Origin of the sequence: Flavobacterium sp. NPDC079362, from assembly GCF_050267765.1 — a bacterium.
In the GTDB taxonomy this organism is placed as follows: Bacteria; Bacteroidota; Bacteroidia; order Flavobacteriales; family Flavobacteriaceae; genus Flavobacterium; species Flavobacterium azizsancarii.
In genome coordinates this window covers 1-461,373 of sequence record NZ_JBNNFM010000001.1, presented here as the reverse complement: position 1 = coordinate 461,373, position 461,373 = coordinate 1, and the positions used below count along the sequence as shown (strand labels likewise).

Sequence of the window (461,373 nt, the reverse complement as noted above, 5' to 3'; positions counted from 1 at the left end):
AAATCAATTTACCTTTAGTTCCTGAGCTGCAAACTGAAAAGTGGCAAGAAAGAACTAAATCCCCGATTGGAATAGATGAAAATGGCAAACTGTTTTTTGATGATTCTAAAATCAAAACCGAAGAAACAAAAAGAATAGAAATCGATATTACCAAGAAAACAATTGAGGTTAATAAAAAGCCCTGGTGGAAGATTTGGTAAAAAAAACTCGCTACTTCAAAACAACATTCAACAAATTCCCATTAATGAAACGAGCTTTATTACTATTTTTTTCAACAATAATAATTGCATGCTCTAAACCAAAGGCTTTTATTCTAAATGACACGAAAGAAAACAAATATTTCGTATTAGAATCAGTCAACAATGCCTTTGAAAAAAAACAAATTGACAAATCGCCTTTGATTGTAATAAATGGAATTCCTTTTAAATACGACAAAGAACAGGACACAATTATACTACCTCTAAAAAGAAGTGAAATACTGAGTTTAGATTTTTTAAACATAAACAGTAGCCGTATTGTATATAACGACAAAGAAAATGATGGCGCTATTATCATAACCACAAAATCCAAAACTAAAAGTCGATAAATCGTTTTCGTAACTATTTGTTATATAATTGTGAACCCGTACCCTATTAAAACTAATTTCAGTATTTTTGTTTTTTATAACCACATTCTCAATTAAACAAATAAAATGGCTTTAAACACAACAAACCCAACCGGGACTGAAGCGTGGAAAAATCTGCAAAACCACTATAACGCAATTCACGAAACTACAATACAAGAATTATTTCAACAAGATGATAGTCGCGTTGAAAAATTCAATTTACAATGGAATGACTTTTTAGTTGATTATTCTAAAAATAATATCAACCAGGAAACGATCTCTCTTTTATTAGAATTAGCCAACTCAATTGGATTAAAAGAAGCAATCGCTCAATACTTTGGTGGAGACATTATCAACCAGACAGAAAACAGAGCAGTTCTGCATACAGCATTACGCGCACCGGAATCTGCAGTTATAAAAGTTGATGGAGAAAATGTAATTCCTGAAGTTTATGAAGTAAAAAATAAAATCAAAAATTTCAGCCACGAAGTTATTTCTGGCGAAAGAAAAGGCTTTACAGGAAAAGCTTTTACTGACGTTGTAAATATTGGAATTGGCGGTTCTGACCTTGGACCAGTTATGGCAGTTGAAGCTTTGCAATTTTATAAAAATCACCTGAACCTTCATTTCGTATCGAATGTTGACGGCGATCACGTAAACGAAGTAATCAAAAAACTAAATCCTGAAACTACTTTATTTTTAATTGTTTCTAAAACTTTTACAACACAGGAAACATTATCAAACTCAGAAACTATTAAAGAATGGTTTTTGAAATCAGCTTCTCAGGAAGATATTGCCAAACATTTTGTGGCAGTTTCTACTAATATCCAGAAAGTAACTGAATTTGGAATCAATCCTGACAATGTTTTCCCAATGTGGGATTGGGTTGGAGGAAGATTTTCTTTATGGAGCGCTGTTGGATTAAGCATTAGTTTAGCCATTGGCTTTGATAATTATAACGATTTATTGAAAGGTGCTAATGAAATGGACGACCATTTTAAAACAGCAGAATTCGACGAAAATATTCCGGTAATCTTAGCTTTATTAAGTGTTTGGTACAATAATTTCTTTGGTGCCGAAAGTGAAGCTTTAATTCCTTACACGCAATATTTATCAAAATTAGCTCCTTATTTGCAACAGGCAACTATGGAAAGTAACGGAAAAAGTGTTGGCCGTGACGGAAAACCGGTAAACTATCAAACGGGAACTATTATTTGGGGAGAACCGGGAACAAATTCTCAACATGCCTTTTTTCAATTGATTCACCAGGGAACGAAATTAATTCCGACTGATTTTATTGGATTCGTAAAACCATTATACGGGAACGAAGATCATCACGATAAATTGATGTCTAACTTTTTTGCTCAGACTGAAGCTTTGCTAAACGGAAAAACGGCTGCACAAGTTCAGGCTGAATTTGATAAACAAGGACTTTCTGCAGAAAAAGCATCTTACTTATTGCCTTTTAAAGTTTTCACCGGAAATAAACCAACCAATACGATCTTAATTCAAAAATTAACGCCTAAAAGTTTAGGATCACTTATCGCTTTATATGAGCACAAAATTTTTGTTCAGGGTGTGATCTGGAACATTTTTAGTTTTGATCAATGGGGAGTTGAACTAGGAAAACAATTAGCTAACTCTATTTTACATGAAATTAACACTAAGACGGTGGAAAATCATGATAGCTCTACTTCATTTTTGCTAAATCACTTCCTAAAGAATAAATAAAACTTAAAAAAAGTTTTTCGCAACAAACTGAAACGCCTTGATTTAACAGAAATTAAGGCGTTTTTTCGTATAAATATACCCCGAAAAACCCGTAAAGTACTGATTATTGCAAGTTTAGCACTACACCACTGTGCAAATCATTACGATTTTAACAAAAAACGGCATATAAAATTCAAAAAAAAATTATTTTATGTAATAAAAAAAGAAAAAATCATTTTAATGCGCAACACATTAGATAAAACTTATTTTTCTTAACATTTTGATAACACTATCTGATTAAAATGTTATAATTTTGCCAAAAACAATAAACTAAATAACAAATGAAGACAATGAAAAATTGGTTACTCACTGGACTATTGTTCATGATTGTTTCAACCGCATTTTCTCAAGGAAAAATTACAGGTATGATTACCGACGGTAGTGGTTCATTACCGGGAGCAAACGTAGTGATCAAAGGATCTACAACTGCTACTTCTACAGATTTTGATGGTAAATTTACTCTCAGCACAACAACAAGTACAGGAGAAATCGTTATTTCTTTTTTAGGTTACGAAAACAAAACTTTAAAATTTTCAGTATCCGGTGGAACAACTAACTTAGGAACTATCGTTTTAACTTCAAATTCAAACGAATTAAGCGAAATTGTTGTAAAAAGTACAGTTGTCGATATTGCAAAGGACAGAAAAACTCCTGTAGCAGTTTCTACAATTAAAGCTGCTGAAATTCAGGAAAAATTAGGAACTCAGGAATTTCCGGAGATCTTAAGAAACACTCCTTCTGTGTATGTTACTAAATCAGGTGGTGGTTTTGGAGATTCAAGAATCAATATTCGTGGATTCAACCAAAATAACATCGCTGTTATGATCAACGGTATGCCGGTTAACGACATGGAAAATGGTTCTGTTTACTGGAGTAACTGGGCTGGATTAGCAGATGTTACTTCTGCAATGCAGGTACAAAGAGGTTTAGGAGCATCTAAACTAGCAACTCCATCAGTTGGGGGAACTATTAACATTGTAACTAAATCTTCTGATAAAAAAGAAGGTGGATCTTTCGCTTCTGGTTTTGGAAATGGAAGAAACTTTAAAATTCAGGGTTCATATAATACTGGAAAATTAGACAACGGACTTTCTGCTTCTATCTTGTTATCTCAAACAATGGGAGACGGTTATGTTGACGGAACTCAATTTGAAGGTTCTAACTATTATGTTGCTTTAGGATATGCTAACAAAAGTGGTAAACATGACTTTCAACTTACTGTAACAGGTGCTCCACAATGGCACAACCAAAGATCTACAATATCTACAATTGCTACTTACCAACAATATGGTAATAATGGTGATCCAAACATCAGATACAATGCTGATAACGGATATTTGAATGGATCTGAATATAACATCAAGAAAAATTACTACCATAAGCCTGTTGCTTCTTTCAACTGGGATTATAAAATCAACGAAACAACAAAACTTTCTTCTGTTCTTTATGCTTCTATGGGACGTGGTGCAGGAGCTAGTGCAACTGGAGGAATTAAAGGAAAAGGATATAATGATCTTGTAGCTTTCAGAACACCGGACGGTTTAATAGATTATGATAAAATCTATGCTTACAATTCTGGTCAGGCTGTTACTATTGGAGGAATGACAGGTCTTCAACAAAGACAACAAATTGGTGGAGTTTACCAAAACAGCTCTTACTTTAATGCAGGTTCAAATATAGGCGACTATAATCCACAAACAAATATTAATACTTCTGGTATTTCACAAACTTCATCTATCAACTCTCATGACTGGTTTGGTGCAGTAATCAACTTAAACAAAAAATTATCTAATACATTAACATTAGATTTTGGTTTTGACGGAAGAACTTACAAAGGGTACCATTATACAGTTCTAAATAACTTATTAGGCGGAGGTGAGTATTATGATAATTTTATTGCTGATCAAAGACCAGCTGGTAGACATTTGACTACAACTTATGATACAGATGTTCAATGGAATGTTTTTCAAAAGAAAGACTACGAGAAAATTTCATTCAACAGTACTGGTAATGTAAAATGGTACGGTGTATTTACTCAATTAGAATACTCTAAAGATAACCTAACAGCTTTCGTTCAGGGAGCTATATCACAACAAGGATACAAAAGAGAAGATAATTTTGTTTACAAATCAACTGATCCTTTAGCGTCTACTCCTTACAAAAACCTTACAGGTGGAAATATTAAAGGTGGAGCTAACTACAACATCAACGAGAAGAACAATGTTTACGTTAATGCTGGATTCTACTCAAGACAACCGTTCTTTAACTCCGTTTATCCTAACAACAAATCTACAGTAAACCCTAACCTTACTAATGAGGAAATCACTGGATTTGAAGCTGGTTATGGTTTCCGTTCTAGATTCTTTAATGCTACGGTAAATCTTTACAATACAACCTGGAATAACAGGTACTTAAAAGGTAATGCCCTTACTGCAACACCAACTATTCCTGCAAACTCAACTTATACAGAATTCGTAGGTCTTAACGAGGTTCACTCTGGAATTGAATTTGAAGGTAGTTCAAATATTACTCCACAATTTAAAGTTACAGGTATGTTCTCTTACGGAATCTGGGAATATAAAGGAAATGCGACTGTAAATGCTTACAACCAAGCAGATAATAGTCCAGTAGAAGGCTATACTGCTGCAACAGTATACATGGACAAAGTAAAAGTAGGTGATGCTGCTCAATTGACTGCTTCTTTAGGAGCTTCTTATGAAGTTGTTACAAGAGTAACGATTGATGCAAACTACAACTACAATGGTAATTTATATGCTGGATTAAACCCGGTAAACTTTACATCTGCAACAAACAAAGGAGCTTTAGAATTGCCTTCTTACGGATTGATGGATGCTGGTTTCTCTTACAAAATGTTAACTGGTAAAAACAAAGACAAATCGGTAAACTTCAGATTAAACGTAAACAACGTTCTTGACAAAATTTACATTGCTGAAGCAAGAACTAATATTTTTGCTGATGATAACGTAAGTTCATCAAATCCTGCTTTAGGAACTTATGCTTCTAATAACAGGCTTTACAATGGAGTTGCTAACGCAAATACTGTATTCTTTGGTTTTGGAAGAACATGGAACTTTACACTACGTTACGATTTCTAATATTTAGAATCTAAATAAATACCAAAAAACGGCATTGACTTTTAGTCAAATGCCGTTTTTTTTATGCCTTTTTTGCTATATTTGTTTTAACAAAAAAATTAATTTATGTACCATTTTCTACAAAAATTCCATTCTGGCTGGGCTTATTTAGCGCTTTTGCTTTTATTAGTTGCAGTTATAAATGCTATCATTGGCGTAACATCAAAAAAGGATTTTACCGCTAAAGACCGCAAAATTGCATTGTTTGCTTTAATAGGAACACATACCCAATTATTAGTTGGTTTGATTCTTTATTTTGTATCTCCATTAGGTAAAGCAGCCTTTGGACAAATGTCTAACGCAGAATTAAGACTTACTTCATTAGAACACCCATTAATCAATCTGATAGCAATCGCCCTGATTACTATTGGATGGTCTAAACATAAAAAATTAATTAATAGCGAAGCTAAATTCAAAACTTTTGCTATCTATTACGGATTAGGATTATTGCTTATATTGAGTAGAATCCCATGGAACTTATGGTTCTAAAAACCAATTAAAGCCCTAAAATTATAGGGCTTTTTTTATCTCGGCATATTATTTGTACAAACTCCCCCAAGTCTGAAAAAAAATAAAAAATGAGAAGTAAAAAACAAATTATACTTACTACACTAACAATAACTTTTTTAAGCTGTTTTACTTATGTCATAAGTCAAACAAAACCAACAGAACCTAAACCTAAAATCACCCAGGATACGGTAAAAATAGTAAGACCAGACATACTTGCCTTGCCAATTGATTCTGTATTTACAGATAAGGGTTTAAAACTAAAGCCTTATAAAAAGAATGCTCATGCGTCATACTACGCGGACAGATTTAACGGAAAGAAAACGGCTAGCGGAATTAAATTCAATAACAGTAAATATACCGCAGCGCACAAAAAACTGCCATTTGGAACCCGAATTAAAGTAACAAATGAAGCTAACGGAAAATTTGTCATAGTTAAAGTTACCGATCGTGGTCCGTTTGTAAAAACAAGAGAACTTGATTTATCGAAAAGAGCTTTTATGGAAATCGCTAAAAACAAAGGCGCCGGCGCCATGAAAGTGACAATTGAAACTATAGTAGAATAAAAATATCATATTCGATATTCAATCCCGACAGGTTTCAAAACCTGTCGGGTTTATCATTTGTAGAAATTGCGAACAGCTAAAAAATAAAGCAAAAGCTTAAACAAACTTTCTAATACTCATGACAATTCCCGTATGGATTCCTTCATGATAATTATTAAAGCTTAATGCGCCGTCTATATTTTTAAGAGTAAAACCCAAACTAGTGGTGTACTCATTGTAATCAACAAAGACTTTATTGTCGAAATCTTTTTCTGTTTGCTGCAAAGTTGTAGAAAGCAATGCTCGAATTTCATCAACCTCAGCTTGCGAAACATCTCCTTCCGGCTTTGTTCCTTTCCTGTATTTGGCGATAAGCTCATCTGAAACCATTGTTGGCAAACCGGATAACTTATAGATTAAAACCTGTTGTGACGATATACAATGACCAATATTCCAAATTAAATTATTGCTAAATCCGTCTGGAATTTTATTCAATTGCTCTAATGAATGATGGTCTAAAACCTTAAGAAGAATTTCTCTAATGGTCTTCTGTACTTCAAAAACTGAATTCATAATTTTATTTTTTTTTCTAAAATTAGGCATTTTTCAGTTTTAAATGAATTTTCTTTGCAGTCTCTTAAATTAAAAAATCATGAATAAAATATATTACTTAGCTTCTTGCGATACGTGCCGAAAAATTATTAAAAGCTTACCGAAAGACAATAATTTGGTTTTTCATGACATTAAACAAAATCCTATTACTGAAGCTGAATTGGAGGAAATGTACCAACTTGCCGGAAGTTACGAAGCCTTGTTTAGTAAAAAAGCACAATTATATAAATCTATGGATTTAAAGAATCAATCTTTGACTGAGGATGATTATAAGAAATATATCTTAGAACATTATACTTTTTTAAGCCGTCCGGTTTTTATTATTGATGGTAAAATTTATATTGGCAATACGCAACCTGTTACATTACAGGTAACGAAAGCTTTAGAAAAATAAAGTTCTAAAGTACACGGGTTTGCGTTAGGGATTACTTCACTATAATTTTATTCTATTTTAGTGTTCAATGAACTTCGTTTGAAGCGGAAATCCATTTTTTGAGCTTTTTCTGCTCAAAAAAAGATTGGGAGCGGATAGCCAGTCCGCCGCGGCGGGGAACGCCCAAATTAAAATTTTGGTTCTAAAAAAAAGATAACCACGATCCGAGCGATAGTGAACTGGCGAAGCAATTACATGAATTATTTGTTGAATTCAAAAAAGTTAACCGCAAATTGCACAAATTTTCACAAATTTTATTTTATGTTTTTTGCAATTTAAGTTCTGGAAAACTTTTAGAAGTTAGCTTGAAAATAATTCGTGGGAATTTGCGGAATTTGTGGTTAAAAAACTTTATACATAGCTTATTTAACAGATTAGCGATTTACAACCCAAGACTGCAAAGTTTTATTTATCTTTGCGCCTTTATACTCAATTATATGATACAATCTATGACAGGGTTTGGCAAAGCTTCTTTGCAATTGCCTACAAAAAAAATTACCGTTGAAGTAAAATCCTTAAATAGTAAAGGTTTAGATTTAAACGTAAGAATGCCGTCGCTTTATCGCGAAATGGAATTAGGTTTAAGGACTCAGATCTCTACGAAACTTGAGAGAGGAAAAATTGATTTCGGGATTTACATTGAAAGTACTTCTGAACAGACTTCGACTAAAGTAAATGTTCCTGTTGTAAAAAACTATATTGCTCAATTAAGAGAAGTATATCCCGCAGCTGATGAAACTGAATTAATGAAAATGGCGGTTCGTATGCCTGATACGCTAAAAACGGAACGTGAGGAAATCGATGAAAACGACTGGGAACAAATTCAGGTGATTATCGAGGAGGCGCTTCAAAATATCCTGACTTTTAGAAAAGATGAAGGTGAATCTCTGGAAAAAGAATTCAACCTGAGAATTGGAAATATCCGTCAATATATGAATGACGCTTTGGCACTTGATCCGGAACGTGTTCAGGCTATCAAAGATCGTTTGCAAACTGCAATAGCTGAATTGAAAGTGAATGTTGATGAAAATCGTTTCGAACAGGAATTGATTTACTACTTAGAGAAACTGGATATTACCGAGGAAAAAGTGCGTTTAACGAACCATTTAGATTATTTCTTAGAAACTATAAAAGGTACTGAAGCTAATGGTCGTAAACTAGGTTTTATTACTCAGGAAATGGGTCGTGAAATCAATACTATGGGTTCTAAATCGAATCACGCTCAAATGCAGAAATTGGTGGTGATGATGAAGGACGAATTAGAGAAGATTAAAGAACAGGTTTTGAATGTTTTGTAAACGCAATAAGCTTTAAGCTGTAGGCTATAAGCGAAATAACGATATCAAATTAAAGCTTACGGCTTACTGCCTAAAGCTTAAAGCATAATAAGCCTAAAGCATAAATTAATGAACAAAGGAAAATTAATTGTTTTTTCAGCACCTTCGGGATCGGGAAAAACAACTATAGTAAGACACTTACTTGGGAAAGAAGATTTAAACTTAGAATTTTCAATCTCAGCGGCTTCACGCGACCCACGCGGAGATGAAGAACACGGAAAAGATTATTATTTTATTTCGTTAGAAGAATTCAAAAAACACATTAAAGCAGAAGATTTCCTGGAATGGGAAGAGGTTTATCGTGATAATTTTTACGGTACCTTAAAATCGGAAATTGAACGTATCTGGGCTTTGGGTAAAAATGTAATTTTTGACATTGACGTTGCAGGCGGACTACGTATCAAACACAAATTCCCTGATCAAACATTAGCTGTTTTTGTAAAACCTCCAAGTGTAGATGAATTGAAACGCAGATTAAAAGAGCGTTCTACTGAAAGTGATGACAAAATCAATATGCGAATTGCAAAAGCTTCTGTAGAATTAGCAACTGCCCCACAATTTGATACCATTATAAAAAATTACGATTTAGATACAGCAAAAGAAGAAGCATATCAATTGGTAAAAGCTTTCGTAAATAAAGATTAAAGACCACATAGACAATACTTTTTTACAAAAACAACCGTTAGAATTGGATGTAAACAGCTTTTAATATCTATATTATGATTAATTTATTTGAAATAAAAAGAAACGAGAATTACCTGAATATTATTCTTCTTGTAATTAGAATATCAATTGCAACCTTAATGATTTCGCATGGCTTGTCTAAATTGAATATGCTTTTAGCAGGAGGCGAAATACAATTTCCTGACCCTCTTGGAGTAGGAAAAACAGCTTCTTTAACTCTTGCCGTTTTTGCAGAAGTAATCTGTTCGTTTTTTCTTTTTATTGGCCTGGCAACAAGATTGGCAACACTGCCATTGATAATTACAATGCTGGTTGCAGTATTTGTTATTCATGGTGCTGACCCAATCGACGTTAAAGAAATGGGAATACTATACTTGTTATTTTATTTAGTTCTTCTTGTAACCGGAAGCGGCAAATTCTCTATTGATTATTTGATTTCAAAAAAGAGTCGTTACTAAACTATTTTAATACCACAGCATAATTTAACTGTAACAATTACTTTTTTAAATTATGAAAAAACCTTTTTTATGAAGATAGGCCTTTATTTCGGAACGTATAATCCCATTCATGTTGGCCACTTAATCATTGCCAATCATATGGCTGAGTTTGCCGATTTAGATCAGATTTGGATGGTCGTTACGCCGCACAATCCGTTAAAAAAGAAAGCCACCCTATTAGACGATCATCAACGATTAGAAATGGTTTATCTTGCTACAGAAGATTATCCAAAAATTAATCCTTCTGATATTGAGTTCAAACTACCTCAGCCTAATTATACCGTAAATACTTTGGTTCATTTGCATGAGAAGTACCCAACCCATGACTTTTCATTGATTATGGGAGAAGACAATCTGAAAACACTGCATAAATGGAAAAATTACGAGGTTCTTTTAGACCACTACGACATTTATGTTTATCCAAGAATTTCTGAAGAAGAGGAAAATATTGAATTAAAATCGCATCCTAAGGTTCATATTATTGATGCCCCGATTGTTGAAATTTCTTCTACTTTTATTAGAAACAGCATTAAGGAAGGAAAAAACATTCAACCGCTTTTACCACCTAAAGTCTGGGATTATATTGATCACAATAATTTTTATAAAAAATAAAAAAAGCTGTCCGAAAAGTGTTTTGCACAGCTTTTTTCTTTAAATCTAATTTTCACACAAACTTATCATTTTCGAGGAACGAGAAATCACACACGTAATTCGACAAAGATTGACGATTTTGATTGCAGAGTTTCTGGTGCGATTTCTCGTTCCCAGAAATGACAAACTGCTGCGATAAAGATGCATTGCGAAGGACGGATTAAAATCCATCCCTACAATATCTATTTGTTTCGACGGAACGTTATTGAAGAACGATTTCAGAGAAATGATATATTTAACTGATTTTAATCCGTTGAAGGCAACGAATGATAAGAAACAAAAAAAAGCCTGAATTTTAAATTCAGGCTTTCGTTTTTTTATGCAATTATCACAATAAGCTCCATCGGAGCATAATATTTACAGCAAATATGTACACAAGATTAAAGCTCCAACGGAGCGATATTGCGCTTACATTTGATTGTCAAATATATCACCCCGATGGGGTTTTTCTTAGAACAATCTTTAAATTTCTATAAATATATCATCTCTCCGAGATTATTAATTCAAATAATAATCAAACTGCTTATTATGCTTCAACATTAATATCACTTTTAACTCTCGTTCTAATATCACTCAAAGACTGATCAACTAAAAGTTTTCCGTCTCTGAAAACTTCTTTCAATTCACCTTGTTTTTCTTCTTCCCATGAAACATTATCGGTTAAATGATATACACCATCAACTAAATCAATTTTCATTAATCCTTTGGCAGATTTTTTAGTTCCGTCATCCGTGATTGGATCTTTGAAAATTGCTCTTCCTTCTCCATCCACTTCTCCGTATGTTGCTTTCATCGCAAAACCAAAAGTATCCCTGGTATTGTATTGGTAAGTAAATGATCCAATTCCCAAAACAACATTAGTAGAAGCAAATCCTTTTTCTTTTAATCTTTCGCAAATTTGGATAGATCTTGCTACGGTAATACTATCACCGTAAATAGCGCCAATTTGAGGAATAAGCTCTTTATATCCTTTTGCATTCGTTGTGCCTCCAAAAACATCCCAAAGCAGCTCAATTACACCTTTTTTTTCTTCTTCGGTTTTTCCTTCCGGATTTCCGCAGATGATATCAACCGGATCACCACTATCAGGACGAATGACTACTTTACCTTCTCTGGCAATAATGTCTTCTTTTAAACGTGGTAAATAATCGGTTAAAACTTTCCATAAATCCCAGGTATCAGAAACGATAGACACAATTCCTTTAGGATAAACCTCTGTAACTAATCTTTTGAAAGTTTCGCATTCACCTTCGGTAGTTCCCATACACATTACAGAGTGTTCTGTTGCTGCAACTGAACCTGCGATTAATTCCTGATCAGAATTGGCGTTGTAATAATCTTCGAAGAAATCAATTACCGGAATTGTATCAGAACCTGTAAAACTCAACAAATGTCCGGCTGCAGAAGTTATTGCTGCTTCGATTCCACCCATTCCTCTCATAGAGAAATCGTGCGCCTGCCAATCTACAAATTCAGGAACTGATGAAGTTTCATCAGCGTATTTGCCCAGAACTTTTCTATATTCTCTGGCAATTGTAGCTGAATTACATGGCAACCAAACCACGGCAGAAAGCAACGTTTCGAAATAATTGGTCAACCAGAAAAATTTCGGAATCGTATTGTACATTGTAAACATTGGTACTCTCAAAGGTACGCTTGCTCCTTCCGGCAATGCCTTAAAAACCATTGGGATATATCCTAAATCGTGTAAATCTTCGATATGTTTTGTCCCAACCTGGTTTTCACCTAAATAATTATTGATTCTGCGGGCGTATTTTTTAACTACTTCTTCTTTTGGCTGTTTGAAAAAATCAGCATCAAAATCATGAATAATATATTTTTTAATAAAATATTGCAATCCAAAAAACACCACCTCATCAATTCCTTCGATTCTTGATTTTCTAGGTGTCCAGTTAGAATATACTAATGTTGTTTTATCGGGGTATTGTCTTCTGTGGTCAACTTTGTAACCGTCTGTTAATAATAGTGGGTTCATGGTATTTTTATTTAATATTTTTTGATAATCGTTCTGCTAAATCTTTTATATCATTGGCTCTTGCCAAACCTTCAATCCATTTTTGTGGAATATTTTCAATTCCGTAATAAATTCCTGCCAAACCTCCTGCAATTGCCGCTGTTGTATCTGTATCTCCGCCTAAATTAACCGCTTTTAAAACAGTTTCTTCATAAGAATCTGAGTGTAGGAAACACCACAAACTCGCTTCTAAACTATGCAATACGTAACCAGAGGACTCAATTTTATTTTCAGGATATTCGGAAATATTATTTTGTAAAATTCTATCAAATAACTGAATTTCCTTTGGATTATATTCCTTGTCTTTTAGAAATTTCGAAAGAATATTTTGCATTTCCTTATACGAATCAGCTTTGTTTTTCCCTTTTAAAATTTCGAGGCATACAACAACATAAATAAAACAAGCAAATACTGAACGAAAATGCGCATGAGTGATGGAGGATATTGCTTTTACGCTTTTATAAACAACTTCAATATCCTTTTCTTTTTGAAGATAAAATACTAATGGCAAAATTCTCATCAAAGAACCATTTCCGTTATCTTCCTCAAAAAAATTACCTGAATCCTTCGCCAAATCACCTCTGACAATTCGTGCTAAAGAATGCTTTGTCGTTCCGCCAATATCAAATACTTTATTATGCGCTCCCCAATATCCTTCCTGCATCCATTTTACAAAAGTTATTCCCATATCTTCAATGTCAAAACCTTTGCATAAACTCTCGGCAGTACAAAAAGCCAAAGAACTATCATCGCTAAATGTTCCAGGCGGCTGATGCCAGCACATAAAACCCATCATATCAATAACTGGATTTATTTTTAAATATTCTCTTGATTTAAATTCAACAGGAACACCTAAAGCATCACCAATTGCAACACCAAACAAACCAGATTCAATTTTATTTTCCATTATATCTTATTTCAATTCATCCCTAACTTCCATCAAAGCAAACCCCAAAAGATTTAAACCTCTCCATTTCGCAGGATTGAAAACATCTTTGTGATCACCAGCCATCCCGATTCCCCAAATGGCATCGACCGGACTTGCTTCTACTATAACCCTGTCTTTTGTATTGAGCAAAAAAGTTTTTAACTCCGGGTTTTGATTGAATTTATGATAATTTCCTTCCTTGACAATGTCAAATCTTGCGGCTAACCAAAGGTTTTCATTGTAATGTTTTACTTCCCTTCCAAACTTTTTGGCTTCGGCAGGAGATTTTGCCTGAAGGATTTTATCCAAAATTGTATCATCTTTAAACAATTCGGCTTTCTTGGCCATCATCCAGTGTTCTGCAGTTTGATAAGTCACATTATCGACTTCAAAAGAACTTAACCACCATTGACTAAAGCAAGTTTTAGAAATGCTTCCGTCATTATTGGGCTGGTGTCCCCAGAAAAATAAAAACTTACTTTCCGAGGTTATATTTTCTATAGTATATTTCATTTTTTCTCTTTATTGAAACAAAGAAGTTAGCTGTTTAAAATCTTTAGAATCGGGTGAAAATGATCCGTAGATTTCAGTAAATTCTGTAGTTAACTTTTCAAATTCATAATCCTTTTCAATCTGATCCATACAGGTTATCACCAGATTTCTTTTTGCGTTTGGACTATAAGCTGCATCTAACTTTAAACTATAATTTAAAAGATCATAATCTAAATCGCCAGTTCGCAATTCGCCTTGAAACTCATTATGAATACAGGTTTCTTCTTCGTTATTTTTTAATTTTAATTCTCTTTCATTACTCATCCATCCACTTCCGTGTCGGGTTGCATAACTTCTAGTCGCATAATAGATTTCTATATCTTCTATTTGCAGCTTTTTGCATATTTCATACGCATTTTTTGAAGTTGTATTGGCGTATGTTACATTCGGGAAAACACCGTGATCCATGTCGAGTAAAATACCCTGGCTTCCTTCGAAAATAAGATTTTGGTAGTTTTTTAAAAAGCTGTAATCGCTGATATTCCATTTTATTTCATCAATCACTTCAAGGAAATGACTGACTTCTTCGTCTATTTCACTTTCATTTAGAAAACCGTAGTAATAGGCTATCTTTTCCAGTTTTGCTAAAAGCATCTGTCGAGGCGCGATCAGATCTATGGCGAATAATTTGTATTGACCTTCATTACGCTTCATTGTCGCTCCAACTCCTTTTCCACAAGTTCCGTGATCGAGGTTTCTAACGTTAGTTCGGTTTTGCCAAACATCAAAAGGTGTTGTAATTTTGGCTAAAGGATGAATATGAAGTTCCGTATTTCCTTCTAATTCTTCGAGTTCTTTTCTTTCATTAAATAAAAAAACCGGATGAATCGTGCAATGTTCGCTATAATAAGAAGGTAAACCGCGAAGCGCACCACTGGCAAAACTCGAATGAACGTGCTTTTTATCGCCAATCATTACTGTATGCGCTGCTTGCTGACCTCCTGAAAACCGAATAACTATAGATTCAGGATTTTGCTTCGCCAGAAAATCTGTCGTGATTCCTTTTCCTTCATCACCAAATCCTAAACCTATAACTATTTGTGCTGTTTTCATTTTATAAAATATTATTTAAACACATAGAAATATTTAAAGCATTTCTATATTATCTAATCCGTCAAGCGGAATTGTTCCTAAGCCTAATCCTGAACTTTTATGTTTATCACAAATGATTTTCTTAATTACATTCGGGATTTCTTTATGATCTTCGATAGACAAACAGTTTTGTCCTAATAACTCTTTCCAGGCTACATTTGCTCTTATCGCCTGATCAGAATGCAATACACTAATATGATACACTTCATAACGTTTCTGCGCTTCTTTTAATAATTCAAGATGCGTATACGTTTGCTGTCCCTGGCCCATAATTTCTTTTATGGCAGATGCCGGAAGTGTTTCTAAATTAGGTTCATCACCTACGGTAAACAACAATCCTTTTTGACCTCTTTTTTCGAAAGCATCGGTTTTGGTATGAAAAGCGGCAAAATACCAGGCTAATAAATAACTTTCGCCTGCGTTTCCTCCTCCACCGCCTTCGATATAGGTTCTCGTCAGCCACATATCCAGTTCCTGATCGCCAGACTCAAATTGTCCAACCTGCAAAGGATATCTGTCGCATTCGTGATCGCCAATTCCTAAAAACAATAATGCCGGATCCGGAACACCGCCCTGAATGATTCCTCCCATTAATTTAGGAAGTCCATCTTTGATCAATTCATGCGGAATGTGTCCCATACTTCCCGTAACATCCAATCCCAAAATAATAGGAACTGTATTAGGATGCACTTCAGAATCTCTGGCTTCTCTAAAAGTAATTCCGTTTGGATTCATAGATTCATGCGCCATTCGTAAAGAATTTTGCGTAAAAATCTCACTTGCAGATTTTGATCCGTAACCTGCTGCTGCCGCTCTGCTTGAACGAGCACCTAAATCATATCTTGTACCTCCCATAACTAAAATGTTTTACCAAATAAATACTCGAATCTCTTTTTTGTCACTTCAAACTGAATGTTTAAATTTCTGATTGTTAATGATAATTCCATATCTTTTTGAACAAATGCTTCGGGTTGAAAATCAGCAAAAGTCAAACTGTTTTTATCCAGCGGACTAATATCTATAAGTCCTTCTTGCTCTCTTTCTAATCTTTTTATTTTCAATTCAACATCTTCAACTCGGCGTCTGTATATTAATTCAGAATCTTCACCAATTGTTTTGGCTCTGTCTTCTCTAATCTGATCATTGTTTCTTTTTAAAGATTCAATAAATCTTGGTTTTAAATCATCGCTCATAATTTCTAGTTGTTTGGTTATAGTTTTTTTTGTTTCAGGTTTCACGTTCTCACGAGACTTGAAACTTGAAACCTTTTTAAACAGTAATTTTAATAACTTCGACTTCTTCTCCTTCGAAATCTTTTACTGAATTGGTGGTAAATATTTTATCGAAGCAGTTTAAAACTTCAAATCCTTTATTGAAGATTCCGTGGCTTACGGCTAAATATAATTTTCCGGCATTTTTCTTTTTTAATTCTTCGGCTAAGCCAACGAAAGTTCCGCCGCCATCGCAAATATCATCAACAATCAAACAATCGATTCCGTTTAGATCGTCTTCGTAAACTTTGAATCCAGATAATCTTCCGGTTTTTACATCACGGCTTTTACTGCATTCTACTACATCAATTCCGCCTAAAAACTCAGAAACTTTGTAGATTTTTTTAAGGGCTCCACCATCTGGAGAAATCAATTTTACGTTTTTGCCAATTTCTTTCAAAACCGTTGCGATAAAAATATGATTCGGAATCACTTCGCAATTGTTTACCAATGCAGGAGTAACTTCAGAATGCGCATCAAAAACAAAAACTTTATTCAATTGAAGTCCGTTTATGATATCAGCATACACTTTTACAGAAAGAGATTCTCCTTTGATCATCACACGATCTTGTCTTGCTGCCGGAAAATACGGAATAAACAAATCGATTATTTTAACATCCATTCTACGCAAAGCATCTACTGTGATACACAATAAACCTAAATCGTTGAATGAATTTAATCGGTGTGTAATCGTTACTTTTTGAGTGGTATCAAAATTAGGATCAATTTTGATATGTGGTTCTCCGCCAGAAAATGTAAAACTTTGAAATTTAATTTCTTCCTGATTAAGGATCGGAGTGAATTTTGGGCCTAGGTTAAGTATCATAGCTTTTTAGTTTGCGTTAATTATACGCAAATGTAGATTATTATTTTAAATAAACAATTTATTTTGTGTAAAAATTACGCAAACTTTATTTCGAAGTGAAAACCTTTGTTAATTAAATCACTATATTTCAATTGATTAAACCGAAAAAGCTTTGCCGGTCTTCCGTTTTTTATGGGCGAAAAATGATCTGTCTGATCTAAAAAACCATAACTAAGGATTTTTTTTCTGAAGTTACGTCGGTCAATTTCTTTCTCTAAAATAGTACAATAGAGATTTTCTAAATCTGAGAACAAAAATTCCTCAGGCAATAAATCGAAACCAATTGGTTCGTAAGTTAGTTTTGCCTTTAGTCTCGCGATTGCTTTTTCGATAATTAAATTATGGTCAAAAGCCAAAGAAGGAATTTCATCTATTTTGCACCATTGTACCCTTTCAGCATCTGTATCTGCTTTGATTTCTAAATTCGAAGCTTCGACTAAAGCATAATAAGCAACTGAAATAACACGGTTTCTGGAATCTCTGTGAATATCATCTCCAAAAGTGTACAATTGCTCCATAAAAGTCAACTGAACATTGGTTTCTTCATGAAGTTCTCTAATTACGGCATTACTTAATGATTCGTCTTCTTTTACCAAACCACCGGGCAAAGCCCAATATTTATCAGCAGAACCAAACTTTTGCTCAATTAAAAGCACGTACAAATTGTTGTTTTTATAGCCAAAAACAATGGCATCAACAGCAACTCTAATATTTTGTAAATTTTCCATAACTTAAAAAAGGGTTTGCCACGAATCGCACTAATTTTCACGAATTAATATTCAATTGATCAGCAAAAAATTTGTGGCTAAAAAAATTATAATCTATTCCCTAAAAACAATTTTAACTCTTTTGTAATAGTATCAAAAAAAGAACTTAAGTTATTGTTTTTAGCGGTTAATAAATATACGTATTCCTCTGGAACGTGAAAACTATTCCAAAGCAATTGCAGCTTATTTTCTTTAATATGCTTTCTCGCATTACAATTCCAGGTTATGGCTACTCCTGAATTTTTTGACAGTATTTCGAGCATTTCAGATTCTGACGGAATAATATAATTAGGTACCATCGAGGGTCTTTTTTTATTGAAAGCGTGGAGCCAAAATATTTTTATATGCGAGATTCTGGCATCATGACAATACCATTTTTGTTCGTTCAGCCATTGTTCTGTTTCTGTAAAATTATCTGCTTTTAATTTCTGACGAAATTCTGTTGCTTCTAAATTCATAGATGCGACCATTACCAATTTAATTTTTCCAACGATCTCCTGAATCGTGTCAAATGTGTCAAATCTTTTGGTCATGATGGCGAAATCGAGTTTTTTAGCATCCACTAATGCAAAAAGGGCATCATTATCTGCGAAGGTAAAATCGATAAAATCAAAGCTGGTAATTAAAACGCTTCCCAAACTATCAAACAGATCTTTTGAAACGCCAACAGATATTAACCGATTAGAATCCTGCGCTTTAGCCCGAAAACCATTTTCGACATTTTCTAACCGATCGAGGGCATCGATAATTAAATTATTGAGTAACTTAGCATATTCGGTTGCTTCGACCCCTTTCGATTTTCTATTAAATAACTTATAACCAACATGAGCTTCAAGCATGGAGATTTGCTGACTTACCGCTGGCTGACTCATAAACAATTCCTTTGCAGCAACTGAAAAATTACCGTTTTTATAAACAGATTTAAAAGTTCTGTACCATTCAAGATTGACCATGATATAAATATTTTTATAACAAACATAGTTTATTTTATTTTTACAAATATCACTTAAGCTGTAAATTTGATAAAAATTTAAAACTATGAAAAGAATAGCATTACTCGCAATTATAGCATTCGGAGCTTCTAACATTTCAGTTATGGCCCAAAAATCAAATAAAAAAGGTATGAAAAAAGTATTATTTGTTGTAACCAGTAACGATAAACTGGGCAATACAGGGGAGAAAACAGGATTTTGGTCAGAAGAATTAGCTGCACCTTATTATGAATTATTAGATCAGGGAGTCGAAATTACAATAGCAACTCCGCTTGGAGGTCAGCCTCCAATTGACCCGAAAAGTGCTGACCCGGCATCTGCAACAGAAGATACGAAACGTTTTGATACTGATAAGGTATTACAGGAAAAATTAAAACACACGCACAAGCTTTCGACGATTAACCAAAAAGATTACGATGCTGTTTTCTATCCTGGAGGTCATGGACCACTTTGGGATTTAGTAGAGGATAAAAACTCAATCGCCTTAATCGAGTCTTTCTATAATCATAAAAAACCTGTAGCTTTTGTTTGTCACGCTCCGGCAGTTTTGAAAAACGTAAAAGTAAATGGCGAATTTTTAGTAAAAGGTAAAAACGTAACCGGTTTTACAAATGAAGAGGAAGAAGCAGTTGGCTTAACCAAAGTTGTTCCGTTTTTATTAGAAGATGCTTTGACTCAAAATGGAGCTAAATTTTCTAAAGGACCAAACTGGGCGCCTTATGCTGTAGAAGATGGTCTTTTGATTACAGGACAAAACCCGGCATCGTCTAAATTAGTAGCCGGTAAATTATTGAAAAAATTGAAGTAAAAAGGTTCTAAGATTTTGAAAAATAGCGCTTATAAATTAATTAAAAGATAATAACAAACAGATGCTCAGATTCTTAGATATTGAGTAAGCAAAAAACTTAGTCCCATAGAAACTTAGCATCTTAGAAACTTAAAAAAGGTGCTAAGGCATTAAGGTTCTAAGTTGCTAAGTTTTGAATCACTTAAAAAAAACTTAGAGACGTAAGATCTCATTGAATATTAATAAAAAAGATGTTGGGTTACTAAGATCAGAAAACTTAGCTAATCAGCACAGAAACTCTAAAAAAAAATGCTAAACTTTGAATTATACAATCCTACGAATTTAATCTTCGGAAAAGGACAAATAGAAAAACTTTCGACTTTAGTACCAAAAGATGCTAAAATCTTATTGGCTTATGGTGGCGGAAGTATCTTTAAAAACGGAATTCACGAACAGGTAATCAACAATCTAAAAGGTTTTGATATTGTAGAATTTGGCGGAATCGAACCCAACCCTCATTTTGAAACTTTAATGAAAGCTGTTGAAGTGATTAAAGCAGAAAAAATCGATTTTATCCTTGCTGTTGGTGGCGGATCTGTTATTGATGGCGTGAAATTTATTTCGGCTGCTGTGAACTTTGACGGAAATCCGATTGATATTTTGCAAAAACGTTTGCTGATTAAGGATAATGCAATGCCTTTTGGAACTGTTTTGACTTTGCCGGCAACGGGAAGCGAGATGAATTCAGGAGCCGTGGTTACGATCCAGTCAACTCAGGAAAAACTGGCTTTTGGCGGAAGCGCAATGTTCCCAAAATTCTCTATTTGCGATCCTACGGTTATTGCCTCTTTACCAAAAAGACAATTGCAAAATGGTGTTGTCGATGCTTATACACACGTAATGGAACAATACTTAACTTATCCGCACGAAGGTTATTTGCAGGACCGAATCGCTGAAGGAATTCTACAAACTTTGATTGAAGTTGGACCTAAAGTGGTAGAAAACCCAACTGATTATGCTTTGGCTTCTAACTTTATGTGGAGCTGTACGATGGCATTAAACGGATTGATCCAGAAAGGTGTTCCGTCTGACTGGGCAACTCACATGATTGGTCATGAATTAACGGCGCTATACGGTATCGATCACGCAAGAACTTTAGCTATCGTAGGTCCAAGTTTATACAACGTGATGTTTGATACTAAAAAAGAGAAACTGGCACAATACGGAAGAAGAATTTTCAACCTAACCGGTTCTGATGAAGAAGTAGCCAGAGAAGCAATCGATAAAACGGTTGAGTTTTTCCATACTATGGGCATGGATACCAAACTTTCTCAATATGTAGACGATTACAGCAAAACAGCCGATTTTATCGTAAATCGTTTTGATGAAAGAGGCTGGAAAGGCTTGGGAGAAAAACAATTGATTACTTTAGATAAGGTAAAATCGATTGTTGAGATGAGTTACTAATAAATAGTATTCAGTCGCAGAATTTAGTCTCAGTTCACACTGAAAACTGTGACCGTAAACCGTAAAATAAAAAAAGGCGTTCTTGAATTTTCAGGAGCGCCTTTTTACAATACTAAAACAAAACTAACTAACTCAATTTTTGCTAAACTCATTAAAATTCTAATTTATAATAAGTTACAACGTAAGAGTTTTGTTTTTATTGTGTTAGTGACAAAAAAAAATTTGAGATTCAAACAATAGCTTTCAGGAAAGCTCTTATTTAAAGCTTTCATTTAATTTTTTTTCAAGGACGGAATTCAATTTTTTTACTTCTTCCCTAATATTTTTTATATCAATATTCTTCTTTTCTTCCAAAACTTTTCCGTCGAAAAATGATTTTAGATTATAGGAAGTACTGTTGCTTTTGACTACCAGAATTCCCATTTCGGGCTTTTTTAATTCATTAAATCTTAATCCAGTTAGTACATCGGCATTATCGCCTTTACCAAACATGGCTTCTATATTTTTGCTTGTCGAAAAATCCTGTGCTATCGAATTGAAATTTTCCTCTGTTGTTTTAGAGCTATTAACCGTTGATGCAAATATTTCGTAAAACATCTCTGATTCTCGTCGGCCTTCATAATCTGTTTCTTTAGAGTCTATAACTTTAGCTTTGATTATTTGGTCTGATTCATAATACATAATACTGCCCATTTGTTCCGGCATTTCATTGTCCAGGTCGATTGACGAACTTGACATTACGACTTTATCCCCTATAATTAATTGGCTTGTATATTTATCACCGATTTTTTCTCTCGTAATTCTCCCTTTTTGTTTTTTCTTAAATTCTGTTATTTCAATACTGTTGTTTTTCAGTTCAAAATGAAAACGATTAAAGTAATGCATCGCAAAAAGATCTACATCATAACTTTGTAAAACTCCATTTTTCCAATATTTCGAAATAAACTGGCGGTCTAATTTTATGTATTCTACGCCATCAATTATTTTTCCTTCTTTATAAGTCGATTTAATATCATAATACGGATGTTGGTATTTCTCCAGATTCTCCAGATAGTTGTTAGAATACTGATACTTTTTTATACCATTTTCATAATAATCAACATAATTAAATTCACGCTGCTCTGTAGAAAAATATCCTGAATAAGGTTGTTCGTTTTTATAAATTCCCTCATAAGAATCCTGAACTTTATCTGCAATCGTAAAGGAGCTATTCACTATTTTAGTGAGTTTTCCGTTGGTAAAACTCTTAGACTTGAGAATATCATTTTCATCTGTTCTTTCATATTTATTTCTATAAAAGATTTCATCGGTAATTGCTCCTTGTTTGTAGACTGTCGCAGTTTCGCCTTCTACTAATTTTCCATTGTAAGGCAAACCGTTTTTATATTCGATCTTTCCGGTAATTTCGCCGTTGCTATAAAAAATAGTTTCACCATCTACAATATCATTTACACAAGTATACGTTTCAATAATATTATCAATATTATAATTAAAGATTTTTTGCAGACCATTTTTCTTAAAGTCTGTAACCTGAATTAACTCATGCGTATCTTCACCCGTTTTTACAATAAAGGTTCCTTTATAGGGTTTGTTGTTTTTATAAATCCCTTTAGTAACAATACTGTCTTCATCGGTTTTTACGATGGCTTCTCCTTCTTTTAAGCCTTTTACATAATTCGAATTAATGATCAGACTTCCGGAAAAATTTTCATTAAAGTTACCTTCAAATGGTTCTCCGTCTTTATAGGTTCGTTTTTGCATTACAGTACCATTTTTATCATAAACAATCTCATCGTCCACTATTTTACCATTTATATATTTAGTAAATTCCTGAATTTTACCGTTGGGATAATATTTAATTTTTTCTCCTGATTTCTCTCGTCCTTTATAAGCTGTTTTCGATTTGATGGCGACTGCAAATTGATTCTGAACATAATATTCATACGCAATACCATTTGAAATGTTCCCACTATATTCTTCAAAATCAGCTTGCCCGATTGTTTGCAGTATTTTTCCCGTGACATCATAATTTACCTGTTTAAAACGATGCATCCGGTCATACTCAATATCGTACCAGGTTTCCTGCGCCAATTGTTTAGAATTAATCCAGAAGATCTTGCTCTTAATTATTTTCGTTATAACCTTTTTTTTAGTTCCGGCAGAATACTCAACTACAGGTGTCGCTTCGGTTAAAAGTTCATTTTCCTCATTAGCTTCACTTTCTGACTTATTGCTTCTGTAATCCTCCCAGTTTCTAACTTCTTCAAAATCTCCTTCAACAGGTTTTCCTTTACTGTATTTTCCTTTTATTAAAATGGTTCCGTCCTGATGATAGACAATGTGCTCTCCGTCTTTTTTACCCTTTTTATACGGAATCGTTTTAAGCCTTTTTCCATCTGGATAATAATATGTCAAGACTGAAGCAGCTGAATTATTATAAAACTGGTAGACAGATAAGTCAAAACCGTTTCCATCATACCAGACAATATCTCCAACATAACTATTTTCGTCGTTTTGAAAAGAATATCCTTGAAATTGAGGAGTTTTATTAAGGTAGAAATCTTCGATTAAAACCAGATCATCTAATTTTTTTGATGGATTAATTCTATAAAAAGAAGCCTTTGCCTTAGAAGTTTCTTTCCAATTTTTATCAAAATAAATGGGTTCTGCGTTTTGCGAGAAAGAAAGTCCGGTAGTGAATACCAAAATAAGGCTGAAAATTTTACTAGTCATATTTGAAAGAAATTTCATCAAAAATAATAATTTTTCATTCATTTCTCCTTTTTTGTGCAAAAGATTGTCCTCATTTATTAAAAATTAGTTTTTCTGTTTTAATGGCAAAAAAAACTTAACGTCTGTTTTGGAATTTTCTTAAATCAGATTTTGTATTATTACTACATTATTAAGTACTTTTGTTTTAAATTATTAAAATAATGAGCGAAAATTTAAAATTTGCAGTAATTGGAGGAGGAAGCTGGGCAACAGCAATTGCAAAGATGTTATGCGTGAATCTTTCAGAAATTGCTTGGTACATGCGTAATGATGCTGCGATAGAGCATATCCAGAAATACAAACACAATCCAAATTATTTAAGTTCAGTTGAATTTGACACTAAAAAACTTAAATTAACTAACAATATAAATGAAGCAATTGAATATGCCGATTATGTAATTTTCGCTATTCCGTCTGCTTTCTTAGATGCTGAACTAAAAAACTTAACGGTTTCTTTGGCTGATAAAATCATCTTTTCGGCTATTAAAGGAATTGTTCCTGAAACGAGTTTAATTGTTGGGGAGCATTTTCATATTCAATACGACATTCCTTATTACAATATTGGTGTTATTACTGGTCCTTGCCATGCAGAAGAAGTTGCTTTAGAAAGACTTTCGTATCTGACAATTGCTTGCGGTGATCCTGACAAAGCCAGTATTGTTGCTAAATCATTGTCCGGAAACTATATCAAAGCAAAAATTTCTGATGACATTATTGGTACTGAATATGCTGCTATGCTTAAGAATATATATGCCATTGCAGCCGGAATTGCACATGGTTTAGGTTATGGTGATAACTTTCAATCGGTTATGATGAGTAACGGAATTCGTGAGATGAAAAAATTCATTAAAAAAGTGCACAAAATGAAACGTAACATTAATGATTCAGCTTATTTAGGCGATTTATTAGTTACGGGATATTCTGTATTCTCAAGAAACAGAATGTTCGGAAACATGATTGGAAAAGGATATACAGTAAAAAGCGCCATGATGGAGATGAGTATGGTTGCTGAAGGTTATTATGCTACTAAAAGTGCCTACAAACTAAATCAGGGATATGGAGCTCATACTCCAATTATCGATGCAGTTTATGCAGTTCTATATGAAGGAAAAGATGCTAAATCTGTCTTTAAAAAACTAACAGAATCTTTGGATTAAGATATAGACTACTTTAATTTTTATAAAAAGAGTCAGGAAAATTAATTTTCTTGACTCTTTTTTTGTTTACCTACTTCTTAAAACCACAGAGCAACAAGAGAAAAACCACAAGAATTAACAAGAAATACTTTCTCTTATAATACATCAAACCTACATCTTACTCCAAAAAAAAGATCTCCTTGCTCTTACAAAACCTCCAAAACAACATTTTCCTGTTTATCAACGAGATACATCCAATTTTCAAAAACTTACCCTCTATCTTTTTCTCACAAATCACAGGTTTCACAATTCTACAATCCCTTATTTTTAGTTGCTTCGCACAAAATTATTGATACATTTGCGTTATTATTTTTATTGATTCTAATTAAAAACAATGCGTTCTATTTTACTATTCTTTCTAATTTCTACTTCTGTTTTTTCTCAAAGAGTGATAACGGGTAAAGTTATAGACAAGGAAACTTCCACAACGTTGTCGGGCGTTTTTATTCGTGATATGAAATCTGACAACTGGAGTATTTCCGATAAAAACGGAAAATTTATAATTACAATTCCTTATTTTGAAGATATAGAGCTTAATTTTTCGTTGTTAGGAAAAATGGAGTCTAATATCGTTTTAAAAAACAATGAAAACAATATTACCGTTTCTTTAGAAGATAATACACTTCGCCTTAAAGAAGTTGTGGTTACGGCTAATAAGGAAAGAAAATATTCTGAGTTGACATTGGGCACAAATGCCATTAATAACGTTCAGGCTTTCTCGCTCGATGATGTTTTACAGCAGCTTCCCGGGCAAACTACTACGAAATTTAATCTGAATGAGTTTAAAAATATTGTTTTCCGAACCGCATCAGAAACTTCACTTTCTTATGCAGCGAAAGCTTTTGGGACTTCTTTTGTAATGGATGATATCCCAATTTCCAACAACGAGAATATGCAGGCTTTTAATCCAAATTCAGGTTTAGCAAATGATTTTGGCACAAAAATCAACACTTTTACCAACACAAATAAAGGAGTTGATTTAAGAGAGATATCAACTAATAATATTGAGGAAATAAAAGTCATTCAGGGAATTGCTTCCGCCAAATACGGTGATATGACTTCTGGACTTGTTTTAATAACTACAAAGGTTGGAAATAGTCCGTACCGTGTTTCTGCATCGATAAGAGATGCAACATCACAGCTTAATTTAACCAAAGGGGTAAAACTCAATTCTAACAACGCAATGAATTTTGGCATTAACTATCTGGATGCCAAAGCTGATCCCAGAGATAATATTTTAAATTTTCAAAGGGTAAACGGAAGCATATCCTGGCAGTATAAAAACAACGATGCTACTATAAAAAACACAGTAAACACTTCTTTTAGAATGAATCTGGATGATGCAAAAAGTGATCCTGATGATATTACGGCTGTTGTAGTAAAAAACGAAAAGCAAGGTTTTTCTCTATCGAATAATTTAATGTGGAAGCCTAAAAATTTATGGGTTGATGGAATTAACGTAAACGCGGGTTTGAGTTATGACCGACAGTTTAGCCGTAGAGAAAGATGGCTTAACACCTATACTTCTGCTGCAACTGATAGTCGTGAGGAAGGCATACATGAAGCTATCATTGTTCCTTCGCAGTACACGAGTATTAACACTGTAGAAGGCATTCCTATCTCGACATTTTTAACACTGGAAACGACAAAAACTTTGACCAACAAAAACAATTGGATCCATAGTCTTGTTTTTGGAATTTCGAACAGAATGAGTGCCAATAAAGGAGAAGGAAGAAAAAATGCTGCCACCGGATTAGTTAACTATTACACACTTGGAAAAGAGGGATCCGGCACTCTTGCCTATAGAGATTATGACTTTGGTCAAACAAAAACAGAATATCAGACATCTGCTTACCTGGAGGACAGAATATTTAAAAATTTTGAAAACGATCGACTTTTAAATATTGACTTCGGTTTACGCTTTGACAACCAGATGGGAAGTGTTTCTTTACAGCCCCGTTTAAATTCATCTTATACGCTCAACAAAATAGTCAGATTACGGGCCGGAGGAGGAATATCCTCAAAAGCACCCTCCTTAAACCAGTTGTACACAGGCGAACGCTATTTTGATAAATTGGTAGGAAGCGGCATTTATACTTATCCCGGAATTTATCAAAAGGCCTGGATACAAACTATTATCACTCCGGGAGATAATTTAAACTTAAAACCCAGTAAATCGTATCGAACAGAGCTTGGTTTAGATATTAAACTGCCTTTTGCTTCTGTTAATTTCACAGGGTACTACAACAAACTCTTTAATGGTTTTTCTGGTCAGCAGGTTCCGGTTTATAAAATAATTCCAAAAGCAGAGGTCATCGTTACAGGAACTGAGATTCCAACTTATAAAATTAATGGAACTGAGAAGTTTTACTACATGAGCAATGCAATAACAAACAACAGCAGCTCAGAGGATAAAGGTTTGGAAACGACCATCAATTTCAAAAAAATAAAGGCGCTTAATCTGGATATAAGTATGAATGCTTCTTATACCTCGACAAAAGATTTTTCAGACGCAAAAGAATATTACCCTTCCTCTAGTCTTCTTTCATCTGAACTATACGGCGTATATGATAAAAAAAACTATTGGATGGATAATTTTACAGCGAGTTTTAATTTTAATTATCATATTCCGGCTGTTGGTTTGCTTGTTTCTGTGAGAAGTGAACACGTTTTATTAAGAAATTCCAAATCACCTACCGGTAATTTTTTAAACGGTTATTTAGACACTGAACTTGTGTATCATGAAATTCCGCTCGAAGACAGAACAAATATTCAGCAATACGCACATCTTATAAGAGATCCCGGCCAAACGCAGAGCAAACTTCAAAACGTTCTTCATAATTTTCATTTGAGAGTTTCCAAGGATTTTTTAAATGGTTTTAGTGTTTCGCTTTATTCTACCAACTTTTTAAATCTCAAGCCCTATTATTATGACACAAGCGGCCTGAAGGTATTATCTAATATTGCCCCGCTCACATTTGGAGCAAGTCTTAATTATCAATTTTAAACTAAATATATACCATGAAAAAAACATTCCTTATTACTATAACTTTCATGTTAGGATTACTGATTCAGTCCTGCAGCAATAACGATGACGAGGCATTAAAACCTGTAAATCTTACCATAACAATTAAATACGATGAGACATTTAATAATCTTGCAGTAAAAAAATCAACTGTTCTTATCGTAAATAACGAAACAGGAAATAAATACACTGTAGAAAGCGACAATAATGGTACTGCACAATTCAATCAGATTTTGCCTGGTGTCTATTCTGTTTCTGCAACAAAAGTGATGCATACTGATGAGTTTACAGCAACTTTTGGCTATACGCCAACTGAAGCCGAAGTTAATTTTAATGGTGCCGCGGCAAGCTTAGTGGTAAACACAGAAACTGCTCCAATAAATATTACACTGAAAACGTCAAAAGTGGGTGACTTTGTGATTAAGCAAATTTACTATGGTGGTTCTGACACTAAAAAAGGGGCTGTTTTTAGAGATCAGTTTATTGAAATTTACAACAATTCAAACGCAGTACAATATGCTGACGGATTGTATATCGCACAATTATATGGTACGAATGTTACAACAGTATTTGCTTATACACTATCTACAGGTCAATTTGACTGGAGCAAATCTGAAGAAATGACAATGGGTGATCCTGCAAATAAAGATTATGTATATGCTTCTAATGTTGTGCAAATTCCAGGAAACGGAACACAATACCCGGTACAGCCAGGAAAAAGCATTGTAATTGCACAAAATGCTATTAACCACCAATCGAACTATATCGACAATACAGGAAAATCTGTAAGTATATTAAATCCTGAATTAACTGTCGATTTAAGCAATGCTGATTTTGAAGCCTTTTTAGGTACTTCTGTAGGTGATCTTTATCAATTTGACATTCAAAATCCGGCAGTGCCAGATTTAGGAATTGCGTATTGGGGAAATGGAAACAATGATTTAATTCTGGATCCAAGCGGAAGACAGGCTTTTGCCATTTTTAATATGAATGCTATTGAGTTTTCAAGTCTAAAGAAATACAAAAACCCTAAAGGTGAGAAGAATGCATATTTACAGATTCCAATTACAAAACTTACAGACGGTGTTGAGCTTACAAAAGATCTAGGATCTGGTCTAGTACCCAAAAAGATGCCTGCACACATAGATGGAGGAAATACTTATTTACCAAGCGGCTCTTATTCTTCAAAATCTGTAATGAGAAAGACAAAAACAACAATTGGAGGAAGAATTATTTTACAAGACACCAATAACTCAACTAACGATTTTGTTGAAACAAAAGCAAATCCAAGAGGATTCAACTAAAATTTTCATTAATGAAAATCATAACTCCTACACTCATTAATACCACAAGTAATGCCCTGAAATATTGGGCATTACTTCTTTTCGTTATTATTAGTCATTTTTCAGTACAAGCTCAGGACAGTATCATTGTGACCAATCATCTTATTGATGCCCAGCTTAAAAATCAAATTTTTAAATATCCTATCAATTATACCAGGCAGTATATCAAAGATTTCACTTTTACAGAAGTATCATACGAGTACCAAAAAAATGAATTTGCCAGAAAACAGATAGCAAATGAAATTAATTCTTATCAGTTTTTGGCTCAGGGATATTATACAACAAAATCTAAATGGAATTTGTTTGGTAATTTATCTCTTAAAAAAACAGATGAAAAAGATTTGGGATGGGTACTTTCTGATGATCGTTCTGAAGACCACGAGGTTATTCTTCCTCATTATTTTTACGTTCCAAGAAAAGCCAACTGGACCAATCAGGAATATAAAATTAGCGGGGGAATTTCTAAGGATATTACAAATAAGATATCTATTGCTGCAAAACTTAATTACAATACCGGAAAATACAGTCGAAATCTGGATCCGAGGCCTGAAATTATTTCACGAAAAATTGGGGGAGAATTACAGCTGGGATATCAGTTCAAAGAAAACCATAACGTTTTTGCTCTGGCAGATTACTCAAGATCTGATAAAGATTTTTCATATAAATACAAGGATACACATTCAAATGTCGAAGGTAATCCGGAGACATATTTACGATTCAATACAGGATATGGCAGAATTATCAATTATTTCAAATCTAATTATTACAACAGTACACGATTTCTTTATAAGGATATTCAAAACAAACTTGGTTTAGGGTATAACTTTAGCAATAAGAACACCCGGTTCACTGTTTTATATTACAATCAGAAATCAGATAATACTTTCTATACTGACGTTTTTGACAACGAAGACAGTCAAAGACTGACTATTAAAACAACTACTAATCATGCTGAGCTATTTGCTTTGCATCAATGGGATAAAAAAGAGATCAAATCAACATTAAAATTTGACAAAAGCAACGCTCAAAATTACGATTTGAAAAACAATGGTTATAATTACAAAAACAGTTTAAATGCAATTAGTTGGTTAAGCTCCGTTTCGCAAAAAACAGGCTCACATATTGATTATTTATTTGGTTTGGATATCCTTTACCAGCAAAATCAGTACAGTGATATCATGGCGACAAATGATATTGAAATAAACTCACTTAATACAGGAATATTTGCAAGCAAAGATTTTTCATTCGGAAAAAGTAAATTAAACTCCACCGTAAGTTTTAATATGTATTTCCCGCTTCCGTCAAAATTAGAATATTATGATACTTCCGGCGGTACAAATGCAGCTTTTCTAAACGAGGTCATTATTCATGATTACGTCGTGAGTACAACAAATTATTTTGCTCCGGCAATACGATTAGAATACAGCTATCCTGTAAAAAACAACAAAACAGTGGTTTTCTTTACCAATTTTAAAGAAAAAATAGCACTAAAAAAACAAAATGACTACAATGCCACTATCAATACCAATAGTACCTATTGGATTCAGTGTGGTGTACAATTAAATTATTAAAAATGAAAACAAAGTTTATTGCCATTGGGGTAATGGTACTATCACTTATTATCGTTTCTTATACTAAGATTAACCCAACGCTTTCTATTTCTGAATTAAAAAAACTATACAGCAGCGGGGATTATCAAAAATGGCCAAAACCAGAAGTAGATTCTCTTGTTTATGCGCAAGGTTTTGAAGACATCGGCGTTTTAGGCCAACCTGAATTTCCTCAGGACAATCAATATACTGAGGAAAAAGCAGCATTAGGTAAAATCCTCTTTTTTGATCCCAGATTATCGAAATCAGGGCAGATTTCGTGTGCCAATTGCCATGATCCTGAACTCAATTGGGGAGACGCCAGAAGAGTTTCTTATGGAGAAGGAAGATTGCAAGGCATTAGAAATTCTCCTAGTTTAATGAATATCGCCTACGCGAAAGTTTTCTTTTGGGACGGAAGAGCAACAACGCTCGAAGATCAGGCGAGCTTTCCTATAAAGGATACTAAAGAAATGAACTTTCATATCGATTTAGCAACAAAAAGACTCAATAAGATAAAAGGCTACAAACCTTATTTTCAAAAGGCGTTTGGAAAAGAAAAACTATCTCAAACCGAAATTCTAAAAGCCATTGCTACTTTCGAAAGAACCTTAATAAGCCCAAAAAGCCGATTTGATAAGTTTGTCGCGGGAGATTCTACACAATTAAACAATAAAGAAGTCGAAGGTTTGCATTTATTCCGTACCAAAGCACGTTGTATCAATTGCCACAATACCGCTAATTTCTCTGATAATAAATTCCATAATATAGGTTTGACTTATTACGGAAGAGAATATGAGGATTTAGGAAGATATAACGTAACCGGAAGAGCTGAAAATGTAGGCGAATTTAAAACCCAATCTCTAAGAGGTGCTGCTCAAAATGGGCCTTATATGCACAATGGTTTGTTCCCGAATTTACGTGGCGTCCTGAATATGTACAATGCCGGAATGCCACAACCCAAACGAAAAGAAAGCCAGGAGAATGATACTTTGTTCCCAACAACTTCGAGATTAATCCAAAAATTACAATTGAAACAATCAGAGGTTAATGCGCTTGAAGCTTTTATTACAAGCTTGTCAACCGGAGCTTATAAAATGAGACCACCTGAATTACCGAAGTAATTTTTAGTTTTCAGTTGCAGTAAACAGTTACCGTTTTCAGTGGCATTATTTAGATTTTAAACAATAAAAAAGAGTCCGAAAAATAAATTTTCCGGACTCTTTTTATTTAAATTATTCCAACTTTATAAGCTATGATAAAAATTGAGACTGAGACTGAGAACTAACCTACTTGACCATCACGCCTTCAACAAACAAAATTGGCACTTCTTCAGTATCATTTTCATTGATTAGGTTTGATTTGAAGATGAATTTCTTATCGAATAGTTTATTGTCGATAAAGAAAGTTACCATGAATTCGTTATTTAAAGCTAACAAACTCTTTTCGACCATTTCGATTTTTACTACAGAAACTGCCGGAACCTCTACAAAGGCATGACGAAGAACTGATGTTTTTTTCATTTCGCCATCGATAGTCCCAAATGCTTTAGAGACTACCATTACGCTGTCTAAATTAAAGTCGCTGTCGTTTACAAGATAGGCGTACCACACTTTCTCCATAAAATCGTCGCTCCATTCCTGAACAGCGGCAAGAAATACGTTTTCTACTTCGGGGATTGTTATATCTGCTTTCATATGTGTCAAAAATTTAAAAGTCAAAAGTCATAAAGTCGAAAGTCATAAAGCCAATACTATGAGACTTTCAACTTTCGACTTTATGACTTTCGACTTAAATTATATATTTGCTTTGAATTGCTCTAAGAAACGAACGTCGTTTTCGTAAAACATACGAATATCACCAATTTGGTATAATAACATTGCGATACGCTCTACTCCCATTCCGAAGGCAAAACCATTAAATTCGTCCGGATTGATATCGCAATTTTTAAGAACGTTTGGATCAACCATTCCGCAGCCTCCAATTTCTAACCAACCAGTTCCTTTTGTGATACGGTAATCGGTTTCGGTTTTTAAACCCCAATAAATATCAATTTCGGCACTTGGTTCTGTAAACGGGAAATATGACGGACGTAAACGAATCTTTGATTTTCCGAACATTTCTTTAGTAAAATAAAGCAATGTTTGTTTTAAATCAGCAAACGATACGTCTTTGTCAATATACAATCCTTCTACCTGATGGAAGATACAGTGCGAACGTGACGAAATTGCTTCGTTACGAAATACACGTCCCGGAGAAATAGTACGAATTGGTGGTTTGTGATTTTCCATATAACGCACCTGAACAGATGATGTATGCGTACGCAACAAAACGTCAGGATTGGTCTGAATGAAAAATGTATCCTGCATATCACGCGCCGGATGGTATTCCGGTAAGTTTAATGCGGTAAAATTATGCCAGTCGTCTTCGATTTCCGGACCTTCGGAAACGTTGAAGCCAATGTTGGCAAAAATATCTATAATCTGATTTTTAACGATCGAAATTGGGTGACGGGAACCAATAATTACCGGTTCAGCAGCACGTGTCAAATCGCCAAAAATTCCTTTTACTTCTTCTTTACTTTCCAGTTCTTCCTGAATAACTCTTACTTTTTCTTCAGCAACAGCTTTTAAAGTATTTATTACTTGTCCGAAGTCTTTTTTCTGGTCGTTTGGGATATTCTTGAACTCTGTAAAAAGTTCTTTCAACAATCCTTTACTGCCTAAATACTTAATACGGAATTGCTCTAAGGATTCTTTATTTTTATCATTAAAGGCTTTAGCTTCCTCTATATGTTGTTTTATCTTATCTATCATCGATCTTACTTTGAAGGTGCAAATTTAAGGATTTTAGTTGAAAGTCTTTAGTCTGAGTTGCAGTTTTCATTGCTAACTCAGGTAAATTCTGAAAACTGTGACTGGAACCTATTCTATAAGTTCTCTTTCTAAAAAATAATTTACAATCGCCTCTTTCATCAAAACCGATTGTTCTCCTGCTCTTAATGATGGCAATTCTTCTTTTACCTTGTAATGTGGCCATCCTTCTGCATCAAAAAAGTCGAATTCATAAAACCCATAAGGCTCTAATAATCGGCAAATAGCAATGTGCATCAGGTTTAATTTTTCGTCTTTTTTGAATTCACGGTGTATTTTTCCGAGTTCCTGAACTCCAATTAGGTAAATTATGGCATCTAGATCTAAATCTTCTCCTTGCGAAAACTGATTAGATAGTATATCGACGAGCTTTTCCCATCGTTCTTTTAGTTGTGTATCTCTGGACATTTTAATTGTGTTTGTGGATTTTAGTCCCGAAGTTATCGGGAGATTCTAGACTGAAGCATGATTTAAAGGTTATTTAAATCTGAGTTTATCAATCTTAACTTTAAAAATTATTATGGCAAAGATAGGAAGTTCAAGTACAAAGACCTAAAATTAAAGATTTCTCATACAGTTATTTGTAAATGGTTCACGGATTATACGGATTTAATATATTAACGCAGGTTATAATTCTGTTGACAAACCCGACAGGTTTTAAAAACCTGTCGGGTTTAGGAACCTAAAGCCTTAAGAAAAGCAGATAATTCTTTTATATTTGCGCTTTAATTAAACAAACAGAAAACATGAGTTTTTTTGATATTATTGTTGGTGCTCTTTTGGCTTTTAGTTTATACAAAGGAATCCAAAATGGTCTTTTTGTAGAAGTTGCTTCTTTTATTTCTTTATTATTGGGAATTTATATTGCGATTAAATTCTCTTCTTTTATGAAGGAAGTGATTATGAAACACGTTTCATGGAATCCAAATACGATACAAATCACCGCTTTTATCCTGACTTTTATTCTGGTGGTAATTGGCGTTTATTTCCTTGCCAAAATCCTTACCGGAATTGCTGATTTTGCTTTCCTTGGATGGGCAAATAAACTGGGAGGGGGGTTCTTTAGAATCTTAAAAACGGTCCTGATTCTAAGTATATTCATTGCCCTTTTTGAGAAAATGAACTTCAATGAAACTTTTGCCAAAAAAGAAACTTTCGATAAATATTTCTTTTATAATCCGATAAAAAAAGTAGCTGCTTTCGTTTATCCTTCTATCGAAAAATGGTATGATGTTTTTAAAGAAGAACATGCTAAAACTTCTGAAGAGAAGTCTAATGAAAATGCTGAGAATAAAAAAGAATAATTGAATTGTCAGGCGGAGTCGAAGCCCGTTCCTATAATCAAGCCTTCGACTTCGCTCAGGATGACATTCGTTTTTTAATGCAAAACCCGACAGGTTTTTCAACCTATCGGGTTTGACAAAGATTGAGTTTAGAACTATTTTACCAGTTAACTTCTAATTTTTCTCCTTTTTTCAACGTGATATTCTGTTTTTTATCTCCATTAATTAAAGTTGTTTTTCCTCCTCTTTTAGAAAAAATCGTAACTTTCTTCAGGGTCTTATTCTCCCAGTTCATTTCGATTTCAAATCCGCCGCGGGCGCAGATTCCTTTTACTGAACCAGTTTCCCAAGCGTCTGGTAAAGCGGGCAATAATCTGATTTCGTTTTCATCTGACTGAACGAGCATTTCTGCAACGGCTGCGGCTCCGCCAAAATTTCCGTCGATTTGAAAGGGCGGATGTGCGTCGAATAAATTCGGATACGTTCCTCCTCCTCTTCTTGGTTTCTCGGTTTTCTTTCCGTCCGGATCAACATATCTTAATAATTCGCGGAACATTTTATAGGCACGATTTCCGTCCCAAAGCCTTGCCCAAAGATTGATTCTCCAACCTTTTGACCAACCTGTCGTTTCATCACCTTTTATTTCTAATGTCTTTTTTGAAGCTTCGGCTAAATCTGGTGTTTTTTCCGGTGTAATATGATCGCCAGGAAAAAGTCCGAATAATTGTGATTGATGACGGTGTTTTGGATCTTCGTCATTCCAGTCAAAATACCATTCTTGCAGATTCCCTTTTTTACCAATTTGGTACGGATGGAATTTCGCAAGTGCCGTTTCCAGTTTCGATCTAAAATCAGCATCGGTATTTAATACTTTTGAAGCTTTTATTGTTTTATCAAAACATTCTCTAATCATGGCCAAATCTGCCGTTCCGCCATACATGGTTGCTCCAATAAATCCGTCTGGGGCAATGTATTTGTTTTCCGGAGAAGTGGATGGCGATGTAATTAGATTCCCATTTTTATCCGTAATCATCCAGCCTAAAAAGAATTGCGCCGCCCCTTTCATGATTGGATATCCTTCTTTTTTTAGATAATCTTTATCCTGAGTAAAAATATAATGTTCCCAAATATGTGTACTCAACCAGGCTCCGGATAATGGCCAACACGCCCAACTTGGATCTTCTTTTCCAAATTGTCCCACCGGATTTGTCATTGCCCAAATATCAGAATTGTGAGCAGCAGCCCAACCTTCGTTAACACCATAAAAAGTCTTTGCCGTTACTTTTCCGGTTACCGAAAGATTTTTGATGAAGCTTAAAAGTGGTAAATGCATCTCTGAAAGATTGGTGTTTTCAGCCAGCCAGTAATTTTCTTCGAGATTGATATTCATGGTATAATTACTGCTCCATGGCGGGTTTAAATGCGGATTCCAAATGCCTTGTAAATTCGCTGGAACGCCCAAAGTTCTCGAAGAGCTGATTAGTAAATAACGTCCAAAATTGAAATAAAGAATTTCAAGGTTTTTATCTTCTTTACCATCAGCGTAGCGCAGTAAACGTTCGTTTGTAGGCAGATCCGGAGCAGTTGTTTTTCCCAGATCTAAAGTTACACGATTGTAGAATTTTTGATAATCAGCAACATGAGCTTCTTTTAATTGATCGAATGATTTTAAGTATGATTTATTCAGGTTTTGCAATGCAATTGATACATCATCTAATCCTTCATTTGCGGGATTTTTATCAAAACCATTAAAACTTGTGGCAACAGAAACGTAAATAATGGCTTCCGTCGCATCTTTTAAAGTTAACGTTTCTCTGGAGCTTGTAATTTTCCCGTCTGTTTTTTTGATTTGAATTAACGTTGTAAATCTTGTTCCTCTTTCGTTTATTTTTTCATATTTTGGCAAAATCGTATATCCTGCATTTTCATGCATTGGAGCAAATCCTTTCATTACCAAAATATTATTTCTTACTTCGACATTTGATTTTAGCAGACTCTTTAAATTAATATCAAAATTCAAACCTCCTTTTGCACTGCTTGTCAATTTGATTACCATGATTTGGTCCGGTGCCGAAACAAAATATTCACGGGTAAATTTTATACCGTTCATTTCGTAACTCACCTTTGATAGTGCTTTCGAAATATCGAGTTCTCTATAATAATTAACCGCTTTTCCTTTCTCGGAATTATTGATTTCTAATGTTCCTAAAGGTGCAAATGATTCGGAATTTTTGCCTTCGATCTTTTTGTTTAATTCGTCGGCTAGTTTGTAGTTTTCGTTTTTGAGCGCTTCGCGAATAGCCGGAATATTTTTATATGCTTCCGGATTCATATTGGCATTTACGGGTTCGCCTGACCAAAGTGTGGCATCGTTCAGATATATTTTATCTGAATTTGCGCCGCCAAAAACGGTTGCGCCCATTTTTCCATTTCCTAAAACCAAACTTTCCTCAAAAAATTCTGCAGGTTGATTGTACCATAAAACATGACTGGATTGCGCTGACATGTTTAGGCAGAAAGAGGTGAATAATAAAATAAAAAATGTCTTAATGAGATTTGACTTCATGTATTCTTTTGTTTGTTTATGATATCCTAACAGGTTTTTTCAACCTGTTAGGTATTATTATTATTCGCTCCAATATTACATTATCATACCTAACAGGTTGAAAAAAACTGTTAAGATATCGGAAAATCAGCTTTATATATTCTGATTTTTGGCTTCTTTTAACAATTATACCTAACAGGTTTTGGAAACCTGTTAGGATACGCAACCCCAATATGCGCGCGTGAGGGAGAGGATCTGGCTACCGAAGTAGCGCGGATAGCCCGATCTGATTATTATTTTTATCGCTAATATAAACATTCTGGAATTACCTATAATATATCTAAAAGGTTCTGGAAACCTGTTAGGAAATCAAGATTATCTATTTAGTCACCTTATATATTGCGTTTGCTGTAATCATTTCCCAATTATCGGTTCTGAATGGCGATGCGGGAAATTTTTCTTTGTTGAAAAGATTGATTTCGGTATCATCATCTGCCCAACCGTAATGAACGGCTACGGGATTTTTTACGTTTTCGCTTGAAACGATGACTTTGTTGTTTTTTATTATCACTTTCGCGGAATGAAAAACTTTGTCGGTTCCGGCGATTTCGAATCCTTTTATGTTTTCTGAATTGTCAGAAGTTGATAATCCGCTTCCTAGATTGTCGAAAGTAAGGATTATTTCGTTTCCTTTTATTTCCTGAGACTTAAAAGTTGGTCCGCTGTAAACTTGCTTTTTGCCGTAAACATTATTCAAAGCAATTGCCGCCAAACGCAAACCAACGTCTTGCTTATTTGTAGGGTGAATGTCTTTTGCGTTACCAATATCTGTGGTTACAACCATTCCGGTGTTTTTTAATTTTAGGGTTTCGGCTTGTGCTTCGCGAAGTTCTGCCCAACGACTTCCGACTTTACTATTGCCTTTGAATTCATCAAAAGTGGATAATTGTACAAAATAGAAAGGGAAATCACCCTGATTCCATTTTGTGCGCCAATCGTTGATCATTAACGGAAATGATTTTTTGTATTGCTTTGCTCGCCAAACATTGGCTTCGCCCTGATACCATAAAACGCCCTGAAAAGCATACGGAATTAACGGATTTACCATCGCATTGTATAATAATGACGGATAACTGTTTGGTGAAACTGCGATTTTTACATCCACAACATTGAATTTCCAAAGTCCTTCAAGCGAGATATTAGTGTCTTTGAACTGAATTTTAAGATCGGCAGGATCGCCGTAGATTCCGCCGCCGCCAGAATAATCTGCGATTCTTACGGCAATTATGTTTTTACCTTCTTTTAAAGTTCCTGCCGGAATTTTATAAATTCTTAATGCTTCCCAGATTTTATTCGTCCCTACTTCAACACCGTTTACATAAGTAATATCTTCATCGTCGACTTTTGATAAATGTAAAATGGCTTCGGATTTGGCTTGTTCAGCGGATAAAATGATTGTTTTTCGCATCCAAACTACACCATCGACATTGCCTATTTGCTGGTTTTCCCATAACGATGGTACTTTTATTTCCGGCCAATTTTTATCATCGAAACTGAATTCTTTGAATTGATTTTCATTTTCCATGGAAACATCAAAACCCTGAACTTTTTTCACATTATCAAGAACCGATTTTTTATACACTTCAAAAACGGCATCCATATCTACTTGCGGAACATCGGCAATCATGGCTTGGAAATCATTACTTTTTTCGAAAGCTTCGTGACTTGTCCAGGTTTCGACATTCGTACCGCCCCAGGAAGTATTTATGATTCCGATTGGGATTTTTAGTTCTGCATATAATTTCTTGGCGAAGAAAAATCCTGCGGCTGTAAAATCACGGATATTGTCTTTGTTAGCGACCAGCCATTTTCCGGCTTTTAAATCTTCTTTTGGTGTTCCGCTTAAATCCTGAGCAACGCCAAAATGCCGAATCATAGGATAATTGGAATCTGCCATTTCTTTATCAGCGTTCATGGTTTTGTACATCTGAAATTCCATGTTAGATTGTCCGCTGCAAATCCAGACTTCACCGACTAAAACATCTTTGATTACGATTTTATTTTTTCCTGTAATGGATAACTCAAAAGGCCCACCCGCTTTTTCAGCAGAAAGTTTAATTATCCATTTACCGTTTTTATCGGCTTGGACAGTTTTGGTTTGTTTATTGAAATGCACTTCCACTTTTTCATTTGGTTCTGCCCAACCCCAAACCGGAATTTCTTTGTTGCGCTGCAAAACCATTCCGTCAGAAAATAATATAGGCATTCTAACATTGGCATTTACCAAGATATTGCACATTATAAAAAGAAAGATTATGCTTTTCTTCATTGTCTTTATTGTTTTAAATCATATAAGTGATATAAGATAATTTAAGTTTTACTCATAGGCTGAACTCATGTTTACTTATATCACTTATATGGTGAATTTCTATTTTATTGTAATCCTTCGATCATTGCATTCATTGCCTGAGTGTCCGAAACAGTATTATTAGATCGATTAATTATTCCGAAACTATTGTCGCCAAGACTTCCTTCATCCCAATAAAAAGGTAATAATCCATTTGCTTTGGCTGTTTTTACCACCGTTTTTAAATAATAAGCTCTTGAAGCCAAATGCAAAGTCAAAGCGTCCCCAGTTAAGGTTGTTCGACGAATGGCGCCAAATTCTCCTAACAAAACAGGAATACCTTTATCGACAAATTGGGTTTTCATTAATTTGAAATATTTCTCTAAATCTGCTTCTTCGCCCCAGCTTGCATTTCGATCTGTATCTGTTGCTGAGTGATAACCTGTTCCCCAATAATAGAACATTTTTCCCCAGGATTCATCTTTAGTTAATCCCGCAAAATTCCATGGTGTATAATAATGAACTTCGACCATCATGCGATTTGCTTGTGAATCAGTTGGCAAAGTCAGCATTAGTTTATTTGTTTTTTCGATATCTGTTGTTGGTCCCTGAACTACCAAAGTTCTGTATGCGTTTTTTCCTCCTGTTGAACGAACAGCATCAATAAAGGTTTGATGGTACGAAGTTAAAACGGCCATTTGTGCCGCATCTTCAACCGCTGGTTCATTTGCACTTGCAAAAAGTAAATGCTCGTCGAATCCGCGTAAATGTGTTGCGATTTGTTCCCAGAATGCTTTTTGTTTGGCGTTGTTTTCTTCTTTTTTAGCTTCGGTAATATTGTTTTCTAACCATCCACCATCCCAGTGAATGTTTACTACAACATACATATTATTATCAACGCAATATTGTACCACTTCTTTCACTCGGTCTAACCATTCGGTTCTGATTTGAGCTGTTGCTGTATTGGCCAGATATTGATTCCAAGAACATGGAATTCTAACGGCATTGAAACCACTTGCTTTAACTGCATCGATTAATGCTTTGGTTACTTTTGGATTTCCCCAAGCAGTTTCTCCGTTTGTCGCTTCTAAAGTGTTGCCAATATTCCAGCCTAATTTTATTTTTGCTGCCAATTGAACTGCGGTACTGCTCATTGCTGAAGCATCAGCCGCAAGAGGGTTTGTATTGTAACTTGGGTATAAACCTGTATTAACAGTTCCTCCTGCCTGTGAAATTGAAATTTGAACTGACGGCGCTTCAGATGAACTTAAAGTTAGAGTTGCTGTTCTTGCTTCGGCAGTTGTATTTTCTAAAGCCGTTATTTTAACGATAACCGTTCCTGTAACTCCTGATGTCTGGCTTAATTGTATCCAGTTGGTATTAGAACTGGCAATTGTCCATGTCTGTACATTCGTATTGATTTTTACAATCGCATCGTTTCCTTTGCCTAAAAAATCAATTTTATTGGTATCTGCTGTTAGTGTTTTTTCTGCTGGTGTTGGATTGGTTATGTCTTTATCTGAACTACATGCCCAGATCGTAAGAAAAGACAAACATAAAATGGCACTAAACAGGTAACTCTTAATTGTGTTTTTCATTTGGTTTGGTTTTGATAGTTAGTTCTAAGTTTTATTCACGCGACTTCATTTTTATTTATTAAAATAATGCTCTTTAATAAAAATCAAAGAGCATTAATGTTTCAAAGTATTATTTAATTGTTATAACAACTTCTTTCTTGATATCTCTTGAAGAGTTTCCTAATTTCAAAGTGTATTTTCCTGGTTCAACAGTCCATTTTTTAGTGGCAACATCGTAATAAGCCAATTCTTTTACGGGAACTTTTATGGCTACGGTGTTTGAACTTCCTGATTTTACCAATACTTTTTGGAAACCTTTTAATTCTTGTGCAGCACGTGTAATTTTCGAATCAGATTTTGAAGTATACAATTGCACTACTTCTTTACCGTCTACTTTTCCTGTGTTTTTTACGGCTACAGAAACAGTGATTGTTTCATTTTCTGCATAAGAAGTTTTGTCTGTTTTTGCATTATCGAAAGCAAAAGTGGTGTACGACAATCCAAATCCAAAAGGATATAATGGCGCGATGTTTTTAGTATCAAACCAACGGTATCCTACCAAAATTCCTTCCGCATAACTTACTGTTTTTCCTCCGGGGAAACTGTTTGTAGCATGCGCAGGAGAATCCATAATTTGTTTCGGCATTGTCCATGGTAATTTTCCTGACGGGTTTACTTTTCCTAAAATTACATCGGCTAAAGCGTTTCCTCCTTCAGAACCATTGAACCAACTCCACACCAGAGCTGAAGTTTTTTTGCTGACAGCATCAATATCAAAAGGCGCTCCGGCAACCATAACTACAATAGTTCTTGGGTTAACGGCCAATACTTTCTGTATTAATTCTTCTTGTCCGAATGGTAATTTTAAAGTTCTACGATCTGAAGCTTCTGTTTCGTAATCACGATTTGAACCTGCAAAAATAATTGCAACATCTGATTTTTTAGCTGTTTCTATGGCTTCTTGTAATTTAGCAGGATCTAAGTGATCAATTGTTACAGGACCATTTGAAGTAATATTTCCTAAATTTCCTTTGTTTTTTTCATCATAACGCTCTAAATATCCTTCGGCATAATTGATTGTAATTGAAGATGGCAATCTATTTTTTAAACCTTCAAGCGGTGTAACTTCTCTTTTGGTTTTTACTCCTGCACCAAATCCGCCCAGAGCGTTTTTCTTTGTTGCATTGTTTCCAATTACGGCAATAGATTTTACTCCATCTAGTTTTAATGGCAATGCGTTATTCTCATTTTTCAGTAAAACGATATCTTCTGCAGCGATTTTATAAGCATCCTGATAATGTGCTTCGGTTGCGATGCTACCTTTTGCACGGTCTTTTCCGCCCATTGCTTTTACCTGAAATAAAGTGCGCAGGATTCTTTTTACGTGAATGTCAATTTCTGCTTCTGAAATCTCTTTGTTTTTTGCGGCAGCGATTAATTTATCGGCAAGAAAAAATTCATTGAAAGGTTTTGGAGTTCCCATTTCAATATCTAATCCGCTTTTTAAAGATTTTACTGTAGAGTGAACCGCAGCCCAATCTGAAACTACAACGCCTTTAAATCCCCATTCGTCACGAAGGATTTTGTTCAGCATATAATCGTTTTCACATAAATATTCTCCTCTAAATTTGTTGTAAGCGCCCATTACACTATACGCATGAGCCTCTTTTATAGAAGCTTCGAATGCCGGAAGGTAAATTTCACGAAGCGTACGCTCGTCAATTTGTACGTCGACAAAATCACGATTGGTTTCCTGATTGTTTGCGGCAAAGTGTTTTACGCAAGCCATAACATCATTATCCTGTAAACCAACGATCAAAGGCACTGCAATTTTTTTGTTCAAAAACGGATCTTCAGACATATATTCGTAAGTTCTTCCTCCAAGCGGTGTTCTTACGATATTAATCGCCGGCGAAAGTAACATGTCTTTGTCTCTTGCACGCATTTCCTGTCCAAGGCTGTTTCCGAAAGTATACGCCATTTCAGCATTCCATGTTGCAGCTAGTCCTCCACCTGCCGGATAATACGTTGCAAAGTCATTTGTTAATCCTGCCGGAGCCCAGTTGTCACGAGAAATTTCTTCACGAACCCCTAAAGGTCCGTCGGCCATTTTAAGTTCGGGAATTCCCAAACGTTTTACACCGCCGGAAGTAAACATGCTGTTACCGTGCAGCATTCCGATTTTTTCCTCCAATGTCATTTGAGACACTAATTTATCTATTTCGGCATCGTGTTCTGATCCTATTTCTTTGCCTTTGTATTCTTTTGGTTCTCCTGAATCAGAACCTGATTCACTTTTTGCATCATTTTTACAAGAAGTAAATACTGCAAAAGCCAACGCCGCTGATAGGTATATGATTTTGTTTTTCATGCTTAGTACTTTTTTTTTAGTTTTTGATAGTTATTTTTTTGTTTAGAAGAATGGCATCTGAAGCACTTCCAACCTGAATTTCAATTACATTATTTTCTAATTCAAATTGTTGTTTTCCGGTATTCCAATATTCTAAATCTTTAGCTTTTAAAGTTAAAAAAACATTCTTAGTTTCTCCGGCTTTAAAGAAAACTCTCTGAAATGCTTTTAACTCTTTTTCAGGACGTTCTACTTTTGAATTTAATTGCTTTACGTATAGCTGAATTACTTCGTCTCCATCTTTATTTCCAGTATTAGTGATCGAAACAATTACTTTTACTTCACCATTTTTAGCAATAGTTTCTGAATTGGTTTCAATAGAATTGTATTTGAAAGTGGTATAACTCAATCCGTGACCGAAAGCATATAAAGGTTTTCCTTTGAAATACATATAGGTTCTGCCATTTCTGATATTATAATCTAATAATTCAGATAAATCTGTAATGGCTGCCACCCAAGTCTGTGTCAGTCGTCCGCCAGGATTATAATCTCCAAATAAAACATCGGCCAAAGCCGTTCCTGTTTCCTGACTGTTTTGCGTCATGTGCACAATTGCCGGAACGTGTTCTTGTGTCCAGTTTATCGCATACGGAAAACTGCTAATCAAGGCTACAACCGTTTTGGGATTCGCCTGATACACGAGTTTAATTAAATCTTCATGTTCTAATGTCAAGGATTGACGATCGACAGCTTCTTTGCCTTCACTCGGAACGGGACAATCTGCCCAACCTGCGTTACAAACCGGATGATTCCCAACAATCACAATGACAACATCTGCTTTTTTTGCTATTGAAACTGCTTTGCCATCAATATTGTTTTTAGCGTAAAGAATTTCAACATTGTTTCCCAGTTTATTTTTAATCCCCTGTAAAGGAGAAATGGTATAAGGTGGAGTTCCACTGTACCAATCCAACAATACTTCGTCTGCATGAAGTCCGATTACGGCAATGGTTTTTAATTTATCTTTTTGTAAAGGCAATAATTCTGAATCATTTTTAAGTAAAACGATTGATTTTTGGGTGGCTTCCAAAGCGATTTTTTTATGTGCTTCAGTTTTCCAGGGATCGATTGTATCTTTCTCTGTTCCAATTTTCGAATAAGGATTTTCATCTGAAACGTCTAACATTCCCAATTGAATCATTACGCGATAATCGCCACGAATAACGTCGTCAATATCTTTTTCTTTTAAATATCCATGCGAAAGTGCTCCGTAAATACCTTCTGTATAATCATCTAAAAATTGATTAATTCCCGCTTTTATGGCTGCCGCAGCGCCAAGATATTTGTCTGCGTAATATTTATGATCTGAAAGTAATAATTTGAATGCGCCTCCATCGGTACAAATGATTCCGTTTTGTCCCCATTCTTTTTGGGTAATATTTTTCAACATCGGATGTACCATTGCCGGGATTCCGTTTACTTTATTGTATGCCGCCATGTAAGCACGTGATCCTCCTTCGACAACGCCCATTTGAAAAGGCAACGCATAATATTCTCGCCAAAGTCTTTCATCAAAATCAGATGATGTATAGGTTCTGCCATCTTCGTTGCTGTTGGCCAAAAAGTGTTTCATTAATGAAGCCGTTTGCCAATATTTGGGATTATTTCCTTGTAATCCTTTTACAAAAGCAACGGTCATAGTTCCGTTAAAAAAAGCATCTTCTCCATAACTTTCTTCGGTACGTCCCCAACGCGGATCTCTTGCAATATCGGCATTTGGAGCACGAACGACTAAACCGCCGCGATGGTATTTTTGAAATGCATAACGGGTTTCGTAACCTTCAACATTCGCGACTTTTTGTAACAAATCAACATCCCAGGTTTCTCCCAAACCATAAGCCTGAGGAAAAGTGGTGGTGGTTACGGGTTGTTTGTTTTTTCCGCCCCATTCTCCCGGTCCGCCAAGTGCTAAACCGTGCAATCCTTCTACATGACCTGTACCTAAAACGCCTAATCTTTTTACCGACGGGTTCGTGCTTAATGCCTGAACTTTTTCATCAAGCGTCATCAACGATAACAAATTATCAATACGCTTTTCAGTATCTAATTTAGGATCCTGAAAAGGATATTGCTTTTGCTGTGAAGACACCAAATTGATAGCCAAAATAAAAACAATATGTAGTATGTCGTTTTTCATTTAAAAAAATTGTGGTTATTAAACCCTACGGGTTTTACATTTTTATAAATTATATTTTTTTGAAGCTAATCGTTGTGTTAAATATATACCTAACTGGTTTTAAAAACCTGTTAGGATATTTGAAACCTAATAAATTATATTTTTTTAAATCTAATCGTTACGTTAAATATATACCTAACAGGTTTTGGAAACCTGTTAGGATATTTAAATTCTAATCTTTACGTCAAGTAAACCCGACAGGTTTTGAAAACCTGTCGGGTTTGCCAATCTATATCTATAATTTTTTAAATCTAATTGCTGTTCCTCCTGCTCCGCCTAAATGCAATTTTAATGAATCTGATGCTTTTACTGTTTTCTTCGAAATTGCTATTGCTGATGGATTATGTGTTTCATCAGTTCCTTCGGCGTCAGCATAAATCTGAGCTTCATAAGTTGCGTTTGGATCTAAAAATGATAAAGAAACATTTACGTCTCTTGCATTTTCATTGGTAATTGTTCCTAAATACCAATCAGCACTGTGTCTGTCTTTACGGGCTGTTGTAATATATTCTCCAATTTTTCCCTCCAAAACTTTAGTATCTTCCCAATCTGTTGGAACATCTTTTAAGAATTGTAATGCTGGTTTTCCTTCATAATTTTCAGGAAGATCTGCCATCATCTGGATTGGCGCATAAATCGTTACATACAATGCCAATTGTTGTGCTGCGGTTCCGTGCACTCTTTTGCCTGGATATCCTTGTTTTACCTCAACATCAAAAATTCCCGGTGTATAATCCATTGGTCCTGAAAGCAATCTGGTGAACGGAAGAATTGTCAAATGATTTGGCGGATTTCCTTCGCTCCAAGCGTTGTATTCTTGTCCTCTTGCTGCTTCTCTCGAAACCATGTTTGGGAAAGTTCTTCGTTCTCCTGTATCTTTTATCGATTCATGGTACAATACGGCTAAATCATATTGCGCCGCTTTTTCTAATATATATCTGAAATAATTTACTCCAAATTGTCCAAAATGCATTTCTTTCATGTTCAGTTTTGAACCTACGTGTCCAATTTTAACCGAATGAATTCCCAGTTTTTTATATAAAGCAAAACCTGCATCAACTTCTTTTAAATAATTGATTAAGTTTGATCCTGTTTCGTGATAACCAATCAATTCTACCTCTTTTTTCTTTCCGTATTCTACTACTTTTTCTAAGTCGAAATTGTCTGCACTTTTTGTAAAACTGAACATGTGCATGTGGTTTTCATACCATTGTGGTGTCCAGCCTTTGTTCCAGCCTTCGATTAACAAATGATGAAATCCTTCTTTTGCTGTAAAATCAATATATTCTTCGGCGTGTTTCGTGGTTGCGCCTTGTTTGTCGCTTTCCCAAAAAGTATATTTCCCAATGTGCATTCCCCACCAAATTCCGAAGTATTTGTATGGTTTGAAATAACTTGTGATGTTTTTTAATTTATTTGGTTCATTCAGATTTAAAATCAAATAAGAAGTAATCAAATCTGATGGATTTTCTCCTATTTGAAGTGTTCTCCATGAAGATGTAAACGTATCTTTTACTCGAACTTTTACACCATCTGACCACGGCACCAAATCAGATTTAAGTTGCGTTCCGGTTGTGTTTACCAAAGTCATACTGGCAAAATCAACTAAATTTGCTTCGTGAAAACTCAATGCTAATCCGCTTTTGCTTTCGATCGTTAATGGTGTCAAAACCGTGTCCAGCTTACTTACCGCCGCATCGTTAAAAAGATATTCGTCACGGTTTTCTCTGTTTGCCGGAATCCACCATGCTTTTCCATCTTCTTTTAAGTTAAAAGTGGTTTTTTCATCCATAATGAAAATACTGTCTTTTACACTTTGTTTTGGATATACATATCTAAAAGCGATTCCGTCATCAAACGCACGAAACTGGATTTCAAGCTTACGTTTGTTTCCCGCTTTTTGCTGTAATTGAACAGAAAGCTGATTGTAGTGGTTTCTGATGTTCTTCTTTTCTCCCCAAACTTGTTCCCAGGTTTCATCGAAAGTCGAATTCTTTACACTTTTGATTTCGAAATCTGTGCTTAAGTTTTCATTTCCTTTTAGCAAAAATCCCATATCTGATGGTGTAATCACTTCGGTTTTCCCGTGTGAAACCGCATATTTTGGAGCGTTTTTTACTAACTCAAATTTGATTTTGTTTTGCCCGTTTGGCGAGGCCAATTCATAAGCATTTTTATTTTTCTGACTGTATCCAATCGAAACTGAAAGGATTAAAGCGGGAAGAATGAGGTAATTTTTCATGATATTTTTTTCTTAATTCATTTTTAATAAATCGGGTGTTGCTTGTGCTTTCACCCGATTTAGAAACTCAACAAAAACTTATTTTTATTCTGATTGGAAATATTTTTAACACATAGAAACATAGGATTTTGTAATCTTGTAATAGGCGTTTCACTTGCATTAACACATCCCGATAGCTATGGGGACTATGTGTGAAAAGCGTGCTTTTTTGTTTACTTATTTAAAGTTTGCAAAATCCTATGTTTCTATGTGTTTATTTTTTTTCACGCATATCTGGCAGATTTTTAATTCTCAATTTTTAATCTTTTTAATCTATGTCTATTTTTTGCCACGAATTGCACGAATTATTTTTTTTGCCACTAATTACACCGATTAAAATGATTTCTTTTTCTATGTGTTTCTTTTTTCACGCAGATCTGGCAGATTCAGCAGATTTTCATTTTTTTTATCCCGTAGGGATTTAATGTTGGTAGAAAAAAACAGAATACCCGTTTCAATGTCCCGTCAGGAATTATATATCTTATTTTGTGTATTCCCTAACGGGAAAAATGACTACAATGGTTGATGTTTCTACCGACATTAAATCCCTATGGGATAAAGCAACTGATTTATTTTATCCACTCCGTTTTTAGAGTCGTTTTTCCTTTTAATGGATTTGAAGTTACGTCAAAATTGTTTCCGTTTTTGGTTACTTTAATTTCTTGTACCGCATCGCCGTCAGGTAAAAATACTTTGGCTGTTGCCGAAGTTGTTTTATCGCTTGCGTATACTTTCAAGGTTAATTTGCTCCAATCCATGTCTTTTGTAGATTGTGCCAAAGCGATGTGAGGCAATGCAGTTCCGTCTTTTACTAAAACTACAATTGGCACTTCTCCGGCTTTAATTTTATGCCAGCCTGATTGGTATACTTTTTTAGTTTGGTAATCAATCCAAGTTCCTTCAGGAAGATAAACGTCTCTTTCTGTCACTTCTTCAAAAAGTGGTGCAACTAATATACTTGATCCAAATAAATATTCATTGTCAACTAACCATGCGCCCGGATCATTTGGATATTCTACAAATAAAGCGCGCATCATTGGTAATCCTTTTTGTGAACTTTCTTTTGCCTGGGCGTAGATATATGGCATTAATTCGTAACGCATATTATCTGCTTTTCTAAATCCTTCAAGGAAATCTTTGCTGTACAACCAAGGTTCGCGCGGAGGTTCTCCGTGGCTTCTTACGTGTGAGGTAAACATCCCGAAAGGCGCCCATCTTCTGTATAAATTCTCCGGTGATTTTGTTGCAAATCCTCCAACGTCATGACTCCAGAAACTAAATCCGCTTAATCCTAATGAAAGTCCGCCACGCAATTCTGCCGACATTGCTCCGTTTGTAGTTTCAGCATCTCCACCCCAATGCAATGGGTAACGCTGAGATCCTGCCCAAGTACTTCTTGCCCAGATTAAAGTATAACCTTTTTCTTTTTGGGTAATTTCGGCTACAGCCTTGTTGTATCTTAATGGATATAAATTGTGTTCGTAGAAACCGGTTCTTCCTGAATGGTAAATTCCGTCTGGCGGTGCTGCTTCTCCAAAATCAACTTTGAAAACTGAAACGCCCTGATCGAATAAATGTTTCAATTTTGCCTGATACCAGGTTACAGTTTCAGGGTTTGAGAAATCAAGAACAGCATCTTCGTAAGGAAGATTTCCTTTGCGATCTCTTACCGCTAAGTTTTTATCCATGATTTCGTTGAACAAGGTATTCTTTGGTGAGAAATACGGCAATTGCCATAAACATACATGAAAACCATCGTCTTTAAGATCTGACATCATTTTTTGAGCATCCGGAAAACGGTCTTTAGAAAACTCATAATTGTTTCTCCAGTCTACATCAAACCAACCGGTATCAAAGTGAATTACATCTGTTGGGATTTTGTATTTACGCAAATCTTTTGCTACTTGTCTTCCTTCTTTTTCAGAAAAATAAGTGATTCGGCTCATCCAGAAACCAAACGACCAAAGTGGTGGCATTGCTGCTTTTCCGGTCAAATCTGTGTATTGGTCTAAAACGTCTTTTGGTTCTCCGATGAAGAAAAATAAATCGGCTTCATCATCACCAATATACATTTCGTTGGCACTTGCGTAATATTTTCCAAAGTCAACCGTAATGGGTGTTGAATGGTGCATGAAAACTCCGTAACCACGACTACTCATATAAAACGGAACAGGTTTGTACATCGTTTCGTTCTGGATTCCGTTTGCATCATCTGTCCATAAAACTACTTTTTGTCCGCGTTTATTGAATTGTGTGAAAGATTCTCCGCAACCAAATATTTTTTCGTCCGGTTCTAGGCTGAAAGCAGCTCCCATACTTCTTGAATAGTCGCTGTTTCTGCGCACATACGAAAACGGAAGTGTTGGCGTATACGTATTTTGAAGATCTGAATCATGAAGTGTACTGGTCAATAATTTTCCTGTTTCGTCGTAAATCTTTACGTGCCATGGTTTTGTTAAAATTTCAACTGAACCATGTTTACTGGTGTATTTATGTCCGCCTTCGATTTTAGAATATTTCCATAATTCAGGATGATTTGGTGCAACACCATTTATCAACATCAAAGACTCTTTTTCAGGATGAAATTGCGGTCCTGAAGTGGTTTTGATTCTGATGGTTCTATCTGATACAAACTGAATCTGGAACGGCAATTCTGGTGAAGCCTGATATTCTGTCGTTGGAAATTCGTTTGCAGGAACTACCTCCGGTTTCATCATCATGTTGTTGAAAGCCTGACGCGTTTTGTAATTGTATCTCAGATATTTAATTGTTCCTTTTCCTGTTGCAGGATCAAAAGCAGTCAGTTCATCGGCAAAATAAAAGGTATTCATATAATTCTGAAAATCCTTGCTGATATCTATAGGAGCATTCAACACATCTGCGTTCTGAATTTGTGCAGACGCTTTTGGCGTTACCAAAAATCCAAACATGAAGATCGAAAACAATGCTTTTAGTTGTGCGTTTCTCATTGGTTTAATTTATTCTAAATGTTAATTCTCCTAACAGGTTTCCAAAACCTGTTAGGTATTTTATTTAATACTTTAATAAAAATCTATCCATACCTAACAGGTTTTGGAAACCTGTTAGGAGGGTAACTTATTATTCTGCTGTAATTACAATCGTTGCGGGTTTTAATCCATTTGCCTGAGCGGTTAATTCCAGTCTTCCTGTTTTTGTATCAGACTGGACAATGACTAAACATTTTCCGTTAAGAGCGGTATGTTTTGAACCTTTGTACGATTCATGACTTACCGGATCTCCGCTGCAAACCCCTACGATTTTTCCGTTTCCTTTTAACGAGAAATGGATTTCATTATTTGCATTTGGAGCCAAAGTTCCTTTTGCATCCAGAATATCAATTGTTACAAATGACAAATCATTTCCATCGGCTTTGATGTTGCTTCTATCTGCTGTCAGTTTTAAATTTTCAGGATTTCCGGCTGTTTTGATTTCGGTTTCTAAAACTGTTTTTCCGTTTTTACGAGAAATTGCTTTTAGCGTTCCGGGCTGGAAAGGAATTCTCCACATTACATGCAAATCGTCTCCTTTTTTACTTCGAATCCCAACTGATTTTCCGTTAAGGAACAATTCAACCTCATCGGCTTTATTGTAATATGCCCAAACATCTACAGTTTGTCCTGCTTTCCAGTTCCAATGTGGAAAAATGTGCAGCACAGTTTTATCTGTCCACTCGCTTTGGTACATATAATAAACATCTTTTGGGAAACCGGCTAAATCTACAATTCCGAAATAGGAACTGATTGATGGCCATTCGTACGGAGTTGGTTCTCCAATATAATCGAAACCTGTCCAAATGTACATTCCCGAAAGAAATTCGTATTTTTTAATTACTTTCCAGGTGGCTTCATGTGTCGAACCCCAAGGCGTTTGTACCTGATCGTAAGCCGAAACGGTGTTACCTGGATTTCCCTCTGTAAATTTAAGATCCCATCGTACCGGCCATTTTTTAATACTATCCGAAACGGTATCATAATAACCGCGGGTTTGTAAACCCGAAGTTGTTTCGGTTGCGATGAAAGGAACTCCCGGGAAATTCTTTTGATGATACTTATAGGTTTGATGCGCATAATTATAACCGATAATATCTAAAACACCGGATTTTGCTATGGCATTAAACTGGACATTCTTTTTTTCGAACTGTAACGTTACTTCGTCAATATTCATGTTCACTGGCGGATTCATCGCTGCGGTCAACGGACGTGTTTTATCGTACTGACGTGTAATGGCGGCTAATTCTTTTGCGATTGTAACACCGGTTTCATTCCATTGTTCCGGAATTTCATTTCCTATACTCCAGATAAAAATACTTGGATGGTTACGGTCGCGAAGCAATTGATCGATTAAATCTTTCTTATGCCATTTGTCCCAGTCGTTTCCATAATCATATTTGGTTTTGGTTTGTTTCCACATGTCAAAAGCCTCATCCATGACAATGAAACCCATTTTATCACATAAATCCAAAAGTTCCGGAGCCGGAGGATTATGAGAAGTCCTGATTCCGTTTACGCCCATTTCTTTCAAAATTTCCAACTGACGTTCGATGGCTCTTGTATTAATTGCGGAACCTAACGGACCTAAATCATGATGCATACAAACACCTTTGATTTTAACTTGTTTTCCGTTAAGAATAAAACCTTTATCTACATCAAACTTAAAATCTCTGATTCCTAAGTTGGTTTTGTACTGATCTACAATTTTATTATCTACTGAAATTTCTGTTACAACTGTATACAATTCCGGTTTTTCAACTGACCATAAAATTGGATTTCCAACTTCAGTTTCTTGCTTGATGGTTTGATTGGTATTCGCACCAATCGTTATATTTTGAGTAACCGATGTTACTTTTGTATCTTCTTTAAAAATAGTAGTGGTTACTGTTGCCTTTTTTGAAGCTGGGTTTTGATTCTGAATAGTAGTTTCAAAACTAACCGAAGCTTTTTCAGCCGTAACTTTTGGTGTTGTCACATAAGTTCCCCATTGTGCAACGTGCAATTTATCTGTGGTTTCGATCCAGACATTTCTAAAAATTCCGGAACCTGAATACCAACGTGAATTGGGTTGTTTTGAATTGTCAACCTTTACAATAATTTCATTGTTTTTGTCTCCGTAATTTAAGTATTTGGAGATTTCATATTGAAAACCAATGTATCCGTTTGGACGTTTCCCTAAATAATGTCCGTTTACCCATACTTCGCTGTTTCTGTAAACGCCGTCGAAAGTAATCGAAGTTACTTTTGTGCTGTCTTCAGCGGCAACTTTAAATGTTTTTTTGTACCAGCCTAAACCTCCGTTAAGGGCTCCGCCTCCATATCCGGCAGGACTTTTTTTGTCAAATTTTCCTTCGATACTCCAATCATGAGGAACGTTTAATGTTCTCCATTTGGTTGAAGCTCCAATAGTATCTTTGTCGATTATGCTGTCATTAAGATGAAAACTCCAATCTGAATTAAAAGAAACTTTTCTGTTTGCAAAAGCATCCTCTTTTTTGCTGCAAGAGCCCAATAAGATAATTCCGATTAGCATTAATAATGGTAGTCCATTATTTAAATATTTTCTTTTATTCTTCATTTTGAAAGGATTTTAATATTTAAAAACAAATATAAACATACCGATAGGTGACTTTGTAAATCCCCTACCGGTTGTTTTATACTTTAAATAATCAGGTTTCCGGTTTATGAAAACCCGTAATTATTTAAGGGATGATGTAATGGAAAACAAACCATTCATCTTTACCGGCATCATAAGATGTCCCTAACCAAATACCTTTTTGAAGATAATCTTTATTGTATGCTTTTACTACTTTGATAATATTCGCAGTTGGACTCATCCAGCTTTCTGAATTTTGAATCAATGTATCTGTTCCTAAATTAATTTCATTGGTTGCTGCATTTATGGTAAAAATTCCTGTAGTTACAACACCATTTTGGCTACGGGTATAATTTAATTTACCTCCCCACTGGTCAAAACGTACCCATGAATTACCGGCAACAGCTGTCCAACCAGCATTCCATCCCCAATCAGAAGAACTTCCAGCGTTAACTGTCCATCCTTTTCCTGCCGCAACCCAGTCAACAGGATTACCTGCTGCATCTAATTGCCAAACTCTTCCTGCTCCGGCTCCTCCGGTTAACATTGTCAACAATTCGCCAGAAGCAAAAGTTGGATTATAACCTTCGTCAAGAACAGGTTCTGTAATTGGAGGAACGTAGCTGTCTGCATAATCTTTAGCAACAAAATTCCAAATGTACCACCAAGGTCCTTCGCTATTGGTTCTCTTTACTGCAATTCTCAACTGATTATCAGTAAGTTTCAGTACTTTAATTTCATTGTTCCAGTTACTTGCATTTGCGATATAATTGTCTGGTCTTAGAATAGTTGCTCCTGTTGTTGTTAGGGTATGCGCATTAATATCCAAGAAGTAAGATCCGTTTTGAATCGTCGTTCCATCCTTTTCATTAACCGTCATAAAAGGTCCTCCCTCAAGGCTGAATGTCATGTATCTTCCCCAATGCATATCAGCATCTGTACTTGAATTAGCATTACCTTCAGGTTCCCAGTTTGGTGTAAAATTATTCCATTCTACCGGTTTTGTAGGATCATTAGGATCCGCAAAAGACATAGCACCCGGAGCTAAACCATATTTACCATTATCAGCTACCCATGATTTCTTTTTGCCAACTCCACCTGATAATGCTGTCCAAAGAGGATCATTAACATAATTTAAGTTGTCCTGACTTACAACAATTGTTACCGGATCTAACTCTACAAGACCACCGCCGGTTACAGCAGTAATTTTGATGGTATAACTTCCTTTAAAAGCATATTGTACAGTTTGCACAGCTTTACTCGACTTTCCTGTAACATAATCCCAGTTTAATACCACTCCCGGAGTTGTATTTTTCAGTATTACCGTGTTTCCTCCCGCATCTGTTACTAAATCCTGGGTAATCTCAAAATGTATATCCGATTTGCTCATCGGGCTGTCCAGAGAATAGGTTTCCGGTGAACAAGATGATACTAGCATTAATGCTACCATCAAAAATGATGTAATTAATAATTTAATATTTTTCATTTCTTTGCTTTTTAAGTTAAAATTACCAACCCGCATTTTGCTTCAATACTCCACCTGATAATGTGATCTGAGTATTCGGGATTTGCTGCAGTCCTTTTGTCGCCTGTATTTTAGCTGCTGAAATTGTTTTTGTTCCGGCAACTCCGCCACTTAGCAATGTTGTAGTTTCTGCAATAGCTGTAGAAGCTTTTCCGATACCCTGACGTAATAAATCCCAATATCTGACTCCTTCAAGAGCAAATTCTAAATGTCTTTCGTTCATGATATTATCATAATTCACCGGTAAAGAGGTAAAGTTGTCTTTATACGCTCTTCTTCTAACGTTGTCGAAATAAGTTTGCGCGCTTCCGCTTCCTAATTCTGCCGCCATTAGCAAAACATCTGAATATCTCAAGACAACATAATCCTGAAATTGACCAATATCCCAATACTGGCTACCCATAACAAGAGGAAGATCTTTTCCGTCTTTATCCACCATTGGTGAATATTTCTTATTATAATAACCTGTATATTCTCTCTGGCTGTTTATTTTATCAAATTTTATTTTTTCCTGATCGATTCCAATTACAGTTGCTACGCGTCTTGTGTCTCCGGCAGTATAAGCATTCCATAATTTCGAATTTACCGTAACTCCCCATCCGCGTCCGTAAGGATAAGACGAGAATTCTCTCATACCAAACATTACTAACCAATGGTTACCATCTGTGTTTCCGTTATAATCACTTGTGTAAGTATATTTTATAGAAAACACAATTTCTTTATTGCTTTCTCCGGCATATTTATCAACTGATGCTGCTGGCCATAAAGTAGAGAAATCATCTACTAAACCATGTCCGCTAGAAGCAATAACATCTTCTAAATGTCCTAAAGCCTGTGTTTTGGTAACTATACCTGCTAAATCTGTTTTGCCGTAATACCCTGTATAATACAAATAAACACGTCCTAATAAAGATTTAGCAGCCCATTTTGTAATACGTCCGCTAGTTGTTGCGGCATATCCTCCACCTGGTAAATTATTTGAAGCAAATACTAAATCTTCTGCAATTACTTTATAAATTTCCTCTGGAGCTGCTTGTGGGATATTTTCAGTAGAAGGTGCCGTTAACAATGGTACGCTTCCCCATAAACGCGCCATTTCAAAATAAAGGTAAGCTCTGATGAATTTAGTTTCTGACTCGTATGTATTCTTTAAAGTAGTGTTCTCTTTCCAGTCAATCTGATCGATTTTAGACAAAAAGATATTACAACGATAAATGGCTTTGTAATAGGCAATCCAGTTGTTATTAAGCAAATCAACATCTGAAGGAGAACGGCTAATATCAAACTCGTCGATGGCGGCATAACTGTATCCGTCAGAGTTACCCGTTCCTCCAAAACAATCATCAGACATTACTTCACTTATTACAGGAACTCCCAAGCCACTGGCTCCGGTTGCCACCTGTAGACCATCATAACATCCTACTAATGCTGCATAAGCATCATCTGTTGTTTTATAAAAATTCGTATCTGTTTGTTGTACCAATGGTTCTGTTTCTAAACTACAAGAACCCAGCGACAATAAACTCAAACAGAAAATATATAGATATGTATTTTTCATCTTTTTATTTATTAAAGTTTAATATTTAATCCCAACATGAATGTTCTTGGTCTTGGGTAGTATCCTACATCAACACCTGATGAAAACTTTTGGTCATCATTTGAAGAACCAAATCCAATTTCAGGATCCATACCGTTATATTTCGTGAAAGTATAAAGATTCAACACTGAAAAATAAACTCTGAACTGGCTTGCAAAAAATGGTTTAGATTGTCTCATTTTCGCTAAATCAAATCCTAATGTAACGGTACTGATTCTTAAGAAATCACCATCCTGAACATACAAATCTGAAAATTGCGTAAAGTTTCTATTGTCTTCTGTTACTCTTGGCATTGTGTTCGAAGAACCTTCTCCGTGCCAACGGTCTAATATTGCAGTAGTATAATTTCCGTAAGCACCCGCTTGATTTCTATACGATTGCACGATTTGATTTCCTGCTACACCATTTGCCATAACAGAGAAGTCAAAAGCTTTATAACTACCTGACAAAGAGAAACCGTAAGTAAAATCCGGATTTGGATTTCCGATATTGGTTTTGTCGCTTGCATCTATTTTATCATCACCATTCTTATTTACATAAATAAGATCTCCGGGAGCTGCATTAGGCTGTAGTACTACACCGTTTGCTGATTTATAATTATCAATTTGTGCCTGATTTTGAAAAACTCCTCCTGTTTTGTATCCCCAGAAATAACCTAATGGCTGTCCGTTTTCTGCTCTGTAAAATTCGCCGGCATTATCATAAAGTTCATTGTTTAATCCGTGAATAAGACCATCGATAGTGGGAATTTTACCTACTTCATTTTTATTATAAGCTCCATTTGCACTTATGCTATAATTAAAATCGCCTATTTTGTTTTGATAATTAAGGCTTAACTCAACTCCTTTGTTTACAACATCTCCACCGTTAATAAAGGGAGCATCTGCACCTGCAGTTGCCAAAATTGGCGCCAGGACTAACCAGTTTTTATTTGTTTTTTGGTACACATCAACCGTTACGTTCAAAGCATTGTTTAGAAATCTCGCATCTAAACCAAGGTCAATCTGCTCTGAAGTTTCCCATTTTATATTTGTATTTGATATGTTTTGCGGATATGCTCCCGGTGTCTGAACTCCTTCTTCATTACCAAAATTATAGTTCGTATTATTTGATTTAATTAATGTCAAATATTGAAATGATCTAATACTTTGATTACCAACCTGTCCCCAACTCGCTCTTAATTTAAGAAAGTTGAATACTTTTGAATCTTTCAAAAACTCTTCATTTGAAGCTACCCAACCTCCTGATAATGAAGGAAAATAACCCCATTGGTTTCCCGGAGCAAATTTTGATGAACCGTCTGCTCTAAGTGTTGCGTTGAATAAGTATGTTTCTTTATAGTTGTAATTTAATCTTCCAAAATAAGACATCAGCTTATTTTCTTCTTTTTTGCCCTTAATTGCAATTTTAGATCCGTCTTTGTTGGTCGTGTTATCGATCCAGGCATGCTCTAAATCATTAAAAACAGAATCTGCATTGTTAACTTCTATAGAAGTTGCATCGTAGTTAATAAATGATGTACCCAACATGGCTTCAAAATGATGATTATCAGCAGCATTAAACTTATAAGATACCAGGTTATCCCATGTAATACTTTTATTTTTGCTCATGTTTTGATTTACTTTATCAAAAGCAGTGTTGGCATAAATTGACAATCTATAGATCGGAGTGTAGGCATGTCCTTCGGATACATAATAATCAAGCCCCAAAGTAGTCTTAAAGGTTAAGTTTTTTATAGGCTCAATTTGTAAATAAACGTTCCCTAATAATTTTTGATTATTACTTTCATTTTGATTTGTATACTCCATTAAAGCATACGGATTTGCTGTACCTGATAACCAGGGTTCTGTGCTATTTGATGTATCAAAATAATTTCCGTTTGCATCATACATTGGTAATAATGGTGAAACCTGAAAAGCACTTCTTAAAGAGTTGCTGTACTGATTACCAACACCAATACCGTTTTTGTCTACATAAGCAAAACTTAAATTCTGACCTATTGTAACAACATCTTTATATAGTTTATGTTCTGAATTGAATCTAAAATTATAACGCTGATAATTTGAAAGATCTTTTCCTCCTACAACTCCTTCTTGTCCTAAGTAGGATAATGATGTAGAATAAACTGACGTATCTGAACCTCCCGAAGCTCCAAATGAGAAATTTTTTGTAGCGGCATTATCCGTTAGCATTTTATCCATCCAGTTTGTTCCTTTTCCTAAACCGGCAATTTGGCTATTCGTAAAATAAGGAGCTTTTCCAGAATTTACTGCAGCCTCATTTAATATTGTAGCATATTGCGTTGCATCTAATAAATCGACTTTTCTCGATACTGATTGTACACCGTAGTATTGGTCAAAAGTGATTTTTCCGGGTGCACCACGTTTTCCTTTTTTAGTAGTTACCAAAACAACTCCATTTGCAGCTTGCGAACCATAAATGGCAGCAGAAGCAGCATCTTTTAAAACCGAAATAGATTCAATATCCGAGTTGCTTAAATACGAAATATCACCAGTCAATATTCCATCTACCACATAAAGCGGGCTGCTTCCTGCTACAGATCCCACACCTCTAATCACAACTTTTAAAGCTTCTCCGGGCTGACCTGAAGTAGAGGTAATCTGAAGTCCAGCTGCCTGACCCTGAAGTGCTTGCAATGCATTTGTAGTATTGGTTTTGGCAAGGTTCTCACCACTTACCTGAGTAACAGCATTGGTAACAAGTGTTTTCTTTTGTGAACCATACCCAATAACGACAACTTCTTTAAGGTCCGCCGCCTCTGTTTGTAAAGTAACCGTAATTACTTTTTGAGTTCCAACGGTGATACGTTGCGCTTTAAATCCCATAAAACTGATCACAATCACGTTGCCTGTTTTTGCTTCCAGTTTAAAGTTTCCGTCAAAATCTGTCGATGTTGCTGTTTTAGTTCCTTCGATTGCAACTGTTGCACCCGGAACTCCCATACCATCATCTGCTGATTTTACATTTCCGGTGATAACTTGGGATTGCTCCTGTGCAAAACCAGACTGCATCATAAATACACTAAGCAACAGCGCCATACAAAACGAGAGCGGTGTTGTTTTAATACAATATTTGCTTTTCATAATAGTTAAGAATTGGTTTAAATTATAGTTAGTTATTTTTACCTGCTTAATATGCATTCGAAATGATCTGTTCGAATAATTCTTGTCTTCCACTTAATGGTTGAGGTTCTCCACTTGCACGGGCAATTTTGCTAAGATCTTCAAGAGATAATTCCCCATTTTCGAACTTTGCTCCGTTTCCACCGTCAAATGAACTGTAACGCTGAGTACGTAATTTTTTATAATCTGTATTTTGTAGTATCTGATCGGCACAAATTAATCCTCGTGCAAAAACATCCATTCCTGCAATGTGTGCAATGAATTTATCTTCTAAATCGATTGAATTTCTTCTCACTTTTGCATCAAAGTTTACACCACCGCCTTTAATTCCGCCACCTTCAAGAATCACTAACATCGCTTGGGTAACTTCCTGAAGATTGATTGGGAACTGATCTGTATCCCAGCCATTTTGGTAATCTCCACGATTGGCATCAATGCTTCCTAACATTCCTGCATCAACTGCAACTTGTAATTCGTGCTCAAAAGAATGTCCGGCAAGAGTGGCGTGGTTTACTTCAAGATTTAATTTGAAATCGTTTTGAAGTCCGTATTTATTAATAAATCCTAATGAAGTCGCTGCATCATAATCATATTGATGTTTTGTAGGTTCCATTGGTTTTGGTTCGATCAGGAAGTTTCCTTTAAAACCTTCTTTACGAGCATAATCTTTACATGTATTCAGGAATCTTCCTAAATGGTCTAATTCTCTTTTCATGTCTGTGTTTAACAAACTCATATATCCTTCACGACCTCCCCAGAAAACATAATTTTCTCCGCCTAATGCGATCGTTGCATCGATTGCGATTTTTGCCTGAGCTCCGGCGTACGCCAAAACATCGAAGTTTGGATTCGTTGCAGCACCATTCATGAATCGTGGATTGCTGAATAAGTTTGAAGTTCCCCACAACAATTTAATTCCTGATTCTTGTTGTTTTTGTTTCGCATACTCTACCATAGTCTGAATACGTGTTTCAAATTCAGCCAATGTTGGCGCATCATCAACAATATCAACATCATGAAAACAGTAGTATGGCAAACCTAATTTTGTCATGAATTCAAAAGCCGCATCCATTTTATCTTTGGCTCTTAAGATTACATTTTCATTTTTATCCCAGGAGAAAGTTTCAGTCGAAGCTCCAAACGGATCTCCTCCCGTATTACACAGCGTATGCCAGTATGCCATCGAAAAGCGTAAATGTTCTTTTAGTGTTTTTCCTGCAACGACACGATTTTCATCATACCATTTAAAAGCTAACGGGTTATCACTATCTCTTCCTTCGAATTTAATCGTGTCTATATTTTTAAAGTAAGTTGGGTTGGTTGTGCTCATTATTATTGTTCTATTTTAATTTGATTTTTCCATTCCTGATATAAATCCTGATATTGAGAAGTCAGGATTTTGTTGGGTTCAATTCTATCTAAACATTGCAATCCACGAAAGGCTTCTTCCAATGAATTGTAATATCCAAAACCGTAAGCGGCGCCTCTTGCAGCACCTTCTGCACCCGATGTATTGTACAATTCTAAAGTTGTTTGTGTAGTATTGGTGAAAATCTCCCTGAAAACCGGACTTAAAAACAGATTTGAATTTCCTGCTCTAACCACCGTTCCTGAAACACCAACTTCTTTCATCACATCAAAACCGTAATTCATAGCAAACACGATTCCTTCACAGGCTGCACGCACCAAATGTGACGGTTGATGTATGTTGAAATTTAAATTCTGAATTCCTGAAGTGGCATTTTTGTTAGTGAAAATACGCTCCACACCATTCCCGAAAGGATAAAAACGAAGTCCGTTGCTTCCTGCTTCGACTTTTGCAGCTTCGGCATTTAGTTTTTCGTAGGCAATTAATTCAGTTCTGTCAACAGACATGATTTTGCGCAGCCATTGGTATAAAATTCCTGAACCATTGATGCACAACATTACTCCGTTGCGTTTTTCAGCTTCGGTATTATTGACGTGTAAAAAAGTATTGATTCTGTTTTGTTTGTCGTAAGCTTCCTGATCGCTTACAGCATATACAACTGCCGAAGTTCCGGCTGTTGTAGCGATTTCGCCAGGTTTCAAAACATTCAATGACAATGCATTGTTAGGTTGATCTCCTGCGCGGTAGGTTATTTTAGCATCAGGATTTAATCCTAATTCTTGTGCAATGTCTGAGTGAATCGTTGCCTGAATTCCAAAATTTGAAACAATCTCCGGAACGATATCTGCTGATAATCCCATTTGAGAAAGGATTTCAGTTGCCAGTTTTCCTTCGGAAAAGTTCCATAAAGCAGCTTCTGATAATCCTGAAGTGCTTATTTGTGCTACTTTCGATAATTTGGCAGCAATAAAATCTCCCGGAAGCATCATGTATTTTGCTTTTGCAAAAATTTCAGGCTGATTGTCTTTTACCCATTTTAGTTTTGAAGCGGTAAAATTTCCGGGACTTCCTAAAATTTGTTTTTGACAATTATCTGCTCCAATCTGATTATAAATTTCGTCTCCAATACTAGCAGCACGACTGTCACACCAGATGATCGACGATCTAACAGGATTCAAATTTTCATCGGTTAAAACCAAACCGTGCATTTGATAGGCAATCCCTATTCCGGCAATTTTTTTTAAATCAACATTAGATTTTGAACCCAATTGTTTGATTCCGTCTTTAACATACAACCACCAGGATTCAGGATCTTGTTCTGCCCAGCCAAATTTTGGGGCAACAATTGGCATTTCAAAATCAGGAACACTCACTGCGCCAATAGTCGTTCCGTTCTCAGGATCGAAAACTGATAATTTTATCGAAGAGCTTCCTAAATCAATTCCTAAAAAAAACATTTGGTTGTATTTAAAGTTAGTTATAGATTTGTCCTTTTTAATCTTATAGTCAAACTGAACTTATCTTATGGTTATTTTGACTACAAGTGTAAAACATTTTTTCTATATTAACAAAATATTAGGGTTATTTTTTTCCGATTCTGATTATTAGAACCAAATTATTATCGATATAATAAAATTTTAGTTGAAACACAATAAAAAAATATCAAAAAAATAACGAATTACCAATTTGACAATCAAGCGTTTAAGAATAACTATTTTAAAACATCATTTTTAATCAAATTCCAAATCACTGATTATCAGAAAATTATTATGTTAAGAAAAATATAAAGCTTTTACGAAGGCAACTATTCATTTTATTTATTTAATTTGTCAAAATATAAAATAGCGCATGGTTAAAAATACAGAGGACGATTCAGCTTTAAAAAGCGAGCAGACCGCAATGAACGCGATCACTATTGACTGTGTGATATTTGGATTTGATAAGGGAAGTTTGGAAGTGCTTCTTGTACAACATGGTGAAGGAATCAGTAAAGGAAAATGGGGTCTTCCGGGAGGATGGATTTATAAAAAAGAAAGTACTGATGATGCTGCGCACCGTTTACTGAATGAACTTACGGGCCTTGACAATATTTATCTGGAACAATTGAAGGCATTTGGGGATCCGGACCGATTTCCGCTTCGACGCGTTATCACTATTGGATATTATGCGTTGGTAAAAAGAGAAGATTATAATATTAAAGCTGGTTTTACGGCCTCTGATGCAAAATGGTACAAGATCAATAGTATCCCGAATTTGATTTATGACCATAACGAAATTTTAGGATATAGTCTAAAACATCTTCAAAACAGAGTACGTCAGGCTCCAATTGGATTTAATCTCTTACCGGAAAAATTTACACTATTGCAATTAATGCATTTATACGAAGAAATTTTAGGAATTGAAATGGACAAATCTAATTTCAGACGAAAAATTCTTCACATGAAATTACTTGTGGCATTAGATGAGAAACAACAAGATGTCTCGCACAGAGCAGCTAAATTATTCAAATTTGATCCGGAAATTTATACTAAACTGACCGAAAAAGGATTCAACTTTGAATTTTAATACTTTTGACAATTATAACAAATGACTTTTCCCTCTTCTCAACATACGCCTCAATCTGATCACAAAATTACTACTCCGGGAATTGACGGAATCACGATTGACTGCGTTATTTTTGGTTTTAACAAAGCGAGTCTTGAGGTGCTTTTAGTACAGCATGCTGAAGGAGAAAGCATAGGAAAATGGGGTCTTCTTGGTGGATATATGAAAAGGGAGGAAAGTGCTGATGATGCCGCACATCGTATTGTGTATGAACTTACAAGTCTTGACAATATTTATTTAGAGCAGTTAAAGGCGTTTACGAATCCGGATCGTGTGCCGGAAAGAAGGGTTGTAACTATTGGTTATTATACTTTGGTGAATCGGGAAGATTATAATATTAAAGCCAGTTTGTCTGTAATCGAAGCAAAATGGTATAAAATTAATACGATTCCGGATTTAATTTTTGATCATAATGAGATTCTTAAATTTAGTTTGATGCAATTGCGTAATCGCGTTCGTCAGGCTCCGATTGGTTTTAATCTTTTGCCGGAAAAATTTACTTTATTGCAATTAATGCATTTGTATGAGGAAATTCTAGGAATTGAATTGGATAAATCTAATTTTCGCCGAAAAATTCTTCACATGAAGTTATTGATTGCTCTTGACGAAAAGCAACAGGACGTTTCGCACAGAGCTGCCAAATTATACAAATTTGATGCTGAAACTTACAAAAAACTGACTGAAAAAGGGTTAAATTTTGAGTTTTAACGGTTGTTTTAAAACTGAGATTCTAACTATCGGACAACTACATTCCAGAATCCAAAACTTTGCGCTATCTTTGCGCCTTAATAACACGCTCTACAGCAATTGCTACAGCGTAATTTATACCCTGAAAATTACTTAAAAACTCGTTTAGAGAATTGATATATTAAAATGAAAAAGATACGTAACTTTTGCATTATTGCACACATTGACCACGGTAAAAGTACATTGGCTGACCGATTATTAGGCGCTACACAAACCGTTACAGCTCGTGAAGAAAAAGCTCAATTGCTTGACAACATGGACCTGGAACGTGAACGTGGAATCACCATAAAAAGTCACGCCATTCAAATGGAATATACTTATAAAGGAGAGGAATATATTTTAAATCTTATTGACACTCCCGGTCACGTTGACTTTTCATACGAAGTTTCACGATCTATTGCTGCCTGCGAAGGGGCACTTTTGATTGTTGATGCTGCTCAAAGTATTCAGGCACAAACGATTTCAAATTTATACCTTGCTTTAGAAAATGACCTGGAAATTATTCCGGTATTGAATAAAGTAGATTTACCAAGTGCTAATCCTGAAGAGGTTAGCGATGACATTATCGATTTATTAGGATGTAAATTAGAAGATATTATTCATGCTTCAGGAAAAACAGGTTTTGGTGTTGAAAATATCTTAGCTGCCATTATCGAAAAAATCCCTCCTCCGTCAGGAAATGTTGATGAGCCGCTACAGGCTTTGATTTTCGATTCTCATTACAATCCGTTTCGTGGAATTGAAGTTATTTTCCGTGTAAAAAACGGGCAGATTAAAAAAGGGCAAAAAATTAAATTCATGGCTACCGGCAATGAATATTTTGCTGACGAAATTGGAACTTTAAAATTAAATCAGGTTCCTAAAAATGTGATTTCGGCTGGTGATGTTGGTTATTTGATTTCAGGAATTAAAGAAGCCAAAGATGTAAAAGTTGGAGATACTCTAACTGATGCTAAAACACCTACTACTAATATGATTACGGGTTTTGAGGATGTAAAGCCAATGGTTTTCGCCGGAATTTATCCTGTAGATACTGAAGATTATGAAGATTTGCGTTCTTCTATGGAGAAATTGCAATTGAATGATGCTTCGCTTGTTTTTACTCCTGAAAGTTCTGCGGCTTTAGGATTTGGTTTCCGTTGTGGATTCTTAGGAATGCTGCACATGGAAATTATCCAGGAACGTTTAGAGCGTGAGTTCGACATGACTGTAATTACTACAGTTCCTAACGTTTCGTATCTTGCCTATACTAAAAAAGAACCAGAAGTTCCATTTGTTGTTAATAATCCTTCTGACTTACCTGAACCATCTCGTTTAGACAGAGTTGAAGAACCATATATTAAAGCAACCATCATTACAAAAGCTGACTTTGTTGGAAACGTAATGAGTTTATGTATCGAAAAACGTGGTGTAATTACCAATCAAACGTATTTGACTACTGAACGTGTTGAATTGAATTTTGACATGCCTCTTGCAGAAATTGTATTCGATTTTTATGATCGTCTAAAAACAGTTTCTAAAGGTTATGCTTCTTTTGATTACTCTCCGATAGGAATGAGAACTTCGAAACTGGTAAAACTGGATGTTCTTTTGAATGCTCAAACAGTTGATGCGCTTTCTGCATTGATTCACGAAGACAACGCGTATAACATTGGTAAAAAAATGACCGAAAAATTACGCGAATTAATCCCAAGACAACAATTCGACATTCCGATTCAGGCTGCAATTGGGGCTAAGATTATTGCTCGTGAAACGATTAAAGCACTTCGTAAAGACGTTACCGCAAAATGTTATGGTGGTGATATTTCGCGTAAGCGTAAATTACTTGAAAAACAGAAGAAAGGTAAAAAACGTATGAGACAAGTAGGAAACGTTGAGATTCCTCAGGAAGCTTTTATGGCTGTTTTGAAACTTAACGATTAATTTTTTTAGAAGAAATAATAAAGAGAATAGAATATAGATTGAACCCGATGACTTGCGTTATCGGGTTTTTTATTTTAATGAAAACCCATTTTTCACTTCATTAAAAACCCATTTAACACACACAAAACGTTAATTAACCCATTAAAATAAACACGTAAATACCTACTAAAATGTAAGATTATTAACTCAATAACTTCATTTTTAATCCTATTGATTGCTTTCATCAAATTTTTAAGACTAAAAACATAATTTTAATCTTACAACATTTAAAAGCAATTATTATGAAAACTAAATTTTTTATTATTTTATCGATGCTAACTTTTTCATTTGCCAATGCGCAACAGGGTGAGGTCGACTCTGAAATGAATTCAGCAAAAGGTGTTACTTTCCAAAACGGCGATATGTTTCTTGAAGGTTCTATTAAAATTAGCACAGGTGGTGACACGGATTATTATGGGTTTAGTCCAAAATTTGGTTATCTATTGAGTGATAAATTTGCGGTTGGAGCAAAACTGAATTACTCCAGTGAAGAAGTAGAAGCCACAAGGGTTAAAACAAATGTATTTGGAGTTGGTGCTTTTGCTCGTTACTACTTTTTAGAATTAGATAAAAAACGTTTTAAAGCCTTTGCTGAAGCTGGTTTAGGTTACGGACGTAATAAAATCGAAACTCCTCCAAACAGCGACACAAGCAACAGCGTTACAGCAGACATTACTGTTGGTCTTAATTATTTTGTTACCAAAAATATTGCGGTAACTTTTACATTAGCAAATGTACTGGCATACAACAGCGTTGCACCAGAAAATGGAAAATCATCAGATACTTTTAATTTAAACATTAATTTATTTGAAAACATTTTCGACCAACCACAATTTGGACTTTTATACAGATTCTAGAAACTTAATTTTGTTTCAGGTTTAATGTTTCAAGTTATCATACTCTGAAATTTAACTGCAAAATTTACAAACTAATTTATAACCCGATGACTTTCGTTATCGGGTTTTGTTTTTGATAAATAGATTACCAAGATGCACAGCAGTGCGTCTATAGAAATGCAAACTGTGTATCATTCTTTAACCACAAAATCTGTCCTAATATGGAACAGCTTTTTTATTTCTTTAAACGCTGAACCTTTGTATCTTTGAACCTTTGTAACTTTTCAAAAAACCTCTGCACCTATAAAAATAAAATGGACGAAACCCCAAAACGATTTGATCGCATTATCGCTATTCTTATTCAGTTACAATCTAAAAAAATTGTAAAAGCTCAGGAATTAGCCAATCGTTTTGAAGTTAGTTTAAGGACTATTTACAGGGATATTCGAACTCTTGAAGCTTCTGGAGTTCCTATTTATAGCGAAGCCGGTGTTGGTTATGCTTTGATGGACGGTTATCGTTTACCTCCCGTTATGTTTACACGCGAAGAAGTAGGCAGTTTTATTGCTGCCGAAAAACTAATGCAAAAGTTTACGGATCCCTCTCTGGGATCTCATTACGCATCGGCAATGTATAAACTAAAATCAGTGCTAAAAACTACTGACAAAGATTGGGTATCTAATATTGAGTCCAGAATTTTGATGCAAACCCAAGAACCTTTATTTCATGACAGCTCACCTAATACGTTAGCTATTTTGTTTGACAGTATCGCAGAAAAGAAGCAAATCATTTTATGTTATAAAACTGCAGAAGCGGAACAAGCAACAAACAGAAACATTGAGCCTGTTGGGGTTTTTCATGATCATAATAATTGGTATTTTTTGGGATATTGCCATTTACGTCAAGATTACCGCCAGTTTAGAACAGACAGAATTCTGGGAATACAAAAAACGGAATGTAATTTTACGATAGAACACGATTCTCTGGAAACGTATTTAACTAAAATAGAAACAATTCCTACGACAAAAGTTAGGATTTTAATAGATAAAAAAATCATCAATTATATTCGATACGAGCAAAAATATCACGGTTACATTTCTGAAAAAGAAATTGGCAATCAAATCGAAATGACTTTTATGTCACGTGATATTCAGGAAAGTTTTCCGCGTTGGTTTCTGATGTTTGGAGATTATGCGACCATTGTGGAGCCCGAAAAACTAAAAATCAGAACACTGGAACTTGTTGAAAGTTATATAAAGAGATTATCATAAAAAAACTCCTAAAAGAAGAATTTCAAGTTCATCTCTCAGGAGTTTTTTTATTTAGCCAATCTTCAAGAATACTATCTTTCCCAGAAAAAAGGAGGTTCAATTCCTAAAGCTCTCAGATATACATATCCTTGTCCTCGATGGTGTACTTCATTATCAATAAAGTATAAAATATTCTGATATATCGGAAATTCATATTGACCAAAAAGATTAAAGTTTGCACTAAAATCTTCAATAGATAATTTCTCCCAGTATTGATTAATTTCCGCAGTCGCTTCATCCCATTTTTCAAGATATTGCGCTTTAAAAATCAGTTTTTCTGATCCTTCAGTAAAAGGTTTTACTTCTTTATTTACAATTCCTTTTAATCCGGGAACTGCAATCGCCAAAAGTTCATCAGCCATTTTAGAAAAAGTTCTCATTCCTCCTATCGAGAATTCAAAAAAATCTTTCTCCGGAAACGCCTCGATAACATTACGTGTAAGGGCGCGATGACCTTGCCAGTGTTTCAATAAATCTTCTGGAGTAATTACTTGTGCAGCTAATGTTTTCATAGTTTTAAAGTTTTATATTTTTAATACTTCAAAAGTATCGAGGGTCGGTGACAACAGTTTGTCAGCAGGAAAAAAAAAATAAATGTTTTTTTCCTGCTGACAAACGTAGAGACGCACAGCAGTGCGTCTCACACAACGTAACCCCATTTTATTGACACAACATAATCCCATTTATTTACATTAAATAAAGAGATAAATGATAATTAATAATGGAATAAATGGTGGTTACTGGACGGGAGACGCACTGCTGTGCGCCTCTACGATATAGATTATGAGGAATATTTGTTTGCAGAAATATTTTTTTTCGGTTATCGCACACGTAGCGCAATTCAAACCCGACAGGTTTTGAAAACCTGTCGGGTTTAGTACACGCATTAAGAAGCTACAAATCAGCACCTCTTTACACATAAATAATACGTTCAGATATAACATGTCATTAAGTTCGATAAAACCTTTGTACCTTTGCACCCTAATAAAATTGGAACTTAGAAAAAATGATCGAAGATAAAAATCCGCAACGTACCAGTATAGCCCAATTAGGTGAATTTGGCTTAATTGAACATCTAACAAAAAATTTTGATGTTACTCAGGAATCTACTTTAAAAAGTATTGGTGATGATGCTGCTGTTCTTGATTTTAAGGATAAAAAAGTAGTTGTTTCAACTGATTTATTGATAGAAGGAGTACATTTTGATTTGGCTTATATGCCATTAAAACATTTAGGATATAAAGCTGTTGTTGTAAATATATCTGATATCTGTGCAATGAATGCCAGACCAACGCAAATAACGGTTTCTGTAGCTGTTTCTAACCGTTTTCCGCTAGAAGCATTAGAAGAATTGTTTGAAGGGATTACACACGCTGCAAAAGAATATAAAGTGGATGTTATTGGTGGAGACACTACCTCATCGCAAAAAGGATTAATTATTAGCATTACTGCAATTGGTGAAGCTGATGAAGATGAACTTGTATATAGAAATGGTGCCAAACAAACAGATTTACTTGTTGTAACCGGAGATATTGGTGCTGCTTATATGGGATTACAAGTTTTAGAACGCGAAAAGCAGGTTTTTCAGGTAAACCCAAACAGTCAGCCTGATCTTGATATGTACAGTTATTTAATCGAACGTCAGTTAAAACCTGAAGCGCGAAAAGATGTTCGTACTTTATTGCATGCACTTGAAATTAAACCAACTTCGATGATCGATATATCAGACGGTTTATCCTCTGAAATTATCCATTTATGCAAACAATCAAAAGTAGGCTGTAATTTATACGAAGAGAAACTTCCGTTAGATCCTCAATTTATTTCAACTTGCGAAGAGTTTAATATTGACAGTACAACTGTGGCGATTAATGGTGGCGAAGATTATGAATTATTATTTACGATCGACATTAATGATTTTGACAAGATAAAAGGGAATCCAAATTTCTCTGTTATTGGCCATATGGCAGACGAAAGCGAAGGGATAAATTTAGTGACTCGTGCCAACACTCAAATTCCTTTAAAAGCGCGTGGCTGGGATGCTTTGACTGAATAGCAGATTTAAAATTTCAATAAAAAAAATTCCAAATCCCAATGATCTTGTATTATTGGAATTTGGAATTTTTTTATTTAGAGTTTCATTTTTAAAAAAGTCCTTTACTCTTGGCTTCTTTCAGCAATTCTTCATCAGAGCCAGATTTTACTTTGAGTAATTCCTTAAGGCTCACTTTACGTTTTTCAATCGCATTTAAAGAAATCGGAATGTATTGCGGCATGTCTTCAAGTGATGTTCCTTTTGACAAATGAAATAAAATTTGCTTATCAAACTCATCGATTTCAATTGAATTATGAGGCGATTGATTGAGTATCTTCTGAACTGACTGACTGTAATATTTATCATTTTTCATCACTTTGTCCAGTGCAAAAAGCAATTCATCAAAAGTAAGATCATTTTTTATGACTAAACCATTGGGCTGAATGGTTCTGATAATGGTTTTAATTTTTAGTAATTCGGTATACATTGTCAACAAAATCACTTTACAACTTGGCATTTTCTTTAAAATTAGTTTTGCCAAATCTTCGCCTGAAAAAATATCTTTCTCTTCATAGGATGGCATACTAATATCTAAAAAAGCGATATCGAAATTTGGGCTTTTTTCGTCTTCGATTAAATCATATCCTGATTTACAATCGTGAGCCTGCGAAATTATAAATTCGTATTGATCAGGATTATAACGTGTTATTGCATTTTTATATCCCTCAATAATAAAGGGATGATCGTCAACAATTAAAATATTCATTTTAATTAATTCAGGATCTGTGGCATTTTGGTCAACTATCATGTATTCTGTAGGTTTATTTTCTGATCTATAGGGATTTTAATTTCAAGAAGCGTTCCTTCTCCCTGGGTTGATTTTAAGGTCGCAGTACCTTTACATTCTGTCGCTCTGTATTGGATATTATGCAATCCTATACCATTTTTTATTCTTTTCACATTAAATCCAATTCCATCATCAGAAATAGACAATACCAAATGATCTATTTCACTTTTAAATTCAACAGTAATCGTGTTTGCATTTGCATACTTATTACAATTCTGAAGTGCTTCCTGCACGATTCTGTATAAATTAATCTTAACAGTATTACTTACCAGTTCCCATTTAATATTAGAGTCGAACGAGGTAATTAATTTTGAATCGTATGTGTTTTGCTGGTCTTCGAATAATTTTTTTAAAATCGCGATAAAATTATTAATTAATTCGGATTTCTCTCTATTTAAGTCATGCGAAATTTCACGTATATCTTCTTCAATATGTTTTAATTCCGTCAGATACTTTTTTCTTTTGGGAGCAGCTTCTACTTCATCAATTTTATCAAGACTGTCTAAACTTATCCTTACACCAAACATTCTCCCTAAAACTCCATCATGCAGATCCTGAGCCACTTTTTTCTTTTCTTTTATTCGGGTTTGCTCAATATCATTTTGTTGCGAAATCATAAGATTATAGATATCTTCGTTCGCTATTTGCTGCTGTTGTTTAAAAAGTAATTCTCTATTTTTGGCCTGTTGTGTTTTGTAAACATAAAAAAACAATCCTATTAATGTACAGATACTAAAAACGTAAATTAGGGTTTTGTTCTTTTCTTGCAGACTTGAGTTTTGATCTTTAATTTCGGAGGTTTCATAACCAATTCGAGAGAATTTCTCACCCATTTTGCGCTCAGCTTTTAGCATTTTATCATTCAGCTTAATATATTCCTGCGAATAATTTGAAGCATTTTTAGCATCAACAATCGCTAATTGTTTAAGCGCTTCTAATGTACTGACTAATTTAGCTGCACCCCGTGATGAATTAAGTGCTTGTTTTGCAAATTGAATCGCTCTGAGTGAATCATTTTTTGAAGCATAATATTCCGATAAATGAATTTTACTCGCAACTGTTGCGCCATCTAAACCTAAACTATCTCTAATTTTTAACGATTTGTAAAATAAGTCGGGTAACTGATCTGATTCATTTAACTTAAATTTAGAATATGCTAAATTGTCCATTAATATGGCATATAAAGTTGTCTTGTCAACAAACAGATTTTTTTCGTCCAGACCTTTTTTGAAATAAACCTTCGCTTGTTTATAATCATGTTTATTTAAATAAACATATCCAATATTGTTTAATGAAGTTGCTCTATACTGAAATTGTGACGGAATTGATTTATCATCTAAAACATTTAAAGCTTTATTTTGAAATTCCAGGGCTTTTGAATATTCCTCTCTTTCATTATAAAGGATTCCTAAAAGATTATAACTTTCATAAAAAAGATCATTTACCTTTTTTTGTTTCTTTAAGCTATTCAATGCTTTGAAAACAGTTATTTCGCTCTCAAAAAAATCACCTTCATTATACTGAAGGCTTGCCTTATTTAAAAAAGTTCTTGCAATATTGTATTGATCATTTAATCTCAAATAATACTTTTCGGCTTTAAAATAGCTCATAAAAGCACTATCAGCAATGGACTTAACGATATAATAATCTCCTAAATAAGAATACGCTTTGGCAATACTAACAGAATCATTTGATTTTTTTGACCTCTCTAGTATAAGTTTTGCTGTCTCCCGATAGGATTTCCAATCGTTCATATTATAATATCGATTGGCAACTTTAAAAAGATTTACCTTATTCATTGAATCATTTTTTTGATCCAGAATTATATCAAGTGCTTTTTGATTGTATTTTTTCTTAAATTCTAAAGGTAATTTATCGTCATTGGCTAAAGAAAGATAGCTGGGAAGACTGTCTACAGGAGAATGTAAACCATCTAACGAAGATGCTTTTTTGGTACAAGCCCCAAAAACAATGAATAAAAGGACAATTATTTGGTGGTGTTTTTTCAATTGCAGCCTGAATTTTACCAAAAATAGTAAAACTATAGATACAAAAAAAAGCTGCCATGAAATGGCAGCTTAAATATATTTTTTATTGTAAGGTTTTAGTCTAATTTCTTGTTTCCACCTACAGATTGATTGATTGTTCCAAGACTGGAATCATTACTTGTGTCAAAAGTAATTCTATTTGAATCTACTTTCTTTGTAGGTCCTCCTGTTGCACCAGTTCCGTCTGTTTCAAGAGTTGTGTTAATATCACCTTTATATACATCATTAATTTGTGGAGTTGCAAATGAAGTTGCTACCATTACTAAAGAAAATAATCCGAATGTTAAAGCTGCTTTTTTCATGATTTGAGGTATTTATTTGTTTGATTTATTGTTTTAGGAAATCATCGCTTTGTGCGAATCATGGTGTAAAACTAACTCCGGATTCAAAGAAAATATATACGAAAAAATAGGTTTATGGTAGAACATACCCAATTGATAGTCAATGGGCACCAAATAGATGTAAACGTCTAGTTTTTAGACTTCTAAGTAATTTCCTATAGAAAAATCAGCAATAATTAGATCTACATTTGGTTTGTAGGTTTTAGAAAAAGGAATCTTTTTTAGTGAGTTTTTTATGTAACAAACTGAGCTTCCGCTATGAATTCTCGAAATGTAATTTTTATTGATAATATAACTATTGTGAATTCGGATAAAAGGATGTGATAAAACACCCTCGAAATGCTTTAAAGTTTTAAAAGCAGTGATCATTTCTCCGGAGTTCAGATAAATATCCGTTGAATTATTATCTGCCTGAAAATAACAAATATCCTGGGCGCTGATATAGCGATAATCCCCATATGATTTAATACAGATAATAAGTGGCTTTTCGACAACTTCGGGTGTTTGGGCAAATGGAAGTATTGCCGAAGCTGTTTCGTTCCTTATTTCAGCTGAATTAGCTTCTAAAACACTTTTTTCAAGTTTTAAAAGCATCTTCAATAAATCTATTGACTGAACCGGTTTTAATATATAATCAAAAACGCTGTATTGAATGGCTTCAAATGCCAGCTTTCTTTTTGGTGTGGTAATAATGATCTTCGGAAGATGAGAAAAAAATCTGTAAAGCTCATTTATAAATGCCAGCGACAGATTACTGGATAAGTCCCGCGGATCAATTTCTAAAAAAATAATCGAAGGCCGGTGTTCTAAAACCAAATGCAAACCATCATGATAATTTGCAGCCGAAGCCAAAAAAGCTAACTCAGGGAAACCTTCTGCAACTGTTTTTGTTTTTAGAATACTTTCTGCATCATCGTCAATGATAATATACGAATACTTTTTCAATATTAGTTTTTGTTGAATTTTCATGGATCACAGACAACTATTCCTTTAGCCTCATCAATACTTTGAAAAAATTTGTTTTAGTGGTTCGCAATTAAAAATACAAATTTCAACTATTTTACTATTTCATTGTTAATACATTCCACACAAATGTTAACACATAAGGATGAAATGCAAAAAAATCCGACGAAATGCATTAATAAAACTAAAAAAATCCCAAATTCCGATATGGAATTTGGGATTTTTTATAAATATTGTTTTTAAAAAAAATTACATTTTCATTAACCAATTTTTCATTGAAACTTCGTTTTCTATTATATCCTTTAATTCAGATATTTTTACACGATCTTGTTTCATTGTATCTCTATGACGAATTGTTACTGTCTGATCTTCGATTGTCTGATGATCTACTGTTATACAAAACGGAGTTCCAAGAGCATCTTGTCTTCTGTAACGACGTCCTACAGCATCTTTTTCATCATACGCTACCGTGAAATCCCATTTTAAATCATCTATGATTTTTTTAGAAATTTCAGGTAATCCATCTCTTTTAATTAATGGCAGTACCGCAGCTTTTGTTGGCGCTAAAACTGATGGTAATTTTAGAACTGTTCTTGTCGAACCATCCTCAAGAGTTTCTTCCTGCAATGATGTTGCAAAAACAGCCAAAAACATACGATCTAAACCTACTGAAGTTTCTACTACGTATGGTACGTAGTTCTCATTTAGTTCAGGATCAAAATATTGTAATTTTCTACCAGAATATTGTTCGTGCGCTTTTAAATCAAAATCCGTACGAGAGTGAATTCCTTCTAATTCTTTGAAACCAAAAGGGAAATTAAACTCAATATCAGCAGCGGCATTTGCGTAATGTGCTAATTTTTCGTGATCATGAAAACGGTAATTCTCTTTTCCTAATCCTAAAGATAAGTGCCAGTTTAAACGTGTTTCTTTCCAATGGTGGTACCATTTCATTTCTTCACCCGGGCGAACGAAAAATTGCATTTCCATTTGTTCGAATTCACGCATACGGAAAATGAATTGTCTTGCAACAATTTCGTTTCTGAAAGCTTTACCCGTTTGAGCAATTCCAAAAGGAACCTTCATACGACCAGATTTCTGAACATTTAAAAAGTTCACAAAAATACCTTGCGCCGTTTCCGGACGTAAATATAAATCCATTGCAGAATCTGCAGAAGCTCCTAACTTAGTTCCAAACATTAAGTTGAATTGCTTTACGTCTGTCCAGTTTCTAGAACCGGTTTCAGGATCAGCAATTTCCAATTCTTCAATTAATGCTTTTACATCCTGAAGATCATCAGTCATTCCTTTTGCAAGCCTTGATAAAATTTCTTTGTATTTTGAAAGATATTCTACGACGCGGGCATTTGTTGCAACAAATTCTTCCTCATTAAATGCATCTCCAAAACGAGCTCTCGCTTTTTCAATTTCTTTTTGAGCTTTTTGATTAATCTTTTCAGCATGATCTTCAACTAAAACATCAGCTCTATATCTCTTTTTTGAATCTTTATTATCAATCAACGGATCGTTGAATGCATCAACGTGGCCTGAAGCTTTCCAGGTAGTTGGATGCATTAATATTGCGGCATCAAGGCCTACAATATTCTCATTCATCTGAACCATTGATTTCCACCAATATTCACGGATATTCTTTTTTAACTCGACACCATTTTGTGCATAATCATACACTGCACTCAATCCATCGTATACTTCGCTTGACGGAAAAATAAATCCGTACTCTTTTGCGTGCGAAACCACATTCTTAAATATATCTTCTTGTTTTGCCATAGTGATGCAAAAATATAAAAAGTACGTTGAAAAAAAAGAAAAATTATAAAGATTGAAGCATTCATTTCGTTATTTTTGTAACTAAATTCTTTCTATTTGTGTTTAATTACCTTATTAACCTGTTTTTCCCTAAAGTTTGTGCCGGATGTCATACTATTTTGATCACAAACGAAACCGTTTTATGTACCAGTTGTCGTCACGAAATGCCCCTGACGCAATATCATTTAGATCCTAAAAACGAAGCGGTCAAAAAATTCTATGGAAAGATTGCTATCGAACATGCATCGGCTCTTTTATATTTTAATAAAAAAGGAATTGTCCAGGAACTCATTCACAACCTAAAATACAAGGGTCATGAAGAAATTGGAACCGTTTTAGGAAATTGGTCTGTTGAAGATTTAAAGGAAATAGTTCTGGAAATTCCTTTTGACATCGTAATTCCTGTTCCTTTACATCCCAAAAAATTTCGGAAACGAGGCTATAATCAGGTTACTACTTTTGGAAAAGCACTCGCCAAAGGTTTAAATATTGATTATAATGCAGCTGTTTTATATCGAAAAAAATATTCTAAAACACAATCAAAAAAGAATCTCGCAGGAAGATCTGATAATATCGAAAATATTTTTGATGTTATTTCTACTGAAGAAAATCGAAACAAACATTTTCTAATTGTAGATGATGTTTTGACTACCGGCGCCACTCTTGAAGCATGTTCACGTGCTTTATTAAAAATTCCGGGAGCCAAAATCAGTATTGTCTGTATGGCAATTGCGAACTCGTAACCTTTTATAATAAAAATCCAAAAAATAAATTCCAAATTCCAATTGTTATGGAATTTTGTTTCTTTATTTATTTACGATTATTTTCTTAACCGTTCTTTTATTTCCTTCAAGAACTGTAACAAAATAAACTCCTGATGAGATATTTGATAATTGAATGTTTTGATTAAAATAAGCTGTTTTCTCAAAAAAATCATAATATACTTTTTTACCTAAAATATCATATATAAAAACCTGAATGGTATTTATAGCATCACTTTTGAACTGGATGGTAAAATTACCTTTATTAGGATTTGGATATAGTGTAAAATCAGCATTTTGAACATCAGGTGTTCCCGGGATAAACGTTTTATTACAGATATTTATCGATGCTGAATTTATTTTCCCCAAATTACCCGTAACTGCATCGCGAACTCTTAAAGTCCAGTTTCCTTTAGGGTCCTGACCATTAAAAGCACTTAACAAATCAACCGGAACCACAATCTGACTTGTTGTTTTAGAACAATCTAACGCAACTCCATCATCGTCATATTGAAGTGACAAAGTAGACTGTATTCCTCCACAGCTTTTATTATTGTAAAGATTTACAATTGTCCCTTGCGGACTTACCATTTGAATTTCGACATCAGAAAGTTTTTCATGTGTAAAATTCACCAGAACATTCACATCAGAAACCGTTCCTGTCGAAGCAGGTACATTTACCGTTCTGGTTGTAAAATTGGTTGCAAAAGGAATATCGAAAGCATTGCCAAAATTATACGAATCGCAAGTTGTTCTCGATGTATAACCAACCGCAAATGGTTTGCTGTTTATGGCATAATAAATATTAGCTGTAGGCTGGATCAAAATTCTGCAATTTGTCGAATTTTCTATACTTTCAGGAATTTGAATTACTTCTGTTCCATCATTTGGAGTATTTGACGCCAGAACTATTGGAAATGTAATGCCGCCATCTGTAGATAATTTAATATTTACAGTTGAAGAACCAGGCAATATACTGGTATTATTTATACTCCAGGTTATAGTCTGAAACGATCCTATCTGCCAACTCACATCATTAGTATTTTGAGACGTAACCGCAAATGGCCCTGCATTCGCCAGCACATTCACAATCATATCATCTGTACTTGTCTGCGCAGATCCCTGAGCTGCATTATCGCGCCCGGTTAAGGTAAAATGCAACGTTCTTGCAATAGACGAAACAGACTCCCATGTTGTGGTTAATTTATTTTGAAGAACGGTATTAAAATCCGGCATATATCGCACCGGAGAACTTTCCGGAACTACAGACCTGAACAATGGTCCGTCTGGTTTTGTTGAATATGCAATACTATTACTATTTGCCGTTGATGATGATAATGCACTATCATTTTGCTCCCAGGTATACGTAATAGTATCACCTTCAGGATCTGAACCGGTACCGGTTAAAACAAATGCTGTACTAATAGGGATCGAATAATCTAAACCTGCATCAATCATGGGAGGGTTGTTTATTATTGGCGCATCTGTCGGGCAACTTTTTGTAGCAAGATTATTTTGAATTTGCGCAATGCTGGCGTATGCAAAATAATCATCTGAATTATCCTGAACATCATATTTTGTTATTCCTGCATATCCCATTATCGTAGAACCACTTCCAGGTTCGACATTCACACCTGTTCTTTCGGCTCCATCAAAAGAAAAAGTATGATTTGCACCTAACTGATGTCCCATTTCGTGAGCCACAAAATCAATATCAAACGAATCTCCCTGAGGTTTTCCATTAGATGGCGAGGTATAACCACTACCTTTACCAATAACATTTGTAGCTGTTGGGCTATCACAAACACACCCTATACAGGCCGCATTACCTCCGCCTCCCGTAGCTCCAAATAAATGTCCAATATCATAATTTGCTTCACCAATGACAGTTGTTAATGTTTTTTGAACTTCTTTACTCCAATAATCATTACCATCTGACTTATCTTCTGACGTTCCTTTGCTCGCATCAGAATAAGGATCTGTCGCCGCATTTGTGTAAATAACAGCATCTGTATTTGCAATCAAGACTAATTTTACAGCAAGATCTTTATTAAAAATACCATTTACCCTGCTTAGAGAAGCATTCATACCAGCCAATGCGCCAGCTTTTGTACCGCCAAAATAAGCTGTATATTCTCCTGTACAGGAAAGCGCCAATCGCAAGGTTTTAAAAACTTTACTGCTGGCTGATTTAGATGTTAATGATGAATTATTGGTATTCAGGATTGCATTTGTAGTCTTACAATCTAATCTGCTTTTTGATGTTCCATTATTTTTAGTAAACAAAACATACTCAGACTTATCATCTTGATTTTGCTCCATAAATTCAGATGATTTATCAGCACGAAACACCATTGTCTGCACTCCTATCGGGGCAACACTAAAATGTATCTTAGCAGTCTTATCGTCTACGCCACTTCCTTCATAAGCTCTTATCTCAGGATATTTTGCCTGTAATTCCGGTTCGAAATTTGACGATTCCCAAACTGTAAATCTTTCTAAAACACCATTTGAATTTGGAATTGTAATTTGTATCGTATTTCTTTTTGACGTTTTATTTGTTACCCCTGAAAGTTTTGATTTCAAAAAATCGGTATTAAGCTTATAATATCTTCGTTGCGAATCAGATAAATTTACTCTTTTACCTGAGGTACCGGCGGTTACTTTTTGCCACAAATCATCACTTTGAGCGTAAATATTTGCGCAACAAAAAATAAAAAACAAGAAAAGTAGCTTTTTTTTCATACTCAGGTGGGAATTGAAAAATCAAAATTAAGCGAATTAAATTAAATTCTTACAGATATATTACAATTAATGCTTTTTAGCAGACGAGTTAGTTCATTTTTGAAAAAAGAAATAGATTGTCATCAAAAATCAATTGAGCTTAGCATAAAATTTAAAATAGATAGTATAAATTTGCAACATCTTAAATTATTTGTTTTGAAGCTCTTTCATTCTATAAACGATTTTCAGTCAACCAAGAAAACGATTTTAACTCTTGGTACCTTTGACGGCGTACATATTGGTCACAAAAAAATTCTGGAACGAATTACTCAAAATACTGAAAACGGAAAATACGAGAGTTTAGTTCTTACATTTTTTCCTCATCCGAGAATGGTTTTACAGGAAAAATCAGAGATAAAACTTTTGAATACAATCTCTGAAAAAACAAAACTTCTTGAAGCGACAGGAATTGAAAATCTTGTTATTCATCCGTTTAACGAAAGTTTCTCAAGATTGACTGCCGAAGAATTTGTACGTTCTATTTTAGTCGAGCAATTTCATATTCAAAAAATAATTATAGGTCACGATCACCGTTTTGGAAGAAACAGAACGGCTAATATTGATGATTTAATCGCTTTTGGAGCAGAATATGGATTTGAAGTTGAGCAAATTTCGGCGCAGGAAATTCAGGATGTATCTGTAAGCTCGACCAAGATCAGAAAAGCTTTAAACGAAGGAAATATGACTTTGGCCAATGATTATTTAGGCTACGCCTATTTTTTATCTGGCGAGGTTGTAAAAGGAAAACAATTAGGAAGAACAATTGGTTTTCCAACAGCAAATATCAAAATTGAAGAAGAATACAAGCTAATTCCAAAAATTGGTGTTTATGTAGTTAAAGCTTTAATTGCCGATCAGGAATTTTTTGGGATGATGAATATTGGTTTTAATCCTACTGTAAATGGGCAAAACCAAACTATCGAAGTAAATCTATTTGATTTTGATGCTACTATTTATGGTCAAAAAATCGAAGTTTCTTTACTACATTATCTTCGTGATGAGCAAAAATTTGGTTCATTAGACTGGCTTAAAGCTCAATTAAATCAGGACGAAAAAGATGCTTTGGCTTTTATTAGTAAGCTCTAAAAAGCAACTAAAATACTTTTTACCTTTTTTAAATCATCGTAGTTATTTTTTTAGTAAATTTGATATAGAACTCTGTTTATCAAATATTTACTATTAACTTATTTAAAAATAACCACTATGAAATTACCTAAAGAAATTACCAATGGTTTCTTGATTTTCCTTGGTATAGGAATTTATTTTCTATTGATGAACGTATTAGGTTTAGCTCATTTATTCTATTTACGGACGCTGAATGTATTTTTTATATTTTATGGCGTAAATAAAACGATGAAGATGAATCTTCAGGAAGGAGAAACCAATTTTGTATCGAATGCGGTTTCTGCTATGGCAACTTCTGTAGTTGGTGTAGCGATGAGTGTTTTTGGATTATTAGTATATAGTTATGCAAGAGGCGGAGATGCTTATGTAAAAACCTTATCAGAAGCTTTTATGTTTGGAGGAAATCCGTCCGTACCAACCTACTGTATTTGTTTGTTATTTGAAGGAGTCGCATCGTCAGTAATTGTCACTTTAATGATGATGCTATACTGGAACAATAAGTATGTCGCCGATTAACATTTCAAAATAAAACTATCATTTAAGCATTCTAAAATCATAAATTTTTACAATTATATGATTTTAGAATGCTTCTTTTTTGAAATTTCATGCAAAATATTCATTTAAAGCGATGAGCATCATTGATTAGAACAATTTAATTACTTTTGAAGCTCCAAAAACAATGAACTAATGAACACTACCAAACACAACTGGACAAAAGACGAGATAATCGCCATATACAATAAACCTATGATGGACTTGCTGTATGAAGCAGCAACAATACACAGGCAAAAACACGATCCGAACGTCGTACAGGTATCTACTTTATTATCTATCAAAACCGGAGGCTGTCCTGAAGATTGCGGTTATTGCCCGCAAGCTGCCCGCTATAACACAGGTGTTGAAGGAAATGATTTAATGAGCGTAAGTCAGGTAAAAGCCCAGGCTTTGCGTGCCAAATCCAGCGGATCATCTCGTGTCTGCATGGGAGCCGCCTGGAGAAACGTAAAAGATGGTGAAGAATTTGACCAGGTTTTAGAAATGGTACGTACCATCAATAAACTAGACATGGAGGTTTGTTGTACTTTGGGCATGATTACTGAAAACCAGGCGCAACGTTTGGCTGAAGCCGGTTTATATGCTTACAACCATAATTTAGATACTTCTGAAGAATATTATAAGGATGTGATTTCTACCCGTGGTTTCGAAGACCGTTTGCAAACGATCGAAAACGTCCGTAAAACGAATGTTACGGTTTGCAGCGGAGGAATTATCGGGATGGGAGAAAGCATCGAAGACAGAGCCGGAATGCTCGTGGCGCTTTCAACTTTGAACCCACAACCTGAATCTGTGCCTATCAATGCTTTGGTTGCTGTTGAAGGAACACCGATGGAAGAAGAAAAACCGGTTGAAATTTGGGAAATGATCCGTATGGTTGCAACAACCAGAATCATAATGCCGGATACTCAGGTACGTCTTTCTGCAGGAAGAACAAATATGAGCCGCGAAGGACAGGCAATGTGCTTTTTTGCCGGTGCAAATTCTATTTTTGCAGGTGATAAATTATTGACAACGCCAAATCCTGACGTACAGGAAGACATGAAAATGTTTGACTTACTGGGATTGATTCCGCAAAAACCATTTGTTAAGGTTTCTCAACCACAAACAGTAGAAGCAACTGATTCGCAGTTTACTACATTGGGCGAAAAACCTAAATGGTCAAGACCGGGGCATACGATTGAAAGAAACCTTGAAGCTTCGATCAAATCAAAAAATTAATTAAATGAGTTAATAAATCTCGCGAAATATTTTTAAATTGCTTATGACACAGAGTTATAAGCAATTTTTTTATTTAAGAGATGAAGTTAAAGCAAATCGAAAGGGTAAAAAAGATCTCAAAAGCTGATTTTATTTCCCAATATGTAAAATATCAAATTCCAGTTGTTATTGAAGAGCTAACTGAAGATTGGCCTGCTTATCAAAAATGGAAATTGTCCTATATCAAAGAAATCGCCGGCGAGACTATTGTCCCTTTATACGACAATAGGCCTGTAAATCATGAAGATGGCTTTAACGAAGCGCATACTAAAATGAAGATGAGCGATTATGTCGATCTATTAGAGTCAAAGCCTACTAATTATCGCATATTTCTTTACAATCTAATGAAAGAAGTCCCAATACTAAAAGAAGATTTTTTATGGCCAGATATTGGCTTAAAATTAGTCAAACAAATGCCAATGTTATTTTTTGGCGGAGAAAACTCAAAAGTTTTTATGCATTATGATATCGATTACTCGAATATCCTGCATTTTCATTTTCATGGCGAAAAACAATGTATGCTTTTTGCTCCGGATCAGTCTAAATACATGTACAAAGTACCTCATGCATTAATTTCAAGAGAGGACATTGATTTTGATAATCCCGATTACGAAAAATTCCCTGCCCTTAAAAATACAGAAGGCTATATTACTAATTTAAAACACGGCGAAGTTTTGTACATGCCTGAAGGTTATTGGCATTATATGAAATATCTGACTCCCGGTTTTTCTATGAGTTTACGCGCTTTTCCTAAAAGTATTACCAATTTATCAAAAGCAGTTTATAATATTTTCGTTATGCGCCATTTTGATATTTTGATGAGAAAATTTAAAGGTCAAAAATGGATTGATTATAAAAACGAGAAGGCGATTGAAAACACAAATCAGAACTTAAGAAAGAGTGCCTAAAATAAACCTGAATAAAAAAACAGCTGAAGTTTTATAGAACTTCAGCTGTTTTTTTATTTTACCTTCGTACTATTTATATTTAAATTTGCTTTTTGCATTAAACAAAACAAGGAAGTTCCGATTATAGCAATTAAGACCGTTAAAAATTCATTATAACAGTTACAATTCTAACTCAAAGCCGTGTTCAATACGCTAAATTAAAATGATTCTTTTTTTAGCAATAACCATTAAAAAACATGAATTCAATTTTCACAATAAAAGACGCAATTCTAAAATTAGAGCACTTTTGTGCCTATCAGGAACGCTGTCATAGTGAGGTAATTTCGAAATTATACAGTTTAAAAATGTTTCCTGATGAAATTGATGTTGTGGTTGTTCAGCTAATTGAAAACAATTTCTTAAATGAAACCCGTTTTGCGTGCAGTTTTGCCAGAGGCAAACATAGAATTAAGCATTGGGGCAGAATCAGGATTACGAATGAGCTTAAAATGAAACAGGTTTCATCGACTAATATTACGCTCGCCTTAAAAGAAATCACTGCCGAAGAATATGAAACCACGTTCGAACAACTTTCTGAAAGATGCTGGAATAATCTCAACGAAAAAAACACTCTGAAAAAACGAAAAAAATTCTGTGATTACATGTTGCGACGAGGATACGAAAGTTTTTTAGTTTATGACAAAGTAACCCAATTAGAAAAGAATTTAGAAAACTAAGTAACAAAGCATTATTTTTCTATAGAATCAGAATATTTACATACTTAAAATGAATTACGCTTTTTCTATTAAAATACTCACCGCATTACCACCAAAACCAACAGCATTGATTAAAACTCTTTTTATCGATTTTGTCTGGGTTTGTTTTGTCCCAAACGGAACTCCAATAAAAGTATCATGTTGAAACATTAAAAGTGCCAATTCCAGACTTAGTACGCCGGAAGCTCCAAATGTGTGACCAATCTTCCATTTATTAGTCGTTAACAGCGGCAATTGAGATCCGAAAACTTTTTCTATAGCTCGTAATTCCGTTATGTCACCTTTTATCGTTCCCGGAGCATGCATTACAATCGCATCAATGGTTTCTAAAGCAACATCTTTCAAAGCCATTTTCATTGATTTCTGAAAACAGGTTGCTTCGGCAGAAATAGAGATATTATGCTCTAAGATTTCCGTTGCATAACCTACACCAGTTACATATGCAATTGCATTTTGTTTCTCTCCGGCTTCCAAACAGCAAACTGCGGCTCCTTCGCCTAAAATCATAGTGTTCTGACTCTTGTCAAAATCAAAAGCTAAATTGGGCCAGGGATTTTCATCCTGACCGATTCGGGAATATATTTTAAGAGCGCGCATTTGAGCAATCGTGAAATCAGTTAAAGGAGCTTCACTTCCTCCAACCAAAAACTTATCTGCCATTCCTGATCTTAGCCATGCAACACCATTTAACAATGCATGAAGCGCTGTGGAACAGGTTATAGAATGCGAAATTTCAGGCCCCACACTTTGCAGATCATGTGCAATCCAGGACGATATATTTCCTAAAGTTGTTGTTGGCGAGGCCAAAGTCTGTGCCTTGCCCGTATCAAGATATTCTTTGTAATGTTTTTCGAATAAATCTGTCGCACCACGCGAAGATCCAATATTGATTCCAAAAACAGCATCAGAATTCCATCCTGCCAGTTCAACCGCTTTTCGGGAAGCTGCAATGGCAAATAAAACCGAATCATCTAAAAACTTATATTTAATATCTGATTCTCTTATTTCTGCAATTATTTGCTTTGATGCAGGATCAAGAGTAGCAACTGAAGTTTCTTGCTGATCTAAAAACTGTTTAGAAAAACAATGTTGATTCTCGAGATACTTCTCCCAAACTCCTGCAGAAGTATTTCCTAAAGGAGAAATGGATGAAAAAGATGTTATAGCTATTTTGGTATTCAATGGTGGTATTTTTTTATCGCAAAGTTCGCGAAGTTTTATTGAAAGATGGCACGCGGATCATACCGATTAAACAGATCGACACAGATTATTATATTTAAAACAGCGAAAAATCCGTTTAACCCGTTTAAATCTGTGGGCAAATTTATACCATTTCTATAGCTTCTTCAATAATAGAATACACTTTTTGAAGCTGGTCGTCTGTCATAATATACGGAGGAAGAATGTAAACAATATTCCCAACCGGACGTAAAATAGCCCCTTTTTCTATAAAGAAATTATAAAGTTTGTTTCGCATAGAACCGTAATAACTTTCTGCTGAATCGGATTTAATTTCGACCGCAAAAATAACGCCCAATGTCCTGGCTGTTATTACTTTTGAATGCTTTTCAATTTTCTTCTGAAATACTAAATGGCTTTTATTTATCCTTTGAATATTGGCTTGCATTTCATCAGTCTGCAATAAATCCATACTTGCCAGAGCTGCTGCACAACCTGTTGGATTCGCCGTAAAAGTATGTCCATGAAACAGTGCTTTATTAATATCATCATCATAAAAAGCATCAAAAACTTCTTGTGTAAAAGTCGTAATCGCCATTGGGATTGTTCCTCCGGTTAATGCTTTAGAAAGACAAATCATATCCGGCTCTTCAGAAACGTAATCCATTGCAAAGGTCTTTCCTGTTTTTCCAAAACCCGTCATTACTTCATCTGCAATCGTCAAAACTTTACTGGTTTTACAAATCTGAATTAATTTTGCTAATGCTTCAGGTTCATACATTACCATTCCGGCAGCTCCCTGTACTAATGGCTCAAAAATAAAACCGGCACAATTATGTTTTTCAATCACGTTTTTCAACGCGTCAAAACTTTCCTGTTCTTTTCCTTTTACCGGAACCGGAATTCTCACAACATCAATAAACATTCCCTGAAAGGCTTGTGTGTAAAAAGATATTCCACTTGCTGCCATTGCTGCAAAAGTATCTCCGTGAAAAGCATTTTCGAAAGCAATAATAGTAGTACGTTTTTCATTTTTATTAAAAAAATACTGCAATGCTACTTTTATCGCAACTTCAACGGCTGTTGACCCATTATCAGAAAAGAAGATTTTTTGTTGATTTTTTGGCAAGATCTCCATTAACCTTTCCGCTACTTTTATTGCTGGTTCGTGTGTAAAACCTCCAAATAAAACATGCTCCAAAGTCGTTAATTGCTTGTAAATCGCATCTGCAATAAATTTATTACTGTGCCCAAACGGGTTTACCCACCATGAAGCAATTGCATCAATATATTCCTTGCCGTTTTCATCCCAAAGCAAAACTCCTTCTCCTCTGGAAATTGCAATTGGAGTTTGTGCTGTTTTGTGTTGTGTATAAGGATGCCAAAGGTATTGGCTGTCTTTTTCTGTTAGAGTCATCTTATTTAGAATATAGAAAATAGAGTAAAAAACAAAGATTTAATATCTCTTAATAGAGGCAAAGATAGGAAAGTCTATTTTCTTTATTTTATATTCTTTTCTTTATAAACTAAGAAGGTTTTCCCGGAACAAATCAGCGTATTCACGAATTACATTTTGGTCAAAGTAAGGCTCTTCCTCAATTCTACCGATGCATTTTATTCCGGTTTTATTCAGGATTAGACTTTCGGTAGATTTGTTTTCGCTTCCGCTAAAGATAATTCCAGCAACTTCAAAACCACGATTTCTGATTGCTTCTATCGTTAATAAAGTATGATTGATGCTTCCTAAATAATGTCTTGAAACTACAATTATTTTATAATCAGGTTGTATTAAATCAATAATTGTGTCGCTTTCATTTAGTGGAACAAAAATCCCTCCGGCTCCTTCGATAACCAGATGGTTATCTGTAACTGGTTCTTTGATTTCTTCCAGATTAATTGTAATTCCGTCTATCTCAGCTGCCAAGTGCGGACTTGCAGGTGTGTTTAATTTGTAGGCATTTGGATAGAATTGAGATTTTGTACTTCGACTTCGCTCAGTATGACAACTCAATAGGCTTTTAACTTTATGACTATCCGAATTATCCAGATCTCCAGCCTGAACAGGCTTCCAATAATCCGCTTCTAAAGCTTCAACAACGATTGCAGCACTAATTGTTTTACCAACATCTGTAGAAATTCCTGTTATAAATATTTTCATAAGTTTTTTGTTTCGCAGAGATACAGAAAGAAAAAAAACAAAGATTCACTAAAATGACTTTTGCTTTGTGTCACTTTGTATTTTTTCTTTGTGTATCTCTGTGCAATAGCTTTCGCAAAAATACCACTAAAAACAAAACCCATCATTACGATAGGTTTATTGTTTTCGGCTACTCTTCTTTTAGTTCGTCGATAACTTTTCTTATTTCCCTGGCATATTTTCCATAAAAATAATGCACCCACCATTCTAAAAAGACCCCCATAACTAAGATAGAGAAAATAATCATTAAGAGAACACTAATCAGCTCAGAATCGCTGACATCAACTATCTGTATAGCAAGAGTTTTAGAAAACTTTGTATAGAAAAATCCAATTAAAAACAAAATTGAAAAAGGCGTTACAGCGAATCCAAAAGTCTTATATAACTCCATATTCAATCTCACATCAAAATACGTTTCGTACAAACTATCTTTTGTTTTTAATGTAATATTATTAAGTCGTTTATAAAACAAATACAGCTTTGCAAAATAATAAATACAAACGGCAATAAATATGCTAAAGAACAAATAGTAAATCTTTGCTATTTTTGGTTCGAAAGCGTAAATAAAAGGTATAAAAGCGAAAAAAATTATAAAGACCATTTGCCATAGAAATTCATGCCCGAGATTTCTTCTAATTTTATCCAACGGCATATTTGCTGATTGTATTTTTGCTAAATTATCCGGAAGCACAACATTCTCTGTCTTTTCATTATTCCATGCGTTTTGTATATCGTTAAAATCCATATCCTTGATTTTTTATTATTTCTTTTAATTTTTCTTTTGCCCTATTTAATTTCACGCGTGCATTTCCTTCTGAGATTCCCAGATTGTCTCCAATTTCTTTATGAGAGAAACCTTCTAACTGATAGAAAATAATCGCTTTATCAATTTTCTCCAGTTTCTGGACTGCTTTATAAAAATGATCGATTTGACTTTCTTTAATATGCGAATCGCCTTCATCATCTTTGATGTTTTCTGAAGCAATCTCATATTTATCTACTTTTCGTTTTTCTTTTTTTAAGAAAATAATAGCTGTATTTACTGCAACCCGATACATCCAGGTCGAAAACTGACTTTCGTTTCTAAAAGAATCATATGATTTCCAAAGCTGACAAACAATCTCCTGAAACAGATCTTGCTGATCATTATGATTGTCCATGTACATTTTAGAAACTTTATAGAGTATTCCTTTATGACTTTGAATCCGATCTAAAAATTCTTGTTCTTTCTCTTTCAAAACGATTTTATTTCGTTACCGGTTTTACCTTGTATCCTGCTTTTTTCAATAAATTAATCACGCCGTCTTTACCTGGCAAATGCCCTACTCCAACTGCCACAAACAAACTTTCCTCTTTCATCATCTCAGGCATTCTGTGTGCCCAATCTTTATTTCTGTCGTCAATTATCAATTTTCTAACTTTGTCACTCATTGCCTTTTCATTCTCCCCATGAAGATTCATCAGGTTTTCGGCTTTATAATCTTCAACCATTTTTTTGGTCTCGGTCTTACTAAAATCACCAACAGTTTCTATCAATTCTGAATCTGTGTAAGCATTTGACAATATGCTGCTTTGTCCTTTTACAGTTTCGAAACCTCCAATCGTTTTATTTTCTTTTTTAGCCAAATCTATAAAATCTGATTCATATGATTTTAATGTTTCACAATCAAATGTCTTTATAGAAATAAAACCCATAATTGCCGCTAAAGTAAAACCATCTAATTGTTTTACTTTCAAACCTGTATTTTTTTGTAAAATCGAATCTAATTTTGACAATTGTTCTTTTGTCAGCTTCTTACTTAACGGCTCTGACGAAATACTGCTTTTTTGGGCTTCTGCTATTTCATTAGGATCAGATAAATTAATCTCCAGAATTAGTTTATCTGATTTTTGAAATGCTTTTTTCGTTTTTTCTGCCATAAAATAATCATTCGGGCAAATACCATGAATGGTTCCGTAAACATATGATGGCTTTGAAAGTCCGTTTCCTGACACCTCCCATAAAAGAGAGTTTTCTAATTTTGGCGTTTTTGTTTGCGCCTGAACTGATACACTAAAAACTAAAGTGATTATAACGATTGCTGATGTAAATAAATTTTTCATTTTGATTGATTGTATTTGATTGATTGATTGATTGAAACTCCTTTTTAATATTTATTGTCCTTATTTCTATTCCACCAAGTAACGACTACTAAAACTATTGAGATCGTTAAAATGATGCTTAGGATTTTTATTAAAAAGTAGCTTACTAAGCCTACAAGGAATCCTATTGAAGCAAAAAGGATAACATTAAAAACACTTTGTTTTGAAGAATTTGATTTTGATTTCATAATGGTTTTGTTATTTTGATTACGACTCGTAAGTAATCAAATATTCAAAACGTTACAAAAGAAACTAAAACTTTTTTAAGAAGTGAGGAAAGACAAGGAATTGCAGAGATTTTTTACGGAGTAACATTCTATAATTGGCCCGCTGATTAAACGAATCAAACAGATTGTCACAGATTTTTTTTACTTTTAGAACTCAATAAAAAGGATAATCTCACAAGTCGCAGTGTCATCCTGAGCGGAGTCGAAGGCTTGCTTATTGGAATGGGCTTCGACTCCGCTCAGCCTGACAATACTAAATCTTAAAAAATAAAGTCTCTAACAATTTCAGAATTTGATTAATTTCTTCTTCAGAATTAAAACTATGAATGCAAAAGCGCAAACGTTCCTCTCCTTCAGGAACTGTTGGCGAAAGAATTGGTTTTACATCAAAACCTTTATCCTGCAATTGTTGCGCTAATCGTTTTACGTTTTCATTTCCGGGTACTATTGCGGATTGTATTGCTGATTTGCTTCGAACAAACATTGGCTTTAAACCCAACAGATTCTTCTGCTGATTGAATAACACAATATTGTGACGTAATTTTTCGATGTTTTGTTTTTCAATTTCTAATTGCTGGTATGCTACCAGAATTGTAGCAACAGAATGTGGAGATAATCCTGTTGTATAAATAAAACTTCTGGCAAAGTTTACCAGATATTCTTTAAGATCTTTGCTTCCAAGAATCACTGAGCCATGACAACCTAAACCTTTTCCGAAGGTCATGATTCTGGCAAAAATTCTGTGATGCAAATTAAGATACTGAATAAATCCTTCTCCTTTTTCGCCAAAGACACCTAAAGTATGTGCTTCGTCTATGACTAAATAACAATTGTATTTTTCAGATAAGCCTACTAATTCTTCTAAGTTTGGACTATCACCATCCATAGAGAAAACAGATTCAGTCACAATGTAAATATTTGTATCGGGAAATTTTTGAATAAGTCGTTCTAAATCCTCAAAATCATTGTGATTGAATTTGTACGATTTAGCATTCGACATAATAATTCCGTCCCGAATAGAAGCATGACTTAGTTCATCATACAAAATAACATCATTTCGTTGCGGTACAGCACTAAAAAAGCCAACATTGGCATCGTAACCCGAATTAAAGATTAAAGCCGATTGAGCGTCATGAAACTCTGCAATAAATGCTTCTGCGATTTGATACAACGAATGATTTCCGGAAATTAAGCGCGAACCTGTTGCACCATTTTCAAAAATTTCGTTTTCCAGCAAATAAGCATGAGTTGACTTAAATATCGATTCTGATTTTGCGAATCCAATATAGTCATTTGAAGAAAAATCGACTAGATTATTGAACACAGGCAGTTTTCTAAGCGAATTATTCTGCTTTCGATTTTCGAGCTTCTGAATTAGATTTTCCGGTAATTTCATAAAAGCAAAGTTATGAAATTGAAATTATATTAAATAAACAGCGGGCTTGACATGCCCGCTGTTTGTAACTTACTATTTAAATTGCACTTATAAAAGGCGATTGTCTGTTGAATTTGGATGCTGTCATTTCCTGAGTCATGAATTTTGCAATATCAATTGCACTAATCTTATCGCCCAGACAATCTTCTGTACTTATTGAAATCTCAGCACTTATATCATTAAATTCTATAAACGGAACCCGAACCTGGGTCCATTGTACATTACTTTCAACTAAAAATTCATAGGCCTTTTGCCTGTCTTCCTGAATTATTGGAAAATTGGTTTTCATCCATTCCGTGGCCATTTCTGTTTTAGCACTTTTTTTATCAAATGGAGTTTCTATATTCAATCCCGCCAATAACAAATAGCGATCTATTCCGTAATTATTCATTACTTTCAGAATATTCCTGATTGCTGCACTGGCAACAAGAGGCTCGTCTTTGCGTTGCCCAATTGTACTCACAACTGCCTGACAATCTTTTAGCAATAATTGTATGGATTCTAAATCAAGGGCATCCCCTTTAATTATTTCGATGTCTGGATTCTGAATGGTAAAATTTTCAGGATTTCGCAACAAAAGTTTTACGCTAAATCCTTTTTTCAATAACTGGTTTACAAGATAATTTCCAGTTCTTCCGCCACCGCCTAAAACAGCAACTTTATTTATATTTTTCATATATTCTTTATAAAATTTGACATAGTTATTTGGCTGCATCAAATTGATGAAGCTTAATTACAAAAGCTTACTGAGCTTTTATAAAACAATCAATATTTTATAAAGAGATTCTAATACTTCAAAAGTATATGATTTATGGCAATAAAAAAAGCCAAACATTTCTGTTTGGCTTTTTATTTATTCTAAAATTGCCTTAGTCAACTAAAACAATAATTTTATTGTCTTTCATTTCGATAGTACCTGACTCGATCTCTAATGTATAAGTCTGGTCATTTACTTTCGTGAATTTACTCGCTACATCTTTAGAAAAATTGAAACTTGACGCTGCAATTTTAATAGTTCCTTTCTCTAGAATAGAAACAATAGGAGCGTGATGGTTCAATATTTGAAAGCTTCCGTCAACTCCAGGTAATGTAACTGCTGTTACTTCTCCTGAAAATATTTTAGCTTCTGGTGATACTATTTCTAAAATCATCTTTTTTTAGTTTACAGCCTCAGTTAAAAGTCTCAGTACTGAATACTGCGACTGAATACTGAAAACTAGATTATGCTTCAGCTAACATTTTTTCTCCAGCTTCGATAGCATCCTGAATAGAACCTTTCAAGTTGAAAGCTGCTTCAGGAAGATGATCTAACTCACCGTCGATAATCATGTTGAATCCTTTGATAGTATCTTTAATATCAACCAAAACTCCAGGAATACCTGTAAATTGCTCCGCTACGTGGAATGGTTGAGATAAGAAACGTTGAACACGACGTGCTCTTGATACTGATAATTTATCTTCTTCAGATAATTCTTCCATACCTAAGATCGCAATAATATCTTGCAATTGTTTGTATTTTTGAAGAATTTCTTTTACTCTTTGTGCACAGTCATAATGCTCATTTCCTAAGATTTGAGGAGTCAAAATTCTTGAAGTAGAATCTAACGGGTCAACCGCTGGATAAATACCTAATTCAGCAATTTTACGAGACAATACAGTTGTAGCATCTAAGTGAGCAAACGTTGTTGCCGGCGCCGGGTCAGTTAAATCATCCGCAGGAACGTAAACCGCTTGTACAGATGTAATAGATCCTTTGTTTGTAGATGTAATACGCTCTTGCATCGCTCCCATCTCTGTTGCCAAAGTTGGTTGGTATCCTACTGCAGAAGGCATACGTCCTAAAAGTGCTGATACCTCAGAACCTGCTTGTGTAAAACGGAAGATGTTATCAACGAAAAACAATACATCTTTACCTTGATCAGTTCCTGCTCCATCACGGAAATACTCAGCGATAGATAATCCTGAAAGTGCTACACGCGCACGAGCTCCAGGAGGCTCATTCATTTGTCCGAAAACGAAAGTAGCTTTAGACTCTCTCATTCCTGGCATATCTACTTTTGATAAATCCCATCCTCCATTTTCCATAGAGTGCATGAAATCATCACCATATTTTATAATTCCTGACTCTAACATCTCACGAAGTAAGTCATTTCCTTCACGTGTTCTTTCTCCTACTCCTGCGAATACTGAAAGTCCACCGTGACCTTTTGCGATATTGTTGATCAACTCCTGAATCAATACTGTTTTACCAACTCCAGCACCACCAAACAATCCAATTTTCCCCCCTTTTGAGTAAGGCTCGATCAAATCGATTACTTTGATACCTGTAAATAAAACTTCTGATGAAGTAGACAGATCTTCAAATCTAGGAGCTTGTCTGTGAATAGACAAACCGTTTTCTCCTGTTTTTGGCAAGTTTCCTAAACCATCAATTGCATCTCCAATTACATTAAATAATCTTCCATATACATCTGGACCGATTGGCATTTGGATTGGATTTCCTGTTCCAACTACTTCATATCCTCTAGACAAACCGTCTGTAGAGTCCATAGAAATGGTACGAACTGTGTTTTCTCCAATGTGAGATTGTACTTCTAGAACTAATAATGTTCCGTCTTTTTTAGTGATTTCTAGTGAATCATAAATTTTTGGAAGTTCAACATCCTTACCGTTGAAAACTACGTCAACTACTGGTCCAATGATTTGAGCAACTTTTCCTATTACTTTTGACATTACTTATGTATTTATTAAATAGCTATTTAGGTTTATCGAAAATACCTCTTTTTTCAGAGCGCAAAGATAATTTTTTAAAATATAAAATCAATATTTTTTTTATAAAAAATACTACGATTTTGTTTGATTCCTAAAACTCAGGCTTCAAATACAGAAAATAGCATTTTTTAAGAAAAGAAAAAAAGCCACTACATTTTAGAAATGAGTGACTTTCGTACTAAAAAAATTGGCATTATTGAATTGTTGCGGGATATTGAATTGGATATATACCCAAATCGACATGACGTAACGTTGAACCATATTTTGCATTTATTGCATCTATAAAAATATTAGCGATCAAACCATACCCTCTTGCACTAGGATGTACACCATCTAAAGAAAAAGCTCCTCCGGTAACATAAGTCGACGACATGGTAAAATTCCCAAAACGAACTCCTCCGCTGGACAACTGCGTCATTACAGCGCCTGTATCTACAAAAGCCAAACCTTTTTCATCTGCAATTCTTTTTATTGTTACATTATAAGCATCTGTGGCTTTTTTTACTTCTGCAATTTCGTCTTTTGTCAACACCCAATTATCAGCCAATGGCACCGAAAGTCCGTTTACTTTTGCTGCATCTCCCCCAACTGTAGTACCAATAAATGTTCTGGCGGACAAAATTATCAAATCTTCTTTAGTTGCCTGTCTGTACGAAGGAAGTCCGTAAGCCATAAGATTCGTTAAATAACTATCCACAACCACCACCGCATTATTTCCCGCTATAAAATTGACTGTTCTTCTTGTTGCTTCTTCCTGGGTTAATAATTTATTGGCAACCATTTGTTTTAAACCTCCATTATAAACTGCATAACCTGCATTTAGTTGAGTTGCAAGAGCAGCTGTAAGCGGAGCCGGATTAAAAGGAACTGTAGTAAAATAAGGCAAAGTTGTGATGTAAGGCAAGTTAGCCACTACTCCTTTTGCTCCTTTTGCCGTCAAACTCGTAACCAAACCGGAGTAAACACTTGCAAAAACAGCTGGATCAGTAATATCATTACTTCCATAAGTAGCAGGATTCATATTTCCGGTCTGATCTTTTCCAATTCCTCCCGAAGTTGCATAAGCCAAAACATCATTTCCTCCTATAAACAAAGAGAAGAAAGTTGGATCCTGAACTACTGCATCTGCCAAAATCGTAGTTGAAGGCGAACTGGCAAAACGAGCAAAATATGGATTAGCAGCGCCACTTGCCACTCCTGCAACATTTCCATATCCAGATGCTATTAAATGAAAACTTTTGGCACCCGGAACTCCTAAGTTACCAAAAGTTCCCGTAAGATGTGTTGTAACTTCTGTCGTGGGTTTTCCGGCAACATTCACAGGAGCCTGTCCGTTAAAATACAAACGAGTAGCCGCCACAACATTCCCGCCTAATAATAACCCTCCCAGATTATCATTCATAAATGGTGTTGTAAAAGCACCTCCACCTGCCGCGACAAATTGCTGCGCCATTATGTTTGTATAAGACCCTTCCTGACCCTTTTTAAAAAGAGCATTATCGCTGTAACCTGCAGCAAAAGAATCTCCAAGCGCTATGTATTTAGTAAACACTGCAGACCCCGGAACAACCGGAACTTCTGCCGGATTATCGCTGCTATCATCATTATTACACGCCACAAAGGTTAATGAAACCAACAATAGCAATTTTATATTTTTTCTCATGTTATTTAAGTTTAAAATTATTACTTCTTTCTCATTTTTCATCTAAGAAAGAAACCCGCTTCATCTTACTACTGTTATAATTACGGATTAATTGTCCAGGAAACAAACCATTGCTGACCAATAGATCCGGCTCCAATTACCTGAATATAGTCTGAACCAAAAAGATTCGTTGCACCCACTTTAATAACTGATTTTAATTTTGTAAAAGCATAATTAATCTGAGCATCCAGAACTGTATTTTCCGGAACGATTCCGTCTCCAAAAGAAGATTGCCATAAATACTCAGTATTCCATCTTACATTCACATTAAACCCAAGGTTTTTAATCACTTTAGCATTACCAAGTGAAGCTTTAATTCTGTGCTTTGGAGTATTAAAACCTGCTATGAAGCTTGGATCATCTGCCTGGTTAAAATCAAACTGAGCATAGTTATAATTCACACCCAATTCAAAATCCTTATATACCTTTTTAGACAAACCAACTCCAAAACCTAATGAAGAAACCTGAGCCGTAGTATTGGTATAAACCTGATACACCCTTCTGTCACCAAATGCCAAAGCCTGATAACTTTGTTGCACTGCAGGATTTGAAGAATCTGTCCCTACCGTTCCATAATACGGAGATATTACTCTTGCAGTATTCATAAAATCATTATAAATATTATAATAAACATTTAAATCTACTGACAAATCATTCTGAACTACCGAACGATATCCAACCTCAAAAGCATGAACTTGTTCCGGTTTCACCAACCCGATGTTGGCTACCTGAAGATCTCCCGGATTTGCAGAAGCAGCAAACGCCTGAACCGAGGCTACTGTATAAGCATTGTGATAGGCATTTTGACCAGACATTCCTATTGTTGCCGGCTGACCCGCTATTGCTTGTCCTGCAGCACTCACATTTACAGTTTCCTGAAAACGATCTAAGTTATCAGCAGCAGATCCTATTAAAGCAAATGGCCCTAAATCTAAACCTATATACTGATCTTGCGTTGTTGGGTTACGAAAACCCGTTTGATAGGACAATCTGAAATTATGTCTTTTAGATTCTCCCGCAGAATACACAAACGAAACTCTTGGCGAAACATTTCCATCAAAATTCTGGCTTTTATCATAACGCAAAGATCCTGTGAACTTCAATCTGTCATCCATGAATTTTTTAGTCAACTGACCATAAGCACCATATTCTCTATAACTAATTGGACCATCATAATCAGTAAAAATAGTTCCTTCAGAATCCATAATATATTGCCTCCATGAACCACCTACCTGAATTTCTGCCCATTTTATCATATCCCTGAAATTATAATTCACATCTGAATGGTACAATTTTGAATGATCAATAAATTTAGCCCCTTGTGTCAAATCTGGATTTGAAGTAACTGTGGCAAGTGCATTATTAAACTGTACTGAACCCGGCTCAAATCTGGCTGAACCTTTTGGCGCAGGAATAAAAGAAATTGGCGCAGGTAGTATATTATAATCCGCAAAATTTCTTGCAATTGTTGCAGATTCATTTGCATTAGTTCCCATTACAGCACCTGATAATTGATAAGCTGTAGCATAATTGGTAAACCATTCCTGATCAGATTTTGCAGCCCTGTTTACATTCCAACCTGCAAATCTCATATCATATGAATTTCCGGCATCCTCATCAGTAGCATATACTCTGGCAAAAAAGTTCTTTCCTTTTACCTCAATTTTTCCTTGCTGCATCATGAAATCCTTCAAAGAATACCTATTAGCTCCCTGATAAATAGTACTACCTAAACCTATTTTATATTGCAGGATAACTTCTGTCTCATCTTTAAAAGGTTTAATATGAGCAGAAAAATCTGCTTTCACATTTTTAACTTTGTTATCTGTCAAATCCTGCTCACGATATCCCGTTCTGCTCACCTGACCAACATTTGGAATAAAAGTAGTTATCTCATCTCCATAAATATTCAAACCATCATAATTTTGATTATTCGCATGACCAACAGAACCTCCGGTCATACTTCTAGTATCGGCAGCAATCCATTCCGTTGCTTCCATATAAGTAAAGTTCGCTTTTAAGGCAAAACTTTTTGTAAAAGCTTTTGCAGCTCTTATTCCAAAATCATTATAATCATTAGTTCCAGCCGCTTTTTGAGTGGTTTGTCCGTATTTATAATAAACACTAATCCCTTCATCAACAAAAGGGCTTTTACTATTCATAAACAAGATACCATTAAAAGCATTTGCTCCATATAATGCAGATGATGCTCCCGGCAAAAGCTCTACACTAGCCACATCTAAATCTGAAATTCCAATTAAGTTCCCTAACACAAAGTTCAATGCCGGCGAAGAATTATCCATCCCGTCAACCAATTGCATAAAACGCGTATTGGCCACAGAAGCAAAACCACGAGTATTAATCGACTTGAACGAAATACTGCTGGTATTAAAATTCACCTCTTTTAAATTCTCTAAACCATCATAAAAAGTGGGTGCCGTGGTATTTTTAATTTCCTGAATTCCCATTCTTTCTATAGTAACAGGCGATTCAATTACTCTCTCCGGAGTTCTTGAAGCCGAAACAACGATTTCATTCAACTTGGTTTCTTCATCCTTTAATACCGCACTTACTTTTTGGCTGGCCGATGTGATATTAAAAGTCTTAGCTTCAAATCCCACTGCCGATACCTTAATTGTAAACGGTAATTTTACTGAAGTTGTCAATTTAAATGTACCATCGAAGTCGGTTGAAGTACCGCTTCGATCTCCTACAACACTAATGTTAGCACCAGGAATAGATTGTTTGTTACCATCAGTAACAGAACCAGTAATTGTATTCTGAGCGAAGGTTATTCCGCTGAAAAACAACATAATTAGTAGACATACTCTCATTTAGGTTTGTTTTTGGTTAGTTAATGTAGCCAAAATACAAATATTTTTGATATTAATAAAAAAATGTTAAAAAAAATAAATATTCTATATAAAATTCGTTACAATTTTAACTATTTGATAATTAGTTTTCTTAAATTAAAATCAAAGAACAAAGTCCCAGAAACAAAAATACTATGCATACATATATTTTTTTGCAAAAAAAATGAGGATTTAATAAAAATACAACAGGAAGAAAAAAAATTTGACAATAAAAAAAAGCGAGACCTAAATCTCGCTTTTTTAACATTTATATACTTTAATAAAATATTATTCTACAGTAACTGATTTTGCCAAGTTACGCGGTTGATCAACATTACAACCTCTCATTACAGCTATATAATAAGAAAGCAACTGTAAAGGTATTGTTGTAATTAACGGTGATAATGCATCTGAAGTTTCAGGAATCTCAATAACATAATCAGCCAACTCACGAACCTGAGTATCCCCTTTAGTTACTACAGCGATAATTTTACCGCTTCTTGATTTTATTTCCTGAATATTACTTACGATTTTATCATAATGACCTTGTTTAGGTGCAATTACGATAACAGGCATGTGCTCATCAATTAAAGCGATTGGTCCGTGTTTCATTTCTGCAGCAGGATAACCTTCAGCATGAATATAAGAGATCTCTTTAAGTTTTAAAGCTCCTTCAAGTGCTACAGGAAAATTATAACCACGACCTAAATACAAACAGTTTGGCGCATCTTTAAAAGCTGCAGCAATTTCTTTTGCTCTGTCGTTAGTTTCTAATGCCTCAGCTACTTTTTCCGGAATCAATTCTAATTCCTGTAAGTAAGCATGAAAATCAGGATTTGACAATGTACCTTTTGCTTTACCTAATCGCAATGCGATCATGGTCAAAACAGTAATTTGCGTTGTAAATGCTTTAGTCGAAGCTACTCCAATTTCCGGTCCTGCGTGTGTGTAAGCACCTGCATGACTTTCTCTTGAAATAGAAGAACCTACTACGTTACAAACTCCAAAAACAAAAGCTCCATTTTCTTTAGCCAATTTAATAGCCGCCATTGTATCTGCAGTTTCTCCTGATTGAGAAATTGCAATAACAACATCGTCTTTGTTTATAATTGGGTTTCTGTATCTAAATTCAGAAGCATATTCTACTTCAACCGGAATACGGGTAAATTCTTCAAAAATATACTCTGCTACTAAACCTGCATGCCATGATGTACCACAAGCAACGATCAAAATACGCTTTGCGTTTAAGAATTTTTCTAAATTATCCTCAACACCTGCCATTTGAACGATTCCTTCATTTGCGTGAAGTCTTCCTCTGTAAGTATCTTTTATAACATTTGGCTGCTCATAGATTTCTTTAAGCATGAAATGATCATAACCTCCTTTTTCGATTTGCTCCAAATTCATTTGAAGCTCCTGAATATAAGGATTCACTAAAGAGTCATCTTGAATTTTTCTAACTTTAAGAGGTTTGTGCAATCTAATATTTGCCATTTCACCATCTTCAAGATAAATTGCATTCGAAGTATATTCGATAAAAGGCGAAGCATCAGAAGCAATAAAATATTCTCCTTCTCCAACACCAATTGCTAATGGACTACCTAATCTTGCAGCCACGATTTCGTTTGGATTTTTTTTATCAAAAACAGCAATTGCATATGCACCCACTACTTGATTTAAAGCAATCTGAACCGCTTTACCTAATTTTATTCCTTCTTTCTTTTGAACTTCTTCAATAAGATTTACTAAAACCTCAGTATCTGTATCTGACTTAAAAGTATATCCTCTTTTGATTAATTCTTCTTTAAGCGGTGCATAATTCTCAATGATTCCATTATGAATAATTACCAACTCACCTGAATTAGAAAGATGCGGGTGTGAGTTTACATCATTTGGCACCCCGTGAGTCGCCCAACGTGTATGCCCAATTCCAATCTTTCCGCTTGTATTAAAAACATCTTTAACCTTAGCTTCAAGATCCAAAACTTTACCTTTTGTTTTACAAACCTTTACACCAGTTTCATCATCATATAACATGACTCCGGCACTATCATAACCTCTGTATTCGAGTCGTTTTAGCCCCTTGATAACAATAGGATAAGCCTCTCGATGGCCGATATATCCAACAATTCCACACATATATTATTTATTAATTTGGTTTCGTGTAGTAGACCTCAAGTTGTAGTTTTTTCCCGGCAGGAACATTAGAACTTGATGTTCCACCGTATAATATTGTTCCTAACGGACTCATAACCGAGGCTCTTGGCACATTTGAGAAAATGTCATTTTTAAGTTTCAACTGGCCAAAAGTTATTGTATTAATATCCCCCGTAACCACTAAACCTAATTTCACATTTTTTACAGTTGCATTTTTAATGATATTACGAATATGATTCGTTAACCTGATTTTGTACGTTGTCCCTCTTTTTGAAGTAGGATCAATATTTATAATACCACTGTAAATAATTTTACCAGGCGGATTAGCCGTGGCAGTAGTACCATCTAAACTATAATCTAATAATGCCAGACTATTATCTAAGTCATACAAATAAATACGTTTTGGCTCATAAGCCCCTGCCATTTTCTCAGCATCGATAGAAAACACCAAATTAGCTTCATTTACTAACCAGTTCCTCGTTCTGATTTCATCTAACTTAGCACCAAAACCATTAAGATCTACTACAGCAAGTGATCCCTGACCTCCTTTTAGGTAAAGCCTGTCATCTCCCGTCGTTTTGTTAGGATTTGTTACTGCATTATAATAGGTTGGATTCTTAACATCCTGATACAAACTAGCCTGAGCCCCTGATAAATTAATAACCAATGACTTTTCTTCCATTGTATCATCAGGATCAGTTGTTATAGCTGTTTTTGCCTTATACTTAATTGTGATTTTAGCATTCCCGGATTTTGCAAAATCTAATAACGCTAAATTCGAAGGATTTCCATCTGATTTTTCCACTTTAAAATACAATCCTCTGAAATATTCCTGAAAAATAGCTGCAGAAGAAAGTTTAGAAGCTGGCGCTTTTAGAATTTTATCTAAAAAGAATGCTTTGTTCAGATTCAAACGCATTTCCGGAGCTACATAAGTATATGTATATGTTTTTACAGCCGCATTAGCATCTACTACTGTTGAATCTTTTCTTTGTGCTGCACTAAAAAAGAATGCATCATTTTGTGCCGGATCCGGATCATCATTCAACCTTGCACCAATTTTACTTGTATCAAAATTTATAGGATCTGTACCTGAATCCTGATTTGTATAATACAATTGAGCAAATTGTGAACCACCATCAAAATAAGAAGAACGCATCTGAACTCCAGATTCGTAAACACTTAGTTTAATTTTTCCTTTAGGATCTCCATAAATAGAATCTAACGCATAAACATTTCCTCCCTTAGGATCCGCTTCAGTTACATGATACAAATAAGAAACACTTAAAACTACACTTTCTATTACCGGAGCTTCACCAATAGTTGGAGCATCTGTCACCATAGTAAGCTGACTTACAAAATTTGATGTATTTGTACCGAAAACAGAATTATCATAAATCCCTAATCCGTTAAGCGTTAATCCGTTTGACTGAACAGGAGTTACTTCCTGATTATAAGCTAAAACATCATATTTTTCAGATTCAAGGCCAAAATGATCGTCGCCGATCAAACTGCCACCAATTGAATTAAAATCTTTATCGCAAGAATAGAAAAGGACAACTGTTGCTATTAATAGAATTTTCTTAATAAAAGAAGTATTGTACATGTTTAATAATAAAGTTAAAATTTAAAGACCCATCGTTTTATAGAAATTTGTATACGCTTCAGCGAATGCATCTTTCGTGGCGAAAGGTAAAAAAGGTTTTCCTGAAGATTCTATAAATTTTGTTAAACTTGGGGATACGTTTTCAGAAGCGATAATCACAGCATCAGAGTGTAATATACTCGCCTTTAAGACATTTTCGTAATTAGGGATCTCCAAATCTGAAATCGCCTCGTGCGGCACACCATCAAATTTGACCTTATTTATCATTTCTAAATCTAAATTTTCATCAAAAGATTGCCCATAAACAGAGGTAACAATTTTTGTTTCAGAAAATAAAGCTTCATTTTTATAGTAGTGCTTCATATAAATTGGCAGCATTGCAGCCAACCAACCGTGAACATGAATGATATCCGGAACCCAGTTCAGTTTTTTTACCGTTTCAACAACTCCTTTAGCAAAAAATATTGCTCTTTCGTCATTATCAGGATATAGAACTCCTTCTTCGTCAGCAAAAGTTGCTTTACGTTTAAAATATTCATCATTATCAATAAAATAAACCTGAATTCTTTCTTTTGGAATCGAAGCTACTTTGATAATCAATGGCATATCTAAATCATTCACTACCAAATTCATTCCTGAAAGTCTAATAACTTCATGCAATTGGTGTCTTCTTTCGTTGATATTTCCATATCTTGGCATGAAAATTCTTATTTGTCCGCCCTGATCATTGATCATTTTTGGAACGTCATATGACATTAAAGAAACTTCATTTTCAGCCAAATAAGGCACGACTTCAGATGATACATATAATATCCTCTTATCTTTCATAATAGTATTTTACTTAATTTTTGGTAATAAAAACGTTGCAAAATTACAAAAATTTATGCAGTTTATAACTAATATATTATGTTTGCACTAAATTTTAATAATACTGCCATGCATATTTTCTACGGTAAAGTAGCTTTGATAGCCTATTTGAAAACTATCAAAACCGCAAATTCAACCATCGGATTTGTACCAACAATGGGCGCTTTACACCAAGGTCATCTGGCGTTAATGCAAAGATCAATTAAAGAAAACGACGATACCGTTGTAAGTATTTTTGTTAATCCTACACAATTTAACAACCCTGAAGATCTCGAAAAATACCCCAGAACTCTTGAAGAAGACGTAAAAAAAATGCGCAATTTAAGTGATAAAATGATTCTATACGCACCTTCTGTAGATGACATTTACGAAGGACATACTATTTCTCAGTCATTTGACTTTGATGGATTAGAGAATCAGATGGAAGGACAATTCAGACCCGGACATTTTAATGGCGTAGGAACGATTGTTAAACGTTTGTTCGAAATTGTTACACCTACAAATGCGTATTTTGGAGAGAAGGATTTCCAGCAATTGCAGATCGTAAAAAAAATGGTCGAAAAAACAAATTTACCGGTAAATGTGGTAGGCTGTCCAATCTTCAGAGAGGATAATCAGCTTGCGATGAGTTCCAGAAACGAGCGATTAACTCCCGAAGAACGAAAAGAAGCTGCTATCATTTATAAAACTTTGACAGAAGCTAAAGAAATATTTCAGACGGGAACTCCTGAAGACACTATAAAATTTGTAGAAGATACTTTTAAAGATAACGAGAAATTTGATCTCGAATATTTTGTAATTGCTGACGAATCTACATTATTACCGATTGACCATAAAAGTAAAGACAAAAACTATCGCGCTTTTATAGCGGTATTTGTTAATAATATAAGGTTGATCGACACCATTTCATTAAATTAATTTACCTTTGCAAAATGCAAATTCAAGTTATAAAATCAAAAATTCATCGTGTAAAAGTAACTGGAGCTGACCTAAATTATATTGGCAGTATTACTATTGACGAAACATTACTGGAAGCCTCAAATATTATTGAAGGTGAAAAGGTATCTATTGTAAACATCAATAATGGCGAACGTTTTGAAACTTACGCTATCAAAGGGCAAAAAAATTCAGGAGAAATTACCCTGAACGGACCTGCCGCAAGAAAAGTTCAAAAAGACGACATCATTATCATTATATCCTATGCAACCCTGGAGTTTGAAGAAGCAAAAACCTTCAAGCCATGGATCATTTTCCCTAATGAAAACGATAATTCGCTAACCTAAGCCTCCCTTTTACACCTTATATATTATTCTTGTTTGTCGAAATCTGTTTTTTTGACAAACAAGGTTTTTTATGCCTAAATCAAAAAATAGGTTTAATCGCATAATTTCATTGCTTTTTTAAATTCCTACCCAAGCAAAAAAGCAAATAAAGTATTATATTGCCATACTATTTCAATACTTTTCAACTCAATGAAATGCCCCAAATCATGAAGAAAGTTTACCTGCTGCTTGCATTAATTTCAATTTCTGTATTCTCACAGAAAAAATTCGACAATATTAAATCTGTCAAACTCGGAGAAGAAAGAAGAATAACTATTGGACTTCCTGCTTCTTATGAAGCTAATCCCGAAAAAAAATACCCTGTTTTATATTTATTAGATGGTGATTATTTATTTGATCCCTTTTCCGGAGCTATAAGTTATGGCGTTTATTGGGATGATTTGCCTGAAATGATTATCATTGGTGTGCATCAAAATAAAGACGGAGAACGTTATGACGATGCTACAATTGACCAGAATAACGGTTTACCGTTTGAAAAAGGCGCTCAGTTTTTTGAATTTATCGGAGCTGAATTGGTTCCCTATATTGAAAAAAAATACCGCACTACTCCTTTCAGAATTATTGCAGGTCATGACATTACAGCGAGTTTTATCAACTTTTATTTATACAAAGAAACGCCGCTTTTTAACGCTTATATTTGTTTAAGCCCTGAACTTGCACCAAAAATGGAAGTTCGTATTCCGGAAAAGTTCACAAAAATAAAAGAACCTTTCTTTTACTATCTTTCAGCAGCTGATGGCGATATTAAGAAAATCAAAGAGCCAATAGAAAAGCTGGACAGCAATATTAAAATCGCAAATAATCCGTTAGTAAACTATAAATATGATTTATTTAAAGGCACAACGCATTATACAGAAGTGCTGCATTCGATACCAAATGCATTATATCATATTTTTGAGGCTTACAAACCTATAAATTCCGCTGAGTACAATGACAAAATTGCTGTTCTTCAGACTGGATATGCAGATTATTTAGAAGCTAAATATGCGACTATGTCTAAAGTTATGGGAGTTCAGATTCCTGTGAGAATGAGCGACTTTAAAGTAATAGAAAACATCATTCTAAAAAACAAAGCCTACGACGAATTAGGCAAAATGGCCGAAATTGGAAATGTAAATTATCCTAAAGCCATGTTAGGCGAATACGAATTAGGCCTGATGTATGAGAAAATGGGCGACGCAAAAAGAGCGTCTAAAAAATATCAAAATGCTTCACAAATGGAACCAATTGGCGATTTGAATAAGGATATGATGTATGAAAAAATGGATCAAATGAACGCACTTGCAAAAACCGGTAAATAATGTCTAAAGTTAAAACTTCTTTTTTTTGTCAAAACTGCGGAACTCAATATGCCAAATGGCAAGGACAATGCAATGCCTGCAAGGAATGGAATACTATTGCGGAAGAGATCATTCAGAAGCAGGAAAAAGTAGCATGGAAAAGCGAACCAACTTCAAATGGTAAAGCTCCACGCCCATTAAAAATTAATGAGATCGACTCGACTCAGGAAATCCGCATGGATACGACTGACGGCGAATTGAATCGTGTTTTGGGTGGCGGAATTGTTCCGGGATCTTTGACTCTTTTGGGCGGTGAACCAGGAATTGGAAAAAGTACACTTTTACTTCAGATATCATTAAAATTACCCTATAAAACTTTGTATGTTTCCGGTGAGGAAAGTCAGAAGCAAATAAAGATGCGTGCTGAAAGAATTACACCGGACAGTGAAAACTGTTATATCCTGACGGAAACAAAAACACAGAATATCTTTAAACAAATTGAAGCTATTCAGCCTGAAATTGTCATTATCGATTCGATTCAGACTTTGCATACCGATTATATCGAATCAACTGCCGGAAGTATTTCTCAGATTAGAGAAACAACTGCTGAATTGATCAAGTTTGCCAAAGAGACCAATATTCCGGTTATTTTAATTGGGCATATTACCAAAGACGGAAACATTGCCGGACCAAAAATCCTGGAACATATGGTCGATACTGTTTTACAGTTTGAAGGCGATCGAAATCATGTTTACCGAATCTTACGTTCTCTAAAAAACCGTTTTGGCTCAACAGCCGAATTGGGGATTTATGAAATGTTGGGAAGCGGTTTACGAGAAGTCAGCAATCCGTCAGAAATATTAATTTCGCACAAAGACGAAGAATTATCAGGAACCGCAATTGCCTCTACACTTGAAGGAATGCGCCCGTTAATGATCGAAATACAATCGCTTGTAAGTACCGCAGTTTACGGAACTCCTCAACGAAGTACCACGGGTTACAATGCCAAAAGACTGAACATGATTTTGGCGGTTTTAGAAAAAAGAGCCGGATTTCATTTAGGAGCAAAAGATGTCTTTTTGAACGTAACCGGAGGAATTTCTGTAGATGACCCTGCAATAGATCTTGCTGTTGTTGCGGCGATTTTATCCTCAAATGAAGATATTCCGGTAACAAAAGGTTTTTGTTTTGCTGGTGAAGTTGGACTTTCAGGAGAAATTCGTCCGGTAAATCGGGTAGATCAACGTATTCAGGAAGCTGAGAAACTAGGATTCACCACTATCTTTGTATCTAAGTACAACAAAATTGCGTTAAAGAATACAGGAATCAAGATTGAGCTTGTCGCCAAAATTGAAGATGTAGCCGGTATTCTTTTTGGATAATATGTTTTTTTTACCACGAATTTCACAAATTAAACACGAATTTTTATTTAAATTTAATTCAAATTCATATACTCATGCTCATGCTACGTATAATTCGGGAAAATTAGTGAAATTCGTGGCAAAAACTAATGTTCGCAAAGCGAACATTCCCTAATTTTTTTATGAAATTAACTTTATGAAATTTCCAAAACAAAAAATATACAAAGCACTTCTAATACTTGCAATAGTATTGGTAGTGCTTTTTTTAGGCTTTTACTTTTTTCGTGATTCTTTATTAAAACAAGCTATTGCGAAGGTAAAAACCAAAATGGATACAGAATACAACAGTACTTTTTCTGTAAAATCAGCTTCGTTTGATGGCTTATCCGGCATTAAACTAACTGATATTATTCTGGTTCCGAGAAATGCTGATACGCTTTGCCACATTCAAAAAATAGAAACCAGTATTAGTTTGTCTCATTTATTAATTGGTGATGTTCAGGTTGGCACTTTAAAAGTCAATAATGGTTATATTCAATTAGTCAAAAAAGGAAATGTCCGTAATTTTGATGCTTTCCTGAAAAAAGACAAATCTGATTCTGATAAAAATGAAAAACGCAAATACGCTACTTTTGCGTATAGAATTATTTCAAAATTACTAAATCTGGTTCCGACGGACATGAAACTGGAAAACCTAAATTTCAGGATCGATGATAACGGCAAAAAGACTTCTATTGCTGTCAATAAACTCGTTTTAGACAACAAACAACTCGAAACCAATCTTCATGTACAAAGCAAAGATTTTGACCAGCGATGGAACATTAAAGGTTTTGCTGATCCCAGAAATAAAAAAGCTGATATCCGTTTCTTTAATTTAGATACCGGAGCCATTCGTGTTCCGTATTTAGACGAACGCTATAACTTAAAAGCAAGTTTTGATTCGATCCGATTAAATGTTCAAAATATAGAAAAAGACGGAAGCGAATTGCATATTGACGGTTACACTTCTATCACGAACTTAAAAATCAATCACCCTAAAATCGCCAGTAAAGATGTGGTCATTAAAAATGCACGCTTTGCCTATCGCTTTCTATTGGGAGATAATTTTATTTCGATCGACAGTACCTCAACCATGCAGTTGAATAAGATAAAAGTCAAGCCTTATATTTCTTACAGTACAGAAAAAGATACTATTTACACACTGAAAGTAGATATCCCGAAAATGAAGGCGCAAGACTTTATCGTTTCGTTGCCTGACGGATTGTTTACTCATTTTCAGGGAATGGAAGCAACAGGAAATTTCGATTATAAATTGGATTTCAAATTCAATAAAAACAACCCGAATACTTTAGTATTTGACAGCAAACTCAATAAAGAAGATTTAAAAATCACTAAATACGGTGAAGCAGATCTTAATAAATTAAACGGTGAATTTGTTTATCGCGCCATTATTCAGAATGTATTGCAAAGACCTATTTTAGTTGGAAATGCAAATCCTAATTACACGCCTTTGGACCAGATCTCACCTTATTTAAGAAAATCTGTTTTAACAACAGAAGATCCGTCTTTCTTTTCCCATCGTGGGTTTATTAATGAAGCGTTTAAGCAATCTATTTTAAAGAACATCAAAACCAAAAAATTCTCACGTGGTGCCAGCACCATTAGTATGCAATTAATAAAGAATGTCTTTTTGACAAGAGAAAAAACACTTTCGCGCAAACTTGAAGAAATTTTATTGGTTTATATTCTGGAGAACAATCGCGTAGTCAGCAAAGAAAGAATGCTCGAAGTATATTTCAACATTATAGAATGGGGACCAAATGTATACGGAATTGGAGAAGCAAGTCATTTCTATTTTCAAAAAAGTCCATCGGCCTTAAACGTAGATGAGTGTTTGTACCTGGCAACTATTATCCCTAAGCCAAGGAAATTCATGTACCAATTTAATGATCAGGGAAATTTGAGAGACTTTGCAGTGCAAAATCAGAAGTTTTTAAAGAATTTAATGTTCCGCCGTGGTCTTTTAGTCCCTGAAGACACAATAGGCCAACTCCCGGTTTACATTTCCGGTAATGCGCGCTCCTTTATTCGTATTAAAGCTCCGGATTCAACTGCGGTGCCGGCTGATTCTTTGTCAATTGGCGATGAATTTGATTTGTAAACTATTTTCCACTAAGGCACAAAGTTTTTATAGCCAATATTGTCATCCTGACGCAGGAAGGATCACAAAAGAGCTCCGCAACGAAAACACAATCTTTGTCGAGTTTCGCGTGTGATCCTTCCTGCGTCAGGATGACATAAAATGAGAAGAAAATCTTTGTGCCTTAGTGCCTTCGCGGCAAAAACCTCATTTAAAATTCTTTAAAAAATCTTCCTTATAAGTCGATGAAACTTCGATTTCGGCTCCGTCATTTAGGGTCACGATTCCGCCTTTATTATAGGATTTCACGCAATTCATATTGATAATATGCGACTTATGAACCCGTATAAATGGCAAAGGCAATATCTCTGAAAAATGTTTCAGGAACCTGCAGACCATTTTCTTGTTTCCGTTGTTTAGATATAAATCTGTAAAGTTTCCATTACCTTTCAATCGAACTATTTCTTCCATTTTAACCACTTCAAAACCTTCTAATGTTGGCAGGATTACCTGTTGTTTTTCAGGTTTGGTTTCGTGAAAGTTTTCGACGATTATCTTGTTTCTGTTAAAGATTTCATGGTTCATGACCTGATGATGCACTTTATTTACTGCAACAATCAACTCTTCGATACTAATGGGTTTCAGGAGATAATAAGCCGCACTTTGATTTAGCGCTTTTAATGAATACTCAGAAAAAGCAGTTACAAAAATCGTTTCAAAATGCAAATCCTTACAAGCTTCCAGTACATCAAAAGCATTCCCAAAAGGCATTTCTACATCCAGAAAAACCAATTGCGGCTGTAATTCATGCAATAATGGCACAGCTTCTTTTATATTTTGTGCTTCACCAATAACTTCGACCTGCGGACAATATTTACTCAAATAATTTTTGAGTACTTCGCGCGCCGCAAGTTCATCTTCGACAATTACACTTTTTATCTTTTGAAAAGTCATCATAATTTATCTATTAAAGGAAAATAATTCGAACAATTGTACCAGTTTCAGGCATTTCTTTTTCTGTAATTTCAAAAGAGATGTTCTTTTTATACAATTCATTCAGCAAACCAATTCGTTCCTTCGTATTACTTAATCCACGGGATTCATGTACTTTTTGATTACTTGTTTTTAGCTCACGGCTTTTGGTTAAGCCAATCCCGTTATCTTCTATAATCACAACAACTTTTCCTGCTGCAAACTGAAAATTAAGATGCAAAAATCCTTTTTTGTCGAGATAACGCAATCCGTGCCAAATAGCATTTTCGAGATGTGGCTGAATAATCATATTCGGGATCAAAACCGTTTCTGTATCCAGAGTTTCGTCAACACTAATTTTAAAATCAAATTTATCCTCAAAACGTAAATGTTCTAAATCCAAATACTTTTTCAGCTGTTCAACTTCCTTATCCAATGAGATGAAATCCTTATTAGAATTTTCCATCATATTGCGCATTAGATTCGAATAGGAAGTAAGGTATTTATTGGCTTCTAATTCTTTATTTTCCGAAATAAACTGATTCACACTATTCAGACTATTAAAAATAAAATGTGGATTCATTTCGCGTCGGAGCGATTGTAAAGCAATTTCCTTGTTCTTCGTTTTTATCGAATACAATGCTTTTACAATAAAGAAGAACAAAAGCAAAAGCAATAAAATTGACCCCAAAAGAAAATAGTTAAAGGTGTTTTTCTTTGTAATCAATTCATCTTTTAAGGTTTTTTCTTTTTCTAGCTGACGGATTTTATCTTCAGTAACCTGAAACGTTTTGGCATCGATTAAAGTAGTATCTGATTGAATCAATTTATCAAAGTTGTCAAAAAAATTTTCATATAAAGCAATACTTTCTTTATCGTCTCCTTTGGTTTTGTAATACTGAATTAAGGCTGATAAACTTTTCTTTGCCTCAGCAGAATACCCGTTTTTTGAGGCTAAATCATATGCTTCTTTCAGTGATACAACTGCTTTTTTAGGTTCTTCTTTTTTAAAATAAAGTTTTGCCAGCGATTGCAGCTGTTTTATTTGGGTATTAAAATCCTGATTTTTCACCGCTTCGGTCAACAATTTTTCATTGATTCCTATTGCTGCGTCAAACTGATTATCTGCTGCATATACTTTTGCTATTTCATTTTTGATTTTAATAACCTCTTCCGGTTTATCTTTGGCGTAAACCAGTGCTTTATTATAACTTTCAATCGCTACTGCTTTATCCATTTGCTGCAAAGAATTTTCTGCTTTCTGAACGTAGGCCGCTGCAACTTCATCGGTTTTATTATCTTTTTTAAGTAACTTAATATTCGAGTTTACATATCCTGCCTGTACAGCCGGACTTGCCTGCGTACGCAAGCGATTAGCATCATTAAGGTTTATTTTTTCATCGACCGCATCATTTGCTAATGAACCCGCTACTTCATAATTTTTAATCGCTGACTCAAAGTTTTTTTGATTTTCCTGTACTTTGGCAAGGCTCCTCGTTACACGGGTTTTATCGTCGACTAACTTTAATTTTGTGTAACTGGTAAGCGCTCTTTTATAATAATCTTCGGCTTTCGCATTATCACCTTTATTGACAAACTCATTGGCCAGACGTTCATAATTCTGGGCAATTTTTGCTTCGTCATTTGCATCTAATGAATTAGACAAATCTTCTGCGACTTTACTAATTTTAACTTGTTTGCTTTTTTCGCTTTTCTGTACAGGAGCTGACTGTGCTGTTATTGAATGTGGAATCAATAGCACTAAAAGCAGACTAAAACTAATTAATAAATGACGTTTCACAAATAAGTTATTTTGAGAATGTAAAGTAACCTAATTTCAAATTTCTATCCTATAAGTTTCACCAAGTCAAATGACCCGTTGACCCATTCTGTCAAAAATACGTTTTTTCCTTCAATACATTTGACCCTTAATTTAAAACTATAATTATGAAAAAACTATTATTCACTTCTATAACCCTATTATTTTCCTCCTTTATAATTTCTCAGGTTTCAGGAAATATTAATTATCAGCAACGGCAATCTTATAACAACAATACAATTGATATAAATTTTCCGGTAAATGCTGATATTATAGTAAGCATAAAAGGGCTTGCAAACGTAAAAGCAGATGCGTATACAGCAATTTTCAGCATAACCCAGACCGGTAAAACGGCCAAGGAAGTAAATGAATTAATTGACCAAAGAATTACGCAATCATTCAATGAAATCAAACTTAAAAAAGGTGCAGAAACTTTTGTCGATATGATTTCGTTTGTTCCCCTTTATGAATAAGAAGCAGAAAAAAAGATTTTTAATCGTAAAACCTATAACGAAGTCCCAGCGGGATTTGAGTTAAAGAAAAGCATTCATATAAAATACTCTGACCCTAATCAGCTTAATGAATTTATCTCGATTTTATCCAACAATGAAATATATGATCTGGTCAGGGTTGATTATTTCTCCTCTACATTGGAAACAATTAAGAAAGAAATGATGAACAAAGCAAAACTTATGATTCTGGAAAAAGTAAAAAATTATGAATTTTTGCTTGGAGAAACATTTACGAATGCTGAAAAAAGAATTGCAGATGATTATATCGTCAACTTACCTGTAGAAATGTACAAATCGTATGAAGCTTACAATAGTTCTTCCTTAAACTTAAAAAAAGCGGCCAACATTAATCAGCTTAATAAATCTGTTACCCTTTATTATCAGCCAGTCATGAATAAAGAATTTGATTTTGTAATCAATCCCATTGTATCAGAACCCGTTATTCAAATACAATACGAAGTCAAAATAGCGATTACCAGAGAAAAGAAGCAGACTTCGAAAACAGATAAAGAATTTATTCTGGTTACCCCAAATGGCGATTTAAAAACCCTGAATATGAATACGGTCAAACAAAACCATTAATCCTCAGGCGCATTTCACCAAGTCAAAATACGGTTTCACCATTTGTCTGAAAAAAGTGCTTTTTAAGTTTTTAAGTTTGGTCTGTAATCAACAATTAAAAACTCGAAATCATGAAAACTACTCTTCTTATCCCGGCGCTTTTGATAACGGTATTCTCTTTTGCAAACAGCCACAATACAAATTCAAATAAAAACACCAAAATTGAAAAACCAATAGCTGAAAAAACCAAAATACAGGTCGCATTATTACTAGATACTTCGAGTAGTATGGATGGACTTATCGATCAGGCAAAATCAAGACTTTGGAATATCGTAAATACGTTAACAACCTTAAAATACGATGGAAAATCACCTGATATCGAAATTGCCTTATATGAATATGGAAACGACGGATTGTCTAAACAATCTAATTATATCCGACAAATAGCACCTCTTTCGACAGATCTGGATTTGATTTCTGAGAAATTATTTTCCCTAAGCACCAATGGTGGTAACGAATATTGCGGAGCTGTGATTCAGGATGCAACCAAACAATTAAAATGGGCGAAAGACAACAATAATATGAAGCTAATTTATATTGCAGGAAACGAAGATTTTAATCAGGGCAATATCAATTACAAAGAGGCAATCAGCAATGCTTTAAAGAATGATATTTATGTAAATACGATTTATTGCGGAGATAAAACGCAGGGCATAAATGAACTCTGGAAAAACGGTGCCGATTACGGAAAAGGGAAATATTTTAATATTGATTCTAACGAAACTGTACGCTACATCGCGACTCCGTATGATGATGAAATTACAAAATGCAACGAAAAAATCAATAAGACCTATATCAGTTACGGCTCAAAAGGTTCTGCAAAAAAAATGAACCAGGAAACACAGGACAAAAATGCGCAGAAAGTTTCTGCATCCAATTATGCAGAACGCGCTGTAAGCAAATCAAAAGCAGTATATAAAAATGAAAGCTGGGATTTGGTTGATAAAGTCAAAGATGATAAAACTGCTATTTCAAAAATAAAAAAAGAGGAATTGCCTAAAGAACTTCAGAATAAGTCTGAAGCCGAAATAAAAACAATCGTAGCTCAAAAGACTAAAGAAAGGGAAAACATTCAGAAAGAGATTGGTGAACTGGGCAAAAAACGTCAGCAGTATATTGATATGGAAGCAAAAAAGACAAAAAAACAAGATGATATAGGCAACGCTATTAATACCTCCATCATTGGCTTTGCAAAAGTAAAAGGATATACGGTCGAGAAATAAAAAACCATTCTTAAACATGAAAAATAAAATTTTCTTTTTGCTTTCGTTCGCAATTTTTGGCGTGAGTTTTGCCTGTAGGAATGATGAAGAAAAGCCAGAAATTATTAAAATTTCAAAACCGGTTTATTCCTATGAAGAGAAACTAAAAATCGAGACAACTGAAATCAGGAGCTTTTTGGGGAAATCTCCTAAATACAATTCAGATATTGTTTTCTTTTTAGACATGAAGATTGAATCTGGAAAAAACCGGTTTTTTATTTACGACTTAAAGCAGAACAAAATACTTAGCGAAGGCTTGGTTGGTCATGGCTCCGGATCAGAAACCGGTATTCCCGGAAAATTAAAATTCAGCAATGTCAACAATTCCAATTGCAGTTCTTTGGGTAAATATGCTATTGGCAGCTCCTACTCCGGAAGATTTGGCAAAGCTTATAAATTATACGGTCTGGATGCAACTAACAGCAATGCCTTTGACCGAAATATCGTGCTTCATAAATATTCAGACATTCCGTTTGAAGAACAATTAAATCCTATTTGTAATAGCTTGGGATGTCCGATGGTGAATGAAAATTTTTTTACTGTGATTGAAAAAATAATTGACAATTCTAAAAAGAAAATCATTCTTGTCATGTACTATTAAAACCCATTTCAATTCCCGTTATTTGTAATCCATATCTCTCAAATAAATATAAATTATAACCTCATGATAAAAACAATAACAACAACTGTTTTATTCCTAATTGGTACAATTGCCTTTGCACAAAAACCAATTTTTACAACGGCTAAGGTAAAAGCTGCAACAGTATACTTTAATGCTGCCGAAATTTCTCAAACTGCAAATATTAATCTGCCATTAGGAACAAGCGAAATTGTAATAAAAAATGTAGCGGTGGACTTGAATGAGAACTCAATCCAGATAGGAACGCCATCTACAGTTACAGTTCTTTCGGTTCAGTTTACCAATAACTACATCTCAGAATATGAAGTCGATACTAAATCTCCTGCCTTAAAAAGAGTAAGAGACAGTATTGTTTTGGTTCAGAAAGAAATCCTGAAAGTCAATAACACGATAAATTCTGAAACAAAAACAATTCAGCTTTTAGATAAGAACCAACAAATTTCGGGCGTAAATTCAGGTTTAAACGTAACTGAATTAATGAAAATGGTTGACTATTACAAAACCAAACAACTGGAAATCGCCAATACGATTAATACACTTACAGAGAAACAACAAAAACTGAACGAAACGCTTCAAAAACTGAACAATAAACTTGAAGTTGATACGAGCAAAGAAGAAAAAACTTCCTCAGGAAAACTAATCGTTCAGGTTATGAATGAAGTTGCCGGAACTGTTCCTTTAGACATTTCATACTTAACAAATAATGCTACGTGGACTCCGTTTTACGACCTACGCGCCGAAAGTGTTACGTCCCCAATTAATATGATGTATAAAGCACAGGTTGTTCAGAATACAGGAATTGACTGGAAAAAAGTAAAACTGACTTTGTCAAGCGGTATTCCTAATCAAAACAATCAGGCACCAATATTGAGTTCATGGTTTCTGGCCAATCAGGTATATAATGATGAAGTTGTTGTTATGGGGTATGGAGCAACTAAAAAAAGAAATCAACTACAGGGAAGTGTTTACAAAATTTCAGCAGATAAAGCAGTTACCGAACTCAACCAGGCTCCTGCTCCTGTCATGGAAAGCTCATCGGTTTCTAATTATACGACTGTAGCAGAAAATCAACTCAATATTTCTTTTGATATTGATATTCCGTATGATATTTTATCAAATGGAAAAGTGCACAGTGTTTCATTAAAAGAGATAAAACTACCCGCTTCCTATAAATTTTATGCTGTTCCTAAAATTGAAAATGATGCTTTTCTCTTGGCAGAAATTGCAGATTACAGCAAATACAATTTATTGCGGGGAGAAGCCAATATTATTTTTGAAGGTATGTATGTTGGCAAGACTTTTATAGAACCCAACCAAACTGGCGACACTTTAAACTTAAGCATGGGACGCGACAAAAAAGTCTCTATAAAACGTGAAAAAGTAGCGGATAAATCTGGAACTAAATTTTTATCAACCAAAAAAGAACAGACTTTTACTTTTGACATTACAGTACGAAATAATAAAAAAGAGGCAGTCGAATTGTTACTGAAAGACCAATATCCGTTAAGTACCAATAAAGAAATCGAGGTTGAATTATTGCAAAGTGACGGTGCAAAAATAAATACAGAAATTGGAATTCTGACCTGGCAATTACAGCTAAAACCAAATGAAAACAAGAAATTCAGAATTAGTTATAAAGTGAGATATCCTAAAGATCAGATTTTGAATCTTTAAACATAAAATCCCGATACAATAAATTTTGTATCGGGATTTTTTTATTACTGGCTAAACTAGTTGAAGAAACCTAACAGGTTTTAAAAACCTGTTAGGTTTGACTATCTATAACTTATTAAGGTGCAGGATCAGGAATTATTGCCTGAACTGCTGCGATTTCTGTTAATATTTCTTTTGATAAAAAGACATCTATTGTATCGATATTTTCTTTTAACTGTTCCATTGTTGTTGCACCAATAATCGCACTGGTCAAAAATGGCTGCTGCAATACAAATCCCATTGCTAATTCAGTTAAAGTTAAACCGTGTTTGTGCGCAATTTCCTGATATAATCTTGTTGCTTGCGTACATTGATCACTATTGTAACGTGTGTATTGCGGAAAAAGCTTGATTCTCGCATTTGGATGTGCCTCTCCGGTTAAAAACTTCCCGGTTAAAACGCCAAACGCCAAAGGTGAATAAGCCAATAAACCAACATTTTCATATTTCGCAACTTCGGCAGAACCTACTTCAAAAAGGCGGTTTAGCAAATTATACGGGTTTTGAACAGTTTTGATCCTTGGCAGGTTTTGATATTTGCTTTCTTCCAGCAAACGCATCATTCCCCATGCATTTTCATTTGAAACACCAATGTGTTTTATTTTGCCTTCTTTGATTAATCCGTCGAATGTTTCCAGAACTTCTCTGAAATTATCTTCCCAGACATCATCATAATCTTTAAAACCGCGTTCTCCAAAATAATTGGTTTTACGTTCCGGCCAATGCATCTGATACAAATCGATATAATCTGTCTGAAGACGTTTTAAACTATTTTCTAAAGCATATTTGATACTTGCAGGGGAAAAATCTCCTTTTTCGCGCATGTAAGTAAAATTAGGGTTTGGACCTGCGATTTTAGAGGCTAAAACCACTTTGTCACGATTCCCTGATTTCTTAAACCAGGTTCCTATGATTTTCTCCGTACTTCCGTAAGTTTCTTCGCGGGCAGGAACGGAATACATTTCGGCAGTATCAAAAAAATTAACACCTCTTTCAAGTGCATAGTCCATTTGTTGATGCCCCTCGGCTTCTGTATTTTGTTGCCCGAAAGTCATCGTTCCGAGGTTTATCTTACTAACTTTTATGTCGGTATTGGGTAGTGTCGTGTATTTCATTTTTTTCTGAGGTTCTAAGATGCTGAGTGATTATCCCACATTTCGGGACTAAGTTTACAGCTTTTGAATTATAAGAACTCAAAGATACAAAGGGATTCATCAAATGAAAATATCACAAAAGTTAAAAAAAGGATAAGTTTTTTTCTAAAGTCACTGAGTTTTCATCTCGAGGCTTCGGGTATCGTAATTAACTTAAGAGATTTTTGAATGCGGATTAACTATTTTCCTATCAATAACTTTATCAGAATCCGCAATCTTGTGATCTCGACGAAGGAGAGATCACACAAGAAACTCGACAAATATTGGCGAATATCTGAACGGAAATACTAGTGTGATTTCTCCTTCGTCGAAAGGACAAGGTTATGTTTAGACTGTGCGAAGAATGGATTAAAATCCATCCCTACAATATATTTTGTTCTTCCGGAACTCTTTCTAAAACTCCAAAGGAATGCGTTATTTTGTAGCGCCGTCCCGAGTCTCGGGATTGAGAGAAAAATTATGATCAAAAAAGCTTAACTTAATGACATTATCAGCAAGGACTACACCTGTCCAATTATTTAAAAAAAGAACCCCTTAGAGATTAAATAATCAGTAAACAAATACCACTTTTTTTTGTCGCGTAGGAACTAACTTTATTTTATGATCTAAACAAAAAAAAGACCCAAAGTTAAAAACTCTGAACCTCTCTATTTTAAGCTTTTCAAGGGGTTTTGAAACGAATTAAAAACCCTAATTACAAAAATTGAATTTTCTTTAATTTGATATAATACTTTGTAATTTCTAATTACAATTCTTCGACAGTCAAATCTATATTCATCTAACTGAAATTGTTCGGCAAAAACTATACTATTTGTACAATTGAATAATTCATCTCTAATTTTAATTGACTTTTTCTTTAGAAATGACATTCTTCAATGAAATATAAATTTCTCTTAAGTCTTGTTATGCATTCTGAGTCCAAAAAACTAAAAGTTTTAGTATTACTCATTATCCCAACCCTGCATTTCTTTCGACAAATCTGCTTTTGAAATTATTCGATTATATTTTACATCATCCAAACCTTCTTCAACCTTATTATGATATTCTGACAAAGTCAAAAGATTCCCCTGAGCATCATATGAAACTACCTCATTTAAGTAAGTATCAAAAACAGAAGAAACAATTCGCAACACTCTTTCATCTGCCAAATCTAATTGATGGCGTATTTTGTCTTTTAATTCTGGAAGTCCCATAATTATAATTTTAGAAATTCAAGTTACGAAATAAATGGAGGATGAAAACTTCAATTTTTCAATTCCAAATTCGAACCGGAAAATCAACATATCTTGCTACATTTTTTATGATCTAAACAAAAAAAAGACCCAAAGTTAAAAACTCTGAGCCTTTTAATCTTTAAAAAACTTAGCAACTTAGTCCCTCAGAGACTTAGCAACTTAATTAATACTATTCAACATATCAGCGATTTCATCTAATCTTGGCGTTAAGATAATTTCGATTCTACGGTTTTTAGCTTTTCCTTCGGGCGTTGCATTGCTTGCAAGCGGAGAAAATTCGCTGCGACCTGCTGCTGTTAGTTTTTGTTTATTGATTTTAGTGTTTTCACTTAAAATATTGACAATTGCAGTAGCTCTTTTAGTCGACAAATCCCAGTTGTTGGCAATTGGTCCTGAACCCGCGTAAGGATCATCATCTGTATGACCTTCGATAAGAACTGAAAGATCCGGGTTATCTCCTAATACTTTTCCTAATTCTACAACTGCTTTTCTACCTTCGGTTCCAACAGCCCAGCTTCCTGAGTTAAAAAGTAATTTGTTTTCCATCGAAACATATACTTTTCCGTTTTTCTGTTCAACAGTCAAACCTTTACCTTCAAAACCATTTAAAGCTTTAGACAAAGTTTCTTTTAATTTTTTCATTGCTGCTTCTTTGGCTGCAATCATAGCTTCAAGTTCATTTAAGCGACTTGCTGTTTTATCAAGACTTGCTTGTTCTTCGGCTAATTTTTTAGATTTTGCTTCTAATTGCGCTAACAATTCACGGTTTTTAGCCATGTTTTTTTCCAATGCATCGTTGCTGTTTTTTTCAAGTGCATTGTATGAATCCTGCAAAACTTTGAACTTGTTTTGCGCAACGGCCAAATCAGCTTTTTGTTTTGCCAATTCGTCTTTTGTGCTATTTAAGTCTTTTGTTAAAGCATCGCGATCTAATTCTAACTGATTTTTTGATTTTTGCAAATCGGCATTTTGATCCGCAATTGAACGGTTTTCTTTTTTCAGATCTGAATATTTTGTTTCAAGATCGTTGTAAATTTTCTTGGACACACATGAAGTCATAGACATAGCTACAACTAGTAATCCGATGGAGGCCTTTTTAATCATTTTCCTTTTTTTTATTATGGGAGGCATTAATAATCCAACAATGTCAAAATTCAACATCAATAACAATATTAATTTTTGAATTTAAACTTGCTATTCCTTCAACAAGAACAATACCAAACTTTACTCGATTTCGACTAAAACCGGGCAATGATCAGAATGTATCGCATCCGGAAGAATCACGGCACGTTTTAATCGATGCTGCAAAGAATCGCTTACCAAATTATAATCGATACGCCATCCTTTGTTGTTTCCTCTGGCTCCTGCACGATAACTCCACCATGAATAATGATGCGGATCTTTGTTGAAATGACGGAAACTATCAATAAAACCGGATTTCATAAATCCGTCAAGCCAGGCACGTTCAGAAGGCAAAAATCCCGAAACAGTTTTATTACGAACCGGATCATGAATATCTATTGCTTCGTGACAAATGTTGTAATCCCCACAAATAATCAAATTCGGAATTGTTAGTTTTAGCTCGTTAATATACGTTTGAAAGTCATCCATAAACATAAATTTATGATCTAATCTCTCTATATTGGTTCCTGACGGAAGGTATAAACTCATTACAGAGCAATCGTCAAAATCAGCACGAAGGTTACGCCCTTCAAAATCCATGTGCTGAATTCCGGTTCCGTAAACCACATTATTAGGTTTTATTTTTGATAAGATAGCCACACCACTGTAGCCTTTTTTTGTTGCCGGATAATAATATTGATACGGATAACCCGCGGCAGTAATAGCGTCAACGGGAATTTGTTCTTCTGTAGCTTTTATTTCCTGAAGGCAAATAACATCAGGATTAGCGTGTTGCAGCCATTCGATAAAGCCTTTGGCAATTGCGGCTCTTATTCCGTTTACATTATAAGAAATAATTTTCATCAGTGTTTTTTTAAGGATTCCAAATGTAATAAAAAAGTGGAAAGTTTGTGTTTGAAACAGCGAAAAGTAGAGTTTTTTGTTATCTTTGTTCGCTGCTCTAATAAATTAAAAATAGTACATGGGTTTAGTTACCGCGAAAGAAGTTGCAAAGGCAATAAATGTTGATAAGTACGGAGTTCTTGGTACTTTTTCAGGCTGGATTCTTATGAAGGTCCTTAAGATTTCTACCCTTAATAAAATTTACGATCATAATAAACATTTAGAAGATCTTGCGTTTTTAAACGGAGTATTAGACGAATTGCAAATTAAGTTTGAAATTCCCGAAGAAGATTTAAAACGTTTGCCTAAAGATGGCGCTTATATCACGATTTCAAATCATCCGCTTGGAGGAATTGATGGCATTTTGCTTTTGAAATTAATGCTTGAAAGAGAACCTAATTTCAAAATTATTGCCAACTTTTTATTACACCGAATTGTTCCGCTTAAAAAATACATTATGCCGGTTAATCCTTTTGAGAATCATAAGGATGCAAAATCGAGCGTGGTGGGAATCAAAGAAACTTTACGTCATTTAAGTGACGGAAAACCATTGGGCATTTTCCCTGCCGGGGAAGTTTCGACTTACAGAGACGGAAAATTAGTTGTGGATAAACCTTGGGAAGAAGGCGCTCTAAAATTGATTAGAAAAGCAAAAGTTCCTGTTGTTCCAATTTATTTTCATGCTAAAAACAGTAAATTATTCTATTGGCTTTCTAAAATCGATGATACTTTGCGAACTGCAAAATTACCATCGGAATTGTTAACGCAAAAAGATCGTGTGATTAAAGTTCGTATCGGAAAACCGATTTCTGTAAACGAGCAAAACGAATTTGAAACGTTTGAGGATTATTCAGAATTCCTTAGAAAGAAAACTTATATGCTGGCAAATCCTTTTGAGAAGGATACCAAATTGTTAGACACAGCAAGTTTGAAAATCCCTAAAGCACCTAAAAAAATCGTGACACCTGCAAGTGAATCAAAAATGATTGACGAGGTGAATATGCTAAGAAATAGTGATTGCCGTTTATTGCAAAGTAAAAACTATGAGGTATTTTTTGCAAGAGCAAAATCTATTCCGAATATTTTGCATGAAATTGGTCGTTTGAGAGAAATCACTTTCCGTGAAGTAGGCGAAGGTACTAATGAATCTATAGATTTAGATCAGTTTGATCAATATTATCACCATATGTTTTTATGGGATGAAGACAGCAAAAAAATTGCCGGTGCCTACCGTATGGGTTTGGGTTCTGAGATTTATCCTAAATACGGAATTGAGGGCTTTTATTTGAATGACTTATTTAGATTCGAACCTGAACTGCACGACATGATGCATAAATCAATCGAAATGGGACGTGCTTTTATTATTAAGGAATATCAGCAAAAACCAATGCCTTTGTTTTTATTATGGAAAGGTATTATTCATACCACATTACGTTATCCAGAACATAAGTATTTATTGGGCGGTGTGAGCATCAGCAATCAATTCTCTGACTTTTCGAAATCATTGATGATTGAGTTCATGAAGTCGAATTATTATGATCCTTATATTGCACAATACATTCACCCTAAGAAAGCATACAAAGTAAAACTGAAAGATGCAGATAAGGATTTTATCTTTGATGAAGCCGAATCTGATCTTAACAAATTTGATAAGATTATTGACGAATTAGAACCGGGAAATTTACGTTTGCCTGTTTTAATTAAAAAGTATATCAAACAAAATGCACGTGTTGTAGCTTTTAACGTCGACCCCTTGTTTAATAATGCTGTTGACGGGTTAATGTACATTAGAATCGCAGATATCCCGGAAAGCACCATGAAACCGGTTATCGAAGAGTTTCAAATAGAATTGGAGCGTAAGTTATCTGAGAAGGAAGATTAAACCGTAAATCTGATATAAAATAATAAACCCCATTAGTAATAAATAACTAATGGGATTTTTTTATTCAATTAGAAACCCTTATCTTTTTAAATTTGATTTATTTCATCAAACTCACTTTCAGGATCTGCTCCATATTCATTTAATCCTTTATCACCTTTTGTACAAAACAAAACCAACCACCATATTATAACTGCTAATATAATTAGAGCCATCAAATAAAACCATATACTTCTATTTCCCATAAAGTAAAGCACCAAAAGAAAAAAAGATTGCACTCACTAATAAAACCTGCAATATCAAGAGCCACCATCCACTTTTACCTATATCATGTAACCGCCTAACTGAAACTGCTAAACCAGGTAAAAAAACTGCAAAATTATAAGCTAGACCAAACGCTCCAGTTTCAGCTTGTACAAGAGTTAAATCTAAGGTCCTATCAATTACCCCCAAGAAAAGAACTATAATTAAATTCACCAAACTAAAATACCATTATTCTTTTCTTCCTGCTCTTCCCGTAAAATTTATATAGTTTTCAAAAACTACCTTCTTGTACCATTTAATGATTACCATCCTTTAATCAATTTTAGCTTGTTATTTAAATTTTTCACAAAACCTTTTTAGAGTAAACAAGATTAAAGAGTTTAAAAGCTTAAGACTGACTTTAAAAGTTTTTTTTGTAACTAGAAAGGACATATTTTTAGAAAAAACAGAATCTGTAAGGATAAAGTAATTTTTCATAAAAAACCCCATTAGCAAGACTAACGGGGTTTTTATGTTTTAAAACCAGATCGACTGATGCAATATATCATCAAAAGAATTATTTCTGACAAAAAGAACCAAACGGATCACATGATAAAATGCTAAAAAGTAAGCCATATTATAAGCCAGTTTCCTATTATATAAAATACCGGTAAAATATTCTTTTTTGGTTATAATTTCTGTTGTGAGTATAATGATGGTCAACCAGCAAAATACAATAACAAAAGGCCCAAGAATATGATAACTAAGAGATTTATAGATGTCTCCCTGGTAAAAATAAACCAATGATTTTGTTATACCACAACCTGGACAAGGAAAACCTGTCACCATTTTGAAAGGACAAAACGACTGGTCTGTCTCTAAATGATCGTTATGATTATTGAGCATTAAAAAAAACGGAATTATCAGTGTAATTGCTGCACCGATAATTCCGTAAATTTTACGTTTTACCCTGTTATTATTTGTATAATCTGTTGATATCACCTTGTACAATCATTGCTGCTGCCATAGGAAAGAAAAGTCCTAAAACAATTAATAAAGTAGATTGATCTTTTTGAAGTTCACCTGTTTTTTCATAAACCTTTGGTAATGCATCTTTACCAGCAAGATAATAAAAGTAAATATTTACCGGCATACAACATCCTGCAAAAATGGCAATTGGCTGCGAAATAACTTCTCTTTTTGCTACAGCATTAAAAACCTCTGCAACTTTAATATTCCAATAAATTAAATACAATCCGCATGTTAAAAATCCAAAAAGCAATACCATTATAGGATCCACTTGAAATACCGGAATCGGTTCGTCAAAATTGTTTGGCGTTTCTTTAAAATTGTTCTCCATTTTTTATTAATTAATTTAAGTTAGTGTATTTCTAATTTTAAGCATTAGACAAGCTTCTTTTCAAAATTCCTTTAAAAGTTTGCAAAACTAATCCACTATAAATAAGCAGTGGTCTACAATACGTTATTATTGTATTAAAAAAAGCTTTTTTTCACAAGACAATTACAATGCTACATTAAATACCGTAACCTCTCATAATCAAATGATTTATCTAAAACTTGAGGCAATATTATTAAAAATTAACATTAAAAACTAATTATGTTTTAAAATCACACAAAAAAACGCGTTATGACATTCTAAAAAACAAACAATTCCTGTTTTTTGTATTTGCCCTAAACTTATTTCGAATACACAGCTTTAATTTTATCTACAATAACCTGTGCTAATCGTTCGTGACTTTCAAAAGTCCAGCCGGCAATATGCGGCGTTAAGAGAACATTTTTAGCTTCCATCAGATATTGAAAAGCTTCAGGAGTATTTTTATCCTGAAAAAGTGTTTCAAATGATAATTTCTCATACTCCAAAACATCCAAACCAGCTCCAAGAATCTTTTTAGTCTTCATCGCTTCAACTAAATCTGCTGTCACGATATTTTTACCACGCGAAGTATTTACAATCCAAAATGGCTTTGCAAATGCCGCAATAAAATTTGCATTGACCATTTTATCAGTTTCCGGAGTCCACGGGAGATGCAAACTAAGAACATCTGATTTTTGCTGTAATTCCTGCAGCGAAACCTGTCTTGCGTTTTCGTCACCTATATTTTCTAAGATATCATGAAAGATGACATCAACTTCAAAACCACGAAGTTTTTTAGCAAATGCTTTTCCCATGTTTCCATAACCAATAATCCCAACTGTTTTACCGTCTAACTCATGACCGCGATTACTTTCGCGGTTCCAGTGTCCCGCTTTTATTTCGGCATCAGCCTGATTCAAATTATTAAATAGGGATAAAATTACGCCCAATGAATGTTCTGCAACAGCGTTGCGATTACCTTCCGGAGCCGCAATCAAATGAATTCCTTTTGACGTTGCATATTCACAATCAATACTTTCTAAACCCGCACCAACTCTGGCAATAAACTTAAGATTGGTTGCTTTGTCTAAAAAAGTTTTATCAATTTTAAAACGGCTTCGAATAATGATTCCGTTATAATCCTGAATTTTTGCTTCGATTTCTTCTTTAGAAGATTTGAAATCAGCGTGATTTTCAAAACCGGCATCTTCTAATTGTTGCCAAAGAATTGGGTTATTGCTATCGATATGTAGAATTTTTATGCTCATTATATTATGTTTTATAAAGCAAAAATACAGCTTATTATAATGGTTTGATTTACAAAATGTGTTTGTTTTTCTTAGTATCGACTCAGCTATTTGGTTCTGGTTGAGAAAAACTAAAATATTAATAATAACAGGATTTCACAAAAAGGTGCAAAACTTTTATTTCAGGCTGATTTGAAAAAACCAAAGATTAAAAACTTCACTCCAATGCCTTTGCGATTATTCTAAAGAATATAATATCGAACGAAAAGTATGTGGATACTGCCATTCATTATTAACATAATTAGCATCATAAGAAACAAAAGCTGTAATTAATTTCCCTTCTGATTCTTTCATTTCAAAATCAGTTGTTTCAAAATAACCTGCCGTCTCGAATTGACGTTTTAAACGCCCTTCTTTATTAAACACAAAAATCGCAATACTTGATCTGTCTTGTTCGCCAGATGTATCGCGGATGTATAAATAAAAAACAAAATCCCCATTATCCCGCTTAAAGCCTTTGGTACTATTAGTAAACGGTACTTCATAATGTCCAGGAAACACAAGCTTAATCCTCCATAAAGCAGTGCTATCGATACTTCGGCTTTTTTCAAATACTACTTCACTGGAATTTATTGCTTTTTCCCTTAGGCTAAAATAAGTTTTATCTATTTTGTCAGTATAAAAAATGACGTTATTACCCTTTTCTACAGTCTGCTTAGTAGTTTCCTCTTTCGTGTTTTCTTCAGCAGCGTTTGTGGTTTCGTCTTCAGTCTCTTCTTCGGCCTCTGGTGCTGACGGACCGCGATAGAAAGAATAATACGGTTCTTTATCTGATGTATCAGAAAGCAACTTTAAATTAGAATTCAGTACAAATCTTTTATGTGTCGAATAATACGATCCGTCTGCAGCAGAATTTTCTTTTCCTTCTACATAAAAATTTCCATCGGCAGTCAAACTTATGGCGTTAATTTCTGTTTCCGGATATCCATCAAAAAAATTCAGATTTAGTAAATTCAGATTGTGATCTAAAATTGCAACAAAAGGAATTTCATCCTGATTAGGTTTTGAAGCTGTACCGCTCACCACTATTTTATCCTGTATATATTGCAGTAAAAAATCTCCTTTTGAAATATTTGAAAACCCCTTTTCCAACAAAGGTTTAAGAAAAATATCCGACATCGATTTACTTTCTGTTTTATACCCTGAATATTTGTTGTCGAATTTCATTTTATCGAGTTGAAATCTTATCAGGACAGCTTTCATTCTTGCTTCATCTGTATTGTCCTTTTCTGAATTACCATATGACTTACTCTCTTTTTTTGCATACAAGGTAAATCCGCCTTGATTGTCTGCCACTACTAATGTGTTGAACAAATTATATTTTGATTTCGAATCAATTAATTTCTGTTTTCCTACTTGACCGCCTTGTTTGTTTATAATCAGCAAGACAGGAGTATAGTTGTATTTTTCATCTCCTTCTTCCATTAAATACAATATGTTCCCATTCTTCAGTTCGTTAATAGATCTGAGACCTGCTTTTTTCATATCAAGATCAAACTGCCATATTGAACTCGAATTGTATTTTTTAGAAAACTTAATTACTGATTTTTCTTCAAGACTCTCGTTTCCGTCTTGCTTTTCATCTGTTTGATATGTTTTATCAATAAGAACCGGGACTGGTTCATCTATAATCGTTGCTGCAGTATTTTGAGCATTTTCTTTTTTACAAGATATTTGAATTAGAAAAAAAGAGAGTAGTAAAGGTCGAAACAAAATGGTCTTATAATTCATTGGTCTTTTTTTTGGTAACAGTTTTAAAGGTTGGTTAAATTACTACATTCATACTAAAGCTATATTACAACTCAAAAATGCTTTTAGCAAAAAAACATCAAATCGTTAAATAATAAAGATTAATAGGACAAATTAATGAAACAAAAATACAGTGAATTTTTTATTGATAAGATTTTTTTTAACTTTGAAAATCTAAGATTCATCGATTTTCTTTGAATTTCCTTCTTTCTAAATCAATAGAACCTCTCACAATGAAACTAACTAAGACATTCAAAGCCTTTTTCAACAACGAAAAATCAGGAGGATTACTCCTTTTATTCGTTACGATTATCTCATTATACTTAGCAAACTCTTCATTTCAAACTGAATATGTTGCTTTCTGGGAAAAAGATTTGGGCGGACATTCAATTACTCATTGGATTAATGATGGATTAATGACTATTTTCTTTTTATTAATTGGTCTGGAATTAGAGCGTGAAATTTATCACGGTGAACTATCGAATATCAAAAATGCATCTTTGCCAATTATGGCTGCTCTTGGCGGAATGTTGGTTCCTGCCGCCATTTTCCTGGCTTTAAATTTTGGAACTGATACTCAGAACGGAGCCGGAATCCCGATGGCGACTGATATTGCTTTTGCCATTGGTATTCTATCCCTTTTAGGAAAAAAAGTCCCATCATCGTTAAAAGTATTCCTGACTGCATTGGCAGTTATTGATGATTTAGGCGCGATCATTGTTATTGCCATTTTTTATACTACCTCTATATCTTTTGTAAATCTTGCAATCGCGTTAGGAATATGGGGATTCTTATTTATTTTGAACCGTATGAAAATTCACAACCTGATTCCCTATTTAATCGGAGGTATTATAATGTGGTATTTCATGCTCAACTCAGGTGTTCATGCTACTATCACCGGAGTGATTCTTGCTTTTGTAATTCCATTTGGCGATGGTGGAGAAAAATCTTCATCTTATAAATTGCAGCACTTTTTACACAAACCCGTTGCATTCGTAATTTTACCTTTGTTTGCTATTGCAAACACTTGTATTGCTATTCAATCAGACTGGCACGAAGGTTTAAGTCATTCCAATACAATCGGAATTATTCTGGGACTTGTTGTTGGTAAACCATTGGGTATTGTACTTTTTTCTTCTATTGGAGTCAGTGCAGGTTTATGCTCTTTACCTAAAAGCCTGAAATGGGCGCATATTCTGGGCGCCGGAATGTTAGGAGGAATTGGTTTTACGATGTCAATCTTTATAACAATTTTAGCTTTTAAAGATCCTGAAACTATTGTTTTTTCTAAAATTGCAATTTTAATCGCTTCTATACTTTCTGGTGTATTTGGATTAATTTATCTGAAATATACTTTGTCAAAGAAAAAAACCGTATAGATTTCAGCACTCAGATTTAGAAATTCAATCTATAAAAAAGTATCGTGAAAATTATGAAATCAGCCAACAAGCCTTTCTTTGCCCTTTTGATAATAGTATTGATTTTAGCCTGTAACAACAAGCCAAAACCTGTAGTTCCCGAAAAGAATCCTGAAACAATAGTTATTGATTCTATAAGTAAAAATGAAGAATCTATAGCAGGTTTTTACCAGACACAACCTGATCCAGATAATACGGGTGAATGTGGAATTTCTTTGGAAATAAAGAAAGAAAAAAGTGGTTATACTTATTTTCTAAAAACAAAACTTAAAAAATTAAAAGGTATCGCAACTTTTACTAAAAATGAATCAGGAGAAAAATACATTGTTTTAGAAGGCATAAAATGGGATGATTATGAAGGCGACATAAGCCGCGAAGATGAAAATGATTCTATTGCCGACTCTAAAACCGCATCTGCTGAACCGGAAATTCCTGTAGGAATTGATGCCAGTTATGTTAAAGATACGCTGACGATTCAGAATTATGGAAATTCGATGAATTCTTATACTAAGATTTCAGAGTGTGACAGGAAATATATACAGTTGATTAAAAAGTAAACTCCAATATTCCAATTAACTACTCTGATAAATGAAGAAAATTCGTTTGATCCTTTTGTTTTCAGTATCCTTTATTATGCTCCTGGCTGGATTTATACTTCATCAAATTAAGACAAATACCTCACCTACTTATTTAGTTTGTGCAATACCGGTTCCTATGTTTTGTGGAACTCCTAATTTAACAGAAAATCAAGAAAAAGGAAGAGAAATATTTAATTCAAATTGCGCGGCATGTCATAAAAAATATGCAAAATCTACAGGACCGGCTCTTCAAAACGTTGATTCCTTAGTCGTTGTAAAATGGTTAAGGAATAGAAAAAACAAGATTGACAGTACAAAAATTGAAGAATACGGAATCGATTATCATAGAATTACGTTTTCTAAAGTTCTAAATAAAAAAGAGATAATTGATTTAATAGAATATTGTAATAATTAACGAATTCGTCAAATTCCAATTATCGACAATATTGTCATTTCGACGCAGGAGAAATCACATCCTGAGAGCAAGTTGCTAAATTATTCTGAACGTTAGTTTTTGTGTGACTTCTCCTCTGTCGAAGTGACAAACATACCTAAAAGTAACATTCAAAAAAAAATCCAAACCCCAACAAAGTTGGAATTTGGAATTTTATCCCGAAACTACAGGATTGGAATTTAATATTATCTAACCTTTGATTTGCTTCAAAGAAGTCTTGATTCCTTTTATTAAAGACGAACTGAAACCATTGTGCTCCATTTCATTCAAGCCTACGATTGTACAACCCTGAGGCGTTGTTACACGGTCGATTAATTGTTCCGGATGCACTTTCTCCTCTAATAACATTTTTGCAGCTCCTTTTACGGTTTGTGCTGCAATTGCCAAAGCAGTTTGAGAATCAAAACCAATTTCGATTCCGGCTTGCATAGAAGCGCGAATGTATCTTAATGCATAAGCTGTTCCGCATGCACCAAGAACTGTAGCAGCATCCATTAATTTTTCATCGATTACCGGCGCAGTTCCTAGATCCTGGAACAAGTCAACAATTGGCAATGCTTTCTCTCTGTATTTTTCAGGAAAAGAAATACAAGTTGCAGATTCTCCAAATTGTGCCGCAATATTAGGCATAATTCGAATAACCGGATATTCATTATTTGTTTTCTCCTGAAGTATATCCAACGATAAACCACTAACCGCCGAAGCAATCGTTTTACCTTTAATTACCGGTAAAATTTCACCTAAAACTACATCAACCTGATAAGGCTTTATAGTCAAAATCACAACATCAGCTTCCTGAATATTATGTTTATTGTCTGATGAAACCGTGATTCCGTACTCTGATAAATATTGAATACTGGCTGTATTTCTTCTGGTAACTGTAACTTGATTATTTTTTGAGAACTTCGCAATTCCCAAGGCAATAGAAACTCCAAGGTTCCCTCCTCCTATGATGTGTACTTTCATTCCTGGTTGTTTTTGATTTATTTTTGGTTGGTTAATAGCGTATAATTTGAAAATAATGTGTCTTTATAACAACTTTCCTTTCAACAATAACGAAGCGATGGTAAAATAGATTACTAATCCTGTTACATCTACTAAAGTAGCCACAAACGGCGCTGATGAAGTTGCAGGATCGAGTTTAAGCCTTTTCAGTAAAAAGGGTATCATAGATCCTGAAAGTGTTCCCCACAAAACAATAAATACTAATGATAGCGAAACCGTCATACCTATCGCTACCCAATGTTCTCCATATTCATAAAGTCCTGTTTCCTGCCAAATAAGAATCCTGATAAATCCAACAATACCCAAAATAGCACCTAATAAAAATCCCGATGCAATTTCTTTTTTCATTACATACCACCAGTCTTTTAGCGTAAGCTCTTTCAATGCCATAGCACGAATTATAAGCGTTGCGGCTTGTGAACCGGAATTTCCACCACTCGAAATAATAAGCGGAACAAATAATGCCAAAACTACTGCTTTCTCAATCTCACCTTCAAAATATCCCATTGCCGAAGCCGTAAACATTTCTCCAATAAACAGCACAACTAACCATGTAGCTCTCTTTTTAACCATCTCGCCAAGACGCGTTTGAACGTAAGGCAATTCAAGAGCCTCTAAACCCCCAAATTTCTGAATATCTTCAGTATCTCTTTTTTCTATTTCGTCTTTGATGACATCAATAATATCATCAATAGTAATGCGACCTACTAAACGTCCCAATTCATCTACGACAGGAATGGCTTCCAGGTCGTACTTATCCATCATTCTCGCTACCTCAACATCAGGAGTTTCGACATTTACGTAATATAATTTTCGAATATAGATATCAGAAATCTGTGTTTTGGTCGATGTTGTCAACAAATCCTTAAGAGATAATCTGCCTTTAAGTCTGTTTTCATCATCTACAACATAGATAGAATGCACTCTTGAAACATTTTCGGCCTGAATACGCATTTCCTTTACACAAGTAAGTACGTTCCAGTTTTCGTTGACTTTTACCAACTCTTTGTGCATGATACCTCCGGCAGTATCTTCGCCGTAACGAAGTAAATCCACGATGCCTTTTGCATGTTCGACATCCTGAAGCTCAGAGATTACTTCGGCTTTTCTGTCTTTTGAAAGTTCACCAATAATATCCGCTGCATCATTCGTTTCAAGTTCATCAAGCTCTTCAGCGATTTCTTTAGGCGAAAGTCGGTTTAAGATTTGTTCACGTAAATCATCCTCTAATTCCAGAAGAATTTCGGCTGTTTTTTCGCTGTCTAAAACCTTAAATATATAAGTTGCTTCATCAATGTCAATTTCATCAAGGATTTCAGCGAAATCGGCATGGTGCATGTCATTTAATAAAACCTCAAGTTCTTTATTATTTTTAGCTTGAATGAGTTGAGCAATTTCCTTAATTAGCTCTTTGCTGATTTTAAACTCCATCGGCTTCTATTTTTTGAGTCAAAACAATAAATTCCTCCACGCTCAATTGCTCCGGACGCTTATCAAAGATAGTGTCTAATCGCAATTCATCTGATAAATTTAATGTTTTCAAACTGTTACGTAATGTTTTTCGTCTTTGCTGAAAAGCCGTTTTTACAACCGTAAAAAACAACTTTTCTCCACACGGAAGGCTATAATCTTCCTTTCGGGTCATTTTCATCACACCCGACTTGACCTTGGGCGGAGGAATAAAAACGTTTTCATCTACCGTAAACAGATACTCAGTAACATAGAAAGCCTGTGCTAATACGGATAAGATTCCGTAAGCTTTTGAGCCTTTTTTCTCGCATATCCTTTGAGCCACTTCTTTTTGAAACATCCCTGAAAATTCCGGAATCTGATGTTTGTATTCTAAAGTTCTAAAAACGATTTGCGTAGAAATGTTATAGGGAAAATTCCCAATAATAGCGAATTGTTTATTTTCGTAAACCTCGTTTATATTGTATTTCAGGAAATCCTGAGAGATAATTTTATCTTTTAATTTTGGATAATTTTCACCCAAATACACCACAGATTCCGTATCGATCTCGATCACGTGTGTATTAATTGGTTTGTCAAGCAAATATTTAGTCAACACACCCATCCCCGGTCCTATCTCTAAAACCTCATCGTATCCTTTTAAACTTAAAGTATCTGCAATTGCTTTGGCGATACTTTCGTCTTTCAGGAAGTGTTGTCCTAAATGTTTTTTGGCTTTTACTTTTTCCATTTTATTTTTTATTAGCCATTAAGGCACTAAGATGTTTTTACCACGAAGGGGCTAAGACACAAAGTTTATTTTTTATTTCTTTTTGCCAGATTTGTCACAAAGGCACGAAGGCACAAAGCTTATTTTTTATTCTCCAAATCAATTACAATCTGGAAATTGTCTTTATTTTTATCTACCTTATTTTTTCACAGGAAATTTACTTATTCTTTCACTTAAACGTAAAAAACTATAAAACCTTTCCGTTTTAGACAACTTCAAAAAATCCTCCTGTTGTTGTTTATTACTTTCTTTCTTAGTTTGAAATCGAATTTCCACAATAACTTTTATTTTGCCACGAAGGCTCAAAGACACAAAGCTTATTTTTATTATACTTAACGATTATTTTTCGCCACGAATTGCACAAATTTTCGCAAATTCAGAACATTATAAATCATCTGTGTAAATCTGTTTAACCCGTTAAAATCTGTGGGCTTTTTTTTATTAAGATTCAGCTAAAGCTTTCACATACTGAAAACTAAAAAACTAATGCTCCGAAATCACTTCCAGCTCTGTTCTGAAAGAAAGCATCTTGTCCGCAAATAAAGACAAGGCTTCCTGATGAAAAGCAGGCTCATCTTCTATATAATACTGATCTAAAGTTTCTTTGCTATCTGTAACATATTGTACAGAATACGTAATTCCGCCCATTTCTTCTTCGATCATAACCCTTACGATTCTTGCCGAAGAAAACTTTTGTGTCGCCAGAATTTCCGGTATGTGTTTTTCCTGCATCCATTTCAACCATTGGTCGTGAACGCTCTCGTGTATATTTGTGGTAACGTTGTAAATTATCATTTTTTACTGTTTAATCGTTTTTCGGTTAATCGGTTAAACAAATAACCAATTAAACCTAACTTATAAATTCTTATCTCCTCTTAACTCTCGGTATTTTTTTCTCGCATCAACAAAGTAAATACTATCCTGATGGTTAAAAATTACCTTCTCATACAAAGGTTTTGCCTTTTCTGTATCGTGCAACTCATCGTTGTAAATTTCTGCCGAAAAAAATAGCGCTTCATCTACATAAATTCCGTCACTATGATTGTCAATGATCTGCTGGTATTGGCTTAAAGCCGAATTAAAATCTTTTTGACTTTCATAAACTTTACCTAAACGCAACAATGTTACAGCTTCAATTTCCTGCCCTTTAAAGATTTTTAAAATACTCTGAAACTGAGCAATTGCCTCTGGTTTTTTATTCTGATAAATCAAAAAATCACCTCTCGCAAATTGCTTTAACGCTGTTTGTGTTGAATCAGCAACCGTATTGTCATTTATCAATAAAAAATATTCCAGCGCGTCATTGGCAATTAATTGCGTATTTGCTGCTTTCAGCTCTTTAAATTGTTTCAAAGCCCACTCAAAATCACCTTTGTAATAACTTGTCTTTGCTGCTTTTAAACTTGCTTCGTGCGCCATGACATCATTCTTTAGATCCAATTGAATCTGCGAATAATAAATCAGCGCCTGATTGAATTTTTCTTCTAAAAGCAAGATGTCAGCCAACTCCATCTTTGCATCTGCTCTTTGATAATCATTCAAATTTAAATCCAGTGCTTTCTTAATAATTGCCTTGGCTTCTTCAGTCTTTTTAAGATTGAAAGCCAGGAAATGTGCCTGAATTATTTGCAAAGATAAGGTAAAAGGAGTTATTTCATAGGTTGTAAGCAATTGTTGTAACTCAGTATTGATAACCGTATAGTCTTTTTCCTGCGCTTTGTCTATTTTAATTTGCATTAAGTAAGAATTGGTCTGTACCAGCAAATCTAAATCTTTAGTATTTAGAAGTATAAAATTAAGAATTTCTGAAGCTGTATCAGTATCATCCTCGTTCAAAGCAAACTGACTTAAATTAACGATACTTGAAAGCGATTCGGGTTCTCGCTTATAGATTGCTTTTTCCTGAATAAAGGCTTTTCCGAATTCTTTTTGCTGAACATAAAACCAACTTAAATAATGATTCCAAAAAACATCCTGATCTTTTTGAGTTCTTAAAATCAAAGATTTACGCATCGCATCTTTAAAAGCGGTATTATCAGTTTCACCATTCATGAAACGCGATAATTGAGTCTGGATTAAATTTGCATTTTGTGGATTATTGTATGATTCCGTCAGTAAAAGTTCGATCATCTGATCGGTTTTCCCTAACTGTCCGTACAACATTCCGATCTGAAAATTGAAATTGTAATTGGGCTGAATCTGCATCGCAGTTTGATAAGCCTTTAAGGCATATTCGAGCAATACTTTTTTCTCAAAAGAATTTCCAATTCCGTAAACATCATTTTGACTGGTCTTTATTTTTTCGATTGCCTGTTCGTAGTAATTTTTGGCTTTGGCATCGTTTTTTTGTAATTGATAATTATACCCTAATTCTACAAGAAAAACACCTTGTTTGTATCTGTTATAACGATCCTGAATTGTTTTTTCAGCCACGTCAAATTGCTGCAATTGTTGATAGCAATCGATCGTTCTTAAAAAATACTGAGTATTGGATGGCGAACCTTTTAAAAGTTCTTCATAACTGATTTTGGCTTTTTCGAAATCACCTTTATCATAGTAATATTGAGCCAGTTGCTCATTTTGTGCTAAAGCAAAAGTAGACCATAATAAAACGATATAAATAAAGATGTTTTTCATAATTCAGTCTTTTTCAGTTTTCAGTTTTCGGTCTCTCCCGATAGCTATCGGGATTAGTCGCAGTCTCAGTATTCAGTTATCAGTCTCGGCATTCAGCGCAATTCACTGTAAACTGCGACTGCGACTGTAAACTAAACTTCCAGACTGTAAACTAATTTACAACTCACTTCTTCGATTTCCAAATCATTAAAGCTATACCAATTAAAATAAAAGGAATACTTAATATTTGTCCCATATTAATAATCATATCATCCTCAAAGGTTTCTTGATTTTCTTTGAAAAATTCGATTATAAATCTTGCTACAAACATTAAAGTTAAGAAACATCCAAAGATAAATCCGTCCGATTTTTTGATTGTTTTTGATTTATACAAATAAAGAACTATTCCGAAAATCAGCAAATAAGCAAATGCTTCGTACAATTGTGTTGGATGCCTTGGGATCATATCATCTCTTTGAAAAACAACTCCCCAATTTCCGTTCGTCGGTTTTCCGTAGATTTCAGAATTCATGAAATTCCCAAATCTGATAAAAGCACCCGTAACAGGAACTCCAATCGCCATTTTATCTAAGATCCATAAGAACTTAACTTTGTATTTTCGGCAATATAATATCATGGCGATTAAAACACCAATCGATCCTCCATGACTGGCTAAACCCTGATAACCAACAAATTTATATACTCCGGCTACTTTCTGAATTGGTAAAAGAATTTCTATTGGATGTTGCAGAAAATAAGCTGGTTCATAAAAAAAACAATGTCCTAATCGCGCACCCAAAATGGTTCCAACAATTACATAAACCAATAAACTATCCAGATTATCGAGCGAAAGATGTTCTTTTTGGTAAATTCTTCTTACGATATAATACCCCAATAAAAGTCCGCAGGCAAAAAGAGCTCCATAATATTTTAAAGGAAAACTATCTGTTATCATCAAAATAACCGGATCTACATTCCAATTTAAAATTCCATTCATCATGCTCTGTTTTAATTTTAGTTCTTAGTAAAAATTAAGAAACCTAACAGGTTTTAAAAACCTGTTAGGTTGAATCCTAAGAACTCTAAAAGTTAATTTATAATATCAAATCCACAGTAAGGGCGTAAAACTTCTGGAATTACGATTCCTTCCGGAGTTTGGTAGTTTTCTAAAATTCCGGCCAAAACTCTTGGCAAAGCCAATGAACTTCCGTTTAATGTGTGCGCCAATTGATTTTTTCCGTCTTTGTCTTTGAAACGTAATTTCAAGCGATTTGCCTGAAAAGTTTCAAAATTAGAAACTGAACTGATCTCTAACCAGCGATCCTGCGCTGTAGAAAACACTTCAAAATCATACGTCAAAGCCGATGTGAAACCCATATCACCACCACATAAACGTAAAACGCGGTATGGCAATTTCAATTCTTTCAAAATATCTTTTACATGTTCTACCATTCCGTCAAGTGCTTCATAAGACTTATCAGGATGCTCAACGCGTACGATTTCTACCTTGTCGAACTGGTGCAAACGGTTTAATCCACGAACATGTGCTCCGTAAGAACCTGCTTCACGACGGAAACATGGCGTATATGCTGTATATAAAACTGGCAATTCAGTTTCGGTTAAAAGAACATCGCGGAATAAATTTGTAACCGGAACCTCAGCCGTTGGAATCAAATATAAATCATCAATTGTTGAGTGATACATTTGTCCTTCTTTGTCCGGCAATTGTCCTGTTCCGTAACCTGAAGCTTCGTTTACCAAATGTGGTACCTGAACTTCATTATATCCTGCAGCAGTATTTTTATCTAAAAAATAATTGATCAAGGCACGTTGTAAACGAGCTCCTTTTCCTTTGTAAACCGGAAATCCTGCACCTGTAATTTTCACACCCAATTCAAAATCGATTATATCGTATTTCTTTACCAATTCCCAATGTGGCTGTGCGCCTTCATGCAAAACCGGAATATCACCTTCCTGAAAAACATTCAAATTGTCGTCCGGAGTTTTTCCTTCCGGAACAATATCAGCCGGAAGATTGGGTAATGTGTATAATTTATTTGTTAATTCGGCTGCCAAAGCTTCTGCTTTTTCGCCTAATTCTTTACTTTTTTCTTTTAATGAAACCGTTTTTTCTTTTAAGATCGCTGCTTTAGCTTTCTCTCCCGCTTTCATTAATTCTCCAATATCTTTGGATAATTTATTAGATTCAGATAAAGTGTTGTCTAATTCAACTTGTGTTGCACGACGGTTTTCGTCTAATTGCACGACTTCTTCAACAACGCTTTTAGCATCGATATTTCGTTTTGCTAAGGCCTTGATTACTTTCTCCTGATTCTCTCTAATAAATGCGATCTGTAACATAGCTTGATTTTTATAACTATTGTATTTTTTAATAACGGAAGCAAATTTAAGGAAATGTTTTATAAGATCACGACAAAGTTGATTCTAAAGTTATTTCGGGGTTTTTCAACAGAGATACGCGAAGATGACACAGAGATTCTCCGATATATGTGATGGATTAAAATCCATCCCTACAATATAAACCGAGCCGAAGGCTCTTTCTTCAAGTTTCGAAGGAACGGAGCATTTTGTAGCAACGGATTTTAATCCGTTGAAAACAGGAATATTCCATGAAGCTTTGTGCAATCTTCGCGAAACTCTGTGAATCCCGATCGCTATCAGGATTGTGTATCTCCGAGAAATCCCCTCTTAGAAAATAAAAAATAAGTAAATTGCAATTAAAAAAAATCACAATGATTCCTATCGACCATTTTATAGAAGATTTTTCAAAGACTTTTAATGATTTAAACACATCAGAACCCTGGAATATTACGAATGACCTTAAAAATACAATCGAAAAGATGATTTTGAATCTGGGTGATGATTATGTTATTCAAGACAATATCGCCATTCATAAATCTGCAATTATCGAAAATAATGTTACCATAAAAAGTCCGGCAATTATTAACGAAAACTGCTATATTGGTGCAAATGCTTATTTTAGAGAAGGAGTTTATTTAGATAAATCGGTGAAAATTGGTCCAGGCTGCGAAATAAAAAACAGCATCATTTGCTCTAACACCGCCATTGCTCATTTTAATTATATCGGAAACAGCATTATTGGTAGAAATATCAATTTTGAAGCCGGTTCTATTGCAGCAAATCATTATAACGAAAGGATCAATAAGAAAATATCCGTGCTTTATGATTCGGAAATTATAGAAACAAACTCAGATAAATTTGGTTCTTTAGTTGGCGACAATTCCAGAATTGGAGCAAATGCCGTATTATCTCCGGGAACGATACTGCTTAAGAATTCTATTGTAAAAAGGCTGGAACTGATAGAACAAGTCAAATAAAGATTATTCTGCAGAGGCACACGAAGATTGCACGGAGATACGCAAAGATTTTTTATTATTTAAAGAACCGAATCCCAACGGGTAACATAATTTATAAATTGCAAATTCAATTGGATATAAAACCCTAACAGGGTGAAATCTTTGGCTCCTTTATATATCGCTCCAATGGAGCTTAAATACAAAATCAATATCATTTTATATAAATATGACGCTCCTCTGGAGCTTCTTGCCAGGATTAATTATTTATTACAAATGCTTATTCTTTTATAACCTTAAAAGTTTCTATACCATCTTGGGTCGCGATTTTCAAAACATAAAAACCTGACGTTAAACCTATAACATTTATCGTTCCGTCACTGGTTTTGCCTTTTAATGCACTTTTAGATTCAAAATCAAAAAACTCGAAATCAAAATTTTTAGTTTTTAAATTATCAACTGAAATAATTGTAACAGCGGGATTCGGAAAAACAAAAGGCTTTATGGTATTCGTAACTTCTGTTTGAACATTATTACAGGCACTTTCTAATAACGATGGCAAATCGATCTCATCATAAGCCAGCGTATAATTGAGTTCATTGGCTTTCTGGAACAGTTCGCAGGCTTTTTTGTATTTATGCTGATCGAGATAGATAATACCCAGATTTTTCATGGCGTATGAATTGTTTTTATCCATTTCTAAAGCCGCCTTTAAATCAGCAATTCCTTTATCTGATTTTCCTAATTTATGATAGATTAAACCTCTGGTCGTTCTTAAATCCCGACCTCCGTAAGCTGTGGTTCTTTCTATTATGGCACTTTCAGATTTAAAAGCTTCCGTGATATTTTCCATTGCTTTTTCATATTCCCCCATATCACTATACAATCTTGCCAGTGCCCATCTTGCATGCGCGTGATTAGGCTTTTCGGCGACAATTTTCTCTAAGTAATAACGCGCCAGATCATTCGATTTTCGTTGCTGCAATAAAGAGGCAAAGTTGTATAAAATACGTAAATCATCAGGAGCATTTTTTATTGCTTTGTGGTAATAATTAAAAGCAAAACCTTCCATTTCCAGTGATGCATAAATACTCGCCAATCGATCGTAAAGTTTACTTCTAAAAGCGGCTTTCTTTTTTTCTAAAGAATCGGCCAAAACCAGATCTTTGTTTTTAGGATCTTTATCCAGAGAATATTCTACTTTTTTTAAATCCTCCAGTGCCAATGTTGTGTTGCCAAGACTAATGCTCAGAACACCGCGATTATAAAGATCATTAACTCTTGTTGGATTATAATTTGTTTTGATGTTGATTTCTGTCATCAACTTCAACGCTTTTTTAACCGTTTCTTCCCTGTCTTTGTTAAAAGGCAATTTATGATCGGTTCTGTTTACTAATTTTCCGTGAGAGAATTTCCAGGTTACCAGTTTTTCACCTTGTTTGTTGTACTGAAAAGCATCTAAATCTTTAAACCCTTTATCATCATAATAAAAAATCTCATTTAGTTTTCCGTTCGAATAATAGGTTTTTGTGCTGTCCGGTTTATTGTCCGGTCCGTACCAAATTTCTATAGAAACCACATGATCATCATAAAAATAACGGGAAACATTTTCTGCAGGAGTATTGCTTTTTTCCTGACCAGATAGCAAAACAGGCAAAAACAATAAGGCAAACATTATTTTTTTATAAAACATAAATGGTTCTGTCAATTTTTTTTGGATTAAATGGAAATTCAAATTTCGACAAATTTAATTATGTTCCCGAAATAATTCATTTGTTTTTAAATCTGTGAAACTTTTCATAAAAATTAAAATGATCGATTAACAGAAACAAATTTGTTTTAATTTTGTAAGGCTACCTAACAAGTTTAACTTTATAAAAATGCAAACAAAAGAATTAGCGTCATCATTAAGAACGGTTATATCGCTTTTGCACAAAAGCTTGCGCAAGCAAATGTATTCTATCAATACGCTTTCGTTGACCGAAATGGAAACTGTGGGCCACTTGATTCGAAACACTCGTTTGCTTCCTTCTGAATTGGCAAATTTGACCCGGGTTAAAACACAATCGATGTCACAAATCATCAAAAAACTTGAAGGATTGGAGATTATCACCAGAACTCCTTCGACTGAAGATGGCCGAAAAGTCTACATTTCCTTAACCGAATACGGAAAACAAGCGGTTGAAAAAACAAGATTTGATCGTGATGAATGGCTCACCGAAGCCATAAGCCAAACTTTAACAAAAGAAGAAAAGGAATTACTGGAAAAGGCAATTCCTATTTTGAATAAAATTGTCCCTCTTAACTAAATACAAACGTTATGGAATGGTATCATTATTTTATGGGTTTCTGGTCTGGCATGTTTCTCGCCAATTTTGTTCCGCATTTTGTTAACGGAATTTCCGGCGATAAGTTCCCAACTCCTTTTGCCAATCCTCCGGGCAAAGGACTTTCGTCGCCCACTATAAATGTCCTTTGGTCTTTGTTCAATTTATTGGTAGGATATATACTTTTTGTAAAAGCCAAAATTTCAATTGACAATACTATTTCGGTATTGATTTTCTTTTTAGGAATTACCTGTATCAGTATTCCGTTAAGCAAAAGATTTTCTGGAAAAGAAAAACAATAACTCCATGTCAAAGATTTTAAACATCAGAACATTCAAAGCGTTTCAAAGCCGAAATTATGCTTTGTTTTTTGGCGGACAATTGATTTCGAGAATCGGAATGTGGATGCAGCGCACCGCTGTCGTCTGGATCGTTTATAGCATGACACATTCTACATTTATGTTGGGATTAACAGTTTTTGCAGAACAATTTCCATCTTTTTTATTCTCGCTTCTGGGCGGAGTTGTTGCAGACAGAAACAATCGTTATAAGGTTTTAATGATTACTCAAATTATATCTGCAATGCAAGCGGTGCTGCTGACGGTTTTAATCTTTATGGAGCATTATGTCATTTGGGAAATATTGAGTTTAAGCGTTCTTCTCGGGATTGTAAATGCTTTTGACATTCCGGCAAGACAACCATTAGTTCATGATATTATCAAGAAAAAAGAAGATTTACCAAATGCGATCGCCTTAAATTCAACCCTCAATAATCTTGCACGATTAATTGGTCCGTCACTATCCGGAATTGTACTCTTGAAATTTGGAGCTGGAAACTGTTTCTTATTGAATGCGATAAGTTTTATAGCCGTAATTATATCCTTATTATTAATGAAATTACCGCCTTATAAACCAAATCCAATCAAAAAGAAAATCTATACAGACCTGAAAGACGGTTTATTGTATCTTAAAAATACGCCAAAGATTAGCGTTATTCTTTTGATGTTATCACTTTTATGTTTACTTGTAATTCCCTACAATACGCTTTTGCCGGTTTATGCCAAAATCATCTTTAAAGGAAACGCAGCCACTTTTGGTTACATCAATAGTTTTATTGGTTTGGGAGCCGTTATTGCAGCAATCTATTTAGCGTCTTTAAAATCAAGCACGAATCTGAAAAGAGTTTTATTTGTAAACACGATAATTTTAGGCGTAAGCTTAATCATTTTTTCTCACTTAAATATTTTTCCAATCGCAATGGCCGTTGCTATTATTTGCGGATTTGGTACAATGTCACTAATCCCAATTTGCAATACCATTTTACAGCTAGAAGCTGACGAAGCGATGAGAGGAAGAGTAATTAGCTTTTTTGCCATGGCAGCTTTTGGAATGATCCCAATAGGAAGCCTTTTCATCGGGATGGTTTCTAAATACATTGGCGCGCCCAACAGCTTAATGATTCAGGGCGTTATAGCACTTATTATCGCGATTTCGTTTTATATGTTTTACAAAAGAAAGAAAAAAACTCAGGAAATCGTAATCCCGATTCAAACAGAAGAAACAGACAATATCAACAATCAAATCTAAAAAAAATGGAACAAAACACCGCTTTACTAGTCATGGACATGCAAGTTGGAATATTATCCAATTTTCCAAATCCGGAAAACATCATCAAAAACGTAGCTAATGCTATAGAAATTGCCAGAGCCAAAAACATTCCTGTAATATATGTAACGCTTGAATTTAAAAACGGGATTTCAGACATTAGTCCTAATAACAAACTTTTTGCACCGTATAGAGAACGTATTAAAGACATCAATTTAGATGAATTTTCTAAAGTTCATCCTGCATTAACGCCACAAGAAGGTGATATTCGTGTTATGAAACGTCGTATAAGTGCTTTTACAGGAAGCGGATTAGAAGTTGCTTTAAGATCAAACGGAATTCAGCATATTATACTTTCAGGCGTTGCAACTGGCGGAATCGTACTTTCGACCACGACTGAAGCGGCGGACAAAGATTATAAAATCAGTGTTTTGTCTGATGCATGCGCAGATCGTGATGAAGAAGTACATCGCGTGCTAACAACCAAAGTATTCATTCGTCATGCAAATGTATTGACTATTGAAGAATGGAAGAATTCTTAATATTGAAAATATTATTACGCAGAGATTCAAAAAGCACAAGGCCGAAATTCAAAATTTTGAACACGAATTTCACAAACTAAATAGCCAATTAAAATTCGTGAAATTCGTGTTTGTTTTGTACTTGTATTCACACTATTGGATTAATCCCCTAAAAATAGTCAATCCAAAAATTCAAGAATAAAATTTCCGAATCTCTGTGCTACCTTCATGAATCTCTGCGAAACTAAAACCCTATTTATATTCCACCAATAATTCTTTTAATTCATTGGTTTTTAAATAAGCAGCAAAACGTCCGGACAGCAATAACATTTCACGTTCTTCGGGAGTAATTCGCAGTTTTGTTTCGACATGCGAGGCATATTCATATAACATCAAAACTTGTCTGGCAGCTAAATTTTTGAATTTTTCTTTGTTTAAAGTGGCAACAATTATTTCACCTTCTTTATCTTTTTTAAAGGAATCTTCACCAAACCTCATGATTAGTTCCTGTTTGAAATTTGCATACAATTTTGCCCAACTACCCGATTCATCATTTGTGTTTTTTAATTCGAACACTAAATCTTCATAAGGGTAATCTTTTTCCATCTTTACCAAATAATCCCTAATGGTAGTAAAACCAATGATTTGATAATTAGAAATTGGTATTTTATAACGTTCAAAAGTACTTTCAACATCTTTATCAAAAGTCATGTAGCGTGTTTGAACGGTGTATAAAGAAGCGGTTTCAAACAACGAAATCAATCTTATTTTGGCATCAGTTATATATGGCGTTTTTTTTCCTTGTCCCAGACAATCAATAAAAAGGGCTTTCTTATTCTTCTCATTCACTTTGGTATCATTATGAAGCAATTCGACCAAAGTTTTATATCCCATATTATCTGAAGCACCGCCATCGACAATGCATAATATTTTATCCTGGTCTTTAACCCCAAATTTTACTTTTGGCAAAACACCGGGAAAAGCAGAACTCGCCGTTATAGCATAGGTTAAAGGAAAATTATAACCGTCATTAATATTATTTTCATTTAATGCAATCGTAGCTTTATTTGGAGCCAAAGAAGCATTAAGATTCAAACCGCGAATAATATGCGGCATAAACGGAATCCGTTCGCCATTATTAAAAGCGGTTCCGTTGGCAACAAACATGGGTAACAACGGAATTGTTTTACTATCCTTTGGAACAAAAAAATCCGACAATAACATTTGAGAATTAAACTTATTGATATTATCAGGATTCGTGGCGTCGTATTGCAAAATATCCGAATCTATACGCTGGGTCATTGATATTTTATCGCCTTTTTCGTTTCGGCTATTGTTTAATAAAGACAAAATATTGGCTGATTTATCGACATAATCTTTATAAGCATCGGCTTTAGAAAAGTAAAATTCGTTGAACGAACAATTGTCATGAAATAACTTATTCTTTAAGATCGTTAAATAATATCCTGCCGAAAAGCAACCACCGGAAACCGTAGAGAAATAATCTATTTCGTTTAAGAAATTACGTTGCGAATTATTTCCTTTAATTTCTTCTAATCCTAAAAGTACGCCCATACTAAAAAACTGGGCTCTCGAACCTCCTCCAGAAATCCCGATTCCTAAAGCAATATTAGGATTCTGAAACTTTTTATCACGATCCTGAACTGATTTATAATCGCTTAACGAAACCGAAGGAATTGAACTATAATTGATTTCTGAAAAAAGGTTTATTTTGTTTTGAGAAAATCCTGTTTGAAGAAAAAGCAACAGCAATATTAGGCAGTATCTATATCTCATTTTTTAACTTTTAAAATCGCTAAATCATCAAAGGCGAAGTTACGAGAATCTGTAGTAAGTTAGAAATCAAATAATAAAATCTTAACATACCGAAATTTGAAGCGATCTAAAAACAAAACCGTGTAATTAATAAAAGCTAAATTAAACACATAGAAACATAGATTTTATGTCTAGAAAGAATAAAAAAGAAATAGATTTCTTTGACGCGGCTAGCTTCGTGTGTTTTAAATAAGTAAAAACGTCTTTTTTGAGAATAAAGAATCTATGTTTCTATGTTTTAAGAATAATTACGCCCAACTGTAGAACCTAATTAATTATAATACTTCTTGTTGGTGATGCAGTACAAGCTGCTTTTCCGTCCTGAATCGTAATATCAGCTCTTACAGTATAAGTTCCGGCGGCAGTATAGATATGCGAAATTGTTGTGTTGGTTGTGGTTTCAGTTGTTCCGTCACCAAAAGTCCATTTAACAGATTTAAACTCATAATTTCCAGTATACTCCACAACAAAATCAACTTTTTTAGCATTTTCAGGATCAGTTTTATTCTTAAATTTCATAAAAAATGACTCGCCAAAACAATCAATTCCTTTATCCAGATCAGATTTGCTACAAGAATAACCTAACAACAATACTGCAACAATACATACAATTTTAAATCTGGTTTTCATGGTATTTAGATTTTTCAGTTACTATTTATATTGACATTTATGCAAATATAATTAATATCGTGCATTTGTTTTTTGACAATTATCATGAAAAAACGTTTTTTAATCAACATTAAATAATCTCAAAATAATGCATTATGAATATTAAGAAACAATAAAATATTCCACCCAATCCCCATAGCTATCGGGAGCAAAGATTCGCAAAGTTTTTCATAACAACTGTCAGAACGAAGTCGAAGCTTCGGAAAAAGCTCCACAAAGTTCTATTTTAACGCCAAAGATTAAAAGATTAAAATGATTTTTTTAAATCTGCCTAAATCTTTTAAAATCTGCGTGAAACAAAAAATTCGCTATCTATCACTATCTAAATTTCGAGAAATTTCGAATACATTCAAATAAAAACGCATTATAATCTTTGCGCAGATGGATTAAAATCCATCCTTATAATATAAATCGAGCCGAAGGCTCTTTCTAAAAACTTTGTGTGGCTTCGACTCCGCTCAGCCTGACAATCCTAAGAATAATCTTTACGCAGATGGATTAAAATCCGTCCCTACAATATAAATCGAGCCGAAGGCTCTCTATAAAAAATATTGAGCCTTCGCTCCTGATATCTATAGGGATTGTGTGCGGTTTTATAGACATTCAAACAAATAACTTTGCGTGCATTGCGAAACCTTAGCGTGCATTGTGGTTAAACAACAAAACCTAAGCTCTTTTTATCTCATGCCCAACATATTCCTCTAAAGCTGCAAACATATCATCTACCGAAAGCACTTCGAAATCAGGGTGATTTTTCAGGAAACCGGCATTCAAAGTAATTAAGTTTTCTTCTAGTTCGAAGAAAGTATCGTTGTTCAGCAAATCTCTTGTTGGGTTTACACCTTCCAGTTTTCCGCTAAGAAATTTATTCAGCTTTACGCTACTCATCAGTTTTACTTTTTTGCTTTGTTGTTGGAATAATTCCAAGTGTTTTTCGGCGCCAATCAAAGCCAGACCTTCTTCGATAAGTTCGTTCAGTTCCTTATTCCAACCTGATTTGTGTACAAACTGAGCAAAATTTCCTTCAGCATATTGCGAGTAGTAATAATCAAGATAATAACTCATCAAGGCATCTTCGTGAATAAACTCATCATCGACATCTTCCTCACGCATTAAATTGATTACCGAAATATTAGAGTGAATCACATCCTGAAGATTTTCACTATTCATTGCCGTTTCAGAAACTAGTATTCTACCGAATTCCTCCATTTTGTTTGTTTTTATATATTGATTTGCAAATTTCAGCTAAATTAAAACAGAAACGAAATACAATCTGATTTAAATAGCATCAGATTCATCACTATTCTTTTTCTGATTCATTTTTGTCACCAAAGCCTTCAAGCGCAAAGCATGCGCTTTTTTCTCCTCCTGAATTTTGGCTTTTTTCTTATTGAGTAGTTTAGTATGCAAAGCCTTGTTTTTCGTGTTTTTCTCGGGACCTTTTGCCATGATTTGCTCTTTTAATTTACGTTTACAAAGATAGGGAACTTGATATAAATATTTTTTTAGGCGTTTCAGCCGCCGCGAATCGGGCTATTGCTGCAAGTCCTCGCACTTCCTTCGTCAAGCTGTGGGCTTTTCGCTGCTATCCCTAACGCTGATATTTTTTTTATAAGAAAATTATTCCTTTTATTATATCAAGCTTCATTAAAATAGTATTTTAGCACTTTCACACAACTAAAGAAAACATCAACAATAGCAGTAAAGCAATGGGCAAAACCAAAGATTTTCTAGATACATTTTCAGATCACGAATTGGCTTTTTTTGCCAAATACAAACAGCATACTTACATGCGTGATACGCAAGAAGACATAAAAAATTACATACTAGAAAGAAACTTGACTCAAAAAGCTATTGATCAATTTATTGCCCAACCAACACAACTCTATTATGAAAATGCAGAATGCTGTCCTCGTTGTGGATCAGACAAGCTATTAATTAACAATGTACAATGGACTCAAACTCATCAAAAACATAATTACGGAAGTGACTTCATTTTTAAGGATAGTTTATATAATGGAGATGTAATCTATAAAGATGAGATCATCTGTAATGTTTGTGACTTTTGGCTAGAAGATCCAAACAATCAAAATCCGAACAAAAAGAGAAAGAAAACCTGGATAATTTGGGATTTGTTCATGTCTGCTTTTGATTAAATCTGTTAAATTTACAATCCGATAATACAGATTTAGAATCTGTGTTCGTAATGACAAAATCAATCAAAGCAAAATCACCATGACCCAAATCCACCACCTCAACTGCGTAAAAATTGTTTCACCCGTAAACGATAATGTTTGCGGACATTGCCTATTGATTCAGGAAAACGACAAACTCATTTTGATCGATACCGGTATTGGTCTTTTAGACATTCAAAACCCGGAAGAAAGAATCGGTCAGCAGCTTATAGACATGGTTGGTTATCATTTCGACGAAAATCAAACTGCAATAAAACAAATCGAAAAATTGGGACTAGATCCCGCAAAAGTTACTGATTGCATTATTTCGCATCTGGATAATGATCATATTGGCGGATTGGCAGATTTACCAAATGCAACCGTTCATGTAGGAATTGAAGAATACAAAAGTTTTCTTTCCGGAAATCCCAGATATCTCAAAACACCTTTATCTCATAACCCAACAATTAAAACTTATGAAAAATCAGATTTTGATTGGTTCGGGTTTGAAGCCAGAAAAGTCAGTATCGATACTGAAACAGAATTTTTTCTTATTCCGCTTTTCGGGCATACGTTAGGACATTGCGGTGTAGTTTTTAAAACAGAAAAAGGATGGTTATTTTATATTGCCGATGCTTATTATATGCGAATTGAACTTACTGACACTAATCATCCGGTAAATCAACTGGCGCAAATGAGAGCCGAAGACAATAATTTAAGATTAAATACATTAGACAAAATCAGAAATTTAATAAATGAACATCCGGAAATTGAAGTTTTTGGATATCACGATATCGAAGAATTTAATTTTCATCAGAACTGAACCACATTCCATTCAAAATAAAATTATAAAAATAGAATAAATTGAAAATTTTCAACTGGTTTAATACAAGAGCAAATAACTCAAAATTTGAGAAGACATTTTCATCTTTAAAAAGAATGGGAAACATAGTTCCAAGTGCAAAAACCACTTTTGAATTATTAAAAGAATTAAATCGGGAATCCACAGATCCGGAATCAGACATTTTAATTTCTGAATTCGATAAAATTCAATATGGATCTAACACCAATAGTTATTTTTACTTTTATTTGCCAATAGTGACTCATATTCTCTTTTATAAACCGCAATATGAAAAAGATATTTTAAGATATTTGATAGGTCCAAATTTTGCAAACGGAACATCAGAAACCAATGAAATGATTGCAATCATAAAAGGAGCAATGGATTTTAAACTTAAAGAAGATAAATTCTATTTAAGCAAAGAAAGTCAGTTTTAGGTTTTAAATGAACTTCCTAAACTAGAAAAAGAAGTTCAAAGAGAAATATATGTTTGCTGGAAGGAACTTGATGAATAAAAATTAAAACTTTACTATGAAAATACAAATCGTACTTATCTCGTTACTTTTATTGTTCATCTCTTGTTCTAAAAAAGAAGAATCAAATGTAACGTTTAAATATTTCGATTTTACTTTTAGCAACACTTTCGAAACTAGTTTTTCGGTAAAATTCACTCCAAACGATAGTGTTTATATTAGAGAACATTGGAGTGGCTACGATGCTTTTGACAGCACTAAGATTCCAAAAAGCAAAACAAATTATATCGCTTTAATAAGTAAAAAAGATAAAGCAAAACTGTTAGATTTAATTTCTAAAACGCAACTGAAAAAATACAACGAGAGTTATCAGGAAGATTATAGCGATGGGAGATATTACACCTTTTATATTGACAAAGATTCAATCAAAAAATCAATTGCAATACACAGCCACAAAGACGATGTTCCAAAAGATCTGGATTCTTTAGCAAAATGGATTTATACCTGGAAAAAGAAAGTAAGATTAATTGAAACCAATAAAAAGCTAACTTTTTTCAGCTCAAAATCTGTTTTACCTCCGCCGCCACCGCCACCGCTATTAAAAACGAAATAAAATGAACCCAACTTTCTTCGCAACCCAAAACGAATTCAGAGCATGGCTAGAAAAGCATCACCAAAAAGAAACCGAACTTTTAGTAGGTTTCTATAAAGTCAACAGCAAAAAACCGTCAATGTCGTGGTCACAATCTGTAGATCAGGCGCTTTGTTTTGGCTGGATCGATGGCGTTCGAAGATCAATTGATGACCAAAGTTATTTGATAAGGTTTACACCAAGAAAAAAATCCAGTATTTGGAGCGCGATCAACATCAAAAAAGTCGAAGATCTTATCAAAGTAGGATTAATGACGCGCGAAGGTGAGAAAGCTTTCGCACTAAGATCTGAAGAAAGATCCGGAATTTATTCGCACGAAAAGGAACCATCTATTCTTGATCCTGAGTTTGAAAAACAATTTAAAGCCAATACAATCGCCTGGAAATATTTTAATACACAAGCACCATCGTACAAAAAAGTTATGATTCACTGGATTATGACGGCAAAACAGGAAAAAACCAGAATTTCGAGACTTGAAAAAACAATAAATATTAGCGCAGAACAAAAACGAATGTTGTAAAAGAAAAACGATTCATTGTAACTTAGATCAAAGAACAAATAGTAACTTTATTCTATCGAATTAATTTCAACAAAAAGAAATCATAATGAAAGATAGAATAACATTAGAATACTACGTTTTAGATGTATTCTCTAACAAAAGTTACAAAGGAAATCCGTTGTCTGTTGTTTTTACTGATGGCGATTTAGCAATCGAAGCATATTCGAATATTGCAAAGGAATTTGGCTATTCTGAGACTTCATTTGTTTATTATTCGACAACACAAAAAGCTTTGAATGTTAGGTCTTTTACACCTTCAGGTTTTGAAGTTGATGGCGCCGGACACAATTTATTAGGTGCCGTTTGCGCTGCCTTACTCAAAAAAATCTCCATATTTGAGGAACAAAATGAAACCGATCATTTTGTAATCATGAAAGATAGTCCGATTCGATTAACCACAAGTTTTGATCCCCTTACAGCAGATCCAATTGTGCAAATGCATCAAAAACCAGCAACTATTGGTCAGGAAGTTCCGGCTTCGAGAATCGCAAAAGCACTTGGTTTAACTATTGACGATTTAACTGTAGACGATCTTTTGCCTACAATAGTTCAAACAGAAGTTGCGCATGTTATGGTTCCCATAAAAAACAGGAGATTTCTACACGATTGCATTCCGGACAACAAACGCTTAATCGAAATCTCTAAAGAATACGACTTTGAAGGTTTCTATTGCTTTACACTTTCTGACGAAGATCCAAATAATATAGCCGAAGCCCGATTTTTTAATCCCTTAATCGGAATCAATGAAGACGCTGCAACAGGAACAGCTGCGGGACCATTAATTGGATTTTTGACCCAACATAAATACACGCAACCCAATACCGAATATAAAATTCTGCAAGGCGTAAAATTGAGTCAGCCTTCGCTTATTGAAGTAATGGCAAGAGAAAATGATATTTTAGTAGGCGGTTCTGCGGTTATAACAATGCGTGGGGAACTTTATATATAAAAAAAGCTGCATGATGCAGCTTTTATAGTATAACCAGAAAATAAGATTTCTTAGTTTGTTTTCATTGGTGGTAAATCGAATGCGATAGAATCGTGTTCGAAATTATTACGGTGCCCTCCATCGCAAAAAGGTTTGTTTGCAGATAATCCGCAACGGCAAAGTCCTAATGCAGCTCTTCCTTGTAGTCCGTAAACAGTTCCTTCAGAATCCATGATTTCAAAATCACCTTCGATTTTAATAGATCCGTTTTTATTGATGATTAATTTTGTCTTGCTCATAAAATTGTCTTTGTTTTTTCAGGGCAAAGATTGCAAAATAAATTTTTAAGATTTTAATGCGGGTGCTAGTTTAAACTGGTTCTATTTTATGGTGTTATTTCACAGAGGTTAATATCAATTGGGTTGAAATAATCGCGCAAAGGTTTTATGTTTTGTCAGGCGAAGTCAAAGTCAATGGCACGCGGATGACACGGATCACTTCGTGAAAACGCTGATCAATACGGATTTTTTTCATGTTTCGGTTTTCTTTGTGAGACTGAGACGAAGCCTCGCAAAGATTGGCGTCTCTAAACACGGAGACTGGACTGAAGTCCAGCCCTACAAAATAAATCGTTCCTCTGGAACTTTTTTTGGAGAGAGCCTTTGGCTCGGGATGTATTGTAAGGCTGGACTCAGGAGAATGCACAGAAATCCAGCCCTATAAAAAAACGTTCCTCCGAAAATTTTAAGGAGAACCTTAGGTTCGGAATATATTGTAGGGCTGGACTTTAGTCCAGTCTAAACCAGAAAGGAAAATGTCAATCTTTGTCGAGTTTCTAGTGGGATTTCTGCCTTTGGTCGAAATGACAAATTGGAGCGAATTTCTTTGCACCTTTACTGAAATCCAGTCCTATAAACAAATCGTCCCTCCGGAACTTTTAAAGAGAACCTTAGGTTCGGATCATATTGTAGGGCTGGACTTCAGTTCAGTCTAAACCAGAAAGAAAAATGTCAATCTTTGTCGAGTTTCTAGTGGGATTTCTCCCTTTGGTCGAAATGACTAATTGGAGCGAATTTCTTTGCGCCTTTACTGAAATCCAGTACTAAAAAAATCGTTCCTCCGAAAATTTTAAAGAGAACCTTAGGTTCGGAACATATTGTAGGGCTGGACTTCAGTCCCGTTTAAACCAGAAAGAAAAATGTCAATCTTTGTCGAGTTTCTAGTGGGATTTCTCCCTTTGGTCGAAATGACAAATTGCAGCGAATTTCCTTGCGCCTTTACGACTTTGCAAGATTATTTTAAGCTATACAAATAAAAAACTTCGTGAATCTCAGTGAGAACCTTCAAGAATCTCAGTGGTTTTTCTTTGTGAAACTCCGCAGAATAACAAAATCTCAATTCTATTGCTTATTTTTGCACTCAATAAAATTGAGTTATGATACAAAATCCAAAGAGATATACTATTACGGCGGCATTGCCTTACACGAATGGACCTATACATATTGGGCATTTGGCGGGGGTTTACGTGCCTGCAGATATTTATTCGAGATATTTACGTTTGCAAGGAAAAGACGTTGCGTTTATTTGCGGAAGTGATGAACACGGGGTTGCAATTTCGATGAAAGCTAAAAAAGAAGGAATTACACCACAAGAAGTTATTGATAAATATGACGGAATTATCAGAAAATCATTCAATGATTTCGGAATTTCGTTTGATAATTATTCTCGTACTTCGGCTAAAATTCATCATGATACAGCTCAGGAATTTTTTAGAACATTGTATGATAATGGTGATTTTATTGAAGAGGTAACAGAGCAATTGTATGATGCAAAAGCGAATCAGTTTCTTGCAGACCGTTTTGTGGTTGGAACTTGCCCAAAATGTGGCAATGATGGAGCTTACGGAGATCAGTGCGAAAATTGCGGATCTACTCTAAATGCTACGGATTTAATTAACCCAAAATCGACGATTACCGGAGAAACTCCAATTTTGAAATCGACAAAACACTGGTTTTTACCTCTTGACAGATATTCTGATTTCTTAACTGAATGGATTTTGGTTGGACATAAAAACGACTGGAAACCTAATGTTTACGGACAAGTAAAATCATGGATCGATGGCGGTCTTGAACCTCGCGCAGTAACGCGTGACCTTGATTGGGGAATTGATGTTCCTGTTGAAGGTGCCGAAGGAAAAAAATTATACGTTTGGTTTGATGCACCAATAGGATATATTTCATCAACTAAAGAATGGGCTCTCCGCGAAGGAAAAGACTGGGAACCGTACTGGAAAGATGAAGACACGAAACTGGTTCATTTTATAGGGAAAGACAATATTGTTTTTCACTGCGTTATTTTCCCTGCGATGCTTAAAGCCGAAGGAAGCTATATTTTGCCGGATAATGTTCCTGCAAATGAGTTTTTGAATTTGGAAGGAAACAAACTTTCGACTTCTAAAAACTGGGCGGTTTGGCTGCACGAATACCTGGAAGAATTTCCGGAGAAACAAGACGTTTTGCGTTATGCATTAACCTCTAACGCTCCTGAAACTAAGGATAATGATTTTACCTGGAAAGATTTTCAGGCGAGAAATAACAACGAATTGGTTGCAATTCTCGGGAACTTCATTAATCGTGTTGTGGTTTTAACCAACAAATATTACGACGGATTTATACCTACGCCAAACGAATTATCTGAGGTTGACGAAAAGACTTTAGCAGAATTAAAAGCGTATCCAGCCGTGATTTCAAGTTCGGTTGAGCGTTACAGATTCCGTGAAGCTTTGGGCGAATTGATGAATGTTGCGCGTTTAGGAAATAAATATCTTGCCGATGAAGAGCCTTGGAAAGTAATGAAAGACAATCCGGAGCGTGTAAAAACTCAAATGTATGTTGCCTTGCAAATTGCTGCTGCGTTGAGTATTCTTGCTGAACCGTTCTTGCCTTTTACTGCTGCAAAGTTGTCAGGAATCCTGAAAAATGAAGGTAAATTGAAATGGAATGATGTTACTGAAAATTCAGAATTGATTCCGGAAGGTCACCAAATTGGTGAAGCCGAATTATTATTCGCAAAAATAGAAGACGAAGAAATACAAAAACAAATAGATAAATTGGAAGCTACAAAAACAGCTAATATTGCCGAAAACAAACAAGCAGAACCTCAAAAAGATTTAATTCAATATGAGGATTTCGCCAAAATGGATTTACGTGTAGGAACTATTATTGAAGCTGAAAAAATGCCAAAAGCCAACAAACTTTTGGTTCTTAAAATTGATACCGGAATTGATGTTCGTACAATTGTTTCGGGAATTGCCGAAAGCTTTTCGCCAGAAGAAATCATTGGTAAACGTGTTACGGTTTTAGCCAACTTAGCGCCAAGAGCTTTACGCGGAGTTGAAAGTCAAGGAATGATCCTGATGACAACAAATGCAGAAGGTAAATTGGTTTTTGTAAATCCTGATACGGATGCACCAAATGGTGAAACGATAAACTAACTTTTTTGTAAAAAGTTAGATGTGAATTGACAAATGTTAAAACATTAGAAATTTCTCATGTTTTTTCTTTTTACCTGAGTTTATAGTTGTAAGTTTTTCTCGACAAAATATCTTGAGACTTTAAATAGAAACTTATTCAAAGTTAACATAAGCGAACCCTCGCCAAGGTGCTGGAGCAGGAAACTGCCCTTAATCTATCCTCGGATATTTTGTCACACCTAAAGTGAGGGTTTCGTGCGTTTAATATTTTCGATATGACAAAAGAAAATCACAAACATCAGAAACGGCTGTAATGACAGCAATGGCAAAATTTCTTTCGGACATTTGGTTCGTAGATGAAATCAGGGATCAACCAGAACAGCTAGCCGAGATTTTCGACGCTATTCTGGTAACAGAAACAGGAGATTATCAAGATCTTCGCATTAAAATGATAAGCTGCATTAGAACCATCAAAACTTTGGTGCAAGCGCTTGAACCTTTTTCGGATACGGAAATTAAAAAAGCTTATCAAAAAATGATGAATGCCTAATACCACACAAAAACAAATTTAATCTTTACATTTTTTTGTGCTGTCAGGCACTAAATATCGGTAGAAATATTAGGTTTCAAATTCGTTGGCGTGCCGTAGGTACGCAACAAAGCGAAACTATTGCGTACCTACGGCACGCCAAATTTGATTCAATTCATGTTTTCTACCAACATTTAGTGCCAATGGACATTTTTATATTTATTAAAAAAGCGTGAATTTATTAATCATTTTAATAGATTCGCTCTTTTCGTTTTATAAAGAACCAATAAGTCATGACAAACCAAATAAAATTAACCCTTACGCTATTTCTCCTTTTAATTTTTACCTCTTCGAAAGCACAAAACATAGGTGCTTTTGCAATTATTAAAGACAAAAAAGATGGTTTTGTGAATGTACGGGATAATAATAATGCGAAATCAAAAATAGTAGGTAAAATTTCTGAAAATCAGGTTTTCGAAGATATGGATGCCATACAAGGCGAAAAAAATGAATGGGTTTACATTACTTACGGAGTTTCAAAACAGAAAACAGGCTTATCAAACAAACCTGAAGATCAGGAATTTGGTTATATTCATAAAAGTCGAATTCAATATTTAAGCAATCTGCCAAAATTACGAATGAAGATTATTTCTGAAAATAATGCCGAATTTAAAAATGACGATCTCACGATTACTATCCAAACCGGAAAGTTCATACCAAAAGAACATCAGATTAAAAAACAAGATGGCTTTATATCAAAAATAGATGACCAATATCCATGGGGAATTGACGGAATAAAACCTGAAAATCTTATCGAAATAAAAACTATAAAAATTACCACTAAAAATGAAGTTTATAATATCCCAATAAATAATCTAACCGGAATATATAGTCCTAATTTCAAAAACACGCAAATTTATATTGGTCCGGAGAAAACAATTTTTATAGGAATGTCTAACGGAGACGCTGCCGGAGCATATAATGTAGTCTGGACAATTAAAGACAATAACGCAAAAGATCAATTTGTTTTTAGGGATTTCTAAACAGATAATAATCATAGAAAAGCACGCGTATTTCAGTGATTTTGTAATTACTTTCTTATATAATTTTCATGCAAATTAGTTTTGTTAAATAAAAAACAAGATATTAGCGCCTAATCATTCAAAAAATACAAAATGATAGAACTGTTAGATAGTTTACCCACTTTACTCAAATCTTTTTGGTATATCGCTATCCCAACAAGTATCATTTTTATAATTCAAACCATTATCACCTTTTCGGGTTTGGATATTGGTGATGGTGTTGAGACTGATTTTCACGGCGACACACATGGCGGAGGTGATTTTCAGCTTTTTTCGTTACGAAATCTTATCAATTTTTTATTGGGATTTAGCTGGACAGGAATTTCTTTTTATACCACAATTGGCGATAAACCCATATTTCTGATTATTACTTCACTTGTTGTTGGGGTTTTGTTTGTCGTTTTGTTTTTTCTGGTGATCAGACAAGTACAAAAATTAGCCGAAGACAACTCATTTAAAATCACCAATACTTTAAACAAAACTGCCGAAGTTTATTTGACTATTCCCGAAAACAAAAAAGGCAAAGGCAAAATCATGATCAGCGTACACGGTGCATTTCACGAACTTGAAGCCATGACTGAGAATGAAAGAATTCAATCAGGCGCAATCGTTAAGGTCATAAAGATAGAAAACAACAATATTTTAATAGTAGAATCCATTTAACATAACCAAGCATGAATCCAATTATTTTAATTGCAGTTGCGGCAATAGTATTTTTCGTAACAATTTCGGCATTAATATCAAGGTACAAACGTTGTCCTTCTGATAAAATTTTAGTCATTTATGGTCGTACCGGCGGAACATCGGCAAAATGTGTTCACGGAGGTGGCGCCTTTATCTGGCCTGTAATTCAGGATTATGCATTTTTAGATTTAAAACCGCTTTCTATCGAGGCAAATTTAACTAATGCCCTGAGCAGACAAAACATTCGTGTAGATGTTCCGTGTAGATTTACAATCGCTATTTCTACAGAATCTGATAGTATGAATACGGCGGCAGAAAGACTTTTGGGTTTATCATCTGAGCAGATTCAGGAATTGGCAAAAGATATTTTATTTGGGCAATTGCGTTTGGTAATTGCAACAATGACAATTGAAGAAATCAACTCTGACCGTGATAAGTTTCTGGACAATATCTCGAAAAACGTTGATAGCGAATTAAAGAAAATTGGTTTAAAACTGATCAACGTAAACGTTACCGATATTAAAGACGAGTCTGGCTATATCGAAGCTTTAGGAAAAGAAGCTGCTGCAAAAGCAATCAACGAAGCAAAAATTAGTGTTGCTGAACAGGAAAAAATTGGAGAAACCGGTAAAGCTCTTGCAGATAGAGAAAAAGACACTCAAATCGCAGAAACTCACAGAGACAGGGACGTAAAAATTGCTATTACGCAAAAAGACAGAGAAATTAGTATTGCAACTGCCGCAAAAGATGAAACCATTGGAAAAGCAGAAGCCGCAAGAGACACAAGGGTAAAAACGTCTGAAGCAAATGCAATTGCGATTCAGGGAGAAAATGAAGCAAAAATTGCTATTGCAAATTCTGAAGCTTTGCGTAGAGAAAAAGAAGCAGAATCGTTGCGTATTGCCATAACTGCAGAGAAAGTACAGCAAGCAAGAGCATTAGAAGAATCGTATCTTGCAGAGCAAAAAGCCGAATTGGCCCGTTCTGAAAGAGAACGCTCTACGCAAATTGCCAATATTGTAATTCCTGCCGAAATAGCCAAACAAAGAGCTATTATCGAAGCGCAAGCTGCCGCAGAAACCATAAGAGAAAATGCAAAAGGTGAAGCTGACGCAATTTTTGCAAAAATGGAAGCAGAAGCGAAAGGTTTATTCGAAATTTTAACGAAACAAGCCGAAGGTTACAAACAAGTTGTTGCTGCTGCCGGCGGAGATCCAAGCAAAGCTTTCCAACTATTGTTACTGGAAAAACTTCCTGAATTAGTTAGAACTCAGGTTGAAGCGGTGAAAAATATAAAGATTGATAAAATTACCGTTTGGGATTCTGGCAATGGTTCTGGCGAAAATGGAAGTTCATCGACGGCAAACTTTGTGTCTGGAATGATGAAAACGGTTCCACCATTAAATGATTTATTTAATATGGCTGGCCTTAATTTGCCTTCTTACTTAAAAGGTGAAAACATTGCTGAAGTTCCACCAACAGTTGAAGTGGTACAAAAAGAAGAATAAGAATCAACTTATTATTGTATATTCTATAAATTGCGTGAACTTTGCTTCACGCAATTTTGTTTTAAAAAAGAATTTAAAAAACACTTACAAGAGTAATTCGGTAAGTTAGAAACGCATTACAATGAAAATTACCAAACCAAGATTAGCCTTAATCGGAGGAATACTATGTATTTCGATTTTCCCGATATTGGTTAAACTTAAATTAGCACCGGGATTAATCTCGGCTTTTTACCGCATGGCTTTTGCCATTCTATTATTATTGCCGTACGTACTTTTAAGCAAAAACTTTAAACTTCCACCATTAAAATTCACATTACTTGCAGCACTTTGCGGGGTTTTATTCGCCTCTGATGTTGCTGTCTGGAATATTGCCATTCAGGATTCAAGCGCAACTCAGGCTTCGCTACTAACAAATTTATCACCGCTTTGGGTTGGTATTGGTTCTTTTTTCTTTTTGAAAGTAAGACCTACAACTAATTTCTGGATAGGAACTGTAGTTTCCTTATTCGGCATGATTACCTTAGTTGGCTTTAGTTTTTTTCTGGAATTGAATTTTAATCAGGCATTCTTATTTGCCGTTTTATCCGGAATTTTATATTCTATTTATCTTTTAGTGAGTAAAAATGTTCTTTCGCAAGTCGATGTTTTATCGTTTATGACGATTAGTTTATTGGCTTCAACTGTATATTTAGGAATTATTTGTTATGCATTAAACGAACCTTTTACAGGATTTTCTAATGCTGGCTGGTTTCTGTTTGTGTTACAAGCCGTTATTTGCCAATTGTGCGCCTGGCTTTCTATTAGTTATGCCACACAACATATGCGCGCAACAAGAGTTTCTTTAAATTTATTGAGCCAGGCAGTAATTACAGCCGTATTAGCTTGGTTATTTTTAGAAGAACAAATAACTTTACAAATGGTTTTTGGCGGAATCATTTTGCTATTCGGAATCAGGATTACTTTTTACGATAAGACAATTTCTATTAAGAGGCTGTTTGCAAAGAATTAGGATTGAGAAATGGCACGCGGATGATACGGGTTTAAACGGATTTACGCGGATTTAATTTTAAATAGTTTGTGAATTTGTGGCGAAAAAATAGTTTCACGCAGATTTTGCAGATTTAAACAAATTAACGCAGATTCTTTTATTTAATCTTTTTTAATGATCTAATCTGTGGCAAAAAAAATTAGCGCTAACTCGTGGCTAAAAAACCTGAAACAAAGAAAACCTGAAACCTGAAACAAAACAACCTTGAAACAAAAACACCATGTTACATAGAAACAAAATACCAAACTTAAAAGTAATTGCATTCGATGCTGATGATACTTTGTTTGTAAACGAACCTTACTTTCAGGAAACAGAACATAAATTTTGCGCTTTGATGGAAGATTATCTTTCACATCAGGGTATTTCGCAGGAATTATTTAAGATCGAAATTCAGAATTTACCTTTATACGGTTACGGAATCAAAGGATATATTCTGTCGATGATTGAAGCTGCGATGAATATTTCGAATAATACAATCCCTATTGAAGCGATCGCAAAAATCATTCAATACGGAAAAGAATTACTCGAAAAACCTATCGAACTTCTGGACGGAGTCGAAGATACCTTGAAATCTCTACACGGAAAATACAAATTGGTTGTTGCTACAAAAGGCGATCTAAAAGACCAACACAGCAAATTACATCGTTCCGGTTTGGGTCATTATTTTCATCATATAGAAGTAATGTCAGACAAACAAGAAGTTGATTATGAAAAATTACTGGGTCGTTTAGACATTAAGGCCAATGAATTTTTGATGATTGGAAATTCATTGAAATCTGATGTTTTACCGGTTCTCGGAATTGGAGGTTACGCCGTTCATATTCCGTTTCATACCACTTGGGAACACGAAAAAATTAGTCACAAAGTCGAACACGAGCATTTTAGTTCCTTCGAAAAAATTACTGAAATACTTCAGAACTTATCATAATGAAAACACTTTTAGATTTAGAAAACTGGAACAGAAAAGAACATTTCTTATTTTTCAAACAATTAGAAGAACCTTTTTTTGGTGCAACCGTAGAAATTGATTGTACAAAAGCCTACCAAACTGCAAAAAGCATCAAGGCTTCTTTCTTCATATATTACTTGCACAAAACATTGGTTGCAGTAAATTCTATTGAGAATTTCAAGTATAGAATCGCTGATGACAAAATTTATATCAACGATCGTGTTGACGCATCGGCAACAATTGGGCGCGAAGACGGTACTTTTGGGTTTTCATTAATCGAATATAATCCTGATTTTAAAATATTTGAACAAAATGCTTTAGCAGAGATTAAGCGTATTCAAAGTACAACCGGACTTTTTACAAGATCATTTGACGATGATAACGTAGTTCATTTTTCGGCGATTCCGTGGTTAAATTTTACTTCGCTTTCGCATGCCAGAAGCTACACGTTTCCAGACAGTTGCCCTAAAATTTCTTTTGGAAAAATGATCACTTCCGAAACCGGAAAAAGAACAATTGCAATGTCTGTTCATGTTCATCATGGATTAATGGATGGTTTGCATATGGGACAATTTGTCGATTATTTTCAGGAGTTAATGAATGTTTAGAAAGCACATTTAACCCTATTCTGTTATATTTATGACTTTTATTGGATCATAATTCTTACAATAAATTGTTAGTTTGGGAAAAATTAAAAACTAAAATAACAATGAAAAAAATTGTAATGACTTTGGCGTTTGCTTTGACCGTAGCTTATGCAAATGCGCAAACAGAAAAAAGTTCGACAGCCTACAATAAATGGTCGGTAGAACTAGGTGGAGGTGTAAACAAACCTCAACGTCCAATGAGCTCAAATTATTTTACAAGCACACCAAGTCTATGGGTTGGTGATCTTGGAGTTAGATATATGTTTAATAACAAATTTGGTTTAAAAGCTGATTTTGGATACAACAGTTTTACAGGAAAAAACAATTCTATAGATTTTGACTCAAAATATTACAGAGCCGACTTGCAAGCTGTTGCTAACTTAGGCAGAATCATGAACTTTGAATCCTGGACTAAAACATTTGGTTTATTAGGTCACGCAGGTTTTGGTCTGGCACAGTTAGAGAACAAAGATTTACATGTTAAAGACAGAATGGGTAACTTCATCGCAGGTGTTACAGGTCAGGTTAGATTGTCTGACAGATTTGCTTTAACCGGTGATTTTACTACGATCCTGAATGCGTCGCAAGATGCTACTTTTGACGGAGCAACTACTGCAGATTCAAGAGGTTTTACAGGAATTTTATTTAACGGAACAGTTGGATTGCAGGTTTATTTAGGAAAAAATGCAAAACATGCTGACTGGACCTTAATCTCAGAATCTCAAGATCTTACTGAATTACAAAATAAATTAAACGAACTTGAAACTTTAGTAGCAAATAAACCTACTGAAGTAATTGTAGAAAAAATAGTAGCAGCTGTTCCTGTAGTAGCAGTACCTCAAAAAGATGTTGTAAAAGAAATGATTAACGATCAATATTACAGTGTTTATTTTGACTTTAATAAATCGACTCCAATCGAAAATTCTACTGCTGCCATAGATGTTGTTTTAACGTACTTAAGAAAAAACCCTTCGGCATCTCTTGACATTATTGGTCATGCTGATCAGGTTGGTAAGGCAGAATATAACAACAAATTATCAAACACCAGAGCTAAGAATGTTAAAACCATTTTAGAAAAAGCAGGTATCGAATCTTCAAGATTAAATACTGTTGCTGCCGGATCAGATAATTCTATCGACAAAGATCCAGCTGAAGCAAGAAGATTAGCAAGAAGAGTTACTTTTAATGTAAGATAATTCCACTTCAAAAAAGTAAGGGCCCAAAAAGAAATTCTTTTTGGGCTTTTTTTATTTTCCCCAATTCCAGTTGCCAGTTTACTTTAATCCATTAAATTTAATTAAATTTGGAATAATATTTGTGCAACGAAACTCATGAAAAAACTTCTTCTTTTTTTTCTTTTAGCCTCTCCATCAGTATTGTTAAGTCAAACAATCTTAAATTCTTTTCCGTTAGATCTAAAAAGAATTGACGAAAACAGTCAGATCTTAAGTGCCGAAGATGTAAAAAATCACGATGTCTATGTTTTTGCATCCGATTCTAAAAACATCAACATTCTAAAATACAGCAAATCTTTTTTCCTGAAAAATCAATTTACTGATTCTATAAAAGACGCAGAAGACAGATCTTTACTGGGCAGCAGCATAAGCGATGACGGAAATCCAACACTTTACTGGAGCTCCAGAAAATCACAAAACATAAAAATTATAAAATATTATCTGGACAATAATACTTCCCGGGCCCTAAATTTTAATATTCCTGAAAACAATGAATATATAATTACCACGTTTCAAAAAAACAATAATTTCTACATTCTCGGAAAGGAAAAAAACAGCCAACATCTTCTTCTTTATGAATTAAAAAATGGAAAATGTGAGATAAAAATGTTTGATTTTTCAGCTTTTCGTTTTCAAAATGAAAGAGGACAGAACCTCACTTTCAGTTCATTGATTCGATATTTTCCAATTCAAAAAATGGAGTCAGATGATTTCAATCCATTAGACAAAGCTGTTTCTATAAATAAACTTTACGTTCTGGAAGATCGAATTATTTTGACTTTTGATTATAACCAAAAAACGACACAAGTTTTCGATCTAAATATGGGAACTGCTGATATTACAGAGAAAAATTTCAATCAGCCGGATTCTAAAATTTTATCTAAAAGCTCAAATTCATTTTATAGCGAAAACAAACTCTTTCAAATCACAGCCAACAAACAGGAACTTTTGTTTGCTATAAAAGATTTTGATTCTGAAAAAACGATTAAAAGCATTTCGGTTTCAAAAAAAGATACTATTCGTTTCAAAAATTCGCCTTTATTCGCTCAGACAAACGATAATAAACCCCGCGAGATAAAAACAACCAATAAATTCCTGAGTCAATTATCGGATCTCAGTGTTGGGATTTCCGTTTTTAAAAACAATAAAAACAGCTATATAACATTTGGCGGATATCTGGAATATATCGTTTCTGATTTTAATTATGGACAAAACAATTCGTTTGAAAATTTTGAAAGACAAGTACAATATCGTCAAAGCAAAATGGTGTATTTTGATTCGATGTTAAACGCTGACTTAGATTTTGTACCCACTGAGAAATCTGCACCTTTAGCGATCGACAACATCTTTTATTACCTGAGTATGAATAAAAATGCCGCACTTAAGAATATAATTAAATTGAAAGATTATTATATTTTAAGCTATTATGACACAGCCTTAAAACAATATACTATTCGCAAGTTTACAGATGGTTTTATCAGGGAAGACAGCGGAAACCCGATTAGTAATAAAGCTATTTTTTCGAATTCTTTGCCTATTAAAAAACCTTAAATTTATTGAGAATTAATCCAAATGTCCTGTGATTTTGGATTTCAAAAAAGAGGAATGGATAATTTTTTCTAACTTTACAAAAAAGTCATTATTATGTTATCAAAAAATATTGAGTCAGCTTTAAATAAGCAAATTCGCATAGAGGCCGAATCTTCGCAAACCTACCTTTCTATGGCTTGTTGGGCTGAAGTACACGGATTAGAAGGAATCGCACAATTTATGTACACACAATCAGACGAAGAGCGCGCTCATATGCTTAAGTTAGTTAAGTATGTAAACGAACGCGGAGGTCACGCGCAGATTACAGATCTAAAAGCACCTAAAACATCTTATTCTACTTTTAAAGAAATGTTTGAAGCTCTTTATAACCATGAGATTTTTGTTTCAGAATCTATCAATGAGTTGGTACACATTACTTTCTTAGAAAAAGATTACGCAACTCATAATTTCTTACAATGGTACGTTGCAGAACAAATTGAGGAAGAAGCAACAGCAAAATCTATTCTTGATAAAATCAACTTAATTGGAGATGACAAAGGTGGATTATATTTGTTCGACCGTGATATTCAGCAATTAACGGTTACAAGTTCTATTGCAATTAACCCTAAATAAAAAATAGTTAAAGTTTATTTAGAATACTTAAAAATAACTATTTTCTTTTATATTTGCTTCTGTTTTTAAATACGGAGGAAAATTGAGCAAGAAAGTAAAAGATAAGGACAAGAAAAAGGATAAAAAGAAAAAGAAAAACGCAGCTATCCTTGACAAGATTAAAAAGTTGGAAAACTGCAAATCATCTTGCTGTGAGAAATACAAAAAAAGTGAAAAGAAACGCTGCTCACGTTGTCCTATGTTTGATTTATTCAAAAAAACTGCTTAACTACATATACACAAAACCCACCAACAAATTTGGTGGGTTTTTAGTTTAAATTAATCGCCTTCTGATTTTAAAAAGATTCTAAATTTAATTATGGAAAACATTATCATACCCAAATCCAGTCTTGATTTTTTGACTCAACTTAAAGAGAACAATAATAAACCTTGGTTTGATGCCAATAAACCTGCTTATTTAATAGAATTAAATCATATTGAAACTTTTGCAGGTGCTTTGCTTCATGAACTTTCAAAAACTGATGTTTTAGAAACTTCTTCGGGCAAAAAAAGTGTGTATAGAATTTATCGTGACATTCGTTTTTCTAAAGACAAAACTCCTTTTAAAACCTTTTGGGGCGGCAGTTTTACAAGAGCAACAAGTCAAAGGCGCGGCGGTTATTATTTTCATCTGGAAAAAGGAAACAGTTTTTTTGCCGGTGGTTTTTGGGGACCAAATGCCGGAGATCTAAAACGTGTAAGAAGTGAATTTGCCCATGATTCTGAACCGATGAAAAAAATATTGAGTTCAAAATCTTTTGTCAAAACTTTTGGAACTTTACAAGGCGAACAGCTTAAAACAACACCAAAAGGATTTGATATCACCCATGAAGCTATTGACTTACTTAGATACAAACAGTTTTTGATCATTAAACGTTTTACTGATGACGAAGTACTAAGTCCGCTTTTTCTGGAACAAGCCTTAGAAACCTGCAAAAACATGAGACCTTTTTTTGATTATATGAGCGAAGTACTCACTACTGATATTAACGGCGCATCTGTTTTATAAATACATTTCAACATAAATTTTAAACCCGACAGGTTTTAATCCAGAAGTCTCGGGATTAAAACCTGTCGGGTTTTTGAATATCAAGTTTAACGTAACGCTATTTACTTAACAGAAGAATTTCAGTGACAACAACTTCGATAATATATTTCTTTTCACCGTTTTTATCGTCATAACTTCTGTGGGTCAGCTTACCTTCAATGGCAACTTCTTTGCCTTTTAGTACATATTTTTCGATAATTTCTGCCGTTTTTCCCCAGGCAGTTACACGATGCCACTCTGTTTGCTCAACCTTTTCGCCCTTGTCATTGGTATATTTGTCGTTTGTGGCAATAGTCAAATGCGCTAATTTTCTTCCGTTATCCAATGTTCTAATTTCTGGGTCGTTACCTACGTTACCAACTAATTGTACTCTGTTTTTCATTGCATTCATGGCGTATAATATTTAAATGTTCATATATAAAGAATTCGATTATCAAATTCAACATTGCAAAGATGAGATGTAATGCAAAACTTATTCGGTTATCAACTAATTACTTTCGGTTGTAATTATTTGTAAACGTTTGTAAATGGATTTTTTTTCGTATTTTTAACACAAATCATACTACAATGCAAACAAAAATTAATAAAGTCGAGTTACGAAATCTAGAAATAGAAGATTATAAACAATTGAAAAATTCAATGATTGAGTCATATCCCGAAATGGCAAATTCATATTGGAAAGAAAAAGACATTGAAAAATTACTTTCTATATTTCCTGAAGGCCAATTGGTAATTTTAGTTGATGACAAAGTTGTAGGATCTGCTTTATCTCTTATTGTAGATGAAAAATTAGTCGATAAAAGACATAATTACAAACAAATTATTGGTGATTATACATTCTCAACACACAATCCTGACGGAGAAATATTATACGGAATCGATGTTTTTATTCACCCTAATTATCGAGGTTTACGTTTGGGCCGTCGTTTGTACGATGCCAGAAAAGAACTTTGCGAACAATTGAACTTAAAAGCTATTGTTTTCGCAGGAAGAATCCCTAATTATAACCAGCATTCTAAAAAGCTTACGCCAAAAAATTATATTGATAAAGTAAAACATAAAGAATTACATGATCCTGTACTTTCATTTCAGCTGAGTAATGATTTTCACGTTTTAAGGATTATCAAAAACTATCTGGAAGGCGATGAAGAATCTAAGGAATTTGCTGTTCTCTTAGAATGGAATAATGTTTATTATGATGAAAGTCCAAAACTTATTAATCTCGAAAAAAGCGTTATTCGTTTGGGGTTGGTTCAATGGCAAATGCGTCAACTAAATAATCTGGAAGAGTTTTTTGAGCAGGCAGAATTTTTTATCGATGTCGTTTCAGGTTATGGAAGTGATTTTGCTTTGTTTCCTGAGCTTTTTATCGCGCCTTTAATGGCTGATTACAATCATTTATCCGAAGCTGAAGCCATTCGCGAACTTGCGAGATATTCTGACCCCATTAGAAAACGTTTCCAGGAATTCGCCATCTCTTACAACATCAATATTATTACCGGAAGCATGCCTCTTTTAGACAATGGTAATTTATATAATGTTGGTTTTTTATGCAAAAGAGACGGAACTTCAGAAATGTATACCAAAATTCATGTTACACCAAACGAAGTGCAGCATTGGGGAATGAAAGGCGGATCTGAATTTAAGACGTTTGACACAGATTGCGGAAAAATTGGAATCTTAATTTGTTATGATGTCGAATTTCCTGAACTCTCGAGAATAATGTCTGACGAAGGAATGAATATTTTGTTTGTACCTTTTCTTACAGATACCCAAAACGCTTATACACGTGTCAAACACTGCTCGCAGGCGCGTGCAATCGAAAACGAATGTTATGTAGCCATAGCAGGTTGTGTTGGTAATTTACCAAAAGTGAACAATATGGATATTCAATATGCACAAGCATCTGTATTTACGCCGTCTGACTTTGCTTTTCCCAGTAATGGTATAAAAGCTGAGGCAACGCCAAATACAGAAATGACCCTGATTGTTGATGTTGATCTGAATCTCTTAAAACAGCTTCACGAACATGGAAGTGTTCGAATCTTAAAGGACAGGCGACATGACCTGTATGAAATCAAAAAGCTAGAACCATGAAAACATGCCTGGAATGCTCCGAAAAAATAGTAGGCAGAGAAGACAAAAAGTTTTGTTCAGACAGCTGTCGAAATGCCTACAATAACAAGATAAACAAGGACAGCACTAATTTCATGCGCAATGTAAACAACAAATTAAGAAAAAATTACCGTATTTTGTCTGAACTTAACATGGATGGAAAATCTAAAGCAACTCGGGAAAAAATGATAAACAAAGGCTTTGATTTCGACTTCTTTACCAATATCTTGCAGACCAAAACAGGAAATACCTACTATTTTCTGTATGATCAAGGATATCGCTCTTTGGACAATGATTATTTTATGCTTGTTAAAAAAGAAATATAGTACGTATTCATCATGAAAAAAAATCCCACCTCAATTCTGGCCATAGTCTGCATTCTAGCTATTCTTGGTATAATCTACGCCTCGATGATGCCTCAATGGATTTCGAAAGATGAAGAAGCACTTGCAGAATTCTCGACAGAGAGAGCACTAAATCAGGTCGAAATTATTGCGCAAAAACCTCACTATGTTGGCTCAACCAATCATGAACTTGTAGCCAATTATCTTAAACTGGAACTCAACCGAATTGGACTAGAGACTTCTATTCAGGAAGGATTTACCCTAAATGATAAAGGACTTTTAGTAAAATCTAAAAACATTCTGGCCCGTATAAAAGGGACCAATAATACAAAAGCACTATTACTATTATCACATTATGATAGTGCCCCACATTCGTTTTCTAAAGGCGCAAGCGATGACGCCTCAGGAGTAGCGACAATTCTGGAAGGAATTCGTGCTTTTTTATACGCCAAACAACCACACAAAAATGACATCATCATTCTTTTTTCTGATGCCGAAGAATTAGGATTAAATGGCGCAGCCCTTTTTGTCAACGAACATCCCTGGGCAAAAGACGTTGGTTTGGTCATTAACTTTGAAGCAAGAGGTTCATCAGGACCAAGTTATATGCTGATGGAAACCAACAAAGGAAATGAAGCTCTTGTAAAAGAATTTGCCAATGCAAAAACTAAATATCCGGTTTCGAATTCGTTGATGTACAGTATTTACAAAATGCTGCCAAACGATACTGATCTTACCGTTTTTAGAGAGCAGGGCAAGATTCAGGGATTCAATTTTGCGTTTATAGACGGACATTATAATTATCACACACAACAAGACGATGTTCAGCATTTAAGCAAAACGACATTGGCGCATCAGGGAACTTATTTGATGCCATTGTTAAAATATTTTTCGAATGTTGATTTAACAACAACAGATTCAACGGAAGACCATGTTTATTTCAGCATTCCGTTTTCATTCATTAGTTATCCTTTTTCATGGGTTATACCAATGACCATCGTGGCTTTAGGCTTATTAATTCTTTTTATTTTTATTGGAAAAGCGAAGCGTGTCATTACTTTTAGGGAAATTTTCAGAGGATTTGTTCCACTTTTGGGATCACTCGTTGTTTCAGGATTAGTTACCTTTTTAGGCTGGAAAATCCTGCTTCAGATCTATCCGCAATATTCAGATCTCCTTAACGGATTTACTTATAATGGTCATGCTTACATTGGTGCTTTTGTTGCACTAAGTATTGCAATTTCTTTTGCATTTTATCATCATTTTTCAGAAGCAAAGATCACAATGAACCACTTTGTAGCTCCATTGCTACTTTGGATTATCATTAACGCCTTTCTGGCAAATAGTTTAACCGGCGCCGGTTTCTTAATCATCCCGGTTTATTTTGGAGTAATCCTTTTCGGGATTTTTGTCATCACCCAACATTATAGCTTAGGCATAAACTTGTTATTCAGTATTCCTGCTTTAGCCATTATAGCACCATTTATTTTGATGTTCCCTATTGGACTGGGCTTAAAAATTCTCTTTGGAAGTGCGATTCTAACCGTTTTACTTTTTGGATTATTGCTTCCTATATTTGGAGATTTCTTTAAAAAAGGAATCTGGACAATGTTCTTTTTTGCGGTATCTATTGGATTTTTCATCTATGCAGGATATCACTCTGGTTATAAACACGGAGAAGCAAAATCAAACAGTTTATTATACGTTTATAATGCCAATACAAACTCAGCTGTCTGGACTACTTATGATGTAAACTTAGACGAATGGACTAAAAGTTACTTGGGAGAAAAAAATCAAAAAGCAGTTGGCTTAAATGCTCTTCCGTTAACGAGTAAATACAATTCCGGTTTTACATACAGCGCAATCGCACCGGTTGTTGAGCTTCAAAAACCAACGATTGCTTTCTTAAAAGACAGTACTGTAGGAAACAACAGGTATTTAAAAATTAAAATATCTCCAAACCGAAAGGTAAATCGTTATGATATTTATGCCAATCCTAAAATGACTTTCTTCAACTTTAAAGCTAATGGTGTTTCTACTTCAGATCAAAAAGGAAATCGTCTGGAGCGTGACGGATCAAAAATCCTATGTTATTATGTCGTAGCCAACGAACCCCTTATAATGGATTTCTACATCAATAAATCATCTATTTTTGATATGGATCTTATCGAAAGTTCTTTCGATTTAATGACAAATCCGTTACTAAAAATAAAACCAAGAAGCGACTGGATGATGCCAACTCCATTTGTTTTAAATGATGCCGTATTGATTCAACAAAAAATAAAAAAATATACAGCACCTGCAACTAGCCTGACACCTGCAACTGCAGTAAAAGACAGTACGGCTGTTGCAAAAGATAGTTTGAAACCAGTGGTCAGACCTGAGTAATCAACATTTCTGAATTAACCAAAGCTAACTAAACCAAAATGAAGAAAATTTTCCTGCTTTTTATTGCCACAAGTTTCCTGAATGCTAACAGTCAGACTTTAGAGGAAAAAATAGCAAAAAAAGCCTGCTCATGCTTACAGAAAAGCAAAGAGATAAACGAAGAAATTTACAGAAACTGTCTGACTAATTCAATGTCAGAAGTTGTTTTGAATGATAAAGATGCTAAAGTACGAGAAGGAATAAATACCGTAGAAGGAATCAAAAGCCTGCTGCAAAAATCTGATGCCACTATTGGTAAAACTTGCCCTGATTTAGTACCAAAAACCGCTGAAAGCAAATCTGATATTTATTATAGTGATTCCAAAAATAAAGAGGCACAAAACTCTTATCAGGTTGCAAAAGGCTTTATGCGCAACAAAAACTATAAATCAAGCATCGAAAATTTGCAAATCGCCTTGAAACAAGATCCTGATTTTGTTTTGGCACTCGACGACATTGCAGTTTGTTACAGGCAACTTGAGGATTATGATAATGCTATTAAATATTATAAAAAATCACTGGATATTTATCCTGAAGGCGAATATGCCTTAATGAACATTGGAGTGGCTTATACTTTAAAATCTGATTTTAAGAGCGCTATAGAGTATTATGAAAAACTAATACACTATCAGCCTGATAATGCCGAAGGATATTTTGGTGCAGGAAAAAGCTATTTTGCCATAAATAATGATGAAAAAGCGCTTACTGATATTTTCATTGCCCACAGAATTTATACTGCTGACAAATCAGACTATACAAAAGATACCGAAATGCTAATGGGAGTTATTTATCAAAAAATGGTAAAAGAAAATAAAGAAGCTATATTCAAGAAAATTGCAGCAGAAAACAATATTACAATCGAATAAATTCCAGTTTTAAAATATAAAGGGTAAACGTTCAATCGTAAAGTTTACCCTTTTTGTTTAACAGGCACATTCAATCTTCAGTCCAGATTTTACTCCATTTGTACCTTCTGTGGCATAACCATCGAACTTCCACCACTCGATTCCGCCAATTAATTCTTTTACTTTAAAGCCTAGTTTCGCCATATTCAATGCACCCTTTGTTGAGGCATTACAGCCAATTCCGTCGCAATATGTTACATACAAAACCTCTCTATCTAAATGTTTTGTACTTTCTAACGTCATTTCGCGATGCGGAATATTAATTGCTGATGGAATATGTTCTGCTTCAAAACCAAATGCTTTTCGGGCATCAACAGCAATTATTCTCTCTCCGTTATTCAAGGCGTCAAACAAATCAGACGAATCCATTTCAAAGGCAAGTTTGTTTTCATAATGTTTAATTTGTGCTTCCATTTCATTACCGCTTTATTGTTATGATTTTTCAAATGTAACTCAACTATATATCCCATAAAAACGAAAAGAATTGATCCACTTGATTACTTTTTTTCATAGAAAAACCATCCTAAAATTTTGTTCCTTTGCATTCTAATTCCCAAAGAATGGAAATCCGTCATTTAAGATTAATAAAAGCAATTGTTGAAGAAGGAAGCATCACCAAAGCAATTGACAAATTGCATTTGACGCAATCTGCGTTGAGCCACCAACTCAAAGAAGCTGAATACCAATTGGGAACTCCTGTTTTCCTGCGAACAAACAAAAAACTGGTTTTGACCAAAGCAGGCGAAAAAATCTATGAACTGGCGAATGAAATTCTCCATAAACTTTCGCAAACAGAATCTCAAATCAAGCAAATGGTGTATGGAGAATACGGCGAAATTAGAATTAGTACGGAATGTTTTTCGAGTTATCATTGGCTTCCGCCGGTTTTAAAGCAATTTCATCTTTTATATCCCAATGTAGATTTAAAGATCGTAACCGAAGCGACCCATATTCCATTACAAAAATTACTTGAAAACGTTATTGATATTGCGATCATCAGCGATCAGATCAAAGACAAAAACATCAAATATATTGAACTCTTTCAGGACGAAGTTGTGATGGCAGTTTCTGAAAATCATGCGTGGGCAAATAAAAAATATGTCGTTGCCGAAGATTTTGTCAACGAACATCTATTAATTCATTCACTTCCGATGGAAACCGTTACCATTCATCAATTTATTTTGGCTCCAGCCAAAGTTACTCCCAGAAAAGTCACTCCTTTGCCATTGACCGAAGCTTCTCTGGAAATGGTTAAAGCAGATATGGGCGTAATGTCGATGGCAAAATGGGCCTTGTTACCACATTTGAAAAACAATCCGATAAAAGCCATCAAAATTGGCAAAAACGGCTTAAAGCGAAAACACTTTATTGCTATTCGGGAAAACCAGGAATATCCGGACTATTTTCATCATTTCATCACTTTTCTACAAAACGAAATCAACCTACAATGGAATATACAATAAGAAATTGCGAAATAACCGATTTACCAAAACTTATTATTTTATGTCAAAAACATGCTGAATATGAAAAAGCCGATTATTCGCCGGAAGGAAAAGAAAAAAGTTTGAAAGAAGCATTTTTCTCTTTACAGCCAAAACAATTTTGTTTAGTTGTTGCTGCTCATCAAGATATTGTAGGATATCTTACTTATAATTTCACCTATTCAACCTGGTATGCCGGAGATATAATTTATATGGATTGTTTGTTTTTAGAAGAAGAAACGAGAAATTATGGTATTGGTGAAGTTTTAATCGATAAATTAAAAGAAATCGGAAAAGAGAAAAATTGCAATAATATACAGTGGAGAACGCCTCAATTTAACGAAAGAGCCATAAAATTTTACAACAGAATTGGTGCAAAAGGAAAAGAGAAAATTTGTTTTTTCCTCGATTTATAAAAAGCAATTTAAAAAAATCTCGCAAAGGCAAAGAGTCGCACAGAAAAGTTTTTTAAGTTTAACTTTTCCCTTTGAACCTCTGTACCTCTGAACCTCTGAATCTTCAAAAAAAATGACACAAATAAGCATATTAGGCTGCGGTTGGCTGGGTTTACCCTTAGCTAAAAAATTAATAGAGAAAGGACATTCGATAAACGGATCTACAACTTCTGAAAGTAAACTTTCGATTTTAGAAAATGCCGGAACAAATCCTTTTTTGGTGGAGCTTGAAAGCGAAAGTGTTTCAGAAAACATAAATGATTTTTTAGCGAATAGTGAGATCTTGATTATTGATATTCCTCCAAAATTGCGAGGAAACAATACTGATACATCCAATTCTTCGCGAAAGATTTTCGTAGAATAGATTCAGACTTTAATTCCGTTTATCGAAAAATCAACGGTAAAAAAAGTACTTTTTGTGAGTTCCACTTCTGTCTATGGAGATGAAAACGGAAATGTTACAGAAGAGACGATTCCGAATCCGCAAACTGAAAGCGGTAAACAATTACTTTTAACTGAAAGAATTTTACAAAAAAACCAAAACTTCGAAACTACTATTTTGCGATTTGGCGGATTAATTGGAGCAGATCGTCATCCCGTAAAATTTATGGCAGGGAAAGAAAACCTGGAAAACCCAGATGCTCCCGTAAACTTAATCCATCAAAATGATTGTATTTCAATCATCGAAGAAATCATCAACCAATCAAAATGGAATGAAGTTTTTAATGCTGTTGCTCCTTTTCATTCCACAAGAGAGGAATATTATACTCAAAAAGCAAAAAAACAAAATCTGGTTTTGCCAACATTCAGTATTGAAAAATCAAACATCAAAAAGGTTATTTCAAGCAAAAAAGTTGAAGATAGTTTAGGTTATCTGTTTAAGTTAGAAAATTATTAAAAGCTTTTGTATGTCTGGCTGAGTAATCCCAAAGCTTCGGGGAGAAAAGTCCATCCCGTTTTCATTAGTCTTCGACTCCGCTCAGGGTGACAATCGTTTCTTCGAGAAACATCCAAACTTAAATTTACTTATATAACTTAGATGGTTTAAAAAAAACTTTGCGAACTTTGCGTATCCCGATAGCTATCGGGATTGCCCTTCCCGGTTAAATCAAAATTTATGGAAACAGCTTACATCAATTCACCTTTAGGAATCACCAAAATTGTAGGAGATGAAGATGGTGTTGCTATAATTTCCGTTTCAGATGTTGATACAAACGAAGTTTCTATAGAAATTCCGGAGGTTTTAAAAAAAGCCGTTTTGCAACTAGAGGAATATTTCAATAAAAAAAGAACTGATTTCGACTTCAAACTAAATCCCAGCGGTACTGAATTTCAGCAAAAAGTATGGAAATTACTATTAGAAATTCCCTACGGCAAAACCATTAGTTATATGGATCAGACTAAAAAACTGGGCGATATAAAAGCAATTCGAGCCGTTGCATCTGCCAATGGCAAAAATCCGTTATGGATTGTCGTTCCATGTCATAGGGTAATTGGCACAAATGGATCTTTAACGGGGTATGCAGGAGGATTATCTCGCAAGAAATGGCTTTTAGAACATGAAAATCCAAGCGCGCAACAGAGCTTATTTTAAAACACAAATTTCACAGATTTACACGAATTAAAATTATAGCTTTATATTTACAAAACAGAAAGTCCGTGTAATTGTTTTGCTCAAACTAATCTGTGCCAATTCGTGTGATCCGTGTTAAACTAAAAACTATGATTGAAAAAATAAACCTCAATAATATTCTATTTCTTGATATCGAAACCGTTCCGGAAGAAGAAGACTTTAATTCGCTTGATGTAGAAATGCAATCACTTTGGGACCATAAAACGCAATACCAAAGAAAAGACGAGTTTACGCCGGAAGAATTTTACGATCGTGCAGGGATTTGGGCTGAATTCGGGAAGATCGTCTGCATTTCTGTTGGATATTTTACCATCAAAGGAGATATTCGAAATTTTCGTGTGACTTCGTTCTTCGGAGATGAAAAAAAGATTCTAAAAGACTTTAATAATTTATTAAACAATCATTTTAATCATCCGCAACATCTTTTGTGCGGACATAACGCAAAAGAATTTGACATTCCGTTTATTGCCCGACGCATGATTATCAATCAGATCGCAATTCCGGATAAATTGAACTTATTTGGGAAAAAGCCTTGGGAGATTCCGCATTTAGACACTTTAGAATTATGGAAATTTGGTGATTACAAACACTTTACCTCTCTAAAATTATTGACCAAAATTCTTGGTGTTCCCTCTCCAAAAGGAGATATTGACGGAAGTCAGGTGGGACATGTTTTTTATGTCGAGAAAGATATTGACCGAATTGTAACCTATTGTGAGAAAGATACGATTGCAGTAGCTCAGGTTTTCCTGCGTTTGCGACGTGAAGATTTATTAATTGATGATGAAATTATTCATGTATAGTTTTTTGGAGGTACAAAGATAAATAGCCACAAAGGTTCAAAGTTTAAAATTAATGCTTTAGATAATGACGCATAAGGAAATTTCACATCACCGTCTTGCTGCGCAAAAGCTTCTTGAAACGAACCCAAGTTCTCCTGTTGAAATAGTTCGTCATCTTGGCGCGATGCAGGCTCAGGATTATGCAATGGCAAAATGGGCGATTGGTTCCAGATGTGAGGCTACTGAAGCAGCAATTGAAGACGCTATAAACTCTGCAAAAATTATCAGGACTCACATTCTTAGACCAACATGGCATTTTGTTTCGACAGAAGATATTTACTGGATGCTGGATCTCTCAGCTCCGCAAGTCAAACGATTTACAAATTCAGCTGCCAAAAAATATGGTTATGATCTCAACAAACTAGATCAGATTAACCTGGCTATCGAAAAAATGTTAGCAGGAAATAATCATCTGACCCGTGATGAAATCATGCAGCAACTTAATATAAAAAAGACGTCAAGCGAACATTTTTTGAGTGCCGCTATTATGATGAATGCTGAATTGGACGGTTTGGTTTGTAACGGAAAAATGAAAGGAAAGCAAATAACGTATGCCTTACTTGAAGAAAGAGTTACGAGACCTTCGATAAAATTAACCAAAGAAGAAGCACTTTCTAAATTAGCCAAACGTTACTTCGAAAGCCACGGCCCTGCTACACTTCTTGACTTTTCTTGGTGGTCTGGTTTTCCACCAACTACCTGCAAAATGGCCATAAATGCAATTGAATTGCAATTGAATTCAGTCGAGATTGAAAATCAAGTTTACTGGTTTGGAAAAGATATTTCGTATGAAACCAACTTCCGCGAAAGCATCCATTTTCTTCCTGCTTTTGATGAAATTTTAATTTCATATAAAACCCGCGAAGCTTTAATTTTACTAGAACATCAGGCTAAAGCTTTTACCAATAACGGAATTTTTAAACCCATTATTCTCGAAAACGGAAAAGTAATTGGAACATGGAAAAGAACAATTAAAAAAGATCATGCAAAAATAGAAACGGAATTTTTTAATGTAACTGAAAAGGAAAAAAAGACTGCTCTTTTTGCAGGGATTCAATCTTTTGAAAACTATCTGGGAACAAAAATTGTTATTGAATAAATTTTTATTCTATAATTTCAAACTATTGCTCCTAAGGAGCTTTTAAAGCTAATATCAAAGATTTCAAGTATTACTCTTTAAATATACCGTTCTCCTGATCTTAAGTAAACTCCTTTAGGAGTGCTATATTTATAGAAACAGAATTGACAATTCGATTTCGAGCCCCATCGGGGCGAAATATTAATAACATGATTATTTACGATAAGATTTAAATTGATAGCTAAAAAAAATATACTCTCAATTGAATACTTCTGGTTTCACCAATAAAATCATTGTGCATTTTATTGCTAAATAATTACATTTACAAAAAAATAGCATTATGGTATTAAGTAGATTCTGGTTAGTCATTTTTATTTCTTCGATTGTTTTTATTGTTGTCAGTCTATTTACTGCCAATACTTATACTATTGATTCTGTAATAAATGGAAAAAAAGATGATCCTGTTTTAATCTCTGAAAAATACATTCATGAACTTCCTGCTTTTATCAAGGATAGTATTAAAAAGGCACCAAGTCAAACCATGATTATCAATCGTGACACACTTAATGCTGATACAACTTATGTTTATAAAAACAAAACGGTAAAAATTTTCAGCGGTCTTCAAAAATCTGATGGATTATTACCTACTTGTAAAAGTACTTTGGTCGATTTGATCTTACCACTTATTGCCTACCTGGCTTTTTTCTGTGGATTGATGGAACTTTTAATCATTTCTGGTGCATCAGGAAAATTAGCTAAAGTATTGAGTCCGGTATTTGTAAAAGTTTTTCCAAGTATTCCTAAAAATCATCCGTCTATATCCTACATGACCTTAAACTTTGCTGCTAATTTCCTGGGATTAGATTCGGCTGCAACTCCATTTGGACTGAAAGCCATGGAAAGTTTACAGGAAATAAATCCCGACAAAGACAAAGCGAGTGATGCACAAATTATGTTTATGTGTCTTCACGCTTCTGGCCTAACATTAATCGCGACTTCGATCATTGGATATCGCGCCGCTGCAAACGCCACTAATCCTGCTGATGTTATGCTTCCGTGTATCATTACCTCTTTCATTGGTACAATTGCAGCATTTTTGATTGTGGGAATTAAACAAAAAATCAATTTCAAAAGTGCTTCTCTTGTCATTGTATTAATGGGATTAATTGCCGCCATTGTTGGTTTACTGATGTATGTAAATCATTTGGATTTAATTGGAAAAAACTACTTTACCTCTAACCTTTCCGGGTTAATATTAATTGGTATTATTGGGTTTACATTGGTTTTCTCATTTAAACATGAAAAGAAATTTGCCGATGCCAATACTACTGTTTTTGAGACATTTGTAGTGGGTGCAAATAACGGAGTTAAAACCGGTGTTACTATTTTTCCTTACGTTTTAGGAATGTTAGTCGCTATTTCTCTATTTAGAAACAGCGGTTTATTCGAAATTATCAGTGATGCAATTGCGTTTGTTTTTTCGAATATGGGAGTGAGTAAGGAAATCACAAATGCATTACCGGTTGCAATGCTTCGTCCTTTTAGTTCTGCAGGATCCCGTGGATTCCTGATTGATTCAATGAATACGTTTGGAGCAGATTCTTTAACAGCACGACTAAGCAGTATTTTTCAGTGTAGCGCCGAAAGCACTTTTTATGTAATTGCTGTTTATTTTGGTTCTGTAAATATCAAAAATACGCGATACGCATTAGGCACAATGCTTTTGGTAGATCTTATTTGTGTTATTACGGCAATTTTTGTGGCGACTTGGTTTTTTTAATATAAATATACTCATTACGTAAAACTGGACTAAAGTCCAGCCCTATAATATGGGGCGAGCCGATGGCTCTTTTTTGGAGTTTTGGAGGAACGTTTTATATTGTGGGATCTAATTTTAATCTGATTTAAAATATACAAAACAAATATTTTTTGTAAGAATATTTTGTGTTGTTGTAATGAATTTAAAATCGTTGCAAATAAATATAAAATGTCAAATACTTACCATCAAGTATATATCCAGGCAGTTTTTGCCGTAAAATACAGAGAAGCAATTATTACTAATGAATGTAAGTCTAAAATATTAAGTGTAATTGGAAATTTAATAAATGAAACGGGTTGTAAAACAATAATTGTAAATGGCACAGAAGATCATGTCCATTGTCTTTTAAGTTTAAAACCTACCATTTCAATTTCGGAATTGATGAAAATTGTAAAAGGAAAATCTTCAAAATTTATTAATGATAACCAATTAACCCAATATAGATTTGAATGGCAGGAAGGTTATGGCGTTTTCTCTTACAGCCACTCTCACATTAATGCCGTTTATAAATATATTGCGAACCAGGAAGAACATCATAAAAAATAAACCTTTAAAGACGAATATTTATCATTTTTAGACAAATCCAATGTCAAATTTGATGAAAGATATATTTTTGAAAATTTAAAATAATTCAATAAAATTGTAATACATTTTAAACTGGACTAAAGTCCAGCCCTATAATATTGGTCGAGCCGATGGCTCTTTTTGGAGTTCGGGAGGAACGGATTATATTTATAGAGGCGGATTTTAATCCGGTCTAAAAATAGCAATCGAGCAAATAGCTTTTTTCAGAGTTCCGGAAGAACGGATTATATTGTAGAGCCGGATTTTAATCCGGTTAAAACACGAATGATCCGATACCTCTTTTTCAGAGTTCCGGAGGAACGGATTATATTGTAGAGCCGGATTTTAATCTGGTCAAAAATAGCAATCGAGCTAATAGCTATTTTTCAAAGTTCCGGAGGAACGGCTTGTATTATAGACCCAGATTTTAATCCGGTTAAAACACGAATGATCCGATAGCTCTTTTTTCAGAGTTCCAGAGGAACGACTTATATTGTAGGGCCGGATTTTAATCCGGTTAAAACACGAATGATCCGATAGCTTTTTTTTTCAAAGTTCCAGAGGAACGGCTTATATTGTAGGGCCGGATTTTAATCCGGTCTAAAATAGCAATCGAGCCCATAGTTCTTTTTTTAGAGTTCCGGAGGAACGGATTATATTGTAGAACCGGATTTTAATCCGGTTTACACAGTTTAAATTTCATTTTTTTAATCCCTGTTAAACAAACATCAAATAAATATTGCGAATTAATGAAACCACAATATCTTTCTATTTTATTGCTTTTAATTGGTTGCCAGAAACCGAAATCTGAATTACAAATAACAAATAAAAATCCTGGAGCTAAAACAGAAATGATTAGCACAAAAGATAACTTCTTAAAAACTGATACAATTTCTATTTCTGATTACGGAGAAACATCCAAAGACCATTATATTTTGGCACATCTTTTAGGTCAAAAAGCAGATAAAGACAGTATCGTAACTGCAAAGTACCAACTTGATTTCTATCAGAATCAAAGCAAAACTACTTCTTCAAATATTACCATTAAAGGAGTTGATAAAGAATCAGAATGGGGAGCAATATTCGGATTAGGAACAGAAAGCGCCAAAAACTCACCTTTTATCCAAATTACTTTTGGATATCCTGCTTGTGGCTACAATCAAAACCATTATTTGTATTATTTAAAAAACGATGATATCCAATTGGTTCATGAATGGTATACGATGTCTGACAGCGGTTGGGGAAGTTGGGTAGAATTTGAAAATCCTGGCGCAAAAACAAATCCTGAATCTTTTTATTGCAAAACAGTTTCGTTCGAACCTGACGATAATGATGAAAATATGGGAACAGTTTCGCACTCAGATTCAATTGTTTTTCGATTAAAAGGAAATAACTGGAAAAAACAATTACTCTCGAAAAAAGACAAGACTTACTTTCAGAAAAAAATGTCCTTTGATGACTTTCATTCTGTCAAATAAACTCCAAAAAACAGCCCTTATTCAAATTCTTTCTTAGGTAAATAATTTCTAACTTTGTAAAAAACAAAGCAATGATTGATTTTATATACCAAGACCCTTATCCAATTTTAAAGGATGATACACAGTACCGCAAAATTACTTCTGATTTTGTGAAAGTTGAACAATTTGGAGAACGTGAAGTTTTAACTGTTGACCCAAAAGGTTTAGAATTATTGGCTGAAGAAGCCCTTACAGATGTTTCGTTTATGCTTAGAACGACACATTTGCAAAAATTAAGAAAGATTCTTGACGATCCTGAAGCTACAGATAATGATCGTTTTGTGGCTTACAATTTATTGCAAAATGCGTCTGTTGCTGCCGAAGGTCAGTTACCAAGCTGCCAGGATACCGGAACAGCAATTGTAATGGCAAAAAAAGGTGAAAGCATCTATACAGGTGTTGATGATGCAGAATGGCTGAGCAGAGGAATTTTCAATACCTACCAAAAACGTAATTTACGTTATTCACAGATTGTTCCGATTTCGATGTTTGAAGAAAAAAATTCAGGATCAAATCTTCCGGCGCAAATTGATATCTATGCTAAAAAAGGAACTTCTTATGAGTTTTTATTTATGGCAAAAGGTGGTGGATCTGCTAATAAAACATACTTATATCAGCAAACAAAATCATTATTGAATGAAAAATCAATGGATGCTTTTGTTCGCGCAAAAATAAAAGATTTAGGAACTTCGGCTTGTCCTCCTTACCATTTGGCTTTGGTTATTGGCGGAACTTCTGCCGAAGCGAACTTAAGTGCTGTCAAAAAAGCATCAGCCGGATATTATGACCATTTGCCTACTTCAGGAAATATGGCCGGTCAGGCTTTCCGTGATATCGAATGGGAAGAAAAAGTTCAGAAAATCTGTCAGGAAAGTGCTATTGGCGCTCAATTTGGCGGAAAATATTTCACACATGATGTTCGCGTCATCCGTTTGCCTCGTCACGCAGCTTCTTGCCCGGTAGGATTAGGCGTTTCTTGTTCTGCTGATAGAAATATCAAAGGAAAAATTACAAAAGACGGAATCTTCGTAGAGCAATTAGAAGTTAATCCAAAGCAGTTCTTACCGGAAACAGCACCACATTTAGAAGCTCCTGTAGAAATTGATTTGAATATGCCAATGGCTGATATTTTGGCTAAATTGACTCAATACCCAATAAAAACACGTTTAAAACTAAACGGAACTGTAATTGTAGCCAGAGATATTGCGCATGCAAAAATTATGGAAATGTTGGAAGCTGGTAAACCAATGCCGGAATACTTTAAAAATCATCCTGTTTATTATGCAGGTCCTGCAAAAACTCCGGAAGGAATGGCGTCAGGAAGTTTTGGACCAACAACTGCAGGGCGTATGGACGTTTATGTAGATGAATTCCAAAAACATGGTGGAAGCATGATCATGCTGGCAAAAGGAAACCGTACCAAACAAGTAACTGATGCCTGTAATAAATATGGCGGTTTCTACTTAGGTTCTATTGGTGGTCCGGCGGCAATTTTAGCACAGGATAACATCCTGAAAGTTGAAGTTGTTGATTTTGAAGAATTAGGAATGGAAGCAGTTCGTAAAATTACCGTTAAAGATTTCCCAGCTTTTATCATTACTGATGATAAAGGAAATGATTTCTTTGAAAACTTATAAAAAGCTATAGCCAAAAGGCTCTAAGGCGCAAAGATATTTTTTCTTTGCGCCTTTTTTTATATAAGTAATATGAAAATAAAAACTTTGTGTCTTGGTAACTTCGTGGCAAAAAACATTCTTTGCGGTTAATACCTTAAGCAACTTCTTTCTCGAAAGCAATAAAATGTGTCAATTCTCCTTTTAAGTTAAAAACCGGAGCACCATTGATTTTACATTTATACGTTCTGCCATCTTTTTTGTAGTTTTCAATTGTTTTTTCAAAAGGAACCTGCAATTTTATTGCTTCTCTGATCTCTTTTAAAACAATTTTAGAAGTTTCTGGTCCCTGAAACATTTTTGGCGTTTTTCCCAATACTTCCAGTTCAGAATAACCCGTCATTTTTTTTATTCCGTTTGATGCGAAAACGATCTTTAGATCCGGATCTGTTACTAAAACTACTTCTTCCTTAATACGCGTTTCTATTTCGAGATTTTTTTCATTCCATGTAAACTGATTCGAGATCTTATTTACTTTCTTTAAATCAGCAAAAATAGCTTTGAGTTCATTTACATATTCATAATGAAAATCCCATGCTAAAATAGGAACCGAATTACGATGTGATACATCATCAAAATTAGCTTTTTTCATTTCGAATTATTTAATGATATAAAAATCTTTTCAACCAAAGATAGAACGAAAATTCATCACAAAACAAAAAAACTTTCTATTTAACGATTGTTTAATATTGGTTAAAAGGCAAATTTTAATTGTACAATAACTGCTTTTTTTTCTTCTGTATTCAGGTTATTAAGGGAAATACCCAGTAATCGAACTGAATCTTTCATTCGTTCCTGATATAATAATTCTTCTACTGTTTCTAAAATAAGGCTTTTATCCGAAATAAAATAGGGCAATGTTTTACTTCGTGTTTGTTGGGTAAAATCGCTGTATTTAATCTTTAACGTAACCGTTTTTCCCGAAATTTTATGTTTTTTCAATCGTCTTTCCAGTGAAGTTGCAATTGTATCGAGTTGTTCCAGCATGAAAATCTCGGAGGTTAAATTAACATCAAAAGTATTCTCTGCCGCAACTGATTTGGTAATACGATTCGATTTTACCTCGCTGTTATGAATTCCTCGTACTACATTGTAATAAAAAGCACCTGATTTCCCAAAATGTTTCTCTAAAAACTCTACAGATTTACTTTTCAGGTCAGTTCCGGTAAAAATTCCCAATTGATACATTTTTTCAGTCGTTACTTTTCCAACACCGTAAAACTTTCTGATTGGTAATTCTTCTAAAAAAGTTTCTACTTCATCAGGATTTACCGTTTTTTGGCCGTTTGGTTTATTGACATCGCTGGCTATTTTTGCTACAAATTTGTTAATCGAAATTCCTGCTGAAGCAGAGATTCCAACCTCATTTAAAATCCGCAATCTGATTTCCTGAGCCAGCAAACTCGCACTTGGATTTCCTTTTTTATTCTGCGTTACATCCAGATAAGCTTCATCCAGCGAAAGTGGCTCGACCATATCAGTATAATCATGAAAGATTTCATGAATTTTATTCGAAATTTCTTTGTAACGATCAAATCGCGGACGTACAAAAATAATTTCAGGACAATATTTTTTAGCCAAAACCCCGCTTATAGCACTTCGTACACCAAACTTACGGGCTTCATAACTTGCTGCAGAAACTACTCCTCTATTCTCTGAACCACCAACAGCAACAGGTTTTCCGCGTAAAGCAGGATTATCCATCTGCTCTACCGAGGCATAAAAAGCATCCATATCAATATGGATAATTTTTCGATATACAGGCGTTTCAGACATGTTACAAATTTAAGCAGGAAACCTTGAAAATGAGATGCAAAAAATCATAAAAAAAGCTGCAATTAAAAAATTGCAGCTTCTAAACTTATCAAATGATGTTAACTATTTAAAGTCTACACGAATTGCTATCGGTTCGCTTAAATATGCACCTGTTCTGACTTGAACCGTACCTTCAAAATAGGTACGGGGATAATCATTGCCATAGTAAAAATCCTCTTCACTAGTCTGTCCGTGAAATGGAAAATTAATTTCTGTACCTTCAGCATTCATATATTTAAAACTAGGATCTTTATCGTAAGTGCTTAATTCTATTTCTCCGGTTCCGTTATTATTGGTAAAAACCAAATAAGAACTTACTTGATACGTTCTAAATAGTGAACCTGGAAGTAAATCTAAATCCACTTTATATCTAAAATCATTTCCTTTCAGCGTCATTATTTCTTTTCCTTTAAAAGTATTTTTATTAATAGAAGCAACTTTTGGTAGTTTTTCCTCTTGCACTACTATATCCTTTTCGAAATAAGCACTAGTGAAGTTACTATATCTAACCGACAGATAATAGTTTCCTTCAGGAACTCCTACAGGAAGAGTAAATTCTATTTTTTTCGTCTCAGTGTTTACAGAATAGTCTATATTATACTCCTTAAATGTAGTTACATTTTCTAATTTAATTCCTGAAATACCAGTTGTCACAAGATCACTTTGAATAGTATTTTTTATCTTTTGAAAATAAATATAGTCCCATGTAGGTTCTGGTTCATTTGAACTCCATCCTCCTATTATGTTATAAGATGAAGCATATGAATATTGGATTTTATTAAAAGTTTTGCTTCTTACTATAAAATGATCCGTATAGAGTTGATCCGTAGTCTTATTTTTAATCACTAACGTATAAACACCTTCATTTTTAGGAGCAGCTGTAAATGCAATTCTTTGTATTTCGTTATCTACGTAACCATGTCCCGTCTTTTTTACACTACTAAGTATTACAGGTAAAACATTTCCGGCATCATCGGTAAGTTTAAGATCCCAGTTAGTCAGGTTCTCATCAAAATTTATCGCTAGGAAAGTAATATCACCACTATTAACAGAAGGCAGCACAACATCTTTCTCAAATTCTAAGAACTCGAATTGTTTAGATTTGGCGTCATCATCACCCGAACAGGATAATATAAATAAAGAAAGAATAAATAATAAAGTAATTTTTGATTTCATAAACTTATTTTTTAAGGCGTAATTTTTGGCAAATATAATTTTTTTTTAACTTGCATTTTAATAAAATTTTAAGCGAAAATTCTTTCAAATAAAATTTACTGCCTTTTTTCCTGATTAAAGATTCACAACTTAATGTTCACAAACAAATCATTTTCTTTATTTTTGTATTTCTACACGAAATAATAAAAAATGCGAACATTTGTTATAGGCGACATACACGGCGGACTACTCGCACTTGAACAAGTGATGAAAAAAGCCAAAGTTACAATTGATGATACTCTTATATTTTTAGGCGATTATGTTGATGGATGGAGCCAATCGCCACAAGTAATTGATTATTTGATAGACCTTAAAAGCAAGCAAAACTGCATTTGCATCAGAGGAAATCATGATGACTTATTATTGTCCTGGTTTAAAAATAATACCGAAGAGATTGACGAGACTTTGTGGTTTAAACACGGTGGAGAAGCAACGGTTTTGGCCTATAAAAAGGTAAGCGAAGAGAAAAAGCAGGTTCATATAGCTTTTTTAGAATCTTTAGAAGATTATCATCTGGACAATGAAAACCGACTGTTTGTTCATGCCGGTTTTACAAATCTAAATGGTGTGCAGTATGAGTTTTTCTCAAAATTATTTTACTGGGACAGAACTCTTTGGGAGATGGCACTTTCATTAGATCCTAATTTAAAAACAGACGACTTGTTTTACCCAAAACGTTTTACGGTGTACAAAGAAGTTTTTATCGGGCATACTCCGGTGACCCGAATTGGAAAAACTGTTCCGGTACAAAAAGCCTGCATTTGGAATGTAGATACGGGAGCTGCTTTTAAAGGTCCTCTGACGATTATGAACGTCGATACCAAGGAATTCTGGCAAAGCGATCCTTTGAATGAATTGTATTCTGCCGAAAAAGGTAGGAATTAGTTCATAAAAGGTTATTTTTGCACTTTAAAAATTAAATATTTAAGTTTATGAAAAAGGTAATTACACTTTTGTTTTTAGTATCATTTGGATTCACACAAGCTCAACAAGCTTTTAAAGGAAAAGGAGATGTTAAGGTTAACGTTGGTGCTAACATACAAGATGGTGGTTCAGGAATTCAGGGTTCTGTTGATTTTGGCTTAGGCGAAAACTTCTCTTTTGGTTTTGTTGCTAACTACTTATTAGGCGTAGATAATTTTAATGGTTTTTACCACGGTAATCCAACTCCTTATAATGATTACAAACCTGATTTTAGTGATCGTTTTGATGCTAAAGCCAGAATTAATGCTAATTTAAGCAGTGTTATTGGTATTAAGGAATTAGATGTTTATCCAGGTTTAAGCTTAGGATTACACAATTTTGGTGGTCATGTTGGTGGCCGTTATTTCTTTACTGAAGGATTTGGTGTTTTCACAGAAATTGGTTTCCCAATTGCAAAATATGGCAATAACAATGGTGTATTTGATCATTTGAACAATCAGACAACTTTTAGTTTAGGAGCTTCTTTTAATTTGTAAAAAGCCTTTTGCTACAAAGACACTAAGTCGCAAAGTTTATAAAATATGAAACCGCCTAATTGGGCGGTTTTTTTTAGGCCTTAATTATCGCAATGCCCACATAATATAATGTTTTCAAAGCTTTGTGTTCTCTGTGTTTTTATTAAACCTAATTGATAAAAATACTTTGTACACTCTGTGGTATTTATTTAAAAACAAAAACCGCCTGATCGGGCGGTTTTATCGTTTTAAGCTGTAATTGCTATTTATTTACTAACCAAAATACTCCAGTCAGCTCCACTATAGATTTTATGTTTTGCAGAGAAACTTCCTTGGTTTACTGCCAATGAAAAGTTTAAAAGACTATTGAAGTAACAAACATCAGTCCCAACAGGAACTTCTCCAAAAGTATGTACCAATTTTAATTTCCCTTCATATGCTTTTTTAGTTCCGTTGAAGATTTGAATTTTCACCATATCACCTGCTTTTAAATTTAAATTAGCAAATGTTTTTTTATCGATGTTAGTCCAAACATTTCCGTATTGAATATCTAAAATCGGGATTCCGCCTTTGATAATTCCTTTTTCGAAAACCGGTTTTTGGTACTCGATTTTTACTACTTCATTTGGCAATTTAGGCCCAACTTCTTCAAAAGTAATAGTTTTAGACGCTAAACGAGCTCCGGTAAAAGCATAAACATCACGACCGTGAAATGTATAAGATTCATTTGAGTTCTGACGACGGTTTTTTACTTCGTCGATTTCACGAATTTCCTGAATTCCTAATTGTTCCGCAACTAAAGTTAAAGTTCCGTTATCCGGAGTAACAAAGTAATGACCTGATTTAGTCAGTAAAACTACTGAATGTCTTGCTGTACCAACTCCGGGATCACAAACAGATACAAATACAGTTCCTGCAGGATAATATTGTGCCGTTTGAGACAAACGATAAGCCGCTTCCCAAATATTAAATGCCGGGATTTCGTGCGTTACATCAAATATTTTAATATCGGTAGAAACCCCCATTGCAACCCCTTTCATAGCAGATACTGCCCCATCTTTCAAACCAAAATCTGATTGAAAAACCAATACATTATTTTGTGCGAAACCATTAAATGTCAGAGCGCACAAAAAAAGTAATAAACGTACTTTCATTTTTTCTCTTTTTAAATTTTCAGCAAAGATATTTTATTAAGCCCAATTTTAAAGTCTTCTTTTTATAAAAAACAGTAATTCGTTAAACGATTTCGATTATTTACAATTACATTTGCATTTTATTCAATACTCTATATAAATAGTAGGCATTAGCTTTCAGCTTCTTCTATTCGAATAATTATTACATCATACTCAAAACCAAAACCATCAATGAGAAAAAAACTAAAAATTGTCATAACTGCAATTCTTACTTTATCAAGTACTTTGTTTTTTGCACAAAACCACGAGATAAAAGGAACGATCACAAATGAAAATGGAAACCCGATAGAATTTGCTACTATTCTAATCAAAGGAACTCAAAATACTACGACGAGTGATGCTTTAGGAAAATTTACAATCAACTCATCTGTAAATAACCCAACACTTATTGTTTCATTATTTGGTTATCAAAAGAAAGAAGTGGTTGCAAAAGATCACTTTCTGGACATTCAGCTTATTGCAGAAAGCAACAGTCTTGATGAAATTGTAGTTGTAGGAAGTAGAAATCCAAAGAAAAGCAAATTAGAAACTGCAGTTCCTGTTGACGTTGTAAATTTGGCAAAAATCCGTAATACAACTCCACAAACTACAACAAATGACATCCTTACTTATTTGATCCCATCGTTTAATTCAAACAGACAATCATCTGCTGACGGAACAGAACATATCGATCCGGCTTCTTTAAGAGGTTTAGGTCCTGATCAGGTTCTGGTTTTGATTAACGGAAAAAGAAGACATACCACATCATTGGTAAATTACCAAAACACAGTTGGAAACGGTTCTGTTGGAACAGATTTAAGCGCTATTCCAGCTTCGGCAATTAAACGAATTGAGGTTTTACGTGATGGTGCAGCAGCACAATATGGTTCTGATGCAATTGCAGGTGTGATCAATTTGGTTTTAAAAGACAATGCAGGTTTAGAAGTAAATGCTACTTATGGTTCGACATCTAGAAACGATGGTCAAACTACAAATGTGAACCTAAACTATGGAGCAAAAATTGGCAACAAAGGCGGTTTTATCAATTTAACAGCTGAATTCAACGATCGCCAAAAAACAAATCGTTCTCAAAACAACAACCTAATCATCTTTGATCAATCGGCTGAAGGTAACTTCTTTGCTTACGATTTTGCTGAAAATCCGGCACAATCACGCCAGATTGATAATAATTTATTAGCTCAAAATGGTTTGAAACGTGATGATTTTAATTTTCAGATTGGAGATGCAAAAATCCAGAATATTCAGGGATTTTTTAATGCATCTATTCCGTTAAACGATCAAATTGAGTTTTATGCTTCGGGCGGAGTAAGTCACAGAGAAGGAACTGGTTATGGTTTCAGACGTTTACCAAGTGAGACTGAGAATGTTGTTGCTTCTATTTTCCCTTTCGGATTTCAACCTGAATTAAACTCTGTTGTAACGGATCTTTCTTCTTCTGTTGGTTTCAAATTTAAATTTGGAGAATGGAAACTGGATGTAAGCAACACTATTGGAGAGAACAAATTTATTTATGATGTATCGAATACCAATAACGTTTCGTTAGGAGATAATGGCCAGACAAATTTTAAAGCCGGAAATCACTCTTTCTTGCAAAACACCGTTAATGCTGATGTTTCAAGATTATATAAAGATATTTTCAGCGGTTTGAGTGTTGCATTTGGAGGTGAATATCGTTTTGAAAAATACAAAATTGTTCCTGGCGAAGAAAACTCTTATATCGATGGAGGATCGCAATCATTTCCTGGTTTTTCTCCTTTGAATGCTGTAAACGAAAACAGAAACAGCGTTGGGGTTTATGCCGATGTTGAAGCTGATGTTACGGATAAATTATTGATTGGAATTGCCGGACGTTACGAGGATTTTACTGATTTTGGAAATACCATTAACGGAAAATTATCTGCCAGATATAAAATACTTGACAACCTTTTTGTTCGTGGAGCAATTAGTACAGGTTTTAGAGCGCCATCATTACATCAACAATATTTTAATAATATTGCAACAGATGCGGTTGACGGGCAAATTCTGAATTCGGGAATTTTTAGAAATGACAGTCAGGTAGCGAAAGAACTTGGAATCCCGAAACTGAAAGAGGAAACATCCAGAAATTACAGTTTTGGAATCGTTTTTTCTCCAACCAAAAAACTACACATTACTGCTGATTATTACCACATCAGAATTGATAACAGAATCATTCTTACAGGAAATTTAGGAAATGATGCTGCTGGAGAACCTGTTCCTGCACTACGTGATTTGTTTGCACAATACGGTGCTCAAACCGGACGTTTCTTTACTAATGCCATTAACACTACTACAAACGGAGTTGATGTGGTTATTGATTATGATATGAATGTTGGTCCCGGCAAAATGAATCTTTCGTTATTGTACAACTACAATGCTAATCAAGTAGATGATAAATTAAATAATATTCCGCTTTTATTTGTTGGTCAGGAAGATGTGTATTACGGACCTCAGGAAAGAAGTCTGATAGAAACAAATACACCTAAACACAAAGGTACTTTTGCAATCAATTACAGTTTGACAAAATGGAATTTCTTAGTGAGAAATACTTATTTTGGAGAAGTAATTCGTGATGGTTTTCCTTTTGGAGGAATCCAGAAACACAACGGAAAAGTGGTTACAGATATGACTGTAGCTTACAAAATAACTCCAAAAATTCAGGTTGCATTGGGAGCAAACAATTTATTTGATATTTTCCCGGACAGACAAATTTACGAGAACAGTTACTATGGAGTGTTTAAATATGCGCCGGTACAAATGGGTACAACGGGAGCATATTACTTTACCCGCATGAGTTTTACTTTGTAAATCTAATTTCAAAGCTTTTATATGAGCCATAAAATCGGAAAGAAACAATGTCTTATTTACAATAGAACCGCCTATATCGGCGGTTTTTGCTTTTATATTTAGATTGAATTATTAAATTTGATTTTTTTGACCTACTACTTTTTAATGAAACATATTACTTTTAGCGTAAAGTAAATCTTATAAAAACATCTTAAAGCATTTGTCAATTCGCTTTTCCCAAATTACATTTGTAAAAAAATTTAAAAATGAAAAAATTACCCCTCTTTTTTCTTTTGTTGATTGTCGCAAGTTGTAAAAAAGAAATTGACCCAAACATAAACAATGGCAGTAAAATAGAAACTGAGCTTCCTCAGGTAAAAGTCTTAAAAACAGACACGATTGCCATTTCAGGTTATGACACAAAAACCAATTATATAATAGCTTCATTATTAAAAAAGACAGTAACGAAAGAGGGCAACGAAAATGTTCAATACAGACTTGCTTTTTATACTAATAATAAACAAATTGCTTCTAAAGATCTTACTATTAATGATTGTTTTAAGGATTCTGAATGGAGTGCAAATTATGGTTTATCTCCAGATGATGATTCTTCAGTTTCTCCTTTCATTCAACTTGATTATGGTGTTCAGACTGATGGTTCTTTACAAAAACAATATTTATTTTATCTCGCCGATAAAAAATTACAATTAGTGCATGAATGGGAATCTTCAAGTGATAGCGGAGTAGGTTCCTGGACTGTATTTCTAAATGCGAATCCAAAAAATGAGAAACAAACATTTTATTCCAGAAGTGTTTCTTTTGATTATAAAGATGACAATAATGACACTATAGGAATAGCTACTTATTCAGATACTATAAAAATTTATTTTGAAAACGACCAATGGAAAAAGCAACTACTAACTCCAAAGGGTAAAATTTATAGAAAAAAAGAAGTTTCTATTGATAATTTTGACTTTAAAAAATAATTATAGAAAAGCCCGCAATTAAAACTGCTAGGCTATTTTAGTTACCAGAGTTGCTGTAGAAACTGCTTCGCATGAATCTGCAAAATCACCATGTTGGTTATAATCTATAAAGCAGCATATCTGTCACTGACTAAATTTTTAAAATAATCTATAAATAAAAGCCAGCCTTTTAAAAAGCTGGCCTTAATACATTTTTAAAATAAACTGAGAATTTATTTTATATCCATTTCCGGAATTTCTCCCTCAATAATCAAATCTGCTTCTGTCGAAGCGACGATATGTTGTACAGAAACACCTGGCGCACGTTCTAAGAGCTTAAATCCATTTTTTGTTACTTCGAGAACTGCTAATTCAGTTACAACCTTTTTAACGCATCCTACACCCGTTAATGGCAAAGTACATTTTTTCAAAATTTTAGATTCGCCTGCTTTATTAACATGCATCATGGCCACGATTATATTTTCGGCAGATGCTACCAAATCCATTGCGCCTCCCATTCCTTTTACCATTTTGCCGGGAATTTTCCAGTTGGCAATATCTCCGTTTTCTGAAACTTCCATCGCTCCTAAAATCGTCAAGTCTACTTTTTGACTGCGAATCATCCCGAAACTAAAAGCCGAATCAAAGAAACTCGCACCCGGAAGCGTGGTAATTGTTTGTTTTCCTGCATTGATAACATCCGCGTCTTCTTCTCCCGCAAAAGGAAATGGTCCCATACCCAAAACGCCGTTCTCACTTTGAAACTCAACCGCAATATCTTCTCTGACATAATTCGCAACCAAAGTTGGAATCCCAATACCAAGATTGACAAAATACCTGTCTTTTACTTCTTTTGCAATTCGTTTTGCAATATCTTCTTTTGTTAACATATTTTTGAATGTGTCAATTTTTAAATGTGTCAATGTGCAAATGAGTCAATTAGATAATGCTACATTTCGCACAATCTAATCAATTATCTAATTATCACATTTTCTAATTATCTAATTTTTAACCCTAACAGTTCGTTGTTCGATTCTTTTCTCAAACTTCTCACCCTGAAAAATGCGTTGCACCATAATTCCCGGAATATGAATTTGATTTGGATCTAAAGTTCCAACAGGAACCAATTCTTCAACTTCGGCAATTGTAATTTTTGCAGCTCCGGCCATACAAGCATTGAAGTTTCTTGCAGTTCCTTTAAAAATCAGATTTCCGGCTTCATCACCTTTCCATGCTTTTACAATCGCAAAATCAGCTTTAAATGCTTCTTCCATGATATGCATCTTTCCGTTGAATTCACGGACTTCTTTTCCCTCAGCAACTTCAGTTCCATAACCTGCAGGAGTAAAAAAAGCAGGAATTCCAGCTTGTGCAGCACGACAACGTTCAGCCAAAGTTCCTTGTGGAGTAAGTTCAACTTCTAATTCTCCTGAAAGCATCTGACGTTCGAACTCGGCATTTTCACCAACATAAGACGAAATCATTTTTTTGATTTGTTTTTTCTGCAAAAGCAATCCCAAACCAAAATCATCAACTCCGGCATTATTCGAAATACAGGTTAAATCTGAAATTGTTGTATTTACTAATGCCGCAATAGTATTTTCAGGAATTCCGCACAAACCAAAACCACCAAACATAATAGTCATTCCGCCTTCGATTCCTTCTGTAGCATCCTGAACGTTATTTACTTTTTTTGTAATCATAACAAACTGTCTTTATAACTGTATATTTTTGATAAAAATAAGATTTTTAGATCAAATTATAACGATTTCGTAAAAAATAAATCTACATTTTATTTCATTGTAATTTAACAGCCAACTGCAATTAACCGCAGAGTTCACAATAAAAAATGCAAAGTCCGCAAAGCGTAATTTATTAAATAGCTTTGCGAACTTTGTATAAATCTTAGCGCTCTTTGCGGTAAGATCTTATTCCAAAAAAAATCCTTTTGTTTTCTTCTAAATTACTGAAGATTACAAAAGGATTTTTTATTTTAAAGTGAATTTAAACTACAGTTCGAATTCGTCTGTATTTTGTTCTGTTGCAGTGGTATCTTTTACTTTTGGAGCACTGTAACAATCTACTTTTATCGAAAGATTTGCTGGTCGTTCAAACTCTGATTTCGAAACCTTAAGTCCGGCATCAGCATAACAAAGTTTCATGAAATAACCCCAAATTGGCAATGCTGCAGTTGCACCCTGTCCGTAAGTTAAACTTTTAAAACGTGCTGAACGATCTTCACAACCTACCCAAACTCCAGTTACCAGATTAGGCACCATACCCATAAACCAACCATCAGACTGGTTTTGAGTTGTTCCTGTTTTACCGGCAATAGGATTCCTGAACATATACGGATATCCTGTCCAACGCTTGTCTCCGCTTCCACCTCCTTGCGTACGTAAACGTGCACCAGAACCGGTTTCAGTAACACCTTCTAATAATTTGATTACTGCAAAAGCAATATCTTTATTTAAAACGTCGTGAGATTCAGGAATTGGTTCATAAATAACCTCTCCGCTTTTATTCTCAATACGGCTTAAAAATTGCGGTTTTACATATACTCCCTGATTTGCAAATGTGCTGTAAGCAGCAACCATGTCTTCAACCGTAATATCAACAGCACCAAGTGCAATGGATGGCTGTGCAGGAATTTCAGTTTTCACACCTAATTTATGCGTTAATTCGACAACAGCTTCCGGTCCTACGCGATCTATTAATTTTGCAGAAATGGTATTGATCGAATTTGCCAGACCTTGTTTCAATGTAACCATACCGCGGTATCTGTTATCAGAGTTTCTTGGCTCCCAATCCGCAGTAACATTATGACGCCCTTTATGAATCATAAATGGTCCGTCAAGAATAGAATCGCAAGGAGACATATTCAATTGTTCGATTGCAGTTGCATACACAAACGGTTTAAAAGTAGAACCTACTTGTCTCGCCCCTTGCCCAACGTGATCGTATTGGAAATATTTATAATTGATTCCGCCAACCCATGCCTTAATATTTCCGGTTTGCGGTTCCATAGCCATTAAACCAGATTGCAAAAAGTGTTTAAAATAACGAATAGAATCAAGCGGTGTCATTACTGTATCACGTTCACCTTTCCAGGTAAATACGCGCATTTTTGTTTTTACCTTGAAAGAAGCAATGATATCATCTTCACTTTTATCCATATCTTTCATAATGGCCCAACGCGTAGAATTTTTCATCGCCTGCATCATTACTCGATCCGTTTCTGCCTGAGAAATATTTACAAAAGGCGCATTTTTATTGGTTTTCTGTTCAATAAAAAACTGTTGTTGTAAATTTTTCATATGTTCAGAAACAGCTTCTTCAGCATATGACTGCATTCTTGAATCGATAGTAGTATAAATTTTCAGACCATCTTTGTAGATATCATAATCTGAACCATCAGGTTTTTTATTTTCAGACACCCATTTTTTCATATAATCACGAAGATATTCTCTAAAATACGTAGCTGTTCCTTCGCGGTGACTTTCTAATTTAAATTTTAAGGCAATCGGCAAAGCTTGTAATCTTAATTTCTCAGACTCTGTAATCATTTTGGCTTTTTCCATTTGAGAAAGCACAACGTTACGGCGATTTTTTACTCCTTCAGGATTACGAACCGGATTGTATAAACCTGAATTTTTGAACATACCAACTAACATAGCTGATTCATCCATCGTTAAATCTTTTGGATCTTTAGAGAAATAGGTTTGCGCAGCAGAACTTACTCCAACGGAATAATTTCCAAAATCATATACATTACAATACATCGCCAGAATCTCATTCTTGGTATATTGTCGTTCGAGACGAATGGCAATAATCCATTCTTTTATTTTTTGTACAATCCTGAACGGAAGAAACTTAGATCCTTCTCCGTGAAATAATTGTTTTGCAAGCTGTTGCGTTAATGTACTTGCTCCACCATTAGTTCCTAAACTGAAAACTGCTCTTAAAGTTCCACGTCCGTCAATACCCGAGTGATCATAAAAACGAGCATCTTCAGTAGCAACTAAAGCTTCTACCAAACTTTTTGGCAAATCTGAATACTTAAGTTGAGATCTGTTGGTTTTGAAATATTTACCAATTACTACTCCATCAGACGAAATGATTTCTGTAGCCAAATTAGAATCCGGATTTTCTAAATCTTCAAAAGAAGGCATCGATCCGAATAAACCCCACGAGGCAAATAAAAAGAAAGCTAAAATACCCAATAAGGTATAAGCAAAAATTCTCCAGAATTTCTTTTTATAGTAGTTAATATCCTTATTACTATTAGGTTGATTGTTTTTCTTGATGGCCATAACTATTTTTCTAATCTTTTTGTTCTATTCTAAAACCTACGTCTGTAATACCTTCTAAAGCCTGAACTCCGGGAATTTTTCCTGATTCCCGAACAGCTTGTTTGATATGTACTTTATATTTTCCTTTAAACTTTACATCTTCTTTGTAGTACAGCTTACTTTCTTTTATATCCGTAAAACCATTTCCTAATAAGGTTCCGTCAGGTTTTGCCATTTCATATTCTAAAGTATCTACTTTAGTGAAACCACTAGGTGTTTCAATAGCCACAATTAAAAACAAATTTTTGAACGGATAATTGTTATTATCTCTCAAATTTATAAATAAATTGTATTTTTTGGTGGAATCTAAAACCGGCAGGTCAAAAGTTACAATACTGTCTTTGTTCCAGGCACTTCCAACAGATTTGTACTCATCAAACACTCTTTTTTTATCACAAGAAAAAAGAAGTATTGCTACCAAAAGAAGAATCCCGCTATTTTTTATTCTCATTTTTAGTAATAATTATAGGTTTTCTAGGTTCAGCCGGTTTGTTATCATTCGAATTATTAGCTTTATTCGCTTGATTTGGCTTGTTATTATTCGGTTTGTTCCCTTTATTTGAATTTCCATTTCCTGCCGCAGGTTTATTTTGATTTGGAACTGCCGGCTTGTTTAGATTTGGAACTGCCTGAGGTTTGTTTGGAGTTGCCACAATCGCAGCTTCAGCATTTGGTTTGCGTTTGCGACTTGGTTTTTTCTTTCTTTTTGGCTGGTCAAAACGAGTTAAACTCTCTTGTCCCATTGCGTTATTAAAGTCTTTTTCAGGTTCTGAAACTACTTCAATAGCAAAATCTTCTAGTGAAGAAACTTTATTTTTCTGTTTGTTTTCGGCAATAATTTCTTTTACCTGATCAATTTTTAAAACATGCCAGTTTGCAAAATTATTCGTGTAGGCAAACCACATTAACCCTTTAAAAATATCTTGTTTCTGGCAGATTGCATCTCCTTTTTCGGTCACTAATTTAGTATCGTAATCCGGAAAATCTCTCAATGCATCCATATAAGTATCCAACTCATAATTCAGACAACACTTTAATTTTCCGCATTGTCCGGCTAATTTTTGAGGATTTAGCGAAAGCTGTTGGTAACGTGCTGCAGAAGTATTCACACTTCTAAAATCAGTTAGCCAGGTCGAGCAGCAAAGCTCTCTTCCACAAGAACCTATTCCTCCCAAACGAGCTGCTTCCTGACGGAAACCTACTTGTTTCATTTCGACTCTTGTACTGAATTCTTTTGCAAAATCTTTAATCAAAAGTCTAAAATCGACTCTGTCATTCGCAGTGTAGTAAAATGTAGCTTTAGATCCGTCTCCCTGAAATTCAATATCAGAAATTTTCATTTCAAGTTTATGCTGAATAGCCAATTCACGTGCACGAACTTTCATTGGTTCTTCACGATCACGCGCTACAGACCAGATATCAATATCTTTTTGGGATGCTTTTCTATAAATTTTTGGAATTTCGTTGCTTTCGTGATTTACACCTTTCTTTTTCATTTGAATTTTTACCAATTCACCTGTCAAAGTTACAATCCCTATATCATGTCCTGGCGATGCAACAGTTGCTACAATATCGCCAATACTTAAAGTTAGTTTCTCAGAATTTCTAAAAAATTCTTTACGTCCGTTTTTAAAACGAACCTCAACACAATCAAAAATTGCTTCTCCATTAGACGGACTCATGTTTGCGAGCCAGTCAAAGACCGTCAATTTATTGCAGCTATCGGTGCCGCAAGTCCCATTATTTTTACAACCTTTTGGTGCGCCACCATCTGAGGTTGAACAACTTGTACATGCCATAATTTTATATGTAGTGCTGCAAAAGCAGCTTAAGTTCATAAACGTTTGAATCCGTAAAGATAGTATTTTTTTTAGTTTGCTTTTTTATCGATTATTCTAAAGCTCTGTTAAATAGGTAAACTACTCATTTATAAGGCATAATATTTTTAAGACGTTGTTTAAAATGTCTTATTCTATTACTAATTTGTCGTATCACATTAAACTTCAAGAGCATATTATTAGAACTTTGCGGGTTGCAAAAAAACAATTGAACAGATGGAAAAATATTTTAATAAAGATTATGAAAAACTTCTCGTTCAATCTATTCGTCAACTTTTCAATACAATATACAATCTAGATGTTAAATAGAGTAATAAATGGCACTAAAGGCATTAAATAAAATCAATATATTGTAATAATACAGGAAGTTGCTGACAATCCACTAAACAGCAAATAAGTTTGTGATTTGGCAAATCATTTTTTAAGTAATCAATTTTAATTTGTCTTCTATCTCTCTCTGCGAAGCCTTTTGATTTCGTAGCGACAACGATAACTCGCAACAGGAAAATTGTTTCACAACAACAATAATTAAGCACTACGGCTTTATATTTTACGTTTTAATTTTTACAACTCTTTTTTTATTCCAAAAATTCACGTAAATAATAATTTTAAGTTTTATATTCATTTTCATAATTTTTTTAAACATGTCAACACAAAACAAAATAGGAGAATACATCTTTCAGGAGAACTTCGATGCTGCCAGAGCAGCGCTTAAAAACGGAGAATCGTTTAACGAGCAATATCTTAAAAACAATTTTTCGCAAATAATCACTAAAATTCTTAACGCAAAAGCTATTGATCTAATAGATGCTTTGATAAAAGCGGGTTTTATCGAAACAGATATTTATGAACTGGACAATTTTGACAAATCTATTTTTAGTACTGTTTCCCGGGATTTAAAAGGTGACGAAGAATCTGTTTCATTTTTTAAAGCTCTGATGTCAAAAATGGAAAATATTAATGATGAAGTCAGCGACCAGACTTTATTAGGATATTGCATCGAGAAAGGAGCTGCAGCACCCCTTATTAAAAGTCTAATTGAAGATTCTGGCTGTAATACTCAGTTTAAAAACAATGCGGGAGAAAATTTGATTTACCGTGTTATAAACATTTACGGTTTAGATCCAGAAAAAGGAGCAGCATACATTCGTTTATTAGTGGAAAACGGTCTCGATATTAATGAAAAAAATATCGTTGGTACAACAGCCTTACTTTGTGCGGTAAAAAAGGTCAAAAAAGAATACATTGCATTATTGCTTGATAATGGCGCAGATGCAAATGAAACAGACAACCTCGAGAACAATGCTTTTTATTATGCTGTAGCCGAGCAATCTTCTTATGAAATGTATGATCTTTTGGCTGCTGCTTGTACTGTAAATTTCAATATCATCAACAAAAACGAACGAACGTTATTAACAGAATATATCCGATCGATGTCAGATTCAGAAAGTAGTTTGAAATTTTTAGAACGATTATTATCAGATGGTGCTGATCTTAATTATTGTGCTCAATACTACGGAAAACCAAAATCAGCATTGGATTATATTGCAGAAAAAAACGCCACTATTCTAAAATCTGTATTGGATACTTCATCCATTGACCTCAACGAACAGGACAATGAGGGTAACACATTATTGCATAAAATTTGTGAATACAACGTAAATTATGATGCCGAAACTGCAAAAGAAACGTATAGAAAAGTAAAATTATTATTGGAAAACGGTGCTGATAAAAACATTACGAATGATAAAGACGAAACTGCCCTTATGATTGCTTCGGAAGACAACCTTAAAATAAAAACTGTCGAACTTTTAATGAAATCCTAAGAACAAAATTATATAAAAAAACAACAATATATGTCCATGTCATTTATACTTGCCTGCGAAAACGGCAACAGAAAAATAGCCGAATTACTGCTTCAAAATAAAGAAGTTGATGTAAAATATACCGATGAAAAAGGAAGAACAGCTTTGCATTATGCCGCCCACAGAGGATATCTGGATATCGTGAAACTATTATGCGAAGATGGTGCCGATATCAATTATGAAGATCACGAGGGAGAAACGCCTTTATTCTTCTCCTGTTTGCAAAAACAAAAACAAACTACACTTTATCTCCTGGAAAATGGTGCAAAAATTGAAATAAACGACAAAAGCGGTAACAGTCTTTTGCATTTAACAGTTCAGACTGCACAAGTTGAAATAGCTTCAAAATTATTAGACGCCGGAATAGATGTGGATCTTTTGAACAACAATGGCGAAACACCTCTGTTAATTGCTTCCAGAAAACAAAATCGCGAAATAATACAATTACTTTTAGATAAGGACGCTAATATTAATGCCACTGACAAACAAGGAAATACTCCTTTGATTTTCGCTTGTTACACAAAATCTTTACCAATGGTAACTTTGCTGCTGGACAATGGCGCCGACATTAACCACATGAATCACGCAGGTGAAAATGCACTGCTCAGTGCGTGTTACGAAACCAACAGAATGCTTGCCAAATTATTAGTTGAAAGAGGTGCTAATGTATTTACTTCAAACAGTAGTGGTCATTCACCTGTTTGGTACGCCTGCAGCAACAATCAAAAAGAAATCGTGGGCTTATTTTTAGACAATGGGGTTGATGTAAACTTTAGCAAACCAGTTGCCGAAGATACCTCATCGATGAATGATTACCTGGATTGGGTGATCAGCGCAACGAATATTGCGGTCGATTCTAGTTTTACACTCAACAGCAGTTACAGTTATGGTGGCGAAAGCCTGTTGCATATTGCCACAAAAAAAGGCAATCTGAGTATGGCCAAACTGCTGATCGACGCAGGCGCAAACATCAACATACAAGACGAATCCGGAAATACACCTTTGCATTACAGTGCGGCAAGCGGCAAAAAAGATGTAGTGAAGTATTTACTTGAAAACAACGCCGATGCCACAATCGTAAACGTGAAAGAACAAAAAGCTATTGATTACTCAAATGTAAAAGGATTTAATGAAATTACCGAAATGATTTTGAAAGTTGCGCCATCCGGAACAGTTGTTACTCCAATTAAAACAGTTGCAACAGAAGAAAACAATAGTACAGTAAGTTCTATGGAAGAAAAGAAAAAAGCTTTATTGGATCTTAAGGAACTTTTAGATGCCGGTATTTTAAATACTGAAGAATTTGAGACAGAGAAAAGTAAAATCCTAAAAGGATAAAATTCAGACCTGGCAGGTTTTTAAAATCTGTCAGGTCTAAAAACTTATAGCTTTTTTTTAAGCATATCTTTAAAAAATTTTACAACCTACATTGACAAAGGCGGACTTTCTAATCAAGAATTTATAGATTTTAATAATGATGGTTATTTCGACATCTTGTTTTCTCGTGGAGAACAGAGGGGTGACCATGAACTTTATCTGTATGATTCATTAAATAATACTTTTGTGAAATCTATAGGCTTTGAACGTATCCGTGAGCCTGTTCAACTAAAATCCAATCCTAATTATTGGTATAGCTATTGCCGGGCAGGTTGCGCCGATATCAATTGAACAAGCAAACTATTTACATTCAAAAATTTTGAAAAGGTTGAATTAGGCAATATCTATGGGAAAGGTTGTGATGAAGAAGCAAAATCCCAAAGTATTCAAGTTTATAAGGTGCTTAAAAATGATGAAAATAATTTAAAATTGATAAAAAAACTTCCATATTCAGTCTTACATTGTAATGCAGACAAATGGAATTTCATCGAAGAATATTGGAACAAAAACTATCAAAAATTCAAATAGTACTGAACACAAAATATACGCTGCCTAACATTCAGTTGGATTAGGTCGGGCTAGTTGCGAATTGCACGTTTGCACAGGCCTTCTCTTACTATTTTGAGCTGATAACGAGGTGATGGTACTTTTATAAATAGAGGGTTTTCATAAATGAACTATTTTTATAAAATATAAATTCCACTTAAAAAACATTAAACATTATCCTCATAATGAAACATTTTTTCTCACTTTTATTAGTTGTATTAGCCTTTTCTTACTCACAAGCACAAAATGATTCTATAAAAGTTCTTACTTTTAAAGTCAACTTTCCTGCCGATTCATCAAGCATAGATGATATTGATTTTACTAAAGAAAAACCTGAATGCGAATTTGAATTAAAAGGTGAAATTCCCTTAAAATATTCTTTCCGTTTACAAAATGACTCAATTGCGTCACTTTATCAATTAAAAAACAATGAATTTCAATTTCAGGAAAATATGAGTTATCAACCTTTTCCCTGGAACTTTGATAATGATTTGCTTATTTCAAATTTTAAAATTATCGACTTTGACAATGATGGAGACGAAGATCTACTGTGTTGGGTATTTTCTAATGTAAATACTAATGAATGGACCATTATATTTATTAATGATCAAACACAACAAAAACTCGTAAGGCTCTATAATACAGCTGACGATACTGATATCTGGAACAGACCTGAATTTGACAAAGAAACCAGCACTATAAATACCGAACTTTATGGAAGCGCTTATGGAAGATCTGAAGAAAGCAGTTATCTTTTAAAAACCGATCTTACTATTATACCCATAAAAAAACATTTTCAGCACCGAACAGGAAAACATATGATTGATTACGAATACATTGGAAAAAACGGGAAATGGAAATTAAAGTCTAAAAATAAAGTAAAAGCAGAGAAAGACTAACAGAAACATAACCATTAGACATTTATGAATAAATACTTAATATTTACAACAGCAATTTTAATATTATTAGGAAACGTTAATTGCAGTAAAACAAAAAAAGGACCAGCACAAATTCAGGAAGCCCTTAATGTGGTGGAAGAAGTTCCTGAAAATGAGATTTCAGAAATTGAAATAGGAAAAAATCCTGCAGATTTTGTTCCAAAAGGCTATGTAATCTTTGATACCATTTATGGTGATTTAAATAAAGATAAAATCGAAGACTGTGTTCTAATTATAAAAGGCACTAACAAAAGTGAGATCGTTAAAGACGAATACCGCGGTGAATTAGATCGTAATCGCAGGGGCATTATCGTTCTGTTAAACAAAAATAAAGGTTACGAACTGGCTGTTAAAAACTATGACTGTTTTTCTTCTGAAAATGAAGAAGGCGGTGTTTATTTTGCACCGGAACTAGGCGTTGAAATAACCAAAGGAAAACTTTTTGTACATTATGCCCACGGAAGATACGGCTATTGGAGATATATGTTTAGACTTCAAAATTCAGATCTTGAACTTATTGGCTACGATGCAAGTAGCAATCACGGACCTACAGTTCTTACTGAAACAAGTATAAATTTCTTAACCAGAAAAAAAATAGTAAACGAAAACGCAAACCCGAATATCGATGAACCTGAGATGTTTGAAAAGAAGGAAACAAAAATCAATAAAATAAAACTACTTAAATTATCTGAAATAGAAGATTTTGATAAGCTTGAAGTTTCAGAAGAGTAAAACAATACTTATTAATGAATATCATTTAAGTTGTATCAAAAATAGACTCTAATCTTTAAAGCATTTTCAAAATCAAATATGAAACTAAAAATTTATTTAATAATTTTTCTCTTAACAGCAGTATCTACTTTACACGCACAGAAAGCCTATTTTATTAATGATTTCATGAAAGGCTATACTTTGTACTTTGTGCGGGATACAACCAACTCAGAAATAAAAGAATATTATAAACTTACTGAAAATGAAAGTAAAAAAATAGCACTTGAATATGGTACAAAAGAACTTTCTACGCCACAAATCAACAAAACAGCGAAGACAACAACATTCAAAAGCATATCTAATAAAAATATCAGTGTACTGGGAGATGTGAATTTTGACGGAAGACCCGATATTATCATTTTTTATCCAGAACTTTTTGATGAAGGATGCTATTCACCACAGGCAACAGCAAGTATCTTTATTAATACGCCAGCAGGTTTTGTCCCTAGTCCAAATATAAGCAGTATTTATGATAATACTCATTGTGTGCGAGGCGGTTCATTTGAGATTAATCCTAAATACAAACGAATCATAACATCGAGTTCTGGCGGAGCTGCTCTTCATGGCATCGAACATTTCACCGTTACCGGTAAAGAAGCAAAAATGTTGTCCAGTTATGTAGAAGATGGTTTTGTAGAAGGTCCTTTTTCTCAAATAACAGGAAAGAGATGGGAAAACAACCAATATGTTCCTTTTACTTCTTTGTCGCTCTATGAATCCAGTTTAAATGAAAGAAAACTACTTGCTTTCGACACAAAAAACGGCAAAGGACGTGTGATCTTATTTAAAGCTGATAACATATTGTATTATGCTTTTCAGCAAAACGACGAATATAAATTTGTTTCTTTTGCACATCCGTCCAGTCCGGAAAAAGCCGGTAAAGCAATATTTAAATTCAGGAAACAAAATGCAGATTACGAATTGGAGTTTAATAGCGGCAACATAAAATACCTCATCTATGAAACACCTAACGCAGTTGGTATTAAAATTAATGTAAACGGAAAAATATCAGATTGGCAAGGTATGGATAAAGAAGGAACTTTGTCTTCTTTGACAAATGCTAAATTTGTAAATCTTGTTAAATAATAGTCAATCTAAAAAGATAAAAGAGCCACAAATTGTGGCTCTTTTTATTTATAATCAGGAAAATAATCTAAGTCTCCTTAACCGTAATAATCTTCACCGGACAAGCCTTCGCAGCCAATTCACAACTTTCGACAATTGTGTGATTGGGAGATTTTAAAGTAAAAAAGCCTTTCGCATCTTTCGAATGAATCAAAACCGATTTGCCGTCTTTTTTAGACATTTGAAAATGAACCGGATCCATTTCGACGCAATAATTACAGCCAATGCATTTGTCTCTTTGTAAAGTGATGATAACCATTACGCCTCCACTATTTTATATAATTTATCAGACATTCTTATTCTGAAAGGCAATTTAAAAGTACAATCGTCACCTTTTGTAGCCTTTTCAGAAACCAAATCATTTACCATCATTTCATCAATAATCATTTCCTGCGCTCCTGTACTTGGACCGGTAACTAAAATTCTATCTCCAATCTTAATATCGTAAGCTTCAATTTTGAATTGTCCAACTTCAGCTTTTGGGAAATAATGCGTTCCCTTGCCTACATAGACTTTCTTTTGCGTCGCCGCAGAACCTGGAATATCACTCCATTCTCCTAATTCCTGACCCAGATAATACCCTGACCAAAAACCACGATTATAAACTGTATTCAAAGCTTCCATCCAAACAAAAACCTTTTCTTTAGAGAACGTTTTTTCGTAATACGAATCTATAGCTTCACGATACGTTTTGATAACCGTTGCTACATATTCCGGCGCACGGCCACGGCCTTCGATTTTCAGCACCTGAATTCCAGAATCGATTACCTGATCTAAAAAATCAAGCGTACATAAATCTTTAGGCGACATCAGGTATTCATTATCAACTTCAATCTCAAAACCAGTTTCCTGATCGATAACGGTATATTTTTTTCGGCAGTTTTGCTTGCACGCTCCACGATTTGCAGATGAATTATGTGAATGTAAACTCAAATAACATTTACCTGAAACCGCCATACACAAGGCACCGTGACCAAAAATTTCGATTTCGACTAAATTGCCGTTTGGACCTTTTATCTCTTCTTTCTCTATTTGATCAGTAATACTTTTTACCTGACGCAAACTCAGTTCACGGCTTAAAACCATAGTATCAGCAAATAAACTGTAGAATTTTATGGTCTCAATGTTCGTTACATTCAATTGGGTCGAAATATGAACTTCCATTCCAATTGTTCTTGCCATTGCAATCACAGCTTGGTCAGAGGCAATTACAGCTGTAATATTCGCTTCTTTGGCTTTATTCAACAATGTCCTTACAACAGATAAGTCGTGATCGTAAATGATCGTATTTAAAGTCAGATAACTTCTAACTTTTTTGGCTTCACAACGATTGGCGATTTCCTGCAAATCATCCATAGTAAAATTTACTGTCGAACGCGCGCGCATATTAAGTTGTTCTACTCCAAAATAAATAGAATCAGCGCCATTATCGAGCGCTGCCTGAAGTGAATCAAAGCTCCCTGCGGGAGCCATCAATTCAATTTTGTTATTTGTTGTCATTTTTATTTGTATTGTTTCCAATAGTTAAAACTATTGGTTATTTTTTTCAATTATATAGTCCCTATTTTATGGTGTCCAAACGGTTGAAACATCGGTACGCATCATTGAGCATTTTATATCGCCTCCAAACGGTTGAAACCGTTCACTATGTTTCGAGATACATTTTCTAAATATTTTTAGACATAGCCCGAGGTTTTAACCTTGAGGACGCAAAGTAGAGCATCCCTTACCCCATCCAAACGGTTGAAACCGTTCGCTATGTTTTAAATACATTTCTTAACGTTTTGTCACATACCCCGGGGTTTTAACCTTGGGGACGCAACGTCAATCATTTTGTATTATTTCCCAGTTTATGCAATTTTACAAATTCATCAAATTCATCTTGTCCATTGATCTTAAGATGATGTTGTTTTTGATTTTTTATATAATTATACACAACCTCTCACTGAGATTCGCTGACTGAATAAGCCGCAAATCCCGTTTGCCAGGCAAATTTTTCAAGGATAAAATCCCCACTATTTATAAAATGCGAAGAACTTCCTTTTATTTGCTTTAAAAGGTCTGAGATAGTTTTTTGTGGATTTTGTAAAAATAAAACATGCACATGATCCGGCATTCCATTAATGATTCTAACGGGACATCCTTGTTCAATTAATTCCTCTCGGATATAATCATACAATTTTTCCTCAATTGAATAATCAATTAATTCCTGACGGTTTTTGGTTGCCCAAATTGCATGAATCCATAATTTGGTAAACGAATTCGACATGTAAATTAGCTTAAAATTTCAGCTAATTTACAATTTTATACAACTTATCTGACAAACGAATACGAAATGGAACTTCAAAAGTAACTCGATCTCCAATTTTAGCAGTAGTGGCATCTGCATCGTTGACAATCATTTTATCTAAAACCAATTCCTGATTACCTGTAGTAGGCCCGGAAATTAAGATTTTATCACCAGAATTTAATTCGTGGTTTTCTAAAGTAAAAAGACCAACTTGTGCTTTTACATAATAATGTTCCGCTTTACCAAGAAGTACTTTTTTGACTTTTATTTTTTGGCGAATATCGGCAGGCTTTTGCTTCGCCTGTTCGCTTAAGCTCGGGTCGACTGTAGCCAATGAATTATCTGATAATTCCCCTGAATGTTTGAATTTTAGATTTTCAGATTTTCCTTTTCTAAAAACTTTGTTTCCAACCTGTTTTCCGGTTCTTAAACGAACTTGGTCAACCAAAGGCATGTGTATAACATCAAGACATTCTGTAGAACAGCAGTTTTCCATTGCAGCTTTACATTCGTCACATTGAATAAATAACAAATGACAGCCGTCATTTTCGCAATTGGTGTGATTGTCACAAGGTTTTCCACATTGGTGGCATTGAGAGATAATATCTTCAGTAATTCTTTCGCCAAGACGATTATCAAATACAAAGTTTTTCCCAATAAATTTGCTTTCTAAACCTTCTGCCTCAATTTGTTTGGCGTAATTAATGATTCCGCCTTCTAATTGAAAAACATTTTTAAAGCCCTGGTGTTTAAAATAAGCACTCGCTTTTTCGCAACGAATTCCACCGGTGCAATACATCACCAGATTTTTATCATCTTTATGGTTCTGAAGCTGATCGTTGATTATAGGCAAACTCTCTCTAAACGTTTCAACGTCTGGAGTAATAGCGCCTTTAAAATGTCCTACTTCACTTTCGTAGTGATTTCTAAAATCTACTACAATCGTATTGGGATCATCAAGGATTTCATTAAATTCTTTGGCTTTCAAGTGAACGCCTATATCGGTTACATCAAAAGTTTCGTCGTTCAAACCGTCAGCGACGATTTTATCACGAACTTTAATAGTCAATTTTAAAAACGAATGATCATCGTGTTCTACCGCTTCATTCAATCGTATACCTTTCATGAAATCATAAACTTCAAGAGTAGTTCTAAAAGCCTCCAAATTTTCTTCCGGAATACTCATCTGAGCATTTATTCCTTCGTTGGCAACATAAATTCGGCCTAAAGCATCAAGCTTATTCCAGGCTACAAATAAATCATCGCGAAATTTTTTGGGATCTTGAATTTTGGCATACGCATAGAAAGACAACGTTAGTCGTTGTTTACCGGCATCATCGATCATGATGGCTCTTTCTTCTGCGCTTAAAGTGTTGTACAGTTGCATGCTATAAACAGTTTTTAAGTTTAGAAATTATTTTTTGAGGTGCAAAAGTACGGAAAAAGGTTCGAAGTTGCAAAGGTTCCTAGGCACAAAGGTCCTGAGACGCTAAGTTGCTTAAGGTTCTAAGTTGAAAAACTAAAATTCTTAGTATTTCTGATTTTTAGCCCAGATGGGAGTGGCATCCTTTTGGGCCGGTGTTCGGCACAAAAGATATAACGGACAGCTGGATTAGCTTCAAATAAAAAAGACTGCCTAAATAGACAGTCTTTAATATAACTTAGAACCTCAGCAACTTAATTAACAATACTCGTTAAACGCATCTTGCAAGTTCTCAGCGATTAATTCTGCTGGGCGACCTTCGATGTGGTGACGCTCTAACATGTGAACCAACTCTCCGTTTTTGAACAAAGCCATAGATGGCGATGATGGAGGAAAAGGGAACATATGTTGTCTTGCAGCATCAACAGCTTCTTTGTCAACACCTGCGAAAACCGTGATTAAGTGATCTGGTTTTTTAGCTCCTTCTAAACTCATTTTTGCTCCCGGACGTGCATTTCTTGCAGCACAACCACAAACAGAGTTTACAACAACTAAAGTGGTACCTTCGGCTTTGATAGCATTATCTACAGCGTCAGCACTATGTAAATCTTGAAAACCTGCAGTTGTCAATTCAGCTTGCATTGGTTTTACCATTTCTTCTGGATACATATCTCTTTATTTTTAAATTTTACTTTTGATCTGCAAAGTTACAAAGTTTACTCGCAACTAGTTAATTTCAGGTATAAAGTTTTGTTATAGTTGAATTGATATTTTATGGTATGAGAAATGGCCCGCAGATTTGGCGGATTTTGGCTGATAAATGCAGGTTATTTTAAATTTCTACAAATATTTTAGATAGAAAACACCTTAAATATTCTGCTAAATCTGCCTGAAACAAAAAAAGTATAACCTAGTTTTAATTTATAATTGATGTTATTTCGTAAATTTATTTTGGTAGGGATAGGTTTCGTAGATTGTATTGTCTTCATTGATAGAAAATCCCTTTGCAGCGTCTTCCCGCGCTATTCCTACCAAAGCAATTACTTCTTCTTTAGATTTCCCCTGTTTAAGCAAGCAAAAGGCTTTGTAATATTTAGCATCTGAGAATTCGGGATAAATTTTTATTGCTTTATCAAAAATAGCTATTGCTTCATCCCATTTTTTAAGTTCATATTTAGCAATTCCCTGATAAAAATAAGCAGTTGGATGTTCTAATTTTTGCCTGTTTTTATAAATATCATTTACATAATCATCAAAAAGTTTTTCTGCTTTTGTGTACTCATTCAATTGCAAATAACAAAGTCCCATATAAAAACCATAAGTATGATCCATCCTATAACCGTTTCCATAGAGTTTAATACATTCTTCTAAATCTTTGATAGCATCTTTATAGTTTCTTGAGAAAATACATTTCATAAAACCTCTGTAAGGCAACCATTCTTGTTTGTCGTACAAAACAGCCTTATCCAGATATTGCATTCCAACTTCGTATTTTTTGCATTTAAAATAAGGCATTGCTTTTTGCTGCCATAAATAAGCAACGGTACTGTCTTTTTTAAGACCCTGATCAAGACAATCCTGCCACGCGGTCATTTCAAAAACATAGTTATGTTTCTCTGCACAATTGGTTAGAAATTCTTCAACAATTGCATCGTGGTTTTTGTTTGTAGAAACTTGTCCAAAAGATAAAAGAGTAAAAAAGAGACTAAATCCTAAAGTAATATTTTTCAAAGGTTATTGCTTTTTGTTAAAATTATTTGAAAGAAAAATCACTCTAAATAACGCCTTTATAAATGGCATTTTAGGACACTTTAAAATAACTTTAACATCTTGAGGCAAAGAGGTTTCTTCATCCAGAAATTTAAAAATTAAAGCTGGGTTTCCTTTTTTGAACATGGATGAAAAAATAGCACTTCCTAACTCATTATGACGATACAGAATATCTAAAAGCAATAAATCATAAAACCAAAATTTGTTTTTCTTGTAAAACATTGTCATCGTGAGCGGAATCGAAGGACTTCTATCTATTAGAAAATCAACTAATTTTGAAGATTTTTTATCTGAATTTTTAAAAGTATAACCCGTACTTGCTTTTGTCCATCCGCCGGCAGTTCCTATATTCAGGACTCGTTTTGTATTCTTTTTCCAAAAAGGAAAACACGTCATTGGAATACTCCCTTGCTCCTTCTCAATAATTTGATATTGATCAGCTCCGAGATTTCGCAAGTAAATTTGAATCTCGTTTTCGTATTCTTCTTTTGGCAGAAGATCTTCAGAAAAGAGTGTATATTCTATTAAAGCTTCGGTTTTAGAAATAGGCAAAACATACATAAAACGTGTGTTCCCCCTTTGTTCAACCGAAAAATCCATGAAAGTCGCTTGTTCCGAATTGAAAATTTCCTCTTCGGTTTTTACAAACCAACCTATAAAATGTTGTTGCAAAACCGGATATTTGGTTTGACTTAAAGCAAAAGCTTTGGTGTAAATACTATTGAATAAATAATCGCAGGTATATCTGTTTTCATCTGTACCCACAAAAACATGGGTTTCGAGTTCATTGATATCGGTTACTTTTTCGTTTAAAAAAGTAATGTTTTGATGTTTTGAAATCGCTGTAAAAACAAAATTATAGAAATCTAATCCTCGTATTTGATTGTATTGATAAGGTTTCAACGCTAAATCACGTTTGAAATCTTCATTGGCAAAAAGAGCCAAATCCCATTTTTTAAAGATGATAGAATTCCAAAGCGTTTCATCTTTTGCCCAAAAACACCATGTTCTGTCATTGGTTTTCTTCGAATCTTCGTCTAACAATAAAATTAATTTATCACTGAATTTTCCAGACATTACCATTTTATAAACGGTCATCAAAGCAGATAAACCTGATCCTGTAAAAATGTAGTCGAAGTGTTTGATTTGTGAAGATTGCATTCTCAAAAATAACAAATTTTATTCTTCCAATTTTTCTAAAAGTAGTTTAAAATCCTTTGAATTAAGATAGTTGTTGTATTGTAGGAGAATCTCCTTCTTTTCATTCAAAACACATAAAACCGGATATACGATTTGATTCTTGATCGTTCCTAATTGCAAGGCCAATTCATGAACACCAACATTGTTCCCCGAAGGTTTGTATTTAAAAATCTGATTATTAAAATTAATATCTCGTTTTTCCTCTGCATTCAAATCCACAAAATAAAAATCCGAATTCAGTTTATCAATGATTTCCTGATTTTTGAAAGTCGTTTGTTTCATTCGTTGGCAAAAGTGACACCAATTGGTATGAATAAAAACGATTATTTTCTTCTTTTGAATCTGCTGCAAACTATCCACTTCCTCAAAAGAATGTTGCTTTAACTGGCAAAATCCTGTTGAAGTTATAGCTAAGAAGATTATAAGTAATAGCTTTTTCATTTGTTTTGTTTGTTTTGCCACAGATTGGAAAGATTAAAAATGATTTTATTTTTAATACTGGAAAAAAGTTTGCCACGAATCACACTAATTTACACTAATTAAATTCGTGATAATTCGTGCAATTCGTGGCAAAAAAAACTTCCTTCATTTTAAATGATACAAACTCGACTGTCATCCTGAGCGGAGTCGAAGGCTTGTAAGTTGGAGCGGGCTTCGACTCCGCTCAGCCTGACAGATGTTTATCAACAATTTTAAAAATATGAATCAGCGAAAACCTGTTTAATCCGTCTAATCTGTGTGCCATCATTAATAACTTATCTCAAAGTATATCGCAACCCAAAAAAACCACGAATCTTTTGGTTTTGCCCGTAGACATAAGTTGTATCAAAAGTCAAACCGTACGGATTGTCAGGCGTTACCAAAACTTTTCCGGCTGCATCATATTGTACATTTTTATCGAAAGGATCATTGGTTCTCGAAATCAAAAACGGATTATTTCGTTTTGGCGTGAAGTTCAATAGATTCTTTACTCCGCCATACAATTCAAAATTCTTCCAGCCAAAATATGTAAACTGAATATTCTGAATACTATACCACGGCGAGTTTGGATCTCTTGGATCTAAATCGCTCAATAAAGGCAATTTCATTGGGCTGTATACATTCCCGGTATAATCCAATGATAAATTCCACGGTTCTATCTTATAAGAAATACTCCAGGTTCCCGTGAATTTTTCAGTTAGAAAAGGTCTTTCTGAAATTCCGTCCAGAACATTTTTATTATCTAAAACTGTGGCTCCAAGAATAAATTTTAATCCGTTTGTGAGGTTCAAATCAACGTTAGTACTAATTCCCTGGCTAATGGCATAACCATTGATGTTATCGTAAATGATTTTATTGGGATCCGTTTCATAATCGGATATAATTTTATTGCTGAAGCGTGTATAAAAAACCGTTGTTTCTATTCCTATAAAAGTTCCGTTTGTAAAGTTTATTTTCTGAATGTAATTCAGGTTTGCATTTACAGATCGTTCCGGTTTCAGATCGCTTTTAATCACCACATCCCTGGAACCTGTAAGCGCCGCGTGATCTTCGGTAAATAAATTGACAACACGAAATCCGGTTCCCGCATTCAAACGAAAAATAGTATTGTCATTCGCTTTCCATCGATATGCAACTCTAGGCGTATAAATCGAACCGTGAATCGAATTATAATCATAACGCATTCCTAACAAAACCTGACTTTTTGGAGACAGCGTAATTTCGTCCTGAACAAAAATTCCCGGCAACCACGTACTTTCCGGTTCTTTTGTGGCAGTTGTATTATCGTCGTAATACGAATATCGAGTGGCAATTCCTGCAAGAAAATCATTTCGACCAATTTTTTTATCCCAGGTCAATTGCAGGAAACCTATTTTTTGATTGGCGATATACGATGTTGTTCCGTAACGACTGTCCTGATAATGCACATTTCCGGAGAACGAAAGCATTAGTTTTTCTTCGAATGGCAATTGATAACTTCCTATTAACTCTCCTCTTTTGGTATAAATACTTTCGCCATAAATTTCATCGCCACCTCGGTATTTTTTCTCCCAACGCACGTCGCCTCCCCAACGGTCTTCATACATTCCGCGTGCTGCGATGCTAAACAAACGGTTATTTTCTCTTTGAAAATTCCATTTATTAAAAACCGAAATTCTTTGCGAAAGTGTAACATCAGTAAAACCATCCCTGTCTTTATCGACAACCTGATTGTAATCGAAATAATTGATTCCCAAAAGTGTTGTTGATTTTTTAGTCGGGCTGAATTTCATTCCCAAATCGACATTGGTTTCCAGATACGAAGTCGTAAAAACATCCGCAGAAAACAAAGGCGCGTTGGTTGGGTTCTTGGTAATAATGTTGATCAAACCTCCAACCGCTTCACTTCCATAAAGAGACGATGCCGGGCCTTTTACAATTTCGATTCTTTCGACCAAAGAATTAGGGATTCCGGATAATCCATAAACGGTTGAAAGGCTACTCACGATTGGCATTCCGTCTATCAAAACCAAAGTATACGGACCTTCTAAACCGTTGATATGAATATCTCCCGTGTTGCAAACGCCACAATTGAGCTGTGGCCGAACGCCATTGATGTTTTGAAGTGCTTCATAAATACTTGGCGTTGGATTCTTCTTGAAGAAAACCGGCGAATAAACCTCAACCGGAACAGCACTTTCTAATCTTCTTACCGCTTTTAAAGTCCCCGAAACTACCACTTCGTTCAGTTGATTTTCGTTATCCGTTAATTCAAAGTCATAGGACTGAATAGAATCTTCAATAACTTCTATTTTCTTCCTTATTGTCTGGAAACCTATTTGAGAAACTTGTAACGTATAACTGCCAACTGCAACATTTTCTAATTTATAAAACCCTAAACTATCGGTAACCGTTTTATGTTTTGTTCCTGTTAACTGAACATTTACCAACTGTAATTTATGCCGCTCGCCTGAGATAAATCCTGAAATATTAGAAGTTTCCTGAGCGAACGAAATTTGCAAACCAAATAAAAGCAATATCAAAAATAGTTTTTTCATTCTTATAAAATTAAATTTAGACAAAACTAAAAATTAAATTTGACAAATAATGTTTCTAAAGTAAAAAACTTTTAAATGTGTTTTAATTCAATACTTTGGAGTTATTTTTAACATATAAAAACATAGGTTTTATAGTTTCTTTTTCAAGCAGTAAAAGAAAGCTCGCTTTCTTCGCATAGTCTATGTGAATTAATGCAAAGTTGAAATGCCTTTTTAAGCGGTTGCAATAGCTATGTTATCAAAGGTTTAATGTGCCGTTAGGCACTAAATATTGGTAGTCATTAATTCACAATTAGTTTAGCGTGCCGTAGGTACGCAACAGCTATCGTTTTGTTGCGTACCTACGGCACGCTTCAATTATATTTCAATTCCTGTTTTCTACCGGTATTTAGTGCCTAACGGCACAAAAAAAAGAAATTTCAAACATTGATTTATATAGTTTCTTTATGTTTTAAAAACCGAACGTTCTTTGCATAGCCCCTAGCTCCAGCTAGGGGAACAAGATTGAATAAAAAAAGACTTTAGCCAAATTTTAGAGGCTTAGCTAGAGCTTTTTTTGTTTTCGTTTACATTCAATCAGGTTTAAGTTAAATAAATTCTTCGTCAATAATTTCTCTATTGATCATCGCTCCTGCAAAAGATCCTGAAGAAACCGCCATTGCAACAGACCGTGCCTGAATGTGACAATCTCCACTCGCAAAAACTCCTGCAATTGTCGTTTTCTGAAAAGGATCTACTTTCAATAAACCTTGTTCTGTCAATTCACAGCCTAAAGATTCCGGTAAAGAACAATGCTGCTCAAAAGGTGCTCTGAAATAAATCGCTTTTACGGATACTTTTGATTGATTTTTAAAGACAATATGCTGAACATTTCCGTTTTCGTGTTCCAAAGCCTCGATTTCATGTTCGATAATTTCAACTTTATGTTTCTTCAGCATTTGAGTTTGCTCTAAAGTCAATTTCGATTTCCCATTGGTAATCAATCTTAAATCTTTTGTCCAGTTCGAAATCATTTTAGCATAATCAAAAGCCATATCACCATTGGCTACGATGGCAGTTTTTTCTTTTTTTACTTCATAACCGTGACAATACGGACAATGCAAAACCGAAATTCCCCAACATTCTGCAAAACCAGGAATTTGTGGCAGTAAATCTTTTACGCCTGTTGCAAACAATACTTTTTTAGATGTAAAAATCTTTCCCGACTGAGTTTCTATTTCAAAACCAGATTCTGTTTTAATGGCGCTAATGGCAAGTCCGTTATAAAATTGAACCGTTTCATAAAAGTCTACCTGGGTTTTGGCTTTCGCCGAAATTATAGCTGGTTTCTCTCCATCGTGCGTGATAAAATTATGCGAATGTGGTGTTTGTCTGTTGCAAGGCAAACCACTATCGATCACTAAAACGTGTCGTAAAGAACGCCCCAAGCTCATTGCCGCCGAAAGTCCGCTATAGCTACCTCCGATAATTATAACGTCGTATTTATTATTGTATATCATAGTTTTAAGTTTTTTACTAATTTCTCGGAATTGGAAAAGGATCTTTTGTAGAGAAGAAACCGTCATGATAATCTACAATTTCATCTTCGGTGCAAAGACAGTTATTAAGTTCTTTGATAATTTCAGTTTCATTGATCTTTTGGCCAATAAAAACAATTTCGTTGAGTCTGTCCCCAAATTTAGAAGTCCAGCGTTCTTCTATAATATCCTGAAATTCAACAAAATTGTTAAAAGTCATTCTTTCGCTGAGCGGCATACTTGCCCACCAAACTCCGGCACCTTCGGCTTTCATAGATCCGCCCGCCTGACTCCAGTTAATGGCCTGCTCCGGTCTTGATGCCATCCATAATAATCCTTTGCTTCGAATAATGTTGGACGGAAAATGAAAAGTAATGAAATTCCATAATCGATTGGGATGAAAAGGTTTTGAATCCCGAAACACAAAAGAATTGATTCCGTATTCTTCGGTTTCGGGCGTATGAATTCCTTCTAATTCTCTAATCCAACCTGCGGAATTTTCAGCATCTTCATAATTGAATAATCCAGTATTTATAATTTCATTTGGATTCACTTTCCCTAAAACCGAAGTAATTATTCTCGCCACTGGATTGAGTTTTTGAATCGAAGCTTTCAGTATTTCCAATGATTCAGAACTGATTAGATCTGTTTTATTCAAAATAATCACGTTAGCAAACTCTACCTGATCGACCAAAAGATTCACAATTGTTCGATTATCATTTTCAATATCAGATAAATTTTGCTCCTGTAATGTTTTGGCAGAACCAAAATCTTTAAAGAAATTAAAACTATCCACCACCGTAACCATCGTATCGATATAACTAAATCTCGATAAATCGATATTCTCATCTTCATTCACAAAAGAAAAAGTCTGTGCAACGGGAATAGGCTCGCTAATTCCAGTACTTTCTATAAGCAAATAATCAAATCTGTTTTCTTTGGCTAATTTTTCGACTTCAATCATTAAATCTTCCCGTAAGGTGCAGCAAATACAGCCATTGGTCATTTCTACTAATTTCTCTTCGGTCCTTGATAAAGTATGTTCATTTTTCACGAGCCGCACATCAATATTTACTTCGCTCATATCATTGACAATGACAGCAACTTTTAATCCGTCTTTGTTATGAAGAATATGATTGAGGAGCGTTGTTTTTCCGGCACCCAGAAATCCGCTTAGTACCGTTACGGGTAATTTTTTCATTGTTACGATTGTTTATGATTTTTATAATTTAAAAAATGCCCGATGATCATTCCGATACCTCCAATAAAGATCAGATCAAGATGAATCTCCAGAAAAAGTTCGCTTAAAACGCTAATCCAGATCAATGCCATAGAAATAACAAGGATTGTAGATATTAAAAGACTGGATTTATTTATAATTTTGAAAATGGCAAAAAGTCCCATCACCGCAAATATCAAATCGATAAAAGGATTGTGGCTTAAACCTATTGGCAAAATTGTTAAAAGCGGAAAAACCAGACAATGAACCAAACAAATGGTTGCACTTGAGATTCCTAAAATATCGTAAAAAGGTGTGGTAAATTTCTTCATTTTCAGTACATTTGCTTAATGCAATTTTGTTGCAAATATATCAATTATTTTTAATTGCAACATTGTTGCGATAATATTTTTAATTCCATAAAAATGAAAACAACAAGAAATACAGTAGCAAAGACGGCCGTTTTAGAGATATTTGGTAAATCTAAAACCGCGCTCTCGCACGCCGAAATTCAGAAACAAACGGGAGATTTATGCGATCGTGTTACCATTTACAGAATCTTAGAACGATTAGTAAATGACGATATCGTTCATAAAATCGTGAATCTTGACGGAACGGTTAAGTATGCAAAATGCCATCATCATGCACAACGTGTGCACATTCATAATCATGCTCATTTTAGTTGTGAGAAGTGTTTGGAAATAACTTGCCTTGAAAATGTAAAGCCGAGTTATATTATTCCGCACAATTACAAAGTCAATGATATAAACTTTACGTTGTCAGGATTATGCCCAAATTGTTTGAATTCTAACATTTAAGTTTTAGACTTGTCTAAAAATATTGTTGAGCGAATATAATTTTTCTATATATTTGTTCAAACAACATTTTTACAATGGGTAAATCTTTAGAAGAAGTTCACCAATCGGTCGCAACACAAAATAAAAAAACAGGTTTCAGAAAAATATTAGCCTTTTTAGGCCCGGCATATTTAGTAAGTGTTGGATATATGGACCCGGGAAACTGGGCAACAGATATTGCCGGTGGTAGCCAGTTTGGGTATTCTTTGCTTTGGGTTTTGTTAATGAGCAACTTAATGGCTTTGTTGCTTCAAAGCTTAAGCGCACGTTTAGGAATTGTGACACAACGTGACTTAGCGCAGGCATCAAGAGAAACCTATTCGAAATTCATCAACTATATTTTATACTTTCTGGCTGAAATTGCCATTGCGGCTTGTGATCTTGCTGAAGTTTTAGGAATGGCAATCGGGATCAATCTCCTTTTTGATATTCCGTTGATCGAAGGCGTTTTAATTACCGTTTTAGATACCTTCTTATTATTGTTCTTAATCAATAAAGGGATCCGTAAAATGGAGGCTTTTATTATTGTATTAGTCGCCATTATTGGTTTCTCGTTCATTTTCGAAATGATTTTTGCAGAACCTGAATTAGATAAAGTACTCTACGGACTTATTCCTTCAATGCCCAATTCTGCCGCTTTATACATTGCTATCGGGATTATTGGAGCAACCGTCATGCCTCACAACTTATACCTGCATTCCTCTTTAGTTCAAACCCGAAAATTCGACAGAACTCCGGCGGGAATAAAACAAGCGTTGAAATATAATCTTATTGATTCAACCATTGCCCTTAACCTGGCCTTTTTTGTAAATGCTGCCATTTTAATTTTAGCCGCAGCTACATTTTATAAAAATGGAATGTTTGAAGTTGCCGAAATTCAGGATGCACACCAATTTCTCGAACCTTTATTAGGAACCAAATGGGCGCCCATTTTATTTGCCGTTGCTTTGATTGCTGCAGGACAAAGCTCGACCGTTACGGGAACTTTAGCAGGTCAGATCGTAATGGAAGGTTATTTGAATTTAAGAATTCAGCCTTGGGTTCGACGCATTATAACCCGTTTGATTGCGATTGTTCCGGCTGTTGTCGTGATCTTAATTTATGGAGATAGCGTAACGGGAAAACTATTGATTCTGAGCCAGGTAATTTTGAGTTTGCAATTAGGTTTTGCAATTATTCCCTTGATTCATTTTGTGAGTGATAAATCTAAAATGAAGGGTTTTCACATTTCACGAACTACACAAATAGCTGCCTGGATTATTGCTTTGATTATTGTTTCGCTGAATGCAAAATTGGTTTACGACGAAATTAGTTCATGGATTGAAGCTGCAAGTCATCCAATAATTCTTTGGTTAACGGTTGTTCCGCTTGCTTTTGGATTTTTAGGCTTATTACTTTATATTGTTTTCAAACCTTTTATAGCAAGAGCAAAATCAAATATTGATAATCATTCACCTCATCATTTAAAATTAGTGTATGCGCCTAAAGAAATTTATAGCAAGAAAAACATAGCGATTTCTGTAGACTTTTCTAAAGCAGATGAAGCTGCACTAAATAATGCCTTCGAATTGGGCGGAATCGACGCGCAATACACCTTAATTCACATTGTAGAAACCGTTGGTGCATTAATGTATGGGCAACATGTTGACGATCACGAGACGACTATCGACGAAAAATTATTATTAGAATATAAAGAAATGCTTTCGCAGAAGGGATTCAGGATCGAAACTGAACTTGGTTTTGGAAAACCTAACACGGTGATTCCGAAGATTATTAATACCGGAAATTTTGACATTCTAGTTATGGGAACCCACGGCCACACTGGATTAAAAGATATTTTATTTGGCACAACGGTAGACAAATTGAGACATAAAATTTCAATACCTTTGTTGATTGTTAAAAAATAGTGCCTAAGGTTCTGAGTTGCTAAGTTTCTGAGGTTTTTCCTTTGAGGCTTTTAACTTAGAACCTTAGCAACTCAGAACCTTAGAACCTTGCAAAAAATGACTTTTTCAGAAGAAAATTATCTAAAATCGATTTATCATCTTACAACTTCTAATGATTCAGAAGTAAGTACGAACGCTATTGCTGAAATGATGGAGACTAAAGCTTCATCGGTTACGGATATGCTCAAAAAGCTGGCGGATAAAGATTTGGTGAATTATAAAAAGTACCAGGGCGTTTCTTTGACCGAAAACGGAAAGTTAGCAGCCAAAATGATTGTTCGAAAACATCGTTTGTGGGAAGTTTTTTTAGTGGATAAATTAAATTTCTCTTGGGACGAAGTTCATGATATTGCTGAGCAACTGGAACACATCAAATCCGAACAATTGATTAATCGTCTGGATGATTTTCTGGGAAATCCTACCGAAGATCCGCATGGTGATCCGATTCCCGACGCTCATGGAAGAATTGTTAAGATCGAGAAATACTTACTTTCTGAATTAACAGACAATCAAACCGGAGTTTGTGTGGGGGTTAAAGATACTTCATCTGAATTTTTGAAATATCTGGACAAACAAGAAATTGCTCTCGGTTCGCAAATTCAACTTTTGTCTAAAGAATCGTTCGACTTATCTGTTAAGATTAAAATTGATGGTCGTGAATTGTCTATTTCGAATAAAATAGCTTCGAATTTGTTTGTGAAGCTGGTTTAGGGTTATTTCACAGAGATTCACGGAGAATTGCACGAAGGTTCACGAAGATTTTTTATAAAGTTCCGGAGGAACGAACTATTTTGTAGCAACGGATTTTAATCCGTTGATGATGACGAATTCAGGAAACGAGGGCTTCTTCCGAAACTTCGGGATCGTTCAGCCTGACACACACCGAATGTCCTAGCCCCGATAGAAGTGAAAATCCTTTTGTGCCGGGGTTCGGCACAAAAGATTATAACGGATAGCGGGATTAGCTCCTAGAAATCCTAAAAGCCATTATTAAACAATTCCTTTCTCGATCATTTCTAACATTACCGGCGACGCATTTTTAAATGTTGGTTCTTGCTCAATAATACTTCCTGCATTTTTCTTATTCACTTTGAAAGTTATATCATTATCTGTAGTAAATAACAAAGCAGTTAAAAACGGATTTTTGATGTAAGTTCCCAACATCAATAAAGCTTCGTCTAAAGCATGAATACTTTCGATTTCTTCGGTTTTGTAGCGCGTTGTTAATGCGATTGAATAGGTGTTATCTTCGTTTATCGCTAAACGGAAATAGATGTTTTTGATTTCGGTATCACCGATGGTTTTTGCCAGAGTTAGTTTGGCAAAAGTACCGGCTTGAATGCTTTCTTTGACGCGTTCGCAAAAAAGAGCAAATATTGATTCGTAGGACATATTGTTTGTGTTATTATTTAACCGCAAAGTTCGCAAAGATTTACGCAATGTTCGCTAAGTTTTTTAATTTCCTTGTGTCCTTTGCGTAAATCTTTGCGAACTTTGCGGTTAAGAAAATTATTTCCCTGTAAATTCAGCTTTACGTTTTTCTAAGAATGCTGTTGTTCCCTCTTTAAAATCCTGAGTTCCGAAACATTTTCCGAATGATTTTATTTCGGTATCGAAACCATCTTTACCGTCTTTATAATTGGCATTGATCGCTTTTATCGCTTTAGTAATTGCAAAAGGAGCATTTTTAATGATTTTTTGTGCAATTCCAGTAGTAAAATCTAAAAGTTCCGCCTGAGGTACAACGTGATTTACTAAGCCGTATTGTTTGGCTTCTTCGGCCGAAATCATTGCTGCAGTCATGATCATTTCCATCGCACGTCCTTTACCTACTAATTGTGGTAAACGCTGTGTTCCTCCGTAACCCGGAATTAATCCTAAACTAACTTCCGGCAATCCCATTTTTGCATTCTCTGAAGCGACTCTAAAATGACATGCCATAGACAATTCTAAACCACCGCCAAGAGCAAAACCATTTACTGCAGCAATTACGGGTTTCTTTAAATTTTCGATAAAATCAAACAACTTTTCTTGTCCTTCGGCTGCTAATTGTGCGCCTTCGACAATCGTATAATTGGCAAATTCTGAAATATCGGCTCCGGCAACAAATGCTTTTTCGCCACTTCCGGTAATTATGATTACCCGAACATCATCATTTTTGCCTAATAATTTTATTGCTTTACCTAGATCGCTAATCGTAGCTTTGTTTAAAGCGTTTAGTTTTGTAGGTCTGTTAATGGTTACGGTCGCAATTTTTTCTTCAATCGAGATTAAAAGATTTTCGTAGTTCATGACGCTGATTTTATGAGTTTGTGATAGGTAAAGAAACGGTAAATGTAGTTCCTTTTCCGTATGTTGATTCAAAGGTAATTGTTCCTTTGTAATTTTCGATAATGTTTTTTATAATTCCGAGTCCTAGTCCCATTCCGCTGGTTTTGGTGGTAAATTTTGGCTCGAAGATTCTACTGGTATCTTGTTTCTGGATTCCGATTCCGTTGTCTTTTACGGCAATTTCAACATTATTGTCTCTACGCTTTACAGTAACTACAATAGATTTATGAAACTGACTTTCGGGAATCGCCTGCGTTGCATTTTTAACGAGATTCGTAATGACACGGATCAATTGCGTACGATCCATTTTTGAGATAATCTCTTCTTCTTCGCTTTCGAAAACAATATAATCTTCGTTGAAAATATCTAATGAAAGCTCTACAACCTCGACCACATTTAAGGTTTCGTTTTGTTGCGCCGGCATCGAAGCAAAATTCGAAAATGCCGAAGCTACCGCCGTCATCGTATCTATTTGTTGGATTAAAGTTTCAGAATAATCGTTTAATTTCTGTTTTACATCCGGAGCTGTTGGATCAAACTTACGTTGAAAACTCTGAACGGTCAAACGCATCGGCGTAAGCGGGTTTTTAATTTCGTGCGCTACTTGCTTTGCCATCTCACGCCACGCTTCTTCACGCTCGCTTTGGGCAAGTTTTATGGCACTGGTTTCGAGTTTTTCAACCATTCCGTTATAAGCCTTTATCAAGAAGTTAACTTCTTTGCTATTGGCTTCTAACACAATTTTCTCATTTTTCTGATCCAGATTGGTTTCTTCTAAACGATCTGAAATCGTTTTCAGCGATTTCGTGATATAAGTCGAAAGGAAATAGGCCAATGCAAAAGCGACAACCAACATAAACGAATACACTTGACTTAAACGAATCAAAAAAGTATTCAACTCGTTATCATAATAACCGTCGTCTTCTAAATAAGGAAGATTTAAAATACCTAGCGGTTTAAATTTTTCGTCTTTGATCAAACTATATGATGAACGATTTTTGACTCCGTCGATGGTTTTAATGTCTACAAAACGCTTTTCGATGGATGAACGTACTAATTTCAGGATATAATCCGGAACAGGAGGCGCTACTTTATCAACCGCAAATGATTCTTTTGATGATTTTAGTAGTTTTCCGTCAAGGCTGTAAATATTGATTTCGATTTTGTGAATCTGGGCCAGTTCGTGGATTTTATCTTTAAAAATAAGATCCAGATTTCCTGTTTTTAAAGGATAGGTCGTCGTAGAAAGCACATAATTGATGTGTTCTTTTACGGCATTTTCTTTGCGCTCGAGACGTTCCTGATGGTATTCTTTGGCTTCATTCTTAAACTGAATAATCGAAATAGAAGCCAATAAAAAAGATGCGACAACAATCAATACAATCATCGAAAGGAAAATCCTGACACGAAGAGAAAGCATCGACATTTTGAAGTTGTTCAGCATATTTTTTTAATTGTTAATTATAAATTATTAATTATGAACTATTAGTGCGTTTAAAATTCACCATTAACAATTTATAATTAACAATTTAAACTATTTTTTCTCTCTTATTCTTTTGTAAAATCGGAAACCAAGCATTATGATAATTGAGAATAAAAAGATTCCAATTACGCCGAAAATCCAGTTGATGGCACTTTTTACAATTATTAAAAAAACTACTGCAAATAGTATAATTGTTGCACCTTCATTCCATAAACGCATAAAATTGTTGGAATATTTTACCTCATCATTTTGTAATTGCTTAAAAATCTGATGGCATTTTGCATGATATAAATACAATGCAAAAACGAAACCAAATTTAACCTGCATATAATCCAAATATATTAATCCTGGATTGAGATACAATAAACTAAACGCAAAAAGACTCGCCAGAACTGCTGAAGGCCACGTAATAATGTACCACAAACGGTAGGTCATTATTTTGTATTGCGCTTGTAAAATTTCCTTTTCAGGCGATGGTTTTTCATTCGCTTCTATTTGATACACAAACAAACGCACAATATAAAACAAACCTGCAAACCAGGTTATTACAAAAATAAGATGTAATGATTTTAAGTAGTTATAGTATTCCATTATTATTTGTTTCAAGTTTCAAGTTTAAGGTTTTTTTAAAGTTGATCATAACTTGAAACCTTAAACTTGAAGCAAATATTATTTAGCCCACTCGTTAATCCAATTCCCAACAGTTTCACACCATTCGTCATCGTCATTCAAACATGGGATCGCTAAGAAATTTCCACCTCCGTTTTTCTCGAAGTCTTCTTTGGCACGCATTGCAATTTCTTCTAATGTTTCTAAACAGTCTGAAACGAAAGCTGGTGTTACAACTGCAAGATTTTTGATTCCTTTTCCTGGCATTTTATCGATTTCAACATCTGTGTAAGGTTCTAACCATTTGTCACCTGCTAAACGTGACTGAAAAGTCAGGCTGTATTTATCTGCCGGAAGTCCTAATAATTTCACGACTTGTCTGGTAGTTTCATAACATTGATGGCGGTAACAGAAATCGTGTGCCGGCGAAGGCGTATTACAACAAGAACCATCGATTTTACAATGCGATTTTGTCACATCGGTTTTACGAATGTGACGTTCCGGGATTCCGTGGTACGAGAATAATAGATGATCGTAATCAAAACCAACTAAATGTTTCTGAATCGAATCGGCTAAATTCTTGATGTAATCTGGTTTATTATAAAACGCAGGAACATCGGTAAATGTCATTTGCGGAAATTTCTTTTTACGGATTTCTTCGGCTTTCACTAAAATCGTCAAAGTCGAAGCCATGGCATATTGCGGATATAAAGGGAAAAGCAATACTTCTGTAACTCCTTTATCATGCAATTCCTGAAGTCCTTTTTCGATGGTCATACTTCCGTAACGCATAGAAAGCGCTACCGGTACATTCACTAAAGGCTGTACTTTTTTCTGCATTCTTTCTGAAAGCACAACTAAAGGAGAGCCTTCATCCCACCAGATTTTTTTGTAAGCATGAGCTGATTCTTCGGGTCTTTTTCTTAAAATAATTCCACGAACTAATAAAGCTCTTAATAAATACGGAACATCGATCACGTATTTATCCATTAAAAATTCATCTAAATACGGTTTTACATCTTTTGGTTCCGGACTTTCCGGAGATCCTAAGTTTACTAATAATACGCCTTTCATTTATTCTTTGCTTTACGCTTTAAGCTTTAGGCTTTAAGCATTTGTTTAAATTTTCGTCAAAAGTAGAACTTGCCACTTCTTAGAAATATGATAATTATTCTTTTTTATTTATGTACTGATATATAAAATTGATGCTTTTAAACATTTTAGTTTTTATATTTTTGAAATAGCTTTTCCAATGATTTATATTCTTCCTCTGTTCCAAAGTTTTCCATCTGAATTTCCCTTTTAGAACTAACTATATAAAACTGTCGACAGGAAAGGCATATTTTCGCTATCCCTGAGATTTCTTTATTCTTTTTAAAAACCAAAACATCTCTATATTGAGGTGCGCAGGCATATGCATTTTCAAACATATTTAAAGAGGATTTCTCTAAAAAAATATCATCTCTTAAATACTGAATGTCTTTTTTGGATAACTCAAATTTAGAAAACCCATTAGAATTAATTGTTTTGTAAAAAATAGCATTATTTACTTTCTCAGGATAATTTTCAAAAAAGATTTTATCAAAAATACCATTATCAATGCTATTACTATTGTTCTCTCCCATTTCCTCTTCTTTACTTTTATTCAATGAATAATATTCAACACTGTCAAAATCAAAAAACATTTTTTCTTCTTTTGATTTGCAAGAGATAATTAAGAAAACCAATAAAATTATTGAATACCTTCTTACCATTCTAAACATTCGTATTAATCGACATCAAATATTTCTTAGGCGTTGTGGCAAACTTTTTCTTGAAAGCCGCTATAAAGTGACTTCCGGTGCTGTAGCCAATTTTCAATCCTACTTCGTTTACATTATAAGAACCGCTGTCGAGTAGTTTTCGGGCGAAATCCATTTTATAATCGAATAGAAATCCGTAAACCGTATCGCCATAAATTTGCTTGAAACCCATTTTAAGTTTCTTCAAATTCAAACCAATTTCATCTGCCAACTCCTGTAATCCAGGTGGTTCAGCCATATTGGCGATGATGATTTCTTTGGCTTTTCGGATTTTCAAAACATTATCTTCATCAATCAAGAACGGACATTGTTCTGCGTTTGGATCTTCAGTTCTATTAAAGTATAAACTCAGCAATTCGTATCCTTTTCCTTTATAATAAAGGTTTTTTATTGATGGATGTAGGTTATAATGAAACAGCTGACTCAACACAATAGCCATAGAAGGACTAATATTTCCTTCGTTATAATACTTTTTGTCCTTATTATCAGGACTTAAAAAAGTAATATAATCTGCTTCTGCAGAAAACAACGCGTGAAATTTCTTAATTGAGACAATTACTGAGATTACCCAGGAATTTGGAGCTAACTCTAAATTGAGTGGTAGTTCTTTCTGCGGATTGTATAAAAGGAGCGATTTTTCTTCTTTTAGATCTAAAGCATAACTGCCTTGATTGAATAAGAATTTGGCATTCCCTTTTATCCCGAAATGAAACTGTATCAGGCCACTACCTACTTCATGTTGTCCGAAAAAGGGCTCTAAACTGTCGTTTTGAAAACGGATAAGCGTAAAGTCGTCTTCAATTTTAATAATTTCCTGAGAACTCATAGCGATGTTTTTTTAAAATAAAAATCAAGATAATCACCTGAGCTTATTTAGAATCACTCTAAACAAAACGTTTCTAACCAATTGATTTTGCTACAAAAATACTTCTTTTTGCATAAAAACAGCTCTTTAGAAACAAAAAAACATGTAGCGATACAAAAAGTACTTTGAGCGTTACTTTTATAAACACTATAATCATAATTTTGTTGACACTTTTATGAAAGTGAATTTATGGAAAACAATAACGTACCGAAACATCTTTATTTTTACTCAGTTGGTCTGAGTTATAAAAAAGCCGATGCTGAGGTAAGAGGTAAATTTAGTTTGGATGCAATTGCAAAAACGCGTTTGCTGGAACAGGCTAAGGAAGAAGGAATAGAAAGTTTAATTGTGACTTCGACCTGCAACAGAACCGAGATTTATGGTTTTGCAGAACATCCTTTTCAATTAATAAAACTAATTTGTGATAACAGCAACGGTTCAGTCGATGCTTTTCAGAAAGTTGGTTTTGTCTACAAAAATCAAGAAGCTATAAGTCATATGTTTCGCGTAGGAACTGGTTTAGACAGTCAGATCTTAGGCGATTTTGAGATTATTTCACAAATAAAAACCAGTTTTGCCCATTCAAAGTCTATGGGATTAGCAAATGCTTTCCTAGAAAGATTGGTTAATGCGGTGATTCAGGCAAGCAAAAAGATCAAAAATGAAACTGAAATTAGCTCAGGCGCAACTTCGGTTTCTTTTGCATCCGTACGATACATTATCAAAAATGTAGAAGATATTGGCAATAAAAATATTTTACTTTTCGGAACAGGAAAAATCGGAAGAAATACTTGCGAGAATCTTGTCAAACATACCAAAAACGAACACATCACTTTAATCAACAGAACTAAGGACAAAGCGGAGAAATTGGCCGGAAAACTTAATTTGATTGTTAAAGATTATTCGGAGTTACACTTAGAACTTCAAAATGCTGATGTTGTTGTTGTCGCTACGGGCGCTCAAAACCCAACAGTTGACAAAGCAATTTTAAATCTAAAGAAACCTTTATTGATTTTAGATTTATCAATCCCGAAAAACGTTCATGAAAATGTGGAGGAATTAGAAGGTGTAACCTTGATTCACATGGATTATTTGTCGCAACTGACAGATGAGACTCTTGAGAACAGAAAATTACACATTCCGGCTGCCGAAGCTATTATCGAGGAAGTAAAAGAGGAATTTGTAACATGGACTAAAGGACGCAAGTTTGCTCCAACCATTAATGCTTTAAAAGAAAAACTGAATGCTATTAAAGTTTCAGAGTTAGATTTTCAAAGCCGAAAAATTGCAGATTTTAATGAAGCTCAAGCTGAAATCATCAGCAACAGAATCATCCAAAAAATCACTACACATTTCGCAAATCACTTAAAAGACGACGACACCATGGTTGATGAAAGTATCGAATGGATCGAAAAAGTCTTTAAAATAAAAGCATCTTAAATAAAATTTAAACCATATAAGTTAAATAAGTTCATTTAATAGCAAACAGTTAATTATTTTTCAACCCAACTGCTTAAATTATCTTACATAACTTATATGGTGAAATTCAACAAAATGGCTGAAAAAACAATCAGAATTGGAACTCGCGATAGCGAATTGGCACTTTGGCAAGCGCATACTGTCGAAAAAAGACTAAACGATCTAGGTTATAAAACTTCGATTGTTGCTGTAAAATCTACAGGCGATATTATTCTCGACAAACCTCTTTACGAACTTGGAATCACCGGAATCTTCACTAAAACTTTGGATATTGCTATGATCAACGGCGATATTGATATTGCTGTGCATTCTATGAAAGATGTGCCAACGGCTTTACCAAAAGGCATTGTTCAGGCGGCAGTTTTGGAGAGAGCGAATGTTTTGGACATTTTAATTCATAAAGGAAATCCTGATTTTGCCAATCCAAGTACTATTGCAACCGGAAGTTTACGACGCCAGGCACAATGGTTTAACAAATACCCTAATCATACTGTTGTTGATTTACGCGGAAACATAAACACGCGTATGCAAAAATTACAAGACAATAACTGGGACGGAGCTGTTTTTGCTGCTGCAGGTCTGGAGCGCATTAACCTGAAACCAGGAAATTTCATCAATCTAGATTGGATGGTTCCCGCACCTGCACAAGGCGCAATGCTTGTTGTGGCAATGGAAAACGACAATTACACACTTGATGCACTTTCGCAATTAAACCATATCGAAACTGAAATCTGTACCTATATCGAACGTCAGTTTCTAAGAACTCTTGAAGGTGGCTGTACCGCACCAATTGGAGCTTTAGTAAACTATAATGAAGAGGAAGATGCTTTGCATTTTCAAGGTGTTTTACTTTCTATTGACGGAAAACAAAAACTTGAAATTGACAAAACAGTAGATATCTCAGAATGGAAAAAACTGGGATTCTTCGCCGCACAGGAAATTTTAAACAATGGCGGAGCAGAATTGATGGCATCTATTAAAGAATCACTAAAAAAATAATGAGTAAATCAATTCAAATATTATCTACAAAAAAGCTATCGGGCGAACAGAAACAAGCATTGGTAAAAGCCAATATTGAAGTAATTGAATCTGATTTTATTCAAACACAAAACAAGCCTTTCGAGCTTAAAGACATTAACGAGAATCTGATTTTCACGAGTCAGAATGCGGTTCATAGTGTTTTAGCAGATCCAAAATCAGAAGAACTGAAAAGCAAGAATGTATTTTGTGTGGGCCTAAAAACTAAAATCCTTTTATCTGAAAGCGGATTTAATGTTGTGGCTTACACTGGATATGCTGCTGATTTAGCTGAAATTATCACTTTGATTTATCGCAATGAAAGTTATACTTTCTTTAGCGGAAATATTAGAAGAGAAACTTTACCACAAGCTCTAAAAGAAGCCGACGTGAAATTCAACGAAATTCAGGTTTATGATACGTCATTAACGCCACAGAAAGTAAAGAATACCGTTGATGGCATCTTATTTTTTAGTCCTTCCGGCGTTGAAAGTTATTTGAAAGACAATACTATTAAGAAAGAAAAGTGCTTCTGTATTGGAGAAACCACTGCGGAAGCTTTAGATAAAATAACAAAAAATATCGTCATTGCTGATCAGCCAACGGTTGAAGATGTGATCGAGGATGTAATTCTTGAATACAGCAATAAGCTTTAAGCCTTAGGCAATAAGCAAAAAAATTATAGTTAAACATAGCTTAAAGCCTAAAGCTTAAAGCCTAAAGCAATAAAAACAATGTTAAAAAACGACCTATTTTTAAAAGCATTAAAAGGAGAAACTGTTCAACGTCCGCCAGTATGGATGATGCGTCAAGCCGGAAGATATTTACCGGAATTTATCGCTTTGCGTGATAAATATGATTTCTTTACAAGATGTCAAACTCCTGAATTAGCTGCCGAAATTACTGTTCAGCCTATTCGCAGAATTGCACCTGATGCAGCGATTTTATTCTCGGATATTCTTGTAATTCCGCAAGCAATGGGAATCGAAGTTTTAATGAAAGAAAATTTTGGTCCGTTTTTACCAAACCCAATTCGTTCATTGGCTGATGTTCACCGCGTTTACGTTCCGGACATTCAGGAAAGTTTAGGTTATGTAATGGATGCGATCAAATTGACTAAAGAAATGCTGAACGACGAAGTGCCATTAATTGGTTTCGCTGGTTCTCCTTGGACAATCTTCTGTTATGCGGTTGAAGGAAAAGGTTCTAAGAGTTTTGATACCGCAAAAGGTTTCGCTTTCTCAAACCCTGCTGCAGCTCATACTTTATTACAAAAAATTACAGATACTACTATTTTATACTTAAAAGAAAAAGTAAAAGCGGGAGTTGATGCCGTTCAGATTTTTGATTCTTGGGGAGGAATGCTTTCTCCGGTTGATTATCAGGAGTTTTCATGGAAATACATCAACCAAATCGTTGAAGCTTTGGCAGATCATGCTCCGGTTATCGTTTTCGGAAAAGGATGTTGGTTTGCTCTTGGCGAAATGGGTAAAAGTAGAGCTTCGGCATTGGGTGTAGACTGGACATGTTCACCAAGAAATGCTCGTTATTTGTCTGGTGGAAATATTACTTTACAAGGAAATTTTGATCCTTCAAGATTGCTTTCTCCAATTCCAACAATCAAAAAAATGGTTCACGAAATGATCGACGAGTTCGGAAAAGATAAATATATTGTAAATTTAGGTCACGGAATTTTACCAAATATCCCCGTAGACCATGCTAAAGCGTTTATTGACGCGGTTAAGGAATACGGGAACTAACTAGTTTCCAGTCTCGGTTTTCATTCTCAGTTAAATCTGAAAAACTGAGACTGGAAGCTTAAAAAACCACCTGTTAGATGTTTGCAAACATAAACTTCACTAAAAACTCGCCATTTTCTTTTGTAGAATATGGATTTCAGGCGTATTATGCGACTATTTTTTTGATGGTTTGGATGCATCCGGAACAACATCCGGTAAGTCTTATAAATGATTTAGCTATTTTAATGGCTTTTGAATTTATTATGGTTCATTCCGGAGTTTTTATGGCGGTTATGCCTAAAAAATTATCTCTTTTTGTATTTTTTCCTATGTATGGATTATTTGCATTAGCTTTTAATCATTCTGTAATCAATACAAATATTTTATATATTTATTTGTTAACGGTTTTAAACCGAATGCGATTTGCTTTTTCAGATGTGAGTCTGGAAATCAGAGCGATGCAAATAGGTAAATCTGTTACAAAAGCAATATTTTATTTCTTTCTAATCTTTGCTGTATCATTTGGAAATGGGTTAATTCCAAAATTAGGATTAACAGATGATTTTTTAGAAAAATCTCATTATTTTGATACTATCAAAGCGGGGGGATTATTTACAGAGAAGCCTTATGTACCTATATGTATGGGCTTTATATATTATTCATTACCGGTTTTATATTTTGTTTATCGGATTATAAAAAAGATTGGCAATAGAAATAATGATCTTTTTCAGGATAGCAAATTAAGATTTAGCAGAACAACATACGATCAGAATTTTAAATCGGATAAAAAACAATAAATCATGCTCAACAAAGGTCTAAGAGATAAAGAAAGTATCAGAATAGAGAATACTCTACGAACTTTGCATGCTTTAATTTTTGTCCCTAAATTTTGGAATGCAGAAGATACAGCTCTTATAGATGAGCAATTAAAAAGCTTTGGTTTAAGTTTACAAAGAACAATCGAAATACCAGAAGAAGAACTGATAATTCTGTTACAGCAATGCCACTTAGATTGGAATCAGCAGGAAGAATTTGCGGATATATTAATTGGTCTATCCCAAGAAAAACAATTTGATTTTTCAGGTAAGGCACTTGCCATTTACCAATATATTCAAAAGGAAAGCAAGGTTTTTTCATTTGGTATAAATACCAAAATTACTTCAGTTAAAAACAAGTAAAGATGAGTTTTACCGATTGGAAAACAGAAACGATAAACGATATTCTTCCTGAGGAATTTTATAACCTCATCGAAAAGAATAGCAATCATATTGGAAAAACTTTTCCGGTGACTTTGGCCAATTCTGATTCATTAAAAAAAGCAGAAGATTTTCTTGCTGTAAGCCTTGAAAAAGAAAAAAATAACGAAGGTTTTTATTTTTACGCAAGAGACATTAAAACCAATGCTTTAATTGGTTATTTGTGTGTAAAAACAATTGATTACCGCATTTCAAAATGTGAATTAGGTTATTTTGTTGACGAAGATTATCAAGGAAAAGGGATTACATCAAATATGGTTTTGAAAGCACTTGAATTTTGTTTCAACGAATTGAAGATGAACAAGGTTTTTATCTGTACTTCAGAAATTAATTTAGCAAGCCAACGAATTGCATTAAAACATAATTTTAAACAAGAAGGCATTTTGCGCGAAGAATTTAAAAGCAGCGACGGAACATTAGAAGATGTCGTTTATTTTGGCCTTCTCAAATCAGAATATTATAGCAATGAAAGATAAACTAAAAAAAAATTAATGTCTTCTTTTGATAAATTTTTAACTGTTATCTTAGACTTTAACTTTGAAAGATTGAAACCAATATATCAAGGTTTTATTGTAATGCTCTTTTTTTCAATATTTTTTTGTACCTGTTCATATTTTTCAAACGATGCAAAAATTTGTAAAGACGCGTACAAAGATATGTTTGATGAAAAATTTTCAGGATTAATTATAAAAAAACACTTAAATAAAGATAATAGAATGTCTCCCACTTTTAAACTAAAAGACTTCAGCGAAGTATTTGGTTATTCAACACTTTGGGAAAAAGCTGAAGTAGGCGATTCATTAGCAAAAAAAGCAAGTTCAAGATTTGTAAAAATTTTAAAAAAAGACACTACAATAGTATTAGATATGAATGTTGCATTCAGATATCATGATACTTTCCCAGAAAATAAAGAATAAAAACATGAAAGATAAATTTTACGCATACATACAAAAATTACAAGACCAGATTTGTGCCGGATTAGAAGCTGTTGACGGAACTACAAAATTCCGTGAAGACCTTTGGAAACGCCCTGAAGGCGGTGGGGGAAGAACGCGCGTAATTGAAAACGGAAATGTTTTCGAAAAAGGCGGTGTAAACATTTCTGCCGTTCACGGAAAATTACCGGAAGCCATGCAAAAAATGTTTGGCGTTGGCGAAGCTGATTTTTTTGCATGCGGATTAAGTTTGGTTTTGCATCCTAAAAACCCAATGGCTCCTACAGTTCATGCCAATTGGAGATATTTCGAGATGTACGACGAATCCGGAAAAGTAATCGAACAATGGTTTGGCGGCGGACAGGATTTAACGCCTTATTATTTATTTGAAGAAGATGCAAAACACTTTCATCAAACGTGTAAAACGGCTTGCGACAAACACAATCCCGAGTTTTATCCAAAATATAAAAAACAATGTGATGCTTATTTCTGGAATGCTCATAGAAACGAAGCCCGCGGAATTGGCGGATTGTTCTTTGATTATTGCAAAGCAAATGAGCAAATGTCAATGGAAGATTGGTACAACTTTGTAACCGAAGTTGCTAATAGTTTCCTTGAAGCGTATGTGCCAATTGTTGAAAGAAGAAAAAATCTGGAATATTCTCCAGAAAACAGAACATGGCAGGAAATTCGTCGTGGTCGTTATGTTGAATTTAACTTAGTTCATGACAAAGGCACTTTATTCGGATTAAAGACGAATGGAAGAATCGAAAGTATTTTGATGAGTTTGCCGCCTCATGTACAATGGGTTTACGATCATCATGCAGAAACCGGAAGTATCGAAGAGAAATTAGTTAATGTATTAGAAAATCCTATAGACTGGATTTAATACAATTATCCCAAATTTTTATTTACTGCATAAGAACTTCATTTTAAAATCGTAATTTAGAGATGTTTTTTTAATTACAATTTCAAAATGAGGTTAAATCTGGTTTATATAGTATTTTTTGGAAGTGTTTTTGGGTGTTTTGCCCAAAAAGATACGCTACAGAATCCTTATTTTAAATCTTACGATGATAAGGTTACAGCTAGTATTTATTATCTTGATACCTCTAACAATTTTGAGATTGGTTTTAATTCCGAAGGCCAAAAGAAATACGTGGACCTTAATCCGAACCGACGCGAACAATTAGGCGTTGGTTTAAGTTACAAATTTATTGATATCAGTTTTGGTTTTGCGCCAAAATTCTTTAGCGAAAACAAAGACAACTCAGACTCTAAACTTTTTAGTTTCAACACCCGTTTTTACTATAAAAAATGGATGCAGTCTTTTACTTATATCCACCAAAAAGGATTTTATATCAGTGAAGGTGCGGTAAACGTTTTTTTACCTAAAATGCATACGACAAAAATTGGCGGAACAACTTCATACATTTTCAACGATAATTTCTCTTATAAAACGTTGGTCAGTCAAAACGAATGGCAAACGAAGAGTTCCGGAAGTTTTATTCCGAGTTTTTCTTTTTATTACACTAATATTAATTTAAACACTGAACCGGATTCTTCAAACGGTGATATTTATGTTTTTTCACTGGCTCCCTCCTATTTTTACAATTTTGTGATCAGTGACCGCGTTTTAATTGGCGCCGGAATTGCTGTTGGAGCAGGAATTAATGATGTCGACGGAGATGTTTCGGCATTGTACCAATTAGACTTCAATTTAAAGCTTGCTTACAATAGAGATCGTTTCTTTGCTTTTGCGAGTTTAAACACGCTTAATTTCCTTCAAAACGAATCGGCAGAAGCCCGACTGAATGACAATATATCAACCTTGAAATTTAATATTGGATATCGATTTGATCCTCCAAACAAAGTGAAAGAAGTTTATGAGAAGGTAAATCAAAAAACTGGCTTGTAAATATTTAATTAATCTAATGCCGATAGTTATCGGAACTAAAACATAAATAGTATGGAAAATAGAGAAAGATACATCGCACAATTACATCGTATGCACTCGGGGAAAGGTTTTATCGCTGCATTAGATCAAAGCGGCGGAAGTACTCCAAAAGCGTTAGCGCAATATGGCGTACAAGAAAGCAGTTATTCAAATGATGATGAAATGTACACTCTTGTGCATGAAATGAGAACCCGAATTATTAAAAGTCCTGCATTTGACCGTGAGTATATTTTGGGCGCTATTTTGTTTGAGAACACAATGGACCGCAAAATTGACGGAGAATGGACGGCTGATTATTTGTGGGAAAAGAAAAACATCGTTCCTTTTCTAAAAGTCGACAAAGGACTTGCCGATCTTGCAAATGGTGTTCAGTTGATGAAACCTATTGCTAATCTGGACGAATTGTTGACACGTGCTGTAGCAAGAAATGTTTTTGGTACCAAAATGCGTTCTGTTATCAAAGAAGCCAATGCAGCAGGAATTCGCGAAGTCGTTGAACAGCAATTTGCAGTAGGTTTGCAGGTTTTCGAAAAAGGACTTATTCCGATTATTGAACCTGAAGTGGATATTTATAGTGCTGATAAGGAAAAATCAGAAGAAATTCTAAGAGAAGAAATCATAAAACAACTTGCTTTGCTTGGTAAAGATGTAAAGGTGATGCTGAAATTGTCGATTCCAACTGTAAATGATTTTTACAAAGAACTCATGTCAGATCCTCATGTTGTACGTGTTGTGGCATTGTCTGGCGGATATGGCCAGGATGAAGCTAATTTTAAACTTTCGCAAAACCACGGATTAATTGCCAGTTTCTCCAGAGCATTGTCTGAAGGGCTTTTTGCTAATCAGTCTGATGATGAGTTTAACTCTAAACTGGATAAAACTATTAAAGAGATTTATACAGCTTCTATTACTTAAATTAATGATGAATCCCATAAAAAAATCCCCAAGATCTTCTCTTGGGGATTTTCGCTTTATACCTTTTTACAGATTATTTGCTTAATTCTTCAGCTAAATCCAAGGTTTGTAGAATAATATTTTTATCTGATTTTGCTGCGTTTAATTTAAACCCGAAAACCAATTTATTATCAATCAGCTTTTTAGGCGATTCAATTGTGATATCATTAAACTGCTGAGTTATTCTTTTTATTTTATTCAACTGAGTTTTTCTAGTTTCACCGGTACTGTTATAAACATTCGCTAATCCGGCAAGATTCAGTTTTCCGGAGATATAATTTTTCTTTAAGGCATTTTTTGCTTCTTTAGCAAAAGATCCTTTTCCTGTATTAAAATAATCAAGCGTATTCGCAACTACAACAACATCTTTGTCTTTTTTAATAAAAAGTGTGCCATATTCTTCAGTTCCGGCTATTTGATAATAGTCGCCTTTTTGAACTAATAATTTCTTGCGAACTCCCAACTGGATGAGTTTATCACCAAATGTAGGATGCGTAGACGTAAAAACGACTGAAAATAAAGGAATACTCTTTTTTATTTTTTGCTCGGTTACCGTTTCTTCATAATTTTCGTCATAGCCGTACGATTTTGTTGTAACCTCAACTTCTTTCATGTTATAGAAAAACATACTTAAATCCCCATCAAAAAGCGTTGCTGTGGCTTCTTCATCAATTATTGTCGAAATCAAATCAGTCACAAGGGTTATATCTTCTTTAAGGAGCTTTGGACTTTGAAATAATTCAGCCGTTAGTGACGGGAAATTTTCAATGACCGCTTTGCTATTGAGATGATATGACATATATCCCAATGGTTTTTCATCCGGAAAATAATTAAAGATGTTTTTATTTATTTTTCTATTCGTCATTTTTTCGACAATTGAAGCCATTGGTTGCGAATATTCAACTACTTCTTCGATACGTGCATTATCGTTGTCAAAATAAAAATCAAGGTTTATTCCTTTTACCAGCTTCCCAAAATTATTTTGCATGGGTAGAAATTTGTTATAACTGCTAAGCTGCGATAAAGCGCCATACGAAGAATTTAGAGTAGACATTGCCGAACTGTAATTTAACCATGACGAAATATCTGCCGCTGCATTTATTTTATCTGAATTTGGGGCAATAAAACCATTTTCGAATAATGATTTAATAAAAAGATGTTGTTGCTCTGCCTGCAAATAATCAAAATCTGCTTTGGCTTTCTCATAATCCGCATTAGACGTTCCGGTATACTCCTCTTCGTCTTCTTCTTCAGCATCATCGCTTTCTGTTACTTTTTTATCATTTGATTCTACTGATCCCACAGCAATTTCTTCATAAGGTTCGTCAACTGAGACAGAATCTACTGCAGTAGTATCCCATTTGTATCTGTCTGAGACATACTTTTTGGTAAATTCTACAATTACCAGATAATTATCGTTCCAGGCAAATGATATTTTTTGATCTTTTTTAGTATAAACAACATATTTACCGAAATCCTGAATTATGGGAGGTCCAACTGAATCTGTATGCTGATGAATAAAAAACTGTTTAACAGCTTCTTTATTTTTTATGGGAATAGTAACCTGATAATATGGGATACTATCTGTGAAGTTTCCGTGAATGGTTGACTTTTGATCTGTTTGAAAGAGGGATGCATATTGCGCCAAATCAAGATTGGATGGGCCGTCTTTGTATTTGCTTATAAGCGGATGATTCAGAATATCAGCAATATTTACTTTTTTAGAAAGCTGGTTTCCGTTAAACTGCACAAAATAATCGTATTGTTTTTGATTGGTTTGACCAAAAGTCAAATGCATGGCGAATAATAAAATGAAAGTATAAAACTTCTTCATAAATCAGGGTGTTAATTGGATTGTATTGTTCATTAATGCCGATTTTTTAAGCACACTGTACATGCTTTGCTTTAAAAATACGGTCTTTTTGTTTTGTGAAATTTTACTGTTCGGATTTTGCACGGACTGTACGTCTTTATCGAAAGTATAAATGGCAATAATATTAGCGGCTTCAAGATCTTGTTTTTTCTTAGGATCTTTTATCAGCTTTTCGGGAATTGGATACGAGGCAATTCTTTCGAAGTTTTTAGCAGTACTTGCAAAATGAATCTGATCGCTTTGATTGTTTATTGTATTGACAACGGCGTTGAGTGCTTTGATACTGGCATAATTGAGTTTGATGATGAAAACGTAATTTTCAAAATCAGTCTTTGTCGTCACGTTTGTAATACCGTCAATTTTTAAAGCTTTTACTTTGAAATCTTCGAGTTTTTTAGAAATTTCCTGTTCGTTCGGGATTTTTACACCATCGACTTCTTCAAGCCAAATCGCTGATTTTGTTTTGAACCACGATTTCGAAAAGTCAACCATCAGTGTATACTCGCCACTCTGATCATCGTGATGTTTGATTCGTTCTGTTATTTCGAAACAACTTGTCAAAAGTAAACAACAGCATAATGCGAGAATTTTCTTCATTGGGCAAATTTAATTTTATTTTTTAAAAACCATAGTAGAATCCACCTCAATTTAATTATTAAAAAATAAGATTTTTCCTGAATTTGCAAAGCTAGCGCGAAATTTAATATTTGCAAATTTTTAGATAATATTAACGGATTCTACTATTTGCTAATCGCCTTATTCTGTTGATTTTTCTTTAACTTTGCAACACTTATAAAAAAAGTAAAGAATCTTCAAAAAAAGAAAAAACAACAGCATTTTAGAAACAAAGATTAATCAATCTGTATTTAGGAAAAATCAGATTAATCTGAAGTCTAAAATCTAAAATCTAGAATTATGTTCCCATTACAAAGAAACCGCCGTTTAAGAACTAATGAATCTATTCGTTCTTTAGTTCGTGAAACAAGTTTGAGCCCACAAGATTTTATGCTTCCAATGTTTGTTGCCGAAGGAAAAGATGTAAAAGTCGCTATTCCGTCAATGCCGGGAATTTACAGACATTCCTTAGACAACACCATCAAAGAAGTAAAAGAAGCTTGGGATTTAGGAATCAAAGCGGTAAATATTTATGTAAAAGTAAGCGACAGTCTTAAAGATAATAAAGGTGTTGAAGCCTGGAATAAAGATGGTTTGATGCAACAGACTATTCGTGCTATTAAAGATGCTGTTCCGGAAATGATTGTTATGCCGGATGTAGCTTTAGATCCTTACTCGATTTATGGTCATGACGGAATTATCGAAAACGGTCAGTTAATTAATGATGCTACTGTTGATGCTTTGACCAGAATGAGTTTAAGTCATGCTGAAGCAGGAGCTGATTTTGTTGCGCCAAGTGATATGATGGACGGACGTGTTCTGGCGATCAGAAAAGCGCTGGAAGAAAACGGACATCACAATGTGGGAATCATGAGTTATAGCGCTAAATATGCTTCGGCATTTTATGGCCCTTTTCGTGATGCTTTGGATTCTGCTCCGGTAGATTCTCAAAATATCCCAAAAGATAAAAAGACATACCAAATGGATTATGCGAACCGAATTGAAGGAATTCGAGAAGCTTTATTGGATGTTGAAGAAGGTGCTGATATCGTTATGGTAAAACCGGGAATTGCTTATTTAGACATTGTTCGCGAGATAAAAGATACTGTTCATGTGCCTGTTGCAGTTTATCAGGTATCTGGTGAGTACGCTATGGTAAAGGCCGCAGCAGAAAGAGGATGGTTAGATCATGACAAAATTATGATAGAGCAACTTTATTGCATTAAGCGCGCAGGTGCCAGTATTATCTCTACTTATTTTGCTAAGGAAGCTGCTTTACTTTTAAATAAATAATCATGAAAAAAGTATTATTCTTATCCGCCGTTTTAGCTTTGGCTTCTTGTAAAAAAGAAGCAACAGAGCATCCTGTTGAAAATGGAACAGAAAATTATACCGAAGGACATTCGGCAGAAGCCAAAACTCCGGAAGCCTTAGGAAAACAAATTTTTGAAGGACAAGGAAATTGCGCTTCCTGTCATCAGGCTGATCAAAAAATAATTGGCCCAAGTATTAAGGAAATTGCTAAAATTTATAAAGACAAAAAAGGTGATATTGTAACTTTCCTGAAAGGAAATGCAGATCCAATCGTTGATCCGGATCAATTTGCAGTTATGAAAACTAATTTTCCGATCACGAAAGCCATGTCTGACGAAGAATTAAAAGCAATTGAATCGTATATCTACAGTCATTTAAACTAATTTTATAATTCCTGCTGACATACTGTTGTCATTGGATCATTTTAAATTTGCGGCTTAACCAAAATGAAGTAAAATGAAAATTCAAAAATTCAGTGTAATTGGTATTCCGGTAAGAACTACAAATGAAAACGGTAAATCAGCAGAAGATATTCCTGCGCTTTGGAACAAATTTATCTCTGAAGAAATTCAGTATAAAATTCCGGGTAAAATTTCAGAAGAGCTCTTTTGCATTTATACAGATTATGAAAAAGATCACACCCAGCCATACACCACTATTTTAGGATGTAAAGTTGAAAGTTTAGATTTCATACCTGAAAACATGATTGGCAAAATAATTGAGTCAGCAGAATATGAAGAACTTATTGCTAAAGGAAATTTGTCTGAAGGAGTTGTTTATAATAAATGGCTCGAAATCTGGAACTCAGATTTAGATCGCAGTTTTACAGCAGATTTTGAAGTTTACGGAGAGAAAACCCAAGACCCAAAAAATGCAGAAGTTGCTATTTATATCGCAATTCAATAACACATAAAAACAAAAACGGCGCTAAAATTAGCGCCGTTTTTTTATGGTTTGATATTACCAGATTTTAACTCTCTTATCAGGTTCAACATACATTGCATCTCCTTTTTTGATTCCAAAAGCTTGATAAAAAGCATCTACGTTCTGGATTGGCACAACTGCTCTGTACATTCCAGGTGAATGTGGATCCGTTTTAACCTGGCTTTTTATAGCCTCATCTCTCGATTTAGTTCTCCAGACAGTAGCCCATGAAATAAAGAAGCGTTGTTCCGGCGTAAATCCGTCGATTAATCCCGGATTACCATTTGCTTTCAAATACAACTGTAATCCATCGTAAGCAGCGTTAATTCCACCTAAATCACCAATGTTTTCACCCAAAGTAAATTTACCATCTACGTGTATTCCAGGCAAAGGCTCCAAAGCACTATATTGATCAGCAAGTTTAGTACCAAGCGCTGTAAACTGTTTCAAATCATCAGCAGTCCACCAGTCAACAAGATTTCCATCAGCATTGTAGCGTGCACCAGAATCATCAAATCCGTGAGAAATCTCATGTCCTATAACAGCTCCAATTCCACCATAATTAACCGCTTCATCAGCTTGATAATTGTAGAAAGGAGGTTGTAAAATTGCTGCCGGGAAAACAATCTCGTTATAAGACGGATTGAAATAAGCATTTACAGTTTGTGGAGACATTCCCCATTCTGTTTTATCAACCGGTTTGCCCAATTTAGCAAGATTTTCGGCATAAGCCCATTTTGAGATATTCTTAGAATTCTCAAAATAAGTTCCACCTTCGTTAACATTTTTAAGTTCTAGTTTAGAATAGTCTTTCCATTTATCAGGATATCCAATTTTAATGGTCAGTTTCTTCAATTTTTCAATTGCTTTTACTTTAGTCTCTGCAGACATCCAAGGCAATGCATTGATTCTATTTTCGTAAGCTAACATTACATTAGCGATCATATTCTTTGCTTTGTCTTTTGCTTCAGCAGGAAATAATTTCTCTACGTACAATTTTCCTAAAGCTTCTCCGGTTGGACCGTTGATTACCTGCAAGGCTACTTCTTCACGAGGACGTTGTTTTAACGCTCCTGTCAATGTTTTTCCGTAGAAATCGAAATTAGCATTTTCGATATCAGTAGTCAAAGTTGAAGCCGTTCTGTTCAATATAGACCATTTCAAATACTCTTTCCATGCTTGTACTTTCTTTTCAGAAAATGTTTTTTCTAAAGCAATCATATAACGTGGCTGCGCTACATTTACGGTATCTAATTTTGTCATTCCGATTCCGGCGAAATATTTATCCCATTGAATCGAAGGTGTATTCTTTTTTAAATCAGCAACAGCAGTTGGATTATATTGTTTTCTACGGTCTCTGCGTTCAACACGATCCAATCTTGGAGCAGACAATTCAACTTCAAGCGCTAAGATTTGTTTAGCACTTTCTTTTGCTTTTGCCGGAGATTCTCCAATAAACTGTAACATTCTTGCAACGTGTACTTCGTATTTTTCACGTTTTTCTTTTGAGTCTTTATCATCAGCGTTGTAATAATCTTTATCTGATAATCCTAAACCTCCAGGGGTTACATTTACAGAGTTTTTATTACTGTTTTTTGCATCAGCGCCAACATAAACACCAAAGAAACCAATACCGCCCTGAGGTTGCATTTCGACAAAGAAATTTTGAAGATCGGTAACATTTTTAATTGCATCAATTTTCTTCAAATACGGCTGAAGTTCTGTAATACCTCTTTTGTTACGCCCTACAGTATCCATAATCGTATTGAACAAAGCAATTGCTTTACCCTGGTCTGTATTCGACTTGTACTTAGGATCTTTTGATGCTTCTTTTAAGATGGCAAGTGCATCATTATCTGTCTTCTGACGTAGTTCATTAAAACTTCCCCAGGAATTTCTGTCACTTGGAATTTCGGTTTTGTCTAACCATGCTCCATTTACATAACGGAAAAAATCCTGTCCCGGACTTACTTTCGTATCCATATTAGCAAGATTAATACCCGGTTCTTTTGGTTTTGCATTTTGTGCTTCGATTGTTACGCAACAAAGCATTGCTGAAAATGCACAAAACATAGATTTGTTAAGCTGTTTTATCATTTTTATTTATAGTATTAGTATATATACAAACATATTGTTATTATTTTGAATTCTATGTTAAAATTCCTCACTAATTAATTTCGTGATTTCTGAGATAATCTTTAATTAAAAAAACAGTAAATCATCCTTCGGTTAGGTAAATAAAAAACGGCGCATCATCAGCGCCGTTTTCTTATTTGAACAGATTACCAGATTTTAACTCTTTTCTCTGGACTCACATACATTTTGTCTCCTTTTTTAATGCCAAAAGCATCGTAAAAAGCATCTACATTCTGAATTGGCACAACTGCTCTGTACATTCCAGGTGAATGCGGATCTGTTTTTACCTGATTCTTTAATGCTTCATCTCTGGTTTTAGTTCTCCATACGGTTGCCCATGAAATAAAGAAACGCTGTTCAGGCGTAAATCCGTCAATTAATCCAGGACTTCCATGTGCTTTTAAGTACAATTGCAAACCATCATAAGCTGCATTGATTCCGCCCAGATCGCCAATATTTTCACCTAAAGTAAATTTACCATCTACATGAATTCCCGGCAAAGGCTCTAAAGCACTATATTGATCTGCCAAAGCGGTACCAAGTACTGTAAATTGTTTTAAATCTTCCGGAGTCCACCAGTCTACTAAATTTCCTTCGGCATTGTAACGTGCTCCTGAATCATCAAAACCATGAGAAATTTCATGACCAATTACAGCTCCAATTCCGCCATAATTTACAGCTTCATCCGCCTGATAATTGTAAAACGGAGGTTGTAAAATTGCCGCTGGAAATACAATCTCATTATAAGATGGATTGTAATAAGCATTTACAGTTTGTGGTGACATTCCCCATTCTGTTTTATCAACTGGCTTGTGTAATTTTTCGATTCCCTTGTTAAATTCCCATTTGTCTAAATTGCGGGAATTTTCAAAATAAGTTCCTCCATCAGCAACACTTTTAATTTCAAGTGCTGAATAATCTTTCCATTTGTCCGGATAGCCAACTTTAATACTGATTTTCTTTAACTTATCAATCGCTTTTACTTTTGTAGCTGCAGACATCCAGGTCAAATTATTAATACGATTTTGGTACGCCAGAATGATATTATGAATCATATCGGTTGCTTTCGTTTTTGCTTCAGCAGGAAATACTTTTTCTACGTATAATTTTCCAAGTGCTTCACCAATACTTGTATTTACAACCCTCAATGCTTTTTCTTCGCGAGGCAATTGTTTTATAGCACCTTTTAATGTTTTACTGTAAAAATCAAAACTAACTGTTTCGATGTCTGTAGATAATTTTGTCGAAAATGAATTTAACAAATCCCATTTCAGATATTCTTTCCACTGTGCAACCTTATTTTCAGTAAAAACAGTTTGCAAAGCTTTCATATACTTTGGTTCCATAACCACTACTGTATCTAACTTTGCCAAACCAATACCGGTAAAATAAGCATCCCACTTAATAGCCGGCGTTAACTTTTGAAGTTGAGCTACCGTTATTGGGTTGTATTGCAAACGACTGTCTCTGCTTTCTACACGATCTAATCTTGGTTTTGATAATTGTGTTTCTAAGGCTAAAATACCTTCAGCACTTTGCTTTGCTTTGGCAGGAGATTCACCAATAAACTGCATCATTTTTGCCACATGTAGCACATATTTTGCACGTTTCTCTTTAGAATCCTTATCCTCAGATACATAATAATCCTTGTCCGGTAATCCCAATTGGCTTACTCCAAGGCTTACTGAATTTTTAGAACTGTTTTTTTCATCAGCTCCAATATATATTCCGAAAAAAAGAACATTCTTTTCTTTTTGCATTTCAGTCAGATACTTTTGAAGATCACTGATGTTCTTAATAGCATCGATCTTTTTAAAATAAGGCTGCAAAGGAGTTATTCCAACTTTATTTCTTCCTACTGTATCTAATATAGTTGAGAATAAATTAACTGCTTTTCCCTGATCTGTATCCGATTTGTATTTTGGATTTTGGGACGCTTCTTTCAAAACAGACATCGCATCTTTGTCTGTTTTCTTGATCAGCTCATTAAAACTTCCCCATGTTGTACGATCACTTGGAATTTGAGTCTGATCCAGCCAGGTTCCGTTTACATACTGGAAAAAATCCTGACCTGGGCTAATTTTTGTATTCATGTACGACACATTAATACCGGGTTCTTTTGGAGTTGCATTTTGAGCTTCAACAACTGTAAATGAAGCCATTGCAAAAAATGCGCAGAACAAAGGTCTGCTAAGATTTTTTTTCATTTAAATTTAAGTTTTTTGGTCTTTACTACAAACGTATTCCTAATATTCGAAATCCTATGTTAAAATTTTTGAAATAATCACATCAAAAACGAATTATCATAACATTTTAATGATTATGATCGAATATTTTCATGTATATAAAACCGGTTTTTAAATGAATATTAGAATAGTTTTTGGAATATTTGTTACAAAGAATTTAAATAAAAGTGAGAGCAAAAATACAAAGTGCCGTTTCAGGAAGAATAGATGCAATTGGATTACCAATATTGGCGCTATGTTGGGTGAGTTTCTTTTGGGGCACAACCTGGCTGGCTTCTAAAGAAGGGGTTAGATATATGCCGGCTTTGCAATTGGTAACCATTCGTCAATTTTTGGCCGGGATTTTATATGTAGGTTATTTTTTTATAAAAAAGGAACCGTGGCCAAAAGGAAAAGAATGGCGAACAATATTGGTTTTAGCAATTTTAAATTTTATGCTTAGTAATGGCTTAAGTACCTGGGGCGTTAAATATATGAGCAGTGGATTAGGCGCTATAATTACTGCGCTTTTTCCCATCTTTATCATTATTATTAATTTTTTTAACGGTTATAAAATTGCACGTGTGGCTTTGCTTGGAATTTTAGTTAGTTTTGGAGGTATTTGTATTCTCTTTATCGATTATATTGCTGATATATTAAAACCAGAATTTCAATTCGGGATTCTTTTAATGACTGTAGCTACTATCTCATGGGCTTTTGGAATTTTACAAACAAAGAAAAAAGCAGCAAGTTTTAACCCTTATTTTAGTTTAGGATTACAGATGCTGATCTCGAGTGTCTTTTTATTTGGAATTACTGAAGCAACAGGAAATAATATTCCACTTGCTGAAATCCCACTGCCTTCATGGTGGGCAATTGCTTATTTAGTTATTATTGGTTCGGTTTTAACTTTTATCGCTTTTATCTATTCATTAAAAAATCTTCCAACAGAAATTAGCAGTATTTATGTTTACATCAATCCAATTGTGGCTATGGTTTTAGGATCTTTTATTTTTGAAGAAATACTTACAAAGGCAGTTGCAATTGGCGCAGGTGTTACATTAACAGGTGTTTATTTGGTAAATAAATCTATTAGAAAAAATAAAGTTTAAAAGTTTTTGCCACGAATTTCACTAATTATCGCTAATTAATTCAAGTTGCTAGTTTTTAACAATTCAGTAAATGAGCTGGTTAAGATATGAAAGTATAATCCCTACGGGATATTTTTATCTGGTAACTGTCTGGTTATCAATATTTAAATCCTAACGGATTATATACGATCAATCCTGTTTACAAGATTCCTTTTTCATAGTAGATAAATACCGCAAAATTATATCTCGTAGAGATTACATATTGGTAACAAATAATTGGAAGAACAATATTGTCCCTTAGGGACTACACATGATTAAGTTGCAACTTGAATTAATTATTGTTTTGTCTTAAAATTTATATATCAGCATTTATAAACATCGTCTTAAGCCAATCTGATTCGTGACAATTCGTGAAATTCATGGCAAAAACTTTTTTCTCAATTTGTTATCCTGTTAAAAATAAGAGTTAGTTACCTTTTTAAAATGTGCTTTTTGTATTTTTGCGCCAAATTGTTTTTATGAAATCCTTTCTATATAAATACCGCAAATTTTTTATTGTTCTTATTGTATTTTCAGCTGTAACCATATCCTTATTTTATTCGGCTTTAAAGCCACAAAAAACATTGCCAATTTTCAATCCTGCTGATGTAAATCCTGAAATGGTCGACAGTACGGTGCAATACAAAAGTAAGTACCACACTATTGCTGACTTTAAGTTTGTCAACCAAAACGGAGATACGATTACCCAAAAGAATTATGAAGGTAAAATTTATGTAGCTGACTTTTTCTTTACGACTTGCGGCTCAATTTGTCCAAAAATGACAACAAATCTTGAAGAGGTTCAAAAAGCTATTTTGAACAATCCGAAGGTAATGTTACTTTCGCACACTGTTTTTCCTGAAGTAGACAGTATTCCGGTCCTTAAAGAATATGCCATAAAACATCATGTTGTTGACAGTAAATGGAACTTAGTTACGGGAGATAAAAAAGAAATTTATACAATGGCCAGAAAATCATATCTGGCGGTAAAACTAGGTCGCCCTGATCAATTGTATGATATGGTACATACAGAGAATTTTGTTTTGGTTGATCAAAAACGACGTGTTCGCGGTTTTTATGACGGAACGAATAAAGAAGAAATTAAACGTCTTTTAGAAGACATCGATTTCCTATGTAAAGAGTAAAATGCCTTATTTTTAGAAACATTTAGCATTTAGAAAAGTGTTAAATGCCTTTGAATAAAGAATAATTGCCTACTTTTGCAATCTAAATTCAATCTAAATAAGCTTTGCAAAATACTATCCACACTCTAAAAAAAGGCGAGAAAGCCATTATCAAAGATTTTGATATCGATCTTATTCCTCTAAAATTATTAGAAATGGGCTGCTTGCCGGGCAACTTAGTCGAATTGCTTCAAATTGCTCCTTTTGGAGATCCATTGTATTTGGATATTAATGGTTCACACGTGGCCATTCGTGTTGAAACTGCTCGTGAAATTGAAGTTGAACTTATCAAAAACAATTTGTAATGAGCATTCAAAATATCAATGTTGCCCTTATCGGGAATCCAAATACTGGAAAAACCTCTGTTTTTAATCAGCTTACAGGTCTAAACCAACAAGTAGGGAATTATCCCGGAATTACTGTCGAAAAGAAAATCGGATTCTGTAAATTACCTCACAACAGCAAAGCCAACATTCTGGATTTACCAGGAACTTATAGTCTGAACGCAAGTTCTATGGACGAGAGTGTGGTAATCGAACTTTTACTGAATAAAAACGACAAATTATATCCTGATGTAGCGGTAGTAGTAACAGATGTTGAAAATCTGAAAAGAAATCTACTGATTTACACTCAAATAAAAGATCTTGAAATCCCTACGATTCTTGTTATAAACATGTCAGACCGTATGGAAAGTAAAGGAATTACTTTGGATATTCCTTATTTAGAAGAAAAACTAAAAACTAAAATTGCTTTAGTAAGTTCCCGCAAAGGTCATGGGATCGAGGAGCTAAAAGAATTAATTGTTTCTTATAAAACGATTCCTCACGAACCTTGTTTGAATGCATCGGTTATCGATGAAGACTATTTTGTGAGTTTACAAAAAGCATTTCCAAATCAATTATTATATAAATTATGGTTGGTGATTACTCAGGATGTGAACTTTTTGAATTTAGACCGAAATGAAATCAGAAGTACTTTTACTAAATCGCATTCAGAATTAAAGCGTTTACAACAAAAGGAAACGATAAAACGTTATCAATTTATAAACGATATTTTGAAACAGGGTTTACAAGTTGATGCTTCGATGGCAAACGACATCAGGGCTAAACTTGATCGTGTTTTAACGCACAAAGTTTGGGGTTATGTTATTTTCTTAGCCATCTTGTTTTTGATTTTCCAGTCGATTTTCAGCTGGTCAACTATTCCAATGGATTTCATCGACAGCACTTTTGCTTCTTTAAGCAGTTGGGTTGCTCAGGAATTGCCAAGCGGAATTCTTACTGATTTACTTTCGCAAGGAATTGTACCGGGAATTGGCGGGGTTATTATATTCATACCACAAATTGCTTTTCTGTTTTTATTTATTTCCATTCTCGAAGAAAGTGGTTATATGAGCCGTGTTGTCTTTTTGATGGATAAAATAATGCGCAAGTTTGGGCTTTCCGGAAAAAGTGTCGTGCCTTTAATTTCAGGAACTGCCTGTGCCATTCCGGCAATTATGGCAACTAGAAATATCGAAAACTGGAAAGAGCGTCTGATTACTATTTTGGTAACTCCGTTTACTACTTGTTCTGCGAGATTACCTGTTTATACTATTATTATTTCATTGGTAATACCGGACGAACGTCTTTTTGGCTTTCTAAATGTGCAGGGTTTGGCTTTGATGTTGTTGTATTTACTAGGTTTTGGAACAGCGATTCTTTCTGCTTATATCTTAAATAAAATATTAAAAATAAGTGCTAAAACGTATTTCGTTGTTGAAATGCCAAGTTATAAATTACCTCTTTTCAAGAACGTTGCTATTAATGTTGTCGAGAAAACAAAAGCATTCGTTGTTGGTGCTGGTAAAATTATCTTAGCAATATCTGTTATTCTATGGTTTTTAGCGTCATACGGACCAGGAAAAAATTTTAACGAAGCTGAAGAAATCGTAAAAGAAAGATTTGTAAATACGCCGCTTGACGAAACTGAATTTGAAAATGAAGTAGCTTCTCAGAAATTAGAGAATTCCTATATCGGAATTATGGGTAAAGCAATTGAACCGGCTATTTCTCCTTTGGGTTATGACTGGAAGATAGGAATTGCCATCATCAGTTCGTTTGCTGCCCGTGAAGTTTTCGTGGGAACACTAGCCACTATTTACAGTGTTGGAGACAGTGAAAACGAAACAACAATTAAAACTAAAATGCAAAATGAAATAAATCCGGAAACGGGTCAGAAAATCTTCAATTTTGCTTCTGGAATTTCATTATTACTCTTTTACGCATTCGCTATGCAATGTGCAAGTACGCTTGCAATCACAAAAAAGGAGACAAACTCCTGGAAATGGCCTGCAATGCAGCTATTCTTAATGAGTGGTCTTGCTTATTTTGTTGCGCTTTTTGCGTATCAACTTTTAAAATAAACGATCATGGTACAAGAAATTATTGCCTTTGTCATACTATTTATCGCCGTTGGCTTTTTGATTAGAAAGTTCTTTTGGAAATCTAAAAAGAAAAAAGACTGTGGTGACGGGAACTGTGGATGTTCATAAAAGAAGGTTCAAAGTTACACAATCCCGATAGCTTTCGGGATCGCAAAGCTTTTTTGCAATATCTGCAAGTCCTGCTGCGCGAAAAGTTTACAAAGTTATATCTAGAAATAGAATTCAAAAACTAAATACATAATAAAAATGGCTTCATAATCTGAAGCCATTTTTTATTGCTAAAACTCTAACTAAAACTGACACCAACTCTATTATTTCAATCATTATTGATCCGTAAATTTAATAGTAAAAATATTTATAAAAAATGCTGGCGGAAGTTTAAAAGTTGCTACTTTCGATTCGTTTAATAAACCGAAACAAAGACTAACAATTAAAACTCGCTCAGATGGCAAAAAACTTTAGATCAAGATTTTTAAAATTAAGTAAATGGTCCGCCGGACTTTTTATTTTATTATTTGCATTCAGAATTCTGTATGGTTACGTAGCAGCTGATTCAACTTCACGCAATGATTACAGCGATAATTTTTTTGGAAGTATTGACAATCTCCGAAAAAATTACGCTTCAGAAAAAATTGCAATGAAGGGTGATAATATTCAGGCTCCATCGAATATGGCGTCGAGCCAAAAATTTGAAAAGACGGCTTCGATTAAAGCAAAAACATCTGAATTTGATAAAGATGAAAGTCTTATCAAGGCAAAAACAAAATCATACAATGCCATTATTCAATACGAACAAAACCTGGGACAAAAAGGCAACAGGCAAATTCACCTTCTTATTGGAATAAATCCGGCAAAATTCGAGGATTTTTATCTTGAACTTCAAAAAATCGGGGTGCTTAAAGACACTGAAATCACTAAAGTTGACAAAACAAATGAGTACCGCCAACTAAACGCTAAAAAGATTTCGATTGAAAAAATGCTTCAATCGCTGACTGAATTAAAATCTAAAGGCGGACAAATTGCAGATTTCATTTCCCTGAACGATAAAATTTTAGAAGTCGAAGAGCAATTGCAGGGATTGGGAGTTGAACTTGGAAATTTTAATACCGAAAATGAATTCTGTACTGTACGATTTTCGATGTACGAGGGAGCAACAGAAAAAAGTATCAGCTTTATGCACAGAACTAAAGTGGCTCTTGAATGGACAATAAAATATTTTGCAATAATTGCCATTACATCTCTTTTCATTCTAATAGCCATCTTTGTTTTACTTACCATAATTGATAAACTAAAAATTATAACTACTTTAAACAATAAGTTAAACGAATAATAATAAAAAATGGCTTCGTAATTTGAAGCCATTTTCCATTACTGAAAACTGAGACTGAGACTGAAAAACTTATTTAACCCCTTCCCACTCAGCATAAAACTGCGCCAGGAACAACTCCATGAAACGATGTCTTTCGGCAGCGATTTGTTTTCCGGTTTCGGTATTCATTTTATCTTTTAAGAGTAACAGCTTTTCGTAAAAATGATTTATTGTTGGCGCATTATTCTTTTTGTATTCTTCTTTTGTCATATTGGTGACTGGCGCAATTTCCGGATTATATAAGGTTCTGTTTTTAAATCCGCCATAATTGAACGCTCTTGCTACTCCAATCGCTCCTATTGCATCTAAACGGTCCGCATCCTGAACGATATCTAATTCTACAGAGGCAAACTTCTTTTCGAAATTTCCGCCCTTATATGAGATGTTTTCGATAATATTAACCACATGCTGAATAATGGCTGTCGAAACACTTTCAGATTCCAGAAACAAACGTGCCGTTTTTGGTCCAATAGTTTCATCTCCGTTATGAAATTTGCTATCTGCAATATCGTGGAGCAAAGCTCCTAACTGAACCACTAGTAAATCACAATCCGTATCTTTTGCGATTAAAAGTGCATTTTTATACACGCGCTCAATATGAAACCAATCGTGTCCGCCTTCGGCGTCATTTAGTTTTTCTTTTACGAAGGCAATTGTTTTGTTTATTAAATCAGAATTACTCATAATGTATGTATTTGTCTGCGTGATTAATAGCACACGGATCTTGCGGATTAAACGGATTTGCGCAGATTATTTTAATCTCTTCTTTCGGAAATCCTTATGGAATAAAAAATGTTGATTGTCAAAGTTTTTCAACCTCAACAATCAACAATATGTTTTTAAATGGTAATATCAAATATCAATTGCAAAAATCAATTTTAAATCTAAAATCAGAAATCTGTAATCTAAAATTTTTACAATCTCGCTGGTTCTACCCATTTAAAGATATGTGATTCTTGCGGAATTACTAATCTCTCCGAAATTCTTGCCATACGACCTGGTAATTTCATCAAATAATCACGTGCTTTTTCGGCATCGTCTGTTAGACCTGACATTTTATCAATTTCCCATTTATCCATTAATTTCTGCATAATATCTACATAATCGTTTGCAGTGTAAACTCCAATACGTTGTGCAGAATCAGAAAACTGTTCGAAAGCTGAACTTATCTTTTGCCCTGATTCTCTTAAAAAGTGAGCCGGCATAACGATTTTTTGTTTCATCATGTATTGAAACGCTAACATCATTTCGCTTGGATCAACCGCAAAAATACGGGTAACAAATTCGCTATACGCATGATGATGACGCATTTCGTCACCAGCAATCATTTTACACATTTTAGACAACTTGTTATCACCAAATTTCTTAGCCATTTGGGCTACTCTATTGTGCGAAACATAAGTTGCTAATTCCTGGAAACTAGTGTATACAAAGTTTTTGTATGGGTCAGATCCAGTTCCAATATCAAAACCGTCGTTGATCAGGTGCTGTGTTGTCATTTCGATTTCACGCATGTTCACACGACCGGACAAATACAGGTATTTATTCAATAAATCACCGTGGCGGTTTTCTTCACCTGTCCATTGTCTGATCCATTTAGACCATCCGTTTCCACCGTTTTCTATCTGATTTATTCCTTCCACATCCATTAACCACGACTCATAAGTTGGCAAAGCCTCTTCAGTGATTGTGTCACCTACAAGCGTTACCCAGAAATCATATGGCAATTCTTTGGCAATTTCACGTAACTCTTTTACCTCCTCAAAGAAATTTTCTCCTTCAGAATTAGGCAAAAAGTCTGACGGCTGCCAAATTTTTTCCACTGGAATTAAATACTGTTCAACGAAGCTATCCACGTTTTTTTCCAAAAACTGCATTACTTCTAATCTAATGTTTTTTATAGACATTACTTATTTTAGATTGGGATTTCTGTTTTAGTTAAATTTCTGAAACAAAAAATCTATTTATACTCGTTTACTCCTTCTACAACTGCCTTCTCTGTCATCGCCATTAAATCAGCAAAGTCATAGTCTTTTACGGCCAAAGCCTTATGCACGGTAAAGGTAAGATGATTTCCTAAACCTACAGGAAAAAGGCCAAATTTTACCATTTTCCATGAATTATTGATACTTACCGGTACTATATACGCAGAAGGCGCATATTTACACAGAATTTTTACACCATTTTGAGCGAACTCTTTAGGTTTTCCTGTTTTACTACGCGTTCCCTCAGGAAAAATAACGGCAGACCTTTTGTATTTTTCAATATATTCAGACAAACCTTTAATTGCCGGAATAGCTTGTTTTGGGTCTTTACGGTCGATTAGCACTGATCCTCCGTGACGCAAATTATAAGACACACTAGGAATTCCCTTACCTAACTCTTTCTTGCTTACAAATTTACAATGAAAACGTCTAAAATACCAAATCATTGCAATGATATCATACATACTTTGGTGATTGGAAACAAAAATAATAGGAACTCCTGTTGGAATTGTTTCTCTATTTTCGACCTTATAGGTTGTTCCTACCAGATTTGTACATCTTAAAAGGCAGAAATTTAAATAATCAACACTTTTTTTATGAGCCTGATAGCCAAAAACATTTAGGCAAATCCACTGTATTGGATGAAATACAAGCAAACACGAACTAAAAATTAGATAGTAGATTACAGATATTGGATAGGAAATTATTTTTTGCATGCTTAAAAAATTAATGCCCAAAAGTAATAAATATATTTTTAGCCGTATAAAAATCGAAAACAATAACCATTTTATTGTTTAATTGTACCTTTGCACTATAAAATTGCAAATTTTTTCTGAATTAAATGAACTTTACGTACCCAAAAAAAGAACGCTTAAAGAGCAAAACGACAATTGATTTACTGTTTTCTGATGGAAAATCAGTTTCTAAATATCCATTACGTTTGGTTTACCGTCAAGCGGAAGCTGATGCTGATGAAAAAATCAAAATGGGCGTATCGGTTTCTAAGAAATATTTTAAAAAAGCCGTTGATCGCAATTATTTCAAGCGTGTTTTAAGAGAAACGTACCGATTGAATAAACATTTACTCTTAGACAATATTCAGCAACCGTATTCTATAATGTTTTTTTATCAGACGAAAGAAAAATTATCGTACGAAGAAATCAATACCAAAACAATTCAGTTGTTTGAAAAATTCCTTCTGCAGGTAAACAAACCTGTTGATTCTGAAAATAAAAATGATTTGTAATCCTTCGGCCTCAACTTTCTTATCAAATTAGACTTAGGAATATAAAAAAATTGTAGTTTTAGATTTAATTTGAAATTGATATGAGATATATTTTCTTTTTCTTTTTTGTCCTTTTGACCCTTTCAGGTTGTAATAAACACGAAGAACCATCTTCTAATTTGATTGTTAGTTCATTTAAGCTTCCTCCAAAAAATGAATCTGCCGCCAGTTCAGATGCAAAAGATGAAATGGCTGCTCCCGCTTCTCCTGAAATTCCACAAAAAATTATTAAAGAGGCTTCTCTTCGATTTGAAACCGATAATTTAGAAGATACTTTCAATAGAATTCAAAGTGCTGTTACTTTAAATAAAGCAACGATTCAGAATGATTCTGAAGGTAAAGATTACAACAACATCTATAGAAATCTAACTATTCGTGTTCCAAGTCAAAACTTCGATGCTTTTATAAATGCTATTTCAAAAGGTGTTTCTTATTTTGAAAGAAAAGATATTTCTTCTCAAAATGTTACTGAACAATACATTGACCTTACTTCGAGATTAAATACGAAACGAAAACTTGAAGAACGCTATCTTCAGATTCTTCAAAAAGCAACCAAAATTAGTGAGATCTTAGAAATTGAAAAACAAATTTCGACAATCCGTGAAGAGATTGAGGCTAAACAAGGACAACTGAAATATCTGGAAAGCCGCGTTTCTGAAAGCACTGTTACCATCGAATTCTACAAAACTATTGCTCAAAAAGAAGGTGTTAAAACCTCGTACGGATCAAAAATCTGGGCGGCGATTCAATCCGGATTTTATAGTCTGTCAGAATTTTTAATATCGATCATTAGTGTTTGGCCATTTATTATAGTATTTTGCATATTCGCCTATTTTATTAGAAAGAGATTTAAAAGAAAAAAAAAATAATCATGTATCCTTATTTCAAAAAGAAATTCATCATACCAACTGTTGCGGCAGGGTTTTTATTTATTGGAACCAGTTTCAAAGACGACTTTTTTGAGATTGCGAAACAAATCGAAATCTTTACTACATTGTTCAAAGCGGTTAATACCAATTACGTCGACGAGACAAATCCCGGCGATTTGATGGATAAAGCCATAAAAAGCATGTTGGGAAGTTTAGATCCTTATACAGTTTATTTTAATGAACAGGATGTTGTTAATTTTAAGATTAATAATACGGGAGAATATACCGGAATTGGCGCTCTGATATCCAGAAAGAAAGATCGCTTAGTGGTTCGTGAACCTTATAAAAATTATCCTGCTGATAAAGCCGGACTTAAAGCGGGTGATGAAATTATTCAGATTGGTGATGTTTTAATCGCTGATTTTAAGGATGATGCTTCTCAATTGCTGAAAGGAACTAAAAACACTAAAATTCAGGTCAAATACCTTCGTCAGGGAAAACCTTTTACAACAACACTGATTTTGGATGAAGTTGATATAAAATCGGTTCCGTTCTTTGGAAAAATCGACGATAAAACAGGTTATATTGTTTTGGCACATTTTAGTCGAAAAGCTTCCAATGAAGTAAAAGACGCACTTGAAAAATTAAAAGCTGACGGCGCCACACAAATCGTGCTTGATTTAAGAGGAAACCCTGGTGGCTTACTTAATGAAGCCATTGATATTTGTAATTTATTTGTTCCGAAGAATGAGGTAATTGTAACTACAAAATCAAGAATTGAGAAACATAACAATACTTATAAGACGACTAAAGAACCTGTGGATACCCAAATTCCGCTGGCGATTTTAGTAAACGGAAGAAGCGCTTCTGCTTCTGAAATAGTTTCTGGAGCTTTGCAGGATTTAGATCGCGCGGTGGTTTTAGGAAGCCGCAGTTTTGGTAAAGGTTTGGTTCAACGTTCTGTTGATCTAACTTACGGAACGCAGCTAAAAGTTACTATTTCCCGTTATTATACTCCTTCAGGTCGTTGTATTCAGGCATTAGATTATGCACACAAAGATAAAAACGGTGTGGCTCAAAAAACGGATGCTAAAAACTTCAATGCTTTTAAGACCAGAAAAGGAAGAACGGTTTATGACGGCGGCGGTGTTTTGCCGGATATCGAATTAGACGAAGCGAAAACAAGTCCAATTACGACTGCGTTATTAAAAAATGACGGAATCTTTGATTACGCTACAACGTATTATTATAAAAACCAGAATCTGGGAGATAAGATCCCAACAGTCTCTGACGCTGATTATGCAAGTTTTAAGCAGTACTTAAAAACCAATAAAATAAGTTTTGATACGGAAACCGAAGTTGCCCTGAAAAACACTTTGGCTGCTGCTAAAAACGAAAAAATTGACGAAACTATCGCTCCGGAATATCAGCAATTATTAGCTGCTTTGGAAAAAAGTGAAACTACTTTACTGGATAAAAACCAAAAGGAAATTAGAAATCTGATTCAGGAAGAATTAATCAAGAGATACCAATATCAGGAAGGTTTATATCAATTTTACATTAAAAACAATTCGGAGATTAAGAAAGCCGTTAATGTTTTAAATAATCAGACGGAGTATAAGTCGATTTTGAAGATGTAAATTAAAAAACATAATAAACAAAAAAGCCTTTATTGACTAAACGTTAATATAGGCTTTTTTGTTTTTCAACCGCTTAGATTCAGGATCTATTAATCTAGCTAATAATAAATCATGCTCTTACCATCTCGATATGCGGAATATCGTCCTCCAGATACATTTCGCTGGTCTGAACAAATCCATGGCTTTCGTAGAATTTCTTTAAGTATAATTGAGCACCAATGGTAATTTTATCATTATTGAAGTTCGATTTTATGGCTGCTATGGCTTCGCGCATTAAATCGTGTCCCCATTTTCTATCGCGAAAATTGGCATCTACTACAACTCTGCCTATTGAAGCATTATCAAAACTAATTCCGGCATCGAATAAGCGCACATATGCGACTGTTTTACCATCATATTCGCCAATTAGGTGCAATGCTTTCTTATCCTTTCCATCAAGGTCTAAATAAACGCAATTTTGCTCGACTACAAAGATCTCACTTCTTAGTTGGAGTAAATTATATAACTCATGAACCGTTAAAGCCTCAAACGGCTTTATTTTCCATTTTAATTCCATTCTCTGTTTATTCCTTATTTTTTATTTCTATTCTCTATCTTCTATTTTCTATTCTCCATCTTCTTTTCTCTTTTCTCTATTCTCTTTTCTCCATTTCAAAATGATTTTAAGCCAATTAGAATTTTATCGTTTATCAATTTTGACTGATTTTATAATGGCTTCCAGATCGAACATTAAGTCTCTTTCCTGATTGGATGGGGAATAACAAAATCCTTCGATAACTAAAATTCGATTGTATTTTTCGTCTACAATTGCATAATTGATAAATGGGCCAGACATAAAATCATTTTTTAACTCCCAGTTTCCTCTGGTTTCATATGCTTTTTTTTCATCTAAAGTAATGGTCGAAAAATAAGGCGCATAAGCTTCACCGGTAATCATTTTTGTATTTGGTTCACGTCCTTTGATATAACTTCCCACAGAATCACGCATTTTGATAATATTACCAACAACATTTGAGCTCTTTTTAAAATTACGTAAGGGTATCTGGTAAATAAGCAAACTTGTATTGCCACTGATTATATCTTTTTTTAACCAGATGAAGTTCTTTTTATGCAACATGTATTCGTAACCTGTTGGAATCTGGATGTCGATATGGAATTTGTTTTTTATGATCGTAGGGTTTAATAGCGATTTGCTATTGTCTTCCTGGACTTTTTGAATCTCTGCGTCACGAATCATTTTGATTATTTGCGCAGAGTTTAGTTCGATGCTGCAAATAATATCATCGACAGATTTGCCGTAGATACGAAATGTATTGTGTGGTAATGATTTACTGTGGGTGATTTCGAATTTATCTGTATTGGCTTTTTTAACTACTATAATGCTTCGGCTATCGGTCACGAAACCTTCGAGTAAACGCGCCGGATATTGATTTATGGTAAATAATGGTTCTTCCTGGGTGAGTCCCAGAACTGGTGAAGCAAATTTATTTCGGATACTATCGCCTACTTCTCCATACCACAATTGATCGTCTATAATGATAGAGATCGAGTTGGTTTTGCCGGATACTGGCTGGGATTGCTTTTCGTTCCTGAAACACGAAATGACCATAAACGGAATTAACAGCAATAAAAAATGGGTTTTATTCATTTTCTTAATTTATGAAATAAAACCCAAATTTATGTAAGATTTTTTATTATCCGTTTATTTTAAGTTTCATTCCTGGTTTAATTTCTCCGTCTTTAATGTTATTCCATTTTTTAATATCTGAAATGGTAACTCCAGGATATTTTTTAGAAATACTATACAACGAATCTCCTTTTTTAACGTAATAATCTTCTGCAAGGTCTTTGGCTGAAGTCGCTTTTTTCCTGAATGAATCAATCGAAGAACTGGAAGCTATTGCAGTAGTTACTGCACTTTCTTCAATAATTTCAGGAACTGCTTTGGCAACTACCAATGTTTTACCTAAACCAATATTATTTGAAGTCAGACTATTTAGTTCTTTTAGATCAGCAATAGTCGTACCGAATTTTTTAGCAATGCTTCCTAAATTATCTCCGGCCGCAACAACATATTCTTGCGAGTGTGTATTGTTTTTGTCTTTGTCATCAACTGCAGCAATTGCTTCTTCTGATTTTTTCTCGATTGCAAGTGTTGCTTTTATCTCTTTTGGATTTTTAACAACTGCATCAATATCTGATTTAATCTTTAGGCTTCTTCCAAGTGCAACGGAATTTGTTTTAAGGTTATTCCATTTTTTCAAATCGATAATATTCACATTATACTTTGCTGCGATGGTACCTAAATTATCACCCTTTCTAACTTTGTACCATTTTAAATCTGTATCGATTGTTCTCTCTGGTCTTGCATGTGCTTTAGGGGCAACTTTTAAAGCCAATTGAGCCGGTAACGTTTTATTTTGTGATTGATAGGCTACGTAGTCGTAAATTTTATCCTCATTGGAAACAAACGTTGCAATTTTATCTTTGGGTAAACGCAAATAATGCGGTTCTCCCTGATAAAATGGTACTACATTTAATTTATATGAAGGATTTAAAAGTTGTATCTGAGATTGTGGCATGTCTAACAAATCTGCAATTTGTTTGAATGACATTTGATTTTTAATCTGAACTGTATCTGTTTCAAAGTTTTTAACTACGGCTCTCTGCGGATTGATTCCGTGTTCTTTATGGTATTCAAAAAGATACATTGTAGCTAGAAAAGCGGGAACATAACCTTGGGTTTCTTTTGGAAGATGGTTACGAATGTCCCAGTAACTTGTTTTTCCTCCGGAACGACGAATTGCTTTGGTAACATTTCCGGGTCCTGAATTGTATGAAGCGAGAACAAGCTCCCAATCTCCAAAAATGTTATACATTTTTGTCATGTATTCAGATGCTGCGGCTGTAGCTTTAAGAGGATCGCTGCGTTCATCAATGTACGAATCTATTTTCAGGGCATATTGTTTACCTGTTCCGTACATGAATTGCCAAATTCCGGTGGCGCCCATTTTAGAAACTGCTTTAGGATTTAAAGCAGATTCTACAACGGCTAAATATTTAATTTCTAAAGGTACGTTCTGTCTGGCAAAAGCATCTTCAAAAATTGGGAAATAATATTCTGATAAAGCCATTAATCGGGAAAACGATTTTTTACGATTCTTAAGAAATGACTTTATTATATTTTCTAAACCTTGATTGTATTCAATATTAAATGGTGATTTGCCATTCATTGCCTTCAAACGCTGTTTCAACAATTCTGTTGGCAATTCTTCATCAACTGTAACATCTGTGTTGATGGTTTGAATGTCTTTTGTTAAGTCATCATAAATATCTAAACTTACTAATTCATTCATCCAAAGACTGTCAACTCTGGTTGCCATTTCGTCTTTTTTGAATGAGTTCTTAACAGAATCTAAATAGGATATCTTTACAATTGGCTTAATTTCAACATCTGTTTTTGCAACATCCTGCGCAAAAATTGACATAGAAAAAAACACCGAAACTACTATTGATATTTTTTTTACAATCATATAACATTTTTTTAAAATTCTATAATTCAAAGCATTACAGAAACCTTACTTTTGCAAACTTAACCAGTTTATGCATGTAAACTATCTAAAAAAATGTTAATTGTGATAATTTAGTCCAAAATCGCAGCGATTCCAGGCAAAACTTTTCCTTCTAACATTTCAAGCATAGCCCCACCACCAGTGGATACATAACTCATTTTATCTTCGAATCCGAATTGTTTTACTGCAGCAACTGAATCTCCACCACCTACTAATGAAAAAGCTCCTTTTTCTGTAGCTTCAGCAATATAATCACCTAAAGCAATTGTTCCTTTAGAGAATGATTCCATTTCGAAAACTCCTAATGGACCGTTCCACAAAATAGTTTTTGACTCTAAAATTACTTTTTTGAAGTTCTCTAAAGATTTAGGACCTGCATCAAGACCTTGCCATCCATCAGGAATTTCTCTTACATCTACTACTTTTGTATTTGCTGTGTTTGAGAAATCATCTGCAGCAATAACATCAACAGGAATATGAATCTGAACTCCTTTTTCTTTAGCTAGTCTTAAAATTTCAAGTGCTAATTCTTGTTTGTCATCTTCACAAATAGAATCACCAATTTTACCACCTTGTGCTTTAATGAATGTAAAAGTCATTCCGCCGCCAATGATCATGTGATCTACTTTGTCTAAGATATTTTCGATAACGGTGATTTTAGAAGATACTTTAGATCCTCCAAGAACTGCTGTTACCGGTTTTTCGCTATTTTTAAGTACTTTGTTTAAACTTTCTATTTCTTTTGCTAACAATGTTCCAAAACATTTTTCTGTTGGAAAGAATTGAGCAATAATAGTTGTTGAAGCGTGCGCTCTGTGTGCAGTTCCAAAAGCATCATTTACATAAATGTCTCCTAGTGATGCCAATTCTTTTGCAAAAGCAACATCTCCAGCTTCTTCTTCTGCGTGAAAACGTAAATTTTCAAGCAATAAAACTTCTCCTGGTTTTAAATCTTTGGCTGCAGCCTGAGCTACTTCTCCAACACAGTTTTCGGCAAACTTAACCTCAACTCCTAAAATTTCAGAAGCTGTTTTCAAAATATGTTTCAAAGAATATTTTTCTTCAACACCTTTTGGTCTTCCTAAATGCGACATCAAAATTACACTTCCGCCTTGTGCTAAAATAGCATCAATAGTTGGTTTTGCAGCTTCGATACGTGTAGCATCAGTTACATTAAAATTTTCATCCAGTGGTACATTAAAGTCAACACGGATAATTGCTTTTTTATTTTTAAAATCGAAATTGTTTAAAGTTTTCATTAGATAATTTTTTAGTTTTTTTGAAAGAAAAACAAAGATATAACTTTTAAAGTACTAATAAATTTGATAAATAATAAAAATAACCTACCTATAACAACGAAAACGATGTAAATGATAAAAAAAAACAAATTATATATTAAATACGCTTAAAAAGCTTAATTAATCACGAATCGGACTTTGTGTACAAGGACAGTTACTAATTGCCTGTAAGAAATCGAAACCTATTGTTATGGAGTGTGTTCCTGTGTTATAGTTTCCGAGCTGGTTGAACATTACCTGATAAGAATATCCAAAATAAAATTTAGATTTCATGAAACCTACCATTGGCCCTACTGATAAAGGCTTTGGGAACTGATCGTTTAGGAAACGATATGAAACTCCTACCCAATAATAGTCTTCGTAACGGTTGTAACGTCTGTATTTGAAGTTGAAATCGGTTGTAGAACGTCCGTCACTTGCAAAATACTGGTAGTAAACTGATGGTTCGTATTCGATGCGGCTGTTTTCTCCGTCCTTAAAAACATAACCGGTATACACTTGATAGTTCGAAAGCAGATTAGGCTCAACTCCTCTGTATTTATCGGTATTTTTCTTTAGTATATTATTGACATTCAAACTGGCATAAAATCCTTTGTTACGATACAAAAGACTGACATCGAAGTTGTTGTTTGCATTATAACGATTATCTGTTACGGAAGGATCTATAACGGGATGTTCTATTGTGGTATCAAACTCATTCGTGTTAATTCGGAAAGTATTAAAGTTATACGAAATTCCGAATGATAAATATTGCTTTGAATAATAATCTAAAATAATATGATGCGCGAAAGAGACTTTTGCTCCTGTTTGGCGTGTATAACCATTTCTGTCATTATAAAGTGAGATACCTACTCCGGAACGATCCAGAACTCTAAAATCTGCATAAAGCGATTGGTTATCCGGTGCATCTTTAATACCCACCCATTGTGTAAGACCGTTGGCTCTAATTCTAAGGTTATCTCCAATACCGGCAAAAGCGGGCGAAATAACAAAAGGATTGTCTGCTAAATATTGCGTAAAAACTGGTAGGTTTAACTCTTGGCTGTAACTTGTTGTTACAGCCATGAGTACTAAAGATAAAATAAACTTTTTCATTGTAATTAATTTTTTAGATAACATCATCAGGGGCTCTTATTTTGTTATCTGTATAAAGTGAAATGTCCTACAAACTCTCTGTCATCTTTCGGGTCATTCAATTTAAGAACATACCAGTAATCTCCTGAAGGTAAATCAGCACCATTGTATCTACCATCCCATTTTTGACCGTAGTGGTACTTAACAATTACACGACCGTATCTGTCAAAGATTGAGAACTCAAGGTTGTTGTAAATATTCGTACAACCAGGACCCCATGTGGTATTAGTAACACCGGCTGGAGTAAAGTAATTATCAAGACATACATCTATATAAACTGCAGGTACTGTTATTGTTGCAGTACATCCGTTTTTGTCTCTTACTACAACCACATAATCTCCAGATTTGTAGATTTTGTATCTGTTTGAAGAGGTAAACGGTTCTCCGTTGAAGCTGTATTCGTAAGCAGGAGCTCCACCACCGGCAGTAACTGAAATGATATTCATTTCTGGTTTTCCTCCAGACACTGCAAGTGTCAACGGATCGTATGCTTTGATGTCAAAACTAGCCGTTGGTATCTCACATCCGTTTGTATGTCTTGCTGTTATAGTATGTCTACCCGGTGCTACATTTGTAAAAATGTTACCTGGCTGATATGTTCCAGTTGCATCAAGTGAATAATCAATTTGCGTAAGATCTGTATTGCTATTATCAACTGTAACAGTTACCATGTTTGTTTGTCCATTGTTTACACAATCGTAATTTACCTCTACAGTTGGATTAAGAATAACTGGTAATGGCATGTTGATTTCTACCTCAGTACTACATCCACTGGCATCAATGATGTAAACAATATGTTTACCTCCTGATAATCCAGTATAATCTGCCTCTCCATCGACAGGAAGGAAAGGTCCTTTGTCATTATCAAGACTTGCTGTATAAGGAGCTGTTCCTCCCGTAATCTGAATAGCAAATGCACCATTTTTATCTCCCACGCATACTTCCGGAATCATAGAATTTGGAATTTCAGATCCTAAAAGCGGAGCTGGTTCTTTTACTTCTATGTCTTTAAGGAATACATAACATTCGTTTTCGTCCTGAACTAATACATCATAGAAACCAGGTTTCAGGTTTTCGAATACGTTTTTATCAAAGAACTGTCTAAATTCAGGTTCAATCGCATATTTATATTTTCCTACTCCGCCATTTGCGTTTACAGTAATTGTACCGTTATTATAACCGTTACAAGTTAAAGGAGTTGCTATAGCATCAGCCATTAATGAAGTATCCGGTTCTGTTAACTGGAACAATGTTGACACTGTACTACAATCTAAGCTTGTAATTTTTACGATATAATTTCCAATTGGCAATTCTGTAAACATACCTGGAATACCCTGTGCCGGAGCCGGAGTAATATCAATTCCTGCAGCATTTTGTAAAGTATAGACATAGTTTCCTAATCCTCCTTTTGCTGACACGGTGATAGAGCCTGTAGCACCACCTTTACATTTAATATCAATTTCGCTTGAGCGTTCGAATTCTAATTCAGGAACTGGTGAGAACGCACTAAAGTTCGACACATAACTACGACAATTATTAGCATCTTTTACAAAGTATTTGTATTCAGTTTTTGTAGTTGTTACGGGTAACGTAATATCTACAAAAGAGCTAAATGGTCCTGTATAATTACTTCCATCGGCACTATAATAGTATTGACCCGTTCCTCCAGTAGCTGTTAACCTAACAACCGGTACTTGTGTACAACTTTCGGTTCTTTGTATTGTTAAACTTGCTTTTACAATTTCTGGTTGATTAATTGTCACTTTATTAGAATCATTTGTACAATTCCAGGTGTCATTTGCGGTAACATAATATGTTCCTGCTTTTAGACCTGTAAACTCTTTTGCTCCTTGTGATTGCTCAACTGTAACACTTCCGTCAGTCAATACTCCGTGCAGCGTATAAGTATAGTTTCCTGAACCTCCGGTAACTGTATTAATTGTTACTACTCCATCTTCATTGTCGAAACAAGTAAGCATTAATGTAGCGCTAATTGTTATAGCAATTGGCATAGGATTATTTAAAACTACGGGTACAAAATCTTCACAACCACCAAAATCTTTAACATAAACCTGATAAGTTCCATTTGTTAAGCCTGTGAAATCAGGAGAAAGACCATACGGTTTAATAATATCCGTACCAGATCTTAATTCGTATACATAATCACTTGGCCATCCGCCTGTTGCTGTTACCGAAATCTTACCATCACCTAATAAACAAGTGATTTCAGAATGCTTTTCAGTAATGTCTAATGCAGCTGTTGGCTGATCTATTTTAAAGTTTTTCGAAACACTACAAAATGGTGTTCCTGTTAACGTAGCAGTAATTTTGTAAGTACCTGCAGTCAAATTAGAAATCTTAACCGGTCCTGCAGTAGGAGAATTTCCTCTTTGTACTTCAATTCCTGCAGCATCAAACACTTTATAGTCAAATGGTCCGGCTTCATCAGGATTAAGTGGTGTTGTTGTAACTAATCTATCGACAATAGTAACATTGGCACTACCATTATTACCCGCAAAACAGGTTACATTAACAATTTTATCAATAGTAAGATCGAATGTATTTGGATCATTTACGTAATGATAGGTCTTCACACCACATTTTGTATCTAAATTCGTTACCGTTACTAAATAATTCGCTACCGGCAAATCAATAAATTTACCGTCTGTACTAATTTTTTTAGGATATAAAATTCCCGTTGTACCATCAGTAGCATTTACATCAACTAAAGTATATTCTAAATTAGTTGGTGCTGTTGCTCCGGTATGACTCACAGAAACCTGAATTTCCTGCAAATTATTACATGTTATTGCTTTGGTTACATCGACCGTTATAAGATCTAAACCAATAAATGGTTTAATTTCTACTGTAGCCGGTGCTGTACCAATACATCCCTTACTATCATAAACATTAATAGTATAACTACCTCCAGCTAAATCATACTCTGTGTAAAACGGATCAGATCCTTTGTATACAGGCGTTGGAGTTCCTACTTTAATAAATTCAAAAGTTTTGTAATCATTTGAACCTCCTGTAATACCAGCAACATTTACCGTAATGGTAGCAAAATTAGTATCATTAGTACCTGCAGTACAACCAAACGGAACTACTGTTGGCACTGGTACAGTTATAATAGCCGGTGTACCAACAATAGTATTAGCCAAATCAAAACAACCTCGACCAGAGGTAACTGTAATAGTATAAGGACCAGCTGCTAAATCTTTAAAGACATTAGATTCCTGAGATGTAAGTCCTCCGTCGATACTATACATGTATTTTGGGTTATCGTTTACACCTGCAGATGGCGCAGTCATAGTTGCCGTTATTGTTCCGTCAGTAGATCCAAAACAAGTTACTGGTGTTGGAGTTAACGCAAATCCAGTAATTGGAGTAGCATTTTCTATAATCTCCGTAATCATTTTTTTACATCCTGTAACTCTGTCTCTAACATAAAATTTATAAGTATTAGGCAGCAATAAAGTGAACGTTGGTGATGGTCCGTAAGTAACATCATCCTTGCTATATTCATAGTCAGTACTTCCGCCTTGGGCTTCTACAGTAATTTCTCCATCAGGATTGTTACAAGTTGACACTTTCTTAGCTTTCACTTTAAGTGATAACTCCTCTAAAATTGTTACTTTGAACGGAACGTCATTTGTACATCCGTTTTTATCTCTTACCGTAACAAAATATTCTCCTGCTGCATCTACTGTAAATGTACCAGTTGGTTGAAAACCATTCCCAATACTATATTCAGCACCACCTGCAGTTGTTGCAGTAACTATGAAAGTATATGTTCCTGTTGAACTCGGACATTGACTGAATGCATTTACGGCAAGATCATAAGGACTTAAATCCTCTGCAATTGTAACATCTAATTTGATGGCACAATCATTTTTATCTTTAACCCATACATCCCATTCTGTACTGGTTGCAGGATCGAGTATTGCAACACTATCCGGACCGTATTTACCTAATGGTGATTCATTATCCTTAACGAATGCGTAACTGTTTCCTCCACTTCCTCCGAAAATAGAATTTAAATCGATCGAAACTCTTGAACCTGCATTAAAACAATTTTTATTAACATTTGTTACTGTAAATCCGGTTAATGCATCTGGCTCTGTAATAGTTACAGGATCAGTTGTAAAATCGCAACCAGGATAAGCTGTTTCTTTTACAAAAACAGTATAGGTTCCTGCTGGTAATAAATCAGGAAGTACAAATGAACTTGTTGTTGCACTGGTTCCTACTCCTGAAACCGGTGGAGTTAAAGAAACTCCTCCTTTAAGAATCTCATATGTATAAGGTCCTGCGTAATCAACAACATTAATTTCTATTTGTCCTGTTGCGTTTGTATTACAATCTACCATTGCAAAGGCAGTAGCAGCTACATTTATTTTGTTGAATACCGGAACTTCATAAGAAGTTGACATTAAACTACATGTTGTGTTATTGTCAAAAACTTCGAATTTATAAGTAGCGCCTTCTTTTAATGCATTATAAATAAATGTATTACCTGTAACAGTAACCAATCCCCCAGTAGTAACACCATTTTCGTAGGCCTGATAAGTAAACTGAAGTGGCGTATTTGTTCCTCCAGTAATGGTAACTTTCATTTCCTGCTTATTGTTTACACAATCCATTAAGTCACCGTAATCTGCAATAACAGAAATTAATTTAGGGAACGGATCAATTGTGATCTGATCACTAACAATACATCCTTTCGCATCTTTTACATAGTATGTAAGCGTTTTTGCAAATCCGTTATCGATAACTGTAAATGTATTTTCATCCTGCCAGCTTGTACCGTCTGTACTGTACTTGTAATCTTTAATATCCATTGGTATAGCGCCAGCACCTCCGCCCGGAGTAACAGTAACTATTTTGTCATTAAAAGTTGTATCAGTACATTTAAAGTCATCTTGGCTTAATGTTATTGTAACAGGTGTTGGTGCCAAAATCTCCGTTCTTTTCGTAATAGGACAAGTTTTTGCAGATGTAACCGTTACTTCATAAACACCAGCTGTTAATTCCGTGAATAACTTACCATTTTGAGTTTTTGAAGTTCCTAGTGGAGTTGGCGAAATTTTATTCAATGTATAAGTATACGGTATATCAGTATTTGTTGCTCCCATTGTAACAGTAATCGTTCCGTTATCCAGGATTCCTTGAGAACCAGCACAATTTGGTGCAGTATTCGCTAAACTAAAATCAGGATCTAATGGAATTACCAAATCAATTGTTACATCTTTAGTACAACCTGTCTTAATATCTGTAACAGTAACAGTATAATTTCCTGCTGCCTGATCGATGAACTCAGGATTATTTGCTTGAGATGGACTTGTTACTCCTGTTGTATTATTTACTAATGTATATTCAAAATTAGTAGCTGGTTTTCTAAATCCTCCTTTTACATCAACAGTAATAATTCCGTCTGCATTTCTACAAGTTGGTGGAGTTGTAAATGAACCTTCAATTTCTAATGGAGCATAAATATTAATATCTATAACTGTATTACCACAACCATTAGCATCCTTAACGCTTACAGTGTGCTCTCCTGAAGATACATTAGGAATTGTAAATGTTTTTGCAGACTGAGGTTCAAATTCACCACCGTCTAAACTATAACTATGAGTTCCAATACCTGTAGTTGTTAAAGTCACTAAGATACCATATTTACCTTCTGCTGTATTACATTGATCAACTAGAACCGCTGTAATTACCGGTTCCGGATCTTTATCAACTGTAACTGGTTTAACAGCTATACATCCGTATGCATCACGTACGTATACTAAATAGTTTCCTGCTTCAACATTGAAAACACTTGGTTTATGAGAAGCAAGATCAAAAGATGCTGCCGTAGGACGCATATCTAATACATCCTCTCCTATTGCACCTTCATCAATTTTAATTTGATAAAGATAAGGAATGGCAGGTTTAGGATTTATTGGATCCGGATCTGCTTCTAATGTTGTTCCGCCTTGAGCAAATGCCTCTATTTTACCTGCTTTTGTGTTACAATAATTAGCATTATTAGGTGAATTTACATCTAAAGTTAATGGTGTAACCGAACCAGTAATGGTGAATGGAATAGAAGCAATACTACAGCCTTTTAAAACTGGAGTCGTAGTCCTATCTTTTATTTCAGTTATTACAATAATATATTTACCGAATGGAAGTGCTCCAAAATTAGTGATGTCTAAAGTTGAAACCGGTACTGTAGCAGCCGGCACAATACCCGGTTGAGCAGGTCCCATTGGTTGCAATGTTAGCTCATTAAAAATTTGATAATCTACATCTGTAGCTACTGTATATTCACTTGAAATTTTGAATGATACATTTCCATCCGCTGTAGGAGGTGTTGTAAAACAAGTAATATTGTGAGCTTCTACATCTCCTTCAACTTTAAGTTTAGAATTTGTCGGAATTTTGTCTTCTGAAGTTTCAAAATAGTAACAACCAGTACCTGTACCACCATGTGCAGGATCACTATCATAAACTATAAAAGTATATTTTACTCCTGGTGTCAAATTAGTAAATGTTGCTTTTTTATCTCCTGGTGCTCCTGCAATTCCTGGATTGTCTTCTGGCAACCATGCAAAAGAACCAACTGCATCAGGATAATTCGGAACACTTCCATCATAAATAGCGAAGTAAAATGGTCCATTTCCTACAATACGAGTAGGATTAAGAGGATCTGAACCAACAGCAACAACTGCCTTACCTCCTGTTGAACAATCTACTGATGGGTCTGATACTGTTATATCTAAATCATCCGGAGGAGAAGCAACTAAAATGTCTTTTATAATTTTAGAACACCCGTTTGCATCAGTAATTATAATTTCATAATAACCAAAATTAACTATTTCAAAAAATTGTGTTGAACCATCTTTATTATCAAACTTTTGATCATAATTGATTCCTTTTACATTATAAGTGTAATTTTTTGTTCCTCCGTCTACAGTGTTAATAATAATTCTTCCTAATGAAACACCGTTTGCAACACAAGTTATAGGTACTACTTTATAATCTACAACAATTGGATCTGGCTGTTTAATGATGATTTCCGTTTTCTCATCAAAACAACCTTTAGCATCTGTTACTCTAACAGTATAATTTCCTGCCGGTAGTCCAGTAGTCTGTGTCCCATAAGATGTTACAGGTGTAGTACTAGTATTAATAACACTAGTTACGTAAGGTCCTTCTCCAAAATCAGTATCAATTGTCACTGTTATAGAACCAGATGCCTGACCGTTACAGAAAATAGTTGAATTAGGCGTAGCTGTAAACTGAGGATTTGTTTTTGGCTGAACTGTTCTTGTAGCAGTAGTTGTACATCCTTTTGAATCTGTAAATGTAAATACATATACTGTAGCTGTAGTTTTTCCAGCTGGAATACCACTTCCGTCTGTGTAAGTAAATGTTCCATCTGCAGCAGTAATAGTATGTGTCGTTGCCGGAGACTCAGGAGTTCCGTCAATAGATACTGCATAAGTGTACCCTGGAGTTCCTCCAGAAACTTTACCAGTAATTACAACATCTAGTGTGTTACATTTAGGACCAGCAAATAAATTGGTATTTGCCGTTAATTCTGTAGTAACTGTTTGTTCTGCTAAATCTATATAACATCCTGTAGATGTGTCAGTAACTCTAATTTTATATTTACCCGGAGCTAATCCTGTAAATGTTCCATTATTTTGAGGTGTTAAACCATTTATACTGTATACATAATTATCATGTGTATCTGGAGTAACATAAATAGCAGCTTTAGCGGCATCTTTATAACATAAATTTGTTGAAGCAGTTATACTTGCAGTAATTGCAACGATTCCTCCAATTGTGAATGTTCCTGTTTCCTCACAACCTTTTAAATCTTTAACTGCATAATTGTAAAGACCATCTTCTAAATTAGCAAAATAGTTATCGTTTTCCTGAACAATTTTTGCACCTAAAGGTGTTGTTACTGTATATGTATAATTAGTATTCCAACCTCCGGTTACCTTAATAGTCGCTGTTCCTAATTCAGCACAAGTTTTTGGAGTAACTGTAGCAGGAGTCAAAACTAATGGATCTAATGGGCCAGCAACTAGCTGGTCTTTTGAAACTTTACAATTTGTAGTTCCATTTGTTACTTCAATCGAGTGGTTACCTGTATTTAAATTTGAAACAGTAATATCAAAAGTAGTTCCTGTTGGACCTGTTGTTCCAGTTAGAATATTTGTTGCGTCACCATCAATTATGTATGAATAAGGAGTCTCATTACCAAAACCTCCAATTGTAAATGTAACTTTACCGTCAGAATCTTCCTTACAGATTACAGTATTATCAACTGTACTATTAATAGAAATCTCCGGTAGTTTATCAATAGTATACTCTACTTTTTTCGTACAATTGTTTTCGTCTTTTACTTCAAAAGTATATGTACCCGGGGCAAGATCCGTAAATTTTGTTGATCCCGGATATAATGTTTGTGAGGCAGTTGGCAACACAATACGATATTGTAAAGCACCTTTCCCTCCAGTTACACTTTCAATCGTTACATCAACTTTATTTGATGGACATTTCAATGCCGTATTAGAAAAAATCATGGCGGTTGGAGGCGTTAAAGCCTCTATAATTCCTGCTGAAACTGTTAAAGGACATCCTTTACCATCTGTAATATCTACAGTATAAGTTCCCGGAACCGTTAAATCTATAAATTTACCATCAGTATTTGATGCTACTGTAGTTGTTCCTCTTTTTAATACATAAGTATATGAACCATTTCCATCAGTGGCAGTGGCAGTAATTACTGCTTTTGTATCGCAAGTATATTTTGGTGACATAACAGCAGAACCCGCTAAAGCAACTGGAGCTGCAATTGTTACGTCTAATTTACCGATACAGCCTTTGCTGTCTTTTACATAGAAAGTATGAAGCCCTTCAGCTAATCCAGAGAAAATACCTGTAGTGTTTGTAAATGTTGTACCATCATCACTGAATTTATATCCTCCTGAACCCTTTTCTCCTGTTAATACAACAGCTCCGTCAGTCTTACCTTTACAAGAAACATTGGTTTTACTTGTCTCTTTTAATGTAGGATCTGTAATAGGATCTATTTTGACTTTTAATGTTTTAGTACATCCTTGTTTATCTTTAATCTCAAATTCATAATCACCTGAAACACTAGTTGTGTAAGTAAATGATCTTCCTGTATCTGCCGGAGACGGGCCATCCAATGTTCCTCCAGCCGGGCCTGAAACTTTCGTAATTGTAAACGGAAGATATCCGCCTGTTATAGTACCTGTTATTATGGCATCTTTTGTTGTTGGTGAAGAACAGTCTAGTGCCTTAATAGAAGGTGTTACTTTTAATTCTGGTTCAATTGTAATAGAAATTTCAAGTGACGAACATCCATTATCATCTGTTACAATAATTTTATGAAGTCCTACCTCAACATTTTTGAAAATATTAGATTTCTGTCCTGTTCCTTTATCCAAACTATAACTGAATGTACCTGTTCCTCCACTTGCTTTTACTACTAATGTTGCTTTATCAACTGTGTCATAACAATAATCTGTAGCAATATCCAGTTCAGCAGTTAAATCCGGAGATTTATCTACTTTTATTTCCTCTCCGTCCGGGCTAACACAATCTTTATTGTCTTTTACAAATACAAAATAATCGCCTGGCGCAACATCTAAGAATTCTCCACTTTTCTGGAAAATTCTGTAAACACCTCCTGCAACATATCTTAATTCATATTCGTATGTACCTGATCCGCCTTTAGCGCTAGCTGTAATAGTAGCACCTACAGAACATTTTGCAGGAGTTGTTAAAACTGCTGCTGCAATTATTACTTCTGGTGCCTTAATATTTGGCGAAGATGTTTTAACACAAACTGATCCTTCAGCAGTATCATCATAACGCATTCTGACATCATATGTACCTGCACTAAATCCTTTTACTATTAATGGAGATATGGTTGTTTTTGTCCATTTTAAACCACCATCAGTAGAATACTCATAACCATTGGTAGTATTAAAATTTGAAGCTGTAATAGTAACTTCGCCATCAGCCGCTCCTGTAGCGCATGTTACATCCTTATTTGTTGCTGCAGATGCAGTAAAACCTTTTCCTGTGGGTACTGTAAAAGGAATATCTACGGTTGTTTTACAACTTTTTGGTAATTGATACACTCTAATATCATCAATTGCAACGTCGTTACCACTTGTTTCTTTTAAATTAGAACGAACAATAAATCGTAAAGTTGTATTATTTCCCGGATCAAGCGTGATTGCCGTTTTAGGGTATTTTTCCCATTTTTCAGATTTCGGAATTCTTCCTGAAGGAAAAGATGAAATTTCATTTCCGTTCATATCCATCAATCCAACTATTAAATCCGGATCTGCCTGACCGTTGTCCTTATTTAATAAATTAAATGCAAAATACTCGACATTGATAGGCTGATTCGGGATAATATCCTTTATTGTTTTCTCGTACAAAATAGCTGTTACTGGTATTTGGTCTCCAATATTCACTACTAAACATCTTCCCTTTTCTTTTGCAGGTACCGGAGGGGGAGTATGGTCACCAGGTTGCAACCAAGGCCCAAATGGCTGAACAATTCTTGCTGTAACAGAATAATCGCCATCGTTGATTTCTATACTTCCTCTACATTTCGTTGCATCAACCTGTCTTTCGAAGCAATAGTAATCTTTATTAATACCAGGAGATTCAACGTCACCACCATATCCAAAATCTTCCATCAGTAAATTACTGAAAGTAGGAACGGTAACTAATTTATATTCTACACGAACCGAATGATCTCCAGATGCTACATTTGGAAATACGTTTGGCGGATTATTAGTATTAGCAACTTTACTATTATCTAAATAATAATTATACTCAAAATTTCCATTTCCAGGATTCTTTACTGTAACAGTACTTGTAGCACTTCCGTCACAATTAAAATTAACAGGTGTTTTTACTTCAATCTCAGGTTTTACCGGTGGCAGTTCTATTGTAATACCAGACATTGAATATATACATCCATTATCATCTTTTATATATACAGTGTATGTTCCGGGATCTTTATAAGCGTCATTTGTTTTAACCCAGGTTTTCTGATCATCAAAACTATAAGTATACGGTTCTACCCCTCCTTGCGGATTTGTAATACGAATCTTTCCTTCGCCTGCTGCTCCACAACCTGCTAATTCAGAAACTCCGGCAGAAGCAGTTAATTCAGTTGTAGGTTCACTAATTGTAACTTTTACAGCTGGATCTACACATTCAACTTTATCATAAGTATATTTTACAATTACATTATAATCTCCGGCAGCTAAATTTGAAATTGGTGAAATAGTATTAAAGTTAGTACCATCAATACTATACGAAACATCATAGCCAGAATCTGCAGGGGTTACCTCAAATTCTAATTGACCCGTTTTATAACCATAACATTTAATATTAACCGGAGTAATTTTTACAACAGGTTTTGGGGCCATAATCATTGTTACCGGGAGCAACATAACTGAACATCCTTTAGCATCGACAACTTCAATATTGAAGATGCCATCCGCAGGTAATGTTTCTGGTGTAACCACTATTTTAGGATCTGTAACATAATTAGCATTACCATTTATGTAATACATATAATAAGCTGGTGGTCCCGGTCTCGGAGTTCCTCCTTTTACAGTCACTTGAATTTCTCCATTACCACATGCTGAAAGTGTTTTAGTCACTTTTGCTTCAGCTGTAAGACGATAATCAAGAACTTCTATTTCTTTAATTACATTACAGCCATTTTTGGCAGTAGACATAATTACCTCGTACATAAAACCTGGTTCAACACCTTTAAATGTGACAAAATTATCTGTTATAAATCCAGTATTTTGAATTTCAGCTGTCGTTCCTTTTTTTCTAAGAATAAATTTATAATTACCCGGAACATTCGCAATACTAGCAGTTATAGTTCCTAAATCTCCCGTACAAATTGGGTTAGTTTCTTTAAGGTCTGTCTTAAATTCAAGCTCTTCAACATTCACATCTACATAAAACGGACATTTTGAAATTTGACCGTCTATTAATACTGTCTGTCTAATTTGAACTTTATAACTTCCTTTAGGAACATCATTGAAGGTACTTTCGGGTTGATAATCAACTCCATTAAGACTATAAAGATATCCTGAATTTTGAGGCGGATTGGTTACTGTAATACTCCCTTTAGTACCACAAATTATATCTTGCTTTTCGGCTATAGGATCGAGGTTGTTTTGGTAAACATTAAAATAATGAGTAACAAAACAAGTGTTGCCATAATTTACAACCACTCTGAAAACACCCTCTCTGTCAGCAATAAATTTAGTATTATTTTCTACAACTGTGGTCCAATTTTTTGCTCCCTCAAAAGGACAGTTTTCTGGATTAGGCTCTTCTTTTGATGGCACATCTTTTGTTTCCTGCCATGTTACTTTTGTTGCTCCCGTAATTCCTGTATCAATTTCTCTCTTGTCATTAAGACCACATAAGAAGATTTTAGGAAACGGTTTTTTATCCCTGACACAAGCGAAAGCTTCTCCTGTCTCCGGATCAATATTGTCTCCTTTAATAGGATTTTTGATTGTTGCAGCAAGATAATCTGTTACATTAAATGTTTGTTGGATAGGCTCACAATTTTCTGCGCCACTATTGTTAACAGTATATTTTCCAGGTTTGGTAATTGTAACGATTCTATTGTTACCACCAAAAATAAGTCCGTTTGGATCTCTCCATACATAAGTATTATAACCCAAAGCAGCTGTTAAAGTTGTGGTTCCACAAAGAGAAACATCTCTACTGAACAAACATTTATCAATACCTACTAAAAAGTTTGTTGCTGTTGGTTCTCCAACATTACATGCTGAAATCGTAGAATAACTTCCTTCTCCAAATCCGTCTGTAGAGGTGTTTTTTACACCATAATATTTAGAATATGCTGTGTTTTCAATTTTGTTTGCACAGGCGTCAATCAATTCATTACAATCATCGACCACTTTTACTTTAAATTTAATAGTGTAAGGATCCAGAGGTCCATTTGTTACAACCAATGCATCAGGTATTGTAAACACAAGTTTTCTTGCAGCTTCGTCATAAGTTGCAGTAATTCTGGAATCCATCGTCATACTGCTAAGACCACCAAAAATTACATTTTTAGGAAGGATGTCTGTAATGGTAAAGTTTTTAGCACTATCATTTCCTTCGTTCTTAAACTTAATTTCGTATTGAAGCTCCTGACTTAAAGTTACTGGCTGTCCATTAATATTTTTGCCATCCTTGTCCAGTACATTTTTTCTCAGTACTATTTTTGGAGCAATAATTTCTACTGACAACGCATTAAAAAACATGTAATAAGAATCTGACGAAGTACTTATTCTAAGTGTAGCATTTGTCTCATCATTTTGTATAATCTTATTATCCTTGTTGTCTACCTTTACAACACCTGCATCATAACCCAGTGTGTTTATGCTGGAAGGAACCCGTCCGCCAAGAATAACATCTCCATCTGTGATACTACTATTAAAAAAATTAGGTATTGTTTTAGGGCGCTTGCCACCAGTAACCTCAATTGGTCGCGTTAGTGAAGATATTGCACCCCAATCAGAAGATTTTGCGCCTTTAATTTCAAGACCATCTCCTTTTAATCTATTATCTCCCTCCAACGCGCTAAATGCTAATTTTACATTTACATCTCCAAAAGGATTGGTTCTAAAACCAGAAATAGGAATATCTAATGGACCATCAGTAGCCCTAATAATACTAAAACCATCAAAACTGGTAATGTATTTGTTTGGAAGCAAGGGGTCTTTGTAAATAATAAAAATACTCCATCCTGCAGAGTTACCTCCTCTTCCATTATCTAACTTTCCTTCAGAGCATATTACGTCAGCTATAGTATAAACTCCTTGTTTAGCAGTCTTAACTTCGTCTGTAATTTCAACATAACAAGCATATGGTTTAGAAACATATGCATTATCTACACCGGCAGCACCTTCATCCCACATTAAATCACCGGTAAGCTCTTTATATTTTGCTCCTGCTTCTGGTGTTTTTAATTTAACCTTGTTGATGTTTTTTCTGTCAGTACCTTGATAAGTTCCTCCCCAATACAAAGCTGCATAAACAATCTCGTAACAAGTTTCACTCGCTTTTGGAATTGTTAATGTTGCTGAACTGGAATTTTTAGTTGTGTTATCAGTATCGATATCAATATATTTCATATTGAATTCATCGTTTACATAACTGTCATCCCCAATGTCATTATACGGATCTTTAGGAACTTTAGTTGAAGTTTCCCTATTTAGTATATTGTTACCAATAACCAGAATATCTCCATTTAAACTAGTTGCCTTTCTCGGAGTAAACCCCTTTCGTAACTGGGCATGAGAAGAAATACTAAGCAATATAAATACAGCTGCAATAAATACTTTAAAAATAGTAGGTTTTTTCATAATCTTTTTTGTTTACTTACATCTTATTTACTAAGGGGCGTTAGTGAATAAAACAATTAGTATTCTATAACATTTATTATAAGATCCTTCTTAAAAAAGAAAGATCGGCTTTACTCTTAATTTTTATTAATTCTCGACTTTTACGATCGCCATTTTCCCGTTGTATGGCTTGGTTCCTTTTGCTTCTAATGCCTTAGTTGCTTCTGGTAAACCTTCGAATTTCTCGTAATAGATGTAATACTTACTTGTTGTTACGTTGTAAAAGAAATTAACATCTGTTCGTCCTGCAGCAACTGCTTTAGTCAGGAACTGATCGCGTTTTTCGACACTGTTGTGAACAGCAATAATTAGATAATAACCATTATCAGAGTTTTTAATATTCTTGATAATCTGCATATTCGATTGGTCTTCACCAAAATCAAAATCGCTTGCTGTTAATGGTGTACTACTAATTTTAGTCGTTTCTTTTATACGTTTAAGAGCTGCAACGTCCTGCGCATATCTTCCCTGATCATTTTCATAAGCTGCACGTTTGATTCTACGTTTTTTCTCAATTTCAGTTTCTGCTTTAATTCGTTCTAAATTCGAAAGTAAAACAGCACTATCCTGCTCCATTTTTAATTGTGCCGCTTTTAATTGATTGATCTTATCCAGATATGCTTTATTTAAAGCGTCATTTTTATTCGGGAATTTCTTAAGTCTTTCGTTATATAAATTAGTCAACTTAGCGATTTCCTCTTTTTGCATTCTATTTGCATCAGCAAGTTGTGCTTTTAAAGCTTCTAGCTGACTATTTTCTGCTGCAACGCTTTTGAAAGGTTTAGGCTCTTTATAAATTCCTTTTTCACTTAAATCATTCTCTTCTCTTAAGTCATTCAAATCTCTTTGTTTATTGGCCACGGTTGTATTAAACTGTGATAATAAATCTTTTTGATTTTTAGTCGAACTTTCAATAGACAGTGTTAAATCTTCTATCGCTTTAGCAGTATCGTCTTTTGGTGATGAAGCTGCTTTTGCAAGTGCATCTGCGGCTAATTTAGCTTGTAGCGCTTCAGCATCGGCTTTAGCTTTGGCATCACCAAGCAGTTTCGCTTCACGTGCCTCTTCTGCTAATCGCAATTGTCTTATTTCTTCTTCAGCTTTTAGTTTTTCGGTAGCTTCTGCATCGGCTTTTGCTCTTTGGTCTGCCAGTAATTTGGACTGAGCTGCCTGCATATCTGCTTTGGCTTTTGCATCAGCATCTAATTTAGCTTGTGCTTCTGCATCTGCTTTCGCTTTTGCATCGGCAGCTAATTTTGTCTGAAGTGCCTGAGCATCGGCTTTGGCTTTTTTATCAGCATCTAATTTAGCTTGTGCTTCTGCATCGGCTTTCGCTTTTGCATCGGCAGCTAATTTTGCCTGAAGTGCCTGAGCATCGGCTTTTGCTTTTGCATCAACAGCTAATTTTGCTTGCAATGCTTCTGCATCAGCTTTTGCTTTCGCATCAGAAGCTAGTTTTGCTTGTAATACTTGAGCATCAGTTTTGGCTTTTGCATCTGCGGCTAATTTTGCTTGCAATGCTTCTGCATCCGCTTTTGCTTTTGCATCTGCAGCTAATTTTACTTGTAAAGCCTGAGCATCCGCTTTTGCTTTTGCATCTGCGGCTAATTTTGCTTGTAAAGCTTCAGCATCGGCTTTCGCTTTGTTATCAGCAGCTAGTTTAGCTAAACGTGCCTCCTCCGCTTCTTGCAATTGTTTCGCTTCAGCATCGGCCTTTGCTTTTGCAGTTGCTTCCGCATCTGCTTTAACCCTTGCGTCTGCAATTAGTTTTGCTTGTAGAGCTTCCATATCCGCTTTAGCTTTTGCGTCTGCGGCTAGTTTTGCCTGCAAGGCTTCTGCATCAGCTTTAGCTTTGGCGTCGGCAGCTAACCTTGCCTGCAATGCTTCAGCATCGACTTTCGCTTTTGCATCTGCAACGAGTTTTGCCTGTAAAGCTTCTGCATCTGCCTTCGCTTTTGCATCAGCAGCTAATTTTGCTCTAGCAGCAGCTTCAGCATCGGCTTTCGCTTTTGTATCCGCAGCTATTCTTGCTTCTCTTGCTTCAGCATCGGCCTTAGCTTTTGCATCTGCAGCTAATTTTTCTTTTAAGGCAGCATCTTCAGCAGCTTTTGCTTTGGCATCTGCAGCTAATTTTGCTTTTGCAGCAGCATCTATACTGGCTTTAGTTTTTGCAGCAGCAGCAGCAGCAGCTTTAGCTTCGGCAGCTAATCTCGCCTGATAAGCATCTGAATCTGCTTTGGCTTTTGCATCAGCGGCTAAAATCGATTGTAAATCTGCGGCTTCTGCTTTCGCTTTCGCATCTGCTTTACGTTTTGCTTCTGCAGCGTCGGCTTTGGCTTTAGCATCGGCAGCTAATTTTATTTTTAATGCTTCAGCATCAGCGTTCGCTTTATTATCTGCTTCTAATTTTGCTTTAGCAGCAGCTTCGGCATCGGCTTTGGCTTTGGCATCTGCGGCTAGCTTAATTTTCAATGCTTCGGCGTCAGCTTTCGCTTTGTCAGCTGCTAACTCAGCTTGTGTTTTTTGTGGTACTGCAACTGATGTAGTTTTAGCTTTTGCTGCTGCCGCGGCATCAGCTTTAGCTTTATCAGCGGCTAATTTAGTTCTCAATGCTTCAGCATCAGCTTTTGCCTTATCAGCCGCCAATTGTGCCTGAGTTTTTTGAGTTACAACGGCTGGTTTATTTGCAGCAGCGGCTTGCATTCTTGCAGCGGCTGCGGCATCTACTCTTGCTTTATTATCTGCAGCCAATTTTATTCTGCGTGCCTCTGCATCAGCTCTCGCTTTATCTGCAGTCAATTGCGCTTGTGTTTTTTGTTCTGTAGCAACTGCTCTGTTTGTCGTTGCTGTTTGTGCTCTCGTTGCATCAGCCTTGGCTTTTGCATCTGCAGCCAGTTTTATTTTTAAGGCTTCGGCATCTGCTTTGGCTTTATTATCTGCTAATAGTTTTGCTTTTGCAGCAGCTTCAGCATCAGCCTTCACTTTTTCTGCAGCGGCCAGTCTTATTTTAATTGCTTCGGCATCTGCTTTAGCTTTAGCTTCAGCAGCAAGTCTTGCAGTTTCTGTGCCGCTTACTCTTGTTACTGGTGCACTTTTTGGTTTAGCCATTACTGCTTTTGGCTTCGCTGGATCTATCAAAGAACCTTCTTCATCATCACCGTAATAATAATTTTTGCTTTTGAATCTATATGCAATTGTAAATTCGTGAGAACCTCCCATATTAGTAAAGTTGCCCATTCCTCTTTCATAGTTATATTCGATAGCTATACTTGGTGAGATATTAATACCTAAACCTGCAGAAACTCCATATAATGTATTATAACCTGCCTGTGCCCAAACTCCTTGCGGAATAGCAATCATGGCAAGTCCTGAAATAACGGTTTTGTCCTGTTTGATTTCTGTCTTTACAATTCCTGAAAATTTACTTCTGTCAAAAAAACCATAGCTATCAAGGTATCCTGTGTACATAGCATGCAATTCGATGGCTCTTTCAGGATCTTCTTTTACAATTCCGGATCCGAAATTGTAAAGAATTAAGTTGTTTACAGAAACTCCAAAATCAAGAAATGCTGTTCCGTAGTTAATACCAGGATTAACCGTTAATAAAGTGTGTGAAGGATAATCGCCATTTAATAGATTTGCATCATCAGATATAATTTTTCCTTTGTTTAAACCACTTTGGTAAATACCAACGTTCATACCAAAGGTCAAATTACTGTCTTGTTCTAAAACGATATTATGAGCAAAATTTCCTATTCCGCCAAAAACGGTCATTACACCATAATTCTGTTGAAACAGACCAAAGGCAAACGCTTCATTTTCTCTAAAACGACTTGAATAATTGGCTAAATAAGTATTGGGTGCATTCTCAAATTGTACCCATTGTCTTTTATTATAAAAGCTAGCGTAAGGATTTGTTTCGCGAACAAAACTAAACGTAGGATTAATTAAATATCTATTGAACTTTAAAGAATTTCTTATAGGTAATGAAAACGAAACAACTCCATCCTCAGCTGTCTGTGAATAGAGTGTATTTGAAAAACCGTAAAATAAAGTGATGAATAGTAAAATTTTCTTCATATTATCGTATCACAGTTATTGATCCTTTTTTCTCACCTGCGTCGCCTTTAATGACATAGTAATATACCGGATTTACATTTTTAAAATTTATTGAAGTTTGAGGCCAGTCTCCCTGATAATTATTAACATCAAGGACCATATCGCCATTCGAACTTATAATCATAACCTTGGTATTTGCATTTTTGTATTCATCCGGGATATTCCAATACGGACTGGCACCGCTCAGACTAATTATGTTTGGAATAACTGAAGACGGGCCTGCTTTTCCTTTAGCCTGAAAAATAAATTCTTTAGAAGAAATACAACCCGAAGATTGTGAAATTTTTACTTTATAAGTACCAATAGCTGCAACTAAATAAGAATCTGTTGTTGCGCCTGAAATAAGATTATTGTTTAAATACCACTCATAAGTTGGATTTGCAGCATCTGTTGTAACAGTAACGTTTAAAGTTTCTCCTTCATCAAGTTGAAACTCATCTGCTACATCTATACTAGCAGTAAAACCATTGCTTTTAAGATCAATTGATCCTGTTGCTTTACAACCGCCAAAATCGACATCAACGGAATACACTCCTGATTCGTTTGTAGAATAAGTACGATTAGTGGCACCTGTAATTACAGTTCCATCTTTCTTCCAAACGTAACTATTTCCAGAAGTTGCTGTCAAAACAGTACCATTGACACTTGAACAAAATGGATTTCCTAAACTTGAATTGATTGTCACTGCTGACCCGGAGGCTGCTGATGTCACAGTTACACGATTTGAATAGGACTCAGAAGTACAGGTACCGTAATTAGTTTCTACATAATAAATTCCTGGAGAAGTTACAGTATAACTTGGTCCTGAAGCTCCTGCAACAAGAGTGGGAAGTGTAGTTGTACCATTATCTCTGTACCAGTTATAGTTTAGAAATTTATATTTTAATGGTGAATCAGGATTTTTAATTTCATCATCTATAGTCAACACATAACTGCCACCTGTACAAAATGCGGCACTACCACTAAAATTATTTATAGTATATTGTCTGTCATGTGCTCTATAATAAATTGGAAAAGAATTCTTAAATCCAAAAGAAACAAACTTACTACTTGAAAAACCTGTAGTAGAAACTCTAAGACTATAAGTATCAGATCCCGGAAGATCAGTAGGAACTGAAAAAAGTATTCTCTTTTGGTTAGTTGCAGGATCTGCTACTGAAATTGTTTTTGCAGTAATTATATCTACAAAATTGTTAGTCGAAAGCTCAACCACAAAAACTGTTTCAACAGGAAATCCGGCGTAAGTAAATGTTGCATTATATTCGTTACCAGCAGGTCCTGCACAGATTCTGTCAAAATCCAAAACCTGTGGATTTATCGATTTGACCTGTGCATACGTACTTGATTTAGCAAAGAATAAAATGCTAAATAAAATAATAATAAATGTGGTATTTTTTGGGGTAATTTTTTGAATCATATAGTGCGTTTTCGGGCCAGATCTATATTCTCAAAAAACAAAATGTCGATAAACGTTTCAGAAAAATCATATCTATAGTTTTCAATTATATCTTTTGCAAGAAGTGAATATGAAGCCGCTATAGAATTATTTTCTTCACAGTTTGAAGTTACCCGATCATTCTCTCCAGTTGCAATAGGAAGGCTATCCTTGGGGTTGGACAGCCTTGCTAGAAACTGATTAGAATTCTCTAATTTGCTAATAATACTACTATTATCAGCTGTGCCATTCTTTTGGTTATTTGACGCCGTCATACCACAAATAGTGCTAATAGAAACTGTAGGCTTTTCTATTGAACTTTGTGCATATAGACTTAACGCAATAGGTGAAACCAAAAATATAATATTTAAAAAATATTTTTTCGTTGATTGAGCCATTATGTCTTGATCTTTATTTGGTCCGGTTTAAGACGAATACATAAATTGTGTCTGGGGACTTTATTAATAAAATTTACGTTTTGAAATAAAAATCTAAATCTATTATCTGTTTCCGCTTGAAGCAGTGATTTTTCCTAATTGTAGTCTGAAATCTGGTTTTTTTGCATTGAAGATATCAATGAATGTTTCTCTGTTACTGCTTTGAGAATAGACATTGAAGAAAACACTATTTCCATACCAGCTCTCTAAATCTTCGTTGTTAGAATTGTATTCCGTAAAGATATTTCCTTTACATAGGTTAAAATACATTTCTTCAAATTTGATTTTTTTAAGATTGGCATCGTTAATTTCTGTTTTACTGTCTAATAAAACTGCCGGATTAAATCCCGAAATTACACTTCTTTTCATTTCAAGAGAAGCATTTTCAGCAACATAAACTGCTTCTTTTACTAAACCTGCCTGAATATCAGCATTGATGTTTTCACTGTCATTAAGCATTGTAATATTAGTAGCAACAACTAATGTTTGTTTTTTAGTAAAATCAGTTTCGCTTTTCTTTTCGTATGATTTTACTTCCATACAACGAGATCCGTCTTTAGTACTTGAGAAGTAAGAAGATCTAACTGCAAGAGAATTGTAGAAACGACATTGAACTCCTTGCGAAAATTTAAAATCGTCGTTGATAGATTTATAAGAAACAAATTTTGTTGCATTTACATCTCCACCCAAGAAACCAAATGAATCACCACCAGCGTAGCTTACCATAATGTTTTCAAGTATTGTTTTGTTTCCAATACCTGCTAAAGTTAAAGCGTTGAAAGTATCTGATCCCTTAACTCTTTTACCTGCAAATTCGATTCTCACAAATCTTAAGATTCCTGAGTTTGCAGCAATATTATCACCTCCGTAAGTAGTAAGTGACGGGTCAAGATCTAAATTATAAGAACCAATATTTCCAAATTTATTAATTGGAGCATCACCAAGAATTACAACTCCACCCCAGTCTCCAGCTTTTTTCTGGCTGCGGTTTGAAGTAAATACAATAGGGTCAGTCTCTAAACCATCAGCAATAAGTTGTGCACCTTTTGTAACTACCAATGTTCCTTTAGTTTCGAAATCACCAATAATCAAAGTTCCTGGCTCAATTGTTAAAACAGCATTGTTGGTCACATAAACATTACCTTGCAAAACATAAATATTCCTCTTCAGCAATTTTGTATTAACAGAAATATTTCCTGCTAAGATTTGATTTGCTTCTCCATATTCAATTTTGTTAGGCTTAAATTCTGTCCAGTTATTCAACCAGTTGTTGTAGCCCATAATTCCTTTCTCTTGCTGAGCACTCATAGTAGTGACTGTCAAAAGAACGCAGATCATTTGAGTAATTTTTTTCATGATAAGGGGGTATTACGGTTAATAATAAATTTGGGTATGCGTAAAAAACTCATCTCGGGTTTTCTGATTTTGTCAGAACACATCGAGGACGAGTTGCTTTTGTCTCTTCTCAAAATGCCACGTAAAATCAATCCATTTACGTAAACACTTCAAAAAAGGTTTTATAAAATATATTTTTAATTACATTTCGTTCAATTCGTTGAACTCATGTAACGATTTTAATGTGCTTTCGTAAAATAAAATTGCTGCAATTAAGTTTCCTTTATCAGAATACGGCATCATTTTTCTTTGAAACTCTACTGTTGTATCCAAAAATGTATTTGTACCAACAGCCTGAGCATCTAATACTTTTTTGTGTTCGTTATCGTCCGGAATACCTAAGTCTGCCATCGTAACTCCTGGCTTAGTAACCAAAGCAATGTAAGGGAGGGTTTTTACTAAAACTTTAATACGCTCAATGTATAATTCTAAAAGTTCTCCTTTTTGCATACCACTCAATTCTTTTTGATCGTGATATTTACGAATAAGAGCCGTTGTACTAATTATACTTCTAGGAGCATTTTTAGCCTGAGCTGAGATTGCCCCGGTTGTCAATATAAAAAGTGCACTAAATAAAATAATTTTCCCTTTCATAGATTCTTATTAATAGGTTATTGATGAAAACAAAAATATATAAATTAACTCAAATTGCAACTTTATTGATTTCTTTTTTCAAAAAAAAACCTTAAAAAAACCTTAAAAACCAGCGCTATGTCGAGAAAATGTGCGTTTTAACGGCTTTTTTGTTAAAAATCTTAAAATAAAATCCATAAGTTATTACTTACTAAAGATCAAAATTATTATATATTAATAACCAAAATAACCTTACGTTTAGCGTTTTTCTGAAAAAACTATTAACAAAAAACTATTGATATCTACTCGATTTACTCTTGTTATTAACAAAAGTTCGTTGACAAACCACAAAAAATTAAGCAAAAAAACTGTATTCCAACATAAATAAATAGCAGCCAATAAACTTTTTCCCTAAAATTTTTGACTATATCATTTTCTTCTATCTTTGCTTCATGCAATTTTCTCAAATTTTAGGTCAGGATTACATCAAAAGTCACTTGATAAAAAGTGCATCTTCCGGGCGAATTCCACACGCACAATTATTCATTGGGCCGGAAGGAAGTGGCACATTATCAACGGCAATAGCTTATGCGCAATATATTTTGTGTAACAATACAGGAGATGAAAACTCAAACGGAAACGATTCCTGCAATTTGAAGTTTCAAAACCTCTCGCATCCCGATTTACATTTTATTTATCCAACAGTTACAACTGAAGATGTAAAAACAAAACCAAAAAGTTTAGACTTCATTCAGGACTGGCGCACATTTATTCAGGAAATGCCTTATGGAGGTTTATTTGACTGGTACAAAATTTTAGGCGTACAAAACAAACAAGGTGAAATTCGTGTCGAAGATGCAACAGAAGTTTTAAAATCCCTCTCGTTAAAATCATACGAAGGCGGTTATAAAATAATGATAATCTGGATGGCTGATAAAATGAATATCGCCGCCTCAAATAAGCTTTTAAAATTATTAGAAGAACCATCAGATAAAACAATATTTATACTGATTTCTGAAAATGAAGAAGACATAATACAAACGATACGTTCTCGTTGTCAGGTTATTCACTTTAACGGCTTACCCGAAAAAGTAATTGCTGAAGCATTAGTTTCCCAAGAAAATACAGATTCGAATTTAGCTAAAAAAATAGCACATCAGGCACAGGGAAATTTCAGTAAAGCATTACATCTTTTAAAAGAAGACGATTCTGAATATCCTTTTGAACAATGGTTTGTTAATTGGGTTCGTGCCGCTTTTAGAGCCAAAGGAAATGCAGCTGCTATTCAGGACTTAATATCCTGGAGTGAAGAAATTGCAGGTCTGGGCCGTGAAAGCCAGAAAAAATTCATACAATTTTGTATCGAAATGTTTCGCCAGGCACTTTTACTCAATTATGAGGCACCTGCTTTAGTTTATATAGAACCTAAAGTCGAAAAATTTAAACTGGAAAATTTTGCCCCTTTTGTAAACGGCAATAATATTCACGAAATTTTCAAGGAGCTTTCAGATGCCCTGTATCACATTGAAAGAAATGGAAATGCTAAAATAATTTTGACCGATTTATCTATAAAACTGACTCGTTTAATTCATAAAAAATAATTTTCAAATGAATACTAATGTTGCCTCCATTTTACTTTTAGCATTTTTAGCATTAACGTTCTTACAATCAGGATATGAAAAAATCTTTTATTGGAAAGATAATGTTGAATGGCTTAAAGGGCATTTTGCCAAAACGCCTTTAAAAAATCAAGTTCCACTTGCTTTGTTCCATCTTTTAGTTTTAGAATTAATTTCCGGAATTTTGTGCGTGGTTGGCGCAATACAATTATTAACCAACAGTGGCCGTGAATTTGGATTTTACGGAGCAGTTTTCTCTTGTATTTGTTTGTTAATGATGTTATTTGGACAAAGATTAGCTAAGGATTACGACGGCGCAAGAACAATTGTAATTTACTTTATCCCGGCCGTTATGGCGGTTTATTGGCTGAATTAAAAAAATAGGCATTGGCTTTTAATGATTTTTCTAATCAAAATCTTAAAAGCAGGCGAAAAAGAATTTGTTTGCTTTATGCGGACAACGAATTAAAATTTTACTGTGAAAAAAATGAACCCTAAACACCCTTCAGAATCCCTAACTATTTTAACCGATTTAGTTTTACCGAGCGAAACAAATCCTTTGAATAACCTTTTTGGAGGTGAATTATTGGCCCGTATGGATCGCGCAGCAAGTATTGCCGCCCGCAGACATTCACGCCGAATTGTAGTTACAGCATCTGTAAATCACGTTGCTTTTAACAGGGCTATTCCGCTTGGAGCCGTAGTTACGATAGAAGCAAAGGTTTCCAGATCTTTTAAAAGTTCTATGGAAGTTTTTATCGATGTTTGGGTAGAAGACCGTGAATCCGGAAGCAGAACCAAAGCCAACGAAGCCATTTATACTTTTGTTGCCGTTGATGATAGCGGAAGACCTGTTGAAGTTCCGCCAACTGCACCGGAAACTGAGTTGGAAATACAACGATTTGATGCTGCTTTACGTCGTAAACAATTAAGTTTATTACTCGCGGGCAAAATAAAACCATCAGAAGCAACAGAATTAAAGGCTTTGTTTCTATAGTACAATTTGTTACAATTTGAGACAATTAAACTTCAAAAAAAGAACTAATTTTACAAACTTACAAGCCTGATACAAATCTAAATCAGTAAGTTATCATTTCTGGTTTGTTTTTGAGAATAAATTATAAAAATTTACATGAAAGAAAAAGAAAAAAAAGAGATGAGTTCAGAGAAAGAAGCCAAATTAAAAGCGCTACAACTTACGCTTGACAAATTAGATAAGACTTACGGAAAAGGAACTGTAATGAAAATGGGCGACAAAGCCATCGTAGAAGTTGAAACAATTTCTTCAGGTTCTCTTGGTGTTGATTTAGCTCTTGGAGTTAATGGTTACCCAAGAGGAAGAATTATCGAAATATACGGTCCGGAATCTTCTGGAAAGACTACTTTGACATTACATGCAATTGCAGAAGCTCAAAAAGCGGGTGGTATTGCTGCTTTTATAGATGCTGAACATGCTTTTGATAGAAATTATGCCGAAAAATTAGGTGTAGATATCGAAAACTTAATCATATCTCAACCAGACAATGGAGAACAAGCTTTAGAAATTGCTGAGAATTTGATTCGTTCGGGAGCAATTGACATTGTTGTAATTGACTCTGTTGCTGCATTGACTCCAAAAAGTGAAATCGAAGGTGAAATGGGAGATTCAAAAATGGGTCTTCACGCACGTTTAATGTCACAGGCATTAAGAAAACTAACCGGAACTATCAGTAAAACAAATTGTACTGTTTTCTTCATCAACCAGTTGAGAGAGAAAATTGGTGTAATGTTTGGTAATCCTGAAACTACAACGGGTGGTAATGCATTGAAATTCTACGCATCTGTGCGTTTAGATATTCGTCGTTCTTCACAAATTAAAGACGGTGACAATGTTATTGGAAACAGAACTAAAGTAAAAGTGGTTAAAAATAAAGTGGCTCCGCCTTTTAAAACTGCCGAATTCGACATTATGTATGGAGAAGGAGTTTCTAAAACCGGAGAAATTCTTGATTTAGCGGTTGAATTTGAAATCGTTAAAAAAGCAGGATCATGGTTTAGCTACGGAGATACAAAATTAGGACAAGGTCGTGATGCTGTAAAATCTTTAATCAAAGATAATCCGGAATTAGCAGATGAATTAGAACTTAAAATCAAAGCGCATATCAAAGAATTAGCAAACGCTTAAAACTATAATAGCGAGTATTTTACTTGCTTATTGTTCATCAAACCCGATAGATTTTTAGATCTGTCGGGTTTTTTATTTCATAAATAATAATAAAAAAGACGCAACCATTTCAAACTAACTTCATCTACTAAACAGACATTAGATTTGGTATTAGCAATAATGCCATTCTGAAGTTTTTTTTAGGATAAATTTGGTTGTTTATTCACTAGAAATCCGTTAGTTTTTATACTAACGGATTTTTTATTTCATTTTCTTTAAAAAAAAACATTTTTCAGCGCAACCTTTTTGGTTTCTTACTCTCTATTATATTGTGACGTTAACTTGAGTTTTAACCAAACTCTTTATTATCAACCGTTAATATTTTTAACCATGAAAGAAAAAATAGAAGTGTTGTACAGTAAAAACCGTAGAAAAACCAAATTAAAATTTAAAAAAGTATTGCGATTTATTTCAGAAAAAATAATTCACAGATAGTATTTACTGAATAAAAATGGGGGATTTTAATTCAAAAGAAAACCCGACAATTTTTCAAAATTTGTCGGGTTTTTATCTTCTATATTCTTTCCTCTATATTCTTTCTTCAATATTCTTTCTTCTATATTCTTTCTTCTTCTTGAATTCTAATAGTCCTTTATAAATCAGTTGTCTAACTTCATCTCGAAGTGTTTTTCTGTTTTCACTTGTTAATCCGTTTGTTTCTACGAAAGGTAATATTTTCACGCGCATTTTTCCGGGGCTTCCACTCATGAAAGTATAAGAGAATCGTTCTTTATTATCGGCAAAAACAATGGGCACAATTGGAATTTGGTGTTCAATTGCTAATCGAAAAGCACCATCTTTAAATTCATCCAATAAAACAGTTTCGTCATCAGGAACACCTCCTTCTGGAAAAATACAAATACTAAGTCCCTGATTCAATCTGTCTTGTGCTCTTTTGAAAACTTCATTTTTACTTCTTGAAGAGTTTCTATCTACTAAAATACAGGTCCTTTTATAAAAAAATCCGAATAAGGGAATCTTCGAAAGTTCTTTTTTCCCAACAAATACGAAAGGATTTCGAACCACTGCCAACATCAGCATAATATCTGTCATTGAAGTGTGATTTGCCACTATCATATAACTTTTATTCTTGATCAGTTTCTGTTGACGTTCGACTTTATAATAGAAACCCATCCCGAAAAGGATAAATTTAGCCCAAATGCGGGCCATTCTAAAGAAATAGGGATAACCACTCTCTGAAATAATAGAAATCAGTAAAAACGGCAGCATAATCAATATCGGGATGGCCATTAAAACATAAAACCAAACACGCCATAAAACCCAAAAAATAATCTTTATTCCTTTCATGGTTTCAAATGTAAGAAAACAGAAATGAATTATACAAAAAGAATTTATGGTGTAAATAATACAGTACGCTTTTTTTACCGCAAAGTTCATAAAGTTTTTTCGCAAAGGAAAGAAGGAAATGTAAACTGCTAATTGCAAATAATGAGTTCACAAAGCTGTATGCAAATTTTGTTCTAATAAAAAATTTAGCAACTTTGCTTTTATAAAACAATAAAAAAAACAAGAAAATAATTATTAAATTTACTGTTTTTAAAATTTATGACAGAAAACGAAATATCAAATATTATAATTGGACTTGCGATTGAAATTCATAAAATTTTAGGACCCGGCTTACTGGAAAATGCCTATCAAGAATGTTTATTCTATAAAATTAAACAACGTGGGCTTCTAGTTGAAAAAGAAAAGACAATGCCATTAATTTTTGAAGAAGTTCAATTAGATTGTGGCTACAGGATTGATATTCTGGTAGAAAACAAATTTGTCATCGAAATTAAAAGCGTAGAATCTCTTACCGTAAATCACTTAGCACAAACTTTAACGTATTTAAAACTTGGCAATTACAAACTAGGTTTACTCATAAACTTCAACGAAACTCTCTTAAAAAACGGAATTAGAAGGGTTGTCAATAATTTATAAAATCCAGCTTAGTGAACTTCAAAAAACTTTCTCAAAAACTTTGTGAACTTTGCGAAAAAACTTTGTGAACTCTGCGGTAAAAAAACCGATTATTAAAAGAAAAACAATACTCATAATTTTTGAAGTTAAAAAAAATTACACAGTTTGCGGTAAAAAAACGAACTTTGCGTTTAGTAATAAGAAAAAACGAGAATGGCAAAAATACTTACTGGTGTTCAGAGTACTGGAACGCCACACTTAGGCAATTTATTGGGAGCAATTATACCTGCAATCGAATTATCGAATAATCCGGCAAACGAATCTTTTTTGTTTATTGCTGATTTACACTCGATTACACAAATTAAAGATGGTAAAACATTGCGCGAAAACACTTTTAGTGTAGCGGCAGCATGGCTTGCTTTTGGATTAGATATTGATCGCGTTACTTTTTACAGACAATCTGATGTTGTTCAGACAACTGAATTGACCTGGTATTTAAGTTGCTTTTTTCCGTTTCAACGTTTGACTTTGGCCCATTCTTTCAAAGACAAAGCAGATCGTTTAGATGATGTAAATGCTGGTTTGTTCTCTTATCCGATGTTAATGGCAGCGGATATTTTATTATATGATGCTGAATTTGTTCCGGTTGGTAAAGATCAATTGCAGCATCTGGAAATTACTCGCGATGTGGCTTCTCGTTTTAATCATCAAATGGGGGAAACTTTTGTAATACCTGAAGCTAAAATTCAGGAAGACAGCAAATTGATTCCCGGAACAAATGGTGGAAAAATGAGTAAATCAGCAAACAATATTATTAATATTTTCGTTGATGATAAAACGCTTCGTAAACAGGTTATGAGTATCGAAACGGACAGTACGCCGCTTGAAGATCCTAAAAATCCGGATACTTGTAATGCTTTTGCGATCTATTCCTTGTTAGGAAGTGAAACTCAAATTGTAGAAATGAGAGCCAATTATTTGGGTGGAAATTACGGTTACGGTCACGCCAAACAAGCTTTGTTTGAATTGATTACCGAAAAATTTAAAACAGAAAGAGAAAAATACACTTACTACATCAATAATCTTGACGAAGTGGATGCCTTGCTTAAAAAAGGTGCGGCAAAAGCTTCTGTGGTTGCTGACGGCGTTCTGGCAAAAGTTCGTGAAGTACTTGGATTTGGAAAATAATATTTTAAACGCAGTAGGTTTTATCCCAGGTCATCCGGATAAAACCTACTGCGTTTTTATTTAAAAATGAAGTCTTTTTGATTCATCGAAGTAGTGAGAAAAATATTTACAAAATACATGTTTGCTCTCCTAATAACCCTTTTTATGCTGGGCTTTTTATTAGGTTATCTATTTGGAGATGACAAATCGTACACAATAAATAAAACCGTAGGCTGGGCTTATAATTTTTCGAATCAGATAAAACTAACCGCTTTTTTTATACTCTCGCAAAGTGTTTTTATTATTGGCTATTTAGCAGTATTTCTTCTTCACCGAAAGACAAATTATTACATTTCTTTAGTCCATTTTGAGATTACTATAGTAACCATCTACATGATGTCTTTTGAAAAATTAATCGTCCCCTTAATTTTTTGCATCCTTTCTATGATCCTGTTTTGCATAAACGTTTACAAGTCAAATAAATAGAAAACATTAAATCTTTATATCGCTTAAAACAATTTCCCGGGCAATGGTCTTATCAAGCCTTTAAGCTCCATATTCAATAACAAGCCGAGATTCTATAAATAGGAAAATCACATTTTAACGCTATAGTACCGAGTAATTCTTTTCCGTTTTTTAGAAGAAAATCATATACTTTTTGTTCATCAGGTTCAAGCTCTACAAATAACTGTTTCTGGATAGGTTTTGTTTTATTTTCAATATCCCAATTCAATATATAAACCAAATCGGCAGCACTTGTCAGTACATTCGCTTTTTGAGTCTTAATCAGGTTATTACAGCCCTGACTGAACTTGTCTGTAACACGTCCCGGAACTGCAAAAACATCCCGATTATAATCATTGGCCAGGTTTGCGGTAATCAACGAACCACCTCTGTCTGCAGATTCAATTACAATAGTAGCCTCTGTCATGCCTGCAACAATGCGATTTCTACGCACAAAATTTTCCTTATCAGGATTTGATGAACTCCAAAACTCAGTAATAAATCCACCATTTTCTTCCATCTTGGCAACATATTTTTTATGTGTTTTAGGATAAATTTGATTTAAACCATGAGCCAGAACTCCAATGGTCTGCAAATTATAATCCATCGCTAACTGATGTGCCACAATATCTACTCCATAAGCAAAACCACTTACTATAACGGATTAAGCGGCGACAAATCTTCGATTAATTTCTTGCAGAACTCCATTCCGTAAGGTGTAATTTGGCGTGTTCCAACAATACCTATTATTTTTTTGTTTTTTAAATTTATATTTCCTGCAGAAAAAATTAAAACCGGAGAATCAATACAATGTTTCAGTCGTTCCGGGTAATTTTCGTCCTGAAAAAAGAAACTTTTATGTTATTCGATTTGATAAATTCAAGTTCCAGATTTGCTTTCTCAAAAATAGATTTATCCTTGAAATTTTTGAGCAATACAGCTCCAACCCCATCAATTGCAGCAATTTGATTCATTTTAGTTTTAAAAATGGTTTCGGCATTACCACAGTGTGTCAGCAATTTTTTGGCCATAATATCTCCAACACCTTCCACTTTTAATAAGGCTAATAAATAAAATAAATCTTGATCTGACATGGATTGTATACAATTAAATGGCGGCGAAAAATATCTTTATAAAACGAATTTTAATTCTAATTCTAAGAAAGGCAAAGATACAAATTAGAAGTAAATTCTTTCAAAAAATAAAAAATTAAAGATATTATACTACTTTAACCTAAAACAGTTTTTATGATAACTTACTGTTAAATAACGGTTTGTAAAAATACTCGAATTGTTAATAAAAATTGTGAATAAAATTTTGATAACTATATTCGTTGCATAACTTTGTTACTATGAAAATCGAAAACTATATAGCACAGTTATTGTATCGTTATCAGTGTGTAACGGTTCCAGGGTTTGGAGCATTTTTAACAGAAATTCACTCGGCTCAGCTGAATGAAAATACAAATTCGTTTTTTCCACCCAAAAAATCAATCTCTTTTAATAGCCATCTAAAAAATAATGATGGACTATTAGCAAATCATATCGCTAATGCAGAAAAAACATCTTATGGTTTTGCAGTAAGTGCTATTGCTTTTGAAGTGATAAGTTGGAAAAAAACGCTGGAAGAAAATGGCGTTATAAGTCTTAAAAATATTGGAGAAATGCGTCTTAACGCAGAGAAAAATATAATCTTCACTCCTAACGATCAAACAAATTATCTAGCGAGTTCTTTTGGTTTAAGCCCTTTTGTTTCACCAGTTGTGAAAAAAGAACTTTTCGAGAAAAAAATACAGGAAATCCAAGAGAGAGAACCTATCGCTTTATTTGAGGAAGAAGATGGAAAATCATCTAATTCATTCTTAAAATATGCTGCCATTTTCATTCTGGGACTAGGAATTACAGGAAGTATTGGATACCCTTTGTACCAAAATCAAATAGATGCCAAAACACTTATTGTAGAAAGTGCTGTACAGAAAAAAGTACAAAACAAGATACAGGAAGCTACATTTTTTATTCAAAGCCCATTACCGGCCGTAACGCTTTCAATTGATTCTGCAAAAGTAGAAAACGCAGAAGAAAAAGTAATGCCTTACCACATTATGGCAGGAGCTTATAGAAGTGAACAAAATGCAAGAAAAGCTTATAATCAACTTATTAAAGATGGTTTTAGTGCGAGAATGTTAAGCGAAAACAAACACGGCTTATTCCCGGTTCTATACGGAAGTTATGCTACGATGTCTGAGGCACAAAAAGCACAAAAAGATATACAAAAAGGTGAAAATCCAGAAGCCTGGATCCTAATCGAAAATTTATAATTATAAGAAATCCTATTCAAACCGAATAGGATTTTTTTTGTCCTATTTTATCTTTAAAAAAACCTTATCAGGCCAGACCTATACAATTGGCACTCTACTTTTGTTCTATAATTTATAACGAACAAAAAGTCATGAAATACGCCTTAAAATTATTCCTTATCCTATCATTTTTATTACAGTCTCAATTATTCTTTGCCCAAATAGCAAATACAGAAGAGTCTCCGGAAATCATACAGAAAAAAACTGATGATGAATCTCAGAGGGCAACAGATCAATATAGTAGAAAACTGGATAACGATCAATCTCAATTAAAAAAAGAACAAAAAAAAGTAGAAAGAAATCAAAGGGATCTTAAAAATTCACAGGATGATCTTGACTCTACAAACAAAAAAATTGACAAACTGGAAAGTGATAATCAAAAACTTTCATCAAAAATAAATTCAGGTTCCAATTCTCCTGAATACTTGCAAAAACAGCAAATAAAAATAAAAGAGAAAGATCTTGAAATTCAAAAACTTAAGCTCAAGAAAATAGAGCAACAGAAAAAACTTGATAACCTGCAATCTTAGATAAAACAAAAAATCCTATTTGCTTACGAATAGGATTTTTTGTTTAACGTGGAACAATTGTAGCCTCCTGAGAAAGAATAACCTTAGTAGCTTGATAAATTCTTAATCTCGCCGGAGGCGAATTTTCCTCGCCCAAAACTATAATGGCACATTCGTAAAGAAAATTATCTTTTTTGAATTCATACTGATGATTTCCACCTAATCCTTCTACAACTAATTCACCACCATTAATCACTAAATCAGGCTTTTCAGTCATTTCTTTTTGTATCGGCCACGAAGCATAACGATAATTATTATTTCCCAGATTATCGATTCTGATTTTGAATTTAGATGTTTCTAAAATACAAATGGGGCTTTGAAAAAAAGCAATACTTGGATCTAAACTTTTTTTCTGCGCTGCGATCAGTTTATTTTTAAGTTCTGTTTCATATTTTGATTGATAATTTATGGCGGTTAAACGTCCTTCGATATCCAGCCAGATACTGCCATGATTTAGCATTACACCACGCAAGCCCATTTCAATCCAGCTTTTTATGGGAGAAGATTTTATAATTTCATTCTTTAGTGCTGCATCAAAAATCTCAGAATATCGCTTTACAAAATCTGACTTATTTGCAATATCCGGTATTGGATATTCCCGCTTTAGCGGATAAACGACCAAATCGCTGATTGCTTCTTTGTTGTCGTTTTTTATATTTTCAATGAACTTTTTTATAAATTTCTGGTAATCAATTTTCAAATCCTGGGCGGCAACAACACTGCTGCAAAAAATCAATAGTACTAAAAATACATTTGCTCTTTTCATCCTAAAATATTTTTAATTAATTATTAATCTGACAATTACAATCAAATATAAATAATTTATACTCACGTGGAACAAGGTCAGAATGCTTATAAAGCAAAAATCCTATTCGCCGTAACGAATAGGATTTATGTTTAACGTGGAACAATTTTAGCATCCTGATTCAGAATTTCTTTTCCGTTTTGATAAATGGTTAAATTAGCTGGTGCCGAATCTTTTGTACCCAAAACAGTAATATAACACTGGTAAAGAAAATTTCCTTTTTTGAAATCATAATGATTATTTCCGCCAGTTCCGTCCTGAAACCATTTTCCGTTTGTAATGATTAAATCTGGCTTTTCACTCATTGATTGTCTTATAGACCAGGAAGCATATCTGTAATTATCATTTCCCAAATCATCAATTCTTACTCTGAATTTAGAGGTTTCTAAGATAATTTGGGGTTCTTTAAACTTCGCAATTGATGGATGAAGCTTGTTTTTTTCTGAAGCGATCAACTTGTTTTTGAGATCATTTTCGACTTTTGACTGATAATTAATAGAGAAAACCTTTCCGTCAGTATCCATCCACAAAGTACCATTATTAAGCATTATGCCTCTCCACCCTACTTCTGACCAGTCTTTTGCAGGATCCGATTTTGAAATTTCAGTTTTCAGGTTAAGATCAAAAATTTCAGCATATCTTTTTACAAATTCTGTTTTATTTTTAATATCCGGAATTGGATTTTCTCTTCTCAAAGGATATTTAATTGCTTCGGCTACAGCTTCTTTCCTATCGTTTTTGACATTATCAATAAAATTTTTAACGAACTTTTGATATTCAGGTTTCAAGTCCTGCCCTGCAGCATTTTGAATGGTAATACCTATGAACAGGATACATAATAGCTTTCTCATGTTTTCTATTTTACATAACGTAATTTATTCATAACTCAGATTAAATATCTAAATTCCAAAATCTAAACTTAATTGATACTGGCTTTGAACATTTTAAGCTCATCCCAGGTAAATTCTTCTCCGTGTTTTTCTTTTAAACCGTTCAGTGATTCTTCCTGATAAAATTCAAAAGCTTCACGAAGCGCCAGGATTTTATCGTACGGCAAAACATCTGAAATGTCTACTTTCTTAGCCTGAATCAATTTAACTAAATGCATTTCAATAGTTTGTGCCGTTAATTTTCTAATTCTGGCAATATCCTGAATCGAATTTTTCTCCAGCCATAAATCATGCGTTTCTTCTACGGTTGTTTTCTTGTCAGCCTTTGGTACATTTTTATCTAATTTTCGTGCAGTATAGCGCACTACAGGCTCATCAGATTTAAAAATATCAGTATTCGACATATTAAGTTCCTCCCGGATCTTAGCAATCTTATCTAATTTGTAGTTTTTAATCGCTGTAGACGTCAATTTCTCTTTGCAGATGGTTTCACCTGCCACGACAATTTCTATCAGTAATTTAGCCTTCATTAAACGCAAAACTGCTTTGGTTTGCAAATCATCCAAAAAAGCCAGTTCTTCATAGAACTCTTTTACTTTTTTAAATTTCTGAATTTCGGCCATTTTATTCAAAAGATCCGTCACCAGTTTGTCCATTGGCTTAAAAAAATAATCATAAGCCGCCACTACCCTTTCCTGTACAAAAAATAAATCAACAGTTTCTTTATTGAAAATTTTATTGAGCTGATGAACGAATTTTTGCGAAGGATCAATCAACGAATCTATAATTTCTAAACGCTTATGTGCCCATACGGAATGTTTTGATTTTTCTGATGCCACCGCATTTTCATTATAGCTAAAACGATGATTGCGCCATTCCTGAGCCAAATCGGCCCAATTAAAACTGTTAATCAAATAGTTATGAATGAAATTTTTCGTTTCGAAGTGTAACGAATGTTTTAAAACTTCTTCTGTCGCTTTGTTTAAAGCATAATCCATTACATCCTGATCGTTCGAGATACCATTCATTTGTAGCGGAGACAGCAAAATAAGCCCGTTTAAGGAAGTTAAACGCGATAATGCAACATATGCCTGCCCGGGCAAAAAAACTTGCGATACATCGAGCGCCGCTTTCTCAAAAGTTAATCCCTGACTTTTATGCACAGTAATTGCCCACGCCAATTTTAGAGGATAATGAGCAAATGTGCCTAAAACTTCTTCTTCGACTTCCTTCGTGAGATCGTTTACTTTATAACGGATATTTTTCCACTCATATTTCTCCACTTCAATGGTTTTGTTCTCTTCCGGGAAATGAATGAAAATTTCTTCTGGAGAAAGGGATTTTACTACCCCCATCTTTCCGTTGAAATAACGTTTTTCAAAAGATGCATCATTTTTAACGAACATGACCTGAGCACCAATTTTCAACTTTAAATTTTCCTCAACCGGAAATATTTTCTCCGGAAAATCACCCACAATAAACGGTTGATAAGAGAACTCATTTCCTGCTAAATCACCAATTGCCTGTTCATTAATCGAATCGGCTTTTGCATTATGCGTAGTTAATGTAATATAACCCGGATTATTTTTTAAGTCGAAATCAGGCTTAACATATTCGTTTAAAACCTGAATATCCTGGGGCGTGATCTGATTGTTTCGAAGATTATTTAAAACCGATATAAAAGTATCATCGCTTTGGCGATAAATCTTTGATAATTCGATATATAGCGGTGGATATTGTTGAATTACATGCGAATGAAAAAAGAATTTTCCTTTATAATAATTGCGCAAAGTTCGCCATTCTTCATCACGAATTACTGGCGGAAGCTGCAATAAATCACCAATAAAAAGCACCTGAACCCCTCCAAAAGGTTTAGAAATTCTTCGAACTGTCTGCATCATAAAATCGATAGCATCCAGTAAATCAGCGCGTAACATACTCACTTCATCAATAATCAAAAGTTCCATGTTCTTGATAACATTACGCTTGACATTATTCATTTTGAAGTGTCGTCGTAAAGTTTCCTTATTCTCAAATTTCACTGTTTCAGTAAATTGGGAAGCTTCTTCATAAGACGGAATAAAGGCAGAAAATGGCAATTGAAACATCGAGTGTATCGTAACTCCACCAGCATTTAGTGCCGCGATTCCTGTTGGTGCCACAACTACAGTGCTTTTATGCGTTGTAGCAATGATTTCACGCAAAAGCGTAGTTTTCCCGGTTCCTGCTTTACCAGTCAGGAAGATCGATTTTTGCGTTTGATTGATGAATTGTAAGGTGTAAGCAGCTGCTTCTGTAACGTTTTGCATTGGGCGTGTATTGAAAACCTAAAAGTATCGCATTTTTATAAAAGAAAAAACCTAAATCTATACAGATTTAGGTTTTTAAATTTAGTTAGTTAGTTTGGTATTATTTTTTTGCAGCTTCTTCTTTAGCCGGAGCTTTTTCTTCTGTTTTAGGAGCTGTTTTATACTTGTCATTCAAAGCTTTAACGATATCTTTTGTAATATCATATTTCTCTTCAGCGTATAAGATTGAGGCAGCATCACCAGTACCATAGATATAAGAATAACCGTTTTTCTTACCGTAATCTTTGATGAATTTTTTAACTCCACTTACTAGAGAATCCATTTCAACACCGCTTTCTTGTTGCAATTGCTGAGACAAAGCTTGTTGAGCATAACCCAATTGTTGTTCTCTTTTTTGCAACTCAGCTCCTCTTTGTTGAGCCCAAGCCTGACCGTTTGCTTGTGCCTGACTTTGAAAACTGGCAGCGTCTTGTTTAAAGCGTGCAATTTCAGCTTGTAGTTGTCTTCCTTTTTCTTCAGCTTGTCCTTTGTATTTTGCTTCAAGGTCTTTTGCTTCAGTGTACTCTTTCATTAAAACCGAAGTATCTACGTAAGCTGTTTTTACTTCCTTAACTTCTGCAGTTTTACTACATGAAACGGCGAAAATTGAAAGTGCGATAATTACTAATGCTTTTTTCATTTTTTGAATTTCTAATTTTTTAATGTATTGAAGACAAAAATATAAAAAAATAAATAGCATCAACATAAAGTTTAAAAAATGCTAGAATTTTATGATATTGTTTTTATTTATGGAAAGAAAAATGTCAATAATTCTACCCTATCAAAAGTGACTTTCATATCTTTTATTAGAAACATTATCTCAAAAAAGACATAATTACTCCTCACTTATACAAAGAAAACGCCAGAAACGCGCTTAAATTGCGTTTTACTTGTTTTTTAAGACATAAATGTGCGATGAATACTCTTTTGTACTGCTCGCTTTTAAATTTGATTTTAAACCAACAAAAAAAGCACTGATGTAATTCATTTTTCCGGTTTTGTATTTTTCAGATAATAAGCTCACATAAAAAGAATCAAATTTCATGGGAAGTACTTTTTCCAACTTCATATCTACTTTTTCAAAAAGCGATTGAATGGCTTTTTTAGAAAAATGCCAAAAATGAATTGGCACATCAAAAGCTGCCCAAAATTCATTATAATATTTTGCGTCGTAAGATTTGAAATTTGGAACCGCAACAATTAATGTTCCAGTTGGTTTTAATAAACGCTTCAATTCCTGAATTTGTAGTTCTAAATTTGGGACGTGTTCTAAAACATGCCACATTGTAATCACATCAAAAGAATTATTTTGAAGATCACCAATTTCGTTCACAAAAGAAATTCCTTTTTGTATTGCAATATTTTTTGCTCTTTCACTAGGTTCTACTCCAACAGTTTCCCAACCATCATTTTTTGCTGTTAACAAAAAATCTCCCGTTCCGGCACCAATGTCTAAAATTCTTCCTTTTTTAGATTGCTCGTCATTTATTAAATTCAGTTTATTTTTTAAAGCTATATTTTTCACAAAGTGATAAGCTTTTTCAAATAACGAACGTTTGTTATCCGTGTGCGAAATATAATCTTCGCTTTCGTAATATCTTCCCAAATTTTGCAAATCAGGTTGCGGAGATGTAATTAACATGTCTAAAGCTTCGTCATGATACAATTCGAAAATTTCTTTAGATACAGAATGGTCTTTTACAGTAAGAAAATGTTTTTTGTTTAAAACGTCCATTTTTTAATATAGGGGATTTTGGTTTAATTTCATAGCAAACCCTAAAAGCAGAATTTCTGTTTTTAGGGTCTCTTTTAATCTTTAATATTTATTTTTAACGCTTCCAATTTATTTTGACAGCAGATATTTTTTCGTTTTCAATTCTCGTTTCTTTACAAACTATAAAATCATTTTTCATATAAAACAATAACGGAGATTTATATGCCTCCTTATTTTGTTTGATGTCATTTTCGTGATCAACAACCCAACCGTTTAAATTGTCGTTATTCTTTTTTAATGCTTCGATCATCAACCGCCCCTTGCCTTTTCCGTGAAGTTGACTATCAATAATTATTGCAAACCAATTTTCATTATCTCTTAAAAAAGCAAATGCCCAACCTTTAATTTTATTTTGATCATCAATAAACAAATGATGTTTTGCATTCGATAATCCATCTAAATACAAATTAAAATCATTGACTGACTCATATTTCAATTTATCAGGATATTCATTATTCCAAAGTTGCATTAAGGAATTCTTTTGTTCTAATGATAAAACTTTTTCTTGAATAATTCTCATAATTATAAATTATAGCCTTTTGTTTATCTTTTGTCATTCCTAACCAAGAGGATGCGAACGTCATCGAACTACTGAAGCAATTTTCGCTGCAAGATCTACAAATATTAATTCTTTAGATTATGGAGTTACTCACGTAGACTCCTTGTACCTCGTAATTACAAACTATCTCAAAATCTTAATCTAACATATTAAAATTACTATTCTTTTTAAATTTTTCTCAAACTTGTTTCACGTGGAACAATTAAAAATAATCACCACATCTAATTTCAGATATATGAATTAAAAAATAGTTTCACGTGGAACATTTCAATAAACAGTCTCATTATTCAGTATCCAGCATTCACTGATAACTGAAAACTGAGACTGAAAACTTCTTACCTTCCCATATAAATCAATAAAACCGAAATATCACTTGGTGACACTCCGCTTATTCTTGAAGCTTGAGAAATTGTCACAGGACGAATCTTGCTTAATTTTTGTTTGGCTTCAATCGACATTGATTTAATTTTATTATAATCAAAACTTTCAGGAATTTTCACATCTTCTAAACGAGTTAGCTTATCTGCGTTATTTCTTTCCTTTTCGATATAACCAGAATATTTAACCTGGATTTCGGCTTGTTCCAAAATTTCCTGATCAACATCATTAGCTTCTATATATTCCTTTACTTTTTCAAACTTCATCATATCCTCTAAATATATTTGAGGACGTGAGAAAACTTTAAACATTTTATCACCTTGCGTAATCGGAGCAGTTTCTTTAGCTTCTAAAATTGGATTTGTTTCTGCAACCGAAACACTTGTCTCTTTAAAGAAAGCCACCATCTTTTCAGATTCGTTTAATTTCTTCTCCATTCTACGTAAACGAGCTTCAGAAGCCAAACCAATTTCATGTGACATTGGCGTTAATCTGAAATCGGCATTATCCTGACGCAACAATGTTCTATACTCTGCTCTTGATGTAAACATACGATACGGTTCTTCCGTTCCTTTCGTAATCAAGTCATCAATCAAAACTCCAATATAAGCTTCGTCACGTTTTAAAATCAACGGTGCTTTTTCATGTACTTTTAAATGTGCATTTATTCCGGCCATCAATCCTTGCGAAGCTGCTTCTTCATATCCTGTTGTTCCGTTGATTTGTCCGGCAAAATATAAACCTTCAACTAACTTCGTTTCCAAAGTATGCTTCAATTGTGTTGGCGGAAAATAATCATATTCTATTGCATATCCAGGACGGAAGAATTTCACTTTTTCAAATCCTACAACTGAACGCAACGCTTTGAACTGAATATCTTCCGGAAGCGAAGTTGAAAATCCGTTTACATAAACCTCACAAGTATTCCAACCCTCTGGTTCAACAAATAATTGGTGACGTTCTTTATCAGCAAAACGATTTATCTTATCTTCTATCGAAGGGCAATATCTCGGGCCAAGGCTTTTGATTCTTCCGTTGAACATTGGAGAACGATCAAAACCTTCTCTTAAAATATCATGAACATCCAATGAAGTGTAAGTCATGTGGCAAGATCTCTGATGCGTCAACGGAGACGTCAAATCCGAATAAGAAAACTTATCCGGTTTTGCATCTCCCTTTTCTTCGTTCATTTTAGAATAATCTAAAGAACGTCCATCAACTCGTGGTGGCGTTCCAGTTTTCATTCTTCCAGATTCAAATCCTACTTTTACTAAATCTTCAGTAATTCCGGTCGCGGCACTTTCACCAGCTCTTCCTCCTCCGAATTGTTTTTCTCCAATATGAATCAAACCATTCAAAAAAGTTCCATTTGTCAACACCACAGATTTAGATCTGATCTCCACTCCCAACGAAGTTTTGATTCCTTTTATCTTTCCGTCCTCGATAATCAAACCTTTTACCATCTCTTGGTAGAAATCCAAATTTGGAGTTCCCTCCAACATCATTCTCCATTCTTCGGCAAAACGCATTCGATCACTTTGAACTCTCGGAGACCACATTGCCGGCCCCTTTGATTTATTCAACATCTTAAATTGAATTGCAGTTCTATCAGAAACAATTCCTGAGTATCCTCCAAGCGCATCAATCTCGCGCACGATTTGTCCTTTTGCAATTCCACCCATCGCTGGATTACAAGACATCTGTGCAATGTTCTGCAAACTCATTGTAACCAATAAAGTTTTTGATCCTAAATTTGCGGCCGCTGCCGCGGCTTCAGATCCGGCATGACCTGCACCAACTACAATAACATCGTATTCTTCTAAAAACATTTTGCTTTATTATTCTCCGGAAACCGTTTAAGTCAGTTCTCAGAATTATCATTACATTCATTTTTGTTCCACGTGGAACGGTGCACTTGCACCAATAATCAGTTTTTCAAATTCCAAATTCCAATCTTAAAAACCGAAATCTCATATTAAAACACATATACTGTTCCACGTGGAACAGCATTCAATATCAAGTTCTAACTTCAAATCATTCACCAATCTGTTCCACGTGGAACAGATTAAATTAAGTACAACCTGAAATTTCAAACTAAAACTTTTTACGCATTTTTTTATGTTCCACGTGAAACATTCTTTACTTTTCGAATATCACTTCTAATATTTATGTTCCACGTGAAACAATACTAACATATAAGTTTAAATTCTTTAGTCAAAGTTTTTCGCTAAACGTTCCACGTGAAACATTCGTTTTTTAAAATACAGAGCCAAACTTATGTTTCACGTGAAACAATTGGAAATTGGAATTAGTAAATTTTAGCATTTAATACTTTACTATTCCACGTGAAACATAGCTATCTTTTCATCTTCTTTAGAACGCATAAGTTCAGCATCAGCATCACTCTTGTCTTTATATCCACAGTAATGTAATATACCATGAGCAAGAACACGCTTCAATTCTTCTTCAAAAGAAACATTAAAATCTTTTGCATTGTCTTCTACTCTTTCAACAGAAACAAATATATCTCCGTTCAGTTCATTACCAACTGTATAATCAAAGCTGATAATATCTGTTAGTGTATCGTGGTTTAGATATTCTACATTTATCTTGTGAAGATAATCATCATCACAAAAAACATAATTTATCTCTCCTTCGTTTTTACTTTCAGAAACTATTACAGCGCTTAACCAATCTGCAAAGGCTAGTTCGTTCTCTAAAGTAAATTCGGTTTCGTAATTAAAATTGATCATTTTGTATTAAAATATTCTTGAACCTTTTGATTAAAATTCGAGCGCAAAGGTAGTGATTGTCTGTTTAATATCTCTACACTGTTTAAATAATCCAATAACGAAGTTGGTAACGCATTCGTTCTATTAGAAAATTCCGCTTTACTAGTTTCCGATTGTCGTTTTGTATCTTGCCCTTGCTGCTGAACGGCATTGTTCAATTTTAATAATTCCTGTTGAATATTAAGTATACGTTGTAAGTTTTCATTCTTAAAACCTTTATTCAAAAGTTGCTTTTCCGAAGCTTTCATTTGATCAATTACAGATCTACCCTGAGAATCTAAACCTTGTTTTGCTAACTCCTTTTGTAACGCTTCACGAAGTTTGACTTGCTCTTTATATATTTCCATGATAGCTTCAGCATCTCCTTCTCCATCACTTCCGTCTTTTCCATCATTTCCTTTTTCACCGCTTTTACTTCCTTGACCATTTTTACCATCTCCGTTTTTTCCTTTGCCGTCTCTTCCCTGACCTTGCTTTCCTTCACCGGATTTTCCTTGTTGGCCTTCTCCGGGTTTATCGCCGGGTTTGTCTCCTTGTTTGTCCCCAGGCTTATCACCAGATTTCATTCCTTCTTTCATCTTGTCAGCCAAACCTTTTTGTTTTTGAATAATATCCGGCAATTGCATTCCTTGTCCATCTCCTGGTTTTGGTTTTCCTGCTCCTGGTTTAGACATTAACATTTGCATATTATTCAATAAATCACTTAAAAAATCAGCTAATTTATTGGCAGATGAAACCGCATACTGTTGATGCGAAACTCCTTTAGGAACCTGAACATCGCTTAAACTTTCAATCGCTTTATCTACATTATACTGTACATTTCCAATTTCCTTCGTTACATCTTCGGCCACTTTTGGGTTACGTAAAGACAATGCAAACAAACTATCATCGACATGTTTAAACTGTTGTTTCAAATTCTGCTGTACTTTTATGTTCTTAGTATAAGCTGAAGATCCCAACTTCATAGATTTAAATTGTTTCATTACATCTTCTTCCGATAAAGAAAATGCTAAAAGATTATCCAGAACCTGACGAAGCATTGCTACATCTTCTTCCAGTTGTTCTCGTTCTCCACCCTCCATACTTGAATCCATTTGCTCCGCCATACTCTTCATTTTTTTGGCTGCACTTTTCTGTTTTGGCTTAGCCGAAGAGGAATTCTTTTTACTCAACTCTTCAGAAGCTTTCTTCAAATCTTCCTTAACATCTTTCTCTTTTGAAGCATCAGAAGGAATATCTAAAGGAGCTTTTAATGTTTTGTTTTCCTCTTTCAGATCTTTTAAATCTTCCTGGATTTTATCAAAAGCTTTATTGATATCCTCTTGTTTCTCTTGCGTATTTTCTTTGTCTTTATTAGAAAGCTGTTCTTGTTGGTCTGCTAACTTTTTTAATTTATCAGCAACTTGTTCTGCTTTTTTAGAAACATAAAAACGTTTTGTTAATTCAACCAATTGCTCCAGATTACGGGATTGGTTCTTGCTGATCTGTTTGAACTTTTCCATCTTATCAAACAAATCTTCACTATTCAATTTATCGTTTAAGTTCTTCAATTCGTCCATTAACTTCTGATTCTTTTCTAAATCTTTCTCGGCATTGTCTAAACGTTTTTGCAAATCATCAGCAGTTTTGTCTTTCTTCTCAGACTGAAACTTGTCCAAATTCTTATTCATTTTCTCAGCAAATTGTTTCATCAATTCGTCTTGTTGTTTCTGACGTTTGATAAAATCATTTACTTTCTGCTGGTCTTTGAACTCTAAATTATCTTTCTCTTTTCCGGCTTTCTGAATTTTATCCATTTCAGAAAATTGCTTATTTTGATTCTTCAAAGATTTTTCTAAACTATTGATATTTTCATTTTGCTGTTGCAATTCCATATCATGAACTTCATCTGTTGTCGAAACACGATCAGAAAAAACAGAAGACTTTGTGCTCTTAAATCCATGAGGCGCATCGTTATCAAAAACTTCAAAATAGTACTCATAAGAAACTCCTTCCTGAACTGCAAGATTACTTGGAAAATTAAAAACAAACTGATCAAATACTCCAGACTTAACCGGTATTGTTCCACGCTTGGCAGTGCTTGGTTTATCGCGTTCGTAGTAAACCACCTGAAGTTTAGACAAACCATAGTCATCTCCTAACCTACCCAAAACATAATTTTTATCGAGCTTTAAACTGTCCGGTGCAGGACTAACTGTGATAGTTGGATGCTGATCTTTGATCACTGACAACTGATAATCTAGTTTTTCGTAGTTTTTGACCTTATTATTTGAGGTAAGAATTTGATATTCTGTATTTTGACTGATATTTTTAGCCAATTTAAATTCGTTTTCGGATTTATTAAACTTGAAAGTCGAATTATCATCTTTCCATACAATTTCCTGAGTCGATTGTGTATTCATTTTCCAGGTAACCAAAGTTCCTTCCGGTACAATTGCATTTCCTGTTCCCTGAATAATTTCAGATTTCTTTTTTAGATAAGATGGAAAATTCAATACCATTTCGAAGTTGGCAATTGATGGAACTGTAATTACTTTCAACTCATATTCTTCTGATAAAACTGAATTTCCCTCAAAAGAAAATTCAACATTCGATACTGGTTTTTCAATCTTGAATTCAAACTTTCCTGGTTGAGATGACTCCATAAAATAACTTTCGTTACCAATATGAATCATTACATTCTCTGGAACAACATTCCCAACAGATTCCATTTTGACAACAAAATCTTTGTTTTGTTCTGTTTGTAAATTTGAGTTTAGAACCACAAATTTAAAAGGAGCCGGTGGTAAAAAAGTAGCATTAAAATGTACTACTCTATTTAAACTTTGAGAAATAACATTGCTGTTTCCAGAAATATAAAACACGGCAAAAAGCAAAATTGGAATAATTGCCAAAGGTAAATACTTCTTATTGTTTTTAAAATTGATGGCATTCCCAAACGGAATTGGCTGCAATGAATTTGCTTTTTGCTCTATCGAAGCTAACATCAACTCTGAACTTTCTGTTGAATTCTCAGACTCTGACAATTGCAAAAAGTTAGTCAACTTATCACTTACTTCTGTAAAATGGTTTCCAATAATAGTGGAGGCCTGATTATAATCGATTCCTTTTTGAAGTTTGAATAACTTGAAAATTGGGAATAATATAAATCGAAACAAAAGGAAAACCTCTACTCCTATAAATATCCAAAACAACAATGTTCTTCCTAATGGTTTTAGCCAAAGGAAATACTCAATAAAAAGCGTGAATAGAAAATACAACAATCCGAAACCAATAAAAAGAAGTCCCCCTTTTATCAATTCATTAGTATAATATTTCTTTATAAATGCTTCTAGCTTTTGATATATCGCAGATGTTGTTTTCAAGTTGAATCTCTTTTATTTATAACCCATAAAAGTAGTAATTTTAATTAGATAATTATCAATGAGAAAATTAGTCAATTAAGCTATAAGCAAGGCATTATCTAATTAAAACTCATTTTCTAATTCTCTAATTAGAATCGTATCTTTGCATCAAAATTTAAACAAATGTCAAAGCAAGTTCGTGTGCGTTTTGCACCAAGTCCAACAGGACCTTTACATATTGGCGGAGTTCGTACTGCCCTATTTAATTATTTATTTGCCAAAAAAAACAATGGTGTTTTTTATTTAAGAATTGAGGATACCGATCAAACTCGTTTTGTTCCAGGTGCCGAAGCTTATATTATGGAAGCATTAGAATGGTTAGGAATTGCTCCTGATGAAACTGTTGGGAAAAATGAAAAATTTGGTCCGTACAGACAAAGTGATCGTAAGGAATTATACCAAACTTATGCTGATCAATTGATCAATTCAGGTTGGGCATATTATGCTTTTGATACTCCGGAAACTCTTGACGCTTTGAGAAAAGAACAAGAAGCTGAAGGAAAAACATTTATTTACAATCACACGATCCGTGAAAAGCTTGATACTTCTCTGGTAATTTCTGCTGAAGAAGTTGCTAAAAGAATTGCAAATGGAGAACATTATGTGATCCGTTTTAAAACTCCGGTAGATGAAACGTTACATTTAAAAGATATTATTCGTGGTGATGTAAAATTCGAAACCAGTTTACTTGATGATAAAGTATTGTTCAAAAGTGACGGAATGCCAACATACCATTTAGCCAATATTGTTGATGATCATTTGATGGAAACTTCACATGTAATTCGTGGTGAAGAATGGTTGCCATCGATGCCTCTTCACGTTTTACTATACAGAGCTTTTGGCTGGGATGCGCCGGAATTTGCACATTTGCCTTTGATTTTAAAACCCGTTGGAAATGGAAAATTATCTAAAAGAGATGGTGACAAATTAGGATTTCCTGTGTTTCCACTAGAATGGAAAACCGAAGAAGGTGTTTCATCAGGTTACAGAGAGAAAGGATTTTTCCCGGAAGCAGTTATAAACTTCCTTGCCTTGTTAGGTTGGAATGATGGAACGGATAAAGAATTATTTTCATTAGAAGAATTAGTTGAATCTTTTGACTTGAACAGAGTTCATAAATCCGGAGCTAAATTTGATCCTGAGAAAAATAAATGGTTCAATCATCAATATTTAATCAAAAAAAATGATGCTGATTTAGCGAAAGACTTCACTCCTATTTTAGTAGAAAAAGGTGTTGATATTTCTAAATTTGATGTTACAAGAATCGTTTCCTTAATTAAAGAAAGAGCTCATTTTGTTTCTGAATTTTGGGATTTAACAGATTTCTTTTTCCAGGCGCCAACATCTTATGATGAAAAAGCAAGCAAAAACTGGAAGGAAGAAACGCCGGCATTAATGCAGGAATTGATTTCGACTCTTGAATATATCGATGGTTTTGATTCAGCAAATATCGAAGCAATAGTAAAAGATTGGTTGACTAAAAATGAAATAGGAATGGGTAAAGTTATGCAGCCTTTTCGTTTGAGTTTGGTTGGAGCTCTTAAAGGTCCTCACCTATTTGACATTGTTGAAATTATCGGAAAAGAAGAAACTATTTCGAGAATACAGAAAGCAATTGCAACATTATAATTTATCACCATTAAGAGATTAAGAAAAATTAAGGCAAGCTTTATGAACTTAATCTCTTAATGGTAAAATAATTTCAGCGCTAAGAAACATTGATAATATGTTCTTAGCGTTTTTTTTACGCTTAAAAAATTGAATTTGGCAGATTATTCGTAATTTACCAGATCATAAAAACTAAATCAATATCATTATGAATCCAGTACTTATTATCTTTTTAGTTATTGCGCTCTTTATTTTCATGTCGTCATTCTTTACAGTAAAACAACAAAGTTCGGTTGTTATCGAAAGATTTGGAAAATTCCATAGCGTGAGAAATTCAGGTTTACAATTAAAAATTCCTGTAGTTGACAGATTGGCCGGACGTGTGAATCTTAAAATTCAACAGTTAGATGTTATCATCGAAACCAAAACCAAAGACAACGTTTTTATCAAAATGAAAGTTTCGGTACAGTTCAAAGTTATTCAGGAAAAAGTATACGATGCTTTTTATAAACTGGAATATCCACACGATCAGATTACCGCTTATGTTTTTGATGTTGTTCGTGCCGAAGTTCCTAAATTAAAATTGGATGATGTTTTTGAAAGAAAAGACGATATCGCAATTGCCGTAAAAAGAGAATTAAATGAAGCAATGACTACTTATGGTTATGATATTATCAACACTTTGGTAACCGATATTGATCCGGATATTCAGGTAAAAAATGCCATGAACAGAATCAACGCTGCTGACAGAGAAAAAACGGCTGCTGAATTTGAAGCTGAAAGTTCAAGAATCAGAATCGTTGCAAAAGCAAAAGCTGAAGCTGAAAGTAAACGTTTACAAGGTCAAGGTATTGCAGATCAACGTCGTGAAATTGCAAGAGGTTTAGTAGAAAGTGTTGAAGTTTTGAACAGTGTTGGAATCAATTCCCAAGAAGCTTCAGCATTAATTGTAGTTACACAACATTATGACACACTGCAGGCAATTGGTGCAGATGCAAATTCTAACCTAATCTTGTTACCAAACTCTCCTCAAGCCGGAAGTGATATGTTAAACAATATGGTTGCATCGTTCTCAGCATCAAACCAAGTTGGTGAAATGATGAAGAAAAACAATAAAAAATTAGCGAAACCAAAACCTATTGAACCACAACATGGTTATGAAGATGACATCGAACCAGAAACAAAATAAATTATAAAAACAAAAAAGAGGCTTATTTGCCTCTTTTTTTATTGATAAACCAATTGATTACAAAAGGTAAAATGGATTGTAAAATCTGTGGATAAGATTTTGTAAAGTATTCTTTATAAGAAGAAAAAACTCCACCAACAATACTTTGAGGTGTTATAGATTCTTTCGTTTTCTGAAAACTTAAAACTAGTTTTTGGTAATTAATATCTTTTTCGAGTTTCAAAATTTCCAAATCTCTTTCTATTGCCGCGTATGATGAGTATTTTTTAGTTTCCATAATTAATCATTAAAAAATATTTCTGAAAATTTTCCCAATATCGGACCTTCAACAAATTTATCTTTCAAGAAGAAAAGTAAAATTGTAAAGATTAAATAGATCCCTCCTACTGCTAAAAAGCCAAGTGCATTACTTTCGAATAAAGCTCCAAAAGCATATGCTGCAGCAAAAGATCCGAATATCATCACCATACTAAAGCACAATAAAATCAAAGTAAACTTTAAAATTAAAGTCGCTGATTTCATGGTCACTTTAAAAACCCAAAGTTTATAATAAGCCAAATGACTATCAAGATAAACTTTAGCCTGATCTTGAATTTTTTCAGTATTTTCTTTTAATTCTTCAAAAGCCATAATTGTAATTTTAATTAAAAAAAGAAGCACAAAACTCATGATCTAATAATTGCAATATCGATTATCTTTTAAAATAATCTAAACAATCATAAAACCATTTTAAGCTTTGTGCTTCCTGGATTATTATTTTTGAAGTTTAGCGTTTTGAGCTTTCAAATCAGCTAATTTAGTTTCTAAAAAGCTAATTACTTCTTCAGTTTTGTAACTCATATTCGAAAGTAGCTCACCATATGTTCCATCAAGATTTTCTTTTGCATGTGCGAACTTTTCACGCAATACTTCAGAACTTGCAGAAAGTGAATCTTTCAAATTATGTTTCGCATCATCTAAACCTTCCTTCAGCTTAGCGCGAGTTTTTGATCCTTTTTCCGGAGCAAATAAAATTCCGAACGCTGCTCCTACTGCAGCACCAGCTAAAATTGCCGCAACTGTATTTACATTTTTTGACATAACATTAAAATTTAAATGATTACTAAAGGTAGTCTTTTTTTGAATTACAAATTATTGGTTCATTGTAATTTAATAAAAATTAACACTAAATTTAATACACATAAGCTACAGCTTCATATTTACCATCACCTTTTTCAACAATACTAACAAACGGGTATCCGTTTGAAGCAGACTGTGTTTTGATTCTCATTGCAGTCTGGTTTTTATTAGCAATTGGCGGTTCTCCTTTTGTTTTTGTCGAAACCCCAGAAAAATTAGCTACTTGTTTTAAACCTATTGTCTTGTCCTGAGATAAAACTGTTACAAATTTATAATCAGATTTAGAATCTACTATAACTTTATCAGATACATTTTGAGTTTGATTCGATTTTTTATTTGTAATTTTTGAAACAGCATATTTGCTAATTTTATGTTCTTCAGCACTTCCATTCAAAGAATAATAAACCAGATCATTGTCAAGTTTTATAAAATTAACATCAAGTTGTTCACCATTATGTTTTGTAATTTGATGTGTTTGAGAAATTGCAATATTTGCAAATAAAATCGATAGCGTAAAAAATAGAATTTTCATAATATTAAAATTTAAGGATTAAAATTGTTAATGTCAAACAAAAGACAAAATTTCAAATAACCCATAAAATTAATTTCATGAAATTTTTAAATTATGAAATACATTCTGAAAAATACTTTTACGCTATAAGTATTATCAAAGTACAATCACAATTACAATTGACCATAAAATCAATCTTTAGAATTCAGATTTAGAATTGACTCTAAAACCAAAAATCATTCATTTTTGAATTTTAGAAAACTCAGATTCGATTCTCAAGTGAAATTCGAAATTTGACACTTTAGATTTGACCTTTGGATAAAAATAACAACTTTATAAACAATTGTATGTTAACAACCCGTTAAACTAAGAAAAATGAGGTTTAAAACTCAAATAAAGCTCGATTATCAACAATAAATCAAAAGAGGATTAATGACATGAAAGAAATAAAAAAAACACTTTAAAATCAATTTATAGAAGCCGATTTTAATTAATTAAATCTATTAAAATAATATTAATAATAGTTTTATCCAATAATAAACAAAAAGATAAAATATTAAATATCCAATCAATTAAATTGATAATTTAAAATAAGATAAATTTTAGAATATTAAAAGGCAAAAGTAAAAATCAAGAAATAAATTGAAAAATAATTTACATTCAACGTTATAAACAATTCTGTGTTAACAACCCAAAAAACTATACAAAACAGGACTTAAAACTAAAATAAGACCTCCAGTTTAATGATTTTTCATGAGAGGATTAACGAGGTCAAAGATTTTTAAAACTACCTTAAAATTAATTTATGAAGGTTACTTTTGATCTAAAAAATTTATATATTTTATATTTTCAATAGAAAAACCATATAATAAGAAAAGCGCTTATAAAAAGCGCTTTTCAATAGATTCTAGTGATGTTATTTTTTAACCATCTCGGCAAGAATTTCATTTTCTCGCTCCGAAGCATTTTTTGGTGGATTTGAATATAATTTCAAAATTTCGTCTTCAAACTGATTTCTTAAATTTAAATCTTCAATATCTCTTAAATTCAAAAGTGCTTTAGATCGAACATAAGTCGATTCACTTCTAAGTGACATGGTATATAATTTTTTAATATCGTCTTCTTCAAAATCTGTAGATTTCCAGTTAGAATATTTCAAAATAAATTGAGCAAATAACAATGAACCTTTATTATTGTTAATATTCTTCTTTAATGAATTTTGTAATAAAGAAAAACTAGAAACATTTTTGATACTCTCGCCTATTGCACTTTCAATTGCAATACGTTCCGGTTTAGTTTCAACTTTAAAATATTTATTAATGTCTTTTAAAGAATTATTAATGCTGTTTTCTTCTTTTTTACCTTTTTCTTCCCAGGCGTCTTTTAGTCCAACAGTTTTGTTAAATACTAATTTTGAAGCAGTTGAATCTTTATCAACAGTAAAATAACCCAAACGTTGAAACTGAAATTTATCTTCATTTTGAGCTGTTGCTAAACTTGGTTCGACAAATCCAGTAATTACTTCTAATGAATTTGGATTTACAAAATCTAAGAAATTTTTGTCTTTATAACTGTCCGGTGCTTCATCTGTAAACAAACGATCATACATACGAACTTCTGCTTCAATAGCATGAGAAATAGAAACCCAATGCAATGTTCCTGATACTTTTCTTTGGCTTGCTTCTGTCCCACTTCCACTCAAAGAATCAGTATCATAAGTTACGTGAATCTCTGTAATATTCCCTTCAGAATCTTTTATAACACTTTCTCCTTTAATGATATAAGCATTTTTAAGACGTACTTCTTTACCTAAAGTCAAACGGAAAAACTTAGCCGGAGCTTCTTCAAGAAAGTCTTCTCTTTCTATATATAATTCACGAGAAAAAGGTACTTTTCTGAAACCTGCATTTTCATCTTCCTGATTATTTTCGGCTTCTAACCACTCCTCTTTTCCTTCAGGATAATTTGTAATAACCAATTTTACAGGATCTAAAACTGCCATTACACGAGGTGCAATTTTGTTTAAATCTTCACGAATACAAAACTCTAAAACTGATACACTGATCAAATTATCTCGTTTTGCAATTCCGGTTGTATTGGCAAAATTACGCAATGAAGCAGCTGTATAACCACGTCTTCTTAATCCTGAAATTGTAGACATTCTAGGATCATCCCAACCGTTAACATGCTTTTCTTTAACTAGTTGCTGTAATTTTCTTTTACTAACAACGGTATGTGATAAGTTACGTCTTGCAAATTCTCTTTGCTTTGGACGTAGTTTATTTTCTTCTAAAATCTGGTCTAAAAACCAATCGTATAATTCGCGGTGTGGCAAAAATTCAAGTGTACAGAATGAATGTGAAATTCCTTCTAAATAATCACTTTGTCCATGTGCCCAATCATACATTGGATAAATTTTCCAACTATCTCCGGTTCTATGATGTTCTTTGTGTAAAATCCTGTACATGATAGGATCACGCATCAACATATTAGTCGATTTCATGTCTATTTTTGCACGAAGAATATGAGTTCCAGCTGCAAATTCACCGTTTTTCATTCTTTCGAATAAACCTAAATTCTCTTCAACAGAACGATTTCTATACGGACTATCTGTTCCAATTGTAGATGGAGTTCCTTTTTGAATGGCCATATCTTCAGAAGACTGACTATCAACATATGCTTTATCTTTTTTAATTAATAAAACTGCCCAATCATACAATTGTTGAAAATAATCTGAAGCATAACGTTCTTCTGACCAGGTATAACCTAACCATTCAACATCTTTTTTAATGGCGTCTACAAATTCCTGTTCTTCTTTTTCAGGGTTTGTATCATCAAAACGTAAATTCACAGGAGATTGATAATCAATTCCTAAACCAAAATTTAATGCAATAGAACTTGCATGACCAATATGTAAATAACCATTTGGTTCTGGTGGAAAACGAAAATGAAGCTTGCTTTGCGAAAGACCTGATTTAAGATCTTCTTCTATGATTTGTTCAATAAAATTGAGTGATTTTTCTTCTGATGCCATTATTTTATAGTAATTTTAGCAAAGATAAAAAAAAGGTTTCAGGTTTCAGGTTTAAAGTTACTTAACTGGCGTTAAACCTGAAACTTTAAACTTGAAACTAAATTTATTACTATTTTTGCATAAATATTGAAAGTTATGAGACAATTAACTGTTACAATTCCAGACGATTTCTACGAAACTTTTGTTAGTTTTTTTAAACATATTCCAGATGTTTCTATCGACGAAAATACTGCGAATGAAGTTCCGTTATGGCAGCAAGAAATGGTTTTAGAACGCATGAAAAATGCTAAACCAGAAGATTATATTGATGCTGATGTTGCTTTAGAAAATTTAAAAAATAAATATGGTTTTTAAAGTTTTAATAGTAAAAAGAGCCGATTTAGAAATTGAAGAGGCTCTTCAATACTATGAAAATATTAGAAAAGGTTTGGGAGAAAAATTTCTTTTAGATTACAAAGACCATTTGAAAACGCTTTACAAATTTCCTCTTTTTGAGGAAAAATACAATGTTGTTCGTACTTTACCCTTAAAGAAATTTCCTTACACTATTCACTTTACAGTTAATGAATTAGAAAAAATTGTTTCTATTCAAGCCGTAACTTGCAACTATCAAGATCCGAATATTACAAGAATAAAATTATAAAAATGGGAGTTATTAAACTAAAAAACATTCGTACTTTTTCCTACCACGGATGCATGATTGAAGAAGGAAAAATTGGATCTGACTATACAGTTGATCTGAAAATTAAAACCAATTTGCAAAAATCAGCTGACACAGATCATCTTACAGACACGGTTGATTATGTACATTTGAACAAAATTGTGACGGAAGAAATGGCAATTCGTTCGCATTTATTAGAGCATGTTGCCAAAAGAATCAATATTCGCGTACTTGCTGAAATAAAAACTGCAGAAAAAACTACCGTTTGGGTTTCTAAAATAAATCCTCCTATTGGTGGTGATGTTGAATCAGTTACTATAAAAATGACGGAAGTTAGAAAGTAATTCTTTCAAATAAAATATTTATTTTTTAAAATACTTCATTTTAAACTTTTGAAATTTAAAGATTTTAGTTACTTTTGCCATCCGTTCAACTACGGCGTCGTGGCCGAGCGGCTAGGCTGGGCTCTGCAAAAGCTCCTACTCCGGTTCGAATCCGGACGATGCCTCAAAAAGAGATACAGAAATGTATCTCTTTTTTTATGCTTAATTTTTAGAAAAAATTAGATTAAAGATTATGTTCGAATCCGGAAGATGCTCCAAAAACCTCAAAGAAATGTATCGCTTTTTTTATGCTTAATTTTTAGAAAAAATTAGATTAAAGGTTATGTTCGAATCCGAAAGATGCTCCAAAAACTTCAAAGAAATGTATCTCTTTTTTTTATGTTTAATTTTTAGAAAAAATTAGATTAAAGATTACGTTCGAATCCGGAAGATGCTCCAAAAACCTCAAAGAAATGTATCTCTTTTTTTTATGTTTAATTTTTAGAAAAAACTAAATTAAAGGTTATGTTTGAATCCGAAAGATGCTCCAAAAATCTTAAAGAAATGTATCTTTTTTACGTTCGAATTCAGGCTATACCTCAAAAACCTTCACAGACATCTCTTTGTGTCTAACTTTCCACAATCTTGTCATCTCGAGGAACGAGAGATCACACAAGTAACTCTACAAAGATTGGCGATTATGTTTGCGGAGCTTCTAATGCGATCCTTCCTTCGTCAGGATGACAAAAATGAGTACAATATTTGCGTGTAACTATTATACAAAGTGCCGGTGTTTTCATTCGAATACGAAAAACTAAACAAAAATATTGTTATGAAAATAAGTACCCTAGCCCTGATAGAAGTGGAAATCCTTTTGTGGCGGGGTTCGACACAAAAGATTGAAACGGATAGCGGGATTAGCTCTTAAAAAAAAGATTTGACTCTATCACAGAAATCAAAATGACAAAGTTCTACATGAACATTATGAACATAAAAAAACCTCTGAAATTCAGAGGTTTAATTTTATATTTTTGAGTTATTAACAACTACTTCTCGATCTTCTCAAAGGCATGTTTTACCATTTCTTTTTCTTTGGGAAACCAACCCTGAATCATTAGAACGAATCCAAAAACCATTAAAACAATGCTTATAATTTTTTTAATCTTAACAATATTGGTTGGCGTCATTTTAGATTTTAATTGTTTGGCTAATAGTATTTTAATACAATCTACTATTAAATACGTAATAATAACCGCAGTAAAAAAAGTAAACATTCTTGAATTTTGCATTTCTAATTTTGGTCCTACAGAAATAATCACGGCAAGCCAGAAACCTAATACACCAATGTTAATAACGTTCAGTATAAAGCCTTTTATAAACAGACTTCCGTAGTTTCTTTTTATGATATCACGATCTATTGCTTCATCATCAATCTTTTCTTCATTTTTTAATCTCACAAAAGAAATTATACCGTAAGCCAGCATAATAATTCCGCCAAAAATAAAAAGTGCCGGTTTATCCTTTAAACTCTGTATAAGTCTGTAACTTCCTAAATAAGCAATTGCTATAAAAAAAATATCACCTAATACTACACCAAGATCAAAAACTATTGCAGCTCTGAATCCTTTTGTAATACTGGTTTCCAGTAGTATAAAAAATACCGGACCTACCATAAAACTTAAAAAAAGTCCCCATGGCAGTCCAGCTAAAATATCATTTATCATTCAAATACGATTTCTTATTTTACTTCTTCAATTTTACCTCCAAAAACCGTTTTTTGATTAATTTGTTTCGGTTTTCCATAAATGTAAATAGAGCCTCCTGCGCTTACTTTTGCATCTACAAGGGTTGATGCATTCACATCTGCTTTTCCGCCCGCAGAAACGCTTACTTTAGTCTGAGACGTGCTTAATTTACTTGCCAGAAGATATCCTCCTGCTCCAAGACTTGCATCCTGATTAGCGGCTTTACCTGATAATGTAATTTCTCCTCCTGAAACTGAACTTACATTAAGCTTATCAACATCTAAAGGAACATTAATTTTAGCACCTTCCTGAGCACTTACTTTAAACGAAGTAGCTTTAATAGTTTCTTTACTGGTAACTTCTGCGCCTTCATTGGCATCTATAAGTTCTATGTGCTTGTAATAAAGGGTAATATCCAAATCATTACCTGATAATAATTTAGGAAAAGGCATTCTTAGTTTTAATATTCCTTTCTTGTTAACAACTTCAACTTCAGATTCACGCGCTCCTTTAATAACTACTTTATTTTCTGAAGACTGTACTAATTTTACACTTAACTTATCAAATACCTTAACGGTATCAAAATCACCTACTTCTTTGGTAACCTGACCAAAAGACATTTGAACAAATAAAATTGCAACTCCTATAACTAACTTTTTCATACTTTTATTTTTTAATTAAACTTCTATTCCGCTCTTCTTAAAAAATGAAAATCCAGTTGTTTTTTAACTAAATCGGCATTTTTTACTTTTACATAAATTTCATCTCCTAATTGTAAAACACTATTTGAAGTGGCTCCAACTAAAGCATATTGTTTTTCATCGAAAGTATAATAATCATCTTTTATATCTCTGATTCTTACCATTCCTTCGCATTTGTTAGAAACAATTTCAACATAAATTCCCCATTCAGTAACACCTGAAATAACACCCAAGAATTCTTCGTCCTGGTGATCCTGCATGTATTTAACCTGCATGTATTTAATACTATCTCGCTCAGCATTAGTAGCTAAACTTTCCATAGTCGAACAATGCAGACATTTTGCTTCATACACTTCTTCATTTACAGATGCACCGTTATCTAAATAATATTGCAGCAAACGATGTACCATAACATCAGGATAACGACGAATTGGCGAAGTAAAATGACTGTAATAATCAAAAGCTAAACCATAATGACCAATATTTTCTGTCGAATATTTGGCTTTACTCATACTTCTAATGGCAAGAGTATCAATTAAGTTTTGCTCTTTTTTACCATTTGCTTCTTCCATCAAAGCATTCAATGATTTCGAAATATCTCCTTTGTTACGGAAATCTATTTTATAACCAAATTTAGCAATTACGGTTTGCATCGCAATTAATTTGTCTTCGTTTGGTTCATCGTGAATCCTGTAAATAAAAGTTTTCTTTTGTTTACCAATGTATTCAGCCACTTTTCTGTTGGCCAAAAGCATGAATTCTTCAATCAGATGATTGGCATCTTTAGAAACTTTAAAATAAACTCCTTCTGGTTCTCCTTGTTCATCTAAGTTGAATTTTACTTCGACTTTATCAAAAGAAATAGCACCATTTGCCATTCTTTTCTTTCTTAGAATCTTAGCTAATTCATCTAGTTTTAAAGTTGCCTGTGTTATTTCATCAGAAACTACATAAGATTCTCCTGTGATCGAAATATCAAGCGGAATTGTACTATCTTTTGTTTCAATGATATATTGTGCTTCTTCATAAGCAAAACGCTGATCTGAATAAATTACAGTTCTACCAAACCATTGGTTGATAACTTGTGCATTTTCTGAAACTTCAAAAATTGCTGAGAATGTATATTTCTCTTCATTTGGTCGTAACGAACAGGCAAAATTAGATAAAACTTCCGGAAGCATTGGCACTACTCTATCAACTAAATAAACCGAGGTTGCTCGTTGATACGCTTCATCATCCAGAATTGTTCCTTCTTCAAGATAATAAGAAACATCGGCAATGTGAATTCCAATTTCGTAATTTCCGTTTTCTAATTTTTTGAAAGACAAGGCATCATCAAAATCTTTTGCATCTTTTGGATCTATCGTAAACGTAAGAGTATCACGCATATCACGACGTTTTGCAATCTCTGATTCCTGAATAGACGTATCTATTTTTTGTGCAAACACTTCTACTTCTACCGGAAAATCTGATGGTAAACCATATTCAGCAAGAATAGCATGAATCTCTGTATTATGTTCTCCTGGTTTTCCTAAAACCCTGAGCACAGATCCAAACGGACTATCGGCTCTTTTTGGCCAGTCTTCGATGTTAACTAAAACTACGTCACCATTTTCTGCTTCGCCAATTTTATCCTTTGGAATAAAAATATCCGTATACATCTTAGGATTTGCTGTAGATACAAAAGCAAAATTTGCCTGAATATCTATTACTCCTACAAATTCTGTCTTGTTTCTTTCTACAACTTCAATTACTTCACCTTCAGGTCTTTTACCTTTTCTTCGGTTATAAACATAAACTTTGACTTTGTCTTTGTCTAAGGCACGATTCAAATTATTGGTTGGGATAAAAACATCTTCACTAAAATCAGGACAAATAAAATATGCCGTTTTTCTACTGGTCATATCAATTGTTCCTTCATAGTAATCCTGACTTTCGGCTTTTACTAAATATTTACCTGGTTCAGATTCTATAATTTTCTTTGAAGCAGCCAGAATTTTTAAATCTTTTATAATCTGGTTTCTGCTTTTTGTATCATCAAGTTCAAGCTTTGCTCCTATCTGTTTGTAATTAAATGCTTTATTAGGACTTTGCGATAAAATTTTTATTATTTTACTAGAGAGATCTGTCTCCTTTTTTATCGGCTTTCTAATTTTCTTACTCATATATCTTTTCTTAAAAAGTTAAAATTACAAATAAGATATCAGATTATAGATTTTAACAAATAAATTATTAAAAATATAACTTTCAAAAGAAGTGATTTATTGATTTTTAAAAGGTCATTTATAATTTGCCTCTTTAAATTAATGCTGCCTGCAAATTTAAGTAATGCTCATTTCGTATATTTACAAAAAGACCTCATATGGAAAGCTTTAAAACCATTGCAATATTCAATTATCAGCACGAAACAGTCGTTCTGAAGCACTTATTAGAGCAAGAAGACATTCCGTATTATTTTGAGAACGAAATGACCTTATCTGTCGTCCCAATGTACACAACTGCTCTGGGTGGAATCAAACTCAAAGTTCATCCAAACGATTTCGATGAAGTTCAGCAAATTCTGGATAATCTTAATAACCCTTTGAAAATTGTTTAAACCAATCTGTTTTTTCAATTTCAAAAAATTAAATTTCCTTTTTAATTTTCAAAGTTGTCAACATATATTAAATACAACAAAAAGAAAAATTTAAATTAAATTAATTTTTGGTTGTTATTATAGCTTGTTAATATGTGCTATAAATTTATTTTTAAAAGTGTTGAAATGAAGTTTCTCTTAGTTATCGTGAGTTATCAACATACTTAAATTGAGTTAAAGGATTAATTTCTAAGCGTTTTTGTATTTTAATTAACAATGGTTAACAACCAAAAACAGATTCATTTTGTAGATAAGTTCATATGTTGAAATTTGTTGAAAATAGCATTTTTAGTATTGATAACTTTTCCAAAAATTCATCAAACTTTATTAGGTTATTTCATTGCGGTTTTGGATTAGGTTTTTTTTCGACACAACCAAAAAAAACTTCTAATTTTCTATCTCAACTTATTAACAAATAATGTTAACTTAAAGTTAACTGAATATCAATGAATTAGGTTTCGCTATTAACATTATAAAATTTTAACAAAATAACTGATTATTATTTATTGATTATGAGATACTTATAGAGTTATCAATAATGTTAATAAGTGTTAAGATTTTGATATAAAGAGAGTTGTGAAATAAACTTTTTTGCACGATAAATTTAGGAATGTATATCAATTCTTTTAATTGTTTACAACCATCTTTAATTGTTTACAAAAGGAAAAAATTAGTACTAATTAGTTAAATTCATGGCGAACTTTTCTTTTCAAATAGAATTACTTCAAAATTCTTTAAGTAAATTTGCATAACACAACTCAAATACCATTTATAATGAAAATTTCGATAGGGAATGACCACGCAGGACCAGATTATAAAAAAGCAATCGTTGCGATGCTTAAAGCAAAAGGATATGAAGTAACTAATTATGGTACAGATTCTGAAGATTCTGTTGATTATCCAGATTACGGTCATCCGGTTGCGAATGATGTATCTGAAGGAAAAGCTGATTTTGGAATTGTAATCTGCGGAAGCGGAAACGGAATTGCAATGACGGTTAACAAACATCCTAAAGTAAGAGCCGGTTTATGCTGGACTAAGGAAATTGCTTATTTAACCCGTTTACATAACGATGCAAACATTGTGAGCATTCCGGCACGTTTTACTTCTATCCCACAAGCGGTTGAAATTGTCGAAACGTTTTTAACAACTGCTTTTGAAGGTGGAAGACACCAAAATAGAGTAAATAAAATTGCTTGTCAATAAGTCAAAAAAAAATTGCAGTGCGAAGCACCAGTAAAAAATAAATAAACCGGACGGATTTTAATAATTCATCCGGTTTATTTATTTTAAGTGGTTTAAAAACAGTTTGTTATAATGTAATTTTGTAGTTATTAACATTGTTAATAACTGTATTTAACCAATCAATTCGTTAGTAAAAAAGCAATTGTAAAAATATTGACATTATAGATAAATAGAAGTATAGCAATTGCAATTTGAATAAAAACAATAGCCGAAAATTTTAAAATAAAAGAAGGCTTACTTGTTTTATGCCTGAAGAGTAGCATTGCTACTAATAAACCGATTGCTCCGCCAAAAAATGCAATTGTAAATAAGGTGTTTTCCGGAATTCTGCGTTTCTGTTTGATGGCCAAACGTTTATCGTATCCCGCCAGAAAAAATTCAATACTATTTATAACAAAAAACAAAACTAATAAAACTTCCATTGGCTAATAATTAAAAACAAAGATATTATTTTAACAACGTAATGCAGTAAATCTATTTATTTTGGAAAATAAGTTTATTTTTGTTAAAATTTAAACTCCCCAAAGATTATATCAAAAACCTAATGAAAAGAATATTTTATGTGGCACTTTTTTCGTGTCATTTTTTGTGCGCACAAGAAAAATCAAAAGTACTTTATCGTAATGAAATTGTTTCTATATCGAATAAAAGCAAATTAGAAATCGAATCTTTTATCGAAGAACAAAGAGAAATCGCCAAAAGTAAAAACGTAAATGAATACTCGATCAATATTCCGTACGATAATTTTAGTGAAATTTCGAGTATAAAAGGAGCGACGATAAATGCGAAAACAAATAAAAGGAATAAATTATCACAGTACGATATTAGTACAAACGAGTTAAAACAACGTGATATTTTTTACAGCGATAATAAATACAAACACTTTGATTTTAGTTATGTTGAGGACAAATCGAAAATTGAATTCTCTTATAAAATAAAGCAAAACGAACCTAGATTACTGTCGTATTTTGCTTTTCAGCATGAATTGTTGACTGTTGCTTCAAAATTTCAAATAAAATCAGATCCGTCAATAGAAATTGGTTATAAACTTTTTGGGGAGCATCAGGATAAAATTGTTTTCGAAAAAACAAAAGAAGGAAACTTAGATGTTTATACCTGGAAAGTGACAGACATTCCTGCTTTTAAGGAAGAAAACAGAGCACCTAATTTTACCTATTTTCTGCCACACGTTGTTTACTACATAAAAAGTTATACGAAAGATAATAAGAAAGAAGAGCTTTTTCCGGATGTTGAACATCTCTACAAATGGTATTATTCGTTAGTAAAAGATATTAACAAATTAGATCAGACAGCCCTGAAAAGTAAAACTTCAGAATTAATAAAAGACAAAACAAATCCTAAAGATAAGGCAAAAGCAATTTACAATTGGGTTCAGGAAAATATTCATTATGTGGCTTTTGAGTACGAAATGGGAGGTTTTATTCCTAGGGATGCAGCAGCTGTTTTTGATAAAAAATACGGAGATTGTAAAGATATTTCGAACTTATTAAATGAAATGTTCAAAACTGCCGGATTAGAGTCTAATTTGGTTTGGATTGGTACAAGGGACAAACCATATAGTTTTGCCGATGTTCCAACGCCTTTAGTAAGCAATCATATGATAGCAGCTGTAAAAATTGATAAGCAACGTTATTTTGTCGACGGGACTGATTCTTTTTGTCCGTTTACATTTCCATCTGCAATGATTCAGGGCAAGGAAGGACTTATAGGAATATCTGAAAGCGAATTTGTTATAGAAAAAGTTCCTGTAGTAGATAAAAAAGAAAACCGATTTAAAGTTGACCTGAAATTAAAAATCAATGACGGTGCAGTTTCAGGTACTGCCAAAATGCTGCTTTCAGGTTATCAGAAAAGTGATTTTCTAAATGTTTTAGGATCAAATAAACAAAAAGAAGAGGAGATCTTAAAAAGCGGTTTAGCGAGATACAATCAAAAAGTAGAAATAGAAACCGCAGAAGTCAAAAAGCACGAATATGAAAATAAAGATGCCGAGCTTGAATACAAGTTTAAACTTGATTCATGGGTAAAAAAAATAGGGGATAAGATTGTTGTAAAACCTATTTTATTAGCGCCTTTTAAAGAATATATAATCGACGTTAAAGAGAGAAAACTTTCGATTGAAAACGACAATGTGTTTACAAATGAATTTACTTATGTCTATGAAATCCCCGAAAATTATCAGCTTGATTTTATCCCGGAGAACAGTAAGAAGGAAAATGAGGTTTTAAGTTATGACATCTCTTATAAAAAAGATAAAAAAAACCTGATCGTATCTCAAAAAATAGCACTAAAAAAGTTAATTATCGAAACGACTGATTTTGAAAACTGGAACGCATTAGTAAACGAATTAAACAGCCAATACAACCAATCTATCATCCTAATAAAAAAATAATGAAAAAAATATTACTGATTCTACTATTTACTTTTATAATAAAAACACAAGCACAAGAAATTAAAAGCTACACCTGGGATGCAGTTCCTGCCTTTCAAGCCATTCCGGAAGAATATAAAAAACAACCCGCCGTAATTTTATTTGATAAAAGATGGATTCATACCAGAATTAATACCAATTTGTATGGTTTTGCAAAATTTAAAATGGAGCATTTTGCAGTAAAAATAAACGAGTCTTCAGAAATTAGTAAATACAATAAAGTTACTGCAGATGATAATACAACAATTCGTGATACAAAAGATTTTCACGCGAGAGTAATTAAACCTAACGGAGATATTAGGGTTTTATCTGAAAGTCAGATTGTAAACTCTGATTTAAAAAATGTAAAATCGATTGTTTTTGAAGGCGTAGAGAAAGGCGATATTTTAGAGTATTATTTTATTGTAAAAGAAAATCCAACGTCAAACGGAATCGAGATTTACCAGAAAGATGCGCCGGTACTGCATGCTGAGTTCACGCTAACAGAGTCCGGATCTGCTATGTCGAGAGTATATACTTCCGCGGATTTTCATTATAATAAAGTAAAAGGAAAGACTTTTTTTACTGCAGATAATATAGAACCTTTGGTAATCGAAAAAAGCTCGAAGAAATTTAGAAATCTGGTTAAGATACTGTATTTAATTGCGGGATCTCCAGCAGAAATGGAGAGTAAAAAATGGGAAACTTATTTTAAAGGGTTTTTAAGAAATAAGCCATACACTTTTTCTAACGGTGATGTTAAAAAACTTCTTCAAAAATTGGATTTAAAAGACAAAACTGATAATGAAAAAATAACCATTCTCGATGAATATATAAAAACTCACTTTGAAAATTATGAAGAAGGAGAAACAATAAACGTGAAAATTAATATAACAGAAGGAAATTCGAAATTAGCACGTAGAGACTTTATTTTGCTTTATAAATATGCTTTTGACATACTTAAAATTCCATACGAAATAATTGCTGTCGAAGATCGTTTTATAGGAGAGCTAGATGAGGATATTATGACATTTCATGAATTTACAGATATTAATTTTTATCTGAGAGATTTGTATAAATTTATCTCGCCAAGTGTGGGATATCTTCCTTACGGAAAAGCCGGCTACGAGTATCAGGGTACAAGAGCTAAAGGATATAATGTACAAAAGAAAGAGGAAAGTTATGTTTATCCATTGGTAGCTCCTTCAGATTTTACTAAAATAACAACAGAATCAGTCGTAACTCTAAACCCTGATTTAACAAAAGTAAGTATAGATAAAAAATTTTCAAGTACAGGTTACATTGGTCAAATGTTAAGATATAGCTATAATGATTTGTCTAAAAATGAAGAAAAAAAGGACCTTACAGATTTTGTAAAAGAAGTCTCTATTGATGAAGTCGACACTAAGCTTTTAGAGCATAATGTAGAAAATTTAGAATTTAAAAATAATTATACTAATACGCCGTTCGTTATTAATTCGAAGTTAGAGTCTGTTGAGTCATTTACTGAAAAAGCCGGAAATTTACTCTTGATTAATTTAGGAAAGGTAATTGGAAAACAGTCTAATCTTTATCAGGAAAATACCAGAAAAACAGATATTGATTTAAAATACACAAAAGAATACCATCATTCTATTGTCTTTAATATTCCAAAAGGATATCAGGTAGATCACTATAATGATTTAGTTATAGACAGAGAAATGAAATATGATGAAGATAAAAATTGTTGGTTTAAATCGACTGTAAAAGTAGAAGGAAACCAGGTTATCATTACCATTGATGAGAAATATAAAGCAATAACTTATCCAAAGGATATTTATCAGGAATATAGAAAAGTTTATAATGCATCTGCAGATTTTAGTAAAGCTAGTATTGTGTTAAAGCCAATTAAGAAGAAATAAAAATAGGACGGTTGAAAAATTAAAATATTAATTTTGATAATTGTAAAATAATAAAATAGTGAACCATTGCGAACTTTGCGAAACACTTTGCAACTTTTGCGGTTAAAATAATTAAGAATGACTAATATTCAATTCATTGCCAAGACCGTTCAAACAGCAGCGATCAACATTCAAAACACCGTAAAATTATTAGAAGAAGATTGTACGATTCCGTTTATATCCCGTTATAGAAAAGATACAACCGGAAACCTTGATGAAGTGCAGATCGAAAATATTGCAAAGCTTCAAAAAGAATATGAAACGATTGTAAAACGTAAAGAAGCTGTTCTAAAATCTATCGAAGAACAAAAAGCACTTACGCCGGAATTGAAGCAGAAAATTGAGCAAAGTTTTGATTTACAAGAAATAGAAGATTTCTATCTTCCGTATAAAAAGAAGAAAAAAACAAAGGCCGATGTTGCGCGAGAGTTTGGTTTAGAACCTTTGGCAAAAATTATTATGTCGCAGAATGATGTTGATGTCGATTTTATTTCGACGCAATATCTTAATGATAATGTAATTAATGAAGAAGCGGCAATTCAGGGTGCAAGAGATATTATTGCCGAATGGATCAATGAGAATATTTATGTTCGTAAACAATTGCGAAGACTATATCAGCGCAAAGCTACAATTGGAACCAAAGTCGTAAAAAAGAAAAGCGAAGAAGATGGAGCGCAAAAATTCAATCAGTATTTTGATTGGGAAGAACCGTTGACAAAAGCACCTTCGCATCGATTATTAGCGATGCTTCGTGCAGAAAATGAAGGTTTTGTAAAGATGAAAGTTGATGTTGATATCGATGAAGCATATGATATCATTGATGAATTAATTATCAAAAAACAAAATAGTACTACAGCACATTTGCAATTAGCGATTGAAGACAGTTATAAACGGTTGTTGAATCCGGCGATTGGAAATGAAACTTTACAAGAAGCAAAAGCAAAAGCCGATGCCAATTCAATTCAGGTTTTTGCAAATAATTTAGGTCAGTTATTATTAGCACCGCCTTTGGGTGAAAAACGAATTCTGGCAATAGATCCCGGATTTAGAAGTGGCTGTAAAGTAGTTTGCCTCGACGAGAAAGGAGATTTGTTATACAATGAAACCATTTATCCGCATGCACCTCAAAATGAGGAAACAATGGCAATCAAGAAAATCCGTTCGATGGTAAATGCGTATCAAATAGATGCAATTTCTATAGGAAACGGAACTGCTTCGAGAGAAACTGAATTTTTTATAAAAAAAATTGCGTTTGACAAAGCGCCACAAGTTTTTATTGTTTCAGAGGCTGGAGCTTCAGTTTATTCGGCGTCAAAAATTGCGAGAGAAGAATTTCCTAATTATGATGTTACAGTTCGTGGATCGGTTTCTATTGGCCGACGACTTTCAGATCCTTTGGCTGAGTTAGTAAAAATTGATCCAAAAGCAATTGGAGTAGGACAATATCAACATGATGTTGACCAAACCAAACTAAAAGATGAACTTGATGCTACTGTAATTCGTTGCGTGAACTCGGTTGGAATCAATATTAATACTGCAAGTAAACATTTACTAAGTTATGTGAGTGGAATAGGAGAGAAGCTAGCCGAAAATATTGTGCAATATCGCTCAGAAAATGGACCTTTTGAAGATAGAAAACAGCTAAAAAAAGTCCCTCGATTAGGGGAGAAAGCCTATCAGCAAGGTGCGGCTTTTATTAGGATTTCGAATGCTAAAAATCCATTGGATAACTCAGCAGTGCATCCTGAAGCTTATGCAGTTGTTGAAAAGATGGCAAAAGATTTAAAACTTTCAGTAAATGATCTAATTGCTAATAAAGAGAAAACAGCCCTAATTAAAGCTGAAAACTATATAACGCCTGAAATTGGTTTACTTACGCTAAAAGATATTATAAAAGAGCTCGAAAAACCAGGTTTAGACCCAAGAAAGTCAGCGAAGGTTTTTGAATTTGATGCTAACGTAAAATCAATCAAAGACCTAAAAACGGGAATGATTTTACCTGGAATTGTTAATAACATTACCAATTTTGGCTGCTTTGTTGATATCGGAATCAAAGAAAGCGGATTGGTTCACATTTCTCAGCTAAAAGCTGGTTTTGTGAGTGATGTAAACGAAGTAGTAAAATTGCATCAACATGTTGATGTTAAGGTTACTGAGGTTGATGAAGACAGAAAAAGAATTCAGTTAACAATGGTTTTATAAAATTTTTAATATTTGAAATTCCAAACATCGAAAAATAAGAACTCCCAAATTACAAATGTAGTTTGGGAGTTCTTTTTATGTATTAATTTTTTCTATAAAATAAAACCCCAAACTACATTTGTAATTTGGGGTTTATAATAAGGATCTAAATTCTTATTTAATTTCTTCTTCTTCTTTTTTAACAGAAGGTGCAGGTGGAGTCTGATCGTCTTTAGCAGCGTTCTTAAATTCCTTAATACCACTTCCTAAACCTTTCATTAATTCCGGAATTTTTTTACCTCCAAAAAGTAATATCACAATACCTACTATTACGAGGATTTCTGTAAGACCTAATCTTCCCATGATTGTATATTTAATGCCGAAGCAAATTGATTTTCTAAATAATACCGCAAAGGTATATAGAAATATACGAAGAAGAAGTGTTTTTGGATTAAAATATTCTTATCTAATAGCGTTAAATATTTTATAAAATGATGAAATAACGGGATTCCTTTATTTATATCAGGCGTTAACAAGATGATTAATTATTATATTTGCTTGTATAAATAACCTAATGGCTAAGAAAAAATTCAATTTCAGAAAAAAATTATTCATCAAAAACCGATTGGTGATTTTGAATGAAGACACTTTTGAGGAAATTTTTTCATTCAAACTTAACCTGATGAATGTGTTCGTAACGTTCACATTAGGAGGAATATTTCTAATTTTAATTACCACTTTCATCATTGCTTTTACACCTTTGCGTGAACTTATTCCGGGATATTCTTCTTCTGAATTGAAAAAGAATGCAACCGAATTAGCCATAAAATCTGATTCATTAGAGACTGCTTTAAAGAAAAACGAAGCGTATATAAAAGGAATTCAGAAGGTTTTAAGGGGTGAATTGGAATATGCAAAATTCAATAAAGATTCTATTATAGCAGATAATGAAGAACATTCTGATGTAAATATGAAACCTTCTGAAGAAGAAATTAAATTGAGAAATGAAGTGGCAAAAATGGAGAAGGAGTCGGGCGAAAAACCTCGAAGTAAAAACAAAAGTGACAAGAAATAATACCATAAAAAATGTCAATTAAATCAGTAGCAGCAAAATTATTTGCCACCAAAATATACTATAAAACAAAGGCTTGGGCCAATAAACCGGTTGAAACACAACAAGCAGTATTTAAAAGTTTAATAAATAGTGCCCAGGAAACTGAATTTGGTACAGATCATCATTTTGATAAAATAAAGTCAGTTCATGATTTCAGGAAACGTGTTCCGGTTCGTGATTATGAAGATTTAAAACCCTACATCGACAAAGTTCGAATGGGCGAAAAGAATATTCTCTGGAAAGGGAAACCATTGTATTTTGCCAAAACTTCAGGAACAACTTCCGGAGCAAAATATATTCCGTTGACCAAAGAATCAATGCCGTATCATATCGAAGCTTCAAGAAATGCGATCCTACATTATATATACGAAACAGGAAATGCAGATTTTGTAGACGGAAAAATGATTTTCCTGCAGGGAAGTCCAATTCTTGTTGAAAAATACGGAATCAAATTTGGAAGATTATCCGGAATTGGCGCGCATTTTGTGCCCAAATATCTTCAAAAAAACAGAATGCCTTCCTGGGAGACCAATTGTATTGAAGATTGGGATACTAAAGTAAATGCTATTGTAGAGGAAACCATTGATCAGAATATGACCATAATTTCCGGGATTCCGTCTTGGGTACAAATGTATTTTGAACGATTACAGGAAAAAAGCGGTGGAAAAAAGATTGGAGAATTGTTCAAGAACTTCAATTTGTTCATTTACGGAGGAGTCAATTATGAACCTTATCGTGCGAAATTTGAAAAAATGATTGGGCGAAAAGTAGACAGCATAGAGTTGTTTCCGGCTTCTGAAGGATTTTTTGCTTATCAGGATTCTCAAAAACAAAAAGGAATGCTTTTGTTACTAAATTCCGGAATCTTCTACGAGTTTATTAAAGCTGATGAATTTTTTACAGAAAATCCAAAAAGCTATACGATTGGAGAAGTCGAAGTAGGCGTTAATTATGCCTTGATCGTTTCTACAAACGCCGGACTCTGGAGATATAATATTGGCGACACGGTTCAGTTTACATCATTATTTCCGCATAGAGTTATCGTTTCAGGTCGAATCAAGCATTACATATCTGCTTTTGGAGAACATGTTATTGCAAAAGAAGTAGAAAGCGCCATGAAAGAAGCTACGGAAGGAACTAAAATTGTAATCAACGAATTTACCGTTGCGCCGCAAATAAATCCTTCAAGCGGTTTGCCGTATCATGAATGGTTGGTTGAATTTGAAAATGAACCTGAAAATTTAGAAGCATTCGCAGAAGCAATTGATGATGCAATGCGTAAACAAAACATTTATTATGATGATTTAATCACCGGAAATGTTTTGAGGAAAGTGGTTATAACCAAAGTTTCTAAAAATGGTTTTCAAGATTATATGAAATCACAAGGAAAATTAGGCGGACAAAATAAAATTCCGAGATTGTCGAATGACAGAAAGATTGCAGATAATTTGAAGTAATAAATTGTAATGGAATTAAATGAGTTTTGTAAAAAAGTAGAAGAAATCAAATTAAAAAATCCATTGTGGTTTGATTTAGAATCTGATTTAAAAGCTACCGACACAGAATTGTTTCATGTCGAGGAAAAACTTACTAATAAGCTTCCAAAAGAGTATAAAGATTTCGTGAAAATTTTTGGAGGAGGATATTTCGCATTTACAACAGTTTATTCTGTAAAGGAAAATAGTGATTGGAATATTTTATTAAATAATATAAATATTGGACTAATTAGTTCTCACGAGTTTCTCGCAATTTCTGATAATTATACAGGTGATTATTATGGATTTAAATTGAATAACGGAGAATACGAAAGTAAAATTTCTTTTTTTGATCATGAAACACAACAAGTAAAAGAAACAAAATATAAAGATATATATGAGTTTTTAACGGATGCAGGATTAAGATCATGAAGACAATTGAAACAATTTTTTTTAAAATTGAATAATTATATTTATAATACCCAAAGACAATCAGGAACGTATTAATACAATAAATTTCATTTTGTAACAAAATTAGAATTTCTAAAAAATAGAAGTTAATTTTGAGAATTATAAATAATAACAATATACAATAATGGTGTTTTTAAGAATATGAAAACTTTAATAAATTAATATTTCAATTTCATTTAATTAAAAAATACTAATTTCATCTTCTCTTAGGAGGAGATTTTTAAAATAAACAAGCATGAAAGAAACCAAACATATATCAAGATCAAGAGCGCAGGAATCATCTGCAGCGATAGAAAGAATGTACATAACAATGCGTCATTTATTCAACCGTGGTTTTTATAAGCCAATGGGAGTTTCGGGCGATGGCTTGCGTGAATCATTGTTAGCATTACGTCCGGAAATTTACGGAAACATAGGCGAAGAAAAAGTAGAGCTTAATGGGCTTTTGTACGTTATAGAGCGTTTACCAATAGGAATTGAACAATGTCGATTTATTAATTTAACTTCTGATGAAGGATATTCTAAATCACATTTCGAGGCAATTGTTCCTCCAAAAAGACGAAGAAATTGTTATAGGATTGATGAGGAACAAATGAATGTCGAAATCACCCGCGGGCGTTCAGACATTTATGACATCCTGACTCATTTGACTTTTATTTTCATCGAATCTCATAAAATTAAAAACAGGGTTTTATTAGACGATGGTGGCGAAGTTTCCCGCGATTGGTTGAAACTGGAGCAGGCTGTAATGCAAACTAAAAAATTGCCATTAATTGAGAAAGAAAAAGCAATTTCGCATGTTGCCAATATATTAGGAAGAACTTTTGAAGAGGTTCTGGACATTTACGAAGCATTTGGATCTGAAGAAACTCCGGACCGTTTCCTGCATGTTATTTATTGGTTAGGAAAATTGGCGATCGAAGAAGTAGTTGACAATAACAAACGAACTATAACTTTTAGTCCCGTTTTAAGAGAACGTTTAGGACATCATATTCACGGAGAAATCTGGGCCACAAACATCAAGGAGGTTTTAAAAACTAATAACTTGCTAAAACGTCCAATTCATGTAATAAGTGCGAATATGCACAGTGTTATGAATTCTATTTTTGCAACACCGTTGTTGAAAACAAAATTCAAGGACAAGTCTGATTTTTATATTTATGAAGAATTAAGTAAATCCGGAGCTAAAGATATTAGAAGTCAGGTTGAAGAATTAGCCTTAAAAAACGGAATGATTTCATTGCCGGACACTTCAGGGACTAATATCGACGTTCAGATTTTTGATACTGCAAAAATTGACTGGGGAAAAACAGGATTTCCAAAAGCTGCTCTTGATGAAACTAAACCCGTTATTATTGTAATGGATTATGCTTTTGGTGAGCAGGCTTATGAAACTATCGATGAGCTTTTAAAACCTTATAAAAAAGAAACTTTATTGAATGTAGCATCAGTTTCAATAATGGGTAAAGCTGGAATTCTTGAGGGTGGAAAAGGAGACATCATGATCCCGACCGCACATATAAACGAAGGAACTGCAGATAATTATTTCTTCGAAAATGAACTAAAAGGAGCAATGTTTGAAGGAAATGATATTGCAGTTTTTGAAGGTGCAATGGTAACCGTTTTAGGAACATCATTACAAAACAGAGATTTATTGAAATTCTTTCACGAATCGACCTGGGGAGTAATTGGTCTTGAAATGGAAGGATCTTATTATCAGAAAGCCATACAATCTGCATCAAAAATTAGAAAAAGTGTACCACACGATATCAAAGTTCGTTATGCTTATTATGCTTCAGATAATCCTCTGGAAACAGGAAGTACATTAGCTTCAGGCGGATTAGGAACAACAGGTGTAAAACCAACTTATTTGATTACTATTAAAATTTTGGAACAAATTTTCAACGTAAAATAAATCGATAAATAAATATCTCAAAATAGTTACTGCCAAATATATTAATTTGGTGATAGTAAAGAGGAGACAAAGAATTTATAAAACTGCCTAATTTTTTTAGGCAGTTTTTTTTAGAATAGTTTTTATAATTTTCAAATCAGTTACATTTGCGATGTATAAATAATTAATATGAAAAGAATACTTATTACCGGAGCAGCAGGATTTTTAGGATCGCATTTATGCGACCGATTCATTAAAGAAGGCTATTATGTTATTGGAATGGATAATCTGATTACGGGAGATCTTAAAAACATTGAACATTTATTCAAATTAGAAAATTTCGAATTTTATCACCACGACATCACAAAGTTTGTTCACATTCCGGGTGATTTAGATTATATTTTACATTTTGCTTCGCCCGCAAGTCCAATAGATTATTTAAAAATACCAATTCAGACTTTGAAAGTTGGATCTCTTGGAACTCACAATCTGTTAGGATTGGCACGAGTAAAAAAAGCAAGGATTTTGATTGCTTCAACATCTGAAGTTTATGGAGACCCATTGGTTCACCCACAAACGGAGGAATATTACGGAAACGTAAACACAATTGGTCCACGTGGAGTTTATGACGAAGCCAAACGTTTCCAGGAATCAATTACAATGGCGTACCACACATTTCATGGTGTCGAAACCAGAATAGTGCGTATTTTTAATACCTACGGACCAAGAATGCGTTTGAATGACGGACGTGTAATTCCGGCTTTTATTGGTCAGGCTTTGCGCGGGGAAGATTTAACTATTTTTGGAGACGGAATGCAAACCCGTTCTTTTTGTTATGTTGATGATCAGGTCGAAGGTATTTTTAGATTATTGCACTCAGATTATGTATATCCAGTAAATATTGGTAATCCGGACGAAATTACGATTAAGGATTTTGCAGAAGAGATCATTAAACTAACAGGAACAAATCAAAAGGTAGTCTATCATCCATTACCCATAAACGATCCATTACAACGCCAGCCAGATACTACAAAAGCAAAAGAATTATTAGGTTGGAAAGCAAAAGTAGATCGTGCTGAAGGAATGAAAATTACTTATGATTATTTCAGGTCACTTTCTAAAGAAGAACTTTCAAAAGAAGAACACAAAGATTTTTCAAGTTATATAAAATAAAAAAACGGGCAAATATTCAATAAATATTTGCCCGTTTTCGTTTATAATGAGTTACTCAAAGAGCGACTTATTTCTTGTATCCAATTTTCACCCGTTCACTTTCATTTTCTTTTTTCTCAGTCAATTCATCCAAATAAGAAAAAACCAATTCAATATTTTTATCGTCATTTTCTAATTTCTTTTGAATTTGAAGAATGTTAACTTTAATTTCTGTTGTATCCAAGAGCATTTGTCTCACTTTGGTGAAAATGCGCATGATTTGTATATTGGTTTGAATTGCTTTGTCGCTTTTTAAAACGTTGGAAAGCATCAAAACTCCGTGTTCTGTGAAAGCAAAAGGTAATGTTCTGCTTCCGCCCCAACTTGAAGTCGCAATTTGCGACTTCAAATTTTTAAACTCATTTTCAGTAAGTTGAAACATGAAATCTTCCGGGAACCGAGTTAAATTTCTCTTTACTTGCTCATTTATTCTCTTAGTTTCAACGCAATAAAGCATAGCTAAATCAAAAGCAAGCATCACTTTTTGGTTGCGTATATAATATATTTTATTAGAAATAGTTTCTTCAGAAAGTAAAGAATGATCCTCCATAAGTTTTTAATTTAAAAAGAAAATGTAAGATTTTATTTATATTTAAAAGCAGCATTTAAACTGTTTTAATTTACGGCTTATAAAAAATAGAAATCATTTGCGAACTAATTTTCATCAAAAAAAATAGTATCAAATTACTAACAGATAAGAATGAACAACTTTTTAAGATTTAATTATTTTTTACGTACAAAAGCAATTATTTTTGCACCACAACTAAATATAACTACACATGACAATTTTACTATTGGGATCAGGCGGAAGAGAACATGCTTTTGCGTGGAAAATGATTCAGAGTCCGCTTTGCGAAAAACTTTTTGTTGCACCAGGAAATGCGGGAACGGCTGCAATTGCTACAAATGTTGCAATGTCTCCAACTGATTTTGATGCTGTAAAAGCATTTGTAATTCAGGAAAATGTAAAAATGGTGGTCGTAGGGCCAGAAGATCCTTTGGTAAAAGGGATTTATGATTTTTTTAAAAATGACGAAAGTTTACAGCATATTCCGGTTATCGGACCATCAAAATTAGGCGCTCAACTTGAAGGAAGTAAAGAGTTTGCAAAGGAGTTTCTAATGAAACACAATATTCCAACAGCAGCTTATGACAGTTTTACCGCCGAAACAGTAGAAAAAGGATGTGAATTTCTTGAAACGTTACAACCTCCATATGTTTTAAAAGCAGACGGATTAGCGGCTGGAAAAGGAGTTTTGATTATTCAGGATCTTGAAGAGGCTAAAACGGAATTAAGAAACATGCTTGTTCATGAAAAATTTGGAGCAGCAAGTTCTAAAGTGGTAATCGAAGAATTTCTGGACGGAATCGAATTAAGCTGTTTTGTTTTGACTGACGGAAAAAGCTATAAAATTCTTCCAACGGCAAAAGATTACAAACGAATTGGCGAAGGTGATACAGGATTAAATACAGGCGGAATGGGAGCAGTTTCTCCAGTTCCTTATGTTGATGCTGTTTTGATGGAAAAAATCGAAACACGTATCGTAAAACCAACAATCGAAGGATTCCAGAAAGACGGAATCGAATATAAAGGTTTTGTGTTCATTGGTTTGATCAATGTGAAAAACGAACCAATTGTTATTGAATACAACGTAAGAATGGGTGATCCTGAAACTGAAGTTGTAGTACCAAGATTAAAATCTGATTTGGTTGAATTGTTTCAAGCTGTGGCAGATCAAAAGTTAGATACTTTCGAATTAGAAGTTGATCCAAGAAGTGCGACTACAATTATGGTGGTTTCCGGAGGATATCCTGAAGATTTTGAAAAAGGAAAAGTAATTACAGGTTTAGAAAATATTACAGATTCTATAGTTTTTCACGCAGGAACAAAATTAGATGGCAATAATGTCGTTAGTAATGGAGGACGTGTATTGACTGTAACATCTTATGGAGATGATTTTCAAGAGGCCATAAAAAAATCTTACCAAAATATAGATAAACTAAATTTTGATAAGATGTATTTTAGAAAAGATATTGGCTTCGACTTACTTTAAAAAAGAGTGAGCTGTAGTATCTTGATTTTCTGTTCCGGCGGCATCAAAAAGGCGTAATTGTTTAATCCAGTAAACAATTGCGCTTGCGCAGATGATCATAAAAATCCAGTTAATAGTATTAGCACCAAACCAAGTAACAAGTTCTAGGCGACGTAAAAAGTCAAGTGGAGCAAATAAAATGTTAACGAATAAGTATTGTATTCCTTCAAAAAAAGCTGTCATAATTTATAAAATTATATGTTATTTATTGTTTTTAACGCATTGAAGACAAAATTCAATAAAGAATCTTTTTTCAACTTGTTGGTTTTCCTTTTTAAACAAGTATTATATTTACAATCACAAAAGTATAAAATATCCTTATGATAACAAGTGTTTTTAAAAAATCTACGCCATTAAATTATTCATTGGTCGTAATTTTGATACTGGTTTTCTTTTTTATTTTTCAAATTAAAGATCCATCATGGGTGAGTTCTTATTTTTTGGCGTTCCAAAAAGTAAGTTTGTTACTCTTTATTTTGGCTTCATTTTTCCTGATTAATTTCATTGTAAAAAAAAACGGACTCAGTAAGGACAACGGTTACACGATATTTTTTTACTTATTGTTCATATTATTTTTCCCCACGATTTTTAATAATGCGAATGTAGTATATGCGAACTTTTTTGTGCTTTTGGCACTTCGAAGATTAATTTCGTTACAATCCCTAAAAGCTTCAAAAGAAAAAATATTCGATGCTTCTTTTTGGATTTTAATAGCTTCTTTATTTCAATTTTGGTGTATTCTTTTCTTAATATTGGTTTTTATATCGATTATTTTTCATGTTTCCAGAGATTATAGAAACTGGATTTTACCTTTTATAGCGCTAATGGCAGTGTCAATAATCTTTTTATTGATCTCTTTAATTTTCCATATTGATATAATTCAATTTTTCCAGAAAAATACTGTGATCGATTTTAATATTAATTATTTCAAGAATAATTATGAAAACGGAGCACTTTCAATATACGTTGCAGTGGCTTTGTTTTTTATAACTTCAATGCTTACAACGTTGTCAAATCGACCTCAAATAGTACATTCTTCATACAAAAAAATAGTAGCCTGTTTTTTTATTGCAGCTCTTGTTTTCATTGTTTCACCGGATAAAAGCAATGATTTGTTATTGTTTAGTATTGCGCCTTTGACCATTATGGCTTCAAGTCATGTAGAATATATGCAGCAAAAACTCAACAACGAAATTGTCTTTTATGTATTGATTTTGTGTAGTTTATTTACGTTTTTTTCTCAGCTATAATTTACTGCCGTAAGAAAGATCGCCAGCATCACCAAGACCTGGAACAATGTAATTTTTTTCATTTAAATTTTCGTCTAAAGAAGCGACCCATAAATGGCAGTTTTCAGGAAGGCTTTTTTCAAGAAAAGCAATTCCTTCAGGGGCAGCAATAACCACTACAATATGAATCTCTTTTGGGGTTGCATTCTGAATTAATTTTTCATGAACTGCAACGATAGACTGACCCGTTGCTAACATTGGATCAAGAAGCAAAACAGTTTTATCATTGATGTTTGAAACAGCTTGATATTCAACTCTAATCTCAAATTCAGCATCATTATTTGGATGATATCTGCAAGCCGAAACAAAACTATTTTCGGCGTGATCAAAATAGTTCAAAAAACCATTATGAAGCGGTAAACCAGCTCTTAAAATAGAACATAAAACCAGGTCACTTTCAATTTCGGTAGTTTGTTTAATACCAAGCGGAGTTTGAATTGCTACATTTTTATAAGCAAGATCCTTACTCAGTTCATAAGCCATAATTTCGCCAATTCGCTCTATATTTCTTCGAAAACGCATACTATCGTTCTGAACATTTATATTCCTTATTTGACCTAAAAAATGATTCAAGACGCTATTATTCTCAGATATATAATGGATTTTCATAGTAAAATTTTAGAATTATCAATGGTTACAGTACGATAACGAAAATTTCATCGTTTTATTCGCACGATAAAAGTATAAAAAGTATCTTTGTAACTCTAACAAATAAAGACATGTTTTCAAAATTAGCATATTCTGTTTTCGAACAAAGCATCAAAGATTATCATCAATTTGATAATGTTGATCAACCTATAAACAATCCTTATCCTAAGGATAAATTCGAGCATTTATTATATTTAAAAAACTGGATTGACACTGTTCAATGGCATTTTGAAGATATTATTCGTGATCCGCAAATTGATCCGGTAGCAGCTTTGACTTTAAAAAGAAGAATTGATGCATCTAATCAGGAACGTACTGATATGGTGGAATATATCGATAGCTATTTTTTACAAAAATACAGCGATGTAAAAGTAAAAGATGGTGCAAAAATCAATTCTGAAAGTCCTGCATGGGCTTTTGACAGATTGTCTATTTTGGCCCTAAAAATTTATCACATGAATGAAGAAGCTAATCGTGCAGAAGCTTCGCAAGAACATAGAGATAAATGCCAGGAAAAATTAAACATTCTTTTAGAACAAAGAACTGATTTATCAACAGCGATTGATGATTTATTGACTGACATCGAAAACGGAGATAAATTCATGAAAGTGTACAAACAAATGAAAATGTACAATGACGATGAATTAAATCCTGTTTTATATCAAAATAAGAAATAATTTCTGGAGGTATATTTCCAGCTTTTCATTTCATCCCGATAGCTAGCTATCGGGACACAAAAAAATAGAGTTTCTATTGTTCAAAAAAGAGCTTCCGCTGGTCGCTTTTTTTAAACAGGAAACTTTATTTTTTTGCTCCAGGATTTCCATTTCAATCTGGGCTAAAAAGCAAAATTAGAAAAGAATATAATTTTATAAAAGAATGTTTTTTAGTAAGTTAGAATAAGGAAGTTGTTCACAATTAATTTTTAAAAGTCAAAATTTGTCCAATAAAATTAAACATATAGCCGTCATGAGACTTTCCGCAATGGGAGATGTCGCCATGACGGTTCCTGTTTTACGCGCATTTGTAAAACAATATCCAGAGGTAAAAATCACCGTAATTTCACGTCCGTTTTTCAGGCCATTTTTTGACGGAATTCCCAATCTAGAGTTTTTTGCTTTTGATGAAAAAGAGCGTCATAAAGGTTTTTCAGGACTTTTGAGATTATTTAGAGATGTTAAAAAGTTTAAAATTGATGCTTTTGCCGATCTTCATAACGTTCTTAGATCTAAAATTGTGAGCTTACTTTTCGCTTTAAGCGGAAAAAAAAGAGCCACAGTCGACAAAGGAAGAGAAGGTAAAAAAGAACTAACAAGGGCGGAAAATAAGATTTTCAAGCAATTGCCAACAATGTTCGAAAGACATGCAAAAGTGTTCGAAGAACTTGGATTTCCTTTAGATTTATCGAATCCAACATTCCCTGAAAAGGCAAAATTGAGCGCAGATATCTTAGAAATTATCGGTGACAATAATCAAAAATTAATCGGAATTGCTCCTTTTGCACAATATGATTCTAAAGTTTACCCGCAGGATTTAATGCAGGAAGTAATTGCCAAATTAGCTGAGAATAAGTCGTATAAAATTTTACTTTTTGGAGGAGGAAAGAAAGAAATCGAAATTCTGGATTCACTTGCAAAACCATTTGAAAATGTAATCAATATGGCTGGAAAAATTAAATTTCAGCAAGAATTACAATTGATTAGTAATCTTGATGTTATGCTTTCTATGGATTCCGGAAACGCTCATATTGCGGCAATGTTAGGAATAAAAGTTGTTACACTTTGGGGAGCGACACATCCGTACGCAGGATTTTTGCCATTCAATCAAACTATGGAAAATGTTTTAACCTCAGACAGAAATCAATATCCAAAATTACCAACATCAGTTTACGGAAACAAAATTGTTGAAGGTTATGAAGATGCGATGAGAACGATTTCTCCAGAGAAAATAGTTTCCAGGATTCAGTCACAGTTATCATAGAAAATTCTAATTTTATTGCATTAGAAATACGTAGTAATCTTTGTCAAAGTTTTAAACTTTGACAAAGATTACTTCATTACTCATAAATCAAGAAAAAGATAACCCATTGCTTTCTTTTTGTTTGTATCAACTACGACTTTCACAAAATGATTTTCTTTTTCAGTAGCGAGTAAAATATGTTCAAAATTTTCGGTTGAATTTCTGTAAACTTTATGTACCAATTCAGATTCTTTAATTTTTCTTGATAAAATTTTGGCTGCTTTTAATTCACTTACATAAGGCCAAATATTAAAAAAAAGATCATTAGAGACTGATATTTCTGTCATTCCCTCGGCCATTGATAAATTATACTTTTCTTCTGAAAGTAGTTTAGGTACTTTTTTGTTTTTCCTTTTTTTTATTATAAAGTAGATAGAAATAAAAGCTGTTATTACAAAAAGTAATATAAAAGACAGACGAAGGTAGTGATGCATTGCCATGATATTTAAATTTTATGTTGACAATCAGAAATAGCTTTACAAATCTATTTTAAGAGATAGAAGAATGATCAGCTGTATTGAACTACTAATATAGTAAAATTTTGCCGCATTTTTTAGAAAATAACCAAAAACTTACATGCTTTTTTATTTATTGCTCAATAGTGTTTTTTTGATTATAGTTAGAAAAGGGAAAATAGAGAGTAAAATTTTGTCAGGTTTTAAGCTCTGATAAAGAAATAGTTCACCACATTTCATTGTATAGTTGGGATTTATGCCGAAGCTTGGAGATTGAAATTTATTACAACCTTATCTTCTCATCGCGACATCTGCTATAAATATAATTTTTAAGGTTCGAATTTGTAGCTTCATAACCAAATCTTTCATGCTCCATTTGTTCTTTTTCCATGGCATTACAACCTTTTATGACTTCTTTGAGCATATCCAGCATTGCGAGTTCTTTATTGTTCGTCTTCTGATATTTAAACTCGACAATTCTTGCAGTTCTTCGCAATATTCTACAAGTTTCTCAATTTCAGGTTCATCTAAAAGATATTCCTTGCCTTTAAAAATTTCTCGTACAGATCTCATAAAAATAAATTCAATTTCAAATTTGCAAAGATTGCTAATAATTATAAAACAAAAAAAATTCCAAACTCCAATTGTAAAGTTGGAATTTGGAATTTGGAATTTTTTATTGGAATTTATTACGCCATTGGAATTTTAAAATCTAAACATCATCATAATCTACATAAATAGACTCTGATGTTGGATGTGCCTGACAAGTTAAGATCAATCCTGAAGCAATTTCTTTGTCTGTCAAAATAGAGTTTTTAGTCATTTCGGCAGTTCCAGAAGTTACACGGGCAAGACAGCTGCTGCAAATTCCGCCTTGGCAAGAATATGGAGCGTCGATTCCTTGTTTTAGGGCCGCATCTAATATGGTTTGTTTTTGAGACATTTCGAACGAAACTTCGTCGTCATCTACTAAAACTGTGATTTTTGTATGTCCTTCTAATGAAGTATTGATTTGATTTTCTTGTGATGATGAGGTAAAAAGTTCAAATTTAATAGCTGATTCTTTTACATTTTTCTCTTTTAAAATAGCAGAAACAGTATCAATCATTTCTTCTGGTCCGCATAGGAAAAATTTATCAAATTGTAATTCTTTGTGTTTGTTGTTGAGAACAAAATTTACTGCTGATTTTTCGATTCTGCCAAACAAAGCATTTTCTGCCTTAGCCTGACTAAAAACATAATGCACGAAAAGGCGGCCTACATATTGCAATTGTAAATCGTGTAATTCCTGGTAAAAAATAGTTTCTTCAGGAGTTTTATTTCCGTAAACAATTATAAATGAGCTTTTTGGCTCGCTTTTCATGACTGATTTTATAATCGAAAGTACCGGAGTAATTCCGCTTCCGGCAACAAAAGCAGCATAGTTTTTTTGTCTTTCAGCATCAGGTTCAAAAGTAAATTTTCCTTCAGGATGACCAACTTCAAGAACATCACCGGCTTTAAGTCTGGTATTGGCAAACTGAGAGAACAAACCATTTTTTACAGCTTTTACAGCAATTCGCAATTCACCGCTTTCCGGTGCAGAACAAATAGAGTAAGCACGACGAATCTCCTGATTATCAAGAGTTAATTTTAGATTTATGTATTGTCCAGCTATAAATTTATAGTCTGGTTTTAGTTCTTCCGGAACATTAAAAAGTACAGAAACGGCGTCTGATGTTTCGCGTTTTACCTCTTTAATTATGAGTTTTAAAAATGAAGGCATGATTGTATATTTTATGCAAAAGTAGCAAACGGAGATTAAATGTCAGGTACGAAATAATTATTTTTAACTTTTTTTGTAACGTTTACTTACATTTGATCTCTTACTACAAAACTGAAAACCAAATAACCATGATTAAAAAGTTTATTTATCTAGAATGGAAAGCCTTTACCAGATCTGCCTCCTTTGGAGTAAATGTGGCAATGAAAATTTTAATTGGTTTTTTGATGATCTATTTTTCGATACTTTTTATAGGTATGGGAGTAGGAGCATTTTATGTATTGCGAAAAATGAACCTGGAACCATTAGTTACCATCAATCAATTTTTGATTTATTATTTTCTGTTTGACCTCGTAATTCGGTTGTTAATGCAGGCAATTCCGGTTTTGAACATAAAACCTTTATTGATTTTACCATTCAAAAAACCAACAATTGTTCATTTCTCTTTAGGCAAAACTGCATTGTCTTTTTTTAATTGGGTACACGCTCTTTTCTTCATTCCATTTTCGGTTGTGCTAGCTCTGGAAGGTTATGATATTGCAGGAGTTATTTTTTGGCTGTTAGCAGCTTTCTCATTAATATATATCAACAATTTTTTAAATATTATTTTAAGTAATATCGATAAATTGTTTGTTGTTTTTATAGGAGCAATTCTTTTACTGGCGGCGGCACAATATTATAAGGTATTTGATATTACGAGCTTTACAACTCCGGCGTTTCAGGGATTTTATGCTGTAAAAGGATTGTTTTTGATTCCCGTTTTAGTGTTAATTGCATTGTATGCATTTACTTTTAAGTACTTTAAAAATAATTTATTTTTAGATGCCGGACTTTCTAAAAAAGCGGATATTGCAGAAACTGAAAATCTTGCATGGCTGAATCAATTTGGGACTTTGGGAACTTTTCTTAAAAATGATATCAAACTAATTAAGAGAAATAAAAGATCTAAAACGACTATTGTCATGAGTGTTTTCTTTTTGTTTTACGGTTTCATCTTTTTTGGAAACACGCAACAGCCTGAAGTAATGCATATTTTTGCCGGAATATTTGTTTCAGGAGGATTTTTGTTTGTCTTTGGTCAGTTTGTACCAAGTTGGGATAGTTCGTATTATCAATTAATGATGACACAAAACATTCCGTATCGCGGTTACATCACTTCAAAATGGTGGCTGATTGTTATTGCTACTTTTATTTCGACAATAATTGCATCATTTTATCTTTTTTACGGATGGGAAATTTACCTGACAATTATTGTTGGTGCGATTTATAATATTGGAGTAAATTCACACTTAGTACTTTTAGGCGGGGCATTTACAAAAACACCAATTGATTTAAGTTCTGCCGGTGGAGCTTTTGGAGATAAAAAAGCTTTTAATGTAAGCGCAATGTTATTGACATTACCTAAAATATTATTGCCTTTGGGACTTTATGCCATTGGTCTTTATCTAGGAAATAAAACTCTTGGATTATCATTAGTTGCAGGAGCAGGGGCTTTAGGTTTTATCTTAAAAGACAAGGTTTTTTCACTGATCGAAAAAAGATATAAAATCGAGAAATACAGTACGATAAGTGCTTATAAACAAAAGAATTAGAATAATTAGAGAATGTGCTAATTTGATAATGAGATAATTTTTTTATCGGATTAAAACGAAACAAATTAACGATTAACCAAATCAACAATTAAACAAGATAGAAAATGATACAAGTAAATCAACTTTCAAAAATATATAACGGAATAAAAGTTTTAAACATTGATAATCTTGAAATTCCAAAAGGACAAAGTTTTGGATTAGTGGGAAATAACGGAGCAGGAAAAACAACTTTTTTCAGTTTATTATTAGATCTTATTCAGCCTTCGACAGGAAATATCACTAGCAATACTATTCAGGTGAATACGAGTGAAAACTGGAAATCATTTACAGGATCGTTTCTTGATGAAAGTTTTTTGATAGGATATTTAACTCCTGAGGAATATTTTTATTTTATTGGCGATTTGCGTCATCAAAACAAAGCCGATATTGATGCTTTGTTAGCCAGCCATGAAGAGTTTTTTAATGGAGAAATTCTAAATAATAAAAAATATTTAAGAGATTTATCCAAAGGAAATCAAAAGAAAGTGGGGATAATTGCCACGCTTATTGGTAATCCTGAAGTGGTTATTCTTGATGAGCCTTTTGCTAATTTAGATCCGACAACCGTAAGCAGATTAAAAAAAATAATAAAAGATCTGGCTGAAAATCCAAATGTTACCGTCTTGGTTTCCAGCCATGATTTACAGCATACAGTAGAGGTTTGCGATCGAATAGTAGCACTTAATAAAGGTGAGATTGTGAAAGATATTCAAACTTCAAAAGAAACCTTACAAGAATTAGAATCGTTTTTTGCGGTATAAGCTTCTATATTTCAAAAAGAAGCGTATTTTTACAAGTCATTATACTAAAAATTCATTTTAGAAGTTAATTGATTTAAACTCTTTCTATTGAAAAAGAATACCCTAAAATATAGTTTTTTTCTTGTCTTTTTGTTTCTTTTGATAGCTTGTTCTACCAAGAAAAATACTTTTTTAGCCAGGAATTCGCATGCCTTAAGTACAAAATATAACATTTTGTACAACGGTGGAATTGGCCTTGACAAAGGTTTAAAATCTATTCAGGCCAATAATCAGGATAATTTCTGGAGGACTCTGCCGATTGAGAAAATGCAAATCGATGAAAATTTTTCGGAAGAAGAAAAAGCAAAAAACGCAGATTTTGAAAAGGCAGAGACCAAAGCAACAAAAGCCATTCAAAAACACTCCATGAATATTGGAGGAAGAGAACGAAATTCACAAATTGATGAAGCATATTTAATGCTCGGGAAAGCCAGATATTATGATCAGCGCTTTATTCCGGCGCTTGAAGCATTCAATTATATCTTATATAAATATCCTAACAGCAGTAATATTTATACGGCAAAAATCTGGCGCGAAAAAACCAATATGCGTTTAGGAAATGATGCTATTGCCTTAAAAAACATTAAGTTATTATTAAAAAACACAGACCTTAATAAGCAAACCTTTTCAGATGCAAATGCTTTATTAGCAGAAGCATTTTTGAATATGGAAGAAAAAGACAGTGCTGTTGCCAAACTTAGAATTGCAGAAAAATTTACTAAAATAAATGAAGACAAAACGCGATATCGCTTTATTTTAGCTCAGATGTATCAGCAAGCCGGTAAAAAAGACAGTGCAAATTATTTTTACAACGGCGTAATTGACATGAATCGAAAAGCAGATCGAAAATATATGATGCATGCTTATGCTAATAAAGCAGAAATGTTTGATTATAAATATGATGATAAAAAAATGTTTCTCAAAGCCTATAATAAGCTAGTTACAGACCGTGAAAACAGACCCTATTATGATATCCTGTTTTATGAGATGGGAGTTTTTTATGATAACTATAAAGTACAGGACAGTGCTTTGATATTTTATAATAAATCATTGGATAGAAAATCTAAAGATTCTTATTTGATCGCTTCCACATATAGAAATATTGGGAATATGTATTTTAAAAACACCAATTATACATTGGCTGCCAAATATTATGACAGTACATTGGTAAAATTGGATCCTAAAACCAGAGAATTTGCTTTTATCCAAAAAAACAGAAAAAATTTAGATAACGTTATTAAATACGAAGGAATTGCAAAACGCAATGATAGTATCATTAATGTATATGGTCTTCCTGCTCCTGACAGAAAATTATATTTCGAAAATTATATTGCAGAACTTAAAAAGAAGGATGAAGCAAAACGCATTTTAGAAGAAAAGGAAAAGGAAAGATTAGCCAATATAGATCGTAATACAAACTCAGGCAATACACCAACGGCCGTAAATCCTAATGCAATAGGAAAAAGCGATCCAGGTATTGGAGCATTTAATCCTCCAGCTGGAAATGAAACAGCAAGCACTTTTTATTTTTATAATCCAACCACTGTTGCTTATGGAAAATTACAATTTAAGAAATTATGGGGTAACAGAACCGTAGACGGAAATTGGAGATTAGCCGCAATAAAATCAGCTAATAATGCCGCAATGAATGATACAATAAGCGACAATCAGGATTTAGCCAATAAATTAAAAGATTCTGTAGTTGTTGAAAAATACACCACTGATTTTTACGAAAAACAACTTCCAAAAACAAAGTCTGCTATAGATAGTATTGGTGTGGAACGTAATTTTGCATATTACCAGCTAGGACTTATTTATAAAGAGAAATTTAAGGAATATAATTTGGCCAGTGAAAAACTGGAGCAATTATTAAAAAATAATCCGGAGGAAAAATTGATTTTACCATCGATGTATAATTTGTACAAAATATATCAAATTACGAATCCGGCAAAAGCAGAATCTGTCAAATTTGATATTACGACGAAATATCCAAATTCGAGATATGCACAAATTATAAACAATGCAAATACAGATGATTTAGCATCTCCTGAAAAAGAATATCAAAAATGGTATAAATTATTTCAGGAAGAACAGTTTGATACCGTTTTGGATAATATCGATAATTTGATCAATCAATATTCCGGTGATGAAATTGTTTCTAAATACGAATTGCTGAAAGCAAATATTTTAGGAAAAGTAAATGGTTTGGCAGCCTACAAAAAAGGGTTAGAAAATGTTGCCGATAATTATCCAAATAGTGATGAAGGTAAAAATGCAAGAGAAATTTTAGAGAAGCAAATTCCTGGTTTAGAGAAACTTGATTTTTCATCAGTCGACACTAAAAATTGGAAAATTATTTATGCAATTCCAAAAGACGACACTAAAACAGCAAAACAAATTGAAGAAGCAATCAAGAAATTTTTAGCAGTTGAAAACTTCGAAAGATTGACCACTTCATTAGATAAATATAACAAAACAGAAAGTTTTGTGGTTATTCACGGAGTTAAATCTGAAGCGTATGCCAAAGATGTTTCAGGAGTTTTAAGAGACGATAAAAAATATAAAATCTCACATCCGGCAATTATTATGTCGAGTGAAAATTATAAAGTAATACAAATTAAGAAAAATCTTGAGGCTTATTTAGCCCCAAAAAACCCATAATCATGTTTGATAAAGTCAAAAAAAACGGCACTGACCTTTTAGGAAAAACCAATAGAATAGTAGAAGGAACCTCAATAATAGGAGATATTGTTTCTAAAGCTGATTTTAGATTAGATGGCGAATTAATTGGAAACTTTACCTCGCAGGGAAAATTGGTTATAGGAGCATCAGGTGTTGTAAAAGGGGAAATTATTTGCAATAATGCGGATATAGAAGGAGAGTTTCAGGGAAAAATTAAAGTACTGGAAATCTTTAATATAAAAGCATCTGCACAGATTCATGGAGAAGTTGCCGTGGGTAAACTTTCTATAGAACCGGGAGCTGATTTTACAGCTACTTGTACCATGCTAACAAATAATAAAGAAGTAACCTTAAAGGATGGAAAAGGAACCGAATAATAAATCAAATAATAAATGGCTGGCATTAATGAATATTCCAATTCAAATGGGAATTATTATATTTTTGTTTTCTTATTTAGGGGTCTGGTTAGATAAAAAATATTCAAACGGAGGTTCTTTATGGACTATAATTCTTTCGTTATTTTCTGTTTTCCTGGCACTTTACAATGTTATCAGACAAGTTAAAAATTTAAATAAATAATGAATAAAACGATCGATTTTCTTAAGTATTTTATCCCTTTTTCAGTTGCATTATTTGTTGCGCAATATTTTGCGATGCAATCATTATCAGAGAAATTAGTTTTTTTTTATTCCGCGTGGAGTATTTATTTGTTTAATATAATAGCTACATTTTTAGTCTATCTTTTTTTAATTTTTGTGCATAAAAATGCTCCTCAATACACAGGTTTTGCTTTTTTGGGAGCCAGTTTTTTTAGAATGATGGCAGCTATTGTATTTTTGATTCCATTAATAAAAGCACATGTTAAAGACCCAATATTTGACCTGAGTACTTTTTTTATACCTTATTTTTTATTTTTACTATTCGAAACCTATTTTACTATTCGGTTAATAAATAAAGGTTAATTGCTTTATTAACAGGAAGATTGGTCTTTAAAAATCTAAATATTAAAAATTACACCCATAAATTTTCAATTTTCAATTTTAAATGTACCTTTGCAAAAAATTTTTGGAACCTAAAATTAGATACAGATTTTATAATGATAATTTCAAATAAACCAGTCCAGTACTTATTAGTTACCTTATTAGCACTTAGTTCGTCGATTAATTTCGCTTCAACCCCTGTTGATAGTGTTTCTGTAAAACATGAAACTGTTGAGTCAACAGAAGCAAGTCATACAGAAGCAGCAGGTCACGGAGAATCTGTTGGTCACGAAATAGAAAAAGAATTTAATGCTAGTGAATTAATCAATTCACATATTGGGGATTCTCACGATTTTCATATTGCTGACTGGAATGGTCACCCTATTTCTTTTAGCCTTCCGGTTATTTTATGGACTAATAATGGATTGGAGATTTTTTCATCTGCAAAATTTCACCACGATAATTCAGGAGAACATGTTGTTGATATTAATGGTCAGAAATTAGTTCGCTATAAAGAAATAATTTTTTATGCTGACAAATTTGAGACAATGACAGCGGATCAGAAAAACACAGGTGCTTTTGCTTTTGATGCAAGACCTTTAGATTTTTCTATCACTAAAAATGTTTTCTCTATGTTGATGTCAGCAATTATTTTGTTTTTCTTATTTTTTGCTGTAGCAAGATCATATAAGAAAAATCCAAAAGCACCAACAGGATTAGCTGGATTTTTAGAGCCACTAGTTACTTATGTTAGAGACGAAATTGCTGTTCCAAATATTGGTGAAAAAAAGGCAGGTAAATATATGCCATACCTTTTGACTATCTTTTTCTTTATCTGGATCAATAACCTTATTGGATTAATTCCATTCTTCCCATTCAGTTCAAACTTAACAGGTAATATCTATTTTACATTTGTAATGGCTTTTATTACTTTTATCGTTACAACTTTAAGCGGAAACAAATCATACTGGGGACATATTTTCAACACACCTGGAGTTCCGGTTTGGTTGGCTCCAATTATGATTCCTGTAGAAATTATCGGAATGTTGACTAAACCATTTGCATTAATGATTCGTTTGTTCGCAAACATTACTGCTGGTCACATTATCATTTTGAGTTTAGTTTCTTTAATCTTCATTTTCAAAAGCATTGCAGTAGGGCCAGTTGCCGGAGCATTTGTTTTGTTCATGAGTGTATTAGAATTATTAGTTGCTGCTTTGCAAGCGTATGTATTTACTTTGCTTTCAGCATTATTTATTGGTCAGGCTGTTGAAGAGCATGATCATCATTAATCAGAGTTTTATTAATTATTAACTATATAAATTTATTATTATGGTATTAGCTGGAATCGGAGCTGGATTAGCTGTAATTGGTGCAGGTCTTGGTATTGGAAAAATTGGTGGTTCTGCAATGGACGCTATTGCTCGTCAACCAGAAGCTGCTGGAAAAATCCAGACTGCTATGATTATTGCTGCTGCACTTATTGAAGGTGTTGCACTTTTCGCAGTAGTTGTTGCGTTAATCACAAACGCATAATTAAAAAAAATTAAACTTCCTGTAGCGGTTGGCTTCAGGAAGTTTTTTCAAAAACGACAAACAATTTTTAAATATATAATGTTATGCAATTAACTTCACCAGAAAGTTTAATTTTTTGGACAACAATTATCTTTATTGTTTTCTTCTTTCTTTTAGCAAAATTTGCTTGGAAACCTATTTTAGGTGCTGTAAAAAGTCGTGAGGAATCTATCAATGAAGCTTTAGCATCAGCTGAAGCAGCTCGTTTAGAAATGCAGAATTTAACTGCTGATAATGAGCGTATCTTGAGAGAAGCTCGTGCAGAGCGTGATGCAATGTTAAAAGAAGCTCGTGAAATGAAAGAGCAAATGATAGCTGAATCTAAAAATGAAGCACAAGAGCAAGGTCAAAAATTAATAGCGCAAGCTAAATTGGCGATAGAAAATGAAAAAAATGCTGCTATGGCAGAATTGAAATTACAAGTTTCAACTTTATCATTAAGCATTGCTGAAAAATTATTGAAAGAGGAATTATCTAACAAAGAATCTCAAACTAAATTAGTAGAGAAGTTGTTAGGTGACGTAAAGTTAAACTAATATTATGGCAAGTACAAGAGCAGCAATTCGTTATGCAAAAGCAATTCTAGACTTAGCAAACTCTAAAGGTATTGCCGAAGCTGTAAATAACGACATGAAATCAATTGCTTCGACAATTGGCGGTAATGAAGAATTGAGTACTTTTATTCAAAGCCCAACTATAAAAGTTGAAGTTAAAGAAAGTGCACTTTTAGAAGTTTTTGCAAATATAAATGGTGTAACTAAAGGTTTATTTCATTTATTATTCGAAAACAAAAGATTCGAGATTCTAGAGGCAATTTCTTTAGAATACAGTAAGTTATTTGATGAAGGTAATGGTACAGAAGTAGCAAAAGTTACAACTGCCATTGCAATGGATGCAGATTTAGAAGCTAAAGTTTTAGCTAAAATCGCAACGTTGTCAGATAAAAAAATAACAATTGAAAATGTAGTAGATCCATCAATTATTGGAGGATTTATTTTAAGAATAGGTGATCAACAATACAATGCTTCTGTTGCAAACAGATTGCAGGTATTAAAAAGAGAGTTAAGTAATTAGTTTTATTACACATAAAAGTGTCTAAATTATAAATTTAAGATGGCGGAAATCAAACCTGCTGAAATTTCAGCAATATTAAGAAAGCAAGTAGAAGGTTTTGAATCTGGTGCTACACTAGAGGAAGTAGGAACTGTACTTCAAGTTGGAGACGGTATTGCTCGTATTTACGGGCTATCTAATGTACAATATGGTGAGTTAGTTGAATTTGATAACGGACTTGAAGCTATTGTATTGAACCTTGAAGAAGACAATGTTGGTGTGGTACTTTTAGGACCATCAACTGGAATTAAAGAAGGTTCAACAGCAAAAAGAACACAACGTATTGCTTCTCTTAAAGTAGGTGAGCAAATGGTAGGACGTGTAGTTAATACTCTTGGTTTTCCAATTGATGGAAAAGGACCAATTGGTGGAGACTTATACGAAATGCCTTTAGAAAGAAAAGCACCTGGTGTTATCTTCCGTCAGCCAGTTACTGAGCCATTGCAAACAGGTATTAAAGCTGTTGATGCTATGATCCCGGTTGGTCGTGGACAACGTGAGCTTGTTATTGGTGACCGTCAAACAGGTAAATCAACTGTTTGTATCGATACAATCTTAAATCAAAAAGAATTTTACGATGCAGGAAAACCTGTATTCTGTATATATGTTGCAATTGGGCAAAAAGCTTCAACTGTAGCAGGAATTGCTAAAATGTTAGAAGAAAAAGGTGCAATGGCTTATACAGTTATTGTTGCAGCTAATGCTTCTGATCCGGCTCCAATGCAAGTTTATGCTCCTTTCGCAGGTGCAGCAATTGGAGAATACTTTAGAGATTCAGGTCGTCCGGCACTTATTGTGTATGATGATTTATCTAAACAAGCTGTTGCTTACCGTGAGGTTTCTCTTTTATTAAGAAGACCACCGGGACGTGAAGCATATCCTGGAGACGTTTTCTACTTACACTCTCGTTTATTAGAGCGTGCTTGTAAAGTAATTGCAGATAATGGAATTGCTAAAAACATGAACGATTTACCAGATTCTCTTAAGTCTATCGTAAAAGGTGGTGGTTCATTAACTGCTTTACCAATTATCGAAACTCAGGCTGGTGACGTTTCTGCATATATCCCAACAAACGTAATTTCGATTACAGATGGTCAGATTTTCCTTGATGGAGATTTGTTCAACTCTGGAGTTCGTCCTGCTATTAACGTAGGTATCTCTGTATCTCGTGTTGGAGGTAATGCACAGATTAAATCAATGAAAAAAGTTTCAGGAACTTTAAAGTTAGACCAGGCTCAATTCCGTGAATTAGAAGCTTTCGCTAAATTTGGTTCTGATCTGGATTCAGTTACTTTAAACGTAATTGAAAAGGGAAAAAGAAACGTTGAGATCTTGAAACAAGGTTTAAATGATCCTTATACAGTAGAAAATCAAGTTGCTATTATTTACGCTGGTTCTAAAAACTTATTAAGAAACGTTCCTGTAAATAAAGTAAAAGAATTTGAAGCTGATTTCTTAGCTTACTTAAACAGTAAACATAAAGATACGCTTAACGCGTTGAAAGCTGGTAAATTAGATGACAACATTACTGACGTTATCGAAAAAGCAGCAAAAGAAATTTCAGCAAAATATATCTAATTAGATAATTGGTAAATTAGATAATTAGAAAATGTCTCAACAGACTTTCTAATTGTCTAATTTTCAAATTGTCACATTTTTTTAATCAACTAAATGGCAAATTTAAAGGAAATCCGTAATAGAATTACTTCCGTTTCATCGACGATGCAAATTACATCGGCTATGAAAATGGTTTCTGCTGCAAAGCTTAAGAAAGCACAAGATGCAATCACTGCAATGCGCCCTTATGCCGAGAAATTAACGGAGTTGTTGCAAAACCTTTCGGCTACACTTGATGGTGAAGTTGGAGGAGATTATACAACACAACGTGAAGTAAAAAAAGTATTGCTTGTTGCTATAACTTCAAATAGAGGTTTATGTGGTGCATTTAATACAAATGTAATTAAAGAGATAAAAAACCGTACTGTATTTTATGCAGGAAAACAAGTAGACGTTTTTGCTATTGGTAAAAAAGGAAATGATGTTTTAAGTAAAACGCACAAAGTACACGGTCATCATAATGCAATCTTTGATCATTTAACTTTTGATAATGTTGGTGGAATTGCTGATAATTTAACTGAGAAGTTTTTATCAGGTGAATATGACAGAATCGAATTGATCTACAATCAATTTAAAAATGCTGCGACACAAATCGTTCAGACAGAGCAGTTTTTGCCATTAGCACCAATTAAATCGGATGTTCCTGTTACTGCAGGAGATTATATTTTCGAGCCTTCAAAAGAGGAAATTATATTGACTTTGATTCCAAAATCATTAAAAACACAATTATACAAAGGTATTCGTGATTCATTTGCTTCAGAACACGGAGCGCGTATGACAGCTATGCACAAAGCAACTGACAACGCAACTGAATTAAGAAACCAATTGAAATTGACATACAATAAAGCACGTCAAGCTGCTATTACAAACGAAATCCTTGAGATCGTTGGTGGAGCAGAAGCTTTAAAAGGATAATTTATTCAAGACATACAAAAAGAGCCGATAAGTAATTATCGGCTCTTTTTATTTATATAGTAGTTTAGTTTTTTTGATTTAAAACTTATAAAATGGTGATCCTCAATTTATCCAAAAACTGAGAATCAGTACCATTTTATAAAATTATTTGACAGATTTATCACCTCTGTAGTGCTTTGTCTTTCATGGGAACAAACTAGCTTTATTAGTCCCAATGCTCTGTTTTTTTGAGGGTTACATTTCAGCAGAATCACTCCCTTTTGCTTTGTCTTTCATGGGAACAAACTAGCTTTATTAGTCCCAATGCTCTGTTTTTTTTGAGGGTTACATTTCAGCAGAATCAATCCCTTTGCTTTGTCTTTCGTGGGAACAAACTAGCTTTATTAGTCCCAATGCTTTGCTTTTTTTAGAAGGGTTGTATTTTAGCTTTACTCATTCCCTTTGATACAAAGTTAGTATAGAAGTGCTTGGAATAGTTTATACAATTTTTTTTCTTTATTATAGATTTCACACTTGTCCTTATGAAAGCATTATATCAGCGACAATGAAAAAAAAATGAGTATTTTTGACGTCTATTTTTTTATTACAATGAATCTACAAATAAAAGAGCTTACTACGATAGAAGCAATGCTGAGTGAAATTGAAACGATGCGATTTCTGTATCCTAATCTATCTGTTGCAAAATATCATGAATATCTTTCTGATATGGTTCCTCATAACTATATACAGATTGCAGTTTTTGATGAAGATGTTTGTATGGGAATTACGGGGTGTTGGTCTGCGACTAAATTATGGACTGGCAAATATCTTGAAATTGATAACTTTGTAGTAAATCCTAATTTTCGTTCTAAAGGAATTGGAAAACTCCTTACAGATTTTATCGAAAAAAAGGCTTTATATCTTGACTGCAGTTCTATAGTTTTAGATGCTTTTACCGGAAATTTTGCTGCTCATCGCTTTTATTACAATCAGGGTTATGAACCAAAGGGTTTTCATTTTGTTAAAATTCTGGACGAAAAAAAACTTACACAATAAAATAACAAGCCAATTTTTTTATTGAACCTACAAAATCAATAATAAACCAAAGAATTGGTTATTTTTGTTTTACAAACTTTATTATACAATTATTTTGGGATTATATAAAAATCTGTTCAAACAAACTGCTATTTACGGACTAGCGACGGTATTACCAAGAATGCTAAGTTTTTTATTGGTAAGATTGTATACTGGTATTTTACCAACTGCAGAATATGGCGAGGTTTCGATCGTTTTGTCATGGATGGTTTTCTTTAATGTGGTTCTTTCATACGGAATGGAAACAGCTTTTTTTAGATTCTACAGTGCCGAGGATGATAAGAAAAATGTAATCGCCACTTCGACGATATCAATCTTTTGGTCGTCAATTATTTTCTTATTTGTAGCCTTGATTTTCAGGAATACACTGGCAAATCTTGCGGAAGTTGATGTACAGTATATTACATACACCGTTTGGATCTTAGTTTTGGATGCTTTGGTTTTGATACCTTTTTCTAAACTTAGAGCCAATCAAAGGCCAATGATGTATGCAGCAATTAAAATAGGAAATGTAGTAATCAACTTATTACTGAATATATTTTTCTTAATTTATTTACCTAAACTTGCAGCTTCACATCCTAATTCGGTTTGGGATAATTTGTATGTTGAGAATTTCCAGATCGCTTATATTTTCATAGCCAATCTGTTGGCCAGTTTAGCTACTTTTATAGTGCTGTCACCAAATTATCTTTCACTTGGAAAAAAATTCGATCCCGTACTTTGGAAAAAAATGATGAAATACGGTTTGCCAATTTTGGTTGCAGGACTGGCGTTTGCTGTTAACGAGCATTTTGATAAAATTCTTCTGGGATATTTGTTACCACAAAATCTTGCAAAATCTGAAGTTGGGGCTTACTCTGCATGTTACAAATTAGGTTTGTTTATGGTTTTGTTTGCAACAGCCTTTAGATTAGGAATAGAACCTTTCTTTTTTAGTCATGCAAAAAATGCAAATGCACCACAAACATATGCTGTAATCACAAAATATTTCGTTATTCTGGGTTCCTTAATTTTATTAGGAGTTATTGTTTTTGCAGATGTTTTAAAATATCTTTTGCTTGACAATAAAGCCTATTGGGAAGCGATGAAAGTAGTACCGCTAATTATATTGGCGAACTTCTTTTTAGGAATTTACAACAACTTGTCGGTTTGGTATAAACTAACAGACAAAACAAAAATTGGAGCTTATATTTCTATTGTCGGAGCCGTTATAACATTGGTTTTAAATTATTTTTTAATTCCAAAATACAGCTACTACGGTTCAGCAATTGCAACGATCTCAGCTTACGGAAGTATGATGTTGATTTCTTATCTTTTAGGAAACAAATACTATCCAATACCCTATGATATGAACAAAATTGGAGCTTATTTGGGAATTTCAATCGTATTTTCGGCTATTTCTTTTTACGGATTTAGAGAGAATTATTTCGTTGGAGTTCCGTTATTATTAGGATTCATGTATTTTGTGTATCACAATGAAAAAGAGACTATCAAAGGAATTATGAATAGAAAGTAGTTTTACTTTTTAATCTTTTAAAATAAAAAATGAAAATACAAATTATCAACAAATCACAGCACGCTTTACCAAACTACGAAACAATTGCTTCGGCAGGAATGGATCTACGTGCCAATTTAACTGAATCAATTACGTTAAAACCATTAGAAAGAACTATTGTAAAAACAGGACTTTTTATTGAATTACCAATTGGTTACGAAGCACAAGTTAGACCAAGAAGTGGATTAGCGGCGAAAAAAGGAGTAACTGTTTTAAATTCTCCCGGAACTGTTGACGCTGATTATAGAGGTGAAATAGGTGTAATTTTAGTAAATTTATCAAATGAAGTTTTTGTAATCGAAAACGGAGAAAGAATTGCACAATTGATTATTGCCAAACACGAAAGAGCAGAATGGATTGAAGTAGAAGAACTTTCTGAAACTTCAAGAGGCGAAGGCGGTTTTGGAAGTACTGGAGTGAAGTAGTCTTCAGTCTCAGTCTCAGAAATCAGTTTTTGCACTTTGCGTTCTTAAAAATGAAATGAATAAACATAGCAAACTTTGCAAATCCCGATAGCTATCAGGATTGCGAACTTTGCGGTTAAATAAAAAAATACAAATGAAAATAATCGTTCCAATGGCGGGTCGAGGATCAAGACTTAGGCCACATACTTTAACTGTTCCAAAACCATTAATTCCTGTTGCGGGAAAATCTATTGTTCATCGTTTAGTCGAAGACATTGCTGAAATATTAAAAGAACCTATCGAAGAAGTTGCTTTTATTTTGGGAGATCCTGCTTTTTTTGGAGATGATCTTGTAACAAGTTTAGAAGAATTGGCAGGAAGCTTAGGAGCAAAAGCTTCGATCTATCGCCAGGATTTACCATTAGGAACGGGTCACGCTATTATGTGTGCAAAAGATTCTTTATCAGGACCGGCAGTTATTGCGTATGCAGATACTTTGATCAGAGCCGATTTTGAATTAGATCCTTCTGCTGATGCTGTAATTTGGGTAAAACAAGTAGAACAGCCGGAAGCATTTGGTGTAGTAAAATTAAACACTAATAATGAAATCGTAGAATTAGTCGAAAAACCAAAGGAATTCGTAAGTGATCTGGCAGTTATCGGAATCTATTATTTTAAAGAAGTTGGCGATTTGAAAAAAGAACTTCAGGGCGTTTTGGATAACAATATCCAGAATGGGGGAGAATATCAAATCAACGACGGAATCAAAGCGATGATGGCGAACGGTAAAGTTTTTAAAACCGGAAGCGTTGACGAATGGATGGATTGCGGAAACAAAGATGTAACCGTTGAAACGAATTCAAGAATGTTAGGGTTTTTACATAATGATGGAGAACATTTAGTAGATTATGATGTTACATTAGAAAACTCAACGATTATTCCTCCTTGTTATATTGGCGAAAATGTAGTGTTGAAAAATGCAACAGTTGGTCCTAATGTATCTATCGGGAAAGGATGTCATGTTATTGACAGTACTATCAAAAACAGTTTAGTACAAACTTATTCTCAAATAAAAAATGCAAATTTAGACAATGCAATGATAGGAAATCACGTTGTTTATGATGGTAAGTTTACCAGTATCAGTATTGGTGATTATTCAGTTTTAGAATAAATGCAAGTTTAAAGAGATTCGTTTTTGTTTAAAGATTAAATTGTAGAGATGATACAAAAAGGAGTTATAGTTATTTTATTTTTCGTTTTGCTTGGCAATCCAATTTCGGTTATGGCACAGACAGAACCGGAAGATATTGCTATGGCGACTGATGAATATCAAGATGCTTTTTATGAATCATTAAAACAAAAAGGAATTGAAAATTATGATAAAGCCATTACCTCATTAGAGAAATGTGTTAAACTAAAACCTAATGATGCCGTTGCTTATTTTGAATTAGGCAAAAATTATCTGTCCTTAAAAGATTATCGGGATGCACAGGACTCGTTTGAAAAAGCGACACAATTAGATCCAAAAAACAAATGGTATTGGTTAGGGATTTACGATGTAAGTTATGAAACCAAGAATTATCCTTTGGCAATTGAGACAATTCAAAAAATAATTGCTTTTGATGAAGAGTATAAAGACGATTTGATTTCGTTGTACATGATCACCAATCAATTTGATAAGGCGTTGGTGACTATCAATGAAATGAATGATAAATTCGGGAAATCAGAAGATCGCGATCGTTATAAATTGCAGATTTTATCTCAGGGAAAGTATCAGAATGCTGAAATAGCTAATTTGACTGATCAGATCAAGCAACATCCAAAAGAAGAATCGAATTATTTGAACCTGATTTTTTTATATTCGAAATCAGAGGAAACCGATAAGGCTTTAGAGGTAATGAAACAATTGGCAAAAGAAATTCCGAACTCTGAATGGGCTCAAGTCAGTATGTTTAAAGTATATCTTGATGCCAACCAGGCTGATAAAGCTATTAAGTCGATGAATATGATTTTGTCAAGCCCAAAAATTGATTTAAAAATAAAGCATCGTACATTGAATGAATTTTTGATTTATGTGAATAAAAATCCGCAATACGCTCCGGATCTAGAAAAAGCAATTGCTTATTTCGATAATGATAAAGAAGTAGATGTTGCAAAAGAAATAGGAAAATTTTATCATAGTAAAGGTCAGTATGAAAATGCAATCAAGTATTATGAGAAAGATTTAAAAGCAAATTCAGATACAGATCGTGAAACCAATTTGTTGTTACTTGAAGTCTATACATTGGCAAAACAATACGAGCCAATGACAAAAAGAGCAATGAATATGATCGAAGTATATCCAAGCCAGCCTCAGTTTTATTATTATGCCGGTTTAGGAAATAATCAGTTAAAACAATTTAAAAACGCAAAAACCGTTTTAGAAATGGGCCTGGATTATGTAGTGGATGATAATACGCTCGAAGCAAATTTTAATATTCAATTAGGAGAGGCTTATAATGGTTTGGGAGATGCTAAGAAAAAAGAGGAATACTTTTTGAAGGCAAATGAGTTATTAAAGAAAAAAAAGTAAATTCAGATGAAAAGATATATAGCATTAGTATTGGTAACTGCTTTTATGGTTTCTTGTAAATCAAAGGCTGTTGCGGTACAAAATAATAACGACACAAAGGAAGTTATTACAAAAGTAGACAGAAAAGCAATTGACAAACATTATGATAATAAGTTAGATTTTTCGACTTTATATATAAAAGCAAGTGCAAAATATGCTGATGAAAAACAAAGCCAAAATGTTACGGCAGATATTAGAATCGAAAAAGACAAACAAATTTTAGTGAGTGTTCGTTTTTTGGGAATTACAATGGCAAAGGCCTTGATAACACCAACATCTGTAAGTTATTATGAAAAAATAAACAGTACTTATTACGATGGTGATTTTAGCAGTTTAAGCAAATGGCTAGGTACTGAATTAGATTATAGTAAAGTTCAGAATTTATTAGTTGGAGAAGCGCTTGATGATTTAAGAAAGGGAAAATATGCGCAAACAATTGTTGAAAACCTTTTTAAACTGGAAGATGAAAAAGAGGCTAGTATAAAAAAATCCTTCTATTTAGATGCGGATAAATATTTAGTGCAAAAAGAAGAGATTTCTCAACCATCAGAAAACAGATTGTTGCAAATTTCATACGCTGACAGCAAAACTTATAATCAGGGAATACTTCCTACGAGTATTGAGATTAGTGCAATTCAGCCAAAAGGAAAAACGAATATTAATTTGAATTACAATACCATTTCGTTTAATGAAGAACTTTCTTTTCCTTATAGTGTGCCAAGTGGTTATAAAAAAGTTATAATTAAGTAAATTTGCAAAAAGAAAATATAAACATGCCAAAATTTCTCCTAAGTCTAATTTTTATATGTGCCACTACATTTATGTGGGCGCAAGATTCGCAACAAGAAAAACTTGAACAGCGTAAAGCTCAGATTCAACAGGAAATTAGAGATAATGAAAAAATGCTGCAGTCTGTAAAGACAAAAGAAAAATCAGCAGTAAATGTTTTTTTGATTCAGGCAAATAAAATTAAACTGAAAGAGAAACTGATTAATACTACAGCAAAACAAGAGAAACTTTTAAGTAATGATATGTATATTAATCAGGTTAAGGTTAATAAACTAAAAAAGGAACTGGAAGTACTAAAAGCAGATTATGCAAAAATGATTTTAAAATCTTATAAAAGCAGATCTGAACAAAGCAGGGCAATGTTTATTTTATCTTCAGAAAGTTTTTTGCAAGCGTATAAAAGAGCACAATATTTAAAACAATATACCAATTTTAGAAAAAATCAAGGTCTTGAAATTCAATCAAAAACAGCGCAATTAGTTGATTATAATTCCAAACTGGATGGACAAAGAAAGGTTAAGAAAAAAATTATTGTTGAAAATGAAAAGGAAAAACAAAGTTTAGAAGTAGAGAAACAAGAACAGCAAAAGATTGTTAACTCTCTTAAGAAAGATAAAAATAAAATTATTGCCGATACAAAATCGAAACAACAGGAATCGAGAAGAATCGATGCTAAAATTAAGGAGCTTATCCGTGAACAAATTAGATTAGCCAATCAAAGAGCCGAAGAAGAAAGACGTAGGAGAATTGCAGAAGGAAAAGCCAGTGAAGCAGAGAAAGCAGAGTCAGCAGCACCTAAAAGTTATTCATCAGATAGAATTACATTAACTCCGGAAGGTAAAATTTTAGCTGCAGATTTTAAAGCAAACAGAGGAAAACTGCCTTGGCCGGTAGAAAAAGGATTTATATCACTTGGTTATGGAGATCAGCCCCATCCGATATATCCAACACTTACTGTTCATAATTCAGGAGTAGAGATTACGACTGAACAAGGAGCAAGTGCACGTGCAGTATTTGAAGGAGTAGTATCAAAAGTTATCGCCTTGTCTCCTGTAAACAGAGCTGTTTTTATTCAGCATGGAGATTACTTTACAGTATATCAAAACCTAAGTCAGGTATCTGTTGAACAAGGTGATAAAGTAAAAGTGAAACAAGTTATTGGAAAAGTAAGAACTAGTGGAGATACAGGAAAAACAATTATTAAGTTTCTGATCCTTCAAAATACATCAAATAACAATCCGGAAGGATGGCTGCAAAACAGATAGTAGAGCATCTAAAAGGTTAAAATATACAATAAGCCAATTGATTTGAGCTTTAAAAAAATCCTTTTCACCAGCATCAAACTGGCGAAAAGGATTTTTTATTTTTTAATTGCTTACGTTATCTGGATTCTGAATTAATGCAGGATTAGAGTCAAGATCATATCGTGGGATCTTAAATAAGAAATTCTTAGAAGGAATAAATTGCAGCGGATTGTTCACATACATATTAATCTTATTGTCATTTCCCCACTTCACATGATTCGAAACATTTTTACCAATACGATTCGTTCTCAATTCATCAAAAAACAAAACACCTTCACCAACAAATTCCCATCCTCTCTCTATGTAAATAGCATCTGCAAAATCTTCTTTGCTTAAACCTGGTGTCAGATCAGGCAAATTTGCCCTGTTTCGTATTCTGTTGATATAAGTATAAGCAGCTGCCGGTCCGTTGATTTCATTCTCTGCTTCGGCATAATCTAACAATACATCAGCATATCGAATTGCATAAGAATTTGTCTGAGGTTTTTTTAATGAGGCAGAACTTTCTGTACGGTCATAAAATTTTAGATTTCCGGGTGAGGCAGTTTTCCATCCTTTAGATCCCGGAAAAAAACCTTTGTCTTCAGGTACAAATTCTATCGTTTGTATAATATGGCTCGAATTTCCTTTTTCAGTTACATTTACACGTGTTAAAAAGCTGCCCTCTTTTCGTGTGTCATCATTACTATAAGAAAGGTAATGTTGTATTGATGGACCAAATCTATGGTACATATAACAGCCAAGAGTAGTTTCGGTTATGTTTACACCAAACATTACATGATTGTTATTGAATTCATTTTCTACAGATCCATATTGGAGTTCAAATACAGATTCCATTCCGTTTTTGTTATTAGTATTCCACCAAAACCAAAGATCTTTAAAATTAGGCTGTAAGTTATATTGACTGGACTGAATTACTTTACCACAATAATCTTTAGATTTCTGGAAATACGATTTATCACCCGTCATGCCACCTCTAGTTAAATATAAATCACCAAGTAAGGCTTGTGCGGCTCCTTTTGATGCTCTCCAGATATTCCCATTTTTATAATCAGATTTCAGAGGTAAATTTTCTTCGGCATATTCCAGATCGGCGATGATATAAGCATACGTTTCATCCGTTGTTTTTCTTGCAATAGCGAGGTTTTTAAGCCCTTCTGTAAAAGTTTCAGGAATAGGGACACCACCATACATACGTACTAAATTATAATAGGTGGCAGCTCTCAGGAAACGGGCTTCTGCAAAATATTGCTTTTTTAAATTCTCGTCCATTTCAACATTTGCGCCTCTGCCAATAACCAGGTTCGCTCTGTTAATGATGTTGTAAGCATCATCCCAATTTGTAATCACCATTTTATCTGAATTATTCATATCAGACCACACATTCCAAAGTTGTGCATCGTCTTTTGCATAAGCCGGAGAACCAAATTCAGTTAATACCTCTAAATACATGATGTATTTATAATAACCATTAAATCCATTTTGATAACCATCATATACACCAACAAGTGCTGTATTTAGTTCTTCGGCATTTTTATAGTAATTGGCCGGAGATAAAAAAGTATACGGTTCTTCGTTTAGGTCTGTGCATTGCGAAAAAAACAATACCGCACAACCTGAAAAGATATATTTTAGAAATTTCATTTTTATATATTTTTAGAATTAAAACTTAGCAGTAAAACCAACAAGCATCGTTTTTACATACGGTGAATTTACACTGCCGCTCTCCGGATTGTATCCTCTGTGATTGGCAATATTGATGTAGTTTTGTGCATTTACATATACATTCAATTGTTTTATCCAGTCACTATGCTTGATTATACTGGACAGATTGTAAGCTAATTTGATGTTTTTAATTACAAAATAATTCCAGTCACCATTGGTACGATTTGAAAGATATACTTCCTGTGCACCAGCTTTTGGAAAATTTCCGTTCGGATTGGTAGGACTCCACATTCTGTCATAAGCATATTGGGTTGGAATGTAGTTTCTGTTCTGAATTTGATTTTCACCAAAAATCATGTAATTATTATCCTCATCAGAAGCAAGACCAGTTGCCCCTTGTCCGTAGATATCCAAAGTCATATTTTTATAACTTAGATTAGTAGAAATTCCATAGAAGAAATCCGGAGAAGTTGATCCGATATTCATATAATCATCATTGTTAATGATTTTATCTCCATTTTTATCAACATACATTTCTTCACCCAGTTTTGCTGTTGGACGAATTTGCTGATAAGCCGTAAGTTGTTCCTGTGTTTTGATAATACCGGCAGATTCACGTGCCCAAACACTATTTACAGGTTGACCTACAATTAGATATTTAGCAATTCCGGCTGATGAACTTCCAATATTAATGCGTTGTACATCCCCATATAAACTTACAATCTCGTTTTTGTTTTTAGAGAAATTGGTACTTACATCCCATTTAAAATCAGAATCGATTATTTGAACTTTCGCCGTAACTTCAAATCCAATATTTTTGACCTCACCAATATTTTGCAGCATACTTGAATAACCTGAAGTCGTAGGAATAGGGACATTATATAATAAATCAGAAGTTTGTCTTTGATAAAAATCTAAATTCAGATCAAACCTTTTCCATAAAGTCAGGTCTATTCCAACATTGTATTGAATATTGCGTTCCCATTTTAAATCCGGATTTCCAATCGTTTCTACAAATCCGAAAATAGGATTGTTTTCATAAACATAATTTGCTTTTACAAGTTTAGACAGTGATTGATAATTACCAATTTCCTGATTTCCGGTAACACCATAACTAGCCCTTAGTTTTAATGCAGTTATTGTAGCATTATCTTTTAAAAACTTTTCTTTGTCAATTCTCCAGCCTAGTCCCACAGAAGGAAAAAATCCCCATTTATTATTATCCCCAAAGCGAGAGGATCCATCATAGCGGCCAGTTAATGTGATGAGATATTTTTCATCATATGCATAAGATGTTCTGGCAGTCCAGGAAATTAGTTTGCTTGAATATTTGTTAGAAGAATTTGTAATACTTCCCCTGTCAGCATAAGTAATATCATTTGCTCCAGTAGCATCATTTTGAAAACCGGATCCCCTGACACCTAAATCTTCATATACATATTCCTGCCATGAATATACCCCGGTTGCCGTAAAACTGTGTTTGTCATTCCAGGTATTAGAATAGCTTAAAATATTATCTGTTAACTGAGAAGTTTGTCTTCTGTAATATTGAGATCCTGTCCCTGTACTGCCGGATCCTATTCCTGCGGTTGATTTTGAGGTATAATATTCGTATTGTTTTTCATTAGAAACATCAACGCCAAAATTGGTATTAAAAGTTACATTTTTGATAGGTTTAAAATGAGCATATACATCCCCCAAAACACGATCAGAAGATGTTTCATTCGTCATTTCTGCTGCTTCTGAAACAGGATTCCAGGTACCTTCAAAGTAAGAACTGATAGAAGGATCTTCTGTAGCATAATGCCAGCTTCCGTCAGGATTTTTAACCGGTATTGTTGGCCATCCGTATCGAAAGATGTCTCCGGTAGGATTATTACGAATGTCCCTTTGCGAACGTCCCACCTGCAAATGAGTTCCTACCGTAAGCCACGGTTTATATTCATGGTTCAGATTCGTCCTAAGAGTCATTTTTTTAAACCCGGAAGCCTCTACAATTCCGTCTTGCGAAAAAATGTTTCCGGAAAGCAAGTAAGTCGTATTGTCTTTACCTCCACTAAAAGACAGAGAATAATTTTGCATTTGAGCCATATTCCTGATGACTTCGTCCTGCCAGTTCACATTGATATTTGGGGCAGGATTGGTAGAAGAGTAAACAGGTTTACCTGTTGAGTTGGTATATGCCGTGTTGATGAAATTGATAAAATTATCCCTGTCCAATGTTTTAGGTAATCGTGTTGGTGTCGAAATACCGCTGGTACCAACAATCTCTAAATTGTTTTGTCCCTTTTTTCCTTTTTTGGTTGTAATAAGAATAACACCATTTGCACCTCTGGAACCATATATCGCTGCAGACGAGGCATCTTTAAGGATCTCCATTGATTCTATATCATTAGAACTAATATCGTTTAGGTTGCTGTTGACCAACGGAAATCCGTCAACAACAATCAAAGGATCATTGCCCGCACTAACAGAACCATTACCACGAATTCTTATTTTAGGAGAAGCGCCGGGAGAAGAATCATTATTAAGAACTGCAACACCAGCAGCGCGACCCTGAACAGCTTCAAGAGGATTTGAACTGGTAACAGTGTTGAGAACATCTCCCTTAATTTGAGTTATAGAACCTGTCAGGTCACTCTTTTTCATTGTTCCGTAGCCAACGACAACAACTTCTTTAAGTTCCGAAACTTCGTCAGCAAGGATAATATTAATAACAGAAGACTGGTCGACGGTTTTCTCGATCGTCATTGACCCTGTAGAACTAAAAATCAAGATACTTCCTGTATTTGCGCTGATAGAATAATTTCCGTCAAAATCAGAGATCGAACTGACCTGAAATCCCTTAATTATAATGTTTGCACCCGGAATTGGAACTCCGTTTGAATCGGTTATTGATCCGGTCACCATTTTGTTCTGCGCAAGACCTGTCCAGTGCATCAAAATGGAAAAGATCAAAATAATCAAATGATTAATTTTGGTTTTCATAAATATAAATTTGGTTAGTTATAGTTAACTAAACTTATTTATATCCTGATCTCTTTGTATCCTGTTCTATCCTGCTAGTTTTGAAGTGTATAAGTGTTTTTGACTACTCTTATGCCAGTAATTTTCCTTTGAGTGGTTGATTTACTGGTTCTTATGTTTGTTGAAATTAAAATATGTTTTTTGCGAAAAAGATGATTTATTTTTATAAAAATAGGTTTTTATTGTCAATAATAAATTTGTCTAATATTCATTTAAAGCTGTTTATTTTATAATTATGACATATAAAGTATTAATATTTTGATTTTAATAGATCAATAAATTAAAAAATAGCCACAAAAAAAGGAGCTTAATTAGCTCCCTTTTTGTAATGAATTATAATTTAATCGTATTGTTCCAGAAAATACTTTAAAACATCAGTTGTAGTTACAATACCTTTAAGTTCCCGTTATCAACTACAGGAAGAGCATGAAATTCTTCTTTTGCAAAAATTTCTGCCAAATCTCTTATAATAGTATCAGACGATACTGTTTTTGGCTTCGTAGTCATTACCTGAGCAATAGTCAGCATATCCAGGATTGCTTCATCAGCACCTTCTTGTCCTTCAAATAAAGCACCAAAAGTCAATCTGTTAATATCAGATCTGCTAATAATACCAATTACATCTTTGCCGCGAAGAATGGGAATGTGGCGAATAGTGTGTTTCTTTAATGTTTCTACTACTTTTCTCAGACCATCATTCTCGTTTACAGTCACAACACTTTTAGTCATTATATGACTTATTGGTTCTCTTTTTTTCATAATTGATACGTTTTAATGTTAAATCAAATATGTAGAATATTTCTCATAAAAAACATGATTTTTGTCATGTCTCCTATGTAATTGGTTTAAGTTTTAATAAGTTTCTTTTTTATGTTTTTATTTAAAAAAAGGATCAAAATTGTAACTTTATAAAAGATAAAACAGATAAGAGTATAAAAATCATCCTTATTGTTCATTTGAAATTGTATCCATTGAAATTTAAAATAGTATTTTTGCAACATGGAAACAAATAGACAGAAAAAAATAGGCGGTGTCATCCAAAAAGATTTGGTTGATATTCTGCAAGGTGAAGTGAGAAAAAACGGAATTAATAATTTGGTAATTTCGGTATCCAAAGTTAGTGTTACTTCAGATTTATCTGTGGCAACAGTTTATTTAAGCATTTTTCCACAAGAGAAAGCCAAGGAAACTTTAGAAGGTATAAAATCAAACAGTACTTTGATCAAACATGATTTATCGCAACGTGTACGTTTGCAATTACGTCGCGTACCAAACCTGGTATTCTTTATAGATGACTCATTAGATTATATTGAAAAAATTGATAACGCTTTATCAAATAGAGAAAACCCAATTGAAAATCGTGATCTTTTAGACAAAAGAAGAAAATTATAAATTGAATTTCCCCCTTTACATAGCCAAACGTTATATTTTTAGCAGAAGTAAAAACAATGCAATAAATATTATCAATCGCATTGCCAGCATGGGAATTATTGTTGGCACGATGGCTTTGTTTGTGGTTTTATCTGTTTTTAGCGGATTAAAGGTCTTTAGTCTTTCATTTACAAATGACATAGATCCTGACCTAAAAATTACCAGTACTTACGGAAAATCATTTTTAATCTCGCCGGAGCAGGAAAATCAGATTAAAAAAATTGATGGCGTTGTTTCGTACACTAAAATTATCGAAGAACGTGTTTTGTTTTTGTTTAAAGACAAACAACAAGTAACATACCTAAAAGGTGTTGACAAAAATTATCCGGTAGTAAACGATATTAAGAAAAAACTTTTTAACGGACAATGGCTAAAACCGGATACTTATCAGGTAGTTATTGGTTACGGAATTTCCAGAGAATTTTCTTTAGGAATACTTGATTTCGAAAATCCATTGCAAATATTTGCACCTAAACCAGGAAAAGGAGCAATCGAAAATCCTGAAGAGGCATTTAATAAAACGGATGTTTTACCGGTTGGAACCTATTCTGTAAGCGAAGATTTAGATTCAAAATATGTCTTTGCAGATTTGGGTTTAGCACAGGAATTATTGATGTACAAGCACAATCAAATCTCAGGAATTGAATTTAAGCTGAAAGATAATGCAGATGAAAATGCTGTTGGTGCTCAACTGAAAACAATTTTTCATAATAAGATCACATTAAAAAACAGAGCACAACTTAATGAGTCTTTGTATAAAATGCTGAACACCGAAAATATAGTGGTTTACCTGATTTTTACTTTGGTAATTATTGTAGCCCTTTTTAATTTAGTTGGAGCTTTGATTATGATGATTTTAGAAAAGAAGGGAAACCTGAAAACTCTTTTTAATCTTGGAACAGAAATCAATAGTCTTCGAAAAATATTCCTGCTTCAGGGAACGATATTAAGTGTTTTTGGAGGTATAACAGGTCTTGTTCTCGGGATTATTTTAGTTCTGTTGCAACAGCATTACGAACTTATTATGCTTACCCCAACTTTAGCTTACCCAGTGGTTTTTAATCTTGAAAACGTCCTTATTGTTATGGGAACCATTGTATCACTTGGTTTTATGGCTTCTTTAATTGCCAGCAGCCGCGTGAGTAAAAAGTTGCTGGATTAATATTTTCTCTTAAAAAATATTACTTATATTTATCCTCTCAAAAAACTACAGATTATGATTGTTTCTGCCTAATCCTATTTTATTTTTCGAATAATTAGGATACTTACGTTTATTTTTCTTCAGTTCAGATCATTGCATCTGGACTAATCTTATCATTTATCCTAATATATCATGACAGAAACTACAATAAAGAAAAGTTTATTTTCTAAAATTTTTACCACTTTAAAACAAGCCATCAAAGGAGATGAATCTTTTGATTATACTATAGGAAGCATCAAAAAAGCAGTTATTCTATTAGCCATTCCCATGGTTTTAGAAATGATGATGGAATCTGTTTTTGCTTTAGTCGATTTATACTTCGTAGGACATTTAGAACATAGCAGTTTTGCCATTCAAACTGTAGGCTTAACAGAGTCTGTGCTTACTATTATTTATTCAGTCGCCATTGGTATGAGTATGGCTGCAACTGCAGTTGTAGCACGACGCATTGGCGAAAAAGATCCTGTTGCTGCTGCAAAGGCAGGAATGCAGGCTATTATAGTTGCATTTTTGATTATTAGCGTAATCAGCATTTTGGGTGTTATTTATGCCAAAGAAATCCTGATTCTCATGGGTGCGTCTGAAGCTGCCGCAGAACATGGATATATGTTTACACAAATTATGATTGGGTCAAGCTTGTGTATCATGCTTTTATTTTTGATCAACGGAATATTTCGTGGAGCCGGAAATGCAGCCATTGCCATGAAAAGTCTATGGCTGGCGAATATTTGTAATATTATTTTATGTCCAATATTAATCAACGGATTTGGACCAATTCCTGCTTTTGGATTAACAGGTGCAGCGATCGCAACTACATTAGGAAGAAGCATTGGAGTATTGTATCAAGTGTATCATTTGTTTTTTGGAAATGGCGCTTTAAAAATTAAACTTTCCTATTTCATTCCCGATTTTGATCAGATAAAAGCATTAATAAAAATAGCAGCTCCGGGAGTTTTGCAGTTTGTAATTGCTTCTTGCAGTTGGATTTTTCTGGCGCAATTAGTAGCCACAACAGGTGGAGATCACGGTTCTGCAGGATATCAGACAGCACTTAGAATTATGATGTTTTTTATTCTTCCGGCTTGGGGATTAAGTAATGCCGCTGCAACATTAGTAGGGCAAAATCTGGGAGCCAAACAAATCGATCGTGCCGAAAAATCAGTTTACACAACAGCCAAATACAATGTCATTTTTATGGCAACGATCATGGTGATTACATTATGTTTTGGCCAGTATATTATTTCGTTTTTTACCAATGATGAATTGGTAAAAACAATCGCAGTCGAAGCGTTACAAATCATGAGTATCGGTTTTATCTTTTACGGAATAGGAATGGTTTTGATCAATACATTTAATGGGGCAGGAGATACCTGGACACCAACCGGAATTAATTTCTTTGGGTTTTGGCTGTTCCAAATTCCGTTAGCCTATGTATTGGCGAAGCATTTTAATATGGGACCAACAGGAGTTTTCATTGCAATTCCGGTTGCAGAAACTGCCATAACACTAGCGAGTATTTTCTTTTATAAAAGAGGAAAATGGAAACGAATTGAAGTCTAATAAAATGATACCGATACTGTAATAAAAAAAAAAATTAATGGAGAACATCGCTTAGTATATAAAGTTTCAGGAACTAAGGGCATAGATCAAAAATGTGTAATCTTATAATGTAGATTTCATTATGATGATTAATAAAATAGAAAAAGACCTTCAAATTTGAAGGTCTTTCTTGTATAAGCATCTTTGTCAAAGTTTTAAAAATTTGACAAAGATTATGATATTTTAAACAAACTCATATCCTGCATAAACCTGTTCAATTTCTTTCATGATATTGAATAGATTTTCTGGTTCATCAGTCGTTACTAATTTTTGTTTGTATTCTTTAAAAGAGTGAATTCCTTTGAAATAATTGGTATAATGACGACGCATTTCAACAATTCCTAAACGTTCCCCTTTCCATTCCATCGACCACATAAGATGGTTTCTGGCGGCTTCTACACGATCAGCCACTGTTGGAGCAGGTAAGTGCTCACCCGTTTTAAAATAATGCTTTATTTCGTCAAAAATCCACGGATAACCAATTGCGGCACGACCAATCATGATGCCGTCGATTCCGTATTCATTTTTATATTTTAATGCTTTTTCAGGACTGTCGATATCGCCATTTCCAAAAATAGGCATTGTAATTCTCGGGTTGTTTTTTACACGTGCAATATGCGACCAATCGGCGTGGCCTTTATACATTTGTGCGCGGGTTCTGGCGTGAATCGTCAAAGCCTGAACACCAATGTCCTGAAGTCTTTCAGCAACTTCATCAATGTTGATCGAGTTATCATCCCAACCCAAACGAGTTTTTACTGTTACAGGCAAATCAGTACTTCTGATAACTGCTTTTGTCAAACGAATCATCAAATCTACATCTTTCAAAACTCCTGCTCCAGCACCTTTACAAACTACTTTTTTTACCGGACATCCAAAGTTAATATCCACTAAGTCAGGTTTTACGGTAGAAACAATTTTAGACGAAAGTGCCATTGCTTCTTCATCTCCACCAAAAATCTGAATGCCAACCGGACGTTCGTAATCAAAAATATCCAGCTTCATTCTGCTTTTGATAGCATCACGAATCAATCCTTCAGACGAAATAAATTCAGAGTACATCATGTCTGCGCCATGCGTTTTGCATAATCTGCGAAACGGCGGATCGCTCACATCTTCCATCGGAGCAAGTAATAAAGGAAATTCGGGTAATTCTATGTTGCCAATCTTGACCATCTTCAATATTTTGTGCAAAATTACAACATTTAGTTTAATTTGTACCAAATTGAGGTTCAAAGGTTCAGAGTAACAAAGGTTCAAAGGTTTTTAAATCCTATAAGTTAGATAGTTCATTTAATAAAAAGGGTTGGTTTTCTTAACTTTTGCAGTGTTTTGTCATTTCGACCGAAGGGAGACCCGAGCGATAGCGAACAGACGAAGTAAATCACACTAGAAACTCCGCAATCAAGGTCGCTAATCTTTGTCGAATCCCGAGTGTGATTTCTCTTCAGTCGAAATGACACGTAGAAGACTTTTACCATATAGAGAGAAACCTTTGTCCCTCTGAACCTTTGTAACTTTGTCCCTTTTTCCTAAACTCTGTAATCAAAAAAGCGGATTGGTTTTCGACTCATTGGGTTAAAAACCAAAGGATTCAAGGTTTCTTTTGAGGCGAATTCAATCTTTGGAGTTACTCTAAGTTTAGCTCTGAAATGATCTTTTATCTCTTGCAAAAATTCAGAAGATTGGTTTTTTGCTGCAATTTTAATCACAATTTCATCCGTCCCCAGATCGTTGGTAGAGATTTCGATAATATGATTTTCGATATTGTCAAAGCCACTCAAAACATCGTTCATCGCTGGCGGATAAAGTGTTGTGCCTTTGTATTTGATCATTTGTTTTTTACGTCCCACTACCGGACCAACACGCAAAGTATTTCTTCCGCAGGCGCAGGGACTGTTGTGTAACTGTACAATATCACCTGTTTTAAAACGCAATAAAGGCATGGCTTCAATACCTAAAGTGGTAAAAGTCAATTCGCCAATTTCACCGTCTTTTACAGGAATATTATTTTCATCCAGCACTTCTACAATAATCAATTCCGGATGGTGATGTCCGCCAACTCCATGCTCGCATTCTGTAAAAGCAGTGCTCATTTCTGTAGAAGCATAAGTCGAAAACAACTTAATATTCCATTTTTCAGTGATTTTATTCGACAAAATATTCATCGAAAAATCCTGATTTCTTAGCGATTCTCCAATGCAAATTGCACCTTTTATGCTTGAATTATTATAATCGATTCCATGAGCTTCCGCATATTCAATTAGCTTCAATAAAAATGAAGGTACGGTAATTAAATACGAAGGTTTATATTTTAAAATAGAATCCCATTGCAATTCCGGAATTCCGGCTCCAACGCGAATTACACCTACTTTTAGTTTTCGCAATCCAAGAAAATAAGCCAAACCGGCCATAAATTTTCTATCAATTGTTGTCATCAACTGCACTACATCGCCTTCTGCAATTCCGGCACAAGCAAACGAAATAGCTTCATTATAAGCCAATCGGTCAAGGTCAGAATCAGTTAAGCCAAACGTTACAGGATCACCTAAAGTTCCGGAAGTAGAAGCGTAGTCGATGATTTTATTTTGTAGAACACATAAAAAATCATCATTATATTCCTGTAAATCCTCTTTTGTGGTTACCGGTAAATGCTGTAAATCTTCGAGAGTTTTAACCTTCGAAATGTCAATGTTTTGTCCCGCAAAAAGACGTTTGTAAAAAGGTGAATTTTGACTGATATACTGTAAAAGTTCCGCTAATTTCTGCTCTTGAAAATTTTTAATTTGTTCTAAAGAATCTTTTTCTATTAATGGAATCATTGTAATTTTCTTTTGATTTTTTTTAAATACTTTTCAATGCCTGCTTTATCAGGTACAGTAGTGATTTCTTTGGTTAAAGCTTTTTCAAAATTAGTCTGAGAAAGCTGGTATTGTTTTTTTTGATAAAAGTACAACCCTGCTTTGTAATACACAACCCAATAATCAGGGTTTAAGGATTGATATTGTTGAATAAATTCAGGACTAATAACTTCTTTGTTTTTTAGATACAGATCTATTTTATCGTCTTCAATTCTAAATTGCTGATAGTTTTTATATTGTATGGTTTTCAGAAAAGGGTCTTTGGCAATATTTAAATTTTTCTGTTGGAAAGAAACAATTGATTTCGCTTTTCTTTCTTTAAAAATAGAATCTAAATTATAGCAGACAAATTCGCCTAACTGATAAGGATTTGCAGATACCCAAACTAGTTTTTCTTTTGGTTTAAAAATAACTCCGTGATGCGCCATCAATTGGTTCAGTGCTTTTTCGTTACCGTAACCCAGCGCCGTATTTTTTAGCCCGTCTTTATTTCTTAGAATTTGTGAGGCAATTTCAGGATTGATTTTAGGATTTTCTGCAAAAAGTTCCTGCATTCTTCCAAAGCGATATTGAGAATGACTATTCGCAATTTGAGATTGATTTTGCTTTTCGTTTTTTAAATCTTCTCCCTGAAAATGATTCGAACAAAATAACTGATCACTGTTTGGCACTTCATAAATATCCATTTTATTAGGTGAAACTTCAATTAAAATAGCTTTGTTATCAAATGCACTTCCTACCATAATAGATTCTGAAACAAAGACTTTCCTCTTTTTAGCAATCGCAATGGATTCATTAATATTTTTGGCGTGTTGTAAAATTTCACGGGTCAAAATCGAAATTGGTGTTTTAGCAATTAATGGGATTTTAGATTTAGAAGCATTAATCGTAACCGTCAAACCTTCTTTATTCATACCGGAAACAGCACCAATCATTCCGGGCCAGGTAACCATCATAAATTGGTGACCTTCTTTCGGATTAATAAAGGCAACGATTTTGTTTTCCGCGAAAGCGTCATTCACATAAAAGTCAAAATTACGTCCCAGGATTAAATTTCCGTTTTCAGATTTTTGTCCCCAGGCAGCAAAAGAAGAACAGCCCACCAAAGCCAAATCTTGAAGGGCATGACCAATATCGTGTGCGGCATGCAAGTATAAACTGCGTTGATATTGCGGTGCAATGTTATCAAAATCATGTGAAGTGTATTGCGAAACTCCAAAAATCTCCGTTTGATACTCTTCAGGTACATTCAGGTATAATTTTCGATTGTACCATTTTAGAAAATTACGAAGTAGGTTCTGTTGAAATTCCGAAGGAACGATATCCTTTATTTTAGAAAAAAAGATATGTTCCTGATTTTTTAAAAGAGAATCTGATAAAGCGCCAGTATTAAGACCAATTTCAAGAGGATCACCTTCAACGTATAATTCCCAAAGACCTTGTTTGTTTTTTAAAAGTGAATTTTTTCCTGAAACAAATACGCTGTCAGATTGTTTTCTTACAATTGGTTTCGCTGTATTATATTGAGAAATTTCAGGTTTATGACGCATCGATTTTGATGTTCCGCAAGCTGCTAACATCAATAAAAAACTAAAGAAAAATAATAATTTAATTAGGTTTTTCATACCTTATTCATTCAGATGCCTGATTAATTTTTGTAACTAAATATTCTTTTCCAACAATTTCTGAGCAGGTTACAACAGCTCCAATTGTTACACCTAAAACCCCGTGCATATTAATACTTTGTCCGGTAAGATATAAATTATCCAGTTTGGTCTTAGAGGGAATTAAAGTTTTCATTGGATTGTTTGAGTCCTTTACATAACCGTACATATTTCCGTTATCTCCACCAATATAATCCCGATAGGAGAGTGGTGTCGAGGTATGAACAGATTGAATACATTCCTTTATATTTGGGAATTTTATCTCGATCTCATCTAAAAATTTAGCTGCTTTTCGGGATTTAAACTCTTCATAGCTTTCTCCACGATCATTTTTTTCTACTGTTGTATTAAAAGTTTCCATCCATGGTGCAACATCATCATATTTCATGTAGGTGATAAAAGTCATTCCTTCTGCCCATTCTTCCTGCTTTTTTGAGGCATTCATTGAGGCCATAAAAGCTTTTGGCCACGAATTTTCATCGTAATCATGAGAAGTCCAGACTTCAGAACTTTTCTTGAAATGATAGTGATTGTGATTGATGTATTTGAAGGTTTCCGGTTTAAAAACAATGTATAAACTAAACGCAGAAATAACACCTTCGAGACTTTGAACCCTGCTGTAAAATGATTTGCGGAAGTTTTCTTCACCCGCCATTTTTAGCGTAGTTTTTGGTTCTATGTTCGAGATAAAATAAGTGCCGGAAAGTTGAGTTCCGTCTTTCATCGCTACCGAAGTTACTTTTTTATCTTCTACATTAAAACGGATCACTTCTTTGTATTTATAAAACTCGCCACCGTGTTTTTTTAGCTGTTTCAGTAATTGCTTGGTAATCTGACTTCCGCCATTGACACATCGCCAGGAGCTTTGAATATAAGAGTTTACCGAAAGCGCGTGAACATAAAAAGGAGATTTATCAGCAATGCCGGCATACAAAAAATTAGAACCGGCCAGAATAGCTTTTAGTTTTTCATTTTGCGTACACTCGTCAATCGTTTCTTTGGCATTAAGACTTAAAATTTCGTTATCATATTTGCCATCCCATTCTAAATTATAAAGAGGGAAAGACTCACAAATCGTCTTTATTTTTTTGCAGTATTCCTCAATGTTAGCCTTTTCATCTGGGAAAAAATTCACTAATTGATTGGCAAAATTATCATAACCCTGTGCATGTGGATATTCGTTTTCATCATCTTCAAAGGAAATAACATCAAAACCATTTTCATCTAATTTTTTCAAATTAAGATGATCCATAATACCCAAATATTTAAAATACTGATATAAATTTTGTCCTTCTCCTAAACCTCCGATGTAATGAATTCCAGTGTCAAAAATGGTTTTGTCCCGAACAAAAGTCTGCAAATTTCCACCGTACTGATTGTTTTTTTCAAGTACACAAACACTATATCCTTCTTTAGCCAAGATAATTGCCGAGACCAATCCGCCTAAACCACTGCCTGTAATTACTACATCGTATTGTTCCTTCATCTTAATTTTTCTTTAATACGATTATAGAATTATCCTCTGAAACAAATTCAAAACCAAGGTTAATTATTGATTCTTTAAGGCTTGAACTATTAATTAAGATAATGCAGGAAGTTATAGAAACGACTTTTTCAAGATCATCTTTATAATTTTCATCAGAAATTAAAACAGCATCATATTGATTTTCTAAAGTAAGTTCAATAGTATCCGGATAGGAGATCTTTCTCTTTTTAAGGAAATAATTCGTTTTGGCAACTTCACGTTTCTCTTCATCAGAATTATACGAAACTATTTTTCGTTGAGGTTCTTGTAACGTTAATAAAACGTCTAATTGCCCGTAATCATTTGATAAATGCACTATTTTAGCTTTCGTCGAAATATGCTTACTCAGATGGTAATACGTCTCCATATTATTTTTTAAATCATTTTTGACGCTTTTGATAATTTCATTTTCTTTGTAATCATAACTATGAATAAGCATTTTTTTGAAATAATCAGGACCTTCTAATTGCTGACGTACTTTCTGAAATTCAGTTTTAAAATAGGTACTTAATTTTTTGGTTCTTTCGACATAATTTTTTCCAAAAGAAAGATTATCGGGAGCAATTCTTTCTAAAACAGAAAGCGTAAGATAACTGTGATGAATGACAAAATCGCCTTTCGGAATCGCTTCTGAAGCGCCGTGAATTAAAACCGGAACAATGTCTAAATTAAATTCCTCAGCCAGATAGAAAGCACCTTTATGAAAACGCTTGATCTGATTGCTCTCTGATCTTGTTCCTTCCGGAAAAATCATAAGTGAGTATCCTTCTTTTACTTTTTGACGCAAATGTTCGACTCCGCCTTCGATACCTTCAGAAACCGGATAAAAGCCTGCTTTTCTAACCGTCCCGCCAAAAATAGGAGAGTTGTAAACCCAATCATTTACCAGGAATATAATTTTAGGACTCAACATTCCCATCGCCAGAATATCGATAAACGAGGAATGGTTGGCAATAATGATAGCGGGTTTTTCGAAATGTTCATTAAAGTTATTGATGATTTTTTTATGAATAAACGGATTCGAATACAATACGGATTTCATAAATTTTGAAATGCAATAACGAAATGCTTTCATTTTTGTTTTTTCCTTTACAGGAAGAATCGGCATAATCGTAATACTAAAAAGTGACATCAAAATTCCGCCAAGTCCGTAATAAGTAAACGAGATAATACCATGAATAAATGTTCGCAATACAAAAGGTGCATTTCCTTTTTTAGCACGATTCGAAATAAATAGTTTAAATAAGATAGGGTAGAAGATGAATGTAATAATCAACGCTGCAAAAACCCCAATCAAAGAAACAGACGATATCGATCTCAAAGCCGGGTGACGTGCAAAAATCATCGCGCCAATTCCTAAAATGGTCGTTATTACAGCAAGAATTATTGAAGTCCTGTAAATCGCAATTTCATTTTTTCCCGTAGTATATTCTTTTTGAAGTGCGCTTGTCATGAAAATACTAAAATCGACACCATGACCAAAAATAAGTGTACAAACAATCATGCTGAAAATGTTCATCTGAATACCAAAGATTCCCATAATTCCAGCTGTGACAATTCCCGTTAAAGCAATTGGGATACAACTTACAATTACCAGTTCGAGTCTTCTGAAAAAGAAAAAAAGAATCAGAATCACGGCAACAAATGAATAATTAACAAGAGAGTTAAAATCGGTTTTCAGCGTACTAAAAAATGTTTCATTCATTTGCTGACGGTCAATCGCAATCACATTATTTTTAGCTGAAGCTGATTTTACAAAAGCATCTCTTTGTTCCGGCGTTACCCTTACTAAAGTTGAGATCGTGAAGAAACCATTTTTTTCGGTTACAAATTCTTTCAGTTGTAAGGCTTGAACTTTTAGGTATTCTTGTGCCGAAATGGGTTTGAAATCATAATCTAAATGATCATAAAAAATTGAATACGTTGTAGGTTTAAATCCTAGTTTTGAACCTTCGGCAATTAATTCAGATTTTAAAATTTGTTTTTTATGAGCATCCCAAAACGAATTCCATTTATCAATTTTTTGTTGTTGCTGTTTTTGCGAAAGCATAATGCCGCCAACTGAACTAAAATTTAATATTTTGTTTGTTTGTTTTTCTTTTGATAAATCGGCAAAAAGCTGAGAGTTGTTTTGCAAAACTTCTTCCATACTTTTTCCATAGGAAGCAACATAAATGGTTTTTTCAGTTAAGCTGGTGCTTTCTTCCAGATCTTTTTCAGCTGCTTTGATTTCTTTTGGAACAAAATTCAATTGTGATAAATCGTTATTGAAGCCAACATTGTTATAAGTGAAGCAGCAAATAATGGTGATTATAACACAAAAGCCAATCAGATATTTATTGTTGTGAAACGAGAAATGAGCCAATTTATCGATCGCATTTTTCTTGTGATCAAAATTGTTTTCTTTTGGTTTATACAAGTGAGGCACAATCAAAAGCGAGAAAATACCCGTTACCATAACAATTACCGCAGCAAAAATCCCTAGATCATTTAAGGCGTCTGATTTTACAAATAACAAACATAAAAAGGCAACAGCTGTTGTTGAGCTGCTCATAATAACCGGCATCGTAATGTCTTTGTACAAGGTTTTTACGTCACTATTGTGTTTGTAATGCGTGAGTATATGTATCGAATAATCGATTGTGATTCCTAATAAAATAGAACCAATGCCTAATGAAATGGCTGAGATTTGTTCTTTGACAAGATATAAAAATGCTACTGCGAACAAAGCACCAAAAACAGTTGGAAGAAAAATAATCAAAGGAATCCATACTTTTCGATAGAATAAAATCAAAATCAACATTAGCGTAATCATCGCAATTGTTGTCGTTAAGATAATATCGCTTTTGATTTGGTTGGCATTTGCAACGGCAATCAAAGCCGAACCAAAATAACTAATAGACGTTTTGCTTTTGAATTTTTGATTTAAATTATCCTGAATCGATTTTAGTTTATTAGCAAAAATGGTATTCTTTTCTGTTTCGCTCGAAGGAAGATTTGAGGTAATAAAAAGCAACAATTTCTTTTTGTCTTTCGTCATTACAAAACCATTGTTGAGCGTAAAATCGTCACCAATATTTAGTTGTTGTAATTTTTTCAGAGCGATAAACGAAATCCCAAGCGGATCCTGCAATATAAAATCTTTGGTTACAAATCCTGATGGAGAAATAATCGATTTGTAATTTCCCTGAACCGTTGCGGCAATACTATCTTTTTCGAGTTTATTCTGAATAGCAGTGTAATCTTTGTTCTCTAAAAAAAGAGGCAGATTATTGTAAACAAAATCGATAGTTTCCTGAATGTTTTCTTCGTCAATTTTTCCCTGAATTCCTGTTACGTAAGGTTTGCAGGATTTGGCCACGCTATCTGAGAAAATAGTTGCCATTTCTTTTAGATCTTCTTCGGTTCCGTTTTTTTCGAGTTTGAAAATAACGGTTGTTTTATCAGCAAAGTTAAGTTGTTTCAAAACTTTTGCTGTAACATCAGATTTATCGTTTGTTGGAATAAGTTTGGTAATGTCTTCTTCAAATTTAATTCGGGAAGCAAAAAAGCCGAAAGCGACTAACATCAAAATGGCCAATACAACCGATAAAGTTTTTCGTCGGTTTACAAATAAGTGAATGGCGTAGAAGTATTGATGCATAATTATTTATTATTGTTTTTTGCTGTAGTTTTTTTTCGCCGCGAATTTCACGAATTTACACTAATTAATTCGTGAAAATTTGTGCAATTCGTGGCAACTTGACATAGATTGTAAAATTATTTTAATCGGTTTAATCTGTGGCAAAACGTTACGTAATATTCGTTTTATTCTTAGCACTAAAAGCGGTTAAAAGTAAATAACTTATAAGACCAAATGTCAGCGCCAAAACGGATGCTAAAATAAGACTTCCGACGATATATTGGGTAGCATTTTTTTGAATATCATTCAATGTGACCGAACTATCTAAAACCAGTGGTGCGTCATTGGAAACAAAAAAGCTTCCCATTTTTAAAGAACCGTAGATAACGAAAGGGATAAAAGGCGGAAAACTCACATTCGAGGCCAGATAAGCAATGACTTTATTGAGCCTGAATAAAGCAGCAAAAGTAAAAAGCAAAACGGTTTGAAATCCCCAAAAAGGAGAGATTCCAATAAAAACGCCCAAAGCAATCGCCGCAGATTTTTTAAAATTAGAATCAGAACTTTCTAAAATGTCTTCAAGAAAGAATTTTTTAAACCCTTTTTTTTTTGCTCTTCTAAAAAAATCTCGGGGTTTGATGTACAATAATGCATTGATCACCAAAACAGTGTTTAGAATACTGATTCGGGTAAAATCCTTAAACGGACGAAAATGTGAAACACGTTCTGCAGGATCATACAAAATCTGAATCGGAATGTTTTTGACTACAATACCTTTCCAGGCAGAACGAACAATTACCTCAATTTCGAACTCAAATTTATTGGTATAAAATTGTTTTGGAATCAATCGCAAAGGATACAATCGAAATCCGGATTGGGTATCATCCAGTTTAATTCCGGTTTCGAACTTAAACCAGAAATTTGAAAATGTATTCCCAAAACTACTTTTCCGGGGTACATTTTCCTGTGTCATATTCCTGCTTCCAATTAAAAGGGAATTTGGCTCATCTTGAATAGTGGAAATAAAATGGGGAATATCAGAAGCGAAATGCTGTCCATCAGAATCAATTGTGATGGCGTACTCGAAATTCATTTCGATTGCTTTTCTAAAACCATTTCGGAGCGCCCTTCCTTTTCCTATATTTTTAGGATGATGAATTTGGGTAAGCTCCGAATATTGCTTTAAAATTTCGTTTGTTGTATCTGTTGAACCATCATTGACGATGATTATATTAGAAGTAAAATCTAAAATAGAATCCAGCACTTTTTTCAACGTTTTGTGATTATTGTAAGTTGGCACAATAACACAAAAATTGGTTGAATTAAGTAATTCTTGCTGAGACAGGTTTGGTTGCATTGGGATTTTTTTCTTTGCCTACTTCACAAATTGCTTCTCTTTTTCAGAGAAACTTTTCGATTGCAAAACAAAGTCTTTTATGTATTCTTTCAAAACACCGGTTTGTGCAGCGTAATGATCGGTGATGAATTTTTTATCTTCTTTTATGTTCTTTTTATAGCCGGTAATTCCGGGAACATCTTCCTGAATACTCAATCGAATCATTCTGATTTCGATATTGTTCGGATCGCTTTTTAAAGTAGCTTCAAGCAATTTTGCGCCTTCTTTGAAACGAGAGATTTTACTTCCTATAAGATTTTCAAATTTCGAATCTACCAAAATAGAAGCCGCTTTATAAGCCACTAAAATTTTCTCATCGTTATTTGAAATTGCGGAAAGTTTTTCTGTAAATTCTTTAGCGTTTGCTTCTGATTTTGCAACATCAGGATAAATTTTTCTGATAGTGGCCAAATCTGGAGTTCCGGCAAAATTGACCCAAAGAAGTAATGATAATAGTAATTTCATAGTTATAGTTTTTTATACATGTTGCTTAATTTCAGAGCAACAGTGTCGTTAAAATATGTGGTGTTTTTCACCTTTACCAAATCATCTTCTGTGGTTGTAACGTCAAGCTCCAGACGTAATTCGGGATTTGTTTCCGGATTAATCAATGCCATGAATTTTACGTTTGTAAGAGTTTGAATCATCAAAGTACTTTTTGTAATAGATTCTGTAAGTTCTTTGATAATTTGAATCATGCAAACGCCCGGCATAATTGGGTTTCCTGGAAAATGACCTTTAAAAACCTCATGATTGGCATTAACTAATATACGAATATTATATTTAGCATCTCCTGTTTTTTCTTCAGAAATTACTTTGTAAAAGTCTTTTAATACCATAATTTTTTATTTTACTTTGAAAGTATAAGCGGCTCCAAATTGAAAAACCAAATTATTATTATTTGTAGAATCAGCATAATAATTGGTAAAAGCATTCGTAAAACCTTTTTTTACTCTTGCTTCAAATGCAATACCATTTTTTAAACTGTAACCTAATCCTGCAATCATTCCCAAATCAATATCATCACCTTTATTAAAATTGTAATCTTTTGCTTTAGGGTTTGCTTTAATATCGTCAGCAACTAAAATATCAAAAAAAGGTCCGGCTAAAACATAAAAGTTTTCACTAAAATTAAATTTATTTATGGTAATTGCCGAAATATACTGTAATGAGGCATTTACAGTTCCGCTATCATATGTAGTGCTGTAAGTATTAGTCTGCGGATTGTAATTGCTTGTGCTTCCCATACTCGCAGTTCCTTTTGCTCCTTGTCTTGAGTAGGTTATTTCAGGTTGAAGCGTATAAAATCCGGAAAGTTTTAAGGCTCCAAAAGCACCTATATAAAAATCTGTTTTGCTGTCAAGTTCTGATTTTGTTAATTTTGATAAATTTAATCCGGCATGAATTCCTGGTCTAAAAGTAACTTGAGCATTTGATTTGAAAATCCCTATTACTATCAGAAGAGTAATTGCAATTTGTTTGTTCATCTTTGTTTGTATGGTCTTAAGGTTAGTTTAAATTAAAATAGTTAAGATTTATTTTACTTTAAAAGTGTAACTAATACCTATCTGGAAAACCTGATTCAGGATAAAATCGTTGTAGCGATAACCATTATCATTATCAACTCCGTCGTAACCATAAATATCAATTAAACCTTGTTTTAATCTTGCTTCAAACGTTAATCCGTTTGGCAATGTATATCCAACACCACCAACAATGGCAAGGTCAAAATTTTCAGGATTACTGTTGATATAATTGTCAGAAATTTTTAAATCAAAAGACGGTCCTCCTAAAATGTGAAAACCTTTACCACCAATGTTAAATTTTGCAACAGCACCTAGCGTTAAGTAGTTTAATTCATAATTTACATAACGATCACTATAGCCGTTTCCAAAAAATTCTCTTCCTTCATCGCCTTGTCTTGAATACGTTATCTCAGGCTGTAACGAAAAATATTTATTAAATTTAATGTTCACTAATCCACCAATATAAAAATCTGCTTTAGATCGATTATCATCAATATTCGTTAAAGTTGATAAATTCAGACCTCCACGAAGTCCCGGACTAACCGTTACCTGTGCAGTCGATGTTATGATACCAATAAATAAAACAAAGACAATTACGGTTATTTTTTTCATTTTGGTTTGATTTTAAGTTTATGATTCGATTAAAATTTTATTCTGATTTGAAATAATTCAGCTCAATTTTCAACTTAATATTCTGATGAATAATCTGAATTTTCTCGGCAAAAATATTGTTTTCTGAACTAAATATCAGTGTAAAATTTTCTTTTGTTTTAGAAGAATGAACGACTTTCTCTAATTTATGATCTTTTTTCGAGATAAAGAGATAGTTATCACGTTTGCCGTCTTTCGATTTATAGATTTCATCTGAGTCATTCTCAAATTGTTCCTGAACCAGATATTCTTTTTTTAGCAGTAAACGAAAATCTTCTTTCAAAGTATTGACGAGGATCTTTCGATCTAATTCTGATACAATCGAATTGACTTTGAAACTGTTGTCAGAGATCTCAAAATCCAGCAATTTATTACCAAATTCAGTTGTAAAAACGATTCTATGTACTGTGTCATTTATTTTTTTAGCAATAAAAATTCCGCTAATTTCATTTCCGTAGACTGTGATATTGGTTTTATAAACATAATCTGTTTTTGAATCTGAGAAATAGGGAACCTCATAAGATGTTTTGTCTAATTTTTTAGGGATGTAATTTTTTGTGACAGAGCCACAAGAAATTAAAACAATCGCCAGAAAGCAATTAATTAGTGAAAATTGAATCGTCGATTTTTGCATTGATCACTTTGTTTTTAAGTACAATTCGGGTATAGTCTTCAGATGATTCTAATAATTTTACTTGAACCACCGTTGCTTCATCTTTGTCAAAAGTGAGTTCAATTTGTTTGATGTATTTTTTTAGCGTTGCATCTTTCGGAACAAATTTCGCCAAATTTTGTCCCTTTATTTTAAAGTACGAAATCGTAAATGCTGCATCGTCGAACATATTTCCGCTCACGCTTCCAACGATTAATTTATTGATACGGCCAAAGATTTTGCTGTTGCCAATATCAACCGCGCTTTTCTTTCCTTCGTCATTGATCAGGATTTTTCCGTTTTTAAAAACGATACTATAATTGTATGGTTTTTTATATTGCCATTGTAAAAGACCAGGTTCTTTAAAAATCATTTTACCCGAAGTTTCAATGTCTTTCGATAAAAAATCCAAATGTTTGTATTGTACAAAATCAGTACTTAAGGTTTTGATTTTTTTCGAAACCACATTTACATCCTGCTTGAAAGCTGCAATTTCAGCATCCGTCATTTTTTGTTCCTGAGCAAACAAATTGCCTGAAATAAATAGAATTAGTAGGGCTATTTTAGTTTTCATAGATTGTTATAAGGTGTTTAGCAAGACCTAACAGGTTTTTAAAACCTGTTAGGTCTAACCTGATGAGTTCCTGTTCTATTAGCGTTCAATTCCATAAGCATTAAGATTCAAAAGTTCTTCGATTGAAATCACTTTGTAATTGTTTTGTTGCAAAAATTGCAAAAACTGTTCCAATACCAAAACCGAGTGTGATGCGGTATCATGCAAAAGTACGATTCCGCCGGGAGAAACACGTTTTATAATGCGATTGAAAATCAATTCCTTATTTTTTGTTCCTCCATCAAGCGACCGAATATTCCAGCCAATTACTTTATGTCCGGTTATTTTCAATGCTCGCCTGATCGAAGGCGTTGTAACTCCATAAGGCGGACGAAAGAAATTTATTTTTCCAGAAGTAAATCTTTCCAGAAGCTGATCTGTTTTTTCAATTTCTTCTTTGATCGTTTCAGCATTATAAAAATCAAAAAATTTAGAATGACTGTACGAATGATTTCCAACCAAATGTCCGTCAGCAATAATTTGTTTTAAGATTTCAGGATGCGCTTCAATATTTTTTCCAATGCAAAAAAAAATCGCTTTTACATCGTATTTTTTTAATAGATCTAAAACTTCTAAAGTAAAAATACTTGGTCCGTCATCAAAAGTAATGGCAATTTTCTTTTCTGTTTCTGAGGAATTATTGCAGTAAGCTTTTACATGATAATCAGAAGAAATTCGGGAAGAGCCAATGGCGTTAATTCCCAGCCAAATCAAAACAATTGCGATAAACCATAACCAGCTAATTGCTGTATAAAAGTTCAGAAGAACGAGTAAAAGCAATAAAAAGAGAAAGAATAACGAAATGTTTTTATGCGTTATCATTTTGATATCAACGTAAAACTATGGTTTTTACCATTCAATTGATTGTACAATAAAAGGGTATTATAAACTGGTTTTTCGACCGAATTTACTTTTATGATTTCAGGAATTTCCTGAGTTTTAATAATTTTAGAAGCCATCCATAAAGCAAAAGCAGAAGCAGTATCGTATTCACCACTTAAATGTTTATAATATAATTGAGGTATTTCTGCGAAAGCATTTTCAGCAAGATTTCTATAATAGTTTTCGAAATCTGCATTTCCGTCAAAACCTAAAACTAAAGCATCTAGATCTGAAATTTCTAAATTATTAGCTTTCAAAAAGGATTTAATTTCTGCCTCAATTTCATTTTCTTCCAGTGTATTTACAATAGCAATATCCAGAATTTCAGCATATGTATTGTCTTTTCTTTCATTTTCTAAAACAAAAAAACTGGCACCTTCTCCGTAAACAGCACCACTTGTTGTAGAATTCAAAAGATCATAAGGCGCTAAATTATCAGCTTTGATACGTCCGTTTAATTTGAAAAGGGCAGTAGTATAATCGCCATTTTCATCAACTCCCCCAATTAAAACAGATTGGGCTTCGTCTTCTTCGATTTGCATTTTAGCATCTAAAAGAGCCGATTCAAAAGAAACAGCGCCATTTACATACGTAAAATTATAACCTTTACATTGCTGCAACAAAGCGATTTGAGCACCAACAGTATTATGCGTAGATTGAATAAAAGAAGTTGGTGTGAGATATTCTTCGTTATTATCCAGAATACTTTTTAGGAATTTTTCAGAATCTTCGATACATCCTAAACCGGTTCCGGTAATAATTGCATCAACATTTTCGATGTTTGCATCTTTCAGAGCAAGGGCCGAAGCAACGATTCCGTTTTTCACGCCTTTTGCCATTCTTCTGCTTGCTGCCGGAGAAATATAATCTTTGTAAACAGGAGGAACGATTGCTAATACATTTTGATTATGATTGACAACGGCTTCTTCTAAAAAAACAGTATCAAATGTTTTTTGAGTCGAAATACAGCCTACTCCATTTATATATGTTCTTTTCATTTTAGCTTTTTGAAAATATAAGGGTAGAACAATTTCCTCCAAAACCAAAAGAGTTGGATAAAACGTGTTCGATGTTTTTATTTTTTAAGGAAGTTTGAGGTTGTAAATCAAATTCTTCCATCTGATTTTCGAAATTCAAATTCGGGTAAACCACATTATTCTGAATTGCCAAAACACTGTAAACAGCTTCAATGGCCGCCGCTGCTGCCAAAGTATGTCCTGTAAAAGGTTTCGTTGAACTAAAATCAGGAACTTTTTCATCCTGATAAATTCTCTTTAAAGCTCTTCCTTCAGATAAATCATTGTTTGGCGTTGCCGTTCCGTGTACATTAATGTAATCTATTTGCGAAGGTTTTAAACCTGAAATATCAAAAGCTTTTTTCATTGCTAAATAAGCACCATCTCCGTTTTCTGAAGATGCAGTTTGATGAAAAGCATCATTTGCATTTCCGTAACCAGAGACACGAGCCAGTACTTTTTTGTTTTGTCTCGCCACAATTTCATCTGATTCTAAAACCAAATATGCTGCTGCTTCGCCAAGGTTTAATCCCTTGCGTTCGTTGTCAAACGGTTTGTTGAAATCGTCTGATAAAATCATCAAAGCTTTAAATCCGTTAATGGTGAATTTTGCCAAACCATCAGCTCCGCCCACAATTACACGATCTAATTTTCCGGTTTTAATTAATCTGGCACCCAGCATAATCGCGTTTGCTGCAGAGGAACAAGCCGTACTAATTGTTGTAACGATTCCTTTTAAACCCAATTCCTCGGCAATTTTTTCTGCAACATCGCCGCCATCGTGACAAGTAATGTATTTAATAAGTTCCGGATGTGTGAAATAATCGTAATAGTGTCTTTCAGTCATGTCCATTCCGCCCACACTTGTAGCCGAAATAAGTCCGGTTCTGAATTCGTTTATCGATGTAATTCCTGCATTTTCAACAGCTTGTTTGGCTGCCAAAGTACCAATCATTGCCGTTCTTGAAAAGTTATTATCTTCTGTAAGTTGTAATTCTTCAACCAATTCTTCATTGGTTTTTTTGATTTCTCCTACCTTAATAACATCCGCATGAATTGTCGAAATATTTGTGATACGGGAAATGCCAATGTTATTTTCGATCAACGAAATATAATTTTCTTCGACTGAATTTCCAATCGAAGAGATGATTCCCATTCCCGTTATTGCAACACCTTTACTCATTAATTTTAGAGTTTTGATTTTAGATTGTAGATTCCAAAACTTTGTCAAAGTTTCAAACTTTGACAAAGTTGTACACCATTTGCGAAAACCTGTTTAACCTGTTTGATCCGCAGGCAGAAATCTATTTTGTTCTGTTAGCGCTAATATAAGCTGCCATAGTTTCGATCGACTGAAAAATGGTTTTTCCTTCTTTGGGATCTACCAATTTAATTCCGTAATCTTTATCTAAAATCACGATTAATTCAAGCGCATCAATCGAGTCTAAACCTAAACCATCTCCAAACAAAGGATCGTTATCAGCAATATCTTCAATTGCGATATCTTCAAGGTTTAAAGTAGTAATGATTTTGTTTTTTAATTCTTCTTTTAATGCTTCCATGATTATTTATTATATAATGTATTGATATTTTCGTTTTTATATTTTGCGCTTTCTTCTTTGCTAATGGTGCAAAGAAAAGCCTTGTAATTATCATTAAAAAATTCTACCCAACCGCAAAGAACTATATCTGCCTTATTCGTATTCAGAAGAATATCCGAGTAGTTCGACATAAATTCAGTGTTAAAGGCGTCAAATATAAAGAAAGAATTTTCACTTTTCAGCTGATGGCGGATACTTATTTCGCCCAAACATATATTTGGGAGCGTATAAACGAAAACTGCAGGACTCGGAAAGTAGTTTTCTTTGTCTGAAATCGATTCTTGGTATTTAACATCAGTATCTAAACTTGAGGATTTATTGGCTAAAACCAAAGCGATATTGTTTTCAGTTTCTAAAGAAGTTATCGGACTCAAAAGCAATTCGGATCCAAGAAAAGCCAGTTTACTCAAAGCATCCATTTTGAAAAATTTCGGATATTGAATGTCAAAATTACGATAGGCTTGTTTAGAGAAATCCCCAAAATCTGTTGGTTCTATTTTGAATACAGAAGTTCCGTTCAAAACAATTTCGTTGTTTTGAATGGTGATATAATCGTGTATATATGTTTTGTTTTGAGTCATTTATTTAATTTAACACTAATTCCACAAATTAGCACGGATTGGTTTGGGTTTAAATTACACTAATTACTCTGTGAAAATTAGTATCTTCTTTTTTAGGAAACCCAAGTATCAACAATATTCGTAATATGCCATTCTCCAGATTTGTTTTCAATTGTAATCTCAAATCCTCTTCCGCATTTTCCTCCCCCACATGAAGCTTTGGCAGATAAAACTCCATATGTCCTCGTTTCATTGAAATGAATTTTATAAACTTTAATAGTGCCAACTGGCATTTTGCTTTTTTTATCATTTATGTCCCAATATATTTCCTCAGGAAATTTAGAAGCATATTGAAAATTAAACTTTTTGTTATTTTTGAATGGAGTCAAATCAAATTTATCATCATTGATTCCATTGCTTACTACAAAATCATAGACACTGATTAAAATTCGTTTTTTGTAATTTTTAATGCTGTCTTGTTCTATCTGATATCTTTTTAATTTATCATGATAACCAATAGTATCTTCTTTATTAGTCTTAAAATCTAGCCTTGGCATCGGAGGCGGTTCCAGAGTTCTTCTATCCATATAAATAGAATCTACAATTTCGACAAAGACACTATTCATAACGTCTTTTTCAAAATCCGATTCAGATACTTCTTTCTTTTTGCATCCAAAAGATGAAAGAAGAACTAGTGTTATAAATATGAATTTTGATAATTTCATTTTACTTCAAAAATTTGAACTTTCAAGATTTCCTTGTAAGTTCGATTTTTTCATTTGAACTGTTCGGAATTTTCGAACAGTTCAAACTTTATTTATATTTTAATCCGTGAAAATTAGTGCAATTCGTGTTTAACTTTTTCAAAAACAACAGCCGTATTACAACCTCCAAAACCAGAAGCTGTCTTCAAAAAATAATCAATGTTTCTTTCTTCATTTTTTTCAATAACATTAATCGATTCACTAACCCCAATTTCATCAAAACCTTTCGATTCAAAAAGCATATTTTGGTTTACTGATTCTATTGCAATTACGGTTTCTAATAATCCTGAAGCGCCTAATGTATGACCGTAAAAACCTTTTAAACTATTTATGGGAACATTTTGTAAACTTAAACGGTTTAATGCAATGGCTTCCATTTCGTCATTGAATGGTGTTGCCGTTCCGTGTGCTGAAATAAAATCAAGTTTATTACCATCTATTTGAGATTCTTTTAAAGCATTCTGAATACTTCTGAACAAACCTTCGCCTGTTCTTGACGGACCCGAAATATGATTGGCGTCGTTTATCGAACTGTCTCCAATTACTTTTATTTTAGCAGTTGCAGGATTCGCCGAAAGTAAAACTGCTGCCGTTGCTTCGCCTAAACTGACTCCGGTTCTGTTTTTAGAATAGGGTTTACAAGGCAAATCGCTCATTGCCTGAAATGAATTAAATCCAGATAAAACAAATTCTGAAACTTCATCTCCGGCAACTACAAAAATGTTGTCGTACAATTCAGACTGAATCATTCTCTTAGCAACCGAGACGGCCAAAATTCCGGAAACGCAAGCATTCGAAACCACAATAGGTTGTGTTTTGAACCCGAAGAAATCGGCAACATTTCGAGCTAAAACATCTAAATGAACATTATTGAAATTGTCGCCTGAAGCATCTTTTAACGCCGTAATATTTCCTTTTGTAGTCGAAAGTATAAAGGTAGTTTTCGAATTTAATTCAACTCCCGAATTTTTGATAATGGGCTCTAAAGCCAGAATCATCATTTTTTCTAAACGTGAATATTTTGTTTCAGTGCTGATTTTTTCAAAAGCACTGTTTATTTTTTCATTAGAAATAATTGAAGCATAAAATGAATTTGGCATTAAAGAAATATCATTATGCAATTGAATACCGGAATCACCAAGAAGAATTGCTTCGACATTCGATTGAACATCAAATCCTAAAGGTGTGATACAATTGGTTTCGGTGATATATACTTCTCTTATCATTTTATCTTTTTTGATGGGTGAAAAATGGCCCACAGATTGTACGGATTAAACTGGTTTGCACGGATTTTTTTTTAATTTTAATTCGTGAAAATTGGTGTAATTCGTGTTTGTCTTTTATTTTAATAATCCCACTTTTCGTTTCCACTCTTCGTAGAAAGGAGGATTGGTAAGCATTAAATTTCCGTCGCCATCTAAAAAAACCTGAACGGTTTCTCCTGTGCAGGCAACTTCGCCTTTTGCATCTAATATTCTAAAACGATAAATCATTTTGGCAGCTGGAGTATCTACAACCGTTGTTTCTATGGTTACAACATCTCCGTAACGTAAAGATAATTTATGTTCGCATTTTGATTTTACAATTGGCGTTGTATAACCTGTATTACCAATATCGAGATAGGTAAGTCCGTGTTGACGCCCAAAAGCTTCTCGTCCATCCTCAAAATAGGTAATATAGTTACCATGCCAAACGATTCCAAGCGGATCAGTTTCGTTAAAACGGATTCTGATTTCGTGAGAAACGGTTAAGTCAGTGGCTTCGTTATACTGTTCTTTTCTTTTTGTCATAAAATAAGGCAATAGATGTTGTGATAATAAAGAACAAAAATAACAAACTTATTTTTGGGATGATTTCAAGGAAAGAAACGTTGCGTAATAAAACATCATAGAAAGCTTCTAATCCCCAATTCATAGGTGATGATTTAGCGATATACTGCATGACAGTTGGCATTGCAAAAACTGGAACCCAAACACCGCCAACGGCAGCCAGAATAAGTACGCTTGTTGCACCAAACGGAGCCGATTGTTCTTGTGTATTGGCAACGGTTCCTAATAAAATTCCGAAACCGATGGCAGCAAAACCTGAAAACAAAGCGACAATACTCATTAAGAATAGATGTCCCTCGATGTTTAAAGAAGGCAAACCAATATGTGGAAATAAAAACACTGCTACAGCAACCATCATATAAAACTGAATCATACAAATGGCTGAATATGTAATGGTTTTACCAATAATCACTACTAAATTAGAAACCGGATTGGTCAATAATCGAACAAATGTTCCTTGTGATTTTTCTTTTACAATATTAATAGACAACGGAATCACGATAAAAAATATCGCAAAAAGTGTCCATGCCGGAACGTTATGCTGTACTGAGTTTGGACGAACTTCTTTGTTGTTAATTCTTGGGATTATTTCTTTGAAAGTAATGAAACTCTTTTGATCGAATTCAACAGTTCCTTCTCCCAATTGATTTTGAAAAGTCGTATAAATTGATTTGGTTTCGATTTGAGAAATCATTTTATCAATCGAATTCATCACGGCATTTTTGAAACTCATCTGAACCGCCGGATCAAAATACAGTTTTACTTCTTTTTCTTTGATTACTTTAGGTTTTTCAGTTTGAGCTGTACTATCTGTTTCTGTTAAGCCCATTTTGCTCACAATGTTCTGGACATTCTGATCGATTTTGGTTTGTAAATCGACACTTAGATTTTTCGGAATTATAATCGCTAATTGAAATTTTCCTTTGTAGACGGCTTCTTTAGCTACTTCTTCCGTAATTACTTTATTGTCGATTTGCGTAACAACGCTAAATAAATTGCTTTTTTCAAGGTTATCAAAAACTGTTTTAGAAACAGAACCATTGTCATTATCAACCAATAAAATTGGAATTTTATTATCGCTGATAGTTTTAAAAGTACTGTCCTGAATTAAAGTTACCGTGATTACAAGTACCAACGGCATGATAAACAGAATGATTAATCCGCCTAAATCTCGTTTAAGCAAGAGAAATTCTTTTACTACGGACATCCAAATTTTATTGACCATCTCTAAAATCTTTACCGGTTAATGAAATAAAAACTTCTTCAAGATTACGTGCTTCATCTGTCGAGTCTATTAAACTTGATGGCGTTCCTTGTGCATAAATTCTGCCTCGGTCCAGAATGGCAATATGGGTACAAAAATCTTCGGCTTCAGCCAAATGATGTGACGTATATATAATTGTAGTTCCGTTTTGGTTGAGAACTTTCAAATAATCTATAATAGCGTTTTTAGACTGAACATCAACGCCAACAGTTGGTTCATCTAAAAATAAAACTTTAGGATTGTGCAGAATTCCGGCAATCAAATTGACTCTGCGTTTCATTCCGCCTGAAAAAGTTTCAATGCGTTTGTCTGCGAATTTTAGTAAACCCAAAAGATCTAAAGTTTCAACGACTTTATCTTTTAAGTAAGCGCCCTTTAAACCGTACATACTCCCAAAATAATGTAAATTTTCTCTTGCGGTCAAAGTAGGGTATAAGGCATATTCCTGAGGAACAACGCCAATGATCTTTTTGATTTTAGAAGAATGATTGGTGTAGTTCAGATCATCAATTGTAAAATGTCCTGAGGTTGGTTTGATCAATCCGCAAAGCATGGAAATTAATGTTGTTTTTCCGGCACCATTTGGACCTAATAATCCAAAAATCTGTCCTTCGTTTATCTCCAGCGAAACATCGTTCAAAGAATACATGTCAGCATCTTTGTACTTTTTCGAAAGGGATTCTATTTTTATAATGGGTTTCAAAATATATTTAGCTAATCGCTTTTTTTAGTTTTTTGAAAAAGATTTCTTCTCTATTGGCAATGCTCAAAAGTTCATCGGCAATGGCATTGTAAGCATCTTCTTTGGCGCTTCTGTTTTTATAAATTCGGGAAGCTTCAACAGCAAAATCACGCCATGAATCTCCAATCTGAGTCATTTCTTTAGAAAGTGCTTTTAGTTCTTCATTGTTTAAAATAACCGAAGCTTCTTGTAAAAAAGCAGCATATATAAAACGGAAACCTCCGCCTCCGGTTCCTATTTCTTCCTGCATGCGGACCATTTGCGCCAAATAATGATTGGCTTTTTTGGTGCCGTGTTTTACAGGCCATTTACGAATTTGTCTCGATACGAATTTTATTCCGCGTACACCAACAATTGGCATTGGTGCCAGCATATCGCGACAGGTATTTTTGATTCCTTTGATGATCGCACTTTTCAAATCAACATTTTCAGGAATCTGAATCGGGTAATACATTTGCCCTCGTGGCGCAAAAGCACCTTTGGCAAAACGTACTTTGTCTAATTCGTCATGTGTTAAAGTCGTAACCGTTTCCATAACGGGATCGCTGACCAAATAATCGGTTTCAGTTTTTCCGTAAACAACTAAATTGTGTGCATTAAAATGAAAGCGATATTCATCAGGAAAATAACTCAAATGATACACTCCAACTTGTAATCCGGTTGGAATATTATTTTTTAAATTTTCATCTAAAGCTTTGTTTGCATTTACTGTAGAGGAGAATTTTTGTCTTTTTATTTTTAGATTCAAACGACTTGCCAATTTATTAAAAATTTGTCCTGGCAAAGTTCTGTAGCTAATTGCTGGTGCATGATTTACTTTTAGAAAAGGTAAATACACGAAGAAAAGTCCGGAGCCAATACCAAAAACCATAGGTTCGCTGATGTTGAGTCCGCTGTTTTTTAACAAATTCGAAGCTACTCCATTCTCACAATGAGCGGCTTGATGATGTGTAAAATTAGTTTGCATTAATCTGTTTTAATATTTTTTAATTCAGCTACCGAAATCTCAAAAGCATCGGCATATTTTTGTAAAATGGTATTGCTTAGTTTGGCAAAAACAGTTGGTTTAAAATGTCTTTTTACACGCCATTTCCACATTCCAACATAACTCGACAAAATAGTAAGATCCATTTTAGAGAGCTCCATATAATAACAAATAGGGCTTACTTCTCCAATTTGAACTTGCATTTTTGCTTCAGCAATTCGTTCGTTTATTTCGTCTATTGAATTGGATAGTGCGATGCTTTTAGGTTCCCAACCGGTACTTAAAGTTGTAGTATATTCTCCGTTTTCATCGGTAGCATACAAAAGTTCTTTAACGTTGTTTTTTGTTAAGTTGCTTTTGTCTTGTGGTACTTTTTCTTTTTCCATTTCATTATTAATTTATTAGATACATACGGCTAATGCGATACATAAACTAATTATTAAAAACCCCAGATTTGTGAAGGCTAAATTTTGTTTTTTCTTCACAAATAAATAAATCATTTCTATGAGCATTCCCAAACAAAATGCCTGGATTGCCATGAATTCCATAATAAAGAATCCTAAACCATTATCAAAATGTTTGTGATCGTCTCCGTGACAATGTTTATGACGATCAACGGTAAGATACCAAAGTAAAAAAACAGATCCGACCAGAAGAACTAAAATCACAATCCGGATTAATAAATGCAAAATGATTTTTTTAGCATTCATTTACACCGAAGCTGTCTTCTGGATGAACAAATTAATCTCGCATTCTAAAAGTAACTTATGTCCCCATATACTTTCGCATTTCATTGTACACAAGGTATAATCGTCACCTGTGAATTTTGAAACCAAAGTTGCTTTGGTAATAATCGTATCGCCTACTTTTGGAAGCAAATGTATTTTAAGATTTTTTATTGCACTAATGAAACCCAATACATTTACGTTTTCGTTTTCTGTTCCGTCTTCATCAAAAAAATACTTTTTGCCTACAATAGCAGAACAGGTTTGCGCTGTGTTTTCGATTAGACCTGCTTCTATAAAAACGTTATTGTCAATAAAAACATTGTCTTTTTTTATCAGGAAGGTCGTTTCTACGAAGTTAGCGTCTATATCCAAAATTAAATCCACCATAAGCATTGGAGCTCGGTGGGGAAGGTAATTTTGTATATCAACTCCGGTTTTCATTTCTGCTATCATTTTGCTAAAACAGTTTTCATTTGTCCGTTGGCAATTTCTTCGTTGTTTAGAGTAGTTACAATATCAACCAGTGTAATTCCGGCAAATTCCTGTAAAATTGTTACCGTCGATTGAATTGTATCATTAATTTTTGGCAATTTTTTAATCACAATTTCTTTGATTGAACCTATATATCCCGTTGGGGCTATTTCGTTTTTTAAGAAAAATTGATAACCTGTGTGCAAAGCCACAGATTGCGCCATATGTTCTATTAAACCTGCTTCTAAAAAAGTATCGTTGTCAAAAAAAATAGTATCGTTTTGAATTTTAAAACCTGAAACTAATGAAGTTTCAGTATATGAATACATTTGATCTACCATAACAAAAGGAAACTTTTGCGGCAATAAATTTTCAACAGCTTCTTTTTCTAAAAGTAAAGTTGTTTCCATTAGCAAACAGTTAAATAAGCATATGCAAAAGAGAATCTTCCACTTTCAGGAACAGATAGCAGTATACGATCTCCTTTTTTTAAATTTCCTGAATTCATCAATTCTTCAACAGCTAAATAGATAGAGGCAGAGCCTACATTTCCTACTCTTGAAAGATTCATGAACCATTTTTCATCAGCCATTCCGATTCCTTTCTCGCTTAATCCTTTTTTTAATCCTTCGACAAAAAAGTTAGAAGAAACGTGAGGAATAAAATAATCAACCTGATCTGACGTAATATTATTTTTAGACATGGCATCGCTCATACTTTCAGCTCCTTTAGAAAGAATAAATTCATCCAGTAATTTCACATCTTGTTTAATCGCAAAAACGGATTGGTTTAGCCATTGTTCCGGAGGATAATCGCTCCATGCTTTAATTTCTCCATTTTCTAATTTATCACCACCGGCATACATGCAGGTTTCTAATTCGTAAGCATACGAAAAAGCTTCCATCCATTCGATTTTTAAAGAAATATCACCACTTGGTTTATTTTCTAATAAAAATGCACCGGCTCCGTCAGATAACATCCAACGTAAAAAATCTTTTTTGAAGGCAATAATAGGCTGCTCTTCAAGACTTTTTAGATTTGCTGCTTCATGATTGTACATTTGAGCATTCAGCCAGGTCGAAACTCTTTCGGACCCTGTGCAAACTGCATTTTTAGAGTTTCCTGATTTTACAGACAGAAAACCAAATTTTAATGAATTCATTCCGGCACAGCAAACACCAGTTGATGAATTTAATTCTACCGATTTATTTTTTAATAATCCATGTACCATCGCTGCGTGCGAAGGCAAGAAAATATCAGGTGTTGAGGTTCCGCAGGAAAGCACTTCAAGATCTTGTGCGGTAAAGTTATCGTCAAATAATTGCACAATAGCATTTCGGGTCAATTCAGCATTGTTATGCGTGCTTTTTCCGTTTTTGTCTATGGCGTAATAACGGGTTAAAATTTTATTATTGCGCAAGATAATACGCCTTGCTTTAGAGGCAGCATCATTAATAAGACCTAAATAATCTTCCATTTCGTCATTAGAAACAGCTTCATTTGGCAAATACTTTGCGGCTTTGGTAATATATACTTCAAACATAATCTAATTTCGTCTACTAAACTCCTTTATAATATTGAGTTTCTTTTTTTATGGTTTTTAACTTAAATGGGTAGGTAATAAGGTGCAATATATATACTATTGGTGAGATTAACCATATTGCAAGGAATAAATAAACATTAAATACTTTAAGAAGCAGTTTTCTGTTTTTTTGATGCTTATAAATCAAATTTGACCATTTATTGAAAATTTTATTGGCTGTTTTATCTACTGTAACTAAATATGAGCTGATTTTTACTGCGCCAATTGCCAGTAATTTTGGCTGTAAATCTTCTAGTTTGTTCTGATTTAGTTGGGAGAAAATAACTTCTCCAAATTTATTAGATTCCTGAATGTCTTTGTCAGAGACTCCCGGTAAAGGAAGTATTCCCAAATACTTTTTCTTTACTCCGGAGAACATCCATTCTACGATTGTAATGACACTGATTAAATTTCCAACCCGATCTACCAGGGCAATGTTTCCTACTAATTGAGCATTGGCTTCTTTTAGTAATGTTTTGATTTTTTCCTGTGCCATAATCCACATATTTCGGGAACCGCTTATAGTAACAACTGGCGTATTGTTCAGGATTTTTTTTGCATCATCACTTTTCAAAAATGAATTGACAGGAATCGAAGGCGACAAATACCAAACCTGGTAATGGAAAAGAACTAAGTCGAATTTTGTGTTTAGAATTTCTTGAGGAACAGGTTTTAATGCTGTTGGGATTTGAAGAAAAGATTCTGGAAAGGCGTCAAAAAAAGAATCCTTATCCCAAGGAAAGGGAAAGGGTTTCTCTAATTGTATTTCGTGAAACGTTACATTTATTTCTTCTGAATTCAGGAAAGGTTTTGCGATATTCCGCGCAATCTCTTCTAGTTGTCCTGACTGAGAATAATAAATAACAAGAACATTTTTCATTTGGTTTAATGGCTTTGGTGGTTGCGCAAAAATAAGTATTTTTTTTAAACGAATTTCCTTATTTTATCTGTTCGTTTTATGTGTACCCAATCCGGCCATGTCGCAGCATCTTCGGCATCATAAATTCGGATTTTTTGGTTTGCATCTTCTATTAATAAATCATCAGAGGTACAGCCCAGAATCGCTGCAGCTGCTGCAACTCCGGAATATGTTGCTCCTGCAACACCGTGAGATAAGGTACAGGCACCACAAAGAAACAGATTTTCGATTTCGGTTTTGTTCTTGTAAGAGAAAGGCCCTACCTGATTTAATGTTTTTTCGGTGCCGTAAACATTTCCTTTTGTCGAATTAATATAGAATTCATTGGTTTTAGGAGTTCCTAATTCTGCCTGTATAATATGTTGCTTCGCATTTGGGATTATTTTTTCGACGTTGTTCATCAGTTTTTCGACGATTCTTTCTTTGAATATTTTATAGGCTGGATTATGATAATCATCTAATCCATTAAAATCTTTCAAATGATCGTAATTGACGTAGGTTACAATTTCGAAATTATGGTAACGTCCGTTAAAACTTGCCGGATCTTTGAGTGTCGTACAACTTATAAATACCGAGGGAAATGAATCGCCGGAATCAATTGTATCGCTCATTAAATGTTCGAAATTGGCATCGTCGTTTTCATCTTTCATCATCCAGAAATTTCCGGAATCTATATTATATAAGGTAACATCAATATCAAGGGTCAAAAATAAAATTAAAGAAGTAACGGAGTATCTAGTCTTGTCAAGTTTTTTGAGAAGTGATTTACTTAAATGTTCTATATCAATTAAATTTAAATAAGTGATTGAAGGATCAGCATTCGAAACAATATTTTTGGCTCGTATTTCTTCGCCGTTTTCAAGCTGAATACCTATGGCTTTTTTATTTTCGATAATGATTTTGCGTACGTTTTGTTTTACGCGAATTTCTCCGTTATGTCTTTTTATACCTTTTGTCATGGCTTTTACAATGCCGCCGCCGCCGCCCATTGGATAAAATCCGCCATCAAAATAATGACTCATTACGGAACAATGTACCGGAAAACAAGCACGACTGGGAGGAAGTCCGTGATCGCCGCACTGAATATTCAATACTGCTTTTAGCTTTGGATCTTTAACATGCCATCCAATTACTTTCTTTAAAGGAAACAAAGCAAATTTGCCAAAATGTTTGGTACGGAACGGAACGGTAATGTTTTGCCACCAACCTTTTAGTTTTGGAATCAATTGCAGTTCGTAACTTACTTTTTCAACCAAAGAAAGATATTCGTTGATGTTTTTTTCTTCGTGTGGAAAATGGGAAGAAAGGGTTTTCTTGAGATTGTCAATTCCTGCCGGAAGATCGAAAGTCTCATCTCCAATCAAACAATGTTCGTAAGCCTTTTTATTCATTCGGAAAAAGACCATGTCATTCGCAATTCCTAAACCCCTGTACAATTCGTTGGTAGATTGTCCTTCTTCAAGTTGTCCTACATAATGTACGCCCGGACTAAAACGCTGCCCTTTTAAAGTAAAACTATGACTCCAGCCACCGGGAACATAATGTTGTTCGAGTACCAAAACTTTCTGTCCGGCTCTTGCAAGACATATAGCAGTTGATAAACCGCCAACTCCGGAACCAATAATAATGGTGTCAAATTCCTGCATATTTTACTTTAAGAATTGTAGGGTATAAAAGAACGATTTTTAATTAAATAATTTTTACGCTTTGACGTAATTTGTAAAAAAACTTAAACAGATATTTTGTGTTGATTTCGAAATTAAATCTATGTGTTTAATTTTTTCACGCAGATTTTAAAAGATTTGAGCAGATTTCTTTTCTAATCTTTGGCGGTTTAAACACATAGGAACATAGCTTTTGTCCTGTCTAATGATTTAACCGCAAAGTCCGCAAAGTTTTTTATTTAATGGTATGTTTAGAAACACAAAGTTCGCAAAGCTTTGTATTGATTTAGCTTTGCGAACTTTGTATTTTTATAAAATCCGATATGTAAAAAACTTTGCGGACTTTGCGGTTAAATTCCCTTTAATTTTTTATTTCAATTGATTCCAAAAATCAAAGTAATTGAACCATTGCAGAGGATATTTTGCCAACATCGATTCTACACTTTCGATATAAGCTTTCAACAATCCTTTTTCGTCACGGTGTTTGACTATCGCTTCTCTTGCATACAAGTGATAATGCAGGTTTGGCTCTTTCATTACGTAAACAAAAACTACGGGAACTTTTAATCTTGAAGCGATTAAAAATGGACCTGCAGGAAAGTTTGCTTCTTCACCAAGGATTTTCTCAGATAGTGATTTGGTACCTTCAAAATAGCGATCGCCTGTAAAACAAACCAGCTCATTATTTGCAAGTGCAGCATTGATCTCGAAAATATGAGACATGTCATCGCTGATAATGATAAATTTAACGGTAGGTTTTTGAGCAACGCTTTCCAGATAATTCTTAATAGCCGAATGTTCTAAATCTGTAGTAACCAGATTAATCTGAAAATCAATGTCGATATCGCCTAAAAAATGTTCTGCGATTTCAAAATTTCCAATATGAGCACTGATTAAAACGCCTCCTTTTTTCTCTGCCAAAAGATTTTTCAGGATTTCGATTCCATCAAATTCATAGGTAAATTTATTTCGCATTCCTGCCGAAATGGAAATTTTATCAATAATAGTCTGTCCAAAAGTGTAGTAACTTTTGAAAACCATTTTTTTAGATTTGAAATGAGAATACTTCAGCCTTTCTCTGAAATAATAAGAAATAGCTTTGTTGCTTTTTTTTAGAAATAAAAAATAGTAAGAAGCAACAAAATAAAGTAAAACATAAGCAGCTTTAACCCCCGCTTTTTTTATTAAAAAAACGAATATTCTATATCCTAAAACAGTTCCTTTTGATTTGCCATCCCATTTGCTCATTAAGCAGTTTTGGCTTTTAATTTGTTTTCAATAAGATCATAAAAGCTTTGAAAAGAATCAATTCCTACGAAATCAACTTCTACTAGTTTTACGCCAAAGTTAGCTTCTATTGAAACTACTAAGTCAACATAATCTAAACTATCTAACCCAAGTGTGTCTTTTAAATTAGCATCTGGTTCAATATCATCATTATCTACTTCAAATTCATCAACTAAAAAACCATTAATTCTTGCTATAATCTCTTCTTTATTCATCGTTTAATTTAAACTTTTTAACCACCAACGCAGAGTTGGTTCCTCCGAATCCGAAGGAATTGGACAAAAATATGTCAAATTTTTTGTATAAAGTAGTTTTGACCAAATTTAATTTGGCTGCATCTTCATCAGGATTGTCTAAATTGATGTTTGGAGCAATGAAATCGTTCTGCATCATTAAGATCGAGTAGATTACTTCACTGGCTCCTGCCATCCAGCATTCGTGACCAGTCATTGATTTTGTGGAACTTACATACGGATTTTTCTCACCAAAAACTTCGAAAATAGCTTTGGCTTCATTACCGTCTCCAACTGGTGTTGAGGTTGCGTGAGCATTTATATAATCAATGTCCGTTGCTTTTATTTTTGCATCATCAAGCGCTCGTTGCATGGCTATAGACGGGCCTTCGACATTTGGCGTAGAAATATGTCCACCGTTTGAAGAGAAACCGTAACCTACGACTTCGGCAATAATGTTGGCGCCTCTTGCAATCGCCGATTCGTAACTTTCAAGAATTAAAGTAGCGCCGCCGCCACTCGGAATTAACCCGTCTCGATCTGCATCAAAAGGACGAGAAGCTTTTTGAGGTTCATTTTCTCTATTCGAAAATACGCCTAAACCATCAAAACTGCTCATCGCATATTTGTTGATTTCCTGAGCACCTCCGGTAATAATAATATCCTGAAAGCCGCTTTTGATTAAAAAATAAGCCAGACCTATAGAATGTGAGCCACTTGCACAAGCAGCACTTATGGTAAGATTGATGCCACGGAGTTTAAAAATCGTAGATAGATTCATCGTTACCGTAGAATTCATTGATTTAAAAATGGCTCCGGAACCTATTAGTGCGGTGTCTTTTTTCTCGCGAACAATATCTGTAGCATCAATAATGGCTTTTGAGACACTATCATTTCCGTACATAATACCTACTTCACGATTGTCAAAAAAAGTGTCATCGATATTGGCATTCTTCAATGCTTCGATAGTAGCCATATAAGCATACTCGGTTTCTTCACCAATGCTCATACGTTGTCTGCGGGTCAATAAGTTTTTTAAATCAGCTTTCGGGACCATCCCTGTAAGTGCTGATTGAAAACCAAATTCTTTTCTTTCAGAATCAAACTGAATACCGGATTTCCCGTTGTATAACGATTCCTTTACTTCTTCTAAAGAAGTTCCGATACAAGAATAAATTCCCATTCCAGTAATTACAACTCTCTTATTCATCGTCTTTCAAAGTAATTTTTTATCCTTAAAGTATAATTTTTTTTATCTCGCAAAGACGCAAAGTCGCAAAGTTTATTCTTTTTTTAAGTTTTTTTAATTAAAACTTTGCGTCTTTGCGTGCAATTTTCAACGTTTAAAAAAAACTTAAAATAGTCTCTCAAACATAGGAACTATTAAGAATATATTCCTCCGTTTATATTGATAATTTCTCCTGTAATATAGCTTGATTTTTTTGAAATCAAAAAGCTTACCAAATCTGCTACCTCTTCGGCTTCGCCAAAACGATTTACGGGAATCAGTTTCAATAATTCTTTTTCGTCTAACTGGCTTGTCATATCGGTTTTTATAAAACCAGGGGCAACAGCATTTACAGTAATATTTCGTTTGGCAACTTCCTGGGCCAATGCTTTTGTAGCAGCCACGATTGCGCCTTTGGCAGCCGAATAATTCGTTTGTCCGGCCGTTCCTTTTACGCCTGAAACAGAAACTATATTTACGATTCGGCCATATTTATTGCGTAGCATTTTTTGAATTAAAAATTGCGTTACATTAAAAAATCCGTTTACGCTTGTATTCATAACACCGTTCCAGTCTTCGGGAGTCATCCACATAAAAAGACCGTCTTTTGTAATTCCGGCGTTGTTTACTATTGCTTCTACAATCGCTTCAGGATTTGCATCCTGCCATTGTGTTAATGTTTTTTGTACTTCTTCAAAATTAGAAACATCAAAACCTAAGATTTCTCCGGTTGCTCCTAATTTTTGAATTTCCTGAAGTGTTGCTTCGGCAGCAGTTTTATTCGAATGATAATTAATCAGAATATGATAACTAGATTCAACGGCTAATTTTTTACAAATAGCACTTCCGATTCCTCTTGAACCGCCTGTTACTAATACACATTTCATATTATGTAGAATTTATTTTTTAGATGTTACTTCTTCTTTTTAGCTGCAGGTTTCACCGCAGGTTTTGTAGCAGTCTTTGTTTCTGCTTTTGACTTATCAGTAGCAGTTTCAGTTATAACCTTTTTTTCTATTGTTTTTTCTGCTGTTTTCGAAAACAGTTCAGCGTTTTCAAACCATTCATTTGATAATACAGTTCCGTCTGGTTTAAGAAAACCCCATTTTCCTTCATTTTTAACTCTGGCAACACCATCAATAAATCCTTTGTCTTGTTGTACAAACATGGCAATAAGTCCGTTTGCGGTAATACCATATTGTGTTGGAATAACTAGTTTTCCGGCCTCGTTAATGAATCCCCAGTTTTTTTCTTTTACAGGAGCAAGCCCGTTTGAACTAAAAACTTCGGCATCGCTATATGTTGGCGGAATCACAAATTCAGCTTTTGGGTTGATGTATCCCCATTTAGATCCTATACAAACCGGAGCCAGGTTTTTTGAGAATGCTTTTGCTTTATCATATATAGGTAGAATCGTCCAGTTTCCTTTTAAGTCAATGAATCCAATTTTCCCGTTCTTTTTGGCATAAGTCAGATCCTGAGTTTCAAAATCCCAGATCTTTTCAGCACCATCTACCGGAATAAATTTTCCTGCGCTAACGAGTCCAAAAGTTTTGTCCATTCTTGCCCACGCGGTATTTTTAAAATAGTTTCCTATTTCGGCATAAGCAGGTTCAATAATTTCTTTTCCCTCAGTATTGATGATTCCCCATTTTTTGTTCAGTTCGACCCTTGCAAAACCATTTTCAAAAGATTTAATCTGATCGTATTTTGGTTCCAGAACAATGGCCATTTTTGAATTGATTAATCCAACTCTGGTATTTTGTCTGATAAAAGCAACCCCATTATTAAAATCAAATAATTTATCAGAAAACGGTGCTTTCTGAATTTCTCCTTTAGTATCAATATAAACCCAGTCCTTATCTTTTTTTACAATTGCAATTCCGCTGTTAAAATCTTTTGCATCATTAAAAGTTGCCGGAATTACCCAGGTTCCTTTAGTGTCTATAAAACCCCATTTTCCACCGTTTTCTACAGCTGCTAAACCATCAGAAAAACTTTTGGCTGATTTGTATTGAGGTTCAATCTTAAAGTTTCCATCTTTAGAAATGTATCCAATCTTGCCATTTTTTTTAACCAAAGCCAGTTCCTGACTATTAACAAATTGAATAAAGAATACTAATAAAAAAATAAGCGGTTTTTTCATGATTTTAAGGTTCAATATTAATAATGTGAAAAAAGGTATTTATTAACTGTTGATTAGATAATCTTTTACTTTTTGAACAAACGGATACATTACCTGATCTTCTGAAAATACAGGAATGATATTTCTAACGTCATTGTACCATTTTTTAGTAACTGATGAAATTTTATCTTTTTGTTCTAAATAATCAATTGCCTGAACGATTGTAATCATTTCGATTGCTAATACTTCAAAAGAGTTTTCGATTACTTTTGATGTAATGACTGCTGCATTTGTTCCCATACTTACAATATCCTGATTGTCATTATTGTTTGGGATACTATGAACATACATTGGGTTCGATAACATCTGGTTTTCGGCAGTTGTTGAGGTTGCAACGAACTGAACACCCTGCATCCCGAAATTAAAGCCTAGAGTTCCTAAGTTTACAAATGGAGGAAGGATTTCGTTGATTTTTGAATTCAGTAAATAATTCAACTGACGTTCTGCCAACATGGTTAATTTTGTAATAACAATTTTCAGTTTATCCATTTCAAGCGAAATATAATCGCCGTGGAAGTTTCCTCCGTGATAAACGTGTTTGTTTTTTACATCTATAATAGGATTGTCATTTGCAGAGTTGAATTCGTCTTCAAGAATAGAAGCAACATTATTGATTGTTTCTAAAACCGGACCTAAAATTTGAGGTACACAACGTAAAGAATAATATTCCTGAACTTTTTCCTTGAAAATTTCTTCAGTGTTTTCGCCAGAATATAAATGGTCTTCTCTTTTACGAATCAAAGTACTGTCAGAAAGATTTTGTCTCATTCTTAAAGCTACTTCTTGTTGTCCTTTATGACGTTTGGTTTGGTTTAATTCTTCAGAGAAGTGATCGTCATATGCCTGAACCAATTCGTTGATCGCGCAAGAACATTTTAATGACCAGTCTAATAATTTATTAGCGTGGTGCACATTTACAACTCCAATTCCCGTCATTACAGAAGTTCCGTTGATTAACGCAAGTCCTTCCCTGATTTCTACCTGAATTGGTTTTAAACCTTCGATTTCGAAAACTTCAGGAGTTGGTCTTCTGTCTCCTTTATAAAAAACTTCGCCTTCACCAATTAAAACTAAAGCTAAATGTGATAGTTGTACTAAGTCTCCGCTAGCACCAACACCACCGTGCTCAAAAATAAGAGGTGTAATATCTTTGTTGATCAATTCTGCCATAAGGTGAATTACTGACGGATGAACACCTGAATTACCTAATGATAAAGTATTTAATCGAGCCAAAATTGCTGCTTTTGCACAAACAGGACTTAAAGGTTTTCCTGTTCCTGAAGAGTGACTTCTGATTAAATTGTATTGTAACTGAATTTGGTCAGATTCTTTAATTCTATATTGAGCCATTGGCCCAAAGCCTGTGTTTACTCCGTATATTACTTTATTTCCTGAAAATTCTTTCAGGAAATTGAAGCTTTCGTTTACCCGATTTAAAACAAGATCGCTAATGACAATTTTGTTATTTCCAAAAATGATGGACTCGAATTCTGCTAAACTTAAATATTCATTAATTGTATTCATTAAACTGGTTTTGATTGTGCTAATTTAATTTTATTTATCAAAATAAATGTAGTTATTTTGATGATGGCAAATGTAGGCTAATAATTGATAATATTTTTAATATGATAAAGGAGTTTGTTGATGTTTTAGTGATTGGTGCAGGACCTTCCGGATGTGTCTCGGCATCGTATCTTCACAAAAACAATATTAAGATAAAAGTTGTTGAAAAAACAAAGTTTCCAAGACTTGTGGTTGGGGAAAGCCTTATACCCCGGGTAATGGACCATTTTGCTGAAGCTGAGCTTTTTGAATGTCTTGATGCAATGAATTTTGAAAAGAAATTAGGTGCCCGATTTATCAGAGGAGAAGAAATATGCGTTTTTGATTTCAGTAAAAAATTTGGTGAGGGCTGGGATTGGACCTGGCAGGTGCCAAGAGCTGATTTTGATCATACAATGGCGCAGGAAGTGATTCGAAAAGGGATTGATCTTGAATTTGAATCTGAAGTGCTGGAGGTTTCTTTTGAAGGTAAAAAATCGAAAACGATCGTAAAGGATAAGGACGGAAATCTTAAAGAAATTCATGCTAATTTTATTATAGATTCCAGCGGATACGGGCGTGTTCTGCCAAGACTTTTAGATCTCGATACGCCATCAAAACTAGATCCGCATTCTTCGATATTTACACACGTAAAAGACATTAACAGAACTGAAGGAGAGGAAGGAACTCAGATTTCGTTTGATATTCTCGAAACAGAAGTTTGGTTATGGGTAATTCCGTTTTCGAACGGAAACACCAGTTTAGGGGTTGTAGGCCCAACGGATTATATTAATTCTCTTTCTGAAAATAAAGACAATGCTGAGGCTTTGCGAAATGCGATTCAAAAATCAGATTATTATATCAAAAGGTTTAAAGGAACTGAATTTTTATTTGAACCCGTAAAACTGGAGAATTACTCAAGAGCCGTAAAAAGAATGTACGGAGATGGTTTTGCCCTGACCGGAAATAGTTCTGAGTTTTTAGATCCTGTTTTTTCATCCGGAGTTGCTTTTGCAACCGAATCCGGTATGCTCGCAGCAAAATTATACCTTAAAGAATCAAAAGGAATTGAAGTAGACTGGGAAGTTGAATTTACTGAATACATGAAACGCGGTATTGCTGTTTTTACCACTTATGTAAAAGAATGGTACACCGGAAATCTTCAGACTTTATTCTTTCACCAACCGGAAAACCCTGATGTTAAAGAAAAAATATGTTCTGTTCTTGCAGGATATGTATGGAATGAAGAAAATCCGTTTGTTAAGAAACATGATCACGTAATCAAGAATATGGCGTATTTACTGAATATGCAAAAAGAAGAAAATCAAGGTTCTTAATATAATGTCCAAGAAAAAAGCGCAAATATCTTTTATGATTTTGCGCTTTTTTTATAAAACAACCTTATAAAGAATATTATTTTTCTTTTAACATTTTTTCTAAAAATTCATTCTTCTCTTTTTCAACCTGAATTAAGCGTTCGTAAAGTTCTATCACTTTATCAAGAGGATTAAAAGTTGCAAGTATTAATGTTATTTCCAAAGAAGTTATTAGGACTATCGTTGAAAGTATTAAAATAACTAATCTGTTTTCTTCTGAAAAATTTTAAATTGCTTCAACCTTAACGCCAAGTACTTTTGCTATTTATACCAGCTTTTTACTATCAACTTCTTCGCTTCCTTCAATGCTGGAAACCGTTTGTTGGCTTACTCCCATGGCCTCTGCAAGTATTTCTTGTTTAATACCACGAAGTTCTCTGATACGGCTAATATTTCGGCCAATATGTTTGGGTTTGGTTGCTGTGCCCATATTTCAAAGGTATTTAAAATTCTTTATAATAGGTATTGATAAAAAAACAAATGTTTTGGTAAAATACTATTTGTATGCTTTCTTTATAATCATTTTCGAAAGAGATTTTGCTGTTTTAGCATATCCTTCACCAATTCTGGATTCATTACTAAAGTTACTTCCCCATTGATCTCCCGGAGATTCTTCGCTTGTTATTTCTAGCAGGACATTTGATTTATTGGCAGTTTCAACAAACTTTAGATTTGTAGTAACTTTTGCAGGTTGTTTCATAATTCCGGCATCCCAACCCGGGTAAATCCAAACGGTTTGTACAATTAAGGTATAAGGAGTATTTAAGCCTTCCTGAAAGTTAAGATCTTTTTTTGCTTTAGACAATACAATGTTTCCTATTTCTAAAAATTTAGGCGTCCAGATCTGGTCTTTAGAAACCACCCATCTCTTTTCCCAAAGATTGCCGTTTCCTTTTGCTTTTTTATCCAAATCGGCTTTGTGTTCTTCGATATATTGTGCCTCAGATTTATTTTCTTTCATCATAGTAAAATTACTATAATCAAACTGAGTGTTGATTTCTTTTTGATCTTTTAAGAAATCAAAATTACCCTGAACGACTTTCATGTCCTGTGCGAAGGCAACTCCGGAAATAAGGAATAATGCAAATATTAGTCTTTTCATTTTTTTATAATGTTGGTTAATTATTCGGGGGTAAATGTAAGTGAAATCTTTGTAGAATAAAAAAGAGGATGCTGTTTGTAGCATCCTCTTTAATCTTCAAAAAATAATATAGTAAAAAATTATACTACCAGAATTTAACATACAAAGCCACGATAACCAATAATGTAATTACGATTAAAACTGTAGTTTGTGGTTTTACTTTAAACATTTCAGCGTCTATTTCAAACGCTTTTGGATTTACTTTTGGTCCTGCAAAACTGATTGCGATCATCGCAAGCATAGTAAAGAAGAATGATAATCCCATACAAATATGGAAAGGGATTTCGAATGCACCTTTTCCGTTAGGATACGCTGTGTACAATAAAGTCTCGTTTCCAAAAATCATTGGAGCGTATTCGTTGAACAATACAGAAAGAACAAATCCTAAAATTACACCCACAATTGCTGCAGTTCCGGTAGTTCTTTTCCAGAACATACCAAGAAAGAACATCGCGAAAACTCCGGGGCTAATAAATCCGGTGTATTTTTGGATGTAGGTAAATCCACCAACTCCGCCAATTCCTAAGATATCATTCCATGTAAATAATACCGCTAAAAGCATTGCAGCAAAAACGGCAATTCTACCAATATTTACCTGTTGTTTTTCTCCGGCGTCTTTCTGAATGTATTTTTTATGAATATCCAATGTATAAATAGTCGAGATACTGTTTACTTTTCCGGCTAATGAAGCCACAATTGCAGCTGTTAATGCTGCTACAGAAAGTCCTTTTAAACCTGTTGGCAAGAAAGTCAATACAGCAGAATAAGCTCCGTCTTTTCCTCCGACCAATTGAGGTAAATGTCCGTTTTCGTAAAGAACGTAAGCAGCAATACCAGGTAACATTACGATTAATGGCATTAATAATTTAAGCATCCCTGCAAACAAAATACCAGTACGGGCAGTTTGCAAATCAGCACCTAAAGCTCTTTGAGTAATGTATTGGTTACAACCCCAGTAGTTTAAGTTGATGATCCAGATACCGGCAAGGTAAGACATCAAACCAGGAAAAGTTAAATATTTATCGATATCAAGCTGAGAAGATGTTGCAGTTGGTTTTGGGATAATCATTTTGAAATGCTCAGGAGCTTCTCTCATTAAAACCTTGAAACCGGCAATAGCATTTTCACCTACTCCAAAATATTGTCCAACAGTTGTTAGTGCGATGTATGAAGTAACCAAGCCTCCAATGATCAAAACAGCAACCTGAATAACGTCTGTATACGCCACGACTTTCATACCTCCCAAAGAGATAAATAAAGCGAACACTGCCAAACCTATCATGATCACGTGCAGATATTCTCCCCCCGCTAAACCATTAATAGCAACGGCCCCTAAATATAAAATAGAAGTTAAGTTTACAAATACATATAAAAACAACCAGAAAACTGCCATAATTAATGCAGTCGATTCATTGTAACGTGTTTTTAAGAATTGAGGCATCGTATAAATCTTATTTTTAAGATATACCGGAATAAACCAGACTGCTACGATAATCAAAGCAATAGCGGCTAACCACTCATAAGCAGCAACAGCGATTCCTAAAAAGAAACCTTCACCACTCATCCCGATGAATTGTTCAGCTGAAATGTTTGATGCAATTAATGATGCTCCAATAGCCCACCACGTTAAGTTTCCTTCAGCCAAAAAGTAAGCCTTAGCATCTTGTTCGTCTTGTTTACGTTTGCGGTAAACAGTGTAACCGTAGGCAGAAACTACGATGAAATAAATAATAAAAACCGCATAATCTGCGAAAGCGAGGTTCTGGTTCATTGTTAGTAGTATTTTAAAAATTAGTATAGGTGATTGTTTGTTTAATTTGGTTTTTTAAAAATCATTAGTTTAGGATAATTTTCAAACTAAGATTTTGTTATTTGTATTCCTTTAAAAATAAGATATGTGTTTTTATTCTGTTATTTTTTTATCAAAATAAGAATGAAAGCCAAAAGTAAAATAAAAAATTATAAATACGCTATTTACAAATGTGTTTTTTACATTTATAAATAAATTATTATGTTAAATTTTAAATTGGCTTTCTGTAAAAGGACTTTTGATGGTTTATTTCTTAGTCGATTTATAATGCACATCTGATTGTTGTCTTAAAATTTCGGCACTTTTTTCAGGAGTGATATCTCGCTGCGATTCGCCCAACATTTCATATCCAACCATGAATTTCTTAACCGTTGCTGAACGCAATAACGGCGGATAAAAATGCATATGGAAATGCCATTCAGGATGGTCTAAACCATCTGTTGGAGCCTGATGAATTCCTGATGAATAAGGGAATGAAGTACTGAACAGGTTGTCGTACTTAATCGTTAATTGTTTTAAAATAACAGCAAAAGCATTCGTTTCATCAGCTGTAAAATCCGTAATCTTATTAACAGCCCTTTTGCTGATAATTATAGTTTCGTATGGCCAGATTGCCCAAAACGGAACAAGTGCTACAAAGTGATCATTTTCGATCACAACACGATCTCCGGTTTTTAATTCCGCTTGCAGGTAATCTTCAAGAAGTGTTCTGTTATTTTTATCAAAATAAGTTTTTAGGCTGTTTTGTGTTTTCTCTACCTGAGTTGGCAATGATGATTGCGCCCAGATTTGCCCATGCGGATGCGGGTTGCTGCAACCCATAACACTTCCCTTGTTTTCAAAAATCTGAACGTGGTTAATATACTTGATATTTCCTAAATCAGTATATTCTTTTTGCCAGGTCTTGATAATGTTTTCAATTCCTTCAATTTCCATTTCAGGTAAGGTAAGATCGTGTCTTGGCGAGAAGCAAACCACTCTGGAAATTCCCTGTTCCGGTTTTGCTTTAAAAAAAGTATGTTTTATATCTTCTTCAAAAATAATCTCGTCCTGCTTCATAGCAGCAAAATCATTTTCGAACACAAAACTGCTCTCGTAATTCGGGTTGTTTACTCCGTTTGCGCGAACATTTCCCGGACACAAATAACAAGTTGGGTCGTAATTAGGTAATGCTTCAGTTGCAATTGTTTCGTTTTGTCCTTGCCAAGGTCGTTTTGCACGATGAGGTGATACTAAAACCCATTCGTTGATTAAGGGATTGAAACGTCTGTGAGGATCTTCATTAATGTCAAAATTTTTCATTGTAATTCTTGTGGTATTAAAGTAGTGTAGTTCCGTTTGAGATTTTTACATCATAGAATTTTAATTCAATCCCAAATGTATCTAAATAAAGATTTGAAAACTTACTTTTCACCTCATTTTCATGTCCTTTTTTAATCAAATTGATAGTACAGCCTCCAAAACCGCCTCCCATTAGTCTGGAACCAATAATAGCATCATCAGATTTTGCAGTATCTACCAGCATATCCAACTCGGCACAACTTACTTCATATTCTTGCGATAAACCATAATGAGTTTCAAAAAGTAATTGTCCTAAAAGTTCTATATTTCCGCTGTCAAGAGCCTCACAAGCCTTTATAACACGATTAATTTCTTTTACAACATAATATACCCTCTTAAAAACAGTAGGATTTATTTTATCCTGAATGCTTAAAAGCTGCTCTTCAGTGCAATCCCTGAAACTTTTTACTTCAGGAAAATTGTTTTTTATAATGGCCAGCCCTTGCTCACACTCAATTCTTCGGGTATTGTATTCAGATGTAAAAAGAGAATGTTTTACATTGCTATCAAACAAAATCAAAGAGTAATCTTTAAAATCAGCATTGTGATATTCAAAATCCAATGTGTTGCAATCTAATTTTATCACTTTATTTTCAAGACCGTGAACACTTGAAAACTGATCCATAATACCACAATTGATACCCACCCAGTGTTCTGCTTTTTGTCCTAATAAAGAAATATCAATTTTTTCAATCTTTAAATCAAAAAGCGCTGCAATTCCATAGATTATTCCGCATTCTAAAGCCGCCGAAGAGGATAATCCCGAACCAACCGGAATATTACTGCTAAAAACACAGTTGAAACCTTCAAACACAAATCCGTTATCCTGCAATTGTTTGATAACGCCGCGAATATAATTGGTCCAGACAACGTCGCTTAATTTGATTTCCTCAGTCAGATCAGCCTCAAATTCTTCGTTTAAATCGATCGCGATTATTTTAGATTTTTTGGTGTTGCTCTTCTCGAAGGCAAAACAAATAACTTTGTCGATTGCTGCAGGTAAAACATAACCGTCATTATAATCAATATGTTCCCCAATGATGTTGATTCTTCCCGGAGAAAGTACCACTTTTTGAGCAGCAGATCCAAAAGATTTCTCAAAAAAAGCAGTAGTGTTCTGTATTAAAATGTCATTCATTATTTTGTAATTGAAATGGTAATATCTTATAATTCGTAAACTTTTTTAATTGATCGATTTGTTTATATTTTCAAATTTATAAACTGTTTTCTGCTGGTATTCCGTACCTTTTTTCAAAACCGAATTCGGAAAATGAGTGTGATTAGGTGCGTCCGGATAATTTTGAGTTTCAAAACAAATTCCGCTTGACGAATGGTATTTTGTATTTGCTTTTCCTTTTAAAGTATCAGAACATTTCCCGCCTACATATATATGTACACTTGGCTGATCCGTGTAAACGCTCATTTGCAAATTGTTTTTAGAGCTGTACAATTTTGCAACAGCATCATTTGTAGCTTCAATTACAAATGAATTATCAATAGATGCCGGAGCATTTTTAGGTATTCTAAAGTCAAAATCATGATCAGAAAGAGCAGTGAAATTTCCTGTTGGGATATTCTCTGAATCTATTTCCAGTATTTTATCAGAAGCAATAAACAGTTTTTGATCCAAAACAGAACCCTCATGACCATCGAGATTAAAATAACTGTGATGCGTTAAGTTGATAACAGTATCTTCTGTTGGGGTAGCTTTGTATTCCAGCTTTAATTCATTTTCTTCGGTTATCGTATACGTTAAATCTACGTGTAATTCTCCGGGAAAATTTTCGTCTAAATCCTCACTTAAAAGACTTAATGTTATTGACGGATTTTCTCCGGAAGTTGCATTAGTAACATTCCATACTTTCTGTCCAAAACCAATATTACCGCCGTGCAATGCATTTTTGCCATTGTTTATATTTAACTGAAATGTCTTATCGTTTAATGTAAACTTGCCTTTGTTTATTCTGCCCGCATAACGGCCAACAGTTGCACCAAAATAAGGAGCACCTGGTAGGTTATAAGAAGCCAAATAAGATTCTAAGGTATTAAAACCCAAAACAACATCTATAAGACTATCATTTGAAACCGGAATTTGCAATAAAGTTACAGTAGCACCAAAATTAATTATCTGTACCTTCATTCCGTTTTTATTAGACAATTCAAAAGCAAGAATTTCTTCGTTTTCTGGTGTTAAACCAAATGATTTAGATATAGATACATCTTGAAAATGCGATATATGTTTTATTTCCATATTATTATTACCAAAAGTGAAATCCAAAAATAGAAACATTTCGTTATCTTTCCATACCAGTACCTACCAGTTTTTTGTATATTGCACCAAAATCACTTTTTTTATGAATATTATTTCGATTCAAAACAACATCGGTCTGCCAAAATATAAGCAGATAATTCTTTCAATAGAAAAAGCAATTGAAGAAGAAAAATTGGTAAAAGGCGATCGTCTTCCGTCTGTTAATAAAGTGTGTCTGGCATTTTCGTTATCGCGTGATACTGTTTTATTAGGATACGATGAACTCAAAAAAAGAGGTATTATTTATGCTATTCCAGGCAAGGGATATTATGTTAAAAGCGTTGAAGTCACTATAAAACAGAAGGTTTTTCTGTTGTTTGACGAATTAAATAGTTTCAAGGAAGACATCTATAATTCGTTTTTGCAGCATATTGGTAAAAATGTACAGGTCGATATTTTCTTTCATCATTTTAATCCGCAGGTTTTTCAAAAACTCATAAACGACAGCAGCGGAAATTATACAAAATACATCATCATGCCCACCAACTTCACTGATGTGGCAAAATTTATAAAAACCCTACCAGTAAGTGAAGTTATCATACTGGATCAGACCAATCCGGAGCTTAAATTGTATCCGGCAATTTATCAAAATCATGAAAAAGATATTTTTGAAGGTTTGTTTAATGGGAAATCGAGGTTAGGAAAATATGAAAAACTGATTTTGATTTTTCCCGGATTCAGAGAACCACTCGGAATGAAAATTGGTTTTGAAGCTTTTTGTGCCGAATATAATTTTGAATATGAAATCATCACAGAATTTACTGATCGCAAAATTACTTTAGGAGATTTATACATTATACCCAATGATCGTGATTTAGTGCGCGTAATCGAAAAAGCAAGAGATCAGAACCTGAAATTAGGAATCGACCTGGGGATTATATCCTATAATGAAACGCCATTAAAAAAGATTGTAGCTAACGGAATCACAACAATTTCGACCCATTTTGAAACAATGGGAAAAATTCTGGCAGACATGGTTCTTAAAGGTAAGAAAGAACAAATAGAAAATAAATCATCGCTTACAATGCGTAATTCTTTGTAAAGGCTTTCTATTTTTTTTTAGGAGCTAATCCCGCTATCCGTTTCAATCTTTTGTGGCTCCCGATAGCTATCGGAAGCCACAAAAGGATTTCCACTTCTATCGGGGCTAGGACACTCATTTTCATAACAATATTTTCGTTTAGTTTGTCATCCTGATGCAGGAATGATCCACAAGAAGCTCGACAAAAATTGCGAAATTACTAGTGTGATCCGTCGTTCCTCAGGATGACAAGATTATGGTTACTTGATATTGAATAAATAAAAAAGAATAAAATCCGTTTTTAATCCGTGTTTTTACGAAGTAAATCCGTGTCATCCGTGTGCTATGACAAAGATTACGGAATTACGAGTGTGATCCTTCGTCCTCAGGATGACAAGATCGTGGTTAATTTATGAACAAAAATAAAAATCTGTTTTTAATCCGCGTTTTTACGAAGCAAATCCGTATCATCCGCGTGCTATGACAAAGACTGCGTAATTATTTTGTTGTGTTACGAGTGAGATTCTTCGTTCTGTTGAAAATGAATATTGTGTTTAAACTTTGCTTCTTAACGCTTTTGTGAGATTAATTTTTTAAACCAATATCTCATAATACAAACCGTTAATGTATTAAATTCCTAAAATTTTAATTAAAAAAACAAGGAAACAATTTTTTTGTTTTTGTAGAATTATTTTACATACATTTGTAAATGTAAATTTTACACTTATAATTTGTTTCCTGCGATATAGAACGAGCTCTATTTGAAATTGAGTTGAAACAGATAAAAACCACTATTGACCAAACCAAACCAACTTAAAATTACAACTTAGCAATGAATGAAAAAATAGACCAATTATCGGCAGATAATATAAGAGCTCTGGCCATTTCGATGGTCGAAAAAGCAAATTCAGGCCATCCCGGAGGATCTATGGGAGGCGCAGATTTCATGCATATTTTATATACTGAATATCTAAAATACGATCCAACAGATATGAACTGGATCTTTAGAGATCGTTTTTTTATGGATGCCGGACATCTTTCGGCTTTAATGTATGCACAATATCATTTGCTTGGCAATTACGAAAAATCAGATCTTGAAAATTTCAGGCAATGGGGTTCTGTAACTCCCGGTCATCCTGAAATTGATGTAAAAAGAGGGGTCGAAAATACTTCAGGACCTTTGGGTCAGGGTCATGCGATGGGAGTTGGAGCGGCAATTGCTGCGAAGTTCTTATCAGCAAGATTTGAGAATTTATTTGATCATAAAATATATGGTTTTATAACTGATGGAGGAGTTCAGGAAGAAATCTCACAAGGCGCAGGAAGAATTGCGGGGCATCTTGGACTGAACAATTTTATTATGTTTTATGATTCAAATGATGTGCAGCTTTCGTCGATGACAGATGAGGTTACAACGGAGAATACGGCGATGAAATATGAATCCTGGGGTTGGAAAGTAATTACAATTGATGGACATAATCATACTCATATTCGTTCAGCATTAAATGCAGCTCATGCCGAATTAGAAAGACCAACTTTGATTATTGGGCGTACTATAATGGGAAAAGGCTGTGTAACTGCTGACGGAACTATGTACGAAGGACAATGCGAATTGCACGGAAAACCTATTGGTGCTACAAAGGCGAATTTCGAAAAAACATTGCTGAATCTTGGTGCAAATCCAGAAGATTCATTTGCAGTTTATAACGATGTTGCAGTTCATTATAAAGAAATTTTAAAAAATAAAACAGAAGAAGCTTCGAATAGAAAAGTACAAATCTCAGCCTGGGAAAAACAGAATTCTGAATTGGCAACAAAGATGAAACATTTTTTTAATGGAGATCTTCCCACTCTGGATTTTGCCGGTATTACTCAAAAAGCAAATGCAGCAACTCGTGATGCATCGGCGGCAGTTCTGGGATATTTGGCTGAAAATGTAGAGAACATGATTGTTTCTTCGGCAGATTTATCCAATAGTGACAAAACAGATGGTTTCCTGAAAAAATCTTCGATTTTACAAAAGAATAATTTCAAAGGAGGATTTTTACAAGCCGGTGTTGCCGAATTGACGATGGCAGCAATTGCGAACGGAATGGCGCTTCATGGTGGTGTTATCACCGTTGTGGCAACGTTTTTTGTGTTTTCAGATTATATGAAACCGGCAATTCGTTTGGCGGCAATTCAGGAATTACCGGTAAAATATGTCTGGACACACGATTCTTTTCGCGTAGGCGAAGATGGGCCAACACACCAGCCAATCGAGCAGGAAGCCCAAATTAGATTATTGGAAAAAATTAAAAATCATTCCGGCGCTCAGAGTTTATTGGCTTTGCGTCCGGCAGATGCTGTCGAAACTTCGGTTGCGTGGCAAATGGCACTTGAAAATAAAAAGACACCAACAGGTTTAATTCTTTCCAGACAAGATATCAAAGATCTTCCAACAAATGGGAAATCAAGATTTGAGGAAGCTTCCCAGGCTAAAAAAGGAGGTTATCTGGTAAAATCAAATCAGAATCCAGATATCACTTTGATCGCAAACGGATCAGAAGTTGCAACACTTATAGAAGCCGCAAATGAGCTCGAAAAGGATTTTAAATTAAATATAAATGTGGCTTCTATTATTTCAGAAGGACTTTTTAGAACTCAATCTTTAGAATATCAGGAAAGCGTTATTCCAAAAAATTCATTGGTCTTTGGGCTTACTGCGGGACTTCCTGTTAATTTAGAAAATCTGGCGGGCAGTAACGGAAAGGTCTTTGGATTGGATCATTTTGGCTATTCAGCACCGGCATCAGTTTTAGATCAGAAATTTGGATTCACGAGTGAAAATGCCCGTAAAGAGATCCTTAAATATTTAGAAGAAAACAATTATAACTTATCAAAATAACAGAAAGAAATGAAATTTTTTATAGACACAGCAAACTTAAAAGATATTAAAGAAGCCAATGATTTAGGCGTTTTAGATGGTGTAACTACAAACCCTTCGTTAATGGCCAAGGAAGGAATTACAGGAGCTCAGAATATTCTGGACCATTATATTAAGATCTGTGAATTGGTTGATGGTGATGTAAGTGCCGAAGTAATTTCGACAGATTTTGAAGGCATGATTGCAGAAGGAGAAAAGCTGGCGGCATTGCACCAGCAGATTGTGGTAAAAATCCCGATGATCAAAGATGGTGTAAAAGCAATCAGGTATTTTTCGAATAAAGGAATCAGAACCAATTGTACACTGGTGTTTTCTGTTGGTCAGGCATTATTGGCGGCAAAAGCGGGAGCAACGTATGTATCGCCATTTATTGGCCGTCTTGATGATGTTTCTACTGACGGGATGGTGCTGATTGAAGATATCAGATTGATTTATGATAATTATGGTTACGAAACCCAGATACTGGCAGCTTCAGTGCGTAATGTAATGCACATTATAAATTGTGCCAAAATTGGTTCAGATGTTATCACCGGACCATTGAGTGCAATTGAAGGTTTGCTAAAACATCCGCTAACGGATATTGGGTTAGCTACTTTTTTGGCTGATTATCAAAAAGGAAATAGTTAAAGTAATTTTTTTTGGCCCACGGATTTAACGGATGAAATTGGTTGTCGCAGATTTAATTTTTTTTAAAAGGGATAGCAAATTTAAATTTATCAGGCAGATTTGATAAGGATAAAAACCCGTGAAAATCAGTTTAATTTGTTTGATCCGTGGCTAATTATAAATAATAATTTTTGTTTAGTTTTTTAGTAATTTTATTTGAAGAAAAAACCCTGAGAGTTTGTGGCTTTCAGGGTTTTATTTTTATTTGTTTTTTCACGCAGATTTTACAGATTCATACAGATTTAAATTTAGATCTGCTCTAATCTGCAAAATCTGCGTGAAACTTTTTTAATCTTAATATTTGTCATTTAAAAAAATCAGTGAAAATCAGTTTAATCCGTGGGCTAAACTTTCTCTACAAATTCAATATAAAATCGTTAAGTAATTTTTCCTCATATTTTTCCTTGTTAAAAGTGTATAGATAAGATCCTTTGCGGGAAGACTGCATATCTTTTTCCTCTAATTTATTTAGAATTTCTAAAGAATTGATCTTGCTGATAAAGTTTCGTTTGTCTAATTCCTTGCTTAAGATTGCTTCATATAATTCTAACAATTGACGCATGGTAAATTTTTCCGGCAACAACTCAAAACCAATTGGTTTTATCGAAGTTCTGTAACGAAGTCTTCTAATTGCTTGCTGTACCATTTCGTCATGGTCAAAAATCAAATTTGGGGCATCCGTAATACTAAACCATTGTGCGTGATAATTCTTGATCAATTCAGCATTATGATTTTCGATATTAATCAAAGCATAATAAGAAACTGAAATGGTTCTTTCTACAGGATCACGATCGATTTCGCTATACGCATATAATTGCTCCATATAGATATCGTTTAAACCGGTATAGGTATTTAAGATTCTAATAGCAGCATGATCTAAAACTTCATCGCGTTTTAGAAAACCTCCAATCAAAGACCATTTTCCCTTTTCAGGCTCAAAATCTCTCTTGATTAAAAGGATTTTCAACCCCTCATGGTCGAATCCAAAAATGATACAATCTACTGCTAATAAGACTTTATCTGCAGTGCTATAACTGTTTAGCATATTCAATTTTTTATTGGTAAATATATAAACTTCCTAATTCGTTTCATAATTTATTAATGTAGATTTTACACTTACATTAATTCCTACTCAAAAATAGAGTTAAAAAAACAACTTTTCACATAAAATTAATGACGACTTTTTCTTTTTGTGATTTTTTTAAGAGCAAAACAGGATAGATACAGGATACTTTTTTGAAAAAATATACAAACAAAATTTGAAAATTAGTATTCAAAATCAGTTTTTATTTACAAAAATAGCGATTTAATTCCCTTCAAATATTTACAAAACAGCCTATTTAGTAAATTTTTTCAGACTCCCTTTTTTTGATTAAAAAGAGCCTTTTTGATAAAAAGTGTAAATTTTACACAAATAAGTATTAGAAAAGAGCTTTCTTTTTGAAATAAACGTGATTTTTTAAATGTTATGTTTACACTTAATTTGCGATATGCATTTTTTTTACAACCTTTTTTTGTGAAATTAATTTGTTTTTGAGGTTTTTTTTTATTTAAATTTACAAATGTAGAATTAACACTTATAATTATACGCTAACCAACTTAAACTAACCAATATGATAACAAACCAAAAATTATTTTTTTATTGCAATTTTTTATTGCCAAAAAAAGAATGGCTTCTAGCACTAATAATGCTAGTATTTTCAGCCCATCAAATGTCGGCTCAGGACAAATTGATTGGTGGAGTTGTTACTTCGGCTCAGGACAAACTGCCTTTACCGGGTGTAAATATTTTGATAAAAGGAACCAAAACAGTTGTTACAAGCGGTTTTGATGGCGAATTTTCGATTAAGGCATCTCCAAATGATGTTTTAGTCTTTTCATTTATAGGATTTCAAAATCAGGAAATATCAGTAGGAAATCAAACAAAAGTGAATGTTGCCTTGAGTGAAGACACCAATAAACTAAATGAGGTAGTAGTTGTAGGATACGGAACACAAAAGAAATCTGATCTTACAGGTTCGATAAGTGTGGTTGATATGGAAGCTGCTAAAAAAACGATAACCTATGATCCTGCAAAAATGCTTCAGGGCCAGGTTGCCGGTGTTACAGTACAATCGTCAGGAGAACCAGGAGGTTTTGTAAATGTAAAAATCAGAGGTATAAATTCATTTACAAACAACAATCCTCTTTTTGTTATTGACGGAATGATCGTTGATAGTCCAAATGATTTTGCGCCTGGTGATATCGAATCGATGCAAGTTCTAAAGGATGCATCCTCGGCTGCTATTTATGGAGTTCAGGGAGCAAACGGAGTTGTAATTATCACGACCAAAAAAGGTAAAAATGGCAAACTTGACATTAAATTCAAATCATTAGTAGGACTTCAGAATGTGGCTAAAAAATGGGACCTGACAGACAGAGTCGGCTATCAGAAAATTACAACTGCTGCTGAATTAAATGCCGGATTAACTGTTGCTCCGGGAAATGACCCAACAAGTCCTTCTTATATAAAAAATGTAAATACAGATTGGCAAAAAGAGGCTTTTCAAACAGGGATTATCCAAAATCAATCGCTTACACTTAATGGCGGAGCTGAGAATTTAGGCTATAATATGAATGTAGATTATTTTAAAAATACAAGCTATTTAAATTCCCCGCAAGATTATGAAAGATTATCGACCAATTTAAATTTATACGGTAAAAAAGGAAAATTTAAATACGGTTCTAAGATTGGTTATACACAATCTGACAAAGAGAATTTCAACGAATATAATGCAGGTCAATCAGCGATTGTTGATTTACTGGGCGCTATTCCAACGATGCCTGTTTATGATCCAAACAGACTTGGCGGTTACGGTGGTACAGATGTTTTAACGCAAAGAGCCATTTCGATGAATGTAATTGGGTTTAATAATTTAATTACGAATAACGGAAAAAGAAATCGTTTCATTGGAGATATCTGGGGAGAACTTGAAATCGTTAAAGGACTTAAATACAAACTAGATGTAAGTTATGATAGATTAGATTGGCAAAACAGAAAATTTAATCCACCAAGCAATCTAGGATGGTACTATATTACAACGAATGAGAAGGCTGCATTAGATCTTGAAACCGGAAATCAGACCAGAACATTTCTGAATAATTTATTGACATATGAAGTTTCGCTTGGTAAACATAAAATTGATGCGCTAGCGGGGTGGATTCAGGAGAAAAAGGATTTTTATAAACTATGGAATAAAGGTGTTGGTTATACGCCGGGAGAGATCAGTCAACTTCAATATGCTGATTCTAGAGATGGAGGAGAATATAAAAGTACGATTACGAATATTTCGTATTTAAGCCGATTAAATTATTCTTATGATGATCGTTATTTTATTACCGGAAACTTCAGACAAGATAAAACATCACTTTTTAGTGAAAAGAATAATACGGGTAATTTCTACTCTTTTTCAGGAGCCTGGAAAGTTAGTAACGAAAAATTTATTCACTTACCGGAATGGTGGAATACAATTAAACTTAGAGGAGGTTATGGTATTTTAGGAAATAATACGATTGGAGTATATGCATATTCACCAACTATTAATGCTTTTGCAGGATATGATTTTAACAATGCATTAGCACCTGGAACTACGGTAGTAAGCGCAATTGATCCGGATGTGCATTGGGAAGAAACTTCGACTTCGAATGTTGCTCTTGAGTTAGGATTTTTTAATAACGATTTACAAATTACAGCAGAATATTATCAAAAAAAATCTACAGATTTATTAATTGGAGTTCCGTTGCCTTTTTCAACAGGAGCATTTCCGGCAAACGTAGTAACAAATGCAGGAGCAGTTAAAAACAGTGGTTTAGAATTTTCAGCAAGTTATAACAATAACCATCATAAATTTAAATATAGCATTTCGGCCAATATAGGAACTTTAAAAAATGAGGTTTTACAAATTGGTCGTGACGGAAATCCAATTTACGGGGCAGCTTCAAAAACAGAAGTAGGAAGATCTATTGGTGAACTTTTTGCTTATGAAACGGCAGGAATTTTTCAGAATGCGGCAGATTTAGCTGCGTCACCAACGCAAACTAATGCAGGTATTGGAGATATTAAGTTCAAAGATGTAAATGGCGATGGTAAAATTACAGATGCTGACAGAACTTTTCAGGGAGTTGCGATTCCAAAATATAGTTACGGATTTAATTTTAGTGCTAATTATAAAAACTTCGACTTTTCGATGTTTTGGCAAGGAAGCGGTGGAAACAAGGTATTCAACGGATTGTACCGCAATTTAATGACAGAACAATACGGAAACAGCAGTGTTGATGCATTGAATTACTGGACTCCAACAAATACAAATACAGATGTACCACGTCCGATTATTGGAGACCCAAATGCAAATTCAAGAGACTCTAACAGATTTATTGAAAGTGGCGATTATATCAAATTGCAAACATTGGAAATAGGATATTTAATCCCTGTTCCTAAAGACACTTTTATTCAAAAAGCGAAGATATTTATCAACGGACAAAATTTATTAATTATTAGTAAATACAAAGGCTACGATCCGGATTTTAATTACAATGACGGATTATTTTCCAGAGGATACGATGCGGGATCTTTCCCTAATCCAAGAACAATTTCTATGGGTGTTGAAGTAAATTTTTAAAACTAGCCTAATCAATTAAAAACGTATTAAAATGAAATATAAAATATTTAACTATATAACGGTTTTCTTTTCAGTAACTGTGCTAACAACAAGTTGCGTTGATAATGAAGACTTACTTCAGGTTGATCCTAATGTTGAAACAGCAGGCTCATTCTGGAAAACAGATGAGGATGCGGTTGCAGGTATAAACGCTGTTTATAGTAGTTTAATAACAGATGGTACTTATATGCGAAGTACTCCTTTATTATTAGATGCAAGATCTGATGATGCCCGCACGAATAGTCCTTGGGGATCGATGTATAATGCAGGCAGATTCAATTCAAATGTAGCTGATGCTTCTATATATGGCTGGGCTTACGAAACCTATTATCAGGGAATTTACCGTGCGAATCAAGTTTTGGCAAATGTTCCAAATATCGCAATGACTAATGCAGCGCTAAAAAACAGAATTTTAGGGCAGGCTTATTTTTTGAGAGGACTTTACTTATTTCATGCAGTAAACATGTTTAAAAACGTGCCGGTTCCAACAAATATTGCAGTAAAATATCCACAGAAAACAGAAGCAGAAGGTTGGGCACAAGTCATTGCAGATTTTACAGCTGCGGCTGAGTTATTACCTGCTTCATACGCTAGTGTTTCAGGTTTAGATAGCGGGGAGGCAGGACGCGCAACAAAAGGGGCGGCTCTGGGGTATTTGGGAAAAGCGTATTTGTTTACTAAGGATTTTGATAAAGCCAAAGCTGCTTTCAAACAAGTTATAGACTTAGGTGTTTATTCGTTAGTATCAAACTATCGTGATAATTTTACTACTGCTAATGAAAATAATTCAGAGTCACTTTTTGAAGTACAAATGAGCAGAGAAGCCGGAGGCGTTGCATTAGGCTGGGGAGGTATTCCAGCTTCAAATTGGGGAAAAACTTCAGCGCGCGCTATCACTTATGCACCAAGAGGTTTTGGATGGACAGACGTACAGCCTTCGCATGCATTATTCAACGAATTTCATGATGAGAAAACTCAATCAGGAGATCTGGATCCTCGTTTAGATGCCACTATATTTTACAATAAACCGGGCGGGATGAAATTGTATGGACAAGATTTTGCAACGTACTACGCAAAAAGCCCTGCTGATTTGAATGATATATTCTGTAGAAAATATCAAAATTCAGATGGAGAATTTGAAAGCGAAATGGATTGGCGTTCAGGTATTAATGAACGTTTATTACGTTATGCCGATATCCTTTTAATGTATGCCGAGACTTTAAATGAAACTGGTGATACTCCTGGGGCATACGGATATATTCAAATGGTAAGAAACCGAGTTGGTTTACCAAATCTGGCCACTACAAAACCAGGGATGTCACAAGCTCAAATGAGAGAACAAATAGGGCACGAAAGATTCCTGGAGTTCCCACTTGAAGGACACCGTTTTGATGATATTCGTCGTTGGGGATGGTTGCAGGATGCTACAAAATTAGCTTGGTTAAGATCCAGAGATGCTGAGTTTAATTCGTATACAGCGGGAAGAGAATTTTATCCAATTCCGCAATTAGAAATGGATAACAATCCCGGAACGATACAGAATGATAGTTATTAAAGTTTTCAGTCGCAGTCACAGTCTACACTGAAAAACTGAAAACTGAGACTGCAACTAAGAATACTAATATCATGTAGAGACCTAAAAATCTTTACATGATATTATCTTAAAAATATAGAATGAGATTTTGAGAGATAATTATTAACACAAAAACTAAAAATTATAACAAATGAAAACAATTACAAGTTTGGTTTTATTAGCAGTATTATTAGTAAGTTGTCAAAATGAAGATGTCATAATCCCTTCCAATGAGGATGCAGCCGCAATTGCAGCAACTCAAAATTCTCAAGCAAAAAATCTAACAGCAAAGACCGTTACCGGAACAGTTCCGTCACACGATCCGAGCACAATTGTAAAAAGCGGAGTCAATTATTATGTCTTTACAACAGGCGATAATATCCCCATGACCTATTCTACAAACTTAACAACCTGGACTTGGGGAGCATCAGTATTTACTTCTACACCAACTTGGATCACAGGATATGTTCCCGGTTTTGTAAAAACATTTTGGGCACCGGATGTAGCCTGGTTCAACAATCGATGGAATATGTATTATTCCTGTTCTACTTTTGGTTCAGCCACATCAGCAATTGGTTTGGTAACTGCTCCGGCCATAAGTGCTTCGGCAGGAACAACCTGGACAGACAGAGGCGTTGTGGTTTCATCGTCTTCATCTTCGGATGTAAATGCGATTGACCCTTCTATTTTAGTAGATGGCAGTAATGTTTATATGGCCTACGGTTCCTGGCATGCCGGAATTGGAGTTATTCAAATTAATCCATCCACAGGAAAAACAACAGGAAGCAAAACCATCGTAGCAGGTGGAAGCAGCGCCAGTTGGGAAGCACCTTGTTTAATCAAAGAAGGAAGTTATTACTATATGTTCGTTAACCGAGGTACTTGCTGCAACGGCGTAAACAGTACCTATTATATTGTAGTAGGTCGTTCGACAAGTCCGTTTGGACCATTTGTAGACAAAAACGGAACAGCGCTGACAAGTGGCGGCGGAACAACAGTTTTGGCTACACAAGAAAACTATATAGGACCAGGACATTTATCCAGAATTGTAGGAACCCAAAAAGGATCTGTTCATTATTATGACGGAGCCGATAGCGGAAATCCAAAACTCGAAATCGTCTATTTTACATGGTCATCAGGATGGCCAACACTTTCGTATTAAAATATATTCAGAAGAAAATTCATGGAGCTTTCTTCTTTATAACTTAAACAAACATTATGAAATCGCCATGATTCAAAATCATAAATGAAAATGAAGAATGACGATACCATTTCAATAAAAACAAATATTATACTCGCATGAAAAAAGCACTTTTAATCACATTTCTTTTTACCATTTGCAATCAGGTAAGTTTCGCTCAAAACCAATCCACAGTGGTTACAATCAAAAATACGGCGGATGCTCCAATCATAGATAAAAACATTTACGGACATTTTGCAGAGCATTTAGGGCGTTCTATTTATGGAGGTTTCTTTGTGGGAGATACATCTAAAATTCCGAATACAAAAGGAGTTAGAAATGATATTATTAAAGCTTTGAAAGAATTGAAAATCCCAAATTTAAGATGGCCCGGAGGATGTTTTGCCGATACGTACCACTGGAAAGACGGCATTGGACCACAACCGGAAAGACCAACTATTGTAAACAAATGGTGGGGAGGAACAACAGAAGACAACAGTTTTGGAACGCACGATTTTCTGAATATGTGTGAATTGCTTGGTGCAGAACCGTATTTATCAGGAAACGTAGGCAGCGGAACCGTTCAGGAATTGGCAGATTGGGTTCAGTATACCAACTTTAGCGGAAAAAGCCCAATGAGCGATTTGCGTAAAAAAAACGGAAGAACAGAACCTTGGAAAGTGAAATTCTGGGGAATTGGAAACGAAGCCTGGGGATGCGGAGGAAATATGACTGCAGAATATTATGCTAATGAATACCGCAAATATGCCACCTTCATGTCAGATTGGGAAAACACAGGCGGAATCACCCGTATCGCATCAGGATCAAACAGTGCTGATTATAACTGGACAGAAGTTTTAATGAAAAACATTCCAATCAATATGTTAGGCGGATTAGGTGTTCATCATTATGCCGTAATCAATTGGGGTAAAAAAGGCGATGGCGTAAACTTTACAGAAGACGGCTATTTTCATACCATTCAATCGGCTTTAAAAATGGAAGAATTGGTGACCAAACATTCAGCCATTATGGACAAATATGATCCGGAGAAAAAGGTAGCCATGATCGTTGACGAATGGGGAGCTTGGTACGAAGTAGAGAAAGGAACAAATCCTGGTTTTTTGTACCAACAAAATACCATGAGAGATGCGGTTTTAGCCGGAGCAACATTGAACATTTTCAACAATCATGCTGACAGAGTTCGTATGGCAAACTTAGCGCAATGTGTCAATGTTTTGCAAGCTGTAATCCTTACAGATAAAGCAAAAATGATTACAACGCCAACGTATCATGTCATGAAATTATACAGCGTTCATCAGGATGCCAAATTATTACCAATAAGTTTTCAATCACCATTATACACTTTCAACGGAGAATCACTTCCGGCAGTTTCGGCTTCGGCATCAAAAGACAAAAGCGGAGCAGTTCATATTTCATTAGTAAATGTGGATGCAAAGAATAAAAATAAAATAGAAATTGATGTAAATGAACTTGGTGTAAAAAACTTCACAGGAATCATTTTAACATCGGCAAAATTACAAGATTACAATTCATTCGATACGCCAAACAAAATTGTACCAACAGTTTTTAAAGGTTTCGAAAACAAAAAAGGAAAACTTGAAATCACAATTCCTCCTTTCTCCGTAGTAGTTTTAGAAGGAAAATAAAAAGCTAAAAAATGAAAAAATCAAATTCCATTTTAGAAATAGTTTCATATATAGGAGGGCTCTTTTTAATTGCAGTTGCATTGACAAGTTGTTCAAGTGATGATCCTGCAAAAGATCCTGATCCGGTTGTTGAGCCACCTGTTGTAGTAGTTCCGCCTGCTTTTCCCGGACCAACTTACGCAGATAATTATACCGCAATCTCAAGTTGGGGAAGTAAAGCACAATGGAATTTAGCCAACGTGCACGATCCAACAGTAGAAAAATGTGGTGAATACTATTATATGTATCAAACCGATGCTTCTTATGGAAATGCAACTGACGGACACGGTCATTTCTTTTACAGAAGATCAAAAGATTTAATCAATTGGGAATTTATGGGATCATCCATGACCGAAGCTCCGGCTTGGGTAAAAGATTCCCTAAACAATAAAAGAGCCAGAATGTCTCCTGCATTGCCCGCCATTACAAACCCTAATTATGGATATTGGGCACCTTGTGTTCGCAAAGTGGGTAATATCTACAGAATGTATTACAGCATCGTAGTAACAAACCCAATTGTGGGAACAGACACCAATACTTCCTGGACAGAACGTGCTTTTATTGGCTTAGCCGAGACAGATGATTTGGCTTCCAATAATTGGATAGACAAGGGAATGGTAGTTTGCTCAGAACCTGACGGTGTAAAAAGTTACGTTCGAAACGGAGGAAACGATTGGGATGCTTATTTTAAATTCAACGCCATCGATCCAAGTTTTATACAAACTCCTGAAGGCGATCAGTATTTAATTTACGGTTCATGGCATTCCGGAATCGCAGCCTTAAAACTGAATCCAACAACGGGAAAGCCGGATAAATTAAAAACAATTGACGATTACGGAACACGTATTGCAGGACGCGGAAATGTAAATTCAAACCGTTGGCAAGCACTCGAAGGACCAGAAATTATCTACAATCCGGAGACTCAATATTATTATTTATTTCTGGCTTATGACGAATTATCTGTTGCCTATAATACACGTGTAGCTCGTTCAAAAAGCATTTTAGGACCTTATCAAACCATTAGCGGAAGCAGCATTACAAGTGGAGCAGATTGTTTCCCAATGTTGACACATCCTTATTCTTTTAAAAATCATACAGGCTGGGTAGGAATCTCACATTGTGGAATCTTCCAAAATCCTGATACCAAACAATGGTATTATGCATCACAAGCGCGTTTGCCCGAAGGAGTTCCAGGAATTGCAGTTTCGAATGCTGTAATGATGGGACACGTTCGAGGTATTCAATGGACAGAAGATGGTTGGCCGGTTGTAGAAGCAGAACGTTATGCCGGAGTTCCGGCAACAACAATTACAGAAGCTAGTTTTGTGGGAACTTGGGAACAAATAACAATGAATTATCAATACAAAGTCATTCAGAAAGCCGTTACGGTTTATTTAACTGCCGATAAAAAAGTAGGCGGAGATGTTACAGGTGCTTGGTCGTATGACAGCTCCAAAAAGATCCTAACCGTAAACGGAGTAAAATGCAATGTATCTGATGCCTGGGATTGGGAACTGGCCACCAGAAAAGTGACTTTGAGTTATTCCGGTTTAACATCAGCAGGATTACCGGTTTGGGGCAAGAAAGTGAATTAAGAAAATTCCAATTTTTTAAATCCCAAATTCCAACATTCAATAATAGCCACAGATTTCAAGAAAGTAGTTTAGGGTATTAAAAGCTCCAGCGGAGCGTAATATTTATAGCGAATATAATAGGTTGTTTCTATTAGCTCCAGCGGAGCGATATATAAGTTTTTCTCAAGAATTGCAAATATGTCACCCCGACGGGACTTATTTATCATGACTTAAAAAATAAAAATCTGCGTGAAAAAATAATGTGTAAATAAATCATAATGAAAAATACAATTACAAGCCTGTCGCTTTTAGTTTTGCTTGCCTGCTTTCCAGTAGTTCAGGCACAATCTAATAAAACTCAAATCGATCCCAAAAAATTCAATAACCCGATCATCAAAGATCAATACACAGGCGATCCTGCGGCATTGGTTTACAAAGACAAAGTTTATTTATACGCTGGTCATGACGAAGCGCCAAACGATTTCAACTTCTATAAAATGAACGAATGGGTAGTCTATTCTTCATCAGATATGAAAAAATGGGAATCGCATCCGGTGCCTTTAAAAGCATCTGATTTTGCATGGGCAAAAGGTGACGCATGGGCTTCGCAAGTAATTGAAAGAAACGGAAAATTCTATTGGTATGTAACGGTTGAGCATGGTTCAGTACCCGGAAAAGCCATTGGAATTGCAGTTTCGGATAGTCCAACAGGGCCTTTTAAAGATGCTTTAGGAAAAGCCTTGATTACAAATGACATGACCAAATTTGCCAATATAAGCTGGGACGATATCGATCCAACGGTTTATATCGATACCGATGGACAAGCCTATTTGTTTTGGGGAAATACCGCGTGTCATTACGCAAAATTAAAAGACAATATGCTGGAATTAGACGGGGCAATTCAGCACATCGATCTACCTCACTTTACCGAAGCGCCTTGGATTCACAAACATAAAGACTGGTATTATTTATCATACGCTTATGAGTTTCCTGAAAAAATAGCTTATGCGATGAGTAAATCCATTAATGGTCCGTGGGAATTTAAAGGAATCTTGAATGAATTAGCAGGAAACAGTAACACTAATCATCAAGCAATTATAGATTTTAAAGGACAATCGTATTTTATTTATCACAATGGAGCGTCAATTCCAAACGGAGGAAGTTTCAGAAGATCTGTTTGTGTCGATAAATTGTATTACAATAAAGATGGAACAATGAAACGAGTAGTGATGACTTCTGAAGGAATTCAGTAAATAGTTTTCAGTCGCAGTTTTCAGAATAGAAAAAGTTTTAAGTCGCAGTTTCCAGTTTTCTTATATGATTTAAAAAGTTTCAAGTCAGCGCAAAATTTAAATTTACTTATATCACTTATATGGTTTATAAAAACATAAAACAGACATTTTTTATTCTAATCTTATTGATTGGTTCACTCTCATTTGCGCAGGAAATAGTAGTGCACGATCCTGTTGTCATCAAACAAAAAGACACTTATTATTTGTATTGTACCGGTAACGGAATCAGTGTTTTCAGTTCTAAAGATTTAAAAAACTGGAATCCCGAGCCACAAGTTTTCAAAGACAAACCAGTTTGGGCAGATGGCGTTGCAGCCGATTTCAAAAATCACATTTGGGCACCGGATATTTCGTTACACAACAAGGTTTATTATCTGTATTATTCCGTTTCGGCTTTCGCCAAAAATACATCGGCGATTGGCGTGGCGACCAATATAACTTTAGATCCAAAAGATAAAAATTACAAATGGGTCGATCAGGGAATTGTGATTCAATCGCAACCTAATCGTGATATGTGGAATGCCATCGATCCTAATTTAATCTTCGACGAAAACAATACACCGTGGTTATCATTCGGTTCTTTTTGGGAAGGATTGAAATTGGTAAAACTAAATCCGGATTTAAAATCAATCGCACAGCCACAAGAATGGCATACGATTGCAAAACGCAAAAGAACCTTCGAATTAGCGGATTCAGATCCGGGCGATGGCGCAATTGAAGCTCCTTTTATCTTCAGGAAAAACGGCTATTATTATCAATTTATTTCTTGGGATTTATGCTGTCGCGGAGAAAAAAGCACCTATAAAGTCGTTGTTGGAAGATCTAAAAACGTAACAGGACCTTATGTCGATAAAAATGGAAAATCACTAAACGAAGGCGGAGGAAGTATTGTAGTTCAGGGTGATGAAAATTACTTTGGCGTAGGCCATAACAGCGCTTATACATTTGATGGAAAAGATTATATTTTTTACCACGCTTACGAAAAGAAAACCAATGGAGTGCCAAGATTAATAGTTAAAGAAATGGTTTGGGACAATGATTTATGGCCCGTTTTAAAATAGAATGACAATATAATGAAAAAATATACTTTTCCAATTTTAACGATTTTTCTATCGCTTATAATTTTTGTTTCCTGTAAAGAAACGAAGAATGATGTAGTGCAATCGAGCAAAACTTCAGCATTAAAAGCGGGTTACGAAATTGAACCGGTCAACATTCAAAATGTAAAACTGACAGATTCTTTTTGGTTGCCGATTATTAAAAGAGTGCAGGAAATTACGATTGCATACGCCATTCAGAAATGTAATGAAGAAGGGAGATTCGAGAATTTTTTAATCGCAGGAAAACAAAAAACAGGAGAAGTCAGAGGGGAAATGCCTTTTGACGATACGGATGTTTACAAGATTATCGAAGGAGCATCGAATACTTTGATCAGTGCGCCAAACCCAAAACTTGAAAAAGTACTGGATTCCTTAATTGCCATTGTAAAAATTGGTCAGGAAAAAGACGGTTACCTAACAACCTGGAGAACTATAAATCCGGCAAAACCACCAGCGCCGTGGGTTCCCGTAATCGAGGGAAAACGTTGGGAATCATTACAAATCAGTCACGAATGCTATAATTCAGGACATTTGATTGAAGCTGCCGTCGTGCATTATGAAGCAACCGGAAAAAGAAATTTCCTTGACATTGCGATCAAAAATGCAGATTTATTAGTAAAAACTTTTGGCGACAAACCAGGTCAGGTAAAAGGCGTTCCAGGGCATCAGATTGTAGAAACGGGCTTGATCAAATTATACCAAATTACAGGAAAAGAAGACTATCTAAAACTGGCGAAATACTTTTTGGACAATCGCGGAAATTCAAACAATCACAAATTATATGGCGAATATGCACAAGATCATATTCCGGTCGTACAACAGAATGAAGTGGTTGGTCATGCCGTAAGAGCCGTTTATATGTATGCAGGAATGACAGATATCGCCGCCATGACAAAAGACCAGGGATATACCGATGCCGTAAATAAGTTATGGGATAATATGGTCAACAAAAAAATGTACATCACAGGCGGAATTGGTTCAAGACATGACGGAGAAGCTTTTGGAGAAAATTATGAATTGCCAAATTTAACCGCTTACAACGAAACCTGCGCTGCCATTGGAGATGTATATTGGAATCACAGATTACATAATTTAACGGGTAAATCACAATATTTTGATGTGATCGAAAGAACGATGTACAACGGATTAATCTCTGGAATTTCATTAAACGGAAAAGAATTTTTCTATCCAAATGCCTTAGAATCTGATGGCATTTTTAAATCAAACAGAGGATCGTGTACGCGTCAGGCTTGGTTTGATTGTTCTTGTTGTCCAACGAATTTAATTCGATTTGTTCCATCGATTCCGGGATTGATTTATTCAAAATCAAAAGATGCATTATATGTGAATTTATACGCTTCAAACAACGCCTCTTTCACTTTAGGAAAAACCGATTTAGAGATTTCACAACAAACAGGATATCCCTGGAATGGAAAAGTAGTAATCTCGGTTAACCCGAAAAAAGAAAGCCAATTCACGATCAAATTGAGAGTTCCGGGTTGGGCAAGAAATGAAGTTTTGCCGGGCGATTTATACACTTATAAAAAAGCTTCTACTCAAAAAGTATCAATTAATCTGAACGGAGAAACATTGGCGATTCAGCCACAAGACGGTTATTTCACCATTACCAGAAATTGGAAAAAAGGTGATAAAATCAATCTTAATTTCCCAATGGAAGTTCAGGAAGTAGAAACAAACGCGAAAGTAGAATCTAATAAAAACAAAGTCTCTTTAGAATACGGACCAATCGTTTACGCCGTAGAAGAAATCGACAACAAAACCAATTTTGATAAAATAGATGTAGCCGCCAAAGATACTTTCACAGTAAAAAAAGAACCGAATTTATTGCAAGGCGTAAACGTCATCGAAAATTCAAAATTCAAAGCAATACCTTATTACAGCTGGTCGAATAGAGGTGTTGGAAAAATGAAAGTTTGGTTGGATTATAAGAATTGAGATTAAAGAGAATAGAACAAAGAGAATAGAACAAAGAGTATAGAATAAAGAGGCAAGAAGAAAGATAATACCGTAGATAATAGGATTAAAAAAGATTTAAAAAAGTTCCGGAGGAACGATTTATATTGTAGAGACGGATTTCAATCCGTCAGGCACAATCAGAATAAAGAATTAAAAAGATTAAAAAAAATCTGCTCAGATCTGCAAAAATCTGCGTGAAACAAAAATAAAAATCCGTTTTTATCCGCGTTTTCACTTTAGTGAATCAGTATAATCCGCGTGCCATTAAAACACAAACAAAATAAAAATGAAGTCCAATTTAATTACCAAAATTACCCTTTGTGGTTTATTGCTGAATGGCTTTTATGCTTCGGCACAAAAAAATAACCTTCAGGTAGACGCTGCAAAATCAGTTACCAAAATTCAGCCAACGATGTATGGAGTCTTTTTTGAAGATATCAATTTTGCTGCCGATGGAGGTTTGTATGCCGAAATGATCAAAAACAGATCATTCGAATTCGAAACGCCTATGATGGGATGGAACGAACCCAACAGCGACCGCCACAAATTAAACCTTCAATCCGGAATCGCCAATATTATTCAGTATTCGCAAAAAGGAACCAATCATAATTATTGCCGTGTTACAATCAACGATGCAAACGGTTATGAAATGATCAACGAAGGTTTCAGAGGAATGGGAATCAAGAAAGATTTGAAATATAATTTATCCTTGAAAGCTTCAAAAATTTCAGGAGATATTTCTAAGATAAAAATCCAATTCATTGATAAAAACAAAAAGGTTTTAGGAGAAACTTCAATCACGCCAACATCAAAAGAATGGACAAATTATACTGCACAATTAACCGCAACTGCAACCGAAGCAAAAGCACAAATCAGAATCACTTTTCAAGGAAGCGGAGTTATTGATTTAGATGCTATTTCGTTATTTCCGGAAGATACCTGGAAAGGCAGAAAAAACGGAATGCGTGCTGATTTAGTACAATTATTATACGATTTGAAACCAGGATTTTTACGTTTTCCGGGCGGATGTATTGTAGAAGGAAAAACACTGGCGTTGCGTTATCAATGGAAAAAATCAATTGGAAATGTAGAAGACAGAGAAACGATGATCAACCGTTGGAATACCGAGTTTGCACATAAATTGGCGCCGGATTATTTCCAGAGTTTTGGTTTAGGATTCTTCGAATATTTCCAACTTTCAGAAGATATTGGAGCTGCGCCGTTACCTATTTTAAGCTGCGGAATGGCGTGTCAGTTCAACACAGGAGAATTGGTTCCAATGGATCAAATCGATCCTTATGTACAAGATGCTTTAGACTTAATTGAATTTGCAAATGGCGATCAAACTACTGCCTGGGGGAAAGTCAGAGCTGATATGGGACATCCAAAACCATTCAACTTAAAACATATCGGAGTTGGAAATGAGCAATGGGGACCTGATTATATCGAGCGTTTCAAAGTGTTTCAAAAAGCCATCAAAGCAAAATATCCAAACATCATAATCGTTTCCGGAACTGGACCTTATCCTGATGGAGATTATTTTGATTACGGTATGACCGAACTTAAAAAACTGAACGCAGAAATCGTTGATGAACATTATTATAAAGATCCGGCATGGTTTCGTAAAAATGTAACACGTTACGATAATTACGATCGTAAAGGACCAAAGATTTTTGCAGGAGAATATGCAGCGCAAAGTGTAGCAATTGCAAGTCCGGACAATAAAAATAACTGGGAATGTGCTTTCTCTGAAGCGGCTTTTATGACGGGAATGGAACGTAATGCTGAGGTAGTGCACCTGACTTCTTACGCACCACTTTTGGCTCACGTTGAAGGATGGCAATGGACACCGGACATGATTTGGTTCAACAATTTGCAATCTTATGGAACGCCCAATTATTATGTTCAGAAATTATTCTCTAACAATAAAGGAACTGATTTAATCAATATTACAAAAGACGGAAAAGCAGTTACAGGACAAAACGATTTGTTTGCATCAGCAGTAAAAGATATTGACTCTAAGGAAGTAATCCTGAAAATTGTAAATGCTTCTGCATCGGCACAAAATGCTTCAATTGATGTAAAAGGAGCCAAATTAAATTCAAAAGGAACAGCGATAACTTTAAAAGGAGACGGAATAAATGATGAAAATTCTTTTGAGTTTCCAACCAAAATTAGCCCAAAAGAAACTGAGTTTAAGGTAAACGGAAGTAAAGTGCAATATGATTTTCCGGCATACTCAGTTACCGTTTTGAAGATAAAGATGAAATAATCGCAACATAATAAATGTAAAATCAACGTTTGTTTTCTGTTTTGATGCTAAAGCGCTGTTTTGATGCATTATTTGTAAAAATTACAACAGCTGTTTTTGTTAAGTGTTTTTTATACACTTATAAAATAATTATATTTATATTTGTCATTATTAAAAAATGAATTCAATGAAAAATTACGTTATAGGATTGGACTACGGAACAGATTCTGTTCGGGCGATGCTAATAGATACTGAAAATGGGCAAGAGCTGGCATCAAATGTTTCTCATTATAAAAGATGGAAAAACAAGCAATATTGTGACGCATCTATAAATCAATTTCGTCAACATCCATTAGATCATATTGAAGGATTAGAAATCACGATTCAAACCGTTATAAAAGAAAGTAAAGTTGATCCTTCACAAGTACGCGGAATTTGCATTGATACGACCGGATCTTCTCCAGTTCCTGTTACGAAAGACGGAATTCCGTTGGCCTTAACAAAAGGTTTTGAGGAAAATCCGAATGCGATGATGGTATTGTGGAAAGATCATACTTCTATAAATGAAGCAAACGAAATCAACGAACTGGCGGTAAGCTGGGGCGGAGAAAATGTAACAAAATATGTAGGCGGAATTTATTCATCTGAATGGTTTTGGGCAAAAATCTTGCACATTGCCAGAGAAGATGAAGCCGTTCAAAATGCAGCGCACACCTGGATGGAGCATTGCGATTTAATGACTTATTTATTAATTGAAGATAAAGATTTAAAAACCTTTAAAAGAAGCCGTTGTGCTGCGGGTCACAAAGCAATGTGGCACGAACACTGGAATGGTTTGCCACCAGTAGAATTTTTAGGAAAACTGCATCCATATTTGGCAACACTTCGTGGTAATTTATATGATGAAACGTATACCTCTGATGTTGTTGCCGGAAATTTAAGCAAAGAATGGGCAGATCGTTTAGGACTTTCTACAGATACAGTTATAGCAGTAGGAACTTTCGATGCACATTCAGGAGCTGTAGGAGCAAAAATTGGCGAGAATACTTTGGTTCGCGTTATGGGAACTTCGACCTGCGATATTTTGGTTGGTTCTTATGATGAAGTTGGTACAAAAACGGTTCGCGGAATATGCGGACAAGTGGATGGATCTGTAATTCCCGGATTTATTGGTTTAGAAGCCGGACAATCTGCTTTTGGAGATTTATTGGCTTGGTACAAAGAATTATTGCTTTGGCCAACAGATCATTTATTGACTGCTTCAACAGTTTTAAATGATGCTCAAAAAGAACAATTAAGAGAAGAATTCAGCGATAAACTAATTGTAGAATTAACGAAAGAAGCAGAGAAAATTCCGGTTTCAGAAAGTCTTCCAATTGCTTTAGACTGGATCAACGGACGCAGAACTCCAGATGCCAATCAGGAATTAAAAAGTGCGATTTCGAATTTGTCTTTAGGAACAAAAGCACCGCATATTTTCAAAGCTTTAGTAAATGCAATCTGTTTTGGAGCAAAGAAAATTGTAGATCGTTTTGAAGAAGAAGGAGTAAAAATTGACAGCGTTATCGGAATTGGAGGCGTTGCCAGAAAATCACCTTTTATCATGCAGACTTTGGCTAACGTTTTAAACAAGCCAATTAAAATTGCAGCTTCAGATCAGACTCCTGCTTTAGGAGCGGCAATTTATGCAGCCGTTGCAGCCGGAATTTATCCAAATGTAATCGAAGCAAGCCAAAAAATAGGAAGTGATTTTGACGGAGAATATTTCCCTCAATTAGATAAAGTCGCAGCGTATCATAAACTGTTGCTGGCGTACGATCAGTTAAGTGCTTTTGAAGATCCAACTATAAAAACAGCAAAACATGAGTTCTCTTTATAAAGATTTAAAACAAGAATGTTACGAAGCCAATATGCAGTTAAACGCATTGAATTTGGTTGTATATACTTTTGGAAATGTAAGTGCGGTGGATAGAAAAAATGGTGTTTTTGCCATAAAACCAAGCGGCGTTCCGTACGAAGACCTAAAACCCGAAGATATTGTGATTGTTGATTTTGACAACAATATCATCGAAGGTTCTATGCGTCCGTCTTCAGACACTAAAACACATGCTTATTTATATAAAAACTGGCCAAATATTGGAGGCGTTGCACATACACACGCCACTTATTCTGTTGCCTGGGCGCAATCGCAACGAGATATTCCAATCTTTGGGACCACGCATGCCGATCATTTAACAGCTGATATTCCGTGTGCGCCCCCGATGGCAGATTCGCTTATCGAAGGAAACTACGAACACAATACAGGAATTCAGATTTTGGATTGTTTCAAAGAAAAAAATCTTTCGTACGAAGAAGTAGAAATGGTTTTGATTGGAAATCACGGTCCATTTGCCTGGGGGAAAAATGCAGCAAAAGCAGTGTACAACAGTAAAGTTTTAGAAGTCGTTGCCGAAATGGCTTATCTGACTTTACAAATAAACCCAAACGCACCAAGATTAAAAGATTCTCTAATAAAAAAACATTACAATCGTAAACACGGAAAAGACTCGTATTACGGACAGTAAGGAATTTTGTTTCAGGTTTCAGGTTTTTCTTTGTTTCAAGTTGTTGGAACGTGAAACCCGAAACGTGAAACAAAGAAAAACTAGAAATAACAATAACAAAAAGATAAATAACAAAGATTTTCGACATTTCAAAACTTGACTCGAGAGCTCTGCTCGAACAGGCGAAGCAAACTTGAAACAAAGAAAACCTGAAACAAAAAATTAACAATTCAAGATTTGCAGATTCCAACAACTTGAAACCTGAAACTTGAAACAAAATAAACAAATAAAGACATGATTGATATATCTCAAAAAGAAGTTTGGTTTGTAGTAGGAAGCCAGGAATTATACGGACCGGAAACATTAAAATTAGTGGCAGAACATGCTGCAATTATGGCAAAAGGTTTAGACGCTTCATCGCACATTCCGGTAAGAATTGTTTGCAAAGACACTTTAAAATCGCCTAAGCAAATTCTGGATTTATGTTTAGAAGCAAACTCTGCTAAAAACTGTATTGGTCTTGTTGCCTGGATGCATACGTTCTCTCCGGCTAAAATGTGGATTGGCGGTTTAAGTATTTTAAAGAAACCATTATGCCACTTGCATACACAATACAACGCCGAAATTCCGTGGGGAACAATCGACATGGATTTCATGAATCTGAATCAATCGGCGCATGGAGATCGTGAGTTTGGTTTTATCATGTCCAGAATGCGTAAAAAACGTAAAGTGGTTGTTGGACATTGGGAAGATCCACGTGTTTTAAATAAACTTGGTGTTTGGACAAGAGTAGCTTTGGGTTGGGATGAACTTCAAAACTTAAAAGTAGCCCGTATTGGAGACAATATGCGTGAAGTTGCCGTAACGGAAGGTGATAAAGTTGAAGCTCAGATTCGTTTCGGAATGTCTGTTAACGGTTATGATTCATCAGATGTTACCAAACATATCGAGAAAGTTACAGAGCAACAATTAAATGATTTATTGGCAGTTTACGAATCTTCTTATTCTTTAACCGATTCATTAAAAGAAGGCGGAGCGCAAAGAAGTTCATTAGTAGAAGCAGCAAAAATAGAATTAGGTTTAAGAGCTTTCCTTGAAGAAGGAGGTTTTGGAGCCTTTACAGATACGTTTGAAAATCTTGGAGTTTGGAAACAATTGCCAGGAATTGCAACACAAAGATTAATGGCCGACGGTTATGGTTTTGGTGGCGAAGGCGACTGGAAGACAGCAGCAATGGTTCGTGCATTAAAAGTTATGAACGTTGGTCTTGAAGGAGGAACGTCTTTCATGGAAGATTACACCTATCATTTTACACCACAAAAATCGTATGTTTTAGGATCTCACATGTTAGAAATTTGCCCGTCTATTGCAGAGGCAAAACCTTCATGCGAAGTACATCCGTTAGGAATTGGCGGAAAAGAAGATCCTGCACGTTTGGTGTTTAATTCGCCTGCCGGAGCAGCAATCAATGTTTCTTTGGTAGATATGGGGAACCGTTTCCGTTTGATCGTGAATGAAGTTGAAGCAATAAAACCTTTAGCAGATTTACCAAAATTGCCGGTAGCCAGAGTTTTATGGGATTGTAAACCAAACCTTGATATCGCAGCAACAGCATGGATTTTAGCAGGAGGAGCACATCACACCGTTTACAGTCAGGCCATCACAACAGAATATATGGAAGATTTCGCGGATATCGCAGGAATCGAATTATTGGTTATTGATGAGAAAACTACCGTTAGAGACTTCAAAGATAAGATTAATGCTAATGAAGCTTATTATCATTTGTTTCAACACGGTCTTTAATTTTTTAAAGTTGCTAAGATTCTGAGTTGCTAAGGTTCTAAGTTTTTTTATTACTTTTAAATTTTTCACATTTTACTTTTTACAATATTTAAAACTATTATTTATGAATGTATTAAAACGCTGTGTTTTTGGAATTAGCTTGTTGAGTTTGGCAGCAATTTCAGTTCAATGCAAAAACGATAAAAAAATGGATGCTACAACAGTTTCTTCAGATGAAAAAGTGACAGTTACAATCGAAAAATCTGCTTACGGAACTACTGCCAAGGGAGAAAAAGTCGACAGTTATAAACTGAAAAACCAAAATGGGATGGAAGTTGACATCATCACTTTTGGAGGAAGAATTACAGATTTGAAGGTGCCTAATAAAGAAGGAGTTTCTGAAAATGTAGTAATTGGATTTAATTCTTTGGCACAATACGAGAAAGAAAATCCATTCTTTGGAGCTTTGATCGGAAGATATGGAAACAGAATTGCGAAAGGAAAGTTTACATTAGATGAAAAACAATATCAGTTAGCAATCAATAATGCACCAAATGCGTTGCATGGCGGACCGCAAGGATATTTTAATGTTGTATGGAAAGCTGAAGAAGCAAAATCCGGAGCAGAAGCTACATTAAAATTATCTTATTTAAGCAAAGATATGGAAGAAGGTTATCCGGGAAACTTACAAGTTTTTGTAACCTATACATTAACAAATGACAATCAGTTAGAAGTTCTTTACGAAGCAACAACAGATAAGAAAACGGTTGTGAATTTGACTCAGCATTCGTATTTTAATTTATCAGGAGATTTTACAAAAACAATCTTAGATCACGAATTGACTTTAAATGCTGATAAATTAGTTCCGGTTGATGCAACTCTTATTCCAACAGGAAAATTAGAAGATGTTGCCAATACACCTTTCGATTTTAGAAAAGCAAAATTAATTGGAAAAGACATCGAGGTTAAAAACGAACAATTAGAAAGAGGAAAAGGATACGACCATTGCTGGGTATTGAACAATCCTGAAAAAGGAAAAACAATCATCGCAAAAGTATACCACGCAGCAAGCGGTAGAGTTTTGGAAATGACAACAGATGAACCTGGAATTCAGTTTTACTCCGGAAATTTCCTTGACGGAACTTTACCAACTCCCAAAGGTGGAATGTACGGTCATAGAACGGGTCTTTGTTTAGAAACAGAACATTATCCGGATTCTCCAAATCAGAAAAACTTCCCAACAACGGTTTTAAACCCGGGAGAAAATTATAAAACTAAAACTACTTTTAAATTCTCAGTAAAGAAATAGTTTTAGAATTTGTTTAATAGTTCAGTAATTCTCTAAGAAACCTCGAAAGTTATGCTTTCGGGGTTTTTTATGGGATAAGTTTGCCACGAATTTTACGAATTAGCACGAATTTTTGTCATTTCGACGAAGGAGAAATCACACTAGTTGCTCGATAAAGATTGAAGGCTTTTTTGTGCGGAGTTTCGTGTGTGATTTCTCCTTCGTCGAAATGACAAGATTGTGTTTAAACTTTGCGCCTCTGCGCCTTTGCGCGATTAATTCATTTGCAATGTATAAAAATCTTAATTTAGCTAAAGCAAACAAAATGTAAATGAAACACCTATTCAAAGCAGAAGTAAAATGGACTTCCAATCAAGATGCAATAGATTCAGCAAAGAGATTTTACAGTAAAAGTCATCAAATTAAAATCGAAGGAAAACCAATTTTAAATGTTTCAGCAGCAAAAGCATTCAAAGGTGATCCGGAATTATACAATCCCGAAGATTTGTTGTTGAGCAGTTTGGTTTCGTGTCACATGATGTCCTATTTATATGTCTGCTCTCAGAACGGAATAGAAGTTCTCGAATACTCAGACCATGCCGAAGCAACATTAGAAGTTTCTCCTGACGGAAGCGGGCGTTTTATAGAAGTTCGATTAAATCCGAAAGTTAAGATTTCAAATCATGATAAAGTTGAGTTAGCAATAGAACTTCATAAAAAGGCAAATCAATTATGCTTTATTGCTAATTCGTGCAATTTTCCTGTTTCGCACAATGCAAATTGTGAAATATAAATTAAATTCCAAAACAAAAAAAATCCAAATTCCAATAGATAGCTAACATCATTGGAATTTGGAATTTTAAAATATTGGAATTTATATCTTAACCACAAACCCACCAGTAGGTTTCATTTTTACGGTCAGTTTTTGATTTTTAGAAATAGATTCTTGTTTAAAACCTTTTTCATCTTCCAGAATAATAAATCCTTTTTGATTCTTTACAAAAGACAAATCAAGTTCAATTTCCTTTGGAGAATTTTCTCCATTAATTCCCACAATATGCCAGGTGTTTCCGCTTCTTCTCGCCATTACAATATATTTCCCCGGAAAACCTGCAATGAATTTTGAGTCGTCCCAATTCGTTGGAATATCTTTTAAATAATCAACAACATAAGCAGGCATTTTGGCCATTCCTTTTGGGATTTCAGCAATATGCTGAATACCCGATAAGAACAAAACCGGCAAAGCCAATTCAAAAGCTGGAGTTGTTTTTCGATTGATATTCGGAATCTTATCTAATGCCATTGGAGTGAAATCCATTGGATCAAAAACATTTCTGGCAAAGGGCAACATGGTACAATGACTTGGCTCTAAATCGGCAATTTTTTGGTCGAATGTAATATATTCATATCCTTTCACAGCTTCTGTAGTCAGTAAATTTGGATACGTACGTTGCCATCCGCGCGGTAAAGTTGCACCATGAAGATTAATCATCAATTTATAATCGGCAGCATCTTTTAGCATATCATGATAATACGCAATCATCGATTGTCCGTCGCCGCCAAAGAAGTCAACCTTAATTCCCGCAATACCTAAATCGTTCATTCTTTTAAACTCAAAAGCCCTAGCTTCATGCGTCAATAATTTATTCTTTGGATGATATTCGGTACTATTCCATGAACCCGATGAATTGTACCAAACCAATAATTTTACATTTTTAGTTTTTCCAAAAGCCACTAATTCCTTCATTTTTTCGTCACCGATTCTCGTATCCCAATCCGCATCAATGAGGCAATACGGCCAGTTCATTTTCGATGCATATTCAATAAACTGATGCGTGGTTTCATAGTTTACAGAATCGTCTTTTAATAACACCCAGCTCCATGACGAAAGTCCGCTTTTGATAAAAGAAGTATCCATTTTTATAGCAGGATCAGCTAAGTCAGTTCCTAAAGTGCTTTCTGTAATTGTGTTTAATGAACCAATTGTAATAATGCGCCAAGGAGTAATCCAGGGCAATTGAGATTCCGGATTCAAAGCGCCATTTGGGAAAATTTCTTCCTTTTGAGGAAAAGTCACCTGCATTGCTTTTGCACTTTCGTTATAAACCAATCGTGTTCCGCAATATTTATTGTGTAAGCCAGTTTCGGTAATCAAAACCCAATTGTTATTCGTTTCAAAGAGAGCCGGATAAACCCAGCCTTCGCCAAATGCAGGTTTTGTGTTCAAAGGCACGCCCATTGCATAATGTTCTTCGTAAGCAGGATTCGTTTCTTTCCAGCCTGTTTTAGCTTTCGACATGGGTTGCAACCAGGCTTTCGCCGAAGTATCAAAATTATAAGTTGTTTTTTCTTCAACGATTCTTTTCAATTCTTTTGAAGTTGAAGGAAAGTTGTATCGAAGTGCAACGCCATCTTTTGAAAGTTTGAAAATAATTTCCATTGATTCACCTTTAGTATTTTGAAGGCTTACTATATATTGATTTGCTGAATAAGAAATATCTTTTCGTTTTCCCTGAAGCATCGAGTAGTGGTCAGTTACTTTTTTAGCGTCAGAGATTTTAATCACCTTTAAATCAGAATAGAAATTAGCGTCTTCGCGGATAATTCCCAATTCAGAAGCATTTAGGACGGGTTTTCCATTATAAGAAATGGAATAGGTTGGAGTATTTTTCGCATTCATATCGAAGTCTACTTTTATAGTCTTCTCAGAATTTGTGAAAAATGAATTTGGTTTTTTTTGAGCAAAGGAATTGGTAAATATTCCAAAAATGGTTAGTAATAATAGTTTTTTCATAGTTAAGTGTTTGTTTTACACTTACAAACATAGCGAAATTATTTTAATATAAAATGCTTGATTCGAATAATTTAGTGGGTTTTGGAATAGAAGGGAATATTGTCTTATTGTAGTATTTGATCTGTGATGGAAAGCGAATTATTGTGAAAAAGATGATTGTGAAAAAAGTTAATAAAAAAGGTTGTGAAGACAGTTTTAAAAAATGTGAGATTAGTGAAGTTGTAAAAAAAGCCATTGATGAAGCTTTAGAAGATGTTGCAAATGGAAGAGTTCATACTCATGAAGATGTTATGGAAGAAACTAAAAAAAAGTTTCGTCATTTATTTAATAGATAGGATTGAATTGTAAAATTTATTCGTTGATTATGGTTTTCCGTATTAGCATAATAGTTTTATTGGTGTTATTTGTTTGTAATACATAGACTTAAGGTGAGTTTTGTAGAAAACAACATTTAATTTAAAATATTTATTATGGAACAAATCCAAGCAATTAAACCAGGTCCGAAGCCTAACAAACCAGATGGGAAGCCAGATGAAAGAAGACGAGTTAATCCACCAAATCAGCCAAAGCATCCTGACTTGAAACCTCATATCCATAAGCCAAAGGATTAAGAGGCCTAACGTTAGAATAAAGAGAGATAATCTAAAACTGTCTCTCTTTGTGGATTACGTATTTTTTTCAGAACATAAAAACCGTATAAAACCAAAAAAACCTCTTCGAAAGAAGAGGTTTTAAGTACCCGGAGCCGGAGTCGAACCGGCACGGTTTCCCACAGGTGTTTGAGACCAGCGCGTCTACCAATTCCGCCATCCGGGCTTAGCAGACGAAAAAATAACTAATAAATCAATTATTTTAACGCAATAGAATAAGTTAATTATGATGTCATAACTGTGCTTATTCCTTTAACACGGTGCAAATGTAAAAAAATAAATTAAATGTTCTACTAAAAATACTTAAATTTTTCCTTTCAGTGTCCAATAAATTTTCTAAATTTGCACCTCGTTAAAACGAAGCACACACAACTAACTACAAAACAACAAATTATAATGTCGCACCTAGAACCAGAAGCTAAAATTTTTGCTTGTTCACAAAGTGTTTATCTTGCAGAAAAAATTGCAGCACAATACGGAATTCCGTTAGGAAAAGTAACGATGTCAACGTATAGCGATGGAGAATTTCAGCCATCATACGAAGAGTCAATCAGAGGATTACGCGTTTTTATCGTATGCTCAACATTTCCAACGGCTGATAATTTGATGGAATTGTTATTAATGATTGATGCAGCAAAACGCGCATCAGCAAGACACATTACAGCTGTAATGCCTTATTTTGGTTGGGCAAGACAGGATAGAAAAGATAAACCAAGAGTTCCGATTGGAGCAAAATTAGTAGCTAATTTATTAGATGCTGCCGGAGCGACAAGAGTAATGACAATGGATTTGCACGCAGATCAAATTCAGGGGTTTTTCGAAAAACCAGTAGATCATTTATTTGCATCTACAATCTTTTTACCATACGTAGAAAGTTTAAAATTAGACAATCTAACTATTGCATCTCCGGATATGGGAGGTTCAAAAAGAGCATATGCTTACTCTAAGTTTTTGGCATCAGATGTAGTAATCTGTTACAAACAAAGAAAAGCAGCCAACGTTATCGACACTATGGAGCTAATTGGTGAAGTAAAAGGCCGTAACGTAATATTAGTAGACGACATGATCGATACTGGTGGGACACTTGCTAAAGCAGCAGATTTAATGATCGAAAAAGGAGCATTAAGTGTTAGAGCAATTTGTACACACGCCATTTTATCAGGTGACGCATACGAAAAAATTGAAAACTCAAAATTAAGCGAGTTAATAGTTACCGATTCTATTCCGTTAAAGAAAGAATCAAAGAAAATAAGAGTAGTGAGTTGTGCACCTCTTTTTGCTGAAGTTATGCACATGGTGCACCACAACAATTCCATTAGTGGAAAATTTATAATGTAATAAATGGCAATATGCTTTAGGCTGTAAGCTTTAAGTATTGAAATGTCGATAAATTTATTACGAACAAACAAGAATATTTATTAATAACTATATTTTTTTACAATGAAATCGATTACAATTAAAGGATCAGAAAGAGAAAGCGTGGGAAAAGTGTCAACTAAAGCCTTACGTAATGCTGGAGCGGTTCCTTGCGTGTTATACGGAGGAAATCAAGCAGTACACTTCTCAGCAGACGCTGCAGCGTTCAAAAACTTGGTTTACACTCCAAACGCACACACAGTTGTGATTGAGCTTGGAAAAGGAAAATCATTCAATGCAATTTTGCAAGACATTCAGGTTCACCCGGTATCTGATAAAATTTTACACATTGACTTCTTTCAATTATTTGATGACAAAGAAATCACTATGGAAGTTCCAGTAAAAGTTGTTGGTACATCAAAAGGTGTTCTTGCAGGTGGTGTTTTACGTTTAAACACACGTAAATTAAAAGTTAAAGCTTTACCTAAAGATCTTCCTGATTTTGTTGAAGCTGACATTACTCCACTTGAAATGGGTAACAAATTATATGTTACTAAAGTTGGTTCTCCAGAATACAAAGTGATGCACCCAGAGAACACGGTTGTTGCTCAGGTAAGAATCTCTCGTGCTGCTATGAAAGCTGCTCAAGAAGCTGCAAAAGCTGCAAAAGCTCCTGCAAAAGGAAAGAAAAAATAATTTTTTTCAAATTCAATATCAAAGCATCAATCGAAAGATTGGTGCTTTTTTTGTTTTTAGAGGTTCTTAGTTGCTAAGATGCTGAGGTTCTGAGTTGAGCTTTCTTGTGTGCTTTGCAGTTAAGATTAAATTATCTAATTACCACATTTTCTAATTTTTAAATTTTTCAGAAGCAGAAACTTTAAGGTTTCTCAAGACCAGATGTTCCTGCCATCCGCTATATCTTTTCCTTGCTAAAGAAGCAAGAAAAAGGATGCCGCTTCTGTCAGGGCTAGCAAGAAATGTAGTTTCTATAAGTGACTAAGATGCTGAGGTTCTATGGAGAAAAAGTTTCTAGTGTGTCAGACTGAGCGGAGTCGAAGTCCGCAAAGTATTTCACTTTAGATTGTCGAATTTCTTGCGGCACTTCGACTCCGCTCAGCCTCACAAAAATTGAGATAATAATATAGTATCAAATAATAAATCCGCACAAATCCGTTTAAATCTGCGTCATCCGCGTACCATTCTCAATTCTTTGTGAACTTTTCGGTTCTAAATAAATTATCTCATTGACACGTTTTCTAATTATCTAATGAACAAATTGCGACATTCTCTAATTAATCTTATTTTTGCCACATGATAAAATGGATAACAAAACTGTTTTCATCAACACAAAAAGAAGAGAACACAGACAATATGAAACCGGAGGTTCACGAACACCCAAAAAACAATATAAAAAGCGTGAGTAAAAAATATTTAATCGTAGGACTTGGTAATATTGGTGCCGAATACGTAAATACAAGACATAATATAGGATTTAAAGTCCTGGATTTTTTAGCTAAAAAAGAAGGGCTTTCATTTGAAACGGTAAAACTGGGCGCTTTAGCCGAATACAAATTCAAAGGAAGAACCTTTTTCCTGCTTAAGCCAAACACTTATATGAATCTAAGCGGTAAGGCTGTAAAATACTGGATGGACAAAGAAAACATTCCGTTAGAGAATATTTTGGTCATTACAGATGATTTAAACCTGTCATTCGGAACCATTCGTATCAAGCCAAAAGGAAGTGACGGAGGTCATAACGGATTGAAAAATATCAATCTGGTTTTAAACACGCAGGAATATACCCGTTTTAGATTTGGTATTAGTGATCAGTTCAAAAAAGGGCAGCAAGTAGATTATGTTTTAGGCGATTGGGACGAAGAAGAAAAGGCAAAATTGCCAGAACGATTAGAAGTAGCTTCAGAAATTATTAAATCATTTGGAACTGCAGGATTAGAAAACACCATGACAACTTTTAATGGAAAGTAAAGATTTACAGTTATTTAACTGTTAAGTAATCAAATTATCAGTTAATTAAATGGAATTATAACGAAATAGTATTTTCTATTCCAAAGTTAAATGTCTAAATTTGGTATAAATTATTATAAATCATAAAATCATAATATCATGGCTTTTGAATTACCACAATTACCTTATGCATATGATGCACTAGAACCACATATTGATGCTCGTACAATGGAGATTCATTATACAAAACATCATAATGCGTATACAACAAATCTTAATGCTGCAATTGCAGGAACAGATTTAGAAGGAAAAACAATCGAGAATATCTTAATCAACTTAGATAAATCAAACGCAGCAGTTCGTAACAATGGTGGAGGTTTTTACAACCACAATTTATTCTGGACTGTAATGAGTCCAAACGGTGGTGGATTGCCAACTGGTGATTTATTAGCTGCTATCGAAGCTTCTTTTGGAACTTTTGAAGAGTTTAAAGCAAAATTTGCTAAAGCTGGAGCAACGCAATTTGGTTCAGGATGGGCTTGGTTAACTGTTCAAAAAGGAGGGAAACTAGAAGTTGTAGGTACTCCAAATCAAGATAATCCATTAATGCCGGAAGCTGCTGGTAATGGTGGAACTCCAATCTTAGGAATGGATGTTTGGGAACATGCTTACTACTTAAACTACCAAAACAGAAGACCTGATTATATTGAAGCTTTCTTCAGTGTAATTAACTGGACAGAAGTGGCTAGAAGATTTGCTTTAGACAAATAGTCTGTTTAAGAGAAAATAGAATAAAGAGTAAAGAAAAAAGACGAGTGCCGAAAGGTGCTCGTCTTTTTTTGTATTTACATTTCAATCTTTATTCTATTCTCTTTGTTCTATTTTCTTTAAAAATAAAAAAGGTGGAATTTCTTCCACCTTTTTTGCCCCAAATCTACCATAAACTTACCTACTAATGTTATGGTTCAGTAAATATAGAAGAGTTGTTCTTATGAGAAAAACTTTTCTGATGAATGACAGATATATCCGACTAAGTAAGAAAAAAGATAGAATTAGGTGAGTAGAGAATGGAATAAAGAGAATAGAATAAAGAGTATAGAATAAAGAGTATAGAATAAAGAGTATAGAATAAAGAGGAAAGGATCTAGAGGAAAGGATCTAGAGGATGGAATGTAAAGGGGAGAATAAAGGAAATAGGAAAGGATAAAGAAAAAAGAATAAAGGATCTAGAGGATAGAATATAAAGGAAAATTAGGAGAGGATAAAGAGAGAGTGCAAGGTTCTCTGTTTAAAAGCTATATTCTTGCTTTTAGTCTATTTTCTATAATCTTTATTCTTTTGTCTTAAAAAAAATAAAAAAGGCGGAATCTCTTCCACCTTTTTTGCCCCAAATCTACCATAAACTTAACCTACTAATGTTATGGTTTAGTAAAAGTATGATAGCTATTCTTATTAAAAAAACTTTTCTGATGAATGGTCAATATATCCGACAAAAAGAATGTAATACTTTTAAATTGAAATACTTGAGTTTATTCCAATAAAAAAGGTGGAATTGCTTCCACCCTTTTTGCCCCAAATCTACCATAAACTTAACCTACTAATGTTATGGTATCTCAAAAGTATTGTAGCTTTTCATTTTTACCAAACATATGGGATGAACGGCAAAAAAAACCGATGAAATGCACAAATTAACCTTTTGTTAGTATTTTATTAATACGCTCTTGCGTCTTTTCCTTCGTAGAAATTCATGAAAGCTCTGTTTACAACACGATTTCCTCCTGGTGTAGGATAATCTCCCGTAAAGTACCAATCTCCAAGATTTTTAGGACATGCAATGTGCAAATCTTCTACTTTTTGGAAAATGATTTTTACTTCGGCATTGATTTCCGGAGAACTTAACATTTCGGCAATTTTAGCCGAAACTTCCTCAGGAGTAAACTGATCGTAAATGGCAGTAACATAATTTACAACATCGCTGTCTATATAGTTTTCCTGTGCTTTACATTTAGCATAAACTTCATCAACAATATGATATAAGTTTCTTTCTTTCAATAAGGCCAAAGCTGCTCTAAAAGCTACAAGGCCTTCTAATTTTGCCATGTCAATTCCGTAACAGTCAGGATAACGAATTTGTGGTGCCGATGAAACGATTACGATACGTTTAGGATTTAAACGGTCCATCATTTTTATGATACTCATTTTAAGCGTTGTACCACGAACAATACTGTCATCAATAATAACTAAGTTGTCAGTTGGTTTGATCACGCCGTAAGTCACGTCGTAAACGTGAGCCACAAGATCATCACGACTGCTGTCCTCTGTAATAAAGGTTCTTAGTTTAGCATCTTTAATAGCTACTTTTTCCGTACGGATTTTTACAGCCAGTAATTCTTGCAATGTTTCAGCCGTAAGAGTATTTCTGTTGGCGAGTATATAATTGTTTTTTCTTTGATTTAAAAAATCCTGAGCAGCTTCGACTAAACCATAAAATGAAGTTTCGGCAGTATTCGGGATATAAGAGAAAACAGTGTTGTCTGTATCACTTTCAATAGATTCAAGAACTGCAGGTAAAATTAATTTTCCTAAGTTTTTACGTTCCTGATATATTTCAGCATCACTTCCTCTTGAGAAATAAATTCTTTCAAAAGAACACGCTTTCTTAACAGTTGGTTCCAGGATTTGTTCCATAGAAACTTTTCCGCTTTTCTTGATGATCAAAGCATTTCCTGGTTCAATTTCCTGAACACTTTCAAAAGGTACGTTAAATACAGTCTGAATAACAGGTCTTTCAGAAGCTACAACAACAACTTCGTCGTCCTGGTAAAAATAAGCCGGACGAATTCCTGCCGGATCTCTAAAAACGAACGCATCACCATGACCTAATAATCCGGCCATTGCGTAACCGCCATCAAGGTTTTTAGCGGAGCGGGTTAATATTTTTGCGATATCCAATCGGTCTGCAATAACCGGCGAAGCTTCTCTTTTAGAATAACCTTCTAATTTGCAGTCCTGATACAATTGCATTACTTCTTTGTCAAGAAAATGTCCAATCTTTTCCATAACTGTAACAGTATCCGCCATTTCTTTTGGATGTTGTCCAAGTTCAACTAAGTTTTCGAAAAGTTCCTTAACATTTGTCATATTAAAGTTTCCTGCCAAAATTAGATTACGGTGCATCCAGTTACTCTGACGTAAAAATGGATGTACACTTTCGATGCTGTTTTTTCCGAAAGTTCCGTAACGAACGTGTCCTAAAAATAATTCTCCTATATAAGGAATATTAGCTTTTTGAGCTGCAACATCATTTGCGTATTCAGGATGAGAAGTCATCTCTTCGTTAATGCGCTCATTGATTTGTTTAAAAACGTCCTGGATAGGTTGTGCGTGATTAGAACGAACTCGGCTGATATAACGTTCGCCAGGTTCAACATCTAACTTAATGCTTGCAAAACCTGCTCCGTCTTGCCCACGGTTGTGTTGCTTCTCCATCATTAGATACATTTTTTGTATCCCGTAAAAAGCAGTTCCGTATTTTTCTTTGTAATATTCAAGCGGTTTAAGAAGTCTAACTAAGGCTATACCACATTCGTGTTTTAAAGCGTCGCTCATTGTTTTTGTATTTTGTGTTGTTGTAAGTTGTGTGTATTAACGTAATAAAAAAGCCCCGTTATTAGCGAGGCTTTCGGGCATTATATTTCTATGTCAAACTGAGTTAACGACTTAAACTGTTGTAATCGAATCGCTACTTCTGCTTTGCTTAATGTTTCCATCCTTTCGGTTCCAAATTTCTCCACACAAAATGAAGCTAAATTAGATCCGTAAATAATTGCGTTTTTCATGTTGCCAAAAGAGATGTTTTCGCTTTGTGCAATAAATCCTGAAAAACCACCTGCAAAAGTGTCTCCTGCTCCTGTTGGATCAAAAACATCTTCTAATGGTAATGCCGGTGCAAAGAATACTTCTCTATTATGGAATAAAAGTGCTCCGTGTTCTCCTTTTTTGATCACCACATATTTTGGTCCCAATTCCTGGATTTTGTTTGCCGCTTTTACTAAAGAGTATTCTCCTGAAAGTTGTCTTGCTTCTTCGTCATTGATTGTGATTACGTCTACACGTTTGATTACGTCAAGTAATTCCGGAAGAGCGCAGTCCATCCAAAAATTCATAGTGTCTAAAACTACTAATTTTGGTTTTTTCTCCATTTGGTCCAAAACACTGCTTTGTACTAAAGGATGTAAGTTTCCTAACATCACAACATCAGCATCTTTATAATTTTGAGGAACTTTTGGTTGAAAGTCAGCCAAAACGTTTAACTCAGTTACCAATGTGTCTCTAGAGTTTAAATCGTTGTGGTATAAACCGCTCCAGAAAAAGGTTTTTCCGCCTTTTACAATTTCGATACCGGAGATATCAATATTTCTTGAAGTTAAAAGATCTAAATGTTCTTGAGGAAAATCGTCGCCAACTACAGAAACAATGGCCGATTGTAAGTTAAAAAATGAAGCTGATAAACCAATATATGTTGCAGCACCACCTAAAATTTTATCTGTTTTTCCGAAAGGAGTTTCAATCGCGTCGAAAGCAACCGTTCCAACAATCAATAATTTATTCATTTTATGAATTTCGAATTAGGGTGCAAAGATACTTCATAAGTTGCAATATTGCAACGGTTTAAGTTCTCAAAATTTTCATAAAAAAAGAATATTGTTTTCGGGGCTAAAACTGTTGTAAATGAATGAATTAAATTTGATTCTTCTGAGTGCTTAAAATATGTTTTTTGGATTTAAAATACAATAGTTATTTTCGAAAAAAAGCATGGGAGATTTTGTTTAGATTTGTTAAAATGTCAAATTTCATTCATGAAGAAAGTTATAACCTTATTAGCGCTGTTTTGTCTGTTGATTTCCTGCGAAAGAAAAGAACCGAATTTTTCTGAAGAAATGATAGAGAAGTTGGTATTTGAAGATAATGGCTTACCTCCATATTATCTTAGATTAGACTTATATGTGTTGACAGACAACAATGAAATTCATCAAACCAATAATAATGAATTAATGTTTTTTTATAAAAAGTATTACTCAAAAGAGTTCAAATCGTTTAATGAATTTTTAAATGCCAGCTTAAATGCCGATTTTATTTTTGATAAAAAGCTATTAAAAAATAATGCTAATTATTTAACTAGTTTTAAATTAAATCCAAAAATGGAAAAAGAATATTCCTCTTTAGGGTTTAATAAGTTTCTTGAAAAATATTCAAAATCATCCTCTAGGAAAGATGAGCTTGAATTTAATAAATCAAATTTAAATTCTGATGAATATTCAGCGTTTAAATATTTTCTTTATGTAAACAAATACGATGTAAGTTCTGATTGTTATTTGGGAATTGATTATATTAGAAAAAGAAAAGATTCTTTTAATTGAGCTCCAATTGATACTTCATAATTTTTAGCTTTTTCGTTTCCCATCTTTTATTAAATTATTCTAAAGATACATTGTTGACGATTTTTCGGCAATTTTAATCCATTTCAAAAAATAGTCCTTCGATGGTTTATTGTCGTTTTGGGTGTTTTCTTTTTCAGTCATAATCTTCGTTTAATTCTACAACTCATACTTCTTATCAAAATAATTCTTTAAAATCCCAATTTGAACTAAAATCATAAAAGGCACTATTAAAAGCGCATACAATATATTTTTAGAAAAATGAATTCCTGAAAATAGAGTAGAAGCTTTGTCTAGATATACTAGCGCTGTCTCAGAATTAGAAATGTCGTTGTTGGCGAAAATAGAATAACACGTCAAAGCAATTAAACTGATACCAATAAATATCCAGGTTGTTTTAGAAATCAAAGGTTTGTATGCTTTTATTTTACTTTTCTCAGTTGCTAAAACATGAGACATTATTTTTGAAGTAAAGTCAATAGATGGCGATTCCAAAGTAGTTTCGGCCATCATTTTATCAATTAGATTTTCTATTTCTTTATCATTTTCTTTCATAACATTCTATTATTTCTGGTTCTAATTGCTTTTTCAAAATTACGGCTAATTTTTGGCGGCTTCTAAATAATTTTACCTTGACGTTATTGGTATTAAGGCTCATAATTTTTCCGATTTCTTCTAAACTCTGATCTTCAAAATAAAATAAAGTTAGCAAGAAATTTTCTTCACTCGGTAATAAATTCAGACAATTCTGAATCGCCTGTTTTCGTTCTTTGTCTTCCAGAGCAGTTAACGCGTTGTCCATCGTTTTAATTAAATGTGCCGAAAATTCATCTATCGATACATTGAGGTCTTCTTTTTTATTTTTCTTCAGTCGGTCTAAACATGTGTTATAGGCTACTTTATAAATCCAGGTCGAAAATTTAGAATCACCTTTAAACTTGCTTAAAGAATTATAAGCTTTAATAAAAGTATCCTGTGCAACTTCTTCAGCCTCTTCTTTGTTTTTGACCATTTTAAGCGCCAATGTAAAAATCATATTTTTATAACGATCAACCAGTACGGCAAAAGCATTCGTCTCGCCGTTTATAATTTTATCGATATAATGTTGATCGCTTATTGTGCTCATATTATGTAAGACGACACGTTCTGTAATTAGGTTACAACTATTTGAAAATAAATTCGAAATTTTTAAATCCCCAATCTTAATAAAATAAATTCCAATTTTTAAATTCCAACTTTATAAGAGGAAATGTAGATTAAATTCTAATCTATATGTTTATAGAACTTTGTCAAAGTTTATCCTTTCCCAATATTGTCATCTCGACGAAGGAGAGATCACACGCGAAATTGGCGGTTTACTTTGCGGAGCTTCTAGTATGATCTCTCCTTCGTCGAGATGATACAGAAATTCGCCACTAGATTTATCGTTTTGTGGCAAAGATTTATTGTTTCTCGAAAATAATTTTAAACTCAAAATTAACTGATATTCAGTAAGTTTTGGGGTTTTTAATTTAAAGATTGGAATTTATTTTAAAATTCTTGTAACCTCAATTCAAAACATGTCGTCATATGGGGTATCAATCAATTATAAAACAAAAAATATTATGGGAGCACAAATTTTAGTACCAATAAGTATGTTTCTGATGATCTTCGGAATTGTTTATCTTATTTACTCAACAAGAAACAGAGAGCGTCTTGCTCTTATAGAAAAAGGTGTCGATGCCAGTATCTTTTTGAAAGGACACGGAAAAGGTGTTCCCGTTTGGAAGGTGCTTGTTTTAAATCTTGCTTTTTTATTAATAGGTAGCGGAGTAGGGATTTTTGTCGCTTTGCTAATCACAACTTATACATCTCTTGTAGATTCAGCCGTTTACCCATCGATCATTTTTATCATGGCGGGAGTTGGTTTATTGGCAGGATTTAGCAAAGCTAAAGATTTGGATAAAGAATAAAAGATCGTTTAAGTTAGTACCATTAACGATTATAACGCGTCAGGAACAATTGTTTCTGACGCGTTTTTGTTGTGTGCCCAGCATGGGCGATAACTCTAGGGTGTAAGTCCCGAACACGCCTTTACAGTGGGAAGTGTTAGCTGAATGCAAGGGTGTCCATCGC

At 34.2% G+C, this 461,373-nt stretch carries 387 protein-coding genes, 2 tRNA genes and 5 pseudogenes (1 of these 394 only partly in view); 193 read left to right on the top strand and 201 right to left on the bottom strand.

Annotated elements, in window-relative coordinates; translation table 11 throughout:
- The 6 genes from ACQKCJ_RS01970 to ACQKCJ_RS01945 all read left to right on the top strand — a co-directional run.
- A protein-coding gene (locus ACQKCJ_RS01970) for a hypothetical protein (RefSeq protein WP_427401240.1) crosses the window boundary here: on the top strand, positions 1-200 show its 3' portion. It extends 421 nt beyond the left edge of the window; the window shows 200 of its 621 coding nt (coding positions 422-621); its start codon lies beyond the left edge, outside the window; its stop codon occupies positions 198-200.
- Between the two features lie 44 nt (positions 201-244).
- Positions 245-586: a hypothetical protein gene (locus ACQKCJ_RS01965; RefSeq protein WP_427401239.1), complete on the top strand. Its 342-nt coding sequence runs from the start codon at positions 245-247 to the stop codon at positions 584-586.
- 105 nt (positions 587-691) lie between these two features.
- Complete coding sequence (gene pgi / locus ACQKCJ_RS01960; RefSeq protein WP_427401238.1) at positions 692-2,335, top strand: glucose-6-phosphate isomerase; 1,644 nt, start codon at positions 692-694, stop codon at positions 2,333-2,335.
- Positions 2,336-2,655: 320 nt separating this feature from the next.
- Positions 2,656-5,490 (top strand): TonB-dependent receptor, encoded by a 2,835-nt coding sequence (locus ACQKCJ_RS01955; protein WP_427401237.1) that lies wholly within the window; start codon positions 2,656-2,658, stop codon positions 5,488-5,490.
- Positions 5,491-5,595: 105 nt separating this feature from the next.
- Positions 5,596-6,018, top strand: coding sequence for a hypothetical protein (locus tag ACQKCJ_RS01950; protein WP_427401236.1), 423 nt, complete (start codon positions 5,596-5,598; stop codon positions 6,016-6,018).
- A gap of 89 nt (positions 6,019-6,107) precedes the next feature.
- The gene (locus tag ACQKCJ_RS01945; RefSeq protein ID WP_271337206.1) at positions 6,108-6,602 is read left to right on the top strand and encodes a septal ring lytic transglycosylase RlpA family protein; all 495 of its coding nucleotides are present in this window, start codon (positions 6,108-6,110) and stop codon (positions 6,600-6,602) included.
- A gap of 96 nt (positions 6,603-6,698) precedes the next feature.
- On the opposite strand, the gene ACQKCJ_RS01940 is transcribed toward ACQKCJ_RS01945, so the two are convergent.
- Complete coding sequence (locus ACQKCJ_RS01940; RefSeq protein ID WP_427401235.1) at positions 6,699-7,154, bottom strand: DinB family protein; 456 nt, start codon at positions 7,152-7,154, stop codon at positions 6,699-6,701.
- 79 nt (positions 7,155-7,233) lie between these two features.
- Here ACQKCJ_RS01940 and ACQKCJ_RS01935 point away from each other — a divergent pair, with 79 nt between their 5' ends.
- The 5 genes from ACQKCJ_RS01935 to nadD all read left to right on the top strand — a co-directional run bounded on the left by ACQKCJ_RS01935 (position 7,234) and on the right by nadD (position 10,756).
- Positions 7,234-7,587 carry an arsenate reductase family protein gene (locus ACQKCJ_RS01935; protein WP_271337204.1) on the top strand — a complete coding sequence of 118 codons (354 nt, stop codon included), beginning with the start codon at positions 7,234-7,236 and terminating at the stop codon, positions 7,585-7,587.
- A gap of 476 nt (positions 7,588-8,063) precedes the next feature.
- Complete coding sequence (locus ACQKCJ_RS01930) at positions 8,064-8,924, top strand: YicC/YloC family endoribonuclease (RefSeq protein ID WP_271337203.1); 861 nt, start codon at positions 8,064-8,066, stop codon at positions 8,922-8,924.
- Positions 8,925-9,032: 108 nt separating this feature from the next.
- The gene (gene gmk / locus ACQKCJ_RS01925) at positions 9,033-9,608 is read left to right on the top strand and encodes a guanylate kinase (RefSeq protein ID WP_427401234.1); all 576 of its coding nucleotides are present in this window, start codon (positions 9,033-9,035) and stop codon (positions 9,606-9,608) included.
- A 74-nt stretch (positions 9,609-9,682) separates the two neighbouring features.
- Positions 9,683-10,105 carry a DoxX family protein gene (locus tag ACQKCJ_RS01920; protein ID WP_271337200.1) on the top strand — a complete coding sequence of 141 codons (423 nt, stop codon included), beginning with the start codon at positions 9,683-9,685 and terminating at the stop codon, positions 10,103-10,105.
- Positions 10,106-10,174: 69 nt separating this feature from the next.
- Positions 10,175-10,756 carry a nicotinate (nicotinamide) nucleotide adenylyltransferase gene (gene nadD, locus ACQKCJ_RS01915; RefSeq protein ID WP_271337199.1) on the top strand — a complete coding sequence of 194 codons (582 nt, stop codon included), beginning with the start codon at positions 10,175-10,177 and terminating at the stop codon, positions 10,754-10,756.
- 565 nt (positions 10,757-11,321) lie between these two features.
- On the opposite strand, the gene ACQKCJ_RS01910 is transcribed toward nadD, so the two are convergent.
- The 9 genes from ACQKCJ_RS01910 to ACQKCJ_RS01870 all read right to left on the bottom strand — a co-directional run bounded on the left by ACQKCJ_RS01910 (position 11,322) and on the right by ACQKCJ_RS01870 (position 19,258).
- The gene (locus ACQKCJ_RS01910) at positions 11,322-12,791 is read right to left on the bottom strand and encodes a nicotinate phosphoribosyltransferase (RefSeq protein ID WP_427401233.1); all 1,470 of its coding nucleotides are present in this window, start codon (positions 12,789-12,791) and stop codon (positions 11,322-11,324) included.
- Between the two features lie 7 nt (positions 12,792-12,798).
- Positions 12,799-13,737 (bottom strand): ADP-ribosylglycohydrolase family protein, encoded by a 939-nt coding sequence (locus ACQKCJ_RS01905; RefSeq protein ID WP_271334110.1) that lies wholly within the window; start codon positions 13,735-13,737, stop codon positions 12,799-12,801.
- A 6-nt stretch (positions 13,738-13,743) separates the two neighbouring features.
- A complete protein-coding gene (locus tag ACQKCJ_RS01900) occupies positions 13,744-14,271 on the bottom strand; it encodes an NADAR family protein (RefSeq protein WP_271334109.1) in 528 nt (175 codons plus the stop codon).
- A gap of 9 nt (positions 14,272-14,280) precedes the next feature.
- Entirely contained in the window at positions 14,281-15,363 is a 1,083-nt protein-coding gene (locus ACQKCJ_RS01895; RefSeq protein ID WP_427401232.1) for an adenylosuccinate synthetase, read from the bottom strand.
- A 33-nt stretch (positions 15,364-15,396) separates the two neighbouring features.
- Positions 15,397-16,257: a hypothetical protein gene (locus tag ACQKCJ_RS01890; RefSeq protein WP_271334107.1), complete on the bottom strand. Its 861-nt coding sequence runs from the start codon at positions 16,255-16,257 to the stop codon at positions 15,397-15,399.
- A gap of 2 nt (positions 16,258-16,259) precedes the next feature.
- On the bottom strand, positions 16,260-16,595 hold the full coding sequence (locus ACQKCJ_RS01885) for a hypothetical protein (RefSeq protein ID WP_271334106.1): 336 nt from the start codon (positions 16,593-16,595) through the stop codon (positions 16,260-16,262).
- A gap of 76 nt (positions 16,596-16,671) precedes the next feature.
- Positions 16,672-17,499: a ribose-phosphate diphosphokinase gene (gene prs / locus ACQKCJ_RS01880; protein WP_271334105.1), complete on the bottom strand. Its 828-nt coding sequence runs from the start codon at positions 17,497-17,499 to the stop codon at positions 16,672-16,674.
- Positions 17,500-17,573: 74 nt separating this feature from the next.
- Positions 17,574-18,266, bottom strand: coding sequence for an NUDIX hydrolase (locus ACQKCJ_RS01875; protein WP_271334104.1), 693 nt, complete (start codon positions 18,264-18,266; stop codon positions 17,574-17,576).
- 86 nt (positions 18,267-18,352) lie between these two features.
- Positions 18,353-19,258, bottom strand: coding sequence for a LysR family transcriptional regulator (locus ACQKCJ_RS01870; RefSeq protein WP_271334103.1), 906 nt, complete (start codon positions 19,256-19,258; stop codon positions 18,353-18,355).
- A gap of 85 nt (positions 19,259-19,343) precedes the next feature.
- Between ACQKCJ_RS01870 and ACQKCJ_RS01865 the strand changes: the two genes are divergently transcribed.
- Both ACQKCJ_RS01865 and ACQKCJ_RS01860 read left to right on the top strand, forming a co-directional pair.
- Positions 19,344-20,105, top strand: a complete 762-nt coding sequence (locus tag ACQKCJ_RS01865; RefSeq protein ID WP_271334102.1) for a type 1 glutamine amidotransferase domain-containing protein — start codon at positions 19,344-19,346, stop codon at positions 20,103-20,105.
- A gap of 288 nt (positions 20,106-20,393) precedes the next feature.
- The gene (locus ACQKCJ_RS01860) at positions 20,394-21,551 is read left to right on the top strand and encodes an iron-containing alcohol dehydrogenase (RefSeq protein WP_427401231.1); all 1,158 of its coding nucleotides are present in this window, start codon (positions 20,394-20,396) and stop codon (positions 21,549-21,551) included.
- Positions 21,552-21,806: 255 nt separating this feature from the next.
- Here ACQKCJ_RS01860 and ACQKCJ_RS01855 read toward each other — a convergent pair whose 3' ends face one another.
- Positions 21,807-24,326 carry a toxin-antitoxin system YwqK family antitoxin gene (locus ACQKCJ_RS01855; RefSeq protein WP_427401230.1) on the bottom strand — a complete coding sequence of 840 codons (2,520 nt, stop codon included), beginning with the start codon at positions 24,324-24,326 and terminating at the stop codon, positions 21,807-21,809.
- Positions 24,327-24,484: 158 nt separating this feature from the next.
- On the opposite strand from ACQKCJ_RS01855, the gene ACQKCJ_RS01850 reads away from it, so the two are divergent.
- The 5 genes from ACQKCJ_RS01850 to ACQKCJ_RS01830 all read left to right on the top strand — a co-directional run bounded on the left by ACQKCJ_RS01850 (position 24,485) and on the right by ACQKCJ_RS01830 (position 32,600).
- Positions 24,485-25,480, top strand: a complete 996-nt coding sequence (locus ACQKCJ_RS01850; RefSeq protein WP_271334099.1) for an NAD(P)H-dependent glycerol-3-phosphate dehydrogenase — start codon at positions 24,485-24,487, stop codon at positions 25,478-25,480.
- Between the two features lie 373 nt (positions 25,481-25,853).
- Entirely contained in the window at positions 25,854-28,526 is a 2,673-nt protein-coding gene (locus ACQKCJ_RS01845) for a TonB-dependent receptor (RefSeq protein ID WP_427401229.1), read from the top strand.
- Positions 28,527-28,540: 14 nt separating this feature from the next.
- Complete coding sequence (locus ACQKCJ_RS01840) at positions 28,541-29,848, top strand: DUF4876 domain-containing protein (protein WP_427401228.1); 1,308 nt, start codon at positions 28,541-28,543, stop codon at positions 29,846-29,848.
- An 11-nt stretch (positions 29,849-29,859) separates the two neighbouring features.
- Positions 29,860-31,458: a DUF6850 family outer membrane beta-barrel protein gene (locus ACQKCJ_RS01835; protein ID WP_427401227.1), complete on the top strand. Its 1,599-nt coding sequence runs from the start codon at positions 29,860-29,862 to the stop codon at positions 31,456-31,458.
- 2 nt (positions 31,459-31,460) lie between these two features.
- Positions 31,461-32,600, top strand: a complete 1,140-nt coding sequence (locus tag ACQKCJ_RS01830; protein ID WP_427401226.1) for a cytochrome-c peroxidase — start codon at positions 31,461-31,463, stop codon at positions 32,598-32,600.
- A 165-nt stretch (positions 32,601-32,765) separates the two neighbouring features.
- Here the strand turns inward: ACQKCJ_RS01830 and ACQKCJ_RS01825 are convergent, their stop codons facing one another.
- From ACQKCJ_RS01825 to ACQKCJ_RS01815, 3 genes are all read right to left on the bottom strand, one after another.
- A complete protein-coding gene (locus ACQKCJ_RS01825; protein WP_427401225.1) occupies positions 32,766-33,173 on the bottom strand; it encodes a hypothetical protein in 408 nt (135 codons plus the stop codon).
- A 99-nt stretch (positions 33,174-33,272) separates the two neighbouring features.
- Positions 33,273-34,292, bottom strand: a complete 1,020-nt coding sequence (locus tag ACQKCJ_RS01820; protein WP_131423455.1) for a phenylalanine--tRNA ligase subunit alpha — start codon at positions 34,290-34,292, stop codon at positions 33,273-33,275.
- A gap of 108 nt (positions 34,293-34,400) precedes the next feature.
- Complete coding sequence (locus tag ACQKCJ_RS01815) at positions 34,401-34,757, bottom strand: hypothetical protein (protein WP_271334093.1); 357 nt, start codon at positions 34,755-34,757, stop codon at positions 34,401-34,403.
- A gap of 338 nt (positions 34,758-35,095) precedes the next feature.
- Here ACQKCJ_RS01815 and ACQKCJ_RS01810 point away from each other — a divergent pair, with 338 nt between their 5' ends.
- A complete protein-coding gene (locus ACQKCJ_RS01810; RefSeq protein ID WP_271334092.1) occupies positions 35,096-35,653 on the top strand; it encodes a CvpA family protein in 558 nt (185 codons plus the stop codon).
- A gap of 139 nt (positions 35,654-35,792) precedes the next feature.
- Here ACQKCJ_RS01810 and ACQKCJ_RS01805 read toward each other — a convergent pair whose 3' ends face one another.
- The 13 genes from ACQKCJ_RS01805 to ACQKCJ_RS01745 form a co-directional block, all read right to left on the bottom strand.
- Positions 35,793-38,138, bottom strand: a complete 2,346-nt coding sequence (locus ACQKCJ_RS01805) for a glycoside hydrolase family 95 protein (RefSeq protein WP_271334091.1) — start codon at positions 38,136-38,138, stop codon at positions 35,793-35,795.
- Positions 38,139-38,556: 418 nt separating this feature from the next.
- Positions 38,557-40,506 (bottom strand): sialate O-acetylesterase, encoded by a 1,950-nt coding sequence (locus tag ACQKCJ_RS01800; protein ID WP_271334090.1) that lies wholly within the window; start codon positions 40,504-40,506, stop codon positions 38,557-38,559.
- 104 nt (positions 40,507-40,610) lie between these two features.
- Positions 40,611-42,122 carry a cellulase family glycosylhydrolase gene (locus tag ACQKCJ_RS01795; RefSeq protein ID WP_271334089.1) on the bottom strand — a complete coding sequence of 504 codons (1,512 nt, stop codon included), beginning with the start codon at positions 42,120-42,122 and terminating at the stop codon, positions 40,611-40,613.
- 109 nt (positions 42,123-42,231) lie between these two features.
- Entirely contained in the window at positions 42,232-44,472 is a 2,241-nt protein-coding gene (locus tag ACQKCJ_RS01790; protein WP_271334088.1) for a glycoside hydrolase family 3 C-terminal domain-containing protein, read from the bottom strand.
- A gap of 16 nt (positions 44,473-44,488) precedes the next feature.
- A complete protein-coding gene (locus ACQKCJ_RS01785) occupies positions 44,489-46,648 on the bottom strand; it encodes a glycoside hydrolase family 3 C-terminal domain-containing protein (RefSeq protein WP_271334087.1) in 2,160 nt (719 codons plus the stop codon).
- A gap of 274 nt (positions 46,649-46,922) precedes the next feature.
- On the bottom strand, positions 46,923-48,929 hold the full coding sequence (locus ACQKCJ_RS01780) for a glycoside hydrolase family 97 protein (protein ID WP_271334086.1): 2,007 nt from the start codon (positions 48,927-48,929) through the stop codon (positions 46,923-46,925).
- A 608-nt stretch (positions 48,930-49,537) separates the two neighbouring features.
- On the bottom strand, positions 49,538-51,937 hold the full coding sequence (locus ACQKCJ_RS01775; protein WP_271334085.1) for an alpha-xylosidase: 2,400 nt from the start codon (positions 51,935-51,937) through the stop codon (positions 49,538-49,540).
- A 130-nt stretch (positions 51,938-52,067) separates the two neighbouring features.
- Entirely contained in the window at positions 52,068-54,557 is a 2,490-nt protein-coding gene (locus ACQKCJ_RS01770) for a glycoside hydrolase family 2 TIM barrel-domain containing protein (RefSeq protein WP_271334084.1), read from the bottom strand.
- A 124-nt stretch (positions 54,558-54,681) separates the two neighbouring features.
- Complete coding sequence (locus tag ACQKCJ_RS01765; protein ID WP_427401224.1) at positions 54,682-56,061, bottom strand: hypothetical protein; 1,380 nt, start codon at positions 56,059-56,061, stop codon at positions 54,682-54,684.
- 22 nt (positions 56,062-56,083) lie between these two features.
- Positions 56,084-57,658, bottom strand: a complete 1,575-nt coding sequence (locus ACQKCJ_RS01760; RefSeq protein ID WP_271334082.1) for a RagB/SusD family nutrient uptake outer membrane protein — start codon at positions 57,656-57,658, stop codon at positions 56,084-56,086.
- Positions 57,659-57,669: 11 nt separating this feature from the next.
- A complete protein-coding gene (locus ACQKCJ_RS01755; RefSeq protein ID WP_271334081.1) occupies positions 57,670-60,801 on the bottom strand; it encodes a SusC/RagA family TonB-linked outer membrane protein in 3,132 nt (1,043 codons plus the stop codon).
- A gap of 46 nt (positions 60,802-60,847) precedes the next feature.
- Positions 60,848-62,170 (bottom strand): xylose isomerase, encoded by a 1,323-nt coding sequence (xylA, locus tag ACQKCJ_RS01750; protein ID WP_271334080.1) that lies wholly within the window; start codon positions 62,168-62,170, stop codon positions 60,848-60,850.
- 2 nt (positions 62,171-62,172) lie between these two features.
- Positions 62,173-63,666, bottom strand: a complete 1,494-nt coding sequence (locus tag ACQKCJ_RS01745) for a xylulokinase (protein ID WP_271334079.1) — start codon at positions 63,664-63,666, stop codon at positions 62,173-62,175.
- Between the two features lie 391 nt (positions 63,667-64,057).
- On the opposite strand from ACQKCJ_RS01745, the gene ACQKCJ_RS01740 reads away from it, so the two are divergent.
- The 5 genes from ACQKCJ_RS01740 to ACQKCJ_RS01720 all read left to right on the top strand — a co-directional run bounded on the left by ACQKCJ_RS01740 (position 64,058) and on the right by ACQKCJ_RS01720 (position 69,629).
- A complete protein-coding gene (locus ACQKCJ_RS01740; protein ID WP_271334078.1) occupies positions 64,058-64,774 on the top strand; it encodes an NUDIX hydrolase in 717 nt (238 codons plus the stop codon).
- A 21-nt stretch (positions 64,775-64,795) separates the two neighbouring features.
- Positions 64,796-65,521: an NUDIX hydrolase gene (locus tag ACQKCJ_RS01735; protein WP_271334077.1), complete on the top strand. Its 726-nt coding sequence runs from the start codon at positions 64,796-64,798 to the stop codon at positions 65,519-65,521.
- Positions 65,522-65,686: 165 nt separating this feature from the next.
- A complete protein-coding gene (gene lepA / locus ACQKCJ_RS01730; RefSeq protein WP_271334076.1) occupies positions 65,687-67,483 on the top strand; it encodes a translation elongation factor 4 in 1,797 nt (598 codons plus the stop codon).
- A gap of 281 nt (positions 67,484-67,764) precedes the next feature.
- The gene (locus ACQKCJ_RS01725) at positions 67,765-68,379 is read left to right on the top strand and encodes an outer membrane beta-barrel protein (RefSeq protein WP_271334075.1); all 615 of its coding nucleotides are present in this window, start codon (positions 67,765-67,767) and stop codon (positions 68,377-68,379) included.
- 293 nt (positions 68,380-68,672) lie between these two features.
- The gene (locus tag ACQKCJ_RS01720; RefSeq protein WP_427401223.1) at positions 68,673-69,629 is read left to right on the top strand and encodes a helix-turn-helix transcriptional regulator; all 957 of its coding nucleotides are present in this window, start codon (positions 68,673-68,675) and stop codon (positions 69,627-69,629) included.
- 71 nt (positions 69,630-69,700) lie between these two features.
- Here the strand turns inward: ACQKCJ_RS01720 and ACQKCJ_RS01715 are convergent, their stop codons facing one another.
- Positions 69,701-70,180: a DinB family protein gene (locus tag ACQKCJ_RS01715; protein WP_271334073.1), complete on the bottom strand. Its 480-nt coding sequence runs from the start codon at positions 70,178-70,180 to the stop codon at positions 69,701-69,703.
- 494 nt (positions 70,181-70,674) lie between these two features.
- Here ACQKCJ_RS01715 and thiL point away from each other — a divergent pair, with 494 nt between their 5' ends.
- Positions 70,675-71,721: a thiamine-phosphate kinase gene (gene thiL, locus ACQKCJ_RS01710; protein WP_271334072.1), complete on the top strand. Its 1,047-nt coding sequence runs from the start codon at positions 70,675-70,677 to the stop codon at positions 71,719-71,721.
- Positions 71,722-71,809: 88 nt separating this feature from the next.
- Here thiL and ACQKCJ_RS01705 read toward each other — a convergent pair whose 3' ends face one another.
- The 5 genes from ACQKCJ_RS01705 to ACQKCJ_RS01685 all read right to left on the bottom strand — a co-directional run bounded on the left by ACQKCJ_RS01705 (position 71,810) and on the right by ACQKCJ_RS01685 (position 77,687).
- Positions 71,810-72,508 (bottom strand): response regulator, encoded by a 699-nt coding sequence (locus tag ACQKCJ_RS01705; RefSeq protein WP_271334071.1) that lies wholly within the window; start codon positions 72,506-72,508, stop codon positions 71,810-71,812.
- Positions 72,505-74,556 carry a tetratricopeptide repeat-containing sensor histidine kinase gene (locus tag ACQKCJ_RS01700; protein ID WP_271334070.1) on the bottom strand — a complete coding sequence of 684 codons (2,052 nt, stop codon included), beginning with the start codon at positions 74,554-74,556 and terminating at the stop codon, positions 72,505-72,507. The genes ACQKCJ_RS01705 and ACQKCJ_RS01700 overlap by 4 nt, the downstream gene beginning before the upstream one ends.
- Positions 74,557-74,651: 95 nt before the next feature.
- Complete coding sequence (locus tag ACQKCJ_RS01695; protein WP_271334069.1) at positions 74,652-74,897, bottom strand: hypothetical protein; 246 nt, start codon at positions 74,895-74,897, stop codon at positions 74,652-74,654.
- 174 nt (positions 74,898-75,071) lie between these two features.
- Positions 75,072-75,881 carry a LytR/AlgR family response regulator transcription factor gene (locus tag ACQKCJ_RS01690; RefSeq protein ID WP_271334068.1) on the bottom strand — a complete coding sequence of 270 codons (810 nt, stop codon included), beginning with the start codon at positions 75,879-75,881 and terminating at the stop codon, positions 75,072-75,074.
- 267 nt (positions 75,882-76,148) lie between these two features.
- On the bottom strand, positions 76,149-77,687 hold the full coding sequence (locus ACQKCJ_RS01685) for a glycine--tRNA ligase (protein WP_271334067.1): 1,539 nt from the start codon (positions 77,685-77,687) through the stop codon (positions 76,149-76,151).
- A gap of 98 nt (positions 77,688-77,785) precedes the next feature.
- Between ACQKCJ_RS01685 and ACQKCJ_RS01680 the strand changes: the two genes are divergently transcribed.
- Complete coding sequence (locus ACQKCJ_RS01680; RefSeq protein WP_427401222.1) at positions 77,786-78,469, top strand: ComF family protein; 684 nt, start codon at positions 77,786-77,788, stop codon at positions 78,467-78,469.
- 63 nt (positions 78,470-78,532) lie between these two features.
- Here ACQKCJ_RS01680 and ACQKCJ_RS01675 read toward each other — a convergent pair whose 3' ends face one another.
- Entirely contained in the window at positions 78,533-81,232 is a 2,700-nt protein-coding gene (locus ACQKCJ_RS01675; RefSeq protein WP_427401221.1) for a reprolysin-like metallopeptidase, read from the bottom strand.
- A gap of 195 nt (positions 81,233-81,427) precedes the next feature.
- Between ACQKCJ_RS01675 and ACQKCJ_RS01670 the strand changes: the two genes are divergently transcribed.
- The 5 genes from ACQKCJ_RS01670 (at position 81,428) to ACQKCJ_RS01650 (ending at position 85,835) form a co-directional block, all read left to right on the top strand.
- Entirely contained in the window at positions 81,428-82,357 is a 930-nt protein-coding gene (locus ACQKCJ_RS01670; RefSeq protein ID WP_427401220.1) for a bifunctional riboflavin kinase/FAD synthetase, read from the top strand.
- Between the two features lie 117 nt (positions 82,358-82,474).
- The gene (locus ACQKCJ_RS01665; RefSeq protein WP_230033726.1) at positions 82,475-82,912 is read left to right on the top strand and encodes a hypothetical protein; all 438 of its coding nucleotides are present in this window, start codon (positions 82,475-82,477) and stop codon (positions 82,910-82,912) included.
- Between the two features lie 171 nt (positions 82,913-83,083).
- Positions 83,084-84,172, top strand: a complete 1,089-nt coding sequence (gene bioB, locus ACQKCJ_RS01660; protein ID WP_271334063.1) for a biotin synthase BioB — start codon at positions 83,084-83,086, stop codon at positions 84,170-84,172.
- A gap of 80 nt (positions 84,173-84,252) precedes the next feature.
- Entirely contained in the window at positions 84,253-85,119 is an 867-nt protein-coding gene (locus tag ACQKCJ_RS01655; protein WP_427401219.1) for a cupin-like domain-containing protein, read from the top strand.
- 236 nt (positions 85,120-85,355) lie between these two features.
- Positions 85,356-85,835, top strand: coding sequence for a regulatory protein RecX (locus tag ACQKCJ_RS01650; protein ID WP_271334061.1), 480 nt, complete (start codon positions 85,356-85,358; stop codon positions 85,833-85,835).
- A 54-nt stretch (positions 85,836-85,889) separates the two neighbouring features.
- On the opposite strand, the gene ACQKCJ_RS01645 is transcribed toward ACQKCJ_RS01650, so the two are convergent.
- From ACQKCJ_RS01645 to ACQKCJ_RS01575, 15 genes are all read right to left on the bottom strand, one after another.
- The gene (locus ACQKCJ_RS01645; protein ID WP_271334060.1) at positions 85,890-87,056 is read right to left on the bottom strand and encodes a beta-ketoacyl synthase N-terminal-like domain-containing protein; all 1,167 of its coding nucleotides are present in this window, start codon (positions 87,054-87,056) and stop codon (positions 85,890-85,892) included.
- Positions 87,057-87,198: 142 nt separating this feature from the next.
- On the bottom strand, positions 87,199-88,470 hold the full coding sequence (gene bioA, locus ACQKCJ_RS01640; RefSeq protein ID WP_271334059.1) for an adenosylmethionine--8-amino-7-oxononanoate transaminase: 1,272 nt from the start codon (positions 88,468-88,470) through the stop codon (positions 87,199-87,201).
- 102 nt (positions 88,471-88,572) lie between these two features.
- Complete coding sequence (gene bioD / locus ACQKCJ_RS01635; protein ID WP_271334058.1) at positions 88,573-89,211, bottom strand: dethiobiotin synthase; 639 nt, start codon at positions 89,209-89,211, stop codon at positions 88,573-88,575.
- A 169-nt stretch (positions 89,212-89,380) separates the two neighbouring features.
- On the bottom strand, positions 89,381-89,995 hold the full coding sequence (locus ACQKCJ_RS01630) for a hypothetical protein (RefSeq protein ID WP_427401218.1): 615 nt from the start codon (positions 89,993-89,995) through the stop codon (positions 89,381-89,383).
- The gene (locus ACQKCJ_RS01625; RefSeq protein ID WP_271334056.1) at positions 89,985-90,488 is read right to left on the bottom strand and encodes an RNA polymerase sigma factor; all 504 of its coding nucleotides are present in this window, start codon (positions 90,486-90,488) and stop codon (positions 89,985-89,987) included. The genes ACQKCJ_RS01630 and ACQKCJ_RS01625 overlap by 11 nt, the downstream gene beginning before the upstream one ends.
- A gap of 7 nt (positions 90,489-90,495) precedes the next feature.
- Complete coding sequence (locus ACQKCJ_RS01620; RefSeq protein WP_427401217.1) at positions 90,496-91,353, bottom strand: TraB/GumN family protein; 858 nt, start codon at positions 91,351-91,353, stop codon at positions 90,496-90,498.
- Positions 91,354-91,872: 519 nt separating this feature from the next.
- On the bottom strand, positions 91,873-93,015 hold the full coding sequence (locus ACQKCJ_RS01615) for an aminotransferase class I/II-fold pyridoxal phosphate-dependent enzyme (RefSeq protein WP_427401216.1): 1,143 nt from the start codon (positions 93,013-93,015) through the stop codon (positions 91,873-91,875).
- 76 nt (positions 93,016-93,091) lie between these two features.
- A complete protein-coding gene (locus ACQKCJ_RS01610) occupies positions 93,092-93,730 on the bottom strand; it encodes an NAD(P)-dependent oxidoreductase (protein WP_271334053.1) in 639 nt (212 codons plus the stop codon).
- A gap of 193 nt (positions 93,731-93,923) precedes the next feature.
- The gene (locus ACQKCJ_RS01605) at positions 93,924-94,205 is read right to left on the bottom strand and encodes a FoF1 ATP synthase subunit delta/epsilon (protein ID WP_271334052.1); all 282 of its coding nucleotides are present in this window, start codon (positions 94,203-94,205) and stop codon (positions 93,924-93,926) included.
- Between the two features lie 70 nt (positions 94,206-94,275).
- A complete protein-coding gene (atpD, locus tag ACQKCJ_RS01600) occupies positions 94,276-95,787 on the bottom strand; it encodes a F0F1 ATP synthase subunit beta (protein WP_072957076.1) in 1,512 nt (503 codons plus the stop codon).
- Positions 95,788-96,019: 232 nt separating this feature from the next.
- Positions 96,020-97,489, bottom strand: a complete 1,470-nt coding sequence (locus ACQKCJ_RS01595; protein WP_271334051.1) for an SGNH/GDSL hydrolase family protein — start codon at positions 97,487-97,489, stop codon at positions 96,020-96,022.
- Positions 97,490-97,569: 80 nt separating this feature from the next.
- Positions 97,570-100,362 carry a TonB-dependent receptor gene (locus ACQKCJ_RS01590; RefSeq protein WP_271334050.1) on the bottom strand — a complete coding sequence of 931 codons (2,793 nt, stop codon included), beginning with the start codon at positions 100,360-100,362 and terminating at the stop codon, positions 97,570-97,572.
- A 306-nt stretch (positions 100,363-100,668) separates the two neighbouring features.
- Positions 100,669-102,519: a glutamine--fructose-6-phosphate transaminase (isomerizing) gene (gene glmS / locus ACQKCJ_RS01585; RefSeq protein ID WP_427401215.1), complete on the bottom strand. Its 1,851-nt coding sequence runs from the start codon at positions 102,517-102,519 to the stop codon at positions 100,669-100,671.
- Positions 102,520-102,529: 10 nt separating this feature from the next.
- The gene (locus ACQKCJ_RS01580; RefSeq protein ID WP_427401214.1) at positions 102,530-104,143 is read right to left on the bottom strand and encodes a DUF4270 domain-containing protein; all 1,614 of its coding nucleotides are present in this window, start codon (positions 104,141-104,143) and stop codon (positions 102,530-102,532) included.
- 21 nt (positions 104,144-104,164) lie between these two features.
- Positions 104,165-104,971, bottom strand: a complete 807-nt coding sequence (locus tag ACQKCJ_RS01575; RefSeq protein WP_072957091.1) for a glycogen/starch synthase — start codon at positions 104,969-104,971, stop codon at positions 104,165-104,167.
- Positions 104,972-105,049: 78 nt separating this feature from the next.
- On the opposite strand from ACQKCJ_RS01575, the gene panC reads away from it, so the two are divergent.
- From panC to ACQKCJ_RS01550, 5 genes are all read left to right on the top strand, one after another.
- Positions 105,050-105,928, top strand: a complete 879-nt coding sequence (gene panC, locus ACQKCJ_RS01570) for a pantoate--beta-alanine ligase (protein ID WP_271334046.1) — start codon at positions 105,050-105,052, stop codon at positions 105,926-105,928.
- Between the two features lie 14 nt (positions 105,929-105,942).
- Positions 105,943-106,293, top strand: coding sequence for an aspartate 1-decarboxylase (panD, locus tag ACQKCJ_RS01565; protein WP_072957097.1), 351 nt, complete (start codon positions 105,943-105,945; stop codon positions 106,291-106,293).
- A gap of 206 nt (positions 106,294-106,499) precedes the next feature.
- Positions 106,500-107,654 carry an alpha/beta hydrolase gene (locus ACQKCJ_RS01560; RefSeq protein WP_271334045.1) on the top strand — a complete coding sequence of 385 codons (1,155 nt, stop codon included), beginning with the start codon at positions 106,500-106,502 and terminating at the stop codon, positions 107,652-107,654.
- Positions 107,654-109,015: a DNA repair protein RadA gene (gene radA / locus ACQKCJ_RS01555; RefSeq protein ID WP_427401213.1), complete on the top strand. Its 1,362-nt coding sequence runs from the start codon at positions 107,654-107,656 to the stop codon at positions 109,013-109,015. The genes ACQKCJ_RS01560 and radA overlap by 1 nt, the downstream gene beginning before the upstream one ends.
- Positions 109,016-109,190: 175 nt before the next feature.
- Entirely contained in the window at positions 109,191-111,155 is a 1,965-nt protein-coding gene (locus ACQKCJ_RS01550) for a transglycosylase domain-containing protein (protein WP_427401212.1), read from the top strand.
- Positions 111,156-111,341: 186 nt separating this feature from the next.
- Here ACQKCJ_RS01550 and ACQKCJ_RS01545 read toward each other — a convergent pair whose 3' ends face one another.
- Both ACQKCJ_RS01545 and ACQKCJ_RS01540 read right to left on the bottom strand, forming a co-directional pair.
- Positions 111,342-112,091, bottom strand: a complete 750-nt coding sequence (locus ACQKCJ_RS01545) for a LytR/AlgR family response regulator transcription factor (RefSeq protein ID WP_427401211.1) — start codon at positions 112,089-112,091, stop codon at positions 111,342-111,344.
- A 10-nt stretch (positions 112,092-112,101) separates the two neighbouring features.
- On the bottom strand, positions 112,102-113,907 hold the full coding sequence (locus tag ACQKCJ_RS01540) for a tetratricopeptide repeat-containing sensor histidine kinase (RefSeq protein WP_427401210.1): 1,806 nt from the start codon (positions 113,905-113,907) through the stop codon (positions 112,102-112,104).
- 146 nt (positions 113,908-114,053) lie between these two features.
- On the opposite strand from ACQKCJ_RS01540, the gene ACQKCJ_RS01535 reads away from it, so the two are divergent.
- The 5 genes from ACQKCJ_RS01535 (at position 114,054) to ACQKCJ_RS01515 (ending at position 118,634) form a co-directional block, all read left to right on the top strand.
- Positions 114,054-114,398: a hypothetical protein gene (locus tag ACQKCJ_RS01535; RefSeq protein ID WP_427401209.1), complete on the top strand. Its 345-nt coding sequence runs from the start codon at positions 114,054-114,056 to the stop codon at positions 114,396-114,398.
- 198 nt (positions 114,399-114,596) lie between these two features.
- Entirely contained in the window at positions 114,597-115,019 is a 423-nt protein-coding gene (locus ACQKCJ_RS01530; protein ID WP_427401208.1) for a hypothetical protein, read from the top strand.
- A 110-nt stretch (positions 115,020-115,129) separates the two neighbouring features.
- Complete coding sequence (locus ACQKCJ_RS01525; protein ID WP_271334039.1) at positions 115,130-116,281, top strand: vWA domain-containing protein; 1,152 nt, start codon at positions 115,130-115,132, stop codon at positions 116,279-116,281.
- A gap of 16 nt (positions 116,282-116,297) precedes the next feature.
- A complete protein-coding gene (locus tag ACQKCJ_RS01520; protein ID WP_271334038.1) occupies positions 116,298-116,921 on the top strand; it encodes a murein L,D-transpeptidase catalytic domain-containing protein in 624 nt (207 codons plus the stop codon).
- 63 nt (positions 116,922-116,984) lie between these two features.
- Positions 116,985-118,634, top strand: a complete 1,650-nt coding sequence (locus tag ACQKCJ_RS01515; protein ID WP_427401207.1) for a DUF4139 domain-containing protein — start codon at positions 116,985-116,987, stop codon at positions 118,632-118,634.
- A 115-nt stretch (positions 118,635-118,749) separates the two neighbouring features.
- Here the strand turns inward: ACQKCJ_RS01515 and ACQKCJ_RS01510 are convergent, their stop codons facing one another.
- From ACQKCJ_RS01510 to ACQKCJ_RS01495, 4 genes are all read right to left on the bottom strand, one after another.
- On the bottom strand, positions 118,750-119,787 hold the full coding sequence (locus ACQKCJ_RS01510; protein ID WP_427401206.1) for an aldo/keto reductase: 1,038 nt from the start codon (positions 119,785-119,787) through the stop codon (positions 118,750-118,752).
- A 980-nt stretch (positions 119,788-120,767) separates the two neighbouring features.
- The gene (locus ACQKCJ_RS01505; RefSeq protein ID WP_271334035.1) at positions 120,768-121,019 is read right to left on the bottom strand and encodes a hypothetical protein; all 252 of its coding nucleotides are present in this window, start codon (positions 121,017-121,019) and stop codon (positions 120,768-120,770) included.
- Positions 121,020-121,220: 201 nt separating this feature from the next.
- Entirely contained in the window at positions 121,221-122,165 is a 945-nt protein-coding gene (locus tag ACQKCJ_RS01500; RefSeq protein ID WP_427401205.1) for an OmpA family protein, read from the bottom strand.
- 120 nt (positions 122,166-122,285) lie between these two features.
- Positions 122,286-123,047, bottom strand: coding sequence for an exodeoxyribonuclease III (locus ACQKCJ_RS01495; protein ID WP_271334033.1), 762 nt, complete (start codon positions 123,045-123,047; stop codon positions 122,286-122,288).
- A gap of 118 nt (positions 123,048-123,165) precedes the next feature.
- Here ACQKCJ_RS01495 and ACQKCJ_RS01490 point away from each other — a divergent pair, with 118 nt between their 5' ends.
- A complete protein-coding gene (locus tag ACQKCJ_RS01490) occupies positions 123,166-124,968 on the top strand; it encodes a lysophospholipid acyltransferase family protein (protein ID WP_271334032.1) in 1,803 nt (600 codons plus the stop codon).
- An 86-nt stretch (positions 124,969-125,054) separates the two neighbouring features.
- On the opposite strand, the gene ACQKCJ_RS01485 is transcribed toward ACQKCJ_RS01490, so the two are convergent.
- The 6 genes from ACQKCJ_RS01485 to ACQKCJ_RS01460 form a co-directional block, all read right to left on the bottom strand.
- On the bottom strand, positions 125,055-125,180 hold the full coding sequence (locus tag ACQKCJ_RS01485; RefSeq protein WP_427401204.1) for a hypothetical protein: 126 nt from the start codon (positions 125,178-125,180) through the stop codon (positions 125,055-125,057).
- A gap of 19 nt (positions 125,181-125,199) precedes the next feature.
- On the bottom strand, positions 125,200-125,442 hold the full coding sequence (locus tag ACQKCJ_RS01480; protein ID WP_427401258.1) for a DUF805 domain-containing protein: 243 nt from the start codon (positions 125,440-125,442) through the stop codon (positions 125,200-125,202).
- A gap of 303 nt (positions 125,443-125,745) precedes the next feature.
- Entirely contained in the window at positions 125,746-126,210 is a 465-nt protein-coding gene (locus tag ACQKCJ_RS01475; RefSeq protein ID WP_271334030.1) for a DUF2752 domain-containing protein, read from the bottom strand.
- Positions 126,185-126,568: a DUF4234 domain-containing protein gene (locus tag ACQKCJ_RS01470; protein WP_271334029.1), complete on the bottom strand. Its 384-nt coding sequence runs from the start codon at positions 126,566-126,568 to the stop codon at positions 126,185-126,187. Before ACQKCJ_RS01470 ends, ACQKCJ_RS01475 begins: the two co-directional genes overlap by 26 nt.
- Before the next feature lie 338 nt (positions 126,569-126,906).
- Positions 126,907-127,854 carry a 2-hydroxyacid dehydrogenase gene (locus ACQKCJ_RS01465; RefSeq protein ID WP_427401203.1) on the bottom strand — a complete coding sequence of 316 codons (948 nt, stop codon included), beginning with the start codon at positions 127,852-127,854 and terminating at the stop codon, positions 126,907-126,909.
- Positions 127,855-128,070: 216 nt separating this feature from the next.
- The gene (locus ACQKCJ_RS01460; RefSeq protein WP_427401202.1) at positions 128,071-129,624 is read right to left on the bottom strand and encodes a hypothetical protein; all 1,554 of its coding nucleotides are present in this window, start codon (positions 129,622-129,624) and stop codon (positions 128,071-128,073) included.
- Positions 129,625-129,875: 251 nt separating this feature from the next.
- Between ACQKCJ_RS01460 and nhaA the strand changes: the two genes are divergently transcribed.
- Genes nhaA through ACQKCJ_RS01445 form a run of 3 tightly spaced genes read left to right on the top strand, consistent with a single transcriptional unit; the run spans position 129,876 to position 132,053 of the window.
- Positions 129,876-131,021, top strand: a complete 1,146-nt coding sequence (gene nhaA / locus ACQKCJ_RS01455; RefSeq protein WP_271334026.1) for a Na+/H+ antiporter NhaA — start codon at positions 129,876-129,878, stop codon at positions 131,019-131,021.
- A 53-nt stretch (positions 131,022-131,074) separates the two neighbouring features.
- A complete protein-coding gene (locus ACQKCJ_RS01450; RefSeq protein WP_427401201.1) occupies positions 131,075-131,617 on the top strand; it encodes a hypothetical protein in 543 nt (180 codons plus the stop codon).
- Between the two features lie 31 nt (positions 131,618-131,648).
- On the top strand, positions 131,649-132,053 hold the full coding sequence (locus ACQKCJ_RS01445; RefSeq protein ID WP_271334023.1) for a c-type cytochrome: 405 nt from the start codon (positions 131,649-131,651) through the stop codon (positions 132,051-132,053).
- A gap of 228 nt (positions 132,054-132,281) precedes the next feature.
- On the opposite strand, the gene proC is transcribed toward ACQKCJ_RS01445, so the two are convergent.
- The 7 genes from proC to serS form a co-directional block, all read right to left on the bottom strand.
- Entirely contained in the window at positions 132,282-133,058 is a 777-nt protein-coding gene (proC, locus tag ACQKCJ_RS01440) for a pyrroline-5-carboxylate reductase (protein WP_271334022.1), read from the bottom strand.
- A gap of 63 nt (positions 133,059-133,121) precedes the next feature.
- A complete protein-coding gene (gene mgtE, locus ACQKCJ_RS01435) occupies positions 133,122-134,528 on the bottom strand; it encodes a magnesium transporter (protein WP_271334021.1) in 1,407 nt (468 codons plus the stop codon).
- Positions 134,518-135,297: a 16S rRNA (adenine(1518)-N(6)/adenine(1519)-N(6))-dimethyltransferase RsmA gene (rsmA, locus tag ACQKCJ_RS01430; RefSeq protein ID WP_271334020.1), complete on the bottom strand. Its 780-nt coding sequence runs from the start codon at positions 135,295-135,297 to the stop codon at positions 134,518-134,520. Before rsmA ends, mgtE begins: the two co-directional genes overlap by 11 nt.
- A 522-nt stretch (positions 135,298-135,819) precedes the next feature.
- Entirely contained in the window at positions 135,820-136,131 is a 312-nt protein-coding gene (locus ACQKCJ_RS01425) for a DUF4286 family protein (protein WP_271334019.1), read from the bottom strand.
- A 60-nt stretch (positions 136,132-136,191) separates the two neighbouring features.
- Positions 136,192-137,973, bottom strand: coding sequence for a tetratricopeptide repeat protein (locus ACQKCJ_RS01420; protein WP_427401200.1), 1,782 nt, complete (start codon positions 137,971-137,973; stop codon positions 136,192-136,194).
- Positions 137,974-138,136: 163 nt separating this feature from the next.
- Positions 138,137-138,952: a prolipoprotein diacylglyceryl transferase gene (lgt, locus tag ACQKCJ_RS01415; protein WP_427401199.1), complete on the bottom strand. Its 816-nt coding sequence runs from the start codon at positions 138,950-138,952 to the stop codon at positions 138,137-138,139.
- A gap of 89 nt (positions 138,953-139,041) precedes the next feature.
- The gene (gene serS, locus ACQKCJ_RS01410) at positions 139,042-140,313 is read right to left on the bottom strand and encodes a serine--tRNA ligase (protein ID WP_271334016.1); all 1,272 of its coding nucleotides are present in this window, start codon (positions 140,311-140,313) and stop codon (positions 139,042-139,044) included.
- A gap of 392 nt (positions 140,314-140,705) precedes the next feature.
- Between serS and ACQKCJ_RS01405 the strand changes: the two genes are divergently transcribed.
- Entirely contained in the window at positions 140,706-141,311 is a 606-nt protein-coding gene (locus tag ACQKCJ_RS01405) for a DapH/DapD/GlmU-related protein (protein WP_427401198.1), read from the top strand.
- A gap of 256 nt (positions 141,312-141,567) precedes the next feature.
- Here ACQKCJ_RS01405 and ACQKCJ_RS01400 read toward each other — a convergent pair whose 3' ends face one another.
- A complete protein-coding gene (locus ACQKCJ_RS01400) occupies positions 141,568-142,995 on the bottom strand; it encodes a tetratricopeptide repeat protein (protein ID WP_427401197.1) in 1,428 nt (475 codons plus the stop codon).
- A 172-nt stretch (positions 142,996-143,167) separates the two neighbouring features.
- Here ACQKCJ_RS01400 and ACQKCJ_RS01395 point away from each other — a divergent pair, with 172 nt between their 5' ends.
- The 4 genes from ACQKCJ_RS01395 to ACQKCJ_RS01380 are packed head-to-tail and all read left to right on the top strand — an operon-like array spanning position 143,168 to position 145,761.
- Entirely contained in the window at positions 143,168-143,596 is a 429-nt protein-coding gene (locus tag ACQKCJ_RS01395) for a MarR family winged helix-turn-helix transcriptional regulator (RefSeq protein ID WP_427401196.1), read from the top strand.
- 11 nt (positions 143,597-143,607) lie between these two features.
- Positions 143,608-143,916: a hypothetical protein gene (locus ACQKCJ_RS01390; RefSeq protein ID WP_271334012.1), complete on the top strand. Its 309-nt coding sequence runs from the start codon at positions 143,608-143,610 to the stop codon at positions 143,914-143,916.
- Between the two features lie 4 nt (positions 143,917-143,920).
- Positions 143,921-145,201, top strand: a complete 1,281-nt coding sequence (locus ACQKCJ_RS01385; RefSeq protein WP_427401195.1) for an MFS transporter — start codon at positions 143,921-143,923, stop codon at positions 145,199-145,201.
- A 5-nt stretch (positions 145,202-145,206) separates the two neighbouring features.
- On the top strand, positions 145,207-145,761 hold the full coding sequence (locus ACQKCJ_RS01380; protein WP_427401194.1) for an isochorismatase family cysteine hydrolase: 555 nt from the start codon (positions 145,207-145,209) through the stop codon (positions 145,759-145,761).
- 231 nt (positions 145,762-145,992) lie between these two features.
- Here ACQKCJ_RS01380 and ACQKCJ_RS01375 read toward each other — a convergent pair whose 3' ends face one another.
- From ACQKCJ_RS01375 to ACQKCJ_RS01360, 4 genes are all read right to left on the bottom strand, one after another.
- On the bottom strand, positions 145,993-147,537 hold the full coding sequence (locus ACQKCJ_RS01375) for a patatin-like phospholipase family protein (RefSeq protein WP_427401193.1): 1,545 nt from the start codon (positions 147,535-147,537) through the stop codon (positions 145,993-145,995).
- A 306-nt stretch (positions 147,538-147,843) separates the two neighbouring features.
- Positions 147,844-148,206 carry a PKD domain-containing protein gene (locus tag ACQKCJ_RS01370; protein ID WP_271334008.1) on the bottom strand — a complete coding sequence of 121 codons (363 nt, stop codon included), beginning with the start codon at positions 148,204-148,206 and terminating at the stop codon, positions 147,844-147,846.
- 705 nt (positions 148,207-148,911) lie between these two features.
- Positions 148,912-149,454, bottom strand: coding sequence for a DMP19 family protein (locus ACQKCJ_RS01365; protein ID WP_271334007.1), 543 nt, complete (start codon positions 149,452-149,454; stop codon positions 148,912-148,914).
- Positions 149,455-149,523: 69 nt separating this feature from the next.
- Positions 149,524-149,694: a hypothetical protein gene (locus ACQKCJ_RS01360; protein ID WP_271334006.1), complete on the bottom strand. Its 171-nt coding sequence runs from the start codon at positions 149,692-149,694 to the stop codon at positions 149,524-149,526.
- A gap of 260 nt (positions 149,695-149,954) precedes the next feature.
- On the opposite strand from ACQKCJ_RS01360, the gene ACQKCJ_RS01355 reads away from it, so the two are divergent.
- The 6 genes from ACQKCJ_RS01355 to ACQKCJ_RS01330 all read left to right on the top strand — a co-directional run bounded on the left by ACQKCJ_RS01355 (position 149,955) and on the right by ACQKCJ_RS01330 (position 153,893).
- Positions 149,955-150,401, top strand: coding sequence for a hypothetical protein (locus ACQKCJ_RS01355; RefSeq protein WP_271334005.1), 447 nt, complete (start codon positions 149,955-149,957; stop codon positions 150,399-150,401).
- A 79-nt stretch (positions 150,402-150,480) separates the two neighbouring features.
- Complete coding sequence (locus ACQKCJ_RS01350) at positions 150,481-151,242, top strand: MBL fold metallo-hydrolase (protein WP_271334004.1); 762 nt, start codon at positions 150,481-150,483, stop codon at positions 151,240-151,242.
- A 116-nt stretch (positions 151,243-151,358) separates the two neighbouring features.
- Entirely contained in the window at positions 151,359-151,697 is a 339-nt protein-coding gene (locus ACQKCJ_RS01345) for a hypothetical protein (protein WP_271334003.1), read from the top strand.
- 94 nt (positions 151,698-151,791) lie between these two features.
- Entirely contained in the window at positions 151,792-152,346 is a 555-nt protein-coding gene (locus ACQKCJ_RS01340; RefSeq protein ID WP_271334002.1) for a hypothetical protein, read from the top strand.
- A 1-nt stretch (position 152,347) separates the two neighbouring features.
- Positions 152,348-152,905, top strand: a complete 558-nt coding sequence (locus tag ACQKCJ_RS01335) for a YdeI/OmpD-associated family protein (RefSeq protein WP_427401192.1) — start codon at positions 152,348-152,350, stop codon at positions 152,903-152,905.
- An 85-nt stretch (positions 152,906-152,990) separates the two neighbouring features.
- Positions 152,991-153,893: a PhzF family phenazine biosynthesis protein gene (locus tag ACQKCJ_RS01330; protein WP_271334000.1), complete on the top strand. Its 903-nt coding sequence runs from the start codon at positions 152,991-152,993 to the stop codon at positions 153,891-153,893.
- Between the two features lie 50 nt (positions 153,894-153,943).
- On the opposite strand, the gene ACQKCJ_RS01325 is transcribed toward ACQKCJ_RS01330, so the two are convergent.
- A complete protein-coding gene (locus ACQKCJ_RS01325) occupies positions 153,944-154,171 on the bottom strand; it encodes a CDGSH iron-sulfur domain-containing protein (RefSeq protein ID WP_056248078.1) in 228 nt (75 codons plus the stop codon).
- 515 nt (positions 154,172-154,686) lie between these two features.
- On the opposite strand from ACQKCJ_RS01325, the gene ACQKCJ_RS01320 reads away from it, so the two are divergent.
- From ACQKCJ_RS01320 to ACQKCJ_RS01255, 14 genes are all read left to right on the top strand, one after another.
- Positions 154,687-154,866 carry a hypothetical protein gene (locus ACQKCJ_RS01320; protein WP_271333999.1) on the top strand — a complete coding sequence of 60 codons (180 nt, stop codon included), beginning with the start codon at positions 154,687-154,689 and terminating at the stop codon, positions 154,864-154,866.
- Positions 154,867-155,307: 441 nt separating this feature from the next.
- Positions 155,308-157,365: a methionine--tRNA ligase gene (metG, locus tag ACQKCJ_RS01315; protein WP_271333998.1), complete on the top strand. Its 2,058-nt coding sequence runs from the start codon at positions 155,308-155,310 to the stop codon at positions 157,363-157,365.
- A gap of 292 nt (positions 157,366-157,657) precedes the next feature.
- Complete coding sequence (locus ACQKCJ_RS01310) at positions 157,658-157,894, top strand: hypothetical protein (RefSeq protein ID WP_271333997.1); 237 nt, start codon at positions 157,658-157,660, stop codon at positions 157,892-157,894.
- A 272-nt stretch (positions 157,895-158,166) separates the two neighbouring features.
- Positions 158,167-158,916 carry a hypothetical protein gene (locus ACQKCJ_RS01305; protein WP_271333996.1) on the top strand — a complete coding sequence of 250 codons (750 nt, stop codon included), beginning with the start codon at positions 158,167-158,169 and terminating at the stop codon, positions 158,914-158,916.
- A gap of 132 nt (positions 158,917-159,048) precedes the next feature.
- Positions 159,049-159,618 carry a serine protease gene (locus ACQKCJ_RS01300; protein WP_271333995.1) on the top strand — a complete coding sequence of 190 codons (570 nt, stop codon included), beginning with the start codon at positions 159,049-159,051 and terminating at the stop codon, positions 159,616-159,618.
- Positions 159,619-159,629: 11 nt separating this feature from the next.
- Positions 159,630-161,147, top strand: a complete 1,518-nt coding sequence (locus tag ACQKCJ_RS01295; protein WP_427401191.1) for a flotillin family protein — start codon at positions 159,630-159,632, stop codon at positions 161,145-161,147.
- A 121-nt stretch (positions 161,148-161,268) separates the two neighbouring features.
- Positions 161,269-162,156 carry a DMT family transporter gene (locus tag ACQKCJ_RS01290; RefSeq protein ID WP_427401190.1) on the top strand — a complete coding sequence of 296 codons (888 nt, stop codon included), beginning with the start codon at positions 161,269-161,271 and terminating at the stop codon, positions 162,154-162,156.
- Between the two features lie 259 nt (positions 162,157-162,415).
- On the top strand, positions 162,416-163,123 hold the full coding sequence (locus ACQKCJ_RS01285; protein ID WP_271333992.1) for an HAD family hydrolase: 708 nt from the start codon (positions 162,416-162,418) through the stop codon (positions 163,121-163,123).
- The gene (locus ACQKCJ_RS01280) at positions 163,123-163,752 is read left to right on the top strand and encodes a chloramphenicol acetyltransferase (protein WP_271333991.1); all 630 of its coding nucleotides are present in this window, start codon (positions 163,123-163,125) and stop codon (positions 163,750-163,752) included. Before ACQKCJ_RS01285 ends, ACQKCJ_RS01280 begins: the two co-directional genes overlap by 1 nt.
- A gap of 101 nt (positions 163,753-163,853) precedes the next feature.
- Entirely contained in the window at positions 163,854-164,987 is a 1,134-nt protein-coding gene (locus ACQKCJ_RS01275; protein ID WP_427401189.1) for an OmpA family protein, read from the top strand.
- 135 nt (positions 164,988-165,122) lie between these two features.
- On the top strand, positions 165,123-166,577 hold the full coding sequence (locus ACQKCJ_RS01270; RefSeq protein WP_271333989.1) for a hypothetical protein: 1,455 nt from the start codon (positions 165,123-165,125) through the stop codon (positions 166,575-166,577).
- 93 nt (positions 166,578-166,670) lie between these two features.
- Entirely contained in the window at positions 166,671-167,189 is a 519-nt protein-coding gene (locus tag ACQKCJ_RS01265; RefSeq protein WP_271333988.1) for a ferritin, read from the top strand.
- Positions 167,190-167,271: 82 nt separating this feature from the next.
- Positions 167,272-167,457 (top strand): hypothetical protein, encoded by a 186-nt coding sequence (locus tag ACQKCJ_RS01260; protein WP_427401188.1) that lies wholly within the window; start codon positions 167,272-167,274, stop codon positions 167,455-167,457.
- 90 nt (positions 167,458-167,547) lie between these two features.
- Entirely contained in the window at positions 167,548-168,237 is a 690-nt protein-coding gene (locus ACQKCJ_RS01255; protein ID WP_427401187.1) for a DUF2461 domain-containing protein, read from the top strand.
- A gap of 97 nt (positions 168,238-168,334) precedes the next feature.
- Here the strand turns inward: ACQKCJ_RS01255 and ACQKCJ_RS01250 are convergent, their stop codons facing one another.
- The gene (locus tag ACQKCJ_RS01250) at positions 168,335-168,667 is read right to left on the bottom strand and encodes a single-stranded DNA-binding protein (RefSeq protein ID WP_427401186.1); all 333 of its coding nucleotides are present in this window, start codon (positions 168,665-168,667) and stop codon (positions 168,335-168,337) included.
- 176 nt (positions 168,668-168,843) lie between these two features.
- On the opposite strand from ACQKCJ_RS01250, the gene ACQKCJ_RS01245 reads away from it, so the two are divergent.
- The 4 genes from ACQKCJ_RS01245 to ACQKCJ_RS01230 are packed head-to-tail and all read left to right on the top strand — an operon-like array spanning position 168,844 to position 174,028.
- Positions 168,844-170,373, top strand: a complete 1,530-nt coding sequence (locus ACQKCJ_RS01245; RefSeq protein ID WP_271333984.1) for a bifunctional GNAT family N-acetyltransferase/carbon-nitrogen hydrolase family protein — start codon at positions 168,844-168,846, stop codon at positions 170,371-170,373.
- The gene (locus ACQKCJ_RS01240) at positions 170,370-170,717 is read left to right on the top strand and encodes a hypothetical protein (protein ID WP_072957263.1); all 348 of its coding nucleotides are present in this window, start codon (positions 170,370-170,372) and stop codon (positions 170,715-170,717) included. Before ACQKCJ_RS01245 ends, ACQKCJ_RS01240 begins: the two co-directional genes overlap by 4 nt.
- Positions 170,718-170,729: 12 nt before the next feature.
- Positions 170,730-173,123, top strand: a complete 2,394-nt coding sequence (locus ACQKCJ_RS01235) for a M28 family peptidase (RefSeq protein WP_271333982.1) — start codon at positions 170,730-170,732, stop codon at positions 173,121-173,123.
- Positions 173,124-173,161: 38 nt separating this feature from the next.
- Positions 173,162-174,028, top strand: coding sequence for a tetratricopeptide repeat protein (locus ACQKCJ_RS01230; protein WP_427401185.1), 867 nt, complete (start codon positions 173,162-173,164; stop codon positions 174,026-174,028).
- A 57-nt stretch (positions 174,029-174,085) separates the two neighbouring features.
- On the opposite strand, the gene ACQKCJ_RS01225 is transcribed toward ACQKCJ_RS01230, so the two are convergent.
- A complete protein-coding gene (locus ACQKCJ_RS01225; RefSeq protein ID WP_271333980.1) occupies positions 174,086-174,481 on the bottom strand; it encodes a rhodanese-like domain-containing protein in 396 nt (131 codons plus the stop codon).
- A 146-nt stretch (positions 174,482-174,627) separates the two neighbouring features.
- Here ACQKCJ_RS01225 and ACQKCJ_RS01220 point away from each other — a divergent pair, with 146 nt between their 5' ends.
- The 10 genes and pseudogenes from ACQKCJ_RS01220 to ACQKCJ_RS01175 all read left to right on the top strand — a co-directional run bounded on the left by ACQKCJ_RS01220 (position 174,628) and on the right by ACQKCJ_RS01175 (position 185,093).
- Positions 174,628-175,530 (top strand): LysR family transcriptional regulator, encoded by a 903-nt coding sequence (locus tag ACQKCJ_RS01220; RefSeq protein ID WP_271333979.1) that lies wholly within the window; start codon positions 174,628-174,630, stop codon positions 175,528-175,530.
- Positions 175,515-175,964 (top strand): GNAT family N-acetyltransferase, encoded by a 450-nt coding sequence (locus ACQKCJ_RS01215; RefSeq protein WP_271333978.1) that lies wholly within the window; start codon positions 175,515-175,517, stop codon positions 175,962-175,964. Before ACQKCJ_RS01220 ends, ACQKCJ_RS01215 begins: the two co-directional genes overlap by 16 nt.
- A gap of 112 nt (positions 175,965-176,076) precedes the next feature.
- Positions 176,077-176,901: pseudogene (locus tag ACQKCJ_RS01210) on the top strand (SDR family oxidoreductase).
- Between the two features lie 219 nt (positions 176,902-177,120).
- Positions 177,121-177,597: a methylated-DNA--[protein]-cysteine S-methyltransferase gene (locus tag ACQKCJ_RS01205; protein ID WP_271333976.1), complete on the top strand. Its 477-nt coding sequence runs from the start codon at positions 177,121-177,123 to the stop codon at positions 177,595-177,597.
- A gap of 128 nt (positions 177,598-177,725) precedes the next feature.
- Complete coding sequence (locus ACQKCJ_RS01200; protein ID WP_271333975.1) at positions 177,726-178,439, top strand: 3'-5' exonuclease; 714 nt, start codon at positions 177,726-177,728, stop codon at positions 178,437-178,439.
- Positions 178,440-178,503: 64 nt separating this feature from the next.
- Entirely contained in the window at positions 178,504-179,577 is a 1,074-nt protein-coding gene (locus ACQKCJ_RS01195; protein WP_271333974.1) for a winged helix DNA-binding domain-containing protein, read from the top strand.
- Between the two features lie 319 nt (positions 179,578-179,896).
- A complete protein-coding gene (locus ACQKCJ_RS01190) occupies positions 179,897-181,336 on the top strand; it encodes a nucleoside recognition domain-containing protein (RefSeq protein WP_271333973.1) in 1,440 nt (479 codons plus the stop codon).
- A 207-nt stretch (positions 181,337-181,543) separates the two neighbouring features.
- Positions 181,544-182,005, top strand: a pseudogene (gene tnpA / locus ACQKCJ_RS01185) (IS200/IS605 family transposase).
- 683 nt (positions 182,006-182,688) lie between these two features.
- Positions 182,689-183,417, top strand: a complete 729-nt coding sequence (locus ACQKCJ_RS01180; RefSeq protein WP_427401184.1) for a hypothetical protein — start codon at positions 182,689-182,691, stop codon at positions 183,415-183,417.
- Positions 183,418-183,488: 71 nt separating this feature from the next.
- Entirely contained in the window at positions 183,489-185,093 is a 1,605-nt protein-coding gene (locus tag ACQKCJ_RS01175; protein ID WP_271333970.1) for a fumarate hydratase, read from the top strand.
- Between the two features lie 133 nt (positions 185,094-185,226).
- Here the strand turns inward: ACQKCJ_RS01175 and ACQKCJ_RS01170 are convergent, their stop codons facing one another.
- From ACQKCJ_RS01170 to ACQKCJ_RS01160, 3 genes are all read right to left on the bottom strand, one after another.
- Positions 185,227-185,721 carry a PAS domain-containing protein gene (locus tag ACQKCJ_RS01170; RefSeq protein ID WP_271333969.1) on the bottom strand — a complete coding sequence of 165 codons (495 nt, stop codon included), beginning with the start codon at positions 185,719-185,721 and terminating at the stop codon, positions 185,227-185,229.
- 101 nt (positions 185,722-185,822) lie between these two features.
- Entirely contained in the window at positions 185,823-186,905 is a 1,083-nt protein-coding gene (dinB, locus tag ACQKCJ_RS01165; RefSeq protein WP_271333968.1) for a DNA polymerase IV, read from the bottom strand.
- A gap of 102 nt (positions 186,906-187,007) precedes the next feature.
- Positions 187,008-188,120, bottom strand: a complete 1,113-nt coding sequence (locus ACQKCJ_RS01160) for a hypothetical protein (protein WP_271333967.1) — start codon at positions 188,118-188,120, stop codon at positions 187,008-187,010.
- A gap of 189 nt (positions 188,121-188,309) precedes the next feature.
- Between ACQKCJ_RS01160 and ACQKCJ_RS01155 the strand changes: the two genes are divergently transcribed.
- Together ACQKCJ_RS01155 and ACQKCJ_RS01150 are read left to right on the top strand one after the other, a co-directional pair.
- Positions 188,310-189,044 carry a metallophosphoesterase family protein gene (locus ACQKCJ_RS01155; protein WP_271333966.1) on the top strand — a complete coding sequence of 245 codons (735 nt, stop codon included), beginning with the start codon at positions 188,310-188,312 and terminating at the stop codon, positions 189,042-189,044.
- A 47-nt stretch (positions 189,045-189,091) separates the two neighbouring features.
- Positions 189,092-189,619 (top strand): DUF6646 family protein, encoded by a 528-nt coding sequence (locus ACQKCJ_RS01150; protein ID WP_271333965.1) that lies wholly within the window; start codon positions 189,092-189,094, stop codon positions 189,617-189,619.
- A gap of 245 nt (positions 189,620-189,864) precedes the next feature.
- Here the strand turns inward: ACQKCJ_RS01150 and ACQKCJ_RS01145 are convergent, their stop codons facing one another.
- Positions 189,865-190,752 carry an SAM hydrolase/SAM-dependent halogenase family protein gene (locus ACQKCJ_RS01145; protein WP_271333964.1) on the bottom strand — a complete coding sequence of 296 codons (888 nt, stop codon included), beginning with the start codon at positions 190,750-190,752 and terminating at the stop codon, positions 189,865-189,867.
- 210 nt (positions 190,753-190,962) lie between these two features.
- Here ACQKCJ_RS01145 and ACQKCJ_RS01140 point away from each other — a divergent pair, with 210 nt between their 5' ends.
- Positions 190,963-193,617 carry a TonB-dependent receptor gene (locus ACQKCJ_RS01140; RefSeq protein ID WP_271333963.1) on the top strand — a complete coding sequence of 885 codons (2,655 nt, stop codon included), beginning with the start codon at positions 190,963-190,965 and terminating at the stop codon, positions 193,615-193,617.
- 245 nt (positions 193,618-193,862) lie between these two features.
- A complete protein-coding gene (locus ACQKCJ_RS01135) occupies positions 193,863-194,582 on the top strand; it encodes a hypothetical protein (RefSeq protein WP_271333962.1) in 720 nt (239 codons plus the stop codon).
- Between the two features lie 212 nt (positions 194,583-194,794).
- Here ACQKCJ_RS01135 and ACQKCJ_RS01130 read toward each other — a convergent pair whose 3' ends face one another.
- The 5 genes from ACQKCJ_RS01130 to ACQKCJ_RS01110 form a co-directional block, all read right to left on the bottom strand.
- Positions 194,795-195,451 carry a 3-oxoacid CoA-transferase subunit B gene (locus ACQKCJ_RS01130; RefSeq protein ID WP_271333961.1) on the bottom strand — a complete coding sequence of 219 codons (657 nt, stop codon included), beginning with the start codon at positions 195,449-195,451 and terminating at the stop codon, positions 194,795-194,797.
- Between the two features lie 111 nt (positions 195,452-195,562).
- Entirely contained in the window at positions 195,563-196,264 is a 702-nt protein-coding gene (locus ACQKCJ_RS01125) for a CoA transferase subunit A (RefSeq protein ID WP_271333960.1), read from the bottom strand.
- A 306-nt stretch (positions 196,265-196,570) separates the two neighbouring features.
- On the bottom strand, positions 196,571-198,874 hold the full coding sequence (locus tag ACQKCJ_RS01120) for a penicillin-binding protein 1A (protein WP_427401183.1): 2,304 nt from the start codon (positions 198,872-198,874) through the stop codon (positions 196,571-196,573).
- A gap of 10 nt (positions 198,875-198,884) precedes the next feature.
- Positions 198,885-199,364: a gliding motility lipoprotein GldH gene (locus ACQKCJ_RS01115; RefSeq protein ID WP_271333958.1), complete on the bottom strand. Its 480-nt coding sequence runs from the start codon at positions 199,362-199,364 to the stop codon at positions 198,885-198,887.
- Positions 199,348-200,712: a PSP1 domain-containing protein gene (locus ACQKCJ_RS01110; protein WP_271333957.1), complete on the bottom strand. Its 1,365-nt coding sequence runs from the start codon at positions 200,710-200,712 to the stop codon at positions 199,348-199,350. The genes ACQKCJ_RS01115 and ACQKCJ_RS01110 overlap by 17 nt, the downstream gene beginning before the upstream one ends.
- A gap of 683 nt (positions 200,713-201,395) precedes the next feature.
- Between ACQKCJ_RS01110 and ACQKCJ_RS01105 the strand changes: the two genes are divergently transcribed.
- The 5 genes from ACQKCJ_RS01105 (at position 201,396) to ACQKCJ_RS01085 (ending at position 207,334) form a co-directional block, all read left to right on the top strand.
- Positions 201,396-202,577, top strand: coding sequence for an ankyrin repeat domain-containing protein (locus ACQKCJ_RS01105; protein WP_271333956.1), 1,182 nt, complete (start codon positions 201,396-201,398; stop codon positions 202,575-202,577).
- A gap of 36 nt (positions 202,578-202,613) precedes the next feature.
- Entirely contained in the window at positions 202,614-203,954 is a 1,341-nt protein-coding gene (locus tag ACQKCJ_RS01100) for an ankyrin repeat domain-containing protein (RefSeq protein ID WP_427401182.1), read from the top strand.
- Between the two features lie 770 nt (positions 203,955-204,724).
- Positions 204,725-205,438, top strand: coding sequence for a hypothetical protein (locus ACQKCJ_RS01095; protein WP_427401181.1), 714 nt, complete (start codon positions 204,725-204,727; stop codon positions 205,436-205,438).
- 24 nt (positions 205,439-205,462) lie between these two features.
- Positions 205,463-206,209: a hypothetical protein gene (locus ACQKCJ_RS01090; protein ID WP_271333953.1), complete on the top strand. Its 747-nt coding sequence runs from the start codon at positions 205,463-205,465 to the stop codon at positions 206,207-206,209.
- A gap of 78 nt (positions 206,210-206,287) precedes the next feature.
- Positions 206,288-207,334: an XAC2610-related protein gene (locus ACQKCJ_RS01085; protein ID WP_271333952.1), complete on the top strand. Its 1,047-nt coding sequence runs from the start codon at positions 206,288-206,290 to the stop codon at positions 207,332-207,334.
- Between the two features lie 67 nt (positions 207,335-207,401).
- Here the strand turns inward: ACQKCJ_RS01085 and ACQKCJ_RS01080 are convergent, their stop codons facing one another.
- The 12 genes and pseudogenes from ACQKCJ_RS01080 to ACQKCJ_RS01025 all read right to left on the bottom strand — a co-directional run bounded on the left by ACQKCJ_RS01080 (position 207,402) and on the right by ACQKCJ_RS01025 (position 220,141).
- Complete coding sequence (locus ACQKCJ_RS01080) at positions 207,402-207,632, bottom strand: ferredoxin (protein WP_271333951.1); 231 nt, start codon at positions 207,630-207,632, stop codon at positions 207,402-207,404.
- Positions 207,632-208,873, bottom strand: coding sequence for a peptidase U32 family protein (locus ACQKCJ_RS01075; RefSeq protein WP_271333950.1), 1,242 nt, complete (start codon positions 208,871-208,873; stop codon positions 207,632-207,634). Before ACQKCJ_RS01075 ends, ACQKCJ_RS01080 begins: the two co-directional genes overlap by 1 nt.
- Positions 208,874-209,201: 328 nt before the next feature.
- Positions 209,202-209,642, bottom strand: a pseudogene (tnpA, locus tag ACQKCJ_RS01070) (IS200/IS605 family transposase).
- Between the two features lie 22 nt (positions 209,643-209,664).
- Positions 209,665-211,050, bottom strand: a complete 1,386-nt coding sequence (locus ACQKCJ_RS01065; protein ID WP_427401180.1) for a rhodanese-related sulfurtransferase — start codon at positions 211,048-211,050, stop codon at positions 209,665-209,667.
- A 294-nt stretch (positions 211,051-211,344) separates the two neighbouring features.
- The gene (locus ACQKCJ_RS01060; RefSeq protein ID WP_271333947.1) at positions 211,345-211,755 is read right to left on the bottom strand and encodes a BrxA/BrxB family bacilliredoxin; all 411 of its coding nucleotides are present in this window, start codon (positions 211,753-211,755) and stop codon (positions 211,345-211,347) included.
- A 264-nt stretch (positions 211,756-212,019) separates the two neighbouring features.
- Positions 212,020-212,817, bottom strand: a complete 798-nt coding sequence (locus ACQKCJ_RS01055) for a tetratricopeptide repeat protein (protein WP_271333946.1) — start codon at positions 212,815-212,817, stop codon at positions 212,020-212,022.
- Positions 212,818-212,820: 3 nt separating this feature from the next.
- Entirely contained in the window at positions 212,821-214,017 is a 1,197-nt protein-coding gene (locus ACQKCJ_RS01050) for a lycopene cyclase family protein (protein ID WP_427401257.1), read from the bottom strand.
- An 18-nt stretch (positions 214,018-214,035) separates the two neighbouring features.
- Entirely contained in the window at positions 214,036-214,497 is a 462-nt protein-coding gene (locus ACQKCJ_RS01045) for a thioredoxin family protein (protein ID WP_271333945.1), read from the bottom strand.
- A gap of 314 nt (positions 214,498-214,811) precedes the next feature.
- Positions 214,812-217,073 carry a TonB-dependent receptor gene (locus tag ACQKCJ_RS01040; RefSeq protein ID WP_427401179.1) on the bottom strand — a complete coding sequence of 754 codons (2,262 nt, stop codon included), beginning with the start codon at positions 217,071-217,073 and terminating at the stop codon, positions 214,812-214,814.
- Between the two features lie 587 nt (positions 217,074-217,660).
- Positions 217,661-218,572 (bottom strand): NAD(P)/FAD-dependent oxidoreductase, encoded by a 912-nt coding sequence (locus tag ACQKCJ_RS01035; protein WP_271333943.1) that lies wholly within the window; start codon positions 218,570-218,572, stop codon positions 217,661-217,663.
- A gap of 16 nt (positions 218,573-218,588) precedes the next feature.
- Positions 218,589-219,791, bottom strand: coding sequence for a GTP-binding protein (locus tag ACQKCJ_RS01030; protein WP_427401178.1), 1,203 nt, complete (start codon positions 219,789-219,791; stop codon positions 218,589-218,591).
- A 2-nt stretch (positions 219,792-219,793) separates the two neighbouring features.
- Positions 219,794-220,141, bottom strand: coding sequence for a MerC family mercury resistance protein (locus tag ACQKCJ_RS01025; RefSeq protein ID WP_427401177.1), 348 nt, complete (start codon positions 220,139-220,141; stop codon positions 219,794-219,796).
- A gap of 93 nt (positions 220,142-220,234) precedes the next feature.
- Between ACQKCJ_RS01025 and ACQKCJ_RS01020 the strand changes: the two genes are divergently transcribed.
- From ACQKCJ_RS01020 to ACQKCJ_RS01010, 3 genes are all read left to right on the top strand, one after another.
- Positions 220,235-220,627: a Fur family transcriptional regulator gene (locus ACQKCJ_RS01020; RefSeq protein WP_271333940.1), complete on the top strand. Its 393-nt coding sequence runs from the start codon at positions 220,235-220,237 to the stop codon at positions 220,625-220,627.
- A 74-nt stretch (positions 220,628-220,701) separates the two neighbouring features.
- Positions 220,702-222,573 carry an Nramp family divalent metal transporter gene (locus tag ACQKCJ_RS01015; protein WP_271333939.1) on the top strand — a complete coding sequence of 624 codons (1,872 nt, stop codon included), beginning with the start codon at positions 220,702-220,704 and terminating at the stop codon, positions 222,571-222,573.
- Between the two features lie 96 nt (positions 222,574-222,669).
- Positions 222,670-223,323 (top strand): metal-dependent transcriptional regulator, encoded by a 654-nt coding sequence (locus ACQKCJ_RS01010; RefSeq protein ID WP_271333938.1) that lies wholly within the window; start codon positions 222,670-222,672, stop codon positions 223,321-223,323.
- 279 nt (positions 223,324-223,602) lie between these two features.
- Here ACQKCJ_RS01010 and ACQKCJ_RS01005 read toward each other — a convergent pair whose 3' ends face one another.
- The 7 genes from ACQKCJ_RS01005 to ACQKCJ_RS00975 form a co-directional block, all read right to left on the bottom strand.
- The gene (locus ACQKCJ_RS01005; protein WP_271333937.1) at positions 223,603-224,004 is read right to left on the bottom strand and encodes a hypothetical protein; all 402 of its coding nucleotides are present in this window, start codon (positions 224,002-224,004) and stop codon (positions 223,603-223,605) included.
- Between the two features lie 117 nt (positions 224,005-224,121).
- On the bottom strand, positions 224,122-224,904 hold the full coding sequence (locus ACQKCJ_RS01000; protein ID WP_271333936.1) for an enoyl-CoA hydratase/isomerase family protein: 783 nt from the start codon (positions 224,902-224,904) through the stop codon (positions 224,122-224,124).
- Positions 224,905-224,914: 10 nt separating this feature from the next.
- Positions 224,915-226,330, bottom strand: a complete 1,416-nt coding sequence (locus tag ACQKCJ_RS00995) for a sensor histidine kinase (RefSeq protein ID WP_271334112.1) — start codon at positions 226,328-226,330, stop codon at positions 224,915-224,917.
- Positions 226,331-226,477: 147 nt separating this feature from the next.
- Positions 226,478-227,017 (bottom strand): CopD family protein, encoded by a 540-nt coding sequence (locus ACQKCJ_RS00990; protein ID WP_271333935.1) that lies wholly within the window; start codon positions 227,015-227,017, stop codon positions 226,478-226,480.
- A 78-nt stretch (positions 227,018-227,095) separates the two neighbouring features.
- Positions 227,096-228,109: a ferrochelatase gene (hemH, locus tag ACQKCJ_RS00985; protein ID WP_271333934.1), complete on the bottom strand. Its 1,014-nt coding sequence runs from the start codon at positions 228,107-228,109 to the stop codon at positions 227,096-227,098.
- 146 nt (positions 228,110-228,255) lie between these two features.
- Positions 228,256-228,720, bottom strand: a complete 465-nt coding sequence (locus tag ACQKCJ_RS00980) for a hypothetical protein (protein ID WP_271333933.1) — start codon at positions 228,718-228,720, stop codon at positions 228,256-228,258.
- 70 nt (positions 228,721-228,790) lie between these two features.
- Positions 228,791-229,663 carry a helix-turn-helix domain-containing protein gene (locus tag ACQKCJ_RS00975; protein WP_026982335.1) on the bottom strand — a complete coding sequence of 291 codons (873 nt, stop codon included), beginning with the start codon at positions 229,661-229,663 and terminating at the stop codon, positions 228,791-228,793.
- Positions 229,664-229,891: 228 nt separating this feature from the next.
- Between ACQKCJ_RS00975 and hemA the strand changes: the two genes are divergently transcribed.
- The 11 genes from hemA to ACQKCJ_RS00920 all read left to right on the top strand — a co-directional run bounded on the left by hemA (position 229,892) and on the right by ACQKCJ_RS00920 (position 239,000).
- Positions 229,892-231,142 carry a glutamyl-tRNA reductase gene (gene hemA / locus ACQKCJ_RS00970; RefSeq protein WP_427401176.1) on the top strand — a complete coding sequence of 417 codons (1,251 nt, stop codon included), beginning with the start codon at positions 229,892-229,894 and terminating at the stop codon, positions 231,140-231,142.
- Between the two features lie 114 nt (positions 231,143-231,256).
- Complete coding sequence (gene hemC / locus ACQKCJ_RS00965) at positions 231,257-232,180, top strand: hydroxymethylbilane synthase (protein WP_427401175.1); 924 nt, start codon at positions 231,257-231,259, stop codon at positions 232,178-232,180.
- Positions 232,180-232,854, top strand: a complete 675-nt coding sequence (locus ACQKCJ_RS00960; RefSeq protein ID WP_427401174.1) for a uroporphyrinogen-III synthase — start codon at positions 232,180-232,182, stop codon at positions 232,852-232,854. Before hemC ends, ACQKCJ_RS00960 begins: the two co-directional genes overlap by 1 nt.
- 78 nt (positions 232,855-232,932) lie before the next feature.
- A complete protein-coding gene (gene hemE, locus ACQKCJ_RS00955; protein ID WP_271333929.1) occupies positions 232,933-233,958 on the top strand; it encodes a uroporphyrinogen decarboxylase in 1,026 nt (341 codons plus the stop codon).
- A 77-nt stretch (positions 233,959-234,035) separates the two neighbouring features.
- Positions 234,036-234,734: a hypothetical protein gene (locus ACQKCJ_RS00950; RefSeq protein WP_427401173.1), complete on the top strand. Its 699-nt coding sequence runs from the start codon at positions 234,036-234,038 to the stop codon at positions 234,732-234,734.
- Positions 234,735-234,737: 3 nt separating this feature from the next.
- Positions 234,738-235,115 carry a hypothetical protein gene (locus ACQKCJ_RS00945; RefSeq protein ID WP_271333927.1) on the top strand — a complete coding sequence of 126 codons (378 nt, stop codon included), beginning with the start codon at positions 234,738-234,740 and terminating at the stop codon, positions 235,113-235,115.
- A gap of 2 nt (positions 235,116-235,117) precedes the next feature.
- Positions 235,118-235,669 (top strand): GNAT family N-acetyltransferase, encoded by a 552-nt coding sequence (locus ACQKCJ_RS00940; RefSeq protein ID WP_271333926.1) that lies wholly within the window; start codon positions 235,118-235,120, stop codon positions 235,667-235,669.
- A gap of 15 nt (positions 235,670-235,684) precedes the next feature.
- Positions 235,685-236,110, top strand: a complete 426-nt coding sequence (locus ACQKCJ_RS00935) for a hypothetical protein (RefSeq protein ID WP_271333925.1) — start codon at positions 235,685-235,687, stop codon at positions 236,108-236,110.
- A gap of 4 nt (positions 236,111-236,114) precedes the next feature.
- Positions 236,115-237,017, top strand: coding sequence for an oxygen-dependent coproporphyrinogen oxidase (gene hemF / locus ACQKCJ_RS00930; protein ID WP_271333924.1), 903 nt, complete (start codon positions 236,115-236,117; stop codon positions 237,015-237,017).
- A gap of 87 nt (positions 237,018-237,104) precedes the next feature.
- Positions 237,105-238,046 (top strand): DUF4421 family protein, encoded by a 942-nt coding sequence (locus tag ACQKCJ_RS00925; RefSeq protein ID WP_271333923.1) that lies wholly within the window; start codon positions 237,105-237,107, stop codon positions 238,044-238,046.
- A 51-nt stretch (positions 238,047-238,097) separates the two neighbouring features.
- Entirely contained in the window at positions 238,098-239,000 is a 903-nt protein-coding gene (locus tag ACQKCJ_RS00920; protein ID WP_271333922.1) for a fructose bisphosphate aldolase, read from the top strand.
- Between the two features lie 73 nt (positions 239,001-239,073).
- Here ACQKCJ_RS00920 and ACQKCJ_RS00915 read toward each other — a convergent pair whose 3' ends face one another.
- The gene (locus tag ACQKCJ_RS00915; protein WP_427401172.1) at positions 239,074-240,873 is read right to left on the bottom strand and encodes a hypothetical protein; all 1,800 of its coding nucleotides are present in this window, start codon (positions 240,871-240,873) and stop codon (positions 239,074-239,076) included.
- Positions 240,874-240,876: 3 nt separating this feature from the next.
- Positions 240,877-241,509 (bottom strand): hypothetical protein, encoded by a 633-nt coding sequence (locus ACQKCJ_RS00910; protein ID WP_427401171.1) that lies wholly within the window; start codon positions 241,507-241,509, stop codon positions 240,877-240,879.
- 318 nt (positions 241,510-241,827) lie between these two features.
- On the opposite strand from ACQKCJ_RS00910, the gene hemB reads away from it, so the two are divergent.
- From hemB to ACQKCJ_RS00895, 3 genes are all read left to right on the top strand, one after another.
- Entirely contained in the window at positions 241,828-242,820 is a 993-nt protein-coding gene (gene hemB / locus ACQKCJ_RS00905) for a porphobilinogen synthase (RefSeq protein WP_427401170.1), read from the top strand.
- 2 nt (positions 242,821-242,822) lie between these two features.
- The gene (locus ACQKCJ_RS00900; RefSeq protein ID WP_427401169.1) at positions 242,823-243,224 is read left to right on the top strand and encodes a c-type cytochrome; all 402 of its coding nucleotides are present in this window, start codon (positions 242,823-242,825) and stop codon (positions 243,222-243,224) included.
- A gap of 73 nt (positions 243,225-243,297) precedes the next feature.
- Positions 243,298-243,747 carry a GyrI-like domain-containing protein gene (locus tag ACQKCJ_RS00895; RefSeq protein ID WP_427401168.1) on the top strand — a complete coding sequence of 150 codons (450 nt, stop codon included), beginning with the start codon at positions 243,298-243,300 and terminating at the stop codon, positions 243,745-243,747.
- Between the two features lie 54 nt (positions 243,748-243,801).
- On the opposite strand, the gene ACQKCJ_RS00890 is transcribed toward ACQKCJ_RS00895, so the two are convergent.
- Both ACQKCJ_RS00890 and ACQKCJ_RS00885 read right to left on the bottom strand, forming a co-directional pair.
- Positions 243,802-245,862, bottom strand: coding sequence for a M13 family metallopeptidase (locus ACQKCJ_RS00890; RefSeq protein ID WP_427401167.1), 2,061 nt, complete (start codon positions 245,860-245,862; stop codon positions 243,802-243,804).
- A 185-nt stretch (positions 245,863-246,047) separates the two neighbouring features.
- Positions 246,048-248,108: a M13 family metallopeptidase gene (locus ACQKCJ_RS00885; RefSeq protein WP_427401166.1), complete on the bottom strand. Its 2,061-nt coding sequence runs from the start codon at positions 248,106-248,108 to the stop codon at positions 246,048-246,050.
- Positions 248,109-248,314: 206 nt separating this feature from the next.
- Between ACQKCJ_RS00885 and ACQKCJ_RS00880 the strand changes: the two genes are divergently transcribed.
- From ACQKCJ_RS00880 to ACQKCJ_RS00855, 6 genes are all read left to right on the top strand, one after another.
- On the top strand, positions 248,315-249,238 hold the full coding sequence (locus ACQKCJ_RS00880) for a DMT family transporter (protein WP_427401165.1): 924 nt from the start codon (positions 248,315-248,317) through the stop codon (positions 249,236-249,238).
- Between the two features lie 497 nt (positions 249,239-249,735).
- Complete coding sequence (locus ACQKCJ_RS00875; protein ID WP_427401164.1) at positions 249,736-250,401, top strand: SCO family protein; 666 nt, start codon at positions 249,736-249,738, stop codon at positions 250,399-250,401.
- A gap of 104 nt (positions 250,402-250,505) precedes the next feature.
- Positions 250,506-250,745 (top strand): FeoA family protein, encoded by a 240-nt coding sequence (locus tag ACQKCJ_RS00870; protein ID WP_264525774.1) that lies wholly within the window; start codon positions 250,506-250,508, stop codon positions 250,743-250,745.
- Entirely contained in the window at positions 250,745-252,844 is a 2,100-nt protein-coding gene (feoB, locus tag ACQKCJ_RS00865; RefSeq protein ID WP_427401163.1) for a ferrous iron transport protein B, read from the top strand. The genes ACQKCJ_RS00870 and feoB overlap by 1 nt, the downstream gene beginning before the upstream one ends.
- Positions 252,845-252,850: 6 nt before the next feature.
- Positions 252,851-252,973, top strand: coding sequence for a FeoB-associated Cys-rich membrane protein (locus ACQKCJ_RS00860; protein ID WP_276598342.1), 123 nt, complete (start codon positions 252,851-252,853; stop codon positions 252,971-252,973).
- Positions 252,974-253,310: 337 nt separating this feature from the next.
- Complete coding sequence (locus tag ACQKCJ_RS00855) at positions 253,311-254,195, top strand: DUF4349 domain-containing protein (protein ID WP_427401162.1); 885 nt, start codon at positions 253,311-253,313, stop codon at positions 254,193-254,195.
- A gap of 69 nt (positions 254,196-254,264) precedes the next feature.
- Here the strand turns inward: ACQKCJ_RS00855 and ACQKCJ_RS00850 are convergent, their stop codons facing one another.
- The 3 genes from ACQKCJ_RS00850 to ACQKCJ_RS00840 all read right to left on the bottom strand — a co-directional run bounded on the left by ACQKCJ_RS00850 (position 254,265) and on the right by ACQKCJ_RS00840 (position 256,935).
- Entirely contained in the window at positions 254,265-254,918 is a 654-nt protein-coding gene (locus tag ACQKCJ_RS00850) for an HD domain-containing protein (protein WP_427401161.1), read from the bottom strand.
- Positions 254,919-255,148: 230 nt separating this feature from the next.
- On the bottom strand, positions 255,149-256,141 hold the full coding sequence (locus tag ACQKCJ_RS00845) for an acyl-ACP desaturase (protein ID WP_271336700.1): 993 nt from the start codon (positions 256,139-256,141) through the stop codon (positions 255,149-255,151).
- Positions 256,142-256,194: 53 nt separating this feature from the next.
- Entirely contained in the window at positions 256,195-256,935 is a 741-nt protein-coding gene (locus tag ACQKCJ_RS00840) for a lysophospholipid acyltransferase family protein (RefSeq protein WP_427401160.1), read from the bottom strand.
- 125 nt (positions 256,936-257,060) lie between these two features.
- On the opposite strand from ACQKCJ_RS00840, the gene rnpA reads away from it, so the two are divergent.
- The 3 genes from rnpA (at position 257,061) to ACQKCJ_RS00825 (ending at position 260,013) form a co-directional block, all read left to right on the top strand.
- Positions 257,061-257,465 (top strand): ribonuclease P protein component, encoded by a 405-nt coding sequence (gene rnpA, locus ACQKCJ_RS00835; RefSeq protein WP_427401159.1) that lies wholly within the window; start codon positions 257,061-257,063, stop codon positions 257,463-257,465.
- 80 nt (positions 257,466-257,545) lie between these two features.
- The gene (locus ACQKCJ_RS00830) at positions 257,546-258,373 is read left to right on the top strand and encodes a DUF4349 domain-containing protein (RefSeq protein ID WP_427401158.1); all 828 of its coding nucleotides are present in this window, start codon (positions 257,546-257,548) and stop codon (positions 258,371-258,373) included.
- A 2-nt stretch (positions 258,374-258,375) separates the two neighbouring features.
- Complete coding sequence (locus tag ACQKCJ_RS00825) at positions 258,376-260,013, top strand: S41 family peptidase (protein WP_427401157.1); 1,638 nt, start codon at positions 258,376-258,378, stop codon at positions 260,011-260,013.
- A gap of 109 nt (positions 260,014-260,122) precedes the next feature.
- Here the strand turns inward: ACQKCJ_RS00825 and ACQKCJ_RS00820 are convergent, their stop codons facing one another.
- The 11 genes from ACQKCJ_RS00820 to ACQKCJ_RS00770 all read right to left on the bottom strand — a co-directional run bounded on the left by ACQKCJ_RS00820 (position 260,123) and on the right by ACQKCJ_RS00770 (position 288,510).
- Positions 260,123-260,569: a GNAT family N-acetyltransferase gene (locus tag ACQKCJ_RS00820; RefSeq protein WP_427401156.1), complete on the bottom strand. Its 447-nt coding sequence runs from the start codon at positions 260,567-260,569 to the stop codon at positions 260,123-260,125.
- Positions 260,570-260,692: 123 nt separating this feature from the next.
- A complete protein-coding gene (locus ACQKCJ_RS00815) occupies positions 260,693-261,661 on the bottom strand; it encodes a DUF4837 family protein (protein ID WP_427401155.1) in 969 nt (322 codons plus the stop codon).
- 46 nt (positions 261,662-261,707) lie between these two features.
- Complete coding sequence (locus ACQKCJ_RS00810; protein ID WP_427401154.1) at positions 261,708-263,546, bottom strand: LysM peptidoglycan-binding domain-containing protein; 1,839 nt, start codon at positions 263,544-263,546, stop codon at positions 261,708-261,710.
- Positions 263,547-263,656: 110 nt separating this feature from the next.
- Positions 263,657-264,844: a phosphoglycerate kinase gene (locus ACQKCJ_RS00805; protein ID WP_427401153.1), complete on the bottom strand. Its 1,188-nt coding sequence runs from the start codon at positions 264,842-264,844 to the stop codon at positions 263,657-263,659.
- Positions 264,845-265,003: 159 nt separating this feature from the next.
- Positions 265,004-265,978, bottom strand: coding sequence for a PorP/SprF family type IX secretion system membrane protein (locus ACQKCJ_RS00800; RefSeq protein ID WP_271336713.1), 975 nt, complete (start codon positions 265,976-265,978; stop codon positions 265,004-265,006).
- Between the two features lie 44 nt (positions 265,979-266,022).
- The gene (locus tag ACQKCJ_RS00795) at positions 266,023-280,491 is read right to left on the bottom strand and encodes a T9SS type B sorting domain-containing protein (RefSeq protein WP_427401152.1); all 14,469 of its coding nucleotides are present in this window, start codon (positions 280,489-280,491) and stop codon (positions 266,023-266,025) included.
- Between the two features lie 126 nt (positions 280,492-280,617).
- On the bottom strand, positions 280,618-284,610 hold the full coding sequence (locus tag ACQKCJ_RS00790) for a PorP/SprF family type IX secretion system membrane protein (protein ID WP_427401151.1): 3,993 nt from the start codon (positions 284,608-284,610) through the stop codon (positions 280,618-280,620).
- Position 284,611: 1 nt separating this feature from the next.
- Entirely contained in the window at positions 284,612-286,066 is a 1,455-nt protein-coding gene (gene sprC, locus ACQKCJ_RS00785; RefSeq protein WP_427401150.1) for a gliding motility protein SprC, read from the bottom strand.
- Entirely contained in the window at positions 286,063-286,482 is a 420-nt protein-coding gene (locus ACQKCJ_RS00780; protein ID WP_427401149.1) for a hypothetical protein, read from the bottom strand. Before ACQKCJ_RS00780 ends, sprC begins: the two co-directional genes overlap by 4 nt.
- A 102-nt stretch (positions 286,483-286,584) precedes the next feature.
- On the bottom strand, positions 286,585-287,877 hold the full coding sequence (locus ACQKCJ_RS00775) for a hypothetical protein (protein ID WP_427401148.1): 1,293 nt from the start codon (positions 287,875-287,877) through the stop codon (positions 286,585-286,587).
- Between the two features lie 180 nt (positions 287,878-288,057).
- Positions 288,058-288,510 carry a hypothetical protein gene (locus ACQKCJ_RS00770; protein WP_072957537.1) on the bottom strand — a complete coding sequence of 151 codons (453 nt, stop codon included), beginning with the start codon at positions 288,508-288,510 and terminating at the stop codon, positions 288,058-288,060.
- Positions 288,511-288,941: 431 nt separating this feature from the next.
- On the opposite strand from ACQKCJ_RS00770, the gene ACQKCJ_RS00765 reads away from it, so the two are divergent.
- The 4 genes from ACQKCJ_RS00765 to recA all read left to right on the top strand — a co-directional run bounded on the left by ACQKCJ_RS00765 (position 288,942) and on the right by recA (position 292,272).
- Positions 288,942-290,090, top strand: a complete 1,149-nt coding sequence (locus ACQKCJ_RS00765; protein ID WP_271336719.1) for an ATP-binding protein — start codon at positions 288,942-288,944, stop codon at positions 290,088-290,090.
- A gap of 7 nt (positions 290,091-290,097) precedes the next feature.
- The gene (locus tag ACQKCJ_RS00760) at positions 290,098-290,484 is read left to right on the top strand and encodes a DoxX family protein (protein ID WP_427401147.1); all 387 of its coding nucleotides are present in this window, start codon (positions 290,098-290,100) and stop codon (positions 290,482-290,484) included.
- A gap of 111 nt (positions 290,485-290,595) precedes the next feature.
- The gene (locus ACQKCJ_RS00755; RefSeq protein ID WP_427401146.1) at positions 290,596-291,105 is read left to right on the top strand and encodes an acyl-CoA thioesterase; all 510 of its coding nucleotides are present in this window, start codon (positions 290,596-290,598) and stop codon (positions 291,103-291,105) included.
- A gap of 159 nt (positions 291,106-291,264) precedes the next feature.
- Positions 291,265-292,272 (top strand): recombinase RecA, encoded by a 1,008-nt coding sequence (gene recA, locus ACQKCJ_RS00750; protein WP_271336747.1) that lies wholly within the window; start codon positions 291,265-291,267, stop codon positions 292,270-292,272.
- Positions 292,273-292,839: 567 nt separating this feature from the next.
- Here the strand turns inward: recA and ACQKCJ_RS00745 are convergent.
- Positions 292,840-293,619: a lysophospholipid acyltransferase family protein gene (locus tag ACQKCJ_RS00745; RefSeq protein ID WP_271336721.1), complete on the bottom strand. Its 780-nt coding sequence runs from the start codon at positions 293,617-293,619 to the stop codon at positions 292,840-292,842.
- Positions 293,620-293,877: 258 nt separating this feature from the next.
- Between ACQKCJ_RS00745 and ACQKCJ_RS00740 the strand changes: the two genes are divergently transcribed.
- Positions 293,878-294,255 (top strand): GxxExxY protein, encoded by a 378-nt coding sequence (locus ACQKCJ_RS00740; protein WP_271336722.1) that lies wholly within the window; start codon positions 293,878-293,880, stop codon positions 294,253-294,255.
- Positions 294,256-294,447: 192 nt separating this feature from the next.
- Positions 294,448-295,422 carry a tryptophan--tRNA ligase gene (gene trpS / locus ACQKCJ_RS00735; protein WP_427401145.1) on the top strand — a complete coding sequence of 325 codons (975 nt, stop codon included), beginning with the start codon at positions 294,448-294,450 and terminating at the stop codon, positions 295,420-295,422.
- A 488-nt stretch (positions 295,423-295,910) separates the two neighbouring features.
- Here the strand turns inward: trpS and dprA are convergent.
- Positions 295,911-296,999: pseudogene (gene dprA / locus ACQKCJ_RS00730) on the bottom strand (DNA-processing protein DprA).
- 257 nt (positions 297,000-297,256) lie between these two features.
- On the opposite strand from dprA, the gene ACQKCJ_RS00725 reads away from it, so the two are divergent.
- Together ACQKCJ_RS00725 and ACQKCJ_RS00720 are read left to right on the top strand one after the other, a co-directional pair.
- On the top strand, positions 297,257-298,222 hold the full coding sequence (locus ACQKCJ_RS00725) for an SPOR domain-containing protein (RefSeq protein WP_271336724.1): 966 nt from the start codon (positions 297,257-297,259) through the stop codon (positions 298,220-298,222).
- A gap of 131 nt (positions 298,223-298,353) precedes the next feature.
- Complete coding sequence (locus ACQKCJ_RS00720) at positions 298,354-298,791, top strand: hypothetical protein (protein ID WP_427401144.1); 438 nt, start codon at positions 298,354-298,356, stop codon at positions 298,789-298,791.
- Between the two features lie 43 nt (positions 298,792-298,834).
- Here ACQKCJ_RS00720 and ACQKCJ_RS00715 read toward each other — a convergent pair whose 3' ends face one another.
- The 9 genes from ACQKCJ_RS00715 to ACQKCJ_RS00675 form a co-directional block, all read right to left on the bottom strand.
- Entirely contained in the window at positions 298,835-299,596 is a 762-nt protein-coding gene (locus ACQKCJ_RS00715) for a hypothetical protein (RefSeq protein WP_427401143.1), read from the bottom strand.
- A gap of 131 nt (positions 299,597-299,727) precedes the next feature.
- Positions 299,728-300,486, bottom strand: coding sequence for a hypothetical protein (locus tag ACQKCJ_RS00710; protein ID WP_427401142.1), 759 nt, complete (start codon positions 300,484-300,486; stop codon positions 299,728-299,730).
- Between the two features lie 68 nt (positions 300,487-300,554).
- Positions 300,555-302,834, bottom strand: coding sequence for a helix-turn-helix domain-containing protein (locus tag ACQKCJ_RS00705; RefSeq protein WP_427401141.1), 2,280 nt, complete (start codon positions 302,832-302,834; stop codon positions 300,555-300,557).
- A gap of 100 nt (positions 302,835-302,934) precedes the next feature.
- The gene (locus tag ACQKCJ_RS00700) at positions 302,935-303,513 is read right to left on the bottom strand and encodes an OmpH family outer membrane protein (protein WP_271336729.1); all 579 of its coding nucleotides are present in this window, start codon (positions 303,511-303,513) and stop codon (positions 302,935-302,937) included.
- Between the two features lie 246 nt (positions 303,514-303,759).
- Positions 303,760-304,608, bottom strand: a complete 849-nt coding sequence (locus ACQKCJ_RS00695; protein ID WP_427401140.1) for a class I SAM-dependent methyltransferase — start codon at positions 304,606-304,608, stop codon at positions 303,760-303,762.
- Between the two features lie 94 nt (positions 304,609-304,702).
- Complete coding sequence (locus ACQKCJ_RS00690) at positions 304,703-305,167, bottom strand: hypothetical protein (RefSeq protein WP_427401139.1); 465 nt, start codon at positions 305,165-305,167, stop codon at positions 304,703-304,705.
- Positions 305,168-305,541: 374 nt separating this feature from the next.
- Entirely contained in the window at positions 305,542-307,413 is a 1,872-nt protein-coding gene (gene mnmG, locus ACQKCJ_RS00685) for a tRNA uridine-5-carboxymethylaminomethyl(34) synthesis enzyme MnmG (RefSeq protein ID WP_427401138.1), read from the bottom strand.
- Positions 307,414-307,920: 507 nt separating this feature from the next.
- The gene (gene ybeY, locus ACQKCJ_RS00680) at positions 307,921-308,337 is read right to left on the bottom strand and encodes an rRNA maturation RNase YbeY (RefSeq protein ID WP_427401137.1); all 417 of its coding nucleotides are present in this window, start codon (positions 308,335-308,337) and stop codon (positions 307,921-307,923) included.
- Complete coding sequence (locus ACQKCJ_RS00675) at positions 308,334-311,741, bottom strand: hypothetical protein (protein WP_427401136.1); 3,408 nt, start codon at positions 311,739-311,741, stop codon at positions 308,334-308,336. Before ACQKCJ_RS00675 ends, ybeY begins: the two co-directional genes overlap by 4 nt.
- Before the next feature lie 162 nt (positions 311,742-311,903).
- On the opposite strand from ACQKCJ_RS00675, the gene gltX reads away from it, so the two are divergent.
- Both gltX and ACQKCJ_RS00665 read left to right on the top strand, forming a co-directional pair.
- A complete protein-coding gene (gltX, locus tag ACQKCJ_RS00670; protein WP_427401135.1) occupies positions 311,904-313,409 on the top strand; it encodes a glutamate--tRNA ligase in 1,506 nt (501 codons plus the stop codon).
- A gap of 187 nt (positions 313,410-313,596) precedes the next feature.
- Positions 313,597-314,577 carry an SPFH domain-containing protein gene (locus ACQKCJ_RS00665; protein ID WP_271336736.1) on the top strand — a complete coding sequence of 327 codons (981 nt, stop codon included), beginning with the start codon at positions 313,597-313,599 and terminating at the stop codon, positions 314,575-314,577.
- Between the two features lie 22 nt (positions 314,578-314,599).
- On the opposite strand, the gene ACQKCJ_RS00660 is transcribed toward ACQKCJ_RS00665, so the two are convergent.
- The 5 genes from ACQKCJ_RS00660 to ACQKCJ_RS00640 form a co-directional block, all read right to left on the bottom strand.
- On the bottom strand, positions 314,600-314,854 hold the full coding sequence (locus tag ACQKCJ_RS00660; protein ID WP_271336737.1) for a DUF6327 family protein: 255 nt from the start codon (positions 314,852-314,854) through the stop codon (positions 314,600-314,602).
- A 2-nt stretch (positions 314,855-314,856) separates the two neighbouring features.
- Positions 314,857-315,207, bottom strand: a complete 351-nt coding sequence (locus tag ACQKCJ_RS00655; protein ID WP_271336738.1) for a competence protein — start codon at positions 315,205-315,207, stop codon at positions 314,857-314,859.
- Positions 315,208-315,330: 123 nt separating this feature from the next.
- Positions 315,331-315,657, bottom strand: a complete 327-nt coding sequence (locus ACQKCJ_RS00650) for a YtxH domain-containing protein (RefSeq protein ID WP_271336739.1) — start codon at positions 315,655-315,657, stop codon at positions 315,331-315,333.
- 91 nt (positions 315,658-315,748) lie between these two features.
- Entirely contained in the window at positions 315,749-316,228 is a 480-nt protein-coding gene (locus ACQKCJ_RS00645; protein WP_271336740.1) for a hypothetical protein, read from the bottom strand.
- 895 nt (positions 316,229-317,123) lie between these two features.
- Positions 317,124-319,241: a glutamine--tRNA ligase/YqeY domain fusion protein gene (locus ACQKCJ_RS00640; protein ID WP_427401134.1), complete on the bottom strand. Its 2,118-nt coding sequence runs from the start codon at positions 319,239-319,241 to the stop codon at positions 317,124-317,126.
- A gap of 135 nt (positions 319,242-319,376) precedes the next feature.
- Between ACQKCJ_RS00640 and ACQKCJ_RS00635 the strand changes: the two genes are divergently transcribed.
- From ACQKCJ_RS00635 to ACQKCJ_RS00620, 4 genes are all read left to right on the top strand, one after another.
- Positions 319,377-319,595: a hypothetical protein gene (locus ACQKCJ_RS00635; protein WP_271336743.1), complete on the top strand. Its 219-nt coding sequence runs from the start codon at positions 319,377-319,379 to the stop codon at positions 319,593-319,595.
- On the top strand, positions 319,585-319,884 hold the full coding sequence (locus ACQKCJ_RS00630) for a hypothetical protein (RefSeq protein ID WP_271336744.1): 300 nt from the start codon (positions 319,585-319,587) through the stop codon (positions 319,882-319,884). The genes ACQKCJ_RS00635 and ACQKCJ_RS00630 overlap by 11 nt, the downstream gene beginning before the upstream one ends.
- 2 nt (positions 319,885-319,886) lie before the next feature.
- Positions 319,887-320,246, top strand: a complete 360-nt coding sequence (folB, locus tag ACQKCJ_RS00625) for a dihydroneopterin aldolase (protein ID WP_427401133.1) — start codon at positions 319,887-319,889, stop codon at positions 320,244-320,246.
- A gap of 93 nt (positions 320,247-320,339) precedes the next feature.
- Positions 320,340-320,410, top strand: a tRNA-Cys gene (locus ACQKCJ_RS00620).
- A gap of 861 nt (positions 320,411-321,271) precedes the next feature.
- On the opposite strand, the gene ACQKCJ_RS00615 is transcribed toward ACQKCJ_RS00620, so the two are convergent.
- The 3 genes from ACQKCJ_RS00615 to rnr are packed head-to-tail and all read right to left on the bottom strand — an operon-like array spanning position 321,272 to position 324,836.
- On the bottom strand, positions 321,272-321,949 hold the full coding sequence (locus ACQKCJ_RS00615; protein ID WP_427401132.1) for a LysE family translocator: 678 nt from the start codon (positions 321,947-321,949) through the stop codon (positions 321,272-321,274).
- A gap of 14 nt (positions 321,950-321,963) precedes the next feature.
- A complete protein-coding gene (locus tag ACQKCJ_RS00610) occupies positions 321,964-322,632 on the bottom strand; it encodes a head GIN domain-containing protein (protein WP_427401131.1) in 669 nt (222 codons plus the stop codon).
- A 23-nt stretch (positions 322,633-322,655) separates the two neighbouring features.
- Positions 322,656-324,836 (bottom strand): ribonuclease R, encoded by a 2,181-nt coding sequence (gene rnr / locus ACQKCJ_RS00605; protein ID WP_427401130.1) that lies wholly within the window; start codon positions 324,834-324,836, stop codon positions 322,656-322,658.
- Positions 324,837-325,033: 197 nt separating this feature from the next.
- Here rnr and ACQKCJ_RS00600 point away from each other — a divergent pair, with 197 nt between their 5' ends.
- Both ACQKCJ_RS00600 and rpiB read left to right on the top strand, forming a co-directional pair.
- Positions 325,034-325,267: a DUF2007 domain-containing protein gene (locus tag ACQKCJ_RS00600; protein WP_271338583.1), complete on the top strand. Its 234-nt coding sequence runs from the start codon at positions 325,034-325,036 to the stop codon at positions 325,265-325,267.
- 813 nt (positions 325,268-326,080) lie between these two features.
- On the top strand, positions 326,081-326,512 hold the full coding sequence (gene rpiB / locus ACQKCJ_RS00595; RefSeq protein ID WP_041520454.1) for a ribose 5-phosphate isomerase B: 432 nt from the start codon (positions 326,081-326,083) through the stop codon (positions 326,510-326,512).
- 158 nt (positions 326,513-326,670) lie between these two features.
- Here the strand turns inward: rpiB and ACQKCJ_RS00590 are convergent, their stop codons facing one another.
- On the bottom strand, positions 326,671-326,973 hold the full coding sequence (locus ACQKCJ_RS00590; RefSeq protein WP_271338584.1) for a DUF1294 domain-containing protein: 303 nt from the start codon (positions 326,971-326,973) through the stop codon (positions 326,671-326,673).
- 122 nt (positions 326,974-327,095) lie between these two features.
- Between ACQKCJ_RS00590 and ACQKCJ_RS00585 the strand changes: the two genes are divergently transcribed.
- The 3 genes from ACQKCJ_RS00585 (at position 327,096) to ACQKCJ_RS00575 (ending at position 333,124) form a co-directional block, all read left to right on the top strand.
- Positions 327,096-328,964, top strand: a complete 1,869-nt coding sequence (locus ACQKCJ_RS00585) for a DUF3857 domain-containing protein (protein WP_427401129.1) — start codon at positions 327,096-327,098, stop codon at positions 328,962-328,964.
- Positions 328,964-330,883: a hypothetical protein gene (locus ACQKCJ_RS00580; protein WP_427401128.1), complete on the top strand. Its 1,920-nt coding sequence runs from the start codon at positions 328,964-328,966 to the stop codon at positions 330,881-330,883. Before ACQKCJ_RS00585 ends, ACQKCJ_RS00580 begins: the two co-directional genes overlap by 1 nt.
- A gap of 117 nt (positions 330,884-331,000) precedes the next feature.
- A complete protein-coding gene (locus ACQKCJ_RS00575) occupies positions 331,001-333,124 on the top strand; it encodes a Tex family protein (RefSeq protein ID WP_271338587.1) in 2,124 nt (707 codons plus the stop codon).
- Positions 333,125-333,277: 153 nt separating this feature from the next.
- Here ACQKCJ_RS00575 and ACQKCJ_RS00570 read toward each other — a convergent pair whose 3' ends face one another.
- Positions 333,278-333,466, bottom strand: coding sequence for a Sec-independent protein translocase subunit TatA/TatB (locus ACQKCJ_RS00570; protein ID WP_055096778.1), 189 nt, complete (start codon positions 333,464-333,466; stop codon positions 333,278-333,280).
- Between the two features lie 211 nt (positions 333,467-333,677).
- Here ACQKCJ_RS00570 and ACQKCJ_RS00565 point away from each other — a divergent pair, with 211 nt between their 5' ends.
- The 5 genes from ACQKCJ_RS00565 (at position 333,678) to ACQKCJ_RS00545 (ending at position 339,230) form a co-directional block, all read left to right on the top strand.
- Positions 333,678-334,178 (top strand): peptidase, encoded by a 501-nt coding sequence (locus tag ACQKCJ_RS00565; RefSeq protein ID WP_271338588.1) that lies wholly within the window; start codon positions 333,678-333,680, stop codon positions 334,176-334,178.
- 11 nt (positions 334,179-334,189) lie between these two features.
- Positions 334,190-335,674 carry a GH3 auxin-responsive promoter family protein gene (locus ACQKCJ_RS00560; protein ID WP_427401127.1) on the top strand — a complete coding sequence of 495 codons (1,485 nt, stop codon included), beginning with the start codon at positions 334,190-334,192 and terminating at the stop codon, positions 335,672-335,674.
- A gap of 9 nt (positions 335,675-335,683) precedes the next feature.
- The gene (locus ACQKCJ_RS00555; RefSeq protein ID WP_271338590.1) at positions 335,684-336,124 is read left to right on the top strand and encodes an SMI1/KNR4 family protein; all 441 of its coding nucleotides are present in this window, start codon (positions 335,684-335,686) and stop codon (positions 336,122-336,124) included.
- A 274-nt stretch (positions 336,125-336,398) separates the two neighbouring features.
- Positions 336,399-338,078, top strand: coding sequence for a DUF6909 family protein (locus ACQKCJ_RS00550; RefSeq protein WP_271338591.1), 1,680 nt, complete (start codon positions 336,399-336,401; stop codon positions 338,076-338,078).
- Positions 338,079-338,246: 168 nt separating this feature from the next.
- Positions 338,247-339,230, top strand: a complete 984-nt coding sequence (locus ACQKCJ_RS00545; RefSeq protein WP_271338592.1) for a UDP-glucuronic acid decarboxylase family protein — start codon at positions 338,247-338,249, stop codon at positions 339,228-339,230.
- Positions 339,231-339,297: 67 nt separating this feature from the next.
- Here the strand turns inward: ACQKCJ_RS00545 and ACQKCJ_RS00540 are convergent, their stop codons facing one another.
- Positions 339,298-339,819, bottom strand: a complete 522-nt coding sequence (locus tag ACQKCJ_RS00540) for an ORF6N domain-containing protein (RefSeq protein ID WP_427401126.1) — start codon at positions 339,817-339,819, stop codon at positions 339,298-339,300.
- A gap of 229 nt (positions 339,820-340,048) precedes the next feature.
- Here ACQKCJ_RS00540 and purD point away from each other — a divergent pair, with 229 nt between their 5' ends.
- Complete coding sequence (purD, locus tag ACQKCJ_RS00535) at positions 340,049-341,323, top strand: phosphoribosylamine--glycine ligase (RefSeq protein WP_271335051.1); 1,275 nt, start codon at positions 340,049-340,051, stop codon at positions 341,321-341,323.
- Here the strand turns inward: purD and ACQKCJ_RS00530 are convergent.
- Positions 341,315-341,545, bottom strand: a complete 231-nt coding sequence (locus ACQKCJ_RS00530) for a DUF6341 family protein (RefSeq protein WP_271335052.1) — start codon at positions 341,543-341,545, stop codon at positions 341,315-341,317. The genes purD and ACQKCJ_RS00530 overlap by 9 nt on opposite strands.
- Positions 341,546-341,682: 137 nt before the next feature.
- On the opposite strand from ACQKCJ_RS00530, the gene ACQKCJ_RS00525 reads away from it, so the two are divergent.
- Entirely contained in the window at positions 341,683-342,612 is a 930-nt protein-coding gene (locus ACQKCJ_RS00525; RefSeq protein WP_271335053.1) for a DUF6427 family protein, read from the top strand.
- Here the strand turns inward: ACQKCJ_RS00525 and upp are convergent.
- A complete protein-coding gene (gene upp / locus ACQKCJ_RS00520; protein WP_271335054.1) occupies positions 342,607-343,260 on the bottom strand; it encodes a uracil phosphoribosyltransferase in 654 nt (217 codons plus the stop codon). The genes ACQKCJ_RS00525 and upp overlap by 6 nt on opposite strands.
- A 110-nt stretch (positions 343,261-343,370) precedes the next feature.
- Between upp and ACQKCJ_RS00515 the strand changes: the two genes are divergently transcribed.
- Together ACQKCJ_RS00515 and ACQKCJ_RS00510 are read left to right on the top strand one after the other, a co-directional pair.
- Positions 343,371-343,976: a DUF4254 domain-containing protein gene (locus ACQKCJ_RS00515; RefSeq protein WP_271335055.1), complete on the top strand. Its 606-nt coding sequence runs from the start codon at positions 343,371-343,373 to the stop codon at positions 343,974-343,976.
- A 292-nt stretch (positions 343,977-344,268) separates the two neighbouring features.
- Entirely contained in the window at positions 344,269-345,279 is a 1,011-nt protein-coding gene (locus tag ACQKCJ_RS00510; protein WP_271335056.1) for a glycosyltransferase family 9 protein, read from the top strand.
- Between the two features lie 80 nt (positions 345,280-345,359).
- On the opposite strand, the gene ACQKCJ_RS00505 is transcribed toward ACQKCJ_RS00510, so the two are convergent.
- The 3 genes from ACQKCJ_RS00505 to ACQKCJ_RS00495 all read right to left on the bottom strand — a co-directional run bounded on the left by ACQKCJ_RS00505 (position 345,360) and on the right by ACQKCJ_RS00495 (position 347,538).
- Complete coding sequence (locus ACQKCJ_RS00505; RefSeq protein WP_427401125.1) at positions 345,360-345,605, bottom strand: hypothetical protein; 246 nt, start codon at positions 345,603-345,605, stop codon at positions 345,360-345,362.
- A 451-nt stretch (positions 345,606-346,056) separates the two neighbouring features.
- Positions 346,057-346,269: a hypothetical protein gene (locus ACQKCJ_RS00500; RefSeq protein ID WP_271335058.1), complete on the bottom strand. Its 213-nt coding sequence runs from the start codon at positions 346,267-346,269 to the stop codon at positions 346,057-346,059.
- Between the two features lie 216 nt (positions 346,270-346,485).
- On the bottom strand, positions 346,486-347,538 hold the full coding sequence (locus ACQKCJ_RS00495) for a 2Fe-2S iron-sulfur cluster-binding protein (protein WP_427401124.1): 1,053 nt from the start codon (positions 347,536-347,538) through the stop codon (positions 346,486-346,488).
- 128 nt (positions 347,539-347,666) lie between these two features.
- Here ACQKCJ_RS00495 and ACQKCJ_RS00490 point away from each other — a divergent pair, with 128 nt between their 5' ends.
- The 18 genes from ACQKCJ_RS00490 to ACQKCJ_RS00405 all read left to right on the top strand — a co-directional run bounded on the left by ACQKCJ_RS00490 (position 347,667) and on the right by ACQKCJ_RS00405 (position 366,546).
- Complete coding sequence (locus ACQKCJ_RS00490; RefSeq protein WP_271335060.1) at positions 347,667-349,127, top strand: DUF5687 family protein; 1,461 nt, start codon at positions 347,667-347,669, stop codon at positions 349,125-349,127.
- Positions 349,128-349,231: 104 nt separating this feature from the next.
- Positions 349,232-349,927, top strand: a complete 696-nt coding sequence (locus ACQKCJ_RS00485) for an ABC transporter ATP-binding protein (RefSeq protein WP_271335061.1) — start codon at positions 349,232-349,234, stop codon at positions 349,925-349,927.
- 87 nt (positions 349,928-350,014) lie between these two features.
- Positions 350,015-352,627: a tetratricopeptide repeat protein gene (locus ACQKCJ_RS00480; RefSeq protein WP_271335062.1), complete on the top strand. Its 2,613-nt coding sequence runs from the start codon at positions 350,015-350,017 to the stop codon at positions 352,625-352,627.
- 2 nt (positions 352,628-352,629) lie between these two features.
- Complete coding sequence (locus ACQKCJ_RS00475; protein ID WP_427401123.1) at positions 352,630-353,025, top strand: bactofilin family protein; 396 nt, start codon at positions 352,630-352,632, stop codon at positions 353,023-353,025.
- Positions 353,006-353,227 (top strand): AtpZ/AtpI family protein, encoded by a 222-nt coding sequence (locus tag ACQKCJ_RS00470; RefSeq protein ID WP_271335064.1) that lies wholly within the window; start codon positions 353,006-353,008, stop codon positions 353,225-353,227. The genes ACQKCJ_RS00475 and ACQKCJ_RS00470 overlap by 20 nt, the downstream gene beginning before the upstream one ends.
- A 517-nt stretch (positions 353,228-353,744) precedes the next feature.
- Positions 353,745-354,920 carry a F0F1 ATP synthase subunit A gene (atpB, locus tag ACQKCJ_RS00465; protein WP_271335065.1) on the top strand — a complete coding sequence of 392 codons (1,176 nt, stop codon included), beginning with the start codon at positions 353,745-353,747 and terminating at the stop codon, positions 354,918-354,920.
- 40 nt (positions 354,921-354,960) lie between these two features.
- A complete protein-coding gene (gene atpE, locus ACQKCJ_RS00460) occupies positions 354,961-355,164 on the top strand; it encodes an ATP synthase F0 subunit C (RefSeq protein ID WP_039113322.1) in 204 nt (67 codons plus the stop codon).
- A gap of 83 nt (positions 355,165-355,247) precedes the next feature.
- Entirely contained in the window at positions 355,248-355,739 is a 492-nt protein-coding gene (locus tag ACQKCJ_RS00455; protein WP_271335066.1) for a F0F1 ATP synthase subunit B, read from the top strand.
- A gap of 4 nt (positions 355,740-355,743) precedes the next feature.
- Positions 355,744-356,277, top strand: a complete 534-nt coding sequence (atpH, locus tag ACQKCJ_RS00450; protein ID WP_271335067.1) for an ATP synthase F1 subunit delta — start codon at positions 355,744-355,746, stop codon at positions 356,275-356,277.
- 39 nt (positions 356,278-356,316) lie between these two features.
- Entirely contained in the window at positions 356,317-357,894 is a 1,578-nt protein-coding gene (gene atpA / locus ACQKCJ_RS00445) for a F0F1 ATP synthase subunit alpha (RefSeq protein ID WP_271335068.1), read from the top strand.
- A gap of 93 nt (positions 357,895-357,987) precedes the next feature.
- Entirely contained in the window at positions 357,988-358,848 is an 861-nt protein-coding gene (gene atpG / locus ACQKCJ_RS00440) for an ATP synthase F1 subunit gamma (protein ID WP_271335069.1), read from the top strand.
- A gap of 588 nt (positions 358,849-359,436) precedes the next feature.
- Positions 359,437-359,883 (top strand): GNAT family N-acetyltransferase, encoded by a 447-nt coding sequence (locus tag ACQKCJ_RS00435; protein WP_271335070.1) that lies wholly within the window; start codon positions 359,437-359,439, stop codon positions 359,881-359,883.
- A 94-nt stretch (positions 359,884-359,977) separates the two neighbouring features.
- Positions 359,978-361,438, top strand: a complete 1,461-nt coding sequence (locus ACQKCJ_RS00430; RefSeq protein WP_271335139.1) for a lipopolysaccharide biosynthesis protein — start codon at positions 359,978-359,980, stop codon at positions 361,436-361,438.
- A 29-nt stretch (positions 361,439-361,467) separates the two neighbouring features.
- Positions 361,468-361,902, top strand: coding sequence for a dUTP diphosphatase (gene dut / locus ACQKCJ_RS00425; protein ID WP_041519815.1), 435 nt, complete (start codon positions 361,468-361,470; stop codon positions 361,900-361,902).
- A 133-nt stretch (positions 361,903-362,035) separates the two neighbouring features.
- Complete coding sequence (locus tag ACQKCJ_RS00420; RefSeq protein ID WP_271335071.1) at positions 362,036-363,052, top strand: sugar phosphate nucleotidyltransferase; 1,017 nt, start codon at positions 362,036-362,038, stop codon at positions 363,050-363,052.
- 48 nt (positions 363,053-363,100) lie between these two features.
- Positions 363,101-364,453, top strand: a complete 1,353-nt coding sequence (locus ACQKCJ_RS00415) for a tetratricopeptide repeat protein (RefSeq protein WP_271335072.1) — start codon at positions 363,101-363,103, stop codon at positions 364,451-364,453.
- 6 nt (positions 364,454-364,459) lie between these two features.
- Positions 364,460-365,242 carry a DUF4292 domain-containing protein gene (locus ACQKCJ_RS00410; RefSeq protein ID WP_271335073.1) on the top strand — a complete coding sequence of 261 codons (783 nt, stop codon included), beginning with the start codon at positions 364,460-364,462 and terminating at the stop codon, positions 365,240-365,242.
- 23 nt (positions 365,243-365,265) lie between these two features.
- Positions 365,266-366,546, top strand: a complete 1,281-nt coding sequence (locus ACQKCJ_RS00405; RefSeq protein WP_271335074.1) for a murein hydrolase activator EnvC family protein — start codon at positions 365,266-365,268, stop codon at positions 366,544-366,546.
- Between the two features lie 102 nt (positions 366,547-366,648).
- Here the strand turns inward: ACQKCJ_RS00405 and ACQKCJ_RS00400 are convergent, their stop codons facing one another.
- From ACQKCJ_RS00400 to ACQKCJ_RS00390, 3 genes are all read right to left on the bottom strand, one after another.
- Complete coding sequence (locus ACQKCJ_RS00400) at positions 366,649-368,229, bottom strand: RagB/SusD family nutrient uptake outer membrane protein (protein ID WP_271335075.1); 1,581 nt, start codon at positions 368,227-368,229, stop codon at positions 366,649-366,651.
- Positions 368,230-368,247: 18 nt separating this feature from the next.
- Complete coding sequence (locus ACQKCJ_RS00395) at positions 368,248-371,238, bottom strand: SusC/RagA family TonB-linked outer membrane protein (RefSeq protein ID WP_271335076.1); 2,991 nt, start codon at positions 371,236-371,238, stop codon at positions 368,248-368,250.
- 423 nt (positions 371,239-371,661) lie between these two features.
- Positions 371,662-372,036 (bottom strand): CBS domain-containing protein, encoded by a 375-nt coding sequence (locus ACQKCJ_RS00390; protein WP_271335077.1) that lies wholly within the window; start codon positions 372,034-372,036, stop codon positions 371,662-371,664.
- Between the two features lie 240 nt (positions 372,037-372,276).
- On the opposite strand from ACQKCJ_RS00390, the gene rbfA reads away from it, so the two are divergent.
- The 3 genes from rbfA (at position 372,277) to ACQKCJ_RS00375 (ending at position 375,469) form a co-directional block, all read left to right on the top strand.
- Entirely contained in the window at positions 372,277-372,669 is a 393-nt protein-coding gene (gene rbfA, locus ACQKCJ_RS00385) for a 30S ribosome-binding factor RbfA (protein ID WP_140503958.1), read from the top strand.
- Between the two features lies 1 nt (position 372,670).
- Positions 372,671-373,870, top strand: a complete 1,200-nt coding sequence (locus tag ACQKCJ_RS00380; protein ID WP_271335078.1) for an ABC transporter permease — start codon at positions 372,671-372,673, stop codon at positions 373,868-373,870.
- Between the two features lie 171 nt (positions 373,871-374,041).
- Positions 374,042-375,469 (top strand): MATE family efflux transporter, encoded by a 1,428-nt coding sequence (locus tag ACQKCJ_RS00375; protein ID WP_271335079.1) that lies wholly within the window; start codon positions 374,042-374,044, stop codon positions 375,467-375,469.
- Positions 375,470-375,691: 222 nt separating this feature from the next.
- Here ACQKCJ_RS00375 and dusB read toward each other — a convergent pair whose 3' ends face one another.
- The 36 genes from dusB to ACQKCJ_RS00195 all read right to left on the bottom strand — a co-directional run bounded on the left by dusB (position 375,692) and on the right by ACQKCJ_RS00195 (position 411,482).
- Entirely contained in the window at positions 375,692-376,684 is a 993-nt protein-coding gene (gene dusB / locus ACQKCJ_RS00370) for a tRNA dihydrouridine synthase DusB (protein ID WP_271335080.1), read from the bottom strand.
- A 356-nt stretch (positions 376,685-377,040) separates the two neighbouring features.
- On the bottom strand, positions 377,041-378,330 hold the full coding sequence (locus ACQKCJ_RS00365) for a phenylacetate--CoA ligase family protein (protein WP_427401122.1): 1,290 nt from the start codon (positions 378,328-378,330) through the stop codon (positions 377,041-377,043).
- On the bottom strand, positions 378,327-379,994 hold the full coding sequence (locus tag ACQKCJ_RS00360; RefSeq protein WP_271335082.1) for a C45 family autoproteolytic acyltransferase/hydolase: 1,668 nt from the start codon (positions 379,992-379,994) through the stop codon (positions 378,327-378,329). Before ACQKCJ_RS00360 ends, ACQKCJ_RS00365 begins: the two co-directional genes overlap by 4 nt.
- A gap of 7 nt (positions 379,995-380,001) precedes the next feature.
- On the bottom strand, positions 380,002-381,519 hold the full coding sequence (locus ACQKCJ_RS00355; RefSeq protein ID WP_271335083.1) for a phytoene desaturase family protein: 1,518 nt from the start codon (positions 381,517-381,519) through the stop codon (positions 380,002-380,004).
- Between the two features lies 1 nt (position 381,520).
- The gene (locus ACQKCJ_RS00350) at positions 381,521-385,201 is read right to left on the bottom strand and encodes a 1-acyl-sn-glycerol-3-phosphate acyltransferase (RefSeq protein ID WP_271335084.1); all 3,681 of its coding nucleotides are present in this window, start codon (positions 385,199-385,201) and stop codon (positions 381,521-381,523) included.
- Positions 385,202-385,349: 148 nt separating this feature from the next.
- A complete protein-coding gene (locus tag ACQKCJ_RS00345; protein ID WP_271335085.1) occupies positions 385,350-386,537 on the bottom strand; it encodes a DUF2062 domain-containing protein in 1,188 nt (395 codons plus the stop codon).
- 18 nt (positions 386,538-386,555) lie between these two features.
- Positions 386,556-387,041, bottom strand: coding sequence for a hypothetical protein (locus ACQKCJ_RS00340; protein WP_271335086.1), 486 nt, complete (start codon positions 387,039-387,041; stop codon positions 386,556-386,558).
- A 2-nt stretch (positions 387,042-387,043) separates the two neighbouring features.
- Positions 387,044-387,415: a 3-hydroxyacyl-ACP dehydratase gene (locus ACQKCJ_RS00335; RefSeq protein WP_271335087.1), complete on the bottom strand. Its 372-nt coding sequence runs from the start codon at positions 387,413-387,415 to the stop codon at positions 387,044-387,046.
- A gap of 6 nt (positions 387,416-387,421) precedes the next feature.
- Positions 387,422-388,063, bottom strand: coding sequence for an outer membrane beta-barrel protein (locus ACQKCJ_RS00330; protein ID WP_271335088.1), 642 nt, complete (start codon positions 388,061-388,063; stop codon positions 387,422-387,424).
- A gap of 48 nt (positions 388,064-388,111) precedes the next feature.
- The gene (locus ACQKCJ_RS00325; RefSeq protein ID WP_271335089.1) at positions 388,112-388,714 is read right to left on the bottom strand and encodes a porin family protein; all 603 of its coding nucleotides are present in this window, start codon (positions 388,712-388,714) and stop codon (positions 388,112-388,114) included.
- 37 nt (positions 388,715-388,751) lie between these two features.
- The gene (locus ACQKCJ_RS00320; RefSeq protein WP_271335090.1) at positions 388,752-389,387 is read right to left on the bottom strand and encodes a hypothetical protein; all 636 of its coding nucleotides are present in this window, start codon (positions 389,385-389,387) and stop codon (positions 388,752-388,754) included.
- Positions 389,353-389,979 carry an outer membrane lipoprotein carrier protein LolA gene (locus tag ACQKCJ_RS00315; RefSeq protein ID WP_271335091.1) on the bottom strand — a complete coding sequence of 209 codons (627 nt, stop codon included), beginning with the start codon at positions 389,977-389,979 and terminating at the stop codon, positions 389,353-389,355. Before ACQKCJ_RS00315 ends, ACQKCJ_RS00320 begins: the two co-directional genes overlap by 35 nt.
- A 78-nt stretch (positions 389,980-390,057) precedes the next feature.
- On the bottom strand, positions 390,058-390,840 hold the full coding sequence (locus ACQKCJ_RS00310; protein ID WP_271335092.1) for a polysaccharide deacetylase family protein: 783 nt from the start codon (positions 390,838-390,840) through the stop codon (positions 390,058-390,060).
- Positions 390,837-391,898, bottom strand: coding sequence for a beta-ketoacyl synthase N-terminal-like domain-containing protein (locus tag ACQKCJ_RS00305; protein ID WP_271335093.1), 1,062 nt, complete (start codon positions 391,896-391,898; stop codon positions 390,837-390,839). The genes ACQKCJ_RS00310 and ACQKCJ_RS00305 overlap by 4 nt, the downstream gene beginning before the upstream one ends.
- Position 391,899: 1 nt before the next feature.
- On the bottom strand, positions 391,900-393,099 hold the full coding sequence (locus tag ACQKCJ_RS00300) for a beta-ketoacyl-[acyl-carrier-protein] synthase family protein (protein WP_271335094.1): 1,200 nt from the start codon (positions 393,097-393,099) through the stop codon (positions 391,900-391,902).
- 121 nt (positions 393,100-393,220) lie between these two features.
- Positions 393,221-393,478, bottom strand: coding sequence for a phosphopantetheine-binding protein (locus tag ACQKCJ_RS00295; protein ID WP_017496902.1), 258 nt, complete (start codon positions 393,476-393,478; stop codon positions 393,221-393,223).
- A gap of 2 nt (positions 393,479-393,480) precedes the next feature.
- Positions 393,481-394,098 carry a 3-oxoacyl-ACP synthase gene (locus tag ACQKCJ_RS00290; RefSeq protein ID WP_271335095.1) on the bottom strand — a complete coding sequence of 206 codons (618 nt, stop codon included), beginning with the start codon at positions 394,096-394,098 and terminating at the stop codon, positions 393,481-393,483.
- 92 nt (positions 394,099-394,190) lie between these two features.
- Positions 394,191-394,802 carry a hypothetical protein gene (locus ACQKCJ_RS00285; RefSeq protein WP_271335096.1) on the bottom strand — a complete coding sequence of 204 codons (612 nt, stop codon included), beginning with the start codon at positions 394,800-394,802 and terminating at the stop codon, positions 394,191-394,193.
- A 113-nt stretch (positions 394,803-394,915) separates the two neighbouring features.
- A complete protein-coding gene (locus ACQKCJ_RS00280) occupies positions 394,916-396,067 on the bottom strand; it encodes a beta-ketoacyl synthase N-terminal-like domain-containing protein (RefSeq protein ID WP_427401121.1) in 1,152 nt (383 codons plus the stop codon).
- A 114-nt stretch (positions 396,068-396,181) separates the two neighbouring features.
- Positions 396,182-396,631: an acyl-CoA thioesterase gene (locus ACQKCJ_RS00275; protein ID WP_271335098.1), complete on the bottom strand. Its 450-nt coding sequence runs from the start codon at positions 396,629-396,631 to the stop codon at positions 396,182-396,184.
- Positions 396,606-397,895 carry an ABC transporter permease gene (locus tag ACQKCJ_RS00270; RefSeq protein ID WP_271335099.1) on the bottom strand — a complete coding sequence of 430 codons (1,290 nt, stop codon included), beginning with the start codon at positions 397,893-397,895 and terminating at the stop codon, positions 396,606-396,608. The genes ACQKCJ_RS00275 and ACQKCJ_RS00270 overlap by 26 nt, the downstream gene beginning before the upstream one ends.
- A complete protein-coding gene (locus ACQKCJ_RS00265) occupies positions 397,885-398,583 on the bottom strand; it encodes an ABC transporter ATP-binding protein (protein WP_271335140.1) in 699 nt (232 codons plus the stop codon). Before ACQKCJ_RS00265 ends, ACQKCJ_RS00270 begins: the two co-directional genes overlap by 11 nt.
- 61 nt (positions 398,584-398,644) lie before the next feature.
- Positions 398,645-399,643, bottom strand: a complete 999-nt coding sequence (locus tag ACQKCJ_RS00260) for a BtrH N-terminal domain-containing protein (RefSeq protein ID WP_271335100.1) — start codon at positions 399,641-399,643, stop codon at positions 398,645-398,647.
- Complete coding sequence (locus ACQKCJ_RS00255) at positions 399,643-400,047, bottom strand: hypothetical protein (RefSeq protein ID WP_271335101.1); 405 nt, start codon at positions 400,045-400,047, stop codon at positions 399,643-399,645. Before ACQKCJ_RS00255 ends, ACQKCJ_RS00260 begins: the two co-directional genes overlap by 1 nt.
- Before the next feature lie 15 nt (positions 400,048-400,062).
- Positions 400,063-400,350: a hypothetical protein gene (locus tag ACQKCJ_RS00250; protein WP_427401120.1), complete on the bottom strand. Its 288-nt coding sequence runs from the start codon at positions 400,348-400,350 to the stop codon at positions 400,063-400,065.
- Between the two features lie 21 nt (positions 400,351-400,371).
- The gene (locus ACQKCJ_RS00245; RefSeq protein WP_271335141.1) at positions 400,372-400,830 is read right to left on the bottom strand and encodes an ABC transporter permease; all 459 of its coding nucleotides are present in this window, start codon (positions 400,828-400,830) and stop codon (positions 400,372-400,374) included.
- An 8-nt stretch (positions 400,831-400,838) separates the two neighbouring features.
- Positions 400,839-401,270, bottom strand: coding sequence for a hypothetical protein (locus tag ACQKCJ_RS00240; RefSeq protein ID WP_427401119.1), 432 nt, complete (start codon positions 401,268-401,270; stop codon positions 400,839-400,841).
- Complete coding sequence (locus tag ACQKCJ_RS00235; RefSeq protein WP_271335104.1) at positions 401,270-402,403, bottom strand: beta-ketoacyl-ACP synthase III; 1,134 nt, start codon at positions 402,401-402,403, stop codon at positions 401,270-401,272. Before ACQKCJ_RS00235 ends, ACQKCJ_RS00240 begins: the two co-directional genes overlap by 1 nt.
- A 16-nt stretch (positions 402,404-402,419) precedes the next feature.
- Entirely contained in the window at positions 402,420-403,322 is a 903-nt protein-coding gene (locus ACQKCJ_RS00230) for a dialkylrecorsinol condensing enzyme DarA (RefSeq protein WP_271335105.1), read from the bottom strand.
- Between the two features lie 44 nt (positions 403,323-403,366).
- Positions 403,367-405,007, bottom strand: coding sequence for a phytoene desaturase family protein (locus ACQKCJ_RS00225; RefSeq protein ID WP_427401118.1), 1,641 nt, complete (start codon positions 405,005-405,007; stop codon positions 403,367-403,369).
- A 387-nt stretch (positions 405,008-405,394) separates the two neighbouring features.
- Positions 405,395-406,273 carry a lipid A biosynthesis acyltransferase gene (locus ACQKCJ_RS00220; protein WP_271335107.1) on the bottom strand — a complete coding sequence of 293 codons (879 nt, stop codon included), beginning with the start codon at positions 406,271-406,273 and terminating at the stop codon, positions 405,395-405,397.
- Positions 406,273-406,527 (bottom strand): acyl carrier protein, encoded by a 255-nt coding sequence (locus ACQKCJ_RS00215; protein WP_271335108.1) that lies wholly within the window; start codon positions 406,525-406,527, stop codon positions 406,273-406,275. The genes ACQKCJ_RS00220 and ACQKCJ_RS00215 overlap by 1 nt, the downstream gene beginning before the upstream one ends.
- Complete coding sequence (locus tag ACQKCJ_RS00210) at positions 406,520-407,755, bottom strand: beta-ketoacyl-[acyl-carrier-protein] synthase family protein (protein ID WP_271335109.1); 1,236 nt, start codon at positions 407,753-407,755, stop codon at positions 406,520-406,522. Before ACQKCJ_RS00210 ends, ACQKCJ_RS00215 begins: the two co-directional genes overlap by 8 nt.
- Positions 407,756-407,928: 173 nt before the next feature.
- A complete protein-coding gene (gene fabG, locus ACQKCJ_RS00205) occupies positions 407,929-408,660 on the bottom strand; it encodes a 3-oxoacyl-ACP reductase FabG (RefSeq protein ID WP_271335110.1) in 732 nt (243 codons plus the stop codon).
- Positions 408,661-408,686: 26 nt separating this feature from the next.
- A complete protein-coding gene (locus tag ACQKCJ_RS00200; protein ID WP_271335111.1) occupies positions 408,687-409,919 on the bottom strand; it encodes a WG repeat-containing protein in 1,233 nt (410 codons plus the stop codon).
- Positions 409,920-409,961: 42 nt separating this feature from the next.
- Entirely contained in the window at positions 409,962-411,482 is a 1,521-nt protein-coding gene (locus tag ACQKCJ_RS00195) for an HAL/PAL/TAL family ammonia-lyase (RefSeq protein WP_271335112.1), read from the bottom strand.
- A 101-nt stretch (positions 411,483-411,583) separates the two neighbouring features.
- Between ACQKCJ_RS00195 and ACQKCJ_RS00190 the strand changes: the two genes are divergently transcribed.
- Positions 411,584-412,837, top strand: a complete 1,254-nt coding sequence (locus ACQKCJ_RS00190; protein WP_271335113.1) for an NAD(P)/FAD-dependent oxidoreductase — start codon at positions 411,584-411,586, stop codon at positions 412,835-412,837.
- A gap of 76 nt (positions 412,838-412,913) precedes the next feature.
- Here the strand turns inward: ACQKCJ_RS00190 and ACQKCJ_RS00185 are convergent.
- From ACQKCJ_RS00185 to ACQKCJ_RS00160, 6 genes and pseudogenes are all read right to left on the bottom strand, one after another.
- A pseudogene (locus ACQKCJ_RS00185) lies at positions 412,914-413,306 on the bottom strand (helix-turn-helix domain-containing protein).
- Positions 413,307-413,372: 66 nt separating this feature from the next.
- Positions 413,373-413,978: a hypothetical protein gene (locus ACQKCJ_RS00180; protein ID WP_271335114.1), complete on the bottom strand. Its 606-nt coding sequence runs from the start codon at positions 413,976-413,978 to the stop codon at positions 413,373-413,375.
- Between the two features lie 124 nt (positions 413,979-414,102).
- Positions 414,103-415,788: a sodium/sugar symporter gene (locus tag ACQKCJ_RS00175; protein WP_271335115.1), complete on the bottom strand. Its 1,686-nt coding sequence runs from the start codon at positions 415,786-415,788 to the stop codon at positions 414,103-414,105.
- Positions 415,789-416,073: 285 nt separating this feature from the next.
- A complete protein-coding gene (locus ACQKCJ_RS00170; RefSeq protein WP_271335116.1) occupies positions 416,074-417,129 on the bottom strand; it encodes a UDP-glucose--hexose-1-phosphate uridylyltransferase in 1,056 nt (351 codons plus the stop codon).
- A 16-nt stretch (positions 417,130-417,145) separates the two neighbouring features.
- Entirely contained in the window at positions 417,146-418,306 is a 1,161-nt protein-coding gene (gene galK, locus ACQKCJ_RS00165) for a galactokinase (protein WP_271335117.1), read from the bottom strand.
- Positions 418,307-418,351: 45 nt separating this feature from the next.
- Complete coding sequence (locus ACQKCJ_RS00160) at positions 418,352-419,419, bottom strand: aldose epimerase family protein (protein ID WP_271335142.1); 1,068 nt, start codon at positions 419,417-419,419, stop codon at positions 418,352-418,354.
- 103 nt (positions 419,420-419,522) lie between these two features.
- Here ACQKCJ_RS00160 and ACQKCJ_RS00155 point away from each other — a divergent pair, with 103 nt between their 5' ends.
- The 3 genes from ACQKCJ_RS00155 (at position 419,523) to fsa (ending at position 424,053) form a co-directional block, all read left to right on the top strand.
- On the top strand, positions 419,523-420,521 hold the full coding sequence (locus tag ACQKCJ_RS00155) for a GntR family transcriptional regulator (protein ID WP_271335118.1): 999 nt from the start codon (positions 419,523-419,525) through the stop codon (positions 420,519-420,521).
- Between the two features lie 811 nt (positions 420,522-421,332).
- Entirely contained in the window at positions 421,333-423,387 is a 2,055-nt protein-coding gene (locus ACQKCJ_RS00150) for a transketolase family protein (RefSeq protein WP_427401117.1), read from the top strand.
- 9 nt (positions 423,388-423,396) lie between these two features.
- Positions 423,397-424,053 carry a fructose-6-phosphate aldolase gene (gene fsa, locus ACQKCJ_RS00145; RefSeq protein ID WP_427401116.1) on the top strand — a complete coding sequence of 219 codons (657 nt, stop codon included), beginning with the start codon at positions 423,397-423,399 and terminating at the stop codon, positions 424,051-424,053.
- Between the two features lie 394 nt (positions 424,054-424,447).
- Here the strand turns inward: fsa and ACQKCJ_RS00140 are convergent, their stop codons facing one another.
- A complete protein-coding gene (locus ACQKCJ_RS00140; RefSeq protein WP_427401115.1) occupies positions 424,448-425,137 on the bottom strand; it encodes an NUDIX hydrolase in 690 nt (229 codons plus the stop codon).
- A gap of 643 nt (positions 425,138-425,780) precedes the next feature.
- Between ACQKCJ_RS00140 and ACQKCJ_RS00135 the strand changes: the two genes are divergently transcribed.
- From ACQKCJ_RS00135 to ACQKCJ_RS00070, 14 genes are all read left to right on the top strand, one after another.
- Positions 425,781-428,750, top strand: coding sequence for a SusC/RagA family TonB-linked outer membrane protein (locus ACQKCJ_RS00135; RefSeq protein ID WP_427401114.1), 2,970 nt, complete (start codon positions 425,781-425,783; stop codon positions 428,748-428,750).
- A 31-nt stretch (positions 428,751-428,781) separates the two neighbouring features.
- On the top strand, positions 428,782-430,344 hold the full coding sequence (locus ACQKCJ_RS00130; RefSeq protein ID WP_427401113.1) for a RagB/SusD family nutrient uptake outer membrane protein: 1,563 nt from the start codon (positions 428,782-428,784) through the stop codon (positions 430,342-430,344).
- Between the two features lie 169 nt (positions 430,345-430,513).
- A complete protein-coding gene (locus tag ACQKCJ_RS00125) occupies positions 430,514-431,524 on the top strand; it encodes an arabinan endo-1,5-alpha-L-arabinosidase (protein WP_427401112.1) in 1,011 nt (336 codons plus the stop codon).
- Between the two features lie 137 nt (positions 431,525-431,661).
- A complete protein-coding gene (locus ACQKCJ_RS00120; protein ID WP_427401111.1) occupies positions 431,662-433,209 on the top strand; it encodes an alpha-N-arabinofuranosidase in 1,548 nt (515 codons plus the stop codon).
- 11 nt (positions 433,210-433,220) lie between these two features.
- The gene (locus tag ACQKCJ_RS00115; RefSeq protein WP_427401110.1) at positions 433,221-434,843 is read left to right on the top strand and encodes an arabinan endo-1,5-alpha-L-arabinosidase; all 1,623 of its coding nucleotides are present in this window, start codon (positions 433,221-433,223) and stop codon (positions 434,841-434,843) included.
- Between the two features lie 257 nt (positions 434,844-435,100).
- Positions 435,101-436,075 carry a glycoside hydrolase family 43 protein gene (locus ACQKCJ_RS00110; protein WP_271335127.1) on the top strand — a complete coding sequence of 325 codons (975 nt, stop codon included), beginning with the start codon at positions 435,101-435,103 and terminating at the stop codon, positions 436,073-436,075.
- 119 nt (positions 436,076-436,194) lie between these two features.
- A complete protein-coding gene (locus ACQKCJ_RS00105; protein ID WP_271335128.1) occupies positions 436,195-437,175 on the top strand; it encodes an arabinan endo-1,5-alpha-L-arabinosidase in 981 nt (326 codons plus the stop codon).
- 12 nt (positions 437,176-437,187) lie between these two features.
- Positions 437,188-439,170: a glycoside hydrolase family 127 protein gene (locus ACQKCJ_RS00100; protein ID WP_427401109.1), complete on the top strand. Its 1,983-nt coding sequence runs from the start codon at positions 437,188-437,190 to the stop codon at positions 439,168-439,170.
- Between the two features lie 307 nt (positions 439,171-439,477).
- Positions 439,478-441,463 (top strand): alpha-L-arabinofuranosidase C-terminal domain-containing protein, encoded by a 1,986-nt coding sequence (locus tag ACQKCJ_RS00095; RefSeq protein ID WP_427401108.1) that lies wholly within the window; start codon positions 439,478-439,480, stop codon positions 441,461-441,463.
- 166 nt (positions 441,464-441,629) lie between these two features.
- Entirely contained in the window at positions 441,630-443,321 is a 1,692-nt protein-coding gene (locus ACQKCJ_RS00090) for a ribulokinase (protein ID WP_427401107.1), read from the top strand.
- Positions 443,305-444,006, top strand: coding sequence for an L-ribulose-5-phosphate 4-epimerase (locus tag ACQKCJ_RS00085; RefSeq protein ID WP_072957886.1), 702 nt, complete (start codon positions 443,305-443,307; stop codon positions 444,004-444,006). Before ACQKCJ_RS00090 ends, ACQKCJ_RS00085 begins: the two co-directional genes overlap by 17 nt.
- A 273-nt stretch (positions 444,007-444,279) precedes the next feature.
- On the top strand, positions 444,280-445,788 hold the full coding sequence (araA, locus tag ACQKCJ_RS00080) for an L-arabinose isomerase (RefSeq protein ID WP_271335133.1): 1,509 nt from the start codon (positions 444,280-444,282) through the stop codon (positions 445,786-445,788).
- A gap of 103 nt (positions 445,789-445,891) precedes the next feature.
- Positions 445,892-447,076, top strand: coding sequence for an aldose epimerase family protein (locus ACQKCJ_RS00075; protein WP_271335134.1), 1,185 nt, complete (start codon positions 445,892-445,894; stop codon positions 447,074-447,076).
- Between the two features lie 310 nt (positions 447,077-447,386).
- The gene (locus ACQKCJ_RS00070) at positions 447,387-447,848 is read left to right on the top strand and encodes an OsmC family protein (protein ID WP_271335135.1); all 462 of its coding nucleotides are present in this window, start codon (positions 447,387-447,389) and stop codon (positions 447,846-447,848) included.
- 81 nt (positions 447,849-447,929) lie between these two features.
- Here ACQKCJ_RS00070 and ACQKCJ_RS00065 read toward each other — a convergent pair whose 3' ends face one another.
- On the bottom strand, positions 447,930-449,849 hold the full coding sequence (locus ACQKCJ_RS00065) for a glycoside hydrolase family 97 catalytic domain-containing protein (RefSeq protein WP_427401106.1): 1,920 nt from the start codon (positions 449,847-449,849) through the stop codon (positions 447,930-447,932).
- 158 nt (positions 449,850-450,007) lie between these two features.
- On the opposite strand from ACQKCJ_RS00065, the gene ACQKCJ_RS00060 reads away from it, so the two are divergent.
- A complete protein-coding gene (locus ACQKCJ_RS00060; RefSeq protein WP_271335137.1) occupies positions 450,008-450,184 on the top strand; it encodes a hypothetical protein in 177 nt (58 codons plus the stop codon).
- A gap of 401 nt (positions 450,185-450,585) precedes the next feature.
- Here the strand turns inward: ACQKCJ_RS00060 and ACQKCJ_RS00055 are convergent.
- Positions 450,586-450,665 (bottom strand) — tRNA-Leu (locus tag ACQKCJ_RS00055).
- Positions 450,666-450,895: 230 nt separating this feature from the next.
- Between ACQKCJ_RS00055 and ACQKCJ_RS00050 the strand changes: the two genes are divergently transcribed.
- The 4 genes from ACQKCJ_RS00050 to ACQKCJ_RS00035 all read left to right on the top strand — a co-directional run bounded on the left by ACQKCJ_RS00050 (position 450,896) and on the right by ACQKCJ_RS00035 (position 454,591).
- On the top strand, positions 450,896-451,837 hold the full coding sequence (locus tag ACQKCJ_RS00050; protein WP_271338757.1) for a ribose-phosphate pyrophosphokinase: 942 nt from the start codon (positions 450,896-450,898) through the stop codon (positions 451,835-451,837).
- Between the two features lie 102 nt (positions 451,838-451,939).
- On the top strand, positions 451,940-452,551 hold the full coding sequence (locus ACQKCJ_RS00045; protein ID WP_042564800.1) for a 50S ribosomal protein L25/general stress protein Ctc: 612 nt from the start codon (positions 451,940-451,942) through the stop codon (positions 452,549-452,551).
- 615 nt (positions 452,552-453,166) lie between these two features.
- Positions 453,167-453,841 (top strand): aminoacyl-tRNA hydrolase, encoded by a 675-nt coding sequence (gene pth / locus ACQKCJ_RS00040; protein WP_271338756.1) that lies wholly within the window; start codon positions 453,167-453,169, stop codon positions 453,839-453,841.
- A 138-nt stretch (positions 453,842-453,979) separates the two neighbouring features.
- Positions 453,980-454,591 (top strand): superoxide dismutase, encoded by a 612-nt coding sequence (locus ACQKCJ_RS00035; protein ID WP_271338755.1) that lies wholly within the window; start codon positions 453,980-453,982, stop codon positions 454,589-454,591.
- A 939-nt stretch (positions 454,592-455,530) separates the two neighbouring features.
- Here ACQKCJ_RS00035 and ACQKCJ_RS00030 read toward each other — a convergent pair.
- A complete protein-coding gene (locus tag ACQKCJ_RS00030; RefSeq protein ID WP_271338743.1) occupies positions 455,531-457,429 on the bottom strand; it encodes an amidophosphoribosyltransferase in 1,899 nt (632 codons plus the stop codon).
- Positions 457,430-457,509: 80 nt separating this feature from the next.
- Positions 457,510-458,433 carry a PfkB family carbohydrate kinase gene (locus ACQKCJ_RS00025; protein ID WP_055097600.1) on the bottom strand — a complete coding sequence of 308 codons (924 nt, stop codon included), beginning with the start codon at positions 458,431-458,433 and terminating at the stop codon, positions 457,510-457,512.
- A gap of 246 nt (positions 458,434-458,679) precedes the next feature.
- Here ACQKCJ_RS00025 and ACQKCJ_RS00020 point away from each other — a divergent pair, with 246 nt between their 5' ends.
- Positions 458,680-459,240 carry a hypothetical protein gene (locus ACQKCJ_RS00020; protein ID WP_427401105.1) on the top strand — a complete coding sequence of 187 codons (561 nt, stop codon included), beginning with the start codon at positions 458,680-458,682 and terminating at the stop codon, positions 459,238-459,240.
- Between the two features lie 177 nt (positions 459,241-459,417).
- Here ACQKCJ_RS00020 and ACQKCJ_RS00015 read toward each other — a convergent pair whose 3' ends face one another.
- On the bottom strand, positions 459,418-459,813 hold the full coding sequence (locus ACQKCJ_RS00015) for a hypothetical protein (protein WP_271338745.1): 396 nt from the start codon (positions 459,811-459,813) through the stop codon (positions 459,418-459,420).
- Positions 459,800-460,384 (bottom strand): RNA polymerase sigma factor, encoded by a 585-nt coding sequence (locus ACQKCJ_RS00010; protein ID WP_271338746.1) that lies wholly within the window; start codon positions 460,382-460,384, stop codon positions 459,800-459,802. Before ACQKCJ_RS00010 ends, ACQKCJ_RS00015 begins: the two co-directional genes overlap by 14 nt.
- Before the next feature lie 478 nt (positions 460,385-460,862).
- Between ACQKCJ_RS00010 and ACQKCJ_RS00005 the strand changes: the two genes are divergently transcribed.
- Positions 460,863-461,210 carry a DUF6249 domain-containing protein gene (locus tag ACQKCJ_RS00005; RefSeq protein WP_271338747.1) on the top strand — a complete coding sequence of 116 codons (348 nt, stop codon included), beginning with the start codon at positions 460,863-460,865 and terminating at the stop codon, positions 461,208-461,210.
- Positions 461,211-461,373: the final 163 nt, after the last annotated feature.

Bases quoted from the DNA above. Each gene is read 5' to 3' on its own strand.
- ACQKCJ_RS00025 (WP_055097600.1), bottom strand. From the start codon at position 458,433: ATGAATAAATTATTGATTGTTGGAACGGTTGCTTTCGACGCGATTGAA.
- ACQKCJ_RS01230 (WP_427401185.1), top strand. From the start codon at position 173,162: ATGAAGAAAATTTTCCTGCTTTTTATTGCCACAAGTTTCCTGAATGCT.
- ACQKCJ_RS00315 (WP_271335091.1), bottom strand. From the start codon at position 389,979: ATGAAAACTAAAATAGCCCTACTAATTCTATTTATTTCAGGCAATTTG.
- trpS (WP_427401145.1), top strand. From the start codon at position 294,448: ATGGCAAAAATACTTACTGGTGTTCAGAGTACTGGAACGCCACACTTA.
- ACQKCJ_RS00745 (WP_271336721.1), bottom strand. From the start codon at position 293,619: ATGAAAGGAATAAAGATTATTTTTTGGGTTTTATGGCGTGTTTGGTTT.
- ACQKCJ_RS01075 (WP_271333950.1), bottom strand. From the start codon at position 208,873: ATGACAACAAATAACAAAATTGAATTGATGGCTCCCGCAGGGAGCTTT.
- ACQKCJ_RS01385 (WP_427401195.1), top strand. From the start codon at position 143,921: ATGTCAAAGATTTTAAACATCAGAACATTCAAAGCGTTTCAAAGCCGA.
- ACQKCJ_RS00555 (WP_271338590.1), top strand. From the start codon at position 335,684: ATGGAATTAAATGAGTTTTGTAAAAAAGTAGAAGAAATCAAATTAAAA.
- ACQKCJ_RS01300 (WP_271333995.1), top strand. From the start codon at position 159,049: ATGATAGAACTGTTAGATAGTTTACCCACTTTACTCAAATCTTTTTGG.
- ACQKCJ_RS01935 (WP_271337204.1), top strand. From the start codon at position 7,234: ATGAATAAAATATATTACTTAGCTTCTTGCGATACGTGCCGAAAAATT.
- ACQKCJ_RS01015 (WP_271333939.1), top strand. From the start codon at position 220,702: ATGGGTAAATCTTTAGAAGAAGTTCACCAATCGGTCGCAACACAAAAT.
- ACQKCJ_RS00120 (WP_427401111.1), top strand. From the start codon at position 431,662: ATGAAAAAAGCACTTTTAATCACATTTCTTTTTACCATTTGCAATCAG.
- ACQKCJ_RS00755 (WP_427401146.1), top strand. From the start codon at position 290,596: ATGAACCCTAAACACCCTTCAGAATCCCTAACTATTTTAACCGATTTA.
- ACQKCJ_RS01335 (WP_427401192.1), top strand. From the start codon at position 152,348: ATGAACCCAACTTTCTTCGCAACCCAAAACGAATTCAGAGCATGGCTA.
- ACQKCJ_RS00215 (WP_271335108.1), bottom strand. From the start codon at position 406,527: ATGAATAAAGAAGAGATTATAGCAAGAATTAATGGTTTTTTAGTTGAT.
- ACQKCJ_RS00415 (WP_271335072.1), top strand. From the start codon at position 363,101: ATGATACAAAAAGGAGTTATAGTTATTTTATTTTTCGTTTTGCTTGGC.
- ACQKCJ_RS01020 (WP_271333940.1), top strand. From the start codon at position 220,235: ATGAAAACAACAAGAAATACAGTAGCAAAGACGGCCGTTTTAGAGATA.
- ACQKCJ_RS01245 (WP_271333984.1), top strand. From the start codon at position 168,844: ATGCAAACAAAAATTAATAAAGTCGAGTTACGAAATCTAGAAATAGAA.
- ACQKCJ_RS01080 (WP_271333951.1), bottom strand. From the start codon at position 207,632: ATGGTTATCATCACTTTACAAAGAGACAAATGCATTGGCTGTAATTAT.
- ACQKCJ_RS00700 (WP_271336729.1), bottom strand. From the start codon at position 303,513: ATGAAAAAAGCATTAGTAATTATCGCACTTTCAATTTTCGCCGTTTCA.
- ACQKCJ_RS01800 (WP_271334090.1), bottom strand. From the start codon at position 40,506: ATGAAGAAAAGCATAATCTTTCTTTTTATAATGTGCAATATCTTGGTA.
- ACQKCJ_RS00795 (WP_427401152.1), bottom strand. From the start codon at position 280,491: ATGAAAAAACCTACTATTTTTAAAGTATTTATTGCAGCTGTATTTATA.
- ACQKCJ_RS01005 (WP_271333937.1), bottom strand. From the start codon at position 224,004: ATGTCCTACGAATCAATATTTGCTCTTTTTTGCGAACGCGTCAAAGAA.
- ACQKCJ_RS00260 (WP_271335100.1), bottom strand. From the start codon at position 399,643: ATGCAAACTAATTTTACACATCATCAAGCCGCTCATTGTGAGAATGGA.
- ACQKCJ_RS01150 (WP_271333965.1), top strand. From the start codon at position 189,092: ATGAAAAAGGTAATTACACTTTTGTTTTTAGTATCATTTGGATTCACA.
- ACQKCJ_RS00800 (WP_271336713.1), bottom strand. From the start codon at position 265,978: ATGAAAAAGTTTATTTTATCTTTAGTACTCATGGCTGTAACAACAAGT.
- hemA (WP_427401176.1), top strand. From the start codon at position 229,892: ATGGAAAACAATAACGTACCGAAACATCTTTATTTTTACTCAGTTGGT.
- ACQKCJ_RS00325 (WP_271335089.1), bottom strand. From the start codon at position 388,714: ATGAAAAAAATAACCGTAATTGTCTTTGTTTTATTTATTGGTATCATA.
- ACQKCJ_RS01875 (WP_271334104.1), bottom strand. From the start codon at position 18,266: ATGGAAAATTTACAAAATATTAGAGTTGCTGTTGATGCCATTGTTTTT.
- ACQKCJ_RS01120 (WP_427401183.1), bottom strand. From the start codon at position 198,874: ATGGCCATCAAGAAAAACAATCAACCTAATAGTAATAAGGATATTAAC.
- ACQKCJ_RS00135 (WP_427401114.1), top strand. From the start codon at position 425,781: ATGCTAGTATTTTCAGCCCATCAAATGTCGGCTCAGGACAAATTGATT.
- hemF (WP_271333924.1), top strand. From the start codon at position 236,115: ATGAAAGATAAATTTTACGCATACATACAAAAATTACAAGACCAGATT.
- ACQKCJ_RS00900 (WP_427401169.1), top strand. From the start codon at position 242,823: ATGAAAAAAGTATTATTCTTATCCGCCGTTTTAGCTTTGGCTTCTTGT.
- ACQKCJ_RS00295 (WP_017496902.1), bottom strand. From the start codon at position 393,478: ATGGAAGCATTAAAAGAAGAATTAAAAAACAAAATCATTACTACTTTA.
- galK (WP_271335117.1), bottom strand. From the start codon at position 418,306: ATGAATGACATTTTAATACAGAACACTACTGCTTTTTTTGAGAAATCT.
- ACQKCJ_RS01130 (WP_271333961.1), bottom strand. From the start codon at position 195,451: ATGTTAACAAAAGAAGATATTGCAAAACGAATTGCAAAAGAAGTAAAA.
- ACQKCJ_RS00150 (WP_427401117.1), top strand. From the start codon at position 421,333: ATGAATGAAAAAATAGACCAATTATCGGCAGATAATATAAGAGCTCTG.
- ACQKCJ_RS01085 (WP_271333952.1), top strand. From the start codon at position 206,288: ATGAAACTAAAAATTTATTTAATAATTTTTCTCTTAACAGCAGTATCT.
- ACQKCJ_RS01190 (WP_271333973.1), top strand. From the start codon at position 179,897: ATGGTATTAAGTAGATTCTGGTTAGTCATTTTTATTTCTTCGATTGTT.
- ACQKCJ_RS01620 (WP_427401217.1), bottom strand. From the start codon at position 91,353: ATGAAAAATTTATTTACATCAGCAATCGTTATAATCACTTTAGTTTTT.
- ACQKCJ_RS01310 (WP_271333997.1), top strand. From the start codon at position 157,658: ATGACAGCAATGGCAAAATTTCTTTCGGACATTTGGTTCGTAGATGAA.
- ACQKCJ_RS01790 (WP_271334088.1), bottom strand. From the start codon at position 44,472: ATGAAAAACAAAATCATATACCTATCAGCGGCGTTGGCTTTTGCAGTA.
- atpH (WP_271335067.1), top strand. From the start codon at position 355,744: ATGGCAAGTACAAGAGCAGCAATTCGTTATGCAAAAGCAATTCTAGAC.
- ACQKCJ_RS01830 (WP_427401226.1), top strand. From the start codon at position 31,461: ATGAAAACAAAGTTTATTGCCATTGGGGTAATGGTACTATCACTTATT.
- ACQKCJ_RS00545 (WP_271338592.1), top strand. From the start codon at position 338,247: ATGAAAAGAATACTTATTACCGGAGCAGCAGGATTTTTAGGATCGCAT.
- ACQKCJ_RS00495 (WP_427401124.1), bottom strand. From the start codon at position 347,538: ATGCCTTCATTTTTAAAACTCATAATTAAAGAGGTAAAACGCGAAACA.
- ACQKCJ_RS00915 (WP_427401172.1), bottom strand. From the start codon at position 240,873: ATGAAGAAGTTTTATACTTTCATTTTATTATTCGCCATGCATTTGACT.
- ACQKCJ_RS01160 (WP_271333967.1), bottom strand. From the start codon at position 188,120: ATGAAATCAAAAATTACTTTATTATTTATTCTTTCTTTATTTATATTA.
- ACQKCJ_RS00245 (WP_271335141.1), bottom strand. From the start codon at position 400,830: ATGAAAACCGGAGTTGATATACAAAATTACCTTCCCCACCGAGCTCCA.
- ACQKCJ_RS01810 (WP_271334092.1), top strand. From the start codon at position 35,096: ATGAGTTTTTTTGATATTATTGTTGGTGCTCTTTTGGCTTTTAGTTTA.
- ACQKCJ_RS01650 (WP_271334061.1), top strand. From the start codon at position 85,356: ATGAATTCAATTTTCACAATAAAAGACGCAATTCTAAAATTAGAGCAC.
- ACQKCJ_RS01290 (WP_427401190.1), top strand. From the start codon at position 161,269: ATGAAAATTACCAAACCAAGATTAGCCTTAATCGGAGGAATACTATGT.
- ACQKCJ_RS00890 (WP_427401167.1), bottom strand. From the start codon at position 245,862: ATGATAAAACAGCTTAACAAATCTATGTTTTGTGCATTTTCAGCAATG.
- ACQKCJ_RS00390 (WP_271335077.1), bottom strand. From the start codon at position 372,036: ATGAAAAAAAGAGAACCAATAAGTCATATAATGACTAAAAGTGTTGTG.
- ACQKCJ_RS01575 (WP_072957091.1), bottom strand. From the start codon at position 104,971: ATGAAAGATAAGAGGATATTATATGTATCATCTGAAGTCGTGCCTTAT.
- ACQKCJ_RS01170 (WP_271333969.1), bottom strand. From the start codon at position 185,721: ATGAAAAAAGCTAATTTTGATGATGTATCACATCGTAATTCGGTTCCT.
- ACQKCJ_RS00240 (WP_427401119.1), bottom strand. From the start codon at position 401,270: ATGGAAACAACTTTACTTTTAGAAAAAGAAGCTGTTGAAAATTTATTG.
- ACQKCJ_RS01340 (WP_271334002.1), top strand. From the start codon at position 151,792: ATGAAAATACAAATCGTACTTATCTCGTTACTTTTATTGTTCATCTCT.
- ACQKCJ_RS00070 (WP_271335135.1), top strand. From the start codon at position 447,387: ATGAAACACCTATTCAAAGCAGAAGTAAAATGGACTTCCAATCAAGAT.
- ACQKCJ_RS01040 (WP_427401179.1), bottom strand. From the start codon at position 217,073: ATGAAAAAACTATTTTTGATATTGCTTTTATTTGGTTTGCAAATTTCG.
- ACQKCJ_RS01720 (WP_427401223.1), top strand. From the start codon at position 68,673: ATGGACGAAACCCCAAAACGATTTGATCGCATTATCGCTATTCTTATT.
- ACQKCJ_RS00980 (WP_271333933.1), bottom strand. From the start codon at position 228,720: ATGTTTTTTGATTTTGACAGTGTTGAATATTATTCATTGAATAAAAGT.
- ACQKCJ_RS01355 (WP_271334005.1), top strand. From the start codon at position 149,955: ATGGGCAAAACCAAAGATTTTCTAGATACATTTTCAGATCACGAATTG.
- ACQKCJ_RS01770 (WP_271334084.1), bottom strand. From the start codon at position 54,557: ATGAAGAATAAAAGAAAATATTTAAATAATGGACTACCATTATTAATG.
- ACQKCJ_RS00725 (WP_271336724.1), top strand. From the start codon at position 297,257: ATGAAAATCGAAAACTATATAGCACAGTTATTGTATCGTTATCAGTGT.
- ACQKCJ_RS01920 (WP_271337200.1), top strand. From the start codon at position 9,683: ATGATTAATTTATTTGAAATAAAAAGAAACGAGAATTACCTGAATATT.
- ACQKCJ_RS01825 (WP_427401225.1), bottom strand. From the start codon at position 33,173: ATGAAAGCAGATATAACAATCCCCGAAGTAGAAAACGTATTTCTTGCC.
- ACQKCJ_RS01740 (WP_271334078.1), top strand. From the start codon at position 64,058: ATGGTTAAAAATACAGAGGACGATTCAGCTTTAAAAAGCGAGCAGACC.
- ACQKCJ_RS00225 (WP_427401118.1), bottom strand. From the start codon at position 405,007: ATGCAGGAATTTGACACCATTATTATTGGTTCCGGAGTTGGCGGTTTA.
- ACQKCJ_RS00715 (WP_427401143.1), bottom strand. From the start codon at position 299,596: ATGAAAAGAGCAAATGTATTTTTAGTACTATTGATTTTTTGCAGCAGT.
- dinB (WP_271333968.1), bottom strand. From the start codon at position 186,905: ATGTCTGAAACGCCTGTATATCGAAAAATTATCCATATTGATATGGAT.
- ACQKCJ_RS01520 (WP_271334038.1), top strand. From the start codon at position 116,298: ATGAAAAATAAAATTTTCTTTTTGCTTTCGTTCGCAATTTTTGGCGTG.
- ACQKCJ_RS01365 (WP_271334007.1), bottom strand. From the start codon at position 149,454: ATGGAGGAATTCGGTAGAATACTAGTTTCTGAAACGGCAATGAATAGT.
- ACQKCJ_RS01590 (WP_271334050.1), bottom strand. From the start codon at position 100,362: ATGAGAGTATGTCTACTAATTATGTTGTTTTTCAGCGGAATAACCTTC.
- ACQKCJ_RS01840 (WP_427401228.1), top strand. From the start codon at position 28,541: ATGAAAAAAACATTCCTTATTACTATAACTTTCATGTTAGGATTACTG.
- atpA (WP_271335068.1), top strand. From the start codon at position 356,317: ATGGCGGAAATCAAACCTGCTGAAATTTCAGCAATATTAAGAAAGCAA.
- ACQKCJ_RS01775 (WP_271334085.1), bottom strand. From the start codon at position 51,937: ATGAGAAACGCACAACTAAAAGCATTGTTTTCGATCTTCATGTTTGGA.
- ACQKCJ_RS00355 (WP_271335083.1), bottom strand. From the start codon at position 381,519: ATGAAGGAACAATACGATGTAGTAATTACAGGCAGTGGTTTAGGCGGA.
- araA (WP_271335133.1), top strand. From the start codon at position 444,280: ATGATTGATATATCTCAAAAAGAAGTTTGGTTTGTAGTAGGAAGCCAG.
- ACQKCJ_RS00345 (WP_271335085.1), bottom strand. From the start codon at position 386,537: ATGCAACCAAACCTGTCTCAGCAAGAATTACTTAATTCAACCAATTTT.
- ACQKCJ_RS01705 (WP_271334071.1), bottom strand. From the start codon at position 72,508: ATGATAGTTGACCAAAATGCCACAGATCCTGAATTAATTAAAATGAAT.
- ACQKCJ_RS00630 (WP_271336744.1), top strand. From the start codon at position 319,585: ATGGTTTTTAAAGTTTTAATAGTAAAAAGAGCCGATTTAGAAATTGAA.
- ACQKCJ_RS01785 (WP_271334087.1), bottom strand. From the start codon at position 46,648: ATGAAAAACGACATACTACATATTGTTTTTATTTTGGCTATCAATTTG.
- atpG (WP_271335069.1), top strand. From the start codon at position 357,988: ATGGCAAATTTAAAGGAAATCCGTAATAGAATTACTTCCGTTTCATCG.
- ACQKCJ_RS00010 (WP_271338746.1), bottom strand. From the start codon at position 460,384: ATGAGCACAATAAGCGATCAACATTATATCGATAAAATTATAAACGGC.
- ACQKCJ_RS01420 (WP_427401200.1), bottom strand. From the start codon at position 137,973: ATGAAAAACATCTTTATTTATATCGTTTTATTATGGTCTACTTTTGCT.
- ACQKCJ_RS01250 (WP_427401186.1), bottom strand. From the start codon at position 168,667: ATGAATGCAATGAAAAACAGAGTACAATTAGTTGGTAACGTAGGTAAC.
- ACQKCJ_RS00285 (WP_271335096.1), bottom strand. From the start codon at position 394,802: ATGAAATTATCAAAATTCATATTTATAACACTAGTTCTTCTTTCATCT.
- ACQKCJ_RS00280 (WP_427401121.1), bottom strand. From the start codon at position 396,067: ATGATAAGAGAAGTATATATCACCGAAACCAATTGTATCACACCTTTA.
- dut (WP_041519815.1), top strand. From the start codon at position 361,468: ATGAAAATACAAATTATCAACAAATCACAGCACGCTTTACCAAACTAC.
- ACQKCJ_RS01950 (WP_427401236.1), top strand. From the start codon at position 5,596: ATGTACCATTTTCTACAAAAATTCCATTCTGGCTGGGCTTATTTAGCG.
- ACQKCJ_RS00405 (WP_271335074.1), top strand. From the start codon at position 365,266: ATGCCAAAATTTCTCCTAAGTCTAATTTTTATATGTGCCACTACATTT.
- ACQKCJ_RS01460 (WP_427401202.1), bottom strand. From the start codon at position 129,624: ATGAATTATAAGACCATTTTGTTTCGACCTTTACTACTCTCTTTTTTT.
- ACQKCJ_RS01940 (WP_427401235.1), bottom strand. From the start codon at position 7,154: ATGAATTCAGTTTTTGAAGTACAGAAGACCATTAGAGAAATTCTTCTT.
- ACQKCJ_RS00365 (WP_427401122.1), bottom strand. From the start codon at position 378,330: ATGATTCCATTAATAGAAAAAGATTCTTTAGAACAAATTAAAAATTTT.
- ACQKCJ_RS00275 (WP_271335098.1), bottom strand. From the start codon at position 396,631: ATGACAAAAAGAAAAGAACAGTATAACGAAGCCACTGACTTAACCGTT.
- ACQKCJ_RS00540 (WP_427401126.1), bottom strand. From the start codon at position 339,819: ATGGAGGATCATTCTTTACTTTCTGAAGAAACTATTTCTAATAAAATA.
- radA (WP_427401213.1), top strand. From the start codon at position 107,654: ATGTCTAAAGTTAAAACTTCTTTTTTTTGTCAAAACTGCGGAACTCAA.
- ACQKCJ_RS01505 (WP_271334035.1), bottom strand. From the start codon at position 121,019: ATGGGACTTCCAGAATTAAAAGACAAAATACGCCATCAATTAGATTTG.
- ACQKCJ_RS01885 (WP_271334106.1), bottom strand. From the start codon at position 16,595: ATGAGCGATGATTTAAAACCAAGATTTATTGAATCTTTAAAAAGAAAC.
- ACQKCJ_RS00075 (WP_271335134.1), top strand. From the start codon at position 445,892: ATGAATGTATTAAAACGCTGTGTTTTTGGAATTAGCTTGTTGAGTTTG.
- ACQKCJ_RS01445 (WP_271334023.1), top strand. From the start codon at position 131,649: ATGAAGAAAATTCGTTTGATCCTTTTGTTTTCAGTATCCTTTATTATG.
- ACQKCJ_RS00455 (WP_271335066.1), top strand. From the start codon at position 355,248: ATGCAATTAACTTCACCAGAAAGTTTAATTTTTTGGACAACAATTATC.
- ACQKCJ_RS00585 (WP_427401129.1), top strand. From the start codon at position 327,096: ATGAAAAGAATATTTTATGTGGCACTTTTTTCGTGTCATTTTTTGTGC.
- ACQKCJ_RS00270 (WP_271335099.1), bottom strand. From the start codon at position 397,895: ATGGTCAATAAAATTTGGATGTCCGTAGTAAAAGAATTTCTCTTGCTT.
- ACQKCJ_RS00125 (WP_427401112.1), top strand. From the start codon at position 430,514: ATGAAAACAATTACAAGTTTGGTTTTATTAGCAGTATTATTAGTAAGT.
- ACQKCJ_RS01450 (WP_427401201.1), top strand. From the start codon at position 131,075: ATGAAATCAGCCAACAAGCCTTTCTTTGCCCTTTTGATAATAGTATTG.
- hemH (WP_271333934.1), bottom strand. From the start codon at position 228,109: ATGAAAGGCGTATTATTAGTAAACTTAGGATCTCCGGAAAGTCCGGAA.
- ACQKCJ_RS00610 (WP_427401131.1), bottom strand. From the start codon at position 322,632: ATGAAAAAGTTAGTTATAGGAGTTGCAATTTTATTTGTTCAAATGTCT.
- ACQKCJ_RS00470 (WP_271335064.1), top strand. From the start codon at position 353,006: ATGGAAAAGGAACCGAATAATAAATCAAATAATAAATGGCTGGCATTA.
- rpiB (WP_041520454.1), top strand. From the start codon at position 326,081: ATGAAAATTTCGATAGGGAATGACCACGCAGGACCAGATTATAAAAAA.
- ACQKCJ_RS01945 (WP_271337206.1), top strand. From the start codon at position 6,108: ATGAGAAGTAAAAAACAAATTATACTTACTACACTAACAATAACTTTT.
- ACQKCJ_RS01560 (WP_271334045.1), top strand. From the start codon at position 106,500: ATGAAGAAAGTTTACCTGCTGCTTGCATTAATTTCAATTTCTGTATTC.
- ACQKCJ_RS01135 (WP_271333962.1), top strand. From the start codon at position 193,863: ATGAAAAAATTACCCCTCTTTTTTCTTTTGTTGATTGTCGCAAGTTGT.
- metG (WP_271333998.1), top strand. From the start codon at position 155,308: ATGATACAAAATCCAAAGAGATATACTATTACGGCGGCATTGCCTTAC.
- ACQKCJ_RS00580 (WP_427401128.1), top strand. From the start codon at position 328,964: ATGAAAAAAATATTACTGATTCTACTATTTACTTTTATAATAAAAACA.
- ACQKCJ_RS01465 (WP_427401203.1), bottom strand. From the start codon at position 127,854: ATGAGCATAAAAATTCTACATATCGATAGCAATAACCCAATTCTTTGG.
- ACQKCJ_RS00160 (WP_271335142.1), bottom strand. From the start codon at position 419,419: ATGGAAATAAAACATATATCGCATTTTCAAGATGTATCTATATCTAAA.
- ACQKCJ_RS01325 (WP_056248078.1), bottom strand. From the start codon at position 154,171: ATGAGCAAGACAAAATTAATCATCAATAAAAACGGATCTATTAAAATC.
- ACQKCJ_RS00760 (WP_427401147.1), top strand. From the start codon at position 290,098: ATGAATACTAATGTTGCCTCCATTTTACTTTTAGCATTTTTAGCATTA.
- ACQKCJ_RS01500 (WP_427401205.1), bottom strand. From the start codon at position 122,165: ATGATTAAAAAGGCCTCCATCGGATTACTAGTTGTAGCTATGTCTATG.
- atpB (WP_271335065.1), top strand. From the start codon at position 353,745: ATGATAATTTCAAATAAACCAGTCCAGTACTTATTAGTTACCTTATTA.
- ACQKCJ_RS01010 (WP_271333938.1), top strand. From the start codon at position 222,670: ATGACTTTTTCAGAAGAAAATTATCTAAAATCGATTTATCATCTTACA.
- ACQKCJ_RS00340 (WP_271335086.1), bottom strand. From the start codon at position 387,041: ATGAAATTACTATTATCATTACTTCTTTGGGTCAATTTTGCCGGAACT.
- ACQKCJ_RS00990 (WP_271333935.1), bottom strand. From the start codon at position 227,017: ATGGAATACTATAACTACTTAAAATCATTACATCTTATTTTTGTAATA.
- ACQKCJ_RS01965 (WP_427401239.1), top strand. From the start codon at position 245: ATGAAACGAGCTTTATTACTATTTTTTTCAACAATAATAATTGCATGC.
- ACQKCJ_RS01530 (WP_427401208.1), top strand. From the start codon at position 114,597: ATGATGAACAAAGCAAAACTTATGATTCTGGAAAAAGTAAAAAATTAT.
- ACQKCJ_RS01735 (WP_271334077.1), top strand. From the start codon at position 64,796: ATGACTTTTCCCTCTTCTCAACATACGCCTCAATCTGATCACAAAATT.
- ACQKCJ_RS00395 (WP_271335076.1), bottom strand. From the start codon at position 371,238: ATGAAAACCAAAATTAATCATTTGATTATTTTGATCTTTTCCATTTTG.
- ACQKCJ_RS00940 (WP_271333926.1), top strand. From the start codon at position 235,118: ATGAGTTTTACCGATTGGAAAACAGAAACGATAAACGATATTCTTCCT.
- ACQKCJ_RS01110 (WP_271333957.1), bottom strand. From the start codon at position 200,712: ATGGCATGTACAAGTTGTTCAACCTCAGATGGTGGCGCACCAAAAGGT.
- ACQKCJ_RS00400 (WP_271335075.1), bottom strand. From the start codon at position 368,229: ATGAAATTTCTAAAATATATCTTTTCAGGTTGTGCGGTATTGTTTTTT.
- ACQKCJ_RS00710 (WP_427401142.1), bottom strand. From the start codon at position 300,486: ATGAGAAAGCTATTATGTATCCTGTTCATAGGTATTACCATTCAAAAT.
- ACQKCJ_RS01490 (WP_271334032.1), top strand. From the start codon at position 123,166: ATGGGTTTAGTTACCGCGAAAGAAGTTGCAAAGGCAATAAATGTTGAT.
- ACQKCJ_RS00200 (WP_271335111.1), bottom strand. From the start codon at position 409,919: ATGAAAAAACCGCTTATTTTTTTATTAGTATTCTTTATTCAATTTGTT.
- upp (WP_271335054.1), bottom strand. From the start codon at position 343,260: ATGAAAATCCATTATATATCTGAGAATAATAGCGTCTTGAATCATTTT.
- ACQKCJ_RS00655 (WP_271336738.1), bottom strand. From the start codon at position 315,207: ATGGCTTTTGAAGAATTAAAAGAAAATACTGAAAAAATTCAAGATCAG.
- ACQKCJ_RS01695 (WP_271334069.1), bottom strand. From the start codon at position 74,897: ATGAAAAAAGCAGCTTTAACATTCGGATTATTTTCTTTAGTAATGGTA.
- ACQKCJ_RS01175 (WP_271333970.1), top strand. From the start codon at position 183,489: ATGATTGATTTTATATACCAAGACCCTTATCCAATTTTAAAGGATGAT.
- ACQKCJ_RS00095 (WP_427401108.1), top strand. From the start codon at position 439,478: ATGAAGTCCAATTTAATTACCAAAATTACCCTTTGTGGTTTATTGCTG.
- ACQKCJ_RS01815 (WP_271334093.1), bottom strand. From the start codon at position 34,757: ATGTCCAGAGATACACAACTAAAAGAACGATGGGAAAAGCTCGTCGAT.
- lgt (WP_427401199.1), bottom strand. From the start codon at position 138,952: ATGATGAATGGAATTTTAAATTGGAATGTAGATCCGGTTATTTTGATG.
- mgtE (WP_271334021.1), bottom strand. From the start codon at position 134,528: ATGGAGTTTAAAATCAGCAAAGAGCTAATTAAGGAAATTGCTCAACTC.
- ACQKCJ_RS01180 (WP_427401184.1), top strand. From the start codon at position 182,689: ATGAAACCACAATATCTTTCTATTTTATTGCTTTTAATTGGTTGCCAG.
- ACQKCJ_RS00320 (WP_271335090.1), bottom strand. From the start codon at position 389,387: ATGCAAAAATCGACGATTCAATTTTCACTAATTAATTGCTTTCTGGCG.
- ACQKCJ_RS00945 (WP_271333927.1), top strand. From the start codon at position 234,738: ATGCTCAACAAAGGTCTAAGAGATAAAGAAAGTATCAGAATAGAGAAT.
- ACQKCJ_RS01235 (WP_271333982.1), top strand. From the start codon at position 170,730: ATGAAAAAAAATCCCACCTCAATTCTGGCCATAGTCTGCATTCTAGCT.
- ACQKCJ_RS00510 (WP_271335056.1), top strand. From the start codon at position 344,269: ATGAGACTTTCCGCAATGGGAGATGTCGCCATGACGGTTCCTGTTTTA.
- gltX (WP_427401135.1), top strand. From the start codon at position 311,904: ATGTCAAAGCAAGTTCGTGTGCGTTTTGCACCAAGTCCAACAGGACCT.
- feoB (WP_427401163.1), top strand. From the start codon at position 250,745: ATGAGCATTCAAAATATCAATGTTGCCCTTATCGGGAATCCAAATACT.
- ACQKCJ_RS00505 (WP_427401125.1), bottom strand. From the start codon at position 345,605: ATGACAGAAATATCAGTCTCTAATGATCTTTTTTTTAATATTTGGCCT.
- ACQKCJ_RS00705 (WP_427401141.1), bottom strand. From the start codon at position 302,834: ATGCAAAACGTTACAGAAGCAGCTGCTTACACCTTACAATTCATCAAT.
- ACQKCJ_RS00335 (WP_271335087.1), bottom strand. From the start codon at position 387,415: ATGGTATTAAAAGACTTTTACAAAGTAATTTCTGAAGAAAAAACAGGA.
- ACQKCJ_RS01205 (WP_271333976.1), top strand. From the start codon at position 177,121: ATGGAAACAGCTTACATCAATTCACCTTTAGGAATCACCAAAATTGTA.
- ACQKCJ_RS00570 (WP_055096778.1), bottom strand. From the start codon at position 333,466: ATGGGAAGATTAGGTCTTACAGAAATCCTCGTAATAGTAGGTATTGTG.
- ACQKCJ_RS01580 (WP_427401214.1), bottom strand. From the start codon at position 104,143: ATGTACAATACTTCTTTTATTAAGAAAATTCTATTAATAGCAACAGTT.
- ACQKCJ_RS01595 (WP_271334051.1), bottom strand. From the start codon at position 97,489: ATGAGAAAAAATATAAAATTGCTATTGTTGGTTTCATTAACCTTTGTG.
- ACQKCJ_RS01095 (WP_427401181.1), top strand. From the start codon at position 204,725: ATGAAACATTTTTTCTCACTTTTATTAGTTGTATTAGCCTTTTCTTAC.
- ACQKCJ_RS01390 (WP_271334012.1), top strand. From the start codon at position 143,608: ATGGAATGGTATCATTATTTTATGGGTTTCTGGTCTGGCATGTTTCTC.
- ACQKCJ_RS00130 (WP_427401113.1), top strand. From the start codon at position 428,782: ATGAAATATAAAATATTTAACTATATAACGGTTTTCTTTTCAGTAACT.
- ACQKCJ_RS01265 (WP_271333988.1), top strand. From the start codon at position 166,671: ATGTTATCAAAAAATATTGAGTCAGCTTTAAATAAGCAAATTCGCATA.
- ACQKCJ_RS01470 (WP_271334029.1), bottom strand. From the start codon at position 126,568: ATGGAGAACAATTTTAAAGAAACGCCAAACAATTTTGACGAACCGATT.
- ACQKCJ_RS00155 (WP_271335118.1), top strand. From the start codon at position 419,523: ATGAATATTATTTCGATTCAAAACAACATCGGTCTGCCAAAATATAAG.
- ACQKCJ_RS00995 (WP_271334112.1), bottom strand. From the start codon at position 226,330: ATGATTGTATTGATTGTTGTCGCATCTTTTTTATTGGCTTCTATTTCG.
- ACQKCJ_RS00860 (WP_276598342.1), top strand. From the start codon at position 252,851: ATGGTACAAGAAATTATTGCCTTTGTCATACTATTTATCGCCGTTGGC.
- ACQKCJ_RS00180 (WP_271335114.1), bottom strand. From the start codon at position 413,978: ATGAAAAGACTAATATTTGCATTATTCCTTATTTCCGGAGTTGCCTTC.
- ACQKCJ_RS00975 (WP_026982335.1), bottom strand. From the start codon at position 229,663: ATGAGTTCTCAGGAAATTATTAAAATTGAAGACGACTTTACGCTTATC.
- pgi (WP_427401238.1), top strand. From the start codon at position 692: ATGGCTTTAAACACAACAAACCCAACCGGGACTGAAGCGTGGAAAAAT.
- ACQKCJ_RS01715 (WP_271334073.1), bottom strand. From the start codon at position 70,180: ATGAAAACATTAGCTGCACAAGTAATTACTCCAGAAGATTTATTGAAA.
- ACQKCJ_RS01105 (WP_271333956.1), top strand. From the start codon at position 201,396: ATGTCAACACAAAACAAAATAGGAGAATACATCTTTCAGGAGAACTTC.
- ACQKCJ_RS00845 (WP_271336700.1), bottom strand. From the start codon at position 256,141: ATGTCTATAAAAAACATTAGATTAGAAGTAATGCAGTTTTTGGAAAAA.
- ACQKCJ_RS01655 (WP_427401219.1), top strand. From the start codon at position 84,253: ATGAAGTTAAAGCAAATCGAAAGGGTAAAAAAGATCTCAAAAGCTGAT.
- ACQKCJ_RS00550 (WP_271338591.1), top strand. From the start codon at position 336,399: ATGAAAGAAACCAAACATATATCAAGATCAAGAGCGCAGGAATCATCT.
- ACQKCJ_RS01685 (WP_271334067.1), bottom strand. From the start codon at position 77,687: ATGGCAAAACAAGAAGATATATTTAAGAATGTGGTTTCGCACGCAAAA.
- ACQKCJ_RS00910 (WP_427401171.1), bottom strand. From the start codon at position 241,509: ATGAAGAAAATTCTCGCATTATGCTGTTGTTTACTTTTGACAAGTTGT.
- ACQKCJ_RS01855 (WP_427401230.1), bottom strand. From the start codon at position 24,326: ATGAATGAAAAATTATTATTTTTGATGAAATTTCTTTCAAATATGACT.
- rnr (WP_427401130.1), bottom strand. From the start codon at position 324,836: ATGAGTAAGAAAATTAGAAAGCCGATAAAAAAGGAGACAGATCTCTCT.
- ACQKCJ_RS01820 (WP_131423455.1), bottom strand. From the start codon at position 34,292: ATGATAGATAAGATAAAACAACATATAGAGGAAGCTAAAGCCTTTAAT.
- ACQKCJ_RS00100 (WP_427401109.1), top strand. From the start codon at position 437,188: ATGAAAAAATATACTTTTCCAATTTTAACGATTTTTCTATCGCTTATA.
- ACQKCJ_RS00950 (WP_427401173.1), top strand. From the start codon at position 234,036: ATGTTTGCAAACATAAACTTCACTAAAAACTCGCCATTTTCTTTTGTA.
- ACQKCJ_RS00695 (WP_427401140.1), bottom strand. From the start codon at position 304,608: ATGGACGTTTTAAACAAAAAACATTTTCTTACTGTAAAAGACCATTCT.
- ACQKCJ_RS01780 (WP_271334086.1), bottom strand. From the start codon at position 48,929: ATGAAAAATTACCTCATTCTTCCCGCTTTAATCCTTTCAGTTTCGATT.
- ACQKCJ_RS00195 (WP_271335112.1), bottom strand. From the start codon at position 411,482: ATGAATACAATTAATGAATATTTAAGTTTAGCAGAATTCGAGTCCATC.
- ACQKCJ_RS00740 (WP_271336722.1), top strand. From the start codon at position 293,878: ATGACAGAAAACGAAATATCAAATATTATAATTGGACTTGCGATTGAA.
- ACQKCJ_RS00475 (WP_427401123.1), top strand. From the start codon at position 352,630: ATGTTTGATAAAGTCAAAAAAAACGGCACTGACCTTTTAGGAAAAACC.
- fabG (WP_271335110.1), bottom strand. From the start codon at position 408,660: ATGAAATGTGTATTAGTAACAGGCGGTTCAAGAGGAATCGGAAGTGCT.
- ACQKCJ_RS01515 (WP_427401207.1), top strand. From the start codon at position 116,985: ATGATAAAAACAATAACAACAACTGTTTTATTCCTAATTGGTACAATT.
- panC (WP_271334046.1), top strand. From the start codon at position 105,050: ATGTTTGCACTAAATTTTAATAATACTGCCATGCATATTTTCTACGGT.
- rbfA (WP_140503958.1), top strand. From the start codon at position 372,277: ATGGAAACAAATAGACAGAAAAAAATAGGCGGTGTCATCCAAAAAGAT.
- nhaA (WP_271334026.1), top strand. From the start codon at position 129,876: ATGAAACTAACTAAGACATTCAAAGCCTTTTTCAACAACGAAAAATCA.
- ACQKCJ_RS01550 (WP_427401212.1), top strand. From the start codon at position 109,191: ATGAAATTTCCAAAACAAAAAATATACAAAGCACTTCTAATACTTGCA.
- bioA (WP_271334059.1), bottom strand. From the start codon at position 88,470: ATGACTCTAACAGAAAAAGACAGCCAATACCTTTGGCATCCTTATACA.
- pth (WP_271338756.1), top strand. From the start codon at position 453,167: ATGATAAAATGGATAACAAAACTGTTTTCATCAACACAAAAAGAAGAG.
- ACQKCJ_RS01495 (WP_271334033.1), bottom strand. From the start codon at position 123,047: ATGAAAATTATTTCTTATAATGTAAACGGAATAAGAGCCGCAATTGCC.
- ACQKCJ_RS01675 (WP_427401221.1), bottom strand. From the start codon at position 81,232: ATGAAAAAAAAGCTACTTTTCTTGTTTTTTATTTTTTGTTGCGCAAAT.
- fsa (WP_427401116.1), top strand. From the start codon at position 423,397: ATGAAATTTTTTATAGACACAGCAAACTTAAAAGATATTAAAGAAGCC.
- ACQKCJ_RS01225 (WP_271333980.1), bottom strand. From the start codon at position 174,481: ATGGAAGCACAAATTAAACATTATGAAAACAAACTTGCCTTTGAAATG.
- ACQKCJ_RS01155 (WP_271333966.1), top strand. From the start codon at position 188,310: ATGCGAACATTTGTTATAGGCGACATACACGGCGGACTACTCGCACTT.
- ACQKCJ_RS00660 (WP_271336737.1), bottom strand. From the start codon at position 314,854: ATGGAAACTAAAAAATACTCATCATACGCGGCAATAGAAAGAGATTTG.
- ACQKCJ_RS00840 (WP_427401160.1), bottom strand. From the start codon at position 256,935: ATGCAAAAAATAATTTCCTATCCAATATCTGTAATCTACTATCTAATT.
- ACQKCJ_RS01280 (WP_271333991.1), top strand. From the start codon at position 163,123: ATGAAAACACTTTTAGATTTAGAAAACTGGAACAGAAAAGAACATTTC.
- ACQKCJ_RS01395 (WP_427401196.1), top strand. From the start codon at position 143,168: ATGCAAACAAAAGAATTAGCGTCATCATTAAGAACGGTTATATCGCTT.
- ACQKCJ_RS00635 (WP_271336743.1), top strand. From the start codon at position 319,377: ATGAGACAATTAACTGTTACAATTCCAGACGATTTCTACGAAACTTTT.
- atpE (WP_039113322.1), top strand. From the start codon at position 354,961: ATGGTATTAGCTGGAATCGGAGCTGGATTAGCTGTAATTGGTGCAGGT.
- ACQKCJ_RS00960 (WP_427401174.1), top strand. From the start codon at position 232,180: ATGAGTAAATCAATTCAAATATTATCTACAAAAAAGCTATCGGGCGAA.
- ACQKCJ_RS00895 (WP_427401168.1), top strand. From the start codon at position 243,298: ATGAAAATTCAAAAATTCAGTGTAATTGGTATTCCGGTAAGAACTACA.
- ACQKCJ_RS01255 (WP_427401187.1), top strand. From the start codon at position 167,548: ATGGAAAACATTATCATACCCAAATCCAGTCTTGATTTTTTGACTCAA.
- ACQKCJ_RS01345 (WP_271334003.1), top strand. From the start codon at position 151,359: ATGGGAAACATAGTTCCAAGTGCAAAAACCACTTTTGAATTATTAAAA.
- ACQKCJ_RS01805 (WP_271334091.1), bottom strand. From the start codon at position 38,138: ATGTCAGCGCAATCCAGTCATGTTTTATGGTACAATCAACCTGCAGAA.
- ACQKCJ_RS00105 (WP_271335128.1), top strand. From the start codon at position 436,195: ATGGTTTATAAAAACATAAAACAGACATTTTTTATTCTAATCTTATTG.
- panD (WP_072957097.1), top strand. From the start codon at position 105,943: ATGCAAATTCAAGTTATAAAATCAAAAATTCATCGTGTAAAAGTAACT.
- ACQKCJ_RS00170 (WP_271335116.1), bottom strand. From the start codon at position 417,129: ATGAAAAATTTTGACATTAATGAAGATCCTCACAGACGTTTCAATCCC.
- ACQKCJ_RS00825 (WP_427401157.1), top strand. From the start codon at position 258,376: ATGTATCCTTATTTCAAAAAGAAATTCATCATACCAACTGTTGCGGCA.
- ACQKCJ_RS01045 (WP_271333945.1), bottom strand. From the start codon at position 214,497: ATGAAAAAGCTATTACTTATAATCTTCTTAGCTATAACTTCAACAGGA.
- ACQKCJ_RS00420 (WP_271335071.1), top strand. From the start codon at position 362,036: ATGAAAATAATCGTTCCAATGGCGGGTCGAGGATCAAGACTTAGGCCA.
- ACQKCJ_RS00780 (WP_427401149.1), bottom strand. From the start codon at position 286,482: ATGGCTCAATCAACGAAAAAATATTTTTTAAATATTATATTTTTGGTT.
- rnpA (WP_427401159.1), top strand. From the start codon at position 257,061: ATGAACTTTACGTACCCAAAAAAAGAACGCTTAAAGAGCAAAACGACA.
- ACQKCJ_RS01035 (WP_271333943.1), bottom strand. From the start codon at position 218,572: ATGATATACAATAATAAATACGACGTTATAATTATCGGAGGTAGCTAT.
- xylA (WP_271334080.1), bottom strand. From the start codon at position 62,170: ATGAGCACAACCAACCCAACTTACTTTAAAAATATAGACACGATTAAA.
- mnmG (WP_427401138.1), bottom strand. From the start codon at position 307,413: ATGTTTTTAGAAGAATACGATGTTATTGTAGTTGGTGCAGGTCATGCC.
- rsmA (WP_271334020.1), bottom strand. From the start codon at position 135,297: ATGGAAAAAGTAAAAGCCAAAAAACATTTAGGACAACACTTCCTGAAA.
- ACQKCJ_RS00140 (WP_427401115.1), bottom strand. From the start codon at position 425,137: ATGCTAAACAGTTATAGCACTGCAGATAAAGTCTTATTAGCAGTAGAT.
- ACQKCJ_RS01240 (WP_072957263.1), top strand. From the start codon at position 170,370: ATGAAAACATGCCTGGAATGCTCCGAAAAAATAGTAGGCAGAGAAGAC.
- ACQKCJ_RS00770 (WP_072957537.1), bottom strand. From the start codon at position 288,510: ATGAAAGGGAAAATTATTTTATTTAGTGCACTTTTTATATTGACAACC.
- ACQKCJ_RS01275 (WP_427401189.1), top strand. From the start codon at position 163,854: ATGAAAAAAATTGTAATGACTTTGGCGTTTGCTTTGACCGTAGCTTAT.
- ACQKCJ_RS01870 (WP_271334103.1), bottom strand. From the start codon at position 19,258: ATGGTCAATCTTGAATGGTACAGAACTTTTAAATCTGTTTATAAAAAC.
- ACQKCJ_RS00330 (WP_271335088.1), bottom strand. From the start codon at position 388,063: ATGAACAAACAAATTGCAATTACTCTTCTGATAGTAATAGGGATTTTC.
- ACQKCJ_RS01765 (WP_427401224.1), bottom strand. From the start codon at position 56,061: ATGAAAAATATTAAATTATTAATTACATCATTTTTGATGGTAGCATTA.
- ACQKCJ_RS01725 (WP_271334075.1), top strand. From the start codon at position 67,765: ATGAAAACTAAATTTTTTATTATTTTATCGATGCTAACTTTTTCATTT.
- ACQKCJ_RS01065 (WP_427401180.1), bottom strand. From the start codon at position 211,050: ATGCAACTGTACAACACTTTAAGCGCAGAAGAAAGAGCCATCATGATC.
- ACQKCJ_RS00265 (WP_271335140.1), bottom strand. From the start codon at position 398,583: ATGTATTCTTTGAACGATGTTTCGCTGGAGATAAACGAAGGACAGATT.
- ACQKCJ_RS01145 (WP_271333964.1), bottom strand. From the start codon at position 190,752: ATGAAAGTACGTTTATTACTTTTTTTGTGCGCTCTGACATTTAATGGT.
- ACQKCJ_RS00855 (WP_427401162.1), top strand. From the start codon at position 253,311: ATGGCAAAAAACTTTAGATCAAGATTTTTAAAATTAAGTAAATGGTCC.
- ACQKCJ_RS00530 (WP_271335052.1), bottom strand. From the start codon at position 341,545: ATGACAGCTTTTTTTGAAGGAATACAATACTTATTCGTTAACATTTTA.
- ACQKCJ_RS01090 (WP_271333953.1), top strand. From the start codon at position 205,463: ATGAATAAATACTTAATATTTACAACAGCAATTTTAATATTATTAGGA.
- ACQKCJ_RS00640 (WP_427401134.1), bottom strand. From the start codon at position 319,241: ATGGCATCAGAAGAAAAATCACTCAATTTTATTGAACAAATCATAGAA.
- ACQKCJ_RS01610 (WP_271334053.1), bottom strand. From the start codon at position 93,730: ATGAAAAATATAAATAAAGTTGCTGTTTTAGGCGGTGGCGGAAGAACT.
- ACQKCJ_RS00360 (WP_271335082.1), bottom strand. From the start codon at position 379,994: ATGAAAAACCTAATTAAATTATTATTTTTCTTTAGTTTTTTATTGATG.
- ACQKCJ_RS00045 (WP_042564800.1), top strand. From the start codon at position 451,940: ATGAAATCGATTACAATTAAAGGATCAGAAAGAGAAAGCGTGGGAAAA.
- ACQKCJ_RS00350 (WP_271335084.1), bottom strand. From the start codon at position 385,201: ATGCATCAATACTTCTACGCCATTCACTTATTTGTAAACCGACGAAAA.
- ACQKCJ_RS01850 (WP_271334099.1), top strand. From the start codon at position 24,485: ATGAGCGAAAATTTAAAATTTGCAGTAATTGGAGGAGGAAGCTGGGCA.
- ACQKCJ_RS01760 (WP_271334082.1), bottom strand. From the start codon at position 57,658: ATGAAAAATACATATCTATATATTTTCTGTTTGAGTTTATTGTCGCTG.
- ACQKCJ_RS00850 (WP_427401161.1), bottom strand. From the start codon at position 254,918: ATGAGTAATTCTGATTTAATAAACAAAACAATTGCCTTCGTAAAAGAA.
- ACQKCJ_RS00820 (WP_427401156.1), bottom strand. From the start codon at position 260,569: ATGGAATTAAAATGGAAAATAAAGCCGTTTGAGGCTTTAACGGTTCAT.
- ACQKCJ_RS00805 (WP_427401153.1), bottom strand. From the start codon at position 264,844: ATGAAAACTTTAAACAATTTCGATTTTAAAAATAAAAAAGCAATTATC.
- ACQKCJ_RS00485 (WP_271335061.1), top strand. From the start codon at position 349,232: ATGATACAAGTAAATCAACTTTCAAAAATATATAACGGAATAAAAGTT.
- thiL (WP_271334072.1), top strand. From the start codon at position 70,675: ATGATCGAAGATAAAAATCCGCAACGTACCAGTATAGCCCAATTAGGT.
- ACQKCJ_RS00220 (WP_271335107.1), bottom strand. From the start codon at position 406,273: ATGAGCAAATGGGATGGCAAATCAAAAGGAACTGTTTTAGGATATAGA.
- ACQKCJ_RS00300 (WP_271335094.1), bottom strand. From the start codon at position 393,099: ATGAGTAAAGGTGTTGCAATAACGGGAATGGGAATCATCTCTTCGATT.
- ACQKCJ_RS00525 (WP_271335053.1), top strand. From the start codon at position 341,683: ATGATAACAAGTGTTTTTAAAAAATCTACGCCATTAAATTATTCATTG.
- ACQKCJ_RS01955 (WP_427401237.1), top strand. From the start codon at position 2,656: ATGAAGACAATGAAAAATTGGTTACTCACTGGACTATTGTTCATGATT.
- ACQKCJ_RS00090 (WP_427401107.1), top strand. From the start codon at position 441,630: ATGAAAAATTACGTTATAGGATTGGACTACGGAACAGATTCTGTTCGG.
- ACQKCJ_RS01665 (WP_230033726.1), top strand. From the start codon at position 82,475: ATGAAATTACCTAAAGAAATTACCAATGGTTTCTTGATTTTCCTTGGT.
- ACQKCJ_RS00515 (WP_271335055.1), top strand. From the start codon at position 343,371: ATGTTTTCAAAATTAGCATATTCTGTTTTCGAACAAAGCATCAAAGAT.
- ACQKCJ_RS01030 (WP_427401178.1), bottom strand. From the start codon at position 219,791: ATGAAAAAATTACCCGTAACGGTACTAAGCGGATTTCTGGGTGCCGGA.
- ACQKCJ_RS00175 (WP_271335115.1), bottom strand. From the start codon at position 415,788: ATGAACCAGAACCTCGCTTTCGCAGATTATGCGGTTTTTATTATTTAT.
- bioD (WP_271334058.1), bottom strand. From the start codon at position 89,211: ATGAAAATATTTATAACAGGAATTTCTACAGATGTTGGTAAAACAATT.
- gmk (WP_427401234.1), top strand. From the start codon at position 9,033: ATGAACAAAGGAAAATTAATTGTTTTTTCAGCACCTTCGGGATCGGGA.
- ACQKCJ_RS01835 (WP_427401227.1), top strand. From the start codon at position 29,860: ATGAAAATCATAACTCCTACACTCATTAATACCACAAGTAATGCCCTG.
- prs (WP_271334105.1), bottom strand. From the start codon at position 17,499: ATGATACTTAACCTAGGCCCAAAATTCACTCCGATCCTTAATCAGGAA.
- ACQKCJ_RS00015 (WP_271338745.1), bottom strand. From the start codon at position 459,813: ATGAAAGAAAATGATAAAGAAATAGAAAATCTAATTGATAAAATGATG.
- ACQKCJ_RS01295 (WP_427401191.1), top strand. From the start codon at position 159,630: ATGAATCCAATTATTTTAATTGCAGTTGCGGCAATAGTATTTTTCGTA.
- recA (WP_271336747.1), top strand. From the start codon at position 291,265: ATGAGTTCAGAGAAAGAAGCCAAATTAAAAGCGCTACAACTTACGCTT.
- ACQKCJ_RS00255 (WP_271335101.1), bottom strand. From the start codon at position 400,047: ATGGAAAAAGAAAAAGTACCACAAGACAAAAGCAACTTAACAAAAAAC.
- ACQKCJ_RS01425 (WP_271334019.1), bottom strand. From the start codon at position 136,131: ATGATAATTTACAACGTTACCACAAATATACACGAGAGCGTTCACGAC.
- ybeY (WP_427401137.1), bottom strand. From the start codon at position 308,337: ATGATCAATTTTAATTACGAAACCGAATTTACTTTAGAGAACGAACTA.
- ACQKCJ_RS00030 (WP_271338743.1), bottom strand. From the start codon at position 457,429: ATGAGCGACGCTTTAAAACACGAATGTGGTATAGCCTTAGTTAGACTT.
- ACQKCJ_RS01320 (WP_271333999.1), top strand. From the start codon at position 154,687: ATGTCAATCTTTGTCGAGTTTCTAGTGGGATTTCTGCCTTTGGTCGAA.
- ACQKCJ_RS01845 (WP_427401229.1), top strand. From the start codon at position 25,854: ATGCGTTCTATTTTACTATTCTTTCTAATTTCTACTTCTGTTTTTTCT.
- ACQKCJ_RS01000 (WP_271333936.1), bottom strand. From the start codon at position 224,904: ATGAACTACGAAAATCTTTTAATCTCGATTGAAGAAAAAATTGCGACC.
- ACQKCJ_RS01115 (WP_271333958.1), bottom strand. From the start codon at position 199,364: ATGAGAATAAAAAATAGCGGGATTCTTCTTTTGGTAGCAATACTTCTT.
- ACQKCJ_RS01745 (WP_271334079.1), bottom strand. From the start codon at position 63,666: ATGTTTTTTTTAGGAATTGATTTAGGAAGCTCTTCGATAAAATTATCA.
- ACQKCJ_RS01060 (WP_271333947.1), bottom strand. From the start codon at position 211,755: ATGTATCCAGAAGAAATGGTAAAACCAATGCAAGCTGAATTGACAACT.
- ACQKCJ_RS00290 (WP_271335095.1), bottom strand. From the start codon at position 394,098: ATGACTCAAAACAAAACATATATACACGATTATATCACCATTCAAAAC.
- ACQKCJ_RS00560 (WP_427401127.1), top strand. From the start codon at position 334,190: ATGTCAATTAAATCAGTAGCAGCAAAATTATTTGCCACCAAAATATAC.
- ACQKCJ_RS01905 (WP_271334110.1), bottom strand. From the start codon at position 13,737: ATGGAAAATAAAATTGAATCTGGTTTGTTTGGTGTTGCAATTGGTGAT.
- ACQKCJ_RS00035 (WP_271338755.1), top strand. From the start codon at position 453,980: ATGGCTTTTGAATTACCACAATTACCTTATGCATATGATGCACTAGAA.
- ACQKCJ_RS01630 (WP_427401218.1), bottom strand. From the start codon at position 89,995: ATGGATTTTAACGATATACAAAACGCATGGAATAATGAAAAGACAGAG.
- ACQKCJ_RS00775 (WP_427401148.1), bottom strand. From the start codon at position 287,877: ATGAAAAAAATTACTCAAATGATCTGCGTTCTTTTGACAGTCACTACT.
- ACQKCJ_RS00410 (WP_271335073.1), top strand. From the start codon at position 364,460: ATGAAAAGATATATAGCATTAGTATTGGTAACTGCTTTTATGGTTTCT.
- ACQKCJ_RS00575 (WP_271338587.1), top strand. From the start codon at position 331,001: ATGACTAATATTCAATTCATTGCCAAGACCGTTCAAACAGCAGCGATC.
- ACQKCJ_RS01025 (WP_427401177.1), bottom strand. From the start codon at position 220,141: ATGAAGAAATTTACCACACCTTTTTACGATATTTTAGGAATCTCAAGT.
- ACQKCJ_RS01220 (WP_271333979.1), top strand. From the start codon at position 174,628: ATGGAAATCCGTCATTTAAGATTAATAAAAGCAATTGTTGAAGAAGGA.
- ACQKCJ_RS01375 (WP_427401193.1), bottom strand. From the start codon at position 147,537: ATGAGATATAGATACTGCCTAATATTGCTGTTGCTTTTTCTTCAAACA.
- ACQKCJ_RS01125 (WP_271333960.1), bottom strand. From the start codon at position 196,264: ATGATTACAAAAAAAGTAAATAACGTTCAGGATGCTACAGAAGGAATC.
- serS (WP_271334016.1), bottom strand. From the start codon at position 140,313: ATGTTACAGATCGCATTTATTAGAGAGAATCAGGAGAAAGTAATCAAG.
- ACQKCJ_RS01200 (WP_271333975.1), top strand. From the start codon at position 177,726: ATGATTGAAAAAATAAACCTCAATAATATTCTATTTCTTGATATCGAA.
- ACQKCJ_RS00190 (WP_271335113.1), top strand. From the start codon at position 411,584: ATGATAAAGGAGTTTGTTGATGTTTTAGTGATTGGTGCAGGACCTTCC.
- hemB (WP_427401170.1), top strand. From the start codon at position 241,828: ATGTTCCCATTACAAAGAAACCGCCGTTTAAGAACTAATGAATCTATT.
- ACQKCJ_RS01545 (WP_427401211.1), bottom strand. From the start codon at position 112,091: ATGATGACTTTTCAAAAGATAAAAAGTGTAATTGTCGAAGATGAACTT.
- ACQKCJ_RS00600 (WP_271338583.1), top strand. From the start codon at position 325,034: ATGGAAAGCTTTAAAACCATTGCAATATTCAATTATCAGCACGAAACA.
- nadD (WP_271337199.1), top strand. From the start codon at position 10,175: ATGAAGATAGGCCTTTATTTCGGAACGTATAATCCCATTCATGTTGGC.
- ACQKCJ_RS01270 (WP_271333989.1), top strand. From the start codon at position 165,123: ATGAAAAAACTTCTTCTTTTTTTTCTTTTAGCCTCTCCATCAGTATTG.
- ACQKCJ_RS00765 (WP_271336719.1), top strand. From the start codon at position 288,942: ATGCAATTTTCTCAAATTTTAGGTCAGGATTACATCAAAAGTCACTTG.
- ACQKCJ_RS00720 (WP_427401144.1), top strand. From the start codon at position 298,354: ATGAAATACGCCTTAAAATTATTCCTTATCCTATCATTTTTATTACAG.
- ACQKCJ_RS01865 (WP_271334102.1), top strand. From the start codon at position 19,344: ATGAAAAGAATAGCATTACTCGCAATTATAGCATTCGGAGCTTCTAAC.
- purD (WP_271335051.1), top strand. From the start codon at position 340,049: ATGACAATTTTACTATTGGGATCAGGCGGAAGAGAACATGCTTTTGCG.
- ACQKCJ_RS00790 (WP_427401151.1), bottom strand. From the start codon at position 284,610: ATGAAGAAAATTTTACTATTCATCACTTTATTTTACGGTTTTTCAAAT.
- glmS (WP_427401215.1), bottom strand. From the start codon at position 102,519: ATGTGTGGAATTGTTGGATATATCGGCCATCGAGAGGCTTATCCTATT.
- ACQKCJ_RS01525 (WP_271334039.1), top strand. From the start codon at position 115,130: ATGAAAACTACTCTTCTTATCCCGGCGCTTTTGATAACGGTATTCTCT.
- lepA (WP_271334076.1), top strand. From the start codon at position 65,687: ATGAAAAAGATACGTAACTTTTGCATTATTGCACACATTGACCACGGT.
- ACQKCJ_RS01350 (WP_271334004.1), top strand. From the start codon at position 150,481: ATGACCCAAATCCACCACCTCAACTGCGTAAAAATTGTTTCACCCGTA.
- ACQKCJ_RS01910 (WP_427401233.1), bottom strand. From the start codon at position 12,791: ATGAACCCACTATTATTAACAGACGGTTACAAAGTTGACCACAGAAGA.
- ACQKCJ_RS01195 (WP_271333974.1), top strand. From the start codon at position 178,504: ATGACGCATAAGGAAATTTCACATCACCGTCTTGCTGCGCAAAAGCTT.
- bioB (WP_271334063.1), top strand. From the start codon at position 83,084: ATGAACACTACCAAACACAACTGGACAAAAGACGAGATAATCGCCATA.
- ACQKCJ_RS00110 (WP_271335127.1), top strand. From the start codon at position 435,101: ATGAAAAATACAATTACAAGCCTGTCGCTTTTAGTTTTGCTTGCCTGC.
- ACQKCJ_RS01100 (WP_427401182.1), top strand. From the start codon at position 202,614: ATGTCATTTATACTTGCCTGCGAAAACGGCAACAGAAAAATAGCCGAA.
- hemC (WP_427401175.1), top strand. From the start codon at position 231,257: ATGGCTGAAAAAACAATCAGAATTGGAACTCGCGATAGCGAATTGGCA.
- ACQKCJ_RS00590 (WP_271338584.1), bottom strand. From the start codon at position 326,973: ATGGAAGTTTTATTAGTTTTGTTTTTTGTTATAAATAGTATTGAATTT.
- ACQKCJ_RS01755 (WP_271334081.1), bottom strand. From the start codon at position 60,801: ATGAAAAGCAAATATTGTATTAAAACAACACCGCTCTCGTTTTGTATG.
- ACQKCJ_RS01510 (WP_427401206.1), bottom strand. From the start codon at position 119,787: ATGAAATACACGACACTACCCAATACCGACATAAAAGTTAGTAAGATA.
- ACQKCJ_RS01890 (WP_271334107.1), bottom strand. From the start codon at position 16,257: ATGGGAGGTACAAGATATGATTTAGGTGCTCGTTCAAGCAGAGCGGCA.
- ACQKCJ_RS01370 (WP_271334008.1), bottom strand. From the start codon at position 148,206: ATGAAAACCAGATTTAAAATTGTATGTATTGTTGCAGTATTGTTGTTA.
- ACQKCJ_RS00565 (WP_271338588.1), top strand. From the start codon at position 333,678: ATGGCTAAGAAAAAATTCAATTTCAGAAAAAAATTATTCATCAAAAAC.
- ACQKCJ_RS01405 (WP_427401198.1), top strand. From the start codon at position 140,706: ATGATTCCTATCGACCATTTTATAGAAGATTTTTCAAAGACTTTTAAT.
- ACQKCJ_RS00830 (WP_427401158.1), top strand. From the start codon at position 257,546: ATGAGATATATTTTCTTTTTCTTTTTTGTCCTTTTGACCCTTTCAGGT.
- ACQKCJ_RS01615 (WP_427401216.1), bottom strand. From the start codon at position 93,015: ATGAAATTACCGGAAAATCTAATTCAGAAGCTCGAAAATCGAAAGCAG.
- ACQKCJ_RS01050 (WP_427401257.1), bottom strand. From the start codon at position 214,017: ATGCAATCTTCACAAATCAAACACTTCGACTACATTTTTACAGGATCA.
- ACQKCJ_RS01285 (WP_271333992.1), top strand. From the start codon at position 162,416: ATGTTACATAGAAACAAAATACCAAACTTAAAAGTAATTGCATTCGAT.
- ACQKCJ_RS01140 (WP_271333963.1), top strand. From the start codon at position 190,963: ATGAGAAAAAAACTAAAAATTGTCATAACTGCAATTCTTACTTTATCA.
- ACQKCJ_RS00920 (WP_271333922.1), top strand. From the start codon at position 238,098: ATGGAAAATAGAGAAAGATACATCGCACAATTACATCGTATGCACTCG.
- ACQKCJ_RS00050 (WP_271338757.1), top strand. From the start codon at position 450,896: ATGTCGCACCTAGAACCAGAAGCTAAAATTTTTGCTTGTTCACAAAGT.
- ACQKCJ_RS00690 (WP_427401139.1), bottom strand. From the start codon at position 305,167: ATGAGAATTATTCAAGAAAAAGTTTTATCATTAGAACAAAAGAATTCC.
- ACQKCJ_RS01360 (WP_271334006.1), bottom strand. From the start codon at position 149,694: ATGGCAAAAGGTCCCGAGAAAAACACGAAAAACAAGGCTTTGCATACT.
- ACQKCJ_RS00085 (WP_072957886.1), top strand. From the start codon at position 443,305: ATGAGTTCTCTTTATAAAGATTTAAAACAAGAATGTTACGAAGCCAAT.
- ACQKCJ_RS00230 (WP_271335105.1), bottom strand. From the start codon at position 403,322: ATGAAAAATGTTCTTGTTATTTATTATTCTCAGTCAGGACAACTAGAA.
- ACQKCJ_RS00310 (WP_271335092.1), bottom strand. From the start codon at position 390,840: ATGATAACGCATAAAAACATTTCGTTATTCTTTCTCTTTTTATTGCTT.
- hemE (WP_271333929.1), top strand. From the start codon at position 232,933: ATGTTAAAAAACGACCTATTTTTAAAAGCATTAAAAGGAGAAACTGTT.
- ACQKCJ_RS01215 (WP_271333978.1), top strand. From the start codon at position 175,515: ATGGAATATACAATAAGAAATTGCGAAATAACCGATTTACCAAAACTT.
- ACQKCJ_RS00875 (WP_427401164.1), top strand. From the start codon at position 249,736: ATGAAATCCTTTCTATATAAATACCGCAAATTTTTTATTGTTCTTATT.
- ACQKCJ_RS00210 (WP_271335109.1), bottom strand. From the start codon at position 407,755: ATGAATAAGAGAGTTGTAATTACTGGAATGGGAATTTATTCTTGTATC.
- ACQKCJ_RS00005 (WP_271338747.1), top strand. From the start codon at position 460,863: ATGGGAGCACAAATTTTAGTACCAATAAGTATGTTTCTGATGATCTTC.
- ACQKCJ_RS01900 (WP_271334109.1), bottom strand. From the start codon at position 14,271: ATGAAATATACTATAGAAAATATAACCTCGGAAAGTAAGTTTTTATTT.
- ACQKCJ_RS00065 (WP_427401106.1), bottom strand. From the start codon at position 449,849: ATGAAAAAACTATTATTACTAACCATTTTTGGAATATTTACCAATTCC.
- ACQKCJ_RS00435 (WP_271335070.1), top strand. From the start codon at position 359,437: ATGAATCTACAAATAAAAGAGCTTACTACGATAGAAGCAATGCTGAGT.
- ACQKCJ_RS01605 (WP_271334052.1), bottom strand. From the start codon at position 94,205: ATGATTTTAGAAATAGTATCACCAGAAGCTAAAATATTTTCAGGAGAA.
- ACQKCJ_RS01485 (WP_427401204.1), bottom strand. From the start codon at position 125,180: ATGGCTCTAATTATATTAGCAGTTATAATATGGTGGTTGGTTTTGTTT.
- ACQKCJ_RS00665 (WP_271336736.1), top strand. From the start codon at position 313,597: ATGAATCCAGTACTTATTATCTTTTTAGTTATTGCGCTCTTTATTTTC.
- ACQKCJ_RS00810 (WP_427401154.1), bottom strand. From the start codon at position 263,546: ATGATTGTAAAAAAAATATCAATAGTAGTTTCGGTGTTTTTTTCTATG.
- sprC (WP_427401150.1), bottom strand. From the start codon at position 286,066: ATGATTCAAAAAATTACCCCAAAAAATACCACATTTATTATTATTTTA.
- ACQKCJ_RS00645 (WP_271336740.1), bottom strand. From the start codon at position 316,228: ATGAAAATTCTATTTTTTACGCTATCGATTTTATTTGCAAATATTGCA.
- ACQKCJ_RS01895 (WP_427401232.1), bottom strand. From the start codon at position 15,363: ATGAAAACAGCACAAATAGTTATAGGTTTAGGATTTGGTGATGAAGGA.
- proC (WP_271334022.1), bottom strand. From the start codon at position 133,058: ATGAAAGTACACATCATAGGAGGAGGGAACCTTGGAGTTTCTATTGCC.
- ACQKCJ_RS00925 (WP_271333923.1), top strand. From the start codon at position 237,105: ATGAGGTTAAATCTGGTTTATATAGTATTTTTTGGAAGTGTTTTTGGG.
- ACQKCJ_RS01330 (WP_271334000.1), top strand. From the start codon at position 152,991: ATGAAAGATAGAATAACATTAGAATACTACGTTTTAGATGTATTCTCT.
- ACQKCJ_RS00490 (WP_271335060.1), top strand. From the start codon at position 347,667: ATGATTAAAAAGTTTATTTATCTAGAATGGAAAGCCTTTACCAGATCT.
- ACQKCJ_RS01535 (WP_427401209.1), top strand. From the start codon at position 114,054: ATGAAAAAACTATTATTCACTTCTATAACCCTATTATTTTCCTCCTTT.
- ACQKCJ_RS01795 (WP_271334089.1), bottom strand. From the start codon at position 42,122: ATGAAAAACACAATTAAGAGTTACCTGTTTAGTGCCATTTTATGTTTG.
- ACQKCJ_RS00650 (WP_271336739.1), bottom strand. From the start codon at position 315,657: ATGTCAAAAAATGTAAATACAGTTGCGGCAATTTTAGCTGGTGCTGCA.
- ACQKCJ_RS00235 (WP_271335104.1), bottom strand. From the start codon at position 402,403: ATGTTTGAAGTATATATTACCAAAGCCGCAAAGTATTTGCCAAATGAA.
- ACQKCJ_RS01860 (WP_427401231.1), top strand. From the start codon at position 20,394: ATGCTAAACTTTGAATTATACAATCCTACGAATTTAATCTTCGGAAAA.
- ACQKCJ_RS01930 (WP_271337203.1), top strand. From the start codon at position 8,064: ATGATACAATCTATGACAGGGTTTGGCAAAGCTTCTTTGCAATTGCCT.
- ACQKCJ_RS00615 (WP_427401132.1), bottom strand. From the start codon at position 321,949: ATGATAAATGATATTTTAGCTGGACTGCCATGGGGACTTTTTTTAAGT.
- ACQKCJ_RS01305 (WP_271333996.1), top strand. From the start codon at position 158,167: ATGACAAACCAAATAAAATTAACCCTTACGCTATTTCTCCTTTTAATT.
- dusB (WP_271335080.1), bottom strand. From the start codon at position 376,684: ATGGTCAAGATTGGCAACATAGAATTACCCGAATTTCCTTTATTACTT.
- ACQKCJ_RS00885 (WP_427401166.1), bottom strand. From the start codon at position 248,108: ATGAAAAAAAATCTTAGCAGACCTTTGTTCTGCGCATTTTTTGCAATG.
- ACQKCJ_RS01380 (WP_427401194.1), top strand. From the start codon at position 145,207: ATGGAACAAAACACCGCTTTACTAGTCATGGACATGCAAGTTGGAATA.
- folB (WP_427401133.1), top strand. From the start codon at position 319,887: ATGGGAGTTATTAAACTAAAAAACATTCGTACTTTTTCCTACCACGGA.
- ACQKCJ_RS00375 (WP_271335079.1), top strand. From the start codon at position 374,042: ATGACAGAAACTACAATAAAGAAAAGTTTATTTTCTAAAATTTTTACC.
- atpD (WP_072957076.1), bottom strand. From the start codon at position 95,787: ATGTCAAAAGTAATAGGAAAAGTTGCTCAAATCATTGGACCAGTAGTT.
- ACQKCJ_RS00115 (WP_427401110.1), top strand. From the start codon at position 433,221: ATGAAAAAATCAAATTCCATTTTAGAAATAGTTTCATATATAGGAGGG.
- ACQKCJ_RS00935 (WP_271333925.1), top strand. From the start codon at position 235,685: ATGTCTTCTTTTGATAAATTTTTAACTGTTATCTTAGACTTTAACTTT.
- ACQKCJ_RS00305 (WP_271335093.1), bottom strand. From the start codon at position 391,898: ATGAAAAGAACATATATAAATGGAGTAGGCTGTATTTCGACTCAAAAA.
- ACQKCJ_RS00815 (WP_427401155.1), bottom strand. From the start codon at position 261,661: ATGAATAAAACCCATTTTTTATTGCTGTTAATTCCGTTTATGGTCATT.
- ACQKCJ_RS00020 (WP_427401105.1), top strand. From the start codon at position 458,680: ATGAAGAAAGTTATAACCTTATTAGCGCTGTTTTGTCTGTTGATTTCC.